Source organism: Massilia oculi, assembly GCF_003143515.1.
Taxonomy (GTDB): domain Bacteria; phylum Pseudomonadota; class Gammaproteobacteria; order Burkholderiales; family Burkholderiaceae_D; genus Telluria; species Telluria oculi.
The window spans coordinates 4,553,239-5,013,585 of record NZ_CP029343.1 but is presented as its reverse complement, the minus strand read 5'-3'; the positions used below and the strand labels follow the sequence as shown (position 1 = coordinate 5,013,585).

The following is a 460,347-nucleotide window of genomic DNA, read 5'->3' as shown; positions in this document are numbered from 1 at the left end:
CGTTTGACACGTTTGTTTGCAGAATTTGGACGACATTGTTTCTACGCTGCCGCCACCGTACTGCGAATCCTGTGCTGCTGATTGTTCTTGCTGTTACTGCTTCTTAATCCGCCTTCAGGTTCTTGAGGGCGGCGAAAGGCGACACTTTATCGGTTTTCAGGCTATCGAGCAAGCCCGTATCCGGACAAACATCATGCCGTGGCGACTGCGGCAAGGCCAACAGGGCCTCGTCCTCGAGCAGCTGGCGGATGTCGCAGGTGCGGCTGCCGACGATGACGTCGATGCTTTCGTCGTCGAGGATTTCCTCGATCGCGTCGGCATCCTCGTCGTTCTCGCCCAGCACCAGCATGGTCGACGAATCGATCTCGTAATCGATAGGCTGCAGGCAACGCTGGCACACCAGCTTCACATGCCCGGCGACCGCGAGGGTCAGCGAAGGATAACCCTGACGGGTCTGGCCGCCCTGGATGGACCAGCGGATATCGCCGCTCTTGTCCGTGCTCTCGGCGGCGAGACGGGTCATCTCGACCAGGGGCGTAGAGCCTTCACGATGGCCGTCGTTCTTGCAAAACTCGAAGGCGTCGATGACAAAAGCGCTCATTTAGAAAGTTACCCCGGAAAACCTGCGATAATAGCAGGCTTTTCGCGCCAGCGTCAAAAAACCGTCGTATTTTCCCGTCATATCCTCATCAACCAGCGCCATGAAACCGATGCCTACGCTCATCCTCGCCTCGAGCTCCGCCTACCGCCGCGAACTGTTGCAGCGCCTTGGCCTGCCTTTCGAGGCCGTCGCGCCCGACATCGACGAGACCGCGCTGGACGGCGAAATACCGCAAGCCACCGCCCTGCGCCTGGCGCGCGCGAAGGCGCAGGCCGTAGCAGCCCTGCACCCCGGCGCGCTGGTGATCGGTTCCGACCAGGTGGCCACGCTGGATGGGCTGCAGATCGGCAAGCCCGGCGACCATCCGCGCGCCCTGGCCCAGCTGCAGCTGATGCGCGGACGCGAAGTCGTGTTCCATACCGCCTTATGCCTGTGGGATGGCCGCGTGGCCGATCCCGAACAGGCGGCGCAAGCGGAGAACGTGCAGGTGCGCGTCGCCTTCCGCGACCTGCCCGATCATGAACTCGACTCCTACCTGCGCATCGAGCAGCCGTATGACTGCGCCGGCAGCGCCAAGAACGAAGGGCTGGGCATCGCCCTGCTCGAAAGCATCCAGTCGAACGACCCCACCGCCCTCACCGGCCTGCCGCTGATCGCCCTGACCGGGATGCTGCGCAAGGCCGGCGTCCGATTTTTTGGCGCCTGATTCATTTATTCATTTCATCATGCCCGGCACCCTGTACCTGATTCCGAACACCCTCGGCCCGACCGACGCCGCTCCCGGCGCCCTGAACGCCCTGCTCCCGACCCAGGTGCAGGCGCTGACCAGCAAGCTCGATTACTTCGTGGCGGAAAACGCCAAGACCGCCCGCGCCTTCCTGAAACTGATCGCGATCGACCATCCGCTGGCCAAGCCGCTGCAGGAAATCGAGATCGCGGAACTGAACGTGAATACGCCGCCGACGGCGCTGGCGCAACTACTGGCGCCGCTGCAGGCGGGCCGCGACGCGGGCCTGGTGTCGGAAGCCGGCGTGCCGGCGGTGGCCGACCCCGGCGCCGACCTGGTGCGCCTGGCCCACCAGCACGGCATCGCCGTGCGACCGCTGGTGGGACCGTCGTCGCTGCTGCTGGCCGTCATGGCCAGCGGCCTGAACGGACAAAGCTTCGCCTTCAACGGCTACCTGCCGCTTGACGCGGCGCAGCGCACCAAGCGCATCGTCGATCTGGAAAAACGTTCGCGCGCCGAGCGCCAGACCCAGCTGCTGATCGAAACGCCGTATCGCAACGGCGCCATGCTCGAAGCGCTGGCGGGCGCTTGCCAGCCCGGCACCCTGATCTGCGTGGCGACCGACCTGTCGCTGCCCACGGAGTCGGTGCGCACCATGACGGCCGCCAGGTGGAAGGCGGCGCTGGCGGTCAATAACGGGCCGGACTTCCACAAGAAACCGACCGTATTCCTGTTTTTGGGTCAGTAAAGCTCGCGCCAACCGTGACGCCGGGGGTCGAGCGGATTGCCGCACTGCTCCACCGATACCGGCCGGATCGCACGCAGCGATGCGACGTGCGCTTGCGGCGCCCTCCCCGCCCGGGCCTGGATGGCTCGCACGGCCGCCCGGCAGTCTCCCAGCCGCTGTCCATGCCGGAACAGCGCGGCCGCCAGCGCGTGATCGCCACGCCGTTCCAGCACGAGTCCATAGTGATAGAAGGCGCCGCCATCGCCCGACCGCATCGCGGTCTCGTACAATGTCAGCGCTTCGTCCGGCGCTTCGGCCTGCTCCCGGCCGGCCTCGATCAATGTCGCCAGCGCCGTTTCGGCGCGTCCGCCGCTACGCCCGAGCGCGCGCCGGTACAGTGCAGCGGCCAGCGCGTCATCCGGCTCGTTGCCGACTCCCAGCTCGTAACTGCGCCCCAGGTAGTAGAGGCCGGCGGGATCGTCCGCCACGGCCGCGCGTGCGAACCACTGCGCACCCGGCGCCCGCGTTTCGGCATAGACCGCCCGCTCAAGCATCAGCAGGCCGAGGCGCACCTGGGCGGCGGCCAGACCGCCTTCGGCCGACCGGGTCAGCCACGCGCGCGCCTGCTCCATATTCGGCTCGCCGGCGCTGCCATGCTGATAGGCCCAGGACAGATTGGCCTGGGCCCAGCCATGACCCTGTTCGGCTGCCCTGGCATACCAGAAGACCGCCTGGCGGCGATCGCGCGCCACGCCGACGCCGCGGTTGAGCAATACCCCGAGATTGTTCTGCGCGAAAGCATTGCCGCCGTGCGCTGCCAGACGGTACAAGGCCGCGGCCTGCGCCAGGTCTTTCTGTCCGAAGCGCCCCTGCTCATGCCAGGTGCCGAGCGTGTTCTGGGCGGCGGGATCGCCCAGTTCCGCCAGCCGCTGGGTACGCGCGACCAGCGCCGGATCGAGCGCCCGGGGCGGTTCGCCCGGCTGCCAGATGAACTGCGCCGCAAACCGTTTGCCTGGAGACTTGCCCAGCGTGTTCAGCGCATGGAAGGCGCATTTGCGGATGCCGGCCAGCGCCGCCGCGTCCAGATCGGCCCTGCCGCTGGACACCGCGACACGGGCGTCAGTGACCTTGCCCTCGGCATCGATCCGGATGTCCAGCGTCGACTGTCCCCCGGCCCTTTGCGCAAGCGCGGCAGGCGGATAGTCGGGACGCGCGCAGGCGTAAAGATCGAATTTCATCGCTTGCCGGATGCGATCCTGTTCTGCGGAATCGTGGACCGAAGCGACGGCCGCGGCGGCGGCCAGGAAAAGGATGGCGACACTCATCCCATGACTGTAGCGCCTGGCGCGGCACCACACGCTCACGCAATGTCACCAAAGGCGATGCCGTAGCTACTGCGGCAGCGGCGGAGCGTCGGTGGTCAGCTCGCGCACCCAGTCGAACGCCGCCAGCTCGATCTCGCGCACCTCGGCCACCGTCAGGCCGATCTTCTTGAGCGCGCAGGCCAGCTTGCCGCCACCCTCGGCCGCCTCGAGCAGCTCGGCGATGCGCAGCATGGTGCCGAAGTCGCCTTCGCGCTCCAGCAGCGCCTCGCGCACGTCGTGAGCGATGTCGACGTGGGCCAGGATGTCGGCCATCGGCACCGAGAACAGGGCTTCGGCCAGCGACATGATGCCCACCGTGAAGGCGCGGTCGGCGCTGGCGGTGTCGCCCGGCCGCACGCGCAGCGTCATCAGTTCGAGCAGCTTGCCGCGCGTCGTGGCCAGCTGCAGCAGCGGCGACTTGAGCTCGACCCGGGCGCCGGCCGCCGTGTACAGCAGAATCTGCAGCCAGCGCCCCAGCTGGCGCCGGCCGAGCTGGGCCAGGGCCTGCGACAGCGACTCGATGCGCGGACCGGGCACCGCGCGGCTGTTCACCAGGCGCAGCAGGTTCAGGCTGATCAACGCGTCGCGCTTGACGGCGGTCTCGATCGCCTGGCTGTCGGCGTTCGAGTTGACCAGTTCCAGCAGGCGCAGGATGGTGATCTCGGACGGCGTGATCTTGCGTCCGCTGAGGGTCACGGGTCGCGCGAAATAATAGCCCTGGAAATACTCGAAGCCGAGTTCCATGCACAGCTTGAACTCGTCGATGGTCTCGACCTTCTCGGCCAGCAGGCGCTTGCCGGTGCCGCGCAGCGATGCGACCAGCTGCGCCAGCGCGTTCGGGACCACGCCCTTGACGTCGACCTTGATGATGTCGACCAGCTGCACCAGTTTGTCGAGCTCGCTCGAGTGCTCGACCACGTCGTCGACCGCGAATTTGAAGCCGAGTTCCTTGAGCTCGGACACCCGCGCCAGCAGTTCCGGCGTCGGTTCCACCGTCTCGAGGATTTCAAGGATCACCTTGTGTGGAGGCAGGAAGCGCACGAAGTCGCTCATCAACACCACCTCGTCGACATTGACGAAGGCAAGCTGCTCTCCCACCACCTGCTCCATGCCGAGCTGGGATGCGTGCGAGATGACGGCGGCGGTGGCCGCCGCGCCGTCGGTCAGCTTGGCGTCGTGGTCCTCGCCGGCCGCACGGAACAGCAGCTCGAACGCCACCAGATGCTGGTCGCGCCCGAGAATGGGCTGACGCGCAAGAAAGAAATCATCGGACGGCACGGAGACCGCTGCCGTTGCATCGGCGTGCATCGAAAATACTCCTGGAAACAGTCACGGCAGCGCGCCGCGCCCGGTGGACGGCACACGCCGCCCATCTACGCCGACTATACTACAAAAATGCTAATCTTAGCATTTCGACATCGAATCGAACGGGGTTCGAATCAGCCGCGGCCGCCACCGCCCTGGCGGGTGCGGCCATTGCGCGGCGCGCTCGGCGCTGCCGGCCGGGCGGCGCTGTTGCGCGCGGTGCGCGGTGCGCCGTCACGCGGGCCCGTGGCCGCGTCGGCACGGCTGCGCGACGCGTTGCCGCGTGGCGCGCCGTCGCGCGGTGCACCATCGCGTGGCGCGGCAGTGCGTGGACCGCCGGCGCGCGCCGGCTTGGCCGGGGCGGCCGGCGCCTCGTCGACGCGCGGCATGCTCTGGCCCGGCAGGCGCAGGCTGCCCTTGCCCGACAGCGGGCTGGCGCGGCGCGCATTGCCCACCGGCGCACGCGGCGCGTCGCCCGCCAGGCGGCCGGCGGCGGCGCCCGTCACCTGGGTGCCCTTTTCGATCGTGAAGCGCGCGCCGGCATCCTTGCCCAGCACGCGCACCAGATAGGGCATGACTTCGCGCAGGATCGGCTCCAGTGTGTACGGCGGATTCAGGATGAACATGCCGCTGCTGTGCAGGCCGGTGCCGTCCGGGGTCGGGGTATTGGTGGTCAGGGTGACGTTGAGCCATTCCTTGGCCGGCAGGCGCTTGAGGCGGTCGGCGAACTGGCGCGACTCCATGCGCTGCAGCACCGGGTACCAGATCGCATACATGCCGCTCGGGAATTTACCCAACGCTTCTTCAAGCGCGTCGCGCACGCGCTTGTAGTCGTCCTTGATCTCGTAGGGCGGATCGATCAGCACCAGCGCGCGGCGCGACGGCGGCGGCAGCAGCGCCTTCATGCTGTGGAAGCCGTCGCCATGCTCGATGATCACGCGGCGGCCGCGCGAGCGCTCGCCCTGCTCGGCCTTGTGTGCGTCGAGCTTGCGGAAGTTATCGGCCAGGATCTTGCAATCGGCTGGGTGCAGCTCGAACAGGCGCAGGCGATCCTGCTCGCGCGACATCTGCTCGGCCACATACGGCGAACCCGGGTAGTAGCGCATCTTGCCGCTCGGATTCATGCCCCGGATGAGGTCGAGGTATTCCTTCAGCGGGGCCGGGACATCGGTGCAGTTCCACAGCGGGCCGATGCCGGTATCGAACTCGGCGGTCTTGGTCGCCTGGAAACTATCGAGCGCATACACGCCGGCGCCCGAGTGGGTGTCGATATAGGTATAGGCGGCATCCTTCTGGTTCATGTACAGGTGCAGCTGCACCTGTACAAAATGCTTGAGGACATCGGCGTGGTTACCCGCGTGGAAGGCGTGGCGGTAGCTCAACATAAGCTGGAATTCCTAAAAGAGTCGTTGCCGCGAGAAAGTTGGCGGCAGAATGTGGCGCCATTATCCACTACAACCGACTGCGGCTGGGAATTCCAGTGGGGGCCGGCGACTACGTCGCCGCCCCGACGATCACGCAACCTTTTTGGGCTCGAAGAACTGTTCATCCTCCGTCGAGCCATGCAATGCGGTGGTCGAGCTCTGGCCCTGCTGGATGGCCTGGGTCACGGCGTCGAAGTAGCCGGTGCCCACTTCGCGCTGGTGCTTGACGGCGGTGAAGCCCTTCTCGGCGGCCGCGAATTCCGCCTCTTGCAGCTCGACGAAGGCCGACATGCCGCTGCGGGCGTAGCCGTGGGCGAGATTGAACATGCCGTAGTTGAGCGCATGGAAGCCAGCCAGGGTGATGAACTGGAATTTATAGCCCATGGCGCCGAGCTCTTTCTGGAACCTGGCGATGGTGGCGTCGTCCAGGTTCTTTTTCCAGTTGAACGAGGGCGAGCAGTTATAGGCCAGCATCTTGCCGGGGAATTTCGCGTGGATGGCGTCGGCGAAGCGGCGCGCGAACTCGAGGTCGGGCTTGCCGGTCTCGCACCACACCAGGTCGGCATACGGCGCATAGGCCAGGCCGCGCGAGATCGCCTGCTCGATGCCCGGCTTGACGCGGAAGAAGCCCTCCACCGTGCGCTCGCCGGTGCAGAATTCCTTGTCGTTGGCGTCGACGTCCGAGGTCAGCAGGTCGGCGGCCTCGGCATCGGTGCGGGCGATGACCAGGGTCGACGTGCCCATCACGTCGGCGGCCAGGCGGGCGGCGTTGAGTTTCTCGACCGCCTCGCGGGTGGGCACCAGCACCTTGCCGCCCATGTGACCGCATTTCTTGACCGAGGCCAGCTGGTCTTCAAAGTGCACGCCGGCGGCGCCCGCCTCGATCATCGACTTCATGAGTTCGTAGGCATTGAGCACGCCGCCGAAGCCGGCCTCGGCATCGGCCACGATCGGCGCGAAGTAATCGATATCGTCCTTGCCCTCGGACCACTGGATCTGGTCGGCGCGCTGGAAGGTGTTGTTGATGCGGCGCACGACCAGCGGCACCGAGTTGGCCGGATACAGCGACTGGTCGGGATACATCTCGCCGGCGGCATTGGCGTCGCCCGCCACCTGCCAGCCCGACAGGTAGATCGCCTTCAGTCCGGCCTTCACCTGCTGCATCGCCTGGTTGCCGGTCAGGGCGCCGAGGGCGTTGACGTAGGGCTCGTCGTGCACCAGCTTCCACAGCTTGTCGGCGCCGCGTTTGGCCAGGGTATGCTCGATCGGAAGCGAGCCGCGCAGGCGGACGACGTCGGCCGCGGTGTAGTTGCGGACCACGCCTTTCCAGCGCGGGTTGCTGTCCCATTCCTGCTGCAGTTCGGCGATTTGCTGTTCACGGCTGGTCATGATGCTCTCCTGAAGTTGAAGGTAAGTGCGAATCCATTGACACCATCTTAGCCCGGTTTGTGCGCAGCACAATCACTCTTATATAAGACAGAACAGTAAAATAATTTAGTTTGATTTCAACTACTTACCAATACCAAACCATCATGTGAAACAAAATTTCTCAGCATGAGAGCGAACCTGCCGGCGGATTTGCTGCACATTCCACATCGCAGAACAGTGATTTCGCATCGTGGAAAATGACGAGGGGCGCGGCAGAATACCGCGCCCCTCGTGCCCGCAACAAAGGTTGCGTTACTTGGCCAGGTCGACCGCCTCCTCGCCGAACGCCAGTTCGCCATGGCGCACCCGCACCGGGATCGTGTCCTTCGGCCCGAAGCGGCCGGCCAGGATCGCCTTGGACAGCGGATTTTCGATCTGCTGCTGGATCGCGCGCTTGAGCGGCCGCGCGCCATATACCGGATCGTAGCCGGCCTCCGCGATCTTCTGCAGCGACTCTTCGTCGATATCGAGCGTCATCTCCATCTTGGCCAGGCGCGCCTCCAGGTTGTGCAGCTGGATGCGGGCGATGGCGCCGATGTTCTTCTCGTCGAGCGCATGGAACACCACGATCTCGTCGATCCGGTTGATGAACTCGGGTCGGAAGTGGCCACGCACCTCGGCCATCACCGCCATCTTCACCACGGCGGGTTCGTCCGTATCCATCGACTGGATCCGGTGCGACCCGAGGTTCGAGGTCATCACGATCACCGTGTTCTTGAAGTCCACGGTGCGGCCCTGGCCATCGGTCATGCGGCCGTCGTCCAGCGCCTGCAGCAGCACGTTGAACACGTCCGGGTGCGCCTTTTCGATCTCGTCGAGCAGGATCACGCTATAGGGCTTGCGGCGCACGGCCTCGGTGAGGTAGCCGCCCTCCTCGTAGCCGACGTAGCCCGGCGGCGCGCCGATCAGGCGGGCGACCGAATGCTTCTCCATGAATTCGCTCATGTCGATGCGCACCAGGGCATCCTCGGTATCGAACAGGAAGGCCGCCAGCGCCTTGCACAGCTCGGTCTTGCCGACGCCGGTCGGGCCCAGGAACATGAATGAGCCGTAGGGACGGTTCGGGTCCGACAGGCCGGCGCGCGAGCGCCGGATCGCATCCGACACCGCCTCGATCGCCTCGTCCTGGCCCACCACGCGCTTGTGCAGCTCGTCCTCGATGTGCAGCAGCTTGTCGCGCTCGCCCTGCATCATGCGCGCCACCGGAATGCCGGTCGCACGCGAGACCACCTCGGCGATCTCCTCGGCGCCCACCTGCGTGCGCAGCAGCTTGGGCTTCACGTTGTCGGCCTCGGCGCGGGCCGTGGCGTCTTCGGCCTGGCGCAGCTGCGCCTCCAGCTCCGGCAGGCGGCCATACTGCAGTTCCGAGGCCAGCTGCCAGTTGCTCTGGCGCCGCGCTTCCTCCATCTGGTAGCGGATGCGCTCGATCTCTTCCCTGATATGGGTCGTGCCCTGCACCGCCGCCTTCTCGGCCTTCAGCACTTCTTCGTAGTCGTTGTACTCGCGCTCCAGGCGCGCGATCTCCTCGCCCAGCAGCTCCAGGCGGCGTTGCGACGCCTCGTCGGTTTCCTTGCGCACGGCTTCGCGTTCGATCTTCAGCTGGATCATGCGGCGCTCGAGGCGGTCCATGACTTCGGGCTTGGAATCGATCTCGATCTTGATCTTGGCCGCCGCCTCGTCGATCAGGTCGATCGCCTTGTCCGGCAGGAAGCGGTCGGTGATATACCTGTGCGACAGCTCGGCCGCGGCGATGATCGCCGGGTCGGTGATGTCCACCTGGTGGTGCAGCTCGTACTTCTCCTGCAGGCCGCGCAGGATGGCGATGGTCGCCTCCACGCTCGGCTCGTCGACGATGATCTTCTGGAAGCGGCGCTCGAGCGCGGCGTCCTTCTCGACGTACTTGCGGTACTCGTCGAGCGTGGTCGCGCCGACGCAGTGCAACTCGCCGCGCGCCAGCGCGGGTTTCAGCATATTGCCGGCGTCCATCGCGCCTTCGGCCTTGCCGGCGCCGACCATGGTGTGGATCTCGTCGATGAAGACGATGGTCTGGCCCTCATCCTGCGCCAGCTCCTTCAATACGCTCTTCAACCTCTCTTCGAACTCGCCGCGGAACTTGGCGCCGGCCAGCAGCGCCGCCATGTCGAGCGACAGCACCCGCTTGCCCTTGAGCGAATCGGGCACCTCGCCGTTGACGATGCGCTGGGCCAGGCCCTCGACGATGGCGGTCTTGCCGACGCCCGGTTCGCCGATCAGCACCGGATTGTTCTTGCTGCGCCGCTGCAGCACCTGGATCGCGCGCCGGATCTCGTCGTCGCGGCCGATCACCGGGTCGAGCTTGCCGGCGCGGGCGCGCTCGGTCAGGTCGAGCGTGTACTTCTTGAGGGCTTCGCGCTGGCCTTCGGCCTCGGGCGAATTCACGGCTTCGCCGCCGCGCACGGCAGAAATCGCCGACTCCAGCGATTTACGGGCCAGGCCGTTCTCGCGCGCCAGGCGGCCGGCGTCGGATTTGTCGTCGGACAGCGCCAGCAGCACCATCTCGGACGACAGGAACTGGTCGCCGCGCTTTTGCGCCTCGCGGTCGGACAGGTTCAGCAAGGCCATCAGGTCGCGCCCGGCCTGGACGTTGCCGCCGGCGCCGGTGACCTTGGGCTGGCGCTCCAGCTGCGCCTTCAGGGCATTGGTCAGCGCGCCGACGTTGACGCCGGCGCGCTGCAGCAGCGAGCGCGCGCTGCCGTCGTCCTGGTTCAGCAGGGCGATCAGGAGGTGAATCGATTCGATGTATTGGTTATCGTTGCCGACCGCCAGGCTCTGGGCATCCGCCAGGGCTTCCTGGAGCTTGGTCGTCAATTTATCTTGCCGCATGGTGTTGCTCCGTAGAGGTTGTTATTAGCATGAGAGCAAGATGGGGTTGAGCCAGAGCCTTTTCAAGATGCCGCACGCCCCCGCCATCCCGTACAATGCGGACACGCGCTTTCGTCTCAGCCAATGAACCTATTCAGCATTCTCATCGCCGACCAGGCCCCTGCCGACCAGGCGCTCCCGCCCGCCATCGCACGCAATCTCGCGTCGTTGCGCGAGCACCACCCGGGCCTGCCGCACCATGTGTACCGCGAGGACGCCATCCGCGATTTCCTGCGCACCCATATGGAAGCCGACGTCGCCTGGGCCTACGATCAGCTGCTGCCCTATGCCTACCGCGCCGACCTGGCGCGCCTGTGCCTGCTGCACGAGTTCGGCGGGCTGTATGCCGACCTGTCGGTGTTCTTCCATGCCCCGCTGCCGCTGGAATCGGGCAAGCTGATCGTGTTCCGCGACCGCGCCGTGGTTGCGCCCTGGATCGTGAGCAACACCATCCTGGGGGCGCCGGCCGGCGCGCCGGCCCTGGCGGCGGCGATCCGGATGATCGTGGCCAACTGCCGCAGCCGCTACCGTGGCGCTTCCTCGCTGTGCCCCACGGGTCCGGTGCTGCTGGGCAAGGCGATCGCCCTGCACTGCGAACCGGACCAGATCCACCTGGGCGAGGTGAGCAACCTGGCCCAGCGCAACGATACCGAGTCGCTGGCCTTCGTCGACGCCACCGACGGTCGCCTGATCGGCTACCGCACCAAACGCGCCGCCGGGCTGGCGGAACTGGGGCTGGACCGGGGCGTCAACGACTACAACGATTTCTATTACGCCCGCCTGACCTATGCCGCCGATTATCCGGTGCTGATCCAGGCCGATTACCTGGCGCGCCATGGTCGCACCGCGGCAACGCTCGACGGCGGCCGCCTGGTCTATCCAGGCGCGCCGGCCAGGAGCGACGGCGCGCTCGACACGGTGGCGCTGTGCCACCTGCCGATCCCGTTCGCGGCGGGCCGCTACCGGGTGCTGCTCGAGCTGGACGACGCGGCCGCCGGCGCCGCAGTGACCCTGGCGGCGCTGGAGAACGATTCCGGCTTGCCGCTGGCGCGCGCCGGGCACCGCCTGGGCGGCGGCGCGGCCACGCCGGCGCTCGACCTCGACGTCGCCACCAGCCGCAAGGACATCGTGATCGGCGTCTTCAGCGCCGGCGCGGGGCTGCTGCGCATCGCCGGCCTGCGCGTCGAGCGACCGCACCAGGAAACCGCATGACCATCAAATATGTCTCCTACGGCGATACCACCGGCTACGGCCTGTCGGGCCTTGCCTACGTGCGCGGCCTGCTCAACCTGGGCCTGGAGGTACAGTGGCAGCCCGTGTTCTGGGGGCCGCAGGGCCTGCAGTTCTGGGAACCGGGCATGGCGCCCGGGCTGCTCGAATGCATGCGCGCGGCGGGCGCCGACCCGGGCCTGCGCGACCTGCCCGCCATCCTCGCGCGCTGCGCGGCACCGCGCGACTGCGAGATCGTGGTCGCCCACCTGGTGCCCGAATACCTGGAAGCCTGCCTCGAGCCGGGCAAGCGCAACTATGCCTACTGCACCTGGGAAGCCGACCGCATCCCGGCCCACTGGCCGGCGATCCTGAACCGCTTCGAGGCGGTGCTGGTACCGTCGACCTTCAACGCGAATGCGTTTCGCGCCGGCGGCGTGACCGTGCCGGTGCACGTGGTGCCGCACATCCGGCGCCACGCGGTCGACGACGTCACGCCCGCCGCACGCGCCGAACTGCGCGAGCGGATGGGCTTCCGGCCGGATGACCACGTGTTCTACACGATCGGCGCCTGGATGCTGCGCAAGGACTTGCCGCGCCTGGTCGAGGCCTTCCTCGCCGAATTCACGGCCGTCGAAGCGGCCGCCCTGTGCATCAAGACCTCGACCCGGCCGGTGCATTTCCCGCTGCCCCACGAACAGGGCAAGACCTCGCGCGAGCTGGTGCAGGAAACCATCCGCGCCTTCGCCGCGCGCAGCCCACGCGCGCAACTGCCGCGCATCGGCGTACTGGCCGGCGACGGCCTCGATGGCAGCTGGATCGACCGCGTGCACGGCATCGGCGACACCTATGTGTCCCTGAGCCGCGCCGAAGGCTGGGGCATGGGCGCCTTCGAGGCCGCCACCCTCGGGCGTCCGGTCCTGATGACGGGCTGGAGCGGCCCCCTCGACTACCTCGGGCGCGACCATCCGGGCCTGGTCGGCGGCCGCCTGGAAGCGATCGACTGGCCCGGCACCACCTATGCGCCGGACCAGCGCTGGGCGGTGGCCGACGTGGCGGACGCGCGCGCCAAGATGCGCTACCGCTTCATCCACCGCGATGCGCCCGATCTCCACGCCAGGCGCCTGAGCGAGACCATCGCCAACCGCTACGCCGAAGGCGCCGTCATGCGCCAGTTCGCCCGTGCGATCGGCGTCCTGGAGGGCCAGCCATGATCCCGCGCATCTTCCACTTCGTGTTCGGCCTGCGCGTGCAGGACGAACCATTCCACCTGGCGCACTACCTGTGCCTCGAATCGTGCCGCCGTCTCAACCCCGGCCACGCGATCTGGTTCCACCACGACCACGAACCGTGGGGGCCGCTGTGGGATCGCATCAAGCCGCACCTGGTGCTGCGCAAGGTGACGCGCGAGGCGCTGCCGCAGGCCGCCTACCAGCAATCCGGCGAAGGCCGCCTGATCGCCGCCGCCGGCTGGAGCTATGCCCACGAGGCCGACTTCATCCGCCTGCGGGTGCTGGCCGGGCATGGCGGCATCTATGCCGACATCGACACGCTGTTCGTCGCCCCCATGCCGGACCACCTGCATGATTACGATTGCGTGCTGGGCGACGAAGGCGCCCTGCCCGACGAACGCGGCATCCTGCGCCCGTCGCTGTGCAACGCCCTGATCGCGGCCAGTCCCGGCGCGCCCTTCATCGCGCGCTGGCTGCACGATTCCCACGCCGCCTTCGACGGCAAGTGGACCAGCCACTCCTGCCAGCTCGCCACGCGCCTGTGGGAAGCGCACCCGGAGCTGGTGCACGTGGCGCCGCGCCAGTACTTCTACCGCCAGCCGTGGACGCCGGACGGCATGCGCAACCTGTTCGAGCGGATCGATCCCGACCTGCGCGACGTGGTCAGCCTGCACCTGTGCAGCCACCTGTGGTGGGACGCCGCGCGCACCGACTTCACCAGCTTCCATGCCGGCCTGCTGACCGAGGACTGGGTGCGCGCCGGCGCCTCGACCTATGCGCTGCTGGCGCAGCCTTACCTGCCCGAATCATTGCCGGAATCGTTGCCGGAATCATTGCCGGAATCCGCCCCATGAACCTGACCGACTTCCTGCCCGGCCCCGGCCGCGGCGCCGGCTTCAAGCTGGGCCAGGACGGCGTGCAGGTGGCGCAAGGCGTGCTGCAGCAGCTGGCCTGGCCCGGCGCGCAGCCGTTGGTATCGTGCCTGATGGTGACCCGCGGCCGCCTGTTCCCGGCGCGCTTCGCGGTCGACTGCTTCCGCGCCCAGGGCTGGGCCAGCCGCGAACTGGTGCTGGTCTGCGACGCGCCCGGCACCGCGATCGAGGCCTATTGCCGCCAGCTGGGCGACGAGCGCATCCGGCTGGTCTACCCTTCCACACCCGCGGCCAGCCTGGGCGAGCTGCGCAACCTGTCGCTGGAGGCCGCGCGCGGCGACTGGGTCTGCCAGTGGGACGACGACGACCTGTACCACCCCGACCGCATCGGGTTGGGAATGCAGGCCTTGCTGGCGCTGGGGGCCGACGCGATGTTCCTGCAGCGCTGGCTGCTGTGGGCGCCGGGCGCGCGCCGGCTGGGCGTGTCCGGCGCCCGCGAATGGGAAGGTTCGATGCTGGCGCGGCGCGCCAGCGTGCCGCCCTACCCGGCGCTGGCGCGCGGCGAGGACACCGCCGTGATGCACGCCATGCTGCGGCGCGGGCGGGTGCTGCTGCTCGATGCGCCGTGGGCCTACACCTATGTGCAGACCGGAGCGAATACCTGGGCCGCGGAACACTTCGCGGCGATCTGGGCGGCGGCCAGTTTCGAGCAGGCGCCGACGGGATACGAGACGGCGTTGGCGGCATTGGGCGCCCATGGACCGCATGCGGCCTACGCGGCGGCGCTGGCGACGGCGCCACGCGCCGATCGTCCGAACTGAAGCGAATGTGGCCGGCTGTTTCGCGCATTGGCCGCGCCCGTCCCGGGCTATCATCTGCCAAATTTATTATTTCCCTCCAGCATGTTTTCCCGACTCGACGCCAGCCTGAAGATTTTCGGCACCCTCATCATCGTCATCCTTGCCTGCCTTGCCACGCTGCCCATCCTCAGCGGCTCCCAGGCGAACGCCACCCTGGAGGCGCTGAAGGAAGGGGCTGCCAAGGAACGTGCCTACGGGCTCATGCTGACACTGCTGCAGGACGCCGAGACCGGGCAACGCGGCTTCCTGATCGGCAGCGACGAGAGTTTCCTGGCCCCGTACAACGCGGGCGTGGCGGGCATACCCGCCGCGCTCGAGCATCTGCAACGGCACGCCGGTTCGGATGCGGAGCGCACGCTGGTGGCGCGTATCGTCGAACTGAGCCAGGCGAAGGTCCGCGAAATGGACAAGACCATCCGCCTCAAGAAAGCCGGAAAGTCGCAGGCGGCAATGGACATGGTGGCCAGCCAGCGCGGCAGGATCATCATGGACGAGCTGCGCACCCTGCTCGGCCGCCAGCAAAAGGCGCTGGCCGACCACCGCAGCGGCTTGCGCGACGAGCTGACAGCGACCCTGCGCTACAACTCGGCGCTGGGCATCGGCGCCAGCCTGGCCAGCGTCGTGCTGATTTTTGCCACCATCTATATCGTGACCAGGAGCCTGAATGAACAGGCGGAATCGGCGCGCCGGTCGACATTACTGGCGGAGAACAACGCACAGCTGGCGCAACAGGCCGCCATACGCGCCGAGCGCCTGGCGATTACTGCCGATATGCTGCAGGCGCTCGATAGCGTGAAGACACTGCCCGAGCTCGAGCGGGTGTTACCGGTATTCCTGCGCAAGCTGTTGCCTGGCGCATCTGGCGCGGTCTATCTATATCGCAATTCGCGTGACGTGCTCGAACTGAAGGCCAGCTGGGGCCTGATGGAAGATGCGCCGCCCACGGTGGCGCCAGGCGAATGCTGGGCCCTGCGCCTGGGCAAGGTCCATCGCGCCAATAGAGAACACGATCTGTGCTGCGACCATCGCGCGACCTGGCACGGTGACCATGAGGCCCAGACCTGCGTGCCGATGATTTCCCAGGGTGATGTGATTGGGATCCTGGTGATCGCCGGCGACCGGCACGACGCAAGCCCGAGCGACAACGCACACATCGTCTCGCTGGCCGAACAGCTCAGCCTGGCGATCAGCAATGTCTCGCTGCGCAACACGCTGCGCCATCAATCGACCGTCGATCCGCTGACCGGCCTGTACAACCGGCGATTCTTCGACGAGTCGCTCAAGCGCGAACTGGCGCGCACACAGCGCAGCCGGAGCGTCTGCTCGGTGGTGATGATCGACCTCGATCACTTCAAGCGCATCAACGATACGTACGGCCACGATGGCGGCGATCTGGTGCTGCAGGCGGCCAGCCGCACCCTGTTGCAGCGGGTGCGCGCCAGCGACGTGGCCTGCCGCTACGGCGGCGAGGAACTGGTGCTGATGTTGCCCGATTGCGGCGCAGAAGAAGCTGCGAAGTGTGCCGAGTCGATCCGCCAGACCCTGGCCGAGATGGTCATCCAGCACCAGGGCGCGACGATCTCGGGCATCTCGGCCTCGTTCGGCGTCGCTCAATGGAACGGCGATGGCGGGCAGGAAGCCGATCCGCTGCAGGCAGCCGACCGCGCCCTGTACGCGGCCAAGAAGGATGGGCGTAACCGGGTGGTCATTGCCGGCACCGCCGCGCCAGCCTGAACCTGGCGCCGGCCGGGGCTAGCGGCTCGACTCGACCTTGTCGGCGCCGTCATACGTCACCCCGCGCGTACGCATGAATTCCACCCGCCGCGCATGCAGCGCGTCGTTCGGGTCGAGCGCCACGCACACGCTGGCCACGCCGGTGCAGCCATGCGGCTCGTGGCGCAGCTGCTCGAACACGAGCCGGTCCTCGCCGTCGCCGGTCGCGAACGCGGCGCATGACCACAGGTGCACCAGGTGCAGCAGCTGCAGCTTGTCGATCGCCAGCCCGCTGGGCCGCACGAAGCCGCCGAAGCGCTCGGCATAGATGCCGCGGCCCACGCCCACGCTCTCGATCTCGTCCACGCACAATTCCCGGCCGGTGTTGCCGTCGGCGTAAACGGAGTAGGAGAAAGCCCATTTCCTGCCTTCGATCGCGGCCAGCACCCGCGCGCAATGGTCGTCCCTGAACCAGTCGTCGTCGTCGAGATAGACCACGATCCGGCTGTCGGCCAGCAGGGTCAGCGCCGATCGCAGCGAGCCGCCGTAGAACGAGGCGTGCACGCCCCCATGGCGGCGCGAGGTCGAGTAACCCAGGTCGATCAGGCTGAGCGTGACGTGGGGCGGGCATTCCGGCGCCAGCTGCGCCAGCAGTGCATCGAGCCGTCCGTGCGGGTCGCAATCGACGCCGACCAGGACCTGGATGCGTCCGTCGATGCGCTGGCCGTAGACCGAGCGCACGGCGCGCGCCAGAGACAGGCGGCAGGTGGTGGCGATCACCACCGCGACGTCGTGGCCGGCGCCGTTCATCGCTGGTCCAGCGCGAACGGGTAGGCGCCCCTGGCGGCGAGGATGCGCTGCCTGAGCCCCTGCGCCGCCAGCGCGCCGGGGCGATGGTGGGTGGCGTCGCGCTGCGGCGCATGGGTCGAGTCGAGGCCGATGTCGTTGAAGAAGTACGGCACCGTCGCCGTGTAGCAGGCGGTGCGCCGGTACAGCAGGTGATCGGCCACCAGCTTGCCCCAGGCGTGCACGCCGGACAGGTCGAGCCCGACCCCGTCCGGGCTGTAGCGCGCGAGCAGCGACGCCAGCGCGCCGCGCCGCGCGACCCAGGCGCCGGCCGAGTAGCAGCTCGGCTCCCATTCATGCCACAGGATGCCGTGGCGCAGGTACAGCTCGCCCAGCTCGCCGATCACCGACGCATGGCTCACGTGCAGCTGCAGGATTTCCCAGTCCGGCGGCGCCGACGCCAGCAGCGCCGCGCCGTCGTAGCGGTGGTGGGCGCGCACATCGTCTTCCATGATCACCGCCGCCGCCGCGCCCGCGTCGAGCGCGGCCCCGGCCGCGCGCAGGTGCGAGGCGACGATCGCCAGCTCGGACAGCGAGTTGGCGAACGGCTCGCGCACCTTCACCGTGGGCAAGGTGTCGGGCGTGACCGCCTCGATGCGTGCGTGAACGACGCCGGCGCGCTCGAAGGCCTCGCGCGCCAGCAGGCGCCGCCCTTCGTCGGCGGCGCGGTTGATCCAGAAATGGGGCAGTCCTTCGAGCATGGCGTACAGTCTAGCTTAGGTCTGCTCCGGCGGCGATCAGAACACGCCGCGCAGGCCGGCGTTGCCGCCCACGGTGTGGTAATCGCTGCGTGCTTCGCCGCTCACGCCGAAGTAGAGATAGGCCCCCTTCCTGAGCTGGACGGTGCCGGTGACACCGCCCTGTACGAAACCGCGGCCCACGTCCGGCGCGCCGGCCGCGATGCGCTCGCCGGCCAGGGTAGCGCCGAGTACCGGACGCAGCAGCTCACCACCGTCGACGCCGGCGCCGAGCTTGAAGCGCCAGGTCGAGGCCAGCAGCGGATCGAGGTTGCGCGACGCGCCGGACAGGCCCAGTACCGCGCGGGCGCCGTTGGCCGACCACTCGTCCAGCGCCAGCGCCGCCACCGAGGCCGGGCTTTCCGCCAGCGCGTCGCGCTCGACGCGCTGGGCCGTCACACGGGCGAACGGCGCGAAGCTGGCGCCCCCGAGCAGCGTCGGCAGGCTGGCGCCGACGCCCAGCAGCGCGCTGTTGCCGCTGCCGCGCGTGGCCAGGCCGGCCGCCGGATCGAGCGGATCGGCGCGCCTGCTTTCGGTCTTGTCGCGGCCATAGCTGCCCTGCAGGTCGAACACGACCTTGCCCGCGGCCGCCTCGCCATAGGCGAACACCTTGTTCTGGCGCAGCTTGCCGTTGCCGGCCAGCGCATCGAGGTCGGTGCTGGCGTGGCTGGCGCCGAAGCCCAGGCGCACATCGCGCTCCTTCAGCAGGTCGAAGCCGACCGTGACCTGCACGCGGTCGGCGTCGAACGCGGAAGCGACGTCGCCGCCCTTCCACTTCGCGCGGCCGGCGCCGAGGTCGATCCACAGCGCGCGCCCGTCCTGGCTGTCCGCGCGCTGCAGCAGGGTGCGCTGCAGTTCCCAGTTGGCCTGCGGCAGGGCCGCCGCCAGCGCGCCATGCACCTCGCCCGCCAGGCCCTGCAGCACGCCGCCGAGCTGCTGCGCGTTGCGCGAACCGGTCTGGTAGCTCAGGCTGGTCTGGGCGGCGCTGCCCTTGCCGGCCTGGTCCAGGTCGACGATGCGGTCGAGGGCCGCGCCCACCGAACGCGCATTGGCGCTCGCGTCCCCGGCCCAGGTGGCGTACGAGGCCGGCAGCACTTTCAGCTCGATGCTGTTGTTGCCGCCATGGTCGTAGAAGGCCGCCAGCCGGGTATTGGCGCCCAGGCCATCCGGCTGCGCCAGGGTATCGAAACGGCCGTCGATGCCGCCGTCGGCGGTCAGGATCAGGAAGTTCTGGCCGAGCTCGGGCACGAACTGGGCCGAGCCGTAGCCGGCCTGGCCGGGCGTGTACAGGTTCTTCAGCGCCGGCGCCAGCGTGGCGCCGGCCTCGATCGTGAAGCGCTTGCCGTTGACCACGTGCAGGAAGGAGTAATGTCCGGCCGCGCCGATCGGCGTGTCCATGCCGGCCTGGCGGGCGCCGCCGATGTCCTGCTTGTAGGTGCTGCCGGCGGCCATCGTGATGTTCGAATCGGCGCTCAGCATGCCCGGCGAGTTGCCCGGCGACAGGGTGCCGTGGACGATCAAGTCCCCCTGCAGCGTGCCGGCGCCGCCCAGCGTGGCGCCCTTGGCGACCATCACCTTGCTGGCGAAGACGCCGTTGGCCAGCAGCTTGCCCTCGAGGACGCAGGTGGCGTCGATGCGCGCCGCGCCCGTCACGTTCAGGGTGCCCAGGCCGGTCTTGTTGAAGCAGCCGTCGCCGGCGCCGGTCGAGATCAGGCCGCCCGCCAGCGTGGTGGTGGTGCCGGCATCGACGTTGATGTCGGTCTTGCGGCCCATGGTGATGTCCTGGCCGGTCAGGATGTCGACCGTGGCGTGGATGGTGCCCGAATTGAAGGTCATCACGCTGCCCCAGCCCAGGCCCCAGGAATTGGTCACCTTCACCAGGCCCGAATTGATGGTCAGGCCGCCGGTCCAGCCATCGCCCGGCCGGTTCGCCGCGAGACGGCCACCGGCGTTGTCGCCGGCCAGCACCAGGGTGCCTTCGCCGTCCTTGACGATGCGGCCGGCGCCGCTGATGTCGCCGTCCAGCGTCACGACGCTGGCGGCGCCTTCGGTATCGATCACGCCGTTCTTCGCCGTCACCTCGATGCCGCGCGCCGAGCCGAGCGTGCCGGTGGTCTGCAGGCGGCCGCCGTCGAGCACCAGGCCGCTGCCGGCCGCGCCCAGGTTGGCGTCGCGGTCGATGCGCAGGGTGGCGCCGGAACCGATCGTGGCGCCGCCCGTGAAGGTGTTGTCGGCGCTCAGGGCCAGCGTGCCGCCGCTCACCTGCAGGCCGCCGCCGTTGGCCAGCGTGCCGCGCAGTATCAGGGTGCCGGCGCCATCCTTGACCAGCTTGCCGCTGCCGTCCACCTTGCCGGTCTCGACTAGCGTGGTCGCGGCGTCGACGTCGACCGTGCCGCGTCCGGCCAGCAGCAGGCCGCGGGTGTGGGTCATGTCGGCGCCGGTCTGCCAGGCGCCGTCGGCCAGCTCGAGGGCGCTGCGGCCCAGGCCCAGGTTGGCGTCGGCCAGCGTGCGCAGGGTGGCGTTGGCGACCACGGTCTTGCCGGTGTAGGTGTTGTTGCCGGCCAGGGACAGCTTGCCGCCGTCGAGGTTCAGGCCGCCGTTGCCGGCGAGGATGCCGCTGAAGGATCCGTTGGCCCGCGTCACGCTCAGGTCGTTCGCCCCCAGCAATACCGAGCCGGCGCCGCCCAGGCCCGCGACCGCGACCTTGCCGGACGCACCCGAGACGTCGAACACGCCCTCCACGCCGACCGCGCTGCCGGCGATGCCGCCCCTGCCCGTCAGGGCCAGGGTAGCCCCCCTGGCGATGTCGGTGGCGCCGGTGTAGTCCTGGGCGCTGGTAAAGCCCAGCTTGCCGCCCGCCAGCTTAATGCCGCCGGCGCCGGTAATATTGCCGCCGAAACTATCAGCGGCCTCGGCCAGGGTCAGGGTCTGCGTGCCGAGCCGCACAGTGCCGGCGCCCGTCAGGCTCTTGACGGCGGCCTTGCCGTCGCTGCGCGAAACGTCCAGGGTGCCCGCGACGTCGACCCGGCTGGCGGCGATGCTGCCGTCGCCGGAGAGCTCCAGCGTGGCGTGGCGGCCGATGGTGGTGGCGCCGCGGTAGGTATTGGCGCCGCCCAGGGTTTCAGTGCCGGCTGCCACCTCGAGGCCGCCATTGCCGCTGATGACGCCTGTGAAGGTGCCATTGGCATCGCTCAGGCGCAGCGTATTGTTCCCGAGCCGGACCGCGCCGGCGCCGGACAGCGTCTTGATCTGGGCGCTGTCGGCCTGGCTGACGTCGAAGGTGCCGTCAGCCTGCACGCCGCTCGACGAGGCAAGGCTGCTCTTACCCAACAGGGCCAGGCTGGCGCCGGCGCCAATGCTGGTGCGGCCGGTGTAGCGAATGTCGCCGGCCAGCACCGCGCTGCCGCCGGCGACGGTGAGGCCGCCCGAGCCGTCGATGCGGCCGCTGAAGGTATCGCTTGCCCGGGTCAGGGTCAGGGTCTGGCCGCCCAGCAGGACGGCGCCGGAGCCGCCCAGGCTCTTGACGGCGGCGCCGCCGTTGCTGGCTGCGATGTCGAGCGTGCCGTCGCCAGTGACGCGGCTGTTGGCGATGCTGCCGTTACCCGCCAGCGCCAGGGTGGCGCCCTGGGCAATGCTGGTGTCCCCGCTGTAGGTATTGCGTCCGCTCAGGATTTCCTGGCCAGAAGCCAGTTCCAGGCCGCCCGAGCCGCGAATCGTACCCGAGAAGTTGCCGCTGGCATTCGTGAGGATCAGCTTGTTGTTGCCGAGGTTGACGGCGCCGGCGCCCGCCAGCGTCTTGATCTCGGCTTCCACCTGCATGGCGGCGATATCGAGCGTGCCATTGACCAGCACGCCGCTCGACATCGCCAGGCCGCCGCTGCCCTGGCCGGCCAGGCCCAGGGTGGCGCCGCTCGCGATTGTGGTCGCGCCGTGGAACACGCTCAGGTGGGTATCCAGCACCTGGGTGCCGCCGGTGATCGCCAGGCCGCCGGAACCGCGGATATTGCCGGTGAAGGTGTCGCCGGCGCCGGTGATGGTGAGCGACTGGTCGCCCAGGATGACCGAGCCCGAGCCGGACAGGCTCTTGACGGCGGCGCCGCCGTCGGTGGCAGCGATGTCGAAGCGGTTACCGTCGAGCACCAGGCGGCTGTTGGCGATGCTGCCCTCGCCTTCCAGCGTCAGGCGGGCGCCTTGCGCCAGCACCGTGTCGCCGCTATAGGTATTGGCGCCGCTGAGGATTTCGTGGCCGGCGGCGATGGCCAGGCCGCCCGAGCCCTGGATGCTGCCCGAGAAATTGCCGCTGGCCTGGGTCAAGGTCAGGACCTGGCCGCCCAGCAATACCGCACCCGAGCCGGACAGGGTCGTGATCTGCGCGCCGGCCGTCGCCTGCGAGACATCGAACCGGCCATCGGCCACCACGCCGCTCGAGAGGGCGATGCTGCCGGAACCGCCCAGCGCCAGCCCGGCGCCGTCGTCGATCCGGGTCACGCCGTTGTACCAGTTCGCGCCGTTCAGGGTCTGGGTGCCTTGCGCAACCGTCAACCCAGCCGCGCCATGGATGCCGCCGTCGAAACGGCTGTGGGCATCGGTCAGGACCAGGCTGTCGTCATTCAGGATCACCGTGCCCGAGCCGGACAGCGACTGCAGCCGGGTATCCTGGCCTGGCTGGGTGAAGTAGAGGGCGCCGTCGACAGCCACTTCGCGCGAGGCGGCAAGGCTGGCCTGTCCGGTCAGCGACAGCACGGCCTGCTGCGCGATCGTGGTATCGCCGGTATAGTGCTGGGCTCCGGTCAGGGTCGCATAGCCGCCGGCGATCGCCAGGCCGCCCGAACCGTGTATGCTGCCGTCAAATTGTCCGCCAGCATTGGTCAACGTCAGCGTTTTGCCGCCCAGCCAGACCGCGCCATTGCCCTCCATATTCTGTACCTGGGCGCCGTCATGGCTTGCCGAGATGTCGAACACGCCATTGTTGAACAGGCCGCTCGACATGGCGATGGCGCCGCTGCCGCTCAGGGCCAGGGTGCCGTCGGAGCCGATGCTGGTCGCGCCCGTGTAACGGTTGACGCCGCTGAGCACTTCTTCGCCGTCCTCGACCGTCAGGCCGCCCGCACCCGTGATCGCGCCCGCATAATGGCCGCTGGCGGCGCTGAGGACCAGGGTCCGTCCGCCGAGCACCACACTGCCCGAACTGCTGCCGGACAGGGAACGGATGCCGACGTCCTTGTCGGCGGCCGAGATGTCGAACTGTCCATTATTCAGCACGCCGCTCGAGAGCGCGATGCTGCCCGAGCCGGACAGGGCCAGGCTCGCGCCGCCGTTGATCGTCGTGGCGCCCTCGTACGCGTTGAGGCCGCCGAGCATTCCGATGCCGCCTGCCAGGAGCAGGCCGCCGGAACCCTGGATGGTACCCAGGAAGACATGGTCCGGGCTCGCGTTGGTGAGCGTGAGCAGGCGCTCGCCCAGCAGCACGGTCCCGGAACCCGACAGGCTCTGCAGGCTGGTGCCGGCATCGGTCGCGGAGATATCGAGCTCGCCGTCATTGTCGATATGCCAGCCGGCGGCCTGCGCATTCGAGTCATCCGCGTCGTTCAGGGTCAACCTAGTCAGCTCGGCGATGTGGCGGGTGTCGTACGCCCCGCCGTTCTGCGCCAGCGCCAGGATCGGGAACAGCGCCGCGACGGCTGTCGCCAGCAGGGTGCGCGCGCCGGTGAATCCCCGGTCCGTCCCCGCCACCTCGCACCGCACGCCGGCGTCGCTGACGGTTTCCTTGCCGTTCGCGCTGGCGACTTCGGCGACGGCCATCAGCATATGGCGTTTCTTGTTCCAGATCAGGCGGTAAATATGGTTCATGACAATATCGGTAAGTGACGAAGACGGCGAAAGCCGTAAAACCGATATTATTTAACGGAAACAATGCTGCTGAACAATACTAAATGCCGACAGGCTCATATTGGTACGTGCGGTGTGCATTTTCACCACAGTTTGTGACGTCGATCGCGATACACCCTCACCAAATACACATTATTTCACGTGAGAAATTACCACACTAATCAGGTCAGTAGCGACCTTGCGCACCACCGTATCCCAGTCGCCGGCCGCCGCCTGACGATACAGGCGCATCACGCCGGGATACCAGGGCGAATCGGCGCGCTCGTCCATCCAGCGCCAGTCCGGGTGCACGGCAGGCAGCAGGACCCAGCACGGCTTGCCCAGCGCGCCGGCCACATGGGCCACGGCGGTGTCGACGCAGATCACCAGGTCGAGCGCGGACACGATGGCGGCGGTGTCGCCGAAGTCGTTTATCTCCGGGCCGAGGTCGGCCAGGTGCGCAGGCAACGCTTCGCCGGCGCCGGCCTCCATGCCGCGCTGCAGGCTGAAGAAGCGCACGTCCGGCACGGCCAGCAGCGGCGCCAGGCAGTCCACGCCGGGCAGTGAACGGTTGGCGTCGTTGACGTGGCCGCCGAAGCCGCGCCACGCCAGACCGACCCGCATGCCGGCGCCATCCTGCGCCAGCCGCGTGCGCCAATCGCGCACGCGCGCCGGATCCGGCGCCAGATAGGGCAGCGCCGCCGGGATCGTCGCCAGCGAGGTCTGCGCATGCAACGGCAGGCTCAGGAGAAAAACCCAGCAATCGTGTGGCGGCAGCCCTGCCGCCGCGCCCAGGCCCGCCACCCGGTCCGCGCCGGGCACCGCGTCCAGCAGCGGCAGCAAGGCGTCCTGGCATACCAGGGTGACCCGGCCGGCGCCGGCCGCCTTCAACAGCGGCAGGTAGCGCACGAACTGGACGGTGTCGCCGAAGCCTTGCTCAGGCCACACCACGATGCCGCGCCCGGCCAGGGGCTCGCCCCGCCATTGCGGGCAGCCGAGCTGGGGCGCGGTCGCGATCGGGCGCGCCAGCGCCGGATCGTAGCGCGCCTCCATCCAGGGCCAGCCCTCTTCCAGGCGACCGCGCGACAGCAGCAGAAATCCCAGGTTCCAGCGCGCTTCCGGATAGTCCGGATCGGCCGCGATCGCCTGGCGGTAGGACGCCTCGGCCTGCGTGGCGTGACCTTCGCGCTGCAGCAGCGCGCCGAGGTTGTTCAGGGTGCGGGCATTGCGCGGGGCGAGCGCCAGCGCCTGGCGGTAGAGCGCCTCCGCATCAAGCACACGATGCAGGTACTGGCACACATTGCCCAGCGAATTGAGGCCTTCCGGATCGTGCGGCCGCAGCGCCACGTATGCGCGCAGCGCCGCCTCGGCTTCCGGCAGGCGGCGGCGCGCCGTGTACAGCAGGCCCAGATTGTGCCAGGCCTCGGCATAAGCGGGGCGCAGGTCCAGCGCGCGCCGGTAATGGGCTTCGGCCGGGTCGGCATGTCCGGCGCCGGCGTACAGCACGGCCAGGTTGTTGTGCAGTTCGGGCTGGTCGGGCTGCAGTGCGAGCGCCGCCAGGTAGCGCGCCTCGGCCTCGGCGCGCAGTCCCTGCCGCTGCAGGCCATCGGCCTGCTCCTGCAGCAGGATGCGCAGATTGTCGAGACATGCCGGATGGCCGGGCTGCAGCGCCAGCGCCTGGCGCCAGCGGCGCTCGGCCTCGAGCGGCTGGCCGAGCGCCAGCGCGCAGGCGGCCGCCAGGTTCAGGGCATCGACATCGGCGGCCGCGCCGTCCAGCAGATCATCCACCGACGCCAGCGCATCCTGGAACGCGCCCTGCCGGACCAGGGCGATGGCGGCATCGATGCGGCGCCCTAGGGTCATCGGCGCGGCCGGATGGGATGGCTCAGCCACGCAGGAAGCGCCATGTGGCGAAGCCGGCCGCGCACAGCAGCAGCGAGCCGGCCAGGTGCAGCGCGGTATGCGCCAGCGCCCAGCCGACCTCACCGCGCTGGAGCAGCAGCACCGATTCGCCCGAGAAGCTGGAGAACGTGGTCAGCCCGCCCAGGAAGCCGGTGATGACGAACAGGCGCCACTCGGGCGCCAGTTGCGGCTGGTCGGCGAAGAAGCCGAGCGCCAGGCCGACAAGAAAGCCGCCGACCAGGTTGGCCGCCAGGGTCCCGACCTGCACGAAGCCATGCAGGCCGCCCAGCCACAGCCCCAGGCCCCAGCGCAGCCAGGCGCCGAGCGCGGCGCCCAGGCCGATCGCGGCAAAGCTCAAGGCGCTTCCCACCTGGCCTTCGCGGTGTCGTCGGTGACGCGGGCGTCGACCCAGCGCGCGCCGTCTGGCGTCTGCTCTTTCTTCCAGAACGGGGCCTCGGTCTTGAGGTAGTCCATGATGAACTCGCAGGCCGCGAACGCATCTCCCCGATGCGCGGCGCTGCAGGCCACCAGCACGATCTGGTCCAGCGGCGCCAGCGGGCCGACGCGGTGGATGACCAAGGTACCGTACAGGGGCCAGCGTTCGCAGGCGCGCGCCGCGATCGCTTCCAGCGACTTTTCTGTCATGCCCGGATAGTGTTCCAGCTCCATCTCGGAGACCCTGGCGCCATCGTTCAGGTCGCGCACGGTGCCGACGAAAGACACCACGGCGCCGATGCGCGCATCGCCGGCGCGCAGGCGCGCCACTTCCTGGCCGAGGTCGAAATCCCCGCTTTGCACCCTTGCTTCGTTCATGAATGGTCCTTCGGCTGGCGCAGCAACAGGTGTTCGATACGGGTCTCGGTGCGCACGTCGAGCAGGGCCGCGAGCGCCAGCAGCGCGCGCAGCTCGGCCGCTTGCGCACCCGGCTTCCGGCCCGACTTGAGGGAGCTTTGCAGCACCTCGACCTGCAGGCGCAGGCGCTCGCGCGCGAACTCGGGGCCGCTGTCGATGCCGGCCGCGATTTCCAGGCGCAGCAAGTCGCTCAGCACGCGTTCGCGGTTCTCTTCCATCTGGCGCACGTAGGCGGCGCGCTCGCCCTCGGATGCATCCAGGGCCGCCAGGGCGGCATCGTAGCGCGCGCGCAGGATCGGTTCGTAGCCCCCGTCCAGCGCCAGCATGGCGTCCCAACGCCCGCGCCAGTCCGAGGCCTGGGTATGCGCTGCCGGATTGGCCAGCGCCGTCTCGAGCGCCTGGACCAGGCGCAGCTTGTCGCGCACGGCGCCGGCCAGGACCGTATCCTGGGCGCGGCGGGCGGCGTCGGCATGCTGCTGCACCTTGGCGACAGCGGCGTGGTAGCGTTTGTCGATGCGCGCCTCGTGGGCGCGCGGCACCGGGCCGATCGCCTGCCATTCGGCGGCCGCCTCGCGCAGCAGCTTGCCGACGTTGGAAGGCGTGGCATCTTGCGCAGCCGCTTCCAGGCGTTCGCACACGGCTTCCTTGGCGGTTTCGTGGGCGCGGCGCTCGCTGTCGGCCGCGTGCGCGTGCTCCTTGCGCGCGGCAAACAGCGCGTCGCAGGCACCGCGGAAGCGCTGCCACAGCGCCTGCTCGGCCTTGCGCTCGAGCGGCAGCGCGCGCGCATGTTCCTGCCAGCGCGCCTGCAGCTCGCGCAGCATGTCCACCGCATGGCGCTCGTGCGGGTCGAGCTTGCGCACCTCTTCGATCAGCTGCTCGCGCACCGCGATCTCCACCTTGCGCTGGTCTTCCAACGGACGTTGCAGGGTGGTCAAGGCGTCGGCGAACAACGCGTCCAGGCGCTTCTTTTCCTTGCGGTCGATTGCACCCAGGTGGCTCCAGGCAGTGCGCAGGCGCTGCACGGTGCCGGACACGTGCTTCCAGTCGGCCTCGCCCGATTGCAGGCGCACGATCTCGGCCTGCGCTTCCTCGACCAGGGCCTGGCCGCGCGCCGCGTTGGCGTGGCGTTCATCGGCCAGCTGCCTGAAATGGGCCGCGGCCGGCGCATAGGCGATGCTGCAGGCGGCGTCGAAGCGCTCCCACAGGCTGCGCGGCGCCGGACCGGACAGGCTGTCCAGCGCTTTCCAGCGGTCGCGCATGCTGCCCACCTTCTTGGCCAGCTCGGCCATCGCCAGGCCCTGAGTCGGCAGCGATTCGACGGTCTTGATCAGTTCTTCGCGCGAGACGTTGCCGCCCCAGCGCGCCCAGTCCGACAACCGCTTGAGCTCGGCGCGCAGATGGGCCAGGCGGTCGGCCTGCGGCGCGTTCAGGCGCAGGCCCTTGTCCCTGGCTTCCTTCAACGCCTTGTCGAGCTCGGCGGCGGTGCCGAGCGAACCGTGCTGCAAGGCGGCTTCGAGCGCATCCAACTTGTCGAGGAAGGCCTGGTCGGCGCCGCGCGCGGCCGGCCTGGCGGCCTCTTTCACGGCCGGAGCCGGCTTCGGCAGGCGCGTTTCCTGCGGCAGGCTCGCGAGCAGCGCATCGAAGCGCTCCTGCAGGGCGCCGCCAGCGGCGTTCGCCGGCAAGGCGGGCAAGCGCTGCCACTCCCGGCGCAGCGCTTCCTGCTTGAGTTCGGCCGGGGCCAGGGCTTGCCATGCAGCCAGGGCCGCCTCGCGTGCGGCCAGCGCGGCCTGGTCCTGCTCGATCGTCACCAGGCCAGCCGTCAGGCGCGCGTGTTCGGTCGCGAATTCGGCGACCAGGGCGCGCGGCAGCGAGGCGTGGCCGGGATCGGCCAGGGCCGCCTCGTGCTCCTGCTGCAGTTCGGCCAGGCGTGCGGCCAGCGCGACCGCGTCCAGCCCGTCCGCCGCGAGGGCGCGCAAGACGGCCAGGCGGTCGATCATGGCGCGTTGCAGCGCCACCTGCGATTCGAGGCGGCGGCCGAGCTCGGCGCGCACCGTGTCGAAGTCGGGCGCCAGCTCGGGCGCGCGGATGACCGACCATTTGCGGTCCAGCTCGGCCACATGGTTCGGGGTCAGGAGGGTGTCGTTCAGCAGCGACCTGGCCTGGGCCAGCGCTTCTTCGCCGCGGCGCAGCTCGGATTCGTGGTGGCGGATCGCGTCCAGCCTGCCCTGCACCAGCTTGGCGACGCGGCGGTCGACGTTGCGCATCGCGGTGTGCACGTGCTCGAGGTGAGCGCGCGCATGGACCAGTTCGGCCGCCGCGAGGCGCAGTTCGGAGAATTCGGATTGGAGGATGAAATCGACGGCAGCCGCTTCGTCGGCGCCTAATTGCTTGAGCCGTTCGGCCTGGCGCGCGCGGGCATCGGCGAGCGCAGCGCGGGCATCAGGGGCAGCTGCCGGGCCGGACGCCGCACTGCCCGACTTGCCGGAGACGGACCTGGCCCCAGCCGCCGCGGAAGCCTTGGCCGCGGCAGGCCTGGCCTCCGGCTTGTCGCCGGACGTAGCCGATTTCCCGCCCTGCCGCTTGAATAGGAATTCGAACATGATGAAATCGCACTTCCAAAACTCCCATCATAGCAAAGAACGTCGGTATCGATCGGCATGTCCGGCCCGGCTGCCCTCCTCAGTTTACAAGCGGCAATTTAAGAATGGCAAAGCCGATTTTGCCTTGAGGAAAGGTCAGATGGCGGCAGGCCGCGCAGCACGCCCAGGTCGGCGCCGCGGCCGTCACCACGGGTTTCACCCCGGCTTTCGCTCTGGTGGGCGTCATGCGCCAGCATCTGGTTGGCGATGGCGAACCAGGTCTCGCCCGGGATCATGGTGCGCGCCAGCGGCAGCAGTTCGCGCTCTTCGCGGTCGAGGCGTTCGAGCAGCAGCTCGCAGCAGCGCTCGAGCGCCGCCAGGCAGCCGGGATCGCCGTCGACGGCGGCCGCCTGCGCCGCCTGGCGCGCTTCGAGCGCCTGCCGGCTCAACCCATCCAGCTCGGCCACCAGCCGGGCGGCATCCTCGCCGCGGCGGCGCAGGGCCGGCAGCACGAACTTGTCGAGCTTGCGCCAGTGGCAGGCCTCGCAGACCCGGCGCAGCGCATCGCAAGCCTGTTCGTACTGCCGCATGGCAGGCGGTTCGCCCCACCAGGTGCAAGGTCGCCAGCGTTCGAGCAACGCCTGCACCTCGATCCGCGTGCGTGCCTGCTCGACGGACAAGGCGACCAGCGTATAGGTTGATGTCAGCATGGTGTCTCCTCTCAATTTGCTCCTCCGGCCCACGTGGACAGTCCACGCCTGGTGCGGCCGGGGATGCTTTATAGGGGTAGCCGGCTATTGTCTGGTTATGTGCCGGCCGTCAGGAACTTCGTAGTGTAGAGAGAAGGAGGTGGGCGGGTTTGACATTTCTCAAACCCGATTTCACGATGCGAGCGAGGTCGGACGGGGTGAATTTCCTCTACAAAATGCCCTTCCACGTCGTCGCCCAGCCGGCTCCACAACACCAGGCAGGGACTGCGCGCGACCACGCTGATGGCGTCGATCTGCGGCATGCGCATGCGCCGGATCGCGAGACGAGCGGCCGGCTGCGTTATAGTAGGCGCCGATTTGTCGTTCCACCTTTCTCGAGTCTCTCATGCGGCTGCTGCACACCTCCGACTGGCACCTCGGCCAGACCCTGCACAATCACGACCGGACCTACGAACACCAGTGCTTCCTCGACTGGCTGGCCGACACGCTGGTCGAGGAGCGCATCGACGTGCTCCTGATCGCGGGCGACATCTTCGACACCGCCAACCCGTCCTCGAGCGCCCAGCGCCAGCTGTACCGCTTCCTGCAGCAGGCGCGCACCCGCGCGCCGCACCTGCAGGTGGTGGTCATCGCCGGCAACCACGATTCGCCGGGCCGGCTGGAAGCGCCGACGCCGCTGCTGGAAGCCCACGGCACGATCGTGGTCGGCAACGTCCCGCGCCGCGGCGACGGCGAGATCGACCTGGAGCGCCTGCTGGTGCCGCTCTCGGACCATGACGGCAACACGGCGGCCTGGTGCCTGGCCGTGCCCTTCCTGCGTCCGGGCGACCTGCCGCGCCTGCGCGCCGCCGAAGGCGGGCAAGCGGCTGACGACAGCGTGCGCGACCCCTACGAGCACGGCACCGCCCTGCTCTACCGCCAGGCGCATGCGCTGGCGCGCGAACGGGCGGCCGAGGGCCAGCCCATCGTCGCCATGGGCCACTGCCATATGGCCAGGAGCCAGCCGTCCGAGGACTCCGAGCGCCGCATCGTGATCGGCGGCAGCGAAGCCCTGCCGGTCGGCATGTTCGACGCCGGCATCGCCTATGCGGCCCTTGGCCACCTGCACCTGGCCCAGCGCGTCGGCGGCCTCGAACACGTGCGCTACTGCGGCAGCCCGCTGCCGCTGTCGTTCTCCGAAGTCGGCTACCGGCACCAGGTGCTGCGCATCGATCTCGATGGCGCCAATCCCGCCGTAGTCACACCTTTATATGTACCGCGTCCGGTGCAACTGCTGCGCGTGCCGGCCCTGCCGGCGCCACCGGAAGAGGCGCTGGCGGCGCTGGAAGCATTGGCGCTGGACGCGGATCTGCCGCAGCAGGCCTGGCCCTACCTGGAGGTGCGGGTGCTGCTGGACGGGCCCGAGCCGGGTCTGCGCGCCCGCGTCGAGGCCATCCTGGCCGGCAAGCCGGTGCGGCTGGCCAAGATCGAGCCGACCCGCAAGCTGGTCGCGGCGTCGAGCGAGACCGAAGCCCTGAGCCTGGACCAGCTGGCGCAGCTGCAGCCGGACGACATCTTCCGCCGCCTGTGGCGGCAAAAGTATGGCGACGAGGCGCCGCCGGACCAGATCGACGCGTTCGCCGAGCTGTTCCACGCCGTGGGAGGAGACGCGCCATGAAGATCCTCCGTATCAGCGGCAAGAACCTGGCCTCGCTGGCGGGCGAATTCGCGGTCGACTTCGAGTCCGGACCGCTGGCCACCACCGGCCTGTTCGCCATCAGCGGCCCGACCGGCGCGGGCAAGAGCACCCTGCTCGACGCCCTGTGCCTGGCGCTGTACGACGCCACCCCGCGCATGCTCAAGCGGGCCGGCAGCCAGTTGCCGGACGTCGGCGGCGACACCGTCTCGGCGCTCGATCCGCGCACCCTGCTGCGGCGGGGCGCGGCCGAGGCCTGGGCCGAAGTCGACTTCGTCGGCAGCGACGACGGCCGCTACCGCGCGCGCTGGAGCGTGCGCCGTTCCTATGGCAAGCCGGGCGGCGCGCTGCAGCCGGCCAGGATGAGCCTGCACCGCCTGCCGGAACTCGCGCCGATCGGCGGCACCAAGACCGAAGTGGCGGCGGAGATCGTGCAGCGCATCGGCCTGTCGTTCGAGCAGTTTACGCGCGCCGTGCTGCTGGCGCAGAACGAGTTCTCGGCTTTCCTCAAGACCGACGAGAACGAGCGCGGCGAGCTGCTCGAGACCCTGACCGGCACCACGGTCTACAGCGAGATCTCGCGCCGCGCCTTCGAGCGCTACAAGCTCGAACAGCAGCGCACCCAGGTGCTGCAGGCCAGGCTCGCCAATGTGGCGCCGCTGGCACCGAGCGAACGCGCCCAGCTCGACCTCGAGCGCAGCGCCGCCGACGCCGCGCGCGAAGCGCTCGACAGCCGCTACACCCTGCTGGAACAGCAGCTGCGCTGGCACCAGGAGCTCGACAAGCTCGGGCGCGGCGAAGCCCAGGCCGAGGAAGCGCTGGCCGCCGCCAACGGCGAGCGTGTCGCGACTGCCGAGCGACGCCAGCGCCTGGCCACGCTGGAAGCGGTACAGAGCGCGCGGCCGCTGACCGTCGAAGTCCAGCGCCTGGAAGCCGAGCGGCGCCAGACCCATTCCGCCGTCGCCAAGCTGGAAGGCGAGCTGGCTGCGGCGCTGGAAGCGCGCCGCGCGGGCAACGCCGAAGTCGACGCCGCCATCGCGCGCCTCGACGCCAGTGAAGAGCGGCTGCGCGCCGCCGGCCCGCAACTGGACCAGGCCAAGGCGCTGGATGCGGCGCTCGAGACGCTCGCTCCCGGCCATGCCCAGGCAAAAGCCGCGCTGGAAGCGGCGCGCCAGCAAGCCCGCGAGGCGCGTGCCCAGCATGGGTCGAAGTCCGAACAACTCGCGCACGCACGCGGCCTGATCGAGGCCGCCTCGGCGTGGCTGACGGCCCAGTCGCGGCACGAAGCCGTAGCCACCGGCTGGCCGCAGTGGGAACGCCTGCTGCGCCAGGCCGGCCAGGCACAAGCCGCGCTGGCGGCCGGCGAAACGGCGCTGGCGGCAACCCGCACGGCGGCCGATCAGGCGGCCGGACGTGACGCCCAGGCGGCCAGCGCACTCGCACAGGCCATCGAACGACTCGACACCCTGGAGGCGAACCGGCGCGCGGCGATGGCGGCGCTCGGACAGTTCGACGCCGAGGCGATCGGCGCCGAGCGCCAGCAGCTGGAAGGACGCCGCGAACGGCTGGCGGCGGCCGAACGCACCTGGCTCGAGCTGTCGGCGGCGCGCGAAACGCTGGCCGGACTCGCGCGCGAAACCGAGCGCGCCGCAACCGCTGCCGCCGGCGCCGAACGCGCCCTGCAGGAGGCGCGCGCGGCGGCGCCGGCACTGGAAGCGGCGATGGCGCAGGCCGAACGCTCGCTGAGCGCCGCCGAACTGGCGTGCGCCGCCAATGTGGAGCAGCTGCGCGCGCACCTGGTCGACGACGATCCCTGCCCCGTGTGCGGCGCCCTCGCGCACCCATACGCCCACCAGGATGCGACGCTGAAGGCGATGTTGACCGGCCTGCGGGCCGAAGTCGATGGCTGCCGCGCGGGCGTGCGCGAGAATGGTGCGCTGGAGGCGACCCACGGCGCCGCCCTCGCCGCCACCCGGGAACGACTCGCGGCGCTGTCCCAGGACCGCACGACGCTCGATCTGCGCATCGCCGGCCTGCTTGATGCCTGGGAAGCCGATCCACTGGCGGCCGAGGCGCCAGCCGAACCGGAACGCAGCGACTGGTTCGGCGCCCAGCGAGGCGCCGTGCGCGAAGCCCTCGATGCGCTGGCGCGGCGCGAGCAAGCCTGGCGCGCCGCCGCCAGCGCGCGCGACGCGGCCCAGCGCGACGTCGACGGCGCGCAATCGGTGCTGGCCGGGTTGCGCCGGAATGCCGAGGCCGAGCGCGACACGGCGGCCCGCCTGCAGAACGAGCTGAAAACACTGGACGCCGGCCGGCAGGCGGCAGCCGCGCAGCTGGATGCCCTGCTGGCCGAACTCGATCCTGCCATGGCCGCCGCCCACGGCGACGGCTGGCAGACGGCGTGGCGCCGTGATCCCGCAGGCTGGAGCCAGGCCCGCGCGACGGAAGCCGACGGATGGCGCGAGCAGACCGAGGCCCAGGCGCGCGGCGCCGCCGCGAGCGCGACCCTGGAAGTCGAAGCAGGCGCGCTGCAGGCGCGCATCGCCGAGATCGATGCGGCGGGCGCCAGGCTGGCCGCGCAGTTCGAGCGCATCGACGGCGAGTCGAGCGCGAAACGCGCGGCGCGCGCCAGCTTGTGGCAAGGCCGCGCGGCGAGCGAGGTCGAACGCGAGCTGACTGCCGCCGTGAGCGGCGCGCGCGAACAGGTAGCGGCGCGCCAGCAAGCAGCCAATGAGGCGGCCCAGGCCGAGACCCGGGCCCGCACGGCGCAGGCCCAGCTGGTCGAGCGCATCGCGGAACTCGACCAGTCCGGCGCCACGGCCAGCGCGCGACTCGCCGACTGGCTGGAAGACTACCGGCGCCAGGCCGATGGCCTCGACGACATCGCGGATACCGACGAACTGGCGCGCCTGCTGCAGGTCGGCGCCGCCTGGCTGGCGCAGGAGCGCAGCGCCCTGAACGCCATCGAGACCGGGGTCGCCAATGCCACCGCGGTCCTGGCCGAACGGCGCGCCCGGCGCGCGGCGCATCTCGAGTCGGCGCCGCCGGACGGCCAGCCGATGGACGTCATTCAGGCGATGGTCGACGCGCTGGTGGTCGAACGCCAGGCGTCGATCGAAGCGGCGACCGCGCTGCGCCTGCGTGCGATGCAGGACGACGAGCGACGGCGCCAGGCCGAATCGAGCCTGGCCGAGATCGAGCGCCAGCAGGCGGTCGAGCAGCGCTGGGGCAAGCTGTCGGAGCTGATCGGCTCCAGCGACGGCAAGAAGTTCCGCAACTACGCCCAGCAATTCACGCTGGACGTGCTGCTCGGCTACGCGAATGAACACCTGAAGCAGCTGGCCCGGCGCTACCGCCTGGAACGCGTCAGCTACCAGGGCATGCCGTCACTGGCGCTGATGGTGCGCGACCAGGACATGGGCGGTGAAGTGCGTTCGGTCAATTCCCTGTCGGGCGGCGAATCCTTCCTGGTGTCGCTGGCGCTGGCCCTGGGCCTGGCGTCGCTGTCCTCGAACCGGGTGCGGGTCGAATCGCTGTTCATCGACGAGGGCTTCGGCAGCCTCGACAGCGAGACGCTGGGGGTGGCGATGGACGCCCTGGATGCGCTGCAGTCGATGGGCCGCAAGGTCGGCGTGATCTCGCACGTGCAGGAGATGACCGAGCGGATCGCGACCAAGGTGCTGGTGCGACCCGCCGGCGGAGGCAGCAGCGCGGTCGTGGTGGAGTGACCGCGCGGCCCGATCAGTGGTTGTGGCGGGGCATGTCGTGCCCCACGCCGCGATACGGCAAGGCCAGCTCCATGCACGCGCCCTTGTGCAGCTGGCCCACCGTGGCGCGGTAGATTTCCTGCCACGGGGTCTGGCTGGCGGGGATCGCCGGCGGCGTGTCCTGGCGGCGCGCTTCCAGCTCTTCGTCCGACAGCAGCACGTCGCAGCGGCCATGGTTCAGGTCGACCCGGATCACGTCGCCGGTGCGCAGCAGCGACAGGTTGCCGCCGGCCGCACTCTCGGGCGAGGCGTTCAGGATCGACGGGCTGTCCGAGGTGCCCGACTGGCGGCCGTCGCCCAGGGTCGGCAGGTTGTTGATGCCTTCCTTGATCAGGTGATCGGGCGGCTGCATATTGACCACCTCGGCCGAACCGGGCCAGCCCACCGGACCCGCGCCGCGGATCACCAGCATCGTGTTCTCGTCGATGCCCAGGCTCGGATCGTTGATCCGACCGTGATAATCGTCCGATCCGTCGAACACGACCACCTTGCACTCGAAGCAGTTCTCCTGCCCCGGATTGGCCAGGTAGCGCGCGCGGAAGGCAGGCGAAATCACGCTGGTCTTCATGATCGCGAAGTCGAACAGATTACCCTTCAGGACCAGGAAGCCCGCCGCTTCCTTCAGCGGTTCGGCGAACGGCTTGATCATCTCGCGGTCGTCGGTCTCGCGGTCGTAGATGTTCTCGGCCATGGTCTTGCCGGTGACGGTGGGGCGTTGCGAGCGCAGCAGGCCCGCCTGTTCCAGCTCCCACATCACGGCCGGCACGCCGCCGGCGCGGTGGAAGCGCTCGCCCAGGTACTTGCCGGCCGGCTGCATGTTCAGCAGCAGCGGCACGTCGTAGCCGTATTCCATCCAGTCCTCGGGCGTGATTTCCACGCCCGCATGGCGCGCCATCGCCACGATGTGCGGCTGGGCGTTGCTCGATCCGCCGATCGCGGCGTTGACCACGATCGCATCGAGGAAGGCCTCGCGCGTCATGATCTGCGAGGGCCGCACGTCGTCCTTGGCCAGTTCGACGATGCGCCGGCCCGTTTCATAGGCCATCTGGCCGCGCTCGCGGTAAGGCGCGGGGATCGCCGAGCAGCCGGTCAGCGACATGCCCAGCGCCTCGGCCACGGCATTCATCGTCGAGGCGGTGCCCATGGTGTTGCAGTGGCCGCTCGAGGGCGCCGATGCCGTGGCGATGTCGACGAACTTCTTCTCGTCGATGGCGCCGGCCGCCAGCTGGCGGCGCGCCTTCCAGATGGCGGCGCCGGAACCCACCAGCTCACCCTCGAACCAGCCGTCGAGCATCGGTCCGCCCGACAGCACGATGGCGGGAATGTCGACCGTGGCAGCGGCCATCAGCTGGGCCGGCACGGTCTTGTCGCAGCCGGTCGTGAGCACCACGGCGTCGATCGGATAGCCGTGCAGGATCTCGACCAGGCCCAGATAGGCCAGGTTGCGGTCCAGCGCCGCGGTCGGGCGGCGGCAGTTCTCGAAGATCGGATGCAGCGGGAATTCCATCGGGATGCCGCCGGCGTCGCGGATGCCGTCGCGCACCCGCTTGACGGTCTCCAGGTGGATGCGGTTGCACGGCGTGATGTCGCTGCCGCTCTGGGCGATGCCGATGATCGGCTTGCCGCAGCGCAGCTCCTCGGGCGTGATGCCGTAGTTCATGAAGCGCTCGAGGTAGAGCGCGGTCATGTCGATGCGCTCGGGATTGTCGAACCAGTCCTGGGACCGGTAGCGGCGTTTGGCCTTATTGCTCGCGTTGTTGCTCACGTGGTTGCTCATTGAGTCGATTATTCTATGGTTGATCCTGCAGCCGCAGCGCATGCTGCGGCAGTCCCGGCACGTCGGCGCGGAAGGTGAACAGTCCGCCCGCGAGCGGCTGCGCCTCGAGCTGGGCGGCGGACAGGCCCTTGCGCGCCGTCGTCGCATACACGGTGCGCAGGTCGTCGCCGCCGAAGGCCAGCTTGGTGATGTTGGCGCACGGGAAGCGCACTTCGCCCACCTTGCGTCCCTGCGGGTCGAAGCGGTCGATGCGCCAGCCGCCGAAGGTGGCCACCCACAGGCAGCCTTCGGCATCGACCGCCATCCCGTCCGGATAGCCGCCGTCGGCCAGTTCGGTGAACAGCCGCTTGCGCGCGACCTGGCCGTCCTGGCCCAGGTCGAAGGCGTAGATGCGCTGCGCCAGCGTATCGGTATGGTACAGCGTGCGCCCGTCGGGGCTGATGGCCGGGCCGTTGGTGATCACGTAGCCGTCGTCCACGCGGCTCGCCTCGCGTCCGTCGAAACGGTATAGGGCGCCGGTGGTCTGGTCCTCGGCATCGTCCATCGAACCGAACCACAGATTGCCCGCGGCATCGACGTGGCCATCGTTGAAGCGGTTGCCCGGCTGGTCGGCCTCGACCTTCAGCAAGGGGGCGAATTCGCCGCTCGCCTCGTGGAAGCGGTACAGGCCATCCTCCAGCGAGCAGACGAAACCGCCGCCCGCGACCGGCACCACGAAACTCACCTGCCCCGGCGCGTCCCAGCTGCGCTTTCCACCGTCCCGGGTGTCGTAGCAATGCAGGCGCCGGCCCTTGATGTCGACGAACCACACCTGGCCCGCCGCGCCATGCCACAGCGCGCCTTCGCCAAGCGTGGCGCCCACCTCCCACAGGCAGTGCGGCGCGCTATTCATGCGCCGTACCAGCCCGCGTCGATGAAGTATTCGCGGCCGCTGCAGCGGCGCGCATTGTTCGAGGCCAGGAACAGCGACAGCGCCGCGACGTCCTGCATTTCCACGCGCTCCTGCAGGCACTGGCCGTTCAGGATGCGCGCTTCCTCGTGTGGCGTATGCCACAGCGCTTCCTGGCGCGGGGTACGCACCGCGCCAGGAATCACCGCGACGGTGCGGATGCCGTGCGGTCCGAGTTCGCGCGCCATCGCGCGCGTCATGCCCTCGACCCCGGCCTTGGCCGTCATGTACAGGGCCAGCTCGGTATGCGGCAGGTGCCACGAGATCGAGCCGAAATTCTGGATCACGCCATGGCCCTGCTCCCGCATGCCTGGAATGACGGCCTGGGAACAGAAGAACTGGTGGCGCAGGTTGACGTTCATCCGGCTTTCCCAATAGGCTGGGGTGACGTCGCCGATGCTGTGACGGTCGTCGTTGGCCGCGTTATTGAGCAGGATGTCGACAGCGCCGGCTTCCTGCACGATGCCGTCGAAGGCGCGCTTGAGCGCATCGAGGTCGGTCAGGTCGCAGTGGACGAAGCGCGGCGCGTGGGTCGGGTTGGCCGCCGATGCGGCCAGCGACTCGGCCAGGGCGCGTCCCGCGCCCTCGGCGATGTCGAGGAACCAGACCCGGGCGCCCTGCCCGACGAAGGCGGTGACCAGCTCGGCGCCAATGCCGCTGCCGCCGCCGGTGATGACGACGCGCTTGCCGTTCAGGTCCGGATAACTTGCGTATACAAAGGCTGCGCTGTTAAAGCCCGATTGATTAGTGTCAGACATGGGGTTTTCGTATGAAAGGCTGTTTTTTATTTCTGGACCAGCAGGCCGCGCTGCGCCAGGTTGGCGTACAGGGCGCGCACGCCGAAGGTCCAGGGCGTGATCGCGTCGCTGCGTTGCACGGTGTTGACCAGGGTGCCGAGCGATGGGGTCGAGATGCCGACCTTGTCGCCCAGGTGGTGGGTGAAGCCGCCGCCTTCGGCGTCGCGGTCCTTGATCGGCGAGAACATCGTGCCGAGGAACAGCATGAAGCCGTCCGGGTACTGGTGGTGCGGACCGCAGGTCTGGGCGACCAGGTCGAGCGGGTCGCGGCTGATCTCGCGCATGCGGCTGCTGCCTTCCAGGATGAAGCCATCGTCCACGCCTTCGATCAGCATGTTCACTTCGCACTCGCGCAGGGTGTCGAGCGTGTAGGTGTCGTCGAACAGGCGGATGAAGGGGCCGATGGCGCAGGAGCCGTTATTGTCCTTGGCCTTGCCCAGCAACAGGGCGCTGCGGCCTTCGATGTCGCGCAGGTTGACGTCGTTGCCCAGGGTGGCGCCGACGATCTCGGCGCGGCTGTTCACCGCCAGCACGATCTCGGGTTCGGGATTGTTCCAGTGCGAGGTCGGATGCAGGCCGATGTCGGCGCCGTGGCCGACCGACGACATCGGCTGCGACTTGGTGAAGACTTCGGCGTCCGGGCCGATGCCCACCTCCATGTACTGCGACCACAGGCCGCGCGCCGACAGCTCGGTCTTCAGGCGCTGCGAGGCCTCGGAGCCCGGCACGATGTCCGACAGGTCGGTGCCGATGGTCGCCTGCAACTGCGCGCGCAGGGCCTCGGCACGCGACGGGTCGCCCTTGGCCTGCTCTTCGATCACGCGTTCCAGCAGGCTGACGGCGAACGTCACCCCAGCGGCCTTGATCGCCTGCAGGTCGCATGGCGCCAGCAGGCGGATGCCGTCGGCGCCGGCCTCGCCGCGCAGCGCGGCGTCCATCAGCGCGCGCACCTCGCCAAGGTCCTCGCCCTCGGCGCTGCCCGCGATGGCCAGCAGGTCGCGGCGTTCGAACAGGTCGGCCACGGTCGGCGCATGGCGGGTGATGTCGACCACGCGGCCGCCGCGCACGGCGACCACGGCTGGACCTTCGTTGGCGCCGGTGCGCCAGACCCGGCCGACCAGCAGCGCGCGGTCGAGGTCATCGGGAAGCGGATTGGCTTGGATGGTAGTCATGATTCCTCTATTGATGATGCCGCCCCTCGGGGCGGCAGTATCGGGTTCGTGGTGCGGGTCGATGGCGCAAACCGGGCCAGACATGATTCTAACATTTATGTTAACGCAATCATTCGAATTTCCCAAGCTTGCGCCGAACTTTGGCGCCAGCGCTCACCGTGGTGAGCGCTGGCGGCGAAGCAAGCGACGCGAGCGTCAGAACTTGCCGCGCAGGCCCAGCTGGAAGGTACGGCCCGGATCGTAGAAGCCGAACTGCGCGTTCTCGAACTGGAAGTACGAGTCCCGCTTGGCCTTGTTGATGTTGACGACATCGAAGGTGATGGTCGGCCAGTTCTCACGATCGAACACCTGCTCGAGATCCACGCTCGACGAGAAGTCGGCCTGCTTGTAGGCGCGGCCATACAGGGCAGCCGCCGCGATACCGTTCTGGCCGCCGTTGGCCGCCTGGCTGCCTTCGCGGTAGGTGTGCGAGAAACGGGCCATGAAGCCATGGTTCTCGTAATAGACGCCGAAGTTGTTGCTCTTGCGCGGCACGTTCAGCGCCACGAAGCCGTTCGTGCCTTCTCCGCTGGCCGACTGGTTGATCAGGGTCGCGGTTTCGCTGAAACCGAAGCCCTTGATCGGCAAGAACTTGTCGAGCGGCTGGACCCAGCCGATTTCCAGGCCGCGGATCCGCAGGATGCCGCCGGCATTGCGCTCCTGGCTCATCACCACGGTCGCCGCGCCCGGACCGCCGCGCGCGTCGATCGCCGCCTGTGCATTGGGAATCAGGTTGGCGTAGGTGACGCCATACTGCTCCAGCGCGCTGAACGGCAAGGTACGGTTCTCGATCACCGTGAAGCCCTTGAGCTTCTTCTGGAACACGGTCAGGCTCACATAGCCTTCACCGCCGGTGTACCAGTCGACGCCGAAGTCCAGATTCTTCGAGATGTAGGGCTGCAGTTCCGGGCTGCCGATCGTGCCGACGTCGGCCGACACCGAGCTGAAATTGATACCGGGACGCAGCGAGTTCGGATTGGCGCGCGTCATGCTCTTCGATGCCGCGGCGCGCACGATGACGTTGTTGGCAACCGTCAGGGCAGCGGTGCCCGATGGCAGCGTGTTGTTGTAAGTATTGTCCACATACTGCCACTGGGTGGCGTTCGGGTACTTGGAGCCATTGAGCGTGAGCGAAGCGTTGCGTGGGTCGCTGAACGAATTCAGGGAGCCGACTTGCTGCTTGGTGCGCACGTAGCGGACACCGGCGTTGTACCGGAACGGCATGTTGGCGAGCAAGGTCGAACCATTGATCTCGGTATAGAAGCCCGAGGTCTTCTCACGCATGAAGCCCGCGCTCGCCCCCGTCGACGAACTGGTCGAATCCGGCGCCGTCGAGTTGTAGTAGTCGTAGTTCGAATCCTTCCTGAACCGGTCCCAGTCGACGACCAGGCGGCCGTATTCGCCAGGCACCAGGTAGCTGGACAGCTTGTCGGCGGGGATCAGCGAACCCTGGTAGACCAGCTGGTCATTGCGGCCAGCGGTGTAGCCGGTGCCGAAGCCCGGATAGAGGGCTGCCGCGCTTGCGCCTGGCGTGTTGGCGCCATCGCAGGTCGGCGCGCCGTTGGGGCCTTGCAGGAACACGCTTGGATTGTTGCCGCACACCGCGGCCTGCCAGGCGGCCGAGTTGTCCTGGCCGCGGATGCGGCGGTCGATGTCGTCGTAGGCGTAGCCGAGCTTCAGGTTCAGCTTGTTGTCGCCCCAGGTCAGGTCGGTATGGAAGCCCTTGGTGCTGGTTTCGCGCAGCTCGTTCTGGATATTGACGCGGCCACCTGCCCATACGTATTGCGACGGGTCGTTCAGGTCCTTGTTGAAGGTAATGTTAGGCACGCCGCCGTTGGTGGCGTCGTAGGTCGCCACGAGGCCGCTGCCGGCCGGCGTGATGGGCATGACCGTCGGCGCTTCGTGGCTGAAGTCCGACTTCGTCGCGTTGGCCTGCGCCTCGAGCTTCAGGGTCGGGGCGATCTGCCACGTCATCCCGGGATTGATGCCCTTGAGCGTGGTCTTGTCGCGGCGCGGTCCGTATTCGATGAAGGAACGCGCGTTGGCGAAGGTGCCGCCCGTCGCCGTGCAGCCGGCGTTGCAGTCGGCGCGGTCCACCGTCATGTTGAGCGGGATGGCGAACTCGTTGCGCATGGCCCAGGTGTAGCCGATGCGCTGCATGTCGTCGTCTTTTTCGCTGTACAGCGTGTCGACGTAGAACTGCAGGTTCTCGGTCGGACGGTATTCGGCGCTGATGATGGCCGACGCCTTGTCGCGGTCGCCGTAGTACTCCATGTAGCGGCCGAGGCGGGGCACCAGCGCGTTGTCGATCGCGGTGATGCTCGTGCCCGGGTTGTTGGCCTCCAGGAAGCCCTGGTTGATCGGCGTGCCGGGGATGAGGCCCGCGCCCGCGCCGACCGGCACGGTGGCCGGAATCGTCCAGTTGCCGCCGCCGGTGTTGTTACGCGACGGCAGGCCGTTCTGCGCGGCCGACAGGTTGGCGTTGGTCAGGCCGACCGTCTCGTAGCCGGTGGTGCGCGCCTTCTGGCGGTTGAAGTACACGCCGCCGAGGATACCGAACTTGTCGCCCCAGGTCTTGCTGGCCAGCAGCGAGCCGCGTGCGCCGACGTCGTTGGCGATTTCCTGCTTCTGCGCGGTCGCGCTGTAGACGACGTAGGTGCCTTCCTTGTCGAACGGGCGTGCGCTGCGCAGATTGACGACGCCGGCGGCGCCACCCTCGAGCTGCGAGGCATTCGGGCTCTTGCTGACGGTCAGCTTGGTGAACAGTTCGGTCGGCAGCAGGTCGAGGTCGATCTCGCGGTTGGTGCTGGCGCCGTCGATCGGGCCGGAAGACGCCACCGCGATCTGCGCGTTGTTCAGCAGGACTTTCGTGAAGCTGGAGCCCAGGCCGCGGATCTGGACGTTCATGCCCTCGCCGGTCACGTCGCGCGAAATCTGGACGCCGGGAATGCGGCTGAGCGATTCCGCGATGTTCTTGTCCGGGAATTTACCCATGTCTTCCGAACTGATGGTGTCCTGGAAGCCGACGGCTTCCTTCTTGTCGCGCGCGGACGCCAGCAGGCTGCCGCGGTAGCCGGTGACTTTCACGACGTTCACGTTGGCCTGCGCGTTGGCGTCGGTGGTGGTGGCGGTGGCGTCCTGCGCATAGGCCTGGTGAACCAGGCCAGCCATGACGGTCAGGCCAAGCGCCCATTGGCGCCGGCGCGCTGCACCCTGCTGCTTCGAATTGCGAGTCATTCAATGTCTCCTGATGGTTTTTTCTACTTCTAATTACTGCTGAGTAAGCAACCTTCTACGGTTGTCTGGTGGTACGTAAGACTGCCCGGTGCGACAAACGGGGCGATCTTCCCGGCGCGCTCTAACGGCAGGTCACGTCGGTCGAAACGTTGGTCGAACAGACTGGATGCGCTCGGCGCGGGGTGGGCGACGCCGACCACGCGACTGGAATGGATGGGTGAAGGGTGCGGCCGCCAGATGGCATGGCCGGACGTGCGGTGACGTCTCGTTGTTGCATGCTTATCTCCTCGTTATTTTTTTACTTCAAGCACATGTTACGAACATCTCTATTAACACGAATGTTATCGCAACCATCCCAGTCTACTGGTCAAAAATAATGATTGTCAACAAAATATTCGGACCGTTGGTAAAGCGCGAATGTTATGCATATCAAGCCGTGCCGAGGCGTCGACCGCTGGACCGCCATCAGTCCCTTCCACAACAAGCGCAAAGAAACAAAACGCTTTCAAATCGAAAAGGTTCGCGCTAACATTCCCGAAGCCGGATGATACAAAACAAACATTCCGGTTCAAAAAAACATGGAGACAACCTCATGCACCGACTCTTCGGGCGGCTCTGGGCCGCATTTCTTTTCGGCATGCTGCTGTGCATGCCGACCCATGCCGCCGCAGAAGATGGCTACCAGCTGTGGTTGCGCTATCAACCCCTCCCCGCCGCCCAGCGCGCACACGTCCCCGATGCGATCCTGGTGCTCGGCGCCGACAGCCCCACCAAAGGCGCGGCGCGCGCCGAGCTGCAACGCGGCCTGGAGGGAATGCTGGGCAAGGCGCCCGGCATCGTCGACAAGGCGCGCCTCGACACCCTCGTGCTGGCGCGCGGCGCCGACCTGCCGGCCGGCCTGGATGCCGCACCCGCCGTACGCGACGCGTTGAAAAAGCTTGGCGACGAAGGCTATCTGGTGCGGCGCGCGAAGCTGAATGGCGTCGCCGTCACCCTGGTCGCGGCCAATGCCGACGCCGGCCTGCTGTATGGCAGCTTCGCCTGGCTGCGCCAGCTGCAACTGGGCACCCGCGCCGACAGCATCGCCTTGGCCTCCAGCCCCACCCTGCCCCTGCGCGTGCTGAACCACTGGGACAACCTCGATCGCAGCGTCGAGCGCGGCTATGCCGGCGAGTCGATCTGGAACTGGTGGGAACTCCCGCACATCATCGATCCGCGCTATACCGACTATGCGCGCGCCAATGCCTCGCTGGGCATCAACGGCACCGTGCTGAACAACGTGAACTCCAAGGCCGAGGTGCTCGGCGCGCCCTTCATCGCCAAGGCCGCCGCCATCGCCGACGTGCTGCGCCCCTACGGCATCCGCGTCTACCTGTCGGTGCGCTGGTCGACCCCGCTCGAGATGAAGCAGACGAAGACGGCCGATCCGCTCGACCCGGAAGTCGCCGCCTGGTGGAAGAACAAGGCCGACGAGATCTACCGCACCATTCCCGATTTCGGCGGCTTCCTGGTCAAGGCCAATTCGGAAGGCCAGCCGGGTCCGCAGGACTATCGCCGCAACCACGCCGACGGCGCCAATATGCTGGCGCGCGCCGTGGCCCCACACAAGGGCATCGTGATGTGGCGCGCCTTCGTGTACGCCTCGCCCGAGGAGTCGAAGGCGGGCAAGGCGCACGACCGCGCGGTCGAGGGCTATGACCAGTTCATTCCGCTGGACGGCAAGTTCGACGACAACGTGCTGGTGCAGGTCAAGAACGGCGCGATCGACTTCCAGCCGCGCGAGCCGGCCCACCCGATCTTCGGCGCCATGCCGAAGACGCCGCTGATCATGGAATTCCAGATCACCAAGGAATACCTGGGCTTCGCCACCCACCTGGCCTATCTCGGCCCGATGTTCCAGGAGACCCTGGAATTCGATACCCGCATTGGCGGCCGCAAGCTGACGGTGGCCGACGCCATCCAGGGCAAGCAGGGCCGCGTCGGCGGCATCGCGGGCGTGGCCAATATCGGCAGCAGCCGCAGCTGGAGCGGTTCGATCTTCGACCAGGCCAACTGGTATATGTACGGCCGCATGGCCTGGGACCAGGGCCTGGACAGCCGCGCCATCGCACGCGAGTGGGCGGCCCAGACCTTCAGCCCGGACGCGCGCCTGCTGGACCCGGTCGTGAACATGATGATGCGGTCGCGCGAAGCCGTGGTCGACTACATGACGCCGCTCGGCCTGAACCACGTGATGGGCAGCAGCCACCACCATGGCCCGGCGCCCTGGGTCGACAACCTGGAACGCGCGGACTGGAATCCGATCTATTACCACCGCGCCGGCCGCGACGGCATCGGCTTCGACCGCACCGCCAAGGGCAGCAATGCCGTGGCCCAGTATGCGCCCGAGGTGGCGCGCCGCTTCGCCGATCCCAGGACCACGCCGCCCGAGCTGCTGCTGTGGTTCCACCGCCTGCCGTGGGATTACCGGATGCCGTCCGGCCGCACCCTGTGGGAAGAGCTGGTGGCCCGCTACGACCACGGCGTGGCCGAAGCCGCGGCAATGCAGGCCGAGTGGCAGCGCATGAAACCCTTCGTCGATGCCCAGCGCTTCGCGGATACCGCGCAGCGCCTGGCCCAGCAGCACGTCGAGGCGCAATGGTGGCGCGACGCCAGCCTCGCCTATTTCCAGGACGTGTCCGGGCTGCCGCTGCCGGCCGGCGTGCGCAAGCCCGCGCACTCGCTCGAACACTACAAGTCGATCCGCTTCCCGTATGCCCCAGGGATTTGAGCGAATCACCCTGTTTGCCTGAATGACTTCTGGAGATGTACAGATGAACCCGATTCAACGCGCCGCCACCCCGACCATCGTCGAGATGCAGGTCATCCCGGTCGCCGGCCGCGACAGCATGCTGCTCAACCTGTGCGGCGCCCATGCGCCCTGCTTCACCCGCATCCTGGTGCTGTTGAAAGACAGCGCCGGCCGCACCGGCATGGGCGAGGTGCCCGGCTCGAACGGCATCCTGCTGGCCCTGCAAAAACTGGTGCCGCTGGTGGAGGGCAGCGAAATCGCCCACCACCGCCGCACCCTGAACCGCCTGCGCGCCGCCATCTCCGGCGTCAGCCACCAGGTCACGTCCAGCGCCGAAGCGGCGGTGATGAAGCAGCCGCACGAGATCAACCTGCGCCTCGAGAACGTGGTGACGGCCGTCGAGGCGGCCCTGCTCGACCTGCTCGGCCAGTTCATGGGCATACCGCTGTGCGAGCTGCTGGGCGACGGCCAGCAACGCAGCCATGTGCCGATGCTGGCCTATCTGTTCTATATCGGCGACCGTGGCCGCACCGACCTCGGCTACGACATCGATGCCGGCCGCGACGGCTGGTACCGGGTCCGCAACGAAGAAGCGCTCACTGCCGAATCGATCGGCGAGATGGCCGCGGCGGCGGTCGAGCAATATGGCTTCAAGGACTTCAAGCTCAAGGGCGGCGTGATGCGCGCCGCGGAAGAGATGGAAGCCGTCGCCGCGATCAAGCGCCGCTTCCCCGATGCCGGCGTGACGCTCGACCCCAACGGCGCCTGGTCGCTGGTTGACGCCATCGACGCCTGCCGCGGCCAGGGCCACCTGCTGGCCTATGCCGAGGACCCGTGCGGCCCCGAGGGCGGCTATTCGGGCCGCGAGATCATGGCGGAATTCAAGCGCGCCACCGGGATCCGCACCGCCACCAACATGGTCGCCACCGACTGGCGCCAGATGGCCCATTCGCACCTGCTTGGCGCGGTGGACATCCCGCTGGCCGACCCGCACTTCTGGACCATGCAGGGCTCGGTGCGCCTGGCGCAGCTTTGCCACGACTGGGGCCTGACCTGGGGCTCGCATTCGAACAACCACTTCGACGTGTCGCTGGCGATGTTCACCCATTGTGCGGCGGCGGCGCCGGGAACGATCACGGCGATCGACACCCACTGGATCTGGCAGGAAGGCCGCGAACGCCTGACGACCGAACCGCTGCAGATCGTCGGCGGCCAGGTGGCGGTGCCGGAGCGTCCGGGCCTGGGCATCGAGCCGGACATGGACCAGATCAACGCGGCGCATGAACTCTACAAGAAGGTGGCCGGCGGCGCGCGCGACGATGCGATGGCGATGCGCTACCTGGTGCCGGACTTCGTCTACGATCCGAAGCGACCCAGCATGGTGAAGCCATGAAGGAAACCCGATGATCGCGGCGATCCTGGGCCGGACCCGCGGAGGCACCATCCGCGGGCTGCGCTGGTGGATGATCAGCCTCATCATGCTGGGCGCGGTGGTCAACTACCTGACCCGCAGCTCGCTGGCGGTGGCCGCCCCCACCCTGCTGACGGAGCTGGACATCACGGCCAGGGAGTATTCGTACATCACGGCCGCCTTCCAGGGCGCGATCATGCTGCAGCCGCTGTGCGGCTACGTGCTCGACGTGATCGGCCTCAAATACGGCTTCGCGATCTTCGCCACCGCCTGGTCGCTGATCTGCATGGCGCACGGCATGGCCACCAACTGGCAGACCCTGGCCATCCTGCGCGGCCTGCTCGGCTTCGCCGAAGGGTCGGCCAACCCGGCCGGCATGAAAGCGGTGTCCGAATGGTTCCCGGCCAAGGAGCGCGGCCTGGCGGGCGGCGTGTTCAATATCGGCGCCTCGTTCGGCTCGATGCTGGCCCCGCCGCTGGTGGTGTGGGCCATCCTGCACTACAACTGGCAATCGGCCTTCGTGATCACCGGCGCCCTGGGCCTGGTGTGGGTGTGCGCCTGGCTGCTGCTGTACGACGCGCCGAAGCGCCACCGCCTCTTGTCGAAGGCCGAGGCCGAACACATCGCCGCCGGCCAGGAAGACCACCTGGCGGGCGACGGCACCAGGCCGTCGGTCCTTTCCATCCTCAAGAAACGCAATTTCTGGGGCATCGCCCTGCCGCGCTTCCTGGCCGATCCGGCCTGGGGCACGCTGGCGTTCTGGGTGCCGCTGTACCTGACCACGGTGCGCGGCTTCGAGCTGAAGGACATCGCCATGTTCGCCTGGCTGCCCTTCCTGGCGGCCGACCTGGGCTGCATGTTCGGTCCGGTGGTGGTGCTGGCCCTGCAAAAGCGCGGGGTACGCCTGATCAATGCCCGGCGCGGCGCGTTCACCCTCGGCGCCGTCATGATGATGGGCGTGGCCTTCGTCGGCTACGTCGACAATGCCTATGCCGCGATCGCCCTGCTCAGCCTTGCGGGCTTTGCCCACCAGACGCTGTCGGTCACCGTCATCACCATGTCGTCCGACCTGTTCCGGCGCAACGAGGTCGCCACCGTGGCCGGCATGTGCGGCACCTTCGGCAACCTGGGCCTGCTCATCTTCTCGCTGCTGATCGGCACCCTGCTGGCCAGCGTCGGCTACACGCCCTTCTTCGTCAGCCTGGCGGTGCTCGACCTGATCGCGGCGGTGCTGCTGTGGACCCTGGTGCGGGAACCGACTTTCGAGCCTCAACCTGTTTCGATGCAAAAACCATGATCCACAACCCGATCCTGCGCGGATTCAATCCCGACCCGTCCATCGTGCGGGTCGGCGACGACTACTACATCGCCACCTCCACCTTCGAAAGGTATCCGGGGGTGCAGATCCACCACTCGCGCGACCTGGTCAACTGGCGCCTGGCCGGCCGGCCGCTCAACCGCGCCAGCCAGCTCGACATGCGCGGCGCGCCCGATTCCTGCGGCGTGTGGGCGCCCTGCCTGACATATGCCGATGGCCTGTTCTGGCTGATCTACACCGACGTCAAGCGCTACGGCCGCACCTCGACCGGCGGCGCCGGCGGTAGCGCCTCGCTGCGCGATTTCCATAACTACCTGGTCACCAGCCCGAGCATCGACGGCCCGTGGTCCGATCCGGTCCACCTGAACAGCAGCGGCTTCGATCCTTCGCTGTTCCACGACGACGACGGGCGCAAGTATTTCCTGAACCAGCTGTGGGATCACCGTCCCGGCGGCAAGCGCTTTGCCGGCATCGTGCTGCAGGAATACTCGGTCGAGGAACGTCGCCTGATCGGAAAACGCAGCAATATCTTCGCCGGGACCGAACATGGCCTGACCGAAGCGCCGCACCTGTACCGCCGCAACGGTTATTACTACCTGCTCACCGCCGAGGGCGGCACCGGCTGGAACCATGGCGTGACCATGGCGCGCTCGCGCGATCTGCTCGGACCGTACGAGCTGCACCCCGACCTGAATGTCCTCACTACCCGTTCTCGGCCCGACGCCGCGCTGCAGCGCGCCGGACACGCCGACCTGGTCGACACGCCGGATGGCCGCACGTACATGGTCTACCTGTGCGGCCGGCCGCTGCGCAACCGCGGCGTGTGCACGCTGGGACGCGAGACCGCGATCCAGCAAGTGGCATGGGGAGAAGACGGCTGGCTGCGCACGCTCGACGGGGAAGGCATGCCGCAGCTGGACGTGCCGGCGCCCGGCCTGCCCGAACACCGTTTCGACGCCGCGCCCGAACGGGCCGACTTCGATACGCCGGAGCTGCCGATCGATTTTCAGTGGCTGCGCACCCCGTATCCGGAAGAACTGTTCAGCCTCACGGCGCGGCCAGGCCACCTGCGCCTGTACGGCCGCGAGAGCCTGGGCAGCACCTTCCGCCAGGCGCTGGTGGCGCGCCGGCAGCAGGCGCACTGCTTCAGCGCGGTGACGTCTGTCGGGTTCGCGCCGGAACACTTCCAGCAGCAGGCCGGGCTGGTCTGCTACTACGGCGCTTCCAAGTTCCATTACCTGTACATCACGCACGACGACGAGATCGGCAAGCACCTGCGCGTGATGAGCAGCCTGCCCAACCACCTGCAGGCGGATGCCTTTACCGCTCCGATCGCCCTCCCCGCTGGCGTACCGGTGCAACTGCGGGTGGAGGTCGATGAAGAACGCCTGCTGTTCGGCTATCGCGTGGACGACGGCCCATGGCGGTGGCTGCCGCAGCAGTTCGACGCCAGCATCCTGTCGGACGAGGCCAGCGCGCCCGGCCAGCCCAACTTCACCGGCGCCTTCGTCGGCATGGCCTGCCAGGACATGGCCGGCACCGCGCTGCATGCCGACTTCGACTGGTTCGAGTACCGCGAGCGGCCCTACCGCGGCCGGCTGTAGGCGCAGCTGTCGAACTGCTGCAGCGGCACCGCCGCTGCCAGCGCGGCATACCCCGCATGCGACGGATGCAGGCCGTCGCCGCTGTCATAGGCCTTGGCCAGGTAGGACGGCCGCGCAGGGTCGCGCAGCACCCCATCGAAATCGAGCACGCCGTCGAAGGCCTTCTCGCTCCTCATCCAGTCGTTGACCGCCTGGCGCAGCGCCTCGTTGTGCTGCGCCGGCGCATAGTAGCCGCTGCCCATGAACGGTGTGATGGTCGCGCCGATCACGCAAATCCCTTTCGCATGGGCGCGCGCGATCATCTGCAAATGGGCCTGCTTCAAGTCCTCCAGCATCGCCGCGATCGCCTGCGGCGTGTCCTCTTTCGAGCGGCGCAGCACGCCGATGTCGTTGACCCCGATGAAGACGACCGCATGACTGACGCCATTTCGCGCCAGGACGTCGCGCTCGAAGCGTGTGACAAGGCTCGGGCCCAGGCCCTCGCGCAGCAGGCGGCCGCCGCCGATGCCGGCATTGATCACCGCGAGCGGCCGCCTGCCATCCTGGGCGATGCGCTGCACCAGGTGATCGGTCCAGCGGTTGTTGGCGTCGGTCGTCGCACCAAAGCCGTCGGTGATCGAATCGCCGATCACCACCACGGCCCGCGCGGCAGGCGCCGCGCTGACTTCGACGTCGGCGAGCTGGTGCCAGCGCGTGACGGTCTTCGCGTCAAGCAGGCTCGCGGCGCCGGTCTGCCGGCCCGGGGCCAGGAAAGTCGTGGTGCGCGAGCCGGCATGGCCGGTCTGCTGGCCCGCCGCATTCGCCAGGTGCATGCTGATGGCGACATCGAGGCCACGCGTTGCCGCCAGGTCGATCGGATCGCTGACATATTCGGCGCCGGCGGGTATGCGCACCGAGGTGCTGCCATTGAAGCGCAGCGGCTGCAGCGAACCGGCAACCAGTTCCGACGTACCCGGCCGCACCGCGTGCGCGATGTTCGCTTCGTTCACGATCAGCATATCGCTGCCGTAGGCATTGCTGATGCGGACCCGGACCTGGCTGCCGCCCAGCGAAAGGCGCACGATCTGGCGCACGGTGCCGTCCTTCCAGAATGCGGCAGGCATTGCTTCGGCCTGGCCATACGGCATCTGGGAAGTACCCCAGCTGCTGACCCAGTGAGGCGTACCGCTGCCGCTTGCAGCGGAGGGCGGTTGATAGGCCGAACTGCAGGCGCCCAGGCCGAGCGCGGCCAGGACGGCGATGGCCAGGCGGCCAGGGCGATAAGTTTGCAATATGGTCTCCGGTGATGGCATGGCCTGCCGAATGCAGGACTACCAAATCTGTAACGCCAATGATAGCGCAATCAGTCCGGCGGTTGAAACGAAACCTGACGCAAAGCCTCGACGCACAGCCTCGACGCACAGCGTTGACGCAAAGCCGTCAGGCGACGATGCGCACCGGCGGCCGGATCCGCGGCGCCGCATCGGACTGGCGCCGCACGATGGCGAAATCGACCCTGGTGTGCTCGGGGCCGGCCGGCAAGCCGTTGCGCGCGTCGGTCACGCGCTGGACGATGCATTCGATCGCCGCTTCGGCCATGTCCATGGTCGGCTGCCGCACCGTGGTGAGCGCCGGCCAGATCGTGGTCGACAGGGCGGTATCGTCGAAGCCGACCACCGTGATATCGCCCGGCACGTCGAGCCCCAGGCGATGGGCCACCGCGACCGTGGCGGCAGCCATGTCGTCGTTGCTGGCGAAGATCGCTGTCGGACGGTCGGACAGCGCCAGCAGGATCTCGGACGCATCGAGCCCGGAACGGTAGTTGAACATCCCCTGCGTGACCAGCTCGGCCGCGGGATCGGCGCCGAACTCCTCGATGGCGGCCTGATAGCCTTCAAGACGGGCCGCGCTGGCCGACTGGTAAGGATGCCCGCTGATGAAGCCGATCCGCTGGTGGCCCAGCTCGATCAGGTGGCGCGTCATCTCGTAGGCGGCCCGGCGGTCGTCGATGCCGATCGCGCCGGCCCGCGCATCGGGCTGGCCGCAGGCAATCAGGACCAGCGGGATGCCGGCGTCGACGATGCGCGCCACGATCTCGGCATTGTCGACCAGCGGCGGCGGCAGGATGATGCCGTCCATCTGGTTGTCGATCAGGCGCTGGGCATGCTGGGCGATCTGCTCGCCGTCGGCGCACTTCTCGACCAGCAGCTGGACGTTGTTCAGGCTGACCTTGTTCAGCAATCCCAGCAAGACCTCGGTGAGATAGGCGCCGCTGCGCACGCTGGGCATGCTGTACAGGAAGCCGATGCGGATCGGCCGCGATCCCGCCAGCAGGCGCGCCTCGGGATTCGGCGCGTAGTTCAGGGCCGCCGCGGCGGCCGTCACTTTCTTGCGCGTGCTCGCGCGCACGGTCGACTTGCCGTTCATGACGCGCGAGACCGTCATCGGCGACACCCCGGCGAGCTTCGCCACGTCGGCCATGTTCGGGCCACGCTTGGCCTCCACTGGGGTAGTGAGTCCGATATTGGAAGTAGGCATGCGGAGCGACCTCTGACAGAACGATGGTAAGGCGATGTTAGCGCGAACTTTAATGATTTAATTCTAACACGCGGCATCGTACTTACATCCATCTCCATGCTTATAACTGCTATGCGAACTGATAATAAAGCGGTTGACGGCAGCATGGCATCTCATCCACAATCGATAATAATGATTGCGCTAACTTTTTATTGATCAAGCGTGATACATGCGTGACCCGGCCTCCTCGCGACAGCACGCTGGCGCCAGGAGGTTGATGGTTGCAATTGCTTTTCAACACATAGATTGGCAAGACAATGACTACAATTATTAAAGCGCAGCCGACGCTGGAGACAACTGAAAAAATCGGCTATGCACTGGGCGACCTGGCCGCCAACCTGATCTTCCAGACCCTGCTCACCTTCCTCGCTTTCTTCTACACCGACGTCTACCAGATCTCGCCGAACGCCGCGGCCAGCATCATCTTCATCGGCGGCCTGGTCGGCGCCTGCTTCAACCCGCTGATGGGCATCATCGCCGACCGCACCGCGACCCGCTGGGGCAAGTTCCGCCCCTGGATCCTGTGGACCTCGGTGCCGTTCGGCCTGGTGGCGATCCTGGCCTTCAGCACGCCGGACCTGGGCGAGCGCGGCAAGTACATCTATGCGCTGCTGACCTACATCCTGCTGATGCTGGTGTACTCGGCCAACAACCTGCCCTACTCGGCCCTGAGCGGCGTGCTGACCGGCAGCATGGCCGACCGCAACAGCCTGTCGTCGTACCGCTTCGTCGCGGTGCTGGTGGCGCAGCTGGTGATCCAGGTGCTGCTGCTGCCGCTGGTGCTGATCCTGGGCGGCGGCGACAAGGTGGCCGGCTTCCAGACCGTGATGATGTTCTTCGCGGTGGCCGGCACCATCTGCTTCCTGATCACCTTCTTCACCACCCGCGAACGCATCGTGCCGACCGCGAGCCAGCGCTCGAGCATCAAGCAGGACGTGGCAGATCTGCTGCGCAACCGCCCCTGGGTGGTGATGCTGGTGCTGACCATCCTGGTGTTCATCACGCTGTCGCTCAAGGGCGGCATGTATATCTTCTACTTCCGTAACTTCCTGCAAGAGGCGGCGCTGGGGGCGTTCCTGAGCGACGTCGGCTTCCTGAGCTTCATCGACGGCCTCAACTCGCTGCTCACCGGCATGGGCCTGACGCAGTTCCACTGGCCGGAAGACGCCGCCACCTCGGGCTTTTCCCTGTTCAACGCGGTCGGCATCATCCTGATGATCGTCGGGATCGGTTTCTCGAAGCCGCTGGCCGACCGATTCGGCAAGCGCGACGTGTTCGGCGCCGCCCTGCTGCTGGCGGCCGTTTTCCGCCTCAGCTACTACTGGATCGGCCCGACCTCGATCGGCCTGGTGTTCGGCGCCCAGATCCTGTACGGCTTGTTCTACGGCATCACCATCCCGCTGCTGTGGGCGATGATCGCCGACGTCGCCGACTACTCGGAATGGAAGAACAACCGCCGCGCCACCGCCCTGCTGTTCTCGGCGATGATCTTCGGCCTCAAGGCGGGCCTCTCTATCGGCGGCGCGCTGGTGGCGGCCCTGCTGTCGGCCTATGGCTACGATGCCGCCCTGGCGGTCCAGTCGGGCCAGGTCGCCGATGGCGTGCGCCTGTCGGTCAGCGTGTATGCCGCCATCCCCTTCCTGCTGGCCGTGTGCTGCCTGGCGGCCTACGACATCCGCAAGAACACCGAGCTGCAGATCGAGCGCGAACTCGGCGAACGCCGCGCACTCGCCGCCCAGCAGTGATTTCCATTCGAACCCGAACCAGACGACACCCAAATGCCTGAAATTATCGACAAAGACCGCGTGCAAGCCCTGAAAGAGCGCGCCATCTCCCAGCCCCTGCTCGAACACATCTACATCGCCGATCCGTCCGCCCACGTGTTCGACGGCCGCATCTACATCTATCCTTCGCACGACATCGAGGCCGGCGTGCCCTTCAACGACGACGGCGCCCATTTCGCGATGGAGGACTATCACGTGGTCTCGATGGACCACCCGGGCGCCGAAGCGGTCGACCACGGCGTGGCGCTGCACGTGCGCGACGTGCCGTGGGCGGCGCGCCAGATGTGGGCGCCCGACTGCGCGCGCAGGGACGGCAAGTACTACCTGTACTTCCCGGCCAAGCGCCCGGACGGCATCTTCCAGATCGGCGTCGCGGTCAGCGACAGCCCTACCGGCCCCTTCACGGCGCAACCGCAGCCGATCACCGGCAGCTATTCGATCGACCCGGCCGTGTTCGGCGACGACGACGGCGAGTTCTATCTCTATTTCGGCGGCATCTGGGGCGGCCAGCTCCAGAAGTACCGCGACAACCTCTACAGCCCCGACCATGAAGAACCGGCCGCGCACGAGCCGGCGCTGCAGCCGCGCGTGGCGCGCCTGCGCGGCGACATGCTGGAGCTCTGCGAAGAACCGCGCGCCGTGCGCATCCTCGACCAGGACGGCAACGAGCTGCTGGCCGGCGACCACGATCGCCGCTTCTTCGAGGCGCCGTGGCTGCACAAGCACGACGGCAAATACTACTTCTCGTATTCGACCGGCGACACCCACCTGCTGTGCTACGCGACCGGCGACAGCCCCTATGGCCCGTTCACCTACCAGGGCCAGATCATGACCCCGGTGATCGGCTGGACCACGCACCACTCGATCTGCGAGTTCGAAGGCCGCTCGTATCTCTTCTATCACGATAGCAGCCTCTCCGGCGGCGTCACCCACCTGCGCTCGGTGAAGGTGACCGAGCTGCATTACGACGAAGACGGCAGGATCGTCACCATCTCGCCCTATCGCCAGGACTGAGACCTGCGATAACACCCACAATAAATTCAAGGAGACACCACCCGATGACATCTCGACGCGATACGCTGAAACTGCTTGGCACGGCGGCCGGCGCCATGCTCGCCCCCACGTACTGGCCGCGCAGGACGCCGGTCCCGCCCTCAAGGACCTGGCCAAGGCCAAGGGCATGCGCTTCGGTAATGCCATCGGCTTGCTGGAAGACCAGGATACCCGCAAGAGTTTCCGCGACCCGGCCTACCGCGCCCTGATGGCGCGCGAGTGCAATATGATCGTCGCCGAGAACGAGACCAAGTGGCAGGCACTGCAACCGAAACCGGGGCCCTACCAATGGGGACCGGCCGACGAGATGTTCGCCTGGGCGCGCAAGGAGGGCATGGCGATCCGCGGCCATGCCTTGATCTGGCAGGATCCGAAGTGGCTGCCCGCCTGGGTGAACGCGCTGGACCTGAAATCCAGGCCGGTCACCCACGCCGAAGCAATCCTGCGCGAGCACGCCAAGACCGTCTGCACGCACTTGAAGGACGCGATCAGCCACGACGTCGTCAACGAGGCGGTGTCACCCAAGGACGGCAGCCTGATCCAGAACGTGTTCACCAGGCGCATGGGCGCCGTCGAGCAGATCGAGTTCGCCTTCCGCCAGGCCCACGAGCACGCGCCGAAGGCGCAGCTGGTGTACAACGACTTCATGGGCCCCGGCCTGGGCGACGACGCCAAGCACCGCGCCGGCGTGCTGAAACTGCTGGCCGAGCTCAAGAAGCGCGGCGCCCCGATCCACGCGCTGGGCCTGCAAAGCCACGTCAGCGCGGGCGACATGATGTCCGGCCCCGCCAACGCGGCGGTGTTGCGCGAATGGCGTAAGTTCCTGGACGAGGTCACCGGCATGGGCCTGGACCTCTTGATCACCGAGTTCGATGTCAACGACAAGGCCTTCCCCGCCGATGTCGCCAAGCGCGACGCGGCCACCGCGGCGCTGGCGCGCGACTATCTCGACGTGACCCTGAGCTATCCGACCTGCCGCGATTTCCTGCTGTGGGGCATGGCCGACCACGTCAACTGGCTGCAGGTCTGGGCCGACGCGAAGCGCCCGGACGGCCTGGCGCAGCGTCCGACACCGTACGACAGCCAGTTGCGCGCCAAGCCGATGCGCGAAGCGATCGCCGCCTCGCTGCGCGCGATGCCGATGCGCAAGGCTTGATCCCCGATCGCCTGGCGTCCAGCCCCCGGCAAGGGGGCGCCGCGATGGGCGCAGCTGCCTGCCGTATAGCGCGCTCGATCGCATGACTCGACAATAACGCTGCATTAAAGGAGACCAGTATGCGCTTTTACCCCATGCTTCCCGCGATTCTCGCCGCCGCCGTTTCATCGGTGTCGCCGCTTGCAACAGCGCAGTCCGGCCAATGCGCAAGCACGGCTTCGCCCGCCGCGGCGGCGCTCACGCCGCAAGAAATTGCCCAAGGCTGGACTGTGTTGTGGGACGGGACGTCCAACGCCGCCTGGCGCGGCGTCAACTCCGAGCAGTTCCCGCAGCATGGCTGGCAGGCCTGCAATGGGATTCTCACCGTCCAGGGCAAGGGAGGCGAGGAATCGCGCGGCGGCGGAGACATCATTACCCGCAAGCGTTACGCGGATTTCGACCTCAAGCTGGAAGTGATGATCGCACCTGGCGCCAATAGCGGCGTGAAGATCTTCACCCAGCCCAACCTGACCCCGATCGACAGGCTGACCGGCAAGCCGGCCGCGGTTGGCTCGGCGATCGGGCTGGAATTCCAGGTGCTCGACGACGCACGCCACCCGGATGCCAAGGCGGGCCGCGACGGCAACCGCACCATCGGCTCCTTGTACGATCTGATTGCCGCCGACAAGGACAAGGCGCCTTCGCCGGTCGGTCAATGGAACCAGGTGCGCATCCTGTCGCAGGGAAAACACGTGACGTTCTGGCTGAACGGCAAGAAAACCGTGGAATTTGAACGCGGCTCCCCAGCATTTCGCGCCGCCGCGGCGGCAAGCAAGTTCCGCGACATTCCCGGCTTTGGAGAATGGGCCGACGGCCACATCCTGCTGCAGGATCACGGCGACCAGGTCTCTTTTCGTCATATCGTGATTCGCGACCTGCGCCCACGGCAAGCACATCGATAGGCACATGTTTCATCACACCATGGGCGCGATGAATACGCGCTTCAGCATGGTCCTGCCGGCTGTCGACACGCGCGACGGGATGGTGCTTGTTCGCCACACGCAGGCGCTGCTGCGCGAGCAGGAGCGGATGATGAGCCGTTTCATCGCAGACGGCGATCTGGCGACGCTCAATCGCGCTGCCGCCCGCGGCCCGGCGCCCATGCCTGACAGGCTATGTCAGGTGCTCGATACCTGCCGGCGCCATCACCGCCTGACCGGGGGCGCCTTCGATATCGCCCAGGGTGCGCGGCGTCGCGGCCACGGCATGGACCTGCTGCACTTCGACGCCGCGGCGCGCACGCTGCACTTCGCCGAACGCGACGTCCAACTGGACCTGGGCGGCATTGGCAAGGGAATCGCACTTGACGTGGTCGGCCAGTACCTGATCGATCAGGGAGTGGAACAAGCCCTCCTGAGCTTCGGGGAAAGTTCCGTGAGCGTCATTGGCGCCCATCCGGCAGGCGACTGCTGGCCGATCGGCGTCGAACACCTGTATGAGCAAGGCAGGTCGCTGCATCGCTTCGCGCTGCGCGACGCGGCGATGTCCACTTCCGGCAACCGCGATGGCCAGGCGCACATCGTCATTCCAGCGTCCGGCGAACTGGTGGAAGGATGCAGGACGATCTCCGTCGCCTGTGCGAGCGCAGCCGACGCCGAGGCGCTGTCCACTGCATTGTTCGTACTGCCCGCCGCGCAGCGCGCAGCCGTCCTGCGGAACTATCCAGGCGCGCAGGCAGTGGAGATCGCCTACCTGAAACAAGAAGCAGGCTGGACCGCAGAAAAGAGATGGCAGCATGAATAAACAATTCCCCGACGAACCCATCACCGCCGCCAGCGACTCGGACCGGCGGCGCCGCTTCCTGGCGCGACTGGCCGTGAGCATCGCCGGCTCCAGCCTGCTGAGCGGGTTGCCATGGATGGCGCCATTGCGCGCGCAGCCCGTGGGCGGCGCGCCATCGGATCGCGTACGGCTTGGCATGATCGGCACCGGCTCACGCGGCAAACTGCTGCTGCAACACCTCTTGACGACCCCTGGCGTCGAGGTGGCGGCGCTGTGCGACGATTACCCGCCACACCTGACCGCCGCCATGGCGCTTGCGGGAGGCAAGCCGAAGGCCTTCGCCGATTACCGCAAGTTGCTCGACATGCCGGACCTCGATGGCGTGCTGATCGCAACGCCGCTGCACGAGCATGCCGCCATGTGCCTGAATGCGATGGCGGCCGACAAGCATGTGTTCTGCGAAAAGAGCCTGGCGCTCACCACCGACGAGTGCAAGGCCATCGCGCGGGCGGCAAGCAGCGGCACGCGCGTATTCCAGGTCGGGCACCAGCGCTTGTTCAGCGCCTCCTTCCTCCATGCACACGAGATCGTGCGGTCGGGTCGGATAGGACCCATCACGCAGATCCGCGCGAGCTGGCACCGCAACAACGATTGGCGCCGCCAGGTGCCGAGCCCCGAACTCGAACGCAAGCTGAACTGGCGGCTGTACCGCGCCTCGTCCGCCGGACTCATGGCGGAACTGGCTTCGCATCATCTGCAGATTGCCAACTGGTATCTCGACGCCGCGCCGCTCTCCTGCATCGGTTACGGCAGCATCAATCACTGGAAAGATCAGCGTGAGGTGCACGACAACGTGAACGTGCTGTTTCGCTACCGCGATGGCGTCACGTTCATCTACGACTCGCTCACCAGTAATCGCCACCATGGCATGGAGATCCAGATCCTGGGTTCCCGGGGCACGATCGAAGGCGAGAGCGGAAAAATGTATATGGAACAGCCGCCGCCCGCTCCCGGCATCAAGACCGTCGTCGATCGTATCGAGCGCGCCAGCATGGAGACGATTCCCATTGGCGGGCCGAGCTGGAAAGCGGACAGCAAAAGCGACGCGCTTGGACAGGCGCTGCGGCGCGACCTTGGCGGTGACGACGGCACCCTCCTGTCGATGGCGGCGTTTGCCAACGCAATTCGTCTGAACCAGCAGATCCCGCAGATGATCGACCACGCCTATCGATCCGGCATTGCCGCGCTGATGGGGCAAGCCGCAATGGACCAGGGAGGCGAGATTGCCTGGCCTGGCGACTACAAATAAGCACCCTATGACAGACCAAGGAGACTCCATGCAGCACTCGCATTCTTCGACCCGCCGCCGCCTCGTCAAGGGCGCTCTCGCCGCCCTCGTCGTGCCCGAGTTCGCCTATGCCGCCAAGGCGGCCGGCAAGGTCAACCTGGCTTGCGTCGGCATCGGCAATCGCGGCGCACAGATCATCAAGGAACTGCACGCCACCGGGCTGGCCAACATCGTGGCGCTGTGCGACGTCGACATGGGTGCGCCGCATACGGCCGAGATCCTCGCAATGTTCCCGAAAGTGCCGCGTTTCCAGGATTTTCGCCGGATGTTCGACGCGATGGGCGGACGTATCGACGCCGTGAGTATCGGCACGCCGGACTTCTCGCACTTCCCGATCGCGATGTTGGCAATGTCTCAGGGCAAGCACGTCTACTGCGAGAAGCCGATGGGACAGAGCTTTAGAGAAATTGAACTGATGATGGCGGCCGAACGCAAGTACAAGGTGGCCGCCCAGATGGGTAACCAGGGCCACTCCGAGGCGAACTATTTCCAGTTCAAGTCCTGGGTCGACGCCGGCATCATCAAGAACGTGCGCGCCATCACCGCGCATATGAACAATCCGCGCCGCTGGCATGGCATGAAGGTGTCCGGCTATCTGCCGCGCCAGCCGATACCGGCCACGCTGGACTGGAACGGGTGGACCGCGACCGGTCAGTTCCATGAATACAATCAAGGCTATATCAACGGCGATTGGCGATCGTGGTTCGACTACGGCAACGGCGCGCTTGGCGACTGGGGCGCCCATATCTTCGACACGGCCCATGAGTTTCTCCAGCTCGGCTTGCCGACCGAAGTCGAGGCCGTGAAGCTCGACGGCTACAGTCCCTTCATCTTCCCGCAAGCCTCCACGCTGGCATTCAGGTTCCCGCAGCGCGGCGCCCTGCCGCCGCTCGAGCTGACGTGGTACGACGGTGTCGACAACCTGCCGCCGCTGCCGCAGAACTTCGGTGAAGCCATTGTCGATCCAAACGTCCCGCCGCCATCGAAAGGCAGTGGCGCTGCAGCCAAGCTGCCTCCCGGAAAGATCATCTACGGCGACGACCTGGTCTTCAAAGGCGGTACGCACGGATCCGAACTGAGCATCATTGGGGCGGCCGGACGGGACATCGCCCTGCCCGCCGTGCCGACAAGCCCATCGAATCACTACGCTAATTTCCTCAAAGCCTGCATGGGAGAGGAGACCTGCCGCTCGAACTTTGCGGTCGCGGGTCCCTTGTGCCAGGCGATGGCATTGGGCGTCATTGCCCAGCGGGTCAACGCCAGGCTCGTTTTCGATCCGGTCAGCAAACAGATCACGAATCACCAGCAGGCCAATGCGCTGCTCGCCGGAGCGCCGCCGCGCAAGGAGTGGGAGAGCTTTTACAAGCTGGCGTAACGGCGGCCCGCCTCACGGCCTGGCCAGGCCGCACTGGCGGCGCGTCACATCGTGCCGCGCCGCCATGAAAGCATTTACAGGCGCGGGCTTTGCTGCGGCCCCAGGTAGCTCGGCTTCAGGCCGCCCGCATCGATCACCAGCTTCTGGACCACCAGGCCAGGATCGAGCGCCCAGAACTTCAGCACATGCCTGCCCGGCTTGGCCAGCACGTGCCCTGTCGTGAACACCGCCGCGCCATCCGACACGATCTTTTCCCAGTATTTCTCCGACTCGTCCGCATGCACGTTGACGATCTGCGGCGCCTCGTCGTCGATCGACACGGCGTAGCGGAAACCGGCGCCCGGCTGGAACTTCAGGGTCGGCGCCAGCGTCACCAGCACTTTTACCGGGCCGCTGCTGACCGTGCTGACGTCGTATTCAAGACGCATGCCGTCTTTCACATGGAGCGCCGCCGCGGTGACTGGCAGCGTCGTCACGCCCGAATCGGTGCGGCCATGGCCGGGAATCTTCAGCCATTCGCGGCCCTTGGGCGCCAGCGCACGGGTGTGGTTGGCGGCCTCGATCGACACCACGCCATCGGTCTCGACGAAGCCCTTGGCGCCTTTCGGGATGTCCGCACGGCGCAGCGGCACGTTGACCAGCACACGCGTATCGTTCGGTCCCGTGATCGTCAGCACGGCCGGCTGCGGCGCGGCCGGCACCTTGTCCCAGCGCACATCGACCGTCACGCGCTGCTCGCCCGTCACCTTGCCGCTCGCCTTGCTCACCACCACCCAGGGCTGACTGGATTCGATGCGGTAATCGAAAGGCGCACTGCCTCGGTTGAAGATGTCGAGGTAGTGCGATTTCTTCGCATAGGGATCGAAGGTCGGCAAGTCCAGCGCCTTGAGGCCATAGGCGCCCCAGGCCTTGGCGCCGCCCTCGACCGCCACCGACATGTTCGCGCCGGCCGGCACGTCGATGCGATGCACCGCCGGCAGCACATTGGCGCGCGGCTGCTCCCAGTTGACGTAGCCGAAGCGGGTCTGCGACATCAGGTGGTTCCACTTGCCGCCGCCGATCGCATGGTATTGCCGCGCCAGTTCGACGTCGTTCTTGTACAGCGCCTGCACGCGATCGGCCATGTCGTTGGTGGTGGCGCGGAACTGGGTGGCGTAATGGTGGTTCAGGCCGGCCGCCACGTACAGCTGGTTCATATTGGCGGACGCCGCGACCGGATACTGCACCAGCTGGAAGAAAGCGTCGCGCTGTTCGGGACGCAGCCTGGCGGCCACCTTGGCTGCGCGCTCGGCCAGCGCGGCGTAGTCGCGCGCGATGCGGCCCGCTTCGTCGTAATTGAGCACGCTATAGGTATCCGGCGCGAGCTGCTCGGGCTTGCGGCGGCCATTGAAGCGCGTGTATCCCTCGACCAGCTCGGCGATTTCCGCCGCGTGCTCGGCGCCGAACTCGCGCGTGGCCCACAGGCGCAGGTACTCCGGCAAGCGCTCGGCCGGCCAGGCCGCCGGATTCCACGCATAGGTCAGGAAGAACTCGATCGGCACTTCCATCGGTTTCAGGTCGCCGACGTTGACGATCCACATGCGCTTGGCGTCGTACTGCCAGGCCAGGTGCATCTGTTCCCAGATCTTCGGGATCGGCGTCACGTTCAGCCATTTATACGAACGCGGGCCGCCCACGTAGTCGAAGTGGTAGTAGACGCCGGCCCCGCCCGGACGCGCGCGTTCCTCCGGCGTCGGCAGGCGGCGGATATTGGCCCAGTTGTCGTCGCACCAGAGCAGCAGCACGTCGTCCGGCACGCGCATGCCCTTCTCGTAATAGCCCTGCACTTCCTTGTACAGCGCCCACACCTGCGGCACTTCGCCGGCCGGCTTGCCGGTATCCTTCTCGATCATCGCGCGCTGGTCGCGCACGATCTTCTGCAGCAGGTCGACGTTGTCTTCCTCGGACATCGGCTCGTCGCCGTCGCCGCGCATGCCCAGCGTGATCACGCGGTCCTGGCCATGCGAGTTGCGCAGGCCCTGCTTCCAGAACTCCTGCAGGCCGGCGGCATTCTTGCTGTAGTCCCAGGCGCCCTTGCCGAAGCGGGCCCACTCGTCGTGCGCGCGCATCATCGGCTCGTGGTGCGAGGTGCCCATGATGATGCCCATCTCGTGGGCCAGGCGGCCATTCTCCGGGTCGTCGGCATAGAAGGCGGCGGGCGGCCACATCGCCGGCCACAGGTAGTTGCCGCGCAGGCGCAGCACGAGCTCGAATACCTTCTCGTAGAAGCGGTGGTTGAAGCCACCGTACTTCTCCTTGGCCCAGTTGGTCAGCGCCGGCGCTTCGTCGTTCAGGAAGATGCCGCGGTACTGCACCACGGGGGCATCGCTCACCCTGGTGTCGGGCGCGACGGCCAGAGTCGCCTGGCGCGCCGGGACCACGTCGGCCCACCACTTCCAGGGCGAGACGCCGATCTGTTCCGACAGGGTATAGACGCCGAAGATGGCGCCGCGCCGGTCGCTGCCGGCCACCACCAGCGCACGCGCCACGCCCGGCATCGGGTTGGCCACGGCCTGGATCAGGAAGCCCTCCCATTTGCCGCGGATGGCGGCGGCGTCGATCTTGCCCTCGGCGGCGAGGCGATCGACCAGGGCGCTCTGGCCGAGGGTGCCGACGATGATCACGTTATCCAGCGCGCTGCCGGCGTTGCTGGCGAGGACCGGCCTGGCGCCGGAGACCAGCGCGATGTCGCCCTGGAGGTCGGCGACGGCGCGCCGCACGCCCGCATCGTCGTTCGGGTCGACCAGCAGGGGCGCGGCGCGGCCTTTGTCTGCCAGCACCACCGCTTGCGGACTCGCGTCGAAGCGGACGAACTGGCGCTCGCCCAGCGCCCAGGCCGAGGGCGCGGCCAGCACCGCGCATAGCGCAGTCAATGGCGCGAAGGCGCGCCTGAACAGCTTCAGTGTCAGTGTCATGAGCTTTCTTGTCTCCAGTTTATTATGGTGCATCGCGAGCTGTAATAACAATTTATAACATTTAGTGTTAGCGCGATCATTCGAGTATAGGTTTGACGATTCTTTCTTGTCAATTCCTGGGTCGCCAAGCCGGGACGACAGGGCGGCGGGTGTAAAATGCCGCTCTTTTCATTCACACCATCGCCAACCATGAAGCCCGCCCGCATCCTGACCTTCAAGTGCGCCAAGTGCACGAAGCCGGTCAAAGCCTTCCTCCAGAAAGTGTCCGCCTGCTCGCACATCCAGCCCTACCAGGGCATCTGCGATTGCGGCGAAGTGAAACGTCACGCCACCGGCAGCCCGGACGCCGTGAAGTCCTATCTTGAGTCGAGCGACGGCACCTGGCATCACCATCACTGATATGACGACGCGCATCGAATGGGTGGAAGGCGGCGAGACGCGCTCGGCGCTGTGGCGTTCCGAGAGCGGCTGGCCCGTACCAAAGAAAGTGGTGTTGGCCGACGACACCATGAGCGCGGACGCAGCCTATCGCCTGGCGCTGGACGGCACCGCCCTGCTCTGGCGCGGCGACTTCCAGAATGCGCGCCAGCTGCTGCAGGCGCTGGTGCGCCGTATCGAGCACAAGGGCGAACGCGGCCGCCGCGCCAAGCCAAGGACGCCGGCCACGCCGACGGAAGCGTTCCATCGCCACCGCCTGACCCAGCTCCAGCGCGCCCGCCTGCTTGCCATGGTCCTGATCCCGTTCGAGGCCGACCACGGCATCCCGCTGCGGCGCGCGCCGGATGCGCGCCTGGCCTGCCTGGAAGCCTATGGCCCGGCCGACGAGCCCTATATAGCTTCGCTGCGCGAGCTGCTGGGCGTGATCGGCGCCCATGAGTGGCGCCGCAAGGGCGTCGAGATTGCCGCGCTCGGCGACCGCATCCACCCATGGTATGGCGTGTTCTCGCCGGTGCGCGGCGAATACGTCGAGCTGGTGGCGCAGGCGCCGCTGCCGGCCGGCGCCAAGGTCGCCTTCGACATCGGCGCCGGCACCGGCGTCCTGTCCGCCGTACTGGCGCGGCGCGGGATGCAGGTGATCGCCACCGACATGGATGCGCGGGCGCTCGGCTGCACGCGCGAGAACGTCGCGCGCCTCGGCCTGGCCGCGCAGGTCGAGGTGGTCCGGGCCGACCTGTTCCCGGACGGCCGCGCACCCTTGGTGGTCTGCAATCCCCCCTGGCTGCCGGGCAAACCGAGTTCGGCGATCGAATATGCGATCTACGATCCGGACAGCCGCATGCTGCGCGGCTTCCTCGGCGGACTGAAAGCGCATCTGGAGCCCGGCGGCGAAGGCTGGCTGATCATGTCGGATTTTGCCGAGCACCTGGGCCTGCGCAGCCGCGAGCAGCTGCTGGGCTGGATCGCGGACGCGGGGCTGGAAGTCGTGGCGCGCCACGACACGCGCCCGGTTCACCCGCGCGCCAGCGATCCGGACGATCCGCTGCATGCGGCGCGCTCGAAGGAAGTCACATCGTTGTGGCGCTTGCGCGCTGCTTGATTTTTTAGCGGCTCACCTGAACTCGCCCCCGCCTGCGCGGGTGCGCCGGCGGTTCAGGGCCGTCGATTGCAATTAGCGCCAAGGCGCGCTATACTGACGTTCTCAGACGCGGGGTGGAGCAGTCTGGCAGCTCGTCGGGCTCATAACCCGAAGGTCACAGGTTCAAATCCTGTCCCCGCAACCAAATTCGATACGAAGCCCGACTCAACGAGCCGGGCTTTTGTTTTCTGCGGCAACAAAAGGCAGAGGATGAGAGACAAGAAAGACAACGCAACGTTCGACCTGCCGGGCTTCGAGCCGGCCGCGCCGCTCGTTGTGCTGCCTGGCTCCAGTCCCGAACAGAACCCGGCGCCCAAACGCACCGGTCCTCGTCCGCGCCGCATCGCGCTCAAGCAAGAGCAGCTGCACCTGCTCGAAGAAACCGACACCACCGGCCTGCCCGTCTGGAAGCGCGACGACAAACTCGACCTGACCGGCCTGCCGGTCTGGGCGCCCGATCCCGAATAGCCCGGCCCTGCCGGCTGGAGGCTTAGCCATGCAATCCGACTCGTTCACCTCGCTGTCCCTCGAACCGCGTTTCCTCGCCAACCTGGCCACCCTCGGCTACCACCACATGACGCAAGTGCAGGCCGAGACCCTGCCGTCGGTGCTGGCCGGGCGCGACCTGATCGCCCAGGCCAAGACCGGCAGCGGCAAGACCGCGGCCTTCGGCATCGGCATCCTGAACAAGCTCAATCCGGCCTGGTTCGCGGTGCAGGGCCTGGTGCTGTGCCCGACGCGCGAACTGGCCGACCAGGTCGCGGGCGAATTGCGGCGCCTGGCGCGCGGCGTCGGCAACGTCAAGATCCTGACCCTGACCGGCGGCGTCTCGATGCGTCCGCAGATCGCTTCGCTCGAGCATGGCGCCCACATCGTGGTCGGCACCCCGGGCCGCATCCGCGACCACCTGGGCCGCGCCACGCTCGACCTGTCGAAGGTGCAGACCCTGGTGCTCGACGAAGCCGACCGCATGACCGACATGGGTTTCTATGACGAGATCGCGGGCATCGTCTCGGCCACGCCGGTCCATCGCCAGACCCTGCTGTTCTCGGCGACCTACCCGGACGATATCCGCTTCGCCACCGCCGGCTTCCTGCGCGACCCGCTGGAAGTGACGGTCGAGGGCCAGCACAGCCTGGAGGCGATCGACCAGCGCTTCTACGAGATCGGCTTCGAAGGCCGCGAGGACGCAGTGGGCCGCCTGCTCAAGGCGCATCGCCCGGTGTCGGCCCTCGCCTTCTGCAATACCAAGGCGCGCTGCCGTGAACTCGCCGACAGCCTGCAGGCGCAAGGCTTCTCGGCGCTGGCGCTGTACGGCGAACTGGAACAGCAGGAGCGCGACGAGATCCTGGTGCTGTTCAGTAACCGCAGCTGCTCGGTGCTGGTGGCCACCGACGTCGCCGCGCGCGGCCTCGACATCGCCGACCTCGACACCGTGATCAACGTCGACGTCTCGCGCGACCCCGAGGTCCACGTGCACCGCGTCGGCCGCACCGGCCGCGCCGGCGCGAGCGGCATGGCGCATACCCTGGTGGCGCCGAACGAAAAGAAATGGGTGCGCCTGGTCGAGGAATACCAGAACCAGGAAGCGATCTGGGAAAACCTCGACGCGCTGGGCGAGCACCAGGAACCGGCCGCGCCGGCGCCGATGGTGACCCTGTGCGTGGCCGGCGGCAAGAAGGCCAAGCTGCGTCCGGGCGACCTGCTGGGCGCACTGACCGGCGACGCCGGCCTGACCCGCGAACAGGTCGGCAAGATCAATATTGGCGAGTTCAACAGCTATATCGCGCTGGAGCGGACCGTGGCCGAGGCCGCGGTCGCGCGCCTGGGGCAAGGCGATGCGCCGGGACCGGGCTTCGGCGCCATCAAGGGCCGCTGGTTCAAGATGCGCTTCGTGGAAGTCTGAACGCCCACACTGCATTTGTAACTACCGCGCACGGTTGAGCGGGACAGCGCCATTCCTGGCGCAATTCTGGCATTATTTGCAACAAATAAACATTCACCGGACGCGGCGCCAGCGTCCGTCACGATGCCATGATGAGTCCCGACACCGCAGCACAGCAGCTCGACGGCCGTACCGTCCGCGAAATCGTCGAGCACAACCACGAAATGGTCAGCGAAGCCTGGTGCCGCCGCATCGTGCGCCAGGTGCTGCAATCGCTCGAGGTGCAGTACGGCATGCGCATGCCGCACCGACTGATCACGCCCGACACCCTGCTCATCCTCGATTCGGGCGACCCGATGCTGCTGCCCAGCTCGGACGAAGAGCCGGACCCCGACGCGCTGCCCGAGATCGAGGCGCGCGACGTGCACGACCTGGCCGCCGTGGTGCACTATGCGGTAACGCTCGACCTCGTGTCCACCACGCCGCTGCGCGGCCGCCCGCTCGGCGACTATGGCGCATCCTTCATCGAGGCCATCGACCGCTGCCTGGCCCCGGATCCGGCCGCGCGCCCGCGCACCATCGAACAAATGCGTGAGCTGCTGGGCATCGTCGTGCTCGCGCCGCCACCCGCGGCGTTGCTGCCGCCGGAAGAAGACGATGCCGCGCCCGTGCAAGCGGCAGCGCCCGCCGATGCGCAGGTGGCGCCGGCGCTTACGCCTGCACCTCCTTCTGCGTCCGTCCACGTGCCCCGGACCCGTTCCGCACCCGACCCGGCGGCGGCCCCTGCCACCACCGAGCGCCCGCGGCGCTGGCTGTGGATCGGCATCGCCGCGCTGGTCGTGGCGGCGGCCCTGGCCGCCCTGTTCGCGCTGCTGCGCCAGGCCGACTCCAGCGACGCGCTGGCCCTGTCCGTGCCGCCCGCGCTCGAAGACCCTTACAACGCCTCCGAGGCGCCGCTGGTGGCGCTGCCCCAGGAACCCGCCCCCCGGCTCGAGGGCCCGGTGATCGACGAAACCGCGTCCGGCGCGCCGGTCGCGCCGCCGCCCGCGCCGGATGCCGCGGTGCCGCCCACCGCCGTCCAGCTCGCGCCCAGGGGCACGCCGCTCGAGGCGGCCGTCGCCGGCACGACCTATACGCTGGCGGTCAAGCCCTGGGGCACGATCGTCGTCGACGGCGTCGCGCGCGGGGCGAGCCCGCCGCTCAGGCGCATCACGCTGCCGCCGGGCGAGCACACGATCCGCATCGTCAACCCGAGCTTCCCGGAACACACCGTCACCGTGCACTCGGTCGAAGGCCAGGCGGGAACGATCGAACTTGATTTCACCGAGGAGGCAGCACATTGAGTATCGTTACCATGAGCCGCGCGGCCACACTGGCCGCGCTGGCGCTGACCCTGACGGGTTGCGCCCAATTCGGCCCCATGTTCGGTGGACAGGAAAAGGCGCGCCCGCATCCGCGCGCCGACGGCGCCCAGCCACGCACCCAGCGCGCCCAGCGCGCGCCGCAGGCGAGCCGTCCCGCCGCGCCGGCGTCGAAACGCGACGACGCGGACGGTCGCACTGCACTGCGCGAAGGCATCGCGCTCTACGACAAGGGCGACTACGACGGCGCGATCCGGCGCCTGAACGGCAGCGACATGAACGGCGCCGGCCAGCGCGACCGCCTGACCGCCCTCAAGTACACCGCCTTCAGCTATTGCGTGACGGGCCGCCAGGCGCTGTGCCGCCAGACTTTCGACCGCGCGTTCAAGCTCGATCCATCCTTCGATCTCGGTCCGGGCGAGCATGGACACCCGCAATGGGGACCCGTTTTCACGCAGGCAAAACAGGCAGTGCAACGCTAGCCGCTAGACCCTGATGTGCGCCACATAGGTCGGCGCCCTGCGCCGCCGGCCAGCCTGCTCATAGGCATAGGCCATGGCGATCAACGCCGGCTCGCTCCATGCCTTGCCGACGAAGGAAAGGCCGACCGGCAGCCCGTGCAGCAGGCCGGCCGGCACCGTGACGTGCGGATAGCCGGCCACCGCCGCCGGCGACGAAAAGCTGCTGCCGTAATGGTCGCCGTTGATGTAGTCGGTGAGCCAGGCCGGCCCGCCGGTCGGCGCCACCAGGGCGTCGAGCTTGCGGTCGCGCAGCACCTGCTCCAGTCCCTTGTCGCGCGCATAGCGCCGGTTATTGGCCAGCGCCTTCACGTAGTCGCGCGCCTGCAGGCCGCCCTTCGACTGGGCCGCGATCAGGTGTTCCTGGCCGAAGTACGGCATCTCACGCTTCGCGTTGCGCACGTTGAAGTCGATGATGTCGGCCATGGTCTTGACCGGCGCGTGCGGCGCATAGGCCGCCAGCCAGGCCTCGAGGTCGGGCCGGAATTCATGCAGCAGCACCGTCAGCTCGGTCTCGCCGTACTTGTCGCTGTTGGGGATCGTGACGTCTTCCAGGATCGCGCCCTGCTCCCTCAGCAGGCTCAGCTCTTTTTCGATCAGGGCATTCACCCCGTCATTGGCGCCGAAGAAGTCGCGCGCCACGCCCAGGCGCTTGCCGCGCAGGCCGTCCTTGCGCAGGAAGCTGGCATAGTTGATGCGCGGGGCCTTGGCGGTCGCGCCGTCTTGCGGATCGGGACCGGCCAGCGCGCCCAGCAGGAAGGCGGCGTCGGCCACGCTGCGCGTCATCGGGCCGGCCGTGTCCTGCGAATGCGCGATCGGGATGATGCCGGCGCGGCTGACCAGGCCCAGGGTCGGCTTGATGCCGACGATGCCGCAGCTGGAGCTGGGTGAGACGATCGAGCCGTCGGTCTCGGTGCCCACCGCCAGCGTGGCCAGGCTGGCCGCCATGGCCGCCGCCGAACCGGAACTCGAACCGCTGGTGTTGCGGTCGAGCGCATACGGGTTGCGGGTCTGGCCTCCGCGCGCGCTCCAGCCGCTGGTCGAGCGCACCGAGCGCATGTTTGCCCATTCCGACAGATTGGTCTTGCCGAGGATGACCGCGCCGGCGCTGCGCAGCCGCGCGACCAGGTGGGCGTCGCGCGCGGCGCGCACGCCGTCCAGCGCCAGCGAGCCGGCGGTGGTGCACATCTTGTCGCCGGTGGCGATATTGTCCTTCAATAGCACCGGGATGCCGTGCAGCGGGCCGCGCAGCTTGCCGGCCTTGCGCTCGCGGTCGCGTTCGCGGGCGATCTCGAGGGCGTCGGGGTTCAGCTCGATGACCGAACGCAGGCGTGGGCCGGCGCGGTCGACGGCCTCGATGCGGGCCAGGTAACGGGCGGCGAGTGCCTGCGCCGTCAGCTTGCCGGCGCGCATGGCCTGCTGCTGGAGCTGAACGCCGGCTTCGAGCATCGGGTCGGGCTTGAACCTTGCGGACGACGGCTTCTGCGCGGTCGCGGCCAGTGCCAGGCCAGATGTCCCCGCGGCCGCGCCGGCCGCCAAACCCAGTCGTACAAAATCCCTGCGCTCCATGCCCACCACTCCACGTGTTACAAAGCAATAGCATAGCAGCACAAGCACAGCAACACGACAGCCTCCGCCACTCCACTTGTGTGATACGCGGAACCACTTACAGGCGGCACCATCATATATTGGACAAATCCAGCTCCAGCCTTCACCCTGATGCCATCATTGTTTTTCGCTTATGCAGGAGCATCCATGCCGACATACCGTTCGCACACCACCACCCAGGGCCGCAATATGGCCGGAGCCCGCGCACTGTGGCGCGCCACCGGCATGAAGGACGGCGACTTCGACAAGCCGATCATTGCCGTCGTCAATTCCTTCACCCAGTTCGTGCCCGGCCACGTGCACCTGAAGGACCTGGGCCAGCTGGTCGCGCGCGAGATCGAGGCGGCCGGCGGCGTGGCCAAGGAATTCAACACCATCGCGGTCGACGACGGCATCGCCATGGGCCATGGCGGCATGCTGTATTCGCTGCCCTCGCGCGACCTGATCGCCGACTCGGTCGAGTACATGGTCAATGCCCACTGCGCCGACGCCATGGTGTGCATCTCGAACTGCGACAAGATCACGCCCGGCATGCTGATGGCCGCGATGCGCCTGAACATCCCGACCGTGTTTGTTTCGGGCGGCCCGATGGAGGCCGGCAAGGTGGTCAAGGTCGTCAACAACGAGCGCAAGGTGATCAAGCTCGACCTGATCGACGCCATGATCAAGGCCGGCGACGCCAGTGTCTCCGACGCCGACGTCGCGGAAGTGGAACGCTCGGCCTGTCCGACCTGCGGCTCGTGTTCCGGCATGTTCACCGCCAACTCGATGAACTGCCTGACCGAGGCGCTCGGCCTGTCCTTGCCGGGCAACGGCACCATCGTCGCCACCCACGCCGACCGCAAGGAACTGTTCCTGCGCGCCGGCCGCCTAGTGGTCGAGCTGGCGAAACGGCACTACGAGGGCGACGATTATTCCGTGCTGCCGCGCTCGATCGCCACCAAGGCGGCGTTCGAGAACGCGATGGCGCTCGACGTCTCGATGGGCGGCTCGACCAATACCGTGCTGCACCTGCTGGCCGCCGCGCACGAGGCGCAGGTCGAGTTCACGATGGCCGACATCGACCGCATCTCGCGCGAGGTGCCCTGCCTGTGCAAAGTCGCGCCGATGACCGATAAATTCCACATCGAGGACGTGCACCGCGCCGGCGGCATCACCGCGATCCTGGGCGAGCTGGCGCGCGCCGGCCTGCTCGACACCTCGCTGCCGACCGTGCACAGTCCCAGCATCGGCGCGGCGATCGAGAAATACGACATCAAGCGGAGCGACGACCCCGAAGTGCACCGCTGGTTCCGCGCGGCGCCGGGCGGCGTGCCGACCCAGGTGGCGTTCTCGCAATCGGAACGCTACGAACAGAACGACCTGGACCGCACCAGCGGCTGCATCCGCGACCGCGCGCACGCCTATTCGCAGGATGGCGGCCTGGCGGTCCTGTACGGGAACATCGCCGAGAAGGGCTGCATCGTCAAGACCGCCGGCGTCGACGAAAGCATCCTGAAGTTCTCGGGCAGGGCGCGCGTGTTCGAGAGCCAGGACGCGGCGGTCGAGGCGATCCTCGGTGACACCGTGCATGCGGGCGACGTGGTCATCATCCGCTACGAAGGCCCGAAAGGCGGGCCGGGCATGCAGGAGATGCTGTACCCGACCTCGTACATCAAGTCGAAGGGCCTGGGCAAGGCCTGCGCGCTGTTCACCGACGGCCGCTTCTCGGGCGGATCGTCGGGCCTGGTGATCGGCCACGCCTCGCCGGAGGCAGCGGAAGGCGGCGCCATCGGGCTGGTGGAAGAAGGCGACCTGATCGACATCGACATTCCGGCGCGCACCATCGACCTGCGCGTGACGGCCGAGGAACTGGCGCACCGCCGCGCGACGATGGAGGCGCGCGGGCATGACGCGTGGCAGCCGGTCGACCGCAAGCGCCATGTGTCGCAGGCGCTGCAGGCGTATGCGGCGCTGACCACCTCGGCCGACCGTGGCGCGGTGCGCGACTTGTCCCAACTGCGGCGCTAATTAAACATCCCTGGAACATGCACGAAGGCGGCATTGCCGTTCAGTCTGACTGAACGGCTTTTTTTGGGGGCGCTGTCCGCGTATATCAGGTGCACCTCCTCCGTTCGGGCCGGTCTCGTCCACTGTCGAGGTCACTCATCGGGTGGCGGTGATACAAGGCTCGGTCTTCGAAGAAGTGTTCGCTGCGCTGACGGAGATGTAACTCACTACTGAACCCGTGTCCCGGAACAAGTATCCCGTCCACGTTCACATCCTCATCTGCTGTGCTTGGTTTTCGCAACATAGATGAGCACTTCTATCATGCTCCGTTTTACCCGCTTACGCACTATCGGACACCAAACCCGCGACTAGCGTCCCGCTCCTTCCTGTCCGCACCATCGATGTCTCTGGTACACCGATGCGTCGCGGCGAGCGGCTTGCAGCGTTGGCGCTGCCTCGCATACCGGCGCAGCTTCAATGCGCTGACCGGCACGCCGCTGGCGCCATCCAGCGCATGTGGCACGGCCGCCCCCGACCAAGCACCTCCGTCACGGAACGTGTCGAAAATACACTATATCTTTCTGTGCAGCATCTTTCTGGCGAATGTTATATGATTGCTTTCGGGCTAATTGCTTCAATGCAATTAGCTGAATTCCATCGATCGCTCGCGGTCTTTCAACCAACACGTCATGACCAATCACCCACACGGCGCCGTCGTCAACGAACATTACCTCGACAAGGTGCTGGCGCTTTCCGAAGAGGTCGGCGTCACCGCGACCGAGGACATCTACGATACTCACGGTAACAAGTTGCTGGCAAAAGGCGCACAGGTATCGCGCCGCTTGCAGGAACGGTTGATCGTCCACCGCCTGCGCAAACCGATCGAATCCTGCATCGCCGTCGATGGCGCCGTCGACGCGCGCTCGCTGGTCGGCTGCGCCACGCGCGCGGTCGAGGAATCGGCCGCGCTGGGCACCATCCTCTCCCTGTCGGGCATCACCGGCGAGACCCTGCGGCGCGAACTCGATGCGCTCGAGTTTTCCCCGCCGCTGGCCATGATGCTGACCATGATCGACCGCAACGACCCCGCCGGCTTGCGCCATGTGGCCGAGGTGGCGACGCTGGCGCTGGCCTTCGCCGCGCATGCCGGCCTCGGGCCCGACCTGCGGCGCACCAGCGCCATGGCCGGCGTCCTGCACGATATCGGCGAGCTGTACATCGACCCCAGGCTGCTACGCGCCACGCACGTGCTGGCCCCGGAGGAGTGGGCGCACGTGATCGTCCATCCCCAGATCGGCCGCTTGCTGATCCAGGATCTGGGCCATTGTCCGCCGGCCGTCGCGATCGCGGTCGCGGAGCATCATGAGCGCCTGAACGGCACCGGCTATCCACGCGCCATGGTGGTCGGACAAAGCAGCACCGCCGGCCAGCTGGTCGCGGGCGCCGAACTGATTGCCGGCCTGCTGCATGAGCCGAACCCACTGCAGCGCGCCGACATGGCGTTGAAGGTCGTCAGCGGCGAACATCCGCGCACCATCTCGGCCCTGATGTCGCAGGCCAGCCGCAAGTTCGGCGGCGATGATTTCGGGCTGGATGCGTCGAGAATCCCCGACGACGAGATCGTGCGCCTGTCCGAACGGATGAGCGAGGCGACCGACCTGGCCGCCGAGATCGCGCGCGGCGGCCAGGTCGCGCCCAAGCACCTCGACCTGCTGCTGCGCACGCGGGAGCGGCTGGCGCTCGTGCAGCGCGCCTTCATGGCCACCGGCCTGGACATGCGCATCGCGGTCACCGAAGGTGCGCCGCCCGGCCCCGCCGAGATCTTCGAGGGCGAGTTGGCGCTGCGCGAAATCGGCTGGCGCGTGCGCGACATCGGGCGCGACCTCGCGCTGCAACTGGGGCCGGCGCGCACGTCGATCAAGGGTGTCGAGCACCTGCTGGCGTTGATGTGCTGACCGGTCGGCGCAGAGCCACACACCGGCAGCAGGCCGTCGACACCCGGCATGCGCCGCTGGCGTACGCCAGCGCGCGCGGCGTCTGGGTCGCCGGCGCGCACCTGCCGTTTCCCGGCTTGGGACGCGTGGGCGGCAGCCGTTCTTCGACGTATCGGTGGGTGCCGGCCGCGTACCGCTGATGGCGCCGGCCGGCGCGTCGGCAGATCCTGCGCATGGCCGGCAACGCGGGGGCATCGACGCACGCGCGTCTCTCGTGCGGCTGCACGACAGGCACGGCGGCTTGCGAACGACATGCGGACCTGGCGCTGCGGGCGACAGCGCGGCGCCTGCGGGCACCGTTGAATGAAAATGGCCCGGTCGACAACTCGACCGGGCCATGCAGATCCTGCCTCGGCATCACACCATTCTCGTCCTCAAGCAGGACTTTCACCGAACGGCATGCCTGCCCTGTGCTGGATAGCCAGTGCTTAGTTACGCACCACTTTCTTGTATTCGTTGGTACGGGTGTCGATCTCGATCGTGTCGTCCTGGCTGACGAACAGCGGCACCATGATGGTGTGCTGGTGGGCTTCGATCGCGTTCTCCAGCTTGGCTTCTTTCAGGACGTTGCCCGAAGTGTTGCCCTTGACAGCCGGCTCCGAGTACACGATCTGGCGAGCGATGATGGTCGGCAGTTCGACCGAGATCGCCTTGCCGTCATAGAACACGGCTTCGCATTCCATGCCGTCTTTCAGGTAGTGCAGCGCGTCGCCCAGGTTTTCTTCTTCGATTTCGTACTGGTTGTACTCTTCGTCCATGAAGACGTACAGCGGGTCGGCGAAGTACGAGTAGGTGACCGGCTTCTTGTCCAGCACGACCACGTCGAACTTGTCGTCGCCGCGGAACACGTTTTCCAGCGGTGCATTGGTCAGAAGATTCTTCATCTTCCACTTGTAGGTGAAGCCAGTACGGCTCGAGCCGTTGACATCGGAACGCAGCACGATGAATGGCTTTTCATCCACCATGATGATGTTGCCAACACGAATTTCTTTTGCGGGTTTCATAGATATTTTACGTAAAAAGATAGTTGCATTAAATCATCGCGGGCTGGTGACTGAGAGCCTCGGAACCTGCGTTTGATCGTCGGAATCCGTTAGAAACTAACCGGGCATTATACTCGGTTTTCCCGTGCCCGCCCCAGTTCGCGCACGAAATCGAGCAGCTTCGTCGCCAAATCGCCATGGGCGGTGACCTGTTCGCGCCAGACGTCGGCCTGCTCGGCGATACGCGGCGACTCTTCTTCCAGCGCCGTCCAGGCGGCCGCCCAGTCATCGATCTCGCGCGCCCCGTTCCAGCCGAGCATGAAGGCATCCAGCGCCGGCAGCGCCTGTGCATAGGCCTGCAGGAAGGCGCGCAGCTTCTTGTGGTGCAGCTGCTCGTCCTGCGGATAGATGTGCCAGATGAACGGGCGCCCCGCCCATTGTGCGCGCACCCAGGAATCCTCGCCGCGCACGAAGTTCAGGTCGCAGGACCAGAGCAGCAGGTCGTAGTCCTCCTGCGGCACGAACGGCAGCACCTTCAGCGTCAGCGCGCCACGGGTGGCGCTGGCGCCGGCCACTGCCGCGCCCCCGAGAAAGGCCTCGACCCGGTCGCGCGCCACGCCCTCGGGCACCAGGCACAGGGTCGGCTGCGCCGCTTCGCGCCAGACCCCGAACAGCGCATTCACCGGCGCCTCGGGATAGCAGAACAGCGATACCTTGCGCCCGGCCGCCTCCTCCGGCGTCACGCCAAAGCGCGCCAGGAAAGCCGCGGCGCGGGCCGGATCCTGCTGGAAGGCGCGGCGGCGCGCATCCAGGCCGGCTTCGCACAACAGGCCGCCGGTGCGCGCGTTAAAGCCGGGGAAGAAAAAATGCTTGGTCAGCTTGAGCCGTGGATGCATCGACGGCAGCCGGTGGCAGCCCTCGACCCACTCCTCGGCCGTCAGGCCCTCGTAGTTGATCCATACCGGACGCGGCGTGCGCGCCGCCATCGCCTCGACCCAGGACGGCGGCAGCTCGCAGCCGAAGAACTCGATGACGACATCAGGGATGTCGCCGACGGCATAGACATCGTCCTGGCCGCCCCAGTGCCGTACGGCGACGCCCTGCACCGCCTGCGCCGCCGCGTCCGGATCGACTTGCGGACAGATGCGGCGAAAACTCGCCAGGTCGTCCACCCACAGCGTGGCCGCGACCCCGTGCTCGTGGCGCAACTGGCGCGCCAGGCGCCAGCAGATGCCGATGTCACCATAGTTGTCGACGACCTTGCAAAAGATGGCCAGCGACGGCGCGGAAGAGTTCTGGAACATGGATGGACAGTAGGCGCGTCAGGCGGCGGTGGCAGGGGCCGCCATTCTAACGCCATCCGACAAAAATTCCTCGAGCACAGTGCAATGCGCGACCAAACTGGGGGCGTTCTGGCGCGCGTCTGCGCTATCGCAATGACCAAAACGGAAGTGCGCATCGGCCACTTGGAGGCAAAAACTTCGCCATCGACGCCCGGTCGAACGCCTACCTGCAGGGAAGGCGGCCTCGATGGCAGCCCTTCCTGCCCTTCGCCTCGCGCCATTCCCTTGCGGCGCGAACAATGTGAACACGGCCGATCGTGGCAGGCGCCAACCCGCTTCCTGCCTGCCGCGATACGGCCGACTACCTGGAGGAGTTGCCATGAACGAGTATCAACAAGCAGGCTATCCACAGCAATTCGGACCGCAGCAATTCGGACCGCAACAGTTTGCGCCGCAATCGCTGGGCGGCATGTTCGGCGCGCCATTGGGGGGCCTGATCGGTCGCGGCATCGGCGGCCTGTTCAACAATGCGGGCCTGGGCGGCCGCATCGGCGAAACGGCCGGCGGCTTCCTGGGTCGCTTTTCGCCGCTGTCGGCCGATCCGTCGGGCGGCCTGGCCGGGCAACAAATGGATCCGCAACAACTGCAAGAGCTGCAGCAACTACAGCAGCTGCAGCAATTGCAGCAGATGCAACAGCAGCAAGGCCAGCTGACTCCGCAAGGCGGCTTCTTCGGCAACCTGATCAGCACGATCGGCAAGCCGGCCGGCTCCCTCATCGGCAATCTGACCGGTAATCGCACCCTGGGGAACATCATCAGCGAAGGCTCCAGCTTCGGGCGCTATGTGCCGTTCGGGGCCGATCCCCAGGGCCAGCAACAAGGCCAGCAGGCATCGTCGCCACTGGTCCAGCTGCAGCAGCTGCAAGTGCTGCAACAGCAGCTGCAACAAACGCTGCAGCAAGTCCAGCAGCAGCAAGCGATGCTGCAACAGCAGGTTGCCCAGCAAGGTGGCCAGATCGCCCCGCAAGGCTGGCTCAGCAATGCCATCACCCAATACGCACGCCCGATCGGCAGCTTCATCGGCGAGCAGCTCGGCAACCAGGGCCTGGGCGCCGCGGTCGGCAACGTCGCCAGCCAGTTGGGGCGCTACGTGCCGCTCGGGGCTGATCCCTACAGCCAGCAGCAGTTCGGTCAACAGCAGCTGGGCCAGCAGTTCGGCGGCCAGCAAACCGTGCATTGAACCGGCCGCTGAGCGCTTGATACGCTCAGCGTGACGCCTATTGCCTAACGATCTTGCGCCGGCCGGCGGCGGACATCCGCCAGCGGCAGGCCGGCGCTCAGGAGCCTCGCCATGCCGGCATCCCTGCCTCCCACGCTCGGCCGCTACATCGTGCGCGCCGCCAACGATGACAACGCACTTGCCAAGTTTCTCGCGACCCTGGGCACTGAACCAGGCGTGCAATTGGTCGACATTATCGGCCCCTCTTCCGGGCCGCCGCACACGGCCGTCGTCGAGACCGACGCCCCGACCGCCGAGCGGCTGCGGCAACAGACTCTTCACCAGTTAGCGATTGAACCGGACCAGCCGCTCTCGCTTTCCGACTGAGCGGCCCCGGGCAAAGGACATCCCATGCCAAAACATACGAAAGGCTCCGCCGGCGAAGCCCAGGAGACGCCCAACCCGACTCCTGACGGCGCAGGAGCCAAGCGCACCGCAACCGCGGCAGGCGCCATCAATGGCGCCACGGCCATCGCACGCGGCCGTCCGGTCGCCGAACGCAAGAAAAAATACCTGGTCGCCCCGCGCGCGACCCTCACCGGCGCCTTCGGCGCCAGCAGCTGGGTCGCGCCGCTGGGGCTATCGGCCGTCCAGCAGGCCCTGCGTACGCTGCCCGACATCGACGTGGTCGATACCATCGCCACCCGCGGGGGCATGGCGCCGGCCGGCTTCGGCCCGGCCGCCATGGGCGAGCCGGCCGATGGCGTGGTGGTGGCGCGCATGACCGACCAGAAAGCCCGCGAACTGCTGCAGCGAGGCCAGGGGCAGCTCTTGGTCGAGCGCGACCAGCACCTGGAGCTGCTCGATCCCATGCTGCGCCGCCCCGACCTCGTCAGTTCGCTGACGCCCTACCACGGACCGCAGGCCGAACTGCTGCTCGTCGTGGTCGGCAAGGACGGCGCGCCGCTGCCTGACGTCGAGGTCTCGCTGTTCGGCGGTGCGCTGCCGAGCTCGGCGGTTACCGGCGCGGACGGAGTCGCCCGCCTGCGCCTGTATGGAGAGGACGCGCACACGATCAGCGGCCTGTACGTCAAGCCGCGCACCGATTACTGGAGCCTCTACCAGCGCGATCCCGACCTGAGCGTGGACGAACCGAACCTCGTCATGCTGCGTCCGCTGGCCGACTGGCCTGCCCTGCGGGGAATGCCGCAGCAGAGCGCCATGGGCTGGGGCGCGCGCGCCATGCGCCTCGACCAGGTGCCCCAGCAATTCCGCGGCCGCGGCATCAAGATCGCCGTCATCGATTCCGGCGCCGCCACCACGCATGGCAACCTCAACCAGATCCATGCCGGCTTCGACGTCGTCAACAAGACAATCAACCGCTCCACCTGGAACGTCGATACGCTCGGGCATGGCTCGCACTGCGCCGGCGTGATCGCCGCCGCCGATCCGGCCTGGGGCATACGGGGCTTCGCGCCCGAGGCCGAGATCCACATCTGCAAGCTGTTTCCTGGCGGCCAGGTGAGCCAGTTGATCGACGCCCTGGAATACTGCATCGAACAGGGTATCGACGTCGTCAACCTGAGCCTGGGCGGCGGCTCGCCGTCCGAAGCGCTGGAATGGCAGATCGTGCGCGCCAAGCAGGCCGGCGTCGCCTGCATCGCCGCGGCCGGCAACTCGGCCGCGGCCGTCCAGTATCCGGCGTCGTCGCCCCACGTGCTCGCGGTGGCGGCGATCGGCAAGATCGGCGAGTTCCCGCCCGATAGCTACCATGCCGAAACCATCGGCCCGGATGGCGACATGCAGGGTTACTTTACGGCCAGGTTCAGCTGCTTCGGACCGCAGATCGATGTCTGCGCCCCGGGCGTGGCCGTGGTGTCGTCCGTTCCTCCCAATAACTTCGCAGCCTGGGACGGCACCTCGATGGCGGCGCCCCACGTCACCGGGCTTGCCGCCCTGGTGCTGGCGCACCGTCCCGAATTCCAGTCCATGTCGCTGCCGCGTTCGCCGGAGCGGGTCGAGCGCCTGTTCCAAGTATTGCGGATGAGCGCGCGCCCCGTCACGCTGGGCGATGCGAACCGGATCGGCTATGGCTTGCCGGACGCCCTGGTGGCGCTGGGCCTGACCATGGCGCAGTCCAGCATGGCATGGCAAGGTGCGGCCGCCAGTGTCGGCATTCCCGCCGGGATGTTTGCGACGTCACCAGGCGACGGCGCCCGCCTGGGCATGGGACCGGCGGGCGGCGGCGGCCAGGTCGGAACGATGCAATACCCATTCGCGGGCTTGCGGCCGTCGGGATGGTGACGCCGTTCAGAAGATGGCAGCCGTCAGGGTGCTGGAGCAAAAAAGACGGCGCAAAAAGAAAAACCGGAGCCCCGCTCTCGCGGCCGGCTCCGGCTTACCTTGTATGGCGTCCCCACGGGGATTCGAACCCCGGTACTCACCGTGAAAGGGTGATGTCCTAGGCCTCTAGACGATGGGGACCTAAAACTGTACTGCTGCTACTCTACTACCGCTTCGCCCGTACAGGCGCGCAACTGCCAACACAATAGAAAAACCGGAGCACCTCTCCGCGCATGCGCGTTGGTCTACTCCGGTTTTAAGCTGGCGTCCCCACGGGGATTCGAACCCCGGTACTCACCGTGAAAGGGTGATGTCCTAGGCCTCTAGACGATGGGGACCTAAAACTGCACAAAACTTAAACTACCGACTACCTTGCCATGCGCCGCCGCTGGCGCGGCGCACTGCCAAATTCTTGGCGTCCCCACGGGGATTCGAACCCCGGTACTCACCGTGAAAGGGTGATGTCCTAGGCCTCTAGACGATAGGGACCCTAGTAACTTCCGATACTGCCTACTGCTGTTTTCCATCGTGGTGGAGGTAAGCGGGATCGAACCGCTGACCTCTTGCATGCCATGCAAGCGCTCTCCCAGCTGAGCTATACCCCCTACGAGAAAACAACATTTTACTACACTGTTACTGCTTCGACTAGTGCCGCTTGCGCTGCCTTCGTCCGGTCATTCTTGCCAGTTACCTGGCGTCCCCACGGGGATTCGAACCCCGGTACTCACCGTGAAAGGGTGATGTCCTAGGCCTCTAGACGATAGGGACCGGGAACAACCGCTTACTGCTTTTACTGCTCTACTACCTTAAGCCACTTCAGAGTTGGTGGAGGTAAGCGGGATCGAACCGCTGACCTCTTGCATGCCATGCAAGCGCTCTCCCAGCTGAGCTATACCCCCGCAGCGCTGAAGTGCGAGCATTATATAGGACGACCTTGCATTTCGCAACGTCCGTTTTTCGCGTTTGTGGTCAGCGCCATTCGCAGTCTTTTCTTGCGGCAGGTCGGCGGGGCTTTCCGCCGACGCGGTGATCGTCATCGGCGCCGCTAACGAGCCGGATGATCCTGCTGCCAACCATCACCGCGTGGACGGCGCAGCCGTCCACGCCAGGCCTTGTTACTTCCCTTCTTACAGCCCCTTCTGCACGCGCGCCAGCACGACGTCGCGCCCGAACAGTTCCAGCACCGCATCGATCGCCGGCGTCTGCAGCTGGCCCGTCAACAGCAGGCGCAGCGGCATGGCCAGTTGCGGCATCTTGAGGCTGTGGGCGGCCAGCACTTCCTTCAGCATGGCGGCCAGCGCCGCCTTGTTCCACTCCACGGTGGCAGAGCGCTCGGCGAAGGTGCCCAGCGCGGCGCGCACGGCGTCGGTCAGGTGCAGGGCCAGCAGTTCCGGATCCGGCTGCGGATCGCGGTAGAACAGCATCGCCGCATCGGCCAGCTCGTTGATCGTGTTGGCGCGCTCCTTCATCAGGCCCAGCACGGTCGGCAGCGCCGGGGCGCCATCGAAGCGCGCGCCGTCGCGCTCCAGCTTCGGCAGCGCCAGCTGCGCCAGGCGCTCGTTGTCGGTCTGCTTGATATAGTGGTTGTTCAGCCAGCCCAGCTTTTCGTGGTTGAACTGGGCCGCCGATGCGGTCAGGTGCTCCAGGTTGAACCACTCGGTGAACTGCTGCATCGAGAAGATCTCGTCGTCGCCGTGGCTCCAGCCCAGGCGCGCCAGGTAGTTCAGCATCGCTTCCGGCAGATAGCCCTGCTCCGGGTAGTCCATCACGCTCACCGCGCCGTGGCGCTTGGACAGCTTCTGGCCGTCGGCGCCCAGGATCATCGGCAGGTGGCCATACTGCGGCAGCTCGGCGCCGAGCGCGCGCAGGATGTTGATCTGGCGCGGGGTATTGTTCACGTGGTCGTCGCCGCGCAGCACGTGGGTAATCTTCATGTCCCAGTCGTCGACCGCGACGCAGAAGTTATAGGTCGGGGTGCCGTCCGGACGCGCGATGACCAGGTCGTCCAGCTCCTTGTTGCCGATCGTGATCGGGCCCTTGACCACATCATGCCAGGTCACTTCGCCGTCCAGCGGGTTCTTGAAGCGCACCACCGGCTTGACGCCTTCCGGCACGCCTGGGAGGGTCTTGCCCGGTTCCGGCCGCCAGGTGCCGTCGTAGCGCGGCTTTTCGCCGGCCGCGCGCATGCGCTCGCGCATCGCCTCGACTTCTTCCGGCGAGCAGTAGCACAGATAGGCGGTGCCGGCGTCCAGCATGCCCTTGACCACCTCGCGATAGCGGTCCATGCGCTGCATCTGGTAGAACGGGCCTTCGTCGTGCTCCAGGCCCAGCCACTTCATGCCGTCCAGGATCGCCTGCACCGCTTCCGGCGTCGAACGTTCGAGGTCGGTGTCCTCGATGCGCAGGACGAAGGTGCCGCCGAAGTGGCGGGCATAGGCCCAGGAGTACAGCGCGGTGCGCGCGCCGCCCAGGTGGAGGTAGCCGGTCGGGCTGGGAGCGAATCGGGTGCGAACGGTCATGGCAGAAAGCAATCAGGTAAAAGAGCGTATTTTACCCCGTCGCCCTGCGCGCGGCTGCATCGGTAAACCGCCCGCCGCCGCCCCACCCGCGCGGCGCCATGGTGGAGCCGGAGGTGCACTGGATGAAGGCCAGCGCATCTGGCGCAGGCGTTGGCAACCGCATCGGTAGCGGCGCCGGCGCCCCTGGCAGCCCATCGGTGCACAGCAGGCGCGTACGCCCGCCGTCCATCACGAAGGCCAGGCCGGGCGCGGCCTCGCGCCATTGCTGAGGGATTCCTCGCGTCCGTCCTCGCGCAGGAAGGTGAAGGCGATGCGCTCGGGCGCGGCGCGCGCGTGGCGCTACAGCTGGCGCAGGACGAAGGCCGCCTGCAGTGGCTCGGTCTCAGCCACGATAGCGCTCCCGGTAGGCCTGGCGCGGCGACTTGCCGGCAAAGGCGCCGGCGCCGGCGCGGCCGCAGGCGTTGGCGACCAGGCTGGCCCCGCGCCGCAGCTGGGCCGGCGTGTGCTGGGCCATCAGTTGCAGCCGCAGCCGCGCCGCGCCGAGCGGCACGCCGGGAAACTCGACCGGATTGACGAATACCGAATCGCGCGCCAGCAGCATGCCGGCGACGCGCGCGGCCGACTCGAGGCCGGTCCATACCGGCACGATCGGCGACGGGCCGCCCAGGCAATGCAGGCCCGAGCAGGCCAGCAGCGCGCGCAGCTCGACCGCGTTGCGCAGCAGGTCGGCGCGCAGCCCGTCGCCCTCGCCCGATGTGGCGATGCGCAGGCATTCCAACGCCACCGCCGCCTGCATCGGCGACAGCGCGTTCGAGAACATGTGCGGCCCGGCGTACAGCTGCAACTGGCGCCGCGCCGATCGCTGGGCGCAGGCGACGAAGCCGCCGTTGGTGGCGAAGGTCTTGGAAAAGCTGCCCATCACGATGTCGATCCGTCCCTGCATGCGCTGGCTGGCCACCACCCCGCCGCCGCCCGGCCCGAGGGCGCCCAGGTCGTGCGCCACGTCCACCAGCAGGGTCGCGCCGTATTCGCGGCACAGGTGCTGCAGCAACGGCAGGTCGGGGCTGTCCGCGTCCATGCTGAACAGGCCCTCGGTCACCACCAGGATGCCGTTGGCCGCGTCCATCGCGCGGATCCGCGCCAGCAGCTCGCGCACATGGTCGCAGTCGAGGTGACGGTGCACCAGCACGTTGCGGGTGGCGCAGGCCGCGCCCTGGCGCAGCGAAGCGTGGGCCTGGGCGTCGATCACCACGTGGTCGAACGAGTGCACCAGGGCCGTGATCGCACCGAAGGCCGCCGCCCAGCCGGTCGGGAACAGCACCAGCTGGTCCAGGCCCAGCAGCTCGCCGAGCGCCGTTTCCAGCGCCTGCGAATGGCGGGTGTTGCCCAGCAAGACGGCCGAGCCGGCGCTGTGCGGTCCGGCGTCGTGCAGCGCGCGCTGCGCCGCCTCGTGCACCGCCGGATGGGCGGCCAGCGACAGGTAATCTTGGGATGCGAAGTTGATGCCGCGCGCGGGCGGCGCGCCATCGTCGGCCACGCGCGCCAGCGGACCGGGCGCACCGACCAGCACCCTGCCGTAGGGCCAGACGCCGTGGCGGGCACGGAGCAGCACCCAGGCGTCGAGCGCGCCGCCGCGCCGCAGCAGGTCGGGCCCGCGCGGCTGGGAGAAGTGGGCGACGTTGCCGTCCAGGGCGCCGGAAGCGCCCAGGGCCGCCGGGTCGCGCACGGGGTCGAAGGGAATCGATTCATTCTGCACGGCGTCCTCCAGCAACGGATTCAAGAATACGGGTTGGCGCGAGCATGGCAGCGGCGCACTCGCGCCGCTGGCGCGCCAGCAGCGCCGCCACCAGCTCGGGCGCCAGCGGCCGGTCGAACAGATAGCCCTGGGCGGCATCGACGCCCATCGCGCACAGGTCGCCCAGTTGCTCCGGCGTCTCGACCGACTCGGCGATCACGGAAAGGCCGAGGCGATGCGCCATCGCCACGATGCTGTCGGCGACGGCGTAGGCGCGCGCGCGGCCGCTGGCGGCGCCCAGGCGGCGCACGAACAGGCCATCCATCTTGAGGATGTCCACCGGCAGCGCGCTCAGGTAGTTCAGGCTCGAATAGCCGGTGCCGAAATCGTCGATCGAGACCAGCACGCCGGCTTGCCGCAACTGGCTCAATGCCGTGCAATTGGCGGCCAGGTCGTCGATCAGGATGCCTTCGGTGATTTCGAGGTCGAGGCAGGCGGGCGGCATCCCGGTCTCGGCCACGATGGCCAGCATGCGCCCGGCCAGGCCCGGCTCGCGCAGCTGACGCGCCGACAGGTTGACCGCGGTCTTTATTTCCGGCAGGCCAGCGGCGCGCCAGGCGCGGTTCTGCAGGCAGGCGCAGCGCAGCATCCACTCGCCGATCGGGACGATCATCCCGGTCTCCTCGGCCAGGGGAATGAAGCGGCCCGGATCGATCAAGCCGTAGACCGGATGCTGCCAGCGCAGCAGCGCCTCGACCCCGATCACGCGCCGCTCGCGCAGCTCGACCTGCGGCTGGTATTCGATGAACAGCTGGCCCTGGGCCAGGGCGTCGCGCAAGCCGTTCTTCAGGGCCAGGCGTTCGCTCTGCGGCAGGGACAAGGAGCAGGCGGCGGCGTCCGCGCCTGCGCCGCCGCCGCCGTTGCCGGCATACACGCGCACGATGTTCTGGCCCCAGCGCTTGGCGCTGCGCATCGCGGTGTCGGCGCGCTTGAGCAGCGCATCGGCGTCGCAGTCCGGCGCCGGATACAGCGCGATTCCCACCGCCAGGGTCACGTAGCAATCGCGGCCGGCGACCGCCAGCGGCGCCGTGAGACGGTCGAGGATCTTGTCGGCCACCAGCAGGGCGTCGGCCTGGCTGCCCAGGTCTTCCAGCAAGGCCACGAATTCGTCGCCGCCCCAGCGCGCCACCGTGTCGCAGTCGCGCAGGCAGCGCCGGATCGCGCCGCCGGCCTGGTGCAGGAGCGCGTCGCCGGCCTCGTAGCCGAGGGCGTCGTTGACTTCCTTGAAGCGGTTGATGTTCAACAGGAGCAGCGCCACCAGGCGGCCGTTGCGACGCGCGCGGTCCATCGCATGGCGCAGGCGGTCGCGCAGCAGGCGCCGGTTCAGCAAGCCCGTCAGCTGGTCGCGCTGGAAACCGTCGGCGCCGTCCAGCGGCGCACGGGCGTCGGTAACCGGCGCGGCCAGGCCTCTTGCCACTTCAGCCGGGCCATCGTCACCATGGCACAGCACCCGGTTGCGCCCGCCCGACTTGGCCAGGTACAGGGCCTGGTCGGCGCGCACGATGGTTTGCGCCACCTTCTCGCCCAGCCGGTACTCGGCCACGCCGGCCGACACCGTCAAGGTGATCGTGCGTTCGCCATCAAGGCAGCGCAGGCCCTCGACCGCGCCGCGCACCCGTTCGGCCAGCGCGATCGCGCTCGCCGCCGGCGTCTCGGGCAACATCAGGAGGAACTCTTCGCCGCCATAGCGCCCGAAGGCGTCGAGCGCGCGCAGCTGGTCCTGCACCGTGCGGGAGAAGGCGCGCAGCACGGTGTCGCCGGCCGCGTGGCCGTAGGTGTCGTTGATGCGCTTGAAGAAATCGATGTCGAACAGGCACAGGCAGAACTCGCCGCCATTGCGGTCGGCGCGCTCCTTTTCCTTGTCCACCAGGTCGAGCAGGAAGCGGCGGTTATGGATGCCGGTGAGCTCGTCGCGGATCGCCAGCTCGTTGATCGTGGCCAGCGCCCGGCGCAGGCGCGAAAAGCCGTCGTTCTTGGTCAGACCGAACAGCAGCACGAAGACCAGCACCACGACGTACAGGCCGAGATCGCACACCAGGTGCAGCAGCGGCATGTCGGTTCGCGGGGCCGGCGGCCGGGCCAGGCCGTTCGCCTCCAGCAAATAAATCAGGGTGGCGCTGGCGCAGCTCATGGCCAGCCAGAAGCCGGCGCAGCGCTTCCCGCCCAGGAACATGGCGACCAGCGGCCCCGTGACCAGCCAGCTGACGGTGGGCGAGACGATGCCGCCCAGGTGCCAGCTGAGCCAACTGAAATTGAAGAACAGCGCGCACAGGAAGACTTCGCGCGCCGCCACCACGCTGCCGGTCAGGCGCAGCACCGGCGCCGCCGACAGCATCACCGCGCAGCACAGCACGATCTCGACCGCGGCCGTCTCCAGGCCCAGCAGCCAATAGGCGAGCGCGTACAGCGGCCCAGCGGTGCCGGCCATCACCGCCGCGTTCACCAGATTGGCGCTCCGCGCCGCCTGGGTCACATCCTGCTGCAGCGCGGCCGGGATGAAGCGCTGCGCGATGCCCAGGTAGCGCGCGCTCCACCGCTGTGTGCTGTCGTCGCTCATTTGTCACCCACGTGATTCCCGATGCCCGTTCTGCACACTTGTGCGGTGCTCGCTCAAGGTCAGAGTGTAGGTAGGGAATTTCCTAACGACTTTATTTTCAAACAGATAGTTAGCTGGAAAAAGCTGACCTCCCGACACGGTTTCGGGATGCGAAATGAATGACGCGCGCCAACAACAAGTGCTGGCGCGCGTCGGTGCGATGCGCTGGCGGATCACGGGGCGTGGCGCCCCGCCGTCGGATCAGTCGTTCTTGACGACGATGCTCGGGAACTTGCTGCTCATGTCCTTCGCCTTCTCGGCGATCTTGATCGCGACCTTGCGCGCAATCTGCTTGTAGACGGCAGCGACCTGGCCGTCCGGATCCGCGACCACGGTCGGACGGCCGGCGTCGGCCTGTTCGCGGATCGCCATCGTCAGCGGCAGCGCGCCCAGGAAGTCGATGCCGAAGTCGGCGCACATCTTTTCGCCGCCGCCATGGCCGAAGATCGCCTCGGTGTGGCCGCAGTTGGAGCAGGTGTGGGTGCTCATGTTCTCGACCACGCCCAGGATCGGGATGCCGACCTTCTCGAACATCTTGAGGCCCTTGCGCGCGTCGAGCAGGGCGATGTCCTGCGGCGTGGTGACGATCACGGCGCCGGTGACCGGCACTTTCTGCGACAGGGTCAGCTGGATGTCGCCGGTGCCTGGCGGCATGTCGACGATCAGGTAATCCAGGTCGCGCCAGTTGGTTTGCTCGAGCAATTGCTGCAGCGCGCCGCTGGCCATCGGGCCACGCCACACCATCGGCTCGTCCGGATCGATCATGAAGCCGACCGACGACACCTGGATGCCGTGGTTTTCCAGCGGCTCCATGCTCTTGTTGTCATGGCTGACCGGACGGCCGGACACGCCCAGCATCATCGGCTGCGACGGGCCGTAGATGTCGGCGTCCAGCATGCCGACGCTGGCGCCCTCGGCGGCCAGGGCCAGGGCCAGGTTGACGGCCGTGGTCGATTTGCCAACGCCGCCCTTGCCCGAGGCGACGGCGATGATGTTCTTGACGTTCGGCATGACCTTCATGCCGCGCTGCACGGTGTGCGACACGATCTTGCTGTAGGCGCGGATGGCGACGCCTTCGACGCCGGGCAGTTCCAGCACGGCGGCGGCGGCCATGCCGCGCAGCATTTCGACCTGGCTGGCGGCCGGGTAGCCCAGCTCCAGCTCAAAGGAAACTTGCGCGCCGTCAATCTTGATGTTCTTGACCGACTTGGTCGTGACGAAATCTTTTTGGGTGTTAGGATCGATGACTTCCAACAAAGCGGTCTTGACGTCGTTCTCAGTGATGCTCATGGTGCTCTCCGGATGATATTGGGGCGAAGTGTAGCGCAAAACGGCCTGCAGGCTGGTCCGGAGGGCCGAAAGTCGGCCAATACCCCCTGAGCGCGCAGGGCCATCCACTGGTAAAATGCTTCTTTTCATATAACCCGAGCGTTTCGACACCATGACCCGCAAGCTGTTCGTCACCACCGCACTGCCCTACGCCAATGCTGCCTTCCATATCGGCCACATGATGGAATACATCCAGGCCGACATCTGGGTCCGCTTCCAGCGAATGCAGCGCGAGGGTAACCAGCAAGGCGGCCAGCCGCGCGAAGTGCATTTCGTGTGCGCCGACGATACCCACGGCACGCCGATCATGATCGCGGCCGAGAAGGAAGGCATCACGCCGCAGGAATTCGTGGCCAAGATCGCCGCCGGCCGCCCGCAATACCTGGACGGCTTCCATATCGCCTTCGACAACTGGTATTCGACCGACTCGCCGGAAAACGTCGAACTGTCGCAGGGCATCTACCGCAAGCTGCGCGATGCGGGTTTGATCGTCACCAAGACCGTCGACCGCTTCTACGACACCGCCAAGGGCATGTTCCTGGCCGACCGCAACATCAAGGGCGAATGCCCGGTCTGTCATGCGAAAGACCAGTACGGCGACAACTGCGAGGTGTGCGGCGCCGCCTACCAGCCGACCGAACTGATCAACCCGTTCTCGGTGTTCACCGGCTCGACCCCGGTCCTGAAGCCGTCCGAGCAGTATTTCTTCAAGCTGTCCGACCCGCGCTGCTTCCAGTTCCTGAAAGAATGGCTGAACACGCCCGGCCGCCTGCAGCCCGAGATGGTCAACAAGGTCTCGGAATGGCTGGGCGAAGATGGCGAGAAGCTGGCCGACTGGGACATCTCGCGCGACGCGCCCTACTTCGGCATCCCGATTCCGGATGCACCGGGTAAATTCTTCTACGTGTGGCTGGACGCGCCGGTCGGCTACCTGGCCAGCCTGAAGAACTACTTCGCCAGGCAGGGCAAGGACTTCGACGCCTTCCTGAACGATCCCGACGCCGAGCAGCTGCACTTCATCGGCAAGGACATCGTGTCGTTCCACCTGCTGTTCTGGCCGGCCATGCTGAATTTCTCGGGCCATCCGATCATCGACAAGCTGAAGGTCGCGGTGCACGGCCACCTGACCGTGAACAACGAAAAAATGTCCAAGTCGCGCGGCACCGGCATTTCGCCGCTGCGCTACCTGGAACTGGGCATGAACCCGGAATGGCTGCGCTACTACCTGGCCTTCAAGCTCAATGCCAAGGTGGAAGACCTGGACTTCAACGGCGACGACTTCGTGGCCCGCGTGAACAGCGACCTGATCGGCAAATACGTCAATATCGCCAGCCGCTGCGCCGGCTTTATCGCCAAGCGCTTCGACGGCAAGCTGGCCGACAGCCTGTCGCAGACCGCCCGCGACACCATCTGCAAGGCCTTGATGGCGGATGGCGCCGAGCGCCAGACCAGCATCGCCGCCGCCTTCGAGGCGCGCGAGTACGGCCGCGCCCTGCGCGAGATCATGGAAATCGCCGACGTCATCAACCAGTACGTCGACGAGTACAAGCCATGGCTGCTGGCCAAGGACGAGAGCAAGACCGCGCAATTGCACGATGTGTGCACCACGGCGCTCATCCTGTTCCGCCAGTTGACCGTCATGCTGGCGCCGGTGCTGCCGAACGTGGCTGCGCGCGTGGCTGAATTCCTGGGCGATGCCGAACTGAGCTGGGCCGACACCCATGGCGCCGCCGTCTACGAAACCATGCTCGGCCGCACCATCGGCACCTATGCCCACCTGATGCAGCGCGTCGACGCCAAGATGGTCGAGAACCTGTTCGACAAGCCGGCCGTGGCCGCCGTTCCCGCTCCGGCAGCGAAAGTTGAGCCCGCGCAAGCCCCGGCGGCCACCGGCGACAGCGACATCGAGGCCCTGGCCCCAGAAATCTCGATCGACGACTTCACCAGGATCGACCTGCGCGTGGCGAAGATCGTCAACTGCGAACACGTCGAAGGCTCGAGCAAGCTGCTGCGCCTGACGCTGGACGTGGGTGAAGGCCGTCACCGCAATGTGTTCTCGGGCATCAAGTCGGCCTACCAGCCGGAAGACCTGATCGGCAAGCTGACCGTGCTGGTCGCCAACCTGGCGCCGCGCAAGATGAAATTCGGCGTGTCCGAAGGCATGGTACTGTGCGCCTCGGCAGCCGACGAGAAAGCGAACCCGGGCCTGTACCTGCTGGACCCGATGCCGGGCGCGACGCCAGGCATGCGTATCCGTTAAATCCGCAAGGCAAGAGGCCATCCTGACACCGGCAATGCCGGTCGTAGAGGGGCCTCATGCAAGCCTCGGGAAGCATTCCCGAGGGTGTGGCGTGTGTGTACAATGCCATGTTTTAAATATGACAAAACGCCGCCACAAACTCTTTTGATAGGTAGCTAATAATATGACCGAATTGAATCCTCTCCGCCATATCCCTGAAGCCAATGTGTTCCGTAAGGGCGACGTCTTCGTCCTGTTCGGCGAACTGTTCGGCCGCGGCTATGTCAACGGCCTGATCGACCAGGCGCGCGCCGCCGGCATGACCATCGTCGGCGTCACCGTGGGTCGCCGCGACGACAGCGGCGCTTTACGCAAGCTGAACGACGAAGAACTGGCCGAAGCGGAAGAGAAACTGGGCGGCCGCATCATCAACGTGCCGCTGATGGCCGGCTTCGACATGGACGCCCCGGAAGGCGAACAGAACCCGACCGAAATGCTGTCCGGTATCACCCTGAAGAACTGGCAGGAAGAAAAGCTGGACTGGGAACGCATCGAGCGCTGCCGCGCGGCAGGCGTGGCCCGCTTCACGGGCTCCGCCGCCACCGTGATGGCCGAGATCGACAAGCTGGTGCCGCAAGGCGCCAACGTCTTCTTCGCCCACACGATGGCCGGCGGCATCCCGAAGATCAAGGCCTTCCTGGCCATCGCCAACCGCATCTACAAAGGCCGCGGCGAGCGCTTCATGTCCTCGCGCGCCCTGCTCGACAGCGACCTGGGCAAGCTGATCCTGATGAACTTCGACGAAGTCTCGGCCAACACGCTCAAGTACCTGATCGACGCGTCGAGCGCGATCCGCGAGCGCGTGACGCAAGCCGGCGGCGAAGTGCGCTACACCGCCTACGGCTACCACGGCACCGAGATCCTGATCGGCGACGAGTACCAGTGGCAGACCTACACCAACTACACCCAGGGCTACGCCAAGATGCGCCTGGAGTCGATCGCCGAAGCGGCCTGGAACAACGGCACCTTCGCGACCGTGTTCAACTGCCCGGAAATCCGCACCAACTCGTCCGACATCTTCGTCGGCGTCGAGCTGTCGCTGTTCCCGCTGCTGCGCGCACTGAAGAAAGAAGGCGGCGGCGCCTGGGCCGACGAGCACTGGCGCATCTGCGAAGAGCTGCTGGGCGAAGGCACTTCGCTGCAACAGCTGCTCGACACCATCGAGGGGTACAATAACGATGCGACCAGCGCCACCTTCCGCAATTTCGAAGCCTGGCCGATGGACAATACCCCGGAACTGGCCGAAGTCATGATCGGCACCTCGGAAGCCATCACCGCCCTGCACAAGGACAAGAAGGCACTGATCACCGATCACCTGTCGAGCCTGGTGCTGGAAGGCGCCGGCCCGTTGATGTTCCATGGCGCATCGGAAAAAATCGCGCCGGTACTGTGGCTCAACCACGACATCATCGCCCGCCAGTTGAACGCCTTGCACAAGTAAGACTTGACGCCGGCGGCGCGTGGCAGAAGAATCTGCCCGTCGCCGGCACCCAGCCGTCATTTATCTCAAGCGAATCATGATCTTCTCGAAAAAACACGTGATGTACGAATCCGAGCACACCAAGTTCATCTCGGAGCTCAAGAAGCAGAACTCGCACCTGGACGCGGGCCAGGTCGCCGGCCGCGCCCTGCTGTGGGACAAGGAACCGGTCTCGCTCGACGAACAGGCCCGTGTCGAGGAATCGCGCCTGCGCCAGCAGGCCTACCCGTACCAGACCAAGGTCTGAGGACGGAGGCGCGCGCATGATGCCCCAAGGGGCGGCAGCCGAGGGAGAGGAAATCCCCGTGGAAGCCGCCGTCGACGACCAGCATGCCGCGCCGCCCCCGCCGGAAGACGCCGCGATCGCACGCCTGTATGGCGAACCGCTGACGCGCCTGCCGAACGACCTGTACATCCCGCCCGACGCGCTCGAGATCTTCCTCGACGCCTTCGAAGGTCCGCTCGACCTGCTGCTGTACCTGATCCGCAAGCAGAACTTCAACATCCTCGACATCCCGATGGCGCAGGTGACCCTGCAATACCTGGAATATGTCGAGCAGATCCGCAAGAGCAACCTCGAGTTGGCGGCGGAATACCTGTTGATGGCTGCGATGCTGATCGAAATCAAATCCCGCATGCTGCTGCCCAAGCGCCAGGACGACCTGATCGAGGATGCCGGCGACCCGCGCGCCGAACTGGTGCGCCGCCTGCTGGACTACGAGCAGATCAAATCCGCTGCGGTAGCGCTGGGTAACGTGCCCCAGGAAGGCCGGGACTTCGTACGCCCGCAGCTGTTCGTGGAACAGGGCCTGAACACGGCCCTGCCCGACGTCGATCCCTGGGACTTGCAGCGTGCCTGGCTCGACGTGTTGCGCCGCGCCAAGCTGACCCAGCACCACCGGATCGGGCGCCAGGAACTGTCGGTGCGCGAGCACATGTCGGCCATCCTGCGCACCCTGCAATCGCAGCGCTTCGTCGAGTTCGGCGACCTGTTCGCAGGCCAGCACACGGTGGCTCACGCGCCCCGGCCGATCGTCGTCGTCCACTTCGTCGCCATGCTCGAACTGGCGAAAGAAACACTGATCGAAATTACCCAGGCCGAACCTTTTGCGCCGATCTACGTGCGCCTGGCCTATTCGCCGGCTTGATGCCGTTTTATTCTCCCTTTGTTCACCCATGAAAATCATTTCTTCCATTGACGAATTGCGCGACCAGTTGCGCGGCCAGCTGCGCACGGCGTTCGTGCCGACAATGGGCAACCTGCATGAAGGCCACCTGTCGCTGATGCGCCTGGCGCGCCGTCACGGCGACCCGGTGGTCGCCTCGATCTTCGTCAACCGCCTGCAGTTCGGCCCCAACGAGGATTTCGACAAATACCCGCGCACCTTCCAGGAAGACGTGGCCAAGCTGGAGAAGGAAGGCGTCTACGTGCTGTTCGCGCCGACCGAAAAGGATTTGTATCCCGAGCCGCAGGAATACCGCGTGCGCCCGCCGGATGGCCTGGGCAATACGCTGGAAGGCGAATTCCGTCCCGGCTTCTTCGAGGGCGTGTGCACCGTTGTGACCAAGCTGTTCTCGTGCGTGCAGCCGCGCGTGGCCGTGTTCGGCAAGAAGGATTACCAGCAACTGATGATCGTTCGTAATATGGCGCGCCAGTTCGCCCTGCCGACCGAGATCATCGGCGCCGAGACCTTTCGCGCCGAGGACGGCCTGGCCCTGTCCTCGCGCAATGGCTACCTCTCAAGCGACGAGCGGGCCGAAGCCCCGGTGCTGTACCGGGAACTGAACGCGGTGGCCGACACCGTCCGCAGCGGCGAGCGCGACATCAAAGCCGTCGAAGCGCGCGCGATGGCCGCCCTGGCCGGACGCGGCTGGAAGCCGGACTACGTTTCGGTGCGCAAGCGCATCGACCTGCAGGCGCCGCATGGCGCGGACCTCGAACGCGGCGAGCCGCTGGTGGTGCTGGCGGCGGCCAAGCTGGGCGCGACCCGACTGATCGACAACCTGGAAATTTGATCGGTGCGATGAGTCTATCCCGGTAGGTGGAAGTCGCTCCTGGCGCCTGACAGGCGTGTGCTGGTTGCTCGGCATTGCACGGCTCGCCGTGAGCTTCGCCCCCACCTACCGGCATGGACTCTGCTGCAAGTTTGATTCCGGTTTGCAACAAGATTGCAAAGAGGGTTATACTTCCGTGCAGCAGCATTTTACAATCACGTCCAGGACCCCGCCGTGAACGTCTCCGATGCCGTCGCTTTTGCCCGCAAGGGCCCGCCAAAGCCATCCGACCTCCTGACCCGTATTCCGGGCAATGCCGCGCCACACCAGATGTCGGATCCGTTCGACATCGGTGAAGCGCTGACCGCGCTGGCGCTCAGCGGCGATCCCGTCACCGTCTATTCCGGCATCCAGGAGCCGCTCCTGGTGCGGATCGAGTCGGTCGACCCGGCATTGCCGCACTTCGTGCTGGATTTTACTGGCAGCGACATGCCGGTCACCCACCACGCCACCTTCGTCAGCGCGATCGGCGGCAATGCCAAGTTGCAGTTCGAGCTGGAAAGCGACTGGAAGGGTTTGCCCGGCCAGCCCCACCTGGTGCGGGCGGACTTCCCGGAACACTGCCTGGTGCTCAACCGGCGCTCGGCGCGCCGGGTGGAAACGCCGGTCGGCGCCAACTATAGCGCCAGCTTCGGCCTGTCGGGCCGCCAGTACGAACTGCCCCTCTACGATTTTTCCCAGGGCGGCGTCGGCATGCGCGCCTCGCCCGAGCAGTGTTACGGGCTACACGTCGGCAAGAAACTGATTGGCGTGCGGCTGGAACTGGGGCCGGCGCTGTTCATCACGGCCGACCTGGAAGTGCGCCTGATGCGGCCCTTCCGCACCTTCCTGCTCGGCGAGCAGGTGCAGATCGGCTGCAGCTTCACGAATATTTCGATGCAGCTCCAGCAGACGCTGGAGCGCTTCCTGACCAACGGGCGCACCGAGCGCCGCGCCGCCGCGGCCTGACCGGCGTCACCAGCGTCGGCCGTCGAGTCGAGGCTGACCAAACTCAATCGGTCGTCCTGCACGTCAGCGCCGTTTCCTTTGCCGCGACAAGGCCTGGATCTGGGCGATGGCGATCGCCAGTTCCGACTGCGCCTTGGCGTAGTCGATCCTGGTGTCCCGGTTGCGCAGCGCTTCCTCGGCCTGCTTGCGCGCCTCGTTCGCACTGGCTTCGTCCAGGTCGCGTCCGCGGATGGCGGTGTCCGCCAGCACCGTGACTTCGTCCGGCTGGACTTCCAGGATGCCGCCGGCGACGAACACCAGTTCTTCGTCCTCTTGCCCCGGCACCTTGATGCGCACGGCGCCCGGCCGGATCCTGGTCATCAGGGGCGTGTGCTGCGGATAGATGCCGAGCTCGCCGCTTTCGCCGGGCAGTGCGACGAACTCCGCATCGCCCTCGAACACCTCTTCCTCGGCCGAGACGACGCTGACGCGGATCGTGGGAGTTGCCATGATGTCCTCGCTCAGACCGCCGCCGCGCCGGAGACGATCTCGGAAAGTTCCTTCGTGATCGCCGCCTGACGGGTCTTGTTGTACACCAGCTTGAGGTCGTCGATGATGCTGGCCGCGTTGTCGCTGGCCGCCTTCATCGCCATCCTGCGCGCCGAATGCTCGGACGCGAAACTTTCGGCGACCGCCTGGTAGATCAGCGCGTCGACGTAGCGCACCAGCAGGTCGTCGATGACCTGGGCCGGGTCCGGCTCGTACAGGTAGTACCAGGCATGCGTTCCCCGTTCGGCCCGCACGTTCTCCGGCACCAGCGGCACCAGCTGCTCGATGACGGCCTGCTGGCTCATCGAATTGATGAATTTCGTGTAGCACAGGTGGATGGCGTCGATCTGCGCGTTCTGGTAGGCGTCGAGCAGCACTTTGGCCGGGCCCAGCAGCCGTTCGAGGTGCGGGGTGTCGCCCAGGTGCACCGCATGCGCGACCACCCTGGCGCCGATGCGGGTCATGAACGACAGGCCGCGGCTTCCGATGACCACCAGGTCGCTGCCGATGCCCCGCTCCTGGTGTTCATGCATGGCGTGCGTCACGGCGCGCAGGATATTGGTGTTCATGCCGCCGCACAAGCCCTTGTCGGTCGTGACCACGATGAAGCCGGCACGCCTGGCCTCGTCGTGCGTGATGAGGAAGGGATGGCTGTATTCGGGGCTGGCTTCGGCCAGGTGCCCCGTGATGTTGCGGATCTTGCGCACATAGGGACGGGCGGTGCGCATCCGCTCCTGTGCCTTGCGCATCTTGGAGGTGGCGACCATCTCCATCGCCCTGGTGATTTTTCTCGTGCTTTCCACGCTCTTGATCTTGTCGCGGATTTCCTTGCCTCCAGCCATGACGTGCTCCTTATAAATTGACCCAGCATCAGGACCAGAGTCCCGAAGACAGCAACTGCTCGGCATCCTCGAACACGCTTTTTTCCGGCAGCAGGCTGGCCCGCGCGAAGCGCACCAGCGAGAATGCGCGCATCCGCGGCGGCAGGGTCGGCAACCGGGCGATCCGCAACTCGAGCTCGCTCATCGACGTATCCGCCGGCGTGCCCGCCTCGATCACGACGTTCATCCGGTCCAGGATCACGCGCCTGGTCGACACCGACAGATGCCGGCCGGGCTGGGCGAACACCGCGCGCACATGCTCGAGTTCGCGCTCCAGCGCGTCTTCGCGCAGCCCGATGCCGGCCAGGTCGCGCGCGTTTTCCTCGACCTGCGCGTGCAGCCGCGCCAGCTCGCCAGGCTCGCTCGCGACATCGCCGCCGATCACCGAGCCGATGCCCTGGCCCTGGCGTTCGAGCAATTGCAGCCGTGTCTTGAGCAGCGCACGCTCGCGTTCGAGTACCGCGCGCCGCGACTTGTCGACGGCGCCGCGCGCCAGTCCCGCCAGCGCGAGCTCGTCCAGCAGGCGCCGCACGATCTTCTCCCTGAGTTCGGCATCGCTGCGCCCGCAGATCCTGACCTGGTGGTCGCTGAAACTCAGCGTCGTCTGCGGCACGTCGCGGCGCATCGTTTCACCTTCCATCCTGGCGCCCAGGACGTGGCGTTCGGTCAATGCCATCCCCAGCACCGCATACGCTTCCGGCGCGTCGCCGTTGGCGGCAAAAAAGGCACGCAGGTCGGCCGAGCGGCTGATTCGCAACGCGACGTCATCGGGCCCGGCGAACCAGGCGTGGATGTACGGGTCGCCATCCCAGGCGGCGGCGCTGGCCTCGCGCGCCGCCGGCACGGCGTCGACCAGCGCGCGGACATGGGTGAACGAGGTCGCCACCGCGGGCACGAGGCGCTTGCGGCCATGGCGCACCAGGCGCAGCTGCGGGTGCAGCGCCAGCAGGCGCTCGATCGCCGCGTCGACGCCGTCCTGCGCCGCGGCCTGCTTGTCCCTGTTCCTTATCCTGCCGAGCAAGCCCATCGCCAGACCTTTGCTACGCTAGCCATAGCGCTCATTGACGATATGCACATGAATCTTCCGGTTCTTCCAGAACATGTCTTGGACACGCGGCAGCAGCGTGCGCAGCGCTTCCGGCGGCGCATCCCTGCACGTCAGCAGCACCGCCGGCCGCGAACCGTTGCCGGGCAGGTGTTCGATCTCGTCGAATGGCGGAAACCCATACTTGACCAGGAAGGCCTTGATGTCCTCGTCACTGGTCCCCGCTTCCACGTTTCCCATCACTACATCAGCCATGGCAGACCTCCTTCAGGCCATGATGTGCACGCCGCCATCGACATACATGGTTTCGCCGGAAAGCCGCCTGGCGTACGGCGTGGCCAGGAAGGCGCAGGCGAAACCGACGTCCATGATGTCGACCAGCTCCCCGAGCGGCGCGCGCTCGGCCGCCTGCGCGAGCAGCAGGTCGAAGTCCTTCAGTCCCGAGCCGGCGCGCGTCTTGAGCGGCCCCGGCGACATGGCGTGCACCCGGATATGCCTGGGTCCGAGTTCGTAGGCGAGATAGCGCGCGCACGCTTCCAGCGCCGCCTTGACCGGCCCCATCAGGTTGTAATTGGGCACCACCTTGTTGGCGCCGTAGTAGCTCATCGTGAACATGGTGCCGCCGTCCTTCATCAGGCTGGCCGCCTGGCGCGCCATGCGCACGAAGGAGTGACAGGAAATGTCCATCGCCTGGCCGAAGCCCTCGGCGCTGCTGTCGAGCAGCCCGCCCTGCAGGTCTTCCTTCGGCGCCCAGGCGATCGAGTGCACGAACAGGTCGAGCCGCCCCCACTGCCGCTCGATCTCGCCGAACACGGCCTGGATGTCGTCCGGCCTGGTGACGTCGAGCGGCATGAAGATCGGCGCGCCCAGCTCGCGCGCGAGCGGTTCGACATAGGCCCTGGTCTTCTCGCCGGCATAGGTGATGGCGAGTTCGGCGCCAAGCTCGCGGAACGCTTTCGCGCATCCGTACGCGATGGAATGCTCGTTGGCGATCCCGGAGACCAGGGCCTTCTTGCCGGTCAAGATCGGGCGGTGGCGTTCATTCGTCATGAAGACACTCCTTCGTTTCAATCGTTCCCTCGATCCGCATCTGCGTAAGCTGGTCCGGCACGCGCAGCTCGGCGCCGGTCGCCGCGCGCACCGCTTCCACCCCGATGCCAGGCGCCGTCTCCAGCAGGCAGGGCGCGCAGCCGCTCGATCAGGGCGCCCTGCGGCGCCAGTTCGACCTCGATGTCGCCGGCGATCATGAGGCTGGCCCCGTCCGGGATCATGGCGACCGAGTCCTCCAGGCTGACCGTCTTCATGCGGCCGTCCTCACGACCGCTCTCGTATGGCGGGCGATCATCAGTTCTTCATTTGTCGGAATCACCCATGCCGAGACCTTGCTGCCCGCCGTGCTGATGCGCGGCCCACCGGCCGCATTGGCGGCCGGCTCCAATTCGACGCCGAGCCAGCGCGCCGCGCGGCAGACCCGCTCGCGGATCAGCGCCGCATGCTCGCCGATGCCGGCGGTGAACACCAGGGCGTCGGCGCCCTCGGTGGCGGCCGCCAGCGAGCCGAGTTCGCGGCCGATGCGGTAGACGAACAGGTCGACCGCGAAGCGCGCCCGCGCATCGTCGCTTTCCAGCAGGGTCCGCATATCGCTCGAGATGCCCGATACGCCGAGCAGGCCCGACTCCTTGTAGATCAGCCGTTCGATGGCGCGCGCGTCCATCTGGAGGTGGTCCATCAGGAACAGCACCACGCCCGGGTCCAGGTTGCCGCAACGGGTGCCCATCGGCAGGCCGTCGACGGCGGTGAATCCCATGGAGCTGGCCACGCTCTTGCCGCCCGCCAGCGCGCACACGCTCGCGCCATTGCCCAGGTGCGCCACCAGGGTGGCGCGGGCGGCGCCCAGCTCCGGATAGGCCGGCATCGCCGAAGCGATGTATTCGTAGGAAAGGCCATGGAAGCCGTAGCGCCGCACCCCCAGCCTGGTGATGCTGTCCGGCAGCGCGTAGGCCTGCGCCACCTCGGCTTGCGTCCGGTGGAAGGCGGTATCGAAACAGGCTACTTGCGGCAAGTCCGGCCGCGCATCGAGCAGGGTGCGGATCGGCGCCAGGTTGTGCGGCTGGTGCAGGGGCGCGAGCGGCGTCAAGCGGTCGAGCGCCTCGATCACGGCCGGGGTGACGAGCGCCGCTTCGCTGAACTGCACGCCGCCGTGCACGACGCGGTGGCCGACCGCCACCAGCCGGTGGTCGGCGCCGTGGCTGCGCAGGAAGTCGCCGATGTAGTCGGTCGCCTCCAGGTGGCCGAGCGCGGCGTCGGGCTCCCAGCGCCGCTCACCGATCAGCGCGCCGTCGGCATTCTTCGCGCTGAATGTCGCCGCGTTATACAAACCCGCCACTTGACCGTCGAGGACCAGCTCGGGTTCGGCCGGGCCGGCGTCGAAGGCGCGGAACTTGATGCTCGACGAGCCGGCATTGAGCACGAGAATGAGGTCGGCCATGGCGTCACCTCACCGGCTGGCCGCTCTCGCGGCGCGCCTTCGCCACCAGCGTCGCCACCGCGCACGAGGCCAGCCGGGTGATCATCGAATCGGCGCGGCTGGTCAGGATGATCGGCACCCGCGCCCCGAGGACGATGCCGGCCGCATCGGCGCCGGCCAGGAAGGACAGGCTCTTGGCCAGCATATTGCCGGCCTCGAGATCGGGCACCAGCAGGACGTTGGCGCGCCCGGCGACGGGCGAATCGATCTGCTTGATCCTGGCCGCGTCCGGGTCGATCGCATTGTCCAGCGCCAGCGGGCCGTCGACCAGGGCGCCGGTGATCTGGTGGCGGTCGACCATCTTGCACAGTGCGGCGGCTTCGACCGTGGACGGCACTTTCGGGTTGACCGTTTCCATCGCCGACAGCACTGCCACCCGCACTTCCCCGAACTGCAGGGCGTGCGCGAGGTCGATCGCGTTCTGCAGGATGTCCATCTTTTCTTCCAGCGTCGGCGCGATGTTCACGGCGGCGTCGCTGATGATCAGGGCGTCGGGATACCCGGGCACGTCCATGACGAAACAGTGGCTGAGCCGGCGCGCGGTGCGCAGGCCGGTCTCGCGCTTGACCACCGCCCCCATCAACTCGTCGGTATGCAGGCTGCCCTTCATCAGGGCTTCCGCCTTGCCCTCGCGGACCAGCCCGACGGCGGCCGCCGCCGCGGCATGGCTGTGGGCCGCCTCGACGATCGCCACGTCGCCGATGCGCAGGCCATTCTCTTGCGCCACCGCCTCGATCCGTGCGCGCGGCCCGACCAGGATCGGCGCGATCAGGCCGATCCGCGCCGCTTCCAGCGCACCGGCCAGCGAACTGGCGTCGCAGGGGTGGGCGACGGCGGTCGGCAGCAGCGGCAGGTCCCGGCAATAGTCGATCAGCCGCCGGTACTTTTCGTGCTTCGGTTCCATGCCGGGTCCTTTCAATGGAAGCGCGTGGAGGCCGGCGGATCGGGGACTGGCGGGTAGGCGGGCCGCTGGCCCGGTTCGCCGCCAAGCAGCACATGCAGCCGCTCCACCATGGCAAGCTGGTTGCTCGTCGGCGGCATCGCCTGCACCCGCTCGTCCGCCATCAGCTCATCGACCAGGCTCAACAGCCGCTCGCGGTCGCCGCGGTCGCGCAGCAGCGTCGGCAGGGTGGCGATCGCCTTCTCGGGCTCGTAGCGGACGATGATGTCCTGCTCGCCGCGCAAGCGGCGCCACTGGTCGAGCGGCACGTCCGGCAAGTAGTGGGCGTAGGCCTTCGCCAGCTCCTTGCGCTTGACCAGGCGTGACAGCGGCAGCGCCTCGCCCTGTTGGTCGCGCAGGCTGGCCAGGCGGGCGAAGGCCTCCGCATAGCCGCCCTCGGCGATCGAGTCCAGCGCTTCCCGGACGAAGGGCAAGGCGCGCGGATCCTGGCTCTCCTGCACCGGCTGCGCCGGCTTGCGGTCGGCCAGGTAGAGCAGATACATATTCGCGTAGATGCTGAAGAAGCACGCTTCGGTATGGGCGTCGCGCAGCCCCCGGTACAGGTCCAGCCACGCGCTGACCAGCCCCGCGCCTTCGTTTTCCAGGCGCCGCCACGGGTCGCCCTCCCCCAGCGGCTGGCGTTGCTCCCTGACCGCGCGCGCCGCCGGTTCGAGCCACGCCATCCAGGGATTGCGGCTCGACAGCGCTCAGTTCTGGACACGCAGGGGATGGAACACGCGCAGCAGGCGCGCGCTCAGGTCGTTGGACATGGCTTTCACGAACGGCTGCACGAACAATTCATAACCACGCTGGTTGAAGTCGGACAGCGCCGCCACCGCCTCGAACGGCTGCTCGTCGACGCGGTTGAAGCGGTTGAGCTGGGTGACGACGTCCTCGAGCCGGCGTTCGTGGAAAATGACCTCGTAGCGCGACTTGCCGTCAGGGCTGCCGCCCCCGGTCTCGGTGATCTGCATGCCGTACAGGCCCGGCGGCAGGATCTCGACCTCGCGCAGCACCGAGACCAGCTGCGTATATTCCTTCTTCGCCACCTTGCCGGACACGAAAATGCCGAGGTGGCCGACGTCCGGGTGCAGCAGGCCCACGATCACCTGGCCGCGCGCCTTGATTTCATCGGTGCTGCCATAGATGTCGGCCACCCAGTTGAAGGCCTGCTCGGGCGGCGTGATGTTGTCGCCCATCGACGCGAACAGGATGACCGGCACCTCGATCGCGCGCAGGTCGAAGGCCTGGCCGGTATTGTCCTTGACGTCGCCGGACCACAGCTTGTTTCCGACGAACAGGTTGCGGGTGATGAACTCGATCTCTTCGCGGTTCAACAGATAATACGTGCCCCACCAGCGCTCGAAATCCAGGTAGCGCGCCGGTTCGGTGTCGGCATGCTGGTGGACCCTGTAATACTTGTCCCACAGCGAATTGGCCGGGTTCAGGTTCTCGAAGTTCTGCACCAGGTGGGCGCCGTCGAAGATGCCATTGCCGAGATCGGCCAGAAACGAGGCCAGCCAGGTGCCGCCGAGCATCCCGCCGGCATAGCGCATCGGATTGTCGCCCTCGCCTTCGTTCCAGGCCCCGCTCACATACGACATCGGCGCCCCGTTGATGAGAAGCGGCCCGGTATCGTCGGGGCTGGAGGCGGCCAGCATCATCGCCGCCCAGCCGCCCTGGCAGTTGCCGATGATGGCCGGTTTCTCGCTGGCCGGGTGCAGCGCGCGCACGTGTTTCACGAACTGCCCTTCGGCGCTGCACACGTCCAGCAACGTCTGCCCGGGTTCGGGGTCGCGGAAGAAGCTGACGAAGTACACCGGATGGCCGGCGCGCATCGCCACGCCCGCCTGGGAATCATCCTTTAAGCCGCCGATGCCGGGGCCATGGCCGGCGCGCGGATCGATGATCAGATAGGGACGCTTCGCGGGGTCGAGCGTGACGCCGGCCGGGGGAACGATCCGCAGCAGCGCATAGTTCACCGGCCGCGCGAAGCCACGCCCGTCGAGGATGGTTTCGTAGTCGAAATGCAGGACCGGCGCCGATCCCATCGCTGCACGCTCGATGAAGTTGTCGCCGCGCTGGCGCAAGGTATCCCAGAACAGGATCGAACGCTGGAAGGCATCGACCGCGTAGTGCTGGTACGACCAGGGATTGAGCCCGGCCATCCAGCCCGCAGGGTCAACCTTGGCATCCGGGACCTTGTCGCCCACTGCCGCGCCGACTGCATCGCCCACCCCCGCGCCGACCCGTTGGCTGAACTGCGCCAGCGCGGTCTTCACGCGCTTTTGATGGAGGAGACTGATCCTGGTGCCGACCTCATGGCTCCGTGCAAGGTGCTTCGTGTCCATGAAAAAACCTCAAAGAGGAGGAAAGCTTTGCTCGGGAGGCGCTGGGGGAGTTCGGGATACCATGAGCGCGCCACATGATCCACTATAGCGTCCATTGTCCGCCCATCGGGGCAAGGCGCAATGGGACCAAGGTCCAATCCTGGCATGGGGTCACGACGATGGCGGGGAGGCGCCGGCCGTCAAGCCGGGCCGTATTGAGAAAAGCTCAGGCGTCGACCGCCACGCTTTGCGCCCAGGCCAGCGCCGACAGGTGGGCCTGGTTGACTTCGGATGGCGTGATCGCGAGCGTATCGGCCAGCGACGCCACCAGGTTCGAGTTGAGCTCGCAGGCTTCGGCCAGCGCCAGGTAAGGCCCGTACGGCCCTTCGCGCCGCGTCAGCGCCTGCACCACCTGATCAGGCAACTGGATGGTCTCGAGCACCTGCTGCATGCTCAGTCCCAGCAGCCGGTCGAGCAGCGAGAACATGCCGGCCACGAAGAGGTTCTCGGCCTCGCCCTTGCCCAGGTATGTCTGCCCCAGCAGCTCGGCCAGGCGGCCGCGCACCACGGCGGTTTCCATCAGCACCGGCGAATAGCCGCTCGCGCTGGCCGTGGCCAGCAGCAGCACCAGCCAGCGGTACAGCGGCGCATAGCCCAGCAGCGAAATCGCCTGGCGCAGCGACTGCACTTCGCGCCCGGCGCCGAAGCCGGCGGTATTGATGTAACGCAGCAGCTTGTAGGTCAGGGCCGGGTCGCGCTTCAGCACGCTTTCGAGCTTGGGCACGTCCTCGTTGTTCTGCACCAGCTGCATCAGCTGCAGGATCACGCTCTGGGTCGGGTTCATGCCCTTGACCGGACTACCCGGCCGCGGCGTCAGGTGCAGCTTGCCGACGAAGGCGTCGAGCCCGAGCGCGGCGCAGGCGTCGAAGTCGGCCCAGGTGCCCACCGGACGCCCCACCATGCGCAGCGCCGAATGCTTGGCGGCGGCATAGCTGCGCGCCTGGTCGGCGACGTTGGCGCCGGTGAAGCGCACCTCGAGGTAGGAGGCATAGGGCGACAGGTTGCGCCCCAGCAAGTTAATGTCGCAGCCGCGGATCGCCACGCCGACGCCGCCGGCGCGCACGGCCTGCACGGCCGAGCGCACGTCGAGGTCGGCCAGCTGGCGGATGTCGAAGGCGAGCACGGTGCGTTCCGGCGGCAGCGCGTGCAGCGCGTCGGTCGACAGCATGGCCGGCACCGCGTCGAGGAACAGGATCTTGTCGCGCAAGAGCCAGCCATGGTCTTCATGGTTGACGTGCTGGGCGACGAAGCCGACCAGCCCTTCCAGGTCCTGGTCGGTGGGAATGCGTCCGTCGTGTTGCTGCCACGACAGCTCGTAGCCGAGAACGCGCTGCTTGGGATCGAGCAGCGGTTCGCGGACGATGAAGTTGGTGCGATGCATCTAGGCGCCGGAAGTAGGTGCGCGGCGCCGGATCAGAACCCGAGGCTGTCGAGCAGGTCGTCGACCTGGCCCTGGTTGGCCACCACTTCGGTGCCGGTCGGCTTGATCTGCGGACCGTTCAGCAGGCCGTTGTCCAGCTCGCGCTTGATCTCGCTCGGCGCGAAATCGATCAGCACCTGCACCAGCTGCTTCTCGAGGTTTTGCGCGATGCCGGTGATGCGGCCGATCACCTGGCCGGTCAGGTCCTGGAAGTCCTGGGCCATCATGATGTTCATCAGCTCGGCGCGCGTGGCGACCGCGCCGGACGCCGACTCGTTCATGCTGGCGATCGTGCGCTGGGCCATCTCGCGCCATTCGGCCTCGCTGGCGCCCTTGTCCAGCAGCGCCTGCCAGCCGCCCGACAACTCGGCCGCGCGGGTCTCGATGGCGTCCTGCAGCGGGCCGGCCGTGTCGGTCGCGTCCAGCACCTTCTTGGCCGCCTGTTCCGACAGGCGCGCCACGTAGTCCAGGCGGTCGCGCGCATCGGGGATGTCGCTCGCCGCCTTCTCGATCAGCTTGTCCAGTCCGAGCCCGCGCAGGCTTTCATGCAGGGCGCGGGTCATGTGGCCGATTCGGCTCAGCACCTCTTCGTTCGAGGCGGCCCCGGCGCCGATCGCCGAGTTCATCTCACCCATCTCAGGCTCCGGCTTTGTCCAGTTTCTCGAAGATCTTGTTCAGCTTCTCGTCGAGGGTCGCTGCCGTGAACGGCTTGACCACGTAGCCGCTGGCGCCTGCCTGGGCGGCGGCGATGATGTTCTCTTTCTTCGCTTCCGCGGTCACCATCAGCACCGGCAGCTTGGCCAGCGCGGGATCGGCACGGATGTTTTGCAGCATGGTCAGGCCGTCCATATTCGGCATGTTCCAGTCCGACACCACGAAGTCGAACGATTCGCTGCGCAGCTTGGCCAGCGCCATCACGCCGTCTTCTGCCTCGTCGACGTTGGCATAACCCAGTTCTTTCAACAGATTCCGCACGATGCGGCGCATCGTCGAGAAATCGTCAACAACCAGGAAACGCATCTTTGGATCAGCCATGAATAACTCCGTTTGAATCTTATACTGTGGTTTGTTGGGTGAGCTGCCCTGATGGGCGAGATAACAGGCTCAAGAATAGCATTTTTGTTGCCTTACGGCGATAAAATAGCCCCTAAAGCATGTCTCCAGCTCTAATTCGGATCAAACACGCAACGCCCGGCCGCCCTGCGCCGCCAGATGTTCGAGCACCATGCGCGGCAAGGCCTGCAAGGGGCCCACGTCATGGGCGGCGCCCAGCGCGATCGCTTCACGCGGCATGCCGAACACGACGCAGCTGGCTTCGTCCTGGGCGAAGTTGTGGGCGCCGGCCTGGCGCATCTCGAGCATGCCGGCCGCACCGTCCTTGCCCATGCCGGTCAGGATAACACCAACGGCGTTTTTACCGGCCGCCTGCGCGGCGGAGCGGAACAGCACGTCGACCGAGGGACGGTGGCGGTTGACCGGCGGCGACTGCTCGATACGGGTCATGTAGTTGGCGCCCGAACGCGTCAGCAGCAGGTGCGAGTGGCCCGGCGCGATATAGGCGTGGCCGGGCAGCACCCGCTCGTTGCCTGCGGACTCGACCACGCTGATCCTGCACAGCGCATCCAGGCGCCTGGCGAAGGAACTGGTGAAGCCTTCCGGCATGTGCTGGGCGATCAGGATGCCCGGGCAGTCGGACGGCATCTGCATCAGGAATTCGCGGATCGCTTCGGTGCCGCCGGTCGAGGCGCCGATGATGATCAGCTTTTCGGAAGAGATCAGGGGACTCCTCAAGGCCGACAGCGGCGCACTGGCTGCCTGCGGCGTGCGCGAACGCGGCGCGATGCGCGCGCGTGCGGCGGCGCGGATCTTGTCGGCGATCATGTCGGCATACTCGCGCATGCCGGTCTGGATCGAGATCTTCGGCTTGGTCACGAAGTCGACCGCGCCCAGTTCGAGCGCGCGCATCGTGATTTCCGAGCCGCGCTCGGTCAGCGACGACACCATCAGCACGGGCATCGGGCGCAGGCGCATCAGCTTTTCCAGGAAGTCGAGGCCGTCCATCTTGGGCATCTCGACGTCCAGCGTCAGCACGTCAGGGTTGTGTTTTTTTATCAACTCGCGCGCGACCAGCGGATCGGGCGCGGTGGCGACCACTTCGAGGTCGGGCTGGGAATTGACGATCTCGCTCATCACGCTGCGGATCAGCGCGGAGTCGTCGACGATCAGCACCTTGGTCTTCATGACTTTCCCTTTCAACTCCATGTAGCAATAAGCTGGTCAGAACAGGTCGATGGCGCCACCGACGGGTTCGACCTTGAGTCGCTTGGCGTAGTCGAGCTCGCGCTTCGCCAGCGTATCGTCCTGGGTTTGCATCAGTTTCTTGACCAGCACCTTGCCCGTGCGCGGGAAGAAAAACACCTTGCGCGGATAGATGTCGTTCAGGTCTTCGGCCAGCACCGGGATGCGTTCGGTCTTGAGGAACTGCATCACGAAGGCGGCATTGCGCTCGCCGACGTTCATCGCGGTGAAGCCGCGCAGCACGGCGCCGCCGCCGAACACCTTCGCTTCCAGGTGTTCGCGGCGCGCCCCGGCCTTGAGCAGGTCATTGATCAGGATCTCCATCGCGAACGATCCGTAGCGCATCGAGGCCGACACCGGATTGCTGCCGGCGTCGGCGCCGCCGTCGGGCAGCATGAAATGGTTCATGCCGCCCAGTCCGGTCAGGCGGTCGCGGATGCAGGCCGAGACGCAAGAGCCGAGCACGGTCGCGATCAGCATGTCCTTATTGGTATAGAAATACTCGCCCGGCAGGATCTTGGCCGCGTCGACGTTGAAGGTACGGTCGTGATAGAGATTGGTGGCGAACTGGCTGTTCATGGTCGTCTCACGCCTTCAGGCACTGCGTCCATCGAGTTCGTACACCGTCTTGCCGCGCAGGCGCAGCGCATCCGACACGTACAGGAAGTTCTCGGAGTGACCGGCGAACAGCAGCGCATGCGGCTTCATCAGCGGCACGAAGCGGCCCAGGATCTTGCGCTGGGTCGGCTTGTCGAAATAAATCATCACGTTACGGCAAAAGATGGCGTCGAACTGCCCTTCCAGCGGCCAGCCGTCGGCCAGCAGGTTCAATTGCTTGAAGGTGATCAGGTTGCGCAGCTCTGGGCGCACGCGCGCCATGCCCTCGTGGGCGCCCTTCCCTTTCAGGAAGAAGCGGCGCAGGCGCTCGGGCGACATCTTGTCGAGCCGTTCCATCGGATACACGCCATTCGAGGCGGTCGACAGCACGTTGGTGTCGATGTCGGTGGCGACGATGTGCACCGGGGGCGTGAGCGTGTTGAAGGCCTCGCAGGCCGTCATCGCGATCGAATATGGCTCTTCGCCGGTCGACGCCGCCGAGCACCAGATCGTGAGCGGGCGCGTGTCCTTCTTGCGTGCGGCAAGCAGGTGATCGAGCAGGAGCGGAAAATGATGCGCCTCGCGGAAGAACGAGGTCAGGTTGGTCGTCAGCGCATTGGTGAACGATTCCCACTCGCGGTCCATGCGGCCCGCTTCCAGGTCGTCCAGGTAGTTGGCGAACGACTGGATGCCGGTCGCGCGCAGGCGTCGCGCCAGGCGGCTGTAGACCATTTCCTGCTTGCTGTCGGCCAGCGAAATGCCGGCGCGCTGGTGGATCAGCGCGCGTACCCGTTCGAAGTCACGGCGCGTGAAGTCGAATTCCTTGACCGTCTCTGTTTTCTGCTGCGGCACGTTTGTTGCCTTCTGAATGCTGGTTGGTCCGCGCCACGATTGACGCGGTCCGATGTGGATGCTGCGTGCCGCCGCCGAATCAGGCGGCCAGCTTGTCGATCAGGCCCATCTCGCCCGAGGACATCAGCTTGTCGATGTCGACCAGGATCAGCATGCGCTCGTCGACGGTGCCCAGGCCGATCATGTAGTCGGAATTGAAGGCGGTGCCCATCTCTGGCGCCGGCTTGATCTGGTCCGGCGTCAGGGTGGTCACGTCGGACACGCTGTCGACCACCATGCCCATGATGCGGCCGCCGATGTTCAGGATGATCACGACGGTGAACTGGTCGTACACCGGGGTGCCCAGGTTGAACTTGATGCGCATGTCGACCACCGGGATGATGATGCCGCGCAGGTTGATCACGCCCTTGATGAATTCGGGTGCGTTGGCGATGCGGGTCACCGCTTCGTAGCCCCGGATTTCCTGCACTTTCAGGATGTCGATGCCGTATTCTTCCGAGCCCAGGGTGAAGGCCAGGAATTCGTTGCCGGCGCCGTCGTTTGCGGTCCCGTCAGCCGAGGTGGTGTTTGCCAGGTTGGACATGGGATTTCCTTCTTATTGAGTGAAAATTGATGGGACGACGGGATCGTCGGCCAGCTGACGCGACGAGCGCACCAGCGCCGCCACGTCGAGGATCAGGGCGACGCCGCCGTCGCCCATGATGGTTGCGCCGGAGATCCCGGCCACTTTGCGGTAATTCGCCTCCAGGTTCTTGACCACCACCTGCTGCTGGCCCACTAGCTCGTCCACGAACAGCGCCGCCTTCTTGCCCTCGGTCTCGAGGATGACGACGATGCCGTCGCTCGGTTCGCGGTGGCGCGGCTCGATGTCGAACATCTGGTGCAGCGGGATCAGGGGCAAGTATTCGCCCCGCACCTTCAGCACGCGCCCGCGCCCGGCGATGTCGCGCACGTCTTCGGGCGCCGGCTGCAGCGACTCGACCACGAAGGACAGCGGCAGGATGTAGATTTCGTCGCCGCTCCTGATCGACATGCCGTCCAGGATCGCCAGCGTCAGGGGCAGCGAGATCGAGATCGTGGTGCCGAAACCGGCCGCCGAACGGATGTCGACCGTGCCGCCCATGGCGGTGATGTTGCGCTTGACGACGTCCATGCCGACCCCGCGGCCGGAGACGTCGGTGACCACTTCGGCGGTCGAGAAGCCCGGCGCGAAGATCAGCTGCCAGACTTCCGCGTCGCTCATCGTGCTTGATACGGCCAGCCCATTCGAGGCCGCCTTGGCGAGGATTTTTTCGCGATTCAGGCCGCCGCCGTCGTCCGCCACCTCGATCACGATGTGGCCGCCCTGGTGGCCGGCGGACAGGAACAGCCGCCCCGCTTCCGACTTGCCGGCGGCGACGCGCGCGGCCGGCATCTCGACGCCGTGGTCGATCGAGTTGCGCACCAGGTGGGTCAGCGGATCGACGATGCGCTCGATCAGGCCCTTGTCGAGTTCGGTGGCGGCGCCGTGGGTGATGAAGTCGACCTTCTTGCCGAGCTTGCCCGCGAGGTCGCGCACCATGCGCGGGAAGCGCGAGAACACGAAGTCCATCGGCATCATGCGGATCGACATCACGGCCTCTTGCAGCTCGCGCGTGTTGCGGCCCAGCTGGCTCACCGACGACAGCAGGCGTTCGTGCAGGATCGGGTCGAGCACGCTGCTGCGCTGCTCGAGCATGGCATTGGTGATCACCAGTTCGCCGATCAGGTTGATCAGCTGGTCGACCTTCTCGACCGAGACCCGGATCGACGACGATTCGGACTGAGCGTCCTTCCTGGCCGCCTTTTTCTCGGCGCTCAGTTCGGCCAGGTGTTCGACCACGCTTTGGGCATGACCGTGCGCCTGCGCCGAGATGCTGGCGGCCACGGGTTCCGGCGCGGGCGCGACGATGCCGGCCGCGGCGCGGATCTGCTCGATCGGCTGGAAGAAACCGTAGCCGAGATCGTCTTCCGACAGCTCGCCGCCGGCCGGGCCGACGTCGTCGTCGGGGCCGAAGAAACCGTAGCCCTGGGCATCCTCGATGCGCTTGCGCTCGGCCGCCTCGATCGCGCGCTGCTCCGGCGTGAGCGCCGGCGCCTCGAAGATTTTCAGGTCGTCGGGGTCGAGCACGAAGGAGCAGATCGCGATGATGTCGTCCAGGCTTTCGTGGGTGGTGATGACCAGCGCCGTGCGTCCGCCCTCGAGCGGCGCCACCGAGACCCGGCCCATCAGCCCCAGTTCGTCGACCAGGGCGTTGATGTCGCGCTGGGCCACCTGCGGCAACTCGATCTTGTAGCGGTGCGCGCCTTCGATCTGGTGCTCGGTGCGCGGCTGGGCCGTCAGGTAGGACGGCGCCACCACCGGCGCGGCCGGCACCAGGCCCTCGGCCAGGTCGTGCAGGGCCATGCGCACGTTGGCGATGGCCTCGTTGTCGACCGCCGCGCCATGCCGGTGGCCGTCGAGCTGCATCTTGAGCCCGTCCTTGGCCGCCAGGAAGGCGTCCACGTGGTTCGAGGTCAGCGCCATCTCGCCCTTGCGGATGCGGTCCAGCAGCGACTCCAGCACGTGGGTCACGTCGCACATATCGGTCAGGCCGAAGGTCGATGCGCCGCCCTTGACCGAGTGGGCGGTGCGGAAGATCGCGTTCAGGTCTTCTGCATCGGGCGCGGCGACGTCGACGCCCAGTAGCAGGCGTTCCATTTCGGCGAGCAGTTCTTCCGCTTCGTCGAAAAAGACCTGGTAGAACTGGCTGATGTCGATGGTCATAAAGCTGTCCGCTCGAGTGAAAGCAGGGTCAGGGCGTGGCGCATGGCGTCAGCCGATCACTTTTTTGACCACCTCGATCAGGCGCTGCGGATCGAAGGGCTTGACCAGCCAGCCGTTGGCGCCGGCGGCGCGGCCTTTGTTCTTCATCTCGTCCGACGACTCGGTGGTGAGCATCAGGATCGGGGTCTTGGCGTAGCCCGGCAGCGTGCGCAGGGTCTTGATCAGCTGCAGGCCGTCCATCTTCGGCATGTTCTGGTCGGTCAGCACCAGGTCGACGTTCTGCAGTTTCGCCTTGTCCAGGCCGTCCTGGCCGTCCACGGCCTCCACCACGTTGTAGCCAGCCGCCTTCAGGCTGAACGCCACCATCTGGCGCAGCGAACTGGAATCGTCGACCGCGAGAATCGTTTTTGCCATTCTTTTTGCTCCTGCTATTTTGTATCCGGCTTCATGCCGGTTGAATTGTTCGGTTGATGCGCTCGGAGCGAAGCTCAGAACAGCTCGACGTCGCCGCTTTCCAGGTGCTTCTGCTCGACCGAGCGGCGCAGCAAGCTGCGCAGTTCGAGCGACTGGATCGCCAGCGCCATGCTGACCTTGCCGAGCCGCTCGACGATCTCGTCGCTGTGGGTGTCGGGCGCGATATCGGCGCCATGCTCGCTGAGCGTGCCCAGAAAATCGCGCAAGCCCGCCACGCGTCGCAGTGTACGTTCAATCAGTTGCGCCGTCATGTCCTGGAACTGCATGCTGGTGATCGCCGTGTTCAGGTGCGCGCCTACCTCGCCCGACATCGACGACAGCAAGACCCGGTCTTCCGGCGTCGGCGTGCCGCCCTCCAGCAGCCGCCCGATCGCTTCCTGGCGCGCGCCGACCGCCGTGTGCACCGCCATGAAGCTGGCGGTGAGCTTGTCGATCGCCTCTTCCAGCAGCAGTTCGGTCTGCAGCAGGTCGGTCTCGACCTCGGTCAGGTGGCGCCGCCCGTGCATGGACACGCCCGACAGCAGGCGCTTTACATGCGATCCCAGTATTTTTTTTCTTGTCATTTCGTTCTCTCCAGTCCTGCCCTGGCTATTTTTTCACGGCTTCAAGCGTGGCGGTGGCCGCCGCCTCGGCGTCCTCCGCCGGCACGTCCAATGTCGCCGCGTCGCGCCGCACCGCGTCTTCGGTGCGCTTGTTCATGACGATGATGCTGATGCGGCGGTTGACCGGGTTGAACGGGTCCTTCGCATCGAGGTGGGCGGCCGAGGCCAGGCCCACCACGCGCAGCACCTTGTCGTCCTGCAGGCCGCCCAGCACCATCTCGCGGCGCGAGGCGTTGGCGCGGTCGGCCGACAATTCCCAGTTGCTGTAGCCTGCATCGCTGTAGTACGGCGTCGAATCGGTATGGCCCGAGATGCCGATCCTGTTCGGCACCTCGTTGAGCACCATGCCGATGATGTGCAGGATCTCTTTTGTATACGGCTGCAGCTCGGCCTTGGCCAGCGCGAACATCGGGCGGTTCTTCTCGTCCACGATCTGGATCCGCAGGCCTTCGCTGGTGATGTCGAGCAGCAGCTGGTTCTGGTACTTCTTGAGCATCGGGTTGACCTCGATGGCCGACTCGATGCGCGCCTTCAGCGTCTGCAGGCGGGCGCTCTCCTCGCGCGCCAGCGCGGCCTTGGCCGCCTGCAGGTCGTAGGTCTTCTTCTCGGGCACCGAATCGCCGCGCTTGACCTGGCCCTGGGTCCGGGTCAGGTCTTCGCCGCCGCCCTTGATGACGGACGACGAGTCGCCCGAACCGGAGCCGCCCGCCATCGCCACCTTCAGCGGCGTCTTGAAGTATTCGGCAATGCCGACCAGGTCGCCCTTGGCGGTCGAGCCCAGCAGCCACATGAGCAGGAAGAACGCCATCATCGCGGTCACGAAGTCGGCGTAGGCGATCTTCCAGGCGCCGCCGTGGTGGCCGCCGGCCACCTTCTTGATGCGCTTGACGACGATGGGCCGCGCGTTGTCGTCAGCCATGCGCGCCTCCCTTCATGCAGCCGGGGGTGAAGTCGAATGCGGTCATCGCGGCTTACTTCTTCTTCTTGATGTGCTCTTCGAGCTCGGCGAAGCTCGGGCGCTCGGTCGAGTACAGCACCTTGCGGCCGAATTCGACGGCCAGCGCCGGCGCGTAGCCGTTCAGGCTCGCCAGCAGCGTGACTTTCACGCACTGGAACATCTTGGTCGACTCTTCGAGCTTCTGTTCCAGCACGCTGGCCAGCGGGCTGACGAAGGCGTAGGCCAGCAGGATGCCGAGGAAGGTACCGACCAGCGCCTTCGCGATCAGGATGCCCAGCTCGGCCGGCGGCAGGCCGACCGATTCCATGGTGTGGACCACGCCCATGACCGCCGCCACGATGCCGAAGGCCGGCAGGCCGTCGCCGATCTTGGCGATCACGTGGGCCGGCACGGCGCCCTCGTGGTGGTGGGTCTCGATCTCGTTGTCCATCAGGTTTTCGATCTGCATCGCATCCATGTTTCCCGACACCATCAGGCGCAGGTAATCGGTCATGAACTCGACGATGTGATGGTCGGCCAGCACCGCCGGATACTTAGAGAACAGCGGCGACGATTCGGGCGCCTCGATGTCGCCCTCGATCGACATCAGGCCTTCCTTGCGGACTTTCGACAGCACGTCGAATTGCAGGGCCATCAGCTCCATATACATGTCTTTGGTGAACTTGGAACCCTTGAAGACACTCGGGAAGGCCTTCATGGTGGCCTTGATCGACTTGCCGTTGTTACCGACAAAGAAGGCGCCAAAGGCGGCGCCGCCAATCATCAAGAGCTCGATCGGCTGCCACAACGAAGCCAGGTGGCCGCCGGCGAGCGCAAACCCGCCGAACACGCAGGCGCAGACGATGATGTAACCAACGATCACTAACAAGGGATTTCGCTCCAGAAAAGCCTGTTCCGACCTCGTCCTGAGGACCCGAAACCGGTAATTTCAGAAAAAGTTTATTCAGGGAACTACTCTAGCTGGAGAATGGCCCACGAGCAAGAAAAACTCCCGGAATACTCACCATTTGTCGCCTAAAAGTCCCACATATAGAGCGCCGGCCCGCCCACGGCAGGATGGATGACACGGCTCGGCGGCCGGTCTTCGATGATGAATTCGTAACTGAAAAGCATCGAGCCGGGCCGCATCTCCCGGGCGGCCTTGCGCCACAGCGCGCTCATCGCGGCGGGAGACAGGTAGGCGAACACGGCATCGTAGTCGCCGAGGTCGAGTTTTTCATAGTCGCCGCGGGTGAAACGCGCGCGGCTACGGGTGGCCAGCGCACGCAGGTGGCTGGCCAGCCACGGCAGCGGCGCCAGCTCGATGCCCTCGATGCGCGACTCCGGCCGGCGCCGCTGCAGCTCGAGGACCAGGCCGCCGACGCCGCTGCCGATGTCGATCACACGCACCGGCCGGCCCTGCGGCAGCGCGTCGGCGACCGCCTCCCACACCGTGCGCCCGGACGGGTAATACGGCACTTGCGTGCGGTAGGTCGACCAGTACAGCAACAAGAGGAACAGGAAAATGGCGAGGAAGGCAGCCGGCGGGATCGCCAGCGCGCTGGCCCCAAGCAGCGCCAGTGGAAAGGCGAACTGGATGGCGCGCCACCAGCTGGCCAGGCCGCGCCACCAGGACAGCAGCGCGGCCAGCACGCCCTGCACCAGGGCGACGTGCCAATACGACAAGACCAGGCCGCTACTGGCGAGCAGGTAGACGATGGCGAGCGTGAGCGGAAAGGCGGCGACCTGGATCAGGAGCGCCCGGACTGCGGGAAAGCGTAGCAGACGTGGCGCCAAGTCAGGCGCCGGTGGCGGCGTCGTCGGCAGCGTCGGTGCCATCGGCGACGGCGCGCTCGGCCGCTTCGCGGGCATCCTTGGCCTTGCGGGTCTTGCCGGCGCGCGAAGGCATGTGGCACAGGCCGCACAGGTAGTCGGCGTTCAGGTCGAGGGCGTTGACGATGAACTTGCCCTGGCAGCGGCTGCACGGGCCAGCAGCAGCATGCCGCTCTGGAAGAAGCGCACCAGGGTCCAGGCGCGGGTGAGCGACAGCAGCGGTTCTTCGCCCGGCGCCGGCGGCATCTGTTCTAGGTAGAGTTGATAGGCCTTCATGACGGCCTGGATGCCGGAGGCACCGGCATGCTCCACCAGGAACTGGTGGATGTTCATGAACAGCGAGGAGTGGATGTTCGGTTGCCAGGTCAGGAACCAGTCGGTGGAGAACGGGAGCATGCCCTTGGGTGGAGAGACACCCTTGAGCTCCTTGTACAGCTTGAGCAAGCGTTCGCGCGACAGCGAGACCTCGGTCTCCAGCAACTGCAGGCGTGCGCCCAGGTTGATCAGTTCGATCGCGAGCTGGATTTCCTGCGCTTCGGATACGACGCTTTTTTTGCTCATCTACTGCTCCCGGCCTGTTCCAAGGCGGCCCCACCGAGTGGCCGCTGGCAGGGATTATACGATCTCTTCGACCGGCTGGCCCGCCATCAGGATGGCGGCGTGCGATTGCGCCAGGCTGCGTTCCTTGGTGTGGCTGGTCAGCATGCCCAGGATCGCGGTGTCGTCGAAGCGGAAGCGGGCCAGCATCATGTTGCCGCCGGCGAGCTTCAGGATCTGGGCGTTGCTCATGCCTTCGATCAGGTCGGCGATCTCGGCCGACACCCCCAGGCGGAAGATGGCGGTGACTTTGTCGGCACGAATCATCTGCTGGGCCAGCATCAGGTAGCTCAGGTTTGCGTCGCGAATCTCAGCCATCATGTCGTTCATCGTCATCTTCTCTCTCCGTTGGTTGTTTCGGCGTTGTTTTGTGTTGCCGACGAGATAGATTCTGACTGTGTGGAAACTTTTCAGGAATTGGACAAAACCTGTATTTGCGGTAGGCGAACGACGAGGCAGAGCCGTAGGAGTTTGTCTGACAAACCCCTCTGGCTCCCTATGAAAATCCACTCCGGATTCGGGCTGGAACGACGCCGGGAAGCGCCTTGATTTGGGTCTGCTTCAGCCGGCAGCTGTCGCAGATTCACTACAGGTTTTACTGAATTTACTGCCAGAAACTCGGAAATTTCTGTTTTTCAGCCAGTGCATGTGTTGCTTTTATGCACCTCACTCATCCATTAACGGCAGCCTTCAGGCGGACTTTAGGGCTTTTTTAAAAATATTTTTCAATAGTTTTCGACGCCTTCCTGCCCTTCTGACTCGTTATCGGACAGCTCATCAGGAACTTTAGGGTCGGATGCAAAAAATTTTCGAAATTCTTTTGCCAATACAAAGAATGTCGTAACAGCAACATTTGACTGCCGATCGACGATGGAACTTGCTACACTGCCGACCTGCACGCACCCTTCAAGCGTCAACTATCCATATAGAGGACCGGCATGACCGCACCAACCACCACCCGCGCCGACTGCCTGGCGCTCGATGCCCTCGACCCGCTGGCCGGACTGCGCACCCGCTTCGACCTGCCCGACGGCGTGATCTACCTGGACGGCAACTCGCTCGGCGCCCGCCCCCGCGCCGCCCTGGCGCGCGCCGGGGACGTGGTGGCGCGTGAATGGGGGACCGACCTGATCAAGAGCTGGAACACGGCCGGCTGGTTCGACATGCCGAAACGCCTGGGCGACCGCCTGGCTCCGCTGGTCGGCGCCCGCCCCGGCGAAGTGGCCGTCACCGACACCACCTCGCTCAACCTGTTCAAGGCGCTGGCGGCCGCCCTGCGCCTCCAGTCCGAAGGCGCGACCGCAGGCCGCCGCACCATCGTCACCGAACGCAGCAACTTCCCGACCGATATCTATATGGCCGAAGGCCTGAGCCGCTGGCTGGAACGCGGCTACCGGGTGCGCCTGGTCGACAGCGTCGAGGAAATCCCGGCCGCGCTCGATCTGGATGCCGCGGTGCTGATGCTCACCCACGTCAACTACCGCACCGGCTACCAGCACGACATGGCCGAGTTGACCCGCCTGGCGCACGAAGCCGGCGCGCTGGCGGTGTGGGACCTGGCCCATTCGGCCGGCGCGGTGCCGGTCGACCTGCACGCCGCCGACGCCGACTTCGCCGTCGGCTGCACCTATAAATACCTGAACGGCGGACCGGGCGCTCCGGCCTTCATCTGGGTGCCCCAAAAACACCAGGCGCGTTTCGACCATCCGCTCTCGGGCTGGTGGGGCCACGCCAGCCCGTTCGCGATGGCGCCCGCCTTCGCCCCGGTGGCCGGCATCGGCCGCGCCCTGTGCGGCACCCAACCGATCGTCTCGCTGGCGCTGGTCGAGTGCGGCCTCGAGATCTTCGAGGCGACCGACATGGAAGCGGTGCGCGCCAAGTCGCTGCTTCTTACCGACCTGTTCATCGACCTGGTCGAACGCCGCTGCGCCGGCCATCCGCTGGGCCTGGTGACGCCGCGCGAGCACGCGCGCCGCGGCAGCCAGGTCAGCTTCACCCATCCGCACGGCTATGCGGTGATGGCGGCCCTGATCGCGCGCGGCGTGATCGGCGACTACCGCGAACCCGAGATCATGCGCTTCGGCTTCACGCCGCTGTACACGAGCTTCGCCGACGTCTGGGACGCGGTGGAGATCCTGAAGGACATCCTGGACCGCAATGACTACGACGTCAGCGCCGCGCGCGGCCTCGTTACCTGATTGGGCACCGATATGAAGAAAGAACAGAACGAGGGCCAGCCGGCCGAATGGCACGGCGCCAGGATGGACTTCAAGGAAGCCATGAGCTATGGCGACTACCTGGGCCTGGACCAGATCCTGAACGCCCAGCATCCGCGCTCGCCCAACCACAACGAGCTGCTGTTCATCGTCCAGCACCAGACCAGCGAGCTGTGGATCAAGCTGATGCTGCACGAGCTGCAGGCGGTGCGGCGCCACATCCGCGAAGGCAACCTGCCGCCCGCCTTCAAGATGCTGGCGCGGGTGGCGCGCATCATGGACCAGCTGGTGCACGCCTGGGACGTGCTGGCCACCATGACCCCGCCCGAATACACGGCGATCCGCCCCTACCTGGGCGCCTCGTCGGGCTTCCAGTCGTTCCAGTACCGCGAACTGGAATTCATCCTCGGGAACAAGAACGCGGCGCTGCTGGCGGTGCACGAGAAGACGCCCGAGGCGCACGCCCTGCTGGCGCGCGAACTGGCCCTGCCCTCGATCTACGACGAGGCGGTGATGCTGCTGGCGCGCAGCGGCTTTGATATCGACGCGGCGCGGATCGACGCCGACTGGACCGGGCCGACCCGCGCCGACGACTCGGTCAAGGCGGCCTGGCTGCAGGTGTATGGCGACACCGAACGCCACTGGGCGCTGTACGAGCTGGCCGAGAAGCTGGTCGACCTGGAGACGGCCTTCCGCTTCTGGCGCTTCCGCCACGTCAGCACGGTCGAGCGCATCATCGGCTTCAAGACCGGCACCGGCGGCACCGCCGGCGTCAGCTACCTTCGCAAGATGCTGGACGTGGTGCTGTTCCCGGAGCTGTTCGCGTTGCGCACCGAGCTGTAAAGGACCTAAAAACTGCGGGGTCAAAACTGCGGGGTCAGGTCTGACATTTGGACACAACCTCAGCCATAGAATGCCACTATGGTCGAGGCCGTGTCTGATTGTCAGACCTGACCCCGCTTGTGATTGTCAGACCTGACCCCGCTTGTGACCTGACCCCGCTTGTGTGACCCCGCTTGTGCGCGCCTCTCGTACGTCGTTCCCGCGCCTCTCACGCGTAGGTCTCGCGCCTCCTACACGTCGTTCCCGCGCAGGCGGGAACCCAAGTATGCATGCGCCCCGCCTTAGTTCGACCGAGCCACAAAGCAAAGGCCTTGGGTTCACTTCGCGGGAACGACGAATCCAGGTTTTGCGGGAAAGCCGCTCCCGGCTGGCGTCGCCACCGGCCGGTTTTGCATTAATATAAACGCCATGCGCGCCGCCCCCTCCCCACTCGACCAGCCGTTCTCGGTCTATCTCGACCTGGTCCGCTTCCTGGCGGCGCTGGCGGTCGTGGCGATGCACGTGCGCCAGTTCGGGCTGGTGGAAGCGCCCGGCGCCGATCTCCTGACCATGTTCGGGCGCGAGGCCGTGATGGCCTTCTTCGTGCTGTCGGGCTTCGTGATCGCCTATACCACCGAACATCGCCGCCCGAGCGCGCGCGACTACGCGCTGGCGCGCGCCGCCCGCATCTACTCGGTGGCGCTGCCGGTGCTGCTGCTGGCCTTCGCCTGCGCCAGCCTGGTGCGCGGCCACCTGATGACCGGCATGGACCTGCACTACCAGCTGGCCAAACCCTGGTTCTACATCCCCTTCCACCTGCTGTTCCTGGGCGACCTGTGGTCGCTGGCCGAAGTGCCGCCCTGGCTCGGCCCCTGGTGGTCGCTCAACTACGAGGTCTGGTACTACGTGCTGTTCGGCGTCGCCTGCTACGTGCGCGGGCCGTGGCGGCTGCCGGCACTCGGCCTGGTGCTGGCCGTCATGGGCGTCAAACTGTGGCTGCTGCTGCCGGTCTGGCTGGCCGGGCTCGCGCTTTACCACTGGCAGGCAAGGCATGCGCTCCCCTGCGCCCTGGCGCGCCTCGGCTGGATCGCCAGCCTGGCCCTGCTGGTGGTCTACGAGGCCAGCGGGGTCGAGGAAACCCTGCGCGCGGCCGGCCGTGCATCCTGGCTTGGACAGGCCTTCGTGCTGGGGAATGCCGACCGCTTCCTGGCCGACTATGTGTTCGGCCTGATCGTCTGCCTGAATTTCGCCTGCGCACGCTTCGCCCGCTTCGACGCCCTGCTGCGCTGTGCTGCGCCGATCCGGCTGCTGGCCTCGTACACGCTGACGCTCTACCTGTCGCACGCGCTGGTGCTGATCGCCTGGCCCGCGCTGTATCCGCACGACCCCGGCAGCATGACGGACCTGCTGGCCCTCTGCCTGGCCGTCGCCGCCGCGACCGCCGTTCTCGGCATGCTGACCGAACAGCGCAAGGACGTGTTCCGGCGCCTGCTTGCGCGCCTGGCGGCCCTGGTGTGGCGCCCTGCCCGCCTCGCGCCCGCCGGCGCCGCCCCCGCTGCCCCCATCAAGGAGAAGCAAGATGAAGTGTGATGTCCTGATCCTGCCCGGCCTCTGGAATTCCGGTCCGCGCCACTGGCAATCGCTCTGGCATGAGCGCAACCCGCACTGGCGCCGCGCGGTGCACCGCGACTGGACCAATCCCCATTGCGACGAGTGGGTGGCCGAACTGGACGCCGCGATCGCCGACTGTCAGGGCGCGCCGATCCTGGTGGCGCACAGCCTGGGCTGCATGCTGGTCGCGCACTGGGCGCTGTCCGGCTCCCCGCTCAAGGTGGCGGGCGCCTTCCTGGTCGCGCCGAGCGACGTCGAAGCGGCATCGTATCCGGCCGACCTCAATTGCTGGGCGCCGATCCCGCTGCAGCAGCTGCCCTTCCCCAGCGTGGTGGTGGGCAGCGCCAACGACCCCTTCGCCAGCCTTGACCGCACGAGCGCCTTCGCCGGCGCCTGGGGCAGTCGCCTGGTCGAGATCGGCGACGCCGGCCACCTGAATTCCGACTCCGGCCATGGCGACTGGCCGGAAGGCCTGCGCCTGCTGGAGGAGTTCTGCGACGAGGTCTCGGGCGCATGACGATCCTGCACAGCGCGCGGCTGCGCTTCGAGCCGGTGACCGATGCGCACTACGACGGCATGCGCCTGCTGAACGGCGACCCCGAGGTCATGCGCTACATCACCGGCCAGGCCGAGACGCCCGAGGAAACCCGCGCCGTCATCGCGCGGGTCAGGGCGCGCTGGGAGACGATCGGCTATTCGTGGTGGAATTTCATCGAGCAGGACACGGGGGAGCTGGTCGGCGCCGGCTGCATCCAGCACCTGGCGCAAGACCCCGCCAACCCGCACGAAATCGGCTGGCGCCTGCGCCCCGACCGCTGGGGACGCGGCTACGCCATCGAGGCCGCCGAGCGCATGGCGCGCTTCGCCTTCGAGGAGCTGCAGGCGCCGCTGCTGTGCGCGATCTGCGATCCAGGCAACCTGCGCTCCGCGCGCATCATGGAAAAACTCGGCATGGCGTATCGCGGCGAAGAAGTCTGGCATGGGCGCCCGACGCTGGTGTACGAGATCGGCCGCGATGCATGGCAGGCGCGCGGCCACGCATGAAGACCTACCACGGCAGCTGCCACTGCGGCCCGGTGCGCCACGAGGCCGACATCGACCTGTCGCCGCTACTGGCGGAGATCCGCCATTGATGACGTAAGCATGCACAGTACCAGCAAGACCACGCGGGCCACATTGATCGGCCTGCTCGCCGTCCTGCTATGGAGTTCGATCGTCGGCCTGATTCGCAGCGTGAGCGCCAACTTCGGGGTGACCGGCGGCGCGGCGCTGATCTATACGGTGGCCTCGATCCTGCTGCTGCTCACGGTCGGCCCGAGCAAGGTGCGCGCCTTTCCACGCGCCTACCTGGCATGGGGCAGCCTGCTGTTCGTCGCGTACGAGATGTGCCTGGCGCTGTCGATCGGCTACGCCAGTACCAACCGCCAGGCCATCGAGGTGGGCATGGTGAACTACCTGTGGCCGGCGTTCACGATGGTGTTCGCCATCGTCTTCAACGGCCGGAGGACGAGCTGGCTGATCGCCCCCGGCCTGGCGCTGGCGATCGGCGGCGTGTGCTGGGTGCTTGGCGGCGATGCCGGCCTCGATGCGGCCGCGATGGCGTCCAACGTTCGAGACAATCCGCTGAGCTATGGCCTGGCCTTCGCCGGCGCCCTGATCTGGGCCAGCTACTGCACCGTCACCGCCAGGATCGCCAACGGCAGCAATGGCGTCACCTGGTTCTTCATGCTCACCGCGCTGGCGCTATGGGTCAAGTACCTGGTGGTGGATGGTCCGGCGCTGCGCTTCGAGGCCCAGGCGGTCGTCCACCTGCTGCTTGCCGCCGCCGCCATGGGCTTCGGTTATGCCGCATGGAACGTCGGCATCCTGCATGGCAACGTCACGATCCTGGCCGGGGCCTCGTATTTCATTCCCGTGCTCTCGGCCGCGCTGGCGGCGCTGCTGCTCGATACGCCGCTGTCGTTCCCGTTCTGGCAAGGCGCTGCGATGGTGTGCGCGGGGTCCATCCTGTGCTGGCTGGCGACGCGGCAGTCCGCGCAATGACGGTACTGGCGCGGCGGTCCGGATGAAAAAAGCCGGGGCATCCCTGCCCCGGCTTCTCGTCACTTCGCGGTAATGCCTCGGCGCTTACTTGCCGCCCGCCAGCAGCATCTCGTTGAGGCGCTTCACGAACGAGGCCGGGTCATTCAGGCTGCCGCCTTCGGCCAGCATCGCCTGGTCGAACAGGATGTGCGCCCAGTCGGCGAAGCGCTCGCCGCTCGCGTCTTCGTACTTCAGGCGCTGCACCAGCGGGTGATCCGGGTTGATCTCGAGGATAGGCTTCGATTCCGGAGCTTCCTGGCCGGCCGCCTTCAGCATGCGCAGCAGATTGCCCGACAACTCGTTTTCGTCCGCCACCAGGCAGGCTGGCGAGTCGGTCAGGCGGAAGGTCACGCGCACGTCCTTGGCCTTGTCGCCCAGGGCGCCCTTCATGCTTTCGACCAGCTCCTTGTAGCCGGCCTCGGTCTCGGCGTGTTCCTTTTTCTCCGCCTCGTCTTCCAGCGCGCCGAGGTCCAGGCCGCCCTTGGCGACCGACACCAGTTCCTTGCCTTCGAACTCGGTGAAGAACGACAGCATCCACTCGTCGACGCGGTCGGTCATCAGGATCACCTCCACGCCCTTCTTGCGGAAGATCTCGAGGTGCGGGCTGTTCTTCGCCGCCTGGTAGTTGTCGGCGGTGACGTAATAGATCTTGTCCTGGCCTTCCTTCATGCGGCCGACGTAGTCGGCGAACGACACGGTCTGCTCGGCCGAGTCATTGGCGGTCGACGCGAAGCGCAGCAGCTTGGCGATGCGGTCCTTGTTGGTCGCGTCCTCGCCGACGCCTTCCTTGAGCACCTGGCCGAATTCTTTCCAGAAGGTCGCGTACTTGTCCTTGCCGGCCTGTTCTTCGGAGTTCGCCATTTCCTCGAGCATGCCCAGCACGCGCTTGGTCGAGCCTTCGCGGATCACGCGCACGTCGCGCGACTCCTGCAGGATCTCGCGCGAGACGTTCAGCGGCAGGTCGGCCGAATCGATCACGCCCTTGATGAAGCGCAGGTAGGTCGGCATCAGCTGCTCGGCGTCGTCCATGATGAACACGCGCTTGACGTACAGCTTGATGCCGCCGCGCTTGTTGCGGTCCCACAGGTCGAACGGCGCGTGGGCCGGCACGTACAGCAGCTGGGTGTACTCGCTGCGGCCTTCGACGCGGTTGTGGGTGTGGGTCAGCGGGTCCTGGAAGTCGTGCGAAACGTGCTTGTAGAACTCGTTGTACTGCTCTTCGGTGATGTCCGATTTGCTGCGCGCCCACAGCGCGCTGGCCTGGTTCACGGTCTCCAGTTCATCCTTGAGGACCGTTTCCTTCTTCTCTTCGTCCCACTCTTCCTTCTGCATCACGATCGGCAGCGAGATGTGGTCGGAATACTTGCGGATGATCGACTTGAGCTTCCACGACGACAGCAGCTCTTCCTCGCCTTCGCGCAGGTGCAGGATCACGTCGGTGCCGCGGCCGGTCTTCTCGATCTGCTCGATCGAGTACTCGCCCTCGCCGCGCGATTCCCAGCGCACGCCCTGCTCGGCGAAGGCACCGGCGCGGCGGGTATTGACGACGATCTTCTCGGCCACGATGAAGCCCGAGTAGAAGCCCACGCCGAACTGGCCGATCAGGGCCGCGTCGGCCTGCTGGTCGCCCGACAGCTTGCTGAAGAATTCCTTGGTGCCCGATTTGGCGATGGTGCCCAGGTGGGCGATCACCTCGTCGCGGCTCATGCCGATGCCGTTGTCCGAGATCGTGATGGTCTTCGCATCCTTGTCGAACGAGACCTTGATTCTCAGTTCATGGTCGTTGCCGTACAGGGCGTCGTTGTTGATCGCCTCGAAGCGCAGCTTGTCGGCCGCGTCGGACGCGTTCGAGATCAGTTCGCGCAGGAAGATCTCCTTGTTCGAATACAAGGAGTGGATCATCAGCTGCAGCAGCTGTTTTACTTCTGCCTGGAAGCCAAGGGTTTCTTTTTCGGCGTTCGCCATCTTGTTCCTCGTTAAAAAACATGGGGGTTGGTCAGACTCGGAGGCATATAGGGATGCCAATCGCGATTTCAAGAGGTCTTTTTGACAAGAAAGATGCTACTTGAAGGAAATTTGCACTTTTTTCCATCCGCCATGTCGAATCCTGCCCATCCCGTTCGTCGTAGAGAGTGCAGAACCCATCCACTTTCACACAGGAGAACACCATGAACCAGGCAGTGCGTCCCATCCCCGAAGGCTACCGTACCGTCACACCGCACCTGGTCTGCGAACAGGCGGCCGACGCGATCGCGTTCTACAAGAAAGCCTTCGGCGCCGTCGAGATCGCCCGCCTGCCCGGGCCGGACGGCAAGATCATGCATGCGGAGCTGCGCATCGGCGATTCACCCATCATGCTGGCGCAGGACTTTCCCGAATTTGGCAGCCTGGGGCCACTGGCCCTTCAAGGAACGCCCGTGGTCATCCACCTGTACGTGGAGGACGCCGACGCGGTCTGGGCCACGGCGCTGGACGCCGGCGCCAAGCCGACGATGCCGCTGTCCGACATGTTCTGGGGCGACCGCTACGGCCAGGTGGTCGATCCGTTCGGCCACCGCTGGTCGATCGCCACCCACAAGCAGGACCTGACGCCCGAGCAGATCATGGAAGGCTTCAACAAGATGATGGCGGCCGGCGGCGGATGCCCGGGCGGGCAAGCCGGCTAGCCTGGCGCCTCCAGGAAGCGCCACACGCCCGGGTCCTGCAGCGCCGCCAGGTTCAGCCGCATCCGGGTCGATGGCTGCTGGCTGGGCGAGAACAGGCTGCCCGGCGCCAGCAGCAAGTCCTGCTGCATGGCGCGCGCCGTCAGCGCATTGGTGTCGGGGCCGGCGTCGACCCACAGGAACATGCCGGCCCCTGGGGCCGGGTCGACCCGCATCCCCAGCGCCTCGAGCCGGCGCAGCGCGCCCGGCCGCGCCGCATCCAGGCGGCCGCGCACGCGGTCGAGGTGCTTGCGGTGGTGGCCTTCGGCCAGGATTTTATAGACCACGCGCTCGCCGATGTCGCTGGTGCTGAGCGTGGCCAGCATCTTGCGGTCGGCCAGCAATGACGCCCGTTCGCGCGAGGTGGCGATGAAGCCGACCCGCAGGTTGGCCGCCATCGATTTCGAAAAACCGCCCAGGTAGATCACCCGCCGCAGGCCGTCGAGCGCGGCCAGGCGCGTGGCGCCGCCCGGGTGCAGGCCGCAATAGATGTCGTCCTCGACCACGAGAAAATCGTGCTGCTCGGCAAGGCGCAGCACCTGGAAGGCCTTGGCCGCCGACACCGAAGTCGAGCTGGGGTTGTGCAGCACCGAGTTGATGACGAACAGGCGCGGCCGATGCAGGGCGGCCAGTTCCGCCAGCCGCGCCAGGTCAGGGCCGTCGGCCAGGCGCGGCACGCCGACCACCTTCAGGCCCATCGCCGCGAACGAACCGAACATCAGGAACCAGGCAGGATCGTCGACCAGCACCGTGTCGCCCGGCTGGCAGAACGCGCGCGCCACCAGGTCCAGCGCCTGGGTCACGCCGAGCGTGGTCACCAGCTGCTCGGGCGCCGCCTCGATCTCGAGCTCGGCCAGTGTCAATTGCAGCTGCTGGCGCAGCAGCAGGTAGCCGTGCGGCGAACCGTAGCTGAGCAGGCCGTCGCAGTTCTGGCGGCTGAGCGCGCGCAACGCATTGGCGACCGCCGCGCCGTCGAGCCAGTCGGCCGGCAGCACGCCGGAACCCGGCGCCAGCCCGAGCGGGGCCTGGCGGAACATGCTGCGCACCAGCCAGGCGATGTCGAGTTCGGCCGGGACCGGCGCCGGCTGCAGCCTCGGCACGCCACGCGCCTGGGCCTGGCGTTCGCGCACGAAGAAGCCGGCGCCGCGTCGCGATTCGAGGTAGCCCTGCGCCACCAGCCGGTCGTAGCTGGCCACGACGGTGAACGGCGACACGCCGTGGCTGGCGGCGAAGCGCCGGATCGAAGGCATGCGCGCGCCGGGACGCAGCAGGCGCTCGTCGACGCGCGCCGCCACCGCACGCACGATCTGGTCGGCCAGCGGTGCGCCGGAATCGCGCGCCAGCGCGAAGACGAGTGTATCGGTCATTACACCACCACAGTCGGCAAATTATCGGTTGAAGTGTACTGGGACTGTATTGGCCCTTGCGGCTAGGATAGACCTACTCCCCCATTGCCGCAAGCCGAATCAAGGACAGCCGATGACCACCCTCGCCCGCCCCATCCCGACCGCCAGCCACGACGAAGCGCGCGGCATGCTCCTCGGCCTGGTGGGCGTGGCGATGTTCAGCCTCACCTTGCCGTTCACCCGCCTGGCGGTAGCCGAACTCGATCCGCTGTTCGTCGCCCTCGGGCGCGCGCTCGGCGCCGCGCTGCTGGCCGGCCTGTGGCTCGGGTTGCGGCGCGCTCCGCTGCCGCCGCGCGCCGCGCTTGCGCCGCTGACCCTGGTGGCGCTGGGCGTGGTGATCGGTTTTCCGCTCCTGAGCTCGATTGCCCTGCGCTGGGTGCCGGCCTCGCACGGCGCCGTGCTGGCCGGCCTGCTGCCGCTGATGACGGCGCTGTACAGCGCCGTGCGCGGCGACGAGCGACCGTCCGCCGCCTTCTGGCTGATGGCCGTGCTCGGCGCGGCGCTGGTGATCGCGTTCGCCCTGTCCCAGGGCGGCGGCGCCCTGCACCTGGCCGACCTGCTGATGTTCCTGGCCGTGGCGGCCGGCGCCGTCGGCTATGCCGAGGGCGGCAGGCTGGCGCGCACCCTGGGCGGTCCGGAGACGATTTCGTGGGCGCTGCTGCTGACGCTGCCGCTGGTGGCGCCGCTGCTGGCCTGGCGCTACGTCCCGCGGCTGGACGCGTTCGCCGGCGTCGGCGCGGCGGCCTGGGCCGGGTTGGCCTACATCACCGTGTTCTCGATGTTCATCGGCTTCTTTTTCTGGTACTGCGGTCTGGCACTGGGGGGGATCGCCCGGGTCGGCCAGGTGCAGCTGTTGCAGCCCTTCCTGAGCCTGCTTGGCGCCGCCGTGTTGCTGGGCGAACCGCTGACCCTGCACAACAGCCTGTTCGCGCTGGCCGTCATCGGCGTCGTGTTCGCCGGACGGCGGCTGCAGGTGCGGCGCCGTCCGGCTTGATGACCGCACCCGATGTGCATGACGCTGGCTCGACGTACAATACCGCCTTCATTCACGCAACTTATGGAAAACGCTATGTCCGTCTACGACAAACTCAAGGAACTGAACATCACCCTGGAAGCACCGGCCACCCCGGCCGCAGCCTATGTCATGTACGTTCAGACCGGCAACTTGGTGTTCATCTCGGGCCATATCGCCAAGAACAAGGACGGCAGCATCAACGCCGGCATCCTGGGCCGCGACAAGACCACGGCGGACGGCCAGGCTGCCGCGCGGTCGGTCGCGATCGACCTGATCGGCACCCTGCAGGAAGCCGTAGGCGGCGACCTGAACCGCGTCAAGCGCATCGTCAAACTGATGAGCCTGGTTGCTTCGACCCCGGACTACAACGAACAGCACCTGGTCACCAATGGCGCCTCGGAACTGATCGGCGACGTGTTCGGCGACGCCGGCAAGCACGCGCGCTCGGCCTTCGGCGTTGCGTCGCTGCCGCGCGGCACCTGCGTCGAGATCGAAATGATCGTGGAAGTGGCATAAAGCCGGCAATTACGTGCCTACAACCGGCATTAATTTGTCGGTAAATCAATTACTGTTGTACCTCGGGTGGAGCTGACCCGGCTCCACTCGCCAATGTGAAGCCGCCTACCCGGCGTGTTTTATATAATGGCCCGGCACGACCGTGCACCTTCCTGTGAGACGAGTATGAAAATCGAAAACCCCAATCCCATCCAGTGGCAGTTCTCGGAACGCGCCCAGCAGCTGCAGAGCTCGTTCATCCGCGAGATCCTGAAGATCACCCAGCGTCCGGAGATCATCTCGTTCGCCGGTGGCCTGCCATCGCCAGCCACCTTCCCGGTCGAGCGCATGAAAGCCGCTTACGACAAGGTCCTGAGCGACAACGGCAAGGTCGCGCTGCAGTATGGCCCGACCGATGGCTACGCGCCGCTGCGTGAGTGGATTGCCGGTTCGCTGTCGACGGAAGGTTCGACGATCCTGCCGGAACAGATCCTCATGACCTCGGGTTCGCAGCAGGCGCTCGACCTGCTGGGCAAGGTGCTGATCGACGAAGGCAGCCGCGTGCTGGTCGAGACCCCGAGCTACCTGGGCGCGCTGCAGGCGTTCTCGGTCTACCGTCCCGAATTCAAGTCGGTCGAGACGGACGAACACGGCCTGGTGCCGTCGTCGCTGGAAGGCATCGCGCAAGGCGCGCGCATGCTGTACGCGCTGCCGAACTTCCAGAACCCGACCGGCCGTTCGCTGTCGGTCAAGCGCCGCCAGGAGCTGGTGGAAACCTGCGCCCGCCTTGGCGTGCCGCTGATCGAGGACGATCCCTACGGCTCGCTGAGCTACAAGGGCGCGCCGAGCCCGAAGATGGTGGCGATGAACCCGGACGGCGTCATCTACATGGGTTCGTTCTCGAAGGTGCTGACCCCGGGCATCCGCCTGGGCTACGTCTGCGCCCCGCTGCCGCTGGTGCGCCGCCTCGAGCTGGCCAAGCAGGCGGCCGACCTGCACACCGCCCAGCTGACCCAGATGGTGGTGCACGAAGTCGTCAAGGACGGCTTCCTGGACCAGCACATCCCGACCATCCGCCAGCTGTACGGCGACCAGTGCCAGGTGATGCTGGACGCGATGCAGGAACACTTCCCGGCCGGCGTGAGCTGGACCAAGCCGGAGGGCGGCATGTTCATCTGGGTCACCCTGCCGCAACAGGTCGACGCCATGAAACTGCTGGAACAGTCGCTGGCCGCGCGCGTCGCCTTCGTGCCGGGCGCGCCGTTCTACGCCAACGATCCGGCCACCAACACGCTGCGCCTGTCCTTCGTGACCGTGCCGCCTGAGCGCATCCGCGAAGGCATCGCGGTCCTCGGCAAGCTGATCGCCGGCATGCTGTAAATCTCCGAAGGGGCCGCAAACGCGGCCCTTTTTTTCGTCGACTGTCAGTCGATACCGGTATCATTCATCGAGCAAGGCCGGGCCAATCGCGGGTCAGTTGCGATAGTGCAACAATTGCATCAGTTCGTGGATTTTAGGCAAGGTGTCTGTCCAAAATCTACGTGTAAAAGAGTATGATTTCTCGTCAATGATGAGGTCTGCCCGCCAACGATGATGCATCCTGCCCTAGCGCTCGCCGCACCGGCGCGCCAATCCGCGATTCTGATCGTCGACGACGCTCCCGACAGTCTTGGGCTGCTGCAGGACATGATGCGCCAGCAGGGCTACCAGACCTTCGTCGCCAGTTCCGGCAAACGCGCGCTCGACATCGCCACCCGCGTCCAGCCCGACCTGATCCTGCTCGACGTCATCCTGCCCGACCTCGACGGCCTGGAAATCTGCCGCCGCCTGAAGCGCCAGCCCGACACCGCCCACATCCCCATCATCTTCGTCAGCGCCTGCGGCGAGACCGAGGACATCGTCGCCGGCTTCGACACCGGCGCCGCCGACTACATCGCCAAGCCGGTGCGCATGGCCGAAGTGTGCGCCCGCGTGCGCGCCCAGCTGCGCCTGCGCAGCAGCAGCGAAAGCCAGAAGCAGCAGGCCGAGCGCCTGCAGCTGATCGTCGACGGCATGGACGAGGGCCTGATGCTGGTCGACTGCGAAGGCCGCGTGATATATGCCAATCCGGCCTGCGAACGCTTCCTGTCCCAGCCCAAGGAAGTGCTGGAAGGAGAACTGCTGGCCGACCTGGTCGAGCCGCCCGCCTCCTACGACTACGCCGACTATTTCGCCCGGCCGCTCGACCCCGAGGCGACCGCGCGCTGCCGCGGCACGCGCGAAGTACTGGTGCGCCAGTCGGACGGCACCATGCGCGCGATGGACCTGAGCCTGTCGCCGATGGCGGGCGGCGAAGCGCTGTTCGTCGCCCTGCTGCACGACATCACCCACCACAAGCAGTCCGAGACGGCGCTGCAGCGCGCCGCCCTGCTCGACCCGCTCACGCGCATCGCCAACCGCCGCCACTTCGACGCCTTCCTGGACAAGGAATGGCAGCGCGCCATCCGCAGCAGCCAGCCGCTGTCGCTGATCGTGCTCGACGTCGACCATTTCAAGGGCTACAACGACAGCCTGGGCCACGCCGCCGGCGACGCCTGCCTGCAGGCCATCGCCGAGGCGCTGCAATCGCACGCGATGCGCCCGACCGACCTGGCGGCGCGCTACGGCGGCGAGGAATTCGTGGTGCTGCTGGCCGATACCGCATCGAGCGCGGCGGCCCGGCTGGGCGAAGCGATCCGCACCCATATCGAGCGCCTGGCGATTCCGAATCCGCGCGCCGAGGGCCCCGGCGTGGTGACGGTCAGCGTGGGCGTGGCGTGCATCGTGCCAACGCTGTTCGACGATATCCGCTCGTTCTTCATCTCGGCCGACCGCGCGATGTACGAGGCCAAGGCGCGCGGGCGCAACCGGGTGGTGGCGGCGCAGGCGGGGGCGGCATGGGAGCCGGCGCGCGGCGGGCTGCTCAACTAGCCGTCGGCCAGGCGCCCTTCGACGATCCCCGACGATGAAACAGCCCCACCCTCTGCGCATATTCCAGCACTTGTCATTGGCCCTGCTCTGCGCAGGACGCGCCATGCCGGCATCGGCGACACCACCGCTGCAAGACAGATTCGTTCTTGGCTCTAACCAGGGTTACATCGTCCCGTCCGCGTGCTGCTGGATGCCGGTGCCCGAGTCGATGCGCTTGCTGGAACTGAAGCTGAACGAGGCATGCACGGCAATTGGCGGGCCTGTCGGGGTGTTCGAGCAAAGAGAGGGAAAGCTGTGGCTCACCGGATTCGAAACCTGCGGCAGGAAGATTGCCCTGGGTGAGGTCTATGCCGGGCGCGAGGAGCCGGCGTTGGCCGACTGGTTGTCCGGCACCTTCACGACACGCCTGGGGGTGCCTTGCCGCGCATTCGGCGGCCGGCCGGTCCTGGCCCTGGAGCAGAAATTGACCGTGGACGAAGGGGTCGTGACTGAAGTGACTGAAAAATACCTGGATCACTCGGCATGCAGGAATCACGCGGAGTAACGCATCGGGCCGCGCACGCGCCGGGATTCGCGTCATTGCACGGCGTTGTTCGGCATCCCGATATAGAAAAGATGCCGCGAATTCTGGATATGAATAATTTCCGCATTGCCCAGGGCAGCTCTGGTTAACTGACCGCCAGGGGAATCAGGCCCCGCGGATAGCCCGTCGGACATCGGGTCCGGTCAGGCGGCAGGCGGAACGCCGTACTGCCTGCGCCACTCGGCCAGGTAGCGCCGCTCCTGCGCTTCCCAGTGGGCGTCGTCCCAGCCAAGCTCGGGCTGGCACATGGCGCGGATGCGCGCCATCTGGTCGAGACCGCCGTTGGGCAGCTGGATGCCGAGCCGGGTGCGGCGCAGCAGCAGGTCGTCCAGCTGGTAGACCGCCTCGGCGCGCGCGGCCCAGCGCAGCTCGGCCCACAGCGTCTGCGTGCCCGGGATGCATTCCAGCTCGCCCTTGCGCGCCGCCAGCAGCAGCGGCTTGGCCTGGGCGCCATAGCGCCCGGCCAGCCGGCGCAGCACGCCGGACGGCAAGTCTTGCCGCGCCGGCACCGCCACGCGCGCGAACACCGGGCCGCGCTCGGGACGCATCTGCCAGCCGGGCAGTTGTTGCGACACATGGCGCAGCACGTCGAGGGCGATCGAGCGGAAGGTGGTCAGCTTGCCGCCGGCTACCGAGACCAGGCCCGGCTCCGACCACACGAAATGGTCGCGCTTCTCGGAAGACGGCGCGCCATGCTGGCCGCCGTCGATCACCGGCCGCACGCCGGCGAAGGTGGCGACGACGTCCTGGTCGCACAGCCCCAGCCGGGGGAACTGTGCATGCAGGGCCGCCATCAGGTAATCGAATTCAGGACGCGTGATGCGCGCCTCGGTGTTCAATCCCTGATCGTGGTCGACGTCGGTGGTGCCGACCAGGGTCACGCCCTCCCACGGGAAGGCGAATACGGGGCGGCTGTCGGCCGGATGCAGCAGGCTGACCGCCTGCGCCAGCGGCAGGCGCCAGGCCGGCAGCACCAGGTGGCTGCCGCGCAGCTGCCGCAGGCGCGGCGCGCGATCGGGCTTGCTGTCGCCTGCCTCGCCGCCTGCCGCGCCGCCGAGCAAATCGGACCAGGCGCCGGTGGCGTTGATGACCACCCGCGCGCGCACCGCCGTCTCGGCCTTGCTGCGTTCGTCGCGCAGCATCGCCCCGTGCACCTTGCCGCCGTCGCGCACCAGCGACTGCACGGTCACGTAGTTGCAGGCGACCGCGCCGTGGGCGCACGCCTCGTCGATCACGCGCAGCACCAGGCGCGCGTCGTCGGTCTTGGCGTCGGTGTAGCGGATGCCGCCGGCCAGGTTGGCTTCTCCGGTATTCGGCGCCAGCATGCGGAACGATTCCGGGCGCTCCCAGTGCGGCTCGCGCCGGCCGGCCAGCATGTCGTACACGCGCAGCATGGCCAGGAGGCCCAGTCGCCGCTTGACGTCGGTGCCATGGTCGGCGAAGGCGAAGCCCTGCGGCTCGACCAGGCCGGGCGCGGCGCGCAGCAGCGATTCGCGCTCGCGCACCGCGTCGCGGGTCAGGCGCAGGTTGCCGGAAGCCAGGTAGCGCAGGCCGCCGTGCACCAGCTTCGACGAGCGGCTCGAAGTGCCCCAGGCGAAGTCCTTCTGCTCGACCAGCAGCGTCTTGAGGCCGCGCCGCGCGGCTTCGAGCAGGATGCCGGCGCCGGTGATGCCGCCACCGATCACCAGCAAGTCCCAGTCGCGTCCCGGCGGGAAGGTATTGGCCCCGTTCATGGCGTCACCAGCTTGCCCGGATTCATCCGGCACTCGGGATCGAAGTGGCGGAACAGCGCGCCCATGGCGCCCAGTCCCAGCTCGCCCTTCTCGGCCGCCAGCCACGGCGCGTGGTCGATGCCAACGCCGTGCTGGTGGCTGATGGTGCCGCCGCAGCCGACGATCGCGCTCGAGACCCGGTCCTTCAGCTGGCGCCAGCGCGCCAGGTCGGCCTGGTAGTCACCCGCCAGCCGGAAGACGAAGGTCGAATACACGCTGGCGCCCTGCGGATACAGGTGCGACAGGTGGGTGTAGGCGTGCACGCGCTCGCCGAAGGCTTCCAGAGCGGCCGCCGCGGCCTGCTCGATCGCCGTCACCGCCTGCGTCACGTACGGCCAGTCGAGCGCCGTCTCCACCGTGTCGATCGCATAGCCCTGCTCCCAGGCGGCATTGCGCAGGTAGACGCTGCGGAAGCGGTTGCGGCGCCAGAACTCGCCCAGCGCGCGCCCGACGTGCACGCCGTGCAGGCGCCGCGCAAGGGCCAGCGCCGCGCGCAGCGCCTCGCGCGCCTGGCCCCTGGCGCCGCTGGCGCCCACCAGCAGCATGCATTTGGACTGGCCGCAGCCGCGCCAGCCCAGGTAGCGCTCCAGCAGCGCCACCTGGCGCGCGTGGCCGGCCAGCGCCAGCATGGTGCGCGTCTCGCTCGCGTTCGACAGGCGCAGCATCGACAGCCCCAGGCGCGCCTGGGCCAGCGTCCGCGCCGCCTGCACCGCGTGTTCCCAGTCGGGGAAGAACAGCGCGTGGAAGGCTTCGTGCTCGGGCAGGCGGTTGATGCGCACCGCGGCGTGGGTCAGCACGCCCATGCGGCCTTCGGAACCGAGCACCATCTCGCGCAGGTCGATGCCGCTGCTCGAGGCCGGAAAGGTCGGAATGTCGAGGGTGCCGGACGGGGTCTCGATGCGCCCACCCGCGAACATCTGCTCGATGCGGCCGTAGCGCAGCGACTGCTGCCCCGACGAGCGGGTGGCGATCCAGCCGCCGAGCGTGGAGTATTCGAACGACTGCGGATAGTGGCCCAGGGTGTAGCCGTGGGCGCGCAACTGGGCTTCGAGATCGGCGCCGGACACGCCGGCGCCGAAGCAGGCCAGCTGGGCCTCGCGGTCGAGCGAGATCATGGCGCGCATGCGGCCCATGTCGATGGAGAGGCTCGGGCGCAGGCCGCCGTTGGAGCTGTGGCCCACGTCGAGATGGCCGGCCACGCTGGTGCCGCCGCCATAGGGGATGACCACCGCATCGTGGCGGGCCGCGAACGCCAGCAGCTCGCGCACCTGGGCGCCGGATTCGGGAAAGGCGACGCCGTCGGGCACGTTGCCCAGGCGGCCGTGGCGCAGGCGCAGCCAGTCCGGCAGGCTCTGGCCGTGGGCGTGACGCGCGCGCGTGGCGCTGCCGGCGTCGATCAGCGGATGGGGCGGCAGGCGGCCAGGGGGCAGGCCGGCGCAGGCTTGTTCGAAGGTCGCGTCCTGCGGAGCCGTCCCCCGGCCGAGCCGTGCGCCGAGGAAGGCTCTGGCCTCCCCTTCCAGCTGCACCGCAATCGACTCGTCACCCCAACCGTTCCAACGCCGCATCAATGACTTTCCGTTATACTTCGAGTTGCTCTTTTTATCACCTCAAGTAGCACATTAAAGTCGGTCCCGCCAACCGTATTGCGCTTTCATGACACAGCCTTGCTCAATCACGCCACCGCCGCCCGATGATGCGCGCGTGACCGGTTCCTATCTGCAGCCGCTGCTGGAGACCGCCCTCGAGTGCGGACTTACCCTTCCCGCATTGGCCGAGGCTGCCGGCCTGGCCCCGGACGCACTGGATCCGCTGCCCGAGAGCCTGCCCGCACGACGCTACATCGGCTTGCTCGAAGCCGGCGCGCGCCTGGCGAACGATCCCTTCTTCGGCTTGCACGTGGGCGAGAAAGCGCGCCCCGCCACCTATAGCGCCTACGGCATGCTGCTGCTGGCCTGCAGCAGCTTCGGCCATGCGCTGGAACTGACCCAGCGCTACGAATCGCTGGCCCACGACCTGGGCCGCAGCCAGCTGGGATTCGACGGCGCCCGGGCGCAGTACGAGTGGATCAGCCACTACCCCGACGCCACCCGGCACCTGGTGGAAAGCGTGTTCGCGGGCATCCGCGTGTTCGGCAGCTGGCTGGCCGGGCGGCCCCTGATGCCGCTGGCGCTGCGCGTCCGGCATGCCGACCCGGGCCACGGCAGCGCCGAATACCTGCGCGTCCTTGGCATCGCGCCGACGTTCGGCGCGCCACTGAACTGCGCCGCCGTCGATGCCGCCCTGCTGGCGATGCCGGTACCGAACGCCGACACGAGCCTGTACCCGGTCCTGCTGCATCACGCCGAACGCCTGCTCGAAGAACGCGCGGCCCGGGTCGACCCGATCGTGGCGCGCGTGCGGGCCGCGCTGCTGCCACGCCTGACCAGCGGCGAGGCGCGGCTGGCGCCGGTGGCGGCCGCGCTGGGACTATCGACGCGCACCCTGCAGCGCAAGCTGGCCGACGCCGGTTCGAACTTCCAGCAGGTGCTCGATGCGGTACGCTACGGCCTGGCCCGGGATTACCTGCGCCGGCGCGAGCTGGGCCTGGTCGACATCGCCTTCCTGCTCGGCTTCCAGGAACAGAGCGCGTTCACCCACGCGTTTCGCGAATGGAGCGGGATGAATCCGGGGGCATGGCGCGAACGGGCTGCCTGAAACTGGACCGGGAAAGCTTTAGCTGCAACAATCCGGGAATGAGTATCATTCTTCGATTCCAGACATGGCTGCGCACGACGCTGTTCGTACTGTCGTGCGCCGTCGCGCCGACCGCCCTCGCCCTCGACCCGGGCATCGCGCTGGACGGCTATCGCCATGAGCGCTGGGGCGAGCTGGAAGGCGCGCCGCGCTACGTCGACGCGCTGGCGCGCAGCCAGGACGGCTGGTTGTGGGTCGGCAGCCGCTACGCCGGCCTGCTGCGCTTCGACGGCCAGCGCTTCCTGCCGTTCGAAACGGCCGACGGCAGCCGCCTGCAGAGCAACAGTATCAGTGCGCTGCGGCCCGGCCCCGACGGCCAACTGTGGATCGGCCACGGCAACGGCGGCCTGAGCGCACTGCGCAAGGGGCGCTACCGGCACCTGCTCACGCCCGAGCAAAGCGGCAGCATCTTCGCGGTTTCCGTTGGCGCCGATGGCGCGCCCTGGATCGCCAGCTGGCGCGGCCTGTTCCGGGTCGACGGCGACCGCGTCGTGCGCATCGGCCCTGAACTGGGCTATGACGGCGCCCGCGCCGAATACGTGCTGGCCGACGGCGCCGGCCGGGTCTGGGCCACCGACGGCGCCACGCTCTACCTGCGCGAGGCCGGCGCGACGCGGTTCCGATCGGTGCGCCCGGTGCGCGGCGATCCGATGCTGCTCGAGGCGCGGGATGGCGGCATATGGCTGGTGCTCGGCAAACAGTTCGAGCAGGTGGCGCCGCCCTCGCCGCGCCGCGTGCCCATCCAGCCCGGCAGCGCCAGCACCTACCAGTCGCTGTTCGACCGCGACGGCAACGTCTGGTCCAACAACTGCCCGGTGGGCGTGTGCGTGCTGCGCCCGGCCGACTGGCAGCGCGGCGAGCGTTTCACGCCGGTCGGGGCCGCCGAGCGGCTCGACCAGCCGTGGCAGATGACCAGCCTGTCGGTCCTGGCGCTGATGGAAGACGGCGACGGCAGCATCTGGATCGGCACGCCTTCCGGGCTGGAGCGGCTGCGCGACTACGCCGTGCACATGGTGCCGGAACTGCTCGACCGCGGCGTGTCGCACCCCGCCCTGCACCCGGATGGCGGGATCGTCGCGGCGCGGGCCCAGCGGCTGGACGATACGTCCGGCCTGGTGCGCATCGAGAACGGCAGACCGCACGACCTGCCCGACCCCATCGCCACCCGTGTGCTCGACCGCGCACCGGACGGCACGCTCGTGCTCGGCGGCCAGCACGGCATCGAGCGGCATGGCCGCGCCGGCGTCGAGCGCATTGCGCTGCCGCCCGCGGTCAGCGCGGCCGCCGACAGCATCCGGCTCCGCAGCCTCACGGCCGGCAACGACGAAGTCTGGCTCTGGACCGGGCGCATGGGCGCCTGGCATTACCGCAATGGCGCCTGGACCAGGCCGCCGGTCAGGGAAGACCAACCGCAGGAAGTGGCGTTCGACGCCGCCGGCCGCAGCTACCTGGGCCTGCGCGGCAATCGCCTGCGCATCGTCGACGGCGACGCGGTGCGCGAATACGGCGCCCAGGATGGACTGGAGGTCGGCAAGTTCAGCCTGATCGTGCCGGGCCAGCCCTTGCTGGTGGCGGGCGAGGACGGCATGCAAGTCCTGCAGGGCAGCCGCTTCCGCCGCCTCGCCGTCGCCGCGCCCGACGGCATTGGCGCGGCCAGCGGCATCGTCACCGACACCGCCGGCGTGCGCTGGATCAATGCCGAGCGCGGCATCTATCGCGTCACGCCTGACGACTGGACGCGCTCGATGAACGCCCCAGGCATCGCGCTGCGCGGCCGGCTGTTCGATGCCGCCGACGGTTACCTGGGCGGCGGCGTGCTGGGCATGCTGTCACGCACAGCGGCGTTGGCCAGCGACGGCACGCTGTGGTTTGCCGGCGAGCGCGGCCTGGCCTGGATCGATCCGCGCCGGATCGGGTCCAATCCATCCACCCCGGCGGTCGAAGTGCTGGGCGTGTCCAGCGGCGCGCGCCGTTACCCGCTCGGCGCCAGCGTCACGCTCGACGAGGGCACCGAGACCGTCCAGATCGACTACACGGCGCCCAGCCTGCGCATGCCACAGAAAGTGCGCTTCCACTTCCGCCTGGCGGGCAATGGCGAGTGGGAGGACGCGGGCGCGCGCCGCAGCGCCTTCTTCCAGCGCCTGCCGCCCGGGCTGCACACCTTCGAGGTCATGGCCGTCAACGAGAGCGGCGTCGCCGGGCCGGTCACGGCGCTGGTACTGCACATCCCGGCACACTATTACCAGACCTGGTGGTTCCTCGCCGCCTGCCTGCTGGCCATCCTGTCCCTGCTCGCCCTGGCCTACCGGCAGCGCACGCGCCGCCTGGCGCGCCGCATCGAGGAAGGGCTGCTGGCGCGGCTGCGCGAACGCGAATCGATCGCCCGCTCGCTGCACGACACCTTCCTGCAGAGCGTGCAGGGCATGCTGCTCAGGATGCATGCCGTGGCCTCCCGGCTGCCGGCCGACAGCCGCGAACGGGCCGAGTTCGAGCGCGTCATGGAAGACGCCGAGCGGGTGCTGGAAGAAGGCCGTGACGAAGTCCAGGGCCTGCGTCGGGGCTTCGCCGATGCCGACGCCTTCTGGCAGGGTTTGCTGCGCGACGTCGAGCTCATCGTCCCGGGTGGCGGCAAGCGGCTGGCGCTGTCGGCGCCGCCCGGCGCCGTCGAACGGCTGCCGGTGCGCCTGCGCCGCGACGTCCATGCGATCGTGCGCGAAGCGCTGGTCAACGCGCTGCGGCACACGCCAGGCCCGGTCCGGCTCGAGGCCGACGCCCGCCAGCGCGGCCTGACGCTGACCGTCTGCGACACGGGAGCGGACGGGGGCGCCAGGGACAAGCCAGGCCACTTCGGCCTGCAGGGAATGCGCGAGCGCGCCACCCAGATCGGGGCCCGGCTGCGCATCGACAGCGGCCCGGCAGGCACCAGGGTCATGCTGGCGATTCCGGTCGACTCCGATCAGGCGGTACCATCGCGCCCTGCCCTTTCCACCTCAACAGAAGAAACTGCGATCGAAGACGTGAGCAAATGTACTCAGCGTCCTCTACCTGCCCCAAACCGTCTTACTGACCGTACTCGTACCTGACAGGCGTAACTTTCCCGCCTACCGCCAGCAACACACTAGCGCCAGTGCCTGGCGTTGCCGCCAGACTCGCCACGGTTAGCGCCGACCGCGCCACGAAGGCGCCGTGAAGGCGCCGGTGGCGAGCCGTATCTCCATGCCATCGTGCAGTAAACAAGTAGCCCGTCCACGTTCACATCCTCATCTGCTGTGCTTGGTTTTCGCAACATAGATGAGCACTTCCATCACGCTCCGTTTTACCCGCTTACGCACTATCAGACACCAAACCCGCGACTAGCGTTCCGCTCCATAACCCCAGCCATGACCGGCTACCCGTGGTGCGCGCTGGCGGCGCTTGCCAGCGCGGCCGCCACCTTCCTCATCAAACTGTCGAACCAGCATGGCGTCGACTGGAACCTGGTGCGGCTCGCCTTCCTGGGCGGCGCCGGCGCCGCCTATACGCTCGGCTTCGGATGCTATTCGGTTGCCCTGCAAAAGCTGGACATGAGCCTGGCCTACCCGGTAATGACGGGCCTGGCGATGCTGGCGGCGGCGGCGATCGGCGTGGCTGCCCTCAACGAGCCGCTCAGCGTCAGCAAGATCGCCAGCATGGTGCTGATCGTGGCCGGCGCCTTCGCGCTAACGGGCTAGGGCCGCCCCTTCTCGCGCAGGTAGCGCGCGGTATCGTAATACGCTTGGGGATCTTCGACCGTGTCGCCCCAGCGCGAGCACATGACGGCACAGGCCAGGATCGCGAAAGAGACCGCCAGAAGCGGCCAATCGAGGCGCGCGGAGACGATGCATTGTGCATAAACGACAGTTGACGCACATCGGGATCATACGTAAATGTACCGCGGAATGCATCCCGGCTTGCATCCCGGCCATGGAGATTGACGCAGGATCAGGCGTCGTGCCGCCCCAGCACGCGCATCGCGTCGTCGACCACCGGCACGATCGCCAGCACGCACAGGAAGGCGGCCAGCGGCACCGTGGACAGGTAGCCCAGGTGCTTGAAGCCCAGCGCCCCCACCACGCCGCCCAGGCAGAACGCGCCCAGCAACGACAGCATCAGCATCAGGCGTCCGAGGTTGGCCGTGACCTTCGGCTGGCGCAGCGGGCCGTCGGCGTTCCAGTAGGCCAACTTGCCCAGCTCGATGCCGATGTCGGTCACGATGCCGGTCATGTGGGTGGTGCGGATCTCGGCATGCGAGACCTTGGTGATGACCGCGTTCTGCAGCCCCATCATGAAGCACAGCAGCATCACCGTCAGCGGAATGAAGAAGGCGTCGATCCCCGCCAGGCGCGCGCCCAGGATGCCGAACACCAGCAGAAGTATGGCTTCAAGCAATAGAGGCAGCGCGAAGCCGCTATGCAGGCCGCGGCGCCGGATGTAGTTGACGAGGATGGCGGTGCAGGCCGCGCCGAGCAGGAAGCTGAGCAGCGCGCCGAGCGCGGCCAGCACCAGGTCGGTGTCGCCCAGCACCAGGTGGTCGGCCGCGCTGGAGACGATGCCGGTCATGTGCGAGGTGTATTCGCGCACCGCGAGAAAGCCGCCGGCATTGATCGCGCCGGCCACGAACGCCAGCGCCACGCCGAGGTGGCGGTTGGCGCCGGGGGTGCGTTCATGTCCTGTCAGGCTGCGCGCATAACTGATCGGCACGGCGGATGGCTCTCCGGGTGGAATCGCTGGTCGGTATGTGGTTAATGTTACCGCAAATCACTTGCCGTATGCTCGAACGTTCTGCCATTCATGGAGCTATAATAAAATATTATCGAAAAGCGCACACTGCCCTGCGCCCAAGACTGCCGTGAATCCCCATCTCGACAAGCTCCATCCCTACCCGTTCGAAAAGCTGCGCCAGCTGTTTGCCGGCGTCACCCCGAACCCGGCCTATTCCGCGATCAGCCTGGGCATCGGCGAACCGAAGCATCCGACCCCGGCCTTCATCGAAAAGGCGCTGACGCATTCGGTGGCGGGCCTGGCCAACTATCCGAGCACGGTGGGCGGCGAGCCCCTGCGCGCGGCCATCGCAGGCTGGCTGGAGCGCCGGTACGGCATCCCGGCGCTGGACCCGGCCACCATGGTGCTTCCGGTGAACGGTTCGCGCGAGGCGCTGTTCGCGATCGCCCAGTGCATGATCGACGCCTCCAGGCCGGATGCGCTGGCGATGTGCCCTAACCCGTTCTACCAGATCTACGAGGGCGCGGCCTACCTGGCCGGCGCCACGCCCTACTTCGTCAACTCCGAACCAGCGCGCAACTTCGCGCCCGACTACGGCAGCGTGCCCGAGGACGTGTGGCCGCGCGTGCAGCTGCTCTACGTCTGCTCGCCGGGCAATCCGACCGGCGCCACCCTGGGCCTGGACGACTGGCGCCAGCTGTTCGAGCTGGCCGACCGCTGGGGCTTCCTGATCGCGGCCGACGAATGCTATTCCGAGATCTATACCGGCTCGGCGCCGCCGCTGGGCGCGCTGGAAGCGGCGCACCAGCTGGGCAGGAGTGGGGGCCAGAGCGGCGGCGATCAACCGTACCGCAACCTGATCGTGTTCTCGAGCCTGTCGAAGCGCTCGAACGTGCCGGGCATGCGCTCGGGCTTCGTCGCCGGCGATCCGGTCGCGATGAAGAAATTCCTGCTCTACCGCACCTACTGCGGCGGCGCGATGTCGCCGCCGGTCCAGGCGGCCTCGATCGCGGCCTGGAACGACGAGCAGCACGTGATCGAGAACCGCGCGCTGTACAAGGAAAAGTTCGCCCTCGTCACCCCGCTGCTCAAGGGCGTGATGGACGTCGAGCTGCCCGACGCCGGCTTCTACCTGTGGGCCGACGTAAGGCGCACCGGCCTGTCGGATACCGACTTCGCACGCCGCCTGTACGCCGACTATAATGTGACGGTGCTCCCGGGCAGCTACCTGGCGCGCGAAGCGCACGGCCAGAATCCGGGGCAGGGCCGCATCCGCATGGCCCTGGTGGCCGGCGTCGACGAAGGACTGGAGGCGGCCAACCGCATCAATCAGTTCTGCCAGAGCCTGAAATAACGGCCCCACGAATACCTGTTTTCATTTCAACCAAGACCAGCATCATGACCCAACAACTGCAAACCATCATCGACACCGCCTGGGAACAGCGCGCACAAATCAGCCCGAACAGCGCCAGCCCTGAGGTGCGCGACGCCGTCGCCCACGTGCTTGCCGGCCTCGATGACGGCAGCCTGCGCGTGGCGCAGAAAGACACCGGCACGTGGGTCGTGAACCAGTGGATCAAGAAGGCCGTGCTGCTGTCGTTCCGCCTCGAGAACAACGTGCCGGTCGCATCCGGTGACATCCAGTTCTACGATAAAGTCCCGACCAAGTTCGCCGACTACACCCCGGATGACTTCGCACGCGGCGGTTTCCGCGTGGTGCCGCCGGCCGTCGCCCGCCGCGGCAGCTTCATCGGCAAGAACGTGGTCCTGATGCCGTCCTACGTCAACATCGGCGCCTACGTCGATGAAGGCACGATGGTCGACACCTGGGCCACCGTCGGCTCCTGCGCCCAGATCGGCAAGAACGTCCACCTGTCGGGCGGCGTCGGCATCGGCGGCGTGCTGGAACCGATGCAGGCCAACCCGACCATCATCGAAGACAACTGCTTCATCGGCGCGCGTTCGGAAATCGTCGAAGGCGTGATCGTCGAAGAGAACTCGGTGATCTCGATGGGCGTGTACATCGGCCAGTCGACCAAGATCTACAACCGCGAAACCGGCGAAGTCACCTACGGCCGCGTGCCGTCGGGTTCGGTCGTGGTGTCGGGCAGCCTGCCATCAAGCGATGGCAAGTACAGCCTCTACTGCGCGGTGATCGTCAAGCGGGTGGATGCGCAGACGCGTTCGAAGACCGGGATCAACGAGCTGCTGCGCGGCGTGTAAATTCCGCGAGTGCGTGACGGCCGGTTGGACGCGCGGGCGGGAGGACCGGCCCACGCGTCCAACCTGCCTTGAAACACCCCGAAACAAACGGAGACGATGCGATGGCCATGGACCGCCTGTTCCAGCTGATGAAAGAGAAGAACGCTTCCGACATGTTCTTCGCCGTGAACTCCCCGGTGCACATCAAGATCAACGGCGCGCTCATCCCCATCAACCAGCATCGTCTCGAACCCGACAACATCCTGTCCCTGCTGTCCGAGGTCGCCACGCCGGAACAGCTGCTCGAACTCGAACGCGACAACGAATTGAACATGGGCGTGTCGGTCCCCAACCTGGGGCGCTTTCGCCTGTCGGCCTTCCGCCAGCGCGGCTCGATCTCGGCCGTGTTCCGCTTCGTGCCGGCCGACATTCCGCCGCTGGGCGGACTCGGACTGCCGCCCGTGCTGTCCGAGCTGATCATGGAAAAGCGCGGCCTGCTGCTGGTCGTCGGCGCCACCGGCTCCGGCAAGTCGACCACCATCGCCGCCATGCTCGACCACCGCAACGAACAGCGCACCGGCCACATCCTGACGCTCGAAGACCCGATCGAATACCTCTTCAAGAACAAGAAATCGATCGTCAACCAGCGCGAGATCGGCAGCGACGCCAGCAGCTTCGGCATCGCGCTGAAGAACTCGATGCGCCAGGCGCCCGACTGCATCCTGATCGGCGAGATCCGCGACCGCGAGACGATGGCCGCGGCGCTGGCCTATGCCCAGTCGGGCCACCTGGTGCTGGCCACCCTGCACGCCAACAACAGCTACAACGCGCTGAACCGCATCATCAGCTTCTACCCGATGGAGAACCGCGCCGCCCTGCTGCAAGACCTGGCCTCGAGCGTCAAGGCCATCGTCTCGCAGCGGCTGGTGAAGTCCGCCGCCGGCGGCGCGCGCCAGGCGGCGGTCGAAGTGATGCTGAACACCCGCTACATCGCCGACCTGATCGAAAAAGGCGAGATCGGCCAGATTAAGGAAGCGATGGACAAGAGCCTGTCGCCCGGCTCGCAATCGTTCGAGGGCGCACTGTTCAAGCTGGTCAAGGACGGCCTGGTGACCCAGGACGAGGCGCTGGCCAACGCCGACTCGGCCACCAACCTGCTCTGGCTGCTCAACAATGGGCCGGAGAGCCAGGTCCAGCAAGAGCAGGAAAAGCCGGCGGCACCGCAGGGCGCCTCGTTCACCGAGTTTACGCTCAATTCCTGATCCGACGGTCCGATGCGCCAGGCGGCGCGCCCGTCCGCCTCATCTGTGTACAATCGGCCGGAGCACCTTGTGCGCCGCCACGCGCATACACCATCCTCACGCCTTTTTGAACGACCACGCCGCACCGGCGGCCATGATTGCCCATGACTACGACTCTCTACGGAATTCCCAACTGCGACACCGTCAAGAAGGCCCGCACCTGGCTGGCGTACAACGGCCACGACTTCACCTTCCATGACTTCAAGAAACAAGGCCTGAGCCGCGACCTGGTGCAGGGCTGGCTGAAGGATGTCGATTGGGAAAACCTGGTCAACCGCAAAGGGATGACCTGGCGCAACCTGTCGGACGAGCGCAAGGCGCAAGTCAATGATGCGGACAGCGCGACCGAGCTGATGCTGGAAAATCCGTCCGTCATCAAGCGCCCAGTCCTGCAGGGTGTCGGCCCGGTCTCGGTCGGCTTCTCCGCCGACCAGTACGCCGACAAGTTCGCGAGCGCCAAGTGAAACCTTCCCGCACCCTGCTGCTGACCGAAGAGCTGATCGCGCTCGATTCGATCACGCCGCACGACAAGGGTTGCCAGCAGCGCCTGATCGAGCTGCTGGCGCCGCTGGGCTTTCGCTGCGAAACCATCGAGTCGAACGGCGTGACCAATCTGTGGGCGCGCAAGGGGACCGAAGCGCCGGTATTCGTGTTCGCTGGCCATACCGACGTGGTCCCGGCCGGCCCGCTGCACCACTGGGAGTCGGCGCCCTTCGTGCCGACCCAGCGCGACGGCAAGCTGTATGGACGCGGCGCCTCGGACATGAAAACCTCGATCGCGGCCATGGTGATCGCCTGCGAGGAATTCATCGCCGACCACCCCGACCACCGGGGCTCGATCGCCTTTCTAATCACCAGCGACGAGGAAGGCCCGGCCGTCGACGGCACCGCGGTCGTGGTCGACCTGCTCGAAGAGCGCGGCGAGACGCTCGACTACTGCCTGGTCGGCGAACCGACCTCGAACCACGTGCTGGGCGACACGATCAAGAACGGCCGCCGCGGCTCCCTGTCGGGCCATCTGGTCATCAAGGGCATCCAGGGCCACATCGCCTATCCGCAACTGGCGCGCAACCCGATCCACCAGGCCGCGCCGGCGCTGGCCGAGCTGACGCTCGAAGCCTGGGACGAAGGCAATGCGTACTATGCGCCGACCAGCTGGCAGATCTCGAACATGGCGGCCGGCACCGGCGCCAACAACGTGATCCCGGGCCAGTTGACGATCGACTTCAACTTCCGCTTCTCGACCGCCAGCACCGCCGAGGGCCTGGAAGCGCGCGTGCACGCCATCCTCGACCGCCACGGCCTGGATTACGACCTGGAATGGACGCTGTCGGGCCAGCCTTTCCTGACCGAGAAGGGAACGCTGTCGGACACCATCTGCGGCGCCATCAGGGAAGAGCTGGGCGTGCAGGCCGAACTATCGACCACCGGCGGGACCTCGGACGGCCGCTTCATCGCCCGCATCTGCCCCCAGGTGATAGAATTCGGGCCACCGAACGCCAGCATCCACAAGATCGATGAACACATCGAGCTGCGCTACATCGATCCCCTGAAGAATATCTACCGCCGCACGCTCGAATGCCTGCTGGCCGCCTGACCGGGGCGCCGAACCAACACGAGAACAAGACCATGACCAACACCACCTTCAGTACGCCGCGCGACCTGCTGCGCTACGCCGTCACCCGCTTCAACGGCGCAAAGCTGTTCTTCGGCCACGGCAGCGCCGAGGCCTTCGACGAAGCCGCCTACCTGATCCTGCACACCCTGAAACTGCCGCTGGACCGCCTGGAACCCTTCCTCGACGCCAAACTGCTGCCCGACGAAGTGCTGCAGGTGCTGGCCGTGATCGAGCGCCGCGTCACCGAGCGCGTGCCGGCCGCCTACATCACCAAGGAAGCCTGGCTGGGCGAGTACCGCTTCTACGTCGACGAGCGCGTGCTGGTGCCGCGCTCCTTCATCGCCGAGCTGATCCCGCAGCAGTTCAGCCCATGGCTGACCGATCCGGAAGGCGTCGAGAACGTGCTCGAACTGTGCACCGGCAGCGGCTGCCTGGCGATCATGATGGCCGACACCTTCGAGAACGCCGTCGTCGATGCGGTCGACATCTCGAAGGATGCGCTGGCCGTGGCCGAGCACAACATCCGCGAATACAAGCTGGAAGGCCGCGTGAACCCGATCGAGTCCGACCTGTACGAGAACGTGCCGTTCAAGAAATACGACCTGATCATCTCCAATCCGCCGTACGTGAACTCCGAATCGATGCGCACCCTGCCGCCGGAATACCTGAACGAGCCGCAGATCGCGCTGGCCGGCGGCGAAGACGGCATGGACCTCGTGCGCAAGATCATCGCCGGCGCGGCCGAGCGCCTGACCCCGGACGGCATTCTGGTGGTCGAGATCGGCAACGAGCGCGAGTACGCCGAAGCCGCCTTCGGCCACCTGGGCCTGACCTGGCTGACCACCAGCATCGGCGACGATGCGGTGTTCCTGCTGACGGCGGAACAGCTGCAGACCGCGCAGTAAATACGCGATTCGCCGGCGCTGATCGATTGAGCCGGCGCTGAAACGTCGTCCCCGCGAAGGCGGGGACCCAAGTAAGCATGCGTTGCCGCTACGTTTGATGTGATGGCAGCTCACGAAAACTTGGGTCCCCGCCTCCGCGGGGACGACGTGCATGAGCAAACATTGAAGCAGCACCCGTTCGACTAAGTAGACAAACTCCCATGATCCGAATCCAGAACGTCAGCCTGATGCGCGGCACCAAGCCGCTGCTCGAGGGCGCCGACCTGACCCTCAACCCGGGCGACAAGATCGGCCTGATCGGCGCCAACGGCGCCGGCAAATCGAGCCTGTTCGGCCTGCTGAGGAACGAATTGCATCCGGACCAGGGGCAGATCGACTTCCCCGCCAAGTGGCGCATGGCCTATGTGGCGCAAGAGACCCCGCCGCTCGAGCGCGCCGCGCTCGATTATGCGATCGACGGCGACGTCGGGTTGCGCCGCCTCCAGGCCGAGCTGGAAGAACTGGAATCGCATCCCGATGCCGACGCCCACGGCATGCGCCTGGGCGAGCTGCACGGGATGCTGGCCGACGCCGATGCCTACACCGTGCAGTCGCGCGGCGAACAGCTGCTCCTGGGCCTGGGGTTCTCGCTGACCCAGATGAACCAGCCGGTGGCCAGCTTCTCGGGCGGCTGGCGCATGCGCCTGAACCTGGCGCAGGCGCTGATGTGCCCTTCCGACCTGCTGCTGCTCGACGAACCGACCAACCACCTGGACCTGGACGCCATCATCTGGCTCGAGGACTGGCTCAAGCGCTATCCCGGCACCCTGATCATCATCTCGCACGACCGCGACTTCCTCGACGAGATCGTGAACGTGATCGTGCACATCGACGACCGCAAGCTGAAGCGCTACGGCGGCAACTACTCGAGCTTCGAGCGCCAGCGCGCCGCCCAGATGGTGCTGCAGGCCTCGGCCATCGAAAAGCAGAATCGCCAGCGCGCCCACCTCGAATCCTTCATCAACCGCTTCAAGGCGCAGGCCACCAAGGCGCGCCAGGCCCAGAGCCGGATCAAGGCGCTGTCGCGGATGGAAGAACTGGCGCCGCTGCGCGCCGCCGCCGAGTTCTCGTTCGAATTCCGCGAGCCGCTGGCCGCGCCGAATCCGCTGCTGGTGCTCGACGGTGTGGACGCCGGCTATCCGCTGCTCGACGCGCATGGCGACAAGGTCGGCGCCAAGACCATCGTCAACCACATCGATTTCTCGCTCACGATCGGCCAGCGCATCGGCCTCCTGGGCGTGAACGGCGCCGGCAAGTCGACCCTGATCAAGACCGTGGCGGGCGAGCTCGCGCCGCTGGCCGGGGAAGCGACGCTCGGCAAGGGCCTGTCGATCGGCTACTTCGCCCAGCACCAGGTCGAGATGCTGCGCCACGACGAATCGCCCCTGTGGCACCTGGCGAAGATCGCGCCGACGGTGCGCGAGCAGGAGCTGCGCAACTTCCTCGGCAGCTTCAACTTCCCGGGCGATATGGTGACCAGCCCGATCAAGCCGTTCTCGGGCGGCGAAAAGGCGCGCCTGGCGCTGGCCCTGATCGTGTGGCAGCGCCCCAACCTGCTGCTGCTGGATGAACCGACCAACCACCTGGACCTGGAAACGCGCGAGGCGCTGACGATGGCCCTGGCCCAGTTCGAGGGCACGCTGGTCGTGGTCTCGCACGACCGCCACCTGCTGCGCGCCACCACCGACCAGTTCATCATCGTGGCCGACGGCCGCCTGCAGCCTTTCGACGGCGACCTGGACGACTACAAGGACTGGCTGTTCAAGACCAAGCTGGGCAAGGGAGGCGACGCCCTGCCCGGCCAGGCGGCGCCGGCAAAGGCTGCACAGCCGGCCGCCCGGGACAGCGCGCCGGCGCCGAGCCCGGCCGCGTCGCCGGCCGAGCGCAAGGAACAGAAGCGCCTCGAAGCCGAAGAGCGCCAGCGCCTGGCGGCCCAGCGTAAACCCTTGGAAAACCGGGTCAAGCGCATCGACGAGCAGATGGCCAAGCTGAGTGCGAAGAAAGCGGCGATCGACGCCGAGTTGCTCGACCCGGCGATCTACGAAGCCGGGAACAAGGATCGCCTCAAGACGCTGGTGGCCGACCAGGCCTTCGCGGCGCGCGACCTGGAAGCGCTCGAGATGGAGTGGCTGGAGATCCAGGAGCAGCTGGAAGCCCTGGCGGCGTAAGCTCAGGCGGCCCTCAGCGGCCGCCTCGGCGAGAGCGACATCAGCCGATCGATGTCGATCAACAGCACCTTGCGTCCATCGATGCGGGCCATGCCGATCAGGTAGCCCGCGCCCGGCAGGGGCTGCACGGCTTCGGGGCGCACGTGCACGATACCGGTCACGCTCTCCACCACCATGCCGACGAGCCCGCTCGACAGGCGCAGGATGATCACGTCGGTATCCGGCGCCGACCGCCCCTGCCCCGTGGCCGCGGCCTGGGCGCGGCCCGCGCGCATGTCGACTATCGGCATGATCACCCCATGCGACAACGCCACGCCGCCGATGATCTCGCCGTCGGTGGCGAAGCGCTCGAGGGATCCCAGCAGCTTGAGCTCGTGCACGCGCGCGCAGTCGAGCCCGTATTCCTGCCCGTCGAGCATGAAGCTGAGGAATTCCCGTGAGGCGCTGCTGCGCGGCGCCGGGTAACGGGAGACGGAAGCGCGACGGGTTGAAGCGTGAGGCATGCTGGACGAGGTGACCATGGCGAATCCTTTATGGAGGCAATCACCATCGTATGCCGCGTTCCCGGTGCCGATGTTGACTGTAGTCAACTCCAGCCTTGGGCTCGCCCCGCCCGGCGGGTCAGTATCAGGACGCGGCCTGCGCCTGCGCCGTCGACGTGTCCCACGACCACGCGCCCTCGCAACCCGCGTGCAGCACCTCCGCGCCCTTGGTGTCGCGCAGGCGCAGCTTGACGTCGCGCGCCGTCATGTCCCAGACGCAGCCGAAGTCCGGCTCGTAGGGCAGCGCCAGCACCTGCACCTCGCCCGCCAGCATGCCGATCGCCACCCCGGCCGCCCCGACCCGCTCGAAGCGCTGGACCTCGAACCGTTTCAACAGCGCCATGCCGGACTGGCGCTCGCCGTCGAGCGTCCTGGCTTCTTGCGACAGCCGGCCCAGTTCCTTGAGCGCCGGCGCCACGCTGGCCGCCAGGCGCCGGAACTGCGGCTCCTGTTCCGCCGTGAGCACCAGCTCGCCCTTGCGCAGGCGCGGCGCGATCAACAGGTATTTGCGCATCTCGGGCTGGCCGGTCAGCGCCTCCATCGCGCTGCGGCGCTGCGCCGCCAGCTGGACGAACTGGTCCATCCGCTCGCGCACCTGCGCCATGGCCGCGTCGACGCGCGCGCAGTCCGGGCGCAGCAGCCAGACCAGCATCTCGCCCTGCTTCCACGGCGCGGCGCGGCCGATCGCCACGCGCCGCCCGGCGATGGCGCTGCCCTCGGCATGCGCCACTTCGACCTCGTCGCCGATGATCTCGCAGTTGATCGCGGTCTCGATCCGGATGCGCGCGCCCGAGATCACGCAGTTCTCGGCGCGGTCCAGCCGGACCTCGCCCCTGGTCGCCTGGATCGTCGCCTGGGACGCGACGCCCAGCACCCGCACGCCGCCATTCAGGTTGCGCGCGCTGCCGCCCACCAGGTTGCGGCGCAGGAGGATGGCGCCGCCGCGCGCGACCAGGTGGCCGTACACGTCGCCGTGCACCGTGATGCTCTCGGCCTCGATGATGCGCTGCTCCTGCACTTCACCGAATTCCTCGTAGTCGCCGGCCAGGTGCAGGTTGCCGGTGGTCCTGGCGCTGACGCCGTCGCGGCTGACGATCTTGTCGGTGATGGCGATGCGGCTGCTCTTGGGGTCGACGCTCAGGAAGCCGTCCCGGCGCGCGACCAGGAACTCGCCTTCCGGCGCCAGGTCCACGGCCGTGCCGTCGGCCGCGTAGGTGGACAGGTCGAGGTCCCTGCCCACCTCGGGCGCGATCGGGATGCCGTTCAGGTCGAAGCCGGGACTGCCGCTGGTCCGCGGCACCTTGCGCAGCAGGCGCGTGCCGGCCGCCACCTGCGGGAAACGGTTCTGGAAGCTCATCAGGTCGAGCTTGCCGTTGGCGAGCTGGCGCGGGGCGTCGCTGCGGTGCAGCTCGTTCGTGACCTCCTCGACGCGGGCATCCAGGCCGGGCAGCGGCTCGAGACGGCGCGCCACCACGTAGCGGCCGGCCGCGCCGCTCGCGATGTGGCTGCGGATGGCGTCGACCTCGGCGCCGAAGCGGATGCCCTTTACCCACATGTCGGCGACGAATTCGTCGGCGTCGAGCCGGGTCGGGCGCTCATTGCCTTCCTCGTCGCGCTCGAACACGGGTTCGAAATAGTATTCCGCCTGGCCGTCGGCGATCCTGACCGAGCGGTACAGGGCCTGGCGCTGCGGCGTGAACGGCACGATGTCGGCCGCGATGCGCACCACGACCCGCCCGGCTGCGTCGCGCGGCAGCTCCGGCCCGTGGCCGTACAGGGCCTTGATCAGGACCGGATAATCGAGGCCTTCCAGGTAATGGTTGGAGCGCAGGATACCGTCGACCGCCGCCGCCAGCGTGGTGCCGAGCACTTCGGGATCGGCATACACGCCGTCGTCGCGCCTGGCGATGCAATGTTCGGGCCCCTTCGAGTCGAAGCGGACGGCGGGCGCCACCGTGGCGGGCGCTGCATCGGGTAGTACGGCAAGGTCGGACACGTTCACGCTCCACTTGGCGGTCAATATTGGCGACGGAGACCCTGCCAACAGTAAGGTGGGCGTAAAGATAGCATGTTGCGCAATCTAAATAAACATATGGCAACTAGATTTCTATAAAGAAAATTTGTGGCGCGGCTGACACCATTGCCGCAATGCGAATTGGTGGCCAGATCCGGCAAAAACGCGCCAACTACGCCAGCAAGATGGCTTGGGAAATGTCAAATTCCAGAAACGACAACGGCGCCATCGGCGCCGTCGTTTTACATTGCCGCCCGCATCGTCAGCGGCGGCGAGCGTTCGGATAGAGCTCCGAACCTTCCTTGATCTGGCGCCGCAGGTCACGCCGCTCGTCCGCCGACAGACGGCCACGACGGCGTTCTTCGCGGGCCGCATCGGACTGCACCTCCATGGCGCGGCGATCCTGGTCGCGCATCTCGTACACGCGCGGATCCTGCTGGGCCTGCATCTGGTAACGGTCACGCATCGCCGCTTCGTCGCGGCGCGGATCGCGCTCCTGGTTTTGCGCCGACGCGCTGGCCCCCAGGCCTGCCAGTACGCAGGCGACCACACCGAGGCGCGCAAGCCGGGCGAGCCGGCCGCCATTGGCGCCGAATCCTGCTGGTTTGTCGTTGTGCGCGTGGTTCATGGTGTTCCTCTTCCGCGATGCCTGATAAACGGATAAGCTGTGTTGATCACTTGTCGCCAGTGTAGGTGCATACCGAAAGCGGAGTAAGACTTATTGGGTAAAGTTTGTAACACATTGTAATGGCTGGGCTGAGTCGTGCTTCCGCCCCATCCATAAGAAGTTACCATAGCGACATTCATCTGACAATTCTGGACAGTTTTATGACCTCAACGACTTCGAACAATCATGCGGGTATGGGCGCACCATCGGGCCACTCCGCCAAGATCATGGTCGTGGACGACGACGTGCGCCTGCGCGACCTGCTGCGCCGCTACCTGACCGAACAGGGCTTCCAGGTGGTGACCGCCGAAAGCGCGCCGGCGATGAACAAATTGTGGCTGCGCGAGCGCTATGACCTTCTGGTGCTCGACCTGATGCTGCCCGGCGAAGACGGCCTGTCGATCTGCCGCCGCCTGCGCGGCGCCGGCGACCAGACCCCGATCATCATGCTGACCGCCAAGGGCGAGGACGTCGACCGCATCGTCGGCCTCGAGATGGGCGCCGACGACTACCTGCCCAAGCCGTTCAATCCGCGCGAGCTGGTGGCCCGCATCGGCGCCGTCCTGCGCCGCAAGGGCCCGGACGAGATTCCCGGCGCGCCGTCCGAGACCCCGCAGACCTTCGAGTTCGGCGACTTCGTGCTCGACCTGGGCACGCGCACGCTCAAGAAGAACGGCGAGACGGTGCCGCTGACCACCGGCGAATTCTCGGTGCTGAAGGTGTTCGCGCGCCATGCGCGCCAGCCGCTGTCGCGCGAGAAGCTGATGGAACTCGCGCGGGGTCGGGAGTACGAAGTGTTCGACCGCTCGCTCGACGTCCAGATCTCGCGCCTGCGCAAGCTGATCGAGCCCGATCCATCGAGCCCGCTGTACATCCAGACCGTGTGGGGCCTGGGCTACGTGTTCATCCCTGAAGGTCAGCCGCGCTAGTGTTCACCCCAATCGCCCAGGCCCGGCGCGCCCTGCGCTTCGCCTGGTTCAAGAGCGGCCTGTTCTGGCGCACCTTCTTCCTGATGTCGGTGCTCACCGCGGCCTCGATGCTGGCCTGGATCGGCATGATCAGCGTGTTCCAGCGCGACAAGCAGGTGCAGCAGACGGCCGAGCTGGTGGTGTCGGTGGTGACGATCACCAAGGCCGCGCTGACCCACTCGGCGCCCGACCTGCGGCGCGAGCTGCTGCTCGAACTGGTGTCGAACGAAGGCATCCGCATCTTCACGCTGGAAGACACGGATGTGGTCGACCCGCCGCCGCACAATCGCCTGATGCCCCAGATCGCGGCCATCGTGCGCGAGCGCCTGGGCGCCGACACGCGCTTCTCGAGCGGCGTGAACGGCGTGCCGGGCTTCTACATCAGCTTCAATATCGAGGACGACAAATACTGGCTGATGCTCGAGCGCGAGCGCCTGACCGGCCTGACGCGCGAGCAGTGGCTGGGCTGGGCCGTGGTGGTGGGCCTGCTGTCGGTGGTCGGCGCGGCGCTGATCTCGAGCCTGGTGAACCGCCCGCTGGCGCGCCTGACCGCCGCCGCGCGCGCCATCGCCAAGGGCGAGCGTCCGGCCCGCCTGCCCGAGAAGGGCTCGCAAGAGATCATCGAGGCCAATCGGAGCTTCAATCAGATGGTGGAAGACCTGGCGCAGGTGGAAAAGGACCGCGCCGTGATCCTGGCCGGCATCTCGCACGACCTGCGCACGCCGCTGGCGCGCATGGGGCTCGAAGTCGAGATGGCGAATCTGTCGACTGACGCGCGCGAAGGCATGCAGTCGGACATCGCGCAGATGGACGCCATCATCGGCCAGTTCCTGGACTACGCCAAGCCGACCGAGGCGGCCACCTTCGTGCCGGTGAACCTGTCCGAGATGCTGTCCGACGTCGGCCGCGAGGCGGCCCGCATCCCCGACCTGCACGTCAAGACCGACCTGATGCCGGGTGTGCACGTGATGGGCAACGCGACCGACCTGCGGCGCGTGATCAACAACATCATCGAGAACGCGCGCCGCTACGGCAATACGCCTGGCACCTCATGCACCGACATCGACATCGTGCTGCGCGTGAAGGCCACCGGCCACGGGCGGCGCGCCGTGATCGAGATCGGCGACCATGGGGTCGGGGTGCCGGCGGACCAGATCGCGCAGCTGATGAAGCCCTTCACGCGGCTCGATAGCGCGCGTGGCCAGGCCAATGGCGCAGGGCTCGGACTGGCGATCGTGGAACGGGTGCTGACCCGGCACAATGCGGGCCTCGAAGTGCGCAATCGCGAGGGCGGCGGGTTCATGCTGCAGGTGGCGTTGCCGCTGGCTGCCTGACAGGACTGCTGCCCCATCGCAGGTGGACGGCTCGGCCGTCCACCCTGCGCATCCGGTCAGCAATCAATCGCCGATCAGGCTCGCGAACCGCCCCAGATCGATATTCCCGCCACTGATCAACACCCCGACCCTCTTCCCTTTCAGCTGTTCCTTCATCCGGCGCGCAGCGGCGAACCCCAGGCAACCGGTCGGCTCCACCACGATCTTCATGCGTTCGGCGAAAAAGCGCATGCAGGCCACCAGCTCCTCGTCGCTCACGGTGAGGATGTCGTCGACGTCGCGCCGGATGATCGGAAAAGTCAGATGGCCCAGGTGCTGGGTCTGGGCGCCGTCGGCGATGGTGCGCGGCGTGTCGATGTGGACGATCTCGCCCGTGCGAAACGACCGCTGGCCGTCGTTGCCGGCTTCCGGCTCGACGCCGTACAGCATGCAGCCCGGCGACAGCGCGCGCGTGGCCAGCGCGGAGCCGGACAGCAGGCCGCCGCCGCCCAGGCAGACGAAGAAGGCGTCCAGCGGACCGACTTCCTCGAACAGCTCCTTGGCCGCCGTGCCCTGCCCCGCGATCACGTCCGCATGGTCGTAGGGAGGAATCAGGGTCAGGCCGTGCTTCTCGGCCAGCTCGCGGCCGATCTGTTCGCGGTCCTCGGTATAGCGGTCATAGGTCACCACGGTGGCGCCGTAGCCGCGGGTGGCGGCGACTTTCGCGGCCGGCGCATCCTGCGGCATCACGATCGTGGCCGGCATGCCCAGGATCTTGGCCGACAGCGCGACCGCCTGCGCATGGTTGCCGGAGGAGAAAGCGACGACGCCGGCACGGCGCTGCTCGGGGCTGAACTTCGCCAGCGCGTTATAGCCGCCGCGGAACTTGAAGGCGCCCATGCGCTGCATGTTCTCGCACTTGAAGAACACCTCGGCGCCGAATTCCTCGTTGACGGTGCGCGAGGTCAGCACCGGCGTGCAGTGGGCGGCGCCCAGGATGCGCTCGGCGGCCTGGGCGACGTCTTCGTAGGTGGGGAGCGATGCTGCGGTCATGGCGCAATCCTTTCAGTTCTCTGGGGTCAGTTGTCGGTCCATACAATATTGGACATATTATCCAAAATTGGATTAATGGTCAAACCACGACCATCCCCAGTCAACTCATCGTGAACATCACCCCGAGAAGATGTTCAGCAAGCCCGTGATCCACCTTTTCCCGGTTTTCCCGATCCTGGGGCCATCGCCCGGTGGCGCAGGTGGGTCGAGCTCGCGCAGCGCCTGATCCACCAGCCGGTTGCGCACCACCGCGCGCCGAACGATCCATGCGGATAGCGACACGAAAAGCCCGAGCAATCCCAGCGCCACCCATGGGCCCAGGAATACCAGGGCGGCAGCGATGAAGATGGGTGCGAAGATGTACAGTGTGCCTGCCTGGGTCCACGCGGCGTCCCAGCCCGATTCAGTGAGATAAACCTCGGTCGTGGAGAGATCGCGCCAGCCAATCACCTTCTGCCAGTTGCCGTCCTCTACCAGCGCCACAGCATACCGCGAGCCATCGCGCGGCACGGTACCGTCGGAAAAGCTGACGCCGTATTCCTTCCTGCCGCCGCTTTCGAAACTGAACATCCGGCCCTGCACATCGAACACCCGATCGAAAGTCAGCTGCACGATCTCCGCAACGTCATCCACTCGTCGATTCATCGCGTGCTCACTTCCACAAGATGGGCGCCAACGCCCATAGCAAGCGCGCCAGCCACGAAGGCCTGCGCTTGCCGCCCTTGCCTGGCTTGACGTCGAACACCCGGTCGCACCGGGCCGGCCTGATATGCATTCCAGATCCTTGCTGCGCGTTGCCGATGTCCAAGACCGTAGCGCACAATGCGCGCCCCTGTCCAGTCCATGGGCCAACTCATGCACCCCGCATCAATCCGGAATCCGGTTGACCAGCTCCTCGCCCCGCTCGAAGGCCCCGATGCTGTCGATGGTCGTGCGCATGATCTGCCCGATCGCCTCGACCGTGAAAAAGGCCTGGTGGCCGGTCACGATCACGTTCGGGAACGACACCAGGCGCTGGATCACGTCGTCCGTGATGATGGTCGACGACAGGTCCTGGAAAAACAGGCTCGCTTCCTGCTCGTAGACGTCGATCGCCAGGCCGCCCAGCTGGCCGCTCTTGAGCGCCTGCACCGCGGCCTCGGTGTCGACCAGGCCGCCGCGGCTGGTATTGACCAGCATGCAGCCGCGCTTGACCCGCGCCAGCGCCGCCGCGTTCACGATGTGATGGGTCTCTTCCAGCAGCGGACAGTGCAAGGACACCACGTCGCTGCAGGCCAGCAGCTCGTCGACGCCGATATAGCGTCCGCCCAGCGCCTCGAAGGCCGGCGTCGGGTAACGGTCGTAGCCGACCAGCGTGCAGCCGAAACCGGCCATGATGCGGGCGAAGATGGTGCCGATCTTGCCGGTGCCGATCACGCCGACCGTCTTGCCGTGCAAATCGAAACCCATCAGGCCGTCGAGGTCGAAATTGCCCTCGCGCGTGCGCACGCTGGCGCGCGCGATCTTGCGGTTGACGGCCAGCAGCAACCCGACCGCGAACTCGGCTACGGAGTTGGGGGAATAATCGGTGACGCGTACCACGGCAATGCCGAGGTCGCGCGCAGCGTGAGCATCAATATGGTTGTAGCCGGTCGAGCGGGTCGCCACCAGCCGCACGCCCTGCCCGGCCAGGATGCCCAGCACCTCGGCATCGACGGTATCGTTGACGAAGACGCAGACCGCCTCGCAGCCGCGGGCCAACATCGCGGTCTCGCGGCTCAGCCGGTCTTCGAGGAAACGCAACTCATGGCCGGCGGCTTCATTGGCCTGGCCCAGCATGGTCTTGTCGTAGCGGCGAGCGCTGAATACGGCGGTCTTCATGGCGGTCTCCCGAAGTGACGGTCAGATATACGGTAGATGCGGATTCTATTTGATGTCGTTGTAGGCGGTCGCCCGCGAAATCCCGAGATGCGACGCCGCCACTTCCATCGCGCGCCGCACTTCGAGAAAACCGCCGTCCTTCAGCTCGCGCATCAGCGCGCGCCGCTCGTGCGCCTTGAGCAACTGGGGCGAGGACGCCAACCGCGCCGCGTAGGCGTCGATGCGGCGCCGGATGGCGTCGGCGTTGGCCGGATCGAGCGACTCGCCCACGGGCGCCTCTCCCAGCGCATTGAACTGTTCCAGGATGCCCTGCATCGAACGGAACAGGGTCAGGTCGACGTTCAGGCATAGGGCCGCCACGTAGTTGCCGTCGGCGTCCTTGATGCCGATCGAGGTGCTCTTGGCCGGGCGGCCGTCCGGGAACTGGTTCGGATAATTGGCGACCACCTGCGGATAGGCGCTGTCTGCGATGCGCGCCAGACCCAGCTCGGTGGCCGGATCGCCGGCCGCGCGGCTGGAGAGATTGTTGTGGATCGCCAGCACCGCGTGACCCGGATCGCGCAGATCGTGCACCACCACCTCGCAGAACGGCGCGAAGGTCTGCGCCAGGCCCTCGGCGATGTGCCGGACCTGCTCGATGAGCGCGGATTCTTCCTTGCTTCGCAATGTCTTGTTCATGCTGGACATTTTATCCAAGACTGGCGGTTCTGTAAAAAACGACGGCGCGTGCGCCTACATGCCCACGTGAAGTGGCGAACAGAAGCGCAATGATGCAAGGAAGACAATGAAATCCCGAACATGGATCCGTCCAGGAGCCAATTATGAAGCGACAACTGAGCATCTGCCTGCTGGCCGCCGCAGCAATCGCCGCGCCGAGCGCCTATTCCGAATCCGTCATCGTCAAGTGCATCGACGGCGCCGGCCGCGTCACTTTCACCGACCGCCCTTGCGAAGCCGGCGCCGCCACCGTGCGCATGGCCAGCATGCCGTCCAGCGAAGGAGTGACGAAGATCGCCCCCTATCCGCTGGCGGCCCGGGAAGACGTGCTGCCGCCCGCGCGCGCACTGCAGCGCAGCGCCACGCCGATGCCAAGGGTCAAGGCCAAGCCACTGGCCAGCGACGTCGCCACGCTGAAGGCGGCGCGCGCGCAATTCCTGGTGGGCGACGTGGGCAGCAGGGAAACCCTCGCGGGCATTGATTAGAATTAGTGCAGCCGGCTCACGCTGGCCAGGTGCGGCGCCGGCGGATTCTCCAGCTCGCGCAGCAGCTCGAGCAGTTCCTCGTCCTTGATGAAGCCGGCGCTCGAGCGTCCTTCCAGCAGGCGCTCGGGCGGCATCGAGCGCGCCACCACATAGCCCTGCACGTAGTCGACGCCGATCTCGTGCAGCGTCTGCACGGTGGCCGCATCCTCGGCCCATTCCGCGATCGTCTTCATCCCGAGGTTCACGGCAAGGCTGACGATGGCCTCGACGATCGCCACGTTGGCCGGGTGGGCGTTGATGTTGACGATGAAGTTGCCGTCGATTTTCAGCACGTCGGCCGGCAGCTCCTTCAGGTACGAGAACGAGGTATAGCCGGCGCCGAAGTCGTCCAGCGCCACCTTCACGCCGAAGCTGCGCACCTGGTCGATGAAGCGGCGCGTGTTGTCCAGGTCGTGCAGCGCCACGCTCTCGGTGATTTCCAGGCACAGGCGGCTGGCCACGTGCACGTAGCGGCCCAGGATGTCGAAGGTGTCCTGCACGAAGCGCTCGTCGTTGAGCGAGGCTCCCGACAGGTTCATGCACACGAACCGGGTATTGACCAGGTCTTCGGTGTGCTCGGCGATCCAGGCCAGGGTGGTGGTCAGCACCCAGCGGTCGATCATGCTGGCGCGCCCGCTCTTCTCGGCGGCGGAGATCACGGCGCCGGCCGGCACCACGCGGCCATCCGGCTCACGCATGCGCAGCAGGACCTCGAAGTTCATCGACTCGTGCGGCGCGCGCAGCGACATGATGGGCTGCATCTCGAGCAGCAGGTTGTCGGTCGCGTCCGGGCCGGACAGGCGCTCGACCAGGTCCAGTTCGGCCGCGCGCTGGCGGAAGGCGTCGGCGCCGCGTTCATACACCACCAGGCCGTCGCCCAGGCCGGTCTTGGCTTCGCGGCAGGCGCGGTCGGAGGTCGACACCGCATCCTTCATCGGCATGCCCGGCACCACCTCGATCAGGCCGACCGAGGCGCGCACGTGGAAGGCCTTGTCGCCCACCCGGTACGGCGTGTTGCCGAGACGGTCGACGATGCCGCGGCAGATGATCGAGGCCAGCGGAATCGCCGTCTCGGGCATCACGATCACGAATTCGTCGCCGCCCACGCGGCCGATCTGCTGGCCGCCGGCCAGCATCGTGCCCATCCGCTCGCACACCTGCTTGAGCACTTCGTCGCCCGCCGCGTGGCCGAACAGGTCGTTGATCAGCTTGAAGCGGTCGAGGTCGACGTAGGCCAGCGCCATCGGCCGCCCGGCCGCCAGGCTGGCGGCGGCGCTGGCAAATTCGCGCTCGATCCCGCGCCGGTTGTAGACCTTGGTCAGCGGATCGTTATTGGCCATGAAGCGCAGCTGCTCGGTGGCCTTGTGTTTTTCGGTCGTGTCCTGCAGCACGCCTTCGATGCGCGAGCGCGCCAGCGTGGCGCTGACCAGGAAGCGCTGGTTGCCGTCGCGGCTGGCCAGCTCCATCTCGGCCTCGGATTTGGCATGCACCTGCTCGTGCAGATTGGCCCAGCTGGCCTCGGTGAAGTACTGGCGCCAGGCGGTGCGGCCCGGCGTGAAGCCGCTCATGCCCAGCATTTTCCGCAGGGCCGGATTGACGCTCAGGAAGTGGCCGTACATATCCAGGGTGAACAGGCCGACCGGCATCGCCTGGTAGGCGTGCTCGAGTTCTTCCTGGGCCTCCTGGCGCTTCTCGGTTTCCATGCGCATCTGCTCGGCCACGGCCAGCGCCGCCAGCAGGCTCGATGCGAGCGCGGCGGTGACGCTGTTGATGACGCCCAGCAGTTCGCGCATGCCGAGCGCGGCCGACAGGACCTCGGCCAGCGAGGCCAGGAAGGTCACCGCGAACGAGGCCGCGAACCAGGAGGCGACCCGGGTGCGCGACTCCACGATGATCTTGAACAGGCCGATCGTCATCAAGGAGAAGCAGCACACCAGGATGCCCCACAGCAGCGGCAGGTACATGCCATACGGCAGCAGCATGGCCGCGGCCAGCATCGGCATGCACAGCCACTGCATGACGCGCATCGGCAGCAGGTAGCGCATCTCGGCGAGGTGTTCCTTGAGCAGCGCCTGGTACAGGGTCAGCGTGGCGATGCCGTACAGGGTGATCGTCACGGCGCGGCTGCGCAGCAGCCATTCGGATGGCACGGTCTGGCCCAGCCACTGGATGTCCCAGCCGGCCGACAGCGCGCCCACGCGCAGGTTCAGGATCAGCCAGCCGGCAAACAGCACGTACACCGGCTGGCGGTTGATCAGGGCCGTGATGATGATGAACAGGGCCAGCACGATCATGCCGCCGTCGAGCAGGCCCGATTTGCGGTGATACTGCTTGACCGACAAGGCGAACTGCTCGGCCGGCCATTGCAGCACCGACAGGCGCGCCGGGCCCGAGAAGCCGGCGCGGCACAGCAGCTGGCGCGGCAGCGGCGCCAGGCGCATCGCGAAGCCGGCCTTCTCGGCGTGCAGCACGCCGTGGTCAAGGCTGCGGGTGGCGGCGCCGAGCGGGACCAGGGTGGTCGCATCCCAGCAGGCGATGTCCAGTGCGTGGCGCGACGGGAATTCGATCACCTGCTCGCCGGCGCGCGGCATCGGCTCGAAGGCGAACCAGACCGGCGCCTCGGACAGGTGGGTGTCATGGCCATTGGTCAGCGGCGTGGCCCGGGCCAGCGCCAGCGCATCGTCCGGAGCGAGCGTCGCGGCCTGGTCGACCGTGACGTGCATCGCCAGCGGCACGTCGCCGCTGGTGCGATATTCGTCATGCCAGAACACCAGCGCGATCAGCGAGACGATGCCGATCCCCACCGGGATCAGGTAATAGGCAAAGATCTTCAATACCAGCTCGACAGCCGCGTGGAGCGCGGCCGGCAGCGTTGCTCGCGGCTGATGTTTGACGTTGGGCATGGACGGTCTTGGGTGAAACGGGCGACGCTGCGCGACGAGCGCCGGCCATTAAAGCGCAAGGATACCGCTTTACGCTAGTGCCGTCATGCAATTATTAGACCGGTCAGGACGATTTCACAACGGTTTGCCATTGACATTGCGGCCAAGGTCCGCCTGTGCATCCGGCTCGTCGATGGCCTGTGAGTCCCCATGGCGGCAGGCCGCGCAGTGCATCGAACGGCCCGGCGTGTTTTTCCGCAGACGAAAGGCAGGCATATGCGGGCGGCTCCGACCGGATTCCTGTTCGCCGCGGCTACGCTGCCGCTGGCCTGCATCGCTGAGCTGCATCGCTAAGCTGGCCAGCGGCGTGCCGGTCAGGTCGTTGACGACGCGGCCGCATGCGCAACTGCGCAAGCGCTGCAGGTCGTTGGCGCAGCCCGTCCAGGCTGCGCCCCGCAATTCCCGCTGACGATCGGAAAAACTTCAGGCGAACGCCAGTTCGACGCGTGGCCGGATGGCCGGCGGCACGGGGCGCTGCGGCAGCGCCAGCGATGGCGGCGCGACCGGACCGACCTCGATGTCCGGGTGGTGGGTATGGAAGAAGAAGTTCAGCATCGGATGGCGCGCCTCGGCCCAGCGCTGCTGGAAGGTGGCGATCTCGAACGCCATGATGCGGTGTGGAATATTGCCCACGTGACGCAACGGCACCAGACCCAATTCCGGGAACACGTCGACGAACATCAGCTGATCGTATTGCTTGTCCACGGGTGGACGGCCAGTCGCCACTGAATAGTCGATGGCGTTGTCTTCGCAATACATGAAACACGCCTTGATCAGTGCAATCTTGACCATGCGACCGACCCGGCCCTCGTCGATTCCGAGGCGGGTCGCTTCGACCAGGCGCTTGCCCTGCAACCAGTCGGGCAGCTCGACCGACTCCTCCACACCCAGGGGGCGGTAGAGGTTGGTGCGGATGCGGGTGCTGCCGATCGGCGTGCCGTCCAGCTTGGACTCGGCCAGCAGGACAATGGTGTCGGCGTCATAGTCGGCCGCCTCCGGTTGCGCCAGGCTGCGGGCGAAATCCGGGACATGGCGGGCATAGGCGGCGTGGCGGATGCGCACGGCCTTGAGCAGATCCGCTTCGGTTTCTACCCGGCGGACAGTGAACGGCAAACGCTCGATCGCGCCTCCAGCGACGGGGCCGCGGGCGGTGCGCGGGGACGACGCTTTCGAGGGGTTGAACACGGCTGCTGGAAACAGCTCCATGGCGGTACTCCTGGGTTGATAAGATTGAAACAGGGTTGGTCTGGATCAAATTATCAATCCGCTCACGGAGAATCGAACCACTGAGCAGGCGTGCTTTTAGCCCTCTGTTTGATAGTAAGTAACCAACTCATTTATGACAAAGTCAAGAGTTTTATCAAACCGGAACCAGCGCCACTGACGGTGTTGTATTACATTGCTCGCGCCGTTCCCGTCACGCGGATCGAGCCGCCCGCCCCCTTGGCGATCTCTGCCGTCAAACGCGAACGCGCGCCCATGTCTTCGCCCTGGACGACCTCGATGCGTCCGCCATGCGGCCAGCCGATGTCGCGCAGGTAGCCGGCCAGCGCCGCGGTCCCGGCGCCGGTGGCCGGATCTTCATAGACGCCGCCCGAGGCGAAGGGGTTGCGGGTGTGGAACAGCTGCGGATGCTCGGCCCAGGCCAGCACCACCGTCACCAGGCCGTGCGCCAGCATCAGCGCCCGGCCGGCGTCCAGGTCATAGCGCATCGCCGCCAGCAGCGCGCGGCTCGACAGCGCCAGCACCAGGTGGTCGGCCCCGCCGTGGGCCAGCGCCGGCGGGATGCGCGGATCGAGATCGGCCCGGGTGTAGCCGAACAGCGCCAGCGCCGCATCGACCAGCGCCGGGTCGGCCGCCTTGCTGCGGGTCGGCGGCGACTGCAGCGCCGCGTGCACCCGCTCGCCGTCACGCCGGCCCTCGACCGTGATGCTGGCCGCGTTCAGGGTCAGGGCATAGCGGCCGTCGCCATGGGCGCGGGCCAGCGCGGCGCCGAGGGCGATGGTCGCGTGGCCGCAGAACGGCACCTCGGATTCTGGAGAAAAATAGCGCACCCGCCAGGCCTCGCCTTCCGGCGCGGCGAAGGCGGTTTCCGAAAACCCGACCTCGCGCGCGATGCGGGCCATCTCGGCGGCCGGCGGCAGTGCGGCGCCGATCCAGACCCCGGCCGGATTGCCGCCCTGGCCGTTGTCGTCGAAGGCGGCGATGCGCTGGATGTCGTTCAGGTTCATGGAAGACGCTCCTTGTGAATATATGCGGCGCTAGCGCTTCGCCCCGTCGACCTTCGGCAGCAGCGCCGCCATGATGCCCAAGAGCGGCAGGAAGGACGCGATCCGGTACACCTGGTCGATGCCGTGGATGTCGGCGATATGGCCCATGGCCGCGGCGCCCACGCCGCTGATGCCGAACATCAGGCCGAAGAAGATGCCCGAGATCAGTCCGACCTTGCCCGGCACCAGCTCCTGGGCGAAGACGACGATGGCCGAGAAGGCCGACGACATCACCAGCCCGATCACGACCGACAGCACGCCGGTCCAGAACAGGTTCGCGTACGGCAGCGCGATGGTGAACGGCGCCGCGCCCAGGATCGAGAACCAGATCACGCGCTTGCGGCCGATCTTGTCGCCGATCGGGCCGCCGGCGAAGGTGCCCGCCGCGACCGAGGCCAGGAACAGGAACAGGTACAGCTGGGCGGTGCCCACCGGCAGGTGGAACTTCTCGATCAGGAAGAAGGTGTAGTAGGTCTGCAGGCTGGCCATGTAGATGTACTTGGAGAACACCAGCAGCGCCAGCACCGCCAGGGCCTGGATCACCTTCTTGCGCGGCAGCCTTGGGCCCGCATGCTGCGCGGCCTTCCTGACCATATTCGTCAGGTGGTTGCTGTACCAGCGGCTCACGCCGACCAGCACCGCCACCGCGACCAGCACCAGCAGCATGAACCAGGCGATCTCGCCCTGGCCGCGTCCGACCACGATGGCGGCCGCCAGCAGCGGGCCGAGGGCCGAGCCGGCGTTGCCGCCGACCTGGAACAGCGACTGCGCGAAGCCGAAGCGCCCGCCCGAGGCCAGGCGCGCCACGCGCGAGGCCTCCGGGTGGAAGGTCGAGGAACCGACGCCGATCATCGCGGCCGCGGTGAGCAGCATCGGGAAGCTGTCGGCCCAGGCCAGGAGGCCCACGCCCAACAGGGTCACGCACATCCCGGCCGGCAACAGGAAGGGAATCGGGCGCTTGTCGGTGTACAGGCCGATCCAGGGCTGCAGCAGCGAGGCGGTGCACTGGAAGGTCAACGTGATCAGGCCGACCTGGGTGAACGTCAGGTCGAATTCATGCTTCAGGAGCGGGTAGATCGACGGCAGCACGGCCTGCACGCAATCGTTCAGCAGGTGAACGAAGGCGACCGAGAACAGGATCTGCATGACGGTGCCGGAAGCGGCAGGCGTGACGGTGGACGATGAAGATGGTGTGGACATGAACAGCCAGGTGCGAAAAAACGCCAGCAAAGTATGGACAGTCCAACAGGATATGCGAAAACGGCCGTTCGCGTGCGACGGCCGTCAGGTGGGCGGCCGGGCCGCCCACAGTGTCCTGCGCCAGACTTACTTGAGCGGCACAAGGCGAATCGCCTGTCCCCCGCCCGGCGCCAGCACCATCTTGATGGTGTCCGCACTGGTGACGTTGCGCTTCTCGATCGCGATGTCGAAGCGGCGCTTGTCGTCGCGATAGTCGGCGTTGTCGCCGTCGCGGTAGATTTCGGCCAGGTAGGTCTTGCCGGGGTCCAGGAAGTCCAGCTTCAGGTCCAGCGTGCGTTTGTTGCCGTCCGTGACCGAGCCGACGTACCAGCCGTCCGAATTGCGGTCCTTGCGCACGATGGTCACGTATTCGCCCACCGCGCCGTGCGGCACGCGGGTGTCTTCCCAGTCGGCCGGCACGTCCTTGATGAACTGGAACGGGCCCGGATAGCGCTCGTAGTGCTCGATCAGGTCGGCCGCCATCTGCACCGGCGAATAGATCACCACGAAGTTGGCCAACTGCTTGGCCTGGGTCGAGTTGAACGGCCGCTTGTCCTTGCCTTCCAGGCTCAGGATGCCCGGCGTGTAGTCGAGCGGGCCGCTCAGCATGCGGGTGAACACCAGGTTGGCCTCGTGGTCGACGGTATTGACCGGATTGCCCCAGGCGTTGTACTCGACGCCGCGTGCGCCTTCGCGCGAGATCCAGTTCGGATAGGTGCGGCGCAGGCCGGTGTCCTTCACCGGTTCATGGGTGTTGATCGCGATCTTGTAGCGCGCAGCTTCCTCGACCACCTTCTGGTAGTGGCGCACGCCCTCCTGCGAATCGGTGTAGCCGAAATGGACCTTGCCGTTCTTGCCCATGAACTGGGCCGCGCCGCCGTCGGTCACGTAGCCGGTCTTGATGCTGTCCACGCCGTGCTTCGCATACAGCCTGAAGGCCGCGTCCATCTGCTTTTCGTAGTGCGCGACGTTGCCGCCGGTCTCGTGGTGGCCGATCAGGTGCACGCCCTTCTTGCGGCCATGGTCCGTCACGGCGGCGATGTCGAAGCTCGGATGCGCCCTGGTGAAGTCCATGTCCAGGCCATTGCCGGCCCAGTCGCTGTCCCAGCCCGGGTTCCAGCCCTCGACCAGCACGCCGCGAAAGCCATGCTTGGCCGCGAAATCGATGTAGCGCTTGGTGTACTCGGTGGTGGCGCCGTGTTTCGGACCCGAGGCCCACGACTTGGTTTCCAGGTGCATGTCCCACCACACCCCGACGTACTTCGATGGCTTGACCCAGGAGACGTCGCCCAGCTTGTTCGGCTCGTTCAGGTTCAGCACCAGGTCGGACATGTACAGGCCGGCCGCGTCGTCGGCGATCTGCATCGTGCGCCATGGCGTGGTGAAGGCGCCGGTGCGCACCACCGGGTTGCCGGTGGCGGACGGGGTCAGGTGGGCGCGCAGGCGCTGGCCTTCGACCCGGCGCAGCCACATCGAGGCATAGTCGACCAGGGCCGCCTCGTGGAAGGCGATGTGGGTGCCGTTCTCCATGCGCACGGTCATCGGGGTGTTGGCCATGCCCACTTCACGCAGGGGCGACTTCTGGATCGGGTATTCGAGCGCCCAGACTTCGCCCGCCTGCTGCCACCAGGCGGTGGCCGGCTGCGCGACCACGAACTCGGTCAGCTCGTCGGCGATGTGCGTGGCGCGGTTGTTCGGCAGCTTGGGGAATTCGTAGCGAAAGCCCAGGCCGTCGTCGTACACGCGAAACACGATCGCCAGGCGGCGGCCATCGTTCTTCTTGACGTCGACCCGCATCTGGCGGTAGTGGTTGCGCACCGTGCGGCGCTCGCCCCACGGCTGTTCCCAGCTGCTGTCGTGGTCGGTGACCACCTGGCGCTCGATCCTGAAGCCCGAATCCAGCGGCTTGTCGCTGCCCAGCACGAAGCCCAGGCGCGACGGCGCGATCACCTGCTGGCCCTTGCGTTCGACCTGGTACGACAGGCGTCCGTCCGGCGCGACCTGCACCGACACGTTCAGCACCTTGCCCGGCGACTCGACGCTCGCGCTCATGGCATCGAGCGCGAAGGCGCTCGAGCTCACCACCATGCCCAGCACCACGCAGCAATGCGTGGCCAGGCTGACATTCATGAATCTGGAAACCATATCTCTCCTTGTTTACTTCACCAGCACGCGGTAACTCCACGGTGCCATTTCAAAATCGAGCGATCCGCCCACGTCGAGCTTCGCGCCGGTGGCGAAGTCGCGGTACGATCCGTGATGCAGTGTCTTGTCGAAGCGCGGCTTGACCGGCTTGTCCGACAGGTTCAGGGCAACGAACACCTTGTCCTTGTCGTTGGCGCGCACGAAGCTCAGGACCTGGGTTGGCGCGTCGTTCGGCACCTGCACCATCCGCGCGCCGTACTCTCCATTCCACAGCGCCGTGTTCTGTTTCTTCAGCGCGATCAACTTCTTGTAGAGCGCCGTGTAGGGCGAGGCCTTCCATTCGATCGGGTCGCGCTCGAAGAAGGCCAGGCGTTTGGTGTTGCCCGCCTCTTGCCCGTTGTAGACCAGCGGGATGCCTTCGCTGACGAAACTGAACACGATCGCCGCGTCGACCGCCGGGCCGAAGGCTTCGAATTCGGTGCCGTCCCAGGCGTTCTTGTCGTGGTTCGTCGTGTACAGCATGCGGTAGGCCTGGCGCGGATAGAACTTCGCGTTCCAGGCGTAATAGGCATGCAGGCGTGTGACGTCCGAGCGGCCGCGCGCGATGTCGTGCAGCGCCTCCCACCAGGTCCAGGCATAGCTGGCGTCGAAGGCGTCGCGGTGCATGTCGCGGCTCTCCCACTCGGCCAGCATGAACACCGGCTTGATGGCGCGCAGCTCGCGGCTGGCGTGGTCCCAGAAGTCCTGCGGCACCAGTCCGGCGGCGTCCACGCGATAGCCGTCGATGCCGGCTTCCCGCACCCAGAACTTCATCGCCTCGAGCATGTAGCGGCGCAGCCCCGGTTTGCCGTAATCGAGGTCGACGATGTCGTCCCAGTTGAACCAGGGCGTCGGCTGCGGCTTGCCATCCGGCCCCCTGGCGTACCAGTCCGGGTGCTGCGTCATCAGCACGTTGTCCCACGAGGTATGGTTGCCGACCCAGTCGACGATCACGCGCAGGCCCAGCGCATGGGCGCGGTCGACGAAGGCGCGCAGGTCGGCCATCGTGCCCAGCTCGGGATTGACGGCGCGGAAGTCGCGCACCGCGTAGGGACTGCCCAGCGCACCCTTGCGCTTGGCTTCGCCGATCGGATGGATCGGCATCAGCCACAGGATCTCGACGCCCAGCTCCTTCAGGCGCGGCAGCTGGCCGGTTGCGGCCTTCAACGTGCCTTCCGGCGTGAACTGGCGCGTATTGATCTGGTAGATGGTGGCGTTCTTCGTCCAGTCGGCATGCTGGAACTGTACGTACTCCCGCGGCCGATAAGGATCGGGGGCGGGCGCCGCCAGCGCCGCCACGGCATGAACGAAGATCGGCTTCATGGGCAGTGCGGTCATGGTCAGAACTTGTAGTTGAGACCGGCCGAGTAGGTGCGGCCGAAGGTGACGACGTTGGTGTAGACCTCCGGATCGCTGGTGTACTCGCGGAACGGTTCGTTGGTCAGGTTATGCCCCTGCAGGAATACCGACCAGCCCTGCAGCATGCCGCCCTGGAAATCGTAGGACACCTGGGCGTCGGCAATCGTCTCGCCCTTGATGAAGGTGAACTGCGATTCGCTGCGGTAGTCGAGGATCTGGCCGATAAAGCTCGAGCGGCGGTAGGCAGCCAGCGACACCTGCAGGCCGTGCTTCTCGTAGTACAGGCGCAGGCTGGTCACGTTGCGCGACAGGCCCGGCAGGCCGATCTCGGACACCGCGCCATTGAACACCGGCGCATTGCTGCCTGTGACGAAGGCGCTGGTCGGCAGGCGCACCGAGGAATCGGTGTGCGAATGGTTCACCTGCACGCCGAAGCCGTCCAGCGCATTCACGACCAGGCCGAACGGGAGGTTGGCCGACAGCTCGATGCCGCGCATGATGCCGCCCTCCCCGTTCTGCGGCATGGTCAGGAAGCCGATCGTCGAGCCGGCGTACTGGCCGGTGGCCGGCAGCGGGGTGCTGGCGCTGGTGTACTGGGCGAAGTCGAACATCTGCGGCGCATTGATCACGTAGTTGTCGAGCTTCTTGTAGAACAGCGCCGCGCTGACATAACCTTTCTTGCCGAAGTATTTTTCGTACGACAGGTCGAGCGCGCGCGCTTCATAGGGTTTCAGTTCCGGATTGCCGGCGAAGCCGGTCAGCGCCGGATCCTCGGCGGTGGCGCTCTGCAGGCCGAAATTCATGCTGGCCTTCAGGTTGTCCAGGTTGGCGCGCGAGACCTGCTTGCCGGCGCCCAGGCGCAGCAGCTGGTCGTTGCCCAGGTCGAAGGTCAGGTTCAGGCTGGGCAGGACCTCCGTGTAGTCGACGCCGCCGGTCTTGACGACCGCGGGACAGGTGTCGGTGGTGATGCCGGTGCAGTTGGCCAGGTCGACCTGGTTGCCGCTGGCGCGCTGGCGGGTGTCGACCAGCTGCACGCCGATATTGCCGCTGTACGGCAGCGACATCAGGGTGCCGTCGAGCTCACCCATCAAATAGGCGGTGGTGACCTTCTCGCCCACCGTCCAGTCGCGCGCCAGCACGGTGGCGTCGACCCAGCGGTTCAGTTCATACAGCGAGCCCAGGCTCCCGGTCGGGTCGAACGCGGCCACCGGGATGCCGGTCGGGCCGGCGACCTCAAGGCCGCTGCCCGGCATCGGGATGGCGGCGTAGCCGTCGCCGCCGCGCACCGACAGGCGGCCCTCCTCGCCCAGGCGCGACTTGTCGCGCCTGGTGTAGTTGACGCCGAAGCGCACCGCGGCCAGCGGGCCCCAGTCGGTATCGCGCTCGGCCGACAGGCGCACCGCCTGCACCTTGTCGTCGATGGTCGGCAACGCCAGGTAGCCGGCCTGCGGCGACAGCGGGCCGCCGCCCCAGCCGGCGACGTCGGTCAGCACGGCCACGTTGCGGTCGGCGTAGTTCAGGCTCGGGCTGTAGCGCACGTCGGCGAAGTTGTTGCCGTTGAAGCCGCTGTAGCTGATCGAACCGAGCTGGCTCTCGGGCGTGTTGCCCGGCTGGCCGGCCATGGTCTCGAAATTGCTGATGCGCTTGGTGCCCTTCGAGTACGACAGGTCGTTTACGATGCGCCACTCGCCCACCTTGAGCTCGTTGTTCACGCCAAGCGACAGCAGGCGGTCCTTGTTCGAGAACAGGTGGTTGCGCACGTCGCCCTTGTAGTTGCTGAAGGTGCCGGCGGTGACGATGCCGTTCTCGATGGTGGCGTCGGTCAGCACCGCGTTCGGATCGTAGATGCCGGTGCCGCCGACGATCGCGCCTTCGAGGCCGGTCTTCTTGGTCGCCTCTTCGCCGCGCGAGTAGAAGGCGTCGAAGGTCGAGCGGAACTTGTCGTTGGGGCGAAACTGCAGGGTGACCGAAGCGCCGTCGCGTTCGGCCTTGCGGCGCGAGGTCTCGGCCATGAAGCCGTTGATCGCCCTGACGGTCTGGCCGTTGTAGTCGATGTCGGCGGTGTTGGCGCCCCAGCTGTCGAACTTGAGTTCGCCGCCGTTGTCCTGCTTGAACGAGGTCAGGCCGACGGATAGGCCCAGCTTGCGGCCGAAGTACTGGTCGACGTAGGTCAGCGTCTTGCGGTGGCCCGAGCCGAGGTCGGAGCCGGAACCGAAGCCGATGCGCTCCTTGCGCGCATTGGCCGCAAACATGCGCTTGCCGAAATCGAGCGGACGCAGGGTGCGCAGGTCGATGGTCGAGGCAAGGCCCTGGCCGATCAGGCTCGCGTCCGGCGTTTTATAGACCAGCACGCTGCCGGTCAGCTCGGACGGGAACAGGTCGAATTCGGGGCTGCGCGCATCGCTGGTCGAGGCCTGCTCGCGGCCGTTGAGCAGCGAGCCGTTGAAGGTCGGCGACATGCCGCGCACACTGACTTCGGTCGCCTTGCCGTTGATCTTGCTGCGCTGGGTGGTCACGCCCGACAGGCGCGAGATCGACTGGGCAACGGTGGTGTCGGGGAGCTTGCCGATGTCCTCGGCGGAGACGGCTTCGACGATGGACGTCGCGTTGCGCTTGATCTCGATGGCCGCCTCGATGCCGCGCCGGATGCCGGACACGTTGACGGTGGCGATCGGCGCCTCGCCCGAGACGGTCGCCGCGGGCCGGACCGCGTCCTCGGGGTCCTGGGCGCCGGCTTCCTGCGCGTGCAGGGGCGCCGCCATCAACAGCAATGCGCAGGCGCCTGCAATAGGATTCAATCGCGGATGCAATGGTAAAACCTGGCGCCGTGCGCCATCCCGACGTGTCGTCATGCCTGTCTCCTCTTTTGTATTTATTTCCAGCTTTTTGCTGGTTGGATGCGATGGTCCGATATCAAGCGGGCGGGGTCAACGCAGGAGCTGAAGCGAATCTGAAGATTCACCAAGGCCCTGCCGCTACGCCACACTGGTAAACTCGCGCCATGAAAATTCTCATGATCGAAGACGATCTCGCGATCGGCCAGGCGCTGTTGTCGGTATTCCAGGACGAGGGCCACACGGCGGTCTGGCTGCGCCTCGCGGCCGATGCCGGCGCGCGCATCCGCGACGAGTCCTTCGACGCGGTGGTGCTCGACCTCGGCCTGCCCGACGGCGACGGCAACGACGTGCTGCGTCTGCTCCGCGCCGACGGCGTGCGCCTGCCGGTATTGATCATCAGCGCGCGCGACAGCCTGCAAGACCGCCTGAAAGGCTTCGACCTGGGCGCCGACGACTATCTGATCAAGCCGTTCGAGATCCCCGAGCTGCTGGTGCGCCTGCGCGCCATCGTGCGCCGCGCCCACGGCACGCTGGAAGAAAACCTGTGGACGGCGGGCGACATCGTGCTCGACGAGAACCGCATGGCGGTCACGCGCGCGGGTCAGCCGGTGACCCTCTCGAAGACCGAATTTGCCCTGCTGCTGACGCTCATGAAGCAGGCCAACCGGGTATTGACGCGGGTGGAACTGGAACGGCGCGCGCTGCCGGCCGCGGATGGCCAGGGCGGGCAGAGCCAGACCCTGGACGTGCACATCTTCAACCTGCGCAAGAAGATCGGCGAAGGCGTGATCCGCACCGTGCGCGGCGTCGGCTACATGGTGCAGCAGGATGCTTAGGCGGCTGGCGAACCGGCCGTCGTCGCTGTTCCAGCGCCTGATGTTCAGCTTCACGGGCGTGATCGTCGTCGTGGCCATCATCGGCCTGGTGTGGGTGTTCCTCGAGGCCAAGGCCACCCAGCGCAGCCGCACCTTCAGCGAGAACAAGGCGCACACCGCCAATATCCAGGCTCACCTGTCGGACGTCGGCCCGGATGTGGCGCGCATGCTGCCGGTGCTGGAGGAGATCGAGGCGAACCGCGTGCGCATGTTCCAGGAGCTCGATTACCACTCGCACGTGCGGGTGCGCGTCTGGCTGCACGGCCGGCTGGTCTACAACTCGGCGCCGCAGTGGCCCGACCGGCTGCCGGAAGTCGCCAGCCGCGACGCCTATTCCTGGGTGCGCTGGGAAGCGCAAGACACGGCGCAGGGCATCAAGGTCGAGCGCAGCCACGAAGTCGACGACGAATGGATGTTCTCGATCGGCGGCGTGGGATTCCTGCTGTCCTCGACCATCTTCAGCCTGCCGCTGCTCCTGATTCCGGCCTGGCTGATCGTCGGCATCGGCCTGCGCCCGCTGCGCTCGATCGCATCCAGCATCGCCCAGCGTTCGGACGGCGACCTGACGCCACTGCCGGATTCCGCCTACCGCGAACTGTCGCCGCTGGTGGACGCGATCAACGGCCTGATGGCGCGCCTGTCGCAGCGCATCGAGCACGAGCACGAATTCCTCACCGACGCCGCGCACGAGCTCAAGACGCCGCTGGCGGCGATCCAGATCAATGCCCACGTGCTGCTCAGCCGCGCCGGCAGCGAGACGGCCGAACGTTGCGCCGAGCCGGCGGCGGGCCTGCGCAGCGGCGTGGCGCGCGCCACCCACACCGTGCACCAGTTGCTGGCCCTCGAGCGGGCGCGCGCCGAGCCGCAGGTCGACCACCCCTGCCCGCAGACCGGCGTCGCCGAGTTCGTGCGCGACCGGGTGGCGGCGGCCGCCCACCTGGCGGTGCAGCGCAATATCGAGATCGAGTTCCACGCCGACGGCGACGGCAGCGTGCCGCTGCACCTGGAAAGCATGGCGTCGGCCGTCGATAACCTGATCAGCAACGCGATCAAGTATTCGCCGCAGGACGGCCGCATCGCGGTGCGCCTGAATCGCATCGGCCACATCTATCGCCTGGCGATCGCCGACCAGGGACCGGGCATCAACCCGGACTTGCGCGACAAGGTCTTCGACCGTTTCTACCGGGTGCCGGGACAGGAGCAATCAGGCAGCGGCCTGGGACTGGCGATCGCCGAACGCGGCGCCGCGCGCAATGGCGGCATCATCGTGCTGTCGGACGGCGACGGCGGTCGCGGGTTGACGGCGACCATCGAGTTCGCGGGCGCCGCGGCATGAGTCACCCTGCGAGGAACGGCAGCACGCGCCCGAGCAGCAGCTCGGGTGCTTCCTCCGCGATGTAGTGACCGCAGGGCAGCGCCCCGCCCTGCACGTCGTCCGCCACCAGTTTCCACTCCTTGAGCGGATCGAAGCAGCGCCCCACCGCGCCCTGCTCTCCCCACAGCGCCAACAGCGGCATCCCGAGCTTTCGTCCTTCCTTGCGATCGAGCCGGTCGTGTTCGAGATCGATGCCGGCGGCGGCGCGATAATCCTCGCAGATGCCGTGGGCGGCGCCCGGCAGCGCCAGGCAGCGCTGGTATTCGCGCAGCGCGCGCGGATCGAACGGCGCCAGGCCTGCGCTGCGCTTTCCCATCACGTCGCGCACGTAGGCGGCGGGGTCGGCCTCGATCAGGCGCTCGGGCATGGGCGCCGGCTGGATCAGGAAGAACCAGTGCCAATAGGCGCGCGCGAACGCTTCCGAGGTCTGTTCGTACATCGCCAGCGTCGGCGCGATGTCCAGCAACGCCATCCGCTCGATCGCCCCGGGATGGTCCAGCGCCAGCCGGTGCGCCACGCGCGCGCCGCGGTCGTGGGCCAGCACGTGGAACCGTTCGAAGCCGAGCGAACGCATGACGGCCAGCGCATCGAGCGCCATCGTGCGCTTGCTGTAGTTGGCGTGATCAAGCGCTCCTTGCGGCTTGCTCGAGTCGCCATAGCCGCGCAGGTCGCAGGCGACGATGGTGAAGCGTTCGGCAAGCCGGGGCGCGACCTTGTGCCAGATCGCGTGGGTTTGCGGATGACCGTGCAGAAGCAGCAGCGGCGGGCCGGAACCGCCGGTGATGGCCTTGATCGTGACCGACGGCGCCACGTCGACTTGCAGGGAGCGACAATCCGGAAATAGTGCTGTCATGGTGAGTTTTTCATGAAGAATTCGCGTTCGGCGCGCGCCATGCGCTCGCGGCGCTCCGCGGCCAGCGCGGCCTGTTCCACCCGCAGCCGCGCGCCATAGCGGATCGAGTGCACACCCGTCGCGAACACGCCAAGCGCCACCGCCGGGAAGAGAAAATCGAAGATATCCAGCCCGTCGACATGGGCGATCGCGCGTCCGGGCTCGCGCGGATGATGGCGGATCGTGATCCGGTCGCCCGGCTGTCTCTTCTCGAAGCGCGCCTGGATGACGGCGCGCGACGGATCGCAGGCGGATTCGCTCATGATCGACGTGGCGCTGCGGGACGATACGAACTGCTGCCCATCGACCTCGTAGCGGTAGGCCATCTTGATGCACCAGTCGTGCGATTTGCCGCGCCGTTCGTACAACTCGCTCTTGACCACCTCGGCGCTGGCCTTCGGCCAGGACCTCGCATCGAACTTGTCGTGGATGCGCAGCGCAATCCAGATCGCCAGCGGCACCGCGACCACGATCAGGAACCAGCCCACGAGCACCTGGAACTGGGGATCGTGCGGGATGGCGGGTTCGGTGGATGGCGGCGTGTTCATGAGGGACTACTGTAGCACGGGCTCGCCGGCTGGCCATCACGCGGGCAACAGCCGGGTGTTCCCGATCTCGCCTGCCTTGTCGTGCGCCTCACATGCGCTGTTCCTATGCCTCCCACATTTTCTTACATGGACCTGACATTTCGATAACTGTTGTAAAGACGCATTGCCGCGGTTTTAACGAATTGACACCATGAATGGTGCTGCGCAGTATGAACCGGAGGCAGCCGCCTCGCCCTTTCCCAGGACCACCGCCGTAGAACAACAAAAGGAATCAGCACCATGCAGAAAGCCAGGACGGAAAAAACAGCACTAGCCCTCGCCATCGCCGCGCTGTGCGCGAGCCTCGCCCACGCCCAGGATGCCGCGCCCCAGGCCGACACGGCCGTTGACGCCGCCACGGTCGTGGTCACCGGCACCCGCGTTGCCAACCGCACCGCGCTCGACACCGCCGCGCCGATCGACATCATCTCGTCCGACACCCTCAAGAACGCCGGCAGCACCGAGATGAACCAGGCGCTGTCGATGGCCCTGCCCTCGCTGAACTTTCCCCGGCCTTCGCTGACCGACGGCACCGACACCATCCGCCCCGCCACCCTGCGCGGCATGGCGCCCGACCAGACCCTGGTGCTGGTCAATTCCAAACGCCGCCACGCCTCGTCGCTGGTCAACGTGAATGGCTCGATCGGCCGCGGCTCGGCGGCGGTCGACCTGAACACGATCCCGACCGCGATCGTGAAATCGGTCGAGGTGCTGCGCGACGGCGCGGCGGCGCAATACGGTTCCGACGCCATCTCGGGCGTGGTCAATATGCGCCTGCGCACCGACCGCGATGGCGGCGAGGCGAGCGTCACCTATGGCGCGCGCAAGTCCGAATACGATCTGTGGAACGACGCCGTCCCTGCTGGCGGCACCTGGAGCGGCCCGGATTCGCGCAAGCGCACCGACGGCCAGACCGCCACCGTCAGCCTGTGGAAGGGCCTGGCCCTGGGCGAATCGGGCTTCCTGACCGTGGCCGCCGAGTACCGCGACCAGAACCGCACCGAGCGTGGCGGCTACGACATGCGCCAGCAGTACCCACGGGTCAACGGCGCTTTCGACCCGCGCGAGAACACGATCAACCGCTTCAACGCCTGGACCGGCGAGCCGGACCTCGACCAGGCCACCCTGTTCGCCAACGCCGGCAACGACCTGGGCGGCGGCGTCAAGGTCTATGGCTGGGCGAGCTACCAGGACCGCGACGCCACCTCGTCCGGCTACTTCCGCCCGCCGCAGGACGCGCGCAACGTCCTGTCGATCTATCCCGACGGCTTCCTGCCGCTGATCTCCCCCACCGTCAAGGACTTCTCGATGACGGGCGGCGTGACCTGGACCGCCGGCCAGTGGGACATGGACGCCTCGCTCGGCTACGGCAAGAACAAGATGGAATACACGATCGAGAACACCCTGAACCGCTCGCTGGGCGCCAGCAGCAAGACCGAGTTCTACGCCGGCGGTTATTCCTACGACCAGGCCGTGTTCAACCTGACCGGCGTGCGCAGCATCGAGCTAGCATCGCTGTCGTCGCCGCTGAACGTGGCGGTGGGCGTCGAAGCGCGCCGCGAAGGCTATGAGCTGTTCGCCGGCGAAGAGCAGTCGTGGAGCTATGGCGGCGCGGTGCTGCCCAATGGGACGCCGGCCGCACCGGGCGCCCAGGTGTTCCCGGGCTTCCGTCCGGCCAACGAGGTCGACGCCCACCGCAACGCGCTCGGCGCCTTCATCGATCTCGAAGCGAACGTCACGCCCGAACTCCTCGCCTCGGCCGCGGTGCGCGCCGAAAAATACTCGGACTTCGGCAACAGCGTGGCCGGCAAGCTGGCGCTGCGCTACGACTTCAACAAGGCGTTCGCGCTGCGCGGCGCGATCCAGAACGGCTTCCGCGCGCCGTCGCCGCAGCAGCAGCACTTCACCGCCACCTCGACCAACTTCATCAACGGCATTCCCTACGAGATCACGACCTTCAAGCCGTCCGACCCGGTGGCGGTGGCCCTCGGCGCCAAGCCGCTCGACGCCGAGGAATCGGTCAACGCCTCGCTCGGCGCAGTGCTGCGCCTGGGTGGCGTGAGCGTGACGGTCGACGCCTACCGCATCGACATCGACGACCGCATCATCCTGTCCGAGAACCTCACGCAGGCCAATGTGCGCAACTACATCGCCAGCCAGGGCTTCATCGGCGTGGGCGGCGGGCGCTTCTTCATCAACGGCGTCGACACCACGACCAAGGGCGTGGACGTCGTGATCAACTGGGCGCACAACGCCGGCGCGGCGGGCCGCTTCGACTTCACCCTGGCCGGCAACTTCACCGACACCGAGGTGACCAAGGTGCCGGTGACCGAACAGTTGTCGAACCTGAGCCCTTCCCCGGTGCTGTTCGACCGCGTCAACGTGCTCTCGCTCGAAAAAGGCCAGCCGAAGAACAAGATCAGCGCCAACGTCAACTGGAAGCTGGGCCCATGGGGCGCGACCCTGCGCGCTACCCGCTACGGCGAGGTGCTGTCGCCGGGCACCACGGCGGCCTTCGACTTCGAGCTGGGCGCCAAGACCGTGGTCGACCTGGAGGGACGCTTCGCCGTCACGCCGAAGCTGACCCTGGCCCTGGGCGCGGACAATGTCTTCGACCAGTATCCGGAAACGCTGCCGCCGGCGCTCAACACCACGGGCAATACGCCGTTCTCGACCTATGCGCCGTTCGGCCGCTCCGGAAGGTATATCTACGGGCGCGCGACCTACGCGTTCTGACCTTACCGTTCCAGCACCTCGCCCAGCCTGCGGGCGAGGAAATCCACCAGCGCCGCCACCCGCGGCGCCAGCGCGCCCTGCCTGTAGAACACGGCCCAAACGGGCTGGGTCCATGGCAGGGTGTGCTCTTCGAGCAACGGCACCAGGCGCCCCGCCTCGATGTCGGCGCGCACCAGGAACTCCCCCATCGACCCGATGCCCGCGCCGTGCAGGACCAGGTGGCGCACCGTCTCGCCGCTCGATGCCAGCACCTGCGGGGTGACGGTCCAGCCCTCGCCGCCGGCATGCAGCAGCGGCCAGGTATTGAGCGAGGCCGGCGCCGTGAAGCCGACGGTGCGGTGCAGCGCCAGCTCGGCCGGCTCGCGCGGCACGCCGTACCTGTCGATATAGCCGGGCGCCGCCACCACCCTCAGCTTGCCGGTACCCAGGCGCCGCGCATTGAGCGTCGAATCGGGCAGCGCGCCGATGCGGATCGCCAGGTCGGCCCGTTCCTCGATCAGGTCGACGTAGGTCTCGCCGCTGGTCAGTTCCAGCTGCACCAGCGGATACGCCTCCAGGAAATCGGGCAACAGCGGCGCCAGCAGATGGTCGAAGGCCGGGGTCGAGGCATTCACCCGCACCAGGCCCGACGGCTGCGAACGGCGCGCCTGCGCCTCGGCCTCGGTATTGGCCAGGTCGCGCAGGATGGCGCGGGCACGTTCGAGCAGCCAGGCGCCTTCGTCGGTCAGCTGCAGGCGCCGCGTCGTGCGGCGCATCAGCGTCATCCCGAGGCCATGCTCGAGCCGCGAAATGGTGCGCGAGACCCCGGACGGTGTCTGCCCCAGGCGCTCGGCGGCGGCCGAGAACGAGCCGGAATCTATGACTGCACAAAACACAATCAAGGCATCCACATCAATCATTGTTGACTCCAGCTCAAAAGTCCATTGTACAGCGGCCTATTTTTCCTTGCATCCAGGCACGGCACACTGCATGCCCTACGCAACCCCGCCATATCGAACAACAAGGAGAATCGCATGCCACTCGCACTCTGGGCGCTCACCTTGAGCGCCTTCGCCATCGGGACGACCGAATTCGTGATCGTCGGCCTGATCCCCACCATCGCCGCCAGCCTGGGCGTATCGGTGCCCTCGGCCGGCCTGCTGGTCAGCCTGTACGCGCTGGGCGTCGCCATCGGCGCGCCTGTGCTCACCGCCCTTACAGGCAAAGTGCCGCGCAAGCACCTGCTGCTCGGCCTCATGGTCCTGTTCACCCTCGGTAACCTGGTGGCCTGGATGGCGCCGAACTACGAAGCGCTGATGGCCGCGCGCGTCCTCACGGGCCTCGCGCACGGCGTGTTCTTCTCGATCGGTTCGACCATCGCCACCAGCCTGGTGCCGAAGGAAAAAGCGGCCAGCGCCATCGCGCTGATGTTTACGGGTCTCACCGTGGCGCTGGTCACCGGCGTGCCGCTCGGGACTTTCATCGGCCAGCATTTCGGCTGGCAGGCCACCTTCCTGGCCGTGTCGCTGCTGGGCGTGATCGCCGTGATCGGCAGCGCCATCCTGGTGCCGTCGGATATCGCTGCCAGCCGCCCATCCAGCATCCTGAACCAGCTCGCGGTGCTCAAGAAACCGCGCCTGCTGCTGGTGTACGCCATGACCACGCTCGGCTACGGCGGCAGCTTCATCGCCTTCACGTACCTGGCGCCGGTGCTGCAGGAAGTCTCGGGCTTCGCGGCGTCCACCGTCAGCCTGGTGATGCTGGTGTACGGCGTTTCGGTCGCGGCCGGGAATATCTGGGGCGGCAGGCTGGCCGATCGCCACGGTCCGGTGCCGGCGCTGCAGATCGTGTTCGCCCTGCTGGCCGTCGTGCTGCTGGCACTGACCTTCACCGCGCCGAGCAAACCGCTCGTGCTGATCACGGTGCTGGCCTGGGGCGCGGTCGCTTTCGGCAACGTGCCCGGCCTGCAAGTCTATGTCGTGCAGCGCGCCGAACGCGACGCGCCGCAGGCGGTGGACGTCGCCTCGGGCCTGAACATCGCCGCCTTCAACGTCGGCATCGCCCTGGGCGCCTGGGGCGGCGGCCTGATCGTCGCCCACCTCGGCCTGATGGCCACGCCCTGGATCGGCGCCCTGGTCGTCGTCGGCGCCCTGCTGCTCACCACGCTGGCCGGCTGGCTCGACCGGCGCGAAGGCGTGCCGGCCAAGGCGGCCGTGCACCGTGCCGTCGCCACCCATTGATTCCTTTCAAAGCACACGTCATGAACATGCCACGGCTGGGTCTCGGGGCCTTCCGCCTGCAAGGGCAAGCCGCGATCGACCCGGTTGCCACCGGGCTGGAACCGGGCTACCGCCATACCGATGCCGCCCAGATCGACGGCAATGAGACCGGGGTCGGCCAGACGCGGGAACCCGGCCGGCAACCTGCGGGCGCTTGAACTCGTGCTGAGCCGGGAGGACAGCGCCGCCATCGATGCGCTCGACCATGGCGGGCGCCTGGTCAGCCCTTGTTTCGCCCCGGCCCGGGATTGATTACTGATCGAGCTCGGGATAGCGGCGGAAGATGCCTTCCTGGTTGAACGGAATGCGCCGTTCGGACGCCAGGTAGGCGGCGATATTGGGCCGCGCGGCCACGCGGTCGCGCAGGCCGGTGAGCTCCGGATGCTCCTGCTCGATCTTCTTCATCGCATTCGGGAAGGCATGGCGCAGGCCTTCGATGACCTGGAACAGCGACAGGTCGGCGTACGTCACCTTGTCGCCCGTGAGGTAGTCGCGCGGCTCGGGGTTGGACAGCAGGCGCGCGAAATAGGCCATGAACTTGGGGATGCGCGACTCGACGAAGTCGGCCGAACGGCGCAGCGCCTCGGGTTTCTGGTCTTCGTAGTACAGCGCGGACGCGATCGGGTGGTGGGTGTCGTGGGCCTCGGTCACCAGGTCGGCGATGGTCAGCTGCAGCTGGTGCACCCACAGGCGGCCCGGGTCGCTGCGCGGCGCCAGGCCGTGCTGCTCGCCCAGGTAGAGCAGGATGTTGGCCACCTGGCCGATCACCAGCTCGCCGGACTTCAGGAACGGCGGCGCGAAGGCCGGATACTCCTCGACGTCGAGCGCCGCCATCAACAGGTCGACGCCGCCCTCGCGGCGCGCCACGTCGACATAGTCGGCGCCCGCTTCTTCCAGCGCCAGGCGGACGAATTCGCCGCGTCCCTGGATGCTCGGCCAATAGAACAGTTCATACGCCATCTGCTTCCTCCATTGCTGGTTGGTTCCGGCGCATTATCGATGATGAATGAAGAAGCGTGGCGCGCCGCAAACATGGTAGTCTTGTCGTACTTGCCTGATAACAACCATAAGTCGACACATCCAGAGAGAGGCCCCATGACAGATCACGCCCGCCTTGGTTCCCAAGCACTATTTGCACTTCGTCCGGGCACGCGCTGGCAATTCGGCACATAATTGCAGAACGGAATTATTTCTTGCCATTGCCGGGCTTGCCCGGCAAGCCGAAGACCCTTTACGCCGAATGGAGCGCTCGATGATCTTCGCTCGACTCACCCAACGCTGGCATGCGCTGCGCTACTGGCGCGAGCACCAGTCCCTGTCCCGTCTCAAGCTGGTGCGCCGCCTCGAAAACGCGCCCGCCGACGACCTGTTCCGCCAAGTGAGCGGCCGCGACTACCTGGCCCGCGGCATGAAAGTACGCGAGCGCATGCGATGCGTGCTGGCCCACTATCGCTTCGAAGAGGCGACCTTCAACGCCGCCTACCGGCAGGCCGCGCACCACGGCGGCCTGGTGTTGTGGCAGCATGAGGATGAAAGCGGCAGTTTCATCATGCGGCTCGAGCACGCGCCGCGCATCGACCCGGAAGGCGAGCTGACGCTGTCCCTGGTCGTCGACGGCGCGGTGCTGCACCGCCTGTCCTGGACCTGGGTCGAGGGCGCGGTGGTGGGCGTCGACCTGCCGGTCGTTCCCTTCGTCACCCGCAACGCCGGCCTGTGGCGCGATGCCGGCGGCGCCTTCGACGCCTTCGAGCGCGTGTTCCCGAACAATTCGCCGAGCTTCTTCTGCTTCGCCGCCCTGCAGGGCGCGGCGCAGGCGCTCGGCTTCGACCGGGTGGTCGCGGTGCGCGGCAGCGCGCACGTGGCCTATGAAGCGGCGCAAGACAAGGCGTTCGAGAACGCCTACGACGGCTTCTGGCGCATCCTGGGCGGCGCCGAACTGGACGCGCGCAGCTTCCTGGTCCCGCTGCCGTTCTACCTCAAGCCATTGCAGGACATGCCATCGAAACACCGCAAGCGCGCGGCGCAGCGGCGCGAACACTGGCGCGCCATCGGCGACGCGGCCCGCACTGCCCTGCTGCGCCATATGGTGACGCCGGCCGCCACCGGGGCCGCGGCGGTCGGGGCGCCGTCCACCGTGAAAGCCTGAGCGGCGACAATCGAACCGCCTTGACAGATTCACCACGGCCACCCGGGGCCGTGATACACTCGCGATTCGCTAGGGGTCCTGGAACGCTGTTCCGGGTGAGAGATACCCTTCGTACCTGATCTGGATAATGCCAGCGAAGGAAAGCGCAAAGCAGCACCTCCATTCGTTTGCCCTTCCCCCACGTTGGCTCCGGCTTTGATAAAAGCGGCGCGCCACCTGGCGCGCGAAAACGAGCAAACCATGACATTCACCTCGAAGCACACCGTACTTGCCTGCGCCATCGTGCAGGCGTTTTCCCTGTCGTCCCAGGTCTTCGCACAAGAGCCTGCGTCGGTCGTCGTCACCGGCAGCAAATGGATCGCGCTTGATCGCGCCAGCGTCGGCGGCTTCTCCGACGTGCCGCTGCTGGAGTCGCCGGCCTCGATCACCTCGATCAGCCAGGGCCAGATGCAGGACCTGTCGATCCGCAGCGCCACCGACGCCGCGCGCTACGACGCCTCGATCGGCGACGCCTACAATGCGATCGGCTACGCCGAGCAGTTCTCGATTCGCGGCTTCGCGCTCGACAACGCCACCAGCTACCGCAAGGACATGATCGCGATCCCGGGCGACACCCAAATCCCGCTCGAGAACAAGGAGCGCATCGAGGTCTTGCGCGGCCTGGCCGGCCTGCAGGCCGGCGTCGCGGCGCCGGGCGGGATGATCAACTTCGTCACCAAGCGCCCGACCAACGCGCCGCTGCGCCAGGCCACGGTGGAGGTGCGCGAGCGCGGCACCGTGTACGGCGCGGTCGACCTGGGCGGCCGCTTCGAAGACCGCCGTTTCGGCTACCGCATCAACGCCGCAGCCGAAGACCTGAAGTCCTATGTGCGCGGCGCCGACGGCGAACGCCAGTTCGTATCGGCCGCCTTCGACTGGCAGATCACGCCGGACGCGCTGTTCCAGATCGACCTCGACCACCAGCACAAATCGCAGATCACGGCGCCGGGCTACCAGCTGATCCGCAATGAAGCGCTGCCGACCGGGATCTCGGCCAAGACCCTGCTCAACGACCAGCCGTGGACCAAGCCGGTCGATACCGACAGCAGCAATCTCGGCCTGCGTTTCGAGTACCGCATCAGCAACGCGTGGAACGCCACCGTCAGCGCCAACAAGCACTGGTTCAAGCGCGACGACTTCACCGCCTTCCCCTACGGCTGCAGCAACGAGGGTGACGGCTACTACCCGGGCTACTGCGCGAACGGCGACTACGACGTCTACGACTTCCAGAGCACGGGCGAGCGCAAGGCGCCGTGGGGCCTGCAGGCGATGCTGCAGGGCCGCTTCGACACCGGCGCGGTGCGCCACGCCTTGACCATCGGCGGCTCGTATGCGGAGCGCCACGACAGCTTCGGCGAATACGTCTACGACTACGTCGGTTCCAGCAATATCTGGAACCCGGCCATCGTGCCGCCGGTAGCCAGCGACCGCGTGACCGGCCCCGTGATGGAACGCCGCAGTACCGAAGAACGCTCGCTGTTCGTGCAGGACGTGATGACCTTGTCGCCCCAGTTCACCCTGCACGCCGGCGTGCGCTACGTGAAGCTCAAGCTCGACGCACTGGAAGAAATCGAGGGCGGCTGGGTGCACACGAAGGATTCGTTCGCGCTGCCGAACGTGGCGCTGGTGTACGCGCCGGCGCGCGACTGGCGCGTGTACGGCTCGGTCAGCCACGGCCTGCAATACGGCGGCATCGCGCCGATGGAAACCACCAACCAGAACACCGCCCTGCCGCCGAGCCGCTCGAAGCAGCTGGAGTTCGGCGTCAAGCGCAACGTCAACGACCAGCTGGCGCTGTCGGGCGCGCTGTTCGAGATCCGCCAGGGCCTGGAATACACGAACGCCGCCAATACCTTCGTGCGCGCCGGCGAGCAGACCCACCGCGGCGCCGAGCTGTCGGCGATGGGCCGCGCCACGCCCGACCTGAGCTACAGCCTGTCGCTGATGGCGCTCGACACCGACCAGAAGGACACGGGCGACGCATCGACCGAAGGCAAGCGCGTGACCAATGTGCCGGAGCTGCGCACCACCGCATGGGTCGAGTACGCGGTGCCGCAAGTGGCCGGCCTGAAGCTCGACGCGCAGTGGCAGTATTCGGGCAACAAGGTGTTCGACCCGGCCAATCGGGTGAAGGTGCCGGGCTATCACGTGGCGGGATTCGGAGCGTCCTACCTGCTGCGCGCGGGTGGGGTGAACACGATCATCCGGGCGCGGGTGGACAATGCCTTCGACAAGTCCTACTGGCGCGATGTGACGCAGTCGCTGGGTGGGTATTTGCTGCCGGGGGCGCCGCGCACGTTCAGGTTGTCGGCGCAGATCGACTTCTAAGCACTTGCTCGCTTCGCCTGCCACGCGCACCGTGGCAGGCGTCATGCCTCAATCCGACAAATCCACCAGCTTGCCCAGGCACCGCCGCTGGAATCCATTCAAGCCGCGGGTAATGAGCTCGTCATCCTCTTCGATCACCTCGGCATCGAGCAGCAGCCGCAGCTTGGCGATGCGGTCGCCCTGGTCCAGCGCCTGGGACAGGTGCGAGCCATCCGCTTGGCCGGCCTGCTCGATCGCCTCCACCACCTCGGGCGGGAAGTCCCAGTGGTTGGCGATCACCGACGACAGCTGGCGGCTGGCCGCGAACAGCGCGACGCCGAATTCGCTGGAACCGGGCACCCTGCCTTCGCAGATGCGGTCGGCCACCTGGAATGCGACCTGCAGTCCCAGGTTCTGCATCAGGCCGGCCAGGTAGGATTCGAACACGCCGGCCGACAGGCCCGGCGCCATCACGCTGGCGGCGAACGCGCAGCGTTCGGAATGCTTCCACACATTGGGCGCCACCTGGCGCGCCACGCCCTGGACCTTGACCCGCACGAGCGGCCGGAACGCGATGCGCGCCAGCAGCATGCGCAAGCCGTTCAGGCCGAGCATCGTCACCGCGCCCTCCAGGGTCTCGATCGGCGTCACCGGCCGGTAGTAGGCGCTGTTGGCTTCGCGGATCACTTCGGCCACCAGCACCAGGTCGCGCCCGACCTGGGCCGACAGCGCACCGGTCGAGATGTTCTCGTCTGACAGCGCGGTCAGCAACTGCGACACCAGTTCGGGGACGCGCGGCACCAGGCCGGACGCGCAGACCGGATCGGCCGCCAGCGAACGCACTTCGGCCAGGATTTGCGCTTCCTGCTCGGCTTGGGCGTTGAAGCCGCTGGACGCGGTGAGCCAGCGATAGAACGTGGCGTGGACGTCGTTCGCCATGTCTTCGTCGTGTTCGATCGTCGCCGCGCGGACGCTTGCCACGGCTTCCGTCTCCTTCTCTGAACCGCCCAACATCCGTCCTAGCCAGTTTTTCATAGCGCCCCGCCGTACGTTCGAAATCCAATGATTGTAATGCCTTCTGGAAACAAATAGTCATCAGGAGGTGAAGATTTATCGTTCGTAACGACATACAACCGCGGTTCGCGTTGGTGCCCTGTGCGTGGGGTCAAAAGATATACGCCAAAAAAGTCGGGAGAGATTATTGCAAATGATAATGATTATCATTTAGTATACATCATAAATGAGAATCATTCTTATTGAGAAGCTCGCTCGAGCACGCCTGCCTGCGCACGCGTGCCGCGCGGAGCATGTACAACCCCTCTTGACTGGACCACCATGGCAGCAACCCTTCCCGGCCTGCGACGACTCCCTGCCCTGTTCGCCTGCGCCTTCGCCACCCAGGCGATCGCCTTTGATGCGCCCGCCGCGCCGGACGCAAGCTCCCCACTCGACCCCATCGTCATCACCGGCCAGCGCCTCGACAAGGCCGGCACCGTGACCTTGCTCGATGCCGCCGCCCTCACCCGCCAGGGCGTCACCGATATGCAGAACATGGCGCGCTACGCGCCGCTGGTCAGCGTGCCGGGCGCCGCCAGCGGCAGCGGCAACGTCTGGGATGGCGCCGGCAATACCGGCTTCAATATCCGCGGCGTCGAGGGCAACCGGGTGGGCCTGGACCTGGATGGCATCGCGCTGCCCGAGGCCGCGCCGAAGCCCGACGCCTCGACCCTGAACGGCTTCGGCGTCGGCCGCGATTACTTCGATCCCGAGACCTTCCGCTCGGTGACCATCGGGTCCGGCACAGCGCCGGCCGGCGCCGGGACCCAGGGCCTGGGCGGCAACGTTTCCTTCGTCACCAAGGCGCCGGAGGATTACGTCAGCGAGGCCCGCCCCTCCTATGCCGAGTACAAGTTCGGATCGAACCGCGCCAACGACATGCGCATGCATGCGCTGACCGGCGCCGCGCAGTCCGGCGCGCTCAAGGCGCTGGCGGTGCTGGTGCACCGCGACGGCAAGGAACTCGACTCGACGGGCAGCGCCCCGCTCAACCCGGACGACTGGGATTCGGATGCGCTGCTGGCCAAGCTGTCCTGGACGCCGTGGGCCGGACACCGCTTCACCGCCACGATCGATGCCTTCCGCGCAAACCACGCTCGCGCCTACGACAACAAGCAGGGCGCCCTGTATCCCGAAGGCGCGAACCAGGCCGGCAGCACCAGGCGCGACCGCTTCAGCATCGACCACCTCGTTCAGGGCGCCGGCGCATGGTTCGATACGCTCGAGAGCCGCCTCCATATCCAGGACAGCGAAGTCGAAGACATCACCACCGCCCGTTACATCACGGGCGGCCAGCCGGTGCTGCGCCATATCGCGACCAGCTTCAACAACCGCAGCGTGGGCTTCGCCAGCAACGCCAGCAAGCGGTTGGGCAGCAACGAGCTGGCGTATGGCGTCAGCATCGAACAGGCCGACACCGAGCGTCCATGGCGCGAGGAACGACTGGTCGTCAACACCGGCGCCCAGCAGGTCACCAACAAGAACCGCATGGCCGACATGCAGTCGCTGCGCTTCTCCGGCTTCGCGCGCGCCGAAGTCGTCCTGTCGTCCTGGGCCAGCGTCACGCCCGGCCTGCGCTACGACTGGCGCGAACTCAAGCCGAACAGCACCGCCAACTACGCGATCGGGATCCCCAATGCCAGCCGCGAACTGAAAAAGGAAACGGACAGCCATCTCACGCCCAGCCTCACCATGACCGCGCAGGTCGCACCCAGCCTGCAGACCTACCTTCAGTACAGCCGCGGCACGCGCCTGCCGACTTCCGCCGAACGCACCGGCACTTACGATTCGCTCAGCTACACCGGCACCGGCAACGCCTACGCCGTGATCGGCAACCCGAACCTGGACAAGGAAACCAGCAACGCCTTCGAGCTGGGCCTGAAGGGCGCCGTGGCGCGTGGCCTGCGCCTGCATGCCGCCGTGTTCAACACCCGCTACAAGAACCTGATCGAATACGCGTCGCAGCCGGCCGACCCGGTCAACTATCCGAACATCACCTTCGGCCTGTTCCGCCCCGAGAACATCGGCACCGCGCGTATCTGGGGCGGCGAGCTGACGCTGGACGCCGACCTGGGACAATGGAACCAGTCGCTCAGGGGCGGCAAGCTGACCCTGGCCAGCGGCGTCCAGCGCAGCAAGGCGACGAACACCCGCACCGGACTGGAAAGCGAGCTGGCGTCGACGCTGCCCGGGAAGACCAGCATGATCGCGGCCTGGGACCATCCCGCCCGGCGCGGCGGCATCGCCCTCGCCGCGGTCCACACCCGCGCCAAGCAGGCCGAGCGCGACGTGATCGGCGGCGTGAACACGGCCTACTTCGCGATCCCGTCAAGCACGGTGATGGACCTGACCGGATACTGGAACATCAACGAGCACGCGTCGATCACCGCCGGCGTCTACAACCTGGCCGACAAGAAGTACTGGGACTATGCCTCGTCGCGCAGCCTGCCTGCCGCTACCACTGCCACCACCGCGGCCGACATCGAACGCCAGGCGCGCCCGGGACGCCATGCCGCCGTCACCCTCAAGCTGGTCTATTGAACGAACAAGGAGAACAACCTCATGAAACTCACCCGTCACCTCCTGGCCGCAGCCATTGCCCTGGCCTTGACCCCGGCGCAAGCCGCCCCGCAACTGGCGCAGCAATGGGCTGAGCTGAAAGCCAGGCAGCCGCGCCTGCAGATGCGCGACGCCGCGCGCCAGCTGAAGGTATCCGAAGCCGAGCTGCTCGCCACAGGCGTCAAGAGCACCGTGGTGCGCCTGAAGGAAACCGACCACGCGCCGCGCGAGATCATGCGCCGCGCCCTCGACCTGGGCAAGGTGATGGCGCTCACGCGCAACGAGAACGGCGTGATCGAAACCACCGGCACCGCCATGCGCATCCCGAAGCAGGCCGAGCAAGGCAGCGCCGACGAAGCAGAACGCGAGGCCCGCAACCTGAACATCGCCGGCGGCTACCTGGGCGGCCCGATCGACCTGCGCTTCCAGTTCGCCAAATGGAAGTACGCCTTCGCCGTGACCCAGCCCGGCCGCGACGGCGCCATCAACCGCAGCCTGCAGTTCTTCGACGCCAGCGGCAACGCCGTGCATAAGCTCTACCTGCGCGACGACGCCAATGTTGCGGTGTTCGACAAGCTGGTGGCGGACTTCCGCCATCCGAGCCAGGGCGCGCAGCTGGACGTGGCGGCCGCCGCGCCGAAGCCCGCCGAAAAGCCCGACAGTGCGATCGACGTCAAGGAATTCCAGACTGCCTGGCAAGAGATGACCGACGTCCACCAGTTCAACCGCATCGTGTTGGAATTCGGCCTGACGCGCGAGCAGGCGCTGCGCCTGGCCCCGGCCGGCGTGGTGCAGAAAGTGACGCCGCGAGCGGTGCGCAAGCTGCTCGAGGATGCGGCCAAGGACGGGGTCGCGATCATGGCCTTCCTCGGCAATGGGGCGCTGACCCAGATCTACAGCGGCAAGGTGAACAGGGTGATGGCGGCCGAAGGCTGGTTCAACGTGCTCGATCCCGACTTCAACCTGCACCTGCGCGACAGCGCCTTCAGGAGCGGCTACGTGGTGCGCCGCGCCGGCGTCACCTCGGTCGAGTTCTTCGACGACCAGGGCGAACTGGTGGTGACCTTCTTCGGCGTGCGCGAGCGCGGCAAGCCGCAGCCGCAGTCGTGGCTCGACCTGGCGGCGGGCCTGCCGAAGGCCTGAACATCAGGCCTGGCCGAGCAGCCCCCGAACCTGCCGCATCCGGTGCGGCAGGTCGCCGGCCAGCAAGGTGCAGGGGATGCCGCGCGCGGCCAGCGTCTCCACCAGCATCCGGTGCACCATCTGGCGCACCTCTTCCGATTCGCGCTGCAGGCCGTCCGGCTCCCACGGGGTGTCGGGTGCGGTGACGAAGGTCCAGGCGTAGTCGTGGCGCGCGTCCAGCAGCGCCAGTTGCGCATCCACCCTGCCCCAATACACGCGGCTGTACAGCGCCGTCATCAAGGGCGTGGTGTCGCAAAAAAGGAAACGGACGGCTTCCCCCGCCGCGGCATCCTCGCGCGCGCGCTGGGTCAGCGCGATGCCATACTGGTCTTCCTCGTACGGCACCCGTCCCAGCGTATCGACGAATTCGCGCAGGTATTCGGGCACCCACAGCGTGCCGTATTGGCGCGCCAGGGCTTCGGACAAGGTCGACTTGCCGGACGACTCGGCGCCCAGGATGGCGATCCGCTGCACCGCGCTCATGATGCCTTGCGCGCCAGCGCGGACCAGGTGCGCAGGCCGGCGATCGCCAGCAGCACGAACACGCCATACAGCACGGCGGTCAGCACCAGGCCCTTGTACAGGTAGAGGCCGACGTACAGGATGTCGACCGCGATCCACACATGCCAGTTCTCGACCTTTTTCTTCGCCAGCAGCAGCTGGCCGACCAGGCTGCCGGCGGTCAGGAAGCCGTCCGCGTGCGGCACGTCGGTGTCGGTGAAGTTGTCGAGGAAGGTCGACAGCAGCACGAAGCCAGCCAGCCAGGCCGCCAGCGACCAGGCGCGCCCGCCCGGTTTCAGGAAGGTGGGCGCCAGCGGCGCCGCACTGGCGCCCGCGGCGCCGTGCAGCCACTGGTACCAGCCCCAGACCGAGGCTGCGATGAACACGAACTGCAGTCCCATGTCGCCGTACAGGCGCGCGTCGTAGAACACCACCGCATAGGTCGCGGACGAAGCGATCGAGAACAGCCAGGCCCAGTGCTTCTGGCGGATGTTGAGCACGACGGTGGTGACGGCCAGCAGGAAGGAGATCAGTTCCAGCGGCGAAGTCGTGAGGCCGGCGAGGATGAGGGGTTCGTTCATTCTTGTTGGCGGAAGAACCGTCGTCCCCGCGCGGGCGGGGACCCAAGCTTGCGTGCAGCCCGACAACGCTCGCAAAACTGGGGTTCCCGCCTCCGCGGGAACGACGTGCATGGTGCAATTCAGCGTGCAAGTGCACCGTTGGGCGACGTCCCGAATTACTTCTTCGGATACTTGATCGTCATTTCCTTGAGCAGGTTGTCGGCATGGTCGACTTCCTTCATCACCCACAGCATGTAGCGGATGTCGACGTGGATCGCGCGCGTGATGGCGGTGTCGAAGTACCAGTCCTTGGTGATCGACTCATAGGTCGAATCGAAGTTCAGGCCGATCAGTTCGCCCTTCCCGTTCATCACGGCCGACCCCGAGTTGCCGCCGGTGGTGTCGGCGCTCGACAGGAAGTTGACCGGCACCGTGCCCAGCGCCCGGTCCTTGAACACGCCGTAGCGCTTGCCCTCGATCGCCTGCTTGAGCGGGGCCGGCACGATGAATGGATCCTTGCCGGTCTCCTTTTCCAGGATGCCTTCGACGGTGGTGAACGGCCCCTTGACCAGGCCGTCGCGCGGCGAGAACGGCGCCACGGTGCCGTAGGTCACGCGCAGGGTCGAGTTGGCGTCCGGGTAGACCGGCTTGCCCTGCGATTTCTTCCACGCGATCACGGCCGCCATGTATTGCGGGATCACGCGTTCCAGGTTGCCGTCGATTTCGTTGCGGCGCTCTTCCAGCGCCATGCCGGCGTCGTGCAGGCGCACCGCCAGCTGGATGAACGGATCGTTCGACTTGCGGAAGGCATCGGCGTCCTTGCCGATCCAGGCCAGGCGCGTGGCGGTGTCCGACAGCTGGCTGGCCTTGTACATGCCAGAGAGCGCATCCTGCGCCGGCAGCAGCGCGTCCACGCCTTGCGGGCGCACCTTGGCGTCGATGCGGGCGTAGCGCGCCAGGGCCGCGGCGTAGCGTGCCTGGTCGACGCCGGGCACGAACGACTGCTCCAGGCGGGTCAGGCGCGCCTTGATGAAGCCCAGGTCGCGTTCCTGGTAGCCGCTCTCGCGCTCGGCGTCCGGTTTCCGGCGTTCCAGCGCCAGGCGGTACAGGGTGCGCGCGCTCTTGAGCAGGTCGCTGTGGGTCGCTTCGAGCCAGGCGGCTTCCTGGCGCTGCAGCGCCATGTCCTCGGCGATCACCGCATCCAGTTCGGACAGCAGGCCGGCGTTGCCATCCGCATGCGCCTTCTGCCAGGCGCGGAACTCGGCATCCTGCACGTCCTTGATGGCGGCGATGTCCTTGCGCGCGAAGCCGTCCAGCAGCCCCCTGGTCTTCTTGAGCACGTTGTTCAGGCCCTTGTCGACGCTCGCGTAGGCGACTCTCCAGGCCGGATTGCCCTGGGTCGCGGCGGCGATCACCGACAGGTCGGCGGTGATGGTCGCGGCCTTGGCCGGCAGGTCGACGTCGCGCGCGAAGCGGATCTCGCTCGGCAGCTTGTAGCGGCTGGTGCGTCCCGGATAGCCGGCCAGCAGGATCGGATCGCCGTTCTTCAGGCCTTCGGCCGACACCACCAGGAAATCCTTCGACTTGTAGGGCACGTTGTCGGGCGACGGGTCGGCCGGACGGCCATCCTTGCCGACGTAGGCGCGGTAGAAGGCGTAGTCGCCCACGTGGCGCGGCCACTCGTAGTTGTCGATGTCGCCGCCGTAGTTGCCGATGCGGTCGGACGGCGCGTACACCAGGCGCACGTCGCGGATCATCAGCTGCTTGATGCGGTAGTACTCCAGGCCGCGGTGGAAGGCCGGCACCGAGCAGCGCGTCGACTTGTCGGTTTCGCACTCCGCCACCAGGGCCTTGATGCGCGACTCGACCAGCGCATGGCGCTCGCTGCCCGACATGGCGGGAGTAAGACCCTGGAGCACGCGCCCGGTCACGTTCTCGACCTTCTCGGTCACGTACACCAGGGTGTTCGGGCCGCCCGGCAGTTCGTCGGCGCGGGTCTTGGCCAGGAAGCCGTCGACGATGTAGTTCCTCTCGGGGGTGGCGTTGCGCTGGATGGCGCCATAGGCGCAGTGGTGGTTGGTCACCACCAGGCCGTCGGGCGACACGAAGGACGCCGAACAGCCTCCCAGCGAGACAATGGCGCTCATCGGATGCTTGCCCAGGTCGGCCAGCTTCTCGGCCGGGATGGTGATGCCGATGCGTTTCAGTTCGGATTTCAGTTGCGGCAGCTGGTGCGGTTGCCACTGGCCTTCGTCGGCGAAGGCGGCGCTCGCCGCGCCAAGAAGGGCGACGGGCAGGACGATCGATTTGAACAAGACAAGTCCCCGGGATGAAAAAAACAATGCGCGAGTATAGCCCCGTTGCGTCGTGGCCGTCAGGTTTTCTGCCGTATTGACGGCCGTCCCGATGGCGTCAACATCGCGTCATATTGGCGTGGCAAGATGTCACATTATGCAGAAAAAGGCAGGCAGACATGAGCACCGAGGCCCCCTTGTACCGTCACCAGGTCCTCTTCCTCTCCCAGAGCTTCTTCATCAAGGACAACCGCGCCGAACTGCTGCTGCACGCGCACAAATACGATTTTGACATCGCATTTTTCAGCGAAGTCGCCGAATTCACCGCCGCCGCCGTCGCGGCCGGCCGCGACGGCAGCCTGTTCGTGATCGACCTCGACGCCCTGCACAATATGCAGGCCGACCTGCACGACAGCCGCAAGACACTGATGCTGGGCGAGCTGCTCGAACGGCTGCCGCGCGAGCATTCGTATGTCTATCTCCAATCGGGCCGCCAGGGCAGCCGCTTCCTGCTCCAGCAGCGCCTGGTGGACAGCAACTGCCTGGCGTATGCCGAAAAGCCGATCGCCAACGACGTCCTGGTCGACAAGCTGTTCAACCTGTTCGTGCGCACCGGGCGCGGCGACCCGGTGTCGCTGGTCTACCTCGGCGCGCCGGACGGCCTGGATGCGACGGCGCTGCTGGCGCAGCGGGTCGAGGTCGTCCACCACCCGGACCCGACCACGCTGCACCTGCGCGTTAAAGAGCTGCAGCCCGACCTGGTGGTGATCGCAGACGACGAGTACCGTCGCCTGGACGCGCTGGCGCGGGTCATGAAGAAGAATATCGAGGCCGATCCGGTACGCGAGATCGTGCTGCTGCAGCGCCGCCCCGACGACGCGCTGGCGCGGCGCGCGCTCGGCGACGGCTTCGACACGGTGCTGCAGGCCCCCTCCGGCCTGGTCGAGGCCCAGCTGGCCAACCGCGCCGCCAGGATCCGCGTCAGCAAGGACCTGATCGGCAAGGACCGCGCCACCGGCCTCCTGAACAAGGTCGGCCTGCAGCGCAAGACGCAAGACCTGATCCGGCAAGCCACGCTCGAGCGCAAGCAGCTCGCCTTCGGCGTGATCGACATCGACAAGTTCAAGACCATCAACGACACCTGGGGCCACCACTTCGGGGACATCGTCATCAAGCGCCTGTGCCTGTGCCTGGCGCCGCAGATGGGCGAGCGCGACCTGCTGGCGCGCTTCGGCGGCGAGGAATTCGTGCTCGTGTTCTGGGATTGCACGCTCGACGCGGCGTGGCGCCGGCTCGATGCGCTGCGCCAGGCCTTCGGCGCGGTCGAGTTCCAGGTCGCGCCGGGCGAGGCGCGGCGTTTTTCGTTCAGCGGCGGCCTGGCCGCCTTCCCCGAGCACCGCAGCGAGAACGCGCTGTTCCTGCGCGCGGATGCGATGTTATATACCGCCAAGGAGAGCGGGCGTAACAGAATTTGCCCTACGTGAGCAAACCCGCCGGCTCGTCGGTCAGGACGATCGCCTCGTACTGCCGGCGCACCGCTCCCTCGCCGTACAGGCGCTCCAGCCGCCGCACCGCGAAGTGGCCGCGGCTCATGTTCTGGAAATGGTCGACGAACAGCAGGTTGATGGTCGCGCCGCCCACGGCGCCCAGGGCCGGCACCAGCATCGCGGCCGCCTTCTGGGTCACGTGCACCTGGAAGCGCGCCGCCACCGTGGCGATCAGGCGCAGCAAGGCCGGCGTGGTGGCGGCGTTCACCGACCTGGCCGCCAGGGCCTGGGCCGCTTCGCTCACCGCCCGCGCCAGCGCGATGCGCATCGCGAAATAGCCCGAATCGGCGGCGTCGTCACCTCCGCTCGGTCCGCCCATGGCCAGCACGCGCAGGCATTCCAGCCGGGTCTCCACATCTTGCACACGCTCGCCATTGGCGCGCGCGATTTCGGCGATCGAACGCAGCATGATGACGGTGGACAGCGGCAAGTCGACCAGCAATCCGGGCAGGCCGAAGACGCCGCCCACGCCGCCCGACACGCTCGCCGCGAACTTGTGCAGGCGCGGGTACGATGCCTCCCTGCCGCCATCGGGCATCGTGGACAGCGCTCCCGTCAGCGCATACTGCAGCGCATGTTCCGTGGCCCCGCCCACCTTCTTCTGCCACGGCGCCGGCAGGCGCTCGATGGCCGCCTCGATCGGCGAGCCGACCAGGTTGCTGATGCGCGCAGCCAGGCCGGGATGCTCCAGCAGGCGCTTGGCCTCGTGCAGCTCGGCCAGGTGTTCGGCGGTCATTGTCATGGCACTATCCTCCCGAAAAAACGCGCTGCGATGCGCTAGTTCACCCCGGTAGATCGCTCAGCTTGCCCAGGCAGCGGCGCTCGAAACTGTCCAGTCCCTCGGTCACGAGCGCGTCGTCCTCTTGCACCACGTGGGCGTCGAGCAGCAGCCGCAGCTTGGCGATCCGGTCGCCGCGTTCGAGCGTCTGCGCCAGCGGCGACGCATCCGGCTGGCCGACGCTGGCGATCGCTTCCACCACGTCGGGCGGGAATTCCCAGTGGGCGGCGATGGTCGACGACAGGTCGCGACTGACGTCGAACAGGCGCCGGCCGAATTCGCTCGAACCGGGCATCTTGCCATTCTCGACAGCCCGCTCCGCCAGGCGGAAGGCCACCACCAGCCCCAGGTTCTGCATCAGCCCGGCAAGGTAGGCTTCGAACACGCCGGCGCCCAGGCCCGGCGCCATCAGGCTCGAGGCCAGCGCGCACTTCTCGGACTGGTTCCAGACCAGCGGCGCCGCCTGGCGCGCGAAGCCCTGGTCAGCCATCCTGATCAGGGGCCGGAAGGCGATCCGGGCCAGCAGCATGCGCAGGCCGTTCTGGCCGATCATCATCAGGGCGGCGTCGAGCGACTTCACCGCCTGCAGCGGCCGGTAATAGGCGCTGTTGGCCTCGCGGATCACCTCGGCCACCAGCACCAGGTCCTGCTCGACCTGGCGCGCCAGGTTTCCGGTCGAGACGTCGTCGTCGGCCAGGTCGCGCAGCAGCTTGGGGATCAGCTCGGGGATGCGCGGCACCAGGCCGCTGGCGGCCAACGGGTCGGCCGCGAGCGTGCGCACGAGCTCGAGGACATGTTCCTCGACGTCTGCTCCCGCCTGGTAACCGCCGGATGCGGTCAGCCAGCGGTAATAGGCGGCGTCGACCTGGACGCCGTAGTCATCTTCCGCCGCCTCGACCTGCGCAGCAGAGGCGTTGGTGTCGGGCGCCTTGTCGGCGCCGCTCAACATGCGATTGATCCAGTTTTTCATGGCCTGTGCGTGACTATCGATAATCGCAGCATTGTAATGCCTGGCGCGTGATTACTGCGCGGCGTCCGCCAGCCTGCTTTCCTGCCAACCACCGCCCAGCGCCTGGATCAGCGACACCGCCGCCGTCTGGCGGTCGGCCTGCACCTGCACCAGCGAGCGGCGCGCGTTCAGGGCCGTCACCTGGGCCTGCACTACCTCGGTATAACCGACCTGCCCCCTTGTAGCGGTTCAGGATCTGCTCTTCGACCAGGCCGGCCGCCTCGGCCGCCTCGGCGCGCAATTGCTGCTGCTGTTCCAGCACGCGGGTGGCGGCCAGGCCGTTCTCGACCGCGGCGAAGGCGTCCAGGGCCACCTGGCGGTAGCGCGCCACGGTCGCCTGGTGGCGCGCCTCGGCGCCTTCGACGCTGGCCCGTGTGGCGCCGGCATTGAAGAGGGTCTGGGCCGCCGACAGGCCGAACGACCAGGCCGCGGCGGACGCCGAGAACAAGTCGCCCACGCGGCTCGTATTGTTGCCGTACGAAGCGGACAGGCCGAAGTTCGGGAAGTAGGCGGAGCGCGCGATGCCGATGTCGGCATTGGCCGCCGCCACGTCGCGTTCGGCGGCGGCGATGTCGGGACGGCGCTGCAGCAGCGTCGAGGGCACGCCGACCGGCACGTCCGGCACCGACACATGCCATGGCGCCGGCGGCAGGGCGAAGCTTGAGGGGGTCCGGCCGACCAGCACCGCGATCGCGTGCTCGAGCTGGGCGCGCTGGTTCTGCAGACCGAGCGCCTCGCTGCGCGCATTGGCGAGCTGGGTCTGGGCCTGCAGCACGTCGGAGCGCGCCGCGATGCCGGCCTCGAAGCGGTTCGAGGTGATTTGCAGCACGCGCTCGTAGCCTTCGATGGTCGAGGCCAGCATCTCGCGCTGGGCGTCGGTCTGGCGCAGCGAGAAGTAGTTGATCGCCAGCTCGCCCTGGGCCGCGAGGACGGCGTTGGCCAGGTCGGCGGCGGTGGCCTGCGCGCTGGCCTCGGCGCCGGTCACGGCATTCCTCAGGCGGCCGAACACGTCCGGCTCCCAGCTGGCCCCGATCTGCAGGCGGTAGGAACTGTTCGCGCCGCGGTTGACGCTATCGTCGCCCCCGCCGGCGCGGTCCGCGCCCGCGCCCAGCGTCACCACCGGGAACAGCGAGGCGCGCTGCTGCGCCACCAGCGCGCGCGCCTGGGCATAGTTGGCGACCGCCACCGCCACGTTCTGGTTGGCGGATTCGACCCGCCTGGCCAGGCGATCGAGCTCGGGGTCTTCGAACAGGGTCCACCAGGGGCCGCGCTCGAGCGCGTCGGCCGGCGCGGCCGGGACCCAGCCTTCGGCCTCCTTGTAGCTTCCCGGCAGCGCGGCGCCGGCGGCAAGCGGGTCCGGCCGTTCATACGCGGGGCCGACGGCGCAGCCGGCCAAGGTGGTGGCAAGGGCACCGGCAAGGGCGAGCAGGGAAAGACGGAATGGAAGCTGTTGTCGCATAGTGATCAATGTTTGGCCAGGGACGGGCCGCCCTCGTCGTGAGGGTGACGGGTCAGATTGTGTTCATCGGGTTTGCGCGTGCGCAGCTTGTCGAGCAGGACGTAGACCACCGGCGTGGTGAGCAGGGTCAGGAGCTGGCTCGCGACCAGGCCGCCGATGATGGCGATGCCCAGCGGGCGGCGCAACTCCGAGCCTTCGCCGAAGCCGATCGCCAGCGGCAGCGCGCCCAGGGCGGCGGCCAGGGTCGTCATCAGGATCGGGCGGAAGCGCAGCATGCAGGCCTCGCGCACCGCCTCGGTCGCGGACAGGCCGCGCGCCCTTTCGGCTTCGAGCGCGAAGTCGATGATCAGGATCGCGTTCTTCTTGACGATGCCGATCAGCAGGAACACCCCGATCAGGGCGATGATCGAGAATTCCATCTTGAACAGCAGCAGCGCCAGCACCGCGCCGACGCCGGCCGACGGCAGGGTCGACAGCACGGTCACCGGGTGCACCAGGCTTTCGTACAGGATGCCCAGCACGATGTAGATGACGATGATGGCGGCCAGGATCAGCAGTGGCTGCTCCTTGCTCGATTCCTGCGCCGCGGCCGCGGCGCCCGCGAAGCTGCCGCGCACGTTGATCGGCATGCCGATGTCGGCCTCGGCCTGGCGCACCGCCGCCTCGCCGTCGGCCAGCGTGAAGCCTTGATTCAGGTTGTACGACACGGTGGTCGCCAGCTCGCCGTCCTCGTGGCTGACCGAGGTCGGCGTGGCGCTCTCGGCGAAGCGCGCGATCGCGCTCAGCGGCACCATGGTGGCGGCGCTGCCGGCAAGTGCCTGGCCGCCGGACGGATCGCGCGCCGCGGTCAGGCTGGCCGTCGCCGACGTCGCCGCGCCCGCCGCGCCGGCCGCCGCCGCCGTGCCGGTGGTCGAGGACACCACGCCCGAGGCTCCACCGGTCGGCCGCGCCGGCACGTACACGTCCTTCAGGGCTTCCGGCGACTGCGCGTATTGCTGGGCCACCCCCATCACCACATGGTACTGGTTCAGCTCATCGTAGATGTTCGCCACCTGACGCTGGCCGAAGGCGTTGTAAAGGGCATTGGTGACGTCGCGCGTGCTGATGCCCAGGCGCGCCGCCGTCTCCTTGTCGATGGTGACGAAGGTCTCCACGCCGTTTTCCTCCAGGTCGGTATCGATGTCGACCAGCGCCGGCTGGGCCTTCATGGCCTCGCCCAGGCGCGCCGCCCACAGCTTGAGCGCCTCGGCACTGTCGCTCTTGAGCGTGTACTGGTAGGTGGAGTTGCTCGAGCGCCCGCCCATGCGCAGGTCCTGCACCGGATTGAGGAAGATCGTGATGCCGGTGACCTTCGCCATCTGCGGACGCAGGCGCGCAATCACGGCCTGGGCCGCGACGTCGCGCTCGCCCACCGGCTTCAGGTTGACGAACATGAAACCGCCGCCGGCGCGGCCGCCGCCGGTGAAGGCGACGACCGTCTCCACCGCCGGATCCTTGCGGATGATCTCGACCAGCTGGTAGATCTTCTGCTGCATCGCCGCCGACGAGATGCTCTGGTCGGCGCGGATGCCGCCGTTCATCTGGCCCGAATCCTGCTGCGGGAAAAAGCCTTTCGGGGCGCTGGAGAACAGGTAGACGTTCAGCGCCACGGTGAACAGCAGGATGATCATCACCAGGAACTTGCTGTCCAGCGCCCAGTCGAGCGCGTGCTCGTAGACGCGCAGCACGCGCGCAAAACCCTTCTCGGACCAGCGTGAGAGGCGACCCGGCTTCTTGTGCGGGTCTTCCTTGCGCAGCAGCCAGGCGCACATCATCGGCGTCGTGGTCAGCGAAATCACCAGCGAGATCAGCACCGCCGCCGACAGCGTCACCGCGAATTCGCGGAACAGGCGACCCACCTGCCCGCCCATGAACAGCAGCGGAATGAACACCGCCACCAGCGACAGCGAGATCGACAGCACGGTGAAGCCCACTTCGCGCGCGCCCAGCAGCGCGGCCTGCATGCGGTCCATGCCGTTCTCGATATGGCGCGCGGTGTTTTCCAGCACCACGATGGCGTCGTCGACGACGAAGCCGGCGGCCACCGTCAAGGCCATCAGCGACAGGTTGTTGAGCGAGAAGCCGAGCGCGTACATCACGCCGAAGGTGCCCAGCAGCGACACCACAGTGGCCACCGCCGGCACCACCGTGGCGCGCAGGGAGCGCAGGAACACGCTGACCACCGCCACCACCAGCACGATCGACAGCACCAGGGTGAACTCGATCTCGTGCAGGGAGGCGCGGATCGAGTTGGTGCGGTCCGAGGCCACCGCCAGGTTGATGTCGCCGGGAAGCTGGGCCTGCAGCGACGGCAGCAGGTCGCGGATGCCGTCCACGGTCTCGATCACGTTGGCGTCGGGCTGGCGCGTGATCAGGACGATCACCGCCGGCTGGCCGTTGAACAACCCCAGCGTGTAGATGTTCTCGGGGCCGTCGAACACGGTGGCCACGTCCGACAGGCGCACGGCGGCGCCGTCGCGCCAGGCCACCACCAGGTCACGATAGTCGCTGGCGCTGCGGCCGTCGCCGCCAGCCGGCTGCGAGTAGATCTGCAGCCGGTTGCCATTGCCCTCGATCTCGCCTTTCGGGCGGTTCGGATTGCTGGCCTGGATCGCGGCGCGCACGTCCTCGCTCGAGACCCCATAGCGGTTCATCGCATACGGCACCAGCTCGATCCGGACCGCGGGCAGCGAGCCGCCGCCGATCTCCACCTCGCCCACGCCTTTCACCTGGGCCAGGCGCTGCTGCACCAGGTTCGACACCGAATCGTAGATCTGCGCCGGCGATTTCGTCTTCGAGGTCAGCGCGAGAATGATCACCGGCGCATCCGACGGATTGGCCTTCCTGTAGGTCGGATTGCTGCGCAGGGTGGCCGGCAGGTCGGCGCGCGAGGCGTTGATCGCCGCCTGCACCTCGCGTGCGGCGGCGTCGATCTGGCGATTGAGCTCGAACTGCAGGTTGATCCGGGTCGAGCCGGTGCCGCTGCGCGAGGTCATCTCGTTGACCCCGGCGATCACGCCCAGGCGCCGCTCGAGTGGGGTGGCCACGCTGGAGGCCATGGTATCCGGACTGGCGCCGGGCAGCGAGGCCGATACCGAGATCGTCGGATAGTCCACCTGCGGCAACGGCGCGACCGGCAGCACGAAATAGGCCGCGATGCCGGCCAGCGCCAGGCCGATCGTCAGCAGGACCGTGGCGATCGGGCGCTCGACGAAGGGGCGCGACAGGTTCATGCGCCCGCCCCTTCGGCGCCTTTATCACCACCTTGCGGCGCCTTGCCGGTCCAGCGCCGCGCGGTGCGGTCGAATGCCAGGTAGATCACCGGGGTGGTAAACAGCGTCAGCAGCTGGCTCAGGATCAGGCCGCCGAAGATGGCCAGGCCCAGCGGCCGGCGCAGCTCGGCGCCTTCGCCGGTGCCCAGCATCAGCGGGACCGCAGCGAACAGCGCCGCCAGGGTCGTCATCAGGATCGGGCGGAAGCGCAGCAGCGCGGCCTGGCGGATGGCGTCCAGCGGCGACTTGCCCTCCTCGCGCTCGGCCTCGATCGCGAAGTCGATCATCATGATCGCGTTCTTCTTGACGATGCCGATCAGCAGGATGATACCGATGATGCCAATCACGCCCAGACCCTGCCCGCTGACCCATAGCGCCAGCAGCGCGCCGACCCCGGCCGACGGCAGGGTCGACAGGATCGTCAGCGGGTGGATGTAGCTCTCGTAGAGCACGCCGAGCACGATATAAACACAAACAACAGCGGCCAGGATCAGCCACAGCTGGTTCGACAGCGACGCCTCGTAGGCGCCGGACGCGCCGAGGAAGGTGATGCTGACCGAGGCCGGCATGCCGATCTCCTCGGCGGCGGCGCGGATCGCGCTCACGGCCTGCCCCAGCGAGGTGCCGGAGGCGGTGTCGAAGCCGACCGTCGCCGCCGGGTACTGGGCCACGTGGATCACCTGCAGCGGCGCCTGGCGCTCGCTGATGGTGGCGATCGCCGACAGCGGCGTCGGCTGGCCGGAACCGGTGCGCAGCTGCAGGCGGCCGAGGGCGGCGAACGACATCGTCTCGTCCTGCTGCGCCTCCAGGATCACGCGGTACTGGTTGGTCTCGGTAAAGATGGTGGACACGATGCGCTGGCCGAAGGCGCTGTACAGCGCGTCGTCGATCGACGCCGCCGTGATCGACAGGCGCGACGCGGTGTCGCGGTCGATGTCGATGAAGGCGGCGGCGCCGGTGGCGCCGGCATCGGTGATCGCCGTGCGCAGCTCGGGCAGGCTGCCGATCTTCTGCGTCAGCCGGCGCGCCCACTCGTTGACGGTCTCTTCATCGGCGCCTTCGATCGACAGCCGGTACTGGGTCGGGCCGCTCTCGGCGTCGATGGTCAGATCCTGGGTCGGCTGCAGGAACAGCTGCAGGCCCGCCACAGTGGCCACGCGCTGGCGCAGGCGCTGCATGGTCTCGAGCTGGTCGCCGCGGTCCGCCTTCAGGTTGATCAGCATGGTGCCGGTGTGCAGCATCGTGTTGTTGGCGGCGTCGACGCCGACATACGACGCCACCGAGGCGACTTCGGCGTCCTGCATGATCTGGCGCGCCGCCTCCTGCTGCAGCTTGGCCATATCGGTGTACGAGATCGATTGCCGCGCCTGGACCCGCGCCTGCAGCTGGCCGGTGTCCTGGGTCGGGAACAGGCCTTTCGGGATGATCGTCCACATCAGCGCCGTCAGTACCAGGGTGCCCAAGGCCACCAGCAGCGTCAGTCCCTGGCGCTTCAGCACCCAGCCGAGCATCACGTCGTAGCGCGCGATCACACGGTCGAAAAACAGCTGGAAGCGATGGGCGAACTTGCCCGGTTTCTCGTCCTCGTGGCTGCGCAGCCAGCGCGCCGACATCATCGGCACCAGCGTCAGCGACACCACGCCCGAGATCAGGATCGTGATCGCCAGGGTCACGGCGAATTCGCGGAACAGGCGGCCGACCACGTCGCCCATGAACAGCAGCGGAATCAGCACCGCGATCAGCGACACGGTCAGCGAAATGATGGTGAAGCCGATCTGGGAAGCGCCCTTGATCGCGGCCGCCATCGGCTTTTCGCCCTTCTCGATATAGCGCGCGATATTCTCGATCATGACGATCGCATCGTCGACCACGAATCCGGTGGCGATCGTCAGCGCCATCAGGGACAGGTTGTTGAGGCTGTAGCCGAGCAGGTACATCGCGCCGAAGCTGCCGATCAGCGAGATCGGCACGGCGAGACTGGCGATGATGGTCGCGCGCAGGCTGTGCAGGAAGGCGAAGATCACCAGCACCACCAGCACCACGGCCAGCAGCAGCTCGATCTGCACGTGCTTGACCGAGGCGCGGATGCCGGTGGTGCGGTCGCTCAGCACGTCCATGCGCAATGCGGTCGGCAGGCCGGCCTGCAGCTCGGGCAGGCGCGCCTTGATCGCGTCCACGGTGGCGATCACATTGGCGCCGGGCTGGCGCTGCACGTTGAGGATGATCGCCGGCTTCATATTGGCCCAGGCGCCCAGGCGCACGTTCTCGGCGCTGTCGACGACCTTCGCTACATCAAGCAGTTTCACGGGGGCGCCGTTGCGGTAGGCGACGATCAGGTTCTGGTAGTCGGGGACGGTGACCAGCTGGTCGTTGGCATTGATCGCATACGAGCGGGTCGGGCCGTCGAAGCTGCCTTTGGCGCTGTTGGCGTTGGCGGCGGAGATCGCGGTGCGCAGCGTGTCCAGCCCCAGGCCATACGACGCCAGCGCCTCGGTGTCGGCCTGGATCCGCACCGCGGGCCGCTGGCCGCCCGACAGCGAGACCTGGCCCACGCCCGAAACCTGGCTGATCTTGAGCGCCAGGCGCGTGTTGACGAGATTCTGCACCTCGGTCAGCGGCAGCGTGTCCGAGGTGATGGCCAGGGTCAGCACCGGCGCGTCGGCCGGGTTGACCTTGGCGTAGACCGGCGGCGCCGGCAGGTCGGTCGGCAGCAGCGAGCCCCCGGCATTGATCGCGGCCTGCACTTCCTGCTCGGCCACGTCGAGCGTCTCGCCCAGCGCGAACTGCAGGGTGACGATCGAGACCCCGGCGGCGCTGGTGGAACTCATGCGGGTCAGGCCCGCCATCTGGCCGAACTGGCGCTCCAGCGGCGCGGTGACGGTGCGCGCCATGACCTCGGGACTGGCGCCCGGGTACAGGGTCTGCACCTGGATCGTCGGAAAGTCCACCTGCGGCAGCGCCGACAGCGGCAGGAAGCGGTAGCCGACCAGGCCCGAGAGCACGATCGCCAGCATCAGCAAGGCGGTGGCGACCGGGCGGTTGATGAAGGGAGTGGAGGGACTCATCGGATGCTCCCCGCGCACTCATCGCGGTGCCGCAACATCATTGGCGCGCTCCCTGGGCCGGACGGTCTTGTCCCTCGCCACGTCCCTGCCCTTGTCCTTGTCCTTGTCCCTGTCCCTGTCCACGCGCACCCGCCGGACGATCGCCCGGCAACACCACGCTGGCGCCATCGCGCAGGCGGTCGGCGCCTTCGGTGATCACCTGCTCGCCCACCTTCAGGCCGCTGGCGATCTGCACCTTGTCGGCGCTCGCCTGGCCGCGCTGGACGGTGCGCAGCGCCACGGTGCGCGCCTGCGGGTCGAGCACGTAGACGAAGTCGCCGTTGGCGCCGTGGCGCAGCGCCGTCACCGGGACCACCACCGCATCGTTCAGGGTGTCGACGGTCAGGCGCAGGTTGACGAACTGGCTGGGGAACAGCTTGTTGTCGGCATTGGCGAAGCGGGCCTTGGCGCGCACGGTGCCGGTCTGGGTGTCGACCTGGTTGTCGAGCGCGATGAAGCTGCCGCTGGCCAGCGCCTCGGTGCGGGTGCGGTCCAGCGCGGTGGCCGGCAGCTTGCCGCCCTGCGCGATGCGTCCCTGCAGCGCCGGCAAGTGGTCTTGCGGCACGGCGAATTCGACGTCGATCGGCGACAGCTGGGTAATGACGGCGATGCCGTTCGCATCGCCGCTGCCGACCAGGTTGCCCACGTCCACCGTGCGCAGGCCGACCCGGCCGCCGATCGGCGCGCGCACCGTCGCGTAGTCGAGGTTGAGCTGGGCCGTGCCTTCGGCCGCCTTGTTGGTCATCACCGTGCCTTCGAGCTGCTTGACCAGCGCCGCCTGGGTATCAACTTCCTGGCGCGCGATCGAATCTTGCTCGAGCAGGGTGCGGTAGCGCGACAGCATCAGGCGCGCGCTCTCCAACTGGGCTTCGTCGCGCTGGCGCTGGCCGCGCGCCTGCAGCAAGGCCATCTCGAAGGGGCGCGGATCGATCGTCGCCAGCACCTGGCCCTGCTTGACCAGCTGGCCCTCGCTGAAATGGATCTTCTGGACCACGCCCGACACCTGCGGACGCACGGTGGCGGTGGCGGCGGCGACCACGGTGCCGAGCGCCTCCAGGGTCACCGGCAGATCGACCTGCTGGGCGGTCGCGACGCCGACCGTGGTGGCCGGACGGCCCCGTCCCCCGCCCGGCCCGCCGCCAGGTCCGCCGGCCGCCATCCCCGGCCCACCCGCGCCGCCGGGACCGCCCGCCGGCTGGTGGGTGAGCCACCAGGCGAGACCGCCCAGCGCTACCATCGACAGCACGGCGATCACGCCGCCGATGAGGCGGGAGCGCCGGCTGCGGGCGGGACGTTCGGTGATTGGATGGGGCGGGAGATGCTGGTCCATGCTTGTCCTTGTTCTCGAAAAATTTGCTACTTGCACAATACGGGGCACGATGACTTTAGCATGGGCCATTCACGGGATATGTTTCGTAACGTACATTGCTCTTCCGCTGAGACCACGATTTCTCTCCCTCCTTAACACCGATTTACACGGTTCGCCCCTATTTAGGCGACGTAAACGGAAAACGGGCGCGAGACTCCGCTCGCGCCCGTTGAAACACTGTATTAATCAGTTACAAACTGCTTACAAGATTGATCACCAGTTGCCGCAGAAGCAATGCGCCACCGCCGCGAACGGCTTGCGTTCCTGCGTCAACTCGGACAGGAAAGCCATGTCCTGCGCCACCTGGCCGACCGGGCCGGCCGGGATGGCCCCCTCGACCAGGCCCAGCTTGACCTGGATCGTCATCGCCTGCGCCGCCGAGGCGCCGGCCATCTGCAGGAAGCGCTCCACGCGCGTGACCGGACGCTCGACGTAGACCACGCGGTAATCCTTGGACAGCCTGGCGCGGCCGGCGGCCGAGGCCAGCGCGTCGTTGTAGCTGCCCAGGCGGTCGACCAGGCCGCGCTCCTTGGCCTGGGCGCCGGTCCAGACCCGGCCCTGCCCCACTTCGTCGATCTTCGCCTGGGTGGTCTTGCGTGCCGCCGCCGCCTTGCTGGTGAAGTCGGCATAGACGTTGTTGATGCTTTGCTGGACCAGCTTCTCGAAGCGCGGGTCGAGCGGACGCAGCGGGTTGTAGGCATCGGCCAGCCAGGTGGTGGTGACGCCGTCGGTGCGCACGCCCAGCTTGTCGGCCACCTTGTCGGCGGTCGGCAGCAGCGCGAACACGCCGATCGAACCGGTGATGGTGGCCGGGTCGGCGATGACTTCGTCGGACGCCATCGAGATCCAGTAGCCGCCCGACGCCGCCACGCTGCCCATCGACACCACCACCGGCTTGCCGGCGGCGCGCGTCAGCTCCAGCTCGCGCCGGATCAACTCGGAGCCATAGGCGCTGCCGCCGGGAGAATCGACGCGCAGCACCAGGGCCTTGATCGAATCGTCCTCGCGTGCCTGGCGGATCAGGTTGGCCGTGGCGCGGCCGCCGATCACGCCGGGACCGCCGGCGCCGTCGGTGATGGTGCCGGAGGCGACGATCACGCCGACCGCATCGCCGAAGGCCTTCTGCGGGTGGCGCGCCAGGTACTCGTACATGCCGATCTGGCGGAACGACTTGATGTCTTCTTCGTAGACGCCGCGCTTGACCATCAGCGCGCGCAGCTCGTCGCGGGTCTTGAGGCCGTCGACCAGCCTGGCCTGCAGGGCGACCCTGGCGGCGCTGCCGCCGGCCGCTTCCATGCGCTCGGGCAGCGTGTCGATCATGCTGGTGAGCGCCCCGTCGGGCAGCTTGCGGTTCTTTTCGACCAGGCCGGTGTAACCCGACCACATCGCGTTGTACAGGAAGGCGTCGGCCTCGCGCGCGGCGTCCGACGGGCCGTTGGCGATATACGGCTCGGCCGCGCTCTTGTAGGTGCCGACCTTGACCAGGTTGACCGTCACGCCGACCTTGTCGAGCGCGTCGCGGTAGTAGTTGCGGCGCCCGCCGAAGCCTTCGATCAGCACCATGCCCATCGGATGCACGTAGACCTCGTTGGCGTGCGAGGCGACCAGGTAGCGCTTCTGGTCGTACTGGCCGCTCCAGGCCACGACCGTCTTGCCGGCCTTCTTGACGCGGTCCACCGCGGCGCCGAATTCGCGCAGCATGGCCATGCCGCCGCCGTTCATTTCGTCCAGCAGCAGCACCACGCTCGTGATGTCGGGATCGCGCGCGGCATTGTCCAGCACCTGGATCACGTCGCGCAGGCGCACCGTCCGCTTGCTGTCGCCGCCGACATTGTCGAGCACCGTATCGCGCAAGGTGGTCTCGTACTGCTCGACCAGGTCGCCCTTCACCTCGACCACCAGCGCCGTCTTCTCGGACAGCGGCTTGACGCCGCCGCCGAAGAACATCGCGACGATCAGGATGAGGATCAGCAGGAACAGCAGGTTGAAGAAGGTGCGGCGGGTCACGTCGAGCGCGGTCCAGAGGAACACGAACCCGCGCCGCAACGCACTCAGGGGCTTGAAGGCCATCTAAACTCCAGTCTAGGTCAATGAAGCGGTCGGGCGACCTGCCCGGCCCCGGCAAGGCCGGGGTTGCGGCGCGAGATCGCATACAAGCCGGCAAACACCAGTATGCCGTTAATCAACAGTAATTCCAGCCCGAGGCGATAGGCGCCGAGCAGGTAAGCCTGATTGTACTCAAGGATCGCGCACAGGACGGGCGCGCCGACCGTCACCAGCGGGACAAGCCTGTCCTTGGGCATGCGCGCGGTCAGCATGCCGAAGGCGAACAGGCCGAGCAAGGGCCCGTAGGTATAGGCTGCCAGCTTGAGGATTACGCCGATCATGCTCGGGTTGTCGGCCGCCTTGAAGCCCAGCACCAGCAGCAGGAACAGGAAGGCGAAGCCCAGGTGCACGCGGCGGCGCAGGCTTTCTGCCTGGGCCTGGGTCAGGTCGGTGCGGCGCTTGATGCCGAGCAGGTCGATGCAGGTCGACGAGGTCAGCGCCGTGATGGCCCCGTCCGCGCTGGGAAACAGGGCCGAGATCAGGGCGATCAGGAAAATAATCTGCAGACCTGCCGGCAGGTGGCCCATCACCACCGCCGGGAAGATCTTGTCGCCGGTGGCCGTCACGCCCACCAGCGGCGCATACAGGTACAGCAGGCCGCCCAGGAACAAGAATGACAGCAGCACCACGACCAGCACCGCGGTCAGGGTCAGCATGTTCTTTTGCGAATCCTTCAGGGTCTTGACCGAGATGGTCTTCTGCATCATCTCCTGGTCCATGCCGGTCATGGTGATCGTGATCAGGGCGCCGGCGATGATCTGCTTGAGCCAGAAATTGGGGCTGTCGACGTCATGGGTGAAGATATTTGCCAGGCCCTGCGACTGCATCTGGTTCAGGCTTTCCGGGATCGACATATTCAACTCGCCCAGCAGGATCCAGACGCAGGCGAACAGGCCGAACAGCATGCAGCTGGTCTGCAGGGTGTCGGTCCAGACGATGGTTTTCACGCCGCCCTGGTAGGTGTAGAGCAGGATCATGCCCAGCACGACCAGGGTGCTGAGCCAGAACGGCACGCCCAGGCTGTCGAGGATGATGGCTTGCAGGATGTTCACCACCAGGTACAGGCGCGCGGTGGCGCCCAGCAGGCGCGAGACGATGAAGAAACCGGCGCCGCTCTGGTAGGCGCGGCGGCCGAGGCGCACGTCGAGGTAGTGGTAGATCGAGGTCAGTTGCAGGCGGTAGTACAGCGGCAGCAGCACGTAGGCTACGGCGATGTAGCCGATGACGTAGCCGATCACGATCTGGGCATAGCCGAAGCCGTCGACGCCGACGGCGCCCGGCACGCTGACAAAAGTCACGCCGGACAGCGTGGTGCCGACCATGCCGAAGGCGACCAGCATCCAGTTGCTGCTCTTGTTACCGATGAAGAAGCTGTCGTTGTTGGCGCCCTTCGAGGTGGCCCAGGCGACGCCGAGCAGCAGTGCGAAATAAGCGATGAGGATGCAGAAGAGAAGTAGCGGGGACATGGCGGGCCGAGGTTGACGTTTCGCCCAGCAATATACACCCTAGGCCACGCAGGCCCAAGGGCCGCGGCCACTCCCGCCGCTCAGATCTCCTCGCCGCGCACCCGGGTGAAGGGGCCGATGCAGGCCTCGATCGAGGCTTCGGCGCACAGCAGGAACAGCTTGCCGGACGGATGAAAGCGCACGAAATGGGTGGCGTTGGCGCCCGGCTTCATGACGTTGCCGGAGCAATCGGGCTTGCCGTTGTCCTTGGTGACGCGGTCGGTCAGGCGGTAGAAGCCGTCGGGGTCGGGCTTGTTCGGGATCGTGTAGACGCTCTCGGAAATCTCGGCGGCGCTGGTGACCAGCGTGGTGCCGTCGGCGCGGAAGCGGTAGGTTTCGAGGCAATCGGTGTCGGGCACGGCGAGACGCCAGATGCCGAGGATCGGATGGTCGGAGGCCGGACCCTTCTGGGCCAGCGCCGGCAGGCAGGCGCCCAACAGGGACAACAGCAACAGGCTGGCAACTGTGCGCATGGCGAGCTCCTTCGCGGCCGGATGGCGCCTGTCCGGGCCCGGACAGGCGATGCCATTATTGCATCGGAGAGAAGGAGATGGCGCACGCGCCAGCCCTGCCCCTCCTGTGCAGATCAGCCGTTCTCGCTCCCGGCCTTCGGCTTGGCCGGGCGGCGGGCGCGCGGTGCAGCCTTGCGCGCCGGCGCCTTGTGGGCCGGACGGGCGGTCTTCTTGCGCGCAGCCTTGGCGTCGTCCTGGGTCGCCTCCGATACCGGCTCCGCTTCGGCCGCTTCGGCCGCTTCGGGCTCCACAGGCACGACCGCAGCCGGCACGGCGGCGGCTTCCTCGGCCTCGGCCGCCAGCGCGGCCTGTTCGGCCAGCTTCTTGGCGGACGGCTTGCGCGGCGTGCGGCGGCGTTCCTTGACCGGGGCCGCTGCGGCCGGCGCTGCTTCGGCGGGCTCCGCTTCCTGGGCGGTGGGCGCTTCCGGCTCGCTCACGAACAGCGTCGGCTGCGAGGCCGGTTGCTCGATGGCTTCGGCTTCGGCCTCCGCTTCGGCATCGGTCACGACCGGTTCCAGCAAGGCCGGAATCGGCGCGGAGCTCGACGCCGCTTCGGCGCGGCCACCCTTGCGGCCACCGCGGCCACGGCCACGGCGGGTGTCCGGCTTGGCCGCCTCTTCCGGCGCGCCGTCGACCGGAGCGATGGCGTCGACCAGGTCCTGGACCACCGCTTCCGGCGCCTGAGTGACGTCCTGCGCCGCAGCCTCGACGCTCGGGGCGAGGGCCGGCGCGCTGGCGCTGCGGTAGACGTAGGTGCCCGACTTCTCGTCGCGGCCGAACTCGAACAGGCCGCGGGTCTGCGCTTCCTCGAGCAGGTTGCCGAAGGTGCGGAAGCCGTAATAGGTCTCGGAGAAGTCGGGACGGCGGCGCTTGAGGGTGTCCTTCAGCAGCGAAGCCCAGATCTTGCCGGTGTCGCCGCGCTCGGATACCAGGGCGTCGAAGGTTTCGACCACCATGTCCAGCGCCTGCACCTTGCGCGCCTCGAGTTCTTCCTTACGCTTGTCGTCGGTCGCGTTGGGACGCCGCGTCGACTGGCCCTTGCGCGCCTCCTGCTCTTCCTTGCGCTTGGCGGTGGCGCGGTTCTTTTCGCGCACCAGGTCGTCGTAGAAGATGAATTCGTCGCAGTTGGCCACCAGCAGGTCGGAGGTCGACTGCTTGACGCCGACACCGATCACCTGCTTGGCGTTCTCGCGCAGCTTCGAGACCAGCGGCGAAAAGTCGGAGTCGCCGCTGATGATGACGAAGGTATTGACATGCGACTTGGTGTAGCACAGGTCGAGGGCGTCGACGACCAGGCGGATGTCGGCCGAATTCTTGCCCGACTGGCGCACGTGCGGGATCTCGATCAGCTCGAAGTTCGCCTCGTGCATGGCCGCCTTGAAGCCTTTGTAGCGGTCCCAGTCGCAGTACGACTTCTTGACCACGATGCTGCCCTTGAGCAGCAGGCGTTCCAGCACCGGCTTGATGTCGAATTTCTCGTAGTTGGCGTCGCGCACGCCCAGTGCGACGTTTTCGAAGTCGCAGAACACCGCCATGCTGATGTTGTCGGAAGATGAGGCCATGAGTTGTTGTTTTCTGGTAGTAAGTGGACAGGCTAACGGCGATTATACGCAACCGCCGGAGCTTTCCGCCGTCCCGCTCGCGCCGGCGGCCAATCGGCCATCAGGCGCGCCATCGACCAGAGGTCGATCTTCGAACTGGAACATCGCGTGCGGCGCGCCGATGGCAGCTTCGGCTGGTCCCTGTCGCGCGCGGTGCCGATGGTCGACGCCAGCGGAGCGATCCATGAATGGATCGGCGCCGCCAGCGACATCGCCGAGCGCAAGGCGGCGGAAGAAAATCTGCGCGAGGCCGATCGCCGCAAGGACGAATTCCTGGCCATGCTGGTGCACGAGCTGCGCAATCCCCTGGCGCCGATCGGCGCCGCGGCCTAGCTGCTGCAGCTTGCGCGCCGCCTGCGGGCACTGCCGGAAACGGCGGAGGCGATGCTGGTCGCGGTCACCGGCTACGGCCAGGCGCGCGACCGCGACCAGATCCTCGCGGCCGGTTTCGACCATCACCTGGTCAAGCCGATCGATACCGGGCGGCTGTACGCGCTGCTCGGCGCCTGCTGTCACACTGCAGCCTAACTCCCCGGTGCAACCTGGCGCGGCCCGCCCTGCACGAAGCGCGCCAGGTCCCGCGCAAAGCGTTCCGGCTCTTCGACGAACGGAGCGTGGCCCGACTCCGCATACACCGCCTGTTCGATGCGTGCGTTGAGCTGGCGCGCCCTTGCCATCGTCGGCGCCGCGTGGACCAGGGCGTCGCGCGCGCCATACAGCAGCAGCACCGGCACCCGCGCGGCCGCCAGGCCGCGCAGGGACACGTCCATCGAATGCACCGCGGCCTGCATGTCCCAGGAGGCCATGGCGGCGGCGCCCAGCAGGCGCTCGAAGTCGCCCTGGCCCGGCCTGGTGTGGAAGCACAGGGCCAGGAAGGCGCGCTGGGCATCGAGGCGCGTGCCCAGGTCGGACGCATTCAGGTCGCGATAGACGTCGGGGTGTGCGACGATCTGGCGCGCATCCGTCAATTCGACGACGCCGTTGACATAGACCGCGCCGCCGATGGCGGCGTCGCCATATGCGGCCAGATAGTTCGAGATCACCGCCGCTCCCAGCGACCAGCCGACCAGCACCGGCTTGTGCGCCTTCGTGGCCGCGATGACGGCCGCCAGGTCGTCGGCCCAGCGCCGCCCTTCGCGGTAGGCCGCCGGGCCGCCCGGCTTGCCGGACAGGCCGTGGCCGCGCAGGTCGTAGCTGATCAGGCGGTATCCCTGCAGCGCCGGACTGGCGCGCTGGGCATCCCAGTTCAGGTGACTGCCCAGCAGGCCGTGGATGAACAGGATGGCGGGGCCGTCCGGATTGCCGGATTCCTGCACCGCCAGGGTCACGCCGTCGGGCGCGGTAACGGTGCCGTGCCGGGTCGCGGCCTGCGCCAGGGAACAGGCGGCGAAGAGGATCGCGGCCAGCAGGAAGATGCGGGCGCGCGCCCGCGCGAATGGATGATTCAGGTTCATGGTGTACTCCAGGATCGATGAAATGCTATCCTGAAGCCTGACATTAATGTGAGGGTCAAGCGAAAACCGCATGCAATCCGATTCTTCCCCTGCAGTGCTGGCGATCGGCGAGCTGGCGCGCCAGACCGGCGCCAGCGTGCGCTCGCTGCGCCACTACGACCAACAGGGCCTGCTCGGCGCCCGTCGCGCCGCCAACGGCTACCGCGTGTTTCCGCCGGCCGCCGTGACCCGGGTGCGCCAGATCCAGCGCCTGATCGCGGCCGGCTTCACCCTGGCCGAGATCCGCGGCTTCCCCAACTGCATGCTGGCGGTCGAGGGCGCCGCCATGTGCGCCGAGACGGCGCCGGCCCAGCACAAGCTGCTGGCCGCCATCGAAGCCAAGATGGGCGAACTCGAACGGCGGCGCGCGCGCCTGCGCGCCATGCTGGCGGGAACCGCCGGCGACTAGCATGATCGGCTCCGGGCGGCGATAATGCCGCCAACCTTTTCCGGCATCGACACCATGCAAGCACACAAAGCCCATTACCTGCAGCTGCGTCCCCACGACGCCCTGCCCGACCTGAAGCACCTGGCGCCGTTCATGGCCGTGGTGGTGATCGACGACGACAGCGACGAGATGTGGCGCTGGGACGTCGCGCGCTGGCTGGTCGATTCCGGCTGCCGCTTCATGCTGGCATGGGGCAAGGAGTGCGCGAGCTGGGACGAGGCGGTCGAGGACGCGGCCCTGGAGGCGTTCGATTACGAAGACGTGGCGCCTGAACAGACCGTGCTGACCACGGCGCACGAGGACGACGACCTGGACGAGGTGTTCTGGTTCGCCCGCCACCGCGCCAGCCATCCGGCGCTGCGCTTCAGCACCGCGGTGATCCTGCACGTGGCGGTGCGCGGCCGGCCCGACGAATTGCTGGCGCAGTTCGCCGACGCCTGAACCGCCGGCCCGATCCCTACACCCGCGCCAGCGTTTCCGGGTCGGCTTCGCCGTCGAAATACTTGTCGATGCAGGCCTGGAACACGGCTTCGTCCGGCGCCACGTCGGCGAACAGCGTCATCGACGAGCGGAATTTCAGCTCGTCCGGGTACCCGAAGATCTCGTGCGCCGACGGCCCGTCGAGCGCGGCGACGATGCCGGCGCATTCGCGCAGGCGCCGGCCCAGCACCGGATGGGCCAGGTAGGCGGCCGCCTCGTCCTCTGAGGCGATGGCATAACGCTGCGCCATCTCGCTGCTGCCCAGCCCCTTGAACTGCGGAAAGACGTACCATATCCAGTGGCTGCGCTTGCGCCCGGCCCGCAATTCGGCCAGCACATCGGCGTAGACCGGCTCCTGCGCCTCGACGAAGCGCGTCAGGTTGAACTCATCCATGACATTTCCTCCCCTTGTCATCCAAATGCTACAACGCCGTCGTTGTTTGCTAAAGTGCCGCACGATGAACGCCGAACACCTCTCCCTCCTCCTCATCCGCGAAATGCCCTACGGGAAATATAAAGGCCGCAAGCTGGCCGACCTGCCGGGCCACTACCTGGGTTGGTTCGCACGCGAGGGCTTTCCGCGCGGCGAATTGGGCCAGTTACTGGCCCTGATGTACGAACTCGACCATAATGATTTGGGCGGCCTGCTCGATCCGCTGCGCAAAGCACCGACTAGGTGATTCCCTCTAGCAATACACCCGCCAAAATCCGCTTGGGCATCGGTATAATCGAACATTCAACGAAGAATCCACCATGCTCAACGAACACGCTCCCGCGCCCTGGTGCTGGTGGTCGAAGACGACGACCACATCGCCCAGGTATTGCGTTTCATGCTCGAACGCCAGGGCTACCGCGTCACGCACATGGCCGACGGCCGCGCCGCGAGCGAGTATGTCGCCGCCAGTCCAGAGATTCCCGACCTGGTGCTGATGGACGTGATGCTGCCCCATCTCGACGGCTTCGAGATCGTCGCCCTGGCCCGCGCGCGCGCCGATTGGGCGGCGGTGCCGATCCTGATGCTGACCGCCAAGAACACCGAGCGCGACACCGTGCGCGCGCTCGACGCCGGCGCCAACGACTTCGTCAGCAAGCCCTTCCAGCCGAACGAACTGCTGGCGCGCGTAAGGCGCCTCCTGCTGCCGGCCACTTAAGCGGGCGCTGCGAATCGCCCGAGTCGCTTACACTCGGGTCATGCCGCGCTCCATTTTCCTGCTTCCGCTCCTGCTGTCATCGCTGACCTTGCCGGCCCGGGCCGCTACCTTGCTGCTGTGCCCTGGCGCCCCGCTCGCCTCGCCCGGCGCCGTGACCGAGGACTACACCACCGCCCTGGGCGCGCGCATGCGCGCCATCGTCACCGAAGCGCCGGGCAAGCCCGATCCCGGCTGCCGCGCCGTGCCGCTCAAGGTGGCCGCCAGCGGCGTCCAGGCCCTGCACTTCCTGCCACGGAACGCGGCGCCGGGCGAGACGATCCTGCTGCGCGGCGAACGGCGGGACAAGGAGTTCATCGTCACCGGCCACACGCTGGGTGCGGAGCAGCCGCCGCCCCTGCCCCCTTGCGGCCGGGCCTGTCCACGCAAGAACCCGAGGACGCCGCCGAGGTGCGCCGGCGTGCGCCGCGCGCCACCTGGGCCTGGAGCCCGAACACCTGGCGCGAACGCGCCGACGACATGCTCGACTGGGCCGCCAGCGAGGGGCTGGGCGAATTGTTCATCAATGTGCCGGTGCGCGCCGGCCAGGTCGCCGAGCCGCAGGCATTGGCGGCCTTCGTGCGCCAGGCGGATGGCCGCGGCATCGCGGTGACCGTCTTCGAGGACGGGCCGGACCTGATCCTGCCGACCGCGCGCGCCGACGCCGTCGGCCGCATGCGCGCCTACGCCGCCTACAACGCGCAGGCCGGCGCACAGGAGCGCCTGAAGGGCGTCCAGCTGGACGTCCAGCCCCAGCTGCTCGATCCCGACAAGCTGCCGAAGGCGGCGCGCGACGGGCATTACCTCGACCTGCTCGCCGCGCTGCGCGAGGCCGCCGGCAAGATGCGGCTCGAGGCCGTGGCGCCGGCCGACTGGAACGACGAGGACGCGCTGCTGCGCGGCCTGGCGCGCCACGTGGATGCGCTAACGGTGCGCAACTACCGCACCGCCCCCGATGAGATACGGCGCCACGCGGCGCCCTTCCTGGACTGGGGCGTCAAGCATGGCAAGCAGGTGCGCATCGCGCTCGAGGCCGGACCGGCCGGCACCGGCGTGGAACGCCACTACCGGCGCGTCGGACCGGGCGCCAGGGGCGACCTGCTGATGTTCGACCTGGGCGGGCAAAAGGTGCTGGTGCTGCTGAAGATGCCCGCAGCCCAGGACGAGGCGCAAGCCTATGCGCTGGCAGACCGGCGCGGCATCGCCGGCTCGGCCACCACCTTCCACTTCGACAAGCCAGCGCTGATGCGCCTGCTGCCGCAGCTGGAGCAGTCGTTTGGCGCGTGGAAGAGCTTTGGCGGGATGGCGGTGCACGCGCTGCGCTAGATTGCAGGGCGCTGGACCCATCACCCCAGCGGCAACTCCACCGTGAACCGCGTTCCCATCCCGGCCCGGGTCTCGAAACCGATCGTGCCGCCGTGCTCCTCGACGATCGCCTTGCTGATGCTCAGCCCCAACCCGGTGCCGCTGCGGCGGCGCGAGTCGGCGCCATCGGCCTGGGCGAAGCGATCGAATACGCGGCCCTGGAATGCGGGCGGGATGCCCGGACCCTCGTCGGTCACGCTCACCCGCGCCCAGCCCGGCCGCTGCGCCAGGCCCACGGTCACCGTCTTGCCGGACGGCGTGAACTTGATCGCGTTCGACAGCAGGTTGCTCAGCACCTGCACCAGGCGGTCATGGTCGATCGCGGCCTGCACCCCTTCGGCGCCCGGCGGCAGGTCGAGGCGCAGGGCGATGCCGGCCTGGCGCGCCTGGCCCTCCATCGTCTCGGCCGCGTGCCGCAGCACCGGCGCCAGCGGCTGCACGCTGCGCTGGTATTCCATCTGGCCCGCCTCGATCTTCTGGATGTCGAGCAGGTCGTTCACCATCCGCATCAGGCGCTCGCAGCTCTGGCTGGCAATGTGGATCAGCTTGGCCACGTCCGGCGGCAGCTCGCCGGCCATGCCGGTGTCGAGCAGCGACAGCGAGGCGTGGATCGAGGTGAGCGGCGTGCGCAGCTCGTGCGAGACGGTGGACACGAATTCGCTCTTCATGCGGTCCACCTTCTTGCGCTCGGAGATATCGTGCAGGAAGATGCTGAAGAAGGCGTCCTCACCCTCGCCCGCCAGCGCCACCGTGGTCTCGACCGTGAATTCCGCGCCCTGGCGGTTGACCACGATCCGCTCCAGGCGCCGGCCATACGCAAACTTGCCGCCCTGGTGGAAGCCGCGCAGCGCCTTGACGATGCTGGCGCGGTAGCGCTCCGGCAGGATCATCTCGGCCAAAGGCCATCCCACCGCGTCGTGACGGCTCCAGCCGAACATGCGTTCGGCGGCCGGATTCCAGTCGAGGATCATGCCACGCTGGTCGGCCGCGATGAAGGCGTCCTGCGCCGCCCCGACGATGGTGGCCATGCGCTGCTCGCTGGCGCGCACCGAGGCCAGCGCGCGCTCCAGTTCGCGGGTGCGCTGCTCGACCCGCTGTTCGAGGGTGTCGTTCAGCGTCTGCAGCTCGGCGCGCCGGTCCACCAGCGCCGTCACCAGCGCATTGAGCGCGCCCGACAGCTGGCGCACCTCGGTATAGCCGCGCCGCGCCGGCACCAGCTCCTGGCTGTCGCCGCGGCGCAGATGGTCGGCCGACGCTGCCAGTGCCTGCAAGGGACGCGTGATGCGGCGCGCCAGCAGCAGGCCGGCCAGCGAGAACAGCAGCGCCAGCGCGGCGCCGCTCCACAGCGCGCGGGCGCGCAGCTCGCGCACCGGAAGATAGGCGTCCTCGAGGTCCTGGCGCACCAGCACGTGCCAGCCCAGGCCCGGATAGTCGCCCACCGCGCGCGTGGCGGCGTATCCGACCAGGTAGTCGCGCCCGTCCTCCCAGCGCTCGACCGCGTAGCCGGTGCGACCCTGGCGCGCCTGGCGCAGGCTGGGCAGGTCGACTTTCGTGTCTTGCAGGCCCTCGGGGCCCAGCAGCACCACGCCCTCGGCGCTGACGATCAGCGCCTGCACCCGGTTACGCGCCTGCACCGGCGCGATGATCGAACGCTCGACGTCGCGCGCCCATTCCCACGACAGGTGGGTGCCCAGCACGCCGGCCGGCTTGCCGTTCGCATCCAGCCAGGGAAACGCGACGTCGACGAAGCGGCGCGGCTCCCCTCCTGCACCGGCAGCAGCTTGGCCAGCAGCACCGCCTCGTGGACGTCGCCGACGTAGGTGCCGTCGAGGGCATTCATGAACCACGGCCGCTTGGCCACGTTCTTCCCTTCCAGCAGGCCGCGCGCCTCGACCAGCACCGTGCCGTCGAGGGCCGCCATGCCGATCCACTCGTAGTAGCCGTAGGTCGACTGCATGTCGCCCAGGATGCGGCGGCGTTCGGCGTGCGACGTGCCGGCCGCGACCAGGTCGCCGCGGCGCGCCATCAGCCGCACCTCGCGATAGCGCTCGTACATGCCGCGATCGAGCTTGTCGGCGGTCTGCATCGCCATTTCGCCCAGCCCGCTGCCGATGCTGCTCTTGACCTGGTCGGTGGCGGCGCGCTCGACCACTTCGACCAGCAGCAGGGTCAGGACCACGGTCAGCCCCGAGAACGCAAGCGCGAGCCAGGCGCCGAGGCCGCGCGGAGTCAGGCTGGAAGGAAAGCGAGGGAGACTTGGCATGCGGCACCTGGAATTATTGTTTTGCCAGCGTATCACGCGCATCCCGGCATCCGGCAAGAGGAGACTTGGTCAATTGTGCGTCATGACCGGATTCCATCCAGCACGCATAAACAGTGTTGGTCTTCCTTACGGCAGAGTAGGCGGCGCTGCGGGCCGAAAAGCAGGTGATTCCACACGGCCATGCCCGATTTCCGGTAAACTTCACGGCTATAAGTACATCGACATCGATTGGAAACACCGTCATGCAAGCCACCGCCGCCGCCGCACTCACGCCGCCTTCCCTGCTGGACTATGCCACCTCGTGCGCGCTGCCGACGCCGTGGGCCCAGTTCACGCTGCATGCCTGGGTCGAACCGGCCACCGGCAAGGAACACCTGGCGATGGCCCTGGGCGACCTGTCGACCGGCGAACCGGTGCTGGCGCGGGTGCATTCCGAATGCCTCACCGGCGACGTGATGTTTTCGCAACGCTGCGACTGCGGCGCCCAGCTCGAAGGCGCGCTGCAGCGCATAGCCGAGGAAGGCCGCGGCATCCTGCTCTACCTGCGCCAGGAGGGCCGCGGCATCGGCCTGGTCAATAAGATCCGCGCCTACCGCCTGCAGGAAGCCGGGGCCGACACGGTCGAGGCCAACCTGCAGCTGGGCTTCCATGCCGATGCCCGCAACTACGAGCTGTGCCGGCCGATGCTGGAGCAGTTCGGCATCAAGTCGGTGCGCCTGATGACCAACAACCCGCGCAAGATCGACGCCCTGAACCGCATCGGCGTCACGGTCGCCGAGCGCGTGCCGCTGCTGGTCAACCGCAATGCCTACAACAACAGCTACCTGAACACCAAGCAGGCCAAGCTGGGCCACATGATGGCGCCGCTGACCGCCGTCGAACAGGGCGAACAGGCGCTGGTCGAACCCGCCAAGACGCCGGCATCGGCATCGTAATTGCGCGTAAACGTGCGCTAACGCGCGCAACGCGCGTTGATCCGGTGGCAAGATAGCATCTCACACTGCCATCAAACTATTGCATGAAACGAGCTGTCCTGGCACTCCTGCTGACCTGCACCGCCATCGGCATCGCCCTCGAGGCGACGTCGCCGCCGGCCGCTGCCCAGCCCCAGCCGCAGAATCTTGCTCCGCCCGCGCCGCGCACGACCCAGAACACCGCCGGGGCCGCCGCTGGCGCGCCCCAGATGCCGGTCGATACCGCGCCCGCGGCCACGCCGAACGCGCCGCTGCCGGGCGAGACCGAGGCCCAGGACGCCCTGCCCGAACCTTCGCTGGCGGCCCAGGACCTGTACGACTCCGCGCGCGGCGACCTGCTGCAGATCCGCATGCTGCTCAAGAACGGCCGCACCCAGTCGACGGTCGGCTCAGGCTTCCTGGTCGGCACCAGCAACCTGGCGCTGACCAATTACCACGTGGTGTCGCAGATGGCGCTCGACCCCGCCATCTATACGGCCGAATACATCGACACCGACGGCAACACCGGCCCGGTCGAGCTGATGGCGGTCGACGTGCTGCACGACCTGGCCGTGGTGCGCATCAACCGCAACGGCAGCGGCTTCTTCAAGGTGCCCGAGCAGCCGGTGCGGCTGCGCCAGGGGCAGCGCCTGTACTCGCTCGGCAATCCTCTCGACCTGGGCTTCGCGATCTCGGAAGGCGCCTATAACGGCGTGCTGACGCGCAGCTTCTACGACCGCCTGATTTTTTCCGGCCCGATCAACTCGGGCATGAGCGGGGGCCTAGCGTGACCGCCAGCGGCACCGTGGCCGGCATCAACGTCTCGCGCCGGCGCGACGGCGAGTCGGTCAGCTTCCTGGTGCCGGTCAAGCATGCGCAGGAGCTGCTGCGCAAGGTGGCCGAACAGGCCGCCCCGCCGGCCGATTTCAATCCCTTGATCGGCAAGCAGCTGCTGGCGCACCAGGGCAATATGGTCGACAAGCTGCTCGAGGAACCCCTCACGCTCAAGGGCATGGGCCAGTACCTGGTGCCGGTGCGCGAATCGGGCGAGGTGCGCTGCTGGGGGCGTTCGAATGCCCGCGGCGCGGTCTACAGCACCGATTCGATGAGCTGCGTGATGCAGTCGGCGGTGTTCGTGTCGGACGTGCAGCAGACCGGCAACGTGTCCATGACCCACCAGTACATCCGCAGCGGCACCATGGATCCGATGCGCTTCGCGACGCTGGCCAGCGATACCTTCCAGGTCAACAACCTGGGCAGCACGGGCGATCCGCGCCTGACCAAGCCGTTCTGCACCGAACGCTTCGTGCATACCCGGACCCTGCCGCTGCGCGCCGTCACTTGCGTGCGCGCCTACCGCAAGTTCGAGGGCCTGTACAACTTCACCCTGCTCACGGCCAGCCTGGATGCCTCGCAATCGAGCCTGCAGAGCCGCCTGGACGTGTCCGGCGTCTCCTACGAGAACGGCCTGCGCGTCACGCGCGCCTACCTGGGCGCCTTCGGGCGCAGTGGACGGCGATGAGCGAGCACACCAGCCAGGCATTGCACTCGCCGGCGGGCGCACCGGCGCGCACCGCGTCGTTGCGCGGCCCGTGGACCATCGAAACCCTGGCCCGCAACGGCGAGGTGCTGCACCGCCATCGCGTGGCGGCGCTGCCGATCCGCATGGGCCGCGCCTACGACAACGACTTCATCGTCGACGACGACTACGCAGCCGCCCATCACGCCGTGGTCGAGGCCGGCCTGGACGGGCGGCTGCGGCTGCGCGACCTCGGCAGCCGCAACGGCATCGTGCACAAGAGCCGGCGCATCAAGGACGAACTGGCGATCGACGGCGACACCGTGGTGCGCATGGGCCATACCTCGCTGCGCATCCGCGGCGCCGCGCACCGTGTGGCGCCGGAACTGGTCGACCGCACCATGCACGGCTGGGAAGGCATGCTGCCGGGCGCCGCCGGCATCGTGCTGGCCGTGCTGGCGGCGCTGCTGGTGGCCTGGCTGACGGACGCCAGCAACGACCTGGAGCGCTACGCCCTGTTCCCGGCCGCCGCCAGCGGCATCGGCCTGGCGTGGGCCGGCCTGTGGGCTTTCGGCAACCGCCTGTTCGGGCGCCGCGCGCGCCTCGGGCGCCACCTGTTCATCTATGGCTGCGCGCTGACGGCGCTGGTGGGGCTGCGCCTGCTGGCCAGCGTCGTCGCCTATGCCTGGTCGCTCGAATGGCTGACCGCGTACGCGTCGCACATGGCGGTGGCGACGGTGGCGGTGGCGGTCTACTTCCACCTCGCCACCGTCACGCCGCAATACCGGCGCCGCCTGCGACTGGCCTGCGGCGCGCTGGCGGTGCTGGTGTCGAGCCTGATCCTGGCCGGGAACATGCAGCGCCACGGCCGCACCGCCGACGAGCTGTACATGCCGGTCCTGCTGCCGCCCGAGCTGCGCGCCAGTCCGGGCGTGCCAGTGGCCGACTACATCGACCAGGTCGGGGCGATGAAGAAGGAGATCGATGCGGAGCGTGGTGGCGGCAACTGAGCGCCCCCGGCCGCGCTAGCCAAGCGCACCCAGCAGCCGGCTCACCGTCTCGGCCGCGATCGGCTTGGTGAAATGATGGTCGAAGCCAGCCTCGCGCGAGCGCGCCTGGTCTTCTTCCGAACCCCAGCCGGTGACGGCGACGAGGGTCGTGCGCGCCAGCCCCGGCAGCGCGCGCAGCCGCGCCGCGAGCTCGTAGCCGGTCATGCCCGGCATGCCGATGTCGAGGAAGGCGATGTCGGGCGTGAAGTCGCGCGCCAGCGCCAGCGCGTCGCGGCCATTGGTCGCGGTGCGGATCTCGTGGGCGTTCATCTGCAGCAGCAGCGACAGGCTCTCGGCGGCATCGGTATTGTCGTCCACCACCAGGACGCGGAAGCGGCGACGCGGGAGCGCCCGCAGCTCTTGCCGCGGCGCCTGCCCGCCCTCGCCCTGCCCGGCGCCTGGCTGCGCGCCGAGCGGCAAGCGCACGGTGAAGGTGCTGCCCTGGCCGGCGCCGGCGCTGTGCACCGAGACGGCGCCGCCGTGCAGGGTCGCCAGCTGGCGCACCAGCGACAGGCCGATGCCCAGCCCGCCCTGGGCCAGGCCGCCATGGTCGCCGACCTGGCCGAACATCTCGAAGATCGCCTCCTGGTGCTCGGGCAGGATGCCGACGCCGGTATCGCTCACCGCGATGGTGGCCTGGCCCGCATCCTTGCGCACTTCCAGGCGGATGTCGCCGCCGGGCGGGGTGTACTTGGCGGCGTTGGTCAACAGATTGCTCACCACCTGGGCGATGCGGGTCGGATCGAGGTCGAGCAACAGCGGCTCCGGCCACAGGATGACCTCGAGCCGATGACGCGCGCCCTGGATGACCGCCGTGCTGGTCTCCACCGCGCTCGCCATCACCCGGTTGAGGTCGGCCAGCTGCTTGCGGATCTCGATCTTGCCGCTGCTGACGCGGGCGACGTCGAGCAGGTCGTCGACCAGGTGCGACAGCTGGTGGGTCTGGCGCTCGAGCATCTCGCGCACGCGCGCCATGGTGTCGGGACAGTCGGCGCGCAGGCGCATGATCTCGAGGCCGGTGCGGATGGTCGCCATCGGGTTGCGCAGCTCGTGCGCCAGCACCGCCAGGAATTCGCTCTTGCGCCGGCTCGCTTCCGACGCCTCGCGGGCCAGGCGCCGCATGTCTTCCTCGATGCGCTTGCGCTCGCTGGTGTCGCGGAACACCAGCGCCACGTGGCGCGCCTCGGGTTCGCCGATGCGCGAAGCGTTGACTTCGAACCAGCGCCCGAGCTTTGGCGAATATTCCTCGAACAGGACCGACTCGCCGGTGCGCGCCACGGCGCCGTAGCGCTCCAGCCAGACCGATTCGAGGCCGGGCGCCAGCTCGTGCACCGAGCGCCCCCTGGCGTCGGAAATGCCGCTCTGGATCGCGAACATCGGGTTCACCTCAAGGAACACCAGGTCGACGGGCGCGCCGCTGGCATCGAAGGTCACTTCGAGAATGCAGAAGGCTTCGTCGACTTCCTCGAACAGCTTGCGGTACTTTTCCTCGGACTCGCGCAGGGCCGCCTCGGTACGCTTGACGCGGTCGATGTCGGTGACCACCGAGACCTGCCCGTTGATCATGCCGTCGGCGTCGACGATCGGCACCGAGCTGATGTGGGCCCAGATCGCGGGGCCGCCGTCCTCGCGGTACAAGGCCTCCACTCCCGGCACGACGCGTTCACCGCGCAGCGCCCGCGCACCGGGAAAGTCCGCCCGCGCCACCGGCCTGCCTTCGGCATCGAGCAAGGTCCAGCGTCCGGATCGCCGCTCGTCCAGCGACGGCAGCTGTTGGGTCGGCAGATAACGCCGCATCGCGTCGTTGGCCAGCACGACCGCGCCATGGATGTCGGTCACGGCCACGCCCACCGGCAGGCTGTCGAACACCGCCGACAGGCGCGCTTCGCTGGCCTGCCGGGCCTGGTCGGCGCGGCGCGCCTGGAGCACCGGTCCGGTGGTCTCGAACGCGGTATGGACGAAGCCCCCGACCGTGCCATCGAGGCCGCGCAAGGGTACGTAGGACGCGCTGAACCAGCGCTGGCGCGCCTCGCCGCCCGGCGGCAGCGTCACGCACAGGTCCTCGACGTGGCCGGGCCGTCCCTCCATGGCGGCGTCGGCCAGCGGCTCGATATCGGGCCAGATGGTGGGCATGACCTCGCTCAGCGGCCTGCCCAGCGCGCCCGGATGGGCCCGGCCGAGCAGCGCCGCATAGGCGTCGTTGTACAGCATCAGGTAGCGCCCGCCCCAGCACACCAGGGTCGGATGCGGCGCATCGAGCATCAGGTCGAGCGCCACGCGCAGCTCGACCGGCCAGGCGCCCGGCTCGCCCAGGGAAGTGGACGTCCAGTCGTGGGTGGCAAGCAGTGCCCGCATCTGTTGCGGATTGTTGGAATCGTCGCTGTATGGGCCGAGTGTACGCATTGCTTATTGTCGCACGATGAGCTCGGAGGCATGGCAATCGTCACCAATTGTCACATCCGCCACCGCACGCCGTTTTGACAATCGTGGGCCGATGCACGATGATCGGGCCTTTCTCAGATGGAACGCCAATCGTGCCTTCTTCGTCACAGCGCGCAAACCGCAGCCTCGCCGTCGCCGGCATCGCCTGGGTCCTGTTCTGGAGCCTGATGGTGCTGGTGGCGCTCGAGGATTACCGGCGCGACGGCGGCGCCGCGTTCTGGCAGCCGATCCTGTGGGAGACCTCGTCGGCCGTGGTGGCGACCATCCTGTTCCTGGTCCAGCGCCGCTTCAGCCGCGGCGACGATGCGCTGGTCGCCACGCCCCGGCGCTGGTTCGGCCGGCAACTGCGCTGGCTGCCGCTGTACTGGTTCGGCTTCACGCCCATCGTGTTCGCGATCCGCCACGGCGTGTATGCGCTGGCCGGCGCCCGCTACGAGCACCACCCCTGGTCGGAGGTGTTCGTCTACGAGGCGCTCAAGATCTCGGTGTTCTTCGGCCTGTTCACGACGATCGGCTTCGGCCTCTTGTCCTATCGCGAGATGATGAAGGAAAGAGTGCGCGCCGAGCAGGCCGGCGCCCTGCTGCGCGAAGCCCAGCTCGAACGCCTGACGCACCAGATGCAGCCGCACTTCCTGTTCAATGCGCTGAATACGATTTCTTCCCTGATGCATACCGACGTGGCGCGCGCCGACGCCACGCTGGTGCGGCTGGCCGACGTGCTGCGCGCCACCCTGGCCCTGGGCGAGCGGCCGCAGGCGCGCCTGCGCGACGAGCTGCGCCTATGCCAGGACTATGCGGCGGTGATGGCCGAGCGCTTCGACGGACGGGTGACGCTGGCCTGGGACGTCGATCCGGCGGCGCTGGACGTCATGCTGCCCGCCATCAGCCTGCAACCGCTGCTCGAGAACGTGTTCAAGCACACGGTCGTACGACGCCGCGAGGCGACCGCGATCCGGGTCGCGGCCGTCATCGACGGCGACACGATGGTCGTGCGGGTCGAGGACGACGGCGGCGTGCTGGACGACGCATGCACGCCCGGCATCACCGTGGCCAACCTGCGCACGCGGCTGGCGGCCCTGCACGGAGCAAACGCAAGCCTGGCCTTGATCGCATTGGCGCCGGCCGGCGTGCGCGCGGAAATGAGGCTGCCATGCACCTGCTGATCGTCGACGACGAACGCCCGGCGCGCGAGCGGCTGCGCCGCATGCTGGCCTTGGCCCCTGGCATCGCGTCGGTGCGCGAAGCGGTCGACGGCGTCGAGGCCCTGCGCATGGTGGAAAGCGAACGGCCGGATGCGCTGCTGCTCGATATCGAGATGCCGGAACTGTCTGGCATCGACCTGGCCGCCTCGCTGCCGGCGCCGGCGCCGCTGGTGGTGTTCGTCACCGCCCACGAAGACTATGCGCTGCGCGCCTTCGACAGCGAGGCGGTGGACTACCTGCTCAAGCCCTTCGACCAGGCCCGCCTGCACCGGGCGCTCGAACGGCTGCGCGCGCGCCTGGCGGCGCCGATGCAGGCGGCGCCGCCGCCAGCCGGTGCGCCGCGCCAGCTGCTGGTGAGCGAGCGCGGGGCGACCCGCGTGGTGCAGGTGGCCGATATCGAGTGGCTCGAGACGGCCGACAACTACGTGGCGCTGCACACCTCCGCCGGCGCCCCGCTGCTGCGCCAGCCCCTCGGCGCCCTGCTCGGCCAGCTCGGCCCGGCCTTCGTGCGCTGCCACCGGCGCGCGGCGGTGCGCCTGTCGGCCGTCGCGCGCATCGAGCCGCTCGACAAGGGCGATTGCGAACTGGTGCTGCGCAGCGGCGCGCGGGTGCCGTGCAGCCGCCAGTATCGTCCCGCCCTGATCGAACGGCTGGAGCCGGCTCGCCCCACGTAAAGCCCGGTTCGCCCCCTGGCGCTGGCCTCTTGCCGTGAGGCGCGCGATGCTGGCGCCTCCATCACGACAAGAGCGCGCCATGCAGCCAACCACTTCAGCAAGCAATCAACGCCTGTATTTCCTCGACTGGGTCCGTATCCTGGCCTTCTTCGTACTGATCGCCTATCACGTGGGCATGTATTACGTGAGCTGGGACTGGCACGTGAAAAGTCCGCACGCCGGGACCGGCCCGGAGCCGTTCATGCTGCTGTCCTCGCCGTGGCGCCTGAGCCTGCTGTTCTTCGTGGCTGGCGCGGCCTCGCATTTCTTGCTGCGCAAGATGGCGCCGGGAACCTTCGTGCGCCGGCGCAGCCTGCGCCTGCTGCTGCCGCTGCTGTTCGGCATGCTGGTGATCGTGCCGCCCCAGCCCTGGCTCGAAGTGGTCGAAAAGCTCGGCTATGCCGACGGCTTCATGGCCTTCATGCGCCACTACCTCGTCGGCTACGGCGGCTTCTGCCAGGACGGCTGCCTGGTTCTGCCGACCTGGAACCACCTGTGGTTCGTCGCCTACCTGTGGGTGTACACGCTGGTGCTCGCCGCGTGCGCGGCGCTGCTGGGCAATGCCCGCATCGAGGCCCTCGCCGCGCGCACCGCGGCCGCCCTGGGCGGCTGGAAGCTGATCGTGCTGCCGGCGCTGTTCATGGCGATCGTGCGTATCCTGCTGGCCGACCGCTTCCCGAGCACCCACGCGCTGGTCGACGACTGGTTCAATCACGCCACCTACCTGCCGATATTCCTGCTCGGCGCCCTGGTGGCGAGCAGCCGTCCCGTGTGGGAACGCATGGAGCGCGCGCGCTGGATCGCGCTCGGCATCGCGCTGGCCGGGTGGGCCGCGATCGTGGCCTGGCATGCCGCGCCCCACATTGAACACAGCGCGCAGATGATGGCGATCGGGGTTCCCATCATGCGCTGCGTGTACACGCTGTGCGCCTGGAGCGCCATCGTCGCGGCCTGCGGTTTCGCGCGCCGCCACCTGGACCGCGACGGGCCGGCGCGCCGCTACCTCACCGATGCGGTATTCCCGGTCTATATCGCGCACCAGACCCTGATCGTCGTCATGGCGCACGCCTTCAAGCCGCTCAAGCTCGCGCCAGGCGTCGAGGCGCTGCTGCTGATGGTGCTCACCGCCACCGGCAGCTTCGCGCTGTACGAAGCCGTGCGCCGCCTGCCCTGGGCGCGGCCGTTGTTCGGCCTGGCGCCGTGGGGGCGCGCACGGCCGGCATCACGGATTGCAAAAACGGATACATGCACGCCTCTCCGTCGATGAGATCGGATATGCATCGAATACGTGCGCGCCCTGGCACGACCAACGCGACTCACACGCTCCCACTCCTGCACAGTTGAGGTGCACCAGACGTGCAGTCTCCCAGTGCACGCGGGCTGGCCCGATCCTTGCATGTCAGAAAGCACCCTGGATTCCAAGGGCTTTGTGGGAGGTAGAGATGATTGGACAGAACGATGTAGTCGAATTCGCGGGAATGCCGGGCCGCACGGTCCGCGTGCTTTGGATCGAGCAGCCGCAGGCGCTGGCCTGGACCTATCAACTGGGCAGCCATGCCGCCATGCCCGAGCCGACGCCGGTAGCGGCGCTGGAAGACGCGCTGGCTTCCGGCCGTGCACGCCGCCTGCTGGTCGACCCGTTCGCCGCGGCGCCGCCGCGCGAACCGGTGCCGCAGGGCTACCTGAACCTGCAGGCCAAGGCCTGGTCGGCCGTGCGCGCCCTGCACGCCGACCGCAAGGCCCTGGTCGATCCGCGCCAGCGCGCCACGCTGATGGCCGGCTACGCGACCGCCCACGGCATGTCGAAGTCGAGCATCCTGCGCTACCTGCGCCGTTACTGGGAGCGCGGCCAGACGCCCGACGCCCTGCTGCCCGACTACGGCAATTCGGGCGCGCCGGGCCGCACCCGCGCGGTCACCGCCGGCATCAAGCGCGGCCGGCCGCGCAAGGGCGCCGGCACTGGCACCAATGCCGACGAGCGGATGCGCGCGATCTTCCGCGCCGCCGCCGCGCGCTATGCCGCCAGCAACGACGGCTTCTCGCGCCGCGCCGCCTATCGCCAGATGATCGAGGATTTCTTCCAGGACGTCGACGCCGGCGCGCTGCCCAGCTTCGGCCAGTTCAACTACTGGCTCGAGCGCGACGCCGCCGTGCCGCCGCCGGTGACGCTGGCGCGCCCGGCGCCGCCGCGTGCGCCGGTGCATGCACCGTCGCGGTACACGATGCACGCCGCCATGGCCTGACCGATCGCGGTGCACCGCGCACCATCATGGTGTGCGGTGCGCGCGCAGCGTCAACCTTGCGCCGGCGCCAGCGGCGCGCCGCAATCCTTGCAGAAGCGGGCGCGCGGGTCGTGGTCGCCGCTGCCGCAGGCGTCGCATTGGCGCGGGATGCCGCGCGGTGCATGGCGCGACATCTTCTGCGACGTCATCTCGGCCGACACGATCCCCGTCGGCACCGCCAGGATCCCCCAGCCCAGCAGCACCATGAACGAGGCGATCGCCTTGCCCACCGGCGTGTGCGGCACGATGTCGCCATAGCCCACCGTGGTGATGGTCACGGTGGCCCAGTACATCGACATCGGGATGCTGGTGAAGCCGTTATCCGGCCCCTCGACCACGTACATCACGGTGCCGAGGATCAGGATCAGCATCAGCACCACCGACAGGAACACCATGATCTTGCGCCGGCTGGCGATCAGGGCTTCGCCCAGGCGCGTGTATTCCTCGATGTACAGGGTCAGCTTGAAGATGCGGAACACCCGCAGCAGGCGCAGGATGCGCACGTCCAGGAACACCTGGCTGCCGGGCAGCAGCAGCGACAGATAGGTCGGCAGCACCGACACCAGGTCGATGATCCCGTAGAAGCTGCGCGCATAGCGCACCGGGCGCTGCACGCACACCAGGCGCGCGATGTATTCGACCGTGAACAGCAGGGTGAAGCCCCATTCGAGCACCGAGGTCAGGCCGGAATACCGGCTGTAGATGGCCGGCACGCTGTCGAGGATCACCACCAGGATGCTGAGCAGGATCAGGATCACCAGCACGATGTCGAAGCGGCGTCCGGCTGGCGTATCGTTGCCGAAGATGACGTCGAACATGCGCGCGCGCCAGCCGTCCGGCGGACGGCCCAGCAGCGTGGGCAGGTCGCGCGGCGGCGGCGGCACGAACTTGCTATCGGTCTTGCTGTCGGTCGCGCGGATCATCTGTAGCGGGGTCCGACTGGCGCCGCCAAAGGCAAGCCGTTACTTGGCATGCTGCTCCACCCAGGCGCCGAAGGCGGCCATGAATTTCTGGAAGAAGGCGCGCGACGATTCGTCGACCAGCTTGTCTCCCTCGTACTTGCCGGCGACACCGCCGACATAGGCTTCCGGCGCCGGCATCGTCGGCATGTTCAGGAACGGCAGCATCTGGCGCAGGTGGTGGTTGGCGCCGAAGCCGCCCAGCGCGCCCGGAGAGACGCTGACGATGGCGCACGGCTTGTCAGCGAAGGCCGCCTTGCCGTAGGGGCGCGAGCCGACGTCGATCGCGTTCTTCAGCGCGCCCGGCACCGAGCGATTGTATTCCGGGGTGCAGAACAGGACGCCGTCGGCCTGGCGGATGGCGTCGCGAAACGCGGCGAATGCGGCGGGCGGCGGATCGGTCTCGTCGTCCTCGTTGTACAGCGACAGGTCGCGCAGTTCGACGATCGTCAGTTCGAGGCCTGGGGGCGCCAGTTCGATCAGACTGTGGGCGACGCGGCGGGTGAATGAATCCTTGCGCAGGCTGCCGACGAGGACGGCGATTTTTTTCGAGGCCATGGTGCTCCTTCTGGGTTTTGGATGAGGTCGATTTGCCAACACCCGATGATAACCAGTTTGCGTCGCGCACGGGGCGGATCGATGTCATTTACGGGTAAATACCGACGTAAACACAGTAATTGCACGCAAAATGCCTGGTTGGCAACAGGGTTATATGCGGTTAGAATCGAGCCAACTTTGCCCGTCGGGGCCGCACCATTCCTTTATCCACCCACGCGCATCACCGCGCAGCAGAACCATGAATCTCGAAGAATACTTCCCCGTACTCATGTTCATCATCATCGGCATCCTGGTCGGCGTCGCGCCCCAGGTGCTGGGCCGCGTGCTGGGACCGCACCGCCCCGATCCTGAAAAACTGTCGCAGTACGAGTGCGGTTTCGAGGCCTTCGGCGACGCGCGCATGCAGTTCGACGTGCGCTTCTACCTGGTCGCGATCCTGTTCATCCTGTTCGACCTGGAAGTGGCCTTCCTGGTGCCCTGGGCGGTCGTCGTCACCGACATCGGCTCGACCGGCTTCTGGGCCATGATGGTGTTCCTCGGCCTGCTCACGATCGGCCTGGCCTACGAGTGGAAAAAAGGCGCGCTGGACTGGGATTGAGTCGCGATGGACGCCATGCTGTTCGTGAACCTGGTGATCGGCATCGGCCTGCTCGATGCGGCCTGGCGCTCGCACAAGAACGCCAGGCCGCGCACCGCGGCGCTGCTGGCGACCATCGCCGGCACCGGGATCGCCCTGAGCCTGTTCGTGCTGGCCACCGGCGCCGGCGTCCCTCCTCCCGGCGTCGACTGACTACCCAGGGCCGCGAATCTCGTTGAACTTCGCGGCCTTTTTTTCGTCCCCTTCATAACCGCAAACGCCGGTACATCTCCAGGAAGCGCCTTACCTGCGGCCTGGTCATGACGACCACCGGGTCGCCATGCCACGCATAGAGAAACGGCGCGCCGCCCTGGCGGTCCGTGATCCGCACCGACAGCAGAAAGCGCGTACCGATCGGGTACCGTTCGGTGTCGAGCAGGCTGCGCGAACACTGCACCCGCATATCGGTCGCAAAGGCCTGCCCCGACACCGGCCGGATGCGCGGCTTGCCGCTCGCCGCATCGAGCGCAGATTCGACCGCCACCTCGCGGTAGGCCCAGGCGTCTCGCGCCATCGTCAGGCCCCCGCCAGCTTCGGCGCGCGCACCACGGCCGCTTCGCGGATCGGCAGGTTCACCAGGGCCGCCGCCAGCGCGAGCGCCATGTCGGCATACCACATCCAGCTGTAGTCGCCCGTGTGCACCACGGCCAGGCCGCCCAGCCAGGCGCCGAAGAAGCCGCCGATCTGGTGCGACAGCAGGGTCATGCCGAACAGGGTGGCCAGGTAGCGCACGCCGAACAGCTTGCCGACCAGGCCGGCCGTCGGCGGCACGGTGGCGAGCCAGGTGGCGCCGAGCGCGGCGGCGAACAGGTAGAAGGTCCACGCCGTCTTGGGCGCCAGCAGGAACAGCCCGACCAGCACGGCGCGGCTGGCATAGATCCAGAACAGCAGCGACTTCATGCGGTAGCGCGAGGCCAGCATCCCGGCGCCCAGGCTGCCGGCGATGTTGAACAGGCCGATCAGGGCCAGGGCCGTGGCCGAGACGCTGGCCGGCAGGCCGCACATCGCGACCTCGCCCGGCAAGTGGGTCACCAGGAAGGCGATGTGGAAGCCGCAGGTGAAAAAGCCCAGGTGCAGGCAGATGTAACTGCGGTCGCGCATGGCCTGGCGCAGCTGCTGGCCGAGCGAGATGGCCGGTGCGGCCGGCTGGGACGCCGCAGGCGCCGCCGCGGTCGGCGTGGCGGCAGATGTAGTGACGGAAGCGGCAGCGGCTTTCCGGCCGCGCAGCGGCCAGGCCAATGGAATGGTCAGCAAGGTGGCGGCGGCCATGGTGAGCATGGCCCAGATCCAGCCGGCGCCGGCGATGATGGCGCCCATCAGCGGCGCGAACACGAACTGGCCGAACGAACCGCCGGCGTTGATGAAACCCGAGGCAAAGGCGCGCCGCTCGGCGGGCAGGCGCTGGGCGGTAGCGCCGATCAGGATCGAGAAGCTGCCGGCGCCGGCCCCGGCCGCCGACAGAAAGCCCATGGTCAGCAGCAGCGCCCATTCCGACCTCATGAAGGGCGTGAGCGCGGTGCCGGCCGCCAGCATCAGGCCGCCGAGGGCGATCACCCTGCCCGGCCCGTATTTGTCGGCGACGGCGCCGAAGACCGGCTGGGCCGCGCCCCACATCAGCTGGGCCACCGCCATCACGAAGCTGATGGTGGCCACGCCGAGCCCGGTCGCCGTGTTCAGCGGCGACAGGAACAGGCCGCTGGTCAGCCGCGCGCCCATCGTGATCATCATGATGGCGCTGGCGACCAGGATCAGGGTCCAGGCCGCGCGCGGAGATGGGTCGAACGGCGGTGCTGGATTGGCGTTGGTCATCAGGCAATTATAGATTGCCTTTTCGACCCTTGCCGAAGCCCGTCAATACTACTCTGTGGCAGCCCGGATCAAGAGCGCCGTCGAGTGCGCCGCCATGCCCTCTTCGCGGCCCAGGTAGCCCAGCTTTTCATTGGTCTTGGCCTTGATGTTCACCTGCTGCGGCGACACGCCCAGGTCTTCCGCGATGCGCGAGACCATCAGCGGGATGTGCGGCGCCATCTTCGGCTGCTGGGCGATGATGGTGGCATCGATATTGCCGATGGTGTAGCCCGAGTTCAGCACGCGGTGCGCGACTTCGCGCAGCAGGGTGCGGGAATCGGCGCCGGCGAACATCGGGTCGGTGTCCGGGAAGTGCTTGCCGATGTCGCCCAGCGCAGCCGCGCCCAGCAGCGAATCGATGATCGCATGCAGCAGCACGTCGGCGTCGGAATGGCCCAGGAGGCCCAGGCGGTGCGGAATGGTGACGCCGCCGACGATCAGCTTGCGGCCTTCGACCAGCGCGTGGTTGTCGTAGCCGGTGCCGATGCGAAACGGAGGATGGGGGTTGTAGGATGCGAGTGCCATGGTGTGTGGTTCGTGTCGGTCAAATGGTGGAATCGAGCGCCAGGTACATCTCGGCGATGCGGATGTCGGATGGCAGCGTGACTTTCAGGTTGCGCGGATGGCCTTCGACCAGTCTCGGCGCCAGGCCCAGCGCTTCGACCGCGCTGGCGTCGTCGGTGATCGCGGCCGGGTCGGTGGCCGCGTCGAGCGCGCGGCACAGCAGCGCGTAGGAGAACATTTGCGGGGTCTGGGCCAGCCACAGCCCGTCGCGCGGGACGGTGGCGACCGCGTCGGCGGCGCTGCGCTTGACGGTGTCCACCACCGGCAGGGCCAGCAGGCCGCCGGCCGCATGGTCGCCGGTCTCGACGATCAGGCGTTCGATCAGCGCGGCGTTCAGGCCAGGCCGGGCGGCGTCGTGGACCAGCACGCGGTCTTGCGCGCTGAGCACGTCGGCCAGCGCATGCAGGCCGTTGCGGATCGACTCCATGCGGGTCGCGCCGCCGCAGCGCAGCACGGTGACGCGGCTGCCCTGTTCCTGCGCGTCAGGCAGCACGCCGTCGATAAGGGGATCATCCGCGCTCACCACCACATAAGTGTGGGCGATCAGCGGGCTGGAAAGAAAGGCGTCGACCGTGTGGCGCAGCATGGGCTTGGCGCCGATGGCCAGGTATTGCTTGGGGCTGCCGGCCGCCATGCGGGCGCCGACGCCGGCCGCCGGAATGAGGGCGACGTGCTGCTGCACTGCCGTGTTCGTGTCGTTTGCTTGTTCGGTCGTCATGAACTGCTTCGTGGTGCCTGTCTAAGCAAAGACTGTACCTCACCTGCGCAAACCTTGCCCAGGCGTGCGTATTCCTGCGGCGTATCAATGGCTGCCTGCAATACTTCGACTTTTTCCATCTCACGTTTAATGTAGGGCATCCAGCTGCGGTCGACTTCGCGCTGGAGCAGGGATCGCGCTTGTCCGATCGGCGCATACAGCGGCTTGCCGGCGAAGCGCGCCGCCAGCCGGGCGCGGACGATGGCTTCGGCCTTCGGCAAAAAATCCTGGTAGGCCTGCAAATGACGCATCTCGTGGGCCAGCACTTCCCGGTAGGAACACGATCCCGGCGGGAATTCGCGGCTGACGTAGATCACGATCGGCGCGTAATACAGGTTGACGTCGATGCGCGGCGCCACGCATTCGTAGCCGCTGGCCCGGTCCGTCAACATGCGCCCGCCGACCTTGATGCTCACCCGCGCCTCGGTATGCGTCAGGCCCAGCACCCAGGAACCGCGGCGCACGCTGCCCTTCAGGCGCGTCAGGTCGAAGTAGGAGCGCGTGGTGTCGATGCGGTAGCCTTCGCTGCGGCTGGACAGCACCGAGATCGTCTCGCCGATGGTGTCCTCGCATTGCGCCTGGAACGGGGTACGGGCCTGGGCCGGGGCCGGGGCGACGGATAGAACCGCCAACGCGGCCGACAGCGCGGCCAGGCTCCGGCGCGGCCGCATGATGGTCAGGCAGGCGTCCAGTCGCCGGCCAGGATCTTCTCGAGCCAGAAGGCGCCGATGATGGTCTTGACGTCGGTGATCTCGCCCTTGCGCACCATCTCGAGCAGCTCGGGCACGGTGACGCTGAAGATTTCCAGGAACTCGCCGGCGTCGAGCTGCTGTTCGCCCGCGGTCAGGTCTTCGGCCAGGAAGATCTCGAGGTGCTCGTCCGAATAGGCGATCGCATTGTGGATGGTGCAGACGAAGCGCCAGCGTCCCGCCGTGTAGCCGGTTTCCTCCCTGAGCTCGCGCCTGGCGCATGCGAGATGGTCTTCGCCCGGGTCGATCTTCCCGGCCGGGAATTCGATGAAGACCTGTGAGTTCGGATAACGGAACTGGCGCTCGAGCAGCACGCGGCCGTCGGGCAGCAGCGGCAGGATCACGACGGCGCCGGGATGACGGAAGAACTCGCGCTGGCTCTCCGAGCCGTCCGGCAGGCGAATGCGGTCTTTCTCGACTTTCAGGAAATGGCCGTCGTAGACGACGCCGCCGTCGATGCGGGTTTCTTTGAGTTCCGACACTATGGGCTCCATTCTTTACGCAGGTAGAAATATCATAAGCCAGAAATACGTCTTTTCTTGCACCGCAAAAAAAGACTTCCCGCGGAGGCGGGAACCCAGGTCTGCGTGCGTTACCGATACGCTGGCAAACTCAGGTTCCCGCCTGCGCGGGAACGACGGTTGACTGTACTGGTTAGACTTGGCGCCGCTTGCGCATATACCGCATCACGAAGCCGGGAAACGCCAGTACCAGGAACATGCAGCCGGTAATGGCATAGAACTCCCAGGTCTGCACGAACACCGAGCCGATGCGCGATTCGAGCAGCCTGGCGACCAGCCCGACGACGAAGTACAAGACCACCAGCTCGAGCAGGCGCAGCGCGAAAGCCTTGTTGCGCGGCTCCCCGTCCGTGGCCTTACCGTTGCCGGCCGGGACCGGCACGAAGCCGAACAGGCGCTCGTTCACGAACGGCAGGTTGGCCCCCGCCAGCGCGAGGGCAATCACCAGCAGTGCGGCCAGCGAGCTGTCCATTTGTCAGCCTCAGTTCGCCAGGGTCGCCTGCATGGCGCTGTAGCAGATCGCCAGCAGGCCGCCGGGGACGATGCCCAGCACGACGATGGCGACGCCGTTGAGCGACATGATGACGCGCGCATCAAACGGCGTCGCGATCGCGTTCGTGTCCAGCGCCTCGTCGAACCAGATGGTCTTGACGATGCGCAGGTAGTAGAACGCGCCGATCAGCGAGAACATCACGGCCACGACGGCCAGCCACACCATGCCGGCGTCGGCGACGGCCTGGATCACGGCGTACTTGGCGATGAAGCCCACCATCGGCGGCACGCCGGCCAGCGAGAACATCAGGATCGTGGCGACGATCGCGAACCATGGGCTGCGCTTGCCGAGACCCTTGAAGTCGCTGATCAGCTCCGCCTCATGGCCGGCGCGCGCCAGCATCATGATCAGGCCGAAGGTGCCCACCGTGGTCAGCACGTAGATGATGGTGTAGTACATCGCGGCGCTGTAGGCGGCTGCGGCATTGGTGGTGTCGCCATCGACGTTGCCGACCACCAGGGCCAGCACCACGAAGCCCATCTGCGCGATGGTCGAGTAAGCCAGCATGCGCTTGATATTGGTCTGCGCGATCGCGGTGACGTTACCGAAGGCCAGCGACAGCACGGCGACCACCAGCAGCATCTGCTGCCAGTCGAAGGCCATCGAAGGCAGCGCTTCGGCCAGCAGGCGGATCACGATGGCGAAGGTGGCGATCTTCGGCGCGCCGCCCAGCAGCAGGGTCACGGCGGTCGGCGAACCCTGCACGACGTCCGGCACCCACATGTGGAACGGCACCACGCCCAGCTTGAAGGCCAGGCCGGCCACCACGAACACCAGGCCGAACACCAGGATGGTGCGGTTCGCGCCTTCGGCGGCGGTGACCTGGGCGATGGTGGTGATGTCGAGCGAGCCGGTCGCGCCGTAGATCATCGAGATGCCGTACAGCAGGAAGCCCGATGCCAGGGCGCCCAGGATGAAGTACTTCATCGCGGCTTCGGTCGAGATCGCATGGTCGCGGCGCAGTGCAACCAGCGCATACAGCGACAGCGACATCAGTTCCAGGCCCAGGTAGATCGACAGCATGCTGTTACCCGAGATCATGATCATCTGGCCCAGCATCGAGAACAGCGCGAGCGTGTAGAACTCACCGCCCAGGTTGCCCGACATCATGCCGCGCTCGCCGGCGTACTGGCGCGAGTAGACGATGGTCATGGCCGTGGCCAGGTAGGTGAACATCTTGAGCAGGTTCGACATCGGATCGGCCACGTACATGCCACTGAAGGTGTACACGGTCGTGCCGGCGTTGAAGTCCATGAAGGAGAAGATCGCGCAGCCGCCGATCGCCAGCAGCGACAGGCCGTAGGTCAGGTTGCGCTTGCCCTCTTTCAGGAACAGGTCGATCAGCAGGATCGCCGACGTCGCGATCAGCAGGAAGATTTCGGCATAGACCGGCGCCAGATTGGTGTCGGCAGCCGATAACAGGGTCGAGTTCATTTCATTCATGGCGTTTTATTGAGGCACTTTGCTGACTGCGACGTGCTGAAGCAGGTCGGTGACCGAGACTTGCAGCGTCTCGGCGATCGGCGCCGGGTACAGGCCCATCGCCAGGGTGGCGATTGCCAGCACCGACAGGATGGCGAACTCACGGCCGTTCAGGTCGGTCAACGCGGCGACTTTCTTGTTGGCCACTGGCCCGAAGATGACGCGCTTGACCATCCACAGCGAGTAGGCCGCGCCCAGGATCAGGGCGGTACCCGATGCGACACCGGTCCAGAAGTTGAACTCGACCGCGCCCAGGATCACCATGAACTCGCCGATGAAGCCCGAGGTCGCCGGCAGGCCGGCATTGGCCATCGAGAACAGCACGACGAAGGCGGCGAACTTCGGCATCGTGTTCACCACTCCACCGTAGTCGGCGATTTCACGCGAGTGCACACGGTCGTACAGCACGCCGATGCACAGGAACATCGCGCCCGACACGAAGCCGTGCGAGATCGCCTGCATCAGGCCGCCCTGCACGCCCAGGTCGTTGAACATGAAGAAGCCCAGGGTCACGAAGCCCATGTGTGCGATCGACGAATAGGCGACCAGTTTCTTCATGTCTTTCTGCACCAGGGCCACCAGGCCGATGTAGATCACGGCCACCAGGGACAAGGCGATGACGACCGGGGCCAGGTACTGGCTGGCATCCGGGGTGATCGGCAGCGAGAAGCGCAGGAAACCATAGGCGCCCAGCTTCAGCATGATCGCGGCCAGCACGACCGAACCGCCGGTCGGCGCTTCGACGTGGGCATCCGGCAGCCAGGTGTGCACCGGCCACATCGGCACTTTCACGGCGAAGGCCATGAAGAAGGCGATGAAGATCAGAACCTGTTCTTTCATCGTCAGCGGCAATTGATGCCAGGCCAGGATGTCGAACGTTTGCGACTGGGTGTACAGGTAGACGATCGCGACCAGGGTCAGCAGCGAACCGAAGAAGGTGTACAGGAAGAACTTGAATGCCGCATACACCCGGTTCGGGCCGCCGAACACGCCGATGATGATGTACATCGGGATCAGGGTGGCTTCGAAGAAGAAGTAGAACAGCAGGCCGTCCAGCGCGCAGAACACGCCGATCATCAGGCCCGACAGGATCAGGAACGAGCCCATGTACTGGGCCACGCGCTCTTCGATCACCTGCCACGCCGCCAGCACCACGATGATGGTGATGAAGGCGGTCAGCGGCACGAACCACAGCGACAGGCCGTCCACGCCGAGGCGGTAGAAGACGTTGAAGCGCTCGATCCAGGCCGCCTGTTCATAGAACTGCATGCCGTGGGCGGCGTTGTCGAAGTTGGCGATCAGCGGGATCGTCGGCAGCAGGCTGACGACGGCGCCGACCAGCGACATCATGCGCACCATCCCGGCGTTCTTGTCGCGGCCGATGGCCAGGACCAGCACGCCGAACAGGATCGGGAGCCAGATCGCCAGGCTCAGGTACGGTGGAAACGTAGAAATTGTTGACTGCATCATTTTTCTTTATCTCTGCCTGTGATTAACCGCGCCAGAACGGGAAGAAGTACAGCATCGCTGCCAGTACGCCGACGATCATCACGAACGCATAGTGATAGATGTAACCGGTCTGCGCGCGCTTGGTGATGGTCGAGAACCAGGCCACCACTTTGGCGCTGCCATTGACGACCAGGCCGTCGATCAGGCCGCGGTCGCCGACATTCCACAGGCCCTTGCCCACGCCGAGTGCGCCGCCAGCGAAGAACTTCTGGTTGAACGCATCCATGTAGTACTTGTTGTCCAGCAGGGTGTGCAGCGGCTTGAGCTTGGCGTAGAACCAGGCCGGCACGCGCGGATTGACCATATAGCAGTAGTAGGCGGCAACGACGCCTGCCAGTGCCAGCCAGAACGGTGCGGTCTGCAGGCCGTGCAGGGCCATCGCGCCGGCGCCATGGAACATCTCGCCCAGTTCAGCCATCGCAGGGTGAGCAGGATTGACGGTGATCACGCCATCGAAGAAATCACCGTGCAACATAGGACCGATCGCCAGGTAGCCGACGATGACCGACGGGATGGCCAGCAGGATCAGCGGCAGGGTCACGACCCATGGCGACTCGTGCGGCTTCTGGCCCGGGGCCAGGCCGTGGTGGTGGTCGTCGTGCGCGTCTTCTTCATGGTGCGCGCCCGAATCGTGCAGCGCGTGCGGATCGGCGTGGTCATGCCCGGCCGCCTTGTGATGCGCATGATCGTCATGATGATCATGCGCATGGGCTTTACCAAACCGCTCTTCGCCATGGAACACCAGGAAATACATACGGAACGAGTAGAACGCCGTGACGAACACGCCGGCCAGCACCGCGAAGTTGGCGAAGCCCGAACCCGGCAGGTTACTTGCGTGCACTGCCTCGATGATCGAATCCTTCGAGTAGAAGCCCGAGAACAATGGGGTACCGATCAGGGCCAGCGAGCCGATCAGCGAGGTGATCCAGGTGATCGGCATGTATTTGCGCAGGCCGCCCATATTGCGCATGTCCTGGTCGTGGTGCATGCCGATGATGACCGAGCCGGCGCCAAGGAACAGCAGCGCCTTGAAGAAGGCGTGGGTCATCAGGTGGAAGGCGGCGACCGAGTAGGCCGACACGCCCAGCGCCACGGTCATGTAACCCAGCTGCGACAGGGTCGAGTACGCGACGACGCGCTTGATGTCGTTCTGGATGATGCCCAGGAAGCCCATGAACAGCGCGGTGATCGAACCGATGACGATGATGAAGCTCAGTGCGCCATCCGACAGCTCGAACAGCGGCGACATGCGCGACACCATGAAGATGCCGGCGGTAACCATCGTCGCGGCGTGGATCAGTGCCGAGATCGGGGTCGGGCCTTCCATCGAGTCCGGCAGCCAGACGTGCAGCGGGAACTGCGCCGACTTGCCCATTGCGCCGATGAACAGGCAGATGCAGGCGGCGGTCAGCAGCGGCCAGTCGGTGCCCGGCACGACCATGGTCGACAGCTGGTCGGCTTGCGCGAACACTTCGACGTAGTTCATCGAACCCGACGCGGCCAGCAGCAGGCCGATGCCGAGGATGAAGCCGAAGTCGCCGACACGGTTGACCAGGAAGGCCTTCATGTTGGCGAAGATCGCGGTCGGACGGGTGTACCAGAAGCCGATCAGCAGATACGAGACCAGGCCCACCGCTTCCCAGCCGAAGAACAGCTGCAGGAAGTTGTTGGACATGACCAGCATCAGCATCGCGAAGGTGAACAGCGAGATGTACGAGAAGAAGCGGTTGTAGCCGTCGTCTTCCGCCATATAGCCGATCGTGTAGATGTGGACCATCAGCGACACCGAGGTCACGACGCACATCATCATCGCGGTCAGGGTATCGATCTGGAAGCCGACCGCCAGTTTCAGCGTGCCGACCGTCATCCAGGTGTAGATGTCTTCATTGAGCTTGAAGCCGTCGAGCGTGGCCATCAGGGTTTGCACCGAGATGATCAGCGCGATCAGCACGCCGAGGATGGTCGCCGTATGCGATACCTTGCGACCGACCACATTGCCCAGGAACTTGGTGCCCAGCAGGCCGGCGATCGCCGAGCCTGCCAGCGGCGCCAGAGGCACCGCCAGTAAGAGTGAGGTTGAAATTTGCCCCGCCATGTTGAACCTTATTCGTTATGTGTTATCGAGACGAGCTCATCAGCCCTTGAGGCTGTCGAGGTCTTCCACGTTGATCGTGTCCAGGTTACGGAACAGGACCACCAGGATTGCCAGGCCGATTGCGGATTCGGCGGCAGCGACGGTCAGGATGAAGAACACGAAAATCTGCCCCGCCGCGTCGCCCAGGTAATGGGAGAACGCGATGAAGTTCAGGTTCACCGCCAGCAGCATCAATTCGATGGCCATCAGCAGGATGATGATGTTCTTCCGGTTCAGGAAGATGCCGACCACCGAGATCGCGAACAGGATCGCGCCCAGGATCAGGTAGTGTGCGAGCGACAACGTCATTTTGGCTCCTTGGGTTCGGCAGGCGATCCTGCGGCGGCGGCGGCTGCAGCGGCTGCCGCGGCGGCCTTCTCGACGTTCGCCGCGTCGATGGCGCGCTGGTTGACCGTGTCGACCTTGACGATCTTCAGGCGGTCGTTACGCTTGACGCGAACCGCTTGGCCCGGGTCGATGGCTTTGGTGTCCTTGCGGCGGCGCAGGGTCAGGGCGACGGCGGCGATGATCGCCACCAGCAGCACGACGGCGGCGATCTCGAAGCCGTAGATGTAGCGGGTGTAGATCTGCAGGCCCAGTTCCTTGGTGCCGCCGATGTTCAGGGCGGCCGCTTCGGCGCTTTGCTCGAAGTTGCTGTAGCCGTGCCACAGCACGACGCCCATCTCGAGCACGATCAGTCCGCCGACGATGGACGCCACCGGCAGGTAACCCCAGAAGCCTTCGCGCATGCGGTCGATATTAATGTCGAGCATCATGACGACGAAGAGGAACAGCACCATGACGGCGCCGACATAGACCAGCACCAGCACGATGGCGAGGAACTCGGCCTTCAGCAGCAGCCAGATGCCGGCCGCATTGAAGAAGGCCAGCACCAGGAACAGCGCGGCGTGGACCGGATTCTTGGCCGTGATGACGCGCAGTGCGGCCAGCACCATGATGGCCGCGAACACGTAGAACAGAACAGTTGTAAATGTCATGACTTACCCAGGACCCTATTGTTATTAGCGGTACTTCGCGTCCGCCTCGCGGGCGGCGGCGATGTCGGCTTCGTAGCGGTCGCCGACGGCGAGCAGCATCTCCTTGGTGTAGTAGAGATCGCCGCGTTTCTCGCCGTGGTATTCCAGCACGTGGGTCTCCACGATCGAGTCGACCGGGCACGATTCTTCGCAGAAGCCGCAGAAGATGCACTTGGTCAGGTCGATGTCGTAGCGCGTGGTGCGGCGGGTGCCGTCATCGCGCTGCGCCGATTCGATCGTGATGGCCATGGCCGGGCACACCGCTTCGCACAGCTTGCAGGCGATGCAGCGCTCTTCCCCGTTGGGGTAGCGGCGCAGCGCGTGCAGGCCGCGGAAGCGGTTCGACATCGGGGTCTTTTCTTCCGGGTACTGGACCGTGATCTTGCGCGACAGCGCATATTTCCCGGTCAGGGCAAGGCCCTTGATCAACTCGGTCAGCATCAGGCTGCCGAGGATTTCTTTCATTCTGGACATTGTGTGTTCCTTACTTCCAAATATTCCACGGCGTCTGCATCCAGACGGCGACGACGACCAGCCAGATCAGGGTCAGCGGGATGAACACTTTCCAGCCCAGGCGCATGATCTGGTCATAGCGGTAGCGTGGGAAGGTACCGCGGACCCAGATGAAGAAGGTCACGAACAGGAAGGCCTTCAGGAACAGCCAGAAGAAGCCGATGAAGCCGCCAATGGTGCCGCCCACTTCGAGGAAGGCGAACGGCGCCGACCAGCCGCCCATGAAGAACAGCGACGCCAGGGTACCGATCAGGATCATGTTGCCGTATTCGGCCAGCATGAACATCGCGTACGACATGCCCGAGTACTCGACCATGTGGCCAGCCACGATTTCCGATTCGCCTTCGATCACGTCGAACGGGTGACGACCGCACTCGGCCAGGCCCGACACGAGGTAGATGATGAACAGCGGGAACAGCGGCAGCCAGTTCCACGACAGGAAGTTGATCCCCATGTCGGCGAACATGCCCACTTGCTGGCCGGCGACGATGCCCGACAGGTTCAGGGTGCCCGAGACCATCAGCACGACCACCAGCACGAAGCCCATCGGGATTTCGTACGAGATCATCTGCGCCGAGGCGCGCATCGCGCCCATGAACGAGTACTTCGAGTTCGAGGCCCAGCCGGCGATGATGATGCCGTAGACTTCGACCGAGGTGATCGCCAGCAGCAGCAGCACGCCGGCGTTGACGTCGGCCAGCGCGAACTGCGGGCCGAACGGCACCACCGACCAGGCGGCCAGCGCCGGCATGATGGTCATGATCGGGCCGATGACGAACAGGTTGCGGTTCGCCTTAGCCGGAATCACGATTTCCTTGATCAGCAGTTTCAGGCCGTCGGCCATCGGCTGCAGCAGGCCGCCAGGGCCGACGCGGTTCGGGCCGATACGGATCTGGATCCAGCCGATGAATTTACGTTCCCACAGGGTGGCGTAGGCGATCGCGATCATCAGCGGCGCGACGACGGCGATGATCTTGATGATGGTCCAGACCAGCGGCCAGACCGGGCCGAGCAGGTCGGCGCCGCCGGCGTTGAATGAATCGATATAACCGGGCGTTGCCATTACTTGCCCTCCCCTGCTTTTTCAACTTGGATGGAACCGAACATCGCGCCCAGGCCGGCGACGGCCGGATGGCCGGCGGCGACACGCACCGCGTAGGGCGGCAGGGTCTTGTCGACGTTGGCGACCAGGATGGCCGAGCCATTGCCCTGGGTGACCTTCACGCTGTCACCTGCCTTCACGCCAATCGACTCGGCGACCGTCTTCGACAGCGTGACCAGCGGCGCATTCGCGTCGGCGGTGCGCTGCAGCGGCTCGGAACGGCGGGCCAGCGCGTCGGTGAAGTACACCGGCACGTCGGTCAGGCGCTCGAGCTGGCCGGCCGGGGCGTAACTGCCCGCGGATGGCGCCAGCGTCGCCTTGTTGTTCAGCTTGGCCGACAGGTCGGTATTGCCCTTGCCGAAGGCTTCGTCGCGGATCGCTTCCGACGTCTCGTAGTCGAAGCCGGTCAGGCCCAGCAGGTTGCCCAGCACGCGCAGCACTTTCCAGGCCGGACGCGCGTCGCCCAGCGGACGCACGGTGCCGTTGAAGCTCTGTGCGCGGCCTTCGCAGTTGACAAAGGTGCCCGAGGTTTCCGAGAACGGCGCGATCGGCAGCAGCACGTCGGCGTACTCCATGCCGTGCTTGAAGGCCGACATCGCGACGACCATCTCGGCCTGCTGCAGGGCGGCGACGGCTTGCTGCGGGTTGGCTGCATCCAGTTCCGGTTCCGCGTTCAGCAGCACATAGGCTTTCTTCGGCGTGGCGAACAGCGATTCCTTCTTGCCCGAGGTAGCGCCCACCAGGTGGCCGCCGACGCTGTTGGCGGCGTCGACCAGGTAGCCGAACGAACAACCGGTCTGCTCGGCGATCCATTGCGCGGCGGCGTGGATCTTCGAGGCTTGCGGGTGTTGCGCGGCGGCGTTGCCCAGCAGGATGGCGCCTGGCACGTCGACGTCACCGACGACGACCAGCGACGCGGCGATGGCTTTCGCCTGCTCCGACGCTTCGACGTTCTCGAAGCCGGCCGGGACGGCGATGTTCTTGTCGGCGGCGATGGCGACCACGACCTCCGACAGCGCGACCAGCCAGTCGCTTGGCGCCGCGATCAGCTTGTGGGCGACCTTCATCAGCAGTTCTTCGTCGCTGCCACCCAGCACCGACAGGCGCAGGCCGGCCTTGGTGGCGGCGCGCAGGCGGGTGGTGACCAGCGGGTGATCCTTGCGCAGGAAGGAACCGATGACCAGTGCGCGCTTCAGGGTCGACAGTTGCGCGATCGGCATGCCGAGCCACGGGGTCACCTGGCCGTCCAGCGCGAAATCGCTCTGGCGCAGGCGGAAGTCGACGTTCTCCGAGCCGAAGCCGCGGAAGGCCTTGTTCAGCAGGTACAGTTCTTCCACGGTCGAGTGGGCGGTGGCGACGGCCGCGAGGCTGTCGGCGCCGTGCTCGTGGCGGATATTGCGCAGGCCGTGGGCAACATATTCAAGGGCCGTCGACCATTCGGTCTCGATCCACTTGTTGTCCTGCTTGATCATCGGCTTGGTCAACCGATCGGCATTGTCCAGCGCCTCGTACGAGAAACGCTCCTTGTCCGACAGCCAGCACTCGTTGACCGCTTCGTTCTCGAGCGGCAGCACGCGCATGACTTTACCGCCCTTGACCTGGACGATCAGGTTGGCGCCCAGCGAATCGTGCGGCGACACCGACTTGCGGCGCTGCAGTTCCCAAGGACGTGCCGAGTAACGGAACGGCTTGCTGGTCAGCGCGCCGACCGGGCACAGGTCGATCATGTTGCCGGACACTTCGGAGTCGACGGTCTTGCCGACGAACGTGGTGATCTCGGAGTGCTCGCCGCGGCCCAGCATGCCGAATTCCATCACGCCAGCCACTTCCTGGCCGAAACGCACGCAACGGGTGCACTGGATGCAGCGCGACATCTCTTCCATCGAGATCAGCGGGCCCGCTTCCTTCGGGGCCACCACGCGTTTTTCTTCTTCGTAGCGCGAGCCGCTCTTGCCGTAGCCGACGGCCAGATCCTGCAGCTGGCATTCGCCGCCCTGGTCGCAGATCGGGCAATCCAGCGGGTGGTTAATGAGCAGGAATTCCATCACCGACTTCTGTGCCTGCACGGCCTTGTCGCTGTGGCTGCGCACGATCATGCCTGGCGACACGGGGGTAGCGCATGCCGGCAGGGGCTTGGGCGCCTTCTCCACTTCGACCAGGCACATGCGGCAGTTTGCTGCGATCGACAATTTCTTGTGATAGCAGAAGTGCGGAATATAGGTGCCGAGTTTGTTTGCGGCGTCCATCACCATGGAACCCGGTGGGACTTCGACTTTCTTGCCGTCTAATTCGATTTCAACCATTTGATCGTTACCTGACCTGGTTTAAAGGTATGCGGGCACGAGGCAGTGCTTGTGCTCGATGTGATATTCAAATTCCTGGCGGAAGTGCTTGATCATCGCCTGGACTGGCATCGCAGCCGCATCGCCGAGCGCGCAGATGGTGCGGCCCTTGATGTTGTCGGCGATGTTGTTCAGCAGATCCATGTCTTCCGGACGACCCTGGCCATGCTCGATGCGGTGGACCATGCGGTACATCCAGCCGGTGCCTTCGCGGCACGGGGTGCACTGGCCGCACGATTCTTCGTAGTAGAAGTACGACAGGCGCAGCAGCGACTTGACCATGCAGCGGGTCTCGTCCATGACGATGACGGCGCCCGAACCCAGCATCGAACCCGCTTTCGCGATCGAATCGTAGTCGAGGTCGGTCTGCATCATCAGGTCGCCAGGAACGACAGGCGCCGACGAACCGCCAGGAATGACGGCCTTGATCTTCTTGCCGCCGCGCATGCCGCCAGCCAGTTCCATCAGGGTCGCGAACGGCGTGCCCAGCGGAACTTCGTAGTTGCCCGGACGCTCGACGTCGCCCGAGATCGAGAAGATCTTGGTGCCGCCGTTGTTCGGCTTGCCCAGCGCCATATAGTTCTCGGCACCGATGTTCAGGATGAACGGGACGGCCGCGAACGTTTCGGTGTTGTTGATCGTGGTCGGCTTGCCATACAGGCCGAACGAGGCCGGGAATGGCGGCTTGAAGCGCGGCTGGCCCTTCTTGCCTTCCAGCGATTCCAGCAAGGCGGTTTCTTCGCCGCAGATGTAGGCGCCATAGCCGTGGTGGGCGTGCAGCTGGAACGAGAATTCCGAACCCAGGATGTTATTGCCCAGGAAGCCGGCCGCGCGCGCTTCTTCCAGCGCTTCCTCGAAACGCAGGTAGTCCTGGAAGATCTCGCCGTGGATGTAGTTGTAACCCACGGTGATGCCCATCGCGTAGGCGCCGATGGCCATGCCTTCGATCAGCGCATGCGGGTTGTAGCGGATGATGTCGCGGTCCTTGAACGTGCCCGGTTCGCCCTCATCGGTATTGCAGACGAGGTATTTCTGGCCCGGGAACTGGCGCGGCATGAAGCTCCACTTCAGGCCGGTCGGGAAGCCCGCACCGCCGCGGCCACGCAGGCCCGAGGCCTTCATGTCTGCGATGATCTGTTCCGGCGTGATCTTTTCTTCGATGATGCGGCGCAGCGCCGCATAGCCGCCACGCTTGACGTAGTCGGCCAGGTGCCAGTTCTCGCCGTTCAGGTCGGCGAGGATCAGCGGTTTGATGTGACGGTCGTGCAGGCTGGTCATTTCTTCAGTTCCTCTACCAGGGCGTCGATCTTGGCGTCGCTCATGAACGAACACATGCGGTGGTTATTCACCAGCATGACCGGCGCGTCGCCGCAGGCGCCCATGCACTCGCCTTCCATCAGCGTGAACTGGCCGTCTTCGGTGGTGTCGCGGTAGTCGATGCCCAGCTTGTCCTTCAGGAACTGGCCGGCGCGTTCGCCGCCCGACAGGGCGCATGGCAGGTTGGTGCACACGGTGATCTTGTGCTTGCCGACCGGCTTGATGTTGAACATATTGTAGAAAGTCGCCACTTCCTGCACGGCGATGGCCGGCATGCCGATGTAGTCGGCGATTTCCTGCATGGTTTCCGGCGACAGCCAGCCCAGTTCGACCTGGGCATGGGCCAGCGAAGCCATCACGGCCGACTGGCGTTGATCGGCTGGGTACTTGGCCAGCTCACGATCGATTTTTTGGTAGCACTGCTGCGATAACATTTTTCTCTGCCCTTCCCTTACCTGTCGATACTGCCGAACACGATGTCCTGGGTACCGATGATGGCCACCGCGTCAGCGATCATGTGGCCGCGTGCCATCTCGTCGAGGCTCTGCAGGTGGACGTAGTCCGGAGTGCGGATTTTCAGGCGGTATGGCTTGTTGGCGCCGTCGGAGACGATATAGATGCCGAACTCGCCCTTCGGGTGCTCGACCGCGGCATAGGCCTCGCCCTCTGGGACGTGGAAGCCTTCGGTGAACAGCTTGAAGTGGTGGATCAGCGATTCCATATTGGACTTCATGTCCATCCGGTTCGGCGGCGCGATCTTGTTGTTGTCGATCATCACAGGACCCGGGTTGGCGCGCAGCCAGGCCAGGCACTGCTTGATGATGCGGTTCGACTGGCGCAGCTCTTCCACGCGCACCAGGTAGCGGTCGTAGGAGTCGCCGTTGGTGCCGACCGGGATGTCGAACTCGACCTTGTCGTAGGCCGCGTAAGGCTGGTGCTTGCGCAAGTCCCAGGCGATGCCCGAGCCGCGCAGCATGGCGCCGGTGAAGCCCATGGCTTTCGCGTCTTCCGGCGACACGACGCCGATGCCGACCGTCCTTTGCTTCCAGATACGGTTGTCGGTCAGCAGGGTTTCGTACTCGTCGACATAGCCGTCGAAGCGTTTCGTGAACGCGTCCAGGAAGTCGATGACCGAACCCTGGCGGTGTTCGTTCAGCTCGGCGATCGCCTTGGCGCTGCGGATCGGCGACTGTTTATGTTGCGGCATGGTGTCCGGCAGGTCGCGGTACACGCCGCCCGGACGGTAGTAGGCCGCGTGCATGCGCGCGCCCGACACCGCTTCATAGACGTCGAACAGGTCTTCGCGATCGCGGAAGCAGTACAGGAACGGGCCCATGGCGCCGATGTCCAGCGCGTGCGCGCCCAGCCACATCAGGTGGTTCAGGATGCGGGTGATCTCGTCGAACATGGTGCGGATGTACTGGGCGCGGATCGGCGCTTCGATGCCGAGCAGCTTTTCGATCGCCAGCACATAGCCGTGCTCGTTGCACATCATCGACACGTAGTCGAGGCGGTCCATATAGGGAACCGACTGGAGATAGGTGCGGGTTTCCGCCAGCTTCTCGGTACCGCGGTGCAGCAGGCCGATGTGCGGGTCGGCGCGCTGGATCACCTCGCCGTCGAGTTCGAGCACCAGGCGCAGCACGCCGTGCGCTGCCGGGTGCTGCGGACCAAAGTTCAGGGTGTAGTTCTTAAGCTCAGCCATTATTTCGTCCCGTAGGTCTCTTCGCGAATCACGCGCGGGATGTTCTCGCGCGGCTCGATCGTGACGGGTTGGTAGATCACGCGTTTCTGTTCCGGGTCGTAGCGCATTTCGACATAGCCCGAGATCGGGAAGTCCTTGCGGAACGGGTGGCCGATGAAGCCGTAGTCGGTCAGGATGCGGCGCAGGTCGCCGTGGCCGTCGAACAGGATGCCGAACATGTCGAACGCTTCGCGCTCGAACCAGTTGGCGGCGCGCCAGATGCCGGTGATCGATTCGACGAGCGGCATGTCGTCGTCCGGGCAGAACACGCGCACGCGGACGCGCCAGTTCTTCGAAATCGACAGCAGGTGCACCACGACCGCGAAGCGCGGACCTTCGTAGGTGCCTTCGCCATAGGTCGAGTAGTCGACGCCGCACAGGTCGATCATCTGCTCGAACGCCAGGCTGGCGTCGTCGCGCAGGGTGGTCATGGTCTTGATGTAATCAGCCGCCTTGACCACCACGGTCACTTCGCCCAGCGCCGCCGAAATGGCAGCGCCCTCGCCCAATGCATTTTTCAGGGCGAGTTCAAGGGTCTCGAGTTTTGTCGTCATGGAGTACGCCGTCCGTTTTTAGCGCGCGATGGTGTTGGTGCGCTTGATCTTGTTCTGGAGCTGCATGATGCCGTACAGCAGGGCTTCGGCAGTCGGCGGGCAGCCTGGCACGTACACATCGACCGGAACGATGCGATCGCAGCCGCGCACCACCGAATACGAGTAGTGGTAGTAGCCGCCGCCGTTGGCACAGGAGCCCATCGAGATCACCCAGCGCGGTTCCGCCATCTGGTCGTAGACCTTGCGCAGCGCCGGCGCCATCTTGTTGCACAAGGTGCCGGCGACGATCATCACGTCGGACTGACGCGGCGATGGACGGAACACGATACCGAAGCGGTCCATGTCGTAGCGGGCCGCGCCCACGTGCATCATCTCGACCGCGCAGCAGGCCAGACCGAACGTCATCGGGAACATCGACCCCGTACGCGCCCAGTTGATCAGCTTGTCGGCTGTGGTGGTGATGAAACCTTCGTTTAATACGCCTTCAATTGCCATGGCTTATTCCCAATCAAGGGCACCTTTCTTCCAGATGTACCAGAAACCGACCACGAACTCGGCGATGAACACCATCATCGTGATGAAACCGGTCCAACCCAGCTCGCGCATCGAGACGCCCCATGGGAAGAAGAATGCCGTTTCCAGATCAAACAAAATGAACAAGATCGCGATCAGGTAGTACCTGACGTCGAACTTCATGCGTGCGTCTTCGAACGCTTCGAAGCCGCATTCATACGGGGACAGCTTGGCATCGTCGGGCTTGTGCGGGCCGAGCAGCCGACCGAGCACCTGCGGAGCAACACCGACACCGATGCCAACCAGGATAAAGAGAAGAACGGGGAGATAATTTTCGAGGTTCACAGCTGAAGCTTCCTGAACGATCGGTTAATGAAATGCTGCGGGGATGCAGCACCGAATCGTGCGAACCTGGCTTCAAGCCTGCCACCAGGACCGGACGACGATCCTCGTAAAAAAGCCAGCTCAGGCATGAGGGAAAACTCGTGCGCCCTTGCTGGCTTTCTTTCACAATTTTGGTGCCGACGGCGAGACTCGAACTCGCACAGCTTGCGCCACTACCCCCTCAAGATAGCGTGTCTACCAATTTCACCACGTCGGCTGGAGACCAGTATTTTACCCTGCCTTAGCATGTCTTATCAATGCTCAAATTGCGCAATCACAAGGATATTTGCGAATTTTTTGAATCACGTCGCCGAATAATCGATGGCTCATCAATTACTGGCGCCGAAAGACCGCACTGCTAAACACGGTACGCGTCAATATTCCAAGGTCACGTACCGCATGGCTTGATACTTTAGCCACGCGCCGCAGCATTCTACGCCTAAAAGCACAAACGCGCCGTAGAACGGCGCGTTTCTGAACAACAAATGTGGCGCGGTTGCCGCGCCCTGCCCCATTACTTGGCTGGAGCGGCCGGTGCTGGCGCCGCTGGCGCCGGTGCTGCCGGGGCCGGGGTCGCCGGGATGGCTTCGGCCGGTGCGGCGTTAGTGGCCGGCAGGGTCGGCACGTCGGCCGGTGCGGTCTGGGCCGGTGCGCCGCCAGGAATGCCTGTCGCAGGCGCCTGGCTCGACGGCACGGTCACACGACCCATGACGCCGCCGCCGCTTTCGCCGCCGCTGCCGCTGTTGCCGATATAGGCCAGGGCCAGGGTCGAACCGAAGAAAATGGCGGCCGCGACTGCGGTCGACTTCGACAGGAAGTTCGACGAACCCGAGGCGCCGAACAGGCTGCCCGATGCGCCCGAGCCGAAGGCGGCGCCCATATCGGCGCCCTTACCGTGCTGCATCAGGACCAGGCCGATAATGGCCAGGGCCGAAACAACTTGCACGACGATAATCAAATTGAACCAGATCATTGCAATTCCATTCCAAGTTTAAAACAACGTTTTTAAATTTCTTATATTTTCAAAAGATTCGAAAATTCGTGACGCCTATAGCCAAATCTTATGCTGCACGCCTTCGCGGCCCGGACTACGCGGCTCGAATAATCCCGAGAAAATCGCTCGACTTTAACGCCGCCCCACCGATCAGACCGCCATCGATATCCGGCTGCGCCATCAGATCGCCTGCATTCTCCGGCTTCATGCTGCCGCCGTAAAGGATTTGTACGTGTTCCGCCGCCTCGGCGTTGCAGTTGCGCAGTTTCTGACGCAAGAAGGCGTGCACTTCCTGGGCCATCGCCGGCGTCGCCGTCTTGCCGGTGCCGATCGCCCACACCGGCTCATAGGCAACCACGAGCTTGGGCACGGCGTCGGCGCCCACCACTTCCAGCACCGCATCCAGCTGGGCGCCGACCACGTCCTGCGTGGCGCCCGCCTCACGCTGCTCCAGCGTTTCGCCGACGCACACGATCGGGGTCAGGCCGGCATCCAGCGCCGCCTTGGCCTTGCCCGCCACCAGCGCATTCGATTCGCCATGGTAGGCCCGGCGTTCGGAATGGCCGACGATCACGTAACGGCAGCCGAAATCCTGCAGCATCGAGGAACAGACTTCGCCGGTGAAGGCGCCGCATGGCTCGGTCGCGACGTCTTGCGCGCCCCAGGCCATTGCACTGCCTGCGAGAAGTTGTTCACACTGAAAGAGGTAGGGAGCGGGGACGCAGACGGCGCTCGCGGCGCCTCCGTCATTCAATCCTGCGAGAATACCTTGCAGCAGCTGCGCATTGGCTGCACGGCTGCCGTTCATCTTCCAGTTACCTACGACGAGTTTGGGACGCATACTACCCCATGTCAAATAACCCGCTATTCTAGCGGTCGATCATATGGCGGTCAAACAAAGGCTGAGCTGCTCGGCTCGCTGATTTTTGCCTGGAACCCGCCGAAACCGCGTGCCCGCGAGGCCGTCCTGGCCCGGCCGGCACGCCCCTTCTTGCTTACTTCAGCCCGGCTGCACCTGCAGCACGATCTTGCCGACGTGGGTGCTCGACTCCATCAGGGCATGCGCCTCAGCCGCCTGTTCCATGGGGAAGACCTGGTGGATCACCGGCTTGATCTTTCCCTGAGCGAACAGCGGCCAGGCATGTTCGCGCAACTGCTGCGCGATCGCCGCCTTGAATTCCACCGGACGCGGCCGCAGGGTCGAGCCGGTGATGTGCAGGCGGCGCCGCAGCACCTGGCCCATGTCGACGTTGGCGCGCGCACCGCCCAGCAGCGCGATCACGACCAGGCGGCCGTCGTCGGCTAGGCAATCGATCTCGCGCGCCACGTAGTCGCCCGCCACCATGTCCAGGATAACGTCGACACCTTTGCCGTTCGTGAGTTCCTTGACCACGGCGACGAAATCCTCGTCGCGGTAATTGATGCCGCGGTCGGCGCCGAGCGCCTCGACGGCGCGGCATTTGTCGGCACTGCCGGCGGTGGCGAACACGCGGTGGCCCAGGGCCTTGGCCAGCTGGATCGCGGTCACGCCGATGCCCGAGCTGCCGCCCTGCACCAGCAAACTCTCGCCCTCCGACAGGCGGGCGCGGTCGAACACATTGCTCCACACGGTGAAATATGTTTCCGGCAAGGTGGCCGCTTCCAGCGCGCTCAGGCCTTCCGGCACCGGCAGGCACTGTTCGAGCGGCGCCGCGCAGTATTCGGCATAGCCGCCGCCCTGCACCAGCGCGCATACCAGGTCGCCCTTCTTGAAGTCACTACCTTCCAGGTCGCCGTCGACGATCTCACCCGCCACTTCCAGGCCGGGCAGATCGGAGGCGCCGGGCGGCACCGGGTATTTACCCAGGCGCTGCAGCACGTCGGGCCGGTTGATGCCGGCGGCGTGGACCTTGATGAGCACTTCGCCGGCCTTCAGGACCGGCGTCGGGCGCTCGCACAGTTGCAGGACTTCCGGCTTGCCGGGCTGGGTGATCTCGATGGCGCGCATGGTTGATTACTCCCCGTGTTAGCAAAACCGTAATTGTACGGGAGTCGGAGCCGGCTTGCGCGCCGCCGTGCGCGTCCTTATACCCTCGACTCTACCGCCGCCAGTGCCTGGCGCGCCATGGTGAGGGCGCCCGCATAGCTGCGGGCGGCGGCGATGAAGCGGCCGGTATGGCAGAACACCGCGTCCTCGACGCCGGTCACGGCCGCCAGCTCGGCTTCGCGCAGGCCGGCCCAGGCTTCCGGCAGGTCGGCCCTGGCGTCGAAGCTCTCGGTGTCGACCGATACCGTGTGCAGCATGTAGCGCTGTTCGGTCAGGCTGTGGCTGATGACGAACAGGACCTTCGGCATCTCCTTGCGCACCACGCTGCTCCAGGGCAGCGCGGCATTCTTGAGGAACAGCAGCTTGCCGTCCTCGAGCACCTCGGCCTGGCGCACCTGGGTCACGGCCAGCATCGCGCCGACACGGTAGCGCACGGCATTGCCCATGATGTCGGTCAGGAACTCGACGGCGCGCATGAACTGGCCCATGCGGTAGACCTCCACCGCCTCGCCATACCCCAGGCGCTGCTCGTCGAGCCAGCCGGGATTGAAGCCGGACACCACCGCCGACAAGCCATAGCTGCCCGGCGCATTCTTGGCCACGCCGACGTCCGACAGGTCGAGGTATTGCACGATGTCGGCATCGATCGCGTAGGCGATCTGCTGGGCCGTATCGTCCGCCAGCCGCTCGCCGGTATGGTGTTCGGCCAGGGCGGCGACACAGCGCGCGCCATACTCGCGCCAGACCAGGCCGGCGCTGGCATAGGGCACGCCGGACACGCGGGTGGCGTCGAATTCCTTCTGGTGGTGGTCGAAGCGGCCCGTGGCCGGGTCCCAGACCCCGCCGACGTCGATCGCGAAGTCGGCGGCATCGATCCTGGCCTGTTCGCGGGTGCGGACGATGTCCGCCCCGGGGAACAGCACCTTCAGGACGGCGACCGCCCACGCATCATCCGCGTGGAATTTGCCGCCGTGAGTGGCAATCAACATACATGCTCCAAATGGTCGCCGCGCCATCGTCACTGTATTGACAGGCGCGCGCGAGTGAGTCGAAGCCGAAGCCTACCACGCGGACCTGTCCCGGCGCGCCCTTCCATCTCTGTTTTGGGCAATTTCCTGAGGTTGAGCGCCGAGCGCACGCGCGAGCATCTTGTGGCGGTGCGCGAACAGCAGCTTCACCATGGCGCGCACGACGGGAGCAGCGAACCGGGGCGCGAACTTCACATGGTCGGTAATCAGGGCGCCGCGGCCGTCCGGGGCCGGCGTGATCACGCGCTCGTGGCGCCAGGCGTGCATCGAGAGCAGTTGCGACTGTTCGACAAAGCGATGACCCGGCACGATTTCGGTAAACGTCAACTTCGACATATCGACCGGGAACAAGCCGAACAGCAAAAACTGGCAGCGGCCCAGCGACTTGCCGAGCATCGTATTGGCGCCGATGTCCGTCATTCCTTTCGGAAACACGAGCTTCAGCAAGGGCCGCATCTCGGCGCGTACGCTCTGGAGCGAGGTCGACCAGGCCCAGGCTTCCTGTGTCGAGACCGGCACCTGGGTCGTCATCGTCAATTCAACATCCGCCATGTCCACCTCCTTGTCGATGTGTTCGCTCCCATGCTGGACCGCATCGGCGTTCCGCTCAGTTCGCCAGATCGCTTACCGCCAACTTTAGATGGCTCGGATTTTCTTGTTGGAATCGCAATCAATATGCGCTTCGATATCGCGCAACGAACCCGCCACCTGCCATCTTTTCCACATCGCCCGGCGAGGCTAGATTGTCATTACGAGCTCATGCCTATCGCATGGGCGCCCGAGGAGCTGCACATGAACCGTTTCCTGTCCGCCCTGGCCGCGGCCGCGCGCCGGCTTTTGCCACAGCTCAGTTTCTCACCACGCCGTGTCACACCTGCACTGCGCCGCCTGCTGCTGGCCGGCGCCATGCTGGCCGCCGCCATCACCCTGGCCGGCCAGCCGGTCATGGGCCAATCCCGGGACACCAGCCATTGGACCGCGAGCTGGGGCGCGGCGCCGGCCGGCCCTCCCCCGGACGCCAGCCTGCACGGTTTCAATCACCAGACCCTGCGTTTGATCGTCCGCTCCAGCGTGGGCGGCAACCGCGTGCGCATCCGCCTGTCGAACGAGCTGGGCGCGGCGCCGCTGCGGATCGGCGCGGCGCGCATCGGCCTGCGCGCCCAGGGTTCGGACCTCGCGCCCGGCACCGACCGCGCCCTGACCTTTGGCGGACACGCCGGCGTGACGATCCCGGCCGGCGCGCCGGCGCTGTCCGATCCGGTCGAACTGAACCTGCCGCCGCTCGCGCACGTGGCCGTCAGCCTGTACCTGCCGGGCGCCGTGCAGGCGACTACCGTGCACAGCCAGGCGCGCCAGACCGGCTATGTGTCGCCGAGCGGCGACCATACCGCCAGCGCCAGCCTGCCGGTCCAGCGCACGATCACCGCCTGGCCCTTCCTGACGGCGCTGGAGGTCGACGGCGCGACAGGCGCCATCGTCGTGCTGGGCGATGCGCTCACCGACGGCGCGCGCAGCAGCAATGACGCCAACCGGCGCTGGACCGACGTGCTGACGCGGCGTCTGCAGGACGAGCGCAACGCCGCTGGGCGTCCGGGCGTGATCAACCGCGGCATAGGCGGCAACCGCCTGCTCCGCGACGACCCGGCCAACCCGCTGGCCGGACGCAGCGCCCTGGCGCGCTTCGAGCGCGACGTACTGGCCACCAGCGGCGTGCGCCAGCTGGTGCTGATGGTCGGCATCGAGGATATCGGCAACTGCTCGGCCGCCGATCCGGTCACGCTGGAAGAGTTGGTGACCGGCTATCGCCAGCTGATCGCCCGCGCCCACGCCGCGCGCATCGCGGTGGTCGGCGCAACGCTGGCGCCGTTCGAAGGCACGGCGCTGTACTCGATTGAAAAGGACGCGCTGCGCCAGGCGGTGAACGCCTGGATCCGCAGCGGCGGAGAGTTCGATGCGGTGTTCGACGCCGACCGCGTGCTGCGCGACCCGGCGCGCCCGAGCACGCTATTGCCGGCCTATGACAGCGGCGACCACCTGCACCCGAACGACCGCGGCCACGCGGCGCTGGGCGAGGCGATGCCGCTGGACCTGCTGCGCCGTTGAAGGATCATGTGTTGCCGCCGGTCTTCGACGCGGTCGGCAAGGCGGTGCCCACCTTCCAGGTGCGCGACAGGGCCTGGGCTTCTTCGATCTGTTCCGGCGTCATCTTCTTGCCGATCGCGGCGCGCTGTTCGACCGCGTTGCGGTGGCCGCCGGCCGCGGCCAGGTTGTACAGCATATAGGCCAGCACCGCATCCTGCGGCACGCCGGCCACGCTGTAGCGGTACATCAGCCCCAGCGCATGCTGGGCGTCGGGATTGCCCTGCTCGGCCGCCTTGCGAAACCAGCTCACCGCATGCTTCTGGTCTTGCGGCACGGCGTTGCCGGTGTAGTACATGGCGCCGACCACGTACTGGGCGTCGGCCTTGCCCCGCTCGGCCGCCTTCAGGTGCCAGGCGAAGGCCTGCTTGTAGTCGCGCGTGACGCCACGGCCCATGTAGTACATCAGGCCCAGCAGGTGCTGGGCGTCGGGATTGCCGGCCTTGGCCAACGGACTGATTTCTTTCAATGCCAGCGCATAGTTGCGGGCGTTGTAGGCGCTCGCGCCCTCCGCAAAGCCGGCCCGGGCGCTCGCCTGCAGGCCGAATTGCAGGCCGATGGCAAGCAGCGTCACAAGGAATATTTTTTTCATGTCTCGTGCACAGAATCTGGATCGTTATTTCCAGTTGACCTTGCCCAGGCCATCGAGGGCGACCTTGCGATTGGCCGGCTTGCCGAACACCGTCACCGATCCCATGCCCGACAGCGCGAGGTTGGCGCTGCGCTGGGCGTTGACGGTGGCGTTGCCGAGCCCGGACAGGTCCAGCGTGACCGAGTCGACCGTGCAGGCTTGTGCGTCCAGCCCACCCAATCCGCCGAGCTCGGCCCTGAGGTTCTTGCTGCGCCCGCTCAGGGTCACATAGCCGGCGCCGCCCAGGCTCAGGTCGACGTGCTCGCTGTTCACGCCCTGGATCTTGAGGTTGCCGACGCCGCCCAGGCTGGCCTTGATGGTACGGTATTCCGACGATGATACATACATCGAGCCGGCGCCATCGAGGTTGATGCTCAGCGTTTCCCCGGCGAACCCGCTCACGACGGTGGAACCGACGCTTTCCGACGACACCGACTGCAGGTTCGGCAGCACCAGTTCGGCCTGCAGGCCGGACGAGCGGCCGAAGCTGAAGCCGGAATTGCGGCCCTCGGTCTCGATGTTCAGGGTATCCCCTTTCTGCGAGGTCGTGGTCCGCGACAGCAGGCGCGCATCGCCGGTAAGCACCAGGGCCGGGGTCGCCCCCTGCCGGATCTTCAGGTCGCCCACCCCTTCAAGCTTGACGCGCACGACGCGCGCATCGATCGGGCGGGTCTCGGTGCTCGTCTCCGGCGCGGCCTCGGCGACGCCGATCGCCGCCAAGAACAAGGCGCACGGCACGGCAATGGCGGCGCCCAGCTTGATCAGGTGGTTCATCCATTCTCTCCAGTAAATTCTTGCGCCGGCATTGCGCCGGGACTTGTCATGTTGCAACTATAGCCTGAAAGCCAAGCAGGTCGATGGCCGATGCGACGAACTGCACGATTCGCCCCCCGAAATGCACACGCCGGGGATGGATGCCGTCTGCATGAGATCGGCATAGACAGGCATAAGCCGTGCGATGGCACAATAAAAAGACCACTTATCAACATGCCATTGCGCTAAGATGAGCCGCCGACGGCTCGCTGCCGTCGCCCCAACAATCATCATGAGGTTTCCATGCGCATGCGCCAATTACCTGTCCTGATGGCCGGGCTCACCCTGTCGATGTCGGCCTTCGCCGCCCCGAGCGACCAGTGGACCCTGCCGGTCAATACCAAGAAACTCGACAACGGACTGACCGTCATCGTGTCGGAAGACCGCAGCTCGCCGACCGTCGGCGTCTCGGTGGTTTACCACGTCGGCATGCGCCTCGAGCCGCGCAACCGCACCGGCTTCGCCCACCTGTTCGAGCACCTGATGTTCCAGGGCACGCCGAACGCGCCGAAGGGCGTGTTCGACACCACCATCACCGCCGGCGGCGGCTGGAACAACGGCTCGACCCGTCCCGACTTCACCAACTATATCGAGACCGCGCCAGCCTCGAGCCTGGAGCCGATCCTGTGGCTGGAAGCGGACCGCATGAAGACGCTCGACTTCAACCCCACCACGCTGAAGAACCAGCAGGACGTGGTCAAGGAAGAGATCCGCGTCAACGTCAAGAACCAGCCCTACGGCGGCTTCATGTGGATCGACATCAGCCAGCACGCCTTCCAGAAATGGGAGAACAACCACGACGGCTACGGCAGCTTCGAAGACCTGGAAAACGCCAGCCTGGACGACGTGCGCGCCTTCCACCGCGACTACTACGGCCCCAACAACGCGGTGCTGGCGATCGCCGGCGACATCACGCCGCAGCAGGGCTTTGCGCTGGCCCAGAAATACTTCGGCGGCATCGCGGCGCGCCCGGTGCCGAAGGGCACCGATTTCTCGGAGCCGCTCAATACCGCCGAAAAACGGCTTGAGCAAAGCGACGCCCTGGCACAGGTGCCGGCCATCGCGGCGGCCTGGAAGGTGCCGGAACGCGGCAGCCGCGACCAGGCGCCGATCGCGGTGCTGGCCGAGCTGCTGGGCGGCGGCGATGCCTCGCTGTTCTACCAGGGCCTGGTGAAGGGCCGCGAGATCGCCCTCAACGTCGACACCATGTTCGGCCTGACCAGTCCGTGGGAATACAACGGCCCGACGCTGATGACCGTGTTCGCGCTGTACAAGCCCGACAGCAGCGCCGACGCCGTGCTCAAGGCGATGGACGAAGAGATCGCGAAGATCGCGAAGGACGGCGTCGACGACGCGACACTCAAGCGTGTGAAGACGCGCATGCTGGCCGACTGGAACAACAAGCTGGAAAGCTTCGTCAACCGCGCCGACACCCTGGCCAAGCTGCAGACCCTGTGGGGCGACGCCAATGTGGTCAACAAGATCCCGGGCTGGATCGAGGGCGTGACCTCGAACGACATCCAGCGCGCGGTCAAGACCTATCTGGTGCCGGCCAACCGCACCGTCATCGACCGCAAGCCGGCCGCCATGATCGAGGCAGCGAAGACTGCGTCGGCCACCACCAACACCAAATAAGGAGCGCATCATGAACAAACTGATGCTCGCACTTGCCATCTCGTTCGCCTTCGCGCCGGCGGCCCACTCCGCCGACGCCAAGACGCCATCCGGCATGCCCGCCTACGGCCAGGAAAAATCGATCCCGGCGCCGAAGATCGCCAGGCAGACCCTGTCCAACGGCCTGACCGTCTGGGTCGTGCCACGCCAGGGCCTGCCGCGCGTGGACTACGTGCTGGCGCTGCGCGGGGCCGGCTTCGCGGCCGACGCGCCGAACCAGAGCGGCTTTGCCGCCATGCTGGCCGGCATGCTCAACGAAGGCACGGCCAAGCGCGATTCGCGCGCGATCGCCGAAGCGGCCCAGGGCATGGGCGGCGAAGTGGCGGCCAGCCCGGCCGCCGACGGCATCATCGTCTCTGGCAACGCCCTCGCCTCGCAGGCGAGCGGCATGCTGGAGCTGATGGCCGAGATCGTGCGCCAGCCGTCCTTCCCCGAGAACGAGGTGGCGCTGGCCAAGGCCAATGCGCTGCAGTCGCTGCGGGTATCCGAGACCCAGCCGACCTTCCGCGCCGAGCGCGCGATCAAGAAGGCCGTGTATGGCGACCACCCGTATGGCCGCACCGACCCGACGGTCGAGTCGATCAATGCCTTCAGCGCCGGCATGCTGCGCACGGAACACGCGAAGCGCTTCCGCCCCGACCGCGCGCTGCTGGTGGTCACCGGCCGCATCACCGAGGCTGAGGCCATGAAGCTTGCCAGGGCCGCCTTCGGCGACTGGAAGGCGGGCGGCGCGGCGCTGCCCGACACCCCGGCGGTGGCGACCGGCGTGAAACCGGCGCGCATCCTGCTCGCGCGCGATGGCAGCGTGCAGTCGACCTTGCGTCTGGGCAGCCCCGGCATCGCGGCCAGCGCGGCGGACCAGATCCCGCTGCGCCTGACCAGCACCATCCTGGGCGGCGGTTTCTCGAGCCGCATCAACACCAATCTGCGCGAGGAAAAGGGGTATACCTATGGCGCTTCGGCCGGCGCGCGCATGAGCCGTGCGGGCGGCATGATGGTGGGCGGCGCCGACGTGCGCAACGAAGTGACGGGCGCCTCGCTGGAGGAATACTTCAAGGAGTACAAGCGCCTTGGCGCCGACCTCGTGCCGGCCAAGGAGATGGACATGAACAAGCGCTATGTCGCGGGCGGCTACCTGCTCAGCAACCAGCTGCAGCGCTCGGTCGCCAATACCCTGGCCGCCAACTGGCTGGTCGGCCTGCCGCCGGAATTCCTCGGCGAATACGTGCCACAGATCCAGAAAGTCACGCCGGAGCAGGTGCGCACCGTGGCAAGGAAGTATTTCTCGCCCGAGAACCAGTCGATCGTGGTGGTCGGCGATCCGTCCAGGCTCGAGGAACAGCTCAAGCCGTATGGCGCGTTCACGGTGCAGGACAAGTAATCCAGCGCAGATGCTGACCTGAAAGCCCCGCCACCCTGGCGGGGCTTTTTTATGGGTTGTCAAGACCGGCTCCCCGGTCCATCCTTATGCTGCAAGCCTTGCATACGAGGAGTGGGACATGGCAACGCGCTATTACATCACGCTCGGCGCATCGACGACGGCCGGCGGCACCGTGACCTCGGCCAGCTCGCTGCTGGCCCTCGACGGCGTAAAGGTCGCGCTCGAAGGCGACCAGGTGTCCTGCCCGGTCTGCGGAACGACGGGCATCATCGGCCTCGACGGTCCGCGCCTGCCGGCGCGCCACGACGGCAGGCAATATGCCCTCGACGGCGACCTGTGCCTGTGCCGCTGCGAGCCGCCGCCGCGGCTGGTCGCCGTGCAGCACCTGTGCGGCCAGTAGGCGCCTATTCGGGCACGCCCAGGATCACGCTCGACGCCTTGAACAGCGCGGTCGCCGCCGCGCCCTCGGCCAGTTCGAGCGCATCGACGCTTTCATTGGTGATGGTGGCCGCCACGCTGCCGCCGCCCGCCAGCGCGATCACGACTTCGGAATTGACCGCGCCGCGCATCAGCCGCGTGACCTGGCCCTTCAGTCGATTGCGCGTCGACAGCCGTGCGCCGTCGCCTTCGGTCATCACGATCACCGACGACGACTTGACCAGCGCAAAGGCCTGCCGCCCTGGCGCGAGTCCGAGATTTTCCGCACTCTCGCGCGTGACGATGGCGACGATCGTCTGCCCGCCCGCGATCTCGAGCTCGACCTCGTCGTTGACGGCGCCGCGCGCCACACGGGCCACCGTGCCGAAGAACTGGTTGCGCGCGCTGGTCCTCATCCTGAACCTCGCAAAGAGCGCGAGATCGTCGGCCACGTCGCCGGCCTGGCGGTTGAGTCGGTCGAGAAAATCATTGTGCACCTGTTCGATCGTCCTGAAGTTGTCCACCAGCTGGCGGCCGCGCGCCGTGAGCCGCGTGCCGCCGCCGCCCTTGCCGCCGCTGACGCGCTCCACCAGCGCCTGGCCCGCGAGGTTGTTCATCGTGTCGATCGCATCCCAGGCCGCCTTGTAGCTGAGGCCGACCGCCCTGGCGGCGCCGGTGATGGAACCGAGCTGCCCGATCGCCGACAACAGTTCGACCCGGTTGCTGCCGCCCAGGTTCTCGCCGCCGACCGTCATCCAGACCTTGCCCTCGAGGGCGATTTCCTTGTCTTCCGTACTCATCTGTTGTGGTGTGATCTTTCGTTATATACTTCAGTATATAGCGCATGCCTTTCCAATCAGCAGGCTACCACGACGTTCCCACTCTTACCCGGAGAAAAAACCATGAAGCACCTAGTCAGCGTGTTCCTCGCATTGACCATCATGGGAACGGCGCATGCCGGCGAGGTCCAGGTCGCGGTCGCCGCCAACTTCGCCGGTCCGATGGAAAAGCTGGCCGCCGAGTTCCAGCGCGACACCGGCCACAAGGCCATCGTCGCCACTGGCGCCACCGGCAAGTTCTACGCCCAGATCCGCAACGGCGCGCCGTTCGAGGTGCTGCTGGCGGCCGACGACGAAACCCCGGCCAGGCTCGAAACCGAAGGCCACGTCGTGGCCGGCAGCCGCTTCACCTACGCCACCGGCCGCCTGGTGCTGTGGTCGGCCAGGGACAATGTCGTCCACGCCAGCGGCAGCGTCCTCAAGACCGGCAGCTACAAGCACCTCGCCATCGCCAACCCGAAGACCGCGCCGTATGGCGCCGCCGCCGTCGCCACCCTGCAAAAGCTCGGCCTGTACGAGGCCGTGCAGCCACGCATCGTCCGGGGCGAGAACATCGCCCAGGCCTGGCAGTTCGCCAGCACCGGCAATGCCGAACTGGGCTTCGTGGCCCAGGCCCAGGTCTGGCGCGACGGCAAGTTTACTTCGGGCTCGGGCTGGATCGTCCCGGCTGATATGCACGAGCCGATCCGCCAGGACGCCGCGCTGCTGGCCAAGGGCGCGAAGAACCCTGCTGCCCAGGCGCTGCTGCAATACCTGCGCACCGAGAAGGCGAAAGCGCTGATCCGCACCTTCGGCTACGAAGTCTGACCGGATGCTGGATGCTTCGGATTTCGCCGCGATCTGGCTGACGCTCAAGCTGGCCACGGTCGTCACCCTGCTCTTGCTCGTCCTCGGCACGCCGCTGGCCTGGTGGCTGGCGCGCACGCACTCCAGGCTGCGGCATGCGGTCGGGGCGGTGGTGGCCCTGCCGCTGGTGCTGCCGCCCACCGTGATCGGCTTCTACATGCTGCTGGCGATGGGCCCCAACGGCCCGCTCGGACAGGCCACCCAGGCCCTCGGCCTGGGCACGCTGTCGTTCACCTTCACCGGCCTCGTGATCGCCTCGGTCTTCTATTCGCTGCCCTTCGTGGTGCAGCCCCTGACCAACGCCTTCGAAGCGGTCGGCACCCGCCCCCTGGAAGTCGCGGCCACCCTGCGCGCCACGCCCTGGGACACCTTCTGGTCGGTGGTGGTGCCGCTGGCGCGGCCCGGCTTCGTCACCGGCGCCATCCTCGGCTTCGCCCACACCATCGGCGAGTTCGGCGTGGTGCTCATGATCGGCGGGAACATCCCCGACAAGACGCGCGTGGTCTCGACCCAGATCTACGACCACGTGGAAGCGATGGAATATACGCAGGCCCACTGGCTGGCCGGCGGCATGCTGGCGTTCTCGTTCGTGGTGCTGCTGGTGCTGTACACGGTCTACCCGCAATCGGTCAGGGGGACGCGGCGATGAGCGGCATACGCATCAAGGTAAGACTCGATCGCGGCGCGTTCAGCCTCGACGCCGACCTCGACCTGCCTGACCACGGCGTCAGCGCCCTGTTCGGCCATTCCGGCTCGGGCAAGACCACGCTGCTGCGCATCCTGGCCGGACTGGAACGGGCGCCGGGCGCCGTCATCGCCGTCGGCGACGAAACCTGGCAGGACGATGCGCGCGGCGTGTACGTGCCGACCCACCGGCGCGGCATCGGCTACGTGTTCCAGGAGGCGAGCCTGTTCGAGCACCTGGACGTGCGCGCCAACCTGGAGTTCGGCCTCAAGCGCCTGCCGCGCGAGGCGCGCCGCTTCGAGATCGGGCCCGTGACCGAACTGCTCGGCATCGAGCACCTGCTGAAGCAGCGTCCGGCCACGCTGTCGGGCGGCGAACGCCAGCGCGCCGCGATCGCGCGCACCCTGCTCGCTTCGCCGCGCCTGCTGCTGATGGACGAACCGCTGGCGGCGCTCGACATGAAGCGCAAGCAGGAGATCCTGCCCTATCTCGAACGCCTGCACGAAGAGCTGGCGCTGCCGGTGGTCTACGTCAGCCACTCGGCCGACGAAGTGGCGCGCCTGGCCGACTACCTGGTGGTGCTGGAACAGGGACGCGTGCTGGCCAGCGGACCGCTTTCCGAAACGCTGGCGCGGCTCGACCTGGCGGCGAACTTCGATGACGATGCCGGCGTGATGATCGAGACCGTGCTCGCCGGGCGCGATGCCGACGGCCTGTCGCATTTGGCCTTCCCCGGCGGCGAGCTGCTGGTGGGGCGGCGCGACGCCGCCGTCGGCAGCCGCGTACGCTGCCGCATCCATGCGCGCGACGTCAGCCTGGCGCTCGAGCGCCCGCGCGGCAGCAGCATCACCAATATCCTGCCGGCCGTCGTCGACGCGGTAGGCCCGGCGGCGGCGCCGGGCCAGGTGCTGGTGCGCCTGAAGATCGGCGAAACCGCGCTGCTGGCGCACATCACCGAGCGTTCGCGGCGCGAGCTGGGTGTGGAACCGGGGCTTGCGCTGTGGGCGCAGGTGAAGGCGGTGGCGCTGCTGGCGTGACCGCTGCGGGTCAACCGCCCCGCAGCGCCGCTTCCAGGTCCGACAACTCGGCTGGCTTGACCAGATGCTCGTCGAAGCCCGCCTCCTGCGCGCGGCGCCGGTCTTCGGGCGAGCCGTAGCCGGTGTGCGCCACCAGGCGGATATGCGCCAGGTCCGGATTGCCCTTGAGGCGGCGCGCGACCTGGTAGCCGTCCACGCCCGGCAGGCCGATGTCGAGCACGATCACCTGCGGCTTGTGGCGCAGCGCCAGCGCCTCGATCTCGCCGGCATCGGCCGTGGTGACCGGCTGGTAGCCCATCTCGGCCAGCAGGAAGCCCATCATCTCCATGGCGTCGACGTTGTCGTCCACCAGCAGCACGCGCATGCCGCCGGACTCGGGGCTGTCCGCGGCTTCCTGCGGCGCGGCCGCGGGCGCGCCGGACGCGGCGCGCAGCAGCGGAAGTTCGATCGAGAAGGTGCTGCCGTGGCCGATGCCGGGGCTGGTCGCTTCCAGCCGGCCGCCATGCAGCTCGGCCAGGTGCGACACCAGCGACAGGCCGATGCCCAGCCCTTCCGGCGCGCGGTCCGGCGGCACAGCCGCCTGGGCGAACATGCCGAAGATGCCCGGCAGGTTGTCGGCGTCGATGCCGATCCCGTTGTCGTGCACCGAGATGCGCACCCGTTGATCCTCGCCGTCGCCGCTCACTTCCACGCCCAGGACGATCGCGCCGCCGGCCGGCGTGAACTTGGCCGCGTTGTGCAGCAGGTTGCCGACCGACTGGGCCAGGCGCACCGGGTCGCCCATCACCCACAGGTCCTCGTCCGGCTGGCGCACGTCCAGGCTGTGCTCGCGCGTCGCGATCAGCGGCCCCGCGGTCTCGATCGCCTGCGCGATCACGCCCTTCAGGTCGACCGCTTCGTTGCGCAGCACGATCTTGCCTTCCGAGATGCGCGCCACGTCCAGCAGGTCGTCCACCAGATGGGCCAGGTGGTCGACCTGGCGCGTGATGACGTCGCGCGCGCGCGCCTGGCGCTCGGCCGCGCCCTCGCCGCTGGCGCCCAGCAGGGCCGCCGCGTTGCGGATCGGGCTCAGGGGATTGCGCAGTTCGTGCGCCAGGGTGGCCAGGAACTGGTTCTTGTTGCTGTCGGCGGTGCGCAGCAGCGCCTCCATCTCCTTGCGCGCCGTGATGTCGCTGCTCATGCGCGCGACCCGGTACACCTCGCCGCGTGCATTGCGCACCGGGAACAGGCGATCGCGCACCCAGCGCAGCTGGCCGTCGGCGCCGTGGATGCGGAATTCCTCGTCGTAGTGCGGTTCTTCGGCCAGCCGCTCCCAGCGCGCCGTCATGCGCGCGCGGTCGTCGGCGTGCACGGCCTCGAGCCAGCCGCCAGGATCGTCACGCAACGATTCGGCGCTGCACCCCCAGACCGGGGCATAGGCCGGGCTGACGTAGACCAGCGCGCGGCCCGGCACCGAGAACATCCAGAACACGTCGTCGATATTGTCGGTCAGCTGGCGAAAGCGCTCTTCGCTGTCGCGCAGGTCGACCTGGATGCGGCGCATGCGCAGCAGCGCATTCACGTTGGCGATCAGTTCGTCGGCCTCGATCGGCGCCGCCAGGTAGTTGTCGGCGCCGCCCTCCAGGCCGCGGATCTTGTCGGCGCGGCCGGTCAGCGCGGCCGAGGTCTGCAGAACCAGCACGCTGCTGCTGCTGTCCGATTCGGCCTTGATGCGTCGGCATACCTCGATGCCGTTGATGTCCGGGAGCTTGACGTCGAGCAGCACCAGCGCCGGCAGGTGGCGCCTGACCATCTCGAGCGCATCGGTGCCGTTGGCCGCCTCGATCACGTCGAAGCCGGCGCTCTGCAGGATGCGGGTCTTGGCGTAGCGGGCGCCGTCGTTGTCGTCGACGTTGAGAATCTGGGTCGGATGACTATTCATGATGCGGTTCCATCAGGATCCATGGTCGGTTGCTGCGGTCTATTTGGCGGCGTGCGAGGCAGGGTCAGTGTAAACGTCGAACCCACTCCCAGGGTGCTCGATACGTCGACCCGGCCGCCGAGCAGGTCGGCCAGCTTGCGGCACAGCGGCAAGCCGAGGCCAGTGCCCTTGCTGCGGCGCTGCAATGGGTGCTCGATCTGGCTGAACTCCTCGAAGATCAGCTGCAGGTTGTCGGGACTGATCCCGATGCCGGTGTCGGCCACCGCGAAGGCGATGGTGTCGGCCTCCGGGTCGTGGGCGGCGAACACCAGCACCGAGCCCTGCTCGGTGAACTTGAGCGCGTTCGAGATGAAGTTGCGCAGGATCTGCGAGATCTTGCCTTCGTCCGAATAGAACGGCTCGTCGATGCCGGAGGGCTCGAAGATCAGCTCCACCCGCGCCTCGTCCACCAGCGGACGCAGCATGCCCTTGAGGGCGCGGAACAGGTTCTCGACCACCACCGGCTCGACGTGGGTCTCGACCCGCCCGGCCTCGATCTTGGCCAGGTCGAGCAGGTCGTTGACGAGTTCCGACAGGTCGCTGGCGGCATCGGCGATGAACTTCACCTGCCGTTCCTGTTCCCCGGTCAGGTCGCCGTCCATGCGGTCCAGCAGCAGCTGCGCCAGCGCGCGGATCGACGACAGCGGCGTGCGCAATTCGTGGCTGGTGTTGGACAGGAAGCGCGACTTCATCTCGTCGGCGCGGCGCAGGCGCTCGGCCTTGTCCTCGATCTCGGCGTACAGCGCCACGATGCCGCGGTTGGTGTCTTCCAGTTCCCGCGTCAGCGACAGCAGGTCGTCCTGGCGTTCACGCAGCTCGGCCAGGGTGGCCAGCAATTCCTGGTTCTGCAGCTCCAGCTCGCGCACCGGGTTCGACACCGGGCTGTCCGCCAGGCGCGCGCCGATCTCGGCCAGGCGGGTTGGAGTGACGTGTTCGTGGCGCGGCAGCGCCTTGCGCACGGTCACGGTGGAGGCGCCGGCATCGCCCGGATCGACCTCGCAGGCATCCATCAGGCGGTGCGCGGTGATGATCGCCAGTTCGCGCAGCGACTCGGTCTCGGGTGCGTCGGCGCCAGCCGCGCGCGCCTGTCCGCCGCTGAGCAGCACTTCGAGGTGCTGGCGACCTTCGCTCTCGCGCAACTGGAACAGCGCGCGTCCGCCCGGTCCCTGGTGGCTGGCGCCGCGCGCCACTTCCGAGACGGCGGTGCCGACGCGCACCTGGTCCGGCTGCGAGAAGCCCAGCAGCGCCGAGATCTGGCGCGCGCGCTGGCGCACCAGCACCACGTCCTGGTCGCTGTCCAGGCCGACGCTCAGGATGCGCTGGACCTTGCTCATGCCTTCTCCGCCACGCGACGCACCACCAGCACCATGGCGTCGTCACGGCCGCGGATGTAGTCGCGCATCAGGACCGCCGCGATCAGGGTCGGGCTGCGCCCCCGCAGGCCCGGGTATTTGTCCAGGTCCCAGCGAGTCTCGATACCGTCCGAATGAAGGATGCACAGCGCGCCGGGGCCGAACGGCACGGCGAACTCCTGCACCTTGCGCATATTGTGGCCGACGATGCCGTTGTGCGACACCAGTGCGCGGCGCGTCTCGTCGATCGCGACCGCGCCGATATTGCCGACGCCGGCGAAGCGCAGCTCGTCGGCCTCGAAATCGATGCGCGCGGATGCCAGCGCGGCGCCGCGCGTCGGTCGCAAGGCCTCGTGCGCCAGATGCATCATCTCGCTCGCCCCGAGCGGCCCGCGCCGTTCGAGGGCGCCGATAGCGCCGTTGGCGGCGCGCGCCGCGTCCGGACCGTGCCCCAGTCCGTCGGCGGCGAGCAGCGTCGCGCCGGAAGCCTCGCAGGCGACCGCCCAGCCGTCGCCGCAAGCTTCCTCGCCCCGGATCGCCGTCCACAGCGCGCCCACCTCGACCCCGCAAGGGCTCGGACCAGGCACGTCGCGCCACAGGCGCATGAAGAAGGCGCAACCTGCCCCGGGCGTCGAATACACGTCGAATTCGTCGGACAGGCGGTGCAGCGCGCCCAGGCCGGTGCCGGCGGTGCCGGCGGTCGAGACGCCGTCGACCAGGCTGCCGGCCAGGTCGGCGATGCCCGGCCCCCGGTCGAGCGCCAGCACGTCGACGCCGATGCCGGCCGGCGACTGCGCCGGACCGACGTGGATTTCGCCCTCCCCCGCGTGCTTGAGGATATTGGTGGCCGCTTCGGTGATGATCAGGGCCAGCTGGCCGGCGCGGGTTTCATTGAAACCCAGCGAATCGGCCAGCTTCTGGCCGGCGCGGCGCACCGCGGCGACGTCGCTGGCGTGGGAAACGGCGAAGACATACTGCGGGGACTGTGAACTGATCAGCGTTTCCATTTGACGATCAGCACCGCGGTGCCCTCCTTCGGCCGGCTGTCGATGTCGAATTCGTCGACCAGGCGCTTGGAGCCGCCCAGGCCCAGGCCCAGGCCACCACCGGTGGTGAAGCCATCGCGCAAGGCGCTGTCGATGTCTGGAATGCCTTGCCCGGCATCGACGAACAACAGTCCGATCCCCTTGCGCATGCCGTCATCGAGTCCGTCGAGGTGGACTTCGCCGCCGCCGCCGTACTTGATCGTGTTGCGCGCCAGCTCGCTGGCGGCGGTGACCAGCTTGGTCTGGTCGACCAGCGACAGCGCGATCGCCACCGCGCGCTCGCGCACCTGCTTGCGCAGGCCCACCACGTCCTCGTCCGAGTGCAGGCGCAGGGTCACACGCCCGGTACGGTGCTGGCGGCGGTGATCCAGCAGGTGCGTCTCGAACAGGACGGCATCGGTATGCGCGCCGACCATTATTTAAAGCTCTTTCCGAGCAGGGCCATGCCCTTCTCGACATTCAGCGCGGTCTTGACGCCATCCAGGGTCAGGCCCAGCTCGACCAGCGTGATCGCGACCGCCGGCTGCATGCCCACCACCACGGTGCGCGCGTCGAGCACGCGCGCCATGGCGGCGGTATTGCTGATCATGCGCCCGATGAAGGAGTCGACCAGGTCGAGCGCCGAGATGTCGATCAGGACGCCCTTGGCGCCGTCGCTCACGATGCGCTCGGTCAGGTCATCCTGCAGTTGCATGGCGAGGCGGTCGTGCATGTCCACCTGGATCGTCACCAGGAGCAGGTCGCCCATGCGCAGGATCGGGATGCGTTCCATGTTCCGCGCCTCAGGCGTTCTTGATCGTGATCGACGCGCCGGTACGCTCGAGCGCGACCAGGAAGGCGTCGGCCAGGGTGGCCTTGGTGATCACGTCTTCCAGGTTCACGCCCAGGTGGACGATGGTCTGTGCGATCTGCGGACGGATGCCGCTGATGATGCAGTCGGCGCCCATCAGGCGCGCGGCGGCGATGGTCTTCATCAGGTGCTGGGCCACCAGGGTGTCCACGGTCGGCACGCCGGTGATGTCGATGATGGCGATCATGGCGCCGGTGTCGACGATCTTTTGCAGGATGTTTTCCATCACCACCTGGGTGCGGGCCGAATCCAGGGTGCCGATCAGCGGCAGCGCCAGGATGCCGTTCCACAGCTTGACCACCGGCGTGGACAGCTCGAGCAGTTCCTGCTGCTGGCGCACGATGATCTGGTCCTTGGTTTTCTGGAACACCTCGATGGTGTACAGGCCCAGCTTGTCGAGCAGGCTGGTGATGGTCCACGTCGCCGCAGCCAGTCCCGCCGGATCGTCCGCGAATGCCTGCTGCAGGCGGCTGAACAGCGGCTGCTTGACCGAGAACACGAAGATGGCGGTCTCGCTCGGGGTCGAGCCGGACTTGGCGCGGGTCGAGGAAATCTCGGCCAGCAGGTCGCGCACTTCTTCCCACGAACGGTGGTCGATGTTTTCGAGTTCGCCACTACGGGTGGCGGCGGCGAAGGCCTTCAGGAACTGGTTGCAGTGCGAGCGCAGCTGCTCGCGCGCAGCTGCGTTGCTGCGAACGCTCAGCGCCTCGAGCTGGGCGAGCCAATCGGCGCCGATGGCAGCCTCCTGGTCCAGGATTGTATGGCTGATGCGGTCCGCATAATCCTTCATGCTCATCTGTCTTATCCCTTGAAATGGCGATTGGCGCTGCGCCGGGGCCGCCTGGCCGCCGTACGGGCGAATTCTGTTAAACATCCAACTATACCATTTTCATCTTGAGCAATATGTGGCGCACGGTTGTCTACAGGATATTTTTACTGTCCCCCTGAAAAAACGCGCGCACCAGTGGCCAAACGGCCCGCGCCGGTCGCTCCCGATACGCCCATTCATACAAAACCGGCAACAAAAGCAGGGTCAGGACGGTCGACGACAGCACGCCGCCGATCACCACGGTGGCCAGCGGCCTTTGCACCTCGGCCCCGGTGCCGACCGCCAGCGCCATCGGCACGAAACCGAGCGAGGCGACCAGCGCCGTCATCAAGACCGGCCGCAGGCGCGCCAGCGCTCCCTGGCGCACCGCGTCCGGCAGCGCCATGCCGTCCTGGCGCAGACTGCGGATGAAGGCGATCAGCACCAGGCCGTTGAGCACCGCCACCCCGGACAAGGCGATGAAACCGACTGCCGCCGAGATCGACAGCGGGATCCCGCGCGCCCACAGGGCCGCCACGCCACCGGCCAGGGCGAATGGGATGCCGGTGAACACCAGCAGGCCGTCGCGCGCATTGTTGAACACCAGGTAGAGCAGGACGAAGACCAATAGCAGGGAAGCCGGCACGATCAGGCGCAGGCGCTCGGCGGCCTGGGTGAGGTGCTCGAACTGGCCGCCCCAGGCGATCCAGTAGCCGGGTGCGATGCGCACCTCCTGCGCGATGCGCTCCTGGGCCTCGGCGACGAAGGAACCGATGTCGCGCCCGCGCACGTTGGCGCTGACCACCACCCGGCGCTTGCCCTGCTCGCGGCTCAGCTGGTTCGGTCCCGGCGCCACCTCGAAGCTGGCGATCTCGCCCAGGGCGATGAAGCTGCGCGTGCCTTCCATGCTGCCCGGCAGCGCCACCGGCAGCCGGCGCAACGCGTCGATGTCGCCGCGCACCGCTTCCGGCAGGCGCACCACGATGTCGAAGCGGCGATCGCCCTCGAACAGGGTGCCGGCGGCGCGGCCGGCGGTGGCGGTGGAGATCATTTCCTGCACGTCGCCGATGTTCAGGCCCATGCGCGCGGCGCGCTCGCGGTCGACGCGAATCTGCAACATCGGCAGGCCGCTGGTCTGCTCCACCTGCACCTCGCTGGCGCCGGGCACACGGCGCAAGGCAGAGGCGATCTCGCTGGCGGTGGCGCCAAGCACGCCCAGGTCGTCGCCGAACAATTTGACGGCGACGTCGCTGCGCACGCCCGACACCAGTTCGTTCACGCGCAGCTGGATCGGCTGGCTGAATTCGTAGTTATTGCCGGGCAGGCCTTCGAGCGTGGCGCGGATTGCGCTTTCCACCTCGGCGCGCGAACGCCTGGCGCCTTTTCCAACCCTTGGCCACTCCTTCTCGGGCTTGAAGATGATGTAGCTGTCGGCCACGCTGGGCGGCATCGGATCGGACGCGATTTCGGCGGTGCCGATGCGGGCGAACACGCGCGCGATCTCGGGGAACTCGCGCATCAAGGTAGTCTCGATCTGCTGCTGCATCCTGACCGACTGGGTCAGGCTCGTGCCCGGCACGCGCATCGTCAGCACCGCCATGTCGCCCTCGTCCAGATTCGGCGCGAATTCCGTGCCCAGGCGCGTGGCCATCAAGGAGGCGAGCGCGATCACCACGCCAGCTAACACCAGCATCACGGCGCGGTTGGCCAGCGCATAGTCGAGCGCCGGCGCATACCGGCGGCGCGCCGCGCCCATCACCCGGCTTTCCTTTTCTTCGACCGAGCGGCCGATGAACAGCGCCACGGCGGCCGGCACGAAGGTCACCGACAGGATCATCGCGCCAAGCAGCGCGAACACCACGGTGAAGGCCATCGGGTGGAACATCTTGCCCTCGATGCCGGTCAGGGCGAAGATCGGCAGGTAAACGATCATGATGATCAGCTGGCCGTAGATCAGCGGCCGGCGCGCCTCGCGCGCCGCCTCGAACACTTCCGCAAAGCGCTCCTCGCGCGCAAGGACGCGCCCCAGCCGATGCTGGGCGGCGGCCAGGCGCCGTACGCAGTTCTCGACGATCACCACGGCGCCGTCGACGATGATGCCGAAATCGAGCGCCCCCAGGCTGAGCAGGTTGGCGCTGACCTGGTTGGCCACCATGCCGCTGAAAGTGAACAGCATCGACAGGGGAATCACCATGGCGGTGAGCAGCGCCGCGCGCAGGTTCCCCAGGAAGAAGAACAGCACCGCCACCACCAGGATCGCGCCCTCGACCAGGTTCTTGCGCACCGTGGCGATGGCCCGTTCGACCAGTACCGTTCTATCGTAGACCGTGACGGCCTTGACGCCCTTCGGCAGGCTGCGGTTGATCTCGAGCATGCGCGCATCGACCGCCTTCGACACCGCGCGGCTGTTCTCGCCGATCAGCATCACCACGGTGCCGAGCACCACCTCCACGCCGTTCTCGGTGGCGGCGCCGGTGCGCAGCTCCTGCCCGATCGTCACCTCGGCCACGTCGCGCACCCGCACCGGGATGCCGCGGATGCTGGTGACGACGATATTGCCGATGTCGTCGATCGAGGCGGCCTGGCCGGGCGCGCGCACCAGGTACTGCTCGCCTTCGCGCTCGATGTAGCCCGCGCCCACGTTGCTGTTGTTGCGCTCCAGCGCGTTCACGATGTCGGCCAGCTCGAGGCCATAGGACGACAAGGTTGCCGTGTTCGGCGCCACCAGGTATTCCTTGTCGAAGCCGCCGATCGAGTTGATCTCGGTGACGCCCGGCACGGTGCGCAGCTGCGGCTTGATGATCCAGTCCTGGATCTCGCGCAGGTCGGTCGGCGTGTAAGGCGTGCCATCCGGCTTCTTCGCGCCCGGCTCCGTCTCCACCGTCCACTGGTAGATCTCGGACAGGCCGGTGGCGATCGGGCCCAGGGTCGGGATCACGCCGGCGGGCAGCCCCTCGCGCGCGTCCTGCAGGCGCTGGCTGACCAGCTGGCGCGCGAAGTGGATGTCGGTGCCCTCCTCGAACACCACCGTCACCTGCGACAGGCCGTAGCGCGACAGGGAGCGGAACTGCTCCAGGTGCGGCAGGCCCGACAGCACCGCCTCGACCGGATAGGTGATGCGCTGCTCGGTCTCGAGCGGAGAATAGCCCGGCGCCGAGGTATTGATCTGCACCTGGACATTGGTCACGTCCGGCACTGCGTCGATCGGCAGGCGGCCATAGTTGTAGACGCCGATGCCGGCCATCGCCAGCACGGCCAGCATCACCAGCCAGCGGCGCGCGATCGCGGTGGCGATCAGGCGGTCGAACAGGGTCGACGGTTCGGTCGCGTTCTTAATGTTCATGGCTGCCTTCCGCCTTGCCCTGCTCCGCCTTGACCGCGAAGCTGCCGGCGGCCGCATAGGCGTCGCCCGCGCGCAAGCCCGCCGTGACCTCGACGAAGCGCCCGTCCGAGCGACCGGTGGCCACCGGCTGTGCGACGAATCCCTCCTTGACCCGCTTGTAGACGACTTGCCGCCCGTCCGCCGTCTGGATCGCATCAACCGCCACCGCCACCGGCACGTCGCTCGATCCGGTGACGATATCGATGTTCACCGCCAGCCCCGGACGCCAGGCCGCGCCTGGATTGTCGAGCACCACGCGCGCCTTGGCCGAGCGCGATTCCTCGCCCACCAGCGAGCTGACGTAGGACACCTTGCCCGGCGCCGTCGTGTTCGATGCGATCGAGCGGATGACGGCATCGGTGCCGACCCGGACGATGTCCAGGTCGCGCGCCGGCACCACCACGTCGGCCCACACGGTCGACAGGTCGGTGAGCGTGAACACGCGGGTATCGGCGCCGACGACTTCGCCCATCGTGATGTGCTTTTCGACGATCACGCCGTCGAACGGCGCCCGGATCTTCAGGAGGTTCGATGAACCGGCGTCGCGTGCGCCGAGCGCCTGCAACTGCTGGCGCGCGCTCTGCACGGCAATCCGGGCCTCGTCCAATTGCTGCTCGGCGCGCAGCAAGTCCTGGCGGGGCGATATCTGCTCTTCCCACAGCATTTTTTCGGACGCGTGGATCTTGCGCGCGTAGTCCAGCCGGCGTTCGGCCGCCGCCAGCGCGCCGCGCTGGCCTGCCACTTCGGCGCTGGCGATGCTGGCCAGGACCTGATCCTTGCTCACCTTCTCGCCGAGGGTGGGGTTGACTTCGCTGACCGCCCCGGCCGCGCGCGGCGTCACGTGGGCGGTGCGGTCTTCGTTGAGCGCGATCTGGCCAGGCATGCGGATGAAGGTGTCCAGGTGGACCGGGCCGGCCGTGGCGATCGTGATGCCGGCCACGCCGACCTGGCCGTCGGTGAAGCGGATCACGCCGTCGTCAGCGTGGCCTTCTTCGCCGTGCTCGTCCGCGTGCTCCTGTTCCTCTCGATGACCGTGTTCCCCGGCACCGGCCGGGGCGCGGTCGCGCACCATCACGATGGCCGCGATCAGGATGGCGAGCGCCAGCATGATGGCGATGACCTTGCTTTGCTGCTTGTTCATGGATTCTCCTGCACGGCTGCGTGTCCCAGCAGGCGTGCGATATCGGCCGCCGCGCGATGACTCTCCGCGACGGCGTTCAGGTATTGGTTCTTCGATTGGGCCAGCACGCGCTGGGCGTCGAGCACGTCGATCAGGCCGAACTTGCCCAGCTCGAAGCCGCGGTTGGCGGCGCGCTGGGCCTCTTCGGCGCCGGGCAGCACGTCATCGGCGATCAGCGCGCATTCGGCCAGCGCCGTCGTCAGCCGCCCATGCGCCTGGGCCAGTTCGGCGCGCAGGCGCGCTCCTGCCGCATCTGCCTCACTGCGCGCCTTGTCGACCCGGCGCAACGCATCGAGCACGGCGCCGTCGTTGCGGTTGAACAGCGGCAGCGGCACCGACAGGCCAAGCACTGCGCGGTTGCGGGTGTCCGGCCCTTCGCGCTGGGCGCCGACGATCACATTGACGTCGGGCGTACGGCGCGCGCGTTCGAGCCGGGCCAGCGCCTCGCGGTGACCCACCTCGGTGCGCGCATGGCGCATCGCCGGAGATTGGTCGAGCTGCGCCAGGAGCTTGTCCAGCGACGGCGCCAGGGGCAGCGCTGCGGTCCGCGGCGCATTGATGCTCAGCTGGCGCGCATCGCCGGCCCACAGCGCGGCCAGGCGGATGCGCGCAGCTTCCAGGTCGCGCCCGGCCTGCAGCGCCTCGATCCGGGCGCTGCCCTGGGCCACGCGGGCGCGGGTTGCTTCGACCGGCGACAAGGTCCCGGCCTCGACCCGCTTGCCGGCGGCGCCCAGCGCGCGGCCGGCGAGCGCGACGAGCTCCTGGGCCATGCGCTCGCGCGCCAAGGCCGCGACGACGTCGTGGAAGGCGGCGGCGGTATTGGCGCGGACCTTGTCCCGTTCCGTTTCCAGCGCGATGGCGGCGAGCTTGCCTTCCTGGCGCGCCGCCTCGACCCGTGCGGCGCGTTTGCCGCCCAGTTCGATAGGAATATTCAGGGTGGCGGTCGTGGTGCGGCTATCACCGCCCTCGCCTTCGCGCAGCAGCTCGAGCTCGGGATTGGGCAGCGCCCCGGCCTGGGTCAGCGCGCCCTCTTGCGCGGCCACTTCGCTGCCGGCCGCGCGCAGGGTCGGATTGGCGCGCAGCGCCAGGTCGATGGCCGCTTCCAGGGTCAATGGTATTGATGGTTGCGACCATGCCGCCACAGGCAGGCACGCGCAGGCGAGCGCGAGCGCCGCCAGCAGCGGTGTCAAACGATGTTTCATGATGATGCTCCGAACGGGTGGATGTCCGGCGGGTGCGATGGCGTTGCCGCACATGGCATTGCCGCATTTACGCGGCGTTGTGAAGGTCCCCGCCGCCTCAGGCGCGGCGATGCCGGTCTGGCGGAGGAATCAGGTCGGGGACGTGGGAGACGTAGCGCCGCAATTCGCCGCGCATATGCGGGGCGCCCTTGGGCAATGGGAGATTCGGTTGCGCGGAAAGCACGGCGCTGGCCGACAGGTGGTGGCAGGCGTCGCAATCGTCGCAATGCTCGCCCGGGGCGCCGTCATCCTGGTTACTCGATGGCGGATGCTTGTGGACGTGGTGCCCCGGATGCATGGTCTGTTCGTCATGACTGCAATACGGAGCGCCGGCGGCCCAGGCGGCCTGGAGCGGCATCATGAGCAGCAAGAGTATCAGGAGCAGGCGTCGCATCGCGTCAGGGAGGTCAGATAGCGCAGGGCCGGTCGGCCAATTTTTTCTACCAGCTATTAAATACCCTGTAGCCGCTACAGGGTCAAGTACATTCGTATCGCTCGCTGCGATTCCCGTATGTCGCGTAAGGGAATCGGTCCGGAACTCACGCCGTTGCGTACACCTCTTGCAGCACCTTGACGAAAGCGCGCAGCGCCGCCGGCACGTGGCGATGCCCCGGATAGTACAGCGCCAGCTCGGACGACGGCTGGCACCAGTCCTCCAGCAAAGGCACCAGACGACCCTCCTGCAAATGATCGCGCACGGTCGTGTCCAGTCCATGGGCGATGCTGGGACCCGCGATGGCGGCCTTCCGTCGCGTGATTCCGCGCGCCTTCGCGGAACCGAGTCGCATCGTCGTCGTCGTCGTCGTCGTCGGCAATGCGGCCTAAGGCCTGTCGGGCGCGGACGAGGAGTTGACCGACGCGCAAGTGAAGCGCCAGCTCGACACCAATCCGCTCGGATCGATCGCGCTGATCCCCGCCGCCCTGCCCCCCCCCTGCGCGCGCAAGGTGGCGGGCGGGCGATCCAGGTCTCCATGGACGGGGACGCAGCCGACGCTAACCTGCCAGCGCGGTCTCGCGCGGCTGCCATGCGGCGGCCTGCGGCGCCATCGCGCCGAACTCGTAATCCGCCGCGGCGTGCATCTCCCAGCAGCCTTCCCCGGTCAGCCAGAGCACATGGGTATGGTGACGCAGCACGCCGGCGCGGTGGGCGATGCTGACCAGCGTCGTCCCCTTGTCGCGCAGGCGCTTGTACAGCGACGATTCATTGGCGCTGTCGAGCGCGCTGGTGGCTTCGTCGAGAATGACGATGCGCGGCTCGTGGACCAGCACGCGGCCGAAGGCCAGCCGCTGCTGCTCGCCGATCGACAGCAGTTTTTCCCAATCCAGCACGGCGTCCAGGCCACCGACGCGACCGGCCAGGTAAGGCAGATGCACCTGCTCCAGGATGGAGAGCAGCCGCTCGTCGCTCAAGTCGGTCCGGTCGCTGGGATAGATGAGCTGGCTGCGCAGGCTACCTGGCTGCATGTACGGCTGCTGCGGCAAGAAGAAGCAGTCCTCGCGCGGCGGATGGTGGATCGTGCCGCTGCCCTGGTGCCACAGGCCGGCGATCGCGCGCAGCAGCGAGCTTTTTCCGCATCCACTGTCGCCGGTGATCAGCAAGGCATCGCCGGGTTGCACCGCCAGCGTCAGGTCCTTGATCAGGACCCGTTCGGATTGCGGCGGGCACAGCGTCAGCGACTCGATCTTGAGGTGCGGGCACGGCGCCCGTTGAATACGCGATGACGGATCACATGCCGGTTCGCTCGCCGATTGCGGCGGCGGCAGCACATGGCTCGACAGTGTCTCCAGGCGCCCGATGCCCGCCACGAAGCGGCTCAGGCTTTCGAAGTTGTCGACGATGACGCCCACCGCCGTCAGCACCGCGGTGAAGGCGCCGGCGGCCTGCACCGCACGTCCCACCTCCAGCTGGCCCGACAGCACGGCGTCGGCCAGGATGACAAAGGGCAGTACCAGCGTGAGCTGGCTGAAGGTGCGCTGGAACAGGTTGAGCGCGCGCTGCTTCTTGATCAGGCGCGAGAAATTATGGATGACCTTGTTGAACTTGCCGTCGATGCGCGCGCGCTCCTGCGCCTCGCCGCCATAGAAGGCAATCGACTCGGCGTTCTCGCGCACACGTATCAGGCTGAACCGGAAATCGGCCTCGCGCCGCAGCTGCCAGAAATTCAGGTGAATCAGCGGATTACCGAACACGTACAGCGCGACCATCGTACCCACCAATGCGTAGGCAACCAGCACGCCCACCAGCACCTGCGAGATCGACCACAGGACGGCGCTGAAGGCGACCAGCTGCATCAGCGAGCCCAGGAAGATCAGCATGAAGTGGATGGAGCGTCCGGTGAAGGTGTTCACATCCTCGCTGATGCGCTGGTCCGGATTGTCGATTTCGCGGTTCGCGCCGAGCTCGTAGTATTTGCGTCCGCCGAGGTAGCCGTCGAGGAAACGGCGGGTAAGCCAGCGCCGCCACTGGTTCGCGAACAGGTCGCGCATGTAGTAGTAGAAGGCATAGATCGGCACGGCGAACGCCAGGACGACCAGGCAGGCCTGGACCGAGGTCCAGAAGCGATCGCGATCCCGGCCCGCCAGCGCCGAGGTCATTTCCCCGGCCTGGTCGTTGAGCATGACCGCGAGCTTGGTTTCCACCAGCATCAGCACGATCAGGAGCGCGAGCAACAGCCACGCCCTGCCCTTCTCGTCGCCCAGCCAGTAAGGCTTGGCGACGCTGACAAACTGCTTCCACGCAGCCACCGACAAGGTCGCGCCGCTGCGTCGCTTCTTCGTTGACCCTGGAATGTCGCCAGCGATTCCTTCGTTCGACGTCTGTGTAGGGGTCGTCATGATTCGTGTGGTGCCCATGCCCGGTCAGGTCCGGCCGCAGGACGTGACTGGTACTGCTGTCATCCTTGTCGACAGCGGCGCCCATTGCATCGCGACGCCGGTGTCTGCGGTCCTGTGGGTGTATTTATTCACGCCACGAGCCAAGCATAGAACCGGGAATCGAACCATTCCGTGCGAAAACATACATAACGAACGCCGAATAAAAAAACCGCCAGGCTCACGCACTGGCGGTTTTCTCATTCAGCGGCGAACCGCTCTGCTGCTTTCAGCTTATTACTGCGCTGCGCCCTCGACCGGATCGGCCGCCTTCATCGACAGCTTCAGACGACCGCGCTCGTCGGTCTCCAGAACCTTGACGCGCACTTGCTGGCCTTCTTTGAGGTAGTCGGCCACCGCGTTGACGCGCTCGTTGGCGATCTGCGAGATGTGCAGCAGGCCGTCTTTACCAGGCATGACTTGCACGATCGCGCCGAAGTCCAGCAGCTTGAGCACGGTGCCGTCGTAGGTCTTGCCCACTTCGACCGATGCGGTCAGCTCTTCGATGCGGCGCTTGGCTTCCTGGCCGGCGGCGGCGTCGACCGACGCGATGGTCACGATGCCTTCGTCGGTGATGTCGATCTGGGTGCCGGTTTCTTCGGTCAGCGCGCGGATGACGGCGCCGCCCTTGCCGATCACGTCACGGATCTTTTCAGGATTGATGCGGATGGTGATCAGGCGCGGTGCGAAGTCCGACAGCTCGGTCTTCACGGTCGGCATGGCCTTCTGCATTTCGCCCAGGATGTGCTGGCGGCCTTCCTTGGCTTGCGCCAGCGCCACTTGCATGATCTCCTTGGTGATGCCCTGGATCTTGATGTCCATCTGCAGCGCGGTGATGCCCTGCGCGGTGCCGGCCACCTTGAAGTCCATGTCGCCCAGGTGGTCTTCGTCGCCCAAGATGTCGGTGAGCACGGCGAACTTGCCGCCTTCCTTGATCAGGCCCATGGCGATGCCGGCCACGTGGGCCTTCATCGGCACGCCGGCGTCCATCAGCGCCAGGCAGCCGCCGCAGACCGACGCCATCGACGACGAACCGTTCGATTCGGTGATTTCCGACACCAGGCGCACCGAGTAGCTGAAATCTTCAGGGTTGGGCAGTGCGGCGACCAGCGCGCGCTTGGCCAGGCGGCCGTGGCCGACTTCGCGGCGCTTCGGGGTGCCCACGCGACCGGTTTCGCCGGTGGCGAACGGAGGCATGTTGTAGTGCATCATGAAGTCGTCGGTGTACTCGCCCATCAGCGCGTCGATCTTCTGGCTGTCGCGGGCGGTGCCGAGGGTGGCGACCACCAGTGCCTGGGTCTCGCCGCGGGTGAACAGGGCCGAGCCGTGGGTGCGCGGCAGGACGCTCGAGCGGATCGAGATCGGACGCACGGTGCGGGTGTCGCGGCCGTCGATGCGTGGCTCGCCGTCCAGGATCTGCGAACGCACGACCTTGGCTTCCATGTCGAACAGAATGTTGCCGACGTCGCCAGCATCGGCGGCGATGCCTTGTGCCGACAGCTCGGCCATCACTTCCGACGACAGCGACTTCAGCTTCTGCTGGCGCGCCGATTTTTCGCGGGTCTGGTAGGCGTCACGGACCTTGGCGCCGGCCAGTTCGCCAACGCGGGCGATCAGTTCTTCGTTCTTTGGCGCCGGCGCCCATTCGACTTCCGGCTTGCCGCCTTCGGCGACCAGGTCGTGGATCGCGTCGATCACGGCCTTCATTTGCTCGTGGCCGAACACGACCGCGCCGAGCATGACTTCTTCGGACAGTTGCTTGGCTTCCGATTCCACCATCAGGACGGCGGTTTCGGTGCCGGCCACGACCAGGTCCATCTGCGAGGTTTTCAGCTCGGTGGTGGTCGGGTTCAGGATGTACTGGCCATTCGCGTAGCCGACGCGCGCGGCGCCGATCGGACCGGCGAACGGGATGCCGGCGATGCACAGGGCAGCCGAGGCGCCGATCATCGATGGGATGTCCGGATCGATTTCAGGGTTGACCGACAGCACGTGGATGATGACCTGGACTTCGTTCAGGTAGCCTTCCGGGAACAGCGGACGGATCGGACGGTCGATCAGGCGCGAGGTCAGCGTTTCTTTTTCTGAAGGACGGCCTTCACGCTTGAAGAAACCGCCAGGGATCTTACCCGCAGCGTACGTTTTCTCCATGTAGTCGACGGTCAGCGGGAAGAAATCCTGGCCCGGCTTGGCGTCCTTGCGTGCAACCACGGTTGCCAGGATGACGGTGTCTTCGACCGACACGACGACGGCGCCGCTTGCCTGGCGCGCGATTTCACCCGTCTCCAGGGTGACCGTGTGTTGACCGTACTGGAAGGTTTTCGTAACTTTATTAAACATTGGGTAATCCCTTTCATTTTACCGACAGATTTTCAGGAGCTGTCGTTCACCTCTCACCACGGGCCACAGAGAAGTGGCCTTGCAACAAACAACAAGACGGCCAAAACGAAAAATGCCCGCGTCAGACAACTGGCGCAGGCATTTTTGACTAAACCGTCTGAAGCAAGAACTTGCGATTACTTACGCAGGCCCAGCTTGGCGATCAGGTCGCGATAACGATTCAGGTCTTTGTTCTTCAGGTAAGCCAGCAGGCTCTTACGGCGGTTGACCATCATGATCAGACCACGACGCGAGTGGTGATCCTTCTGGTGTGCCTTGAAGTGGCCGTTCAGTTCGTTGATGCGTGCGGTCAGCAGTGCGACCTGGACTTCCGGCGAACCGGTATCGTTTTGGCCACGTGCATTGTCCGCGATGATTGCGGCTTTGTTGATGTTTTCAACCGACATGATGTTACCTTTCACATGCGGTGCAAGAGTCGGAACCCCAGGCACCGTGATTGATCAAATAGCTGTCCGGATTGGACAGACCCGCCAGTATAGTGCAAAACGCCGGCGCGAACCAGCGTTTGCTGTCTTCCTTCGGCGATTGGACAGGGCGTCTCCTGACTGGCAAGCTCGACACGGGGTGACAATCATGAACAATATAAACAAATTGACAACACTGGCCACCGTCCTGCTGCTGGCCAGCTGCGCCATCCGTCAGGCGCCGACGCCCGGCGATCCGCAGGACGTCGTCCAGTCCAAGATGGGCGCGCCCACCGCGATCTACACCGACGGCGCGCAACGCACCCTGGAGTACTCTACCGGCCCCATGGGCCAATACACCTGGATGGCCCACCTGAGCCCGGATGGCCGCCTCACCTCCTACGAGCAAGTCCTGACAAGCGAGAAATTTGCTACAGTCAAGATTGACCATGCGACCAAGGACGACATGCTGCGCACCTTCGGCCACCCGGCCGAGCGCTCGCGCGTCGCCATGCACGACGATGAGGTATGGTCATATCGCTACAAGGAAGCCGGCGTGTGGAATTCATTGATGCATGTCCATTTTGACGGGCAAGGCGTGGTGCGCCAGATGATGAATGCGTCCGATCCGATGTACAACCCACAGGATCGCGGCATCTGGTGAGTGCCGCACCGATTAAAAAACAATGATCAATCGAACAATATTCATCGCCGCCTTGCTGTTGACGGCATGCGCCATGCGCACGCCGCCGAATCCTGGCGACACGCAGGATGTGATCCAGGCCAAGATGGGGAAGCCAACCGCGGTGTATGCCGACGGCGCGTCTCGTACGCTCGAATACGCCACCGGCCCCATGGGCCAGAACACCTGGATGGCGCGCCTCGGCCCGGATGGCCGCCTGCTCTCATACGAGCAGGTGCTCACGAGCGAGAAATTTGCCACGATTAAAATCGATCATGCGACCAAGGAGCAGGTATTGCACACCGTCGGCCGCCCCGCCGAGCGATCGCATGTCGCCATGAAGGATTATGAAGTCTGGTCTTATCGCTACAAGGAGGCCGGCGTCTGGAATTCGCTGATGCACGTCCACTTCGACGGGCAAGGCGTCGTGCGCCAGATGATGAATGCGCCCGATCCGATGTACGAACCGCGCGACCGCTTCGGTTTCTGAGCGCTACTTTGCCGGAGCGGCCGGAGAGGTGTGTCGACCGCCGTCGCTGCGCACGAAATCCTCGATCGCGTCCAGGCTTGGCGCCAGCCGGCTCAGCGTGGACGAGAGCGTGGCGACCAGGGTGGCGTGGTTGACGTTGTCGTAGTACTCCTCGCGCACGGGAACGCCGGCGTTGCGCATCCTGGCCGCCAGCACACCGGTATTGCGTTCCGGGTTCACCGTCGTGTCGTTGCGGGCGGCGATCAGCAACGCCGGGGGCGCCCCGGCCGTGACGTGAGCGACCGGCTGCGAGTCGGCAGGCGTATCGGGATAGTGGAAAACCGGACGCGTGGTCTCGTTCTCGACGGGCAAGAAGTTATACGGACCCGCCATGCCGATCCAGCCGCGCAGGATGCCGGGACCACTTCCCTGTTCGCGCAGCCAGCGTGGATCGAGCGCCAGCATCGCCGCGTTGTAGGCGCCGGCGCTGTGCCCCATGACGAACAGGCGTTTCGGATCGCCGCCATAGGCCGCGATCCGGCGTTCGGTCCAGACGACGGCGCGCGCGCCATCGTGCAGGAAGTCGGGATAGCTGGCCTGCGGATACAGGCGATAATCGGGAATCACCACCACGAATCCGCGCTTGGCCAGCGAACGGCCGACGAAGGCATAATCGTCGCGCTCTCCGCTGACCCAATTGCCACCATAAAAGAAGACGATCACCGGCGCCTTGCCAGCGCCAGAGGCAGGCCGGTAGATGGACAGCACGTGGCGCTGCTCGGGACCGAAGGCGGCCGTCGCGACCGAACGCGCCGTTCCCCCCGGAGACACCGCATTGACCAGGGTAAGCGGCGAACAGGCGCTCAGGGCGCCCGCCAGGACGAAGACGGCCAGCGCCGCCGTCACGGCAGCGGGCGTCTTCGTCGACAGCAAACGGCAGCTACGCACGGGAATTCAGCGGCGCACGTCGTCCGGCTCGTCGTCGAGCGGAATGATGCTGACCGGCTTGCCTTTCGCCTTCTGCCAGACATACACGGCATAGCCCGACAGACCATACACCACGAAGATCGGCCACAGCACCTTGGGCGGATCGATCGCCAGCAGCGCCAGCACCAGCGCAATCAGGAACACCGCGATGAACGGCACCGACTTCCTGAAATTGATGTCCTTGAAACTATAGAACGGTACGTTGGACACCATGGTCAGGCCGGCGAACACGGCGATGCACCAGGACACCCAATCCACCTTGCGCGCGCTGACGCTGATGTCGGGGTCGATCATCATCATGATGAAGCCGATCACCAGCGCCGCAGCGGCCGGGCTCGGCAAGCCCTGGAAGAAGCGCTTGTCGACCACCTGGATATTGGTGTTGAAGCGCGCCAGGCGCAGCGCGGCGCAGGCGCAGTAGATGAAGGCCGCGATCCAGCCCAGCTTGCCAAGACCGCGCAACGACCATTCATAGATCACCAGCGCCGGCGCGGCGCCGAACGACACCATGTCGGCGAGGCTGTCGTATTGCGCGCCGAATTCGGACTGGGTATTGGTCAGGCGCGCGATGCGTCCATCCAGGCCGTCGAGGATCATGGCGATGAACACGGCCCAGCAGGCATGCTCGAACCGTTGGTTCATCGCCATGACGATGGCGTAGAAGCCGCAGAACAGGGCCGCGGTGGTGAACGCATTGGGCAGCAGGTAGATGCCGCGGCCGCGTTCGCCGACCTGGCGGTCTTCCGCGCGGCGGCCGAAACGCTTTTTCAGCCGGGAAAATCGTGGCCCCTTTGGCGTTGTCCCTGGTGTTCTTCTTCGTGGAAAGGTTGGCATAAGGAATCGTATTCAAGGTAGTCGCCGAGCGACAGTTCCCCCACATTATAGAGGTGGGGACACGTGTTAGCGAAACACTACGCTAACCCGACTGGCGATTGCCTGGCGCTTACTTGAACACAGCCGTCCTTTATTTGAACTTGACCTTGCCCACCACCCGCATCTGCAGCGTGGTTTCGCCCGGTTCGAAGCTCGGTTCCGACATCTCGTCGGCCATCTCGCGCTTGGCGCTGCGCATCATCATGGCTTGCGGCGCAGCAGCATCTCCGGCGTAGTTGCCCGAACCTTCGAAATCGACCGTATCGAGCACGGCGTCGGTCGGCTGGCGCCCCATGGCCTTGGCGATCGAGACGATGCGCTCGTTCAGATTCTGGTAGGTGGCCGCGATGCGCTGGTCGTCCAGGCGTTTCTCGAGCTCCGGGCTGAGGCCGAAGTTGACGCCATTGACCTGCAACACCTTCTGCGCCGCGGCCGTGGTCTTTGGCAGCGCGGCCAGGTTGGTGGTCTTGACTTCCAGGTACTGGCCGACGCGCCAGGCGATCGGCACCGGCTTGACCGGCTGCTGCGTGGTGCGGCCGACCGGCTGCGGCGGCACTTCCGGATAGACCGGGTAGGTGTAATAGCCCTGGGTCTTGAGTTCGGCCTTCGGATCGGCGCGGCGCACGATCTCGGTGCCTTCCTTCATCTTGCGGTTGACGCGGTCGGCGGCGGCATTCTTGTCCTTGTCGTGCTCTTCGACCGCGAAGGTAATGATGGCCTGGTCATTGGCGTGCTTGACTTCGCCAAAGGCGGGGACCACGACCATGGTGCCGCTGGTGGCCGGCGACGGCAGGGTTTGCGCCTGGGCGGCGCTGAAGGCCAGGACCAGGGCGGCGGCGACGAGGGATTTAGAAACGGCCATTTATTGTTCTCCTATAAGTTGCGACAGATGTCTGACAGCACTTATACGATACCAACCACAATGATTCCATCGTGATTTTGTAATGGACCGTTGCAAATAAGTAGGTTTCGGGATGGATTTGTAACAGCCGCGGCCAAAATAACAACGGGGTCGGGCCTGACATTCAGACACGACCCCAGCCATGGAAACGCTTACAGTCGAGGCCGTGTCCGAATGTCAGACCTGACCCTCGCTTGTTACAGTCGAGGCCGTGTCCGAATGTCAGACCTGACCCTCGCTTGGCGCCAGAAACATCAGTTCTTCGACTGATCCACCAGCTTGTTCTTGGCGATCCACGGCATCATGCCGCGCAGCTTGGCGCCGACTTCTTCGATCTGGTGCTCGGCCGTCAGGCGGCGGCGCGAGATCAGGGTCGGGGCGCCGGCCTTGTTTTCCAGGATGAAGCTCTTGGCGTATTCACCGGTCTGGATGTCCTTCAGGCACTGGCGCATCGCTTCCTTGGTCTGCTCGGTCACGATGCGCGGGCCGGTCACGTACTCGCCGTATTCCGCATTGTTCGAGATCGAGTAGTTCATGTTGGCGATGCCGCCTTCATAGATCAGGTCGACGATCAGCTTCAGCTCGTGCAGGCACTCGAAGTACGCCATCTCCGGCGCATAGCCGGCTTCGGTCAGGGTTTCGAAACCCGCCTTGATCAGCTCGACGGCGCCGCCGCACAGCACGGCCTGCTCGCCGAACAGGTCGGTCTCGGTCTCTTCGCGGAAGTTGGTCTCGATGATGCCGGCGCGGCCGCCGCCATTGGCCATCGCATACGACAGCGCGATGTCACGCGCCGCGCCCGATTTGTCCTGATAGACGGCGACCAGGTGCGGCACGCCGCCACCCTGGGTGTAGGTGCCGCGCACGGTGTGGCCCGGGGCTTTCGGCGCGACCATGATCACGTCGAGGTCGGCGCGCGGCACGACCTGGCCGTAATGGACATTGAAACCGTGAGCGAAGGCCAGCACGGCGCCCTGCTTGGCGTTCGGCGCGACGTTCTTGTTGTAGACCTCGGCGATGTTTTCGTCAGGCAGCAGGATCATGATGACGTCGGCGGCCTTGACCGCCTCGTCGACCTCGGCGACCTTCAGGCCGGCCTGCTCGACCTTGTTCCACGATGCGCCGCCGCGGCGCAGGCCGACGGTGACGTTGACGCCCGATTCAGAGAGGTTCTGGGCATGGGCGTGGCCTTGCGAGCCGTAGCCGATGATGGCGACGTTCTTGCCTTTGATGAGGGAGAGGTCGCAGTCTTTGTCGTAGAAAACTTTCATTTGGATATCCTGTATTCGTTATGTAATGGGTATGCGGGCGTTACGCGCCGGCGGCAAAGCCGCCAACCCTACGTCCGTGATTCGTTCAGCGTTTTTCTTGTCAGACTTTGAGGATGCGTTCGCCGCGCCCGATGCCCGAGCCGCCGGTACGGACCGTCTCGAGAATGGAAGCCCGGTCGATCGAGTCGATGAAGGCGTCCAGCTTCGACTTGGCGCCGGTGAGCTCGATCGTGTAGGTCTTTTCGGTGACATCGATGATGCGGCCGCGGAAGATGTCGGCGGTGCGCTTCACTTCTTCGCGCTCCTTGCCCACCGCGCGCACCTTGATCAGCATGAGCTCGCGCTCGATGTGCTGGCCTTCGGTCAGGTCGACCACCTTGACCACCTCGATCAGGCGGTTCAGGTGCTTGGTGATCTGCTCGATGATGTCGTCCGAACCGGAGGTGACGATCGTCATGCGCGACAGGGTCGCATCCTCGGTCGGGGCCACGGTCAGCGTTTCGATGTTGTAGCCACGCGCCGAGAACAGGCCGACCACGCGCGACAGCGCACCGGCTTCGTTCTCCAGGAGGACAGAGATAATGTGTCGCATCACAGGTCCTCCGAGCCGAGCAGCATCTCGTTCAGGCCGCGGCCCGCCTTGACCATCGGCCAGACGTTCTCGCTCTGGTCGGTGATGAAGTTCATGAAGACCAGGCGGTCCTTCATGGCGAACGCCTCACGCAGCGAACCCTCGACGTCGCCCGGCTTTTCGATGCGCATGCCGACGTGGCCATAGGCCTCGGCCAGCTTCTCGAAATCGGGCAGCGAATCCATGTACGACTCGGAATAGCGCGAACCGTAGTCGATCTGCTGCCACTGGCGCACCATGCCCAGGAAACGGTTGTTGAGCAGGATGATCTTCGGCGTCAGGTGGTATTGCTTGCAGGTGGCAAGCTCCTGGATGCACATCTGGATCGAACCTTCCCCGGTGACGCAAGCCACCGTCGCATCCGGATTGGCCATCTGCACGCCCATCGCGTACGGCAGGCCGACGCCCATCGTGCCCAGGCCACCGGAATTGATCCAGCGCCGCGGCTTGTCGAAGGCGTAGTACTGCGCGGCCCACATCTGGTGCTGGCCCACGTCCGAGGTGATGAAGGCGTCGCCATCGGTCACGCGGTGCAGCTGCTCGATGACGGCCTGCGGCTTGATCACGACGTCGGACGTCGGATACTTGAGGCAGTCGCGGCCGCGCCATTCGGCGATCTGCTTCCACCAGCCCTGCAGCGCATGGGTATTGGTCTGTACGCTGCCGGCGTCGAGCTGCGACAGCAGTTCGACCAGCACGTCCTTGACGTTGCCGACGATCGGGATGTCGACCCGCACCCGCTTCGAGATCGACGAGGGGTCGATGTCGATGTGAATGATCTTGCGCGGATTCGAGGCGAAGTGCTTGGGATTGCCGATCACGCGGTCGTCGAAGCGGGCCCCGATGGCGATCAGGACGTCGCAGTGCTGCATCGCCATGTTCGCTTCATAGGTGCCGTGCATGCCCGGCATGCCGACGAAGTGCGGATCGGAAGAGCGCGATCCGCCCAGGCCCATCAGCGTATTCGTGATCGGGAAACCGGTTTTCTCGACCAGGCGGTTGAGCTCATCCGAGGCATTGGCCAGGATCACGCCGCCGCCCGCATAGATCATCGGGCGCTCGGCGTTCTGCAGCAGCTGGACCGCCTTGCGGATCTGGCCGGCATGGCCCTTGTCGACCGGACGGTACGAGCGCATTTCGATCTCGCGCGGGTACTCGAACAGGCATTTATTGACCGTGATGTCCTTCGGAATATCGACCAGCACGGGGCCGGGACGGCCGGTGCGGGCGATGAAGAAGGCTTTCTTGATGGTCGAGGCCAGCTCGCGCACGTCCTTGACCAGGAAGTTGTGCTTGACCACCGGACGGGTGATGCCGACGGTATCGCATTCCTGAAAGGCATCCTGGCCGATCGCGTGGCTCGGCACCTGGCCCGAGATCACGACCATCGGGATCGAATCCATGTACGCGGTGGACAGGCCGGTGACGGCATTGGTGACGCCGGGGCCGGAAGTAACCAGGGCGACGCCCACGGTGTTCGAGCTGCGCGAATAGGCGTCGGCGGCGTGCACCGCGGCCTGTTCGTGGCGAACGAGGACGTGCTGGAATTTATCCTGGTTGAAGATGGCGTCGTAGATATAGAGGACCGCGCCGCCCGGGTAACCGAAGACGTGCTTGACGCCCTCTTCTGCCAGACAACGGACCACTATCTCAGCGCCCGTGATCGGGACTGCTGAATCGTTACTCATGTACATTCCTTTCAAAACCCAATGGGAGATTGATCGGATGCCCGTTCCTAACGATATGCGTCTTTGCGCGACAACCCTCAGGCTTGACTACTTTCTGCGTGCACGTCGATGTTTCGGACACCGTAGGGTCCTTACGCACCGGCGCTGGGCGCAACTCGTTGAGCGTGAGTGTTTGTAGCGGTCTTACGCATCTCTCGCGCTTGTGGCGCGGGTCGGAGCAAACTGCCTACAAATGAAAGCGTGTCACAACCGGACTGGGCCTTGTGTGCCAAATCCGGATGACGTAAAAGCCTTGGGGATGCAAAGCGTGAGGGACACCTTACCGCGCCGCACCATTTTGGTCAAGAAGGAAAGATAAAAATCGCTTCATTCCCAAAAGTGGTGCGACAAATTTGGCCGATAAAGCCAAAAGTGCGCAAATTTTGCGTGGGGTTGGCGGGTTACCTGCCCACGCGTTCACCGCTGCATGCCCCACCTTCGCACTGTAACGCGCTCCAATGCCTGGAACACGAAGTGCTCGATCGCCAGCCCGATGATGATCACGGTCGCCAACCCCGCAAACACTTTATCGGTGAACAGCTCATTGCGGCTCTGGAAGATATACCACCCCAGCCCGCCCTGCCCCGAGGTGCTGCCAAACACCAGCTCGGCCGCGATCAGGGTACGCCACGCGAACGCCCAGCCGATCTTCAGGCCCGACAGGATCGAAGGCAGCGCCGCCGGAATCAGGATCTGCAAGACCATGCGCAATCCGCCGAGGCCATAGTTTCGACCTGCCATGCGCAAGGTCTCCGGCACGGCGCGGAATCCCGCGCTGGCATTCAGGGTCAGCGGCCACACCACCGAGTGCACCAGCACCATCAACAGGCTGCCCTTGCCCAGCCCGAACCAGAGCAGCGCCAGCGGCAGCAGTGCGATCGCCGGCAGCGGGTTGAACATCGAGGTCAGGGTATCAATCAGCGCGCGTCCGAAGCGGTTCGACACCGCCAGCCAGGTCAGCAGGAAAGAACCCGCCACGCCCAGCAAAAAGCCCTGGCTCAGGATCGCCAGCGACACCGATACATAGCCGACCAGCTCGCCCGACAGCATGCCGTCCACGAAGGCGCGGCCGGTCTGCAGCGCCCCCGGCAGCAGCAGGTCGTTGTCGAACCAGCGCGCCAACACTTCCCACACGACGGCAAGCGCCAGCAGGATCGCGGGTTTTCTCAGCCAGCCGAAGCGGTCGAGCGAGATGGACGCCGCGGCAGGGACAGCCGCGGCGGGCCGGGACGGCAGCACGTACTCGGGACGGATCGGCGGTTCGCGCAGGGTCGTCATCAGTGCGCCTCCGCCATGCGGTCTTCATCCTGGCGCACAGCCGGTGCGGCATCGCCATCGAACAGCAAACCATGAATGCGCTGGGTCGCAGCCTGGAATTCCTGGCTGCCGGCGCTTTGCAGGCTGAACTGGTGGCTATTGAGCTCGGCCCGCACCCGGCCCGGATGGGGGGACAGCAGCAGGATGCGGTTGCCCACTACCAGCGCTTCCTCGATTGAGTGGGTTACGAACAGCATGGTAAAACCGGCATCAATCCACAGCGCCTGCAATTCTTCCTGCATGCTGCGCCGGGTCAGCGCATCGAGCGCGGCGAACGGCTCGTCCATCAGCAGCACCGCCGGCTGCATGGCCAGCGCGCGGGCAATGGCCACCCGCGCCTTCATGCCGCCCGACAAGGTATGCGGATAGGCATCGGCAAAGCGGGCCAGCGCGACCTTGCCCAGCCAATGCCGGGCACGCCGGTCGGCATCAAAGCGCGATACGCCGCCCGCCAGCATCGGGAACATCACGTTCTGCCGCACCGTCTTCCACGGCGGCAGCTGGTCGAATTCCTGGAACACGACGATGCGGTCCGGTCCCGGCCCCGTGATCGGCTTGCCGGACAGGCTCAGGCTGCCGGCGCGCGGCGCGATGAAGCCGCCGATCGCTTTCAACAGGGTCGACTTGCCGCAGCCGGAAGGTCCCAGCAGTACGAAGCGGTCGCCGCGGTGGACGTCGAAGCTGACATCATCGGTGGCCCGCACGATGCCGCGCTCGCTGGCGTACTCGAGCGTGACGTGCTCGGCGCGCAGCAGCGGCTCCGGCGTTGCAACTTTCTGGACCAGGTTCAGCGGTATGACAGGGGTAATCATGTCAGCTCCCGTTGGCAATGACCGGATGCTCGAAGAAGTAATCCTTCCACGTGGCCGGCTTGTTCCTGATGGCGCCGACCTGGTGCAGGAATTGCGCCAGGCCAAGCGTATTCTGCGGCGCGACGCGGAACTGCGTCTTCGGATCCTTGATCACCTTCAGCAGCAGCGCGCGGTCGATATTGCCCTTGTTGACCCGCAGGTAGGCATCTGCAGCCCCTTCCGGATTGGTCGCGATGTACTGGGCCGCCTCGGCAAGCGCATCGAGGAAGGCGCGGTAGGTTTTGGGATTTTCTTTCACAAATTTTTCGGTGGCATACAGCACCGTGCTTGACGCCGGCCCGCCCAGCACCTGGTAGGAATCGAGCACGATCTTCGCGTTCGGATTACCGGCAAGCTCCTGCTCCTGGAATGGCGGCCCGCCGAAGTGGGCGTTCAGTTCAGTCTTGCCGGCGATCAGGGCCGCGGCCGCGTCCGGGTGCGGCACGGTCTGGGTGATCGGGTCGAGTTTCTTGAACTGGGCATTGCCCCACTGTTTGGCGGCGGCCATCTGCAGGATGCGGGCCTGCACCGACACCGTCACCGCCGGCAAGGCGATGCGATCTTTCGGGCCGAAATCGGCAATGGTCTTGACCGCCGGGTTAGTACTGACCAGGTAATAGGGGAAGCTGCCCAGCGAGGCCACGCCGCGCACGTTCTGGCGGCCCCTGGTGCGGTCCCAGATCGTCATCAGAGGGCCGACGCCGGCGCCGGCGATATCGATCGAGCCCGACAGCAGCGCATCGTTGATCACGGCGCCGCCGGACAACTTGACCCAGCCCACGTCGACGTCGACGCCCTGCCTCTTGCCGTGCTTTTCGATGAGCTTCTGGTCTTGCGCCACGTTCAGCAGCAGGTAGACCACGCCGAACTGCTCGGCGATGCGGATCTGGCCTTCGGCCTGGGCCGACGATGGCAAGGCCAGGGCCAACGCCGCACCGACGGCAAGGAATTTATGGTGGAGTTTCATGGGTTTCCTGGATTGAGTCAGAACGGAACGTCGGCTTCGATGGTGGTGCGGTACAGCTTGCGGCGCAGGTGATCCGGACAGCCGGCCGCCAGGTGCATCAGCGAGCGGTTGTCCCAGAACACCATATCGTGCGGCCGCCACTGATGCCGGTACACGTGAGGCGCGCGCGTGCTGTGGTCGAACAGCGTGTCGAGCAGTTCGCGGCTGCGCCCCTCCGATACGCCGAGGATGCGGGTCGTGAAGTGCTCGCTGACGAACAGGGCCTTGCGGCCGGTCTCGGGATGGGTGCGCACCACCGGGTGACTGACCGGCCTGACTTCATCGATCTGGGACTGGGTGAGCTTCGGGCGGAACGGGTTTTTCTGGCGCAGCTCTTCATACTTCGCCAGATACCAGTGCTCGGCCTGCAAGCCTTCGACCTCGCGCTTCAGCTCGTCAGGCAGGGCTTGCCAGGCCGTGTGCTGGTTCGCGAACAGGGTGTCGCCGCCCTCCGCCGGCAACTCTTGCGCATGCAACATCGAGCCCAGGCTCGGCGTTTCCTTGTACGACAGGTCGGAATGCCAGAAATGCCCGGCATCGCCCAGGCCGATCGGCTCGCCGTTCTCGCGGATGTTCGAGACGATCAGCACCTCGGGGTGGCCCGTCAGCTGGAAATTGCGCAGTACGTGGATCTGCAACTGGCCGAAACGGCGGCTGAAGGCCACCTGCTCGGCGGGCGTGATGTGCTGGTCGCGGAACACCAGCACGTGATGGTCGAGGTGGGCGCGGTGCAGGCGCCCGAAGTCTTCCGCACCGAGCGGGCGCGACAGATCGAGGCCGACGACTTCTGCGCCCAACGGGGCACCGATGATGGGGTGAACAGCGAATGCTTGGCGGGGAAGATCGAGCGGCATGATGGCGGAGGCTGTATGGTCGTGTTGACAGCCTAACCACGCTCCACCAGGCGAACAACGAATGATTTCGCGTATCTTCATGCAGTTTCTGAACGTTATTCAAATAGCATTGCCACCTCCCTGTAGTGTGAGATGTCGGTGCAGGCGAGGACGTTTTTTGCTAGGATGCGAAGGTTTTCCTTAAAGCACGAGTAAGACGAGCGCTTCCTTGACCCCGCATGGCCACAGATAAAGAACTCAACGACTTCCTCGAGAATGTCGAACGGCGTGCGTTCAAGCAGGCGGTGTATGCGGTGCGCAAGGATGAGTCGGCGCTGGACATCGTCCAGGACGCCATGATCAAGCTGGCCGAAAAATATGGCGACAAGCCGGCCGCCGAGCTGCCGATGCTGTTCCAGCGCATCCTGCAGACGACCATCCTCGATTACTTCCGGCGCGAGAAGGTGCGCAACACCTGGGTGAGCCTGTTTTCGGGCTTCAGCCGCCGCGAGGGAGATGACGATGACGACTTTGATATACTCGCCTCATACGAGGCCGAAGAAGGTTCGGCCGCCGCAGAGTCGAGTGCGGATCAGATTGAGCGCGAACAAACCTTGCGTTTGATCGAAGAAGAAGTACAAAAGCTCCCAACGCGTCAACGGGAAGCCTTCCTCATGCGTTACTGGCAGGATATGGACGTGGCCGAAACGGCCGAAGCAATGGGATGCTCCGAAGGCAGCGTCAAGACACATTGCTCCCGTGCCACCCACGCCCTCGCCGCAGCGCTCAAGGCCAAGGGAATCACACTATGAATACCGACGACATCAACCTGGCGTACAAAATCCGCCATGCACTGAACGAACAGCTCGACACCCTGCCGGCATCGACCACGGACCGGTTGGCCGCCGCGCGCGCCGCCGCGCTCGCGCGCAAGAAGGCGGACGCGCCGGTCGAGTATTTCAAACCGGCCCCTTCCGGCTGGCGCGAGATGCTGGCCGGTTTCGGCAACATCGTGAGCGGCCCGGCCATGTCGCGCCTGGCCGTCGCGGTGCCGATCCTGGCCCTGGTGATCGGCATGGGCGGTGTCTACCAGCACGAACAGCAACAGCAGATCGCCGAGCTGGCCGACATCGACGCGGCCGTGCTGTCCGATGAACTGCCGCTCAACGCGTACCTCGACCCGGGCTTTTCCGCCTACCTGGAGTCGCAGCAGCGCCGGCAATGACGAAGAACGACGCTTCACGGTCTCGCGCATCGAAGCCCGGTGCCTCGAAATCACGGTTCCCCGTCCTGAAAACGGTGGCCGGGGTCCTGGTGGCGGGCATCATCGCCTGGGTCATCGTCGACCGTTTCGACACCCCGTCCATCCTGCCGTTGGTGACCGATGCCGTCGATGGCGAACGCGCGTCGCCCAAAAGCTTCGACAAGCCCCTGTGGAACGATCTGAGCAGCGCCCAGCAAGTGGCGCTGGCGCCGCTGGAACCCGAGTGGAACCGGATGGAAGGACCGCGCAAGCGCAAGTGGATCGAGATGTCGGCCCGCTTCGCCTCGATGCCCGCGTCCGAGCAGCAGCGCGTGCACGAGCGCATGCGCCAGTGGATGAAGCTCACCCCCGCGCAGCGCGAACTCGCGCGCGAGAACTACAGCCGCACCAGCCGCCTGGCCCAGGGGGGCGACAAGGCGGCCAACTGGGAGAGCTACAAGCAGCTGTCGCCCGACCAGAAACGCAAGCTGGCCAACAGCCCGGCGGCGGCGCGCAGCAAGAGCATCCCGGTGGCGTTGCCTGAAGCGCCGATGCTGGTCACGCCGACGCCCTGCCCACCGAATACCACCCGCCGCGGCGCCGAATGCATCCTGATCGGCACGGATACCGTGGTGCCGACCGACACCGCGAGCGTACCGCCGGCAGTGCAGAGCGTTCCCGCTCCCATTGGCCCGGTGACGCCGGGTCCGGCAGCCAGCTCCCCCGCCGATGGCGGCGCAGTCGCCACGGCTGGCGGCCAGCAGGCACCCGCGCAGGCCGCCAATGCAGGCAACTGAGCCGTTGGCCAGTCCGGACGCCGCCAGTCCGACGCACGCACCGTCACTTCCGACGCCGACCATCAAGCGCCGTGTCACGGTGATGGTCTATGAATTCTTCCTGCTGTTCGCCGTCGAGATGCTGGCGGTGCTGGTCTACCTCCTCCTCACCGGCAACCGCCAGGAGCCGCTGTTCCAGCATGGTCTCAAGCTCTGGCTGTTCGTGGTGACGGGCCTGTACTTCACCTGGTGCTGGCGCGACAGCGGCCACACGCTGGCCATGAAGACCTGGCGCATCAAGGTGGTCCAGGCCGGGCACGCGCGCCTGCCATGGCGCACTGCCATCGTGCGCTACCTGCTGGCCTGGTGCTGGTTCGCGCCGGCGCTGATCGTGTGCGCCGCGGCCGGCCTGCATGCCAAGGGCGAGATCGCCATCGCGCTGGCGGTCGGCATCGTCCTCTGGGCGCTCACCGCCTTCCTCGACAAGGACCGCCAGTTCGCGCACGACCGCCTGGCCGGCACCCGCCTGGTCCAGCTGACCAGGATCAAGCGCTAGACCCGCCCGGAGCTTGCTGCGGAGCATTCGAACGCGGCGGCATCCAGAATCGCGGAATAATCGACCTTTTCACTGTGAACGAAAGGTCAACGATGAAGCAATCGAATCTCCGCGTGGTCATCATGGGCGCTTCGAGCGGCATTGGCGCCGCGACCGCCATCGCCTTTGCCCGCGAGGGCGCCGACCTGGTGCTCGGCGCACGCGGCAAGGAAGGCCTCGACGACGTCGCCCGCCGCTGCTTCCAGGCCGGCGGCCGGGCCGAAACGGTAGTGGTCGATGCGACCGACGCCAAGGCGGTGTCAGCCTTCGCGCGCGAAGCGCGGTCCATCCTGGGGAGAATCGACCTATGGTTCAGCAACGTCGGCGCCGGCGTGGTAGGCAAGTACCAGGACGTGCCCATGGCCGACCACCGCCAGGTGATCGAGACGAACCTGCTCACCCACATGAACGATGCGCACGCGGTGCTGCCGATCTTCCTGGAGCAGGACCACGGCACCTGGGTCAATATGATCTCGTCCGGCGGCTACGTCGCCACGCCCTACGCCGCGGCCTACGCTGCCAGCAAGTTTGGCCTGCGCGGCTTTTCCGAAGCACTGCGCGCTGAGGTGGGCAAGCGGCGCCACATCCACGTCTGCGACGTGTACCCTACTTTCGTGGGTTCGCCCGGCTTCAGCCATGCGGCCAACTATACCGGCGCCCATCTCTCGTATCCGCCGGGCGCGCTGGCGCCGGAAGCCGTGGCCGACGCCGTCGTCAAGCTGGCGCGCCGTCCGCGCGACACGACCGTGATCGGGGCGCCCGCCGCCGCCATGAAGGCCACCCGGCTGGCGCCGAATCTCGTCGCGGCCGGGATGAACCGCTTCATGGATGCGTGGGCAGAACGCGCGCAGCGCACGCACGATACGCGCGGTGCGCTGTACGAAGCGCCGCATGGCGCCAGCGGCGTGCACGCCGATCCGAGCCGGCTCAATCAGCCTCGCCCCCAGCCGCGCCAGCCGGCCAACAAGGTCCTGGTGGCCGGTGCGGCGGTGGTCGCCGCCGCGATCGGCATGCAGCTGCTGCGACAGCGCGCGGATCAGTAAGTCAGGTTGATCTGCATGATGGCGGTGGTGCCGCTCACTTCATTACCGACGATCAGCAGCGGCTTGCCATTCGGCGACTTGTAAGCCGGGATCAGGGTCAGGCCTTCCGGACCCAGGTCACCCTTGTCGCCGTCGCGGGTGTTCAGGTAGGTGACGAAGGACGCCTGGGCTGGCTTGCTCACGTCGTACACCATCACACCACCGACGCGCTCCAGGCCGATGAAGGCGTAGTGCTTGTTGCCGAACTTGCCGACCACCGCGCCTTCCGGTTCCGGGCCTTTCGACGCGCTGCGGTCTTCCAGGTCGTTGTTGTCGTTGCTGGCGTTGAATCTGACGTTCGGCAGCGCCTTGGTGCGCTGCTCGAATTCGTCGCCCGAATCGTAGACGCGCTTGATGTCGGTGTCCCAGATCGAGAACGAGCGGCCGCCGAAGGTATACAGTTCATTGCACTGGCCGGCGGCGTTCTTGCCGTCCTTGCCGCCATTCGGCGTGGTCGTGATGCGCAGGCGGCCCAGGTTCGAATCGAAGATCTGGTTGGCCGCGTTCGGGAAGACGGCGGGGTCCAGGCCCGCCGTGCAGTGCGCACGCACGCGGCTCTCTTCGCTGAAGCCCGGCCAGTCGGCGCGCGCATCTCCTTCGTTGGCGGTGATCAGGTAATGCTTGCCGTCCACCGAGTAGCTGGCGATGGCGTCCGGCAGGTACATGCCTTTCACCGGCTGCGAGCCGATCTTGATGGCCGGCGAACCGCTGTTGGTATTGGTGCCGCCGTCCTCGTCCGACGCATCCAGCCCGAAGCCGGCGACGCTGTGGTCCTTGAAACCGAGCGGCTTGACCGCGGTGACCTTGGCCGTCGCGACGTCGACGATGGCGATCGCGTTGTTTTCCTGCAGCGTCACGTACGCGGTGCGGCCGTCGTCGGTGACGGTGATGTACTCCGGCTCGAATCCTGGGCTGCGCTGGCGTTCGGTCCATAGACGCGGATGCCCTGCGCGCGCAGCGCCGCTTCCTGGCCGTTGAAGGCGCGGAAGTCGGCGGTGGCCACCGAGGGCGTGCCGCCGCGGTTGACGGTGATGATGCTGACAGAGCCTTCCGGATCGGTCGTGCCGGCCACGCCATAGCCGCTCGGCTCACCCTCGTTCGCGACCAGCACCTTGCTGCCGTCCGGCGTGAAGGTCAGCATGTCGGGCAACGCGCCGACCTTGACGCTATTGATCAATTTCAGGTCGGCCGCGTTGTAGAAGGCGACGGTGCCCGGCTGGGTCTTGGGATTGGATTCGATCGCCAGCGCCACCAGGCCGTCGTGCACGGCGACGCTGTTGACCGCCTTGCCCAGGCTCGACACATTGATGGTGCCGATCAGTTTCGGCGTGGCTGGCGCCGCCAGGTCGAGCACGTCGACCGTGCCGTTGGCGCCGTTGACGACGAACAGGCGACGGCTGCCGGCATCATAGGCCGTGATCTCGGCCGCGCCAGCCGCCCCGCCGTTATAGCCGCCGATCTTCTGCAGCGCGAGCGTGGTCGGGGTCGGATCGTCGTCGTCGCCACCGCAGGCCGCGAGCACGCAGGCCAGCGCGATCGCGCTCAACATCGGGAGGTAACGGAAAGGTTTGACGGGGCGGCGCAGGAACATGGGTGTCGATTTTCCAAGGATGAAAAATCGACAGCATATGGACGCAAGATGACAGCCGTATGACTTCTCAGGCCCGCTCGACGGCGCGCTGCATCAGCCTGCGCGACCAGGGCAGCAACTGGAACAGGATGCCGCAGGCCAGCGCCGGCAGGATGAAGAGCTCGATCACCATATAGGCGCGGATGATCTTCCATGGATCCGGGTGGTTCGGGTCCATCCCGCCCAGCAAGTCGCCGTAGGAATGGCGCGCGATGTAGAGCGTGGCGGCGGTCATCGCCAGCCCGCACAACAGCGCCGCGCCCGCCCCCAGCAGCACGCGGCGCGGCGTGGTCTGCAGGCGCCGGCGCAGCGGCTCCAGCTTGACGGCCAGCGCCATCAGCATGCCGTGGGCCAGGCCGAGCGCGCCCGCGATCAGGGCGCCGAACAGCAGCGCCGCCAGGTAGAACGACGGCATGAGCTCGATGCGGCCCTTGGTAAACAGGGTGGCCAGGGTGAATTCGATGACCGGAATCACGGGCCCCAGCAACAGGAAGAACAGGACGCAGGTGGCGACCAGGCGGAACGAACTTGGCATGGCAGTCGACATCAGAAGCGCTCGACGTCGCGCAGGTAACGCCAGCCACCCGGCGGCAGGCTGCCCATGGAAATGCGGCCGATGCGCAGGCGGCGCAGCGCGGTGACCTTCAGGCCGACGTCGCCGCACAGGCGCTCGATCTGGCCGCGCTGGATGTTCTTGCCGGCGATGCGCAGGCGCGCCTCGCTTTGCCAGCTGGCTTTGAACATGCGGCCCAGTTTATCGAGGCCGCCGTCGGCGATCTGTCCGTCCACCTCGGCCACGTATTCGTATTCGTTGCGCGGCGCATCCTCGACGAGCTTACGCATCACGCGCCAGTCCTGGCTGAACACGACCAGGCCCGAGGCCATCGTCTCGAGCGGCGTCGCCAGCGCCAGCTTGAAGAGGTGCCGGCGCAGGAACGGCTTGCCGAAGCCATTGTCCAGCACTTGCGTGTCGGCGCCGATCGCGGCCAGCAGCGCGTCCTGCGGGACGCCTGCCGGCTTGTGCAGCAGGATGGTGACCGGTTCCGGCTCGACCGGGGTCGCGCCCGGCAGCAGGACGACGGCCTGCGCCGGCGTCACGCGGATGGCCGGATCCTCGGCCAGTGCGCCATCGACGCTGACCCAGCCGCCGGCGATATAACGTTCAGCCTCGGCGCGCGAGCACCCCGCCACTTCGGAGACGCGCTTGGCCAGGCGAATTCCTTCGTCCGTCATACGCGCCAATCCGCAAAGAAGGCCGTGAACACCTCGACCGTGCGCTTGACGTCGGCGTTCGAGATGTCGAGGTGGGTCACCAGGCGCATTTTCGGGCCGACCGTGGCGCGGATGCCGGCGCGCTCGAGCGCCTGGCGCAGCGGTGCACAGGCGGCTGCCGGCACGTCCATCCAGAAGATGTTCGTTTGCGGCATGCCGACCTTCAGCTGCTCGATTTTCGCCAGGCCCTGCGCCAGTTCGGCCGCATTGTCGTGGTCGTTGGCGAGCAGCGCGACGTTGTGCTCCAGCGCATAGTGGGCCGCGGCGGCGATCACGCCGGCCTGGCGCATCCCGCCGCCCAGCATCTTGCGCCAGCGCTTGCCCTGCTCGATGAAGGATCTCGGTCCCAGCAGGACCGAACCGACCGGCGCGCCGAGGCCCTTGGACAGGCACACCGACACGGTATCGAAACCTTTGACCGCGTCAACCAGGCTGATGGACTGCTTGACGGCGGCGTTGCAGATGCGCGCGCCATCGAGGTGGGTCGCCAGGCCCTTGTCGTGGGCGAGCGTGGTCGCGGCGGCGATGTACTCCTGGCTCAGCACGCGGCCACCGATGGTGTTTTCCAGCGCCAGCAGCCGGGTGCGGGCGAAGTGCATATCGTCCGGCTTGATATAGGCCTCGATATCGGCCAGGGCGATGCTGCCGTCCGGCTGGTTCGCGATCGGCTGCGGCTGGATGCTGCCCAGCACCGCGGCGCCGCCGCCTTCGTACTTGTAGGTGTGCGCTTCCTGGCCGACCAGGTATTCGTCGCCGCGGCCGCAATGGGTCATCAGGGCGATCAGGTTCGTCTGGGTGCCGCTCGGGGCGAACATGCCCGCTTCGAAGCCGAACAGCTCGGCCGCGTAGTCCTGCAGGCGGTTGACGGTCGGGTCGTCGCCGTAGACATCGTCGCCGACCGGGGCGGCCACCATGGTGGCGCGCATCGCTGCGCTCGGCTGGGTGACGGTGTCGCTGCGCAGGTCGATCCAGCGCTGTTGGTCTTGGCTCATCTTCTTATTCCGTGGACTCGGCCTGGGTGTAAAAACGGCTCTTCATTTCTTCAAGGCCGATCTCGTGCAGCACTTCGTGCAGGCGTTCGCTCGGCCGGCGGCGCGGCAGGTTCTTGTAGGTGGCGACGATCAGCTCGTTCTTCATCGAGTGTTCCCAGCCCACCAGTTCGGTGACCGTGACCTGGTAGCCGTGGGCCTCGAGCTGCAGGCAGCGCAGCACATTGGTGATCTGGCTGCCGAATTCGCGGGTGTGGATCGGATGGCGCCAGATCTCGGTCAGCGCGCTGCGCTTGATGTCCTTGCCCTTGTTCTTGCGCAGCACGGACGCGACTTCGGCCTGGCAGCACGGCACCAGCACCATGTGTTTCGCCTTCTTCTTGAGGGCGAAGTCGATGGCGTCGTCGGTAGCGGTATTACAGGCGTGCAGCGCGGTGACGATGTCGATCGTCTCGGGCAGCGCGGTCGAGGTGGTCGACTCGGCGACCGACAGCGGCAAAAACGACATCCCATCGAAACCAAGGCGCGCGGCCAGCGCGGTCGATTTGCTGACCAGCTCTTCGCGGGTCTCGATGCCGTAGATGTGGGAGCCTTGCTCCTGCCCCTTGACGAACAGGTCGTACAGGATGAAGCCGAGGTAGGACTTGCCGGCGCCGTGGTCGACCAGCGAAACGTTGCCCGAGGGGTTGTCACTGCGGTCCTTGACGTCGCGCAGCAGCGGCTCGATGAAGTTGACCAGGTGGTAGACCTGCTTGAGCTTGCGGCGGCTGTCCTGGTTCAACTTGCCGTCGCGGGTCAGGATGTGCAGCTCCTTGAGCAGCTCGATCGACTGGCCGGGACGGACCTCCGGCGGCAGTTCCTGGGGTGCCGGGATTTTCCGGGCTTGCTCAAGACGCTTCATGGACGGCTCAGTGGTTCTTTTCGGCGGCGTGGTTGATCGTGTATTTCGGGATCTCGACCACCAGGTCTTCGTCCGCGACGATCGCCTGGCACGACAGGCGCGAATTCGGCTCCAGGCCCCAGGCCTTGTCGAGCATGTCTTCTTCCTTCTCTTCCTGCTCGTTCAGCGATTCGAAGCCTTCGCGCACGATCACGTGGCAGGTGGTGCAGGCGCAGACGCGGTCGCAGGCGTGCTCGATCTCGATGTCGTTGTCGAGCAGGACGTCGCAGACCGACTTGCCGCTTGGCGCTTCGAGCACGGCGCCGTCCGGGCAGAACACCGGGTGTGGGAGGATGACGATTTGTGGCACTTGGTTTACCTCGGTTGGTTGGATAATTCGATTATCCGTTGTTCTTCATATTGCGTATTCAAGCCGTTGGGGGAGATTCACACCTCGTCCAGCGACTTGCCCGCCAGCGCCTTGCGCACGCTCTTGTCCATGCGGCGGGCCGCGAATTCCTCGGTGCCCCTGGCCAGTGCCTGCACCGCACTGTGCAGGGCGTCCTGGCGCTGGCCCGGCGCGATCGACGCGTCGTTCGACGCCGTCACCGCATCGCGCACCGCCTGCAGCTGCTGGCCGATCGCGGCCTGCTCCTGCGCCGACAGCAGTTCGACGTCGGCATCCAGCGCCGACTGGGTCGCCAGCAGGATGCGTTCGGCCTCGACCTGCTCTTCGCGCAGCGCGCGCATCTGCATGTCTTCGGACGCCGAGCTGTACGATTCCTGCAGCATGCGCGCCACGTCGTCATCGGCCAGGCCATAGGATGGCTTGACCGTGATCGACGCTTCCACGCCCGAACGCATCTCGCGCGCGGCAACCGACAGCAGGCCGTCGGCGTCGACCTGGTAGGTGACGCGGATGCGCGCCGCGCCGGCCGCCATCGGCGGAATGCCGCGCAGCTCGAAGCGCGCCAGCGAACGGCAGTCCGACACCAGCTCGCGCTCGCCCTGCACCACGTGCACCGCCAGCGCGGTCTGGCCGTCCTTGAAGGTCGTGAATTCCTGGGCGCGCGCGACAGGGATCGTCGAATTGCGCGGGATGATCTTCTCGACCAGGCCACCCATCGTCTCGATGCCCAGCGACAGCGGCGTCACGTCCAGCAGCAGCCAGTCGTCGCCCTCGGCGCGGTTGCCGGCCAGTTGGTCGGCCTGGATCGCGGCGCCCAGCGCCACCACGCGGTCCGGGTCGATATTGGCGTGCGGGATGGTCTGGAAGAATTCCGAGACGGCGCGGCGCACGTGCGGCATGCGCGTCGCGCCGCCGACCATCACGACGCCGTCGACGTCGTCGACATTCACGTTCGCATCGCGCATCGCCTTGCGGATCGCATTCATGGTCTTGCCGACCAGATGCCTGGTGATCTCGGAGAACACCGCGGCGGTGACCGTCACCTGCACGATCTCGCCCGACTTCAGGATGGCCTCGACCGTCGTTTCCTCATTGGTCGACAGCAGTTCCTTGGCCTGGCGCGCCTTGACCATCAGGGTCGCGGTGTCCTGTTCGGACAGCGGCGCCAGCTTGGCCTGCTCGGTGATCCAGCAGAACAGGCGGTGATCGAAATCGTCGCCGCCCAGGGCCGAATCGCCACCGGTCGACAGCACTTCGAACACGCCCTTCGAGAGCTTGAGGATCGAGATGTCGAAGGTGCCGCCGCCCAGGTCGTAGACGGCGTAGACGCCTTCCTTGCCATGGTCGAGGCCATAGGCGATGGCGGCGGCGGTCGGCTCGGACAGCAGGCGCAGCACGTTCAGGCCGGCCAGCTGGGCCGCGTCCTTGGTGGCCTGGCGCTGGGCGTCGTCGAAATACGCCGGCACGGTGATCACGGCGCCGACCAGGTCGTCGCCCAGCGAATCCTCGGCGCGCTGGCGCAGGGTGGCCAGGATCTGGGCCGACACCTCGACCGGGCTTTTCACGCCGGCGACGGTGTTCAGCTGGACCATCCCCTCGCCTTCGACGAAGTCGTAGGGCAGGTTCTCGGCGTGGGCGATGTCCTTCAAACCGCGGCCCATGAAACGCTTGACCGAGACGATCGTGTTCTTCGGGTCGGTGGTCTGGTGCACGCGCGCCTTGTGGCCGATGTTGGCGTGGCCGTTCGGCAGGTAACGCACGATCGACGGCAGCAGCGAACGGCCCTCCTCGTCGCTCAGCACTTCGGGGCTGCCGCTACGGACGGTAGCGACGAGCGAGTTGGTGGTGCCCAGGTCGATGCCCACCGCCAGGCGGTGCTGGTGCGGGGCGGTGGACATGCCGGGTTCGGCGATTTGGAGGAGTGCCATAGTCGTGTTACCAATATTGTTTTTCTGCGCCGGGAGCCGAACGGTGGACCGTCCGACCAGCGATCCGCAGCGGATCAGGCGTCGATCGCTTCGAAGGCGTACTGCACTTCGTCGCCGAATTTATCGAGGAACATCAGGCCGCGCACGCCTTGCGCGGCGCCGCTGAAGTCGCCCGCGTCCAGCTGGCTTGCAACGGCGGCCAGCATGCTCTTGCGCTCGGTGCGCAGCTGCGCTTCCAGGCGGTCGAGCGCGATGGCGTCCTTGGCCGCGCGCGCGTCTTCGAGCTCCTCGCGCCATTCCATCTGCTGCATCAGGAAGCTTGGCGGCATGGCCGTGTTCGACTCGGTCTGCAGGTCGACGCCGTTCAGTTCGCACAGGTATTGCGCGCGCTTCTGTGGGTTGCGCAGCGTTTGATAGGCCTCGTTGGCGCGGGTCGCCCACTGCATCGCAACGCGCTTCTCGGCGTCGGTGGCATTGACGAAGCGGTCAGGGTGGACGCGGCCCTGGACTTCGCGGTAGGCGGCGTCGAGGGCATCCTGGTCGACCTCGAAACGGGCCGGCAGCTGGAACAGGTCGAAGTGATTCTGCATCGCTTAGATACGGAAGCTCTCGCCGCAGCCGCAGTTGTCCTTGACGTTCGGGTTGTTGAAGCGGAAGCCCTCATTGAGCCCTTCGCGGGCGAAATCGAGCTCGGTGCCGTCGATGTAGGCCAGGCTTTTCGGGTCGACGAAGACCTTGACGCCGTGCGACTCGAACACCGCGTCTTCGGCGGCGCTCTCGTCGACGTACTCGAGCTTGTAGGCCAGGCCGGAGCAGCCGGTGGTGCGCACACCGAAGCGCAAGCCGACGCCCTTGCCCCGGCGTTCGAGGTAACGGTTGACGTGCTTCGCGGCTTTTTCGGTCAGGGTGATTGCCATGTGCTTCTCCAGCTCTGTTCTACTAAAAAATTACGCTGCTGCCTTCTCGTGCTTCGCCTTGTAGTCGGCGACGGCGGCCTTGATCGCGTCTTCGGCCAGGATCGAGCAGTGAATCTTGACCGGCGGCAGGGCCAGTTCTTCAGCGATCTGCGTGTTCTTGATCGCCAGCGCCTCGTCCAGGCTCTTGCCCTTCACCCATTCAGTGATCAGCGAGCTCGAGGCGATGGCCGAACCGCAGCCATAGGTCTTGAACTTGGCGTCTTCGATCAGGCCCTGGTCGTTGACCTTGATCTGCAGTTTCATGACGTCGCCGCAGGCCGGCGCGCCGACCATGCCGGTGCCGACTGCATCGTCGCCCTTGTCGAAGGCGCCGACGTTGCGCGGGTTTTCGTAGTGGTCGAGTACTTTGTCCGAATATGCCATGGTGATGCTCCTTAATCTTGATTTAGTGGGCTGCCCATTGGATCGAGTTCAGGTCGATCCCTTCCTTGAACATGTCCCACAGCGGCGACAGTTCGCGCAATTTGCCAACCTTCGCTTTCAGCAGGTTGACGGCGAAGTCGATCTCTTCCTCGGTCGTGAAGCGGCCGATGGTGAAGCGGATCGAGCTGTGCGCCAGTTCGTCGCTGCGGCCCAGGGCGCGCAGCACGTACGATGGTTCCAGGCTGGCCGAGGTGCAGGCCGAACCGGACGACACGGCGATGTCCTTGACCGCCATGATCAGCGACTCGCCTTCGACATAGTTGAACGAGACGTTCAGGTTGTGCGGCACGCGGTGGTCCATGTCGCCGTTGATATAGACTTCTTCGATCTCGAGCAGGCCCTTGGCCAGGCGGTCGCGCAGCGCACGCACCTTGACCAGTTCGCTCTCCATCTCTTCCTTGGCGATGCGGAACGCTTCGCCCATCCCCACCAGCTGGTGGGTCGGCAGGGTGCCCGAACGCAGGCCGCGCTCGTGGCCGCCGCCGTGCATCTGCGCTTCGAGGCGCACGCGTGGCTTGCGGCGCACGTACAGGGCGCCGACGCCTTTCGGGCCATAGACCTTGTGCGCGGTGAAGGTCATCAGGTCGACCTTCGATTTTTCGAGGTCGATGACCACCTTGCCGACGGCCTGCGCGGCGTCGCAGTGGAAGATGATGCCTTTCGAGCGGCACAACGCGGCCAGCTCTTCGATCGGCTGGACCACGCCGATCTCGTTATTGACCAGCATGACCGAGACCAGGATGGTGTCCGGACGCAGCGCGGCTTCGAGCTGCGCCACGGTGATCAGGCCGTTGTCTTGCGGCTCGAGATAGGTGGCGTCGAAGCCGACGCGCTCGAGTTCACGCACGGTGTCGAGCACCGATTTGTGCTCGGTCTTGACCGTGATGATGTGCTTGCCCTTGGTCTTGTAGAACTGGGCCGCGCCCTTGAGCGCCAGGTTGTTGCTCTCGGTCGCGCCCGAGGTCCAGATGATCTCGCGCGGATCGGCGCCGACCATGTTCGCGACGTTCTGGCGCGCCTCTTCGACCGCGGCTTCGGCACTCCAGCCATAGGCGTGGCTGCGCGAGGCCGGATTGCCGAACTGCTCGCGCAGGAACGGGATCATGGCGTCCGCGACGCGTGGATCGACCGGCGTGGTGGCCGAGTAGTCCAGGTAGATCGGGAAATGGGGCGCAGTCGCGAAGCTCTGCTCGGTTTTCTTGTCCAAAGGCGCGTTCATCAATTCACTCCAGTAAGCTTCAGTTTGTTCCGACGGCGGCGGGGGCGCCACGGTGCACGTGCACGACGTTCTGTTCCTTTTGCCGCTGCTGGTCGACCAGGTCTTGCAGCGATACCGAATCGAGGTAGTCGACCATTTTTTCGTTCAGCGTGGTCCACAATTCGTGGGTCATGCAGCGGGCGCCATCGGTATGGGCGCCATGGCAATTTTCTTTGCCACCGCACTGGGTCGCATCCAGCGGCTCGTCGACGGCGATGATGATGTCGGCCACCGTCACCTTGCCCGCCGGACGGGCCAGGCTGTAGCCGCCACCCGGGCCGCGGATCGATTCGACGATCTCGTGGCGGCGCAGCTTGCCGAACAGCTGCTCCAGGTAGGACAGCGAAATGGCCTGGCGCTGGCTGATGCCCGACAGCGTGACCGGACCATTGCCTTGACGCATGGCAAGATCGATCATCGCGGTAACAGCAAAACGGCCTTTGGTGGTCAGACGCATTACAACCCCGGTTAATGTTAAAATATTCCTCTTGTCCAACTAGCTCGTCCTGCCGCCACTTCTCTCGCGGACCAGGCTAAAAACCCGATTAGTTGAACGATTTAGTCAAGTATAGCAAATCGCGGACATCTTGTCTCGAAGGCCCTCAAAATGGGCCTCCCGCCCCCTCTTCCTCCCGGATAACGCCGCAACGCTGGCCGTTATCGCTTGCGCAACAACTCCATCGGACCGAACAGCTGTTGCATCCCGGCATGCCCGATGAAGCTCAGATTGTAGGGATGCTCTGCCAGCGCCTGCGGGAAGGCGGCCGTCTCGGGGAGCTTCTTCAGCTGCTCGGCGATCTTACCCCACAGGACCAGCGTCGGCGGTTGCGGCCGGTCGGCCAGCGCCGCCAGCACCGTTTGCAGGAACGGCAGCCAGGCCCGCGCATCGATCGCCGGCGCGACGTGCTTGCGGAACACCAGCGCCGCATTCAGCAACAGGAAGCCGTGGCTGGTGAGGTTGTCCTGCAACTCGGCCAGGGTCTGGATCGAGCCGTCGCCACGCGCCGCCAGCGCGATCGGCGCCAGCGCCGCGCCGCCGGTCGCACCAGGCTGCAACTGGCCGCTCGCCACCAGCAGCATCTTCATGAAGTTGCGCAGCGAGGTCGCGCGGTTGACCGTCTTGGACAGGCCGCTCTCGCTCCACAATTCTCCTACCGCGCCATCCATGAAGCAGACGCCGGTGGCGCTGGCCGCCCGCGGGTATGGGCCCTCGCCCACCAGGACGTAGCGCACCTTGTCCAGCGGCTGGGCGAAGGCGGCGAACAGGCGATGCTCGGTGGGCAGGTAGTCGTCGACGGCGAGCGCCGGCAGGTAGCCGGGATTGGCGCGGGCGACGGCCTCGAGGCCGGCTTCGAGGACGGGGCGCCAGGAGGCGTCGGCCAGGTCGAGGGCTTGCAGGATCGGAGCGGGAAGCGGGGTGGGAATGCGCGCGGAAGGCGTACGGGCGGCGGTAGAGTTCATGGCGTACCGGTAAAAAGACGAGGCCGGATTGTATCCCGCCCCGTCGATCCGGTTCGCCAGCCTGTTGCTGGCTGTCGATCAGGCCATCGGAGTATGCCGCGAGCGGCGGCGCGCCATCCAGCCCAGCATGCCGAGACCGCCAAACATCAGCGCGACGCTCGACGGTTCCGGCACCTCGGCCACCCCGGCGCTGACCGAGATATTGTCGATCGCGATATCGAAGTCGGTGAAGCCGTAGAACCAGCCGGGAACGAGCGTCGAGAAGACCAGTTCGTCCACGCTGGACAGCACGTCGGCGAAGGTGCGGCCGGGCGGGAGACCCGGGCCCTGGGCGTCATCGGTCGTACCGTATCCGCCCCAGCCGGCCGGCAGGGCCGCCATGGTGGTATCTTCGATCGTCACCGACAGGTGCTGCCAGCCGAGCGTGGCATCGATGACGCCCAGGTCGAACCAGACGCTGGTATAAGGCATGCCTGCCGGCGTATTGTCGTAATCACGCAATTCGACGACCAGGTTGCGCGACACCTGCTGGCCGACATAGCTGATCGAATTGGCGATGATGTCCAGGCCGATGGTCACGCTGCCGAGCTTCGAATAATCCCCCACGTAATTTTCGCTGCGGTTGCTGAAACCGATGCCGAAGTTTTCCATCACCGTGTGCAGGGCGGGAGCGCCATTGCCCAGGGTGGTGTCGATCCATGACCCGCCCACGCCATTGGCGGGCTGCGACCCTTCCCATCCTTGGGCGCCGTTGGAAAAGTCGACGAATGACGTGGCCGGTGCGGCCTTGACGACGGTCGCCGCCAGAGAAAGCGCCAACACAAACATTAATTTATGCAAGGTCATGATCTTCCCTTATGAATATTAAAAAAAAGGCGAATATCCACCCCTTCCAGCCAAAACCGGAATCGATTTAAAACACGCTGAAATAATGCAGGGGAAATGGATGAGTGATTCTAGGGCCGCCATATTTCTCGGTCTATGGCGTAACGACACTAAATTGTCATAATTATGTAGCAAATTTACTATTGGAAATTTAATTATTCTCCATAGAAATCATTACTGTGATCGAGAACCGATTAATAAAGTTCGGGCAGAATCATCGCACTAGTTTAGTAAAAACTAATTCCTTGTTTAGCGCGTTTATTAAATGAACTGGCGATCCCGAATGTCGACAATTCGGAATGTCATGCTTATCCGGCGGAGGGAAATGCGAGGATGTGCTGCGCGGAGCCGATACCGGGCAGCGTGGCTGCCCGGCACGATTTACTCGGTATCCGGCTGGTGCGACGGATGCGCCGCCCTGAACGCCGGCAGCTCGATGCACAGCGAGTTGATGCGGTCGATGTTCGGATAGGCCGAGACGTCGATATTGAAGCGCTGGGCATTGAAGACCTGCGGCACCAGATAGCAGTCGGCGATGGTCGGATGGTCGCCATGGCAGAACGGTCCGGCGCCCGGATCGCGCGCCAGGTGCGCCTCGAGCGACTGGAAGCCCTCGATGATCCAGTGGCGGTACCACTCGGTCTTGGCCTGGTCCGACAGCCCCATGTGCTTGACCAGGTAGTTCAGCACGCGCAGGTTGTTGATGGGATGGATGTCGCAGCCGATGATCTGGGCCAGCTCGCGCACCCTGCCCCGGCCCGGCGCATCCCTCGGCAACAGCGGCGGCTCGGGATGGAGCTCTTCGAGGTATTCGATGATCGCCATCGACTGGGTCAGCGTGATGCGGTCGTCCTGGAACGACGGCACCAGCCCGCTCGGATTGATCTTGCGGTAGTCGTCCTGCAGGTGCTGGCCGCCGTCCGTGAGCAGGTGCACCGGCACCGCATCGTAGGCTAGCCCCTTCAGATTGAGCGCAATGCGCACCCGGTACGCGGCCGAGCTGCGAAAATAGGTATAGAGCTTCATCGCTGCCTCTCTTGCTGTCTCATTTGCTGCGTTCGTGATAACGCATCACTTCCTGGTCGATGGCGCCGAAGATGCTGGCGCCATCGGCATCCAGCATTTCGATGCGCACCGTGTCGCCGAAGCGCAGGAATGGCGTCTTCGGCTTGCCCTCTTCGATGGTTTCGTACATGCGCACCTCGGCCAGGCAGCAATAGCCGACGCCGCCGTTCTCGACGCTCGAACCGTGCAGGCTGCCCTGCTTGTTCGACACCGTGCCCGAACCGATGATGCTGCCCGCGCACAGCTCGCGGGTGGCGGCCGCATGCGCGACCAGCTGGGCGAAGCTGAAGGTCATGTCCTCGCCGGCGTTCGGACGACCGAAGGCGTTGCCGTTGAGCGTAACCAGCAGCGGCAGGTGCAGCTTGCTGCCCTGCCAGGCGTCGCCCAGCTCGTCCGGCGTGACGGCGACCGGCGAGAAGGCGCTGGCCGGCTTCGACTGGTAGAAGCCGAACCCCTTGGCCAGTTCGTTCGGAATCAGGTTGCGCAGCGAGACGTCGTTGACCAGCATGACCAGGCGGATCGCGCTCGCGGCGCGCTCGACGCTGGCCCCCATCGGCACGTCGCCGGTGACCACCGCCACCTCGGCCTCGAGGTCGATGCCCCAGTCCTCGGACAGCGCCGCGATCGGGTCGCACGGCCCGACGAAGGAATCGCCGCCGCCCTGGTACATCAGCGGATCGGTATAGAACGAGGCCGGCACTTCGGCATTGCGCGCCTTGCGCACCAGCTCGACGTGGTTGATGTAGGCCGAACCGTCGGCCCACTGATAGGCGCGCGGCAGCGGCGAATGGCATTCCTGCTCGATGAAGGATTCGGCGCCGTCGGCGTTGCCGTCGTTGAGCTGGTCGTAGACCTGCTGCAGGCGCGGCGCGACCGCGTCCCAGTCGTCCAGCGCGGCTTGCATGGTGCGCGCGATGTCGGGCACGGCTTGACAGGTGACCAGGTCGCGGCTGACGACGACCAGGGCGCCGTCGCGCCCGCCGGACTTGAGGGTGGCGAGTTTCATGAGTAATCCCTTCGATATTGCTGAGTAGCCACCATTACAAATCAAAAGCCACTATCATACAAACAGTATTTTCAACCCGATTTATCAGGTTTTCTCATGAATCCAACCTTGCGCCAGATGCGCGCCTTCGTCGCCCTGGCCAAGACCGGCAATTTCACGCTCGCGGCGCAGGCGATCCACGTGACGCAGTCGGCGCTGTCCGGGCTGATCAAGGAACTCGAACAGACCCTCGGTGCGCGCGTGGTCGACCGCAGCACGCGCAGGATCGTATTGACCGACATCGGCCGCGAATTGTTTCCCCTATTTAGCCAGATGATCGATGACCTGGACGGTGCGCTGGCTAACGTCGCCGATCACACGCAACTCAAGAAGGGGCTGGTGCGGATCGCGGCGCCGCAGCTGATGTCGTGCACGCTGCTGCCGCAGGCGATCGCGGCCTACCGGGCCGAGCATCCCGCGATCGAGCTGCGCCTGGCCGACACCGAGGTGGAGGGCGTGATCGCGCGCGTCCTGTCGGGCGAGGCGGACGTGGGTATCGGGCCCGAGCGGGTGCCGGCGCCGCCGCTGGAGGCGCGCGAGCTGTTCGAAATGCCGTTCGCGCTGGTGTTTCCACAGGATCACCCGCTGGCTTCGCTGTCGCGCCTGAGCTGGCGCGACGTGGCGAGCTTCCCTTTCATTTCTCTGCAGGGCCAGTTCACAGAGCGGCTATTGGACGATATGCACGCGTCGCTGCGCGAGACACCCATCAAGCCGGCGCACGAGGTGACCTTCATGACCACGGCGCTGGCGATGGTCAGCGCCGGGCTTGGGGTGACGGTCTGCCTGCCGTATGCCGAGCCGCTGGTGAAGCTGCATGGGCTGGTGTTACGGCCGCTCGACGAGCCGGTGCTGACGCGGCGTTTCTTTATCTACACCCGCCCCGGCCGCTCGCTGTCGCCGGCGGCCGAGAGTTATATCAATTTCCTGTTTGGATATGTAAAACGGTCGCAACGCTGACGATGCTGACCGCGCTACAATGAGCGGCATCTGTCTTTGCTCCGACCTCACGATGTCCCACGATACGATCGCGATCAACCAGCGGATGAACAAGTTCGACAGCCATCAGAGCGTGTGGCTGTTCGGTTACGGTTCGCTGATCTTCAAGGCCGATTTTCCCTATCTCGACCGGCGCCCGGCCCATATCGGCGGCTGGTCGCGGCGCTTCTGGCAGGGTTCGCACGACCATCGCGGCACCGAGACGGCGCCGGGGCGCGTCGTCACCCTGGTGCCGGACGCCGGCGCGCATTGCCATGGCATGGCCTACCTGGTGACGCCGGAAGAATTCGCCCACCTGGACCACCGCGAAAAGAATGGCTACCTGAGACTGGCGACCGAGATGCATTTCGACGACGGCAGCAGCGACGAAGGGATCGTCTATATCGCCACGCACGAGAACGAGGCCTATCTCGGCCCGGCCGACGAAGTCGACATCGCGCGCCAGATCGCCACGGCCCGCGGACCGAGCGGTCCGAACAGCGAATACCTGCTCGGCCTGGCCCATGCCTTGCGCGAACTCGGCAAGCCCGATCCGCACGTGTTCGCGCTCGAGCAGCACCTGGCGGATTTTGGCATCACGCAGCTGCGCGCGTAAGCTCCCGGTCCTGGCCGATCGTGGCCAGGACTTCCATCACCTTCGCGGCGCGCTGTTCCAGCGCGCCCGTCAACACCGTGTAGTCGATGCCGCGCCGGTCGAGGTCTTCCAGCACCAGGCGCTGGATATGCGTGCGCCAGCCGGCGTTTTCGCGCACACCCGGTTCTTCTTCATACGGGATGTCGTCGGCACAGACGAAATGGTGCAGGTAGCGGGTGCGGCAGTCGTCGGCGTAATGCAGCAGCGCGGGCGGGACCGGTTCGGTGACCTGGCCGAAGCACAGGCCGAGCAGCAGCGTGGTCAAGGCATTGGTGTCGACGAAAACATGGGAGCCGGCTTCGTGCGCGAGGGCGGCATCCTCGGCATCGCGGTGCCGTTCGGCGATCTCGACGTAATCGTCGGCCGTGAGCCTGCCCTGCTTTTCTTCCCAGATGAAGCGGCCGATCTCGGGAACGAAGCCGGCCCGCTGGCGTTCTGCCAGATAGCAGGCCAGCGTCGACTTGCCGGTCGACTCCGCGCCCACGAACACGACCATCCCGGCATCGCGCCGCCCGCCCTGCTGTTCCATATTCGTATCCAGTGAGAATCAGCCCGCTATCGTAGCCGAGCCGATCCAAACTCTCAACAGCCATGCCGGGCCGGCGCTCTGGCGCTCAGTCGAGCGCCCGGTTGCGCGACTCCTGATCGACGCACATGATGGCGATCGCACCGACGACCAGGAAGGCCGACAGCATGACCAGCGACAGCGTGAACTGGGTCGCCATCACGGGTGCGATGATCATCGGCGCGAACAGGCCGCCGAAGCGTGCGATCGCGCCGGCCATGCCCATGCCGCTGGCGCGCAGGTCGGTCGGATAGACCTCGGGCGTGAAGGCATACAGCGCGCCCCAGGTGCCCAGCAGCGCAAAGCTCATCAAGAGCGTTGAGCCCACCACCACGGCGGTCGAGGTTCCCAGGCTGTACAGCAGGCAGCCGCAGGCGCTCAGCAGCAGGAAGCCCACCAGCGTCGGCTTGCGTCCCCAGCGTTCCACACCATAGGCCGACAGGGCGAAACCAGGCAGCTGGACCACGGCCAGCAGGATCAGGAATTCCTGGCCGCGCATGAAGCCGAAGCCTTCGGCGCTCAGTTTCACCGGCAGGTAGACGAACACGCCATAGTACGCCACCGAGATCAGGCCCCAGGCCACCATCAGCGCCAGGCTGCGCCGGCGCAGGCTGCCCGAGAACAGCGCCGACAGCGATTTGCGCGGCGTCGTTTCAGGCTGCAGTTTCGGGATCTCGACGTCGCGGCCGTTGACCTTGGCCACCCGCGCCAGGATCGCGCGCGCCTGTTCCGACTTGCCGTTGCGGTTGAGGTACATGGGCGACTCGGGCACGTAGAAGCGCAGGACCACGCCGATCAGGGCCGGCAGGCCGGTGACGAAGAAGATCACGCGCCAGGCGTCGTCGCCCCACTGCACCGCATACAGGGCCAGGATCGCCAGGAAGATGGTGCCGAAGGCCCAGAACGATTCCAGCAGCACCAGCCAGCGGCCGCGCCGGTCGCTTGGAAGAAACTCGGCCATCATCGTGTAGTCGACCGGCAGGGTCGCGCCCACGCCGATGCCGGTCATGAAGCGCAGCACCAGCAGCCAGGTGAAGTCGGGCGCGAACGCCGACGCCACCCCGAAGCAGGCGTCGATCACGACCGCCATCATCAGGACCGGACGGCGGCCGATACGGTCGGCCAGGCGGCCGAACACGAAGGCGCCGATCAGCATCCCCACGAAGAAGAAGGTGCCGGTCTGCAGCGCCTGCGGCATCGTGATGCCGAAGGTCTTGGCGATCGACGGCGCCGAAAAGCCGATCGATAGCACCTGCATCGCGTCCGCCAGCCAGACCAGGCCGAAGATCACGAACAGACGATACTGGAACTTGCCCACGCCCGCGGTCTGCAGGCCTTTCTCCACCGACGCCGGCGCTACGCCGGGATTGCTTGCTGGCGCCGCCATGCCGCCGCCATCTGCCGTGACTGAAGTAACCATGTCATTCATCCTCACTTTACCGTCATTGTATTGTCGTCCCTACGCGCCCGGGAACAGCCCTGCCCTGGCGCGATCCTCTCGCGAGAATCGCGCCACGGTCACCACCCTCAGGCCACGGCCCTCGCCTGCGGCGTCACCAGCTCGATATCGAACACATCGTAGCCGAAGCACCAGGATGGGTCTTCGTTCGTGCGCAGCCAGGTGTTGTCGTGCGAGATGCGCTGCACCTTGCTGGCGCGCTCGGCGCGATTCGCCTCGTACAGGGCGAACGCGTCGCCGTAGTGGCTGACGCCGACCTCTTTCAGGCAGCGCGCCAGCATGGCGCCGTCCTCGATCGCCATCGCGGCGCCCTGCGCCATGTGCGGCTTCATGGGATGGCAGGCGTCGCCCAGCAGCACCATGCGGCCGCGGCTCCACAGCGGCAGCGGATCGCGCTCGAGCAGCGACCACTTGGTCACCTCGACCGTGTTCTCGATCAACGCCTGCACCGTCGGATGCCAGCCGCGGAAGGTTTCGCGCATCTCGTCCTTGCTCGATTCCAGCCAGCGGTCCTTCAGGTCCCAATGCGTGGCCGGCACGCCGGTGACGTAATAGATCTCGTCGGCCTTGCCCGTCACGAAGTAGACCATCATGTGGCGGTCATCGCTCCACCACTTGACGCACTGGTCGAACGGCAGCATGCCGCGCTCGAGCACCGGCGTCGGAAACACCGCGCGATGCGCCAGGTAGCCGGCGTACTTCGGTTCCTCGGGACCGAGCAGCGCCTCGCGGATGCGCGAATTGACGCCATCGGCGCCGATCACGATGTCGGCGCTCTCGCTGCTGCCGTCAGCGAAATGCATCAGCACGTCGTGCCCGCGGTCCTCGACGCGGGTCAGGTTCTTGCCGAAGGCCACCGCTTCGGTCGGCAGCGCCTTGACCAGCAGTTCGTGGAAGTCGCCGCGGTGCACCGTCAGGTAGGCGGCGCCATAGTGTTTCAAGGCATATTCGCCGAGCGGGATGCGGGCCAGGATGTCGCCCGTTTCCCAGTGCCGGCTATACCAGGCATCCGGGTGCGAACCCTGAGCCGCGAGCGCATCCTCGATGCCGATGCGGCGCAGGATCTTCATCACGTTCGGCCCGACATGAATGCCGGCGCCCAGGCGGGCGAAGGCAGGGGCTTGTTCATAGACGCGGACGTTGAAACCTTCCTTGATCAACAGCGCGGCGGTTGCTGCGCCGCCAAGACCGGCGCCGACGACGGCGATACGGGGGGAACTGGACACGTTTATCTCCTTGCAAAATGTGAAAGCACTTGAAATCTGGCCCAGCGCAGGCCCCGCCAGGAGCGCCGCGCCGGGCACTGGAAACCTTGGCGCAGGACCATTAATTTCGAGTGTACACGCTACTTTATTTAAATCATAGCCTTACTCTGCATATATTTATTCATGCTGCAGCGCAGTGCGAAAAGTCCCGTTTTCATGGATGAAAGTGCCAATATGGCGCGTTCCGTCCGGGCCATGACAGGGACGGAACCATTCACCGCATGTGCACATTTTTTAAAGTGCACACACTATATTTTGACGATCAGAACAAGTGCCTGATCCCGAACTGCACGCCATCGACGTTGCCGCCCGCGGCCGGCACGTTCTTCGGGATCGGCGCGGCGGCGCTGAAGGTGAACGCGGCGCCGCCGTCGTTGACCAGGTGCGCGAGGGTCGCGTACAGCATGGTGCGCTTGGACAGGTCGTGCATGGCGATCAGGCTGATCTGGCGCGCATCCCGGTCATTGCTCGTGCCGTCGACGCCCCAGCCCAGCCCTGCGCCGATGGTGGTGCCGCCGCCGAGCCGGAAGTTGGCCGACAGCGAGTACGCGCTGTAGTAGGAGCCGCGCACATTGGTCGCGGGGGCCGCGCCCAGATTGTTGCCGCGGTAGTAGCCGAGGTAGACCACGCCCCGGCCGTAGTCGTAGGCGCCGCCGGCGAAGGTCGACTGGGTCGTCTCCTGGCCGTTGGCGCTCTTCTGGCGCGACGAACTCACGCCCAGGTAGAGCGGCCCTTTCTCATACTCGCCGGCCAGCACGGCCGTGCTCATCCCGTCATGGGGATCGCTGCGCTCGCCCAGGCTGTAGTAGGCCTGCAGCTTGAAGCCGCTCACCACCGGCGACAGGTAGCCGACCACGTTGTCGTAGCGCGGCGTATAGGCGGAGACGTTGTTGAGAAAGGAGCCGTAGGTGGCGCCGGCAAACGTGTCGAGGCGCGCGATCATCAGGAAGTTCGATGAGTTCTGGCGGCCCACACGCAGCTCGCCCCAGTTTCCGCCGAGGCCAACCCAGGCCTGGCGGTTGAACACGCGCCCGGCATCGTGCTGGGCGCCGGTATCGGAGGCCAGGCCGCTCTCGAGCTGCCAGGTGGCGCGCAGCCCGTCGCCCAGGCTTTCCGCGCCGCGCAGGCCGACGCGGCTGGCCTGGTAGGCGCCGCTGTCGAGCGACAGCACATTGCCGGCGCCCTCGGCATTGGTATAGCCCATATACGTGTCGAGCACGCCGTACACGACGACGTTCGACTGGGCGGCCGCGCCGCCCGCACAAAGAATGCCAACCGTCCCTGCTGCCAATATCTTCTTCATCGATGCGATCCCTGACTATGGTGTGGTGAACTGGAATGCCGCGTACTACACATTGATTTTATGGTGTATACACTCTTTTCAACACACTTTAGCAAGTCTCGTACCAGCACTTTTTGGCGCGCCATTGCAGCGCACAACCGCGATGTTTAATCGGTCAATCTTGGATTCAACGCTGAAATTCGCGCATCGTCGGGCTATTGCCGACATGCTGGCAAGGCGAATGATTTATAATGTGTGCACTATATTTTTTCTGTTGCAGCGCGATTGCACCCATCTTGTGCGCATGGCGTTGCGCGCTTGCACCAGATTGGACGCCGCGGGCGCTTCGCGGCGGCACGCAGAAGAACGCGAGGGCAGCCTCAGGCCGGTCGCGACAGGGTGAAGTTGGCTTGCGCGCCGGTGCTGCCGTACCAGTCGCCGCCCATCCTGAACAGCAGGTCGACCTTGCCGGGATCGAGCACGCCATCCGGGCCGAGCAGGGTGTCGTCGACGTGCACGGCCAGCACCTCGCCGAACACCAGGTGGCACGACGGCGCCTCTGGCGGATACGGTTCGAGCCGGGCCAGCCGGCATTCGAAGCTGGCCGCCGCGCCGGCCACGCGCGGCGGCGCCACCAGGCTGCTGGCAGCGGGATCGACGCCGCAGGCCGCGAATTCGTCGACCCCGGCCTCGAAGGCCGACGAGGTGGCATTGAGCGCCTGCGCCTGTGCCGGGCCGGCCAGGTTGACCACGAACTCGCCGGTGGCGCGGATGTTCGCCAGCGTGTCCTTGGGCGCGCCGCCGCGCTGCAGCAGCGGACAGACCAGCAGCGTCGGCGGCTTGCTGGTCACCATCTGGAAAAAGCTGAAGGGAGCGAGGTTACGCACCCCGTCGGCGCCGATCGTCGACACCCAGGCGATGGGCCGGGGCACGATCAGCGACGCCATCCAGGCATAGGCTTGCGCGGGCTTGACGTCCGCGAAATTGATCAACATCGTTTTACCTCACATTCATATGAACCAGCCAAAACAGCCGTCCCGAAGGACGCTTCCCTCCCGCCAGACGTCGCGCCAGCCGGGTCCGCCAACAATTTGTCGCCCTTTGCACAGCGGCGATGGCACACCGGCGCAAAGCCGGGATAACATGGCGGCCATGAACAAGAAATCAACTACCAGGGACTATCAGTTCTCCGACCAGATCGGCCATCTGCTGCGGCGCGCCTACCAGCACCACGCCGCCATCTTCCAGCAGCACATCCTCGACTCCAACCTGACGGCGGCGCAATTCGTCACCCTGTGCGCGATCCGCGACATGCGCAGCTGCTCGCTGAGCGACGTGGTGAAGGTGACCGCGATCGATCAGGGCACGATCCGCGGCATCGTCGAGCGCCTCAAGTCGCGCGACCTGATCGTGCTGTCGCACGACGAGACCGACCGCCGCAAGGTGCTGGTGTCGCTCAGCGCGAGCGGCAGCCAGCTGGTCGCCGAGACCGTGCCGCTGGCCACCGAGATCACCGAGGCCACCTACGGCAAGCTTAACCCCGCCGAGCGCCTGGCCCTGGTGTTCTTGCTACGCAAGATGATCGACGACTGATCCCAGCGCGCGAAGTATCTTCTCGTGCGTGAACGGCGGCTGGCGAAAGCGCACGCCGGTGGCGTCGAACAGGGCGTTCGCCAGCGCCGCGGCGCTCGGCACCGAAGCCGATTCGCCGGAGCCCAGCGGCGGCTGGTCGGGGCGCTCCATCAGCACGACCTCGATCGGCGGCACCTCGGTAAAGCGCAGGATCGGATAGGCGCCCCATTCCAGGCTCGTCGTGCCCTGGCTGTCGAAGGTCACCTCCTCTTTCAGCGCGCGGCTTAGCGACTGGACGATATTGCCGTGCACCTGGTGGCGCACGCCGGCCGGATTGACCATCAGGCCGGTGTCCTGGCCGACCACCAGCGACGTCACTTCAAGGTGGCCGTCACGCGGGTCGACCGCGACATCGATCACCCAGGCCGACCAGGCGGCCCCGAAGCCGGGAAATTTGCTGTGCACGTAGCGCGCATAGGCGACGCCGCGCCCGCGCAGCTTGCCGTCGCTGCCGACCTTGCCGCGCGCGCCGGTCGCGCCGTGCTCCCAGTCCGCCCTGCGCGCCACCGCGCGCAGCAGCGCGCACGCCCGCTCGTCCGGGAGGTGCGCCAGGCGATAGGCCAGGCGGTCTTGCCCGGCCAGTTCGGCCAGTTCGTCGATGAAGCAGTCGTGGGCGAAGCTATTGGGCAGCGCCGACACCCCCCGCAGCCAGCCGGCGCGCACGATCGGCGCCACGTCGTCGCAGGCGACCAGCGCATGCGGATAGGCGTACGGCGGCACCGCGGTGCGGTCGCCCATCTCGAGCACGCGCGGTTCGGACGGGATGCGGCCGGTCAGCAGCAGGGCCAGCACCGGCGCGTCATTGGATGGGTAGCGGGTAGTGAACTCGTAGGCTGCAGGGGCGCCGTCGGCGCCGATGCCGCCGCGCACGTCCATCAGCTGCGCCGCGCCCTTGGGCTCCCAGGCATGCTCCTGTTCGCGCGTGAGCTGGACCCGCACCGGGCGCCCTACCGCGCGCGACAGCAGCGCGGCGTCGGCGCCCACGTCGTCGGCGCAGTTACGGCCATAGCAGCCGGCGCCTTCCATCCGCACCACCTCGATGCGCCCTTCGTCGAGCTCGCACAGGCGCGCCAGGTCGATGCGCATGACGTGTGGATTCTGGGTGCCCGACCAGACGGTCAGGCCATCGGCGCGCCAGTCGGCGACGGCGCAGGATGGGCCGATCGAGGCGTGCATCTGGTATGGCCAGACATAGGTCCGCTGCAGCACCGCACTGGCGGCCTCCAGCGCCGCCGTGGTGTCGCCCTGGCGCACCAGCTCGCGCCGGGTCGCGGGAATCTCGCGCAGGCGAGCCTCGAGATCGTCCATCGGCGCCAATGGCGGCGCCGCCTTCCAGTGCACCTTCAGCGCGCGCATCGCGCGCTGGGCCTGCTCCTCGCGCTCGGCCACCACGCCGACGAAATCGCCCTCGACCACGACCGCGACGATGCCGGGAAGGTGCGCGATCGAGTCGCGCTCGACCGCCAGCAGGCAGGCGCCCACGAAGGCGCCGCCGTCGCGCCCCGGATAGGGCGGACGCACCACGCGCGCGTGCAGCATGCCGGGCACCCGCATATCGTGCACATACACGGCCTGGGCGCGCACCTTGGCGGGAATGTCAACCCGCGGCGCCTCGCGGCCGACGATGGTGTAGTCGGCGCTCGGCTTGAGCGGCACCTCGCCCTGCGCCAGCGCCAGCACGATCGTGCGCCCCGCCAGCAGCGCCGGGTAGCTGGTGCAGCGCCCGGCGTCGGCGCGCACCTGGATTACCCCGTCGTTGATCGCCAGCGCCGCGCGCGGCGCCTGCAGCTGGCTCGCCGCGAGAGCGAGCAGGTGCTCGCGCGCCTGGGCTGCCGCCTTGCGCAGCGGGATGGCCGAGATCTGGATGGTGGCGCTGGCGATGGTCGGGCCCTGATTCGGCGCTTCCTCGGTGTGACCCAGCACCATGGTGACGCGCTCGAGCCGCACGCACAGCTCTTCGGCCACGATCTGGGCCAGCGCGGTGCGAATGCCGGTGCCCAGGTCGACGTGGCCGTTGAAGGCGAGCACGCGCCCATCGTCCTGCAGCGCGACGAACACGTCGGGCAAGGGCTGGACATAGTCCGACGCGGTGCCGGGCTGGCCGGGCGCAGGCCGCGCCCCCGGCTGCGGCGCCCGCGTGACCAGCAGCACGCCGCTGCGCTCGAACAGCGCGCGGCGCGCATCCTTCGGGGTGGTGCTGGACTCGTTCATTGACCTCATCGCGGCTTCATCGTCTCCATCATAATGCCATGGCGGCCGCTACGCCGCCATGGCGGCGCCCACTAGCGCGTCGTGAGGGACAGCGCCTCGGCCAGCGGCGCCACGGTGGCGTATTTCTGCGCCATGTCGAACAGGCTGGCGTCGTGCGGCGCGATGGCGCGGTCGCCCACGCAATCGGATACCACCAGAGGCCGAAAGCCCCAGGACATGGCGTCGACCACGCTGGCGCGCACGCATCCGCTGGTCACGGCCCCGGCCACCAGCAGCGTGCGCACGCCTTGCTGCGTCAGCCACGGTGCGAGCGCCGTGCCGAAGAAAGCCGACGGCACCGTCTTGCGCACCACCAGCTCGCCTGGAGCCGGAGCCAGCTCGGGCACGATGGCGCTGGCCGGATCGTTTTCCTTGAGCGTCACCATGCCCGGGACCTTGAGACCGAACACATTACGATCGCTGTCATCGTCGGCGAACACGATGCGGCTGTGCGCCACCGGCCAGCCCTGGACGCGCGCATGCGCCAGCAAGCCCACGGTGCGCGCGATCGCTGGCGGGATGTTGCCGCCGCCGAAAATTTGCGGATCGGCGAAGCTGTTGACGAAATCGACGATCAGCAGGCCGAACGGCGGGATCATCTCGAGCGACTGGCCAAAGCCCTGGCGCTCGTAGGTGGCTGCCTCGTGGTGACTCATGCACCCTCCTTCGCCGTCGAATAGGTGAAGCCGTCGAGCACCTTGCCGTCGCGGACCACGGTGTCGCCATCGAGGCTGACCGTGCACCGGCGCAGCGGAATGTCGATATGGCAGGCCGTGGTGCGCGTGCCGCCGGCTTCGTTGTTGGGACCGAACGAGAACAGGAAGTTGCCCTCGAAGGCGCGCGCATCCATGCCGATGGTCGCCTCGCGGTCGTACATGGCCAGCGTGGTCCATTGCGCGCGCGGCTGCAGGCCCCAGCCGATGTGCGACATGGCATACGCTTCCGGGTCGTCGAACGACGCCATGTATTCGCTCAGCAGCTCGGCATCGAGCCCGCCTTCGATGCTGCGCACGAAGCCCTGCTCCACCGTGACGCGGATCGGCTCCTGCGCGTAGCGCTTCATCGGCAACAGGATGTCGCCGCGGTCGATCACCAGGGTGCCGCTGGTCTGGCGCTCGTTGGGCCAGGTCAGCACGAAGCCGCTGGGCCAGTGATCCCAGCGCCCCGGCGCGTCGACGAAGCCGTACTCCTGGATCACCGGGAACTCGCCCAGCGGGCAGCGCAGGTCGGTGCCGGCGGCGGACGTGACGCGCATCTCCTTCTTGCCCTCGAAGCGGCGCGCGGCCTGCGCCACGCGCTCCTTGTCGTCCAGGCGGGGCACCATGCGCACCAGCACCTCGGGCGGCTCGACCGCGAGCAGGATCTTGGTGCCGCTCGCCAGGATGTCGTGCTGCTCGGGAGAGAACAGCAGCGTCATCAGGTCGAGCACAAGATCGCTTTCCTTGAGCGCGGCGATGGCGGCGCGGTTGCCGGTCAGCGGCGTGGTGCCGAGGTAGGCCAGCGCGTCGCGGCTCAGCGCCTTCTCGCCATTCACCGGCGGCAGGTCGAGCCGGTTGACCATCGCGCCCATCAGCTGGGCCGCGGTGAGCGCGGTCGACAGCGTCTGCGGATGTGTGGTGCTGCTGGTGAGCACGGTCACGATCTGCCCCGGTTCGAGTTTCGACAGGGTCAGCACATGTTTCCAGGCGTCGATCAAGTCATGGTCGCTCACGGCCATTGCATTCTCCTTAGTTTGCGGTTGGTTTGCACACTGCCGGCATCACAGCCGCGCTCCCAGGAAGTCGCCGAACGCGGCGTAGAAGCCTTCCTCGTTATCCCAAGGGATCATGTGGCCGGCATCCTCGACCCGGCTGACGGCCAAGCCAGGCACCAGCGCGCGCAACTCCTCGATGTCCTCCGCCAGCAGCACATCCCCGCGCGCCGCCACCATCAGCATCACGTCCTGCGCCAGCGCCGGCAGGTACTGGTGGATGTCGTCGGCGTGGAAGCCCTCGAAGCTGGCGACCACGGCGCGCTCGTCGCAGGTATGCAGCCATTCGGCGCGCAGGCGCAGCTGCTCCTCGGTCCAGGTCGGGCAGAAGTCGCGCATCTGCTGCGGCGAACAGCCTTCGCGCGCCAGCCGCATCGAGTCGACGTACCACGGCAGCTTGGAGGGATAGGCGCGCCGGCCGGGGCCGGATACCGGCGGATCGATGATCACCAGCTTGCTCAAGCCGCGCGGCCTGCCGGCGGCGGCGCGGATGCCGATGCGGCCGCCCATCGAGTGGCCCACGACCGCGTAGCGGTCCAGCCCGAGTGCGTCGGCGAAGGCGACCAGGTCGGCTGCCTGGGCATCCAGGCCATAATCGAGTTCGTCCGAGGCCGACGACAGGCCGCGGCCGCGCACGTCCAGCACATAGGTGTCGAAGTGCCGGCCGAAACGCTCGCCCACGAAGCCCCAGGTGATGGCCGGGCTGGTGATGCCGGGGACGATGACGACCGCGTCGCGCGCGGCCCGTTCGCCGCCGGCGCCGCCGTAGCGCAGGTAATGCTGGCGGATGCCGTTGGCGTGGACATTGCCGCCATACAGGAAGGTGCTCGGGAAGGTGCTCGGGAAGGTGCTGGTCATGCGCCCCTCCTCAGTACGCGCCGGACAGCAGGGCGCCGGCGCCGGGCACGATGCGGTCAAGCTGCAGGCGCTTGAGCATGGCGTAGGTGGTGGCGACGGCGGCGGTGATCACCGGCTTGCCGGTCATCGCCTCGACCTGCGCGATCACCGGCAGTGACGGCATCTGCACGCAGGCCGACAGCACGATCGCATCGACCTGGCTGGTATCCATCTGGGCCACGATGGCTGGGAGGTTGGCCGGGTCGTGGCGCGCCACGTCGAGATTGTCGGGAATCTCGAGCGCGCGGTAGTCGAGCACGTCGAAACCTTCGTGGCGGATGTAGTCGACCACCAGTTCGGTCAACGGTTTCATGTAAGGGGCGACGACCACGATCTTGTTGGCGCCAATCACCTTCAGGGCGTCGATCAGGGCGCCGGCGCTGGTGACCACCGGCGCATCGGCGCCGTTGGCGGCGGTGTGGGCGGTCAGGCGCTCTTCGGAGGCGCGATGGTAGCCGCGCCCCATCGCCATGATCGCCACCAGGCAGGCATAACCCAGCACGTCGACCCGGGCGTCGCTCAGCTCGACGGCGCAGCGGTCGGATTCGCCGTCCATCGCCGCCAGCTCTTCCTTGACCACTTTCTTCATGCGCATGCGGCTGGAGTGGAAGGTGAAGCGTTCGGGGCGGATCGCCTGGCGCGCCGTGAGCATGGCCGGGATCTCGGTTTCCATGGTGGTGTTGGAACTCGGGACGATTTGTCCGATACGGTAAAGACGCTGCTGCATACGATGATCTCCTTGGTGGTGCACGCCCTCCACCGGAAGGCGCGATTTATAGTGCACACACTATAGTTAACCACTTTCCGGAGTTTTGCAATAAGGATTTCGCGGGTACGGTGCGCGTGGCCTGAGATTCCCTATTTCCATGCGGCGAAGCACCATTTTCGGGATCGATGGCCATCGATCCGCACTGCATTACAGCATGATGCGGCACGCTGGCATCTATCCATTGTGCTGGAATTTTCCATCGTGTACACTCGTTTTCATCTTTTGTGCCAACCCATTGCGCCGCCGTGCAATACACTGTCGCTGCTCATGACTCTACACACCACCAACCCGATCGCGCTCGTCGTCAACGGCCAGCCGCACACACTGGACATTCCGGGTGACGCACCCCTGCTGTATGTCCTGCGCAACGACCTGTGCCTGAACGGTCCCAAGTTCGGCTGCGGCCTGGGCGAGTGCGGCGCCTGCACGGTGCTGGTCGACGGCGTCGCGGCGCGGTCCTGCGTGATTCCGCTGGCGGGCGTGGCGCGGCGCTCGGTGACGACGCTCGACGGCCTGGAACAGGATGGCCGGCTCGACCCGGTGCAGCAGGCCTTCATCGACGAACAGGGCGCGCAATGCGGCTACTGCATGAACGGCATGATCATGACGCTCAAGGCGCTGCTGCTGCGCTCACCCGACGCGAGCGAGCAAGAGATTCGCGCCGAACTGGATTTCAACCTGTGCCGCTGCGGCACCCATGTCGAGATCATGCGCTGCGCGCTGCGCGCCGTCGAACTGACCAGGGAAAGCGCACGCTGATGCCGTCCGTCGCTGAACCGGTACCCGTTTCTGGCGCCCTGCCCGGGCTGCACGCGCGCCTGATCCTGCCGCCCGTGCTCGACTGGAACGGCGAACGATATTGCGGCGCACGCCTGCAGCGCATCGATACGGCTGCGGCGCTGTCGCGCCCCGGCGTGCGCGAGGTCTTCGTGCGCAGACACCTGGTGGCGGTGATCGCCGAATCGGATGAGGCGGCGCGCGCCGCCCGGCCGCTGGCGCGCATCCGCTGGCGGTACGCGCCCCCCGGCGACGGCTTGCCGCAACAGCGGCAACGCAAGGTCCTGCTGCAGCGCGGCATGGACGCCGGCGACGCTCCCGACCTGCTGACGGCGCAATACCGCTGGCAAGGCGCGCCAGCCGCGAGCGGGGCGGCCACGCTGACCATCCTGGCCAGGCCGATGGGGCCGGGCGTCTGCGTCGATCTCCCCTACGGCAATCCGGGCCAGATCGGGCCGGCGCTGGCCGTGCTGCTGCAGCTGCCGCCCGACCTGGTCCAAGTGCGCAGCCCGCGCCCGCCGCAATCGGACCAGGAAGCCCGCGATGCCGCCAATGGCGCCGGCGTCGCGGCCCTGCTATCCCTGCATTGCAGGGCCGCGCTGTCGCTGGTGCTGGAGAGCGGCATCGACGCCGGCCAGCCCACGCTGCTGCAGGCCGGCGCGCGCGTTGGCGTCGGCGCCGGACGGCTCGAGCGCTACCGCCTGAACCTGGTCCAGGCCAGGCCCGCCCCGCCGCTGGCCTGGCTGCTGACCGAGCGCCCCCATCCGATCGACGACGCCGACATCGCACCGCTGGACGCGCTGCAGCCGCCCTACGCCTGGGATGCGGTCGAGATCAGCAGCAGCGGCGACGGCGCGGCCACGCCCGCCGCGGCGGCGGTCTTTGCCCAGGAATCCTTCTTCGACGAGGTGGCGCGCCACGGCGGGCACGATCCGGTCGCCTACCGGCTCGCGCACCTGCCCGACCCAACCGGGGCGCGCCTGATCCGTTTGGTGAGCCAGGCCGCCGCCTGGCAGGCGCGGGGCGCGCGCAGCCCCAGCCCATCTCCTGGCCCGGTGATGCACGGACGCGGCTTCGCCTATGCCAGCACGATCGAGCAGGCGCCGCAACCGGTCCAGAGCTGGTCGGCCTGGGTGGCCGAAGTCGCCTACGATCCGGCCTCGGGAGAATTGAGCGTGACGCGCGCCATCGCCGGCCACGATGTACAGGACGCGGCGGCCGACGCCGCCCTGCCGCCGGCCGCCCGCCGCGCGCTCGACGAACAGGCGCGCGAGGCCATGGCGCGGCTGATCGCACCGGATGCCGGCGTGGACGCCTGGGCGAACAACGATGCGCGGGTGCCTCCGGGCGCCATCACCACCCACCGCCCTTCCGTTCCTGACACGCCAAGGGAAGCCGCGTCCCTGCCGTCACCCGAGGTTCAGCTCAAGGCGGGCGGCGCCTTCACGCTGCCTGCCGCGGCGGCGGTCGCGAACGCCATTTTCGATGCCACCGGCGTGCGCCTGCGCGAGGCGCCATTTTCCGGCGCCCAAGTCAGGCTGGCCCTCGCCGAGCGCGCAGCGCCGCCCGCGAAGCGCCGCTGGCGCACTGCCGGCTGGCTGGGCGGCGCGGCCGCAGCGCTCGGGGCGACGCTGTCGCTGGCCCTGCCCTGGCGCCCGGCCATCGCCCCGATCCCGCCGCCCGACCCGAACCTGTATTCGGCGGCGACCATCGAACGTGGGCGCCTGGTAGCCCTGGCCGGCGATTGCATGGTATGCCATACAGCGCCCGGTGGCGGCATCCCGAATGCCGGCGGACATGCGCTGGACACGCCGTTCGGCACGATCTACACCACCAATATCACGCCGGACCCGGCCACCGGCATCGGCAACTGGTCGTACGCCGCCTTCGAGCGCGCCATGCGCGAAGGCGTGCATCGCGACGGCCGCAATCTCTACCCGGCCTTTCCCTACACCGCCTACGCGAAGATGACCGAGCCCGACATGCAGGCGCTGTATGCCTACCTGATGGCGCAGCCGGCGGTCGAGAGCAAGGTGCCCGAGTCGAGCCTGCGCTTCCCCTTCAACCTGCGTCCGCTGCTGTCGGGATGGAAGCTGCTGTTCCACAAACCCGAGGTGTACCAGCCAGACCCCGACCGCTCGGTGATGTGGAACCGCGGCGCCTATCTGGTCGAAGGCGCCGGCCATTGCGCCGCCTGCCATTCTCCGCGCAATGCGTTGGGCGCCGAAAAAAAAGGCTTGTATCACTTGAGCGGCGGCGTGGTGGACGGATGGGACGCGCCGTCGCTCACGGCATCGTCGAAGTCGCCCCAGCCCTGGACCGAGGACGAACTGTTTGCATATTTGCGCACCGGCTTCTCGGCGCGCCACGGCGTTGCCGCTGGACCAATGGCGCCGGTGGTGAGCGAGCTCGGCCAACTGCCGGCCGAGGACGTACGCGCGATCGCGCACTACATCGCGTCGCTTGGCCGGCCTCCGGCGGCCAGGGCCACGGCCGCGGACAGGCCCGAGCCGGCTCCGGCTCCAGTCCCGGCGGCAGCCGGCGCGCCTCAATCGATCGACACCGCCAGCGGCAAGCGCCTGTTCACCGGCGCCTGCGCCGCCTGCCATATCGAGGGCAGTGGCCCCGCCCTGTTCGGTGTACGCCCGTCGCTCAAGGTAAACACCAACGTCCATGCCGACACGCCGGACAACCTGGTCAAGGTGATCCTGCACGGCATACCGGAGCCGGCAAATGCCGACCTGGGCTACATGCCGGGCTTCGCCAACAGCTTGAGCGATGCCCAGGTACGCGACCTGCTGCACTACCTGCGCACTACCTTCGCGCCGGACAAGCCGGCCTGGACCGACGTTGAAGAACGGGTCGCGGCAGGGCGCCGCCAGCCGAAACACTGACCAGGCCAGACCGCATGGCGCAAGCGAGCGCCACGCGGATCGATCCCAATCCCGGCCTCGGCCTCGGCAAGACCACACTCGCTGCAAGTGGACTGAAAGCGACTCTCGCACAGCGCGCTGGCGATGACTAGAACAGATCCAGCTGGCCGCCAGCGCCAGCACTCTGCCTGCCGGCCGCTGGTGGCACCACCAGCGGCCGCCTGAACTGCGACCCATCGAGCCGTCCGAATCGCCCACGCAGGTCCGAAAACCCGAGCCGCTCGGACGCCTTCTCGAAACGCTGCCGGATCAGGTCGGCCCACACGCCGTCGCCCTTCATGCGGGTGGCGAAATCGCTGTCGTAGTCCTTGCCGCCCCGCATCTCGCGGATGCGGTTCATCACCCGCTGCGCGCGGTCCGGGAAGTGCGCCTGCAACCACTCCTGGAACAGCGGATTCACCTCGTGCGGCAGGCGCAGCACCGTGTAGTGGGCGCCGACCGCGCCGGCGTCGCGCGCCGCCTCCAGGATGCGCTCGATCTCGGGTTCGGTCACGAAAGGAATGATCGGCGCCACGCTCACGCTCACCGGGATGCCGGCGTCGGTGAGCGTGCGGATGGTGCGCAGCCGCCGCATCGGCGCGGCCGCGCGCGGTTCCAGCGTGCGTGAAATCTCCGCGTCGAGCGTGGTGAGCGTGATGGCGGCGCAGGCCAGACCCTTCGCGGCCATCGGCGCCAGGATGTCGATGTCGCGCTCGATCAGCGAGGATTTGGTGATCAGCCCGGCCGGATGGCGGCATTCGGCCAGTACTTCAAGCACCGACCGCGTCAGCTTGCGCTCGCGTTCGCACGGCTGGTAGGCATCGGTGTTGACGCCGATGGCGATGTGCTCGGGCACGTAGCCGGGTTTGGCCAGCTCGCGCCGCAGCAGCTCGGGCGCATTGACCTTGGCGAACAGGCGGCTCTCGAAATCGAGCCCGGGCGACAGGCCGAGGTAGCTGTGCGTCGGCCGCGCGAAGCAATAGATGCAGCCGTGCTCGCAGCCGCGATAAGGATTGAGCGAGACGCTGAACGGGATATCTGGAGAAGTATTGCGCGACAGGATGCTTTTGGCGGTCTCGTCAGTGACCACGGTCTTGAAGACAGGCGCTTCATCGTCATCGACCGCCCAGCCGTCGTCGAAGCGCTCACGGCCGTTGACCTCGTAGCGGCCTTGCAGGTTCGACACCGCGCCACGCCCCTTGCGCGCGAGCGGCGGCGGCGACGGCGCAGCGGCGACGTCCCCGTCGTCGAACGGTTCGCGCTGGAGTGGAAAATCGATGGTGCCCATGGCTGGCGCTCCAATACTGTATGTTTGTACAGTATATTACGCCGCTGCGGTCCCGAATTCAAGCGCGCGCGTACAATGCCTGTTGCGAAACAAACCCATCGAAGGCATCCAGCAGCGCCCCGTACCGCCCGCCATCGCCTTCGAGCTGGCCCAGCGCCTGCGCCGCCGCTTCCAGGCTCGACAGCTGATGCGGCGCATGCGCCTTGCGGATGCGGTAACTGGACGGCGCCACGTCGCTCAGCGCGAGTCGCGGCAACCTCTGCAGAGCCGGATTCAGGTACAGCATCTTGCGGCTCTTGCGCCAGGTGGCGTCGAGCACGACCAGGCGCAGCGAGGACGGCGGCAGCGAAGGAAGCGCCGGCGGGGGTGGCACATTCCGGTCATCCGGCGTCTGCGGATACAGCAGTACCGGCGTGCGTCCATCGGCATGCAGCAGGCCTTCCAGTACCTCCGCATCGAATATTTCACCGACCGCCAGCCCGCTGCCGGCCACGCTCAGGTGCAGCAATCTCCCGCTGTTCTTGGCATTGCCGACTTCGAGCGGATGCAGCAATACCAGCAGCGCGGCCTGGGGCGACACCGGCGCGATCCAGTGGCAGATGCAGGCCGACTGCGCCCGCAGGCAGGTCGGGCAGACCGCACGCTTGGTCGCCATCATTGCGTCGTCATTGCGCCGGCGCCCATCCGCCGCCCAGCGCGCGGTACAGGTCGACGTGCGCCGCCAGCAGGCTGGCGCGCAACTGCAGCGCGTTCAGGTCGGCATTGAAGGCCGTGCGCTGCGCGTCGAGCTCTTCCAGATAGGAAGCGTAGCCATTGCGATAGCGGTTGGCCGCCACCCGCAACACCTCGCCCGCCGCCCGCCGCCGCGCCTCGGCCTCGACCAGTTGCCGCTGCAAGCCGTCGATCGAAGCCAGCGCATTGTCCGTCTCGGCGAACGCCGTGCGCACCACCGATTCATAGGTATGGACCGCGCGGTCGCGCACCGTGCCCGCGATCTCGGCCTGGGCGCGCAGCCGGCCCGCGTCGAACAGCGGCGCCAGCACGCTGCCGCCGATGCTCCACAACCCGGTCGGATCGCGCAGCAGCTGCGACAGGCTGTGCCCCTGCGCGCCCAGCGACGCCGTCAGGCGGATCGACGGCAGCAGCGCATCGCGCGCCACCGCCAGGCTGGCGTCGCTGGCGGCCACCAGGCGCTCGGCCTGGGCGATGTCGGGACGCCGGCGCAGCAGTTCGGACGGCAGCCCCGGCGCCGGCCGCGGCTCGCGCAACGCCTCCAGTTCGGCGCCGCGCGCCACCGGGCCGGGGCTGGCGCCGAGCAGCAGGTTCAGCGCCTGCTCCTGCAGCGCGATCTGGCGCTCCAGCTGCGGCACGGTGGCGGCGGTCGCGTGCAGCTCGGCCTCGGCCTGCGACATCTCCAGGCGCGAGCTGTAACCGACCTCGAACTGGTGGCGCGCGAGGTCGAACGAGCGCTCGCGCGATTCGAGCGTCGCGCGCGCCAGCGCCAGCTGGGCATCCAGCCCGAGCAGGTTCAGGTAGCCGGACGCCGTATTCGCCGCCACCGCCAGCGCCGCGGCCTCCAGCGCCGCCTCCTGCGACAGCGACTCGAAGCGCGCCGCCTCGACGCTGCCGGCGATGCGGCCGAACAGGTCGAGTTCATAACTGGCCTGCACCGCGCCGGCCACCGAAGTGGTCTCGACCGGTTCGCCGAATGGTCCGATCGTGCGCGCGCGCGTCGGCCCCAGCGACAGGTTCAATGCCGGCAGCCGCGCGCTGTCGGCCACGCGAATGCGCGCCTGGTATTCCTGCAGGCGCGACCTGGCGATCTTGAGGTCGCCGTTGTTGTCGAGCGCACGCCGCACCAGCGCGTCGAGCGCCGGATCGCCGAAGGCGCGCCACCAGTCGCGGTCGATGGCGGCGCCGTCGACGGCGCTGGCCGTGCGCCAGGCCGGAGGAACGGTCAGCGAAGGCTCCGGCGCCAGCTGCGGCGCCATCGCGCAGGCAGACAACAGCAGCGGCAACGCCGCCAGAGCGAAGCAACGCCGGCTCACCGCGCGGCTCCGGCTTGCGCCGTATCGATCGTGGTCACCACCGACATGCCCGGGCGCAGGCGTCCGGCCAGCGGCTGGTTCGGATCGATGCTGATCCGCACCGGAATCCGCTGCGCGATCTTGACGAAGTTGCCGGTGGCGTTGTCCGGCGCGATCACCGAGAACTCCGAGCCGGTCGCCGGCGAGATGCGTTCGACGTGGCCGCGCAGCCGGGCATTGCCCAGGGCGTCGACGGTAAAACTCACCGGCTGGCCGACGGCCACGTTGGCCATCTGCGTTTCCTTCATGTTGGCGATCACCCACATCGTGTCGGGCACCAGCGCCGTCAGCTGCGCGCCCGCGTTCACATAGGCGCCCTGGCGTACCGTCACCTGCCCCAGCTGGCCGTCGCGCGGGGCGGTGATGCGGGTGTTGGCCATGTCGATCTCGGCCAGCTTGACGGCCGCTTCGGCGTTGGCCACCGCCGCCTCGAGCGCGGCGCGGTTGACGTCGACCGAGCGCAGGTTCTGGCGTGCGATCTCGATCGCGGCGCGCGACTGGTCGCGGCTGGCGGCGGCCTGGGCCTGCGTGGCGCGCGCGGCGTCGAGTTCGCGCGCCGACAGCGAGCCGTCGGCCGCCAGCTCTTCCACGCGGCGCAGGTCCGCCTGGGCGCGCCGGGCCTGGGCCTCGTTCGACGCCAGCAAGGCCTGGTTCTGGGCGATGGTGGCGCGCGCGCTCGACTGGCTCTGGGCGAAATTGGCAAGGGCCGCCTGGCGGTTCGCCAGTTCGGCGCGCGCCTGCGCCAGGCGCTGGGTCGGGATGCGCTCGTCGATGCGCATCAGGAGTTCGCCCTTCTTGACCTGCTGGAAATCCTGCACCCGCACCTCGACCACGTAGCCACTCAATTGCGGACTGATGATCGTCACCTGGCCGCGCACCAGCGCATTCTCGGTGCTCTGCAGGGTGCTGCGAAACGGCGGCAGCTTCCAGGCATACAGCACGATCAACACGCCGGCAATGGCGATGGCGCCGAACGCGAGCGCGCTCAGCAGGATGCGGCGGCGGGAACGGGATGGGACGGTCGATGGTTCTGGCATATCAGTCGGTCACAGGGTCGGGTGGTGGTGGGGTTCCCGGCGTGGGCGCAGGGGTCGGCACGGCTGTCACCGCCGGGAAGTAATGCAGCCACACGGCATGCAGGAAAATCCAGGCTGCGCTCGCGGCGGCCAGGATGGCCAGCACCAGGAACACATCGTTGTAGGCGAGGATGTTGGCTTCGCGCGTCGCGCTACTCGATAAGGACTGCAGGCTCTGGCGCGTGGCGGCGGCGGGATCGGCCAGCAGGCGGCCGGCGGCGGCGGCGCCGGACTGGATGCGGCTGGCCACCAGCGGATCGAGCGAGCTGAGCTGCTCGACGATATGCGACGAGTGAAATTTCTCGCGCCACGTCTGGAAGGTGCCGACCAGCGCCGAGCCGAGCAGCCCGCCCAGGTTCTGGGTCAGGCCGAACAGCACCGAGAAGCTGATCAGTGCGGCAGGATTGCCGACCACGGTGAAGATCAGCGAGACCAGCGACGGCCCGATGAACAGCGTGCCGCCGAAGGCAAGCAGGCTCTGGCTCAGGTACATCTGCTCGGCGCGCGTCTGGTTGCTGGCGTGCGCATCGAGCCAGGCGCCCAGCGCCATGCACAGCAGCGCCACCACCCGCGGCCAGGTCAGGTGCTCGATGTTCAGGCTCAGCGCCGACACTGCGATCCCGGCCACGGTGGCCGCCAGCACGCAGGCGAACAACGCCTGCATCTGGTCGTTATCGAGACCCACCGCGCGCAGGAAACCGACCGCGCCCACGCTCTGCTCGGACAGCACGATGCGCACCAGCATCAAGGTCAGCGCCACGTGCAGGATTTTGCCGGTGGTCAGCCAACGAATGTTCAGCAGCGGATTGGCGCGGTTGTGCTCGACACAGATGGCGGAGGCCAGGAGCACGATGGAGGCCGCCAGCGCGACGCCGATCCATGGCGTTTCCTGCCACCACAGAATGCGCCCGAAGGTCAGCGCCGCGCACAGCAGCGCGATGCCCGGCGCGAACAGGGAAAAGGTGAGGAAGTCGGCCGGACGGAAGGCCTGGAACCGGTCGCCGGGCGGCAATTTGAGCAACAGCACCGCGCCCAGCGACACCAGCGCCAGGCCCAGCTCGAACAGGTACAGCCCATTCCATTCGGCGAGCTGCAGCAGGTCGCTGGAAAAGATATAGGCCAGCGGCAGCGATAGCTGCGCCACGCCGAGCGCGATCGTGATGCCTCTCAGGCGCCAGACCTTCTTGAACGCCTGCAGCGTGTAGTACAGGCCCAGGGTCGACAGCGCGGCGGCCAGCATGCCGTGGGCGGCGCGCACGGCGATGGCGGAGCCGAGGCCGCCCACCAGCAGGTGGGCGAAGGTCACCAGCGCGTACAGCACCAGGAAGAATTCGGTAAACAGGCGCAGCCCGAACTGTTGCCGGAATTTCACCAGCAGCAGGTTCATCGAGGCATTCGCCATCACATAGGCGGCCGGCAGCCAGGCAACCTCGGTCTGGGTGGCGCCCATGACGCCCTGCAGGTGCAACAGGTTGACCGACACCAGCGCGTTGCCCAGGCCGCCCGTAATGGTGACCAGGATGCCTACCACCAGGTAAGCGATGCGTATGCGCGTCGGATGGGCGGGCGTCGACGGCGAGCCGGGCAGCATCGGCTTTTCGTCGGGGGCCCATTCCCGGGGCGCGTACTTGCTCATCGATTAAATGACCTGCTGGTTAGTAATTTTCGAGATCATACTCTTCTGTATCACGCTTTGCTGAATGGCTATTTTTACCACACGCGAAAATTTAGTGTCGGATGCTGTCAACCCGATATTGCTCTAGAGATTCTCTCGACCTAGACTCAATTATTCCATGCGGAAATTGTTCCGTACGGCAGTAAATATGCACCACCGAGTCCAGAGTCATCCATGCCGAGATTCCAGCCTTTTCCTCGCCTGATTTCCGCTTCGATCGCCGTGCTGGCCATGCTGCCTGCCGTGGCCCAGCTCCAGGAACTGCCGGGTTCCGTCTCCCAGGGCGCGTCCGCCCGGGGCTTGTCCGCCCGAGGCTTGCCCGCCCGACTCGATCACCGCATGAACGAGCACATCGTCCAGGTGCCGGCCGGCGATGGCAGCGTCACCCTCGAGACCACCGTGTTCCAGCCGGACGGTGACGGACCGTTTCCCCTGATCGTCATCAACCACGGCAAGGATCCCGGCCGCCCCGGCCTGCAGCCGCGCGACCGCTTCTATCACATGGCCAGCGCCTTCGTGAAGCGCGGCTATGCGGTGATGGTGCCGATGCGCCAGGGCTTCTCGCAATCGGGCGGCCGCTACCGCGACCATGGCTGCGACATGACGGCCAACGGCTATACGCAGGCCAAAGACATCCGCTCGACCCTCGACTACGCGCGCCGGCAGCCCTGGGTCGATGGCGAGCGCATGGTGGTGGCCGGCCAGTCGTATGGCGGCCTGGCCACGATCGCCCTCGGCACCGAAGCCCTGCCGGGCGTGCGCGGCCTGATCAACTTCGCCGGCGGCCTGCGCGACGACAGCGACCGCTGCGCCTGGCGCTCGCAACTGGTCTCGGCCTTCGCCGAATACGGCGCCAAATCCAAGCTGCCGAGCCTGTGGATGTATGGCCAGAACGACTCGCTGTTCGGCCCGGAACTGGCCGGACGCATGCATGCGTCCTACGTCCAGGCCGGCGGCCGCGGCCGCCTGGTCGAGTTCCCCTCGTTCAAGCGCGATGCCCACGGCATGCTGGCCAGCCGCGACGGCGAGAAGGTGTGGCTGGCCGACACCGAACGTTTCCTGCAGGAGGTCGGCATGCCGACCGAGGTCGTGGTCGACGTCGCGGCTCCGCCCAGCCAGCCGCGCACCGATTTCGCCGGCGTCGACGACGTCGACGCCGTGCCCTTCCTGTCCGAGCACGGCCGCCGCGCCTACCGCGAATACCTGACCAAGATGACGCCGCGCGCCTTCGCCGTGTCGCCGAGCGGCGGCTGGACCTGGGCCGAGGAAGGCGAAGACCCGGAAGGCCGCGCGCTGGCCACCTGCTCGGCCAAGAGCAAGGACCCGTGCCGCCTGTACTCGGTCGACGACTACGTGGTGTGGACCGACGGCCGCCTGGAGCAGGCCGAGAAGGCGGCGGCCACCGCCTCGGCCACGCCGGCGCCGGGCGCCACGCCGGCGACGGCGGTCTCGGAGCCGACCACCTCGGTCGGCAGCACCACGGTGCGCTGATCCTGCGACTAGTCGAGTGGAGAAAACCATGCGAGGAATGTCACACCGGCTTGTCAAGCGGCATGCGCATGTTTCCGCGCGTGAAGTTTAATTCCCTCGCCGCGAGTCGACGCAGCGCAAACCCGACCGTCGTCCTACCTCCGACAATGTGCTTGACGCATTTATCGGAGAAGCCAGATGGTTCGGTTCTATCGCGCCTGCGCCGCCCTGTTGACGGCGCTGGCCATGCTTGCCGCCCCGCCTGCAGCGCGGCGAATAACTATCCCGTCATCCTCGTCCACGGCTTCCTCGGCTTCGGGCCCGAGGAGTTTCAGCACAGCGGTTTCAACTACTGGGGCGGCTATGGCGACATCGCCTCGCAGATGCAGATCTATCGCGGTCCGCGCGCCGTGTTCGCCGCGGCGGTCGGCCCCATTTCGTCCAACTGGGACCGCGCGGCCGACCTGTATGCGCAGATCAAGGGCGGCTGCGTCGACTACGGCAAGGCCCATGTGCGCGACCACGGCTTGCCCGGCCAGGTACAAAAGCCGCCCGGCAAATGCTGGGCCGCCGATCCGCGCAACAATCCGCAAGACTATCCGCTGGCCCTGTATCCGGCCTGGGACCAGGACCACCCGATCCATATGATCGGCCACAGCCAGGGCGGCACCACGATCCGCGCGCTGGTCGAACTGCTGGAACACGGCTCGCCCCAGGACGAAGGCGACGGCGAACTGTTCAGGGGCGGAAAGGTCGGCTGGATCCGCAGCGTGACCACGATCTCGGCGCCGCACAACGGCACCACCCTGACCGATGCCGTGTTCAACATCCTGCCGGGCATCCGCCTGCCGCTGCGCGACGTGCTCGGGCACCGGGTGGCGGGCTGGGAACTGGCGCCGGACGGGGCGCGCGAATTCAATCTGTGGGCCCGCACTTCGCCGCACATCTATTATTTTTCGGTCGGCACGGTGGCCACCGAAGGCGGCGCCTGGTGCTGCAACGGCACCGACCGTGTGATCGCTCCGGTCCAGACCACCCTGTTCCAGTATGCGCGCGCCGACATGATCCCCTATTTCAAGTCGTTCGCCGGCGAGTGGATCGTGCCGTCGGTGGCGCAACGCGGCATGGGCAGCTATACCCTCGACCGGCCCAACCGGGTGCGCATCGACAGCGACTGGTTCTCGAACGACGGCGTGGTCAACACGATCAGCATGCGCTCGCCCAATGGCCACCCGGCGCGCGACTACGACGGCACGCCCGTGCGCGGCGCCTGGAATTTCCTCGGCAACTACAAGGGCTACGACCACTTCGACATCCTGAACTGGCCCAACCAGGGGCCGTCGGCCGACAAGCTCTATGAGCAGGTCAGCGACATCATCTTTGCCTTGTAGGCCGTCCCGGAGGCCTCAGGCGAGGCTCTCGATGCGCACGATGTGCATGCGGCCGGGCCGGTCGACCAGCATGCACACCTTGCCGCTGCGCTTGCAGCGGTCCTGCACGCGCCAGTAGTCGCCATGGCTCAGGCAACCGGTCTGGCAGATCACCAGGTCGGCAGCCTCCAGGCTGGCTTCCAGCGCATGTGGCAACGCGTCGCCGGCGCGCGCGGCATGGTCCGCCAGTTCGCGCACATGCAGCCGGCGCGTGAGCTCATGCACCCGCGCCTGCAAGGCCTCGACCTGGCGGCCCATGGCGGCGCGCCGCTGCAGGCCAGGCGCCGCTTGTTCGAGCGCGGCGCGGTCTTCGCGTTCCCAGGCCAGCGCGCTGAGGCTGCGGATGGCCGCCGCGCGTGTGCGCATCAGCTCGGCATCGAGCCGGCGGAGGCGCTCCGCCTGCTCGCCCAACAAGACCGTGCAGCGCGCCTGGAGCCGGGCGTGGGCCCGCAACAGCACCCCTTGCTCGCTCAGCAGTCGATCGACGTCCCGTTCGCCCAGCATCGGCACCCCCCTGAGAAACCGTGGCGCACCGCGCGCCACGGCCTCCATATTAGATGAGAATGATTCTCATTTCAATACAAACTCTTCGTCAGCCGCCTAGTGGGCGCTGCGCAGGCTCCTGGCCAGGTCCGACAAGCGGTACGGCTTGCTGACGAAGGCGAACTCCCCCAGCCGCTTGCGGTCGAGCTTCAATGCCGGCTGCGGATAGCCCGAGGCCAGCATCACCTTCACGTTCGGGTAGTGGTCGCGCGTGTAGGCCGCCAGCTCGATGCCGTTCATCCCGTTCGGCATCACCACGTCGGTGAACAGGATGTCGACATCGCGGCTGGCCAGCAGATGCATTGCGTCGTTGCCGCTGGCCGCCGTCATCACGTCATAGCCCATGCTCAGGAACAGCGAGGACGCGACGTCCAGCAGGTCGGGCTCGTCCTCGACGATCAGCACGGTCTCGGTCTCGATCTGCGCCAGGTCGTGCGCGTGCGAGGTCACGGCCGGCAGCCAGATGGCAATGCTGGTGCCCTCGCCCACCGTGCTCTCGATGGTCACCTCGCCGCCCGACTGCTTGATGAAGCCGTACACCTGCGACAGCCCCAGGCCCGTGCCCTTGCCGACTTCCTTGGTGGTGAAGAAGGGTTCGAAAGCGCGCGCGATGGTCTCGGGCGCCATGCCGGTGCCGGTGTCGCTCACGCTCAGGCGCAGCCAGGGGCCGGCCGCCAACCCCGCCTGCCCATCCTCGGCCAGCGTCACTCCCGCCGTCTCGACCACGATGCGCCCGCCGCCGGGCATCGCGTCGCGTGCATTGACCACCAGGTTGAGCACCGCCGACTCGAGCCGCGCGGCGTCGATCACGGCGTTCGGCGCCTTGGGGTCGAGCTTGAGCACGAAGTCGATCGACGAATTGGCGGCGCGCCGCAGCACCGATTCGAAGCCGCTCAGGATGCGGTTGACGTTGCGCGTTTCCGGTTCCAGCGGCTGCTGGCGCGCGAAGGCCAGCAGCTGCTGGGTGAGCGTGGCGCCGCGGTCGATCGCACGCCGCATGCTGTCGAGCGTCTTGGCGTCGCCGCCCGGACTACGCTGCATGCTCAGGATCTCGAGGCCGCTCGAGATCACCGACAGCAGATTGTTGAAATCGTGCGCGATGCCGCCGGTGAGCTGGCCGATCGACTCCATCTTCTGGGCCTGGAACAGCGCCGCCTGGGCCTTGTCGAGCGCCTCGGCCGCCGCCTTTTTCTCGGTCAGGTCGCGCGTGATCTTGGCATAGCCCAGCAGGCGCCCATCGTCGCCGCGGATGGCGTCGATCACGACGTTGGCCCAGAAGCGGGTGCCGTCCTTGCGCACGCGCCAGCCCTCGGCCTCGTAGCGGCCGACGTCGCCGGCCGCCGTCAGCGCGCGCGCCGGCAGGCCGCGCAGGCGGTCCTCGTCGGTATAGAACAGCGAGAAATGGTGGCCGACGATGTCGTCCTGGCTGTAGCCCTTGATGCGCTGGGCGCCCAGGTTCCAGTTCGACACCACGCCCTCGGGCGTGAGCATGTAGAGCGCGTAGTCGGTCACCCCCTGCACCAGCAGGCGGAAGCGCTGCTCGCTCTCGCGCAGCAAGTCCTCGGCGTGCTTCTTCTCGGTGACGTCGCGCGTGATCTTGGCGTAGCCGATCAGCTCACCGCGGTCGTCGCGGATCGGATCGATCACCACGTGGGCCCAGAAGCGGCCGCCGTCCTTGCGCACGCGCCAGCCTTCCGATTCATAGCGGCCTTGCTCGAGCGCTTCGGCCAGGGCCTGCGCCGGCAGGCCGGCAGCGCGGTCCTCCTGGGTGTAGAAACGGGAGAAATGCTGCTGCAGGATCTCGTGCTGGACGTAGCCCTTGAAGCGCTGGGCGCCCGCATTCCAGCTGTTGACGTATCCCTGCGGATCGAGCATGTAGATCGCGTAATCGCTGATGCCGGCGATCAGGTACTGAAAGCGCCGTTCGTCGGTCAGCGGCTGCTTGACGGGTAAAGAGGTGTCCATGGGGGCAGTACGACTTCCTGTCTGGCCGATAAAGTGGCCTATCATACATCTGCATTGCCGCAATTCGCCACGCAACTGCCTATGCTTCTGCAAGATTTACCAGTATCGGGACATGGCACCAGCGATGACACAAAGCCCAGTAAATCGCGCAAATTAACAAGCTGTGTATAAATGGCAGCAAGCTTTCACGCTACAATGGAGGCCTGTTTCACCCGCTCGTTTCCTCACAGCATCATGACCCAGGCACTCCCCGACAACCACCTCGATCTCACCGGCTGCGACAAGGAGCCGATCCGCACGCCCGGCAGCATCCAGCCGCATGGTTTCATGCTGACGCTGTCGCCCGCGCTCGACGTGTTGCAAGCCAGCGCCAACCTCGCCGACTGGTGTGGCGTCGATGCGCAGGCCGCACTCGGCAGGCCCCTGGCTGAGGCCATCGGCGCGCAGGCCGGCGAGCGCCTGGCGCTGGAACTGGGCGGCGGCACGCTGGGCCAGCGCCCGGGCTACCTCGGCACGGTCACGCTGCCCAACGGCCGCCACTTCGACGTGCTGGGCCATGCCTGGGACGACCTGGTGATCGCCGAGTTCGAATCGGTGGGGCGCGCCCAGCCGGCCGACTTCCGCCACCTGTACCCCCTGATCAGCGACTTCCTGGCCCGGGTGAACGATCACACCTCGATTCCCGCGCTGTCCGACCTGGCTGCGCGCCACGTGCGCTCGGTGACCGGCTACGGCCGCGTGATGGTCTACCAGTTCGATCCCAGCGGCCATGGCCGCGTCGTGGCCGAGTCGAAGGCGGAAGACTACGATTCCTACCTGGGCCAGTCGTTCCCCGCCAGCGACATCCCGGCCCAGGCGCGCGAGCTGTACACGCTGTCGCCGATCCGCCTGATCCAGGACGCGAACTACGAGCCGGCACCCCTGGTCCCGGGCGCCAACCCGGTCACCGGCGGGCGCAACGACCTGTCCTTCGCCGCACTGCGCAGCGTCTCGCCCGTGCACCTGCAGTACATGCGCAATATGGGCACGCTGGCCTCGATGTCGGTGTCGCTGATCGTCAGGGGCAAGCTGTGGGGCCTGATCTCCTGCCACAACGCCGAGCCATGCGCGGTCGCGGTCGAGAAGCGCACCGCCTGCGAGCAGCTGGGCCAGATCCTGGCGCTGTGCATCGAGACGCGCGAGGATGGCGCCGAGCTGCAGTTCCGCCTCGACGTGCGCCGCATCATGGTCGAGATGCTGGGCCGCCTGACCAAGGGCGCCGACTTCATCGACAACCTGTCCGGCGTGTTCCCCGCGCTGCTGCGCTTCGCGCGCGCCGGCGGTGTGGCGGTGGTGGTCGACGACCGCATCCTGACCTATGGCGACACCCCGGACGAGGAGGCCATCCGCGAGCTGTCGACCTGGCTCGCCGTGCACGGCCATACCGAGCTGTTCCATACGAACCACCTGGCCGGCATGTACGCACCGGCGGCCGGCCTGACGCACAATGCCAGCGGCCTGCTGGCGCTGCCGATCTCGCGCATCCACCAGCATTACCTGCTGTGGTTCCGCCCGGAGCTGGTCCAGACCGTCGAGTGGGCCGGCAATCCCTACGAAAAGCAGGCGCCCCCCGGTGCCCCTACCCAGTTGTCGCCGCGCCAGAGCTTCGCCGCCTGGCGCGAGACCATCCACGGCCACAGCCTGCCCTGGCACGCGGCCGAGATCGAGCTGGCGATCGAGTTTCGCAGCGCGCTGCTGGGTATCGCGCTCGAACGCGCCGAACAGATGGCCGAACTGGCCGAGGAACTGGGCCGCGCCAACAAGGAACTCGAAGCGTTTTCGTATTCGGTGTCGCACGACCTGCGCGCGCCGCTGCGCCACATCGTCGGCTTCTCGGACCTGCTGATCGAATCGGCCGGCAGCGAGGACGCCGCCATGCGCGAACGCTTCCTGAAGAACATCAAGCAGTCGGCCCGCCTGGCGGGCAAGCTGGTCGACGACCTGCTGTCGTTCTCGCAGATGGGCCGCGCGGCCCTGCGCCCGACCCAGGTCGACATGCTCGAACTGGTATCGGGCTGCATCGACAAGCTGGAGGTGGAGATCGGCCAGCGCAAGGTCGACTGGCACATCGACCGCCTGCCGACCGTGTGCGCCGATCCGAGCTTCCTGCACCTGGCGATGTTCAACCTGCTGTCCAACGCGGTCAAGTTCACCGGCGCGCGCGAGCAGGCCGTGATCCGCGTCTGGCACGAGGACGCCGGCGACAGCTATGTGTTCCACGTGGCCGACAACGGCGCCGGTTTCAATATGGACTACGTGCACAAGCTGTTCGGCGTATTCCAGCGCCTGCACCGCATGGAAGACTTCCAGGGTACCGGCATCGGCCTGGCCAACGTGCGGCGCATCGTCGAGCGCCATAACGGCCGCGTCTGGGCCAACTCGACACTTGGCGAAGGGGCAACGTTCTCCTTCAGCCTTCCGAAACAACTCTCATCCAACTAAGGCGATCTACCCATGCTCAAGCCCATCCTCCTGGTGGAAGACAATCCCCATGACCTGGAGCTGACACTCATTGCACTGTCGAAGAGCCAGCTGGCCAACGAAGTCGTGGTGGTGCGCGATGGCGCGGAAGCGCTCGACTACCTGCACCGCCGCGGCGAGTTCGCCGACCGCCAGCTCGGCAGCCCGGCCGTGATCCTGCTCGACCTCAAGCTGCCCAAGGTCGACGGACTCGAGGTGCTCAATGAAATCCGGACCACCGAGGGACTCAAGTCGGTCCCGGTGGTCATGCTGACCTCGTCCAAGGAAGAACAGGACGTGGTGCGCAGCTACCAGCTCGGCGTCAATGCCTACGTGGTCAAGCCGGTGGATTTCAACGAGTTCGTGCGCGCGATCGGCGACCTCGGCATCTTCTGGGCGGTGCTGAACGAACCGCCGCCAGGCTCGCGCCGCTACATCAAGCCGAAGTGAGCCGGCGCTGACTGCGGCTTGGCGGCGCGCTTGGCGCGCCGCAACAGGTGACGGATGCGCGCGCTGAGCGCGTCCGGGTGATAGGGTTTCTGCAGCAGGTGGACCGACGAGTCGAGTTTGCCTTCATGCGCCAGCACGCCCTCGGCATAGCCCGAGGTGTACAGCACTTGGCATTCCGGCAGATGGCGGCGCACGATCTCGCCCAGCTGCAGACTGCTGACCGGCCCCGGCATGATCACGTCGGTGAACACCAGGTCGATGTGGCGGCCGCCTTCGATGATTTCCGCGGCCTCGGCCGCGCTGCCGGCCTCCAGCACCTCGTAGCCCAGCACGGACAGGATGCCGCAGGTCGATGAGCGCACGTCGGCTTCGTCCTCGACCACGAGAATGGTCTCCAGGCCGCCGGCCAGCGGCAGCTGCGACGAAGGCTCGTCGCTCGCCACCGGCGCCGAGCGGCTGCGCGGCAGGTAGATGCGCACGCTGCTGCCCTTGCCCTGCTCGCTGTGCAGCACGATCTCGCCGCCCGACTGCTTCACGAAGCCATAGGCCATCGACAGGCCCAGCCCTGTGCCCTGGCCGGTCGGTTTGGTGGTGAAGAAAGGCTCGAAGGCGCGCCGCAGCACGTCGGGAGGCATGCCCTTGCCCGTATCGGCGATCTCGAGCATCACATAATCGTTGTCCGGCACTTCCGGCGGCACTTCGTCGCCATGGTCGATGTTGGCGCCGCGGATGGTCAGCGTGCCGCCATCGGGCATGGCGTCGCGCGCATTGATGACCAGGTTCAGCAGCACGTTATTGAGCTGGTTCGGGTCGATCATGGTGCTGCCCAGGCCATGCGCGATCTCGGTGCGCACCAGCGTGCTGGCGCCGAGCACGCGGCGCGCCATATCGTCCATCTCGCGCAGCAGGTGGCCGGGATCGATCACCACCGATTGCAGCGGCTGGCGGCGCGCGAAGGCGAGCAGGTGGGCGGCCAGCTTGGCGCCGCGCTCGACGCCCGACAACGCCATCTCGACCCGGGCTCGCGCGGCGTCGTTCAGGTCGCCGACCAGCTTGAGCAGTTGCAGGTTGCCGCCGATGATCTGCAGCACGTTATTGAAATCGTGGGCGACGCCGCCGGTGAGCTGGCCGATCGCTTCCATCTTCTGCGCCTGCTGCAGGGCCGACTGGCTCGCCGCCAGCTCTTCCTGGCTGCGCCGCAAGGAGGCAAAGGCCTGGTCGCGCTCGCGACGCGCGATGCAGGCGCCGCTGTGGTGACGCACGCGCGCCACCAGCTCGCGCGGATCCGGCCACTTGACCATGTAGTCGCTGGCGCCGACGGCAAAGGCCTTGGCCTTGATGTCGGGATCGTCCTCGGACGAGAGCAGGATGACCGGGATGTCCTGGGTGTCGGGATGTTCCCTCAGTCGGGCGATGACGGCGAAGCCGTCGAGGCCGCCGGGCATGCGCAGGTCGACCAGCACCACGGTCGCGTCGATCTGGCGTGCTACATCGACAGCGCGCTCCGGGCTGGATTCATACATCAGCTGATGACCGACACAAGCTCTGAGACCGTGGGCAATGATGTCCTGGGCAAACGATTCATCGTCAATCAACAGCACGGAACAGCGGGTGTCGTCTTCGATCATTGCAACTGCATCGCTTTCAGGCTGGAGTGGAACGTATTGCAAAAGAATACCAAGCGTTAATTCTACACCATACCATTTAACAAGGGCTGAGCTGAACTTTGCAAATTGAAATTATCGGGTCAAGCCTTGTACCGGCATGGCATGCCCACCATATCGTATCCAACAACCGAACACAACCAGGAGTATGACGTGCCCGACATCTGCTGCCCGCTGTGTGGACGCATCCTGGGGACGTCCAATATCGACCGTCACCACCTGATCCCGAAGACGTTCAAGGGCAAGGAGCAATTCCCGATCCACAAGATCTGCCACCGCAAGATCCACTCGGCGCTGACCGAGCGCGAACTGCTGCAGACCTACCATACCTGGGACGCCCTGCGCGGCCACGAAGAGATCGCCGCCTTCATCGACTGGGTCGCAAAAAAGCCGCCCGAGTTCCACACCCGTACTTACACATCCAACAAGAAGAAGAGCCGCTGAGCGATCGGCCGCCGACAACTTTTGAACGCATCCGCAGTCCAAGGTGGATCGAGGGGCGCGCGATGCACATTGGGTCGATTTCACGCCGTGGCCGGCGCTGGCTGGTGGACCGCCGATCGGCCGATGGTGGCGGGATGGGCACTGAAGCCGCCAGGCGCGGGGGCGTGAGGGCGCCGCCAACGCAAAAAGGGCCGCATTCGCATGCGGCCCTTCTCTTGTTCTGGCTCCCCGACCTGGACTCGAACCAGGGACCTGCGGATTAACAGTCCGTCGCTCTACCGACTGAGCTATCAGGGAATTGAGGCAATATTATAGCCGGGCGTTTGCAGTTTGACCAGTGCATCTTGTGAACGGACTCGCCGCCAGCGCAAGGCATGCCCGGTTTGCTATAGTTTCGGCTTCTCCGGCGCCCGCGCCAGCCACTCCATCACTGACAGACCATGACCACTTCTTGCACCCTCGGCACCCCGCTCTCCCCTTCCGCAACCAAAGTCATGCTGCTCGGCTCCGGCGAGCTCGGCAAGGAAGTGATCATCGCCCTGCAGCGCCTGGGCGTCGAAGTGATCGCCGTCGACCGCTACCCGAACGCGCCCGGCCACCCGGTGGCGCACCGCGCGCACGTGATCGACATGACGGACGGCGCCGCACTGGAGGCCCTGATCGACCGCGAGCGCCCCGACCTGGTGGTGCCCGAGATCGAGGCGATCGCCACCGACAAGCTGGCCGAACTCGAAGCCGCGGGTCGCATCACCTGCATCCCGACCGCGCGCGCGGCCCAGCTGACCATGAACCGCGAAGGCATCCGCCGCCTGGCGGCCGAGGAGCTGGGCCTGGCGACCTCGCCCTACCGTTTCGCCAGCAGCCTGGCCGAGTTGCAGGAAGCCTGCGAAAGGGTCGGCTTCCCCTGCGTGGTCAAGCCCGTGATGTCCTCGTCCGGCAAGGGCCAGTCGAAGCTCGATTCCGCCGCCGACGTGGCGGACGCCTGGGCCTACGCCGCCGCCGGCGGACGGGTCGATGCCGGCCGCGTGATCGCCGAAGGCTTCATCGATTTCGACTACGAGATCACCCTGCTGACGGTACGGTCGCTGGGCGCCGACGGCAAGATCGAAACGCGCTTCTGCGAGGCGATCGGCCACAAGCAGGTGCAGGGCGACTACGTCGAATCGTGGCAGCCGCACCCGATGCAGCCGCTGGCGCTCGAGCGTGCGCGCGACATCGCGGCCAAGGTCACCGCCAGCCTCGGCGGGCTGGGCGTGTTCGGCGTCGAGCTGTTCGTCAAGGGCGACATGGTGTGGTTCTCGGAAGTGAGCCCGCGTCCGCACGATACCGGCATGGTCACCATGACGAGCCAGGTGCAGAGCGAATTCGAACTGCACGCGAAAGCGATCCTCGGCCTGCCGGTGAACCCGGCATTGCGCGGCCCCGGCGCTTCCGCCGTGATCTATGGCCAGCTGGACGAAGCCGGCATCGCCTTCGAGGGCGTGGCCGAGGCGCTGCGCGTGCCGGGCGCCGACCTGCGCCTGTTCGGCAAGCCGGAATCGTTCGCGCGCCGCCGCATGGGCGTGGCGCTGGCGACCGCCGACGACGTCGAGACCGCGCGCCAGCGCGCGCTCGAGGCGGCGTCGAAGGTCAGGCCGGTGTCCGGCAAGCGCTGAAGCAGGATTTCGGCGGCACGCGGCGCAGCGCCGAACAGGTGCACCTGATGGCGCCGGCCAATCTTCACGACGACTATGCCCAGGTACGTGGCACGGACGAGATACTGGCGGCGCTGCGGGCCGGCCGACCGGCCGCGCAAACAAAAAGGGCCGCATTCGCATGCGGCCCTTCTCAATTCTGGCTCCCCGACCTGGACTCGAACCAGGGACCTGCGGATTAACAGTCCGTCGCTCTACCGACTGAGCTATCAGGGAAAGGAGGCCGCATTATACCTGCTGTTTTCGATTTCGCAAGTGTTCACACGACGAAAAAAATGCGGAACTAGGTTGCCGCCCGCCCGACCAGGCGCCTCAGGGCGTCCAGCACCAGCTGCGGCTCGGTCAATTGCGGGAAGTGCGCGCTGCGCTGCGCCTCGATCCGCTCGCCCAGCGGCGACAACGCCGCCAGGCCACGCTGGGTACGCTCGCGCTCGCGCACAAGGGCCGCAGGCACCATCCAGCGCGGCAGGCGCTTCGTGCCCGACAACACCGTCACCGGCACCGGCGGGAACGCCGGCGCTTCCTGGATGTCCTTCACGGTCTCGAGTTCATGGCGAATCTCGTCGAACTGATCGCGCGGCGACATCCGGTCGAGCAGCCTGACAAAGCCGCGCTGCAGCGGCGACTGGAATTGCTTGAGCATGGTGACGTCTTCCGGCGCCGTGGCTTCCAGGAACAGCACGCCGGCAACCTCGTCCGCGAAGACGCGCGCGAACAGGTTCGCATGCAGGCCGCCAAAGGAATGGCCGACCAGGACGAACGGCGGCTGGACGCCGGCCGCCTGCAGCAGCAGGCGCAGTTGCGCCACCACGGTCTCGCCATACTGCGCCTCGCGCGGCTTGGGGCTGCCGCCGACGCCGGGCCGGTCGTAGGCGAACACGGCGCCCAGCTGCTCGATCTCGGGATACAGCTTGTACCAGCCGTCGAGCGGACCGCCCGCGCCGTTGATCAGCACGATCGACGGCTTGCCCTGCCCCGACTTCATCAAGCGGAACATCTGCCCTTCGATCAGGGTGGCATGGCTTTTCGGCAATTGCTTCACGCGAGAATCTCCTGGGAATCACAAGGCGCCGACAATGCACGCCGAAAACAAAAAAGGCCGCATCCTGAGATGCGGCCTTTCGAATTCTGGCTCCCCGACCTGGACTCGAACCAGGGACCTGCGGATTAACAGTCCGTCGCTCTACCGACTGAGCTATCAGGGAATTGATGCTTGCATTATATGGCTGCTGAAACGTTTCTGTCAAATTTGCACAGATCGCAACCGCCACTCCTGCTGCCCTCCGCACACGCCGTGACGCTTGCGGAGAGCCGGGATTTTAGAGAACTTTGGCAACCGCGTCAACGACGCGATCGATATTGGTCGAATTCAGCGCGGCAACGCAGATGCGGCCGGTGTCCACGGCGTAGATCGATTCGTCGCGCAGCTTGCCCACTTGTTCCTTGGTCAGGCCCGAATACGAGAACATGCCGACTTGCCGGCGCACGAATTCGAAGTCGTGGCCCGGGGCCTTCGCCTTCAGCTTCTCGACCATCGCGCCGCGCATTTCGCGGATGCGCACGCGCATGCCGGCCAGCTCTTCTTCCCACAGCTTGCGCAGCTCGGGGGTCGACAGCACGGTCGCGACGACCTTGCCGCCATGGGTCGGCGGGTTCGAGTAGTTGGTGCGCACCACGCGCTTCAGTTGCGACAGCACGCGGGCCGCCTCTTCGCCACTGGTGGCGACGATCGACAGCGCGCCGACGCGCTCGCCGTAGAGCGAGAACGACTTCGAGAACGAGTTCGACACCAGCAGCGGCATGCCGGTCGCGGCGAAGCGGCGCACGACGGCGCCGTCTTCATCGATGCCGTTGGCGAAGCCCTGGTAGGCCATGTCCAGGAACGGCACCAGGCCGCCGGCCTGCACGGCGGCGATGACTTGATCCCACTGCTCTTGCGACAGGTCGGCGCCGGTCGGGTTGTGGCAGCAGGCGTGCAGCACGACGATGGAACCGGCCGGCATGGCCTTCAGCGCGGCCAGCATGCCGTCGAAGTTCACACCACGGGTCGCCGCGTCGTAGTAGGCGTAGTTATGTACGGTGAAGCCGGCACTCTCGAACAGCGCGCGATGGTTTTCCCAGCTGGGATCGCTGATGTAGACGTCGGCGTGCGGCAGGAATCGCTTGAGGAAGTCGGCGCCGATCTTGAGCGCGCCGGTGCCGCCCAGGGCTTGCACGGTGATGGCACGCTTCTCTTGAATTACGGCGCTGTCGGCACCAAATACCAGTTCTTGCACGGCCTTGTCGTACGCCGCCAGGCCGTCGATCGGCAGGTAGGTGCGCGGCGCAGGCTGCTCCATCAGTTTCGCTTCCGCTTTCTGTACGCACGCCAACAGTGGCACCTTGCCCTGATCGTCATAATAGACGCCCACGCCGAGGTTGATCTTGGCGGGATTGGTGTCGGCATTGAAGGCTTCGGTGATACCCAGGATCGGGTCGCGCGGGGCCATCTCAATGGCACCAAAAAGGCTGGCAGAGGCAGTGGAAGTCATCGTGATAAACTCAGTTGTGTCGGCTGGGTTGGCAGCGGCGGGTTAGCAATTGTATAGACAGCGGCCCTTGTACTGTAAGGCCGCGAGCGGATTCTCATTCTAACAAAGGTCTGTAAGTATGGCTGATTTATCCATCGCAACTTCTCCCGAATCTACAACTGAGCCCACCGTCCTCACCTTCCCGGATTCACCGTTCAAGCTGCACCAGCCCTTCCCGCCGGCCGGCGACCAGCCGACCGCGATCGAGGGCCTGATCGAAGGCATCAACGATGGCCTGTCGTACCAGACGCTGCTCGGCGTGACGGGTTCGGGCAAGACCTACACGATGGCCAACGTGATCGCGCGCGCCGGCCGTCCGGCGATCGTGTTCGCACCCAACAAGACGCTGGCGGCCCAGCTGTATTCGGAGTTCCGCGAATTCTTCCCGCAGAACGCGGTCGAGTATTTCGTCTCGTACTACGATTACTACCAGCCCGAAGCCTATGTGCCGCAGCGCGACCTGTTCATCGAAAAGGACTCGTCGATCAACGAGCACATCGAGCAGATGCGCCTGTCGTGCACCAAGTCGCTGATGGAACGTCGCGACGTCGTCATCGTGGCCACCGTGTCGGCGATCTACGGTATCGGTAATCCGAACGAATACCACAAGATGATCCTTACCCTGCGCCACAAGGATAAAGTGGCGCAGCGCGACATCATCGCGCGCCTGATCCAGATGCAGTACACCCGCAACGAGATGGATTTCTCGCGCGGATCGTTCCGCGTGCGCGGCGACACCATCGACATCTTCCCGGCCGAGCACGCAGAGCTGGCGATCCGCGTCGAGATGTTCGACGACGAGATCGAATCGCTGCAACTGTTCGATCCGCTGACGGGCCGCGTGCGCCAGAAGATTCCGCGCTTCACCGTGTATCCGGGCTCGCACTACGTTACCCCGCGTTCCACCGTGCTGCGCGCGGTCGAGTCGATCAAGGCCGAGCTGCGCGATCGCCTCGAGGAATTCCGCCAGCAAAATAAACTCATCGAAGAGCAGCGCCTCGAACAGCGCACCCGCTTCGACCTCGAGATGCTGGCCGAGATCGGTTTTACCAAGGGCATCGAGAACTACTCGCGCCACCTGTCCGGCGCGATGCCGGGCGAGCCGCCGCCGACGCTGATCGACTATCTGCCGAAAGACGCGCTGATGTTCATGGACGAGTCGCACGTGATGATCGGCCAGCTCAACGCGATGTACAACGGCGACCGTTCGCGCAAGACCAACCTGGTCGACTATGGTTTCCGCCTGCCGTCGGCGCTCGACAACCGGCCCCTGAAATTCCAGGAGTTCGAGGGCAAGGCGCGCCAGACGATCTTCGTTTCGGCAACGCCGGCCGAATACGAGCAGCAGCGCGCCGACAACGTGGTCGAGCAGGTGGTGCGCCCCACCGGCCTGGTCGACCCGCAGATCATCGTGCGCCCCGCCCTGTCGCAGGTCGACGACCTGATGAGCGAGATCAACGACCGCATCGCCAAGGACGAGCGCGTGCTGGTCACCACGCTGACCAAGCGCATGGCCGAGCAGCTCACCGAGTACCTGGGCGACCACGGCATCAAGGTGCGCTACCTGCACAGCGATATCGACACGGTCGAGCGCGTGGAAATCCTGCGCGATCTGCGCCTGGGCACCTTCGACGTGCTGGTTGGGATCAACCTGCTGCGCGAGGGCCTGGACTTGCCCGAGGTGTCGCTGGTGGCGGTGCTCGATGCGGATAAGGAGGGCTTCCTGCGTTCCGAACGTTCGCTGATCCAGACCATCGGTCGCGCGGCGCGTAACCTCAACGGCGTGGCGATCCTGTACGGCGACCAGATCACCGATTCGATGCGGCGCGCGATCGACGAAACCGAACGGCGCCGCGCCAAGCAGATCGCCTTCAACGAGGCCAATGGCATCACGCCGAAGGGTGTGCAGAAGAAGATCAAGGAAATGATCGACGGCGTGTACAGCAGCGCCGCGCAGAAAGCCATGGTCGAGGGCGTGCACGAGGATGCGGCGACGGCCAAGGTCGAGTCGATGAGCGAGAAGCAGATCAGCAAGGAGATCAAGCGCCTCGAGAAGCTCATGGTCGATCATGCCAAGAACCTCGAGTTCGAGAAGGCGGCGCAGGTGCGCGACCAGCTGCATGTGCTCAAGCAGCAGGCGTTCGGGGCGCCGGGGGCGGACAATGTGGTGTCGATGCTGGGCAAATAAGGCCCCCACCAGTTCGCAACGTTCGCACGTCGTTTCCGCGCAGGCGGGAACGACGGTTTCAGGCTGCGGGCAGCAGCAGCTTCCCACGGTGCGGACGCCTTACACCGCCACTCCCGCCAGCAATTCCAGCAGTTTCGCCAGATCCGCCGGCTTGGCCATGTGATGATCGAATCCGGCATTGTGCGCACGCTGCCGGTCTTCGGCCTGTCCGTAACCAGTCAGCGCCACCAGCATTGCCTGCGTGGTCTCTGGCATCGCGCGCAGCCGGCGCGCCAGTTCGTGGCCATCGATGTCGGGCAAGCCGATATCGAGCAGGGCCACGTCCGGCGGCGCCCGCACCGCGCTCGCCAGCGCGCCCTGGCCGTCGTATTCGATGGCGACCTCATACCCGTTCATCTCCAGCAGCGTCGCCAGCATCTGGGCCGCGTCGACGTTATCATCGACCACCAGCACCTTCAACCCGCTCGTGCCACGCGACTGCATGTCGAGCTGCGGCATGCTCGCTTCGGGCGCCTCGGCCAGGCATGGCAAATAGACCACGAACTCACTGCCCTTGCCAAGCCCGTCGCTGTGCGCCTCGACCCGCCCTCCGTGCAGCACGGCCAGGCTCTTGACCAGCGCCAGGCCGAGCCCAAGGCCGCCCTGTGAACGGTCCGGCGTGCGCTCGGCCTGGATGAACAGGTCGAAGATGTAGGGCAGGATCGGCGGATCGAGGCCCTGCCCGTTGTCGCGCACCGCCACCCGCACAGAACCCGACTCGATGCGCGCGCTGAGCACGATGCATCCGCCCGGCGCCGTGTACTTGGCGGCGTTATTGAGGATATTCGAGACGACCTGGATCAGGCGCGTGCGGTCGCCCTCCACGCGCAGCGTGCCGGATGCGATCTCGCAATGCAATTCATGGCGCCGCGCATCGATCAGGGGACGCACCTGCTCCACCGCCTCATGCACGACCTCGCGCACATCCAGCGCGTCCTTCGTGATGGTCACCAGGCCGCGCGTGACGCGCGAGACGTCCAGCAGGTCGTTGACAAGGGACGTCATGTGCTGGGCCTGGCGCGCGATGATGTCGCTGGCGCGCTGGATGCCCGGCGCGTCCATCTGGCCGCGCTGCAGCAGCTGGGCCGCCGTCGTGATCGGCGCCAGCGGGTTGCGCAGCTCATGCGCCAGCATCGCCAGGAACTGGTCCTTCTGGCGGTTGGCGGCGCGCAGCTCGTCCTCGATGCGCTTGCGCGCCGTGACGTCGCTGCCTTCCATGAAGATGCCCGAGACCTTGCCGTGCTGGTCGTGGATGGGCTGGTAGACGAAATCGATGAAGCGCTCTTCCAGCAGCGCGTTCGGGTCGCGCTGCACACGCAGCGGCACCGCGTGGCCGACGAATGGCTGGCCGGTCTGGTACACGTGGTCGAGCAGCTCGAAGAAGCCCTGCCCCTGCACCTCGGGCAGCGCGTCGCGCGCGGCCTTGCCGACCAGCGCGCGGTGACCGACCAGCTGCAGGTAGGAACGGTTGGTGAGCTCGAACACGTGTTCCGGGCCGCGCAGCACGGCGATGATGCCGGGCGCCTGCTCGAACAATGTTACCAGGCGCGCGTTCTCTTCCTCGCGGTAGCGCTGCGCCATCACCTCGCCCGTCATCTCGAGGCAGGCGCAGAACATGCCGGCCACGGTGCCGTCCTCGTCGCGCACCGGAGAGTAGGAAAAGCGGAACCAGGTGTCTTCGTCATAGCCATGGCGGCGCATGCGCAACGGCAGGCGGTCCATGTAGCTGGCCTCGCCCCTGAGCGCGCGCACGATCAGCGGGTGGATGTCATGCCAGATCTCGGCCCAGACATCATGGAAGCGCTTGCCGAGCGCACCCGGATGCTTGTCGCCCAGGATCGATATATAGGAGTCGTTGTACAGGAAGCCGAGCTCGCCACCCCAGGCGACGAACATCGGAAACTTCGAGTTGAGCATCAGGCCGACCGTCGTGCGCAGCGCCTGCGGCCAGGTGCGCGGATGTCCCAGCGGCGAGGCCGACCAGTCGTGAGCGCGCATCATGACCCCCATCATCCCTCCTCCGCTGAGGAAGGGCAGCCATTCGGTCGGAGACGCGGGTTCCTGTTTCATGCATGTGCCGGGAGTCGCGTACAGTCTACGCAATGGTAGTGTGCCAGATTTGTCCGGCGACTCCCGCACGGCTGCCTGGAACAGGCCGCTTGCCGCTCAGGATGGGCGTGCGCGCCGCCACCTGCTCAGGCCCAGGCAGCCGACCGCCATGCCGATCAGCGACAAGGTTCCGGGCTCCGGGATCTGGCTGACCGCCAACTCGACCGCGACGTCGTCGAAGAAGATCCCCGAAGGATCATGGTAGCCGGACAATTGCAGGATGGTCGACGCCGATGTGGCCAACAGGTTGCGAACGATGATCTGCGTGGACGGGCCGCCCGTCGTGATATCGGTGGACGTGTTCGTGGTCGGGAAGTTGTAGATGGCCGTGGCCAGCGCGTCTCCGAACATCACCTGTATTCCATTATCAAACTGAAATATCGGAAAGCCATCCGGGCCGATCACGCCGTCCGCGTACAGCCAGAAGCTCAGATCGTAGCGCTGGCCGATCGTCGTCGGCAGGACCTGGCTGGCGAAGCAGGAGAACCCGGGCCCGAAGCAGCCGGTACTGAGCGAGTTGACGCCGCTGTGCGCACCGCGGCCGGCGTCTCCCAGAAACCAGCCATCGGTGAGCTCCCAGGTGCCATCGTTCAGTTCAAAGCTGCCGTCGCGGACGATATTGGCGCTTGCCGGCACGGCGAGTGCGACCAACAGCAGGATTGCCGCGGCGACACGCATTACGGAATTCATCGAGACCTCCTCTGAGCACATCGGGAAGTTAACGATGATTGATTTTCGCGAGGTCGAAGTCAAGGAAGGCCATCTGACCGGAGTCAATGCGGTGGCGGGCGCCTGTTACCCGCCGCCTGCTTACAGGCTCTGCACGAATTCCCGGATACCGCCCAGCAGCATTTCGATCGACATCGCCGTCAGGATCAGGCCCATCAGGCGCTCGAAGGCGGTCATGACTTGCGGGCCGAGTTTTTGCTGCAGCTTCTCGGCGCTCAGGAACACCGCCAGCCAGACCACGCCCACGGCAGCCAGCGCGGCGACGTGCACCATCGTGTCGGTGAAGCTGGTCGACGAGAACAGCAGCACGGTGGCCAGGGCCGACGGGCCGGCCAGCGCGGGAATCGCCAGCGGCACGATGAAGGGCTCGCCGCCTTCGCTCTTGCCCAGCACGCCGTCAGGGTGCGGGAAGATCATGCGGATCGCGATCATCAGCAGGATCACGGCGCCGCCGATGCGCAGCGCGACGGGGCTCAGGTGCAGCGCCTCGAGGAAGTGCTTGCCGAAGAACATGAACACCAGCAGCAGCAGGAAGGCGATGCCGCACTCGCGGATCACGATCTTGTTGCGGCGCTCGAGCGGCGTGTCTTTCATGGCGGCGGCGAACAGGGGGACGTTACCAAAGGGGTCGGTGACGAGGATGAGCAGGATGAAGGTCTGGAAGAAGCTTTGGGTCATGGCTTGTTATTGTTGGGATGCCAAAAGTTTTGGTGACGCAATATTATCAGTTCATGGAAGACCAATAAAAAAACAGGGAAAGGTTTTCACCCTCCCCTGTCTTGCGTCGATCGTGCCGATCGGATTACTTCTCGAATTTCTTCAGCCACGCCGCCAGCTGATGCGGACGCAGACCGTCGTACTCTTCGAACGGCTGGTGGATCCACGGATTGTGCGGCAGGTCGTCCAGGTAGTAATCAGGACGGATCGACGACGTGCCCTTGACCCAGATAACGGCCGACTTCACTTCGGTGACGTCCTTGTAGTTCTCGGTCAGGTGCTCGCTGACCTTGCGCAGGGTGACGCCCGAATCGGCCAGGTCGTCGACCAGCAGCACGCGGCCGGACAGCGGGCCCTTGGTCATGGTCATGTACTTCGAGATGTCCAGGTCGCCCTGCTTGGTGCCGGCTTCTTCGCGGTACGAGCTGGTCGACAGGATCGCCAGCGGCACGTCGAAGATGCGCGAGAACACGTCGCCGGGACGCACGCCGCCACGCGCCAGGCACAGCACCTGGTCGAACTTCCAGCCCGATTCATAGACCTGCAGCGCCAGGCGCTCGATCAGGCGGTGGTATTCATCCCAGGAGACCCACAGGTCCTTGTCGGTCGATACGGGGGTATTCATCTTCTACTCCAGATTCTTCTTGGTTTATGCTGCGAACGGGTGACGCAGGACGATGGTTTCTTCACGGTCCGGGCCAGTCGACACCATGTCGATCGGCACGCCCACCAGTTCTTCGATGCGCTTGATGTAGGCGCGGGCGTTGGCCGGCAGCTCTTCCATCGACTTGGCGCCGACGGTCGAGTCAAGCCAGCCCGGCATTTCTTCGTACACCGGCTCGCAGCGGGCGGCGTCTTCGGCGCCGACCGGGAAGATGTCGACCGCGCGGCCGTCGATTTTGTAACCGGTGCAGAGTTTGAGCGACTCGATGCCGTCCAGCACGTCCAGCTTGGTCAGGCACATGCCCGACACGCCGTTGATCTGGACCGAGCGGCGCAGCAGCGCGGCGTCGAACCAGCCGCAACGACGGGCGCGGCCGGTCACGGTGCCGAATTCATGGCCGACGCGCGACAGGTGCTCGCCCACGCCTTCTTCGGTCGACAGTTCGGCCGGGAACGGGCCCGAACCGACGCGGGTGGTATAGGCCTTGGTGATGCCCAGGATGTAGTGCAGCATGTTCGGGCCGACGCCGGCGCCGGCGGCGGCATTGCCCGCCACGCAGTTCGACGAGGTGACGAACGGATAGGTGCCGTGGTCGACGTCGAGCAGCGAACCCTGCGCGCCTTCGAACAGCAGCTTGCCGCCCTGCTTGTGGGCCGCGTACAGCAGCGACGAGACGTCGGCGACCATCGGACGCAGGCGCGGCACGAGGGCCATCGCGTCGTCGTAGGTCTGCTGGAAGTCGATCGCTTCGCCGCCCAGGTAGTTGACCAGCACGTGGTTGTGGTAGTCCAGGTTTTCCTTGAGCTTCTCGGCGAAACGCTCGGCGTTGAGCAGGTCGGCGATACGGATCGCGCGGCGCGCGACCTTGTCTTCGTAGGCCGGGCCGATGCCCTTGCAGGTGGTGCCGATCTTGTTCTCGCCGCGCTTGGCTTCGCGCGCCTTGTCGATGGCGACGTGGTACGGCAGGATGATCGGGCAAGCCTCGGAGATCTTCAGGCGCGACACCACTTCGATGCCGGCGGCCTGCAGCTTGTCGATCTCGCGCATCACGTCCGGCACCGAGACCACGACGCCGTTGCCGATGTAGCAGGCCACGCCTTCGCGCATGATGCCCGACGGGATCAGCTGCAGCGCGGTCTTCTGGCCCTTGATGACCAGGGTGTGACCAGCGTTATGGCCGCCCTGGAAACGCACCACGCCGGCGGCGTGGTCGGTGAGCCAGTCGACGATCTTACCTTTGCCTTCATCGCCCCACTGGGTGCCGATGACAACGACGTTCTTTGCCACGTTAGTATTTGACATCACTTAACCTAAGTTTTTGAGAATCCAATTTCCGTTTTCGAGGACGAGCACGCGGTCGCACTCGAACTCGTCCTGAATATTGTCGTGACCAGGCATGCTCTGGATCACGACTTCGCCTGCCTTGCGCAGGTCAGCGATTTTTTCCTTCAGCTCGGGGGCATTGCCCCACGGCGCGCGGATGGAATGCTTGCGTTCGGCCGTCGGCAGCAACCGGGCCAGTTCGCGCAGGTCGAGCGAGAAGCCGGTCGCCGGACGCGCGCGTCCGAAGGCCTCGCCCACATGATCATACCGGCCGCCACGGGCGACGGCGTTCGGCAGGCCCGGCACGTACAGCGCGAACATGGCGCCGCTTTCGTACTGGTAGCCGCGCAGGTCGGCCAGGTCGATCGCCACGTCGGCGCGGCCAATCGCGCCGGCAGCCAGCGCCGCCAGCTCGGCCAGCGCGCGCTGAATGCCCGGCAGCGCCGGCAGCTGTTCGCGCGCCTTGGCCAGCACCTCGACGTCGCCGTACAGGTGCGGCAGCGCCAGCAGCGCCTGGCGGGTCTGCGGATAGTAATTCTTCGAGATCTCGTCCAGGCCCGGCGCATCCTTGGCGCGCAGCAGGCAATAGATCTGGGTCTCGTCGCGCTTGGCGGCCGGATCTTCGTTCAGCAGCGCGCGCAGCACGCCGACGTGGGCCAGGTCCAGGCGCACATTGGTGAAGCCGGCCAGGGCCAGCGAGCCGAGGGCCAGTTCCTGGATCTCGGCGTCGGCTTCCAGGCCGGCATGGCCGTAGATCTCGGCGCCGATCTGCACCGGCTCGCGGGTGGCGTGCAGGCCCGATGGACGGGTATGCAGCACGCTGCCGGCGTAGCACAGGCGGGTGATCGATTCGCGGTTCAGCAGGTGGGCGTCGATGCGCGCCACCTGGGTCGTCATGTCGGCGCGCAGGCCGAGCAGGCGGCCCGAGAGCGGGTCGACGACCTTGAAGGTCTTGAGGTCGGTATCGTCAAAGGCGCCTGCCAGCAGCGACTCGGTGTATTCGAGCAGCGGCGGCATCACCAGCTCGTAACCGTAGAGCCGGAAGTTATCGAGCATCAGGCGGCGCAGCTCTTCGATCTTGCGCGCTTCGGACGGCAAGACATCGGCAATATTCTCAGGCAATAGCCAGTTCGGCATGGGCAACAGATGGGAGTTGGGATAATTAGCTGCGACCGGCAAGGGCGACGATGGGCGTGCCAGCGCATGGCGCGAACGCCGAATCGGTGATTTTACCCGAAAACAGCGCGGGTGAGGCATGGAATGCTGGTTCGACGGCTTGCCGGGTTAACAATCTGCCACGGCCGGGATGCCTATACAAGCTGGCAACTCCCATGAAAAACGGGCTCCCGTTTTGCGGGAGCCCGTCCTGGGCGATGCCTGGGGGATCGACTTAACGACCCGACGCCGCCGGCTGCTTCATGTACTTGAAGAACTCCGAGCTCGGATCCACCACCAGCACGTCGCTGCGGTCCTTGAAGCTGGCGCGGTAGGCTTCGAGCGAGCGGTAGTAGCGCGCGAACTCCGGGTTCTTGCCGAAGGCTTCGGCGTAGATGGCCGATGCTTTCGCGTCGCCGTCACCCTTGACCTTCTCTGCGTCGCGGAAGGCTTCGGCGATGATCACGGTGCGCTGGCGGTCGGCATCGGCGCGGATCTGCTCGGACTCGGCGGCGCCGGTCGAACGCAGCTCGTTGGCGACGCGGACGCGCTCGGCGCGCATGCGTTCGTACACCGAGTTGTTGATCTGCTCGATGTAATCCACACGCTTGAGGCGCACGTCGACGATGCCGACACCGATCTCCTTGGCCTCGGCCACGACCTTGGCCTGCACCGCCGCCATCACCGCGGCGCGCTCGCCGGAAATCACTTCGCGCACGGTGCGCTTGGTGATCTCGTCGTTCAGGGCAGCCTTGATGATCTGCGACATGCGGTCGCGGGCACGGCTTTCATCGCCGCCGAAGCTGACGTAGTACAGGCGCGGATCTTCGATACGCCATTTCATGAAGGCATCCACCAGGATGTTCTTCTTCTCGGCCGTGATGAAGCGGTCGGCGTCAGGCGTGTCGAGCGTCAGGATGCGCTTGTCCAGGTAGATCACGTTCTGGAACGGCGGCGGCAGCTTGAAGTGCAGGCCCGGTTGGGAAATCACTTCCTTCACCTGGCCGAGCGCGAACACGATCGCGAAGCGGCGCTGGTCGACGACGAAGATCGTGGACGACAGCAGCATCAGTGCGATGAAGCCCGCGACGAAAAGAGTTACGAGGCGGTTCATCAGCGGGTCTCCCTGTCACGTGAGGAATCGCGGCTGCGCTCGTCTCGCTGGCGCACCGCTTCCATGGCCTGGGTCACTTCGGCCGGCTGGCCGGTCTGCGGCAATTGCACCGGACCCGACTTGCTGCCGATCTGGGCATCGTTGGCTGCCTGCTGCTGCATCAGCTTGTCGAGCGGCAGGTACAGCATATTGTTGTTGGCGCGCGAGTCGATCATCACCTTGGTGGTGCTGGTGAAGATCTGCTGCATCGTATCGATGTACATGCGGTCGCGGGTCACGGCCGGGGCGCGCGCATAGGCGGCCACCACCTGGTCGAAACGGGCGGCGTTACCGGTCGCGTTCTCGACCACCATCGAGCGATACGCTTCGGCGTCCTGCTGCAGGCGGAAGGCCTGGCCGCGCGCAGCCGGAATGATCTGGTTCGCATACGCCTCGCCTTCGTTGCGGGCGCGGGCGCGGTCCTGGCCGGCGCGCACGGCGTCGTCGAAGGCGCTCTGCACCTGCTCCGGCGGCTGCACGCCCTGCATCGTCACGTTGGTGATCAGGGCGCCCAGCGCATAGCGGTCGCCGATCGCCTGCATCATCGCATGCACGTCGGCGGCGACCTTCTCGCGGCCTTCGTACAGGACGAAGTCCATCTTGTTGCGGCCGACCACTTCGCGGATCGCGGTCTCGGCGATCTGGCGCACGCTGTCGTCCTGGTCGCGGTTGTTGAACAGCCAGGCGACTGGGTCCTTCAACGTGTACTGCACCGCGAACTGGATGTCGATGATGTTCTCGTCATCGGTCAGCATCAAGGACTCTTGCGGCTGCTTGTTGCGCACATTGGCGCGGTAGCCGATCTCGGCAGTGCGGATCTGCGAGGTGTTGACGGTCTCGTGGGCCTGGAACGGATACGGCCAGCGCCAGTTGAAACCCGGCGTGGTCGTGTGGCTGTATTTACCAAAAGTGGTCACGACGCCGACCTGGCCCTCCTGCACGATGAAAGCGCCGCTGGCGAGCCAGATGAAGCCGACGATGATGGCGATCACGCCGGCGCCGATGCCGGCGCCGCGCATTTCGCCGCGCGGGCCGCCATTGTCGCCGCCGCCGTTATTGTTGCCGCGGCCGCCGAACATGCGATTCAGGCGCGCATTGAAATCGCGCCACATCTGGTCGAGGTCGGGAGGACCGTCACCGGGGCGGCGACCATCCTGGGCCTTGCGGTCGTCTTCGGGGTTGCGTCCCCAGCGTGGGTCGTTCAGCGACAGTTTGACGCCGAATCTTTTTAGTAGAGAAACAAGCATAGGCTAGTTGGGCCTGACATGGGTGGAAGTTGGCATATTGTCGGCAAGACCGCCGGGGTGCGCGTCCACCGACGCGTCGTCCTCAACGAGCCCGAAGGCTTCGTCCTGCTCTTCGTTTTCCGGGTCGCAGTACCCGCCTGCGCCGGGCGCGGAGCTGGCCGCCTCGGCGATTGCCGAACGCAGCAGATCCAGACCGGCGCCACTGTGGGCGCTGATGAAAACCCGGTTGATCTTATCATACTCATCACGCTCGACCCCAGGTTCCAGGCCGGCGGCATCGATCTTGTTCCACACTAAAATTTGCGGAACATGATCTGCGCCAATCTCGCGCAAGACTTCATTGACCTGTTCGACCTGTTCCATGCGCGTCGGGGAGGCGCTGTCGACCACGTGCAGCAGGAGGTCGGCATGGATGGTTTCTTCCAGCGTGGCGCGGAAGGCCGCCACCAGCTGGTGCGGCAATTCGCGCACGAAACCGACGGTGTCCGAGATCACGACGCTGCCCACCTCGTCGTTCAGGTACATGCGGCGGCTGGTGGTGTCGAGGGTCGCGAACAGCTGGTTCGCCACGTACACGCCGGCTTTCGTCAGCGTGTTGAACAGGGTCGACTTGCCGGCATTGGTATAACCGACGAGCGACACCGAGAAAGTCTTGTTGCGGCCGCGCTGGCGGCGCTGGGTCTCGTGCTGCTTGCGCAGTTTGCCCAGGCGCGCGCGCAGCATCTTGACCCGTTCGCCGATCAGGCGGCGGTCGGTCTCGAGCTGGGTTTCACCCGGACCGCGCAGGCCGATACCGCCTTTTTGACGTTCCAGGTGGGTCCAGCCGCGGATCAGGCGCGTGGCCAGGTGCTGCAGTTGAGCCAGCTCAACCTGCAGCTTGCCCTCGTGGCTCTTGGCGCGCTGGGCGAAGATGTCGAGGATCAGGCTGGTGCGGTCGATCACGCGCAACTGGAGGCGACGTTCCAGGTTGCGCTGCTGGGCAGGAGAGAGAGCGTGATTGAAGATGACGATCTCGGCGCCAAGTGCCTTGGCGTCGAGGGCAATTTCGTCGGCCTTGCCGCTGCCGACGAAATGCGCGGGGTCCGGGCTGCTGCGCTTCGCCGTGATCGTGGTGATCGGATCGGCGCCGGCGGAGCGCGCAAGCAGTGACAGCTCGTCGAGACTGGCGGCAAAGTCGCCAGTCCCGAAGTCGATGCCGACCAGCGCTGCGCGCAGGGTTGGAGTGCCGGGGGCGTCAGCCATCGGCCTTACTCGGCTTCGTTGGAGTCGAGGTTAAGGTTGACGGCACGTGCCGGCACGACGGTGGAAATGGCATGCTTGTAGACCATCTGAGTCACGGTGTTGCGAAGCAAGACGACGTATTGGTCGAAGGATTCGATATGACCCTGGAGCTTGATACCGTTGACGAGGTAGATGGAGACAGGGACGTGTTCCTTGCGCAAGGCGTTGAGGAATGGGTCTTGTAACAGTTGCCCTTTGTTGCTCATAACAGCTCCGTAATGTTGTTGTAGTTAAAAGTTTGAGGCGATTTGCCGGTTTTCAAGTAGCTAGAGCCATATTCTGCGTGAGCGAATGCAGCCCTAAGCCTACTGTAACCTGTTTTGCGGGTTTTTGTCGTACTGCTAAGGTTAAAAGCCGCTTAATCGTTCTCGTCGATCAGTCCTTGGCAAACGGATTTTTGCCGCTGCGCAGCTCGATTCGCAGGGGGGTGCCGACCAGGTTGAACGTGTCACGGAAGTGCTTTTCCAGATAGCGCTTATAGGGTTCCGTGATCCCCTCCAGAGCATTACCGTGGATGACGATGATCGGCGGATTCTGTCCGCCCTGGTGGGCATAGCGCATCTTCGGACGCGAGGTGCCCTTGCGCTTCGGCTCCTGCTTCTCGACCGCCTCTTGCAGCGCGCGCGTCAGGCGCGGCGTCGACAGGTTGGCGGTGGCGGCGGCGTAGGCCGATTCCACCGACTTGAGCAGCTGGCTGATGCCGGTGCCGCGCAGCGCCGAGACGAAATGGGTCTTGGCGAAGCCCAGGAAGTCCAGCTTGCGGTCGAGGTCGTTCTTGACCTGGTCGCGCTGGTCGGTCTGCAGGCCGTCCCACTTGTTGACGGCCACCACCAGCGCCCTGCCCGACTCCAGGATGAAGCCGGCGATGTGGGCATCCTGCTCCGAGATGTCTTGCTGGGCGTCGAGCAGCAGGATGACGACGTTGGCATCCGAGATCGACTGCATGGTCTTGACCACCGAGAACTTTTCGATGGCTTCGAAAATCTTGCCGCGGCGACGGATACCGGCGGTGTCGATCAGCGTGTACTTCTTGCCGTCGCGCTCGAACGGCACTTCGATCGCATCGCGGGTGGTGCCCGGCATGTCGAAGGCGATCACGCGCTGCTCGCCGACCAGGGTGTTGATCAGGGTCGACTTGCCCACGTTCGGACGGCCGACAATGGCGATCTTGAAGCCGTGGTCGGCCGGTTCCAGCTCTTCCGGTTCGTCCGGGCGCTGGGCGAAGGCGATGTCGAGCGCCTCGTTGACCAGGTCGTGCACGCCGTCGCCGTGGGCGGCGGAGATCACGTAGGGGTCGCCCATGCCGAGTTCATAGAAGTCGGCGGTGACCGAGGTGTACTTCATGCCTTCCGACTTGTTCACCACCAGCATGACCTTGCGGCCGCTCTTGCGCAGGTAGTCGGTGATCGTCTTGTCATGCGGGGTCAGGCCCTGGCGGCCGTCCACGATGAACACAACCACGTCGGCCTCGGCCACGGCCTGGCGCGTCTGCAGCGCCATTTCATGCATGATGCCTTCTTTGGCGACCGGCTCGAAACCGCCCGTGTCGATGACCAGGAATGGCCGTTCGCCAATCCGGCCTTCGCCATAGTGGCGGTCGCGCGTCAGGCCAGGGAGGTCGGCCACCAGCGCGTCACGCGAACGGGTCAGGCGGTTAAATAAGGTCGATTTCCCGACGTTGGGACGACCTACGAGTGCGATTACCGGCTTCATGTTTTATTCTATTCGACCGCGATGGCGGTCACAGTTCCATTTTGTGTTTGAAAAATCAGGTTCGTGCCGGCCACCAGCGGCGTGCCCATGATCGGGCTGCCATCGGTCGCTGCGCGCGCCAGGAAAGATCCGTCCTCGCGCGACAGGAAGTGCACATAGCCTTCGAAGTCGCCGACCGCGACGGCGCGGCCATACGACAGCGGTGTCGACAGGCGGCGGAAGGCCAGCTTGTCGTTCTTCCAGCTGGAAGAACCGGTGTCGCGGGTGAAGGCATGCAGGGCGCCCTTGTCGTCCGGTGCGAACACGTACAACTGGTCGACGGCGACGCCGGCGCTGGAGGACAGGTCGCGGGTCCACTTGGCCGAACCGGTGACCAGGTCGAAGCAGCCTACGCGGCCCTGGTAGGACACGGCGCACACCTCGTTTTCGAACAGCACCGGCGCCCCGCCGATATCGGTCACGCGCTCCAGTTCGGTGGCGCCGCGCGCGACGCCCACTTCGACGTCCCAGCGCGGCGCGCCGGTGGCCAGGATCATCGACGACAGCTTGCCGCCCGGCTGGGCCACGATGACGTCGCCGCCGGCCACGATCATGCCCGGCGCATTGCGCAGGGTGAGCGGCGGCGCGACTTTTTGCACGGTCCACTTCGTCTTGCCGTTGGCGGCATCGATGCCGACGATGCGGTTGTCGATCGAGCGCGCCACGACGACGCCCTGCGACACCACCGGCGCCGACAGGATCTCGCTCGACAGCTGGGTGTTCCACAGTTTCTTGCCATCCATGTCGAAGGCCAGCAGCTGACCTTTCTCGCCGCCGACCACGATCAGGTTGCCGTCGGTGCCGACGCCGGCCGACAGTTCGGTGTCGGCCTTGATGCGCCACAGCTGCTTGCCGCTCTCGGCTTCGACGCGCGCGATGGCGCCGTCGCCGCCGGCCACGACCACGGTGTTGCCGGTCAGCGCGGGCGAGAAGGTGTAGCCGCGCGCCTTGCCGATATCAAGTTTCCATGCGGTACGCACGGCCATGCTGCCTTTCAGCTCGACCAGCTTGGCCGGCTGGTCGCCCTTCTTTTCCGACGCGAATGGATTAAGCGAATTGAGGGTCGAGCAACCCGTCATCAGGGCCAGTACGCCGACACCAACAAGCTTGCTGCAAATACGCATTTTGTTCTACCTTGTTCCTGGACTATAGAGGACGCAAGGCCCGCGCCGCCGTCAGGCGTGCGCGGGCCCTCTCATGGGGGAGGTTTACGCGGCTGCCTTTTTCTCGGCAGCTTTTTCTTGTTCCGATTTCTTGTCGGCCGGCACAGTGCCGCCGATCGCTTCCAGCTTGATCTGCACCAGCTGGCGGCCAGGCGCATTCGGATCCATGGCGGCGATCGCCGCGACATAGGCCGCGCGCGCTTCGTTCAGCTTGTTCTGCGCGACCAGCACGTCGCCCTTGCGGTCGTTCACTTCCGAGGTGAACTGCGGCAGGAACTTGCCGTTCAAGACCTTCAGCGCTTCGTCGAACGCCTTCTCGTCCAGCAGCACGCCTGCCAGGCGCAGGCTGGCGATCGACTTGTACTCGTCGTTGCCGTGCTCGGCCGCCCACTGCAGGTGCGCCTTGGCGCTCTTGAGGTCGTTCGCTTCGAAGGCGGTCTTGGCCGCGGCCAGGGCCGCCATCGGCGCGTAGGCCGACGATTCGTACTTGGCGCGGATGTCGCCCGCGACGCGCTGCACCTTGGCATTGTCGTTCGCCAGCAGCGAGGTCTGCAGCTCGTCATACAGCGCCGACGCCTCGACCGACTTGTTGCGCTGGTGGGTTTTCCAGTAGTTCCAGCCGGCGTAGGAGCCGAGCGCGAGAATCAGGACCCAGATGATGATATTGCCGTACTGCGACCAGAACGCCTTGAAGGAATCAAGCTGTTCCTGTTCCTGGTGATCGTATGCCATGTGCGTATTCTTGTAGTGAGTGGTTCGAAAATGTGGCCAGTGCCGGGATCAATGCCGGTGCACGTGGTCGTGGTCGTGGTCGCAGTCGGGGCCGTGTACATGTCCACCGACGATCTGGTCGACCAGATAGTCGACCACTTCCTCGAACGGCACGCTGGCCTGCTGCTGTTCGCCAATCTCGCCGCGCATCGTTTTCACTTGCGCGGCATTGTTCGCGATCTCGTCCTGGCCGATGATGACGGCAAAGGCGGCGCCGCTGCCATCGGCCTTCTTCATCTGGCTCTTGAAGCTGCCCGCACCCGTTGGCGTTGCGCAATGTAACACAACATCCAGGCCGGCATCCCGAATCCGCTCGGCCAGGATGAAGGACTGCAGCTGCGCCTCTTCACCCTGGTGGACCATGTAGACGTCGCACACGTTCGGCTCGGCCGGTTCGCCCAGTCCTTTCATGAGCTCGATGATGCGTTCCATGCCCATCGCGAAACCGACCGCCGGGGTCGGCTTGCCGCCGAAGGTCTCGATCAGCGGATCGTAGCGGCCGCCGGCGCAGATCGTGCCCTGGGCGCCCAGCTCGTCGGTGACCCACTCGAACACCGTGCGGTTATAGTAATCCAGGCCGCGCACCAGGCGCGGGTTGACGGTGTACTGCACCGCGTTCTTGTCCAGCAGCGCCTTGACGCCGTTAAAGTGGGCCAGCGATTCCTCGCCCAGGTAGTCCAGCAGGCGCGGGGCGGCGTTGACCATCTCCTGCATCGCCGGGTTCTTGGTGTCCAGGATGCGCAGCGGATTGCTGTGCAGGCGGCGCTTGGCTTCGGCGTCGAGGATGTCTTCGTGTTTTTCCAGGTAGGCGATCAGGTCGGCGCGGTGGCGGTTGCGCTCCTCGGCATTGCCGATCGAGTTCAGTTCCAGACGCACGTTCTGCAGGCCCAGGTCATCCCACAGGCGGCGCGACATCATGATCATCTCGGCGTCGATGTCCGGGCCCGAGAAGCCGATCGCTTCGGCGCCGAACTGGAAGAACTGGCGGTAGCGGCCGCGCTGCGGACGCTCGTGGCGGAACATCGGACCCTTGTACCACAGGCGGCGCGGGCCGTCGTAGACCAGGTTGTGCTCGAGCACGGCGCGCACGACGCTGGCCGTGCCTTCCGGACGCAGGGTCAGCTGGTCGCCGTTCATCGCGTCTTCGAAGGAATACATTTCCTTCTCGACGATGTCGGTGACGGCGCCGATGGCGCGCGAGAACAGGCCGGTCTGCTCGACGATCGGCGTCACGATCTTCTGGTAGCCGTAGCTTTTGAGGATCGTCTCGGTGGTGTTCTCGAACAGCTCCCACAGCGGCGCATCTTGCGGCAGGATGTCGTTCATGCCTTTGATGGCGACGATTTTTTCTGGTTTGGACATGGTTTTCTTTCTCAATTCTTGGCGCTGCTCGTTGGCGCGGGTCAGCCAGCTCTCCCAGCCCCAGGCTTACGCCCGGGTCGCTGCGCCGGCGAGCGGCATGTCGCTCGCAACCCCGGCTCGCCCGTAATTCTTCTTCACATAATCGAGCACGATGGTCTTGAATTCATCGACGATGCGCTCACCGCGCAGCGTCGCGAATTTCTGGCCGTCGACGAACACCGGCGCGGCCGGCGATTCGCCGGTGCCGGGCAGGCTGATGCCGATGTTCGCGTGCTTCGATTCGCCCGGACCGTTGACGATGCAGCCCATCACGGCCACGTTCATCGCCTCCACGCCCGGATACGTTTTCTTCCATTCCGGCATCTGCTCGCGCAGGAAACTCTGGATGTTGTCGGCGAGTTCCTGGAACACGGTCGAGGTCGTACGGCCGCAGCCCGGGCAGGCGATCACCATCGGGGTGAACTTGCGCAGGCCCATCGTCTGCAGGATTTCCTGGCCGACCACCACCTCGCGGGTGCGGTCGCCGCCCGGTTCCGGCGTGAGCGAGATGCGGATGGTGTCGCCGATGCCCTCTTGCAGCAGCACCGACAGCGCCGCGGTCGAGGCGACGATGCCCTTGCTGCCCATGCCGGCCTCGGTCAGACCCAGGTGCAGCGGATAGTCGCAGCGGCGCGCCAGTTCGCGGTAGACCGCGATCAGGTCCTGCACGCCCGACACCTTGCACGACAGGATGATCTTGTCGCGCGCCAGGCCGACTTCTTCGGCGCGCACGGCGTTCTCGATCGCCGACGTGATCAGGGCTTCGTACATCACCGCCTGGGCGCTCCATGGATTGGCGCGCGCGGCGTTCTCGTCCATGATGCGGGCCAGCAGCGACTGGTCCAGACTGCCCCAGTTGACGCCGATGCGGACCGGCTTGTCGTATTTGGCGGCGATCTCGATCATCTGGGCGAACTGGGTGTCGCGCTTGGCGCCCTGCCCCACATTGCCCGGATTGATGCGGTATTTCGACAGCGCCTGCGCGCATTCGGGATAGTCGCGCAGCAGCAGGTGGCCGTTGTAGTGGAAGTCGCCGACCAGCGGCACGTCGACTTCCATGCGGTCGAGCTGTTCGCGGATCGCCGGCACGGCCGCAGCCGCGGCCGGGGTATCGACCGTGATGCGCACGATCTCGGAACCGGCGCGCGCCAGGTCCTTGATCTGGATCGCGGTGCCGATCGCGTCGGCGGTATCGGTATTGGTCATCGACTGCACCACCACCGGGGCGTCGCCGCCCACCCACACGGTGCGGGCGCCATGCGAGACGGCCACCTTGCGGCTGGCGCGGCGCGCCAGCGGGCCCGAGGGAATGGCTGCGGCCGGCGTAGGCTCTGGGGTGCGGGTTTCGTTCAACGAATTCATTTGGTCTATTCCAGCTTCAGCTTATTTCAGCGCCACGCGCGCGATGGTGCGGCCCGGCTGCTGCGGCAGCGCGACTTCGGCGCCGCGCAGGGTCGCGGTCACGCCGCCCGGCGCGCCGACCACCAGGGTCGCGGGGCCGGCCAGCTCGATCGACTCGGTGCTGCCGCCCTTGACCAGGCGCGAGATCAGCGGACGGCCGCCGGCGCTCGGGCGCACTTCGATCCAGGAATCCTCGCGCACGTTCAGCACCAGGGTATTGGCGCCGGCGACCGGCGCCACGGCGGTGACCGGCGCGGCGGCGGTCGAGACAGTAGGAGCCAGGTTTGCGCCAGGCGCGGCGGCGGTCGGCGTTCCCGCTGCGGGTGCGGTGGCCGGCGGCGGCACGGCCGGCACCGGTGCGGTCGGCGTCGCCGGTGCGGCGCCCGGCGCCGATCCCGGCGCTGCAGCCGGCGCTGCACTTTCTCCGGCCGGCGCCGGCACCGAGATCAGCGGCACCGACGGATTGATCAGGCCTGGGGAGGCGCCAGTCGCAGGCGCCGTGCCCGGCGCAACGACGCCGGCGGCAGGATTCTCGAGCACCGTGGCGTCGCCCGCCTGGTCATCGCGCTGCAGGTTCGGAATCAGGTCGAACTGCCAGGCCGCGAGGGCGGCGCCGGCCACCACCACGGCGGCGGCGATCCAGCCCAGCGGCAGGCGGTTGCGTTTGCCGCCCATGGGAAAGCGGGTCTCGGAGAACGTGGCCGGACGCTGTTCGCGGCGTACGGCGCCGGCATTGATGGGAGCGCCGGCCTGGGCTTCCGGCGGCATGTTCAGTTCGATCATCGACACCAGCGGCGCGGCGTCGATCTTGAGCAGCTTGGCATAGGCGCGCACGAAGCCGCGAGTCACGGCCGGGCTAGGCAGCGCGGCGTAATCGCCCGCTTCCAGCGCCACCACCTGGCGCGGGGCCAGCTTGAGCTGGTCCGCCACCTGTTCCACACTCCAGCCCATCGCTTCGCGCTGGGATTGCAGGGTCTTGCCAGGGATGCCGGGCTGGTTGCCCGGCGTAGCCGGCTGATCTGCTTGCTCGTTCATTGTCCTCGTCCTTGTCCGTGTGAGCTTCTAGTTGAGCTTGTTTTTGGGCTTACTCGTCGAAAGCGCCGCGCTCGAACGCCGCGTATTCGGGCGAACCGGGGAAACGCCGCCGCAGCTGGGCCGCAAGCGTCGCCTCGTGGGTCCGGTCGCCCAGCTTGCGCTGTACGCGCAGCGCGAGCCAGAGCGCATCGGCCGGCAGAGTCTCGATGCTTGCCGTCTCGATCAGGCGATTCACGAAAAAACCGGCGCGCTGCATGTCGCGCCGCTCGTAGTACACCCGCGCCAGGCCGGCATTCACGGCCGGCAGCGACGGGTTCAAGCGCAGGGCCTCGAGCAGGTAGCGCTCGGCCCCGTCGATATTCCCGTTCTTGATGCTGCACGCACCCGCATTGATCAGCGCGGAAAGCGGCGTCTGATAGGCGGGATTCTTGAGCGCGGCATCGAAATAACGCAAGGCCTCGACTGGCTTGTTCACCGACTGGCACAGGAAGGTGCCGTAGTTGTTCGCGAATTCGGGATTACCCGGTTCGAGTTGCAACGCGTGGCGATGGTTCTCGTCGGCCAGCGGGAACTGCCCCATCGAGGTATAGATCAGGGCCCGCAGGCCGTAGGCGTCGGCGTAGTTCGGATCGGCCGCCAGCGCCTGCTTGACTTCGTCGAGGGCGATCTCGTGCTTGCCCTCCTGGTAGTAGCCGACCGCCAGCTGCACCCGGATCGAGGCGCGCTTTTCCAGCGCGGTCTGGTCCGAGGCGGTCCTGAGTTCGCCGTCGCGCGCGGTCGCCGCGCCGCCCGACCCCGTGCCGGCGCAACCGGCCAGCACAGCGAGGGACAGGGTCGATGCGAATGCGAGCCAGCCGGCGGCGAATTTCATCAGGTCGGGATCTCCACGATACGGCCGAAATCGGCGCCGAACTTCTTCTGGTATTCGGCCATCTTTTCCATGCGCTCGGCCACCCGGGTGCGGTCCTTGACCTCGCCCGCCAGCTGGCCGCAGGCGGCGTCGATGTCGTCGCCGCGCGTCTTGCGCACGGTGGTCACGATGCCGGCGTTCATCAGCACTTCGGCGAAGGCCTTGATGCGCGGATTCTTGGAGCGGAACAGGCCCGACTCGGGGAACGGATTGAACGGGATCAGGTTGAACTTGCAGTTCACGCCGACCACCGGATCGTTCACCAGCGCGATCAGTTCGCGCGCGTGCTCGTCGCTGTCGTTGAAACCGTCGAGCATGCAGTACTCGAAGGTGATGAAGTCGCGCGGCGCGAATTCGAGATAGCGCTTGCAGGCGGCCATCAGCTCGCGCAGCGGATATTTTTTATTCAGCGGCACCAGGATGTCGCGCAGCGCATCGTTCGAGGCGTGCAGCGACACGGCCATGGCTACCGGCACGTCTTGCGACAGCTTGTCGATATTCGGCACCACGCCCGAGGTCGACAGGGTCACGCGGCGGCGCGACAGGCCATAGGCGTTATCGTCGAGCATCATCTTGAGCGCGGTGACGGTCGGCTCGTAGTTCAGCAGCGGCTCGCCCATGCCCATCATCACCACGTTGGTGATCTGGCGCTCGCCTTTCGGGCCGGGCTCGATGCCCTTGGTACGGCGCAGCTCGAACTCGGCCATCCACAGCTGGCCGATGATCTCGGCGACCGTCAGGTTGCGGTTGAAGCCCTGCTTGCCGGTCGAGCAGAAACGGCAGTTGACGGCACAGCCCGCTTGCGTGGAGATGCACAGCGTGCCGCGGTTTTCTTCCGGGATGAACACGGTCTCGACCGCGTTGCCGTTACCGACGTCGACCAGCCACTTGCGGGTGCCGTCGCTGGCCGTCTTGTCGCTCACGATGGCCGGCGCACGCACTTCGGCGCGCGTCTTGAGCTTTTCGCGCAGCGACTTGGCCAGGTCGGTCATGCTGTCAAAGTCGCTTGCTCCGAACTGGTGTATCCAGCGTTGCAATTGCTTGGCGCGGAACGGTTTCTCACCCAAGTCGGCGCAGTAGGCGACGAGTTGCGCGGGATCAAAGTCCAGCAGATTGGTGAGAGTTGTCATGGTGTATTCCTATATTCCGAACCTGCTCGCATCGCCCCGCGGGCGCAGGCGAGCAGGTTACTCATTTAAATTAGTCCGGGGGAATCGATCCGGGGAACGCCCGGACTGCGCTCCCCCTTACTAATTAACGCGAGTAGACGTTCAGCGCCGGGAAGTAGTAAGCGATTTCCACAGCGGCGGTTTCGGCAGCGTCCGAACCGTGAACGGCGTTGGCGTCGATCGAGTCGGCGAAGTCGGCGCGGATGGTGCCGGCGTCGGCTTTCTTCGGATCGGTAGCGCCCATCAGGTCGCGGTTTTTCAGGATCGCGCCTTCGCCTTCCAGCACCTGGATCATCACCGGACCCGAGATCATGAAGTCGACCAGGTCCTTGAAGAACGGACGCGCAGCGTGCACTGCGTAGAAGCCTTCGGCTTCAGCGCGCGACAGTTGCACCATGCGGGCAGCCACGATCTTCAGGCCGGCTTCTTCGAAACGGCTGTAGATTTTGCCGATCACGTTTTTTGCAACTGCGTCAGGCTTGATGATGGACAGGGTGCGTTCGATTGCCATGAGAAAAACTCCAATAAAAGTAAGGTTTTGAACTGAGAAATTCGTTTGAACTTTAGGACTCAATCAACCTTTAATTTTACCATACCTGCCCCAGATATCCGATATTGCGGTAGCGGCAAGCATGGTGTTACAGTGGCGGCAAAAGTCCGTCCAATGATCCTTTCTTCATCTTCCGTTAAGAATGATGCGATATGATCAAGATGACGGACCTTGCGTAACACGCGCACGTACCATTTATTTAACCGGAGGCACTATATGTACCCTAGTACCCAACAGCAAAGTACCATCGACCTGAGCAAAGGTGGTCAGGCCACGCGTAACAAAGTGTTACGCAACACGTATTGGCTGCTGGCGCTGTCGATGATCCCGACCGTGCTTGGCGCGGTCGCCGGCATGTCCCTGGGCATCGCCTTCACCGGCATCATGGGTTTCGTGATCTTCCTCGCGGTCGCCTTCGGCTTCATGTGGGCCATCGAGAAGAACAAGGATTCCGGCCTGGGCGTCGCCCTGCTGCTCGGTTTCACCTTCTTCATGGGCATGATGCTGGCCCCGCTGCTGACCCACACGCTCAATTACTCGAACGGCGCCAGCCTGATCATGACCGCCTTCGGCGGCACCGCCGTCGTGTTCGCCGTGATGGCCAGCATCGCCACCACCACCAAGCGCGACTTCTCGGGCATGGGCAGCTGGCTGATGGCCGGCGTCGTCGTCCTGCTGCTGGCGGTCGTCGCCAACATCTTCCTGCAGATGTCGGTGCTGTCGATCGTGATCTCGGTCCTGGCGATCGGTATCTTCTCGGCCTTCATCCTGTATGACGTGCACCGCATCGTCAACGGCGGCGAGACCAACTACGTCACCGCCACCCTGTCGATCTACCTGAACGTGTTCAACATCTTCAGCAGCCTGCTGCGCCTGCTGGGCATCGTGGGCGGCGACGACTGATCGATCGCTGCTTCTCGACAAGAAACCGGCCTGCGGGCCGGTTTTTTCATGGGCGCGTCAAACGCAGCAGGCTGGCGTCGACACCATCCGTAAGGACATAGATCGCGCCGTCCGGGCCGGACTTGACGTCGCGCATGCGCTGATTCAGTTCTGCCAGCAGCGTCTGCTGGCCGACGATCCTGCCGCCATCGCGTACGACGCGGTGCAGGGCGCGGCCGCGCAGTGCCGGCACCAGCAGGTCGCCACGCCAATCGGGGAACCCGTCGCCGCGGTAGACCGCCAGTCCGGCCGGTGCGATCGACGGCGTCCATTCCAGCAGCGGCGCTTCGAAGCCGGCCAGGCGGCTGAATGGCGTCACGCGGCCGAACGGATAATCGATGCCGGCCGTGACGAGCGGCCAGCCAAAGTTCTTGCCTGCCACGATGCGGTTGATCTCGTCGCCGCCGCGCGCGCCGTGCTCGGTAAGCAGCAGCTCGCCCGTGACCGGATCGACGGCGATGCCCTGCGGGTTGCGGTGGCCGAGGCTGTAGACCTCGGGCGCGGCGCCGGGACGCTTGACGAAGGGATTGTCGGGCGGCGCCTTGCCGTCGCGGTCGAGCCGGACGACGGTGCCGAGGTGGTTGGCGACGTTCTGCGCCTCTTCGCGGCGCCAGTTGCCGTCGCCGACCGTCAGCACCAGCGTCTCGTCTAGCAGGAAAGCGATGCGGCCGCCGTTATTGCCGGCGCGCGGCTTCGGCGTGGAGCTGAACAGCACGCGGACGTCCTCCAGCCGGTCATTCTCCAGCCTGGCGCGCACCAGGCGCGTGCCATTGGCGCCCTCCTCGCCATGGCCCATCGTCAGGTACAGCAAGCCATTGCGCGCGAATGCGGGGTCGATCGCGACGTCCATCAGGCCGATGGTGCCGCCGCGCTGGAACACGGGCGGCAGGCCGCCGCTGGCGATCGGCGTCTTCGCGCCATCCGTGCCGATGACCAGCAGGCGCCCTGCCATCTCGGTGACGAGCAGGCGACCATCCGGCAGGAAGGCCAGCGCCCATGGCCGATCGAGTCCCTTCGCCACGGTCTCGATCCGGTACGTGGCGGGATCGACCGCATCGAGCTTGTCGGCCGCGCCGGGAGAGGTGATGAGGAAAAGCGCCGCCGGAGCCAGGACCATCAGCGCCGCCGCCAGCACCTGGCGCCGTGACTGTTCAGCTTGTCGCGACGGCGAGGTCATGCGGGCATAGACCAGGCCGCCGGCAATCCCGCTCATGGCCATCAGCGCGTGCTCGATCCCACCGCGGGTCGCGGCGATCGCCGGCATGGGAATGACGTTGAGCATCAGCCAGAATGCCGCCCACAGGCCGGCGACGGCGGCCGCGGCGAACAGCGGCGCGCGGCGCGCCGGCCCGGCCGCGCGTCCGATCGCGTGCGCGGCCAGCATGGCGGGCAGCAGCGCCGCGAAGGAGATCCCGATCATCACCGGGCCGAAGCCCGCCAGGTCTTGCAGCGTGGTCCAGGCCCGCAGCGACGGCGGAATCGACGCGCCGAGCGCGGTGAGTTCGCCGAGATTGACCTGGGTTTGCACCAGGCTGGCGACCATCCCGGTCGCGACGGCGGCAGCCAGCAGGGCTGCCGCGTGGCGACCGGGCTTCTTCACTCAGGCCGCCGCGTCCGAGGCCGGCACGTCGGCTGGCACATAGGCGGCGCCATCGGATGCCGGCACGGGCTTGGCGCCCAGCTCGAACACGCCGATCGACTCGACGTGGGAGGTGTGCGGGAACATGTTCACCACGCCTGCCTTCTTCATCACATAGCCCGCCTTGTGCACCAGGATGCCGGCATCGCGCGCCAGCGTCGACGGGCTGCAGGAGACGTAGACGATGCGCTGTGGCATCAGGTCTTCGTGGGTCTGGCGCAGTTCGGCCAGCGCCAGCGCCAGCACCATGGCGCCGTCGCGCGGCGGGTCGATCAGCATGCGATCGAACTTGCCCAGCGCCACCAGGTCGTCCCTGGTGACTTCGAACAGGTTGCGGGTCGAGAACGAAGTCTTCCCGGCCAGTCCGTTCGCCTTCGCATTGTCCAGCGCGCGCGTGGTAAGCGCCGTGCTGCCCTCGATGCCGACCACCTCGCGCGCCTGGGTTGCCAGCGGCAGGGTGAAATTGCCCAGGCCGCAGAACAGGTCCGCCACGCGGTCGTCTTTCTGCACTTCCAGCAGGCGCAGGGCCTTCGACACCAGCACGCGGTTGATGTGGTGGTTCACCTGGGTGAAGTCGGTCGGCTTGAACGGCATGCGGATGCCGAACTCGGGCAGCGTGTAGTACAGCTCCTTGCCCAAGGGGTAGAACGGATAGGCGGTGTCCGGACCCTTCGGCTGCAGCCACCACTGGATGCCCCACTGGTCGGCGAAGGCTTTCACCAGGGTCTCGTCGGCAGCGGAGAGCGGCGCCATGATGCGCAGCACCAGTACCGTCGTCTCTTCGCCGATCGCCACCTCGATCTGCGGCATCTGGTTGTAGATCGACAGGCCGCCGACCAGCTCGCGCAGCGGCACCAGCAAGCGCGCGACGTGGTCCGGCAGGATCTCGCAGGTGGTGATGTCGGCCACGTAGGACGAGGCGCGCTCGTGGAAGCCCACCAGGACGCCACCTTTCTTCGCCACGTGGCGCACCGACAGGCGCGCGCGGTAGCGATAGTCCCAGGTCGGGCCATACATCGGGCGCATGATCATCTCGGCCTTCACTTTGCCGAGGTGCCACAGGTTATCTTCCAGCACGCGGCCCTTCATGGCCACCTGCGCGCCCGGCTCCAGGTGCTGCATCGAGCAGCCGCCGCAGTAGCCGAAATGCTGGCACTTCGGCTCGACCCGCATCGACGAGGCGCGCTGCAGGGTGAACATGCGGCCCGCTTCCCAATTCTTTTTCTTGCGCGTCGTCTCGAAGCTGACGCGTTCGCCCGGCAGCGCGCCTTCGACGAAGATCACCTTGCCTGGCGAGCCGTCCTCGTTCTCGAGGTGGCCCACGCCGCGGCCGTCCATGTCGAGGGATTTGATGTCGATGAAGATTTCTTGCATGGTGATGAGAAAGTGGGGTGAAGGCAGGGAGCTGGCCCTGGCCGGCGGCGCATGCTTCAACGGCCGCGCAAAAAGAAAAAATGGCCGAAACGGCCCGGCGGGCATGATAGCAAGGAATCGAAGTGGACGCTACCGGCGGGATTGTCGTTACAACAAGGAGTCGCGCACCACGCCGCGCGCCGCCATCGCGCGCTTGAGCTTGACCAGCGCTTCCTGCTGGATCTGGCGTACCCGCTCGCGCGTCACGCCCATCTCTTCGGCCAGGGTTTCCAGGGTGGCCGGATCGTCGTTGTCGAGGCCGAAACGGCGGGTGACGACCAGGCGCTGCTTGTCGGGCAGCCGGGTCAGCCAGTCGCGCACCAGCAGCGCTACCTCCTGCTGCTCGGCGTGAGCGTCGGGGCTGCCGTCGCCGTCGTCGGGCAGCATGTCCATCAGGCTCGATTGCGGATCATTGTCGAGCGGCGCATCGAGCGAGGTCGCGTGCTCGGACAAGGTCAGTATGTCCTGCACTTCCTCCACCGGACGGCCGACCAGGCTGGCGATGTCCTCGCTCGAGGCTTCCTTGCCGTCGTGCTTCTGGGCCTCGAGGTGGTATTTGGCGCGTAGCACGCCGTTGAGCTCGCGCACCATGTGCACCGGCAGGCGTACGGTGCGGGCCTGGTTCATGATGGCGCGCTCGATGCTCTGGCGGATCCACCAGGTGGCATAGGTCGAGAAGCGAAAGCCGCGCTCGGGCTCGAACTTGTCGATGGCGCGCATCAGGCCGATATTGCCCTCTTCGATCAGGTCGAGCAGGACCACCCCGCGGTTGATGTAGTGCTTGGCGATCGAGACGACCAGGCGCAGGTTATGCTCGATCATCTTCTGGCGCGCGCCGAAGTCGCCGGCCTTGGCCTGGGTGGCGTAGTGGACTTCCTCGCCGGCCGTGAGGAGCGGCCTGGCGCCGATCTGGTTCAGGTAGTGCTGGGTGGTATCGGTTGCGAGCTCGGCCTGCAAGACCTTGCGCAGCTCGTCGACCGTGTCGGCGCTGGCGTGGCGCGCGATGCCTTCCTCGGCCGCCGCGCCGTCTGCACGGTCGATATCGTCATCAGCATGCACGCGCTCGCTTTCCGGCTCATCCGGAAACTCGTCCCTATCGTCCTGGTCCAGCGAGTGCGGCGGCTGCGTCATACCGTTCCTAACGAACGGGCAAGAACCTCGTCGGGTCGACCGGCTTGCCCTGCTGACGAATCTCGAAGTGCAACTTGACCGCATCGGCATCGGAGTCGCCCATCTCGGCGATCACCTGGCCACGGCTGACGTTGTCGCCCTCCTTGACCACGATCTTGCGGTTGTGGGCATAGGCGGACAACAGGCTGTTGCTGTGCTTGACGATGACGAGATTACCATAACCGCGGATGCCGCTGCCAGCATACATTACCTTGCCCGAACCGGCGGCGACGACTGGCTGGCCCATCTTGCCGGCGATGTCGATGCCCTTGTTGCGGCCATCGTCGAAGGTGGCGATGACGCGCCCTTCCGACGGCCACATCCAGCTCAGGCGTGCTTCGTCGCCGGCAGCCGGGACGGCGGGTGCCGCGGGCGTGGCAGGCTGCGTGGTGGCCGGCGGCGTGGTGGTGGCCACCTTGCCTTCGTTGTAAGGGGTCTTGTCGGCGCGCGGCTCGGTCTTGCGCGGCACGCTGGCCGACGGCGGCATCGGCACCGGCTGGGTCTGGACATTGGCGGTCCGTTCGCCACCCGGCTGGCTCACGCGCAGCACTTGGCCGACCTTGATGTCGTCCGGATTGGCCAGGTTGTTCCAGGCCACCAGGTCGCGGTAGTTTTCACCGAAATCGAGCGCGATGCGCAGCAGGGTGTCGCCCTTGCGCACGGTGTACATGCCGCGCTCGTCCTGTTTCGGCGTTTCTTCGACCTTGGTCGGGGCTGGACGGACCGGGGCAGCGGTAACGGGGCGCTCGACGACCGGCGCCTGGCGGGTAGTGGTGGAACAACCGGCCACGAGGCCGATGAGGATCGTCAGGAGGGCTAAACGCGGTGCTTGTGTCATTGGCATTCTATTGTCTTATCGGCGTACGGCGGGCCTGGCGGCCCCTCTTGGGTTTCTAGATGGTGCCCGGGCGCAGCGGCACGAAGTGGCACGCTTCCAGCGTTTCGCTGGTCCACTCGGATTTGCCGGTGCGGGTAATACGGTGCAGGTGCTGCACCTGGGCGCCGACCGGCGCCACGAGATGCGCGCCGATGGCCAGCTGCTCGAGCAGGGCCCGGGGCACCTCGAGTCCGGCAGCGGCGAGGATGATGCCATCGAAAGGCGCGACCTGCGGCAAGCCTAGCATACCATCCCCATACTGCAAACGCAGGTTCGATATCCGCAGCGGTCGCAGATTGGTCTTGGCGAGCTCGTGCAAAGGCTTGATGCGCTCGATCGAATACACGTCCTTGGCGACGAAGGACAGCACCGCGGCCTGGTAGCCGCAGCCGGTGCCGATCTCGAGCACTTTGCCCAGCGCGCCGCCGGCACGCATGGCTTCGATCATGCGGGCGACGATATAGGGCTGCGAAATCGTCTGGTTATGGCCGATCGGCAGCGAGGCGTCGACATACGCCTGGCCCGACATGGCCGGTTCGATGAACAGGTGGCGCGGCACGATTTCCATCGCCATCAATACCTGCGGGTCGCTCACGCCCTGGCGCGCCACGCGGCCCACCATTGCGCGGCGCACCGCCTCGGTCGCCGCCAGGTCGGAACGCTGGGCTGCCGGGGCGCTGCCGGCCACCTGCACATAGCTGGGCGTGCGTGGCGCCGGGCTCGGGGACGGCGGCGTCCTGGCGCCGGTATAGGTGGTGGCGTTGCGGGTGGCGGTCTGCGGCGTCTGCACCGGCGCCGGGGTGCCGGGCTTGCGCACGCCGCTCGTCACCGACGACAGCGGCAGGGGGAAATTCGGGCGCGCATCCTTCATGCCAGGCCTCCCGCCAGCAGCGCCAGCTGGGTCTTGTGGGTCAGGTCGATCTGCAGCGGCGTGATCGACACGCGGCCTTGCGCGGTCGCGTGGAAGTCGGTGCCCTCGCCCGCATCGCGGCAGGCGCCGGGGGCGCCGATCCAGAAGATCTCGCGGCCGCGCGGATCCTGCGCGCGGATCACCGGCTCGGCCTGGTGCCGGCGTCCGAGGCGGGTCGGCGTCAGCGGGCCGATGTCCTCGTACGGCAGGTTCGGGATGTTCACGTTCAGCAGGAAAGGCTTGGGCAGCATGTCGAAGCCGCCGGCGGCGAAACGCTCGACGATGTCGCGCGCCACGCGGGCGGCCGAATCGACATGGGCCCAGCCGCCATGCACCTGCGAGAAGGCGATTGCCGGCAGGCCGAACAGGAAAGCTTCGGTGGCGGCGGCGACGGTGCCCGAATACAGGGTGTCGTCGCCCATATTCTGGCCGTTATTGATGCCGGAAACCACCAGATCGGGCGGCGCATCGGACATGCCGGTCAGTGCGATGTGCACGCAATCGGTCGGCGTGCCATTGGTGAAATAGAAGCCGTTGGACGATTTGAAGACCGACAGCGGCCGGTCCAGGGTCAGCGAATTCGAGGCGCCCGAGCGATTGCTGTCGGGTGCGACGACGACGATGTCGGCGATCGGCGCGAGCGCGTCCGCCAGCGCCTGCAGTCCAGGCGCCAGATAACCGTCATCGTTACTGATCAAGATTCGCATGGCGGAGATTTTACCTGAAGCAACGCCCGTATCGACGCCCGGCAGCAGAAATTCACGCCCGGATTTCATAATCCGGGACGCTCGATGGAACGTCTGATAACAGTGCGGCGACCATGCGACAGTTTACTGGACAGGCTGACAAGCGCGACCGCAATCGGCCAATGCCGTCCTGGCAAGTTGATTGTCACGAGATCAAGTCGCGGCGCCGCACGGTTGGTGGCGGTCCACTGCCGCCAGGTTGGCAGGCTGGCGGATTGGAGGCCAGCGATCCGGCGTGAGCATACGGGCGCCGGCATACGGGCGCCGGCATACGGGCGCCGGCGTACGAGCGCCGGCGTACGAGCGCAGGCATATGGACGCCGGCATACGGACGCAGGCATACGGGCGCAGGCGTACGGGTGCGAGAATATGGGCGCCGGCGCAGGCACCTGCCCCAAGGGCCGCCGCGCATCAAGGCTGGCGCGGCGCCGGCGCCATGGATTCAGCGCATCGCCATCGGGTTGTCACGCGCCGCTTCGATCAAGGCGCCTTCGAGCAGCGATACTTCGTCCTGGGTGAAGGACAGCAACGCATCCTTGTCACCCTCTTGCAGATATACCTGCTTGATCATGGCGGCGCCGCGCCGGCGCAGCGGATGGGCGGCGCTGGGCCCCAGCACCGAGGTGCGCAGGCTGTCGGCCAGCGCCCTTGCCTCCTCGGGACTGCGGCTGTCGATCAGGTTCTGCAACTGGGTGAGCTTGTGGCCCAGGTTGTCGGCCGCATGACTGGCTTCGACGTGCTCGCGCGACGCCGCAAGTTCGTGCTGGCCGTGCGCCGCCATGCCGTCCGCCGCAGGCAGGCCGGCGCGCGACGGCGCCGACGATGGCAGGCCGGGCGCCAGGCCGCCCGGCGACGGGCTGGCAAAGCCTGCCCCGGCCTGCGCCCGCATCTGCCCCCCCATCTCTTCCATCCTCTGCGCCTGCACGGCATCGTCAAGAGCGCCGCCGGGCGCCGGCGCGCCTTCGACTTCGCGCAAGTGCTGGCGCAGCTCGGCCACCTGTTCGCGCAGGCGGCGCGCGGCCTCGGCCTCACCCTGCTGGCCCAGGGTCGAGGCCAGCCGCAACTGCATATTGAGCGTGTCGGGATGGCCGGCCCCAAGGTGCCGCTCGCGCGTGCGCGCCAGCGATTCCTGGATGCTGCGCACCGCCGCCAGGTCGCCCTGGGCGGCCAGGATCTCGGCCAGCGCCTCGCGCGCCGACAGCGTGCCGGCGGCGTCCAGGCCGTCATGCCGTTCGTGGGCCCGCAACACCGACTCGAGGATGCGCCGCGCATTGCCCAGTTCGCCCGTCTCGCCCAGCAGCAGCGCCAGTCGCTGGCCGCAGCGCAGGGTGTCGGCATGCTCGCTGCCCTGGCGCCGGCGACGGGCGTCGAGCACCCGCTCGACCACGATGCGGGCGCGTTCGAGTTCGCGCTGCCGCACCAGGCTGTGCGCGAGGTCTTCGAGGCAGTCGAGCGTGGCCAGGTGCTCGGCGCCGAGCGCGCGTTCGCAGGTGGACACCACCTGCTCGTGCAGCGCCAGCGCCCGCTCGCCCTCTCCCAGCGCGGCCAGCACCCGCGCCAGCTGCGAGCGCGCCGCCAGCGTCTCGGCAGCTTCCGCGCCGGCCTTGCGCGCGCAGGCCTGGACCAGCAGCTCGTAGTGGCGGCGCGCCTCTTGCACGGCGCCGCTGTCGAGCAGGAGCGCGGCCAGCGCGGCGCGGCCCAGGCGCGTGGCCGTGTGGTCGTCGCCGAGCAGGCGCTCGCGCAGGACCAGGCTTTCTTCGAAACAGGCGCGGGCTTCGTCGCGGCGCCGCTCGCGGCGGCACAGCTCGCCCAGGCGGACGAGGCCTTCGGCCAGCTGCGGCGAACCGAGCTCGTCGTCGGCGCCCAGCCGGCGCGCCTGCGCGACTGCAGCGCGCAGGCGCACTTCGGCCAGCGATTGCCAGGGGAAGCGGCCCGGCGCCAGCCATTCGGCCATCAGCGCCGCCTGGCGCGCCAGCGCACGGCGGTCGCCGGCCGGGCCGGCGGTGGACAAGGCGTCGGCCAGCGCCAGCTGGGTCTCGTCGAACCAGCTGTCGAGGTTGACGCGCGACCAGCCATAGCTGGTGCGCAGCAGCGCCTCGAAGCGCGGCTGGTAGCCAGGCAAGCCATGGCGAGCATCGCCGCGCCGCCAGCGCGCATGCGGATCGCTGCGCGCGCCGTCGGCGCTGCAGGCCAGCGGGTAGAACAGCAGCGGACGCTGTTCGTCTTCATGGGTGCAGCGGTAATCGATCGCACGCCGCAACACGCCCTCGATGCCTTCGATGCTGCCCGGCGCGGGCGTGAACAGGCCCACCAGGCGGTCGGGCACGAGGGTCGAGCACACGCTGACGGCGGCCGAGCGGCCGCCGGCGGTGGCGACCAGCACATGGCTGAAATGCTGCGCCAGGCGCGCCGCGAAGCGGCGGAACAGCGCCGGGCAGGCGTCGAACAGGGCCGGGTAGTCAAGCCGGCCGGCGCGTTCGGCATAGCTGCCGTCGAAGCGGCCGGCGCGCAGCAGGTAGAGCGGGCGGCGGCCGTCGGCGCGTTCGAGATAGGCCTGCCAGCCGACGCCGTCGATCACGCGGTCGGCCAGCTCCTCGCCGCGGCCGGAGGTATTGCGCAGGCGGGCGCGGCAGGCCTCGAGGAATTCGAGCAGCCCTGGCCGGACCGCGTCGCCCGCTTCGTCGTCGAATGCATGCGCGCCCGGAAGCGACGCTACGGGTGCGGACGCCGGCCCGGCGACCGGCATGACGGCAAGCGGTTCATGGGCCGGCACGGCGAAATGACGGTGCAGCGCCGGCGCCTCGAGATCCCAGTCGATCACCAGCACCGGCGCCTCGGCGTCCCCACCCGCCAGCTGCAGCGCCAGCGCCGCCAGCACGGCATTGCGCGCCGCGCCGCCCTCGTAGGCATAGAAGCTCGTCACCGCGCCGGGCATGGCCAGCGGCTGGAGCGAGATACCTTGTTGGTCCATATGGCTCCTCATTCTTTTGGAAACATCGGTTCTGGAACATCGCGCCATTCTGGTGGGACAGCGGGAAGCACGAATTGGTTGCAGTCGTGGTCGAGCGGGGTATGCTTTTTTTGACATGCATAATTGGCCGCGATCCGCTTGACCATCTTGTCAATGTCCGGCAAGAAGTCTGGATTCGACATGAGATCGGGCGTGGCCATCGTGTAGTGCGAGAAGTCGACGTAGAAGCGCGCATCGCTGATCTGGGGCGGCAGCGACTCGGGGTGGCGCGTCATGACGACCGGGATGATCAGGCGGCTCGGCAGCGTGTACCACTTGCCGCGCTCGGCTTCGATCAGGCGCATGGCCTCGTACTCGCGCCGCGTGTAGGCGTGGGCCTCGTACTTGGGCGTGTAGATGAGGATCATGCAGACGCTCTCGCACATCGCGCGTGCGATCTTGCGGTCGAGATCGTCGCCGCCGCCCAGCTGCTCGGTATCGATAAACAGTTCGTCTTCGTTGTCGAAGTAGGGTTCGAGATAGCAGCGCAGGGCGTCGGCCAGGGCCGACTTGAAGCGCTGCATCAGCGCGTGCCGGCCGTGGGCATAACTGAAGAAACAACCGTAACGGATTGCCATGCTTGTCCTCTTGTGCTGGGCGCGCGCGGCGTCCACATCCCAAGACTCTAGCGCGCAGCCCCCTGCCGGCTTTGCGGACGGACAAGCGGACACGGGCCTGGCGGGCGAAGAGCCGCTCTCTTTCTTAGGGCATAATTCGCCCCGCCAATAACTCCGCCAATAATCTGTGAGGAAGCAATGAAAGCCGTACGCTGCACCGCTTGGGGACCGCCAGACAGCCTGGTGCTCGACAACTTGCCGGAACCGGTCGCCGGCCCCGGCGACGTCGTGGTGGACGTGAAGGCGGCCGGCGTCAACTTCCCCGACGTGCTGACGGTCCAGGGCAAGTACCAGGTGCGCCCTCCCCTTCCCTTCACGCCGGGCAACGAGTTCGCGGGCGTGGTGCGCGCGGTCGGCGCGGGCGTGGACGGCTTCGTTCCCGGCCAGCGCGTGATCGGCTTCACCCGCACCGGCGCCTTCGCCGAGCAGGCCGTGGCGCCCGCCAGCGCCTTCCTCCCCATGCCCGACGACATGGACTTCGACGTCGCCGCCGCCATCACGCTCACCTACGGCACCTCGTACCACGCGGTCGTCGACCGCGGCGCCTTGCAGCCGGGCGAAACGATGCTGGTGCTGGGTGCGGCCGGCGGCGTCGGACTGGCGGCGATCGAGATCGGCAAGGCCCTCGGCGCGCGCGTGATCGCGGCCGCTTCCAGCGACGAAAAACTGGCGGCGTGCAAGGCGCACGGCGCCGACGCGCTGATCAATTATGAAACCGAGGACCTGCGCGAAGCGATCCGCGCCGCCACCGACGGCAACGGCCCGGAGGTCATCTACGATCCGGTCGGCGGCAAGTACAGCGAGCCGGCCCTGCGTTCGATCGCCTGGCGCGGGCGCCACCTGGTGGTGGGCTTCGCGGCAGGGGAGATCCCGCGCCTGCCGTGGAACCTGATGCTGCTGAAGGGGGCGTCGGTGGTGGGCGTGTTCTGGGGCGACTTCACGCGCAAGGAAAGGGATGCGCACCTGGCGGCGATGGCGCGCATCACCGGCTGGATCGCGGAAGGAACACTGAAACCGCTGGTGTCGCGGCGCTATCGGCTGGCCGAGACCGCGCAGGCGCTGCAGGACATGGCGGCGCGCAAGGTCATCGGCAAGGTCATCATCGCACCCTGATCAGCCGACGTTCTCGCCCGCCTCTTCGACCGGCCGGAAGAACTGGATCACTTCTTCCTGCACCCGGGTGCGCTTGAACGACGGCAGGCTCTGCCAGATGCGGCGGCCGTAGGGCTTGGTGATGATGCGCGGATCGCAGATCATCAGCACCCCGCGGTCGTCGACGTCGCGGATCAGGCGTCCGGCGCCCTGCTTCAGGGTGATGATCGCCTCGGGCAGCTGGTGGTGCATGAAGCCGTTCATGCCCTGCTTTTCCATCACCTCGATGCGCGCGGCCAGCACCGGATCGTCGGGCGGCGCGAACGGCAGCTTGTCGATGATGACCAGCGACAGCGCCTCGCCGCGCACGTCGACGCCTTCCCAGAAGCTCTGGCTGCCGACCAGCACCGCATTGCCGGCATTGCGGAACGAATCGAGCAATTCGGTACGGCCGCGCTCGCCCTGCACGAACAGCGGGAAATCCCAGCCGCGTTCGGCGAACTCCGTACGCAGGCGTTCGGCCACTTTATTGACCGCGCGGATCGTCGTGCACAGGAAGAAGGTGCGGCCACCGGCCGCCTCGATCACCGGCAGGGCGGCATCGACCACGGCGTCGGTGTACACGGCGGCTTGCGGCTCGGGCAGGCCGGTCGGCACGTACAGGATGCCCTGGTTCTGGTAGTCGAACGGGCTGGGCCAGGTCTTGGCCGGCTCGCCCGTCAGTCCCAGCTGGTCGGAAAAGTGTTTGAAATCGTTTTTGACCGCCAGCGTGGCAGAAGTGAAAATCCAGCTGCGCGGCGTACCTTCTCTCTGGCTGGCGAAGATCGGCGCGATCGACAACGGCGTCTTGTGCAACTGCAGCGACGACGAGAAGGCCTCGGCCCACAGCACCGCCTGCTCGTTGGCCGGCGCCTTGTGGTCGGGCTTCCAGGCGTCGAAGGAAGCAGCCAGTTCGTGCGCACGCACGCGGCAGGCTTCGATCGTCTCCGCGCGCGCAGAATGTTCTTCCAGCACCGTGATCATGCCGGCGATCTGTTCTTTCAGATTTTCAAGTGCCGGGAAGAACTGCGAGGTCGGCATGATCTGCGGCAGCGACAGGCGCAGGTTGCCGTCGCCGAAGGACAGGCGCAGGTCGCGCGCGGCCTTTTCGACCACGGTCACGACCTTGGCCCAGTCCGGGCCGCCGCGCACATGGGCCAGGCCCTCGGCCAGCACGTCACGGCACAGTTCCAGTACTTGCGAGGTCGACACCGACTGGCCGAAGAACAGGGTCGCGACGTCGGGCAACTGGTGCGCCTCGTCGAAGATGATGGTATTGGCCGACGGCAGCAGCTCGGCCACGCCGGTATCCTTCAGCGCCACGTCGGCGAAGAACAGGTGGTGGTTGACCACCACCACATCCGCCTGCTGTGCTTCCCTGCGCGCCTTCATGACGAAGCAGTCCTGGTAATACTGGCACTCGGCGCCCATGCAGGTGTCGCGGGTCGACGTGACCAGGTTCCACACGGTGGCGGTCTCCGGCACCTTGGCCAGCTCGGCCTTGTCGCCCGAATTCGTCATCTTGATGAAGCGCGAGATCTCGCGCAGGTGGCCGACGTCGTCGCGCGAGGTCAGGCGCCCGTTCTGCAGGGTGCGCTCGAGATGGAAATGGCAGACATAGTTCGAGCGGCCCTTGAGCAGGGCGACCGAGACCGGCGCGCGCAGGGCCGCGCGCACGGTCGGGATATCGCGCAGGAACAATTGGTCTTGCAAGTTCTTGGTGCCGGTCGAGACGATGGTCTTGCCGCCCCACAGCAGCGCGGGCACCAGGTAGGCGAAGGTCTTGCCCGTGCCGGTGCCGGCCTCGGCCATCAGCACTTGCTGGTCGGCGATGGCCTGGGCGACGGCCTTGGCCATCTCGGTCTGCGACTGGCGCGGTTTGAAGGTGCCGACGGCCGGCGCGAGCGGGCCGCCCGCACCGAACAGGCGGTCGACGTCGGCGTCGTATTTGCCGGCGGGAGCCTGGATTGCCGGGTCTGCGGGAGCAATGGTCTCCACCGCATCCGGAGAAGCAGAAGGTTGGTCGGTCAAAATACGTGGTTTCGTTGGGCCTGTGAATGCATCAGGCGGGGATATCGGGTACCAGCTGCATCTTCAGCAGCGTAATATGATCTTTGAGCTGCAGTTTACGCTTCTTGAGGCGGCGCAGTTGTAACTGGTCGGCATGTCCGTCCGCCGTCAACAGGGAGATGACCGCGTCGAGGTCGCGGTGTTCCACATCGAGTTCGATAATACGGCGCTGGATGTCCTGGACGTCGGTCATGGTGGATGCAGTTACGGGAAAGAATGGCGAAAAGCGCCGGCTAGGACGGGCGCTCGGGATTTTGCACTATTGTTGCTACAAGATTAACTTGCAAGCTGATGGCTTCTCAGTGCATAGTTTAATCGAGGCGGAGGTTGCCGCCAACAAAGATTGGCGTTAGCGTCCTGGAAAACACGGATTTATGACTTCTTACAAGATCGAAGCGGGCACTGCGCAACACATCGGGAACCGCCCCCAGCAGAACGACCGCGCAGCCCTGTTCACCGGCGCCCGCGCCCCCGGCTACGTGCTGGCGGTGCTGTCGGACGGGGTCGCCAGCCCGGCCGGGGCCGACCAGGTGCTGCATACGGCGCGCCAGGTCTTCGACCAATTCAAGCCCGGCGACCGCCCCGGCATCGAACGCCTGGCCCAGCTGCTGCACGAGATGATCAGCGAGACCCACACGGTGATCAAGATGAACGCCGTGGCCACGCAGGCCGAGATCCACGCCAGCTTCGTCGGCCTCTTGATCAGCCCGCACGGCGAAGCGGTCTGGGCCCACGTGGGCGACTCGCGTCTCTACCGCTTCGAGCACGGCAAGTGCGCGGTCCGCACCAGCGATGCCGCCTACGTCGAGCACCTGGTCGCCAGCGACCGCCTGCCGCCGGAGGCGGCGCGCAACCACCGCCGTTCCAAGCTCTTGCTCAATGTATTGGGAAACAGTCGCAAGGAACCCTTCGTCACGACCGGCAGCCACACCGGGCTGGCGGCCGGCGACAGCTTCTTGCTGTGCTCGGACGGCCTCTGGCATTTCTTCACCGACGCCGAATTGGCGGCCGTGACCGCCAGGACGACGCCGCGCCAGGCGTCCGAAATGCTCATCAACAAGGCCACCGAACGCTCGCAAGGCAAAGGCGGCAATTGCACCATGGCCATCGTCAAGCTGGTCAAGCCGGCGCAGGACGGGTCCTCCGCCGGCCCGGGGTGAACGCGCCCTAGTTGGTCGGCGCCGGCCCGTTGCCGTTCGCGCGCCTGGCCTCGTCGGCCGCGCGCTGGGCCGCCTTGGCTTCGCGTTCGGCCACGCGGCGCGCCACTTCCTTCTGGCGCTCTTCCGACTTGCGGCGGCGCTCTTCATAGGCTGCGACATTGGCCGCGCGTTCGGCGGCTTCCTTCTCGGCGTCCGCCGCCCTTTCCTGGGCGCGCTGCTGGCTGCGCACCACGCGCGGTTCGCCTGCCTTGGTGCGCGGCGGCGGCAGCGCGGTGCTGGCCGGCTCCTTCACCGGCGGCGGCTCGGCCGCCAGCTTGGCTTCTTCTTGCGCATAGGCTGCGTCGGCCTCGGCGATCGCCTTGTCGCGCTCCTCGACCTTCAGGCGGCGCAGGTAGCGCGAGGCTTCGATCTCGATCGCGCGCTGCGTCACCAGGGCCGCGCGCCGCACTTCGCGGGCTTCGTCCAGGCAGCGGTTGACGAAGAATTTGTCGTAGCAAACCACTTCGCGCTCGGCGAAGCGCGCCTCGATCGCGGCTCGCTCAAGAGCGACCGCCGCCAGGCGCTGTTCGGCCTGTTCGGGCGACGTGCTCGGCGTTGGCGGCGCTTCTTCCTGCGCCAACTCCGTGTTCGAGCAAGCGCCCAGCAGCAGCGTCAGGGAGATGGTGGCGGCGATTGCGGTGAGGCGCAGCATCGGATGTCTTGTCATGGTGTTCCTTTCGCTCATGCAATGGCGTCGGCCGCGCCGCGCCGTTCGGCGAGCAGGTACTCGCGCGACTGCATCTCGATGATACGCGATACGGTCCGGTGGAATTCGTTCGCCAGCTGGCCCGTGGTGTACAGCTCTTCCGGCTCGACCGCCGCCGACATGATCAGCTTGACCTTGTGGTCATAGAACACGTCGATCAGCCAGGTGAAGCGGCGCGCCTCCGACGACTGGGAGGCCGACATCGCCGGGATGCCGGACAGGATCACGGTGTGGAACTGGCTGGCCAGTTCCAGGTAATCGTTCTGCGAGCGCGGGCCGCCGCACAGGGTGGCGAAATCGAACCAGATCACGCCGCCAGCGCGGCGCAACGCGCGGATCTCGCGCTTTTCGATGGTCACCACCGGCGTTTCGTCGGCGGTATCGGCCACCTTGGCATAGGCGTCGCGCAGCGCCTTGTCGGAGGCTGCGTCGAGCGGCATGTAATAAGCTTCGACCTGCTCCAGCGCGCGCTTGCGGTAATCGTTGCCGGCGTCGACGTTCAGCACATCCAGCTTGTCCTTCAACAGCGCGATGGTGGGCAGCATGCGGTCGCGGTGCAGGCCGTCCGGATACAGGGTCGACGGCTCGTAGTTCGAGGTCATCACGAAGCTGACGCCATTGTCGAACAAGGCCTTGAGCAGGTTGTACAGGATCATCGCATCGGCGATGTCCGAGACGTGGAATTCGTCGAAGCAGATCAGCCGATACTTCTTGGCGATGCGCTTGGCCACCTCGTCGAGCGGATCGGCGACGCCCTTCAGTTCATCCAGCTGGCCATGGACGGCGCGCATGAACTCGTGGAAGTGCAGGCGCGTCTTGCGCACCACCGGCACCACCAGGTAGAACGAATCCATCAGGAAGGATTTGCCGCGCCCCACCCCGCCCCACATGTACACGCCCCTGGGCACGTCGGGCCGGTTGATCAGGCGCTTGAAAGCGGACGACCGCTGGGCCTTGTAGTGGACCCAGTCGTCGTACGCCTGTTGCAGGCGGTCGACCGCCATCTGTTGCGCCGGGTCGGACTTGAAGCCGCGCTCGTTCAGCGCGTGCTGGTAATACTCTTGGACGTTCATATCATTGCCGCTAAGTGTTGCCCAAAAACGCAGGGTGGACGGGTCCCCGTCCACGCGTTCAACCCGTGCGTCCATCGCCACGCAAGTGGCACGGCGCCGTTGGTTGAACGCGTGGACGGCAGAGCCGTCCACCCCACATTGCTACTACTTAAAAATTAAGCGAACGCTTGTCCACCGCCAGCGCGGCTTCCTTGGTCGCTTCCGACAGCGACGGGTGCGCGTGGCAGATGCGGGCGATGTCTTCCGACGAGGCCTTGAACTCCATCGCGACCACGGCTTCCGAGATCAGCTCGGACGCCATCGGACCGACGATGTGCACGCCCAGGATTTCATCGGTCGTGGCATCGGCCAGGAACTTGACCATGCCCGAGGTGTCGCCCAGCGCGCGCGCACGGCCGTTGGCCATGAACGGGAAGGTGCCGGCCTTGTACTGCACGCCTTCTGCCTTCAGCTGCTGTTCGGTCTTGCCGACCCATGCAATCTCTGGCGAGGTGTAGATGACCCAGGGGATGGTGTTGAAGTTCACGTGGCCGTGCTGGCCGGCGATGCGCTCGGCAACCGCCACGCCTTCTTCCTCGGCCTTGTGCGCCAGCATCGGGCCGCGCACGACGTCGCCCACCGCCCACACGCCAGGCAGGCTGGTGCGGCATTCGTCGTCGACCACCACGAAGCCGCGCTCATCCAACTGCAGGCCGACGGTCTCGATGCCGAGGCCGTTGGTGTTCGGCACGCGGCCGATCGAGATGATCAGGCGGTCGAAAGTCGCTTTCTGTTCCGCGCCGGTCGAATCGGCGTATTCGACGGTGACGTCGTTGGCGCCCTTGGTGATCGCGCCGATCTTGCAGCCCAGGTTGATCTTCAGGCCCTGCTTGGTGAACAGCTTGTGGGCTTCCTTGGCGATCTGCTCGTCGACCGCGCCCAGGAAGGTCGGCAGGCCTTCCAGCACCGTGACGTCGGCGCCGACACGGCGCCACACGCTGCCCATTTCCAGGCCGATGACGCCGGCGCCGATCACGCCGAGCTTGCCCGGCACGGCGTCGATCGCCAGTGCGCCGGTGTTCGACAGGATCAGCTTCTCGTCGAATTCAGCGCCTGGCAGCTGGCGTGCGTTCGAACCGGTCGCCACCACCACGTTTTTCGCGGTGATGGTATCGGTGGTCGGGCCCGAAACGTTGATGGTGTAGCCCGCATCGGCCTCGAGCTTGCCGGCGAAGGCGCCGCGGCCGTGGAAGAAGGTGACCTTGTTCTTCTTGAACAGGAACAGGATGCCGTCGTTGTTCTGCTTGACGATGGTGTCCTTGCGCTTGAGCATGGTGCCCAGGTCGAGTTCCAGGCCCGACACCTTGATGCCGTGGTCGGCGAAGGCGTGGCCGGCGTGCTCGAAGTGCTCCGACGATTGCAGCAGCGCTTTCGACGGGATGCAGCCGACGTTGGTGCAGGTGCCGCCCGGGGCAGGCTTGCCGGCGGCGTTGCTCCACTCGTCGATGCAGGCGGTCTTGAAGCCCAGCTGGGCAGCGCGGATGGCGGCGATGTAGCCGCCAGGACCGCCGCCGATCACGACGACGTCAAATTGTTTATCGCTCATTACTTTGATTCCTTTTTATTCTTCCGGAATGAATACCCACAGCAGCAGGTATATCAGGATGCCGAAGCCGAACGTCAGGACGAACAGCACGAAGATCAGGCGCCAGACCCACGATTCGAGACCGTAGGTGCGCGCCAGGCCGCCGCACACGCCGCCCAGCCAGCGGTCGAGCCGCGAACGGCGCAGGCCGCTCAACAGGTCGTCGCGGTGCTGGTCGAAGGAAATCCGCTCGGTGGTTGGCGGTTCCTTGCTGAGGCTGACGGTCGACGCACCCGACAGGATGCGCGCCTTGGCCTGCTCGAACTCGGCATCCGACAGCGCGCCGGCCTGGTGCAGCTCGTGCAGCCGCTTGATTTCGTCTGACAACATGGCGTTCTCCGGCAAACAGCAAGCCGGCGCCGTCATGACGGCGCCGGCACGTGACGAGAATTACAGGTCCAGCAGCAGGCGGGCCGGATCTTCCAGCGCGTCCTTCATCGCGACCAGGCCCAGCACGGCTTCGCGGCCGTCGATGATGCGGTGGTCGTACGACATCGCCAGGTAGTTCATCGGACGGATGACGATCTGGCCGTTCTCGACGACGGCGCGGTCCTTGGTCGCGTGCACGCCCAGGATCGCCGACTGCGGTGGGTTGATGATCGGGGTCGACAGCATCGAGCCGAACACGCCGCCGTTCGAGATCGAGAAGGTACCGCCCGACAGGTCGTCCAGGGTCAGCTTGCCATCCTTGGCTTTCTGGCCGAACTCACCGATCTTCTTCTCGATTTCGGCGATCGACATCTGGTCGGCGTTGCGCAGGATCGGCACCACCAGGCCACGTGGCGAACCGACGGCGATGCCGATGTCGAAGTAGCCGTGGTAGATGATGTCGTTGCCGTCGACCGAGGCGTTCAGGATCGGGTATTTCTTCAGCGCGGCAACGGCGGCCTTGACGAAGAAGGACATGAAGCCCAGCTTGACGCCGTGTTCTTTCTCGAACTTGTCCTTGTACTTGTTACGCAGCTCCATGACCGGAGCCATGTTCACTTCGTTGAAGGTGGTCAGGATGGCGTTGGTCGATTGCGATTGCAGCAGGCGCTCGGCGATACGGGCGCGCAGGCGGCTCATCGGCACGCGCTCTTCAGGGCGGTCGCCCAGGTTGGCCGGTGCAGGAGCAGCGACTTGTTGCAGCGCGGCCTTCGGCGCAGCAGGCGCGGCGGCTGGCGCAGCGCCGGCCGGCTTGTTGCCGACGGCGGCCAGGGCGTCGCCCTTGGTCACGCGGCCGTCGCGGCCCGAGCCTTCGACGTTCGACGCGCTCATATTGTTGTCGGCCAGGATCTTGGCGGCGGCCGGCATGGCGACGCCGGCCTTCGACTGGTCTGCAGCCGGGGCGGCTGCAGGCGCGGCCGAGATCGATGCGTTCGGCGCTGCCGATGGGACGGCCTTGACGGCGATCGGGCTGGTCTGCGCCGATGCTTCGGTATCGATGATTGCGATGACTTCGCCCGCGACGACGGTATCGCCGTCGGCTTTCAGCAGTTGCACGATCACGCCGGCGCTTGGCGCTGGCAGTTCCAGGACCACCTTGTCGGTCTCGATGTCGATCATGTTTTCGTCGCGCGACACGGATTCGCCGACTTTCTTGTGCCACGACAGCAGGGTTGCTTCAGCAACGGATTCCGACAGAACAGGTACCTTGACTTCGATTTGTGCCATTTTTTAAAACTCCAGTGATTATTCTTTGCAAGTACCCCCGCGCACGAGACGCGGGAGCGTGGTTTTACTTACCCGGCCATTATTTGGTCAGGAGCCGAACGTGCAATGTTCGGCCCCAACGGTTTATTTGGTCAGGATGAAACCCTTGAGTTTCGAGAACGCGGTCTCCAGCAGTTCTTTTTGCTGTGCGATGTGCTTGTCCGCATAACCCACCGCCGGCGATGCCGACGCGGCGCGACCGGCGTAGGCCAGGCGCTGGCCATCTTCCATGCCTTCGAAGATGTTGTGCTGGATCTGGAACCACGGACCCTGGTTCTGCGGCTCGTCCTGCGCCCACACCACCTCGGTCGCGTTCGGGAACTTCTTGAGTTCGGCGGCGAACGACTTGTGCGGGAACGGGTACATCTGCTCGATACGGATGATCGCGGTGTCGGCGCTGCTGCGTGCCTTGCGTGCGTTGACCAGGTCGTAATACACCTTGCCCGAGCACACGATCACGCGCTTGACCTTGCCTGCGTCGATCTTGTCGTCGCATTCGCCGATGACGGTCTGGAAGCCGCCCTTGGTCAGGTCGGTCAGCGACGAACCGGCGTCCTTGTTACGCAGCAGCGACTTCGGCGTGAAGATCACCAATGGCTTCCTGAACTGGCGCACCATCTGGCGGCGCAGCAGGTGGAAGATCTGGGCAGCCGTGGTCGGCTGGACCACTTGCATATTGTTGTCGGCGCACAGTTGCAGGAAGCGCTCGATACGGGCCGACGAGTGCTCCGGACCCTGGCCTTCGTAGCCGTGCGGCAGCATCATGACCAGGCCCGAGGCGCGGCCCCATTTCACTTCGCCCGAGGCGATGAACTGGTCGATGACGACTTGCGCGCCGTTGACGAAGTCGCCGAACTGGGCTTCCCAGATGGTCAGGGTGTTCGGCTCGGCGGTCGAGAAGCCGTATTCGAAGCCCAGCACTGCTTCTTCGGACAGCACCGAGTCGATCACGGTGAAGTCGGCCTGATTGTCGGAGACATTGGCCAGTGGCAGGTAGATGCCCTGGTCCCAGCGCTCGCGGTTCTGGTCGTGCAGCACGGCGTGGCGGTGCACGAAGGTGCCGCGGCCGGCATCCTGGCCCGACAGGCGGATCGCGTAGCCCGACGCCAGCAGCGAGGCGAAGGCCAGGTGCTCGCCCATGCCCCAGTCGAGGTTCATCTCCCCGCGGCCCATGGCGGCGCGGTCGGCCAGCACCTTGTCGACCAGCGAGTGCGGCTTGAAACCTTCAGGGACCTTGGTGATGCGTTCGGCCAGGCGCTTCAGTTCGGTGACCGGCACGGCGGTGTCGGCGGCGTCGGTCCACTTCTTGTTCAGGAACGGCGCCCAGTCGACGGCGTACTTGCCCTTGAAGTTGGTCAGCACCGGATCGACCGTGTGCTTGCCGGCGTCCATGGCGTCGCGGTAGGCCGCGACCAGCTTGTCGCCGCCGTCGGCTTCGATCGTGCCCTGCGCGGCCAGCTTCTCGGCGTACAGCTTGCGGGTGCCCGGGTGCTTGGCGATCTTCTTGTACATCAGCGGCTGGGTCAGCGCTGGGGTGTCCTGCTCGTTGTGGCCCAGTTTGCGGTAGCAGATGATGTCGACCACGACGTCCTTGCCGAACTCGGCGCGGTAGTCGAGGGCGATCTGGCTGGCCAGCACGACGGCTTCAGGATCGTCGGCGTTCACGTGCAGCACCGGCGCTTCGATCATCTTGACGACGTCCGAGCAGTACAGGGTCGAGCGCGCGTCGCGCGGATCCGACGTGGTGAAGCCGATCTGGTTGTTGATGACGATGTGGACGGTGCCGCCGGTGCCGTAGCCGCGGGTCTGCGCCAGGTTCAGGGTTTCCATGACCACGCCCTGGCCGGCGAACGCAGCGTCGCCGTGCACCAGGATCGGCAGCACTTCCTTGCCCTTCTTGTCGCCGCGACGCATCATGCGCGCCTTGACCGAGCCTTCGACGACCGGGTTGACGATCTCGAGGTGAGAAGGATTAAACGCCAGCGACAGGTGGACCGGACCGCCCGGGGTCGAGATGTCGCTCGAGAAGCCCTGGTGGTATTTCACGTCGCCTGCCGGCAGGTCGTCGGCATGCTTGCCTTCGAATTCTTCGAACAGGTCAGCCGGGCTCTTGCCCAGAGTGTTGACCAGCACGTTCAGGCGGCCGCGGTGGGCCATGCCGATCACGATTTCCTGGATGCCTTTTTCACCAGCGCGCTGGATCACTTCGTCGATCGAGGCGATGAACGATTCGCCGCCTTCCAGCGAGAAACGCTTGGCGCCGACGTACTTGGTGTGCAGGTAGCGCTCCAGGCCTTCGGCCGCGGTCAGGCGCTCGAGGATGTGCTTCTTCTTCTCGGCGCTGAAGGTCGGGGTCGAGCGGATCGATTCCAGGCGCTCTTGCAGCCAGCGCTTTTCGGTCGGATCGCTGATGTACATGAACTCGGCGCCGATCGAACGGGTATAGGTATCACGCAACATGTTCAGGATGTCGCGCAGCGGCGCGGTTTCCTGACCGAAATAGGTGTTGCTGATATTGAAAACGGTGTCGAGATCGGCTTCGGTGAAGCCGTAGAAGGCGGGGTCGAGCTCTGGGAGGGGTGGGCGTTCCTGGCGCTGCAGCGGGTCGAGGTTGGCCCAGCGCGATCCGAGGTAGCGGTAGGCGGCGGTGATCTGGGTGACGGCGACGCGCTTGCGGCCCAGTTCGGAGTCGGCCGAAGCGACGACGGTACGGATCGGGCCCTGCTTGGCGCGTTCCGCGAACGAGGCCACCACCGAGGAGTGCACCACGTCGGGGCGGTTCGAGCCGTCGACTGCCGGCACGTGTTGCATCTGGTCGAAGTAGGCGCGCCAGTTTTCGGGCACCGCCGTCGGATTGTCCAGATAGGCCTCGTACAACTCTTCCACGTACGGGGCATTGCCGCCGAACAGGTAGGAGTTGGCGTTATATTGTTGCATCATTCTTGCTCACCTTTCTTTTCGCGCTTCGCGAGGTTTGGGCGGGTTGTTTAAAACCTTCCGCGACACGGCCTGACCGGTTAGCGGATTGCACTTCAAGACATCAAGTTGTGGGGGAAGGACTGTTCGGTACCAAAATACGTGTGCAAAATCCTGCCAATTTGCGCACATTATTGTAACGCATGATCTTGACCAAGGCAGACCCTGGTCCAAGAAATTATTTATTACAAAATGTGTTTCTCTGTGTCGCACTTTTGGCATTCATCGTGCCGATGAACACATTGCCGAGTTGACCATGTAAATGATAATCGTTATCATTTATGGATGTCTTCTACTGCAACTCCTCTCAAGAACAAATCCGCGACTGAAAGCGCCCTGCCCGGCGCCAGCCGCGCCATGTGGCTCAAGCAGCTGCACCAGTGGCATTGGATCAGTTCGGCCATCTGCCTGATGGCCATGCTGCTGTTCAGCTTTACCGGACTGACCCTGAACAATGCCACCCTGATCGAGGCCAGGCCCGTCGTCACGCGCCTGAAGGCGACGCTCCCCGAGCCGCTGCGGGCCCAGTTGCAGGCCTATGCCGAAGACCACGCCGACGCCGAAGTGCCGCTGCCGAGCGAGATCGCGGACTGGACCAATGCCGCCTTCCCGGTCGACGTGCGCGGCAAGCGCGCCGAATGGAGCGAAGAGGACGCCTACGTCGCCCTGCCCCGCCCCGGCGGCGACGCCTGGCTGCGCATCGCCGTCGACGGCAGCGCCGAATTCGAGAAGACCGACCGCGGCTGGATCTCGTGGCTCAACGATATGCACAAGGGCCGCAACACGGGCGCGGTGTGGAGCTGGTTCATCGACATCTTCGCCATCGCCTGCGTGGTGTTCTGCATTACCGGCTTTTTGATCCTGAAGTACCACGCGGCCAAACGGCCGTCGACCTGGCCAGTGGTCGGATTCGGCATCGTGCTGCCGATCGTGCTGGCCCTCCTGTTCGTCCACTGATCCATCAACCGAGAGAAGACCAAGAATGAAACTGTCCCATTCGCTCGCCCTCACCCTCCCGCTCGCATCCGGCTGGGCCATGGGCGCCGACCTGTCCGTCAAGTTCGACCTGCCGCAGCTGAACGTGGCCGAATACCACAAGCCCTATGTGGCGATCTGGATCGAGAATGCCGACCAGAACGTCGCTTCCAACCTGGCCGTGCTGTACGACCTCAAGATGAAGGACAAGGGCGGCGAGAAATGGGTCAAGGACTTGCGCACCTGGTGGCGCAAGGCGGGCCGCGACGCCACCCTGCCGATCGACGGCGTCAGCGGCGCCACCCGCGCGCCCGGCACCCACACCATGAAGTTCGGCGGCGCCAGATTCGGCATCGACAAGCTGGCGGCCGGCGACTACAAGCTGGTGGTGGAAGCGGCGCGCGAGGCGGGCGGACGCGAAGTGGTCAAGGTGCCGTTCACCTGGACGGGCAAGGGCAAGCTGGCGGCGAACGCGGCGGGCAAGGAAGAGCTGGGCGCCGTGTCGCTCCAGATCCAATAACGACAAGACAATCAGGAGAACCCCATGCAACAGAACACATTCTACAAGGCCGCCATCGTCGGCCTGATGCTCGCCGGCGCCTCAATGACGGCCCAGGCCCACCGCGCCTGGATCCTGCCGAACACCGCCATGGTCGATTCGAAGGAAGCCTGGGTCACGATCGATGCCGCGATCTCGAACGAAGTGTTCGAGTTCAACCACCACCCGCTGCGCCTGGACAACCTGGTGATCACCGATCCGGACGGCGTGCAAGCCAGGGCCGAAGGCGCCGTGGTCGGCAAGTACCGCAGCACGCTGGACCTGCGCCTGCCGAAGGACGGCACCTATCGCCTGGCGATCGTCAACAATAACCTGACGGGCAGCTACAAGCTGAACAGCGAGACCAAGCGCTTCCGCGGCGCCGCCGGCAGCCCGGCGGTGGCGATCCCCGCCGGCGCCACCGAGGTGCAGACCACCGCCGTCCACTCGCGCAACGAGACCTTCGTCTCGGCCAACAAGCTCAGCGACACGGCCCTGAAGCCGGTCGGCGAAGGCCTGGAAATGATCCCGCTGACCAACCCGTCCGACCTGCGCGTCGGCGAGCCGATCCGCGTGCGCTTCCACCTCGACGGCAAGCCGGTCGCCAACCTGCCGTTCAGCATCGTGCAGGGCACCGTCAAATACCGCGGCTCCTCGGGCGAGCAGCGCTTGACCACCGACGCCAAGGGTGAAGCCTCGTTCACCGTTCCGGCGGCGAATATGTACTGGCTCAGCGCCGGCTTCCCGTTCGGCGAGGGCAAACCGCAGCCGGGCGCCAAGCGCTACAGCTACGCGGCCACGCTCGAAGTCCTGCCGCAATAAGTACGATGCGCGACGTTCTCGTTCCGCTGGAAGTCGACATGGCGTTGCCACCCGGCGGCAGCACCTTGTACACGGCTGCCGGCGCCGCGATGGGCACCAGCTGGTCGGCGCGGCTGATGCTGCCGCCCGGCGCCGACGGCGCCGCCCTGACGCTGGCCCTGCAGCGTGAGTTGGACGAGATCGTCGCGCAGATGAGCCACTGGGAGCCCGACTCCGTGCTGTCGCGCTATAACGGCGCCCCGGCTGGCAGCTGGCATGCGCTGCCGCCGCAATTCTTCGAGGTCGCCGACTACGCGCTGCGGGTGCACGAAGACAGCGGCGGCGCCTACGATCCGGCCGGAGGGCAGCTGGTGAACCTGTGGGGCTTCGGCGCCACCCGGCGCTACGACCAGGCCGGCTTCTACGCCCCTGACGCGGCCGCGATCGGCGCCGCGCTGGCGCAACGCGGCGCCAGTCAACCGGTACTCGACCGCGCCACGCGCCGCCTGTTGCAGCCGGGCGGCGCCCTCCTCGATCTTTCTTCCGTCGCCAAGGGCTATGCGGTCGACTGCATGGCGCGCTGCCTGGAGCAGCGCAGCGTGCGCCATTACGTGGTCGAGGCCGGCGGCGAGCTGCGCGGCGCCGGCGCCAAGGCCAATGGCGAGCCGTGGTGGGTGGAGATCGAAGGGGTGCCGGATGCCGACGGCTCGGCCACCCAGGCCGTGGTCGCCCTGCACGGGCTGGCGATCGCCACCTCGGGCGACTACCGCCGCTACTTTCAACACGGCGCGCGGCGCGCCGCGCACACCCTCGATCCGCGCAGCGGCTACCCGGTTGCGGGCGGCGTCGCCTCGGTGACCGTGCTGGCGTCCACCTGCATGGCGGCCGATGCCCTGTCCACCGCGCTCACCGTGCTGGGTCCCGGCGACGGCCTCGCCTTCGCCGAGGCGCGCGGCATCGCGGCGCGCTTCCTGGTGCGCGCACCGGGCGGCCTGCTCGAGACGACGTCCGGCGCCTGGCGCGCCTTATTGCAATGATGTTGACGATCGAACCCCTGCGCTGGGGCGGCGCCCTCGCGCTGTCCGGCGCCTATCTCGCCATGTGCCTCGGCATCTGGCGCAGCCGCCTGGCGCGCACCAGTGCCACCGGCGGCGCGGCCGACTGGCTCGTGGTCCACGCCAGCCAGACCGGCAGCGCCGAATTCCTGGCCGAACGCACCGCCGCCACCCTGGCCCTGGGCGGCCTCGATGCACGCGCCGCCTGCATGTCGACCGTGGACGCCGCGCAGCTGGCCGCCGCCTCGCGCGTGCTGTTCATCTGCAGCACCTATGGCGAAGGCGATGCGCCGGATACCGGCGCGCGCTTCGCCGGCCGGACGATGGGCGAAGCGCTCGACCTGTCGCAGCTGCACTATGGCGTGCTGGCGCTGGGGGACGCGACGTATGCCAATTACTGCGGCTTCGGCCGCGCGCTGGATGCCTGGCTGCGCGAGCGCGGCGCCACGCCGCTGTTCGACCGGATCGACGTCGACCGCGGCGCGCCCGAAGCGCTGGCCGCCTGGCAGCACCACCTGAGCCACCTGGCCGGCACCAGCGATGCGCCGGACTGGGAAGCGCCGGCCTACGGCGAATGGCGCATCGCCAGCCGCATCCGGCTGAACCCCGGCAGCGCCGGCGCGCCGCTGTACCGTATCGGCCTGGTGCCGCGCGATGGCCTGCTGCCCGCGTGGGAGGCAGGCGACCTGGCCCAGGTCAGCGCGCCGCTCGACCCGGACCATCCGCGCGAGTACTCGATCGCTTCGGTGCCGGGCGAAGGCCGGCTCGAACTGCTGGTGCGTTTGCAGACGCGCGAGGACGGCACGCCGGGCGCGGCGTCCGGCTGGCTGTGCGCGTGCGCGCACCCGGACGACACGATCCGCCTGCGCGTGCGCGCCCATGCGCGTTTCCGGCTGGGTGAGAATGCGGGACGGCCCCTGATCGCGATCGGCAACGGGAGCGGCCTGGCGGGCCTGCGGTCGCTGCTCAAGGCGCGCATCGATGCCGGCACGGAGCGCAACTGGCTGCTGTTCGGCGAGCGCAATGCGGCCCACGACTATCTATGCCGCGAGGAACTGGAAGCATGGCGTGATGGCGGCGTGCTGGCGCGGCTCGATCTGGCGTTTTCTCGCGACGGGGGCCAGGCCCGCTACGTGCAGCATCTGGTGGAGGTGCACCAGGAAGAACTGCGCCGCTGGGTCGCGGATGGCGCGGCAATCTATGTCTGCGGCAGCCTGCAAGGCATGGCCGGCGGCGTGCACGATGCGCTCGTGTCGGCGCTCGGACTCGATACGGTCGAGGCCATGATGGGCGACGGGCGCTATCGGCGCGACGTGTACTAGACAGACAAACCGCCGGCAATGCCGGCGGTATCGATCAACTGTACTGCATGACGACAGCGTCAGCGCTTGTCGTTCTTGTGGCTTTGACGCCCTGCTTCGGCGTGCTGCTCCGGCGTGCCGCCCTGGACGCCCTTCTGCTGGCTGCCCTGGCTACGGCCGCTTTGCTGGCTGCCCTGGTCCAGGTTGCTCTGCTGGCTACCCTGGTTGTTGCCGCTCTGCCGGTTGCTCGACCCATGCGACGCACGGCCGCCCTGGCTGGCGATCTCACGCTGGCGCTCCGGATCCATCGATGCGAAACCCTGCTTGCCGCTACCCTGGTTACCCTGGTTGCCGCTCTGGCTATTGCCTTGCTGCGAGTGCTGGTTGTTGCCCTGTGGGTTGTTGTTACGCGAATTGTTTGCCATGATTGACTCCGTTTCATCGTGAACAAAATGTCAGCGGTGCTGACTCGAAGAACTCCATCGTAGCCACCTGAAAGCGCGCTGAACACCAAAAACCGGCAGTGATCCTGTAGGACGCCGCCCCACTGGCTGATGCGTCTGGACTGGCATACTGAAAGAAAAAGCAGATATGAATTTGCCAGTTTGTAGAATGATAATGATTAAAATGGCAGCGTTGCGGGAAAGACTGGCTACGTCGAGCCATCCATCTCTCTTTGCGGCGATATGAAAATCGGCATCGGACACCGTCTGTTCATCGCCGTCCTGCTCGCCATTCTCACTGTGGCCGGCGCAGGTGTTTTATTACTTCGGCACAAGGTCCTGGGCAGTTTCGGCGACTACGCCGTCGGCATCGAACTCGACCGGCTGGACGGCTTGTCGAACGCCGTGGCGCGCCAGTACCGGGAGCATGGCGGCTGGCGTTTCGTGCCTGGCGGCGACGCGCGGCGCGGCTGGATCACACAGGAACTGGCGCGCCTGCAGACGAGCCGTGTCGTCGCGCCGGTGATGCCGGTCGCGCCGGCGCCGCCCGCTCCGCCTGCCATGCCGGCGGCCCCGGCCCCTCCCGCGCCACCGGCGCCGCCGCTTCCCCCACTGCCGCCACCCGCGCCGACCGGCGTCACCCAGGACCTGCACGCGCGCACCACCCTGCTCGACGCCGCGGGCGGCTACCTGGCCGGGCGTCCGCCCGGCACGCTGCCGCTGGCGCGGCGCCCGATCGAGGTAGACGGCCGCACCGTCGGCTACCTCGGCGTGGCGCGCAGCCCGCGGCCGAGCGATGCGATGGCCTACGCCTTCCTGTCCGAGCTGCAGCACAGCCTGTGGCTGATCGGCGCCGTCGCCGTCGTGCTCAGCGCCGTGGCCGCGATCCTGCTGGCGCGCCACTTCCGGCATCCGATCGACCAGCTCGCGCGCGGCGCCGCCACGCTCGCCGCCGGTGACTACGGCGTGCGCCTGCCCGACACGCGCAGCGACGAACTGGGCGCGCTGGCACGCCATTTCAACGTGCTGGCCGAGCGCCTCGACGGCGCCGAAACGGCGCGCCGCCAGTGGGTGGCAGATACATCGCACGAATTGCGCACCCCGCTGGCCGTGCTGCGCGCCCAGCTGGAAGCGATCCAGGACGGCGTGCGCCAGGCCACGCCGGAAGCCATCGACGCCATGGGACGCCAGGTGAGGTCCCTGACCAGGCTGATCGACGAGCTGTACGCGCTGGCGCGCGCCGACGTCGGCGCACTCGAATGCCGGCGCGAAGCGCTCGACCTGTGGGCGCTGGCGGCCAGCGAGGCCGGCGCCTTCGCCGCGCGTTTCCAGGCGGCCGGGATTGCGCTCGACCTTGCCGCTGCGCCCACGGAGTCGCGGGTGCCGGCCGACCCGGACCGCATGCGCCAGGTATTCGCCAACCTGTTCGAGAACAGCCTGCGCTATACCGCGGCTGGTGGCGCGGTGCGCCTCATGGCGCATGCCGACTGCGGCCGCCTTCACCTGCTGCTCGATGACAGCGCGCCCGGCGTGCCGGACGAAGCGCTGGCCCGGCTGGCCGAGCGCTTCTACCGCGTCGACGCCTCGCGCAGCCGTGAACATGGCGGCGCCGGACTCGGGCTGGCCCTGTGCCGGCAACTGCTGGAGGCGCAGGGCGCCGCGCTCGCCTTCGCCCATTCACCGCTTGGCGGCCTGCGCGTGACCATGTCGCTCCCTTTGGACGGAAAGAAAAACACATGAGCGCCGCCATCATGATCGTCGAGGACGAGCCCGAGCTGGCATCCGTCATCGCCGACTACGCGCAGGCTGCGGGCTATGCACCGGCCGTGTTCGGCGACGGTGCGCAGGCGCTGGCCGCGATCCGGCGCGCACCGCCTGCCCTCGTCGTGCTCGATCTGATGCTGCCAGGAATGGACGGCCTGGCCCTGTGCCGCGCGGTGCGCGCCTTCTCCAGCGTACCGATCGTGATGGTGACGGCGCGGGTGAAAGAAGTCGACCGCCTGCTGGGCCTGGAAACGGGCGCCGACGATTACCTGTGCAAGCCGTTCAGCCCGCGCGAGCTGATGGCGCGCATCAAGGCCATCCTGCGCCGCAGCGGCATGCCGGAGGCTGCTCCTGTGCTGGCCCTGGACGAGACTGCGCGCCGGGTCGCACTGCACGGCCAGGCGCTCGAACTGACACCAAGCGAGTATGCGATCCTGGCCGCCCTCGCGCGTCGTCCCGGCCAGGTGCTGTCGCGCGCCCAATTGCTTGACGCGGCAAGCGCCGACCACCTCGACGCCACCGACCGCGCCATCGACAGCCACGTCAAGAACCTGCGGCGCAAGATCGACGCCGTCGCTCCAGGCCTGGAACCGATCCGCTCGATTTATGGACTCGGTTATCGCTGCGATTTCTGACTGACCTCCATTTTTTCTCCACATTCGGGATACACGATGGTGCTCATCGCCACCGAGGAGAAAAACCATGCAAAGAACCATCCCGCTGATCCTGGCCGCCCTGCTCGCGCTGGGCGCAACCACCGCCGACGCCGGCATCCACTACGCGTGCGAAGCGGCGCGCGGCAAGTGCCCCAAGCCGCCAGTGCCGCCTCCGCCTCCCGCTCCACCCGCACCGCCGGCGCCGCCGGAAATCGACCTGCCCGAGATTCCCGCTGCCTTCCACGCCGCCTGCGAGGGCAAGCAGGACGGCGCCCGGCTGAACCTGACCATGCGTCCCGGCGAAGGCATGGGCGGCGTGTGCGAGAACGAGGGCGGCAAGATGGTGTTTCACCTGCGCAGCTACCATCGCGCGGATTGAGCGCGGTCGACGCCAGGCCCGGCATCGTCTATGCTGGGCAAATGACGTCACCCGCCCCGACCAGCCCCCGCCCTGAACCGCCCGTCGCGCCCGACCTCGACGATTGCTGCCGCAGCGGCTGCGTGCCCTGCGTGTTCGACCTGTACGAGGACGCGCTGGCGCGCCATGAAGCCGCACTCGCGGCGTGGGAAGCGGCGCAAGGGCCGGCCAACTGAAAGTCGCAATGTTAATAGATTGATTACAATGAGCTGAACCGTGTCATGCCTGCGGAGGGCTCATGTTTGGTCTCGATCTTCCATGGTGGGAACTGATTGCACGTGGCGCCATCGTGTATTGCGCGCTGCTCATCATGATGCGCCTGTCCGGCCGCCGCACCGTGGGCCAGTTCACACCGTTCGACCTGCTGGTGGTGATGCTGCTGTCGGAGGCGGTCTCCAACTCGATGACGGGCGGCGACGAATCGCTGTTCGGTGGCCTGATCATCGCTGCGACGCTGGTCGCGCTGACCGTGCTGTTCGCCTTCGTCACTTCACGCAGCAAGAAGTTCGAGGAGCTCATCGAGGGCAGCCCCGTTTTAATCGGCCGCGACGGCGTGTTCTTCGACAAGGTCATGAAACGCTGCCGTCTCTCCGACAGCGACGTCGAAGTGGCGCTGCGCGAGGCCGACTGCCCCCGTCCGGACATGAAATGCGCCTTCCTCGAAGCGGACGGGCAGATCAGCATCCTGCGTCAGCCTCAGTGAATCGGCGACGACTTTCCGCCTTACCTTTGCTCTGATTGCCGGGATTGCCCGGCGGCGCGGCGCGCCAGCAGACGGCCCCAGGCGGGGATTGCAGCCTGCCAGAAGGCGTCGCGCGTATGCGGCGGCGCGCTGGTCATGTCAAGGTCGAGATCGAGGAAGCGGGCCGATGCCAGCAGCGCGGCGACGGCGGCGGGTTCGTCCCCCGCCGTCACCGCCAGCGCGCCAGTCTGCTTCGACAGTTTCTCGCCGTTCTCGTTGCGCACCACCGGCACGTGCAGGTAGCGCGGCGTCGGCACGCCCAGCAGGCGCTGCAGGAATATCTGGCGCGGCGTCGAATCGAGCAGGTCGGCGCCGCGCACGACGTCGGTCACGCCCTGCTCGGCATCGTCCACCACCACCGCCAGCTGGTAGGCCCAGAAGCCGTCGGCGCGCTTCAGGAGGAAGTCGCCCGAGTCGCGCGCCAGGTGCTGCGTGACCGTGCCCGCGAAGCGGTCGACGAAGGTGATCTCATCAAGGCCGGCCTCGGGCACGCGCACGCGCAGGCTGCGCATGCCGCGGCCCGGTCCCAGGCCATGGCGGCAGGTGCCGGCATAGATGGCCGCGCCGTCGGGTGCGAAGCCCAGGCGCGAATCGGCGATCTCGCGCCGGTTGCAGCCGCAGGGATAGGTATCTGGCTGGATGCGCTCCGCCGCCGCCTGGTACAGGTCCTTGCGCCGGCTCTGCCAGACGATCTCGCCGTCGGCATGCATGCCCAGCGCATCCAGCAGCGCAAGAATGCCCTCGGCGGCGCCGGCCACGCTGCGGCCTTCGTCGATGTCTTCGATGCGCACCAGCCAGACGCCCTGGTGCCAGCGCGCGTCGAGGTAGCTGGCCAGCGCCGCCACCAACGAACCGGCGTGCAGCGGGCCGGTGGGCGATGGGGCGAAGCGGCCGATATAGGGTTGGCTCACTGAGGGTTGGCTCACTGAGGGTTGGCTCACTGAGGGTTGGCTCACTGAGGGTTGGCTCACTGGCTTATTTCTTGGCCTTCTTTTCGTGCCCGGCGATGATGCCGGTGACCTGGTCGATCACCTCGTTCGGCACCGCCAGCGACAGCTGGTAATGGACGATCTCGAAACCCTTCGGCGTCTTGCGTATCACGCCGCTCGCCATCGCGTGACCCATGTTCTTTGTGTCGAGCAATTCGTCGAACCAGATCAGCGACTTGTCGGCGGACGCATAGACGTTACGGCGGGTCGCCTTGAAAGTCCAGGCCGACCCGGCATCGAAGTACTTCTTCGACCAGGCCGTGAATTCGTCGCGGGTCCACAGCTCGCTGCGGTCGGTGCCGATATAGACACCGTCCTTGGCGATCTTGTCGAAATAGGCCATCCGCGTATTGGCTGCGTCGTCATGCCATCCGTCGACGAAGGCATTGACCTGCTTCGTCAGTTCGGCATCGGTGGCGGCATTGGCGGCGCCAATCAGGCCCAGGCACAGCAAGCAGGCGGTCAGGAAGCGTTTCACGAAAAGTCCCTTCGATAGAGTGTGAGCGCAGTTATTGTACACATGCAAATGTGCGAACAACACACCACGCTCGGCTCCTGCTATCGGTGCAGCTCCCCTGCCCGCTCCGGCTGGTAGTCGATGTCCAGCACGGTGGCCTCGAAGGTGCCGCCGCCCGGGCGTTGCCAGGTGATGCTGGCGCCGACGCGCAGGCCCAGCAGGGCCGTGCCGACCGGCGTCAGCACGGACAATTGCTCGCCGCTGTCCTTCATGTCCTTCGGATAGCTGAGGGTCATGGTGACGTCTTCGTCGGAGCCGGCGAAGCGGAAGCGCACGCGCGAATTCATGGTGACGACGTCGGGCGGCATGTCCCACGGCTCGACCATTTCAGCACGCCCGAGTTCGCTCAGCAGGGCGTCGCGCGCATTGGCTTGCGCGGCGGGAAGGCGGTCAAGGATGCGTTCGAGACGCTCGAGGTCGAGCCAGGATACGACGATGGATGGTTTCATTATTTTCTCCACGAGATGGCTGGATGCAGCCAGTGACTAGATGGCAGCGCCAGGCTGTCGGCGCGGCGTTGCGGTGCGATGGAGCGGCCCGGGAGGATAGGCAGGCGCTGGCCTGCCGTTTCCTCACCGAGCCAGGGAAAGCCGGGCGAGTCGGCCGATACGAAAGCGGGCCACCGATGCAGGCGCATGGCGCGCATGCGCGCCGTCGCCACCTGGGATCAGGCGGAAGCCGGCGTGTGACTGTAACTGGCAATAATGGTTCATGACGGGCTATGGCTGCGAGTCGTCCAGTATAGCCCGCCCCGCCGCTGCGTCAACCGCTGCGTCAACCGCTGCGACGGCGCTCAGGGGCGCGGCGCCGCCACGGCGACGGTGTCAGAAGGCCTTGTTCGCGACAAGCCAAGCGCGCGCCGAGGCTTGCGACGCCACCAATGGCGACTCGCCGCCGATCGGCGTGGCAAGCGACAGGCTTGCGCGCCACTGGTCCGGACCGTCCCAGGCCAGGCCGACGCCGGCGCCCGAGAGCGTAGCGCGGTTCTCGCCGCGGATCCAGGCATCGCGATTGATCCTGGTGCGGGCGCTTTCGACGAAGGCGGTCGCCTGCCAGCGGCCTGCGGCGAACAAGCCCAGATCGTGCCGCAGCTCGATCGATGCGAAGTAGCCGGTGTCGCCCGACAATGCGCCGACGTCATAGGCGCGCACCATGTACGGACCACCGATGCTCAGCTTCTCGGCCGAATCGAGGTTGCCATCGCTCCACTGGCCGGCCAGGTTCAGGGACAGCACGTTACGCTGGCCCAGGGCCTGGATGCGGGAGAAGTTGGCATTCCATTTCGCGTAACTGCCCTCGGTGCCGGCAGAGCGCGCATCGGCGGCGCGCGCTGCCGCGTCCTCGAAATCGACGTCGCCGGCGGTCCACGACAGGCTCCAGCTGCTCACGCCGCCGCCCAGCAAGCCGTCGCGCATGTCGCCGTTCAGGCTTAGCACCCAATTCGCCAGGTCGCGATCGGTGCGCACACCGGTCAGGTCGACCCGGTCGCGCAGCTGCTTGTCGTCGTACTGCAACTGGACGTACAGATTGGCCTGCCTGGCACGGATCAACGGATGCTTGACCCAGGCGCTGGCGACGTCCGCCGTGCCGTTGGCGTCCAGGGCGCGCACCTGGTCGCCCAGCTTGTAGCGCACCGCCGAGTAGGCCGCGCCGGCGCGGGTGCCTGCGCCGTTGATGAGCGTGTCGTAGCTGAGGCGACCGTAATTCATGCGTTCGCCGGTGCTGACCACGGTCGCGTTCAGGATGTCGCCCCGGTGCAGCGGATTGAACAGGTTGACCGAGCCACTCAGGCGCGCCCGGCCGATGTAGCGGTTACCGGCATTGTCCAGCGCCAGGTTGGCGAAAGCGGCGGGATTATGGCTGGTGACGATATCGAGGTCGGACGTGCCGACGTCGGTTCCAGGCTTGAGGATCGCATTCACGCCCACGCCCGGGATGTCCGAGAGCAGCAGCAGGGTGCGGTCAAGGCCGCGCTCGCCGATGCCCTGCCCGCCCTGCAACCCCGCAGCGGTCGCGTCCAGCAAGGGATTGCCGACCTGGCTGCTATTGTTCACGCGAACCGCGCCATAGCGCGCCTCCAGCACCTGGATCGTCACGCTGGCGCCGGCAATCGTCTGCGCCGGGATCACAGCCCGGCTCAGCGGGAAGCCGTTGCGCTGATAATGCGCGGTGATGCGCGCGGCCAGCGCTTCGAGCTGAGGCAAGGTCACACTCTTGCCTTCGGCCTCGGCGACGAGCGCATGCAGGGTTTCGGTAGAAAACGCGGTATTGCCGACGATGCGGATGGCGTCGACCTGGAACGGCGCCGATGCCGGCAAGCCGCCCTGTGCCTGGGGTGCGACCTGCAGGGTCGGTGCCTTCGATGGCGGCGCCGGCGGCAGCGCCGGTTGCACCTGCTGCAGGATCGTGCCCGAATTGGGCACGCCCTGCTGCACCTGCGCCTGGGCCTGCAGCGACGCCAGTGCCAGCGCGGCGACGAGGGGTTTCAACATCAAACGTGGCTTGGATACAGGATTCATGCGTGTCTTTATTCAGTGGTGACGGAAGCCAGGGGCGGCAGCAGCATGCCGCCGTTCTGGATCTGGAGACGCGGCGCACCGACGCCGTTCCCGACCGTCGTAATGATCGACGGAGCGGGTGCAGCCTGGTCCGTTTGCCCTCCGGACGCCGGTTCGCCTTCACCCGACGAGACCTGCAGCGTGGACGACAGGCCGAGCGCACCTGGACGAGCACCCGCTTGGGGCGGCAAGACCATTGACTGCACCTGCGCCAGGATGCTGCGCACCTCTTCCGGCGCCTGCGCTCCCGGCGTGACAGGCGGCTCCGGCTGCACCGGCGGCTCGGGCTGTACCGGAGGTTGCACCGGCGGCTCGGGCTGTACCGGCGGTTGCACTGGCGGCTCGGGCTGTACCGGAGGTTGCACTGGCGGCTCGGGCTGTACCGGAGGTTGCACTGGCGGCTCGGGCTGCACTGGCGGCTCGGGCTGCACCGGCGGCTGCACCGGCGGCTGCACCGGTGGCTCGGGCTGCACCGGGGGCTCCGGGATCACTGGAGCCGCGGTGATGCTCGCCAGCGTCGTCGCCTGGTCGGTGACGATCTCGTAGTTACCGATGTCGGCGCCACCATAGGTATTGGTCAGCGTAACGGTCTTGCCGGCGCCCACGGCGGCATCGTCGAAAGCGCCAAGCGAGGCGACCGTGAGTCGATCCGCGCCGAACAGTCCCTCGAAGACCACGCCCGTGGTGTCGACGGTGGCGGCGGTCGTGCCGTCGAACACCTTATCGCGAGCAACGATTCCCGAAACCTTGATACTGGCCTTGGTGATGTCGGCGCTCAGGCCGGCGGGGCCGACGAGGCGATAGTTGCCGGCGTCGAGGCCCGACAGCGTATAGCCGGATACGGTCACCGCCTTGGCGCTGCCGACGTTCTTGTCGGCGAAAGAGCCGAGGCCGACGCCGCCGACGGTCACCGAGTCGGCGCCGATCGGGCTGACGCTGGCGGTGCCGGACAGCGCCGCCGCAGTGGTGCCGTCATAGCTGCGGCTGCCCGCGGTCAGGCCGGACAGAACCAGGTCGGCCTTGCCGATGGTAGCGCTCAAGCCGCCGGACGGCAGGATCGTGTAGTTACCGGCATCGGCGCCCGACAACGTGAAGCCGCTGACCGCGACCGCCTTGCCGACGCCGGCATGCTTGTCGGCGAAGACGGCGGCGCCACTGCCGCTCACGCTGACCTGGTCGGCGCCGAAGCCGCGCACGCTGGCGCTGCCGCTCAGGGTGGCGGTGGTATTGCCATCGTAAACCTTGTCGGCCACGCTCAGTCCTTCCAGCGCCAGGCCGGCCTTGCCGATCGAGGCGGCGAGGCCGCTCGGCTGCACCAGATTGTAGTTGCCGGCATCCTCGCCACCGAGCGTATAGCCGCTGACCGTGACCGCCTTGCCGGCTCCGGCGTTGCGGTCGGCGAAGACGCCCGTGCCAGCGCCGCCCACCGAGATCCGGTCGCCTCCCAGGCCGGTGACCGCTGCGGCGCCGGACAGCATGGCGGCCGTGCTGCCGTCATAGGTCTTGTCCACCGCACTCACGCCGGTCACGCTCACGCTGGCCTTGCCGATGCTGGCGGTCAAGTCGCCCGGCATCACCAGCTGGTAGTTGGCGGCGTCGGCGCCGGCGAGGGCATAACCCGACACCGTGACCGATTTTGCGCTACCGACGTTCTTGTCGACGAAGGCGCCGACGCCGGCGCCGCTCACCGAGACGACGTCGTTACCGAGCGGGGCGACGCTGACTATGCCGGTCAGGCCTGCCGTCGTGCCGCCGTCATAGGTCTTGTCCAACGCCGTCAGGCCGGTCAGGATCAGGTTGGCCCTGCTGATGGAGGCGGTCAGGCCGCCCGACGGCAGGATCATGTAGTTGCCCGCGTCATCGCCCGTGAGCGTATAGCCGCCGACCACCACCGCCTTGTTGATGCCGGCGCGCTTGTCGGCGAAAGTCGCCGTGCCGCTGCCGCTCAGGCTCACCTGGTCGGCGCCGAAACCCTGCACGCTGGCGTTGCCGGTGAGGGTCGCGGCTGTGGTGCCGTCGTACACCTTGTCGGCGACGTTCAGGCCTGCCAGCGCCAGGCCGGCCTTGCCGATGTCGGCGGCGAGGCCGCTCGGCTGCACCAGGTCGTAGTTGCCGGCGTCGTCGCCGTTGAGCACATAGCCGCTCACGGTGACGGCCTTTCCGGCGCCGGCATTCCTGTCGGCGAAGGTCGCGCTGGCGGCGCCGCCAACCGTGACCTGATCGGCGCCAAAGGTAGCCACCGTGGCGTTGCCGGACAGCGTGGCGACGGTGTTGCCGTCATAGGTCTTGTTGATCGCGGTCACACCGGTGACGTTCACGGTGGCCTTGGTGATGCTGGCGCTCAGGTCCGACGGGAACACCAGGTTGTAGTTGCCGGCGTCGGCGCCGGTCAGGTGGTAGCCGGAGACAGCCACGGCCTTGCCGCTGCCCACGTTCTTGTCCGCGAACACGCCGCTGCCGGCGCCGCCGACCGCGACCACATCGCTGTTCAGCGCGGTCACGCTGGCGGTGCCGGACAACGAGGCCAGCGTGCCGCCATCATAGGTCTTGTTCAGCGCCGTCAAGCCGCGCACGACCAGGTCGGCCTTGCCGATGGTGGCGCTCAGGCCGCCTGACGGAAGAATCATGTAATTGCCCGCGTCGTCGCCCGACAGCGTGAAGCCGGCGACCGTCACGGCCTTGCCAGCGCCGGCGCGCTTGTCGACGAAGGACGCCGTGCCGCTCCCGCTCACGCTGACCTGGTCGGCGCCGATGCCGCGCACGCTGACGTTGCCGCTCAGTGTGGCGGCCGTGGTGCCGTCATACACTTTGTCGGCAACGGTCAAGCCTTCCAGCGCCAGGCCCGCCCGGGCGATATTGGCGGTCAGTCCGCTGGGTTGCACGAGCTCGTAGTTGCCCGAGTCGGCGCCGCCCAGCGTAAAGCCGCTGACCAGGACCGCCTTGCCGGCGCCCGCGTTCTTGTCGACGAAGCTCGCCACGCCGCTGCCGCCGACGATCAGCTGATCGCCGCCCAGGCCCGTTACATAGGCGGATCCGGTCAGCATGGCCGCGGTGCCGCCGTCATAGGTCTTGTTGCTGGCGCTCATGCCCTGGACAGCCACGCTGGCGCGCAGGATATCGGCATTCAGGCCGATCTGGCTACGCAGGTTGTAGTTGCCGCCGTCGGTGCCGCCAAGCACGTAGCCCGAGACCGTGACTGCCTTGCCGCTGCCGGCGTTCCTGTCGGCGAAGACGCCGCCGCCGCTGCCGCCGAGCGTCACCACATCGCTGCCGAGGGGCCTGACCGTGGGGACGCCGCTGAGCGTTGCCCCTACGCCACCGTCATAGGTCTTGGCATGCGCCGTCAAGCCTTCCAGGAACAGGTCGGCCTTGCCGATGGTGGCGCTCAGGCCGCCCGACGGCAGGATCGTGTAGTTGCCCGCGTCGTCGCCGGACAGCGTGTAGCCACTCACCGCCACCGTCTTCCCGGCGCCGGCGTTCTTGTCGGCGAACAGCGCCGTGCCGCTGCCGCTCACGCTCACCTGGTCGCTGCCGAGGGCGGTCACGCTGGCGGTACCGCTCAGGGTGGCCGCGCGGGTGCCGTCGTACACCTTGTCGGCCACGCTCAGGCCCGCCAGCGCCAGGCCGGCCTTGTCGATGGTGGCGGTAAGGCCGGTTGGCTGCAGCAGCGTGTAGTTGCCGGAGTCGCTGCCGCCGAGCACGTACCCGGTGACCGTGACCGTCTTGCCGGCGCCGGCGTTGCGGTCGGCGAAGGCGGCGCTGCCGCCGCTGACGGTGACGTTGTCGCTGCCGAAGCGGGCAATGGTCGGGGTGCCGGACAGGAAGGCGGTCGTGGTGCCGTCGTAGGTCTTGTTGTTGACCGTGACGTTGGTGACGTTCACCTGCGCCTTGTCGATGGTGGCGGTCAGCCCGGTGGGCATCACCAGTTCATAGTTGCCTGCATCGCCGCCGGTCAGGTTGAAACCGCGCACGGTGACGGCCTTGCCGACGCCGGCGTTCTTGTCCGCGAACGTGCTGCCGGCGCCGCTGCCGCCGACGTTGACCGTGTCGCCGCCGATCGCGCCGACCAGGCGTGCGGTGCCCGTCACGGTAGCGTTCGCAGTGCCGTCATAGGTCTTGTTGCTGGCGGAGATATCGGTCAGCTGCACGTTGCGCTTGGCGATGGTGGCCGTCTGGCTGTCGAGTCCGTTGATATAGTAATTATTGCCGTTATGCGTGATCTCGGTACCGCCGCCGGCGAAGTTGACGCCGTCGATGATCACGGCCTTGTCGGCGCCTGCATTCTTGTCCACGAAGGTGGCACGCTGGCTGCCGACTGACAAGCCGAGGCCGGAAGGGAGCGCGTCCCGCGGAGTCAAGCCCGTCAGATCGGCACTGGTGCCCCCGTCATAGGTCTTGCCGGCAATCGTGGCGGCGATGTTGACTGCCATGTAAGATGTCAACTGGCTTAGGTTGCCGAAAACAAGATATTCGCTGTAGTCGACAGGTGCACTATAGGATTGCGGAGAATAGTAGATCTTGACCTGACTCCGCTCACCGAGACTGAAAAAGTTCATTCCCGGATCGACCCTCCTGACCAGCCCCGTGCCCGTTGCACCATTATCGGCCCGCAGAATCACGCGGCCACCATCCGGATTGGCGGACAGTTCGATTCCCCCAGCGACAGCACCGCCCGCTGCCTCGACACCTGGCATATATCCAAACACGATGTCGCGATACGCACTCAGTGTCAGGGTATGATCGTGCCGATCCCAGAACACGGGCGTTTCACCTTGGCCTGGTTGTGAAAAAAATGCAAAACCGATGGTGTCGAGCACAGTAATATCCCCTGTGCACGACGCTCCACTGCAAGCACCATTCTTCGTCGTCTTGATCGTGACATCGCCATTATTCAGCGCATTGGTTAACGCCACCGAATCGACGTCGACCTTGTCCGCTCCGAACAGGGTAACCGAGCCGATGGTGATGTCGTTCGGATCGAGCAGCCAGTTGCCGCTGCGTCCATTGCGCGCGCTGGTGGTCACCGACCCCGTCGTGCCAACCTTCAGCTTCGCGCCGGAAGTCTCGACCTCGCCGCCATTGCCGCGCTGCGCGCCGCCACGTGCGCTGATGGATCCGTGGAATTGCGTCACGCCATCGGACCACACGGCGACCTTGCCGCCATCGCCTGAATCGATGGCATCGGCCACGATGGTGCTGCCGGCGGCAACGCTCGTGTTTTGCGCATTGCGCTCCGGACCCACTCCAAGGAAATTGCCGCCCACATAGGCCGTCCCGCCGCCAGCGCTGCCCGACACGTCGATCCGGCTGCTTGCTTCGAGCGCTACCTGCTCGCCAAGCACCCTCACGGCGCCGGCCTGCGCACCGCCCTCACGGCCGGACGCGTCGAGCGTACCAGCATTGCTCACGCTGCCATGCGCGCCGCCCTCGAGCACGATGGTGCCGCCGACGTTGCGCACGCCGCGCGCCTCGATCACGCCGGTATTGTTGACGACGCTGGCCAGCACGGCGTCGCGCGCGCCGGCCGACAGAAGCACTGCGCCGCCATCGGCGCGCAACAGCCCGCCATTTTCGGCCAGGTTGTCGAGTGTGCTCTGGTTGACCTGCATGTTGACCAGGCTGTTGCCTGCGAAGGACAAGGTGACGTCGCTGCCGGCGCCCAGCGCCACCGCGCCGCCAGCGGCCCTGATGTCGCCCTGGTTACCGACCTTGTTGCCGATGAAAGCGACGTAGCCGCCTTCGGCCGCCACGATGCTGCCGTGGTTGACGATGCTGCCCACGCCGGCGCCGCTGAAACGGCGCGCCGCGCCGTCGAGGTCGCGGTCATCGATGTCGAGGGTCGAGGCTACCAAGCCGCCGACGTTGACTTGCGCGCCAGCGCCGAACAGCACGCCGTTCGGATTGATCACGAACACTTGGCCATTGGCATTGAGCTTGCCCATGAACTGGGTGCCGTTGCTGTCCAGGATGCGGTTGACTGCGATCGCGCTGCTCGACGGCTGCACGAAATTGACGGACTCGGCGGAGCTCGTGTCGAAGCTATGCCACGTCAGCGACAGGTTCTGGCTGTTCTGGTTCACGGTCGTAGTGCCGCCCGACTGCGCGATATTGCCATTGCCCGCCGTGACCTGCCCACCTGTCGGCCCGGCAAGGGCAAGGCCCGCCGTCGCCAGCGCCGCTGTCGCCAGCAGCAGCTTGCGGCTTGCGCGTTTGCCGCGTCCGCGCGAGGTTTCGGAGACGACCACCCAGGTCCGATGGACGTGGCTCCAGACCAGACGATAGATCCTGTTGAGCGAGGCGTGGCGATGCATGGTGTTTTCCTTCGAGAGCGATGACGGCGAAGCCGGTCAGATCGGGGTGATAACGGGATATTTGGCGAGGTGATCGGCTACCTTGCGGTCCAGATCGTTCTTCCATTGCGCCGGCATGACTGCATCCAACAGCGTTTCGATACGCGCGATTTCGGCCAGTTGCGCTGGGTTGGTAGTGCGGGCCCTGGCTGCGCTGTTCCACATATAGATCTTGGCGAGATCCTGGGCTGCGAGCGCGCCGGTCTGCGCGTCCACCGGGGCGTTTGCGTACAGGATGGCGGTCGGCAGGTAGGCAGGGGCGTAGCCTTCCGCGGCCGCATGTTCGAGCCAGAACAGCGCCTGCGCGATATCGGCCGGCCCACCCTCGCCCTCGCTGAGCATCAGGCCAAGGCGAAACTGCGCTTCGCGGTCATGCCGCTGGGCTGCCTGGTCGTACCAGTAGCGCGCCAGCGCCAGGTTTTGCGGGACCTGCGTGCCTTCACGATAATAGTTCGCCAACAGCACCATCGCGGGCGACGAATCCGCCTGCGCCGCCCTGGCGCACAGGGTCAGGCCCTTGGGGACGTCCCTCCCGACGATCTTCCCAGAAATATAGAGTTCTCCGGCATTGCACAAAGCGATGGCCACGCCCTTGTCCGCTGCGCTGAGGTACCACTTGACCGCGGCTGCGCCGTCGACCGGTCGTCCGACGCCCTGCGCCAGGCAATCTCCCAGGAACTGCTGGGCGGCCGGAACATTGGCATGGGCAGCCTTGTCGAACCAGCGGCAGGCGGCAGCGGGATCGGCGGGACGTCCCCAGCCTTCACGCTCGAACAGGCCCAGCGTGAACTGCGCCAATGGGTTGTCGGACGCGTAGCGCGCGTATTCACGGTGCGCGGTCGCGTAATCGCCAGCGGCCAGCGCGCGCTGGCCCGCCTGCAGTTGCTTGCTCACATCCTGTTGCAAACCCTGTCCGTGCACCTGTGCTGCTAGCAACAGAGATATGGTCAACACGATAATTCGCACAGTATATTTTCCTTAGATAGTCAAACGACATCGCGAGGATTTCGCGCCCGAACTGCTGCGGAGATCCTTGCGATGCGAGGTCTGCTTAATCGCTGCTTGGGTAGAGACCGGTGACAGCGATGTAATACGGCATCGCGATATACGGCGGCATGACGGGAATGTCGGCCCCGGTACCGATGATGCTCGTTGCGCCGCTGACGGTCGCATTGCCCGTCAAGGTTGTGGCGGCATTGCCGCTGACCGTGACCGGCGCCGTGACGCCCTTGCCGACGGTCAGGGAAAGCGTGCCGCCGATTGAACCAGAGTTGAGGGTGACGTCAGGCGTCGCGGAATTGTAGATGGCGGCGTTTGCGAGCGCGGGCCGGCTGAGGTAATTGTTCGTTGGCAGAACCACATTGCCTGTCGACGAAGAGGATGCCTTGATGGTGAGACCGCTCGGCTCTCCAGAGATCGTCACGCCCGACAGGTCGGCGGTCGCCGCCAGACTGCTCAGCGTGGTGGTGGCCGTCACGCCGGTCATCGGCACCTGCAAGTTCACCAGCATGGCGTGGGGCGGAAGTTGGGCCACGGACAGCTTGATCGTGGCCGAGCCGCCGCTGACGCCGGTATTGAACAGTGGATTGGCCGGGTTGTAGCCAACGACGACCTTGCCGCGCAAGTCGGGCAGCTGGAAGGTGGTGCTGCCATTACCGCCGTAGGTGACGCCGATCAGCGAATACAGCGCGGTGTACTGGCTGACGTTCATGGTCTGGCCCTGCGCCAGCATGAACGATTGGTTGAACGTCTGGAAACGTACGCCCGGCGGGAAGGCCATGAGGCACATGCTGGCCATGACGGGCTCGTATGAGCAGGCGTGGGCGGCGGGCGTCCAGGACGCCAGGCCCAAGCCGCTGCTCAGTGCAAGCATTGCGGCGATCGGTTTGGACAGTTTCTTCATTTGTCGTTGTTATCCCTTGTAGATTTTTTGAACCCGATATAGCCCAGGACGTCGCGAGCATATACTCGACTTGTTTCCAGGCAGGAAAAGGATACTGCTCATGAAAAGATTGGGCGAGAGAAACAAAGAATGGCAACTAAAATATTTGCAATAAATCAAATAAACTGTCGTATTTTTGCGCCAGAACCGGCAAAAATGCAAATCTCCGCGAGGGCGCAGTTTATAAAAAAACATGGTGCGCAGGCTCTACACAGCTGCATGTAATCCGGGGATTGACTCCATGGCTTCTAACAATGCCACTCCCCGGAAGACATCATCCCAAAACAGGCACCGACAAGCCGTCAAACGGCAAAGCCGATACACCCGTGCTTATTTTCGAGCGGCCACCCTGGCCACGAGTGCGTCGAGCACCTGGCCGGTCGCCGTCATCAGCTGGCCCATATCCTGGATCTTGTTGGCTTGCCGTATTGCATCAGGCGACACGACATATTTGCCGTCAATGACCACGGTCGGCGTGCCGCTCACCTTGTAGGCGTCGGCGATCTGGGACAGGCGCTTGAGCCTGGTCTGCACGCCGAACGAGTTCCACGCTTCCATGAATTTCGCCTTGTCCAGGCCATTGGCCACAGCCCAGGCGATGATGTCGTCTTCCTTCATCAGCCGCTTGCGCTCGACGTGCACGGCGCGGAACACGCGATGGTGGTATGCGTCGGGCTTGCCCATCGCTTCCAAGGTCAGGAACAGACGCGCTTCCGGGTCGAGCGGACCCTGGAACGGTAGCGGAATGCGGCGCATGACGATATTGTCGCCCTGCTTCTTCGTCCAGTTGACGAGGGTTGGCTCGAACGCGTTGCAGGCGCCGCAGTGATAGGCGAAGAACTCGATCACCTCGACCTTCTTGCCGCTCGCCTGGGTCGCCTGCGGCGCTGCCAGGGTCGTGAATTCGGCGCCGGTGCGTGGGTCGGTGGGCGACGCGTTAACGACACCCGCAGCCAGGGCGGCCGCGATCAGGGAAAAACGCACAAGACGCATATCTTTCCTTCGGCAAATAAGTGGACGAAGGCGAGATTAATACTTTTTCATGCTGCGGCTGCCGGTTTATACGGGTCGCGCAAACCGCAAATCGGGGGTCAGGTCGGATCCGCTTGTTATGATCGCGCTAGTTAGACGAAAAAAAAGCGGGCCGAAGCCCGCTTCTTGACAACGCCGCGCTGTGATCAGCGCTTGTCGATCGCCGGCACGTCGCGCACCGGCGAACCGATGAACAGCTGACGTGGACGGCCGATCTTCTGTTCCGGATCGGCGATCATTTCGTTCCACTGGGCGATCCAGCCGATGGTGCGGGCCATCGCGAAGATACCGGTGAACATCGAGGTCGGGATGCCCAGGGCCGATTGCACGATGCCCGAGTAGAAGTCGACGTTCGGGTACAGCTTGCGCGACACGAAGTATTCGTCGTTCAGGGCGATCTTTTCCAGTTCCATCGCCAGCTTGAACAGCGGGTCGTCCTGCAGGCCCAGTTCGTTCAGCACTTCGTGGCAGGTTTCGCGCATCAGCTTGGCGCGTGGGTCGAAGTTCTTGTACACGCGGTGACCGAAGCCCATCAGCTTCACGCCCGAGTTCTTGTCCTTGACCTTCTCGATGAAGGCAGGGATGTTCTCGACCGAACCGATTTCCTTCAGCATGTTCAGCGCCGCTTCGTTGGCGCCGCCGTGGGCAGGGCCCCACAGGCAGGCGATGCCGGCTGCGATACAGGCGAACGGGTTGGCGCCCGACGAACCGGCCAGGCGGACGGTCGAGGTCGATGCGTTCTGCTCGTGGTCCGCGTGCAGGATCAGGATGCGGTCCAGGGCGCGCACCAGCACGTCGTTGACCTTGTATTCTTCGCACGGGTTACCGAACATCATGTACATGAAGTTGGCGCTGTACGACAGGTCGTTGCGCGGGTACATGAACGGCTGGCCGATCGAGTATTTGTAGGCCATCGCGGCCAGCGTCGGCAGCTTGGCGATCAGGCGGATCGCCGAGATCTCGCGCTGCTTGGCATCGTTGATGTCCAGCGAGTCGTGGTAGAACGAGGCCAGCGCGCCGACGGTGCCGACCAGCACCGACATCGGGTGCGCGTCACGGCGGAAACCACGGAAGAAGAAGTTCATCTGCTCGTGGATCATCGTGTGCTTGGTCACGGTGTCGCTGAACTTCGCCTTTTCTTGGGCGTTCGGCAGCTCGCCGTTCAGCAGCAGGTAGCAGGTTTCCAGGAAGTCGCAGTTGACGGCCAGTTGCTCGATCGGATAGCCGCGGTACAGCAGCTCGCCCTTGTCACCGTCGATGTAGGTGATGCTCGAGTTGCACGAGGCGGTCGACATGAAGCCAGGGTCGTAGGTGAACTTGCCGGTCTGGCCGTACAGCTTGCGGATGTCGATGACGTCCGGGCCGATGGTGCCCTTGTAGATTGGCATGTCGACCGACGGGCTGCCGTCCGAGAACGACAGGGTGGCTTTGGTATCAGAGATGTTCATGGCACTTCCTTCTTGTGGGAGTGGGTTCTACAAAATAAAACGAAACCGGAGGGCGCCGCGACCAGCCCGCGAGACAGACCGGATGCCCAATTTCGCTTACGCTTGCCGCAACCGCGCCAGCAAGGCACGCACATGCGGCAGGTCGACTTCGCCGGAAGGCTCGGAGCGTCCCAGCAGCAGGTCCATCAACGGGTTGTCCGCCAGATCGAGCAGACGGGTCAGCGCATCGATCTCTTCGTCGGTCAGTTCTTCTTCGTGCGCGTCGAGGAAGCGCGTGAGAATCAGATCGTTCTCGAGCAATCCCCGGCGTGCGCGCCAACGCAGGCGGGCACGGTTGGCGGGATCGGATTGATGCGCGTTTGCACTAGGTTTCACACTAGAGTCCGTTGTTGGTTCGACATCATACTCCGGCTGCCGCGATTCGGCAGTACGGTACTTTTACTGTATTGCTTCGGCATATTCACATGCCGAACGGGGTATGCACACGTGCGTCGAACGCGTGCGAGCTCGACGCACGTCTGCATACCGGACTAACCGCATGCAACGCCACACGACGGCGTTGCATGCGTTACGCGGCCATCAGATGGCGCGACGAACCAGCAATTCCTTGATCTTGCCGATCGCCTTGTTCGGATTCAGGCCCTTCGGACACACGTCCGTGCAGTTCATGATCGAGTGGCAGCGGAACAGGCGGTAAGGATCTTCCAGGTTGTCCAGGCGGTCGTTGGTCGCTTCGTCGCGCGAGTCGGCGATGAAGCGGTAGGCCTGCAGCAGGCCGGCCGGGCCGACGAACTTGTCCGGGTTCCACCAGAACGACGGGCACGAGGTCGAGCAGCAGGCGCACAGGATGCATTCGTACAGGCCGTCGAGCTCTTCGCGCTCTTCCGGCGACTGCAGGCGCTCTTTCTCGGGCTTGATCGAATCGTTGATCAGGTACGGCTTGACCGAGTGGTACTGCTTGAAGAAGTTGGTCATGTCGACGATCAGGTCGCGCACCACCGGCAGGCCCGGCAGAGGACGCAGCACGATCGGCTGGGTCAGCTCGTTCAGGTTGGTGGTGCAGGCCAGGCCGTTCTTGCCGTTGATGTTCATCGCGTCCGAGCCGCACACGCCTTCACGGCAGGAGCGGCGCAGGGCCAGCGAATCGTCGACGTCCGACTTGATGCGCTGCAGTGCGTCCAGCAGCATCTTGTCGGTGTCTTTCAGCTCGACGGTCACGTCTTGCATGTATGGCTTCGAATCCTTGTCCGGATCGTAGCGGTAGATTTTCAGTTGGACGGTGCGTGCCATTTGATTACCTGTTGTATCTGGCCGGGGCGCGATGCCCCGGCCCAGTCAATATTAGAAAGTACGGGCCTTCGGCTTGAAGGTGTCGACGGTCAGCGGTTTTTGCACCACGGGCTTGTACTCGAGGCGGTTGTTATCCGAGAACCACAGGGTGTGCTTCATCCAGTTCTCGTCGTCGCGGTTCGGGTAGTCGCTGTGCGCATGGGCGCCGCGCGATTCCGGACGGGCCGCTGCCGACACGATGGTCGCCTTGGCGGTCTCGATCAGGTTGTCGAGTTCCAGCGCTTCCACGCGGGCCGTGTTGAACACCTTCGACTTGTCCTGGAACGACACGTGCTTGCGACGCTCGTCGAGCTTCATGATTTCCTTGACGCCCGCATCCAGCAGTTCCTGGGTACGGAACACGCCGCAGTATTTCTGCATCGTGGCGCGGATGTCGTTGGCGACGTGCTGCACCTTTTCGCCACCGGTCGAGGTCTCGAGCTTGTTCAGGCGCGCCAGCGCGAAGTCGGCCGCGTCGCTCGGGAGCGGCTTGTTCGACTTCTGCTTCAGGTTCGACGCCACCACGTGGTTGCCGGCCGCGCGGCCGAACACCACCAGGTCGAGCAGCGAGTTCGTGCCCAGGCGGTTCGCGCCGTGGACCGAGACGCAGGCGCATTCGCCGATCGCGTACAGGCCGTTGACGATCTTCTGGCCGCCGGTACCGTCAGGCGCGACCACTTGACCGTGGATATTGGTCGGGATGCCGCCCATCTGGTAGTGGATGGTCGGGACGACCGGGATCGGTTCCTTGGTCGCGTCGACGTTGGCGAACTTGTGGCCGATTTCCAGGATCGACGGCAGGCGCTTCTCGATGGTGTCCTTGCCGATGTGGCGCAGGTCCAGCAGCACGTGGTCCTTGTTCGGACCGCAGCCGCGGCCTTCCTTGATCTCCTGGTCCATCGAACGCGACACGAAGTCGCGCGGCGCCAGGTCCTTCAGGGTCGGCGCATAGCGCTCCATGAAGCGTTCGCCGTTCGAGTTGATCAGGATACCGCCCTCGCCGCGCACACCTTCGGTGATCAGGACGCCGGCGCCCGAGACACCCGTTGGGTGGAACTGCCAGAACTCCATGTCTTGCAGTGGCAGGCCGGCGCGCGCCGCCATGCCCATGCCGTCGCCGGTGTTGATGAAGGCGTTGGTCGATGCGGCGAAGATGCGGCCTGCGCCGCCGGTGGCGAAGATGGTGGTCTTCGCTTCCAGGATCATCACGTCGCCGGTTTCCATTTCCAGGGCCATCACGCCGACCACGTCGCCATCGGCGTCGCGGATGATGTCCAGGGCCATCCACTCGACGAAGAAGTGGGTGCGGGCGCGGACGTTACGCTGGTACAGGGTGTGCAGCAGCGCGTGGCCGGTACGGTCGGCCGCGGCGCAGGCGCGCTGGACCGGCTTTTCGCCGAAGTTCGCGGTGTGGCCGCCGAATGGGCGCTGGTAGATGGTGCCGTCGGGATTGCGGTCGAACGGCATGCCGAAGTGTTCCAGCTCATAGACGACCTTCGGTGCTTCGCGGCACATGAATTCGATCGCATCCTGGTCGCCCAGGTAGTCGCCACCCTTGACGGTGTCGAACATGTGCCAGTACCAGTCGTCCTCGCTCATATTGCCCAGCGAGGCGCCGATGCCGCCCTGCGCCGCGACGGTGTGCGAGCGGGTCGGGAAGACTTTCGACAGGACTGCGACGTTCAGACCGGCTTCGGCCAGTTGCAGCGAAGCGCGCATGCCGGAACCGCCGGCGCCAACGATGACCGCGTCAAAGCGACGGGTTGGGATTGCAGTTTTGATTGCTGCCACGATTACACACTCCACAGAATTTGCACGGTCCAGGCGGCGCAAGCGATCAGCCAGAAGATCGTTGCGAGCTGGAGCAGCAGGCGCAGGCCTGCGTTCTTGACGTAGTCCATCCAGATGTCACGGATACCGACCCAGGCGTGGTAGTACAGCGCCAGGAAAGTCACCAGCGAGAACAGCTTGAACCATTGCTGGGCGAACAGGCCGGCCCAGCCTTCATAGGTGAAATTCTGGCCGGTCAGGAAGGAGACCAGCAGGACGACCGTGTAGATCGCCATGACGATGGCGGTGACGCGCTGCGCCAGCCAGTCGCGGAAGCCGTAGTGGGCGCCGACGACCATGCGGCGTGGTCCGATATTATTCTTGGTTGCCATGATTTAAAACACTCCGAACAGTTTCAGGCCGACCAGGGCGGTCAGCAGCAGGCTGATGATCAGCACCCAGCGTGCGGTCTTCTGGGCGGCGTCCTTATCCAGGGCAAAGTGATTGTCCATGAACAGGTGGCGGATGCCGGCGGTGAAGTGGTGCAGGTAAGCCCAGGACAGGCCCAGCAGGATGATCTTGACCAGCGGGTGCGACACGATGCCGGCGAAGTAGCCGAACGTCGATTCCGACAGCAGGCTCTGCTGGAACAAATACAGCAGGAACGGCAGCAGCAGGAACATTCCGGCGCCGCTGACGCGGTGCAGGATCGACACGATCGCCGACGGCGGCATGCGATATTTCGTCGTGATATCGCCGAATCCGACGTTGCGATACACCGGCCGCCCTTTCTTGCTTGCTTCTCTCACGGCTTCCGACATGATGGTACACCTCCCATTTATGACAAATTTTTGTATGAACCCTGCATTCTTGCCGATTTCACGGCCCGGTCCGGGAAAGTGGGACCAAACCAGCGGGACAGCGAGCGGCGAACCGGGTCATGTCCGTCGCGTACCCAAAACCAATATATTTTAATCGCATTCGCACGATTGCCGCAGAGGGGAGTTTTATCCCATTTGGCTCTTTTCCGAACTATTCGAAAAGACAGAAAACAGAGAATATTGACTCGGCTGTTTCCCGCTTGACGCTCCTTACGACAATTCGTTCAAATAATGGTGTTTCGCGGTCGAGTACAGCTCGCGGCGCAGCTCGACGGCCTTGTCGCCATAGGTGAACGACACCCGCTCGCCCAACAGCAGCGGCGTGCCGGGCGCCACCTTCAGGTGCTCGGCCGTGGTCGCATCGGCCGACACCGCGCGGATCTTTTCGGTCGCGCGGATCATGCGCGTGCCGAACTCGGTCTCGAACAGGCCGTACATCGGCCCCTTATATTCCTGCAGCCGCTCCGCGCTCAGCCCCTTGAACAGCTGCCCCGGCAGCCACAGCTCTTCCAGGATGGTCGGCTGGCCGTCGAACGACTGCACACGCTTGATGTAGACCACGGCGTCGCCCGACTTGAGGTCGAGCAGGCGCGCGACCTCGGCCGGCGCGCGAATGCGCTTGACCTCGAGGAAGCGGTTCTCGGGATGATGCGGGACGCCTTCATCCGGCATCAGCCGCAGGAAGCGGAAATGGGCGCGCTCTTCGGCGTGGCTGGCAACGAAGGTGCCCTTGCCCTGGCGTCGCAGCACGAGGTTCTCGGCGGCCAGTTCGTCGATCGCCTTGCGCACGGTGCCCTGGCTGACCTTGAAACGGGCCGCCAGCTCGACTTCGCTCGGCATGAGTTCGCCAGGTTTCCATTCACCCGCCTGCAGGCTCTGGGTGATCAGCGCCTTGATCTGCTGGTAGAGGGGCCGGAACGACGGCGAGCCACTGCTGGCAGGATCAACGGCCGGATTGGACGGGGCGGAATTCATAGACCGCGATTTCACCACAAAAGTGCATGACCGTCCAGTATTAGAGGTCTTCAGATATGTGTCTTATATAAGACATATGATATTGAATTGACAGACCAAACGGCAGAGGAATACACTCATGGCCGACCGGGAGTCGGCGCCACTCTTGACATCATTGTACGCGCGCGACACCCGTCTTTTGACCTTGAAGGCTTGAAGTGCGCTTTTGGTATCATTGCAGCTTCACCCAACCGCAGTGAAAGTAACTTGTAACCAAACAGGCGTATGCTCGGCGTCGGCACCGGCGCAAACCGTTTTCATTCCCACTTTGGAGATTCATCATGGCTAAAACCCCAATGCGCGTCGCCGTCACCGGCGCGGCCGGCCAGATCGGCTATTCCCTGCTGTTCCGCATCGCCAACGGCGACATGCTGGGCAAGGACCAGCCGGTCATCCTTCAGCTGCTCGAGATCGACAACGAGAAGGCACAGAAGGCGCTCAAGGGCGTCATGATGGAAATCGACGACTGCGCATTCCCGCTGCTCGAGGGCATGACCGCCCACTCGGATCCGATGACCGCCTTCAAGGACGCCGACGTCGCCCTGCTGGTCGGCGCCCGCCCACGCGGCCCGGGCATGGAGCGCAAGGACCTGCTGGAAGCCAACGCCCAGATCTTCACCGTGCAAGGTAAAGCGCTGGACGCCGTCGCTTCGCGCAACGTCAAGGTGCTGGTGGTCGGCAACCCGGCCAACACCAACGCCTACATCGCGATGAAATCGGCCCCGAGCCTGCCGGCCAAGAACTTCACCGCCATGCTGCGCCTGGACCACAACCGCGCCCTGTCGCAAGTGGCCGCCAAGACCGGCAAGGCCGTCAAGGACATCGAAAAGATGGTCGTGTGGGGCAACCACTCGCCGACCATGTACGCCGACTACCGCTTCGCCACCGCCGGCGGCGAGTCGATCAAGGACCTGATCAACGACCAGGAATGGAACGCCAACACCTTCCTGCCGACCGTCGGCAAGCGCGGCGCCGCCATCATCGAAGCGCGCGGCCTGTCGTCGGCTGCTTCGGCCGCCAACGCCGCCATCGACCACGTGCGCGACTGGGTGCTGGGCACCAACGGCAAGTGGACCACCATGGGTATCCCTTCGGATGGTTCCTACGGCATCCCTGAAGGCACCATGTTCGGCTTCCCGGTGACCACCGAGAATGGCGAATACACCATCGTCCAGGGTCTGGACATCGATGCGTTCTCGCAAGAGCGCATCAACCTGACCCTGAAAGAGCTGGAAGAAGAGAAGGCGGGCGTCGCTCACCTGCTGGGCTAAGTTTGAACCTGGCGCGCGGCATTTGCCGTGCGCCAAACCGCGCCGTGTCATTCAACTGGCACGGCCGTTTCATGTTGTGAGAGATATGCACCCTTCCGAGGTTTTATTCCAGGGCAAACGCCAGCCGCTCCTTCTCCCCGCCTGCGACCACTACGCCGGCTCCGAGAAGCTGATGCGCAAATCGATGGCCCTGCAACAAGAGCTTGGCCCCCTGTTCGACATCACTTTCGACTGCGAAGACGGCGCCACCGCCGGCAGCGAACTGGAGCACGCCATCCTGGTGGCGCAGCTCGTCAATAGCGACGACAACCATTTCGACCGCATCGGCGCGCGCCTGCACGAGCCGGCCAGCCCCCATTTTGCGAAGGACGTCGAATTGATCGTCGGCGGCGCGGCCAAACGCCTGGCCTATGTGGTGCTGCCCAAGGTGGAAAGCGCGATCGAAGTCACGCGCGCCATCGACCTGATCAACCAGCACGCCCAGAGCGCCGGCCGCCGGAGCGCCGGACCGGTCAACCTGCCGGTGCACGTATTGATCGAGACCCACGGCGCGCTGCGCGAAGCCTACGACATCGCCGCCCTGCCCCAGGTCGAGTGCCTGTCGTTCGGCATCATGGATTTTGTGTCGAGCCACTATGGGGCCATCCCCGCCAGCGCGATGCGCACCCCGGGCCAGTTCACCCACCCGCTGGTGGTGCGCGCCAAGCTCGAGATGGTGGCGGCCTGCCACGCCCACGGCAAGGTGGCGGCGCACAACGTCACGACCGACATCAAGGACAGCCCGACGGTCGCCAACGACGCCCAGCGCGCCGGCGCCGAATTCGGCTTCACCCGGATGTGGAGCATCCATCCGGACCAGATCAAGCCGATCCTGAAGGCGTTCACGCCGCGCCTTTCCGAGGTCAATGAAGCGACGAATATCTTGACGGAGGCGATGGCGGCGGAGTGGGGACCGATTGCCCAACATGGCCGCTTGCACGACCGTGCGAGCTACCGATATTATTGGTCGGTGTTGCAGCGTGCCAAACTGGCGGGCCTCGCGCTGCCGGAAGCCGCTGCCGCAATCGTCAACCTCCCCGACAGCGAATAAACCGACCATGGCCACCCTCCTCCCGAAAATGATCGCCGCCTGCGCCGTCGCGCTCGCGGCTGCCGTCGTGTGCGCGCCGGCAAGCGCGGCAGCCTCCAAGGAAACGCATCCGAAAGCGGAAAAAGTCCTGAAGGCGCAAGCCAAGAAGAAACCGTCGAAGAAGGCGCAAGCCGCTGCCGCGGCCGCGGCAGCTGCAGCCGCTGCGGCTGCAGCCGCCGATCCGCTCGAAGTCAACGAGCCGGACATCACCGACACCAAGGTGACCGAATACGCTTGCGAACTCGGCAACAAAATCACGATCTATACCAACGAGACCGATGGCAGCCATATCGCGCTGCGCTGGAAACAGCGCCTGCACCGCCTGGCGCGCATCGGCACCACCACCGGCGCGCTGCGCTTCGAGAATCCGCACTATGGCCTGATCTGGATCGGTATCCCGTCCAAGGGCATCCTGCTCGACTCGAAGCTCAACCGCCAGCTGGCCAATGAATGCAAGAACGCCGAACAGTCCGCGATCGTGGCGACCGCGGAACCGGAGGCGAGCAAGACTTGAGGATGCGGCGCGGATTTTCCCGGAACTCCGCGCCGTTCTGTCGCCCGAAGTTATATCTGGTCCGTTATTTCCGTGAACGCTGCTGTTGAAATAACAATATTCCCACTGAAGGAGAGATTATGTCTCGCAACACTCTGAACACACTGAAGGAATTCCCGATCGGCGCAGGCCAGAGCGGCCAGTTCCATTCGCTGCCGGCGCTGGCGGAAAACCTCGGTGTGAACCTGTCGCGCCTGCCGGTGTCGATCCGTATCGTCCTCGAGTCCGTGCTGCGTAACTGCGACGGCAAGAAGGTCACCGAAGAGCACGTCAAGCAAGTCGCCAACTGGGGCGCGACCGCAGAGCGTACCGACGAGATCCCGTTCGTCGTGGCCCGCGTCGTGCTGCAGGACTTCACCGGCGTGCCGCTGCTGGCCGACCTGGCCGCGATGCGCAACGTCGCCGCCAAGATGGGCATGGACGCGAAGAAGATCGAACCGCTGGTGCCGGTCGACCTGGTGGTCGACCACTCGGTCACCATCGACCACTTCCGCGAGCCTAACGCGCTCGACCTGAACATGAAACTGGAATTCCAGCGCAACAACGAGCGCTACCAGTTCATGAAGTGGGGCATGCAGGCCTTCGACACCTTCGGCGTCGTCCCTCCGGGCTTCGGCATCGTCCACCAGGTCAACCTGGAATACCTGGCGCGCGGCGTCATGAAACAGGGCGACATGTACTACCCTGACACCCTGGTCGGCACCGACTCGCACACCACCATGATCAACGGCGTCGGCGTCGTCGGCTGGGGCGTGGGCGGCATCGAAGCCGAAGCCGGCATGCTGGGCCAGCCGGTCTACTTCCTGACCCCGGACGTCATCGGCGTCAACCTGAAGGGTAAACTCCGCGAAGGCTGCACCGCGACCGACCTGGTGCTGACCATCACCGAGCTGCTGCGCAAAGAGAAAGTCGTGGGCAAGTTCGTTGAATTCTTCGGCGAAGGCACCCGCTCGCTGTCGACCACCGACCGCGCGACCATCGGCAATATGGCGCCTGAATACGGCGCGACCATGGGCTTCTTCCCGGTGGACGAAGCGACCGTCGACTACTTCCGCGGCACCGGCCGTACCGAAGAAGAACTGGCTGCCTTCGAAGGCTACTACAAGGCCCAGGGCATGTTCGGCATCCCGCAGGAAGGCGAGATCGACTACACCCGCGTGGTGGAACTCGACCTGTCGACCGTGACCCCATCGCTGGCCGGTCCGAAGCGTCCGCAAGACCGTATCGAACTGGGCAACGTCAAGAACACCTTCGCCGACCTGTTCAGCAAGCCGACCACCCAGAACGGCTTCAACAAGAACCCGGACGACCTGCACAAGGTCTACGAGACCACCAACGGCGTGCGCGTGAAGAACGGCGACATCCTGATCGCCGCCATCACCTCGTGCACCAACACCTCGAACCCGAGCGTGCTGCTGGCCGCGGGCCTGCTGGCCAAGAAAGCCGTCGAGCGCGGCCTGACCGTGGCGCCGCACATCAAGTCGTCGCTGGCGCCAGGATCGCGCGTGGTCACCGAGTACCTGACCGCCGCTGGCCTCCTGCCTTACCTGGACAAGCTGGGCTTCGGCGTGACCGCCTACGGCTGCACCACCTGCATCGGCAATGCCGGCGACCTGACCCCGGAACTGAACGCCACGATCACCCAGAACGACATCGTCGCTGCCGCCGTACTGTCGGGCAACCGCAACTTCGAAGCACGGATCCACCCGAACATCCGCTCGAACTTCCTGGCCTCGCCACCGCTGGTCGTCGCCTACGCGATCGCCGGCAACATGACGAAAGACCTGATGACCGAGCCGGTGGGCAAGGACAGCAACGGCGTCGACGTCTACCTGGGCGACATCTGGCCGACCTCGCAAGAGATCGGCGAACTGATGCGCTTCGCGATGAACTCGGAGGTCTTCAAGAAGAACTACGCCGACGTCAAGGGCAACCCTGGCGCGCTGTGGGAACGCGTGTCGTCGACCGAAGGTCAAGTCTACAACTGGCCTGAGTCGACCTACATCGCCGAACCGCCATTCTTCGCCGACTTCGAGATGACCCCGAAAGCGGCCGCCACCGGCATCACCGGCGCCCGCGCACTGGGCGTGTTCGGCGACTCGATCACCACCGACCACATCTCCCCGGCCGGTTCGATCAAGGAAGACGGTCCTGCAGGCAAGTGGCTCAAGGAACATGACGTCCTGAAAGCGGACTTCAACTCCTACGGCTCGCGCCGCGGCAACCACGAGATCATGATGCGCGGCACCTTCGCCAACGTGCGTATCAAGAACAAGATGATCCCACCGAAGGCCGACGGTTCGGCAGTCGAAGGCGGCATCACCCTGCACCAGCCGACCGGCGAACAGATGTCGATCTATGACGCTGCAATGAAGTACGTGGCCGCGGGCACCCCGACCATGATCTTCGGCGGCGAAGAGTACGGCACCGGCTCGTCGCGCGACTGGGCCGCCAAGGGCACCCAGCTGCTGGGCGTGAAGGCCGTGGTCGTGCGTTCGTACGAGCGCATCCACCGCTCGAACCTGGTCGGCATGGGCGTGCTGCCGCTGCAGTTCATCGGCAACGACAGCGTCGAATCGCTGGGCATCACCGGCAAGGAAACCTTCGACCTGAAAGGTCTGGAAGGCGAGATCAAGCCGCAACAACTGGCGACCCTCGTGATCCACCGCGAAAACGGCGAATCGCAGGAAGTCAAAGTGCTGCTGCGTATCGACACCCCGATCGAAGTCGACTACTACAAGCATGGCGGTATTCTGCCGTTCGTGCTGCGTCAGCTGCTGGCTGCCTAAATCTGGAAGGCCCGCGCAAGCGGGTTGCCTGGATGGCAAAAGGGCTGGAATCCTCACGGGTTCCAGCCCTTTTCTTTGGTTTGACCAGCTGCGCACCACATTCTCCGCGTTGAACCACCACCCCATGTACGTCATTTCCGCGCAGGCGGGAATCCAAGTTCCAGCGCAGTGGCAGCGCAAGCAAAATCAGATTCCCGCCTGCGCGGGAACGACGTGCAAGCGTACCGATAAAAGTGACGTTACCGAGCGTCGTACTGCTTCAAACCTCGGCCCACATCCTCAGCAGATTGTGATAATGCGCCGTCAACCCCACCGTGACCTCCGACTCCCCATGCTGCGCGCGCAGCTTCTGGATCTGCGTATCGAGTTCGAACAGCATGCCGCGCTTGCCGTCGTCGCGCACCATGCTCTGGGTCCAAAGGAAGGACGCCACCCGTTCGCCACGCGTCACCGGCCGCACCTGGTGCACGCTGCCCGACGAATACACGATCGCATCGCCCGCCGCCAGCTTGACCTCGTGGGTGCCGTACAGGTCGACCACTTCGAGTTCGCCGCCCTCGTATTCTTCCGGTTCGCTCAGGAACACGGTGGTCGAGACGTCGGCCCGTACCGGCGCCCCGCCGCCGCGCTGGGCACGGATCGCGCCGTCCACGTGCAATCCATAATGTTCGCCGCCGCTGTAGGCGTTGAAGTAAGGCGCCAGCACCCGCAACGGCAACACACTGGAAAAGAACATCGGATTAGCCATCAGGGCCGCGCTCACGATCTGGCCCAGCTCGACGGCCAGTGGCGTGCCCTCGCCCAACTGGCGGTTGCGCTTGACCTTCGCGCCTTGCGGGCCGACGCTCTCGCGGCCATCGAGCCATTCCGGCGCGCCCGCCATGCGGGCGCGGAGTTGGGCTACCTGGTCCGGCGTCAGCACGCCGGGAATATGCAGCATCATGTCGTTCTTCGTTTTATCGAGCCAACAAAAAAATCCCTCCTGACATGGCCAGGAGGGCAGAATCCGGTTGCCCGGCGGGGGTGGTACTCCGTGAGAAACATCCGTCCGTGCTTTCCCGGTCAAGGACGGCTACTGCTTGCAACACAAGCTGGAAACACAAACTAAAAATACAAGCTGGAAATACAGCTCGAACACGCCAAACACTCTTCCCAAACTTGATTGAATGAGAATTATTCTCATTATGTACCCTGTTCGTGTATTGTGCAAGCGTTTGCTTGCGTGGCGATCGACTGGCTTTATCGTTCCTGCACGACAGCCATTGTTCATGACCTGTGGCCGAATCAACTACAATACCGGGGATATGGGTTTATCATCACCCCTCGGCCTTTCGAAACATTCACTGACAAGAGACCCACCAGCGCCATGCGTCGTCCTTCCAAAGATTCAACTCCAAAACTTTCCGCAGAAAGCCAGCGCCTCGTCAGCCTCTCGCAAGCCCTCATGCAAGCTGCCAGCCGCGCTGAAGAACGTGCGTGGGAACACCAACTCGACACGTGCCTGCAAAAGCTGCTCAAGACCAATCACCAGGACAGCATCGACGCCTCGCTGAACGCCCTGTTCAAGGATGACCTGGCCTCGTACGACGTGCTGATGGATACCGTCGAGGCGGTCAGCGAGTCGGCCACCATGGTCGAGCAGGCCGAAGGCGGCGACGTCACCTGGCAGGCCCTGCTGGTCGCGGCGCCGATCCTGGCCTGGACCCGCTTCTCGATCGCCACCGGCGCCATCCCGAACGACTTGCTGTCGACACTGGGCGCCCACTTCTCGGCCCACCTGCTGGCCGACGGCACCAAGATGGCAATTGCTCCAACCTTATATTCGCTCGATCAGCTCCCACGCACCCACGCCGAAACCGCGGCGTTGACGCAAAAGCTGGCGGCCGCCGCGCACAAGGGCGGCACCATCAAGCCTGCCCAGCACCTGGACGAGACCGCGCCCTTCCTGGCCGATACCCGCTACCTCCTTATCGCGATCGTGGCCCCAGCCGGTGAGCCGCTGTTCCGCTGGCAAGAGCCGCAGCATCATCTGCGTTTCGCCGACGAGCGCAACCGCAGCCTCGAGCAGTGGCGCGCTCAGGCCACCGCGAATATCGCGCGCCTGCTGCCGGGCTGCGGCATCGAGCTGCTCCTGCCGAAAGCTTATTACGTGGCCTGCCGCGAAGCCGACAAGCTGATCCGCCCGATCTCGATCCGCGCCGCCGTGCACTACCTGACCAATACACTGGGCGTGGAAGCGTCCGACCTGCGCGCCGTGATCGCCGGCTTCGGCGAAGAGTCGCCGGACATCCAGATCGACGAATACCGCGTCTCGTTCACCATGCGCCAGAGCGCCGACGTGGTGTATGGCATCGTCTGGCCGCTGTATGGCCAGGAAGACGAGAACGGCACGCCGATGGAAGGCCCGCTGGCGGTCAGCGCCACGCCGCTGTCCCCGATCAACGAGATCGCGGCCCACCTCAACGACGCCGGCATCGCCCACATCAAGCGCATCAACGAGCGCTACGTGGCCGAGTATTGCGACGACTGCGGCGCGCCTTTGTTCGCCGATCCGACCGGCGAGCTGGTGCATGCCGAGATGCCGGAAGACGCGCCGGCCGGCACCGAGCACTTCCACTGATGTCGTTCAGGCTCCCGCCGCGGCGGGAGCCTCTCCCCTCTCCTCTGCCGCACGCTCCGGCGTGATGAATTGCCGCGCCAGCCCCTGCTCGTGAAAACGTTCGACGACGAAGTCGATGAAGACGCGCGTCTTGGCCGGCAGCAGCCTGCGGCTCGCGCAATACAGGCAAAGCGCCCGCCACTCCACGAACCAGCCCGGCAAGATGTCCACCAGCGTCCCGCGGCGCAGGAACGGTTGCGCGTGCGGCAACGGCAGCACGATCAATTATGCTGCCCGGCCCGGTCGACACCGACATGCACCCGGAAAAGGCCGAGTTCGTCGCTGGCCTGCACGACTATAGGGCGATCAGGCCATGGCCGTCCCGAAGAGATCGCGGCCATGGTCGCCTGCCTGGCCGGACCGGAAGCCGCCTGTGTCACCGGCGCCGACCTGTTGATCGACGGCGGTTTCGTGGCCTGATTGCGAGTGCCTGGAATCAGGCCATCGGATCGATGGTGAAGGCCGGCATGCGCTCGCCGTTCTTCGCGGTTTCGAGGAATTTATCGGAAGTGAGCAGCGCTTCGTGGATGGTGACGTCCATGTCCAGGTAGCGGTAGGTGCCCAGGCGGCCGACGAAGGTGACGTTGTCTTCGTTCTTCGCCTTGTTGACGTACAGCTCCAGCTGCGCCTTCTCGCGCGTCTGGCGGATCGGATAGTACGGGATGTCTTTCTCTTCGCACTGGCGGCTGTACTCGGCGTAGCAGATGGTCTTCTCGTGCTTTTCCCACGGCGAGAAATGCTTGTGCTCGGTAATACGGGTGTATTTCTTTTCGTCGTCGCAGTAATTGATGACGGCATTGCCCTGGTAGTCGCCGTCGGCGCGGAAGGTTTCGAAGTCCAGCGTGCGGTAAGGCAGGCGGCCCTCTTCGTGCTTGAACCAGGCGTCGATCGGGCCGCTGTAGAACACGTGGGCGTAGTTGCCTTTGTCGGCCGGATCGAAGGCCGTGCTCAGGTGCACGGTCACGCCCGGCACGTCGAGGATGTTCTGGACCAGCGCCGTGTAGCCGTCGGCCGGCATACCCTGGTATTTGTGGTTGAAGTAATTGTCGTCGTAATTGAAGCGCACCGGCAGGCGCTTGAGGATGCTGGCCGGCAGCTCGCTCGGATGCAGGCCCCATTGCTTGATCGTATAGGTCTTGAAGAAGGCTTCGTACAGTTCGCGGCCGACGAAGCGCAGCGCCTGCTCTTCGAAGGTGGTCGGGTTCTCGATCGACCTGTCGCCCAGGTTCTGCAGGAATTCCTGCGCCTCGGCCGGGCCCATGGTCTTGTTGAAGAACTGGTTGATGGTCAGCAGGTTGATCGGCAGGGTGAAGACCTTGCCGCCGGTGATGGCCTTGACGCGGTTGACGTAAGGCTTGAACTCGGCATAGCGGTTGACGAATTCCCAGGCGCGCTCGTTATCGGTGTGGAAGATGTGGGGGCCGTAGACGTGGACCATGACGCCGGTCTCGGCGTCGCGCTCGGAATAGCAGTTGCCGGCGATGTGGGGACGCGACTCGAACACGTCGACGGTATAGCCGGCCTGCGCCAGCTGGTTTGCGATCACGGCCCCGGAGAATCCCGCGCCGACGATGGCGATATTCTTGTTCATTCTTGTGTGTCCTGGTGGTGTTGGCAATGCCGGAGCGTACGCCTGACCTTGACCCGACCTGGGTTGCTTCAAGAACAAATTGTCGGGTCAATCGTGGACACACAACACCGCATCGCGGGTGGAATTAATGATAAAAATATATCACTCAATCCTGTTTTGCTCCGCACAATTGGAGCGGCCCGCGTTGCAGATATTGGATGTGTTTATTTGCGAATGGCAGCGATCACGCGCGTGGCGAACTCGGCCGCGTTGCCGGCATGCCAGCGCCAGACGATCACCAGGTCATGCTCGGGCGACACGACGATGTCATTGCTGCCCGCCCCCAGCGCCGCGAAGGCGGTGGCCGGCATTCCTGGCAGGTTCTTGCCCTTGGTGTTGAGCCACCAAAGGTAGCCATAATCCGGGCCGTGGGCGCTCGGGGTGAGCGCTTCCTTCACGTAGGACGCCGGCAGGATCTGCTTGCCGCCCCAGTTGCCCCCGTTCAGCCACAGGTAGCCGAAGCGGGCCATGTCCCAGCTGTCGATCCACATGCCGCCACCCCAGCGCGTGCCGCCGCTGACCGATGGGACCTGCTTGCCGTTCACCTCGACATAGCTGTTATGGTAAGGAACCCACTTCCAGGTCGGCGAGGCGCCGATCGGATCCATGACCTGCTGCTGGAACACGTCCGGCACGGATTGGCCGAACACGCGCAGCAGCGACAGGGCGAAGCGGTTCACGCGGGTATCGTTGTATTCATAGAAGCTGCCCGGCGTCTTGACCGCGCGCGGCTTTTTCTCGCCCTTGCCGAAGGCCTGCTTGCCGATGAAATTGCTGTGCTTGCCCCACAGCTCGCCTTCCCACTCCGATTCCTGCTGCAGGTGCTGCTTCCAGGTGACCGACGCATTGTGCGGCGCCGCGTAGCCGCCGTCGTCGACCGTCTTCGCCACCGGGTCATTGACCTGGATACGGCCGTCGCGCACCGCCACACCGGCAACCGTCGCCAGCATGCTCTTGGCCACCGAATAGGTCGGGTCGACGAAACGCGTATCGCCGAACTCGGCCACCACATAGCCCTTGTAGATCACGACGCCATTGGTACGGGCGCGCTTCGTCGGCATCGAGCCCAGGCGGGTGCCGAAGATCGCTTCCTGGTCGGACAGGTCGAGCGGACGCTCGGTCTCGCGCGACTGCGCGAACTGGACGGCCGCGGCCAGGGCCGCCGGGTCCATGCCCAGCTGGGCCGGATCCTTGCGGGCCCACTCGCCGGCCGGCGGAAAGTAGGCATTGTCGGCCGCAAACGCGCCGCTGGCCGGCAGCGCCAGGCCCAGTGCGGTGGTGAGGGAAAAAGCGAGCAGGCTGCGGCGTGACATCATGGGCGAAGCGGTCGTCATTATTCGGTATCGGTCCAGGTGGAATACGGAGAACGGATCAGGTTGGAGTTGTAATAGCGCTTGTCGCCGGTGACTTCCTGGCCGATCCAGTCCGGCCTGTCGAAGACGGCGTCTTCGGCCGGCAGTTCGATCTCGGCCACCACCAGGCCCGCGTTCTCGCCCAGGAATTCGTCGACTTCCCAGGTGAAGCCCGCGTGCTCGATGCGGCGCCGATATTTCTCGACCAACGGCCGCTCGCACAGGCGGTCGAGCAATTCGGCGGCATCATTCAAGGGAATCGGATATTCCCACTCGCCGCGCGTCGCGCCTTCGCTCTTGCTCTTGATGGTAAGAAAACCCTGGTCGCCGTAGATGCGCACCCGCACGGTGCGCAGCGGGTCGGAGCTCAGGTAACCCTGGCGCACCAGGACGGGCGTGCCCAGCGTGCGCCAGGCATCGTTCGCGACCAGGAACTTGCGCTCGATCTCAACATGCGTGTAGACGACGCCCATGCGATCAGCCCAGCGCCTGCAGGATCGGCTGCAGCATCGCCGCGCCCAGCCCGGCGCTGCGCGCGCCATTCCAGCCCACGTGCGGGTCGGGCAGGTTGGCGTTGTCCTTGAACGGCATCTCGAGCGTCAGCGACAGGCATTTGTAGTGGTGGCCGACGTACTTCGAGGCCAGCGTCAGGAGCTCGTCGTTGTACTTGCTGGCGGCGTAGCCGTATTCCTTCTGGAAATCCGGGCTGCACGAGATATAGCGGTCGATGAAGGTGCTCTGCTCCAGCGCGCGCTCGGCGGTGAAGTCTTCGAGCATCTCGCAGCCGGCCACGAAGTTGTAGGGGAGCGCCTCGTCGCCGTGGATGTCGAAGAACATGTCGATGCCGACTTCTTCGATCTTGTTCTTGACGCAATAGACTTCCGGGCTGCGCTCGAGCGACGGGTTCATCCACTCGCGGTTGAGGTTGGCGCCGGCGGCATTGGTGCGCAGGTTGCCGCGCACCGAGCCGTCCGGGTTCATGTTCGGCACGATGTAGAACACGGCGCGCTGCAGGAGCTTGCGCGCGACCGGATTGGCGTTGTCGAGCAGCGCATCCATCATGCCTTCGACGAACCACTCGGCCATCGATTCGCCCGGGTGCTGGCGCGCGATGACCCAGATTTTTTTCTCGGCCTGCGGATTGCCGATCACCACCAGGTTCATGTCGCGGCCGTCGACCGTGCTGCCGATGTCGTGCACGCGCGCGATCGGGTTCTCGGCCACTTCGCCCAGCAGGCGCAGGTGGCGCTCCCAGGTGTAGGGTTCGAAATAGGCGTAGTAGACGCTGTCCAGTTCCGGGGTGTGCTCGATGGTCATCACCTGGCCGTCGAAGCTGGTGGGGACGCGGAACCAGTTCTCGGTATCGTAGCTGGCCACCGCCTGGTAGCCCTCGAAGCCCTTCGGATAGGTGGCCTGGCCGGCGTTCAGGAAGCGCATCGTGACAGCCTGGCCGCGCGCGCCCTGCAGGCGGAAGTGGAACCACTGGTGGATGTCGGCGTGCGAATCCTTGCGCAGGTTCAGGTCGATCTGTTTGGCGTTGTCGGCGCGGACGACGTCGATCGAACCGGAGTCGAACATCGTGCTGATCTTGATGGGCATCGTGGGATCCTTTCATGGCCCGTCGCGGTGGACGGTGTGCAAATATCGGGGCGTCGGGCGCCTGCCCGACGATCAGTGCATAAGCAGCGCCGGCCATGATACCGGATCGGCCACGCCGAGCGCCGATGCCGGGCCGGGCGAAAGCGCGTGTTTACTGCGCGTCGAGGTCGATCAGGTCCTTGGTGTACATGGTCATGATCTGGCGCATCAGTTCGACGTTGCCGCGGTCGAGGACGACGGTCAGGTCAGGCTTGCGGTCGAGCACGAAGGTCATGCGGATCGCGCCCGGCAGTTCCTTGCAGTTCACGTATTGCGCGCGCGGCACATGGGGACTGTCCCAATCGGCCTGGGTGATGCCGGGCCCGGCCGGCGGCGCTTTCAGCTGCGGATCGCGGTTGACCGGCAAGTGCTTGAGCAGCCAGAACACGATCGAGGCCGGGATGTGGATGCACAGGTCGCTCGCGCCCTGGCTGGAGAACTTGGTGAGCAACAGGTTGCCAACCCGGTCGCAGGACATGGACAGGCTCTTGACTTGACGAATGACCGCTGGTTTCACGACGTTGATCCTTGGGGGAAGGTTGAAAAAGGCGCAGCGATTCTACCCCATCCCATTCGCGTTTTGTGTGTATTGGAGGCAAAACCAAAGCAAAACGGGAAGCCCGTGGCTTCCCGTCGCATCTCCAACGCCGGCCCTCGGCCGACCGCGTGCTTATTCCTTGGAGCCGCCACTGCGGTTGCCGCCCTGGGCGCTCTGGCGGTTGCCGCCCTTGCTCGAAGTACGCGATGCCGTGCTTGCGCCGGCGCTGGCGGACTGGCGGTTACCGTGGCTCAAGCTGCCGGCGCGGCGTGCTTCTTCCGACGTGAATTCGTGGGCGGTGCCCTTGGCATGGGCGGCCTTGCCGCCCTGGCTGGCGATTTCGCGCTGGCGCGCCGGATCCATCGAGGCGAAGCCGCGGTTGCGGGTGCCGCTGGCGGTGCTCTGGCTGTTGCCCTGGCTGCCAGATTGCTTGTTACCTTGGTTGCTTGAGGCCATGATGACGTTCTCCCTTGTACACTTGTGGAAACCGCCGCGTCCTGCGGCAGGCTTGAAGACTGACCGCCGCCGGCCGCTGACCGGCGAACGATGAGTCAAAGCCCATCTTAGGCAGGCATCTCCGATGCGGCTATAGGAGCATTTCAGATGACTTTGTAGGACTTCGCGCGACAAATAATGCATCTGCGAAAAATTACTTCCAGTAGCCAACAGGCCCGTCAGGGTGAGTCCTACATCGCCCCCTACCTCTTCCTATTCTGTGCCAGGCGTGCGGCGCGCATCATGGCTGTATAGGGCAGGAACTCGACCTGCCTAGCTACCAGCACAGGAGACCGTCATGGACACCAGCAAGCAAGACAAGCACACACTTCCCGGCAACCAGGCCGACTACGGCGCCAATGAAAAAGGCAAGCCCGGCTCGAAGGGCATCACGCGCGATGGCCCGCCCGACCATACCTACCCGAATGCGGCCAGCCGCCAGCACGGTCATTCCGCGATCGACGATTCGGGCGGCAGCCTGGCCCGCGGCGGCTCGATGCAGGGCCAGCAGTCCGGCGGCAGCGGCACCACCCAGGGCGTCACCGACAGCCACGAGCGCCAGATGCAGATGCACTCCGACGCCTGGGGCAAGCTCGAGCAGCCGGTGGGCAACCGCCAGCGCGATACCGGCGTCTCGGTGACCGGCGACGCCCTCAACCGCCAGGGCAAGACCCAGACCGGCGACACGCTCAATCCGCAGGATCCGGCGCATCCGCAGCTGCACGGCACCGAACCGGGCCGCGACGGTCGCGTTCCGGGCACCGTGGCGCCGGAGCCGATCGGCACCGAAGCCGGCGTGCCGGGCGTGCAGCACGGCGATATCTACGGCAACCGCCAGGGCGGCGACGACAACCGTGCCGATACCCAGGACGCGAGCGCCAGCCGGGTCCAGCAACGCGTGGACCGCGAAAGCGGCGCCGAGCCGCGCGACACGGGCAGCGACGACGTCCACAAGTCCAACAACGTGTCCGGCGGCTTGCCGCGCAGCCCCGGCAACTCGGGTCCGCGCACCGAAGGCGAAGGCTACCAGGTGGGCGGCAGCATGCACGCCGAGCCGAATCCGGTGCACCAGTCGAACGATGCCGCCGGCGGCTACCCGCGCAGCCCGGGCGGCGCCAACAAGCTGGCGGGCGACCGCAAGATGGACGACGACACCGGCTTCTCGCGCGGCTAGGAACCTGTCCCGGCAGGTTCCAGGCACGCTCTTTTTTCGCATGACAAGCGGCCCATCGAGGGCCGCTTATTTTTTTCCGGCATCGGCGTTGATCCATCTCCAAACCGTACCGGACTGGAGGAACCGGGGCATGCGCAGAGCACTCGAACCACTCGACATCGCCACCATCACGCGGTGGCGCGAAACCAGCGGAGAAACGAGGAGACCTCGCATGCCTGCACCGGACGACGCCCCCAGCAATGCCCTCCCCACGGTTTCCGTGGTGCTGCCGGCCTGCGGCCGCATGGACCTGCTCGACCGCAGCCTGGACGCCCTGATGCGCCAGAGCGTCGATCCGCACAGCGTCGAAGTCATCGTCGTGGACGACGAACCCAACCACAACACGCTGCACCTGGTGGCCGGCTGGCGCACCCGCACGCTCGAGCGCGGGCCGCGCCTGGCCTATGTCGCCAATACCGGGCCGCGCGGGCCCGGCGCCGCGCGCAACCGCGGCTGGCGGGCCGCGCGCGCCGACATCATCGCCTTCACCAGTGACGATGCCGTGCCCAGCCCGACTGGCTGGCCCAGGGGCTGGCCGCCGTCGACGCGGGCGCCGCCGTCGTCTGCGGCCGCATCGAGACGCCGGTGCCGGCCCGTCCCACCGACCGCCAGCGCAGCGCGCATGCGCACGAACTCGCCGATTTCACCAGCGCCAACTGCTTCGTCCACAAGTCGGTGCTCGAACGCCTCGACGGCTTCGACGAACGCTTCAGCGTCCAGCGCGGCAGCGACGCCGACCTGCACTTCCGCCTGCTCGAACAGAACATCCGCATCGTGCGCGCGCCGCAGGCGCTGGTCGCACACCCGGTGCGTCCGGCGCCCTGGGGCGCGAGCCTGCTGCAGATCCGCCACGCCGTGTTCGACGCCCTGCTGTACAAGAAGCACCCGACGCTGTACCGCGAACGCATCGAGGCGGGTCCGTGCTGGGACCACTACGCCATCGTCGCCGCCCTGCTGCTGGCCCTGCCCTGCTGGGCGCTGGGCTTGCGCTGGCTGGCCCTGGCCGCCACCCTCGTCTGGCTGGCGCTCACGGTGCGCCTGTGCCTGCGCAGGCTGAAAGGCACCGCCCACAGCGCCTCGCACGTGGCCGAGATGGCGGTCACCTCGATCCTGCTGCCGCCACTGTCCGTGTTCTGGCGCCTGGCCGGCGCGGTGCGCTACCGCGTGCGCTTCGCCTGAGCGCGCAATCCGATGAAAGCCATCTTCCTCGACCAGGAAGGCACACTGGTCGACGACATACCATTCAATGCCGAGCCGCGCCGCATCCACCTGGTGAGCGGGGCCGGCGCGGCGCTGCGCATGCTTGCCGAGCTCGACTACCGCCTGTTCGTGGTCTGCAACCAGTCAGGCATTGCGCACGGCTGTTTCACCGAAGCGGCGATGCGCCCCGTTTTCGACCGCCTGAACGACTTGCTGTTTCGCGAGCAGCTCGTCCTCGCAGGCTATTACTATTGCCCCCATCATCCGCTCGGCACCGTCGGCGACTATGCCGTCGCCTGCGCCTGCCGCAAGCCCTCGCCCGGCATGCTGCTGCGCGCGGCGCGCGAGCATGCCATCGACCTGCGCGCATCCTGGATGATCGGCGACATCCTGCACGACGTCGAGGCCGGCAACCGCGCCGGCTGCCGCACCCTGCTGATCGACAACGGCAGCGAGACCGAATGGCGCCTGGGTCCACGCCGCCTGCCCACGCGCATCGCGCCGGACCTGTACAGCGCGGCCCTGCTGATCGCCGAGCATGGCGAGCGCGAGGACGTACGGCCGCAGGCGGGTGCACGTTCCTTGGAATAATGGTGGCCGGCGATGTTTGCCGGAACCACGACGATCCCGGTCAGCCCCGCCGGATTTCGACGATCGGCGAACGCACCGGCGCAGGCACCGGGGCCGACACCGGCGAGCTTGCCGCCAACGCCTGCTCACGCAGTTCGCCGCGCGCCTGCCGTATCACTTCGCGCGCCGCCGACAGGCCGAGGCAAGCCATGATGCTCGCCACCGCGATATCCGGCCATCCGGCGCGGGTGCCGAACACGCCCAGCGCCGCCAGCATCACGGCCAGGTTGCCGATCATGTCATTGCGCGTGCACAGCCACACCGAGCGCATATTGGCGTCGCCGTTGCGAAACGCATACAGCATGGCCGCGACCGCGCCGTTCGCGGCCAGCGCCAGCAGGCTGACGGCGCCCATGGTCTGGGCATGCGGCAGGTGGCCGTCGAGGCCGAGCCACAGCGCCCGCGCCAGCACCAGCACGCCGAAGACGCCCATCACGACGCCCTTCGCATAGGCCGCGCGCGAACGCCACACCACGGCCATGCCCAGCACGAACAGCGACACCCCGTAATTGGCCGCGTCACCAAGAAAGTCGACCGAGTCGGCCAGCAGCGACACCGAGCCGGCGGCCAGGCTGCTGGCCAGCTCCACGCCGAACATGGCGAAATTGATGAGCAGCGCCGCCCACAGCACTTTGCGGTAGCGCCCGTCGGGCGGCGGCGTGGACGAACTGCAGGATCCGGAACAGCAAGCAGACATGATTGCACCTCCAATGACAATGATTGCATTAGAATCCCTGTAGTAACTACAAGGTCAACTACAAGGTCAAGGGATGAACATGCTGATGCGCATTGGTGAACTGGCGAAACTGACGGGCTGCCAGTCCGAGACGGTCCGTTTCTACGAGCAAAAGGGATTGCTGCCGCCGCCGGTCAGGTCGCAGGCGAATTACCGGATGTACGATGCCAGCCACGCCGAGCGGCTGCATTTCATCCGCCGCTGCCGGTCATTGGGCATGTCGCTGGGCGAAGTGGAAACCCTGCTCGGCTACCAGGACCAGCCGGAGCGGTCCTGCAGCGGCGTCAACGCGCTGGTCGACCACCAGCTGTCCGAGATCGACCGCCAGATCCTCGAACTGAAGGCGCTGCGCACCGAACTGTCGACCCTGCGTGCGCGCTGCGATTCGACGCGGCCCGCCGGCCAGTGCGCCATCCTGCGCGAGCTGACCGAACACGCCTGAACCTCGGCCGACTACATCCTGGGATCGTCGATCACCGCGCGCTCGTCGAGCACCGCCTGGTCGTCGCCACGCACCTGCTCGCCCGTCAGCACGCGGTGGATCACCGCGCCGTGCACGCCATGCTGCTTCAGGAATTCGACGGCACTGCGGGTGCCCAGGCTGGCCTGGATGAGGATGCCCTGGCGCACCACATGGGTTGCTCCCGCATACGGATTGGCAAGGCCATTGTCAGCCATGCCGTTCGGCGCCGCGCCGCGGCGATCAATCTGAGAGATTTGCATCTGTTTCCTTTCGTCGAGCCTTGACAGCCCATCGTGCAGCGCCATGCCCGCCCGGGAGGCGCACAAAAAAAATCCGCCGACCGCGAGGCCGACGGAAAAACGCAGTATCCGGTTGAGGGATCACGCGGAGAGACACAGGAGCAATCTTAGCGGCCGATGGTTTCAACTTGATGACAGGCCAGGATTTCCACACTTGCAGGCGGCACGTATCCGCATCGCTCTGCAATTACCCTCTACAATTGCCTATCGTTTATTTACCCAGGAAGGTCAATGGCGCAGATGGCGGCTCCCGGCTTCAGTTATGGCTCCGACGATTCGGGCCTGGTATGGGGATTCCTGTTCCGGCGCGATGCGACCGCGACGCCGATCGGCGTGCACGAGGCCCTGGCCTGGATGCGCGACCCGCAACCGGAACAGTTCATCTGGCTGCACTTCAACCTGTCGAACACCGCCAGCGAGCGCTGGCTGCGCAGCCACGCCATGCTGGCGGACGAGTTCTACGAGACGCTGCACCAGGGTTCGCGCTCGACCCGCCTCGAGCTGGCCGACAACGCCCTGATCGCCGTCGTCAACGACGTGCTGCACGGCTTCTCGCTCGACAGCGCCGAGATCTCGACCTTGTGGGTCCACGTTACCCCGCAGGTCGCGATCAGCGCGCGCCGGAAGCCCCTGGCCTCGATCGAGCGCCTGCGCCAGGACGTGCGCCAGGGCACCCTGCTGCGCTCGTCGAGCGAACTCCTGATCCACCTGCTGCGCGACCAGGCCGACGTGCTGGTGAACATCGTGCGCGAGGCGGTGGCGCGGGTCGATACCATCGAAGACCGGCTGCTGGCCGGCCGCCTGACGCGCCAGCGCGAAGATCTCGGCTCGCTGCGCCGGGTACTGGTGCGCCTGCAGCGCCTGCTGGCGCCGGAGCCGGCCGCCCTGTTCCGCCTGCTGCAGCGCCCACCAGGCTGGGTCGATGGCGACGACCGCCAGGACCTGCGCCAGGCGACCGAGGAATTCACCGTGGTGCTGAGCGACCTGGCGGCGCTGCAGGAACGCATCAAGCTGCTGCAGGAAGAGATCGCCGCCCGCGTCAACGAGGACAATGCCCGCAGCCTCTACCTGCTGACGATCGTGACCGTGATGGCGCTGCCGATCAACCTGATCGCCGGCCTGCTCGGCATGAACGTGGGGGGCATCCCGCTGGCCGACGAGCGCCACGGCTTCTGGATCGCGCTGGGGCTGGTCGCGGCCTTCACCACGGTGGCCGGCTGGCTGCTGTTGCGGCTGCAGCGCCAGCGCTGAATAGGGAGGGCTTTACACGCCTTGGCTACCCATCCCAGGGTATAGCTTACAAAGCGACCGGCCTGGATTACCATGCAGTCGCCAGCACGCCATCCGACCAGCCCAGCCTAGCCGAGAGCCGCCATGAACGACAGCACGCCCGAGTCCCTGCCCGAACCGTCCGTCATCGATCCGCGCTACCTGATCGACCTGAAGACGCGCGGCCACCAGGTCTATCCCGTCCTCGGCGAGGACGAACTCAAGCGCATCCGCCGCTTCGCGACCGAGCGCGCCTGGCACGACGGCGACTATGTGTTCCGGGCCCTGGTCGATTCGCCCGGCATGGTGGTCGTGCTGTCCGGCCAACTGCGCTGCAGCCGCAGCAATGCGCTGGGCCACCGGGTCGAGGTGCACCTGTTCGAGCCCGGCCAGTTTACCGGCGAGGTATCCCAGCTGTCGGGCCGGCCGCCGCTGGTCGACGGCGTGGCGGTCGGCCACCTAGAAGCCCTGGTGCTCGACCCCGAGGCGCTGCGCGCGCTCCTGATGGCCGAGGCGGTGCTGGGAGAACGCGTGATGCGCGCCTTCATGCTGCGTCGTGCGCGCCTGATCGGCGAGCAGCCGACCGGGCCAATCCTGATCGGACCGCCCGGCCACCCGCGCATGTTCGAACTCGAAAGCTTTTTGTCGCGCAATGGGCAACCCTATACCCGGCGCGACCCGGCCTCCGACCCGGAAGCCGCCCAGCTGGTGCGCGAGCACTGGCGCCAGGAGCGCGACTGGCCGCTGGTCGCCATGCCCGACGGCTTCGTGATCAAGAACCCGAGCCTGCTCGAGGTGGGCCGCTTCCTGGGCACCATGCCCCACATCACGCGCGACACGGTCTACGACGTGCTGGTGGTCGGCGCCGGCCCGGCCGGCCTGGCCACGGCCGTGTACGCCGCCTCGGAAGGCCTGTCGGTGATGGTGCTGGAACAGCGCGCCTATGGCGGCCAGGCCGGCGCCAGCGCGCGCATCGAGAATTTCTTCGGCTTCCCCACCGGCATCTCGGGCCACGCCCTGGTCAGCCGCGCTTTTGTGCAGGCCAGCAAGTTCGGGGCCGAGGTCGCTATTCCCGCGCCGGCGATGCGCCTGCTGTGCCGCGAGCGCCCGCTGCGCGTGGAACTGGACGACGGCAGCTGCGCGCGGGCGCGCAGTGTGGTGCTGGCGGCCGGCGCGCGCTACCGCAAGCCCGCGCTGGACGACCTGGCCCGCTTCGAGGGCCGCGGCGTCTACTACTGGGCCTCGCCGGTCGAAGCGAAGGTGTGCCGCCAGCAGACCGTGGTGCTGGTCGGCGGCGGCAACTCGGCCGGCCAGGCCGCCGTCGACCTGGCCGCGCATGCGAAGACCGTGCACCTGATGGTGCGTGGCAACGGCCTGGAAGCGAGCATGTCGAGCTACCTGATCGAGCGCATCCGGGCGAGCGCGAACATCGTGCTGCACACCCGGCTCGAACTGGCCTCGCTCGAGGGCAACGACGCCGGGCTGGAGCGGGTGCACTGCCGCAGCCGCAGCGGCGGCCCGCCGGTCGTGTTCGATAGCCACCACCTGTTCCTGTTCATCGGCGCCGACCCCAACAGCGACTGGCTGCTCGAGTGCGGCGTGGAGCTCGACCGCAAGGGCTTCGTGCTGACCGGCTACGAGGCCACGGGGCGGCATGGCGGACGCGATCTCGAAACGAGCGTGCCGGGCGTCTTTGCCGTGGGCGACCTGCGCGCCGGCTCGACCAAACGTGTTGCCGCGGCGGCCGGCGAAGGCGCGGCCGTGGTCGCCCAGGTGCACCGCTTCCTGGCCGAGCAACTGCAGGAGAGCGACGCGGGCCCTTAGGGGATTTATTCTGGCGTGCAGGAATCGGGCACGAAAAATGCGCTTGGCAAAGGCGTAAACCGCAGCGATACCGCGCGGTATCGAGAGGATTCACAGCGCAGCGGGGCACATTTTCTCGTGGCCGAGAATGTCGCCATGAATAAATCAGTGCTTCCCTGGCAAGTTATGTGGTATGTATTGGATGGATACCCCCAACTTGAGGAGATTCAAATTAAGCGCCCATTCAACTGCGGCCTTGAAGCCGTCCTGTCACTGGTAGGAGGAAAATGGAAGCTGCTGATATTGTTCCATTTGATGAAGGGAACGCACCGCTTCGGCGAATTGCGTCGACTTGTCGGCGATGTGACTGAAAAGGTCTTAAGTGAACAGTTAAAGCAAATGGTCTCCGACGGTATTATCGCGAGAATCGATTATCAGACCGTGCCGCCGCACGTCGAGTATGTGGTGACCGATTTTGGACGAAGCATGTCGGCCGCCGTTGTCCCGCTGTGTGAGTGGGGAACCGAAAATATGGAACGCATCATCACCTTGGCCGAAATGCGATCAACGCGTCAGCCTTGATATTCATTTACCAGGCTCCGTGTCCGACCGAAAATTGAGAGGCCGTGGCATCCCCGATTTTTAAAGACGCGGAAAATTATCGGGTTTTCCCCACCAGCAGGCAAGGATAAAAAACCATGCCTTGCAAGGCGATCTTGGTCACTTACCAGAATGTAAGTACTTGATTAATTGTTATGGCAGGATATGCTGGCGCCTCCACGAACAATTCGAGAAACGACATGAAAAGTACCTATCGCCGTTCGTTCTTGACCGGGCTTGTCACCCTCGCGGCCATGCCTGCTGCACTGCGGGCTCAGGCCAGGGTAGAAGAGCCGTCCACGAATGAAGCACTCATCAGGGAATTGTACAAAATTGCTGAAGGGAAGCGTCTCGACGCGGATGGATTCGCTTCGCTCTTCGCGGATGATGGGTATTTTCTCGATATGTCGTCAGGGCAGAGATGGACTGGTAGAGATGTCCGCGATCCAGTTAATGGCTTAATTCGCGCTTATCCGGATATTCATCGACAATTACTGAAGCTTTATCACAGCGGAGATGATGCGGTCGTGGTCGAACTAAGGCTGCAAGGAACTCATAAAGGAGATCTTCCCTTACCCGGGGGTGTTCTTCGCGCAACGAATAAAAAGTTTGACGTTCCATGCTGCGATGTGTGGCAGATCAAAGATGGCAAAGTGAAGTCTTTTCATTGCTACAACAACCTTGTTGCGACATTGAAAAACTGAGCTGCACTGGCTACTGCTGAGCCAGCATTTATTACGGAGGGCTTTGTTGCGTAAGTCAGGTCTGACCAGCGCTGAGCCCGCAGGTCTGGCAGGCTGCGCGCATGAAACCGGCGCCTCAGAAGTACCGCATCACGAACTGGAAGACATAGAACGCAGCTCAAGGCACGCGGCTCTCTGCTGATCTGGCTTGATTCGATGATGAAGTGGCACGTTCAGCCGAACGGCAAGCGGGGGTGCAGCCAGCAATTCAGCGACGAGGCGATCCAGTTTTGCCTGAGCATCACGTGCCTGTTCAATTTACCGCTGCGCCAGGCCATAGGTATGACGCAAAGCTTGTTGCATCTGGCAGGAGTCGAATGGCCAGTGCCAGACTACAGCACCGTAAGCCGGCGGCAGAAGACGCTGCAGGTGGTCATCGGCGCTGTGCCGACCATGACAGGTTTGCATCTCACGCTTAAGATCCAGGCCATGGAAGTGACCGACAACAGTGTTGGAGACGCACCTGTCCTGCCGGCGCTGCTGGATCAGATTCCTGCCGATGAGCGCATTGCCAGCGTCAGTGGCGATGGCGCCTACGAGACAAGGGACTGCCATGAGGCGATCGCCATGCGTGACTCCATACCGTTATTCCGACCCGCAAGAATGCCAAACCCTGCTCGATATCGGCTCACTGGATATCGGCTTCCGCTGATTTCCAGGGAGCCCTGCCGTCCAGCCCGTGATTCATTCCAGCCTTTTGAGACATGACGATCGCTTCAATGGGCGTTTGCTATGCGATGGTAATCCTTGGTCGGCAAGCACTATCCTTTTCGCAATCTCACCGCCGTTACGGTTTGGTAAATGCCACGCTCCGGCCGCGTCCCTGTATTCCTTGGGCTTCAAGCATCATCCAGTGCAGTACCCACCTGCATGCTGTCTCGCCCGTCAGATAGAGCCGGCTCTGGCCAGAGAAGGACGATCAGGGTGAATGTCCGGATATCGCCTGACAAAACGAAAAAAGCCAGCTCGAAAGCTGGCCTTTTTCAATTATTTCCTTGGTCGGGGCGAGAGGATTCGAACCTCCGACCCCGTGCACCCCATGCACGTACGCTACCAGGCTGCGCTACGCCCCGACTAGCCAACAATTATATCAGAGCCTGCGAAAAAATATTGCGTTTTTACCATACGGTGCAAGATCTTCGCAGGGCAACGGCCAACTGCCTTACTTCCACTCCCCACGCAACGCCATCACCTGCTGCTGCAGGTACTCCGGCGTCGCCAGTTCCGGCGCCACCGGCTGGCCAACCGCCAGCGCCAGCTGCGAGCGCATGCCGCGCGAAATCCTGCGCTCGAACAGATTGCTCTGGTCGCGCGTGAACCAGCTGCCCCACAGGCCGCGCAGCGCCATCGGGATCACCGGCACCTTGCTGCGCTCCACTACTTTCGCGATGCCGTTGCGAAATTCGTTCATCTCGCCGGTCGAGGTCAGGCGCCCTTCCGGAAAGATGCACACCAGCTCGCCTTCATGCAGCGCGTGGGCGATGTCCACGAAGGCCTTTTCCATGGTCCACGGGTCTTCCTTGGCCGGCGCGATCGGAATCGCATTGACGGCGCGGAAGATCCAGCGCAGGAAAGGCGTCTTGAAGATGCGGTGGTCCATCACGAAACGGATCGGACGCGGGCTGGCGGCATTGATCACGATCGCATCCACATAGCTGACGTGGTTGCACACCAGCACCGCCGGGCCTTCGCTCGGGATGCGCGCCGTGTCGATGGTGCGCACCCGGTACACGGTGTGGATCAGCAGCCAGGCCAGGAAGCGCATCAGGAATTCCGGCACCAGCGAGAAGATGTAGACCGCCACCACCGCATTGAGCAGGGCCGTGGTCAGGAACAGTTCCGGGATGCTGAAGCCCTGCCCCAGCAGCAGGATCGCCACGCCGGCGGACGCCACCATGAAGATCGCGTTCAGGATATTCATGCCGGCGATGGTGCGCGAGACGTGCTTCTGGTCGCAGCGGGTCTGGATCAGGGCGAACAGCGGCACGATGAAGAAGCCGCCGAATACGCCGATCATCACCAGGTCGCCCAGGATGCGCCAGGCGCCCGGCTGGTTCAGCAGGCCGAGCCAGTCCACCGCCGTCGTGCTGGCGATAAAGGCCTCGCTGGCGAAATACAGGTCGATACCGAACACCGACAGGCCGATCGAGCCGAATGGCACCAGGCCGATTTCCACCTTGTGGCCAGACAGGCGCTCGCACAGCAGCGAACCGAGGCCGATGCCGAGCGAGAACACGGTCAGCAGCAGCACGAACACGCTGTGGTCGCCCATCAGGTAGTCTTTCGAGAACACCGGGAACTGGGCCAGCAGCAAGGCGCCATAGAACCAGAACCAGGAATTGCCGAGCATCGACAGGAACACGGTGCGGTTCTGGCGCGAGTACGCCAGGTTGCGCCACGATTCAGCCAGAAAATTGCGGCTGATGCGCAGCTCGGGCGCCGGCGCCGGCGAGGGCGGGATGCGCCAGGCGGCGGCCAGGCCCAGCACGGCGAAGAGCAAGGTCGCGCCGGCCACCAGCATGATGCCGTTCGGCTTGTAGCCGACCAGGATCGCGCCGGCCACTTCACCGAGCAGGATGCCGACGAAGGTTCCCATCTCGACCACGCCGTTGCCGCCGACCAGCTCGTCGGGCTTCAGGTTCTGCGGCAGATAGGCGTACTTGACCGGCCCGAACAGCGTCGAATGCGTGCCCATGCCGATCACCGCCGCGACCAGCAGCCACAGCGTATGCGTCATCCAGCCGATGCCGGCCACCAGCATGATCGCGATCTCGGCGATCTTGACGATGCGCGCCAGCCTGGCCTTGTCGAACTTGTCGGCGATCTGGCCCGCGGTGGCCGAGAACAGGACGTAAGGCAGGATGAACAGGCCCGGGATCAGGTTGTTGAGCAGGGAGGGATCGAGCGTGGTCCAGTTGATCGCATCATAGGTCATGACGACCAGCAGCGCGGTCTTGAACAGATTGTCGTTGAAGGCGCCCAGGAACTGGGTCCAGAAGAACGGACCGAAACGGCGCTGGGTCAGCAGGGAAAACTGATTCGGTTGGCTCATGCTGGAAAGCTCGGCTGTGAAGGAAGGCGTAATGTACAACGGCAAGCACAGCGGAACAAACGCTGTTTCTCACATTCATGGTTGCGTATTCGCATCCGATACCGCAAGTGTTGCCATGCAGTACGAGCCCTTGCGCGAGCACAAACTCGGCGCTGTGGCAAGGGCGCGCGCAGAAACTTGCGGTATCACCCGTTGGCGCTTGAAACCGGTCAAGTCGGGCTTGATCTGGCACATTGGTGCAATGCAGCGCAGGTAGAATCCGCGAATGACTTCCGCCAACTTCCACATCAGCTACGCCAGCGTCGCCAATGCGCTGTTCGAGCACATCGAGCAGGACCTGCTGCTCCTTACCACCGCCCTCCTCGATGACGACGAGGAATTGCCACGCCTTTTCGAGCCGTATCCGACGACATTGCTGGCACACGAAGGCATGCCGCCGCCATGAAGAAAACCGCCGTTGCCCAACACGGACAACGGCGGTTCCAGTGGCGTGGCCGGGTCAGCCCAGCGCTTCCAGGCGAATCCGCGTCACCTTGCCGATCACTGCCGGCAGGCTTTCGATCTTGGCGATCGCCGCGTCGATGTTCTTTTCGCGCGTCTGGTGCGTCAGCATGATGATGTCGATGTCGGTCTGGTCGCCTGGCTCCTTCTGCAGCACGGCGTCGATCGAGATGCCGGCGTCGGCCAGGATGCGGGTCAGGTCGGCCATCACGCCCAGCTGGTCCTGCACGTGCACGCGCAAGTAGTAGCTGCTGGTGATCTCGGACATCGGCATGATCGCGACGTCGGTCATCTGGTTCGGCTGGAACGCCAGGTGCGGCACGCGGCTGTACGGGTCGGCGGTGAGCAGGCGGGTCACGTCGACCAGATCGGCGATCACGGCCGACGCCGTCGGCTCGGAACCCGCGCCCTTGCCGTAATACAGCGTGGCGCCGACCGCGTCGGCCTGCACCAGCACCGCGTTCATCGCGCCTTCGACATTGGCGATCAGGCGCGCGGCCGGGATCAGGGTCGGGTGCACGCGCAGCTCGACGCCCTCGCCCGACTCGGTGTGGGTGCGGCGCGTGATGCCCAGCAGCTTGATGCGATAGCCGAGCTGTTCGGCGTAGCGGATGTCGGCCGCCTGCAGCTGGCTGATGCCTTCCACATAGGCCTTGTCGAACTGCACCGGAATGCCGAAGGCGATCGCCGACATGATGGTCAGCTTGTGCGCCGCGTCCACGCCCTCGATGTCGAAGGTCGGGTCGGCCTCGGCGTAGCCCAGCTCTTGCGCCTGCTTGAGCACGGTCGCAAAATCCAGGCCCTTCTCGCGCATCTCGGTCAGGATGAAGTTGGTGGTGCCGTTGATGATGCCGGCCACCGATTCGATGCGGTTGGCGGTCAGGCCTTCGCGCAAGGCCTTGATGATCGGCACGCCGCCGGCCACGGCCGCCTCGAAGGCCACCATCACGCCCTTTTCCTGGGCGGCGGCGAAAATCTCGTTGCCGTGCAGCGCCAGCAGCGCCTTGTTGGCCGTCACCACGTGCTTGCCGTTGGCGATCGCCTTCAGCACCAGCTCGCGTGGCAGCTCGTAGCCGCCGATCAGCTCGACGACGATGTCGATATCGGGATTATTGACCACCGCAAACGGGTCGGCCACGATCTCGACCGTACCGCCGGTCACTTCGCGCGCGCGTTCAATATTGCGCGCCGCAATCATCGCAATCTCGATGCCGCGTCCGGCGCGGCGGCGGATGTCTTCCTGGTTGCGTTGAAGGACATTGAAGGTACCGGCACCCACGGTGCCGATGCCCAGGAGGCCAACTTGAATCGGTTTCATAAAATCTGTTTCTCTTGATGGTCAGGACGCCGGTCCCGTTCAGGCATGGCGTCGTCGGTAACCGTCGAGGAAGCGCGCGATGCGTCCGCAAGCGTCGGTCAGGTCGTCGGAATTGGGCAGGAACACCAGCCGGAAATGGTCCGGGGCGATCCAGTTGAAGCCGGTGCCTTGCACCAGCAGCACTTTTTCCTCGGACAGCAGTTCGCAGATGAACTGCTGGTCGTCCGTGATCGGATACATCTTCGGATCGAGGCGCGGGAACATGTAGAGCGCGGCTTTTGGCTTGACGCAGGACACGCCCGGTATATCGGTAAGCAATTTATGCGCGAGGTCGCGCTGCCTCAAGAGGCGTCCGCCCGGCCCCACCAGGTCGTTGATGCTCTGGTGGCCGCCGAGGGCGGTCTGGATGGCGAACTGGCCCGGCGCATTGGCGCACAGGCGCATCGAGGCCAGCATGTTCAGGCCCTCGATATAGCCCTTGGCGTGGCGCTTCTCGCCCGAAACCACCATCCAGCCGGCGCGATAGCCGCAGGAACGGTAGTTCTTCGACAGGCCATTGAGGGTCACGAACAGCACGTCGTCGGCCAGCGAAGCGATCGACACGTGTTCGGCGCCGTCGTACAGGGTCTTGTCGTAGATCTCGTCGGCGTAGACGATCAACTGGTGCTGGCGCGCCAGCTCGATGATGTCGAGCAGCACTTCGCGTGGATACAGGGCGCCGGTCGGGTTGTTCGGGTTGATGACGACGATCGCGCGCGTGTTCGGCGTAATCTTGCGCCGCATGTCCTCGATGTCGGGCAGCCAGCCGGACTGCTCGTCGCACACGTAGTGGATCGGCGCGCCGCCGGCCAGGCTCACGGCCGCGGTCCACAACGGGTAATCGGGCGCCGGCACCAGCACTTCGTCGCCGTTGTTCAGGAGGCCCTGCATCGACATCACGATCAGCTCCGAGGCGCCGTTGCCCAGGTAGATGTCGTCCATGCCCACGCCGGCGATATTCTTTTCTTGCGTGTAGTGCATGACGGCCTTGCGCGGCGCGAACATGCCCTTGGAATCGGTATAGCCGGCCGCGCCGTGCATATTGCGGATCATGTCGCTGACGATCTCGTCCGGCGCGTCGAAGCCGAACACGGCGAGGTTGCCGATATTGAGCTTGATGATCTTCTGGCCGTCTTCTTCCATCTGGCGCGCCACGTCCAGGGCCGGACCGCGGATTTCGTAGCAGACATCGTCGAGCTTGTTCGATTTGGCGATCGGTCTCAAAATTTCCTCAGGTGTGAGCGTGCTCTGTTGCAGTGCGAAAAATACCATTCTGCCGAATACGCCCCATTTAGGCAACCTTGCCGATCCGGTTACAATGGGCCTTTGCCAGCACACCGGATTTCAGCCAACGCCATGAAGCTTCATTCCGACAACACTCAACAATACCAGACCGTGACCGGCTATGACGCCTCGGGCGTCGAAATCAACGCCGAGCGCTTCAACTACAGCCTGACGGTGCTCCCCGAGATCCCGCCGCGGCCGTGGAACGTGACCCGCTTCGACGACCTGACCGCCGCCCACTTCGAGGAGATCGCGAAGGATGCACCGGACGTCGTCATCCTCGGCACCGGCGAGCGCCAGCGCTTCGTGCACCCGCGCCTGGTGGCCAGCCTGTCGGCCATGCACGTCGGCGTCGAAAGCATGGACAGCCAGGCCGCCTGCCGCACCTATAACGTGCTGATGGGCGAAGGCCGCAAGGTGACGCTGGCCCTGATCATCGACGCCTGATTCATTAGCCAAAACTTAAATCGCCAGAAACATTTCCAAAACGGGGTAAATATTGTGCTTCTGGCCAGCCGGGCACTAGCGGCGGGTGGCATGGCCGGATTATCATGCCAATGCCGCTCCCCGCCACCATGCGCCGGGAGGTTAATATCGCAGCGCGACGCGCTGTCACTGCCCAGGAGAAGCCCGTGGCCGAGAGCCCAGCAACCATCGCCCCATTTTCCGCCCCGATGACCGGTGGCCAGATCTTCGAGCTGCTTGGCCGTCCCGCCAGGTACACCGTGCTGTATTTCTACCCCAAGGACAATACGCCCGGCTGCACCACCGAGAGCATCGCCTTTCGCGAAGCCTGGCCCGAGTTCCAGGCGCTGGGCGCCGAGATCTATGGCCTGAGCCGCGATTCGCTGCGCTCGCACGAGAACTTCAAGGCCAAGCTGGGCCTGCCCTTCGAACTGATCTCCGATCCGGACGAAGCCGTTTGCACGCAATTCAATGTCATGAAGATGAAAAATATGTATGGCAAACAGGTGCGTGGAGTCGAGCGCAGTACGTTTGTCATTGACGCTCAAGGCCGATTGGTGAAAGAATGGCGTGGCGTGAAAGTCAATGATCACGTCACCGAAGTGCTGGAATTTTTGAAGAGCCAGCCCTGAATTACGGATGGCTCCAGTTTGTTCAACCTGCTGGATCGCTATCCCTTATTTTGAGTCAACCCGTAATTCATCCACATTCTTCCAATCTGGTTTCCCGCCGGGCCGGAGCATTTCCGGGCTCGGCTTTACTGCAGACATTTTTCCTTGCAGTCCACGCGGCGGTTTGCCCGCCATTCCCGTTAGTAGCATCGACTCCGTGCGGCAGCGCGCCACGTGGCCAGCGCGCGCACGGCCATCCAGACTTTTTTTAGATTGAGAACCTGATGCCACTGCCAAAGATGCCTACCCAGCCAGCGACCATGCTGCTGGCAAAAGATTACCCCAAGGCCGAACCTGGAAAGTCGCCGGTACGTCCCGTCTCGGCCCAGGCCAACGACGACGTCGAGGACCTGATCAGCGGCCAGGCCGTGCCGACGCCGAAATCGCGCGCACGCCGCAAGGCTTCCGATACCCTGGCCGCCGCCCAGGCGCCCGCTTCTGCACCCGCTTCTGCACCCGCTTCTGCACCCGCTTCCGCACAAGTTGCCGCGGTGGCGCCAGCCGCCGTTGCCGCCAACGAGGCCGGCGTCCCTGCCGCCCGCAAGCCAGGCAAGAACGCCAAGCCGTCCGCCGCCCCCGTGTCGGCCAAGCTGCGCGAGACCGACGCCGATCAACCGCATCCGGCCAAGCACAAGCCGGTCGAAGTCACCATCAAGTCCTCCACCAGCCGCAAGGCCGACCGCTCCGGCGCCACCAAGGTATTCGTGCTCGACACCAATGTGCTGATGCACGATCCGAGCTCGCTGTTCCGCTTCGAGGAGCACGACGTCTACCTGCCGATGATGACGCTCGAGGAGCTGGACAACCACAAGAAGGGCATGTCCGAGGTCGCGCGCAATGCGCGCCAGGTCTCGCGCACGCTCGACGCCCTGATCGCCAACGTCGACGACGACGCCATCGAGTCCGGCATTCCGCTGTCCAAGCTGGGCAACAAGGACGCCAAGGGCCGCCTCTTGTTCCAGACCCGCCTGCACAGCGCCGCCCTGCCCGAGGGCCTGCCGTCCGGCAAGGCCGACAACCAGATCCTGGGTGTCGTGCGCGCGCTCGAGCAGCAGATGGCGGGCCGCGCCATCGTGCTGGTGTCGAAAGACATCAATATGCGCATCAAGGCGCGCGCCATCGGCCTGCCGGCCGAGGATTACTTCAACGACCACGTGCTGGAAGACACCGACCTGCTGTACTCGGGCATCGTCCAGTTGCCGGACGATTTCTGGGACAAGCACGGCAAGGACGTCGAATCCTGGCAGGAAAACAAGAACGGCAGCTCGGCGACCTATTACCGCGTCACCGGCCCCTTGATCCCGACCTTGCTGGTCAACCAGTTCGTGTTCCTCGAGCCGAAGGATGGCCAGGCGCCGCTGTACGCCCAGATCAAGTCGATCAACGGCAAGACCGCCGTGCTGCAGACCCTGCGCGACTACAGCCACAACAAGAACAACGTCTGGGGCATCACGGCGCGCAACCGCGAGCAGAACTTCGCCCTCAACCTCCTGATGAATCCCGAGGTCGACTTCGTCACCCTGCTGGGCCAGGCCGGCACGGGTAAAACGCTGCTGGCCCTGGCGGCCGGCCTGGCGCAGGTGCTGGAGACCAAGCTCTACAACGAGATCATCGTCACCCGCGTGACGGTGCCGGTGGGCGAGGACATCGGCTTCCTGCCGGGTACCGAAGAAGAGAAGATGTCGCCATGGATGGGCGCCTTCGACGACAACCTGGAGGTGCTCATGAAGTCGGACGGCGATGCCGGCGACTGGGGCCGCGCCGCCACGCAAGACCTGATCCGCTCGCGCATCAAGATCAAGTCGCTCAACTTCATGCGTGGCCGCACCTTCGTCAACAAGTTCCTGATCATCGACGAGGCGCAGAACCTGACGCCGAAGCAGATGAAGACCCTGGTCACGCGTGCCGGTCCCGGCACCAAGATCCTGTGCCTGGGCAATATCGCGCAGATCGACACGCCTTACCTCACCGAGGGTTCGAGCGGCCTGACCTATGTGGTCGACCGCTTCAAGGGCTGGAGCCACGGCGGCCACGTGACCCTGGCGCGCGGCGAACGCTCGCGCCTGGCCGATCACGCCAGCGACGTGCTGTAACACCGCAGGCCGCCTGCAAGAGGCGGCAGTGCCACCAAACGCCCGCCCTCACCGGCGGGCGTTTTTTTTGGCGCTGTCATCGTTATCTGTTGATGACCTTGAATGCGATACGCAGCAATTGCTCGACGGAAGTGACCCTCCCACCATCGATCGCCCAACGCCAGCCAAGGTAGTTGGGTAGCCAGCGCGACGCCAGGCCATGGAAGCGCGTCAGCCATTCCTTGAAGCGCCGATGATAAGCGTTTACATTTTGAATATGGATCGCGCCCTCGACGCCGCTGCGCACCCGTTCGCCGGCACTGAGGTTGACGGCCTGGTGCGCAATACCATGGGCAAGTGCGAAGGCGGAATAGGCGGTGTTGGCGTCGGTGACCAGCAGCGCTTGCGCATCAAGTTTCGGCAGCAGGTGCTTGATCAGTTGGGTCACCTTCAAGGCGCCGCGGCCGGTGACGGCATCGATGGTCTGTCCGCTGCGGTCGCGCGCCACCAGGATGCAGTCGAGGTGACGTGAAATGCCGCGCAGGGCGGCCCTGCCACCGCGTTTGCGCGGAGGGCGATCGAGCTTGCGCGACCCCTTCTGCGATTCGAGCAGGAACATCTCGTCGGCCTCGACGATGCCGGCCAGGCGCTCGGGCCGGTCGTCCTTGACCCGGTCGAGGAAGCGGTGGCGCCAGCGAAAGGTCGTGTTCCGGTGCACGCCGACCCGCTTGGCCGCCGAACGGACCGTGCGGGAATCGAGCACCGTGTCCAGGTAATCGAGCCACTTGTCCTTGTGCCTGAGCCGCGCCAGCGGCGTGCCGGTCAGATCGTTGAAGGTGCGGCCGCATGCGCAGCAGCGAAAGCGTTGCAGGTCGTTGGCCCGGCCATGGCGGTGACAACGCTCGCAGCCGCAGTCCGGGCAGCAGCGCTCTTTTGACCGGATCTCGCCGATGAGGGCGATCACTCGGTCGAGCCCGGCTGCCGGATGCAGGACGGCGAGCACCCGCTGGCGCTGCGGCTGGTTCAGCAGCGGCAACCCGTTGAACAGCTTCGCAAACTCCGGCGCTTTCATTGCACGCTCCCGATCGATGACGACCGGGGTTGGACCACGGGTCAGCTCAGCAGTTCAATGCTCATCCATATCTAACGGGTACAGCGCCTTTTTTTTGCCTGAAGCGCAAACAGCGCTACCATAGGGTGGATGGCTACGCCGTCCACGCGTCCAAACACATCTCATCCAGAGGAACAACCATGCCTCACATGCTGCTCATTCACGAGCCCGTCGGCCAGCGCGCCACCCGCAGCGACGTTGAAGGACGCGCCGCCTACGAGCGCATGCTGCGCTGGGGCGACGAGCTCAAGGAACGCGGCCTGCTGCTGGCGGCCGAGTCGCTGGCATCCACGGAGAGTGCGGTGCGGGTGACCGTCCCGGCCGGCAAGGCGCGCATCGTCGATGGCCCGTTCGCCGAAGCCAAGGAAATGGTGGGCGGCTTCTTCATGGTCGACGTCGACTCGCGCGACGAGGCGATCGCGCTGGCAGCCGAGTGCCCGGCCGCCGAATGGGCGACGGTTGAGGTGCGCGCGCTGGCGCCCTGCTTCATGCGCTAGAAAACATTTTTCATGATTGTTTGTCAGGAATGTCGAAAACGGTGAGCGCCGTTCGTCGTGGACCATGAAAGACCTGCCGCCGCGGGCCACTCACCACCACAGGAGAACACCATGCGTTTCATGATCATCGTCAAGGCCAGCGCCGCGACCGAAGCGGGAGAGATGCCGCAAGAGTCGCTG

At 66.3% G+C, this 460,347-nt stretch carries 399 protein-coding genes, 12 tRNA genes, 7 pseudogenes and 1 riboswitch (1 of these 419 only partly in view); of the genes and pseudogenes, 152 read left to right on the top strand and 266 right to left on the bottom strand.

The genetic code is table 11. The features are described from left to right. Window positions 1-103 precede the first annotated feature (103 nt). Window positions 104-601: a YceD family protein gene (locus DIR46_RS22590; RefSeq protein ID WP_109347244.1), complete on the bottom strand. Its 498-nt coding sequence runs from the start codon at window positions 599-601 to the stop codon at window positions 104-106. A 109-nt stretch (window positions 602-710) separates the two neighbouring features. Here DIR46_RS22590 and DIR46_RS22585 point away from each other — a divergent pair, with 109 nt between their 5' ends. Further along, window positions 711-1,307, top strand: coding sequence for a Maf family nucleotide pyrophosphatase (locus DIR46_RS22585; protein WP_109347243.1), 597 nt, complete (start codon window positions 711-713; stop codon window positions 1,305-1,307). 19 nt (window positions 1,308-1,326) lie between these two features. Continuing rightward, window positions 1,327-2,076, top strand: coding sequence for an SAM-dependent methyltransferase (locus DIR46_RS22580; RefSeq protein WP_109347242.1), 750 nt, complete (start codon window positions 1,327-1,329; stop codon window positions 2,074-2,076). Here DIR46_RS22580 and DIR46_RS22575 read toward each other — a convergent pair. The 5 genes from DIR46_RS22575 to clpB all read right to left on the bottom strand — a co-directional run bounded on the left by DIR46_RS22575 (window position 2,070) and on the right by clpB (window position 10,438). Beyond that, a complete protein-coding gene (locus tag DIR46_RS22575; protein ID WP_109347241.1) occupies window positions 2,070-3,380 on the bottom strand; it encodes a TonB family protein in 1,311 nt (436 codons plus the stop codon). The two genes, DIR46_RS22580 and DIR46_RS22575, sit on opposite strands and share 7 nt — an antisense overlap. A gap of 66 nt (window positions 3,381-3,446) precedes the next feature. Beyond that, the gene (locus DIR46_RS22570) at window positions 3,447-4,727 is read right to left on the bottom strand and encodes an EAL and HDOD domain-containing protein (RefSeq protein ID WP_109347240.1); all 1,281 of its coding nucleotides are present in this window, start codon (window positions 4,725-4,727) and stop codon (window positions 3,447-3,449) included. 131 nt (window positions 4,728-4,858) lie between these two features. After that, window positions 4,859-6,109 carry a 23S rRNA (adenine(2030)-N(6))-methyltransferase RlmJ gene (locus DIR46_RS22565; protein WP_109347239.1) on the bottom strand — a complete coding sequence of 417 codons (1,251 nt, stop codon included), beginning with the start codon at window positions 6,107-6,109 and terminating at the stop codon, window positions 4,859-4,861. A gap of 129 nt (window positions 6,110-6,238) precedes the next feature. Next, the gene (gene aceA / locus DIR46_RS22560; RefSeq protein ID WP_109347238.1) at window positions 6,239-7,537 is read right to left on the bottom strand and encodes an isocitrate lyase; all 1,299 of its coding nucleotides are present in this window, start codon (window positions 7,535-7,537) and stop codon (window positions 6,239-6,241) included. Window positions 7,538-7,828: 291 nt separating this feature from the next. Continuing rightward, complete coding sequence (gene clpB / locus DIR46_RS22555) at window positions 7,829-10,438, bottom strand: ATP-dependent chaperone ClpB (protein ID WP_109347237.1); 2,610 nt, start codon at window positions 10,436-10,438, stop codon at window positions 7,829-7,831. Window positions 10,439-10,561: 123 nt separating this feature from the next. Here clpB and DIR46_RS22550 point away from each other — a divergent pair, with 123 nt between their 5' ends. From DIR46_RS22550 to DIR46_RS22530, 5 genes are all read left to right on the top strand, one after another. Then, window positions 10,562-11,689, top strand: a complete 1,128-nt coding sequence (locus DIR46_RS22550; protein WP_109347236.1) for a glycosyltransferase family 32 protein — start codon at window positions 10,562-10,564, stop codon at window positions 11,687-11,689. After that, complete coding sequence (locus tag DIR46_RS22545; RefSeq protein ID WP_109347235.1) at window positions 11,686-12,900, top strand: glycosyltransferase family protein; 1,215 nt, start codon at window positions 11,686-11,688, stop codon at window positions 12,898-12,900. The genes DIR46_RS22550 and DIR46_RS22545 overlap by 4 nt, the downstream gene beginning before the upstream one ends. Next, complete coding sequence (locus DIR46_RS22540) at window positions 12,897-13,772, top strand: glycosyltransferase family 32 protein (protein ID WP_109347234.1); 876 nt, start codon at window positions 12,897-12,899, stop codon at window positions 13,770-13,772. Before DIR46_RS22545 ends, DIR46_RS22540 begins: the two co-directional genes overlap by 4 nt. Then, window positions 13,769-14,611: a glycosyltransferase family 2 protein gene (locus DIR46_RS22535; protein WP_109347233.1), complete on the top strand. Its 843-nt coding sequence runs from the start codon at window positions 13,769-13,771 to the stop codon at window positions 14,609-14,611. The genes DIR46_RS22540 and DIR46_RS22535 overlap by 4 nt, the downstream gene beginning before the upstream one ends. 81 nt (window positions 14,612-14,692) lie before the next feature. Further along, window positions 14,693-16,384 (top strand): diguanylate cyclase, encoded by a 1,692-nt coding sequence (locus tag DIR46_RS22530; RefSeq protein ID WP_109347232.1) that lies wholly within the window; start codon window positions 14,693-14,695, stop codon window positions 16,382-16,384. A gap of 18 nt (window positions 16,385-16,402) precedes the next feature. Here DIR46_RS22530 and DIR46_RS22525 read toward each other — a convergent pair whose 3' ends face one another. The 8 genes from DIR46_RS22525 to DIR46_RS22490 all read right to left on the bottom strand — a co-directional run bounded on the left by DIR46_RS22525 (window position 16,403) and on the right by DIR46_RS22490 (window position 29,857). Further along, window positions 16,403-17,173, bottom strand: a complete 771-nt coding sequence (locus DIR46_RS22525) for a glycosyltransferase family 2 protein (RefSeq protein WP_109347231.1) — start codon at window positions 17,171-17,173, stop codon at window positions 16,403-16,405. Beyond that, complete coding sequence (locus DIR46_RS22520) at window positions 17,170-17,910, bottom strand: glycosyltransferase family protein (protein WP_109347230.1); 741 nt, start codon at window positions 17,908-17,910, stop codon at window positions 17,170-17,172. The genes DIR46_RS22525 and DIR46_RS22520 overlap by 4 nt, the downstream gene beginning before the upstream one ends. A 36-nt stretch (window positions 17,911-17,946) precedes the next feature. Next, complete coding sequence (locus DIR46_RS22515; RefSeq protein ID WP_109347229.1) at window positions 17,947-23,796, bottom strand: ESPR-type extended signal peptide-containing protein; 5,850 nt, start codon at window positions 23,794-23,796, stop codon at window positions 17,947-17,949. Between the two features lie 171 nt (window positions 23,797-23,967). Then, on the bottom strand, window positions 23,968-25,707 hold the full coding sequence (locus DIR46_RS22510; RefSeq protein ID WP_109347228.1) for a tetratricopeptide repeat-containing glycosyltransferase family protein: 1,740 nt from the start codon (window positions 25,705-25,707) through the stop codon (window positions 23,968-23,970). Further along, window positions 25,700-26,074, bottom strand: a complete 375-nt coding sequence (gene crcB / locus DIR46_RS22505) for a fluoride efflux transporter CrcB (protein WP_205289025.1) — start codon at window positions 26,072-26,074, stop codon at window positions 25,700-25,702. The genes DIR46_RS22510 and crcB overlap by 8 nt, the downstream gene beginning before the upstream one ends. Next, entirely contained in the window at window positions 26,071-26,529 is a 459-nt protein-coding gene (locus tag DIR46_RS22500) for a molybdenum cofactor biosynthesis protein MoaE (RefSeq protein WP_109347226.1), read from the bottom strand. Before DIR46_RS22500 ends, crcB begins: the two co-directional genes overlap by 4 nt. Next, the gene (locus DIR46_RS22495; RefSeq protein ID WP_109347225.1) at window positions 26,526-29,168 is read right to left on the bottom strand and encodes a DUF349 domain-containing protein; all 2,643 of its coding nucleotides are present in this window, start codon (window positions 29,166-29,168) and stop codon (window positions 26,526-26,528) included. The genes DIR46_RS22500 and DIR46_RS22495 overlap by 4 nt, the downstream gene beginning before the upstream one ends. Before the next feature lie 98 nt (window positions 29,169-29,266). Beyond that, a complete protein-coding gene (locus DIR46_RS22490; RefSeq protein WP_205289024.1) occupies window positions 29,267-29,857 on the bottom strand; it encodes a hypothetical protein in 591 nt (196 codons plus the stop codon). Window positions 29,858-30,242: 385 nt separating this feature from the next. Here DIR46_RS22490 and DIR46_RS22480 point away from each other — a divergent pair, with 385 nt between their 5' ends. After that, window positions 30,243-31,514 (top strand): exonuclease SbcCD subunit D C-terminal domain-containing protein, encoded by a 1,272-nt coding sequence (locus DIR46_RS22480; RefSeq protein ID WP_109347223.1) that lies wholly within the window; start codon window positions 30,243-30,245, stop codon window positions 31,512-31,514. Continuing rightward, a complete protein-coding gene (locus DIR46_RS22475) occupies window positions 31,511-35,260 on the top strand; it encodes an AAA family ATPase (protein ID WP_109347222.1) in 3,750 nt (1,249 codons plus the stop codon). Before DIR46_RS22480 ends, DIR46_RS22475 begins: the two co-directional genes overlap by 4 nt. 13 nt (window positions 35,261-35,273) lie before the next feature. Here DIR46_RS22475 and DIR46_RS22470 read toward each other — a convergent pair whose 3' ends face one another. From DIR46_RS22470 to DIR46_RS22450, 5 genes are all read right to left on the bottom strand, one after another. After that, window positions 35,274-37,076, bottom strand: coding sequence for an IlvD/Edd family dehydratase (locus DIR46_RS22470; RefSeq protein ID WP_109347221.1), 1,803 nt, complete (start codon window positions 37,074-37,076; stop codon window positions 35,274-35,276). A 13-nt stretch (window positions 37,077-37,089) separates the two neighbouring features. Continuing rightward, a complete protein-coding gene (locus DIR46_RS22465) occupies window positions 37,090-37,968 on the bottom strand; it encodes an SMP-30/gluconolactonase/LRE family protein (RefSeq protein ID WP_109347220.1) in 879 nt (292 codons plus the stop codon). After that, entirely contained in the window at window positions 37,965-38,783 is an 819-nt protein-coding gene (gene xylB / locus DIR46_RS22460; RefSeq protein ID WP_109347219.1) for a D-xylose 1-dehydrogenase, read from the bottom strand. Before xylB ends, DIR46_RS22465 begins: the two co-directional genes overlap by 4 nt. A gap of 26 nt (window positions 38,784-38,809) precedes the next feature. Beyond that, a complete protein-coding gene (locus tag DIR46_RS22455; protein ID WP_109347218.1) occupies window positions 38,810-39,994 on the bottom strand; it encodes a fumarylacetoacetate hydrolase family protein in 1,185 nt (394 codons plus the stop codon). A 195-nt stretch (window positions 39,995-40,189) separates the two neighbouring features. Then, window positions 40,190-43,270 (bottom strand): TonB-dependent receptor, encoded by a 3,081-nt coding sequence (locus tag DIR46_RS22450; protein WP_109347217.1) that lies wholly within the window; start codon window positions 43,268-43,270, stop codon window positions 40,190-40,192. A gap of 592 nt (window positions 43,271-43,862) precedes the next feature. On the opposite strand from DIR46_RS22450, the gene DIR46_RS22445 reads away from it, so the two are divergent. From DIR46_RS22445 to DIR46_RS22430, 4 genes are read left to right on the top strand one after another with little or no spacing between them, the layout of a single operon-like run. Beyond that, complete coding sequence (locus tag DIR46_RS22445; protein WP_205289023.1) at window positions 43,863-46,040, top strand: alpha-glucuronidase family glycosyl hydrolase; 2,178 nt, start codon at window positions 43,863-43,865, stop codon at window positions 46,038-46,040. Window positions 46,041-46,083: 43 nt separating this feature from the next. Then, window positions 46,084-47,454 (top strand): enolase C-terminal domain-like protein, encoded by a 1,371-nt coding sequence (locus DIR46_RS22440; RefSeq protein ID WP_109347216.1) that lies wholly within the window; start codon window positions 46,084-46,086, stop codon window positions 47,452-47,454. A 10-nt stretch (window positions 47,455-47,464) separates the two neighbouring features. Further along, window positions 47,465-48,769 (top strand): MFS transporter, encoded by a 1,305-nt coding sequence (locus DIR46_RS22435; protein WP_109347215.1) that lies wholly within the window; start codon window positions 47,465-47,467, stop codon window positions 48,767-48,769. Continuing rightward, on the top strand, window positions 48,766-50,394 hold the full coding sequence (locus DIR46_RS22430; protein WP_109347214.1) for a glycoside hydrolase family 43 protein: 1,629 nt from the start codon (window positions 48,766-48,768) through the stop codon (window positions 50,392-50,394). Before DIR46_RS22435 ends, DIR46_RS22430 begins: the two co-directional genes overlap by 4 nt. Here the strand turns inward: DIR46_RS22430 and DIR46_RS22425 are convergent. Both DIR46_RS22425 and DIR46_RS22420 read right to left on the bottom strand, forming a co-directional pair. Further along, window positions 50,376-51,665, bottom strand: a complete 1,290-nt coding sequence (locus DIR46_RS22425; RefSeq protein WP_109347213.1) for an SGNH/GDSL hydrolase family protein — start codon at window positions 51,663-51,665, stop codon at window positions 50,376-50,378. The two genes, DIR46_RS22430 and DIR46_RS22425, sit on opposite strands and share 19 nt — an antisense overlap. Before the next feature lie 148 nt (window positions 51,666-51,813). Beyond that, window positions 51,814-52,911, bottom strand: coding sequence for a LacI family DNA-binding transcriptional regulator (locus DIR46_RS22420; protein WP_109347212.1), 1,098 nt, complete (start codon window positions 52,909-52,911; stop codon window positions 51,814-51,816). Window positions 52,912-53,207: 296 nt separating this feature from the next. On the opposite strand from DIR46_RS22420, the gene DIR46_RS22415 reads away from it, so the two are divergent. The 7 genes from DIR46_RS22415 to DIR46_RS22385 all read left to right on the top strand — a co-directional run bounded on the left by DIR46_RS22415 (window position 53,208) and on the right by DIR46_RS22385 (window position 61,427). Continuing rightward, the gene (locus tag DIR46_RS22415) at window positions 53,208-54,695 is read left to right on the top strand and encodes an MFS transporter (protein WP_109347211.1); all 1,488 of its coding nucleotides are present in this window, start codon (window positions 53,208-53,210) and stop codon (window positions 54,693-54,695) included. A 33-nt stretch (window positions 54,696-54,728) separates the two neighbouring features. Further along, window positions 54,729-55,748, top strand: a complete 1,020-nt coding sequence (locus tag DIR46_RS22410) for a glycoside hydrolase family 43 protein (protein WP_109347210.1) — start codon at window positions 54,729-54,731, stop codon at window positions 55,746-55,748. Between the two features lie 166 nt (window positions 55,749-55,914). Then, window positions 55,915-56,943, top strand: a complete 1,029-nt coding sequence (locus DIR46_RS22405; RefSeq protein WP_229446362.1) for an endo-1,4-beta-xylanase — start codon at window positions 55,915-55,917, stop codon at window positions 56,941-56,943. 119 nt (window positions 56,944-57,062) lie between these two features. Then, the gene (locus DIR46_RS22400) at window positions 57,063-57,884 is read left to right on the top strand and encodes a 3-keto-disaccharide hydrolase (RefSeq protein ID WP_205289022.1); all 822 of its coding nucleotides are present in this window, start codon (window positions 57,063-57,065) and stop codon (window positions 57,882-57,884) included. 4 nt (window positions 57,885-57,888) lie between these two features. Then, complete coding sequence (locus DIR46_RS22395; protein ID WP_109347209.1) at window positions 57,889-58,725, top strand: FAD:protein FMN transferase; 837 nt, start codon at window positions 57,889-57,891, stop codon at window positions 58,723-58,725. 73 nt (window positions 58,726-58,798) lie between these two features. After that, window positions 58,799-60,013, top strand: a complete 1,215-nt coding sequence (locus DIR46_RS22390) for a Gfo/Idh/MocA family protein (RefSeq protein WP_162819593.1) — start codon at window positions 58,799-58,801, stop codon at window positions 60,011-60,013. A gap of 91 nt (window positions 60,014-60,104) precedes the next feature. Further along, window positions 60,105-61,427 (top strand): Gfo/Idh/MocA family oxidoreductase, encoded by a 1,323-nt coding sequence (locus tag DIR46_RS22385; RefSeq protein ID WP_205289021.1) that lies wholly within the window; start codon window positions 60,105-60,107, stop codon window positions 61,425-61,427. Window positions 61,428-61,501: 74 nt separating this feature from the next. On the opposite strand, the gene DIR46_RS22380 is transcribed toward DIR46_RS22385, so the two are convergent. Next, window positions 61,502-64,381 (bottom strand): glycosyl hydrolase 115 family protein, encoded by a 2,880-nt coding sequence (locus DIR46_RS22380; RefSeq protein ID WP_109347206.1) that lies wholly within the window; start codon window positions 64,379-64,381, stop codon window positions 61,502-61,504. 189 nt (window positions 64,382-64,570) lie between these two features. On the opposite strand from DIR46_RS22380, the gene DIR46_RS22375 reads away from it, so the two are divergent. From DIR46_RS22375 to DIR46_RS22345, 7 genes are all read left to right on the top strand, one after another. Continuing rightward, window positions 64,571-64,780, top strand: a complete 210-nt coding sequence (locus tag DIR46_RS22375; protein ID WP_109347205.1) for a hypothetical protein — start codon at window positions 64,571-64,573, stop codon at window positions 64,778-64,780. A 1-nt stretch (window position 64,781) separates the two neighbouring features. Further along, complete coding sequence (locus DIR46_RS22370) at window positions 64,782-65,918, top strand: methyltransferase (protein ID WP_205289020.1); 1,137 nt, start codon at window positions 64,782-64,784, stop codon at window positions 65,916-65,918. A gap of 107 nt (window positions 65,919-66,025) precedes the next feature. Further along, a tRNA-Met gene (locus DIR46_RS22365) sits at window positions 66,026-66,102 on the top strand. Between the two features lie 65 nt (window positions 66,103-66,167). Then, complete coding sequence (locus DIR46_RS22360; protein ID WP_109347204.1) at window positions 66,168-66,425, top strand: hypothetical protein; 258 nt, start codon at window positions 66,168-66,170, stop codon at window positions 66,423-66,425. 28 nt (window positions 66,426-66,453) lie between these two features. Next, window positions 66,454-67,863: an ATP-dependent RNA helicase DbpA gene (gene dbpA, locus DIR46_RS22355; RefSeq protein WP_109347203.1), complete on the top strand. Its 1,410-nt coding sequence runs from the start codon at window positions 66,454-66,456 to the stop codon at window positions 67,861-67,863. 128 nt (window positions 67,864-67,991) lie between these two features. Further along, a complete protein-coding gene (locus tag DIR46_RS22350; RefSeq protein WP_109347202.1) occupies window positions 67,992-69,185 on the top strand; it encodes a serine/threonine-protein kinase in 1,194 nt (397 codons plus the stop codon). Continuing rightward, complete coding sequence (locus DIR46_RS22345) at window positions 69,182-69,685, top strand: TssQ family T6SS-associated lipoprotein (protein ID WP_109347201.1); 504 nt, start codon at window positions 69,182-69,184, stop codon at window positions 69,683-69,685. Before DIR46_RS22350 ends, DIR46_RS22345 begins: the two co-directional genes overlap by 4 nt. 3 nt (window positions 69,686-69,688) lie before the next feature. Here the strand turns inward: DIR46_RS22345 and DIR46_RS22340 are convergent, their stop codons facing one another. Then, window positions 69,689-71,290 carry an amidase gene (locus tag DIR46_RS22340; RefSeq protein WP_109347200.1) on the bottom strand — a complete coding sequence of 534 codons (1,602 nt, stop codon included), beginning with the start codon at window positions 71,288-71,290 and terminating at the stop codon, window positions 69,689-69,691. Window positions 71,291-71,476: 186 nt separating this feature from the next. Between DIR46_RS22340 and ilvD the strand changes: the two genes are divergently transcribed. Continuing rightward, window positions 71,477-73,339, top strand: a complete 1,863-nt coding sequence (ilvD, locus tag DIR46_RS22335) for a dihydroxy-acid dehydratase (RefSeq protein ID WP_109347199.1) — start codon at window positions 71,477-71,479, stop codon at window positions 73,337-73,339. Window positions 73,340-74,007: 668 nt separating this feature from the next. Further along, window positions 74,008-75,273: an HD-GYP domain-containing protein gene (locus DIR46_RS22330; protein WP_109347198.1), complete on the top strand. Its 1,266-nt coding sequence runs from the start codon at window positions 74,008-74,010 to the stop codon at window positions 75,271-75,273. 467 nt (window positions 75,274-75,740) lie between these two features. Here DIR46_RS22330 and DIR46_RS22325 read toward each other — a convergent pair whose 3' ends face one another. Continuing rightward, window positions 75,741-76,316 carry an elongation factor P gene (locus DIR46_RS22325; RefSeq protein WP_005666727.1) on the bottom strand — a complete coding sequence of 192 codons (576 nt, stop codon included), beginning with the start codon at window positions 76,314-76,316 and terminating at the stop codon, window positions 75,741-75,743. 107 nt (window positions 76,317-76,423) lie between these two features. Next, window positions 76,424-77,599 carry an elongation factor P maturation arginine rhamnosyltransferase EarP gene (earP, locus tag DIR46_RS22320; RefSeq protein WP_109347197.1) on the bottom strand — a complete coding sequence of 392 codons (1,176 nt, stop codon included), beginning with the start codon at window positions 77,597-77,599 and terminating at the stop codon, window positions 76,424-76,426. Between the two features lie 358 nt (window positions 77,600-77,957). On the opposite strand from earP, the gene DIR46_RS22315 reads away from it, so the two are divergent. From DIR46_RS22315 to DIR46_RS22305, 3 genes are all read left to right on the top strand, one after another. Then, window positions 77,958-78,818, top strand: a complete 861-nt coding sequence (locus DIR46_RS22315; RefSeq protein WP_109347196.1) for a hypothetical protein — start codon at window positions 77,958-77,960, stop codon at window positions 78,816-78,818. A 111-nt stretch (window positions 78,819-78,929) separates the two neighbouring features. Next, complete coding sequence (locus DIR46_RS22310) at window positions 78,930-79,184, top strand: hypothetical protein (RefSeq protein WP_109347195.1); 255 nt, start codon at window positions 78,930-78,932, stop codon at window positions 79,182-79,184. 24 nt (window positions 79,185-79,208) lie between these two features. Beyond that, window positions 79,209-81,101, top strand: a complete 1,893-nt coding sequence (locus DIR46_RS22305; RefSeq protein ID WP_109347194.1) for a S8 family serine peptidase — start codon at window positions 79,209-79,211, stop codon at window positions 81,099-81,101. 104 nt (window positions 81,102-81,205) lie between these two features. Here the strand turns inward: DIR46_RS22305 and DIR46_RS22300 are convergent. The 10 genes from DIR46_RS22300 to apbC form a co-directional block, all read right to left on the bottom strand. Beyond that, window positions 81,206-81,281 (bottom strand) — tRNA-Glu (locus tag DIR46_RS22300). A 121-nt stretch (window positions 81,282-81,402) separates the two neighbouring features. Next, window positions 81,403-81,478, bottom strand: a tRNA-Glu gene (locus DIR46_RS22295). A 75-nt stretch (window positions 81,479-81,553) separates the two neighbouring features. Continuing rightward, window positions 81,554-81,629 (bottom strand) — tRNA-Glu (locus DIR46_RS22290). A gap of 40 nt (window positions 81,630-81,669) precedes the next feature. Then, window positions 81,670-81,745, bottom strand: a tRNA-Ala gene (locus DIR46_RS22285). Window positions 81,746-81,832: 87 nt separating this feature from the next. Continuing rightward, window positions 81,833-81,908: transfer RNA gene (locus DIR46_RS22280), tRNA-Glu, on the bottom strand. Between the two features lie 55 nt (window positions 81,909-81,963). Further along, window positions 81,964-82,039, bottom strand: a tRNA-Ala gene (locus tag DIR46_RS22275). 228 nt (window positions 82,040-82,267) lie between these two features. Further along, complete coding sequence (gene gltX / locus DIR46_RS22270; RefSeq protein WP_109347193.1) at window positions 82,268-83,659, bottom strand: glutamate--tRNA ligase; 1,392 nt, start codon at window positions 83,657-83,659, stop codon at window positions 82,268-82,270. 382 nt (window positions 83,660-84,041) lie between these two features. Next, window positions 84,042-85,415, bottom strand: a complete 1,374-nt coding sequence (locus DIR46_RS22260; RefSeq protein ID WP_109348113.1) for an aminotransferase class I/II-fold pyridoxal phosphate-dependent enzyme — start codon at window positions 85,413-85,415, stop codon at window positions 84,042-84,044. Then, a complete protein-coding gene (locus DIR46_RS22255) occupies window positions 85,405-88,011 on the bottom strand; it encodes a diguanylate cyclase (RefSeq protein ID WP_109347192.1) in 2,607 nt (868 codons plus the stop codon). The genes DIR46_RS22260 and DIR46_RS22255 overlap by 11 nt, the downstream gene beginning before the upstream one ends. Window positions 88,012-88,251: 240 nt before the next feature. Then, window positions 88,252-89,340: an iron-sulfur cluster carrier protein ApbC gene (gene apbC, locus DIR46_RS22250; RefSeq protein ID WP_109347191.1), complete on the bottom strand. Its 1,089-nt coding sequence runs from the start codon at window positions 89,338-89,340 to the stop codon at window positions 88,252-88,254. A 151-nt stretch (window positions 89,341-89,491) separates the two neighbouring features. Here apbC and metG point away from each other — a divergent pair, with 151 nt between their 5' ends. The 6 genes from metG (at window position 89,492) to DIR46_RS22220 (ending at window position 96,161) form a co-directional block, all read left to right on the top strand. After that, a complete protein-coding gene (metG, locus tag DIR46_RS22245; protein WP_109347190.1) occupies window positions 89,492-91,639 on the top strand; it encodes a methionine--tRNA ligase in 2,148 nt (715 codons plus the stop codon). A gap of 163 nt (window positions 91,640-91,802) precedes the next feature. After that, complete coding sequence (locus DIR46_RS22240) at window positions 91,803-93,119, top strand: enoyl ACP reductase FabMG family protein (RefSeq protein ID WP_109347189.1); 1,317 nt, start codon at window positions 91,803-91,805, stop codon at window positions 93,117-93,119. A gap of 76 nt (window positions 93,120-93,195) precedes the next feature. Next, complete coding sequence (locus tag DIR46_RS22235) at window positions 93,196-93,405, top strand: DUF3460 family protein (RefSeq protein ID WP_109347188.1); 210 nt, start codon at window positions 93,196-93,198, stop codon at window positions 93,403-93,405. Window positions 93,406-93,421: 16 nt separating this feature from the next. Then, window positions 93,422-94,306: a segregation and condensation protein A gene (locus DIR46_RS22230; protein WP_109347187.1), complete on the top strand. Its 885-nt coding sequence runs from the start codon at window positions 93,422-93,424 to the stop codon at window positions 94,304-94,306. Between the two features lie 28 nt (window positions 94,307-94,334). After that, a complete protein-coding gene (panC, locus tag DIR46_RS22225) occupies window positions 94,335-95,174 on the top strand; it encodes a pantoate--beta-alanine ligase (protein ID WP_109347186.1) in 840 nt (279 codons plus the stop codon). Between the two features lie 213 nt (window positions 95,175-95,387). After that, the gene (locus DIR46_RS22220; RefSeq protein WP_109347185.1) at window positions 95,388-96,161 is read left to right on the top strand and encodes a flagellar brake protein; all 774 of its coding nucleotides are present in this window, start codon (window positions 95,388-95,390) and stop codon (window positions 96,159-96,161) included. A 63-nt stretch (window positions 96,162-96,224) separates the two neighbouring features. Here the strand turns inward: DIR46_RS22220 and DIR46_RS22215 are convergent, their stop codons facing one another. The 25 genes and pseudogenes from DIR46_RS22215 to DIR46_RS26780 all read right to left on the bottom strand — a co-directional run bounded on the left by DIR46_RS22215 (window position 96,225) and on the right by DIR46_RS26780 (window position 117,766). Continuing rightward, a complete protein-coding gene (locus DIR46_RS22215; RefSeq protein WP_109347184.1) occupies window positions 96,225-96,650 on the bottom strand; it encodes a F0F1 ATP synthase subunit epsilon in 426 nt (141 codons plus the stop codon). 11 nt (window positions 96,651-96,661) lie between these two features. Next, the gene (atpG, locus tag DIR46_RS22210) at window positions 96,662-97,531 is read right to left on the bottom strand and encodes a F0F1 ATP synthase subunit gamma (protein WP_109347183.1); all 870 of its coding nucleotides are present in this window, start codon (window positions 97,529-97,531) and stop codon (window positions 96,662-96,664) included. 28 nt (window positions 97,532-97,559) lie between these two features. Continuing rightward, on the bottom strand, window positions 97,560-98,597 hold the full coding sequence (locus DIR46_RS22205) for a hypothetical protein (protein ID WP_229446361.1): 1,038 nt from the start codon (window positions 98,595-98,597) through the stop codon (window positions 97,560-97,562). A gap of 18 nt (window positions 98,598-98,615) precedes the next feature. Continuing rightward, entirely contained in the window at window positions 98,616-98,870 is a 255-nt protein-coding gene (locus tag DIR46_RS22200; RefSeq protein ID WP_109347182.1) for a hypothetical protein, read from the bottom strand. A 12-nt stretch (window positions 98,871-98,882) separates the two neighbouring features. Next, window positions 98,883-99,665 (bottom strand): enoyl-ACP reductase FabI, encoded by a 783-nt coding sequence (gene fabI / locus DIR46_RS22195; RefSeq protein ID WP_109347181.1) that lies wholly within the window; start codon window positions 99,663-99,665, stop codon window positions 98,883-98,885. 17 nt (window positions 99,666-99,682) lie between these two features. Beyond that, window positions 99,683-99,919: a hypothetical protein gene (locus DIR46_RS22190; RefSeq protein WP_109347180.1), complete on the bottom strand. Its 237-nt coding sequence runs from the start codon at window positions 99,917-99,919 to the stop codon at window positions 99,683-99,685. After that, entirely contained in the window at window positions 99,916-101,103 is a 1,188-nt protein-coding gene (locus DIR46_RS22185; RefSeq protein ID WP_109347179.1) for an acetate/propionate family kinase, read from the bottom strand. Before DIR46_RS22185 ends, DIR46_RS22190 begins: the two co-directional genes overlap by 4 nt. Before the next feature lie 4 nt (window positions 101,104-101,107). Next, window positions 101,108-102,046 carry a phosphate acetyltransferase gene (locus tag DIR46_RS22180; protein WP_109347178.1) on the bottom strand — a complete coding sequence of 313 codons (939 nt, stop codon included), beginning with the start codon at window positions 102,044-102,046 and terminating at the stop codon, window positions 101,108-101,110. Between the two features lie 11 nt (window positions 102,047-102,057). After that, window positions 102,058-104,433 (bottom strand): annotated as a pseudogene (locus DIR46_RS22175) (DUF3141 domain-containing protein). A 205-nt stretch (window positions 104,434-104,638) separates the two neighbouring features. Further along, on the bottom strand, window positions 104,639-105,853 hold the full coding sequence (locus DIR46_RS22170) for an EAL and HDOD domain-containing protein (protein WP_109347177.1): 1,215 nt from the start codon (window positions 105,851-105,853) through the stop codon (window positions 104,639-104,641). A 32-nt stretch (window positions 105,854-105,885) separates the two neighbouring features. Next, window positions 105,886-106,527, bottom strand: a complete 642-nt coding sequence (gene cheZ / locus DIR46_RS22165; RefSeq protein ID WP_109347176.1) for a protein phosphatase CheZ — start codon at window positions 106,525-106,527, stop codon at window positions 105,886-105,888. A 1-nt stretch (window position 106,528) separates the two neighbouring features. Then, window positions 106,529-106,927, bottom strand: coding sequence for a chemotaxis response regulator CheY (gene cheY, locus DIR46_RS22160; RefSeq protein ID WP_005666673.1), 399 nt, complete (start codon window positions 106,925-106,927; stop codon window positions 106,529-106,531). A gap of 141 nt (window positions 106,928-107,068) precedes the next feature. Continuing rightward, window positions 107,069-108,133, bottom strand: coding sequence for a protein-glutamate methylesterase/protein-glutamine glutaminase (locus DIR46_RS22155; protein WP_109347175.1), 1,065 nt, complete (start codon window positions 108,131-108,133; stop codon window positions 107,069-107,071). 36 nt (window positions 108,134-108,169) lie between these two features. Then, window positions 108,170-108,769: a chemoreceptor glutamine deamidase CheD gene (gene cheD, locus DIR46_RS22150; RefSeq protein ID WP_109347174.1), complete on the bottom strand. Its 600-nt coding sequence runs from the start codon at window positions 108,767-108,769 to the stop codon at window positions 108,170-108,172. Between the two features lie 15 nt (window positions 108,770-108,784). Beyond that, entirely contained in the window at window positions 108,785-109,639 is an 855-nt protein-coding gene (locus DIR46_RS22145; protein WP_109347173.1) for a CheR family methyltransferase, read from the bottom strand. 79 nt (window positions 109,640-109,718) lie between these two features. Continuing rightward, a complete protein-coding gene (locus DIR46_RS22140; RefSeq protein ID WP_071362121.1) occupies window positions 109,719-110,222 on the bottom strand; it encodes a chemotaxis protein CheW in 504 nt (167 codons plus the stop codon). 12 nt (window positions 110,223-110,234) lie between these two features. Beyond that, window positions 110,235-112,424 (bottom strand): chemotaxis protein CheA, encoded by a 2,190-nt coding sequence (gene cheA, locus DIR46_RS22135; protein WP_109347172.1) that lies wholly within the window; start codon window positions 112,422-112,424, stop codon window positions 110,235-110,237. 48 nt (window positions 112,425-112,472) lie between these two features. Further along, entirely contained in the window at window positions 112,473-112,838 is a 366-nt protein-coding gene (locus tag DIR46_RS22130) for a response regulator (protein ID WP_005666664.1), read from the bottom strand. Between the two features lie 74 nt (window positions 112,839-112,912). Then, a complete protein-coding gene (locus tag DIR46_RS22125; RefSeq protein WP_109347171.1) occupies window positions 112,913-113,461 on the bottom strand; it encodes a chemotaxis protein in 549 nt (182 codons plus the stop codon). 25 nt (window positions 113,462-113,486) lie between these two features. Continuing rightward, a complete protein-coding gene (gene motB, locus DIR46_RS22120) occupies window positions 113,487-114,419 on the bottom strand; it encodes a flagellar motor protein MotB (RefSeq protein WP_109347170.1) in 933 nt (310 codons plus the stop codon). 52 nt (window positions 114,420-114,471) lie between these two features. After that, window positions 114,472-115,326: a flagellar motor stator protein MotA gene (motA, locus tag DIR46_RS22115; RefSeq protein ID WP_109347169.1), complete on the bottom strand. Its 855-nt coding sequence runs from the start codon at window positions 115,324-115,326 to the stop codon at window positions 114,472-114,474. A gap of 146 nt (window positions 115,327-115,472) precedes the next feature. Further along, the gene (locus tag DIR46_RS22110) at window positions 115,473-116,276 is read right to left on the bottom strand and encodes a class I SAM-dependent methyltransferase (protein ID WP_109347168.1); all 804 of its coding nucleotides are present in this window, start codon (window positions 116,274-116,276) and stop codon (window positions 115,473-115,475) included. Further along, a pseudogene (gene flhC / locus DIR46_RS22105) lies at window positions 116,236-116,831 on the bottom strand (flagellar transcriptional regulator FlhC). Before flhC ends, DIR46_RS22110 begins: the two are co-directional and overlap by 41 nt. Before the next feature lie 54 nt (window positions 116,832-116,885). Beyond that, on the bottom strand, window positions 116,886-117,203 hold the full coding sequence (gene flhD / locus DIR46_RS22100) for a flagellar transcriptional regulator FlhD (protein WP_005666655.1): 318 nt from the start codon (window positions 117,201-117,203) through the stop codon (window positions 116,886-116,888). 389 nt (window positions 117,204-117,592) lie between these two features. Beyond that, entirely contained in the window at window positions 117,593-117,766 is a 174-nt protein-coding gene (locus tag DIR46_RS26780; protein ID WP_162819592.1) for a hypothetical protein, read from the bottom strand. A gap of 39 nt (window positions 117,767-117,805) precedes the next feature. On the opposite strand from DIR46_RS26780, the gene kynU reads away from it, so the two are divergent. The 6 genes from kynU (at window position 117,806) to yddG (ending at window position 123,559) form a co-directional block, all read left to right on the top strand. After that, window positions 117,806-119,065, top strand: a complete 1,260-nt coding sequence (kynU, locus tag DIR46_RS22095; RefSeq protein WP_109347167.1) for a kynureninase — start codon at window positions 117,806-117,808, stop codon at window positions 119,063-119,065. A 12-nt stretch (window positions 119,066-119,077) separates the two neighbouring features. Next, the gene (gene kynA / locus DIR46_RS22090) at window positions 119,078-119,926 is read left to right on the top strand and encodes a tryptophan 2,3-dioxygenase (RefSeq protein WP_109348111.1); all 849 of its coding nucleotides are present in this window, start codon (window positions 119,078-119,080) and stop codon (window positions 119,924-119,926) included. 408 nt (window positions 119,927-120,334) lie between these two features. Then, window positions 120,335-121,495 carry an acyltransferase family protein gene (locus DIR46_RS22085; protein ID WP_109347166.1) on the top strand — a complete coding sequence of 387 codons (1,161 nt, stop codon included), beginning with the start codon at window positions 120,335-120,337 and terminating at the stop codon, window positions 121,493-121,495. Then, window positions 121,485-122,033, top strand: coding sequence for an RBBP9/YdeN family alpha/beta hydrolase (locus DIR46_RS22080; RefSeq protein WP_109347165.1), 549 nt, complete (start codon window positions 121,485-121,487; stop codon window positions 122,031-122,033). The genes DIR46_RS22085 and DIR46_RS22080 overlap by 11 nt, the downstream gene beginning before the upstream one ends. Then, complete coding sequence (locus tag DIR46_RS22075) at window positions 122,030-122,560, top strand: GNAT family N-acetyltransferase (protein WP_109347164.1); 531 nt, start codon at window positions 122,030-122,032, stop codon at window positions 122,558-122,560. Before DIR46_RS22080 ends, DIR46_RS22075 begins: the two co-directional genes overlap by 4 nt. Before the next feature lie 99 nt (window positions 122,561-122,659). Then, the gene (gene yddG / locus DIR46_RS22070) at window positions 122,660-123,559 is read left to right on the top strand and encodes an aromatic amino acid DMT transporter YddG (protein WP_109347163.1); all 900 of its coding nucleotides are present in this window, start codon (window positions 122,660-122,662) and stop codon (window positions 123,557-123,559) included. Between the two features lie 84 nt (window positions 123,560-123,643). On the opposite strand, the gene htpG is transcribed toward yddG, so the two are convergent. Beyond that, window positions 123,644-125,563: a molecular chaperone HtpG gene (gene htpG, locus DIR46_RS22065; RefSeq protein WP_109347162.1), complete on the bottom strand. Its 1,920-nt coding sequence runs from the start codon at window positions 125,561-125,563 to the stop codon at window positions 123,644-123,646. Window positions 125,564-125,766: 203 nt separating this feature from the next. Between htpG and DIR46_RS22060 the strand changes: the two genes are divergently transcribed. Next, entirely contained in the window at window positions 125,767-126,264 is a 498-nt protein-coding gene (locus DIR46_RS22060) for a VOC family protein (protein ID WP_109347161.1), read from the top strand. Here the strand turns inward: DIR46_RS22060 and DIR46_RS22055 are convergent. Further along, window positions 126,261-127,667: an aminotransferase-like domain-containing protein gene (locus DIR46_RS22055; RefSeq protein WP_109347160.1), complete on the bottom strand. Its 1,407-nt coding sequence runs from the start codon at window positions 127,665-127,667 to the stop codon at window positions 126,261-126,263. The two genes, DIR46_RS22060 and DIR46_RS22055, sit on opposite strands and share 4 nt — an antisense overlap. Window positions 127,668-127,779: 112 nt before the next feature. Between DIR46_RS22055 and DIR46_RS22050 the strand changes: the two genes are divergently transcribed. The 5 genes from DIR46_RS22050 (at window position 127,780) to DIR46_RS22030 (ending at window position 132,709) form a co-directional block, all read left to right on the top strand. Beyond that, window positions 127,780-128,700, top strand: coding sequence for a DMT family transporter (locus tag DIR46_RS22050; RefSeq protein ID WP_109347159.1), 921 nt, complete (start codon window positions 127,780-127,782; stop codon window positions 128,698-128,700). Between the two features lie 75 nt (window positions 128,701-128,775). Continuing rightward, window positions 128,776-129,237 (top strand): RidA family protein, encoded by a 462-nt coding sequence (locus tag DIR46_RS22045; protein WP_109347158.1) that lies wholly within the window; start codon window positions 128,776-128,778, stop codon window positions 129,235-129,237. A gap of 165 nt (window positions 129,238-129,402) precedes the next feature. Then, window positions 129,403-130,596, top strand: coding sequence for an aminotransferase-like domain-containing protein (locus DIR46_RS22040; RefSeq protein ID WP_109347157.1), 1,194 nt, complete (start codon window positions 129,403-129,405; stop codon window positions 130,594-130,596). 210 nt (window positions 130,597-130,806) lie between these two features. Beyond that, entirely contained in the window at window positions 130,807-132,165 is a 1,359-nt protein-coding gene (locus DIR46_RS22035) for a diguanylate cyclase (protein WP_109347156.1), read from the top strand. Window positions 132,166-132,199: 34 nt separating this feature from the next. After that, the gene (locus DIR46_RS22030; RefSeq protein ID WP_109347155.1) at window positions 132,200-132,709 is read left to right on the top strand and encodes a hypothetical protein; all 510 of its coding nucleotides are present in this window, start codon (window positions 132,200-132,202) and stop codon (window positions 132,707-132,709) included. 182 nt (window positions 132,710-132,891) lie between these two features. Here DIR46_RS22030 and DIR46_RS22025 read toward each other — a convergent pair whose 3' ends face one another. Both DIR46_RS22025 and DIR46_RS22020 read right to left on the bottom strand, forming a co-directional pair. Further along, the gene (locus tag DIR46_RS22025; protein WP_109347154.1) at window positions 132,892-134,481 is read right to left on the bottom strand and encodes a glycerol-3-phosphate dehydrogenase/oxidase; all 1,590 of its coding nucleotides are present in this window, start codon (window positions 134,479-134,481) and stop codon (window positions 132,892-132,894) included. Then, window positions 134,478-136,085, bottom strand: a complete 1,608-nt coding sequence (locus DIR46_RS22020) for an FAD-binding oxidoreductase (RefSeq protein WP_109347153.1) — start codon at window positions 136,083-136,085, stop codon at window positions 134,478-134,480. Before DIR46_RS22020 ends, DIR46_RS22025 begins: the two co-directional genes overlap by 4 nt. An 88-nt stretch (window positions 136,086-136,173) precedes the next feature. Between DIR46_RS22020 and DIR46_RS22015 the strand changes: the two genes are divergently transcribed. The 3 genes from DIR46_RS22015 to DIR46_RS22005 all read left to right on the top strand — a co-directional run bounded on the left by DIR46_RS22015 (window position 136,174) and on the right by DIR46_RS22005 (window position 140,963). Then, window positions 136,174-137,214, top strand: a complete 1,041-nt coding sequence (locus tag DIR46_RS22015) for an AraC family transcriptional regulator (RefSeq protein WP_109347152.1) — start codon at window positions 136,174-136,176, stop codon at window positions 137,212-137,214. Window positions 137,215-137,252: 38 nt separating this feature from the next. Next, complete coding sequence (locus DIR46_RS22010; RefSeq protein WP_162819591.1) at window positions 137,253-140,336, top strand: sensor histidine kinase; 3,084 nt, start codon at window positions 137,253-137,255, stop codon at window positions 140,334-140,336. A 186-nt stretch (window positions 140,337-140,522) separates the two neighbouring features. After that, on the top strand, window positions 140,523-140,963 hold the full coding sequence (locus tag DIR46_RS22005; RefSeq protein ID WP_441295131.1) for a DMT family transporter: 441 nt from the start codon (window positions 140,523-140,525) through the stop codon (window positions 140,961-140,963). A gap of 250 nt (window positions 140,964-141,213) precedes the next feature. Here DIR46_RS22005 and DIR46_RS22000 read toward each other — a convergent pair whose 3' ends face one another. Continuing rightward, the gene (locus DIR46_RS22000; protein ID WP_109347149.1) at window positions 141,214-141,972 is read right to left on the bottom strand and encodes a YoaK family protein; all 759 of its coding nucleotides are present in this window, start codon (window positions 141,970-141,972) and stop codon (window positions 141,214-141,216) included. Between the two features lie 148 nt (window positions 141,973-142,120). On the opposite strand from DIR46_RS22000, the gene dapC reads away from it, so the two are divergent. From dapC to DIR46_RS21965, 7 genes are all read left to right on the top strand, one after another. Beyond that, on the top strand, window positions 142,121-143,347 hold the full coding sequence (gene dapC / locus DIR46_RS21995) for a succinyldiaminopimelate transaminase (protein ID WP_109347148.1): 1,227 nt from the start codon (window positions 142,121-142,123) through the stop codon (window positions 143,345-143,347). 44 nt (window positions 143,348-143,391) lie between these two features. Beyond that, window positions 143,392-144,216 (top strand): 2,3,4,5-tetrahydropyridine-2,6-dicarboxylate N-succinyltransferase, encoded by an 825-nt coding sequence (gene dapD / locus DIR46_RS21990; RefSeq protein WP_109347147.1) that lies wholly within the window; start codon window positions 143,392-143,394, stop codon window positions 144,214-144,216. 101 nt (window positions 144,217-144,317) lie between these two features. Then, window positions 144,318-145,457 (top strand): PilT/PilU family type 4a pilus ATPase, encoded by a 1,140-nt coding sequence (locus DIR46_RS21985; protein WP_109347146.1) that lies wholly within the window; start codon window positions 144,318-144,320, stop codon window positions 145,455-145,457. Between the two features lie 143 nt (window positions 145,458-145,600). After that, window positions 145,601-145,960 (top strand): ArsC family reductase, encoded by a 360-nt coding sequence (locus DIR46_RS21980; RefSeq protein ID WP_109347145.1) that lies wholly within the window; start codon window positions 145,601-145,603, stop codon window positions 145,958-145,960. After that, window positions 145,957-147,093 carry a succinyl-diaminopimelate desuccinylase gene (dapE, locus tag DIR46_RS21975; protein ID WP_109347144.1) on the top strand — a complete coding sequence of 379 codons (1,137 nt, stop codon included), beginning with the start codon at window positions 145,957-145,959 and terminating at the stop codon, window positions 147,091-147,093. Before DIR46_RS21980 ends, dapE begins: the two co-directional genes overlap by 4 nt. Window positions 147,094-147,125: 32 nt before the next feature. Further along, window positions 147,126-148,019: a 50S ribosomal protein L3 N(5)-glutamine methyltransferase gene (prmB, locus tag DIR46_RS21970; protein ID WP_109348110.1), complete on the top strand. Its 894-nt coding sequence runs from the start codon at window positions 147,126-147,128 to the stop codon at window positions 148,017-148,019. A 200-nt stretch (window positions 148,020-148,219) separates the two neighbouring features. Continuing rightward, window positions 148,220-150,226 carry an ATP-binding cassette domain-containing protein gene (locus tag DIR46_RS21965; protein ID WP_109347143.1) on the top strand — a complete coding sequence of 669 codons (2,007 nt, stop codon included), beginning with the start codon at window positions 148,220-148,222 and terminating at the stop codon, window positions 150,224-150,226. A gap of 2 nt (window positions 150,227-150,228) precedes the next feature. On the opposite strand, the gene DIR46_RS21960 is transcribed toward DIR46_RS21965, so the two are convergent. The 3 genes from DIR46_RS21960 to DIR46_RS21950 form a co-directional block, all read right to left on the bottom strand. Next, window positions 150,229-150,729, bottom strand: coding sequence for a chemotaxis protein CheW (locus DIR46_RS21960; RefSeq protein WP_229446360.1), 501 nt, complete (start codon window positions 150,727-150,729; stop codon window positions 150,229-150,231). Window positions 150,730-150,853: 124 nt separating this feature from the next. Further along, a complete protein-coding gene (locus tag DIR46_RS21955) occupies window positions 150,854-152,764 on the bottom strand; it encodes a flagellar assembly protein A (protein WP_109348109.1) in 1,911 nt (636 codons plus the stop codon). 280 nt (window positions 152,765-153,044) lie between these two features. Next, window positions 153,045-153,410: a hypothetical protein gene (locus DIR46_RS21950; protein WP_229446359.1), complete on the bottom strand. Its 366-nt coding sequence runs from the start codon at window positions 153,408-153,410 to the stop codon at window positions 153,045-153,047. Window positions 153,411-153,610: 200 nt separating this feature from the next. On the opposite strand from DIR46_RS21950, the gene ompR reads away from it, so the two are divergent. Continuing rightward, the gene (gene ompR, locus DIR46_RS21945; protein WP_109347141.1) at window positions 153,611-154,378 is read left to right on the top strand and encodes an osmolarity response regulator transcription factor OmpR; all 768 of its coding nucleotides are present in this window, start codon (window positions 153,611-153,613) and stop codon (window positions 154,376-154,378) included. After that, window positions 154,378-155,751 (top strand): sensor histidine kinase family protein, encoded by a 1,374-nt coding sequence (locus DIR46_RS21940; RefSeq protein ID WP_109347140.1) that lies wholly within the window; start codon window positions 154,378-154,380, stop codon window positions 155,749-155,751. Before ompR ends, DIR46_RS21940 begins: the two co-directional genes overlap by 1 nt. Before the next feature lie 63 nt (window positions 155,752-155,814). Here DIR46_RS21940 and DIR46_RS21935 read toward each other — a convergent pair whose 3' ends face one another. From DIR46_RS21935 to DIR46_RS21920, 5 genes are all read right to left on the bottom strand, one after another. Continuing rightward, complete coding sequence (locus tag DIR46_RS21935; RefSeq protein WP_109347139.1) at window positions 155,815-156,783, bottom strand: threo-3-hydroxy-L-aspartate ammonia-lyase; 969 nt, start codon at window positions 156,781-156,783, stop codon at window positions 155,815-155,817. Window positions 156,784-156,900: 117 nt separating this feature from the next. Further along, window positions 156,901-157,416: a hypothetical protein gene (locus tag DIR46_RS21930; RefSeq protein WP_109347138.1), complete on the bottom strand. Its 516-nt coding sequence runs from the start codon at window positions 157,414-157,416 to the stop codon at window positions 156,901-156,903. A gap of 19 nt (window positions 157,417-157,435) precedes the next feature. Beyond that, a complete protein-coding gene (locus DIR46_RS27650) occupies window positions 157,436-157,558 on the bottom strand; it encodes a hypothetical protein (RefSeq protein WP_282433160.1) in 123 nt (40 codons plus the stop codon). Window positions 157,559-157,650: 92 nt separating this feature from the next. Beyond that, window positions 157,651-158,643 (bottom strand): 2-hydroxyacid dehydrogenase, encoded by a 993-nt coding sequence (locus DIR46_RS21925; RefSeq protein ID WP_109347137.1) that lies wholly within the window; start codon window positions 158,641-158,643, stop codon window positions 157,651-157,653. A 45-nt stretch (window positions 158,644-158,688) separates the two neighbouring features. After that, complete coding sequence (locus DIR46_RS21920; protein WP_109348107.1) at window positions 158,689-159,321, bottom strand: helix-turn-helix transcriptional regulator; 633 nt, start codon at window positions 159,319-159,321, stop codon at window positions 158,689-158,691. A gap of 143 nt (window positions 159,322-159,464) precedes the next feature. Between DIR46_RS21920 and DIR46_RS21915 the strand changes: the two genes are divergently transcribed. Further along, window positions 159,465-159,845, top strand: coding sequence for a DUF4124 domain-containing protein (locus tag DIR46_RS21915; RefSeq protein ID WP_109347136.1), 381 nt, complete (start codon window positions 159,465-159,467; stop codon window positions 159,843-159,845). Between the two features lie 2 nt (window positions 159,846-159,847). Here the strand turns inward: DIR46_RS21915 and DIR46_RS21910 are convergent, their stop codons facing one another. The 8 genes from DIR46_RS21910 to DIR46_RS21875 all read right to left on the bottom strand — a co-directional run bounded on the left by DIR46_RS21910 (window position 159,848) and on the right by DIR46_RS21875 (window position 172,676). Next, window positions 159,848-162,787, bottom strand: coding sequence for a putative bifunctional diguanylate cyclase/phosphodiesterase (locus tag DIR46_RS21910; protein ID WP_109347135.1), 2,940 nt, complete (start codon window positions 162,785-162,787; stop codon window positions 159,848-159,850). A gap of 114 nt (window positions 162,788-162,901) precedes the next feature. Next, complete coding sequence (locus DIR46_RS21905; RefSeq protein ID WP_162819590.1) at window positions 162,902-163,180, bottom strand: hypothetical protein; 279 nt, start codon at window positions 163,178-163,180, stop codon at window positions 162,902-162,904. A 69-nt stretch (window positions 163,181-163,249) separates the two neighbouring features. Beyond that, window positions 163,250-164,032 (bottom strand): N-acyl amino acid synthase FeeM domain-containing protein, encoded by a 783-nt coding sequence (locus DIR46_RS21900; RefSeq protein ID WP_109347133.1) that lies wholly within the window; start codon window positions 164,030-164,032, stop codon window positions 163,250-163,252. 188 nt (window positions 164,033-164,220) lie between these two features. Further along, the gene (locus tag DIR46_RS21895; protein WP_109347132.1) at window positions 164,221-165,057 is read right to left on the bottom strand and encodes a PhzF family phenazine biosynthesis protein; all 837 of its coding nucleotides are present in this window, start codon (window positions 165,055-165,057) and stop codon (window positions 164,221-164,223) included. A gap of 30 nt (window positions 165,058-165,087) precedes the next feature. Further along, window positions 165,088-166,242: an MFS transporter gene (locus tag DIR46_RS21890; protein WP_109347131.1), complete on the bottom strand. Its 1,155-nt coding sequence runs from the start codon at window positions 166,240-166,242 to the stop codon at window positions 165,088-165,090. Between the two features lie 180 nt (window positions 166,243-166,422). After that, window positions 166,423-168,480 carry a glycoside hydrolase family 97 protein gene (locus DIR46_RS21885; protein ID WP_109347130.1) on the bottom strand — a complete coding sequence of 686 codons (2,058 nt, stop codon included), beginning with the start codon at window positions 168,478-168,480 and terminating at the stop codon, window positions 166,423-166,425. Window positions 168,481-168,492: 12 nt separating this feature from the next. Further along, the gene (locus DIR46_RS21880) at window positions 168,493-169,857 is read right to left on the bottom strand and encodes an alpha-amylase family glycosyl hydrolase (protein WP_229446358.1); all 1,365 of its coding nucleotides are present in this window, start codon (window positions 169,855-169,857) and stop codon (window positions 168,493-168,495) included. Between the two features lie 2 nt (window positions 169,858-169,859). After that, complete coding sequence (locus DIR46_RS21875; RefSeq protein WP_229446357.1) at window positions 169,860-172,676, bottom strand: TonB-dependent receptor; 2,817 nt, start codon at window positions 172,674-172,676, stop codon at window positions 169,860-169,862. Window positions 172,677-172,891: 215 nt separating this feature from the next. Between DIR46_RS21875 and DIR46_RS21870 the strand changes: the two genes are divergently transcribed. Continuing rightward, window positions 172,892-173,551, top strand: a complete 660-nt coding sequence (locus tag DIR46_RS21870; RefSeq protein WP_307719106.1) for a response regulator transcription factor — start codon at window positions 172,892-172,894, stop codon at window positions 173,549-173,551. Continuing rightward, a complete protein-coding gene (locus DIR46_RS21865) occupies window positions 173,544-174,926 on the top strand; it encodes an ATP-binding protein (RefSeq protein ID WP_109347126.1) in 1,383 nt (460 codons plus the stop codon). The genes DIR46_RS21870 and DIR46_RS21865 overlap by 8 nt, the downstream gene beginning before the upstream one ends. 1 nt (window position 174,927) lies before the next feature. Here DIR46_RS21865 and DIR46_RS21860 read toward each other — a convergent pair whose 3' ends face one another. Both DIR46_RS21860 and DIR46_RS21855 read right to left on the bottom strand, forming a co-directional pair. Continuing rightward, on the bottom strand, window positions 174,928-175,818 hold the full coding sequence (locus DIR46_RS21860) for an alpha/beta fold hydrolase (protein ID WP_109347125.1): 891 nt from the start codon (window positions 175,816-175,818) through the stop codon (window positions 174,928-174,930). After that, a complete protein-coding gene (locus tag DIR46_RS21855; protein WP_109347124.1) occupies window positions 175,815-176,405 on the bottom strand; it encodes a DUF3592 domain-containing protein in 591 nt (196 codons plus the stop codon). The genes DIR46_RS21860 and DIR46_RS21855 overlap by 4 nt, the downstream gene beginning before the upstream one ends. A gap of 279 nt (window positions 176,406-176,684) precedes the next feature. Here DIR46_RS21855 and DIR46_RS21850 point away from each other — a divergent pair, with 279 nt between their 5' ends. Next, a complete protein-coding gene (locus tag DIR46_RS21850; protein WP_109347123.1) occupies window positions 176,685-179,180 on the top strand; it encodes a TonB-dependent receptor plug domain-containing protein in 2,496 nt (831 codons plus the stop codon). 2 nt (window positions 179,181-179,182) lie between these two features. Here the strand turns inward: DIR46_RS21850 and DIR46_RS21845 are convergent, their stop codons facing one another. Continuing rightward, the gene (locus DIR46_RS21845; RefSeq protein WP_109347122.1) at window positions 179,183-180,079 is read right to left on the bottom strand and encodes a LysR family transcriptional regulator; all 897 of its coding nucleotides are present in this window, start codon (window positions 180,077-180,079) and stop codon (window positions 179,183-179,185) included. Window positions 180,080-180,193: 114 nt separating this feature from the next. Here DIR46_RS21845 and DIR46_RS21840 point away from each other — a divergent pair, with 114 nt between their 5' ends. Next, complete coding sequence (locus DIR46_RS21840; RefSeq protein ID WP_109347121.1) at window positions 180,194-181,399, top strand: MFS transporter; 1,206 nt, start codon at window positions 180,194-180,196, stop codon at window positions 181,397-181,399. Between the two features lie 20 nt (window positions 181,400-181,419). Continuing rightward, entirely contained in the window at window positions 181,420-181,596 is a 177-nt protein-coding gene (locus tag DIR46_RS21835; protein WP_370659948.1) for a hypothetical protein, read from the top strand. A gap of 94 nt (window positions 181,597-181,690) precedes the next feature. On the opposite strand, the gene DIR46_RS21830 is transcribed toward DIR46_RS21835, so the two are convergent. Beyond that, window positions 181,691-182,398: a glutathione S-transferase gene (locus DIR46_RS21830; protein WP_109347120.1), complete on the bottom strand. Its 708-nt coding sequence runs from the start codon at window positions 182,396-182,398 to the stop codon at window positions 181,691-181,693. 292 nt (window positions 182,399-182,690) lie between these two features. Between DIR46_RS21830 and DIR46_RS21825 the strand changes: the two genes are divergently transcribed. Together DIR46_RS21825 and DIR46_RS21820 are read left to right on the top strand one after the other, a co-directional pair. Then, on the top strand, window positions 182,691-183,584 hold the full coding sequence (locus tag DIR46_RS21825; RefSeq protein ID WP_109347119.1) for a DUF535 family protein: 894 nt from the start codon (window positions 182,691-182,693) through the stop codon (window positions 183,582-183,584). 61 nt (window positions 183,585-183,645) lie between these two features. Next, window positions 183,646-183,743: riboswitch (TPP riboswitch) on the top strand. A gap of 81 nt (window positions 183,744-183,824) precedes the next feature. Continuing rightward, window positions 183,825-185,951: a TonB-dependent siderophore receptor gene (locus DIR46_RS21820; protein ID WP_109347118.1), complete on the top strand. Its 2,127-nt coding sequence runs from the start codon at window positions 183,825-183,827 to the stop codon at window positions 185,949-185,951. A 48-nt stretch (window positions 185,952-185,999) separates the two neighbouring features. Here DIR46_RS21820 and DIR46_RS21815 read toward each other — a convergent pair whose 3' ends face one another. Beyond that, a complete protein-coding gene (locus DIR46_RS21815; RefSeq protein ID WP_229446356.1) occupies window positions 186,000-186,911 on the bottom strand; it encodes an HDOD domain-containing protein in 912 nt (303 codons plus the stop codon). 354 nt (window positions 186,912-187,265) lie between these two features. On the opposite strand from DIR46_RS21815, the gene DIR46_RS21810 reads away from it, so the two are divergent. Further along, a complete protein-coding gene (locus DIR46_RS21810) occupies window positions 187,266-189,527 on the top strand; it encodes a TonB-dependent receptor domain-containing protein (protein ID WP_109347116.1) in 2,262 nt (753 codons plus the stop codon). A gap of 21 nt (window positions 189,528-189,548) precedes the next feature. After that, window positions 189,549-190,688 (top strand): hemin-degrading factor, encoded by a 1,140-nt coding sequence (locus DIR46_RS21805; RefSeq protein ID WP_109347115.1) that lies wholly within the window; start codon window positions 189,549-189,551, stop codon window positions 190,686-190,688. A gap of 3 nt (window positions 190,689-190,691) precedes the next feature. Here the strand turns inward: DIR46_RS21805 and DIR46_RS21800 are convergent, their stop codons facing one another. The 3 genes from DIR46_RS21800 to DIR46_RS21790 all read right to left on the bottom strand — a co-directional run bounded on the left by DIR46_RS21800 (window position 190,692) and on the right by DIR46_RS21790 (window position 194,103). Beyond that, window positions 190,692-191,210, bottom strand: a complete 519-nt coding sequence (locus DIR46_RS21800; protein WP_109347114.1) for an AAA family ATPase — start codon at window positions 191,208-191,210, stop codon at window positions 190,692-190,694. Continuing rightward, the gene (gene pnuC / locus DIR46_RS21795) at window positions 191,207-191,809 is read right to left on the bottom strand and encodes a nicotinamide riboside transporter PnuC (protein WP_109347113.1); all 603 of its coding nucleotides are present in this window, start codon (window positions 191,807-191,809) and stop codon (window positions 191,207-191,209) included. Before pnuC ends, DIR46_RS21800 begins: the two co-directional genes overlap by 4 nt. Window positions 191,810-191,964: 155 nt before the next feature. Further along, entirely contained in the window at window positions 191,965-194,103 is a 2,139-nt protein-coding gene (locus DIR46_RS21790) for a S46 family peptidase (protein ID WP_109347112.1), read from the bottom strand. A 158-nt stretch (window positions 194,104-194,261) separates the two neighbouring features. Between DIR46_RS21790 and DIR46_RS21785 the strand changes: the two genes are divergently transcribed. Further along, a complete protein-coding gene (locus DIR46_RS21785; RefSeq protein ID WP_109347111.1) occupies window positions 194,262-195,566 on the top strand; it encodes a GGDEF domain-containing protein in 1,305 nt (434 codons plus the stop codon). Here DIR46_RS21785 and DIR46_RS21780 read toward each other — a convergent pair. The 10 genes and pseudogenes from DIR46_RS21780 to DIR46_RS21735 form a co-directional block, all read right to left on the bottom strand. Then, window positions 195,559-196,371, bottom strand: a complete 813-nt coding sequence (locus DIR46_RS21780; RefSeq protein ID WP_109347110.1) for an EcsC family protein — start codon at window positions 196,369-196,371, stop codon at window positions 195,559-195,561. The two genes, DIR46_RS21785 and DIR46_RS21780, sit on opposite strands and share 8 nt — an antisense overlap. Window positions 196,372-196,411: 40 nt before the next feature. Beyond that, window positions 196,412-197,377 carry an HDOD domain-containing protein gene (locus DIR46_RS21775; protein WP_109347109.1) on the bottom strand — a complete coding sequence of 322 codons (966 nt, stop codon included), beginning with the start codon at window positions 197,375-197,377 and terminating at the stop codon, window positions 196,412-196,414. 51 nt (window positions 197,378-197,428) lie between these two features. Continuing rightward, a pseudogene (locus DIR46_RS21770) lies at window positions 197,429-198,875 on the bottom strand (efflux transporter outer membrane subunit). 5 nt (window positions 198,876-198,880) lie between these two features. Further along, the gene (locus tag DIR46_RS21765; RefSeq protein ID WP_109347108.1) at window positions 198,881-202,147 is read right to left on the bottom strand and encodes an efflux RND transporter permease subunit; all 3,267 of its coding nucleotides are present in this window, start codon (window positions 202,145-202,147) and stop codon (window positions 198,881-198,883) included. Next, window positions 202,144-205,251, bottom strand: a complete 3,108-nt coding sequence (locus DIR46_RS21760; RefSeq protein WP_109347107.1) for an efflux RND transporter permease subunit — start codon at window positions 205,249-205,251, stop codon at window positions 202,144-202,146. Before DIR46_RS21760 ends, DIR46_RS21765 begins: the two co-directional genes overlap by 4 nt. A 37-nt stretch (window positions 205,252-205,288) precedes the next feature. Then, the gene (locus DIR46_RS21755; RefSeq protein WP_109347106.1) at window positions 205,289-206,620 is read right to left on the bottom strand and encodes an efflux RND transporter periplasmic adaptor subunit; all 1,332 of its coding nucleotides are present in this window, start codon (window positions 206,618-206,620) and stop codon (window positions 205,289-205,291) included. Window positions 206,621-206,872: 252 nt separating this feature from the next. Further along, a complete protein-coding gene (gene sppA, locus DIR46_RS21750; RefSeq protein ID WP_109347105.1) occupies window positions 206,873-208,729 on the bottom strand; it encodes a signal peptide peptidase SppA in 1,857 nt (618 codons plus the stop codon). Between the two features lie 17 nt (window positions 208,730-208,746). Beyond that, complete coding sequence (locus DIR46_RS21745; RefSeq protein WP_109347104.1) at window positions 208,747-210,231, bottom strand: sodium:solute symporter; 1,485 nt, start codon at window positions 210,229-210,231, stop codon at window positions 208,747-208,749. An 80-nt stretch (window positions 210,232-210,311) separates the two neighbouring features. Then, complete coding sequence (locus DIR46_RS21740; protein ID WP_109347103.1) at window positions 210,312-210,743, bottom strand: hypothetical protein; 432 nt, start codon at window positions 210,741-210,743, stop codon at window positions 210,312-210,314. Between the two features lie 113 nt (window positions 210,744-210,856). Further along, window positions 210,857-212,344, bottom strand: coding sequence for an NYN domain-containing protein (locus DIR46_RS21735; RefSeq protein WP_109347102.1), 1,488 nt, complete (start codon window positions 212,342-212,344; stop codon window positions 210,857-210,859). Window positions 212,345-212,425: 81 nt separating this feature from the next. Between DIR46_RS21735 and DIR46_RS26985 the strand changes: the two are divergent. Both DIR46_RS26985 and DIR46_RS26775 read left to right on the top strand, forming a co-directional pair. Next, a pseudogene (locus DIR46_RS26985) lies at window positions 212,426-212,716 on the top strand (PAS domain-containing protein); the annotation flags it as partial. 51 nt (window positions 212,717-212,767) lie between these two features. Beyond that, window positions 212,768-212,911, top strand: a complete 144-nt coding sequence (locus tag DIR46_RS26775) for a response regulator (protein WP_162819589.1) — start codon at window positions 212,768-212,770, stop codon at window positions 212,909-212,911. Here DIR46_RS26775 and DIR46_RS21725 read toward each other — a convergent pair. Further along, window positions 212,908-213,837 (bottom strand): alpha/beta fold hydrolase, encoded by a 930-nt coding sequence (locus DIR46_RS21725; protein WP_109347101.1) that lies wholly within the window; start codon window positions 213,835-213,837, stop codon window positions 212,908-212,910. The two genes, DIR46_RS26775 and DIR46_RS21725, sit on opposite strands and share 4 nt — an antisense overlap. A 70-nt stretch (window positions 213,838-213,907) precedes the next feature. Here DIR46_RS21725 and DIR46_RS21720 point away from each other — a divergent pair, with 70 nt between their 5' ends. Then, the gene (locus tag DIR46_RS21720) at window positions 213,908-214,285 is read left to right on the top strand and encodes a MerR family transcriptional regulator (RefSeq protein ID WP_109347100.1); all 378 of its coding nucleotides are present in this window, start codon (window positions 213,908-213,910) and stop codon (window positions 214,283-214,285) included. A 54-nt stretch (window positions 214,286-214,339) separates the two neighbouring features. Next, window positions 214,340-214,765 (top strand): DUF7684 family protein, encoded by a 426-nt coding sequence (locus DIR46_RS21715; protein ID WP_109348106.1) that lies wholly within the window; start codon window positions 214,340-214,342, stop codon window positions 214,763-214,765. Window positions 214,766-214,781: 16 nt separating this feature from the next. Here DIR46_RS21715 and DIR46_RS21710 read toward each other — a convergent pair whose 3' ends face one another. Next, entirely contained in the window at window positions 214,782-215,198 is a 417-nt protein-coding gene (locus DIR46_RS21710; protein ID WP_109347099.1) for a DUF1810 domain-containing protein, read from the bottom strand. Window positions 215,199-215,262: 64 nt separating this feature from the next. Here DIR46_RS21710 and DIR46_RS21705 point away from each other — a divergent pair, with 64 nt between their 5' ends. Together DIR46_RS21705 and DIR46_RS21700 are read left to right on the top strand one after the other, a co-directional pair. Further along, the gene (locus DIR46_RS21705; protein WP_109347098.1) at window positions 215,263-215,484 is read left to right on the top strand and encodes a DUF3820 family protein; all 222 of its coding nucleotides are present in this window, start codon (window positions 215,263-215,265) and stop codon (window positions 215,482-215,484) included. A gap of 102 nt (window positions 215,485-215,586) precedes the next feature. After that, the gene (locus tag DIR46_RS21700; RefSeq protein ID WP_229446355.1) at window positions 215,587-215,955 is read left to right on the top strand and encodes a response regulator transcription factor; all 369 of its coding nucleotides are present in this window, start codon (window positions 215,587-215,589) and stop codon (window positions 215,953-215,955) included. Window positions 215,956-216,117: 162 nt separating this feature from the next. Here DIR46_RS21700 and DIR46_RS26770 read toward each other — a convergent pair whose 3' ends face one another. Continuing rightward, the gene (locus DIR46_RS26770; protein ID WP_162819588.1) at window positions 216,118-216,309 is read right to left on the bottom strand and encodes a hypothetical protein; all 192 of its coding nucleotides are present in this window, start codon (window positions 216,307-216,309) and stop codon (window positions 216,118-216,120) included. A gap of 48 nt (window positions 216,310-216,357) precedes the next feature. On the opposite strand from DIR46_RS26770, the gene DIR46_RS21695 reads away from it, so the two are divergent. Further along, a complete protein-coding gene (locus DIR46_RS21695; RefSeq protein WP_109347096.1) occupies window positions 216,358-217,317 on the top strand; it encodes a hypothetical protein in 960 nt (319 codons plus the stop codon). Window positions 217,318-217,337: 20 nt separating this feature from the next. Here the strand turns inward: DIR46_RS21695 and DIR46_RS21690 are convergent, their stop codons facing one another. Both DIR46_RS21690 and DIR46_RS27420 read right to left on the bottom strand, forming a co-directional pair. Beyond that, the gene (locus DIR46_RS21690) at window positions 217,338-219,053 is read right to left on the bottom strand and encodes an ATP-binding protein (protein ID WP_229446354.1); all 1,716 of its coding nucleotides are present in this window, start codon (window positions 219,051-219,053) and stop codon (window positions 217,338-217,340) included. Further along, complete coding sequence (locus DIR46_RS27420) at window positions 218,960-219,619, bottom strand: PDC sensor domain-containing protein (protein ID WP_229446353.1); 660 nt, start codon at window positions 219,617-219,619, stop codon at window positions 218,960-218,962. The genes DIR46_RS21690 and DIR46_RS27420 overlap by 94 nt, the downstream gene beginning before the upstream one ends. 242 nt (window positions 219,620-219,861) lie before the next feature. On the opposite strand from DIR46_RS27420, the gene ribA reads away from it, so the two are divergent. The 4 genes from ribA (at window position 219,862) to DIR46_RS21675 (ending at window position 223,101) form a co-directional block, all read left to right on the top strand. Then, the gene (ribA, locus tag DIR46_RS21685) at window positions 219,862-220,554 is read left to right on the top strand and encodes a GTP cyclohydrolase II (RefSeq protein WP_109347095.1); all 693 of its coding nucleotides are present in this window, start codon (window positions 219,862-219,864) and stop codon (window positions 220,552-220,554) included. Between the two features lie 83 nt (window positions 220,555-220,637). Continuing rightward, window positions 220,638-221,363, top strand: a complete 726-nt coding sequence (locus tag DIR46_RS27415) for a S1 family peptidase (RefSeq protein WP_229446352.1) — start codon at window positions 220,638-220,640, stop codon at window positions 221,361-221,363. Beyond that, complete coding sequence (locus DIR46_RS27410) at window positions 221,360-222,094, top strand: hypothetical protein (protein WP_229446351.1); 735 nt, start codon at window positions 221,360-221,362, stop codon at window positions 222,092-222,094. Before DIR46_RS27415 ends, DIR46_RS27410 begins: the two co-directional genes overlap by 4 nt. Next, a complete protein-coding gene (locus DIR46_RS21675) occupies window positions 222,091-223,101 on the top strand; it encodes an FHA domain-containing protein (RefSeq protein WP_109347094.1) in 1,011 nt (336 codons plus the stop codon). Before DIR46_RS27410 ends, DIR46_RS21675 begins: the two co-directional genes overlap by 4 nt. A 15-nt stretch (window positions 223,102-223,116) precedes the next feature. Here the strand turns inward: DIR46_RS21675 and DIR46_RS21670 are convergent, their stop codons facing one another. Next, the gene (locus DIR46_RS21670; protein WP_109347093.1) at window positions 223,117-225,543 is read right to left on the bottom strand and encodes a hybrid sensor histidine kinase/response regulator; all 2,427 of its coding nucleotides are present in this window, start codon (window positions 225,541-225,543) and stop codon (window positions 223,117-223,119) included. Window positions 225,544-225,674: 131 nt separating this feature from the next. On the opposite strand from DIR46_RS21670, the gene DIR46_RS21665 reads away from it, so the two are divergent. The 4 genes from DIR46_RS21665 to DIR46_RS21650 all read left to right on the top strand — a co-directional run bounded on the left by DIR46_RS21665 (window position 225,675) and on the right by DIR46_RS21650 (window position 229,740). Then, window positions 225,675-226,745: a sensor histidine kinase gene (locus DIR46_RS21665; protein ID WP_229446350.1), complete on the top strand. Its 1,071-nt coding sequence runs from the start codon at window positions 225,675-225,677 to the stop codon at window positions 226,743-226,745. Next, window positions 226,733-227,458: a LytR/AlgR family response regulator transcription factor gene (locus DIR46_RS21660; protein ID WP_109347091.1), complete on the top strand. Its 726-nt coding sequence runs from the start codon at window positions 226,733-226,735 to the stop codon at window positions 227,456-227,458. The genes DIR46_RS21665 and DIR46_RS21660 overlap by 13 nt, the downstream gene beginning before the upstream one ends. Window positions 227,459-227,537: 79 nt before the next feature. Next, window positions 227,538-228,764 (top strand): acyltransferase family protein, encoded by a 1,227-nt coding sequence (locus DIR46_RS21655; protein WP_109347090.1) that lies wholly within the window; start codon window positions 227,538-227,540, stop codon window positions 228,762-228,764. 175 nt (window positions 228,765-228,939) lie between these two features. After that, a complete protein-coding gene (locus DIR46_RS21650; RefSeq protein ID WP_109347089.1) occupies window positions 228,940-229,740 on the top strand; it encodes a hypothetical protein in 801 nt (266 codons plus the stop codon). A gap of 50 nt (window positions 229,741-229,790) precedes the next feature. On the opposite strand, the gene DIR46_RS21645 is transcribed toward DIR46_RS21650, so the two are convergent. After that, the gene (locus DIR46_RS21645) at window positions 229,791-230,702 is read right to left on the bottom strand and encodes an ion transporter (protein ID WP_109347088.1); all 912 of its coding nucleotides are present in this window, start codon (window positions 230,700-230,702) and stop codon (window positions 229,791-229,793) included. 39 nt (window positions 230,703-230,741) lie between these two features. Next, window positions 230,742-231,296 (bottom strand): NADPH-dependent FMN reductase, encoded by a 555-nt coding sequence (locus DIR46_RS21640; protein WP_109347087.1) that lies wholly within the window; start codon window positions 231,294-231,296, stop codon window positions 230,742-230,744. A 238-nt stretch (window positions 231,297-231,534) separates the two neighbouring features. Between DIR46_RS21640 and DIR46_RS21635 the strand changes: the two genes are divergently transcribed. Beyond that, window positions 231,535-231,894 (top strand): NADH-quinone oxidoreductase subunit A, encoded by a 360-nt coding sequence (locus DIR46_RS21635; RefSeq protein WP_109347086.1) that lies wholly within the window; start codon window positions 231,535-231,537, stop codon window positions 231,892-231,894. A gap of 6 nt (window positions 231,895-231,900) precedes the next feature. Continuing rightward, complete coding sequence (locus DIR46_RS21630; RefSeq protein ID WP_109347085.1) at window positions 231,901-232,086, top strand: hypothetical protein; 186 nt, start codon at window positions 231,901-231,903, stop codon at window positions 232,084-232,086. A gap of 52 nt (window positions 232,087-232,138) precedes the next feature. Here DIR46_RS21630 and DIR46_RS21625 read toward each other — a convergent pair whose 3' ends face one another. From DIR46_RS21625 to DIR46_RS21495, 27 genes are all read right to left on the bottom strand, one after another. Then, window positions 232,139-232,447, bottom strand: a complete 309-nt coding sequence (locus tag DIR46_RS21625; RefSeq protein ID WP_109347084.1) for a hypothetical protein — start codon at window positions 232,445-232,447, stop codon at window positions 232,139-232,141. Between the two features lie 2 nt (window positions 232,448-232,449). Continuing rightward, the gene (locus DIR46_RS21620) at window positions 232,450-233,742 is read right to left on the bottom strand and encodes an MFS transporter (RefSeq protein WP_109347083.1); all 1,293 of its coding nucleotides are present in this window, start codon (window positions 233,740-233,742) and stop codon (window positions 232,450-232,452) included. 48 nt (window positions 233,743-233,790) lie between these two features. After that, window positions 233,791-234,306 carry a 2-C-methyl-D-erythritol 2,4-cyclodiphosphate synthase gene (gene ispF, locus DIR46_RS21615; protein ID WP_109347082.1) on the bottom strand — a complete coding sequence of 172 codons (516 nt, stop codon included), beginning with the start codon at window positions 234,304-234,306 and terminating at the stop codon, window positions 233,791-233,793. 19 nt (window positions 234,307-234,325) lie between these two features. Continuing rightward, window positions 234,326-235,063 carry a 2-C-methyl-D-erythritol 4-phosphate cytidylyltransferase gene (ispD, locus tag DIR46_RS21610; RefSeq protein WP_109347081.1) on the bottom strand — a complete coding sequence of 246 codons (738 nt, stop codon included), beginning with the start codon at window positions 235,061-235,063 and terminating at the stop codon, window positions 234,326-234,328. Beyond that, the gene (locus DIR46_RS21605; protein WP_109347080.1) at window positions 235,060-235,773 is read right to left on the bottom strand and encodes a hypothetical protein; all 714 of its coding nucleotides are present in this window, start codon (window positions 235,771-235,773) and stop codon (window positions 235,060-235,062) included. Before DIR46_RS21605 ends, ispD begins: the two co-directional genes overlap by 4 nt. Before the next feature lie 5 nt (window positions 235,774-235,778). Beyond that, window positions 235,779-236,336: an NUDIX domain-containing protein gene (locus tag DIR46_RS21600; protein WP_109348105.1), complete on the bottom strand. Its 558-nt coding sequence runs from the start codon at window positions 236,334-236,336 to the stop codon at window positions 235,779-235,781. Between the two features lie 169 nt (window positions 236,337-236,505). Beyond that, window positions 236,506-236,844: a DUF2818 family protein gene (locus DIR46_RS21595; protein WP_109347079.1), complete on the bottom strand. Its 339-nt coding sequence runs from the start codon at window positions 236,842-236,844 to the stop codon at window positions 236,506-236,508. A 9-nt stretch (window positions 236,845-236,853) separates the two neighbouring features. Beyond that, window positions 236,854-238,368 (bottom strand): NADH-quinone oxidoreductase subunit NuoN, encoded by a 1,515-nt coding sequence (nuoN, locus tag DIR46_RS21590; protein ID WP_205289019.1) that lies wholly within the window; start codon window positions 238,366-238,368, stop codon window positions 236,854-236,856. 6 nt (window positions 238,369-238,374) lie between these two features. Then, window positions 238,375-239,877 (bottom strand): NADH-quinone oxidoreductase subunit M, encoded by a 1,503-nt coding sequence (locus tag DIR46_RS21585; protein WP_109347077.1) that lies wholly within the window; start codon window positions 239,875-239,877, stop codon window positions 238,375-238,377. Window positions 239,878-239,899: 22 nt separating this feature from the next. Then, window positions 239,900-242,011: an NADH-quinone oxidoreductase subunit L gene (gene nuoL, locus DIR46_RS21580; protein ID WP_109347076.1), complete on the bottom strand. Its 2,112-nt coding sequence runs from the start codon at window positions 242,009-242,011 to the stop codon at window positions 239,900-239,902. A gap of 39 nt (window positions 242,012-242,050) precedes the next feature. After that, complete coding sequence (nuoK, locus tag DIR46_RS21575) at window positions 242,051-242,359, bottom strand: NADH-quinone oxidoreductase subunit NuoK (RefSeq protein WP_005666445.1); 309 nt, start codon at window positions 242,357-242,359, stop codon at window positions 242,051-242,053. Then, window positions 242,356-243,048 (bottom strand): NADH-quinone oxidoreductase subunit J, encoded by a 693-nt coding sequence (locus tag DIR46_RS21570; RefSeq protein ID WP_109347075.1) that lies wholly within the window; start codon window positions 243,046-243,048, stop codon window positions 242,356-242,358. The genes nuoK and DIR46_RS21570 overlap by 4 nt, the downstream gene beginning before the upstream one ends. A gap of 24 nt (window positions 243,049-243,072) precedes the next feature. Next, on the bottom strand, window positions 243,073-243,561 hold the full coding sequence (nuoI, locus tag DIR46_RS21565; RefSeq protein ID WP_005666441.1) for an NADH-quinone oxidoreductase subunit NuoI: 489 nt from the start codon (window positions 243,559-243,561) through the stop codon (window positions 243,073-243,075). 10 nt (window positions 243,562-243,571) lie between these two features. Then, window positions 243,572-244,663, bottom strand: coding sequence for an NADH-quinone oxidoreductase subunit NuoH (nuoH, locus tag DIR46_RS21560; protein ID WP_109347074.1), 1,092 nt, complete (start codon window positions 244,661-244,663; stop codon window positions 243,572-243,574). Then, window positions 244,663-247,005, bottom strand: a complete 2,343-nt coding sequence (gene nuoG, locus DIR46_RS21555; protein WP_109347073.1) for an NADH-quinone oxidoreductase subunit NuoG — start codon at window positions 247,003-247,005, stop codon at window positions 244,663-244,665. Before nuoG ends, nuoH begins: the two co-directional genes overlap by 1 nt. A gap of 21 nt (window positions 247,006-247,026) precedes the next feature. Further along, on the bottom strand, window positions 247,027-248,322 hold the full coding sequence (gene nuoF / locus DIR46_RS21550) for an NADH-quinone oxidoreductase subunit NuoF (protein ID WP_109347072.1): 1,296 nt from the start codon (window positions 248,320-248,322) through the stop codon (window positions 247,027-247,029). Beyond that, window positions 248,319-248,795, bottom strand: a complete 477-nt coding sequence (gene nuoE / locus DIR46_RS21545) for an NADH-quinone oxidoreductase subunit NuoE (protein WP_109347071.1) — start codon at window positions 248,793-248,795, stop codon at window positions 248,319-248,321. Before nuoE ends, nuoF begins: the two co-directional genes overlap by 4 nt. Before the next feature lie 17 nt (window positions 248,796-248,812). Next, on the bottom strand, window positions 248,813-250,066 hold the full coding sequence (locus DIR46_RS21540; protein WP_109347070.1) for an NADH-quinone oxidoreductase subunit D: 1,254 nt from the start codon (window positions 250,064-250,066) through the stop codon (window positions 248,813-248,815). Continuing rightward, window positions 250,066-250,659, bottom strand: a complete 594-nt coding sequence (locus DIR46_RS21535; RefSeq protein WP_109347069.1) for an NADH-quinone oxidoreductase subunit C — start codon at window positions 250,657-250,659, stop codon at window positions 250,066-250,068. The genes DIR46_RS21540 and DIR46_RS21535 overlap by 1 nt, the downstream gene beginning before the upstream one ends. Before the next feature lie 18 nt (window positions 250,660-250,677). Then, the gene (locus tag DIR46_RS21530; RefSeq protein ID WP_005666428.1) at window positions 250,678-251,154 is read right to left on the bottom strand and encodes a NuoB/complex I 20 kDa subunit family protein; all 477 of its coding nucleotides are present in this window, start codon (window positions 251,152-251,154) and stop codon (window positions 250,678-250,680) included. A 3-nt stretch (window positions 251,155-251,157) separates the two neighbouring features. Next, on the bottom strand, window positions 251,158-251,517 hold the full coding sequence (locus DIR46_RS21525) for an NADH-quinone oxidoreductase subunit A (RefSeq protein WP_109347068.1): 360 nt from the start codon (window positions 251,515-251,517) through the stop codon (window positions 251,158-251,160). 171 nt (window positions 251,518-251,688) lie between these two features. Then, window positions 251,689-251,773: transfer RNA gene (locus tag DIR46_RS21520), tRNA-Leu, on the bottom strand. A 297-nt stretch (window positions 251,774-252,070) separates the two neighbouring features. Continuing rightward, window positions 252,071-252,529 carry a preprotein translocase subunit SecG gene (gene secG / locus DIR46_RS21515; RefSeq protein WP_109347067.1) on the bottom strand — a complete coding sequence of 153 codons (459 nt, stop codon included), beginning with the start codon at window positions 252,527-252,529 and terminating at the stop codon, window positions 252,071-252,073. A 115-nt stretch (window positions 252,530-252,644) separates the two neighbouring features. Further along, the gene (tpiA, locus tag DIR46_RS21510) at window positions 252,645-253,391 is read right to left on the bottom strand and encodes a triose-phosphate isomerase (RefSeq protein WP_109347066.1); all 747 of its coding nucleotides are present in this window, start codon (window positions 253,389-253,391) and stop codon (window positions 252,645-252,647) included. Between the two features lie 159 nt (window positions 253,392-253,550). Continuing rightward, window positions 253,551-254,537, bottom strand: a complete 987-nt coding sequence (locus DIR46_RS21505; RefSeq protein WP_109347065.1) for an NAD(P)H-quinone oxidoreductase — start codon at window positions 254,535-254,537, stop codon at window positions 253,551-253,553. 77 nt (window positions 254,538-254,614) lie between these two features. Then, complete coding sequence (locus tag DIR46_RS21500) at window positions 254,615-255,565, bottom strand: MYG1 family protein (RefSeq protein ID WP_109347064.1); 951 nt, start codon at window positions 255,563-255,565, stop codon at window positions 254,615-254,617. Window positions 255,566-255,637: 72 nt separating this feature from the next. Beyond that, window positions 255,638-256,156 (bottom strand): Rv1443c family protein, encoded by a 519-nt coding sequence (locus tag DIR46_RS21495; protein WP_109347063.1) that lies wholly within the window; start codon window positions 256,154-256,156, stop codon window positions 255,638-255,640. A gap of 207 nt (window positions 256,157-256,363) precedes the next feature. Here DIR46_RS21495 and DIR46_RS21490 point away from each other — a divergent pair, with 207 nt between their 5' ends. After that, window positions 256,364-257,707, top strand: coding sequence for an SGNH/GDSL hydrolase family protein (locus DIR46_RS21490; RefSeq protein ID WP_229446349.1), 1,344 nt, complete (start codon window positions 256,364-256,366; stop codon window positions 257,705-257,707). Window positions 257,708-257,711: 4 nt separating this feature from the next. On the opposite strand, the gene DIR46_RS21485 is transcribed toward DIR46_RS21490, so the two are convergent. Next, on the bottom strand, window positions 257,712-258,335 hold the full coding sequence (locus DIR46_RS21485) for a tetratricopeptide repeat protein (RefSeq protein WP_109347061.1): 624 nt from the start codon (window positions 258,333-258,335) through the stop codon (window positions 257,712-257,714). Window positions 258,336-258,359: 24 nt separating this feature from the next. Beyond that, on the bottom strand, window positions 258,360-259,148 hold the full coding sequence (locus tag DIR46_RS21480) for a GIN domain-containing protein (RefSeq protein WP_109347060.1): 789 nt from the start codon (window positions 259,146-259,148) through the stop codon (window positions 258,360-258,362). A gap of 288 nt (window positions 259,149-259,436) precedes the next feature. Between DIR46_RS21480 and DIR46_RS21475 the strand changes: the two genes are divergently transcribed. From DIR46_RS21475 to DIR46_RS21465, 3 genes are all read left to right on the top strand, one after another. Then, complete coding sequence (locus DIR46_RS21475) at window positions 259,437-260,822, top strand: M16 family metallopeptidase (protein ID WP_229446348.1); 1,386 nt, start codon at window positions 259,437-259,439, stop codon at window positions 260,820-260,822. 10 nt (window positions 260,823-260,832) lie between these two features. Further along, entirely contained in the window at window positions 260,833-262,242 is a 1,410-nt protein-coding gene (locus DIR46_RS21470) for a M16 family metallopeptidase (protein WP_109347058.1), read from the top strand. 118 nt (window positions 262,243-262,360) lie between these two features. Continuing rightward, window positions 262,361-262,642: a PAAR domain-containing protein gene (locus DIR46_RS21465; RefSeq protein WP_109347057.1), complete on the top strand. Its 282-nt coding sequence runs from the start codon at window positions 262,361-262,363 to the stop codon at window positions 262,640-262,642. Between the two features lie 4 nt (window positions 262,643-262,646). Here DIR46_RS21465 and DIR46_RS21460 read toward each other — a convergent pair whose 3' ends face one another. Then, window positions 262,647-263,459 (bottom strand): TOBE domain-containing protein, encoded by an 813-nt coding sequence (locus tag DIR46_RS21460; protein ID WP_109347056.1) that lies wholly within the window; start codon window positions 263,457-263,459, stop codon window positions 262,647-262,649. A 102-nt stretch (window positions 263,460-263,561) separates the two neighbouring features. On the opposite strand from DIR46_RS21460, the gene modA reads away from it, so the two are divergent. The 3 genes from modA to modC are packed head-to-tail and all read left to right on the top strand — an operon-like array spanning window position 263,562 to window position 266,066. Beyond that, window positions 263,562-264,305, top strand: a complete 744-nt coding sequence (gene modA / locus DIR46_RS21455) for a molybdate ABC transporter substrate-binding protein (protein ID WP_109347055.1) — start codon at window positions 263,562-263,564, stop codon at window positions 264,303-264,305. 4 nt (window positions 264,306-264,309) lie between these two features. Further along, complete coding sequence (gene modB, locus DIR46_RS21450; RefSeq protein WP_109347054.1) at window positions 264,310-264,993, top strand: molybdate ABC transporter permease subunit; 684 nt, start codon at window positions 264,310-264,312, stop codon at window positions 264,991-264,993. Continuing rightward, the gene (gene modC, locus DIR46_RS21445; protein WP_109347053.1) at window positions 264,990-266,066 is read left to right on the top strand and encodes a molybdenum ABC transporter ATP-binding protein; all 1,077 of its coding nucleotides are present in this window, start codon (window positions 264,990-264,992) and stop codon (window positions 266,064-266,066) included. The genes modB and modC overlap by 4 nt, the downstream gene beginning before the upstream one ends. Before the next feature lie 10 nt (window positions 266,067-266,076). Here the strand turns inward: modC and DIR46_RS21440 are convergent, their stop codons facing one another. From DIR46_RS21440 to DIR46_RS21390, 11 genes are all read right to left on the bottom strand, one after another. Then, on the bottom strand, window positions 266,077-267,987 hold the full coding sequence (locus tag DIR46_RS21440; protein WP_109347052.1) for a hybrid sensor histidine kinase/response regulator: 1,911 nt from the start codon (window positions 267,985-267,987) through the stop codon (window positions 266,077-266,079). Next, a complete protein-coding gene (locus DIR46_RS21435; RefSeq protein WP_109347051.1) occupies window positions 267,984-269,360 on the bottom strand; it encodes an ATP-binding protein in 1,377 nt (458 codons plus the stop codon). Before DIR46_RS21435 ends, DIR46_RS21440 begins: the two co-directional genes overlap by 4 nt. Beyond that, window positions 269,357-270,385 carry an ATP-binding SpoIIE family protein phosphatase gene (locus DIR46_RS21430; RefSeq protein WP_109347050.1) on the bottom strand — a complete coding sequence of 343 codons (1,029 nt, stop codon included), beginning with the start codon at window positions 270,383-270,385 and terminating at the stop codon, window positions 269,357-269,359. Before DIR46_RS21430 ends, DIR46_RS21435 begins: the two co-directional genes overlap by 4 nt. Next, window positions 270,373-270,840, bottom strand: a complete 468-nt coding sequence (locus tag DIR46_RS21425; RefSeq protein WP_205289018.1) for an anti-sigma regulatory factor — start codon at window positions 270,838-270,840, stop codon at window positions 270,373-270,375. The genes DIR46_RS21430 and DIR46_RS21425 overlap by 13 nt, the downstream gene beginning before the upstream one ends. After that, window positions 270,840-271,196: an STAS domain-containing protein gene (locus DIR46_RS21420; protein ID WP_109347049.1), complete on the bottom strand. Its 357-nt coding sequence runs from the start codon at window positions 271,194-271,196 to the stop codon at window positions 270,840-270,842. Before DIR46_RS21420 ends, DIR46_RS21425 begins: the two co-directional genes overlap by 1 nt. 10 nt (window positions 271,197-271,206) lie before the next feature. Then, complete coding sequence (locus DIR46_RS21415) at window positions 271,207-272,070, bottom strand: STAS domain-containing protein (protein WP_109347048.1); 864 nt, start codon at window positions 272,068-272,070, stop codon at window positions 271,207-271,209. A 124-nt stretch (window positions 272,071-272,194) separates the two neighbouring features. Next, a complete protein-coding gene (locus tag DIR46_RS21410) occupies window positions 272,195-275,392 on the bottom strand; it encodes an efflux RND transporter permease subunit (RefSeq protein WP_162819657.1) in 3,198 nt (1,065 codons plus the stop codon). A gap of 22 nt (window positions 275,393-275,414) precedes the next feature. Continuing rightward, entirely contained in the window at window positions 275,415-276,605 is a 1,191-nt protein-coding gene (locus DIR46_RS21405) for an efflux RND transporter periplasmic adaptor subunit (protein ID WP_109347046.1), read from the bottom strand. After that, complete coding sequence (locus tag DIR46_RS21400; protein WP_109347045.1) at window positions 276,602-277,846, bottom strand: TolC family protein; 1,245 nt, start codon at window positions 277,844-277,846, stop codon at window positions 276,602-276,604. Before DIR46_RS21400 ends, DIR46_RS21405 begins: the two co-directional genes overlap by 4 nt. Before the next feature lie 97 nt (window positions 277,847-277,943). Then, window positions 277,944-278,279, bottom strand: a complete 336-nt coding sequence (locus DIR46_RS26765) for a DUF2946 family protein (RefSeq protein ID WP_162819587.1) — start codon at window positions 278,277-278,279, stop codon at window positions 277,944-277,946. Window positions 278,280-278,424: 145 nt separating this feature from the next. After that, entirely contained in the window at window positions 278,425-278,583 is a 159-nt protein-coding gene (locus tag DIR46_RS21390; RefSeq protein WP_229446347.1) for a LysR substrate-binding domain-containing protein, read from the bottom strand. Window positions 278,584-278,587: 4 nt separating this feature from the next. On the opposite strand from DIR46_RS21390, the gene DIR46_RS27645 reads away from it, so the two are divergent. Next, on the top strand, window positions 278,588-278,710 hold the full coding sequence (locus DIR46_RS27645) for a hypothetical protein (RefSeq protein ID WP_282433159.1): 123 nt from the start codon (window positions 278,588-278,590) through the stop codon (window positions 278,708-278,710). 168 nt (window positions 278,711-278,878) lie between these two features. Here the strand turns inward: DIR46_RS27645 and DIR46_RS21385 are convergent, their stop codons facing one another. The 3 genes from DIR46_RS21385 to rpsO all read right to left on the bottom strand — a co-directional run bounded on the left by DIR46_RS21385 (window position 278,879) and on the right by rpsO (window position 283,542). Continuing rightward, a complete protein-coding gene (locus DIR46_RS21385) occupies window positions 278,879-280,720 on the bottom strand; it encodes an ABC transporter ATP-binding protein/permease (protein ID WP_109347043.1) in 1,842 nt (613 codons plus the stop codon). 273 nt (window positions 280,721-280,993) lie between these two features. Continuing rightward, on the bottom strand, window positions 280,994-283,096 hold the full coding sequence (gene pnp / locus DIR46_RS21380; protein WP_109347042.1) for a polyribonucleotide nucleotidyltransferase: 2,103 nt from the start codon (window positions 283,094-283,096) through the stop codon (window positions 280,994-280,996). Between the two features lie 176 nt (window positions 283,097-283,272). Next, on the bottom strand, window positions 283,273-283,542 hold the full coding sequence (gene rpsO, locus DIR46_RS21375) for a 30S ribosomal protein S15 (protein ID WP_005666365.1): 270 nt from the start codon (window positions 283,540-283,542) through the stop codon (window positions 283,273-283,275). Between the two features lie 187 nt (window positions 283,543-283,729). Here rpsO and DIR46_RS21370 point away from each other — a divergent pair, with 187 nt between their 5' ends. Further along, the gene (locus DIR46_RS21370; RefSeq protein ID WP_109347041.1) at window positions 283,730-284,224 is read left to right on the top strand and encodes a hypothetical protein; all 495 of its coding nucleotides are present in this window, start codon (window positions 283,730-283,732) and stop codon (window positions 284,222-284,224) included. Window positions 284,225-284,246: 22 nt separating this feature from the next. Beyond that, the gene (gene bamE, locus DIR46_RS21365) at window positions 284,247-284,732 is read left to right on the top strand and encodes an outer membrane protein assembly factor BamE domain-containing protein (RefSeq protein ID WP_109347040.1); all 486 of its coding nucleotides are present in this window, start codon (window positions 284,247-284,249) and stop codon (window positions 284,730-284,732) included. A 3-nt stretch (window positions 284,733-284,735) separates the two neighbouring features. On the opposite strand, the gene DIR46_RS21360 is transcribed toward bamE, so the two are convergent. The 10 genes from DIR46_RS21360 to DIR46_RS21315 form a co-directional block, all read right to left on the bottom strand. After that, a complete protein-coding gene (locus DIR46_RS21360; protein WP_109347039.1) occupies window positions 284,736-285,665 on the bottom strand; it encodes an alpha/beta hydrolase in 930 nt (309 codons plus the stop codon). Continuing rightward, entirely contained in the window at window positions 285,666-286,532 is an 867-nt protein-coding gene (gene pssA, locus DIR46_RS21355; RefSeq protein WP_109347038.1) for a CDP-diacylglycerol--serine O-phosphatidyltransferase, read from the bottom strand. 130 nt (window positions 286,533-286,662) lie between these two features. Then, window positions 286,663-287,433: an SIMPL domain-containing protein gene (locus DIR46_RS21350; protein ID WP_109347037.1), complete on the bottom strand. Its 771-nt coding sequence runs from the start codon at window positions 287,431-287,433 to the stop codon at window positions 286,663-286,665. Window positions 287,434-287,726: 293 nt separating this feature from the next. Next, window positions 287,727-288,743: a ketol-acid reductoisomerase gene (gene ilvC / locus DIR46_RS21345; RefSeq protein WP_109347036.1), complete on the bottom strand. Its 1,017-nt coding sequence runs from the start codon at window positions 288,741-288,743 to the stop codon at window positions 287,727-287,729. Window positions 288,744-288,843: 100 nt separating this feature from the next. Further along, window positions 288,844-289,335 carry an acetolactate synthase small subunit gene (gene ilvN / locus DIR46_RS21340; protein WP_109347035.1) on the bottom strand — a complete coding sequence of 164 codons (492 nt, stop codon included), beginning with the start codon at window positions 289,333-289,335 and terminating at the stop codon, window positions 288,844-288,846. Then, entirely contained in the window at window positions 289,335-291,062 is a 1,728-nt protein-coding gene (locus tag DIR46_RS21335) for an acetolactate synthase 3 catalytic subunit (RefSeq protein ID WP_109347034.1), read from the bottom strand. The genes ilvN and DIR46_RS21335 overlap by 1 nt, the downstream gene beginning before the upstream one ends. A gap of 456 nt (window positions 291,063-291,518) precedes the next feature. Beyond that, the gene (locus DIR46_RS21330) at window positions 291,519-292,379 is read right to left on the bottom strand and encodes an ABC transporter permease (protein ID WP_109347033.1); all 861 of its coding nucleotides are present in this window, start codon (window positions 292,377-292,379) and stop codon (window positions 291,519-291,521) included. Further along, the gene (locus DIR46_RS21325) at window positions 292,379-293,230 is read right to left on the bottom strand and encodes an ABC transporter ATP-binding protein (RefSeq protein ID WP_109347032.1); all 852 of its coding nucleotides are present in this window, start codon (window positions 293,228-293,230) and stop codon (window positions 292,379-292,381) included. The genes DIR46_RS21330 and DIR46_RS21325 overlap by 1 nt, the downstream gene beginning before the upstream one ends. Before the next feature lies 1 nt (window position 293,231). After that, window positions 293,232-294,236 (bottom strand): ABC transporter substrate-binding protein, encoded by a 1,005-nt coding sequence (locus tag DIR46_RS21320; protein ID WP_109347031.1) that lies wholly within the window; start codon window positions 294,234-294,236, stop codon window positions 293,232-293,234. A 17-nt stretch (window positions 294,237-294,253) separates the two neighbouring features. Beyond that, entirely contained in the window at window positions 294,254-295,129 is an 876-nt protein-coding gene (locus DIR46_RS21315) for a TauD/TfdA dioxygenase family protein (protein ID WP_109347030.1), read from the bottom strand. Between the two features lie 218 nt (window positions 295,130-295,347). On the opposite strand from DIR46_RS21315, the gene DIR46_RS21310 reads away from it, so the two are divergent. The 5 genes from DIR46_RS21310 (at window position 295,348) to DIR46_RS21290 (ending at window position 298,765) form a co-directional block, all read left to right on the top strand. After that, entirely contained in the window at window positions 295,348-295,920 is a 573-nt protein-coding gene (locus DIR46_RS21310) for an RNA polymerase sigma factor (RefSeq protein ID WP_109347029.1), read from the top strand. Continuing rightward, window positions 295,917-296,333 (top strand): DUF3619 family protein, encoded by a 417-nt coding sequence (locus DIR46_RS21305; protein WP_109347028.1) that lies wholly within the window; start codon window positions 295,917-295,919, stop codon window positions 296,331-296,333. The genes DIR46_RS21310 and DIR46_RS21305 overlap by 4 nt, the downstream gene beginning before the upstream one ends. Then, the gene (locus DIR46_RS21300; protein WP_109347027.1) at window positions 296,330-297,148 is read left to right on the top strand and encodes a DUF3106 domain-containing protein; all 819 of its coding nucleotides are present in this window, start codon (window positions 296,330-296,332) and stop codon (window positions 297,146-297,148) included. The genes DIR46_RS21305 and DIR46_RS21300 overlap by 4 nt, the downstream gene beginning before the upstream one ends. After that, window positions 297,135-297,683 carry an RDD family protein gene (locus DIR46_RS21295; RefSeq protein WP_109347026.1) on the top strand — a complete coding sequence of 183 codons (549 nt, stop codon included), beginning with the start codon at window positions 297,135-297,137 and terminating at the stop codon, window positions 297,681-297,683. The genes DIR46_RS21300 and DIR46_RS21295 overlap by 14 nt, the downstream gene beginning before the upstream one ends. 92 nt (window positions 297,684-297,775) lie before the next feature. Then, window positions 297,776-298,765 carry an SDR family oxidoreductase gene (locus DIR46_RS21290; RefSeq protein WP_109347025.1) on the top strand — a complete coding sequence of 330 codons (990 nt, stop codon included), beginning with the start codon at window positions 297,776-297,778 and terminating at the stop codon, window positions 298,763-298,765. Here DIR46_RS21290 and DIR46_RS28070 read toward each other — a convergent pair. From DIR46_RS28070 to DIR46_RS21210, 16 genes and pseudogenes are all read right to left on the bottom strand, one after another. Next, window positions 298,759-300,353, bottom strand: a pseudogene (locus DIR46_RS28070) (choice-of-anchor I family protein). The gene DIR46_RS21290 and the pseudogene DIR46_RS28070 sit on opposite strands and share 7 nt — an antisense overlap. Before the next feature lie 109 nt (window positions 300,354-300,462). Beyond that, window positions 300,463-300,969: a hypothetical protein gene (locus tag DIR46_RS21280; RefSeq protein ID WP_162819586.1), complete on the bottom strand. Its 507-nt coding sequence runs from the start codon at window positions 300,967-300,969 to the stop codon at window positions 300,463-300,465. A gap of 11 nt (window positions 300,970-300,980) precedes the next feature. Continuing rightward, entirely contained in the window at window positions 300,981-301,667 is a 687-nt protein-coding gene (locus DIR46_RS21275; RefSeq protein WP_109347023.1) for an RNA pseudouridine synthase, read from the bottom strand. After that, window positions 301,664-302,698 (bottom strand): low-specificity L-threonine aldolase, encoded by a 1,035-nt coding sequence (gene ltaE, locus DIR46_RS21270; protein WP_109347022.1) that lies wholly within the window; start codon window positions 302,696-302,698, stop codon window positions 301,664-301,666. The genes DIR46_RS21275 and ltaE overlap by 4 nt, the downstream gene beginning before the upstream one ends. A 4-nt stretch (window positions 302,699-302,702) precedes the next feature. Next, window positions 302,703-303,596, bottom strand: coding sequence for a class I SAM-dependent methyltransferase (locus tag DIR46_RS21265; protein ID WP_109347021.1), 894 nt, complete (start codon window positions 303,594-303,596; stop codon window positions 302,703-302,705). Window positions 303,597-303,603: 7 nt separating this feature from the next. Beyond that, window positions 303,604-303,945 carry an ISC system 2Fe-2S type ferredoxin gene (gene fdx, locus DIR46_RS21260; protein ID WP_109347020.1) on the bottom strand — a complete coding sequence of 114 codons (342 nt, stop codon included), beginning with the start codon at window positions 303,943-303,945 and terminating at the stop codon, window positions 303,604-303,606. Window positions 303,946-304,022: 77 nt separating this feature from the next. Beyond that, the gene (gene hscA / locus DIR46_RS21255) at window positions 304,023-305,912 is read right to left on the bottom strand and encodes a Fe-S protein assembly chaperone HscA (protein WP_109347019.1); all 1,890 of its coding nucleotides are present in this window, start codon (window positions 305,910-305,912) and stop codon (window positions 304,023-304,025) included. A 74-nt stretch (window positions 305,913-305,986) separates the two neighbouring features. Then, complete coding sequence (gene hscB / locus DIR46_RS21250) at window positions 305,987-306,502, bottom strand: Fe-S protein assembly co-chaperone HscB (protein WP_109347018.1); 516 nt, start codon at window positions 306,500-306,502, stop codon at window positions 305,987-305,989. Window positions 306,503-306,505: 3 nt separating this feature from the next. Continuing rightward, the gene (gene iscA, locus DIR46_RS21245; protein WP_109347017.1) at window positions 306,506-306,829 is read right to left on the bottom strand and encodes an iron-sulfur cluster assembly protein IscA; all 324 of its coding nucleotides are present in this window, start codon (window positions 306,827-306,829) and stop codon (window positions 306,506-306,508) included. Between the two features lie 30 nt (window positions 306,830-306,859). Further along, window positions 306,860-307,252, bottom strand: a complete 393-nt coding sequence (iscU, locus tag DIR46_RS21240; RefSeq protein WP_005666324.1) for a Fe-S cluster assembly scaffold IscU — start codon at window positions 307,250-307,252, stop codon at window positions 306,860-306,862. 22 nt (window positions 307,253-307,274) lie between these two features. Further along, on the bottom strand, window positions 307,275-308,531 hold the full coding sequence (locus tag DIR46_RS21235) for an IscS subfamily cysteine desulfurase (RefSeq protein ID WP_109347016.1): 1,257 nt from the start codon (window positions 308,529-308,531) through the stop codon (window positions 307,275-307,277). 19 nt (window positions 308,532-308,550) lie between these two features. After that, the gene (iscR, locus tag DIR46_RS21230) at window positions 308,551-309,027 is read right to left on the bottom strand and encodes a Fe-S cluster assembly transcriptional regulator IscR (RefSeq protein WP_109347015.1); all 477 of its coding nucleotides are present in this window, start codon (window positions 309,025-309,027) and stop codon (window positions 308,551-308,553) included. 200 nt (window positions 309,028-309,227) lie between these two features. Continuing rightward, window positions 309,228-310,031 (bottom strand): uracil-DNA glycosylase family protein, encoded by an 804-nt coding sequence (locus tag DIR46_RS21225; RefSeq protein WP_109347014.1) that lies wholly within the window; start codon window positions 310,029-310,031, stop codon window positions 309,228-309,230. 78 nt (window positions 310,032-310,109) lie between these two features. Beyond that, a complete protein-coding gene (locus DIR46_RS21220; protein ID WP_205289017.1) occupies window positions 310,110-310,859 on the bottom strand; it encodes a PEP-CTERM sorting domain-containing protein in 750 nt (249 codons plus the stop codon). 438 nt (window positions 310,860-311,297) lie between these two features. After that, window positions 311,298-311,942, bottom strand: a complete 645-nt coding sequence (gene maiA / locus DIR46_RS21215; RefSeq protein ID WP_109347012.1) for a maleylacetoacetate isomerase — start codon at window positions 311,940-311,942, stop codon at window positions 311,298-311,300. A 19-nt stretch (window positions 311,943-311,961) separates the two neighbouring features. Next, window positions 311,962-312,987 (bottom strand): fumarylacetoacetate hydrolase family protein, encoded by a 1,026-nt coding sequence (locus DIR46_RS21210; RefSeq protein ID WP_109347011.1) that lies wholly within the window; start codon window positions 312,985-312,987, stop codon window positions 311,962-311,964. Window positions 312,988-313,083: 96 nt separating this feature from the next. Between DIR46_RS21210 and DIR46_RS21205 the strand changes: the two genes are divergently transcribed. Together DIR46_RS21205 and DIR46_RS21200 are read left to right on the top strand one after the other, a co-directional pair. Next, a complete protein-coding gene (locus DIR46_RS21205; protein ID WP_109347010.1) occupies window positions 313,084-313,983 on the top strand; it encodes a LysR family transcriptional regulator in 900 nt (299 codons plus the stop codon). A gap of 52 nt (window positions 313,984-314,035) precedes the next feature. Beyond that, window positions 314,036-314,617 (top strand): gamma-glutamylcyclotransferase, encoded by a 582-nt coding sequence (locus DIR46_RS21200; protein WP_109347009.1) that lies wholly within the window; start codon window positions 314,036-314,038, stop codon window positions 314,615-314,617. Here the strand turns inward: DIR46_RS21200 and DIR46_RS21195 are convergent. The 5 genes from DIR46_RS21195 to DIR46_RS21175 all read right to left on the bottom strand — a co-directional run bounded on the left by DIR46_RS21195 (window position 314,598) and on the right by DIR46_RS21175 (window position 320,222). Further along, window positions 314,598-315,185, bottom strand: a complete 588-nt coding sequence (locus tag DIR46_RS21195) for an AAA family ATPase (RefSeq protein ID WP_109347008.1) — start codon at window positions 315,183-315,185, stop codon at window positions 314,598-314,600. The genes DIR46_RS21200 and DIR46_RS21195 overlap by 20 nt on opposite strands. Before the next feature lie 85 nt (window positions 315,186-315,270). Beyond that, complete coding sequence (locus DIR46_RS21190) at window positions 315,271-316,608, bottom strand: MFS transporter (protein ID WP_109347007.1); 1,338 nt, start codon at window positions 316,606-316,608, stop codon at window positions 315,271-315,273. Window positions 316,609-316,748: 140 nt separating this feature from the next. After that, window positions 316,749-317,906, bottom strand: a complete 1,158-nt coding sequence (locus DIR46_RS21185; protein ID WP_109347006.1) for an FAD-dependent monooxygenase — start codon at window positions 317,904-317,906, stop codon at window positions 316,749-316,751. Window positions 317,907-318,207: 301 nt separating this feature from the next. Next, on the bottom strand, window positions 318,208-319,248 hold the full coding sequence (locus tag DIR46_RS21180; protein WP_109347005.1) for a porin: 1,041 nt from the start codon (window positions 319,246-319,248) through the stop codon (window positions 318,208-318,210). A gap of 359 nt (window positions 319,249-319,607) precedes the next feature. Then, window positions 319,608-320,222, bottom strand: a complete 615-nt coding sequence (locus DIR46_RS21175) for a flavin reductase family protein (RefSeq protein ID WP_109347004.1) — start codon at window positions 320,220-320,222, stop codon at window positions 319,608-319,610. A 157-nt stretch (window positions 320,223-320,379) separates the two neighbouring features. On the opposite strand from DIR46_RS21175, the gene DIR46_RS21170 reads away from it, so the two are divergent. Further along, window positions 320,380-320,820, top strand: a complete 441-nt coding sequence (locus DIR46_RS21170; RefSeq protein ID WP_109348103.1) for a MarR family winged helix-turn-helix transcriptional regulator — start codon at window positions 320,380-320,382, stop codon at window positions 320,818-320,820. Here DIR46_RS21170 and DIR46_RS21165 read toward each other — a convergent pair. The 5 genes from DIR46_RS21165 to DIR46_RS21145 form a co-directional block, all read right to left on the bottom strand. After that, the gene (locus tag DIR46_RS21165; RefSeq protein ID WP_109347003.1) at window positions 320,797-323,079 is read right to left on the bottom strand and encodes a xanthine dehydrogenase family protein molybdopterin-binding subunit; all 2,283 of its coding nucleotides are present in this window, start codon (window positions 323,077-323,079) and stop codon (window positions 320,797-320,799) included. The two genes, DIR46_RS21170 and DIR46_RS21165, sit on opposite strands and share 24 nt — an antisense overlap. A 62-nt stretch (window positions 323,080-323,141) precedes the next feature. Continuing rightward, window positions 323,142-323,765 (bottom strand): isochorismatase family protein, encoded by a 624-nt coding sequence (locus DIR46_RS21160; RefSeq protein WP_109347002.1) that lies wholly within the window; start codon window positions 323,763-323,765, stop codon window positions 323,142-323,144. Then, on the bottom strand, window positions 323,762-324,826 hold the full coding sequence (locus DIR46_RS21155; RefSeq protein WP_109347001.1) for a 2,5-dihydroxypyridine 5,6-dioxygenase NicX family protein: 1,065 nt from the start codon (window positions 324,824-324,826) through the stop codon (window positions 323,762-323,764). Before DIR46_RS21155 ends, DIR46_RS21160 begins: the two co-directional genes overlap by 4 nt. Window positions 324,827-324,868: 42 nt before the next feature. Further along, on the bottom strand, window positions 324,869-325,717 hold the full coding sequence (locus DIR46_RS21150; protein WP_109347000.1) for an alpha/beta fold hydrolase: 849 nt from the start codon (window positions 325,715-325,717) through the stop codon (window positions 324,869-324,871). A 10-nt stretch (window positions 325,718-325,727) separates the two neighbouring features. After that, window positions 325,728-326,483: a maleate cis-trans isomerase family protein gene (locus tag DIR46_RS21145; RefSeq protein WP_109346999.1), complete on the bottom strand. Its 756-nt coding sequence runs from the start codon at window positions 326,481-326,483 to the stop codon at window positions 325,728-325,730. A 309-nt stretch (window positions 326,484-326,792) separates the two neighbouring features. On the opposite strand from DIR46_RS21145, the gene DIR46_RS21140 reads away from it, so the two are divergent. Both DIR46_RS21140 and DIR46_RS21135 read left to right on the top strand, forming a co-directional pair. After that, the gene (locus DIR46_RS21140; protein ID WP_109346998.1) at window positions 326,793-327,284 is read left to right on the top strand and encodes a (2Fe-2S)-binding protein; all 492 of its coding nucleotides are present in this window, start codon (window positions 326,793-326,795) and stop codon (window positions 327,282-327,284) included. Next, a complete protein-coding gene (locus tag DIR46_RS21135) occupies window positions 327,284-330,196 on the top strand; it encodes a c-type cytochrome (protein WP_109346997.1) in 2,913 nt (970 codons plus the stop codon). Before DIR46_RS21140 ends, DIR46_RS21135 begins: the two co-directional genes overlap by 1 nt. Before the next feature lie 127 nt (window positions 330,197-330,323). On the opposite strand, the gene DIR46_RS21130 is transcribed toward DIR46_RS21135, so the two are convergent. Genes DIR46_RS21130 through DIR46_RS21110 form a run of 5 tightly spaced genes read right to left on the bottom strand, consistent with a single transcriptional unit; the run spans window position 330,324 to window position 336,301 of the window. Next, entirely contained in the window at window positions 330,324-331,502 is a 1,179-nt protein-coding gene (locus tag DIR46_RS21130; RefSeq protein ID WP_109346996.1) for a PA0069 family radical SAM protein, read from the bottom strand. A gap of 58 nt (window positions 331,503-331,560) precedes the next feature. Continuing rightward, window positions 331,561-332,160 carry a tRNA-uridine aminocarboxypropyltransferase gene (locus DIR46_RS21125; RefSeq protein ID WP_109346995.1) on the bottom strand — a complete coding sequence of 200 codons (600 nt, stop codon included), beginning with the start codon at window positions 332,158-332,160 and terminating at the stop codon, window positions 331,561-331,563. A 7-nt stretch (window positions 332,161-332,167) separates the two neighbouring features. Next, window positions 332,168-333,550, bottom strand: a complete 1,383-nt coding sequence (locus DIR46_RS21120; RefSeq protein WP_109346994.1) for an efflux transporter outer membrane subunit — start codon at window positions 333,548-333,550, stop codon at window positions 332,168-332,170. Further along, window positions 333,547-334,626, bottom strand: coding sequence for an HlyD family secretion protein (locus DIR46_RS21115; RefSeq protein WP_109346993.1), 1,080 nt, complete (start codon window positions 334,624-334,626; stop codon window positions 333,547-333,549). The genes DIR46_RS21120 and DIR46_RS21115 overlap by 4 nt, the downstream gene beginning before the upstream one ends. 1 nt (window position 334,627) lies before the next feature. Further along, window positions 334,628-336,301 carry an efflux MFS transporter permease gene (locus DIR46_RS21110; protein ID WP_109346992.1) on the bottom strand — a complete coding sequence of 558 codons (1,674 nt, stop codon included), beginning with the start codon at window positions 336,299-336,301 and terminating at the stop codon, window positions 334,628-334,630. 213 nt (window positions 336,302-336,514) lie between these two features. Between DIR46_RS21110 and DIR46_RS21105 the strand changes: the two genes are divergently transcribed. Both DIR46_RS21105 and DIR46_RS21100 read left to right on the top strand, forming a co-directional pair. Next, window positions 336,515-337,831: a dienelactone hydrolase family protein gene (locus DIR46_RS21105; RefSeq protein ID WP_229446345.1), complete on the top strand. Its 1,317-nt coding sequence runs from the start codon at window positions 336,515-336,517 to the stop codon at window positions 337,829-337,831. Window positions 337,832-337,983: 152 nt separating this feature from the next. After that, the gene (locus DIR46_RS21100) at window positions 337,984-339,201 is read left to right on the top strand and encodes an esterase/lipase family protein (protein WP_229446344.1); all 1,218 of its coding nucleotides are present in this window, start codon (window positions 337,984-337,986) and stop codon (window positions 339,199-339,201) included. A gap of 15 nt (window positions 339,202-339,216) precedes the next feature. On the opposite strand, the gene DIR46_RS21095 is transcribed toward DIR46_RS21100, so the two are convergent. Both DIR46_RS21095 and DIR46_RS21090 read right to left on the bottom strand, forming a co-directional pair. Next, window positions 339,217-339,744, bottom strand: coding sequence for a DUF2325 domain-containing protein (locus tag DIR46_RS21095; protein WP_109346990.1), 528 nt, complete (start codon window positions 339,742-339,744; stop codon window positions 339,217-339,219). A gap of 96 nt (window positions 339,745-339,840) precedes the next feature. Further along, on the bottom strand, window positions 339,841-341,748 hold the full coding sequence (locus tag DIR46_RS21090) for a hybrid sensor histidine kinase/response regulator (RefSeq protein ID WP_109346989.1): 1,908 nt from the start codon (window positions 341,746-341,748) through the stop codon (window positions 339,841-339,843). A 234-nt stretch (window positions 341,749-341,982) separates the two neighbouring features. Between DIR46_RS21090 and DIR46_RS21085 the strand changes: the two genes are divergently transcribed. Then, a complete protein-coding gene (locus tag DIR46_RS21085) occupies window positions 341,983-344,229 on the top strand; it encodes an ATP-binding protein (protein ID WP_109346988.1) in 2,247 nt (748 codons plus the stop codon). A gap of 12 nt (window positions 344,230-344,241) precedes the next feature. Beyond that, a complete protein-coding gene (locus tag DIR46_RS21080) occupies window positions 344,242-344,697 on the top strand; it encodes a response regulator (RefSeq protein ID WP_109346987.1) in 456 nt (151 codons plus the stop codon). Here DIR46_RS21080 and DIR46_RS21075 read toward each other — a convergent pair. Further along, on the bottom strand, window positions 344,679-346,325 hold the full coding sequence (locus DIR46_RS21075) for a response regulator (RefSeq protein ID WP_109346986.1): 1,647 nt from the start codon (window positions 346,323-346,325) through the stop codon (window positions 344,679-344,681). The two genes, DIR46_RS21080 and DIR46_RS21075, sit on opposite strands and share 19 nt — an antisense overlap. Before the next feature lie 189 nt (window positions 346,326-346,514). Here DIR46_RS21075 and DIR46_RS21070 point away from each other — a divergent pair, with 189 nt between their 5' ends. Beyond that, window positions 346,515-346,805 carry a hypothetical protein gene (locus tag DIR46_RS21070; protein WP_109348102.1) on the top strand — a complete coding sequence of 97 codons (291 nt, stop codon included), beginning with the start codon at window positions 346,515-346,517 and terminating at the stop codon, window positions 346,803-346,805. Window positions 346,806-347,026: 221 nt separating this feature from the next. Here DIR46_RS21070 and DIR46_RS21065 read toward each other — a convergent pair. Beyond that, window positions 347,027-347,102: transfer RNA gene (locus tag DIR46_RS21065), tRNA-Asn, on the bottom strand. Between the two features lie 143 nt (window positions 347,103-347,245). Here DIR46_RS21065 and purT point away from each other — a divergent pair. Then, window positions 347,246-348,460, top strand: coding sequence for a formate-dependent phosphoribosylglycinamide formyltransferase (gene purT / locus DIR46_RS21060; protein ID WP_109346985.1), 1,215 nt, complete (start codon window positions 347,246-347,248; stop codon window positions 348,458-348,460). A gap of 179 nt (window positions 348,461-348,639) precedes the next feature. Here purT and DIR46_RS21055 read toward each other — a convergent pair. From DIR46_RS21055 to DIR46_RS21040, 4 genes are all read right to left on the bottom strand, one after another. Further along, window positions 348,640-348,715: transfer RNA gene (locus DIR46_RS21055), tRNA-Asn, on the bottom strand. A 67-nt stretch (window positions 348,716-348,782) separates the two neighbouring features. Further along, window positions 348,783-349,541: an alpha/beta fold hydrolase gene (locus DIR46_RS21050; protein ID WP_109346984.1), complete on the bottom strand. Its 759-nt coding sequence runs from the start codon at window positions 349,539-349,541 to the stop codon at window positions 348,783-348,785. An 87-nt stretch (window positions 349,542-349,628) separates the two neighbouring features. Continuing rightward, window positions 349,629-349,704: transfer RNA gene (locus tag DIR46_RS21045), tRNA-Asn, on the bottom strand. A 114-nt stretch (window positions 349,705-349,818) separates the two neighbouring features. Then, window positions 349,819-351,030 (bottom strand): amino acid aminotransferase, encoded by a 1,212-nt coding sequence (locus tag DIR46_RS21040; RefSeq protein ID WP_109346983.1) that lies wholly within the window; start codon window positions 351,028-351,030, stop codon window positions 349,819-349,821. A 118-nt stretch (window positions 351,031-351,148) separates the two neighbouring features. Here DIR46_RS21040 and uvrB point away from each other — a divergent pair, with 118 nt between their 5' ends. Then, complete coding sequence (gene uvrB, locus DIR46_RS21035) at window positions 351,149-353,257, top strand: excinuclease ABC subunit UvrB (RefSeq protein ID WP_109346982.1); 2,109 nt, start codon at window positions 351,149-351,151, stop codon at window positions 353,255-353,257. Between the two features lie 99 nt (window positions 353,258-353,356). Here the strand turns inward: uvrB and DIR46_RS21030 are convergent, their stop codons facing one another. The 19 genes from DIR46_RS21030 to ndk form a co-directional block, all read right to left on the bottom strand. Beyond that, entirely contained in the window at window positions 353,357-355,297 is a 1,941-nt protein-coding gene (locus DIR46_RS21030; protein ID WP_162819585.1) for a hybrid sensor histidine kinase/response regulator, read from the bottom strand. Window positions 355,298-355,462: 165 nt separating this feature from the next. Continuing rightward, entirely contained in the window at window positions 355,463-356,095 is a 633-nt protein-coding gene (locus DIR46_RS21025) for a PEP-CTERM sorting domain-containing protein (protein WP_162819584.1), read from the bottom strand. Window positions 356,096-356,215: 120 nt separating this feature from the next. Next, window positions 356,216-356,812: a MarC family protein gene (locus DIR46_RS21020; protein WP_109346979.1), complete on the bottom strand. Its 597-nt coding sequence runs from the start codon at window positions 356,810-356,812 to the stop codon at window positions 356,216-356,218. A 124-nt stretch (window positions 356,813-356,936) separates the two neighbouring features. Continuing rightward, window positions 356,937-357,476: a phosphoribosyltransferase gene (locus tag DIR46_RS21015; protein WP_109346978.1), complete on the bottom strand. Its 540-nt coding sequence runs from the start codon at window positions 357,474-357,476 to the stop codon at window positions 356,937-356,939. A gap of 24 nt (window positions 357,477-357,500) precedes the next feature. After that, window positions 357,501-358,817, bottom strand: coding sequence for an adenylosuccinate synthase (locus DIR46_RS21010; protein WP_109346977.1), 1,317 nt, complete (start codon window positions 358,815-358,817; stop codon window positions 357,501-357,503). Window positions 358,818-358,820: 3 nt separating this feature from the next. Continuing rightward, on the bottom strand, window positions 358,821-359,975 hold the full coding sequence (locus DIR46_RS21005) for an ATP phosphoribosyltransferase regulatory subunit (protein ID WP_109346976.1): 1,155 nt from the start codon (window positions 359,973-359,975) through the stop codon (window positions 358,821-358,823). A 253-nt stretch (window positions 359,976-360,228) separates the two neighbouring features. Further along, window positions 360,229-361,107 (bottom strand): protease modulator HflC, encoded by an 879-nt coding sequence (hflC, locus tag DIR46_RS21000; protein WP_109346975.1) that lies wholly within the window; start codon window positions 361,105-361,107, stop codon window positions 360,229-360,231. Further along, window positions 361,107-362,393 (bottom strand): FtsH protease activity modulator HflK, encoded by a 1,287-nt coding sequence (gene hflK / locus DIR46_RS20995; protein ID WP_109346974.1) that lies wholly within the window; start codon window positions 362,391-362,393, stop codon window positions 361,107-361,109. Before hflK ends, hflC begins: the two co-directional genes overlap by 1 nt. 3 nt (window positions 362,394-362,396) lie before the next feature. Beyond that, window positions 362,397-363,608, bottom strand: coding sequence for a GTPase HflX (gene hflX, locus DIR46_RS20990; protein WP_109348101.1), 1,212 nt, complete (start codon window positions 363,606-363,608; stop codon window positions 362,397-362,399). 32 nt (window positions 363,609-363,640) lie between these two features. Then, on the bottom strand, window positions 363,641-363,880 hold the full coding sequence (hfq, locus tag DIR46_RS20985; protein ID WP_005666255.1) for an RNA chaperone Hfq: 240 nt from the start codon (window positions 363,878-363,880) through the stop codon (window positions 363,641-363,643). Window positions 363,881-364,049: 169 nt separating this feature from the next. Further along, window positions 364,050-365,387 (bottom strand): ribosome biogenesis GTPase Der, encoded by a 1,338-nt coding sequence (der, locus tag DIR46_RS20980; protein WP_005666254.1) that lies wholly within the window; start codon window positions 365,385-365,387, stop codon window positions 364,050-364,052. Between the two features lie 8 nt (window positions 365,388-365,395). Further along, window positions 365,396-366,550 (bottom strand): outer membrane protein assembly factor BamB, encoded by a 1,155-nt coding sequence (gene bamB, locus DIR46_RS20975; protein ID WP_109346973.1) that lies wholly within the window; start codon window positions 366,548-366,550, stop codon window positions 365,396-365,398. Between the two features lie 84 nt (window positions 366,551-366,634). Continuing rightward, window positions 366,635-367,321 (bottom strand): YfgM family protein, encoded by a 687-nt coding sequence (locus tag DIR46_RS20970; protein WP_109346972.1) that lies wholly within the window; start codon window positions 367,319-367,321, stop codon window positions 366,635-366,637. A 48-nt stretch (window positions 367,322-367,369) separates the two neighbouring features. Next, window positions 367,370-368,722, bottom strand: a complete 1,353-nt coding sequence (gene hisS, locus DIR46_RS20965) for a histidine--tRNA ligase (RefSeq protein WP_109346971.1) — start codon at window positions 368,720-368,722, stop codon at window positions 367,370-367,372. A 66-nt stretch (window positions 368,723-368,788) separates the two neighbouring features. Beyond that, window positions 368,789-370,123 carry a flavodoxin-dependent (E)-4-hydroxy-3-methylbut-2-enyl-diphosphate synthase gene (ispG, locus tag DIR46_RS20960; RefSeq protein ID WP_109346970.1) on the bottom strand — a complete coding sequence of 445 codons (1,335 nt, stop codon included), beginning with the start codon at window positions 370,121-370,123 and terminating at the stop codon, window positions 368,789-368,791. A gap of 21 nt (window positions 370,124-370,144) precedes the next feature. Then, window positions 370,145-371,197: a RodZ domain-containing protein gene (locus tag DIR46_RS20955; RefSeq protein ID WP_109346969.1), complete on the bottom strand. Its 1,053-nt coding sequence runs from the start codon at window positions 371,195-371,197 to the stop codon at window positions 370,145-370,147. A 49-nt stretch (window positions 371,198-371,246) separates the two neighbouring features. Continuing rightward, complete coding sequence (gene pilW, locus DIR46_RS20950; RefSeq protein WP_109346968.1) at window positions 371,247-372,068, bottom strand: type IV pilus biogenesis/stability protein PilW; 822 nt, start codon at window positions 372,066-372,068, stop codon at window positions 371,247-371,249. Next, window positions 372,068-373,237 carry a dual-specificity RNA methyltransferase RlmN gene (gene rlmN / locus DIR46_RS20945; protein ID WP_109346967.1) on the bottom strand — a complete coding sequence of 390 codons (1,170 nt, stop codon included), beginning with the start codon at window positions 373,235-373,237 and terminating at the stop codon, window positions 372,068-372,070. The genes pilW and rlmN overlap by 1 nt, the downstream gene beginning before the upstream one ends. A 124-nt stretch (window positions 373,238-373,361) precedes the next feature. Beyond that, window positions 373,362-373,787, bottom strand: a complete 426-nt coding sequence (gene ndk, locus DIR46_RS20940) for a nucleoside-diphosphate kinase (protein WP_005666240.1) — start codon at window positions 373,785-373,787, stop codon at window positions 373,362-373,364. A 255-nt stretch (window positions 373,788-374,042) separates the two neighbouring features. On the opposite strand from ndk, the gene DIR46_RS20935 reads away from it, so the two are divergent. Further along, complete coding sequence (locus tag DIR46_RS20935) at window positions 374,043-374,729, top strand: Bax inhibitor-1/YccA family protein (RefSeq protein WP_109346966.1); 687 nt, start codon at window positions 374,043-374,045, stop codon at window positions 374,727-374,729. A gap of 46 nt (window positions 374,730-374,775) precedes the next feature. On the opposite strand, the gene DIR46_RS20930 is transcribed toward DIR46_RS20935, so the two are convergent. From DIR46_RS20930 to DIR46_RS20895, 8 genes are all read right to left on the bottom strand, one after another. Next, window positions 374,776-376,368 carry a PQQ-dependent sugar dehydrogenase gene (locus tag DIR46_RS20930; protein WP_229446342.1) on the bottom strand — a complete coding sequence of 531 codons (1,593 nt, stop codon included), beginning with the start codon at window positions 376,366-376,368 and terminating at the stop codon, window positions 374,776-374,778. Further along, window positions 376,369-377,781, bottom strand: a complete 1,413-nt coding sequence (gene rlmD, locus DIR46_RS20925) for a 23S rRNA (uracil(1939)-C(5))-methyltransferase RlmD (protein WP_109346965.1) — start codon at window positions 377,779-377,781, stop codon at window positions 376,369-376,371. A 147-nt stretch (window positions 377,782-377,928) separates the two neighbouring features. Next, window positions 377,929-378,951, bottom strand: coding sequence for an RNA polymerase sigma factor RpoS (gene rpoS / locus DIR46_RS20920; protein WP_109346964.1), 1,023 nt, complete (start codon window positions 378,949-378,951; stop codon window positions 377,929-377,931). A gap of 7 nt (window positions 378,952-378,958) precedes the next feature. Beyond that, window positions 378,959-379,828: a peptidoglycan DD-metalloendopeptidase family protein gene (locus DIR46_RS20915; protein WP_109346963.1), complete on the bottom strand. Its 870-nt coding sequence runs from the start codon at window positions 379,826-379,828 to the stop codon at window positions 378,959-378,961. 55 nt (window positions 379,829-379,883) lie between these two features. Then, window positions 379,884-380,738, bottom strand: a complete 855-nt coding sequence (locus DIR46_RS20910; RefSeq protein WP_109346962.1) for a protein-L-isoaspartate(D-aspartate) O-methyltransferase — start codon at window positions 380,736-380,738, stop codon at window positions 379,884-379,886. Continuing rightward, entirely contained in the window at window positions 380,735-381,484 is a 750-nt protein-coding gene (gene surE / locus DIR46_RS20905) for a 5'/3'-nucleotidase SurE (RefSeq protein WP_109346961.1), read from the bottom strand. Before surE ends, DIR46_RS20910 begins: the two co-directional genes overlap by 4 nt. A 481-nt stretch (window positions 381,485-381,965) precedes the next feature. Further along, window positions 381,966-384,494: a tetratricopeptide repeat protein gene (locus tag DIR46_RS20900; protein WP_109346960.1), complete on the bottom strand. Its 2,529-nt coding sequence runs from the start codon at window positions 384,492-384,494 to the stop codon at window positions 381,966-381,968. Window positions 384,495-384,502: 8 nt separating this feature from the next. Next, window positions 384,503-385,111, bottom strand: coding sequence for a toll/interleukin-1 receptor domain-containing protein (locus DIR46_RS20895; RefSeq protein ID WP_109346959.1), 609 nt, complete (start codon window positions 385,109-385,111; stop codon window positions 384,503-384,505). A 177-nt stretch (window positions 385,112-385,288) separates the two neighbouring features. Between DIR46_RS20895 and DIR46_RS20890 the strand changes: the two genes are divergently transcribed. After that, on the top strand, window positions 385,289-386,263 hold the full coding sequence (locus DIR46_RS20890) for an NADPH:quinone oxidoreductase family protein (protein WP_109346958.1): 975 nt from the start codon (window positions 385,289-385,291) through the stop codon (window positions 386,261-386,263). Here the strand turns inward: DIR46_RS20890 and yoaA are convergent, their stop codons facing one another. Both yoaA and DIR46_RS20880 read right to left on the bottom strand, forming a co-directional pair. Continuing rightward, complete coding sequence (gene yoaA / locus DIR46_RS20885; RefSeq protein WP_109346957.1) at window positions 386,264-388,312, bottom strand: DNA repair helicase YoaA; 2,049 nt, start codon at window positions 388,310-388,312, stop codon at window positions 386,264-386,266. It abuts the gene before it with no gap. 31 nt (window positions 388,313-388,343) lie between these two features. After that, window positions 388,344-388,544, bottom strand: coding sequence for a YdcH family protein (locus DIR46_RS20880; protein WP_005666222.1), 201 nt, complete (start codon window positions 388,542-388,544; stop codon window positions 388,344-388,346). Between the two features lie 181 nt (window positions 388,545-388,725). On the opposite strand from DIR46_RS20880, the gene DIR46_RS20875 reads away from it, so the two are divergent. After that, window positions 388,726-389,511, top strand: coding sequence for a PP2C family protein-serine/threonine phosphatase (locus tag DIR46_RS20875; RefSeq protein ID WP_109346956.1), 786 nt, complete (start codon window positions 388,726-388,728; stop codon window positions 389,509-389,511). A 7-nt stretch (window positions 389,512-389,518) separates the two neighbouring features. On the opposite strand, the gene DIR46_RS20870 is transcribed toward DIR46_RS20875, so the two are convergent. The 6 genes from DIR46_RS20870 to DIR46_RS20845 all read right to left on the bottom strand — a co-directional run bounded on the left by DIR46_RS20870 (window position 389,519) and on the right by DIR46_RS20845 (window position 397,588). Next, window positions 389,519-390,217 carry a hypothetical protein gene (locus DIR46_RS20870; RefSeq protein WP_109346955.1) on the bottom strand — a complete coding sequence of 233 codons (699 nt, stop codon included), beginning with the start codon at window positions 390,215-390,217 and terminating at the stop codon, window positions 389,519-389,521. Between the two features lie 14 nt (window positions 390,218-390,231). Next, entirely contained in the window at window positions 390,232-391,329 is a 1,098-nt protein-coding gene (gene zapE / locus DIR46_RS20865) for a cell division protein ZapE (protein WP_109346954.1), read from the bottom strand. A 148-nt stretch (window positions 391,330-391,477) separates the two neighbouring features. Then, the gene (gene lpdA, locus DIR46_RS20860; protein ID WP_109346953.1) at window positions 391,478-392,914 is read right to left on the bottom strand and encodes a dihydrolipoyl dehydrogenase; all 1,437 of its coding nucleotides are present in this window, start codon (window positions 392,912-392,914) and stop codon (window positions 391,478-391,480) included. A gap of 15 nt (window positions 392,915-392,929) precedes the next feature. Continuing rightward, window positions 392,930-393,283: a PspC domain-containing protein gene (locus tag DIR46_RS20855; protein WP_109346952.1), complete on the bottom strand. Its 354-nt coding sequence runs from the start codon at window positions 393,281-393,283 to the stop codon at window positions 392,930-392,932. 60 nt (window positions 393,284-393,343) lie between these two features. Further along, window positions 393,344-394,609, bottom strand: coding sequence for a 2-oxoglutarate dehydrogenase complex dihydrolipoyllysine-residue succinyltransferase (gene odhB / locus DIR46_RS20850; protein ID WP_109346951.1), 1,266 nt, complete (start codon window positions 394,607-394,609; stop codon window positions 393,344-393,346). A 123-nt stretch (window positions 394,610-394,732) separates the two neighbouring features. Continuing rightward, window positions 394,733-397,588 carry a 2-oxoglutarate dehydrogenase E1 component gene (locus tag DIR46_RS20845; RefSeq protein WP_109346950.1) on the bottom strand — a complete coding sequence of 952 codons (2,856 nt, stop codon included), beginning with the start codon at window positions 397,586-397,588 and terminating at the stop codon, window positions 394,733-394,735. A gap of 321 nt (window positions 397,589-397,909) precedes the next feature. Here DIR46_RS20845 and DIR46_RS20840 point away from each other — a divergent pair, with 321 nt between their 5' ends. From DIR46_RS20840 to DIR46_RS20820, 5 genes are read left to right on the top strand one after another with little or no spacing between them, the layout of a single operon-like run. Next, window positions 397,910-398,581 (top strand): PepSY-associated TM helix domain-containing protein, encoded by a 672-nt coding sequence (locus DIR46_RS20840; RefSeq protein ID WP_109346949.1) that lies wholly within the window; start codon window positions 397,910-397,912, stop codon window positions 398,579-398,581. Window positions 398,582-398,606: 25 nt separating this feature from the next. Further along, on the top strand, window positions 398,607-399,119 hold the full coding sequence (locus tag DIR46_RS20835) for a DUF2271 domain-containing protein (protein WP_109346948.1): 513 nt from the start codon (window positions 398,607-398,609) through the stop codon (window positions 399,117-399,119). Between the two features lie 24 nt (window positions 399,120-399,143). Beyond that, window positions 399,144-399,959, top strand: a complete 816-nt coding sequence (locus tag DIR46_RS20830) for a DUF4198 domain-containing protein (RefSeq protein WP_109346947.1) — start codon at window positions 399,144-399,146, stop codon at window positions 399,957-399,959. A 5-nt stretch (window positions 399,960-399,964) separates the two neighbouring features. After that, window positions 399,965-400,975, top strand: a complete 1,011-nt coding sequence (locus DIR46_RS20825; protein WP_205289016.1) for an FAD:protein FMN transferase — start codon at window positions 399,965-399,967, stop codon at window positions 400,973-400,975. Next, window positions 400,972-402,315, top strand: coding sequence for a sulfite reductase subunit alpha (locus DIR46_RS20820; RefSeq protein ID WP_109346946.1), 1,344 nt, complete (start codon window positions 400,972-400,974; stop codon window positions 402,313-402,315). Before DIR46_RS20825 ends, DIR46_RS20820 begins: the two co-directional genes overlap by 4 nt. A gap of 59 nt (window positions 402,316-402,374) precedes the next feature. On the opposite strand, the gene DIR46_RS20815 is transcribed toward DIR46_RS20820, so the two are convergent. Beyond that, window positions 402,375-402,719, bottom strand: coding sequence for a KGG domain-containing protein (locus DIR46_RS20815; protein WP_109346945.1), 345 nt, complete (start codon window positions 402,717-402,719; stop codon window positions 402,375-402,377). A 261-nt stretch (window positions 402,720-402,980) separates the two neighbouring features. Here DIR46_RS20815 and DIR46_RS20805 point away from each other — a divergent pair, with 261 nt between their 5' ends. The 5 genes from DIR46_RS20805 (at window position 402,981) to DIR46_RS20785 (ending at window position 406,278) form a co-directional block, all read left to right on the top strand. After that, window positions 402,981-404,477, top strand: coding sequence for an ATP-binding protein (locus DIR46_RS20805; RefSeq protein ID WP_205289015.1), 1,497 nt, complete (start codon window positions 402,981-402,983; stop codon window positions 404,475-404,477). Continuing rightward, window positions 404,474-405,136: a response regulator gene (locus DIR46_RS20800; protein ID WP_109346943.1), complete on the top strand. Its 663-nt coding sequence runs from the start codon at window positions 404,474-404,476 to the stop codon at window positions 405,134-405,136. The genes DIR46_RS20805 and DIR46_RS20800 overlap by 4 nt, the downstream gene beginning before the upstream one ends. Before the next feature lie 67 nt (window positions 405,137-405,203). Then, the gene (locus DIR46_RS27405) at window positions 405,204-405,536 is read left to right on the top strand and encodes a hypothetical protein (protein WP_229446341.1); all 333 of its coding nucleotides are present in this window, start codon (window positions 405,204-405,206) and stop codon (window positions 405,534-405,536) included. Between the two features lie 41 nt (window positions 405,537-405,577). Continuing rightward, a complete protein-coding gene (locus DIR46_RS20790; protein WP_109348098.1) occupies window positions 405,578-405,751 on the top strand; it encodes an oxidoreductase-like domain-containing protein in 174 nt (57 codons plus the stop codon). A 62-nt stretch (window positions 405,752-405,813) separates the two neighbouring features. Then, the gene (locus tag DIR46_RS20785; protein ID WP_109346942.1) at window positions 405,814-406,278 is read left to right on the top strand and encodes a DUF421 domain-containing protein; all 465 of its coding nucleotides are present in this window, start codon (window positions 405,814-405,816) and stop codon (window positions 406,276-406,278) included. A 20-nt stretch (window positions 406,279-406,298) separates the two neighbouring features. Here DIR46_RS20785 and gluQRS read toward each other — a convergent pair whose 3' ends face one another. The 15 genes from gluQRS to DIR46_RS20710 all read right to left on the bottom strand — a co-directional run bounded on the left by gluQRS (window position 406,299) and on the right by DIR46_RS20710 (window position 426,108). Then, window positions 406,299-407,228 carry a tRNA glutamyl-Q(34) synthetase GluQRS gene (gene gluQRS, locus DIR46_RS20780; RefSeq protein ID WP_109346941.1) on the bottom strand — a complete coding sequence of 310 codons (930 nt, stop codon included), beginning with the start codon at window positions 407,226-407,228 and terminating at the stop codon, window positions 406,299-406,301. Window positions 407,229-407,292: 64 nt separating this feature from the next. After that, entirely contained in the window at window positions 407,293-407,784 is a 492-nt protein-coding gene (locus DIR46_RS20775; RefSeq protein WP_109346940.1) for a nuclear transport factor 2 family protein, read from the bottom strand. A gap of 80 nt (window positions 407,785-407,864) precedes the next feature. Continuing rightward, on the bottom strand, window positions 407,865-408,272 hold the full coding sequence (gene rnk, locus DIR46_RS20770) for a nucleoside diphosphate kinase regulator (protein ID WP_109346939.1): 408 nt from the start codon (window positions 408,270-408,272) through the stop codon (window positions 407,865-407,867). A gap of 375 nt (window positions 408,273-408,647) precedes the next feature. Further along, the gene (locus DIR46_RS20765) at window positions 408,648-410,315 is read right to left on the bottom strand and encodes a ShlB/FhaC/HecB family hemolysin secretion/activation protein (protein WP_229446340.1); all 1,668 of its coding nucleotides are present in this window, start codon (window positions 410,313-410,315) and stop codon (window positions 408,648-408,650) included. A 35-nt stretch (window positions 410,316-410,350) separates the two neighbouring features. Continuing rightward, window positions 410,351-416,692, bottom strand: a complete 6,342-nt coding sequence (locus tag DIR46_RS26760; protein WP_109346937.1) for a YDG domain-containing protein — start codon at window positions 416,690-416,692, stop codon at window positions 410,351-410,353. Between the two features lie 36 nt (window positions 416,693-416,728). Continuing rightward, entirely contained in the window at window positions 416,729-417,625 is an 897-nt protein-coding gene (locus DIR46_RS20755; RefSeq protein ID WP_229446339.1) for a tetratricopeptide repeat protein, read from the bottom strand. A 157-nt stretch (window positions 417,626-417,782) separates the two neighbouring features. Beyond that, the gene (locus DIR46_RS20750) at window positions 417,783-418,634 is read right to left on the bottom strand and encodes a phage tail protein (protein WP_109346935.1); all 852 of its coding nucleotides are present in this window, start codon (window positions 418,632-418,634) and stop codon (window positions 417,783-417,785) included. Window positions 418,635-419,003: 369 nt separating this feature from the next. Next, window positions 419,004-419,666: a thiol:disulfide interchange protein DsbA/DsbL gene (locus tag DIR46_RS20745; RefSeq protein WP_109346934.1), complete on the bottom strand. Its 663-nt coding sequence runs from the start codon at window positions 419,664-419,666 to the stop codon at window positions 419,004-419,006. Between the two features lie 185 nt (window positions 419,667-419,851). Then, window positions 419,852-421,153: a citrate synthase gene (gltA, locus tag DIR46_RS20740; protein WP_109346933.1), complete on the bottom strand. Its 1,302-nt coding sequence runs from the start codon at window positions 421,151-421,153 to the stop codon at window positions 419,852-419,854. Window positions 421,154-421,249: 96 nt separating this feature from the next. After that, window positions 421,250-421,528 (bottom strand): FAD assembly factor SdhE, encoded by a 279-nt coding sequence (locus tag DIR46_RS20735; protein WP_109346932.1) that lies wholly within the window; start codon window positions 421,526-421,528, stop codon window positions 421,250-421,252. Between the two features lie 204 nt (window positions 421,529-421,732). Next, entirely contained in the window at window positions 421,733-422,443 is a 711-nt protein-coding gene (locus tag DIR46_RS20730; protein ID WP_109346931.1) for a succinate dehydrogenase iron-sulfur subunit, read from the bottom strand. Between the two features lie 51 nt (window positions 422,444-422,494). After that, complete coding sequence (gene sdhA, locus DIR46_RS20725; RefSeq protein WP_109346930.1) at window positions 422,495-424,273, bottom strand: succinate dehydrogenase flavoprotein subunit; 1,779 nt, start codon at window positions 424,271-424,273, stop codon at window positions 422,495-422,497. 2 nt (window positions 424,274-424,275) lie between these two features. After that, window positions 424,276-424,644: a succinate dehydrogenase, hydrophobic membrane anchor protein gene (gene sdhD, locus DIR46_RS20720; RefSeq protein ID WP_109346929.1), complete on the bottom strand. Its 369-nt coding sequence runs from the start codon at window positions 424,642-424,644 to the stop codon at window positions 424,276-424,278. Window positions 424,645-424,647: 3 nt separating this feature from the next. Next, on the bottom strand, window positions 424,648-425,073 hold the full coding sequence (sdhC, locus tag DIR46_RS20715) for a succinate dehydrogenase, cytochrome b556 subunit (protein ID WP_162819583.1): 426 nt from the start codon (window positions 425,071-425,073) through the stop codon (window positions 424,648-424,650). Window positions 425,074-425,343: 270 nt separating this feature from the next. Further along, on the bottom strand, window positions 425,344-426,108 hold the full coding sequence (locus DIR46_RS20710; RefSeq protein ID WP_109346928.1) for a GntR family transcriptional regulator: 765 nt from the start codon (window positions 426,106-426,108) through the stop codon (window positions 425,344-425,346). Window positions 426,109-426,428: 320 nt separating this feature from the next. Here DIR46_RS20710 and DIR46_RS20705 point away from each other — a divergent pair, with 320 nt between their 5' ends. From DIR46_RS20705 to acnA, 4 genes are all read left to right on the top strand, one after another. Continuing rightward, a complete protein-coding gene (locus tag DIR46_RS20705; RefSeq protein WP_109346927.1) occupies window positions 426,429-427,418 on the top strand; it encodes a malate dehydrogenase in 990 nt (329 codons plus the stop codon). A gap of 85 nt (window positions 427,419-427,503) precedes the next feature. Next, window positions 427,504-428,508, top strand: coding sequence for an HpcH/HpaI aldolase/citrate lyase family protein (locus DIR46_RS20700; protein ID WP_109346926.1), 1,005 nt, complete (start codon window positions 427,504-427,506; stop codon window positions 428,506-428,508). A gap of 7 nt (window positions 428,509-428,515) precedes the next feature. Continuing rightward, window positions 428,516-429,061, top strand: a complete 546-nt coding sequence (locus DIR46_RS20695) for a hypothetical protein (RefSeq protein WP_109346925.1) — start codon at window positions 428,516-428,518, stop codon at window positions 429,059-429,061. A gap of 119 nt (window positions 429,062-429,180) precedes the next feature. Continuing rightward, a complete protein-coding gene (gene acnA, locus DIR46_RS20690; protein ID WP_109346924.1) occupies window positions 429,181-431,889 on the top strand; it encodes an aconitate hydratase AcnA in 2,709 nt (902 codons plus the stop codon). Window positions 431,890-432,148: 259 nt separating this feature from the next. Here the strand turns inward: acnA and DIR46_RS20685 are convergent, their stop codons facing one another. After that, a complete protein-coding gene (locus DIR46_RS20685; RefSeq protein WP_109346923.1) occupies window positions 432,149-432,832 on the bottom strand; it encodes a Fe2+-dependent dioxygenase in 684 nt (227 codons plus the stop codon). A gap of 423 nt (window positions 432,833-433,255) precedes the next feature. Here DIR46_RS20685 and DIR46_RS20680 point away from each other — a divergent pair, with 423 nt between their 5' ends. Then, complete coding sequence (locus DIR46_RS20680) at window positions 433,256-434,509, top strand: DUF2863 family protein (protein ID WP_109346922.1); 1,254 nt, start codon at window positions 433,256-433,258, stop codon at window positions 434,507-434,509. A 6-nt stretch (window positions 434,510-434,515) separates the two neighbouring features. Here the strand turns inward: DIR46_RS20680 and DIR46_RS20675 are convergent, their stop codons facing one another. After that, window positions 434,516-434,773, bottom strand: a complete 258-nt coding sequence (locus tag DIR46_RS20675; protein WP_229446338.1) for a type 2 periplasmic-binding domain-containing protein — start codon at window positions 434,771-434,773, stop codon at window positions 434,516-434,518. A 114-nt stretch (window positions 434,774-434,887) separates the two neighbouring features. Between DIR46_RS20675 and DIR46_RS28065 the strand changes: the two genes are divergently transcribed. After that, window positions 434,888-434,968, top strand: a complete 81-nt coding sequence (locus tag DIR46_RS28065; RefSeq protein ID WP_379764073.1) for a hypothetical protein — start codon at window positions 434,888-434,890, stop codon at window positions 434,966-434,968. 16 nt (window positions 434,969-434,984) lie between these two features. Here the strand turns inward: DIR46_RS28065 and glf are convergent, their stop codons facing one another. The 6 genes from glf to DIR46_RS20640 form a co-directional block, all read right to left on the bottom strand. After that, on the bottom strand, window positions 434,985-436,139 hold the full coding sequence (gene glf / locus DIR46_RS20665; protein WP_109346921.1) for a UDP-galactopyranose mutase: 1,155 nt from the start codon (window positions 436,137-436,139) through the stop codon (window positions 434,985-434,987). A gap of 203 nt (window positions 436,140-436,342) precedes the next feature. After that, window positions 436,343-437,494 (bottom strand): serine hydrolase domain-containing protein, encoded by a 1,152-nt coding sequence (locus DIR46_RS20660; protein ID WP_229446337.1) that lies wholly within the window; start codon window positions 437,492-437,494, stop codon window positions 436,343-436,345. A 17-nt stretch (window positions 437,495-437,511) separates the two neighbouring features. Then, entirely contained in the window at window positions 437,512-438,003 is a 492-nt protein-coding gene (locus tag DIR46_RS20655) for a CYTH domain-containing protein (RefSeq protein WP_109346919.1), read from the bottom strand. A gap of 4 nt (window positions 438,004-438,007) precedes the next feature. Further along, entirely contained in the window at window positions 438,008-439,129 is a 1,122-nt protein-coding gene (locus DIR46_RS20650; RefSeq protein WP_109346918.1) for a M14 family metallopeptidase, read from the bottom strand. A 151-nt stretch (window positions 439,130-439,280) separates the two neighbouring features. Continuing rightward, entirely contained in the window at window positions 439,281-439,685 is a 405-nt protein-coding gene (locus DIR46_RS20645) for a hypothetical protein (RefSeq protein ID WP_229446336.1), read from the bottom strand. A 153-nt stretch (window positions 439,686-439,838) separates the two neighbouring features. Beyond that, window positions 439,839-440,162, bottom strand: a complete 324-nt coding sequence (locus tag DIR46_RS20640) for a KGG domain-containing protein (protein ID WP_109346917.1) — start codon at window positions 440,160-440,162, stop codon at window positions 439,839-439,841. Window positions 440,163-440,499: 337 nt separating this feature from the next. On the opposite strand from DIR46_RS20640, the gene DIR46_RS20635 reads away from it, so the two are divergent. The 4 genes and pseudogenes from DIR46_RS20635 to DIR46_RS20625 all read left to right on the top strand — a co-directional run bounded on the left by DIR46_RS20635 (window position 440,500) and on the right by DIR46_RS20625 (window position 443,205). Further along, window positions 440,500-441,375, top strand: a complete 876-nt coding sequence (locus tag DIR46_RS20635; protein WP_109346916.1) for a hypothetical protein — start codon at window positions 440,500-440,502, stop codon at window positions 441,373-441,375. Continuing rightward, window positions 441,281-441,961, top strand: a pseudogene (locus DIR46_RS27775) (glycosyltransferase family 2 protein); the annotation flags it as partial. The gene DIR46_RS20635 and the pseudogene DIR46_RS27775, both read left to right, overlap by 95 nt. A 38-nt stretch (window positions 441,962-441,999) precedes the next feature. Next, window positions 442,000-442,593, top strand: a complete 594-nt coding sequence (locus tag DIR46_RS27395) for a glycosyltransferase family 2 protein (RefSeq protein WP_229446335.1) — start codon at window positions 442,000-442,002, stop codon at window positions 442,591-442,593. Between the two features lie 12 nt (window positions 442,594-442,605). Beyond that, complete coding sequence (locus DIR46_RS20625) at window positions 442,606-443,205, top strand: D-glycero-alpha-D-manno-heptose-1,7-bisphosphate 7-phosphatase (RefSeq protein ID WP_109346915.1); 600 nt, start codon at window positions 442,606-442,608, stop codon at window positions 443,203-443,205. 40 nt (window positions 443,206-443,245) lie between these two features. Here the strand turns inward: DIR46_RS20625 and DIR46_RS20620 are convergent, their stop codons facing one another. Next, the gene (locus DIR46_RS20620) at window positions 443,246-443,941 is read right to left on the bottom strand and encodes a cation efflux transmembrane domain-containing protein (RefSeq protein WP_109346914.1); all 696 of its coding nucleotides are present in this window, start codon (window positions 443,939-443,941) and stop codon (window positions 443,246-443,248) included. A gap of 79 nt (window positions 443,942-444,020) precedes the next feature. Between DIR46_RS20620 and cadR the strand changes: the two genes are divergently transcribed. Continuing rightward, a complete protein-coding gene (gene cadR / locus DIR46_RS20615; protein WP_229446334.1) occupies window positions 444,021-444,422 on the top strand; it encodes a Cd(II)/Pb(II)-responsive transcriptional regulator in 402 nt (133 codons plus the stop codon). A gap of 11 nt (window positions 444,423-444,433) precedes the next feature. Here the strand turns inward: cadR and DIR46_RS20610 are convergent, their stop codons facing one another. Further along, window positions 444,434-444,703, bottom strand: a complete 270-nt coding sequence (locus tag DIR46_RS20610) for a hypothetical protein (protein ID WP_109346912.1) — start codon at window positions 444,701-444,703, stop codon at window positions 444,434-444,436. Window positions 444,704-444,973: 270 nt separating this feature from the next. Here DIR46_RS20610 and DIR46_RS20605 point away from each other — a divergent pair, with 270 nt between their 5' ends. From DIR46_RS20605 to DIR46_RS20585, 5 genes and pseudogenes are all read left to right on the top strand, one after another. Beyond that, window positions 444,974-445,993, top strand: a complete 1,020-nt coding sequence (locus tag DIR46_RS20605; RefSeq protein ID WP_109346911.1) for a transporter — start codon at window positions 444,974-444,976, stop codon at window positions 445,991-445,993. Window positions 445,994-446,116: 123 nt separating this feature from the next. Continuing rightward, complete coding sequence (locus DIR46_RS20600; protein WP_109346910.1) at window positions 446,117-447,835, top strand: FAD-dependent oxidoreductase; 1,719 nt, start codon at window positions 446,117-446,119, stop codon at window positions 447,833-447,835. Window positions 447,836-447,850: 15 nt separating this feature from the next. Continuing rightward, the gene (locus tag DIR46_RS20595) at window positions 447,851-448,396 is read left to right on the top strand and encodes a winged helix-turn-helix transcriptional regulator (protein ID WP_307719104.1); all 546 of its coding nucleotides are present in this window, start codon (window positions 447,851-447,853) and stop codon (window positions 448,394-448,396) included. 218 nt (window positions 448,397-448,614) lie between these two features. Continuing rightward, complete coding sequence (locus tag DIR46_RS20590; protein ID WP_229446333.1) at window positions 448,615-449,118, top strand: nuclear transport factor 2 family protein; 504 nt, start codon at window positions 448,615-448,617, stop codon at window positions 449,116-449,118. A 101-nt stretch (window positions 449,119-449,219) separates the two neighbouring features. Further along, window positions 449,220-449,771, top strand: a pseudogene (locus tag DIR46_RS20585) (transposase); the annotation flags it as partial. A gap of 382 nt (window positions 449,772-450,153) precedes the next feature. Here the strand turns inward: DIR46_RS20585 and DIR46_RS20580 are convergent. Together DIR46_RS20580 and DIR46_RS20575 are read right to left on the bottom strand one after the other, a co-directional pair. Further along, window positions 450,154-450,230 (bottom strand) — tRNA-Pro (locus DIR46_RS20580). A gap of 89 nt (window positions 450,231-450,319) precedes the next feature. Next, complete coding sequence (locus DIR46_RS20575) at window positions 450,320-452,209, bottom strand: MFS transporter (protein ID WP_109346908.1); 1,890 nt, start codon at window positions 452,207-452,209, stop codon at window positions 450,320-450,322. Between the two features lie 265 nt (window positions 452,210-452,474). Here DIR46_RS20575 and DIR46_RS20570 point away from each other — a divergent pair, with 265 nt between their 5' ends. Further along, window positions 452,475-452,654: a hypothetical protein gene (locus DIR46_RS20570; protein ID WP_109346907.1), complete on the top strand. Its 180-nt coding sequence runs from the start codon at window positions 452,475-452,477 to the stop codon at window positions 452,652-452,654. Window positions 452,655-452,708: 54 nt separating this feature from the next. On the opposite strand, the gene DIR46_RS20565 is transcribed toward DIR46_RS20570, so the two are convergent. Beyond that, a complete protein-coding gene (locus DIR46_RS20565; protein ID WP_109346906.1) occupies window positions 452,709-454,028 on the bottom strand; it encodes a homoserine dehydrogenase in 1,320 nt (439 codons plus the stop codon). Window positions 454,029-454,067: 39 nt separating this feature from the next. Beyond that, window positions 454,068-455,291, bottom strand: a complete 1,224-nt coding sequence (locus tag DIR46_RS20560; RefSeq protein ID WP_109346905.1) for a pyridoxal phosphate-dependent aminotransferase — start codon at window positions 455,289-455,291, stop codon at window positions 454,068-454,070. A gap of 132 nt (window positions 455,292-455,423) precedes the next feature. On the opposite strand from DIR46_RS20560, the gene DIR46_RS20555 reads away from it, so the two are divergent. From DIR46_RS20555 to DIR46_RS20545, 3 genes are all read left to right on the top strand, one after another. Further along, complete coding sequence (locus DIR46_RS20555) at window positions 455,424-455,798, top strand: Mth938-like domain-containing protein (protein ID WP_109346904.1); 375 nt, start codon at window positions 455,424-455,426, stop codon at window positions 455,796-455,798. Between the two features lie 185 nt (window positions 455,799-455,983). Next, the gene (locus DIR46_RS20550; protein WP_229446657.1) at window positions 455,984-456,448 is read left to right on the top strand and encodes a peroxiredoxin; all 465 of its coding nucleotides are present in this window, start codon (window positions 455,984-455,986) and stop codon (window positions 456,446-456,448) included. Window positions 456,449-456,711: 263 nt separating this feature from the next. Further along, the gene (locus DIR46_RS20545) at window positions 456,712-458,580 is read left to right on the top strand and encodes a PhoH family protein (RefSeq protein WP_109346902.1); all 1,869 of its coding nucleotides are present in this window, start codon (window positions 456,712-456,714) and stop codon (window positions 458,578-458,580) included. Window positions 458,581-458,662: 82 nt separating this feature from the next. Here DIR46_RS20545 and DIR46_RS20540 read toward each other — a convergent pair whose 3' ends face one another. After that, the gene (locus tag DIR46_RS20540) at window positions 458,663-459,631 is read right to left on the bottom strand and encodes an IS1595 family transposase (protein ID WP_109346901.1); all 969 of its coding nucleotides are present in this window, start codon (window positions 459,629-459,631) and stop codon (window positions 458,663-458,665) included. A 179-nt stretch (window positions 459,632-459,810) separates the two neighbouring features. Between DIR46_RS20540 and DIR46_RS20535 the strand changes: the two genes are divergently transcribed. Together DIR46_RS20535 and DIR46_RS20530 are read left to right on the top strand one after the other, a co-directional pair. Beyond that, entirely contained in the window at window positions 459,811-460,167 is a 357-nt protein-coding gene (locus DIR46_RS20535) for a YciI family protein (protein WP_109346900.1), read from the top strand. A gap of 111 nt (window positions 460,168-460,278) precedes the next feature. Beyond that, window positions 460,279-460,347, top strand: the beginning of a protein-coding gene (locus DIR46_RS20530; protein ID WP_109346899.1) for a YciI family protein. The gene runs 330 nt beyond the window's last position; only the first 69 of its 399 coding nucleotides appear in the window; the start codon lies at window positions 460,279-460,281; its stop codon lies beyond the right edge, outside the window.

Bases quoted from the DNA above. Each gene is read 5' to 3' on its own strand.
- DIR46_RS21645 (WP_109347088.1), bottom strand. From the start codon at position 230,702: ATGATCCGCGCGACCGACAGCAAGACCGATAGCAAGTTCGTGCCGCCG.
- DIR46_RS27415 (WP_229446352.1), top strand. From the start codon at position 220,638: ATGAAACGAGCTGTCCTGGCACTCCTGCTGACCTGCACCGCCATCGGC.
- DIR46_RS21495 (WP_109347063.1), bottom strand. From the start codon at position 256,156: ATGGCGGATGTTGAATTGACGATGACGACCCAGGTGCCGGTCTCGACA.
- DIR46_RS21290 (WP_109347025.1), top strand. From the start codon at position 297,776: ATGAAGCAATCGAATCTCCGCGTGGTCATCATGGGCGCTTCGAGCGGC.
- DIR46_RS22430 (WP_109347214.1), top strand. From the start codon at position 48,766: ATGATCCACAACCCGATCCTGCGCGGATTCAATCCCGACCCGTCCATC.
- DIR46_RS22040 (WP_109347157.1), top strand. From the start codon at position 129,403: ATGAAAATCGAAAACCCCAATCCCATCCAGTGGCAGTTCTCGGAACGC.
- pssA (WP_109347038.1), bottom strand. From the start codon at position 286,532: ATGCCAACCTTTCCACGAAGAAGAACACCAGGGACAACGCCAAAGGGG.
- DIR46_RS22480 (WP_109347223.1), top strand. From the start codon at position 30,243: ATGCGGCTGCTGCACACCTCCGACTGGCACCTCGGCCAGACCCTGCAC.
- purT (WP_109346985.1), top strand. From the start codon at position 347,246: ATGACCACTTCTTGCACCCTCGGCACCCCGCTCTCCCCTTCCGCAACC.
- DIR46_RS21850 (WP_109347123.1), top strand. From the start codon at position 176,685: ATGCAGAAAGCCAGGACGGAAAAAACAGCACTAGCCCTCGCCATCGCC.
- DIR46_RS21400 (WP_109347045.1), bottom strand. From the start codon at position 277,846: ATGAAACATCGTTTGACACCGCTGCTGGCGGCGCTCGCGCTCGCCTGC.
- surE (WP_109346961.1), bottom strand. From the start codon at position 381,484: ATGCGAATCTTGATCAGTAACGATGACGGTTATCTGGCGCCTGGACTG.
- DIR46_RS21630 (WP_109347085.1), top strand. From the start codon at position 231,901: ATGGACGCCATGCTGTTCGTGAACCTGGTGATCGGCATCGGCCTGCTC.
- sdhC (WP_162819583.1), bottom strand. From the start codon at position 425,073: ATGTCGGAAGCCGTGAGAGAAGCAAGCAAGAAAGGGCGGCCGGTGTAT.
- odhB (WP_109346951.1), bottom strand. From the start codon at position 394,609: ATGGCACAAATCGAAGTCAAGGTACCTGTTCTGTCGGAATCCGTTGCT.
- DIR46_RS20910 (WP_109346962.1), bottom strand. From the start codon at position 380,738: ATGAAGGATGCGCGCCCGAATTTCCCCCTGCCGCTGTCGTCGGTGACG.
- apbC (WP_109347191.1), bottom strand. From the start codon at position 89,340: ATGAGCATCACTGAGAACGACGTCAAGACCGCTTTGTTGGAAGTCATC.
- pnuC (WP_109347113.1), bottom strand. From the start codon at position 191,809: ATGAACGAACCCCTCATCCTCGCCGGCCTCACGACTTCGCCGCTGGAA.
- DIR46_RS20640 (WP_109346917.1), bottom strand. From the start codon at position 440,162: ATGGCCTCAAGCAACCAAGGTAACAAGCAATCTGGCAGCCAGGGCAAC.
- gltX (WP_109347193.1), bottom strand. From the start codon at position 83,659: ATGACCGTTCGCACCCGATTCGCTCCCAGCCCGACCGGCTACCTCCAC.
- DIR46_RS21170 (WP_109348103.1), top strand. From the start codon at position 320,380: ATGAACAAGAAATCAACTACCAGGGACTATCAGTTCTCCGACCAGATC.
- DIR46_RS21810 (WP_109347116.1), top strand. From the start codon at position 187,266: ATGGCAGCAACCCTTCCCGGCCTGCGACGACTCCCTGCCCTGTTCGCC.
- DIR46_RS21570 (WP_109347075.1), bottom strand. From the start codon at position 243,048: ATGACATTTACAACTGTTCTGTTCTACGTGTTCGCGGCCATCATGGTG.
- DIR46_RS22550 (WP_109347236.1), top strand. From the start codon at position 10,562: ATGAACCTATTCAGCATTCTCATCGCCGACCAGGCCCCTGCCGACCAG.
- DIR46_RS20535 (WP_109346900.1), top strand. From the start codon at position 459,811: ATGCCTCACATGCTGCTCATTCACGAGCCCGTCGGCCAGCGCGCCACC.
- DIR46_RS21865 (WP_109347126.1), top strand. From the start codon at position 173,544: ATGCTTAGGCGGCTGGCGAACCGGCCGTCGTCGCTGTTCCAGCGCCTG.
- DIR46_RS28065 (WP_379764073.1), top strand. From the start codon at position 434,888: ATGGTCGCCTGCCTGGCCGGACCGGAAGCCGCCTGTGTCACCGGCGCC.
- DIR46_RS22540 (WP_109347234.1), top strand. From the start codon at position 12,897: ATGATCCCGCGCATCTTCCACTTCGTGTTCGGCCTGCGCGTGCAGGAC.
- DIR46_RS21805 (WP_109347115.1), top strand. From the start codon at position 189,549: ATGAAACTCACCCGTCACCTCCTGGCCGCAGCCATTGCCCTGGCCTTG.
- nuoE (WP_109347071.1), bottom strand. From the start codon at position 248,795: ATGTTATCGCAGCAGTGCTACCAAAAAATCGATCGTGAGCTGGCCAAG.
- rpsO (WP_005666365.1), bottom strand. From the start codon at position 283,542: ATGTCGGTTGAAAACATCAACAAAGCCGCAATCATCGCGGACAATGCA.
- DIR46_RS21500 (WP_109347064.1), bottom strand. From the start codon at position 255,565: ATGTTGATTGCCACTCACGGCGGCAAATTCCACGCGGATGATGCGTGG.
- DIR46_RS22580 (WP_109347242.1), top strand. From the start codon at position 1,327: ATGCCCGGCACCCTGTACCTGATTCCGAACACCCTCGGCCCGACCGAC.
- DIR46_RS21480 (WP_109347060.1), bottom strand. From the start codon at position 259,148: ATGAACCACCTGATCAAGCTGGGCGCCGCCATTGCCGTGCCGTGCGCC.
- earP (WP_109347197.1), bottom strand. From the start codon at position 77,599: ATGTTCCAGAACTCTTCCGCGCCGTCGCTGGCCATCTTTTGCAAGGTC.
- DIR46_RS22470 (WP_109347221.1), bottom strand. From the start codon at position 37,076: ATGAGCAACCACGTGAGCAACAACGCGAGCAATAAGGCCAAACGCCGC.
- DIR46_RS21830 (WP_109347120.1), bottom strand. From the start codon at position 182,398: ATGGCGTATGAACTGTTCTATTGGCCGAGCATCCAGGGACGCGGCGAA.
- DIR46_RS22010 (WP_162819591.1), top strand. From the start codon at position 137,253: ATGAGTATCATTCTTCGATTCCAGACATGGCTGCGCACGACGCTGTTC.
- maiA (WP_109347012.1), bottom strand. From the start codon at position 311,942: ATGAAGCTCTATACCTATTTTCGCAGCTCGGCCGCGTACCGGGTGCGC.
- DIR46_RS20750 (WP_109346935.1), bottom strand. From the start codon at position 418,634: ATGAAGAAACTGTCCAAACCGATCGCCGCAATGCTTGCACTGAGCAGC.
- sdhD (WP_109346929.1), bottom strand. From the start codon at position 424,644: ATGGCAACCAAGAATAATATCGGACCACGCCGCATGGTCGTCGGCGCC.
- DIR46_RS21760 (WP_109347107.1), bottom strand. From the start codon at position 205,251: ATGAGTCCCTCCACTCCCTTCATCAACCGCCCGGTCGCCACCGCCTTG.
- DIR46_RS21005 (WP_109346976.1), bottom strand. From the start codon at position 359,975: ATGCCGAACTGGCTATTGCCTGAGAATATTGCCGATGTCTTGCCGTCC.
- bamE (WP_109347040.1), top strand. From the start codon at position 284,247: ATGATCAATCGAACAATATTCATCGCCGCCTTGCTGTTGACGGCATGC.
- ltaE (WP_109347022.1), bottom strand. From the start codon at position 302,698: ATGAGCCAAGACCAACAGCGCTGGATCGACCTGCGCAGCGACACCGTC.
- DIR46_RS21785 (WP_109347111.1), top strand. From the start codon at position 194,262: ATGAGCACCGAGGCCCCCTTGTACCGTCACCAGGTCCTCTTCCTCTCC.
- DIR46_RS21225 (WP_109347014.1), bottom strand. From the start codon at position 310,031: ATGAACTCTACCGCCGCCCGTACGCCTTCCGCGCGCATTCCCACCCCG.
- DIR46_RS21085 (WP_109346988.1), top strand. From the start codon at position 341,983: ATGACCCAGGCACTCCCCGACAACCACCTCGATCTCACCGGCTGCGAC.
- DIR46_RS22340 (WP_109347200.1), bottom strand. From the start codon at position 71,290: ATGGAGCGCAGGGATTTTGTACGACTGGGTTTGGCGGCCGGCGCGGCC.
- DIR46_RS21440 (WP_109347052.1), bottom strand. From the start codon at position 267,987: ATGAATAGTCATCCGACCCAGATTCTCAACGTCGACGACAACGACGGC.
- DIR46_RS20840 (WP_109346949.1), top strand. From the start codon at position 397,910: ATGTCTTCTACTGCAACTCCTCTCAAGAACAAATCCGCGACTGAAAGC.
- DIR46_RS22255 (WP_109347192.1), bottom strand. From the start codon at position 88,011: ATGAGCGACGACAGCACACAGCGGTGGAGCGCGCGCTACCTGGGCATC.
- DIR46_RS21890 (WP_109347131.1), bottom strand. From the start codon at position 166,242: ATGCAGATCCTGTTCTCGGTCGCCTTCGTTCACCTGCTGAACGATTGC.
- DIR46_RS21595 (WP_109347079.1), bottom strand. From the start codon at position 236,844: ATGGACAGCTCGCTGGCCGCACTGCTGGTGATTGCCCTCGCGCTGGCG.
- DIR46_RS20900 (WP_109346960.1), bottom strand. From the start codon at position 384,494: ATGGACCAACAAGGTATCTCGCTCCAGCCGCTGGCCATGCCCGGCGCG.
- iscR (WP_109347015.1), bottom strand. From the start codon at position 309,027: ATGCGTCTGACCACCAAAGGCCGTTTTGCTGTTACCGCGATGATCGAT.
- DIR46_RS20600 (WP_109346910.1), top strand. From the start codon at position 446,117: ATGAACGACAGCACGCCCGAGTCCCTGCCCGAACCGTCCGTCATCGAT.
- DIR46_RS21130 (WP_109346996.1), bottom strand. From the start codon at position 331,502: ATGGGCACCATCGATTTTCCACTCCAGCGCGAACCGTTCGACGACGGG.
- DIR46_RS21165 (WP_109347003.1), bottom strand. From the start codon at position 323,079: ATGAGGTCAATGAACGAGTCCAGCACCACCCCGAAGGATGCGCGCCGC.
- DIR46_RS22075 (WP_109347164.1), top strand. From the start codon at position 122,030: ATGACGATCCTGCACAGCGCGCGGCTGCGCTTCGAGCCGGTGACCGAT.
- acnA (WP_109346924.1), top strand. From the start codon at position 429,181: ATGTCTCGCAACACTCTGAACACACTGAAGGAATTCCCGATCGGCGCA.
- DIR46_RS21910 (WP_109347135.1), bottom strand. From the start codon at position 162,787: ATGCCCAACGTCAAACATCAGCCGCGAGCAACGCTGCCGGCCGCGCTC.
- DIR46_RS22380 (WP_109347206.1), bottom strand. From the start codon at position 64,381: ATGACACTGACACTGAAGCTGTTCAGGCGCGCCTTCGCGCCATTGACT.
- DIR46_RS22535 (WP_109347233.1), top strand. From the start codon at position 13,769: ATGAACCTGACCGACTTCCTGCCCGGCCCCGGCCGCGGCGCCGGCTTC.
- DIR46_RS22035 (WP_109347156.1), top strand. From the start codon at position 130,807: ATGATGCATCCTGCCCTAGCGCTCGCCGCACCGGCGCGCCAATCCGCG.
- DIR46_RS22575 (WP_109347241.1), bottom strand. From the start codon at position 3,380: ATGAGTGTCGCCATCCTTTTCCTGGCCGCCGCCGCGGCCGTCGCTTCG.
- nuoK (WP_005666445.1), bottom strand. From the start codon at position 242,359: ATGACGTTGTCGCTCGCACACTACCTGATCCTGGGCGCGATCCTGTTC.
- DIR46_RS27650 (WP_282433160.1), bottom strand. From the start codon at position 157,558: ATGCATATCAGGCCGGCCCGGTGCGACCGGGTGTTCGACGTCAAGCCA.
- cheY (WP_005666673.1), bottom strand. From the start codon at position 106,927: ATGGCTGATCCAAAGATGCGTTTCCTGGTTGTTGACGATTTCTCGACG.
- DIR46_RS21140 (WP_109346998.1), top strand. From the start codon at position 326,793: ATGACTCTACACACCACCAACCCGATCGCGCTCGTCGTCAACGGCCAG.
- DIR46_RS21090 (WP_109346989.1), bottom strand. From the start codon at position 341,748: ATGGACACCTCTTTACCCGTCAAGCAGCCGCTGACCGACGAACGGCGC.
- cheZ (WP_109347176.1), bottom strand. From the start codon at position 106,527: ATGGGTGAGATGAACTCGGCGATCGGCGCCGGGGCCGCCTCGAACGAA.
- hflK (WP_109346974.1), bottom strand. From the start codon at position 362,393: ATGCTTGTTTCTCTACTAAAAAGATTCGGCGTCAAACTGTCGCTGAAC.
- rlmD (WP_109346965.1), bottom strand. From the start codon at position 377,781: ATGCAAGAAATCTTCATCGACATCAAATCCCTCGACATGGACGGCCGC.
- DIR46_RS21420 (WP_109347049.1), bottom strand. From the start codon at position 271,196: ATGGAACGCATCCCGATCCTGCGCATGGGCGACCTGCTCCTGGTGACG.
- DIR46_RS21280 (WP_162819586.1), bottom strand. From the start codon at position 300,969: ATGCCAAGTTCGTTCCGCCTGGTCGCCACCTGCGTCCTGTTCTTCCTG.
- DIR46_RS21195 (WP_109347008.1), bottom strand. From the start codon at position 315,185: ATGGAACAGCAGGGCGGGCGGCGCGATGCCGGGATGGTCGTGTTCGTG.
- DIR46_RS22500 (WP_109347226.1), bottom strand. From the start codon at position 26,529: ATGAACGAAGCAAGGGTGCAAAGCGGGGATTTCGACCTCGGCCAGGAA.
- DIR46_RS21110 (WP_109346992.1), bottom strand. From the start codon at position 336,301: ATGAGCAAGTACGCGCCCCGGGAATGGGCCCCCGACGAAAAGCCGATG.
- DIR46_RS22230 (WP_109347187.1), top strand. From the start codon at position 93,422: ATGATGCCCCAAGGGGCGGCAGCCGAGGGAGAGGAAATCCCCGTGGAA.
- DIR46_RS20875 (WP_109346956.1), top strand. From the start codon at position 388,726: ATGACTTCTTACAAGATCGAAGCGGGCACTGCGCAACACATCGGGAAC.
- DIR46_RS20545 (WP_109346902.1), top strand. From the start codon at position 456,712: ATGCCACTGCCAAAGATGCCTACCCAGCCAGCGACCATGCTGCTGGCA.
- ribA (WP_109347095.1), top strand. From the start codon at position 219,862: ATGCAAGCCACCGCCGCCGCCGCACTCACGCCGCCTTCCCTGCTGGAC.
- DIR46_RS21330 (WP_109347033.1), bottom strand. From the start codon at position 292,379: ATGACGACCCTGCGCGAACCGCCGATCCGTCCCGAGTACGTGCTGCCG.
- DIR46_RS21540 (WP_109347070.1), bottom strand. From the start codon at position 250,066: ATGGCTGAGCTTAAGAACTACACCCTGAACTTTGGTCCGCAGCACCCG.
- DIR46_RS21675 (WP_109347094.1), top strand. From the start codon at position 222,091: ATGAGCGAGCACACCAGCCAGGCATTGCACTCGCCGGCGGGCGCACCG.
- DIR46_RS21350 (WP_109347037.1), bottom strand. From the start codon at position 287,433: ATGGCCGTTTCTAAATCCCTCGTCGCCGCCGCCCTGGTCCTGGCCTTC.
- DIR46_RS21900 (WP_109347133.1), bottom strand. From the start codon at position 164,032: ATGGAGCTGTTTCCAGCAGCCGTGTTCAACCCCTCGAAAGCGTCGTCC.
- DIR46_RS20575 (WP_109346908.1), bottom strand. From the start codon at position 452,209: ATGAGCCAACCGAATCAGTTTTCCCTGCTGACCCAGCGCCGTTTCGGT.
- DIR46_RS21715 (WP_109348106.1), top strand. From the start codon at position 214,340: ATGCAAGCACACAAAGCCCATTACCTGCAGCTGCGTCCCCACGACGCC.
- DIR46_RS22155 (WP_109347175.1), bottom strand. From the start codon at position 108,133: ATGAAGACCAAGGTGCTGATCGTCGACGACTCCGCGCTGATCCGCAGC.
- hscA (WP_109347019.1), bottom strand. From the start codon at position 305,912: ATGGCACTCCTCCAAATCGCCGAACCCGGCATGTCCACCGCCCCGCAC.
- DIR46_RS20870 (WP_109346955.1), bottom strand. From the start codon at position 390,217: ATGACAAGACATCCGATGCTGCGCCTCACCGCAATCGCCGCCACCATC.
- ilvD (WP_109347199.1), top strand. From the start codon at position 71,477: ATGCCGACATACCGTTCGCACACCACCACCCAGGGCCGCAATATGGCC.
- DIR46_RS22440 (WP_109347216.1), top strand. From the start codon at position 46,084: ATGAACCCGATTCAACGCGCCGCCACCCCGACCATCGTCGAGATGCAG.
- rnk (WP_109346939.1), bottom strand. From the start codon at position 408,272: ATGAAACCATCCATCGTCGTATCCTGGCTCGACCTCGAGCGTCTCGAA.
- DIR46_RS21870 (WP_307719106.1), top strand. From the start codon at position 172,892: ATGATCGAAGACGATCTCGCGATCGGCCAGGCGCTGTTGTCGGTATTC.
- DIR46_RS26760 (WP_109346937.1), bottom strand. From the start codon at position 416,692: ATGCATCGCCACGCCTCGCTCAACAGGATCTATCGTCTGGTCTGGAGC.
- DIR46_RS22050 (WP_109347159.1), top strand. From the start codon at position 127,780: ATGACCACCCTCGCCCGCCCCATCCCGACCGCCAGCCACGACGAAGCG.
- DIR46_RS21310 (WP_109347029.1), top strand. From the start codon at position 295,348: ATGGCCACAGATAAAGAACTCAACGACTTCCTCGAGAATGTCGAACGG.
- xylB (WP_109347219.1), bottom strand. From the start codon at position 38,783: ATGTCTGACACTAATCAATCGGGCTTTAACAGCGCAGCCTTTGTATAC.
- DIR46_RS22055 (WP_109347160.1), bottom strand. From the start codon at position 127,667: ATGACCGATACACTCGTCTTCGCGCTGGCGCGCGATTCCGGCGCACCG.
- DIR46_RS21320 (WP_109347031.1), bottom strand. From the start codon at position 294,236: ATGAAACTCCACCATAAATTCCTTGCCGTCGGTGCGGCGTTGGCCCTG.
- DIR46_RS21820 (WP_109347118.1), top strand. From the start codon at position 183,825: ATGACATTCACCTCGAAGCACACCGTACTTGCCTGCGCCATCGTGCAG.
- DIR46_RS21275 (WP_109347023.1), bottom strand. From the start codon at position 301,667: ATGACGGACGAAGGAATTCGCCTGGCCAAGCGCGTCTCCGAAGTGGCG.
- DIR46_RS21755 (WP_109347106.1), bottom strand. From the start codon at position 206,620: ATGGACCAGCATCTCCCGCCCCATCCAATCACCGAACGTCCCGCCCGC.
- DIR46_RS26765 (WP_162819587.1), bottom strand. From the start codon at position 278,279: ATGCGACGCCTGCTCCTGATACTCTTGCTGCTCATGATGCCGCTCCAG.
- ilvC (WP_109347036.1), bottom strand. From the start codon at position 288,743: ATGAAAGTTTTCTACGACAAAGACTGCGACCTCTCCCTCATCAAAGGC.
- DIR46_RS22415 (WP_109347211.1), top strand. From the start codon at position 53,208: ATGACTACAATTATTAAAGCGCAGCCGACGCTGGAGACAACTGAAAAA.
- cheA (WP_109347172.1), bottom strand. From the start codon at position 112,424: ATGACCATCGACATCAGCCAGTTCTACCAGGTCTTTTTCGACGAAGCG.
- DIR46_RS20790 (WP_109348098.1), top strand. From the start codon at position 405,578: ATGACGTCACCCGCCCCGACCAGCCCCCGCCCTGAACCGCCCGTCGCG.
- DIR46_RS21460 (WP_109347056.1), bottom strand. From the start codon at position 263,459: ATGAGTACGGAAGACAAGGAAATCGCCCTCGAGGGCAAGGTCTGGATG.
- DIR46_RS21295 (WP_109347026.1), top strand. From the start codon at position 297,135: ATGCAGGCAACTGAGCCGTTGGCCAGTCCGGACGCCGCCAGTCCGACG.
- yddG (WP_109347163.1), top strand. From the start codon at position 122,660: ATGCACAGTACCAGCAAGACCACGCGGGCCACATTGATCGGCCTGCTC.
- DIR46_RS20660 (WP_229446337.1), bottom strand. From the start codon at position 437,494: ATGATGTCACGCCGCAGCCTGCTCGCTTTTTCCCTCACCACCGCACTG.
- DIR46_RS22235 (WP_109347188.1), top strand. From the start codon at position 93,196: ATGATCTTCTCGAAAAAACACGTGATGTACGAATCCGAGCACACCAAG.
- DIR46_RS21585 (WP_109347077.1), bottom strand. From the start codon at position 239,877: ATGATGCAGTCAACAATTTCTACGTTTCCACCGTACCTGAGCCTGGCG.
- nuoN (WP_205289019.1), bottom strand. From the start codon at position 238,368: ATGAATGAAATGAACTCGACCCTGTTATCGGCTGCCGACACCAATCTG.
- DIR46_RS21325 (WP_109347032.1), bottom strand. From the start codon at position 293,230: ATGATTACCCCTGTCATACCGCTGAACCTGGTCCAGAAAGTTGCAACG.
- DIR46_RS21965 (WP_109347143.1), top strand. From the start codon at position 148,220: ATGATCCGAATCCAGAACGTCAGCCTGATGCGCGGCACCAAGCCGCTG.
- panC (WP_109347186.1), top strand. From the start codon at position 94,335: ATGAAAATCATTTCTTCCATTGACGAATTGCGCGACCAGTTGCGCGGC.
- DIR46_RS20655 (WP_109346919.1), bottom strand. From the start codon at position 438,003: ATGGGCGTCGTCTACACGCATGTTGAGATCGAGCGCAAGTTCCTGGTC.
- DIR46_RS22110 (WP_109347168.1), bottom strand. From the start codon at position 116,276: ATGGCACCGACGCTGCCGACGACGCCGCCACCGGCGCCTGACTTGGCG.
- ilvN (WP_109347035.1), bottom strand. From the start codon at position 289,335: ATGCGACACATTATCTCTGTCCTCCTGGAGAACGAAGCCGGTGCGCTG.
- cadR (WP_229446334.1), top strand. From the start codon at position 444,021: ATGCTGATGCGCATTGGTGAACTGGCGAAACTGACGGGCTGCCAGTCC.
- DIR46_RS22190 (WP_109347180.1), bottom strand. From the start codon at position 99,919: ATGAAGACGGTCAGCCTGGAGGACTCGGTCGCCATGATCCCGGACGGG.
- DIR46_RS22465 (WP_109347220.1), bottom strand. From the start codon at position 37,968: ATGAATAGCGCGCCGCACTGCCTGTGGGAGGTGGGCGCCACGCTTGGC.
- DIR46_RS22420 (WP_109347212.1), bottom strand. From the start codon at position 52,911: ATGCCTACTTCCAATATCGGACTCACTACCCCAGTGGAGGCCAAGCGT.
- DIR46_RS21335 (WP_109347034.1), bottom strand. From the start codon at position 291,062: ATGAGTAACGATTCAGCAGTCCCGATCACGGGCGCTGAGATAGTGGTC.
- DIR46_RS20785 (WP_109346942.1), top strand. From the start codon at position 405,814: ATGTTTGGTCTCGATCTTCCATGGTGGGAACTGATTGCACGTGGCGCC.
- DIR46_RS20890 (WP_109346958.1), top strand. From the start codon at position 385,289: ATGAAAGCCGTACGCTGCACCGCTTGGGGACCGCCAGACAGCCTGGTG.
- DIR46_RS21640 (WP_109347087.1), bottom strand. From the start codon at position 231,296: ATGGCCTCGAAAAAAATCGCCGTCCTCGTCGGCAGCCTGCGCAAGGAT.
- DIR46_RS21135 (WP_109346997.1), top strand. From the start codon at position 327,284: ATGCCGTCCGTCGCTGAACCGGTACCCGTTTCTGGCGCCCTGCCCGGG.
- DIR46_RS21025 (WP_162819584.1), bottom strand. From the start codon at position 356,095: ATGAATTCCGTAATGCGTGTCGCCGCGGCAATCCTGCTGTTGGTCGCA.
- DIR46_RS22490 (WP_205289024.1), bottom strand. From the start codon at position 29,857: ATGCTGACATCAACCTATACGCTGGTCGCCTTGTCCGTCGAGCAGGCA.
- DIR46_RS21415 (WP_109347048.1), bottom strand. From the start codon at position 272,070: ATGAGCATGAAGGATTATGCGGACCGCATCAGCCATACAATCCTGGAC.
- DIR46_RS20935 (WP_109346966.1), top strand. From the start codon at position 374,043: ATGTACCCTAGTACCCAACAGCAAAGTACCATCGACCTGAGCAAAGGT.
- DIR46_RS21040 (WP_109346983.1), bottom strand. From the start codon at position 351,030: ATGACTTCCACTGCCTCTGCCAGCCTTTTTGGTGCCATTGAGATGGCC.
- iscA (WP_109347017.1), bottom strand. From the start codon at position 306,829: ATGGCAATCACCCTGACCGAAAAAGCCGCGAAGCACGTCAACCGTTAC.
- DIR46_RS21765 (WP_109347108.1), bottom strand. From the start codon at position 202,147: ATGAACCTGTCGCGCCCCTTCGTCGAGCGCCCGATCGCCACGGTCCTG.
- DIR46_RS27405 (WP_229446341.1), top strand. From the start codon at position 405,204: ATGCAAAGAACCATCCCGCTGATCCTGGCCGCCCTGCTCGCGCTGGGC.
- flhD (WP_005666655.1), bottom strand. From the start codon at position 117,203: ATGACGATGAACGACATGATGGCTGAGATTCGCGACGCAAACCTGAGC.
- dbpA (WP_109347203.1), top strand. From the start codon at position 66,454: ATGCAATCCGACTCGTTCACCTCGCTGTCCCTCGAACCGCGTTTCCTC.
- DIR46_RS20730 (WP_109346931.1), bottom strand. From the start codon at position 422,443: ATGGCACGCACCGTCCAACTGAAAATCTACCGCTACGATCCGGACAAG.
- DIR46_RS22185 (WP_109347179.1), bottom strand. From the start codon at position 101,103: ATGGCCGACCTCATTCTCGTGCTCAATGCCGGCTCGTCGAGCATCAAG.
- DIR46_RS21155 (WP_109347001.1), bottom strand. From the start codon at position 324,826: ATGGCCGTGAGCGACCATGACTTGATCGACGCCTGGAAACATGTGCTG.
- DIR46_RS22045 (WP_109347158.1), top strand. From the start codon at position 128,776: ATGTCCGTCTACGACAAACTCAAGGAACTGAACATCACCCTGGAAGCA.
- DIR46_RS21125 (WP_109346995.1), bottom strand. From the start codon at position 332,160: ATGATGGCGACCAAGCGTGCGGTCTGCCCGACCTGCCTGCGGGCGCAG.
- DIR46_RS20610 (WP_109346912.1), bottom strand. From the start codon at position 444,703: ATGCAAATCTCTCAGATTGATCGCCGCGGCGCGGCGCCGAACGGCATG.
- DIR46_RS22325 (WP_005666727.1), bottom strand. From the start codon at position 76,316: ATGAAACCCGCAAAAGAAATTCGTGTTGGCAACATCATCATGGTGGAT.
- DIR46_RS22240 (WP_109347189.1), top strand. From the start codon at position 91,803: ATGACCGAATTGAATCCTCTCCGCCATATCCCTGAAGCCAATGTGTTC.
- DIR46_RS21145 (WP_109346999.1), bottom strand. From the start codon at position 326,483: ATGCAGCAGCGTCTTTACCGTATCGGACAAATCGTCCCGAGTTCCAAC.
- DIR46_RS22060 (WP_109347161.1), top strand. From the start codon at position 125,767: ATGAACCAGGCAGTGCGTCCCATCCCCGAAGGCTACCGTACCGTCACA.
- DIR46_RS20820 (WP_109346946.1), top strand. From the start codon at position 400,972: ATGATGTTGACGATCGAACCCCTGCGCTGGGGCGGCGCCCTCGCGCTG.
- DIR46_RS20650 (WP_109346918.1), bottom strand. From the start codon at position 439,129: ATGCCCATCAAGATCAGCACGATGTTCGACTCCGGTTCGATCGACGTC.
- DIR46_RS21370 (WP_109347041.1), top strand. From the start codon at position 283,730: ATGAACAATATAAACAAATTGACAACACTGGCCACCGTCCTGCTGCTG.
- DIR46_RS21670 (WP_109347093.1), bottom strand. From the start codon at position 225,543: ATGCGTACACTCGGCCCATACAGCGACGATTCCAACAATCCGCAACAG.
- DIR46_RS20605 (WP_109346911.1), top strand. From the start codon at position 444,974: ATGGCGCAGATGGCGGCTCCCGGCTTCAGTTATGGCTCCGACGATTCG.
- DIR46_RS20705 (WP_109346927.1), top strand. From the start codon at position 426,429: ATGGCTAAAACCCCAATGCGCGTCGCCGTCACCGGCGCGGCCGGCCAG.
- DIR46_RS22020 (WP_109347153.1), bottom strand. From the start codon at position 136,085: ATGCGGCGTTGGAACGGTTGGGGTGACGAGTCGATTGCGGTGCAGCTG.
- DIR46_RS21200 (WP_109347009.1), top strand. From the start codon at position 314,036: ATGTCCCACGATACGATCGCGATCAACCAGCGGATGAACAAGTTCGAC.
- atpG (WP_109347183.1), bottom strand. From the start codon at position 97,531: ATGGCTGGAGGCAAGGAAATCCGCGACAAGATCAAGAGCGTGGAAAGC.
- DIR46_RS21605 (WP_109347080.1), bottom strand. From the start codon at position 235,773: ATGCGGCCGCGCCGGAGCCTGGCCGCGCTGTCGGCCGCGTTGGCGGTT.
- DIR46_RS21800 (WP_109347114.1), bottom strand. From the start codon at position 191,210: ATGAGCGCGGTGCAGCGGATCGCCATCCTGGGCGCCGAGTCGTCCGGC.
- ispF (WP_109347082.1), bottom strand. From the start codon at position 234,306: ATGGCACTCGCATCCTACAACCCCCATCCTCCGTTTCGCATCGGCACC.
- hfq (WP_005666255.1), bottom strand. From the start codon at position 363,880: ATGAGCAACAAAGGGCAACTGTTACAAGACCCATTCCTCAACGCCTTG.
- DIR46_RS22200 (WP_109347182.1), bottom strand. From the start codon at position 98,870: ATGGCTGATGTAGTGATGGGAAACGTGGAAGCGGGGACCAGTGACGAG.
- DIR46_RS22015 (WP_109347152.1), top strand. From the start codon at position 136,174: ATGACACAGCCTTGCTCAATCACGCCACCGCCGCCCGATGATGCGCGC.
- DIR46_RS21935 (WP_109347139.1), bottom strand. From the start codon at position 156,783: ATGACCGCAGCATCGCTCCCCACCTACGAAGACGTCGCCCAGGCCGCC.
- secG (WP_109347067.1), bottom strand. From the start codon at position 252,529: ATGATCTGGTTCAATTTGATTATCGTCGTGCAAGTTGTTTCGGCCCTG.
- DIR46_RS21010 (WP_109346977.1), bottom strand. From the start codon at position 358,817: ATGTCAAATACTAACGTGGCAAAGAACGTCGTTGTCATCGGCACCCAG.
- DIR46_RS20680 (WP_109346922.1), top strand. From the start codon at position 433,256: ATGCGTCGTCCTTCCAAAGATTCAACTCCAAAACTTTCCGCAGAAAGC.
- DIR46_RS22305 (WP_109347194.1), top strand. From the start codon at position 79,209: ATGCCAAAACATACGAAAGGCTCCGCCGGCGAAGCCCAGGAGACGCCC.
- DIR46_RS27420 (WP_229446353.1), bottom strand. From the start codon at position 219,619: ATGCCAAGTCTCCCTCGCTTTCCTTCCAGCCTGACTCCGCGCGGCCTC.
- DIR46_RS22545 (WP_109347235.1), top strand. From the start codon at position 11,686: ATGACCATCAAATATGTCTCCTACGGCGATACCACCGGCTACGGCCTG.
- DIR46_RS22530 (WP_109347232.1), top strand. From the start codon at position 14,693: ATGTTTTCCCGACTCGACGCCAGCCTGAAGATTTTCGGCACCCTCATC.
- DIR46_RS21530 (WP_005666428.1), bottom strand. From the start codon at position 251,154: ATGGCAATTGAAGGCGTATTAAACGAAGGTTTCATCACCACCACAGCC.
- der (WP_005666254.1), bottom strand. From the start codon at position 365,387: ATGAAGCCGGTAATCGCACTCGTAGGTCGTCCCAACGTCGGGAAATCG.
- DIR46_RS20565 (WP_109346906.1), bottom strand. From the start codon at position 454,028: ATGAAACCGATTCAAGTTGGCCTCCTGGGCATCGGCACCGTGGGTGCC.
- DIR46_RS20970 (WP_109346972.1), bottom strand. From the start codon at position 367,321: ATGGCATACGATCACCAGGAACAGGAACAGCTTGATTCCTTCAAGGCG.
- DIR46_RS20620 (WP_109346914.1), bottom strand. From the start codon at position 443,941: ATGTCTGCTTGCTGTTCCGGATCCTGCAGTTCGTCCACGCCGCCGCCC.
- DIR46_RS22585 (WP_109347243.1), top strand. From the start codon at position 711: ATGCCTACGCTCATCCTCGCCTCGAGCTCCGCCTACCGCCGCGAACTG.
- DIR46_RS22520 (WP_109347230.1), bottom strand. From the start codon at position 17,910: ATGCTCGAAGGACTGCCCCATTTCTGGATCAACCGCGCCGCCGACGAA.
- modA (WP_109347055.1), top strand. From the start codon at position 263,562: ATGAAGCACCTAGTCAGCGTGTTCCTCGCATTGACCATCATGGGAACG.
- DIR46_RS20825 (WP_205289016.1), top strand. From the start codon at position 399,965: ATGCGCGACGTTCTCGTTCCGCTGGAAGTCGACATGGCGTTGCCACCC.
- DIR46_RS21485 (WP_109347061.1), bottom strand. From the start codon at position 258,335: ATGAAAAAAATATTCCTTGTGACGCTGCTTGCCATCGGCCTGCAATTC.
- DIR46_RS22315 (WP_109347196.1), top strand. From the start codon at position 77,958: ATGAACGAGTATCAACAAGCAGGCTATCCACAGCAATTCGGACCGCAG.
- DIR46_RS20805 (WP_205289015.1), top strand. From the start codon at position 402,981: ATGAAAATCGGCATCGGACACCGTCTGTTCATCGCCGTCCTGCTCGCC.
- DIR46_RS20895 (WP_109346959.1), bottom strand. From the start codon at position 385,111: ATGGCAATCCGTTACGGTTGTTTCTTCAGTTATGCCCACGGCCGGCAC.
- DIR46_RS22080 (WP_109347165.1), top strand. From the start codon at position 121,485: ATGAAGTGTGATGTCCTGATCCTGCCCGGCCTCTGGAATTCCGGTCCG.
- rpoS (WP_109346964.1), bottom strand. From the start codon at position 378,951: ATGACGCAGCCGCCGCACTCGCTGGACCAGGACGATAGGGACGAGTTT.
- DIR46_RS21950 (WP_229446359.1), bottom strand. From the start codon at position 153,410: ATGAACCACGCGCACAACGACAAACCAGCAGGATTCGGCGCCAATGGC.
- DIR46_RS21150 (WP_109347000.1), bottom strand. From the start codon at position 325,717: ATGACCAGCACCTTCCCGAGCACCTTCCCGAGCACCTTCCTGTATGGC.
- DIR46_RS20625 (WP_109346915.1), top strand. From the start codon at position 442,606: ATGAAAGCCATCTTCCTCGACCAGGAAGGCACACTGGTCGACGACATA.
- DIR46_RS20745 (WP_109346934.1), bottom strand. From the start codon at position 419,666: ATGCGTCTTGTGCGTTTTTCCCTGATCGCGGCCGCCCTGGCTGCGGGT.
- DIR46_RS21305 (WP_109347028.1), top strand. From the start codon at position 295,917: ATGAATACCGACGACATCAACCTGGCGTACAAAATCCGCCATGCACTG.
- nuoF (WP_109347072.1), bottom strand. From the start codon at position 248,322: ATGACCAGCCTGCACGACCGTCACATCAAACCGCTGATCCTCGCCGAC.
- clpB (WP_109347237.1), bottom strand. From the start codon at position 10,438: ATGCGGCAAGATAAATTGACGACCAAGCTCCAGGAAGCCCTGGCGGAT.
- DIR46_RS21220 (WP_205289017.1), bottom strand. From the start codon at position 310,859: ATGTTTGTGTTGGCGCTTTCTCTGGCGGCGACCGTCGTCAAGGCCGCA.
- DIR46_RS22030 (WP_109347155.1), top strand. From the start codon at position 132,200: ATGAAACAGCCCCACCCTCTGCGCATATTCCAGCACTTGTCATTGGCC.
- DIR46_RS21385 (WP_109347043.1), bottom strand. From the start codon at position 280,720: ATGACGACCCCTACACAGACGTCGAACGAAGGAATCGCTGGCGACATT.
- DIR46_RS21960 (WP_229446360.1), bottom strand. From the start codon at position 150,729: ATGCCTCACGCTTCAACCCGTCGCGCTTCCGTCTCCCGTTACCCGGCG.
- DIR46_RS20830 (WP_109346947.1), top strand. From the start codon at position 399,144: ATGCAACAGAACACATTCTACAAGGCCGCCATCGTCGGCCTGATGCTC.
- DIR46_RS22475 (WP_109347222.1), top strand. From the start codon at position 31,511: ATGAAGATCCTCCGTATCAGCGGCAAGAACCTGGCCTCGCTGGCGGGC.
- DIR46_RS21030 (WP_162819585.1), bottom strand. From the start codon at position 355,297: ATGATGCGCGCTCACGACTGGTCGGCCTCGCCGCTGGGACATCCGCGC.
- nuoL (WP_109347076.1), bottom strand. From the start codon at position 242,011: ATGGCGGGGCAAATTTCAACCTCACTCTTACTGGCGGTGCCTCTGGCG.
- DIR46_RS22085 (WP_109347166.1), top strand. From the start codon at position 120,335: ATGCGCGCCGCCCCCTCCCCACTCGACCAGCCGTTCTCGGTCTATCTC.
- fabI (WP_109347181.1), bottom strand. From the start codon at position 99,665: ATGACGAATGAACGCCACCGCCCGATCTTGACCGGCAAGAAGGCCCTG.
- DIR46_RS20700 (WP_109346926.1), top strand. From the start codon at position 427,504: ATGCACCCTTCCGAGGTTTTATTCCAGGGCAAACGCCAGCCGCTCCTT.
- pilW (WP_109346968.1), bottom strand. From the start codon at position 372,068: ATGAAATTCGCCGCCGGCTGGCTCGCATTCGCATCGACCCTGTCCCTC.
- DIR46_RS20880 (WP_005666222.1), bottom strand. From the start codon at position 388,544: ATGACCGACGTCCAGGACATCCAGCGCCGTATTATCGAACTCGATGTG.
- hflC (WP_109346975.1), bottom strand. From the start codon at position 361,107: ATGAACCGCCTCGTAACTCTTTTCGTCGCGGGCTTCATCGCACTGATG.
- DIR46_RS21980 (WP_109347145.1), top strand. From the start codon at position 145,601: ATGACTACGACTCTCTACGGAATTCCCAACTGCGACACCGTCAAGAAG.
- DIR46_RS21620 (WP_109347083.1), bottom strand. From the start codon at position 233,742: ATGACCAACGCCAATCCAGCACCGCCGTTCGACCCATCTCCGCGCGCG.
- nuoG (WP_109347073.1), bottom strand. From the start codon at position 247,005: ATGGTTGAAATCGAATTAGACGGCAAGAAAGTCGAAGTCCCACCGGGT.
- DIR46_RS20570 (WP_109346907.1), top strand. From the start codon at position 452,475: ATGACTTCCGCCAACTTCCACATCAGCTACGCCAGCGTCGCCAATGCG.
- dapD (WP_109347147.1), top strand. From the start codon at position 143,392: ATGACCCAACAACTGCAAACCATCATCGACACCGCCTGGGAACAGCGC.
- DIR46_RS21105 (WP_229446345.1), top strand. From the start codon at position 336,515: ATGCCGAGATTCCAGCCTTTTCCTCGCCTGATTTCCGCTTCGATCGCC.
- iscU (WP_005666324.1), bottom strand. From the start codon at position 307,252: ATGGCATATTCGGACAAAGTACTCGACCACTACGAAAACCCGCGCAAC.
- sppA (WP_109347105.1), bottom strand. From the start codon at position 208,729: ATGGCCTTCAAGCCCCTGAGTGCGTTGCGGCGCGGGTTCGTGTTCCTC.
- DIR46_RS20955 (WP_109346969.1), bottom strand. From the start codon at position 371,197: ATGAACGAGCAAGCAGATCAGCCGGCTACGCCGGGCAACCAGCCCGGC.
- DIR46_RS22590 (WP_109347244.1), bottom strand. From the start codon at position 601: ATGAGCGCTTTTGTCATCGACGCCTTCGAGTTTTGCAAGAACGACGGC.
- DIR46_RS22445 (WP_205289023.1), top strand. From the start codon at position 43,863: ATGCACCGACTCTTCGGGCGGCTCTGGGCCGCATTTCTTTTCGGCATG.
- DIR46_RS21720 (WP_109347100.1), top strand. From the start codon at position 213,908: ATGCAATCCGATTCTTCCCCTGCAGTGCTGGCGATCGGCGAGCTGGCG.
- DIR46_RS21315 (WP_109347030.1), bottom strand. From the start codon at position 295,129: ATGCCGCTCGATCTTCCCCGCCAAGCATTCGCTGTTCACCCCATCATC.
- DIR46_RS20815 (WP_109346945.1), bottom strand. From the start codon at position 402,719: ATGGCAAACAATTCGCGTAACAACAACCCACAGGGCAACAACCAGCAC.
- DIR46_RS22395 (WP_109347209.1), top strand. From the start codon at position 57,889: ATGTTTCATCACACCATGGGCGCGATGAATACGCGCTTCAGCATGGTC.
- bamB (WP_109346973.1), bottom strand. From the start codon at position 366,550: ATGCGTATTTGCAGCAAGCTTGTTGGTGTCGGCGTACTGGCCCTGATG.
- DIR46_RS21855 (WP_109347124.1), bottom strand. From the start codon at position 176,405: ATGAACACGCCGCCATCCACCGAACCCGCCATCCCGCACGATCCCCAG.
- DIR46_RS21080 (WP_109346987.1), top strand. From the start codon at position 344,242: ATGCTCAAGCCCATCCTCCTGGTGGAAGACAATCCCCATGACCTGGAG.
- DIR46_RS22130 (WP_005666664.1), bottom strand. From the start codon at position 112,838: ATGGCAAAAACGATTCTCGCGGTCGACGATTCCAGTTCGCTGCGCCAG.
- DIR46_RS21835 (WP_370659948.1), top strand. From the start codon at position 181,420: ATGAACATGCCACGGCTGGGTCTCGGGGCCTTCCGCCTGCAAGGGCAA.
- DIR46_RS21505 (WP_109347065.1), bottom strand. From the start codon at position 254,537: ATGCGCGCCATCGAGATCACCCAGCCCGGCAAGCCGGAAGTCCTGCAA.
- DIR46_RS21265 (WP_109347021.1), bottom strand. From the start codon at position 303,596: ATGAAGCGTCTTGAGCAAGCCCGGAAAATCCCGGCACCCCAGGAACTG.
- nuoH (WP_109347074.1), bottom strand. From the start codon at position 244,663: ATGGCAACGCCCGGTTATATCGATTCATTCAACGCCGGCGGCGCCGAC.
- DIR46_RS22435 (WP_109347215.1), top strand. From the start codon at position 47,465: ATGATCGCGGCGATCCTGGGCCGGACCCGCGGAGGCACCATCCGCGGG.
- cheD (WP_109347174.1), bottom strand. From the start codon at position 108,769: ATGAACAGCCAGTTCGCCACCAATCTCTATCACGACCGTACCTTCAAC.
- DIR46_RS21655 (WP_109347090.1), top strand. From the start codon at position 227,538: ATGCAGCCAACCACTTCAGCAAGCAATCAACGCCTGTATTTCCTCGAC.
- DIR46_RS21535 (WP_109347069.1), bottom strand. From the start codon at position 250,659: ATGACGACAAAACTCGAGACCCTTGAACTCGCCCTGAAAAATGCATTG.
- ispG (WP_109346970.1), bottom strand. From the start codon at position 370,123: ATGAATTCGTTGAACGAAACCCGCACCCCAGAGCCTACGCCGGCCGCA.
- DIR46_RS22405 (WP_229446362.1), top strand. From the start codon at position 55,915: ATGCGCTTCGGTAATGCCATCGGCTTGCTGGAAGACCAGGATACCCGC.
- DIR46_RS21650 (WP_109347089.1), top strand. From the start codon at position 228,940: ATGATTGGACAGAACGATGTAGTCGAATTCGCGGGAATGCCGGGCCGC.
- ispD (WP_109347081.1), bottom strand. From the start codon at position 235,063: ATGACGACCGAACAAGCAAACGACACGAACACGGCAGTGCAGCAGCAC.
- DIR46_RS20845 (WP_109346950.1), bottom strand. From the start codon at position 397,588: ATGATGCAACAATATAACGCCAACTCCTACCTGTTCGGCGGCAATGCC.
- DIR46_RS21915 (WP_109347136.1), top strand. From the start codon at position 159,465: ATGAAGCGACAACTGAGCATCTGCCTGCTGGCCGCCGCAGCAATCGCC.
- prmB (WP_109348110.1), top strand. From the start codon at position 147,126: ATGACCAACACCACCTTCAGTACGCCGCGCGACCTGCTGCGCTACGCC.
- DIR46_RS20835 (WP_109346948.1), top strand. From the start codon at position 398,607: ATGAAACTGTCCCATTCGCTCGCCCTCACCCTCCCGCTCGCATCCGGC.
- DIR46_RS21425 (WP_205289018.1), bottom strand. From the start codon at position 270,840: ATGGTCGGCGCGCATACCGATGCCGTCCTGTTCGAGACGCACCTGCTG.
- DIR46_RS22370 (WP_205289020.1), top strand. From the start codon at position 64,782: ATGACGACGCGCATCGAATGGGTGGAAGGCGGCGAGACGCGCTCGGCG.
- motB (WP_109347170.1), bottom strand. From the start codon at position 114,419: ATGGCTGACGACAACGCGCGGCCCATCGTCGTCAAGCGCATCAAGAAG.
- DIR46_RS26770 (WP_162819588.1), bottom strand. From the start codon at position 216,309: ATGAACTCCTTGTCCCGCCGTTCGCCGCGCAGCAGGATCGTCTCGCCC.
- DIR46_RS21405 (WP_109347046.1), bottom strand. From the start codon at position 276,605: ATGAACAAGCAGCAAAGCAAGGTCATCGCCATCATGCTGGCGCTCGCC.
- DIR46_RS21985 (WP_109347146.1), top strand. From the start codon at position 144,318: ATGGCCATGGACCGCCTGTTCCAGCTGATGAAAGAGAAGAACGCTTCC.
- DIR46_RS21020 (WP_109346979.1), bottom strand. From the start codon at position 356,812: ATGACCCAAAGCTTCTTCCAGACCTTCATCCTGCTCATCCTCGTCACC.
- DIR46_RS21075 (WP_109346986.1), bottom strand. From the start codon at position 346,325: ATGATCGAAGACGACACCCGCTGTTCCGTGCTGTTGATTGACGATGAA.
- DIR46_RS21780 (WP_109347110.1), bottom strand. From the start codon at position 196,371: ATGACAATGACCGCCGAACACCTGGCCGAGCTGCACGAGGCCAAGCGC.
- DIR46_RS20855 (WP_109346952.1), bottom strand. From the start codon at position 393,283: ATGTTGTCAGACGAAATCAAGCGGCTGCACGAGCTGCACCAGGCCGGC.
- DIR46_RS21705 (WP_109347098.1), top strand. From the start codon at position 215,263: ATGAACGCCGAACACCTCTCCCTCCTCCTCATCCGCGAAATGCCCTAC.
- DIR46_RS22565 (WP_109347239.1), bottom strand. From the start codon at position 6,109: ATGTTGAGCTACCGCCACGCCTTCCACGCGGGTAACCACGCCGATGTC.
- DIR46_RS21925 (WP_109347137.1), bottom strand. From the start codon at position 158,643: ATGAAGACCGCCGTATTCAGCGCTCGCCGCTACGACAAGACCATGCTG.
- DIR46_RS22360 (WP_109347204.1), top strand. From the start codon at position 66,168: ATGAGAGACAAGAAAGACAACGCAACGTTCGACCTGCCGGGCTTCGAG.
- DIR46_RS21775 (WP_109347109.1), bottom strand. From the start codon at position 197,377: ATGAAAAACTGGATCAATCGCATGTTGAGCGGCGCCGACAAGGCGCCC.
- DIR46_RS26775 (WP_162819589.1), top strand. From the start codon at position 212,768: ATGCTGGTCGCGGTCACCGGCTACGGCCAGGCGCGCGACCGCGACCAG.
- DIR46_RS21725 (WP_109347101.1), bottom strand. From the start codon at position 213,837: ATGAACCTGAATCATCCATTCGCGCGGGCGCGCGCCCGCATCTTCCTG.
- uvrB (WP_109346982.1), top strand. From the start codon at position 351,149: ATGGCTGATTTATCCATCGCAACTTCTCCCGAATCTACAACTGAGCCC.
- DIR46_RS22450 (WP_109347217.1), bottom strand. From the start codon at position 43,270: ATGACTCGCAATTCGAAGCAGCAGGGTGCAGCGCGCCGGCGCCAATGG.
- DIR46_RS22525 (WP_109347231.1), bottom strand. From the start codon at position 17,173: ATGAACGGCGCCGGCCACGACGTCGCGGTGGTGATCGCCACCACCTGC.
- DIR46_RS21210 (WP_109347011.1), bottom strand. From the start codon at position 312,987: ATGAAACTCGCCACCCTCAAGTCCGGCGGGCGCGACGGCGCCCTGGTC.
- glf (WP_109346921.1), bottom strand. From the start codon at position 436,139: ATGAACAAGAATATCGCCATCGTCGGCGCGGGATTCTCCGGGGCCGTG.
- DIR46_RS21880 (WP_229446358.1), bottom strand. From the start codon at position 169,857: ATGACCGCACTGCCCATGAAGCCGATCTTCGTTCATGCCGTGGCGGCG.
- DIR46_RS22140 (WP_071362121.1), bottom strand. From the start codon at position 110,222: ATGTCCAACCTGGCAAACACCACCTCGGCTGACGGGACCGCAAACGAC.
- DIR46_RS21840 (WP_109347121.1), top strand. From the start codon at position 180,194: ATGCCACTCGCACTCTGGGCGCTCACCTTGAGCGCCTTCGCCATCGGG.
- DIR46_RS21845 (WP_109347122.1), bottom strand. From the start codon at position 180,079: ATGATTGATGTGGATGCCTTGATTGTGTTTTGTGCAGTCATAGATTCC.
- nuoI (WP_005666441.1), bottom strand. From the start codon at position 243,561: ATGTCCAGAATGAAAGAAATCCTCGGCAGCCTGATGCTGACCGAGTTG.
- DIR46_RS21205 (WP_109347010.1), top strand. From the start codon at position 313,084: ATGAATCCAACCTTGCGCCAGATGCGCGCCTTCGTCGCCCTGGCCAAG.
- DIR46_RS22215 (WP_109347184.1), bottom strand. From the start codon at position 96,650: ATGGCAACTCCCACGATCCGCGTCAGCGTCGTCTCGGCCGAGGAAGAG.
- DIR46_RS21660 (WP_109347091.1), top strand. From the start codon at position 226,733: ATGCACCTGCTGATCGTCGACGACGAACGCCCGGCGCGCGAGCGGCTG.
- metG (WP_109347190.1), top strand. From the start codon at position 89,492: ATGACCCGCAAGCTGTTCGTCACCACCGCACTGCCCTACGCCAATGCT.
- DIR46_RS22025 (WP_109347154.1), bottom strand. From the start codon at position 134,481: ATGAACGGGGCCAATACCTTCCCGCCGGGACGCGACTGGGACTTGCTG.
- DIR46_RS22375 (WP_109347205.1), top strand. From the start codon at position 64,571: ATGAAGCCCGCCCGCATCCTGACCTTCAAGTGCGCCAAGTGCACGAAG.
- DIR46_RS22455 (WP_109347218.1), bottom strand. From the start codon at position 39,994: ATGACTACCATCCAAGCCAATCCGCTTCCCGATGACCTCGACCGCGCG.
- DIR46_RS21895 (WP_109347132.1), bottom strand. From the start codon at position 165,057: ATGAACCTGAACGACATCCAGCGCATCGCCGCCTTCGACGACAACGGC.
- DIR46_RS21885 (WP_109347130.1), bottom strand. From the start codon at position 168,480: ATGGTTTCCAGATTCATGAATGTCAGCCTGGCCACGCATTGCTGCGTG.
- DIR46_RS21175 (WP_109347004.1), bottom strand. From the start codon at position 320,222: ATGTTGATCAATTTCGCGGACGTCAAGCCCGCGCAAGCCTATGCCTGG.
- lpdA (WP_109346953.1), bottom strand. From the start codon at position 392,914: ATGAGCGATAAACAATTTGACGTCGTCGTGATCGGCGGCGGTCCTGGC.
- modB (WP_109347054.1), top strand. From the start codon at position 264,310: ATGCTGGATGCTTCGGATTTCGCCGCGATCTGGCTGACGCTCAAGCTG.
- DIR46_RS20555 (WP_109346904.1), top strand. From the start codon at position 455,424: ATGAAGCTTCATTCCGACAACACTCAACAATACCAGACCGTGACCGGC.
- DIR46_RS22570 (WP_109347240.1), bottom strand. From the start codon at position 4,727: ATGCACGCCGATGCAACGGCAGCGGTCTCCGTGCCGTCCGATGATTTC.
- DIR46_RS21435 (WP_109347051.1), bottom strand. From the start codon at position 269,360: ATGAGCAAGGTCCAGCGCATCCTGAGCGTCGGCCTGGACAGCGACCAG.
- DIR46_RS21095 (WP_109346990.1), bottom strand. From the start codon at position 339,744: ATGCTGGGCGAACGGGACGTCGATCGACTGCTGAGCGAGCAAGGGGTG.
- DIR46_RS22330 (WP_109347198.1), top strand. From the start codon at position 74,008: ATGACCAATCACCCACACGGCGCCGTCGTCAACGAACATTACCTCGAC.
- modC (WP_109347053.1), top strand. From the start codon at position 264,990: ATGAGCGGCATACGCATCAAGGTAAGACTCGATCGCGGCGCGTTCAGC.
- DIR46_RS21180 (WP_109347005.1), bottom strand. From the start codon at position 319,248: ATGAAGAAGATATTGGCAGCAGGGACGGTTGGCATTCTTTGTGCGGGC.
- pnp (WP_109347042.1), bottom strand. From the start codon at position 283,096: ATGTTTAATAAAGTTACGAAAACCTTCCAGTACGGTCAACACACGGTC.
- DIR46_RS21465 (WP_109347057.1), top strand. From the start codon at position 262,361: ATGGCAACGCGCTATTACATCACGCTCGGCGCATCGACGACGGCCGGC.
- DIR46_RS22205 (WP_229446361.1), bottom strand. From the start codon at position 98,597: ATGGGCTTGCTCGGCAGGATAAGGAACAGGGACAAGCAGGCCGCGGCG.
- DIR46_RS20710 (WP_109346928.1), bottom strand. From the start codon at position 426,108: ATGAATTCCGCCCCGTCCAATCCGGCCGTTGATCCTGCCAGCAGTGGC.
- DIR46_RS21635 (WP_109347086.1), top strand. From the start codon at position 231,535: ATGAATCTCGAAGAATACTTCCCCGTACTCATGTTCATCATCATCGGC.
- tpiA (WP_109347066.1), bottom strand. From the start codon at position 253,391: ATGCGTCCCAAACTCGTCGTAGGTAACTGGAAGATGAACGGCAGCCGT.
- DIR46_RS22310 (WP_109347195.1), top strand. From the start codon at position 78,930: ATGCCGGCATCCCTGCCTCCCACGCTCGGCCGCTACATCGTGCGCGCC.
- DIR46_RS21235 (WP_109347016.1), bottom strand. From the start codon at position 308,531: ATGAACGCGCCTTTGGACAAGAAAACCGAGCAGAGCTTCGCGACTGCG.
- DIR46_RS21160 (WP_109347002.1), bottom strand. From the start codon at position 323,765: ATGAGTCACCACGAGGCAGCCACCTACGAGCGCCAGGGCTTTGGCCAG.
- DIR46_RS22125 (WP_109347171.1), bottom strand. From the start codon at position 113,461: ATGACAAGAAAAAAAATACTGGGATCGCATGTAAAGCGCCTGCTGTCG.
- zapE (WP_109346954.1), bottom strand. From the start codon at position 391,329: ATGAACGTCCAAGAGTATTACCAGCACGCGCTGAACGAGCGCGGCTTC.
- DIR46_RS22180 (WP_109347178.1), bottom strand. From the start codon at position 102,046: ATGGAACCGAAGCACGAAAAGTACCGGCGGCTGATCGACTATTGCCGG.
- DIR46_RS20695 (WP_109346925.1), top strand. From the start codon at position 428,516: ATGGCCACCCTCCTCCCGAAAATGATCGCCGCCTGCGCCGTCGCGCTC.
- DIR46_RS21300 (WP_109347027.1), top strand. From the start codon at position 296,330: ATGACGAAGAACGACGCTTCACGGTCTCGCGCATCGAAGCCCGGTGCC.
- rlmN (WP_109346967.1), bottom strand. From the start codon at position 373,237: ATGACAACTCTCACCAATCTGCTGGACTTTGATCCCGCGCAACTCGTC.
- DIR46_RS22350 (WP_109347202.1), top strand. From the start codon at position 67,992: ATGATGAGTCCCGACACCGCAGCACAGCAGCTCGACGGCCGTACCGTC.
- DIR46_RS21470 (WP_109347058.1), top strand. From the start codon at position 260,833: ATGAACAAACTGATGCTCGCACTTGCCATCTCGTTCGCCTTCGCGCCG.
- DIR46_RS21710 (WP_109347099.1), bottom strand. From the start codon at position 215,198: ATGGATGAGTTCAACCTGACGCGCTTCGTCGAGGCGCAGGAGCCGGTC.
- DIR46_RS22515 (WP_109347229.1), bottom strand. From the start codon at position 23,796: ATGAACCATATTTACCGCCTGATCTGGAACAAGAAACGCCATATGCTG.
- DIR46_RS21490 (WP_229446349.1), top strand. From the start codon at position 256,364: ATGCCTATCGCATGGGCGCCCGAGGAGCTGCACATGAACCGTTTCCTG.
- DIR46_RS21475 (WP_229446348.1), top strand. From the start codon at position 259,437: ATGCGCCAATTACCTGTCCTGATGGCCGGGCTCACCCTGTCGATGTCG.
- DIR46_RS20800 (WP_109346943.1), top strand. From the start codon at position 404,474: ATGAGCGCCGCCATCATGATCGTCGAGGACGAGCCCGAGCTGGCATCC.
- DIR46_RS20915 (WP_109346963.1), bottom strand. From the start codon at position 379,828: ATGACACAAGCACCGCGTTTAGCCCTCCTGACGATCCTCATCGGCCTC.
- DIR46_RS21825 (WP_109347119.1), top strand. From the start codon at position 182,691: ATGATCTTCGCTCGACTCACCCAACGCTGGCATGCGCTGCGCTACTGG.
- DIR46_RS21190 (WP_109347007.1), bottom strand. From the start codon at position 316,608: ATGGCGGCGCCAGCAAGCAATCCCGGCGTAGCGCCGGCGTCGGTGGAG.
- DIR46_RS20685 (WP_109346923.1), bottom strand. From the start codon at position 432,832: ATGATGCTGCATATTCCCGGCGTGCTGACGCCGGACCAGGTAGCCCAA.
- DIR46_RS20765 (WP_229446340.1), bottom strand. From the start codon at position 410,315: ATGTTGAAACCCCTCGTCGCCGCGCTGGCACTGGCGTCGCTGCAGGCC.
- DIR46_RS22400 (WP_205289022.1), top strand. From the start codon at position 57,063: ATGCGCTTTTACCCCATGCTTCCCGCGATTCTCGCCGCCGCCGTTTCA.
- ompR (WP_109347141.1), top strand. From the start codon at position 153,611: ATGACCTCAACGACTTCGAACAATCATGCGGGTATGGGCGCACCATCG.
- DIR46_RS22495 (WP_109347225.1), bottom strand. From the start codon at position 29,168: ATGTTCGAATTCCTATTCAAGCGGCAGGGCGGGAAATCGGCTACGTCC.
- ndk (WP_005666240.1), bottom strand. From the start codon at position 373,787: ATGGCAATCGAACGCACCCTGTCCATCATCAAGCCTGACGCAGTTGCA.
- DIR46_RS20590 (WP_229446333.1), top strand. From the start codon at position 448,615: ATGAAAAGTACCTATCGCCGTTCGTTCTTGACCGGGCTTGTCACCCTC.
- DIR46_RS21920 (WP_109348107.1), bottom strand. From the start codon at position 159,321: ATGAACAAGACATTGCGAAGCAAGGAAGAATCCGCGCTCATCGAGCAG.
- DIR46_RS21115 (WP_109346993.1), bottom strand. From the start codon at position 334,626: ATGCCAGAACCATCGACCGTCCCATCCCGTTCCCGCCGCCGCATCCTG.
- DIR46_RS21745 (WP_109347104.1), bottom strand. From the start codon at position 210,231: ATGTCCCCGCTACTTCTCTTCTGCATCCTCATCGCTTATTTCGCACTG.
- DIR46_RS21015 (WP_109346978.1), bottom strand. From the start codon at position 357,476: ATGAATACCCCCGTATCGACCGACAAGGACCTGTGGGTCTCCTGGGAT.
- kynA (WP_109348111.1), top strand. From the start codon at position 119,078: ATGAAGAAAGAACAGAACGAGGGCCAGCCGGCCGAATGGCACGGCGCC.
- DIR46_RS21740 (WP_109347103.1), bottom strand. From the start codon at position 210,743: ATGCGCACAGTTGCCAGCCTGTTGCTGTTGTCCCTGTTGGGCGCCTGC.
- DIR46_RS22170 (WP_109347177.1), bottom strand. From the start codon at position 105,853: ATGCATCGCACCAACTTCATCGTCCGCGAACCGCTGCTCGATCCCAAG.
- hisS (WP_109346971.1), bottom strand. From the start codon at position 368,722: ATGTCCAAACCAGAAAAAATCGTCGCCATCAAAGGCATGAACGACATC.
- aceA (WP_109347238.1), bottom strand. From the start codon at position 7,537: ATGACCAGCCGTGAACAGCAAATCGCCGAACTGCAGCAGGAATGGGAC.
- DIR46_RS21625 (WP_109347084.1), bottom strand. From the start codon at position 232,447: ATGGCGCGAGACGCCTGGGCCTACCGCGAGGTGGCGGTCGAATCTGCG.
- DIR46_RS22410 (WP_109347210.1), top strand. From the start codon at position 54,729: ATGCCTGAAATTATCGACAAAGACCGCGTGCAAGCCCTGAAAGAGCGC.
- gltA (WP_109346933.1), bottom strand. From the start codon at position 421,153: ATGAACATCTCTGATACCAAAGCCACCCTGTCGTTCTCGGACGGCAGC.
- DIR46_RS21860 (WP_109347125.1), bottom strand. From the start codon at position 175,818: ATGACAGCACTATTTCCGGATTGTCGCTCCCTGCAAGTCGACGTGGCG.
- DIR46_RS21430 (WP_109347050.1), bottom strand. From the start codon at position 270,385: ATGGAAACGCTGATCAGTTCACAGTCCCCGCAGTATGTCTTCGCCGTT.
- htpG (WP_109347162.1), bottom strand. From the start codon at position 125,563: ATGGCGAACGCCGAAAAAGAAACCCTTGGCTTCCAGGCAGAAGTAAAA.
- DIR46_RS21735 (WP_109347102.1), bottom strand. From the start codon at position 212,344: ATGGCCTCATCTTCCGACAACATCAGCATGGCGGTGTTCTGCGACTTC.
- DIR46_RS20635 (WP_109346916.1), top strand. From the start codon at position 440,500: ATGGACACCAGCAAGCAAGACAAGCACACACTTCCCGGCAACCAGGCC.
- kynU (WP_109347167.1), top strand. From the start codon at position 117,806: ATGACCGCACCAACCACCACCCGCGCCGACTGCCTGGCGCTCGATGCC.
- hscB (WP_109347018.1), bottom strand. From the start codon at position 306,502: ATGCAGAATCACTTCGACCTGTTCCAGCTGCCGGCCCGTTTCGAGGTC.
- DIR46_RS20540 (WP_109346901.1), bottom strand. From the start codon at position 459,631: ATGAAAGCGCCGGAGTTTGCGAAGCTGTTCAACGGGTTGCCGCTGCTG.